Annotated in this window: 346 protein-coding genes, 3 tRNA genes and 6 pseudogenes (2 of these 355 cut by a window edge); 152 read left to right on the forward strand and 203 right to left on the reverse strand. The window is 60.9% G+C overall.

The window, feature by feature from the left end:
* Window positions 1–3, reverse strand: the beginning of a protein-coding gene (gene hxsD / locus GFU70_RS13275) for a His-Xaa-Ser system protein HxsD (RefSeq protein WP_153388184.1). Its footprint begins 297 nt before the window's first position; only the first 3 of its 300 coding nucleotides appear in the window; it begins with the start codon at window positions 1–3; the stop codon falls past the left edge of the window.
* A gap of 345 nt (window positions 4–348) precedes the next feature.
* Window positions 349–1,263 carry a LysR family transcriptional regulator gene (locus GFU70_RS13280; RefSeq protein ID WP_116642303.1) on the reverse strand — a complete coding sequence of 305 codons (915 nt, stop codon included), beginning with the start codon at window positions 1,261–1,263 and terminating at the stop codon, window positions 349–351.
* 257 nt (window positions 1,264–1,520) lie between these two features.
* Between GFU70_RS13280 and GFU70_RS13285 the strand changes: the two genes are divergently transcribed.
* From GFU70_RS13285 to pgm, 4 genes are all read left to right on the forward strand, one after another.
* Window positions 1,521–2,546, forward strand: a complete 1,026-nt coding sequence (locus GFU70_RS13285; RefSeq protein WP_058545884.1) for a zinc-dependent alcohol dehydrogenase family protein — start codon at window positions 1,521–1,523, stop codon at window positions 2,544–2,546.
* A gap of 678 nt (window positions 2,547–3,224) precedes the next feature.
* Window positions 3,225–4,715, forward strand: a complete 1,491-nt coding sequence (locus GFU70_RS13290) for a hypothetical protein (RefSeq protein ID WP_153388185.1) — start codon at window positions 3,225–3,227, stop codon at window positions 4,713–4,715.
* A gap of 96 nt (window positions 4,716–4,811) precedes the next feature.
* Window positions 4,812–6,209 (forward strand): PLP-dependent aminotransferase family protein, encoded by a 1,398-nt coding sequence (locus GFU70_RS13295; protein WP_058545886.1) that lies wholly within the window; start codon window positions 4,812–4,814, stop codon window positions 6,207–6,209.
* A 91-nt stretch (window positions 6,210–6,300) separates the two neighbouring features.
* Window positions 6,301–7,947, forward strand: a complete 1,647-nt coding sequence (gene pgm / locus GFU70_RS13300; RefSeq protein WP_058545887.1) for a phosphoglucomutase (alpha-D-glucose-1,6-bisphosphate-dependent) — start codon at window positions 6,301–6,303, stop codon at window positions 7,945–7,947.
* A gap of 176 nt (window positions 7,948–8,123) precedes the next feature.
* Here pgm and GFU70_RS13305 read toward each other — a convergent pair whose 3' ends face one another.
* A complete protein-coding gene (locus GFU70_RS13305; protein WP_058545888.1) occupies window positions 8,124–8,819 on the reverse strand; it encodes a pirin family protein in 696 nt (231 codons plus the stop codon).
* Window positions 8,820–9,056: 237 nt separating this feature from the next.
* Here GFU70_RS13305 and GFU70_RS13310 point away from each other — a divergent pair, with 237 nt between their 5' ends.
* Window positions 9,057–11,528: a UvrD-helicase domain-containing protein gene (locus tag GFU70_RS13310; protein WP_153388186.1), complete on the forward strand. Its 2,472-nt coding sequence runs from the start codon at window positions 9,057–9,059 to the stop codon at window positions 11,526–11,528.
* 138 nt (window positions 11,529–11,666) lie between these two features.
* Here the strand turns inward: GFU70_RS13310 and GFU70_RS13315 are convergent, their stop codons facing one another.
* Window positions 11,667–12,104, reverse strand: coding sequence for an Lrp/AsnC family transcriptional regulator (locus GFU70_RS13315; protein ID WP_003202176.1), 438 nt, complete (start codon window positions 12,102–12,104; stop codon window positions 11,667–11,669).
* A 133-nt stretch (window positions 12,105–12,237) separates the two neighbouring features.
* Between GFU70_RS13315 and GFU70_RS13320 the strand changes: the two genes are divergently transcribed.
* Window positions 12,238–13,131 (forward strand): DMT family transporter, encoded by an 894-nt coding sequence (locus GFU70_RS13320; RefSeq protein ID WP_058545890.1) that lies wholly within the window; start codon window positions 12,238–12,240, stop codon window positions 13,129–13,131.
* Between the two features lie 19 nt (window positions 13,132–13,150).
* Here the strand turns inward: GFU70_RS13320 and GFU70_RS13325 are convergent, their stop codons facing one another.
* The 21 genes from GFU70_RS13325 to GFU70_RS13425 form a co-directional block, all read right to left on the reverse strand.
* On the reverse strand, window positions 13,151–14,776 hold the full coding sequence (locus tag GFU70_RS13325; RefSeq protein WP_116642296.1) for an NADP-dependent glyceraldehyde-3-phosphate dehydrogenase: 1,626 nt from the start codon (window positions 14,774–14,776) through the stop codon (window positions 13,151–13,153).
* 309 nt (window positions 14,777–15,085) lie between these two features.
* Window positions 15,086–16,003: an autotransporter outer membrane beta-barrel domain-containing protein gene (locus GFU70_RS13330; RefSeq protein WP_153388187.1), complete on the reverse strand. Its 918-nt coding sequence runs from the start codon at window positions 16,001–16,003 to the stop codon at window positions 15,086–15,088.
* A 294-nt stretch (window positions 16,004–16,297) separates the two neighbouring features.
* A complete protein-coding gene (locus GFU70_RS13335) occupies window positions 16,298–18,721 on the reverse strand; it encodes an autotransporter outer membrane beta-barrel domain-containing protein (RefSeq protein ID WP_153388188.1) in 2,424 nt (807 codons plus the stop codon).
* Between the two features lie 179 nt (window positions 18,722–18,900).
* Entirely contained in the window at window positions 18,901–19,665 is a 765-nt protein-coding gene (locus GFU70_RS13340) for an endonuclease/exonuclease/phosphatase family protein (protein ID WP_413468859.1), read from the reverse strand.
* 252 nt (window positions 19,666–19,917) lie between these two features.
* Window positions 19,918–20,682, reverse strand: a complete 765-nt coding sequence (locus tag GFU70_RS13345; RefSeq protein WP_058545895.1) for a PIG-L deacetylase family protein — start codon at window positions 20,680–20,682, stop codon at window positions 19,918–19,920.
* Window positions 20,683–20,931: 249 nt separating this feature from the next.
* Entirely contained in the window at window positions 20,932–23,091 is a 2,160-nt protein-coding gene (glgX, locus tag GFU70_RS13350) for a glycogen debranching protein GlgX (protein ID WP_064106820.1), read from the reverse strand.
* Between the two features lie 232 nt (window positions 23,092–23,323).
* A complete protein-coding gene (locus GFU70_RS13355) occupies window positions 23,324–23,647 on the reverse strand; it encodes a DUF2934 domain-containing protein (RefSeq protein WP_153388190.1) in 324 nt (107 codons plus the stop codon).
* A 20-nt stretch (window positions 23,648–23,667) separates the two neighbouring features.
* On the reverse strand, window positions 23,668–26,454 hold the full coding sequence (locus tag GFU70_RS13360) for a malto-oligosyltrehalose synthase (protein WP_153388191.1): 2,787 nt from the start codon (window positions 26,452–26,454) through the stop codon (window positions 23,668–23,670).
* Window positions 26,451–28,529: a 4-alpha-glucanotransferase gene (malQ, locus tag GFU70_RS13365; RefSeq protein ID WP_153388192.1), complete on the reverse strand. Its 2,079-nt coding sequence runs from the start codon at window positions 28,527–28,529 to the stop codon at window positions 26,451–26,453. Before malQ ends, GFU70_RS13360 begins: the two co-directional genes overlap by 4 nt.
* Window positions 28,526–30,328, reverse strand: a complete 1,803-nt coding sequence (gene treZ / locus GFU70_RS13370; RefSeq protein ID WP_116642290.1) for a malto-oligosyltrehalose trehalohydrolase — start codon at window positions 30,326–30,328, stop codon at window positions 28,526–28,528. The genes malQ and treZ overlap by 4 nt, the downstream gene beginning before the upstream one ends.
* 7 nt (window positions 30,329–30,335) lie before the next feature.
* Window positions 30,336–31,907, reverse strand: a complete 1,572-nt coding sequence (glgA, locus tag GFU70_RS13375; RefSeq protein WP_058545900.1) for a glycogen synthase GlgA — start codon at window positions 31,905–31,907, stop codon at window positions 30,336–30,338.
* 579 nt (window positions 31,908–32,486) lie between these two features.
* Complete coding sequence (locus tag GFU70_RS13380; protein WP_153388193.1) at window positions 32,487–33,449, reverse strand: D-2-hydroxyacid dehydrogenase family protein; 963 nt, start codon at window positions 33,447–33,449, stop codon at window positions 32,487–32,489.
* An 11-nt stretch (window positions 33,450–33,460) separates the two neighbouring features.
* Window positions 33,461–34,492 carry an alpha/beta fold hydrolase gene (locus tag GFU70_RS13385; RefSeq protein ID WP_058545902.1) on the reverse strand — a complete coding sequence of 344 codons (1,032 nt, stop codon included), beginning with the start codon at window positions 34,490–34,492 and terminating at the stop codon, window positions 33,461–33,463.
* Window positions 34,493–34,577: 85 nt separating this feature from the next.
* Window positions 34,578–35,012, reverse strand: coding sequence for a YqaA family protein (locus tag GFU70_RS13390; RefSeq protein WP_153388194.1), 435 nt, complete (start codon window positions 35,010–35,012; stop codon window positions 34,578–34,580).
* A complete protein-coding gene (locus GFU70_RS13395) occupies window positions 35,012–35,458 on the reverse strand; it encodes a DUF411 domain-containing protein (protein ID WP_058545904.1) in 447 nt (148 codons plus the stop codon). The genes GFU70_RS13390 and GFU70_RS13395 overlap by 1 nt, the downstream gene beginning before the upstream one ends.
* 322 nt (window positions 35,459–35,780) lie before the next feature.
* The gene (locus tag GFU70_RS13400; RefSeq protein ID WP_058545905.1) at window positions 35,781–37,775 is read right to left on the reverse strand and encodes a methyl-accepting chemotaxis protein; all 1,995 of its coding nucleotides are present in this window, start codon (window positions 37,773–37,775) and stop codon (window positions 35,781–35,783) included.
* A 100-nt stretch (window positions 37,776–37,875) separates the two neighbouring features.
* Window positions 37,876–38,820, reverse strand: a complete 945-nt coding sequence (locus GFU70_RS13405) for a GNAT family N-acetyltransferase (RefSeq protein ID WP_153388195.1) — start codon at window positions 38,818–38,820, stop codon at window positions 37,876–37,878.
* Window positions 38,817–40,091, reverse strand: coding sequence for a phenylacetate--CoA ligase family protein (locus GFU70_RS13410; protein WP_058545907.1), 1,275 nt, complete (start codon window positions 40,089–40,091; stop codon window positions 38,817–38,819). The genes GFU70_RS13405 and GFU70_RS13410 overlap by 4 nt, the downstream gene beginning before the upstream one ends.
* Window positions 40,092–40,108: 17 nt before the next feature.
* Window positions 40,109–42,544 (reverse strand): acyl-CoA reductase, encoded by a 2,436-nt coding sequence (locus tag GFU70_RS13415; protein WP_153388196.1) that lies wholly within the window; start codon window positions 42,542–42,544, stop codon window positions 40,109–40,111.
* A 1-nt stretch (window position 42,545) separates the two neighbouring features.
* Complete coding sequence (locus tag GFU70_RS13420) at window positions 42,546–43,673, reverse strand: acyl-protein synthase (RefSeq protein WP_153388197.1); 1,128 nt, start codon at window positions 43,671–43,673, stop codon at window positions 42,546–42,548.
* Between the two features lie 25 nt (window positions 43,674–43,698).
* On the reverse strand, window positions 43,699–44,934 hold the full coding sequence (locus GFU70_RS13425; RefSeq protein WP_153388198.1) for an MFS transporter: 1,236 nt from the start codon (window positions 44,932–44,934) through the stop codon (window positions 43,699–43,701).
* A 333-nt stretch (window positions 44,935–45,267) separates the two neighbouring features.
* Here GFU70_RS13425 and GFU70_RS13430 point away from each other — a divergent pair, with 333 nt between their 5' ends.
* Window positions 45,268–45,456 (forward strand): hypothetical protein, encoded by a 189-nt coding sequence (locus tag GFU70_RS13430; protein WP_042731964.1) that lies wholly within the window; start codon window positions 45,268–45,270, stop codon window positions 45,454–45,456.
* Between the two features lie 9 nt (window positions 45,457–45,465).
* Here GFU70_RS13430 and GFU70_RS13435 read toward each other — a convergent pair whose 3' ends face one another.
* Both GFU70_RS13435 and GFU70_RS13440 read right to left on the reverse strand, forming a co-directional pair.
* Window positions 45,466–45,846, reverse strand: a complete 381-nt coding sequence (locus GFU70_RS13435; protein ID WP_058545911.1) for a hypothetical protein — start codon at window positions 45,844–45,846, stop codon at window positions 45,466–45,468.
* A gap of 75 nt (window positions 45,847–45,921) precedes the next feature.
* Window positions 45,922–46,125, reverse strand: coding sequence for a hypothetical protein (locus GFU70_RS13440; protein ID WP_153388199.1), 204 nt, complete (start codon window positions 46,123–46,125; stop codon window positions 45,922–45,924).
* A gap of 17 nt (window positions 46,126–46,142) precedes the next feature.
* Between GFU70_RS13440 and GFU70_RS13445 the strand changes: the two genes are divergently transcribed.
* Window positions 46,143–48,491, forward strand: coding sequence for an acylase (locus GFU70_RS13445; RefSeq protein WP_153388200.1), 2,349 nt, complete (start codon window positions 46,143–46,145; stop codon window positions 48,489–48,491).
* 137 nt (window positions 48,492–48,628) lie between these two features.
* Here the strand turns inward: GFU70_RS13445 and GFU70_RS13450 are convergent, their stop codons facing one another.
* On the reverse strand, window positions 48,629–49,630 hold the full coding sequence (locus GFU70_RS13450; protein ID WP_153388201.1) for a FecR family protein: 1,002 nt from the start codon (window positions 49,628–49,630) through the stop codon (window positions 48,629–48,631).
* A gap of 174 nt (window positions 49,631–49,804) precedes the next feature.
* The gene (locus tag GFU70_RS13455; RefSeq protein ID WP_153388202.1) at window positions 49,805–54,622 is read right to left on the reverse strand and encodes a dermonecrotic toxin domain-containing protein; all 4,818 of its coding nucleotides are present in this window, start codon (window positions 54,620–54,622) and stop codon (window positions 49,805–49,807) included.
* Window positions 54,623–54,854: 232 nt separating this feature from the next.
* On the opposite strand from GFU70_RS13455, the gene GFU70_RS13460 reads away from it, so the two are divergent.
* Window positions 54,855–55,886: an Ldh family oxidoreductase gene (locus tag GFU70_RS13460; protein ID WP_058545915.1), complete on the forward strand. Its 1,032-nt coding sequence runs from the start codon at window positions 54,855–54,857 to the stop codon at window positions 55,884–55,886.
* Between the two features lie 99 nt (window positions 55,887–55,985).
* Window positions 55,986–56,699 (forward strand): GntR family transcriptional regulator, encoded by a 714-nt coding sequence (locus GFU70_RS13465; RefSeq protein WP_058545916.1) that lies wholly within the window; start codon window positions 55,986–55,988, stop codon window positions 56,697–56,699.
* 91 nt (window positions 56,700–56,790) lie between these two features.
* Here GFU70_RS13465 and GFU70_RS13470 read toward each other — a convergent pair whose 3' ends face one another.
* The 3 genes from GFU70_RS13470 to GFU70_RS13480 all read right to left on the reverse strand — a co-directional run bounded on the left by GFU70_RS13470 (window position 56,791) and on the right by GFU70_RS13480 (window position 59,868).
* Window positions 56,791–57,741 (reverse strand): PDR/VanB family oxidoreductase, encoded by a 951-nt coding sequence (locus GFU70_RS13470; RefSeq protein ID WP_153388203.1) that lies wholly within the window; start codon window positions 57,739–57,741, stop codon window positions 56,791–56,793.
* Window positions 57,738–58,823 carry an aromatic ring-hydroxylating oxygenase subunit alpha gene (locus tag GFU70_RS13475; protein WP_116642277.1) on the reverse strand — a complete coding sequence of 362 codons (1,086 nt, stop codon included), beginning with the start codon at window positions 58,821–58,823 and terminating at the stop codon, window positions 57,738–57,740. The genes GFU70_RS13470 and GFU70_RS13475 overlap by 4 nt, the downstream gene beginning before the upstream one ends.
* Window positions 58,824–58,962: 139 nt before the next feature.
* On the reverse strand, window positions 58,963–59,868 hold the full coding sequence (locus GFU70_RS13480) for a LysR substrate-binding domain-containing protein (protein ID WP_116642276.1): 906 nt from the start codon (window positions 59,866–59,868) through the stop codon (window positions 58,963–58,965).
* Window positions 59,869–60,026: 158 nt separating this feature from the next.
* Between GFU70_RS13480 and GFU70_RS13485 the strand changes: the two genes are divergently transcribed.
* From GFU70_RS13485 to GFU70_RS13525, 9 genes are all read left to right on the forward strand, one after another.
* Window positions 60,027–61,151 carry an NAD(P)/FAD-dependent oxidoreductase gene (locus GFU70_RS13485; protein WP_081264417.1) on the forward strand — a complete coding sequence of 375 codons (1,125 nt, stop codon included), beginning with the start codon at window positions 60,027–60,029 and terminating at the stop codon, window positions 61,149–61,151.
* Window positions 61,141–61,470: a (2Fe-2S)-binding protein gene (locus GFU70_RS13490; RefSeq protein ID WP_116642274.1), complete on the forward strand. Its 330-nt coding sequence runs from the start codon at window positions 61,141–61,143 to the stop codon at window positions 61,468–61,470. The genes GFU70_RS13485 and GFU70_RS13490 overlap by 11 nt, the downstream gene beginning before the upstream one ends.
* Window positions 61,463–62,836, forward strand: coding sequence for an NAD(P)/FAD-dependent oxidoreductase (locus GFU70_RS13495; protein ID WP_153388204.1), 1,374 nt, complete (start codon window positions 61,463–61,465; stop codon window positions 62,834–62,836). The genes GFU70_RS13490 and GFU70_RS13495 overlap by 8 nt, the downstream gene beginning before the upstream one ends.
* The gene (locus GFU70_RS13500; protein ID WP_058544149.1) at window positions 62,833–63,183 is read left to right on the forward strand and encodes a RidA family protein; all 351 of its coding nucleotides are present in this window, start codon (window positions 62,833–62,835) and stop codon (window positions 63,181–63,183) included. The genes GFU70_RS13495 and GFU70_RS13500 overlap by 4 nt, the downstream gene beginning before the upstream one ends.
* A gap of 144 nt (window positions 63,184–63,327) precedes the next feature.
* Entirely contained in the window at window positions 63,328–64,110 is a 783-nt protein-coding gene (locus GFU70_RS13505) for an ABC transporter substrate-binding protein (protein ID WP_153388205.1), read from the forward strand.
* A gap of 57 nt (window positions 64,111–64,167) precedes the next feature.
* A complete protein-coding gene (locus GFU70_RS13510) occupies window positions 64,168–64,593 on the forward strand; it encodes a GlcG/HbpS family heme-binding protein (RefSeq protein ID WP_014338265.1) in 426 nt (141 codons plus the stop codon).
* Between the two features lie 195 nt (window positions 64,594–64,788).
* Window positions 64,789–65,289: a CinA family protein gene (locus tag GFU70_RS13515; RefSeq protein WP_058544147.1), complete on the forward strand. Its 501-nt coding sequence runs from the start codon at window positions 64,789–64,791 to the stop codon at window positions 65,287–65,289.
* Window positions 65,290–65,298: 9 nt separating this feature from the next.
* Complete coding sequence (locus tag GFU70_RS13520) at window positions 65,299–65,820, forward strand: hypothetical protein (protein WP_058544146.1); 522 nt, start codon at window positions 65,299–65,301, stop codon at window positions 65,818–65,820.
* A gap of 7 nt (window positions 65,821–65,827) precedes the next feature.
* Complete coding sequence (locus tag GFU70_RS13525; protein ID WP_058544145.1) at window positions 65,828–66,277, forward strand: DUF421 domain-containing protein; 450 nt, start codon at window positions 65,828–65,830, stop codon at window positions 66,275–66,277.
* A gap of 183 nt (window positions 66,278–66,460) precedes the next feature.
* Here GFU70_RS13525 and GFU70_RS13530 read toward each other — a convergent pair whose 3' ends face one another.
* Window positions 66,461–67,318: an SDR family oxidoreductase gene (locus GFU70_RS13530; RefSeq protein ID WP_058544144.1), complete on the reverse strand. Its 858-nt coding sequence runs from the start codon at window positions 67,316–67,318 to the stop codon at window positions 66,461–66,463.
* 192 nt (window positions 67,319–67,510) lie between these two features.
* On the opposite strand from GFU70_RS13530, the gene GFU70_RS13535 reads away from it, so the two are divergent.
* On the forward strand, window positions 67,511–67,915 hold the full coding sequence (locus GFU70_RS13535; protein WP_058544143.1) for a VOC family protein: 405 nt from the start codon (window positions 67,511–67,513) through the stop codon (window positions 67,913–67,915).
* A 175-nt stretch (window positions 67,916–68,090) separates the two neighbouring features.
* On the opposite strand, the gene GFU70_RS13540 is transcribed toward GFU70_RS13535, so the two are convergent.
* Window positions 68,091–69,239, reverse strand: coding sequence for a MalY/PatB family protein (locus GFU70_RS13540; RefSeq protein WP_153388206.1), 1,149 nt, complete (start codon window positions 69,237–69,239; stop codon window positions 68,091–68,093).
* A 597-nt stretch (window positions 69,240–69,836) separates the two neighbouring features.
* On the opposite strand from GFU70_RS13540, the gene nosR (GFU70_RS13545) reads away from it, so the two are divergent.
* From nosR (GFU70_RS13545) to GFU70_RS13570, 6 genes are all read left to right on the forward strand, one after another.
* On the forward strand, window positions 69,837–71,963 hold the full coding sequence (gene nosR, locus GFU70_RS13545) for a transcriptional regulator NosR (RefSeq protein WP_413468860.1): 2,127 nt from the start codon (window positions 69,837–69,839) through the stop codon (window positions 71,961–71,963).
* A gap of 76 nt (window positions 71,964–72,039) precedes the next feature.
* Window positions 72,040–73,959, forward strand: coding sequence for a TAT-dependent nitrous-oxide reductase (gene nosZ / locus GFU70_RS13550; protein WP_153388208.1), 1,920 nt, complete (start codon window positions 72,040–72,042; stop codon window positions 73,957–73,959).
* Window positions 73,960–74,029: 70 nt separating this feature from the next.
* Entirely contained in the window at window positions 74,030–75,292 is a 1,263-nt protein-coding gene (locus tag GFU70_RS13555; RefSeq protein WP_413468861.1) for a nitrous oxide reductase family maturation protein NosD, read from the forward strand.
* Complete coding sequence (locus GFU70_RS13560; protein WP_153388210.1) at window positions 75,289–76,212, forward strand: ABC transporter ATP-binding protein; 924 nt, start codon at window positions 75,289–75,291, stop codon at window positions 76,210–76,212. The genes GFU70_RS13555 and GFU70_RS13560 overlap by 4 nt, the downstream gene beginning before the upstream one ends.
* Window positions 76,209–77,039, forward strand: a complete 831-nt coding sequence (locus GFU70_RS13565) for an ABC transporter permease (protein ID WP_153388211.1) — start codon at window positions 76,209–76,211, stop codon at window positions 77,037–77,039. The genes GFU70_RS13560 and GFU70_RS13565 overlap by 4 nt, the downstream gene beginning before the upstream one ends.
* Window positions 77,040–77,063: 24 nt before the next feature.
* Window positions 77,064–77,573, forward strand: a complete 510-nt coding sequence (locus GFU70_RS13570; protein ID WP_153388212.1) for a nitrous oxide reductase accessory protein NosL — start codon at window positions 77,064–77,066, stop codon at window positions 77,571–77,573.
* Window positions 77,574–77,679: 106 nt separating this feature from the next.
* Here the strand turns inward: GFU70_RS13570 and GFU70_RS13575 are convergent, their stop codons facing one another.
* The gene (locus tag GFU70_RS13575; protein ID WP_153388213.1) at window positions 77,680–77,994 is read right to left on the reverse strand and encodes a c-type cytochrome; all 315 of its coding nucleotides are present in this window, start codon (window positions 77,992–77,994) and stop codon (window positions 77,680–77,682) included.
* 569 nt (window positions 77,995–78,563) lie between these two features.
* Between GFU70_RS13575 and GFU70_RS13580 the strand changes: the two genes are divergently transcribed.
* The 3 genes from GFU70_RS13580 (at window position 78,564) to GFU70_RS13590 (ending at window position 81,311) form a co-directional block, all read left to right on the forward strand.
* Window positions 78,564–79,640: an alpha/beta fold hydrolase gene (locus tag GFU70_RS13580; RefSeq protein ID WP_153388214.1), complete on the forward strand. Its 1,077-nt coding sequence runs from the start codon at window positions 78,564–78,566 to the stop codon at window positions 79,638–79,640.
* A 23-nt stretch (window positions 79,641–79,663) separates the two neighbouring features.
* The gene (locus GFU70_RS13585; RefSeq protein ID WP_058544139.1) at window positions 79,664–80,440 is read left to right on the forward strand and encodes an alpha/beta fold hydrolase; all 777 of its coding nucleotides are present in this window, start codon (window positions 79,664–79,666) and stop codon (window positions 80,438–80,440) included.
* Window positions 80,441–80,564: 124 nt separating this feature from the next.
* The gene (locus tag GFU70_RS13590; protein ID WP_196764451.1) at window positions 80,565–81,311 is read left to right on the forward strand and encodes a 3-oxoacyl-ACP reductase family protein; all 747 of its coding nucleotides are present in this window, start codon (window positions 80,565–80,567) and stop codon (window positions 81,309–81,311) included.
* A 241-nt stretch (window positions 81,312–81,552) separates the two neighbouring features.
* On the opposite strand, the gene GFU70_RS13595 is transcribed toward GFU70_RS13590, so the two are convergent.
* The 11 genes from GFU70_RS13595 to GFU70_RS13645 all read right to left on the reverse strand — a co-directional run bounded on the left by GFU70_RS13595 (window position 81,553) and on the right by GFU70_RS13645 (window position 93,837).
* A complete protein-coding gene (locus GFU70_RS13595; RefSeq protein ID WP_153388215.1) occupies window positions 81,553–82,323 on the reverse strand; it encodes a creatininase family protein in 771 nt (256 codons plus the stop codon).
* A 182-nt stretch (window positions 82,324–82,505) separates the two neighbouring features.
* Window positions 82,506–84,743 carry a xanthine dehydrogenase family protein molybdopterin-binding subunit gene (locus tag GFU70_RS13600; protein ID WP_153388216.1) on the reverse strand — a complete coding sequence of 746 codons (2,238 nt, stop codon included), beginning with the start codon at window positions 84,741–84,743 and terminating at the stop codon, window positions 82,506–82,508.
* A gap of 12 nt (window positions 84,744–84,755) precedes the next feature.
* Window positions 84,756–85,229: a (2Fe-2S)-binding protein gene (locus GFU70_RS13605; RefSeq protein ID WP_058544136.1), complete on the reverse strand. Its 474-nt coding sequence runs from the start codon at window positions 85,227–85,229 to the stop codon at window positions 84,756–84,758.
* Window positions 85,230–85,442: 213 nt separating this feature from the next.
* The gene (locus tag GFU70_RS13610) at window positions 85,443–86,762 is read right to left on the reverse strand and encodes an OprD family porin (protein ID WP_058544153.1); all 1,320 of its coding nucleotides are present in this window, start codon (window positions 86,760–86,762) and stop codon (window positions 85,443–85,445) included.
* 177 nt (window positions 86,763–86,939) lie between these two features.
* Entirely contained in the window at window positions 86,940–87,770 is an 831-nt protein-coding gene (locus GFU70_RS13615) for a phosphodiesterase (protein ID WP_058544135.1), read from the reverse strand.
* A 25-nt stretch (window positions 87,771–87,795) separates the two neighbouring features.
* Window positions 87,796–88,827 carry an ABC transporter ATP-binding protein gene (locus GFU70_RS13620; RefSeq protein WP_153388217.1) on the reverse strand — a complete coding sequence of 344 codons (1,032 nt, stop codon included), beginning with the start codon at window positions 88,825–88,827 and terminating at the stop codon, window positions 87,796–87,798.
* Entirely contained in the window at window positions 88,824–89,618 is a 795-nt protein-coding gene (locus GFU70_RS13625; RefSeq protein WP_053179792.1) for an ABC transporter permease, read from the reverse strand. Before GFU70_RS13625 ends, GFU70_RS13620 begins: the two co-directional genes overlap by 4 nt.
* On the reverse strand, window positions 89,615–90,469 hold the full coding sequence (locus tag GFU70_RS13630; protein ID WP_116643768.1) for an ABC transporter permease: 855 nt from the start codon (window positions 90,467–90,469) through the stop codon (window positions 89,615–89,617). Before GFU70_RS13630 ends, GFU70_RS13625 begins: the two co-directional genes overlap by 4 nt.
* Window positions 90,470–90,484: 15 nt before the next feature.
* Window positions 90,485–91,489, reverse strand: a complete 1,005-nt coding sequence (locus GFU70_RS13635; RefSeq protein WP_153388218.1) for an ABC transporter substrate-binding protein — start codon at window positions 91,487–91,489, stop codon at window positions 90,485–90,487.
* Window positions 91,473–92,492, reverse strand: a complete 1,020-nt coding sequence (locus GFU70_RS13640) for a LacI family DNA-binding transcriptional regulator (protein WP_058542375.1) — start codon at window positions 92,490–92,492, stop codon at window positions 91,473–91,475. The genes GFU70_RS13635 and GFU70_RS13640 overlap by 17 nt, the downstream gene beginning before the upstream one ends.
* 136 nt (window positions 92,493–92,628) lie before the next feature.
* Window positions 92,629–93,837: an MFS transporter gene (locus GFU70_RS13645; RefSeq protein ID WP_116642263.1), complete on the reverse strand. Its 1,209-nt coding sequence runs from the start codon at window positions 93,835–93,837 to the stop codon at window positions 92,629–92,631.
* Window positions 93,838–93,989: 152 nt separating this feature from the next.
* On the opposite strand from GFU70_RS13645, the gene GFU70_RS13650 reads away from it, so the two are divergent.
* Window positions 93,990–94,871: a LysR family transcriptional regulator gene (locus GFU70_RS13650; protein ID WP_058542377.1), complete on the forward strand. Its 882-nt coding sequence runs from the start codon at window positions 93,990–93,992 to the stop codon at window positions 94,869–94,871.
* A 43-nt stretch (window positions 94,872–94,914) separates the two neighbouring features.
* On the opposite strand, the gene GFU70_RS13655 is transcribed toward GFU70_RS13650, so the two are convergent.
* The 10 genes from GFU70_RS13655 to GFU70_RS13700 form a co-directional block, all read right to left on the reverse strand.
* Entirely contained in the window at window positions 94,915–95,694 is a 780-nt protein-coding gene (locus GFU70_RS13655; protein WP_153388219.1) for an SDR family NAD(P)-dependent oxidoreductase, read from the reverse strand.
* 157 nt (window positions 95,695–95,851) lie between these two features.
* A complete protein-coding gene (locus GFU70_RS13660) occupies window positions 95,852–101,296 on the reverse strand; it encodes an AAA domain-containing protein (protein WP_153388220.1) in 5,445 nt (1,814 codons plus the stop codon).
* Entirely contained in the window at window positions 101,284–102,486 is a 1,203-nt protein-coding gene (locus GFU70_RS13665; RefSeq protein WP_153388221.1) for a M48 family metalloprotease, read from the reverse strand. The genes GFU70_RS13660 and GFU70_RS13665 overlap by 13 nt, the downstream gene beginning before the upstream one ends.
* 291 nt (window positions 102,487–102,777) lie before the next feature.
* Window positions 102,778–104,022: a TIGR02270 family protein gene (locus tag GFU70_RS13670; RefSeq protein ID WP_153388222.1), complete on the reverse strand. Its 1,245-nt coding sequence runs from the start codon at window positions 104,020–104,022 to the stop codon at window positions 102,778–102,780.
* A gap of 19 nt (window positions 104,023–104,041) precedes the next feature.
* Window positions 104,042–104,920, reverse strand: a complete 879-nt coding sequence (locus GFU70_RS13675; protein ID WP_153388223.1) for a hypothetical protein — start codon at window positions 104,918–104,920, stop codon at window positions 104,042–104,044.
* Window positions 104,921–104,941: 21 nt separating this feature from the next.
* Complete coding sequence (locus GFU70_RS13680) at window positions 104,942–106,027, reverse strand: PAAR-like domain-containing protein (protein WP_058542381.1); 1,086 nt, start codon at window positions 106,025–106,027, stop codon at window positions 104,942–104,944.
* Window positions 106,027–107,067: a beta-ketoacyl synthase N-terminal-like domain-containing protein gene (locus GFU70_RS13685; RefSeq protein WP_116642258.1), complete on the reverse strand. Its 1,041-nt coding sequence runs from the start codon at window positions 107,065–107,067 to the stop codon at window positions 106,027–106,029. The genes GFU70_RS13680 and GFU70_RS13685 overlap by 1 nt, the downstream gene beginning before the upstream one ends.
* The gene (locus tag GFU70_RS13690) at window positions 107,064–108,176 is read right to left on the reverse strand and encodes a DUF2169 domain-containing protein (protein ID WP_153388224.1); all 1,113 of its coding nucleotides are present in this window, start codon (window positions 108,174–108,176) and stop codon (window positions 107,064–107,066) included. Before GFU70_RS13690 ends, GFU70_RS13685 begins: the two co-directional genes overlap by 4 nt.
* Window positions 108,177–108,191: 15 nt before the next feature.
* Window positions 108,192–108,650: a DUF6484 domain-containing protein gene (locus GFU70_RS13695; RefSeq protein WP_153388225.1), complete on the reverse strand. Its 459-nt coding sequence runs from the start codon at window positions 108,648–108,650 to the stop codon at window positions 108,192–108,194.
* Between the two features lie 16 nt (window positions 108,651–108,666).
* On the reverse strand, window positions 108,667–110,892 hold the full coding sequence (locus GFU70_RS13700; protein WP_116642256.1) for a type VI secretion system Vgr family protein: 2,226 nt from the start codon (window positions 110,890–110,892) through the stop codon (window positions 108,667–108,669).
* 553 nt (window positions 110,893–111,445) lie between these two features.
* Here GFU70_RS13700 and GFU70_RS13705 point away from each other — a divergent pair.
* The 7 genes from GFU70_RS13705 to GFU70_RS13735 all read left to right on the forward strand — a co-directional run bounded on the left by GFU70_RS13705 (window position 111,446) and on the right by GFU70_RS13735 (window position 117,733).
* Entirely contained in the window at window positions 111,446–112,150 is a 705-nt protein-coding gene (locus GFU70_RS13705) for a heavy metal response regulator transcription factor (protein WP_058545947.1), read from the forward strand.
* A complete protein-coding gene (locus GFU70_RS13710; RefSeq protein ID WP_058545948.1) occupies window positions 112,150–113,523 on the forward strand; it encodes a heavy metal sensor histidine kinase in 1,374 nt (457 codons plus the stop codon). Before GFU70_RS13705 ends, GFU70_RS13710 begins: the two co-directional genes overlap by 1 nt.
* Before the next feature lie 136 nt (window positions 113,524–113,659).
* Window positions 113,660–113,920 (forward strand): DUF2790 domain-containing protein, encoded by a 261-nt coding sequence (locus tag GFU70_RS13715; protein WP_058545949.1) that lies wholly within the window; start codon window positions 113,660–113,662, stop codon window positions 113,918–113,920.
* A gap of 102 nt (window positions 113,921–114,022) precedes the next feature.
* Window positions 114,023–115,021, forward strand: a complete 999-nt coding sequence (locus tag GFU70_RS13720) for an oxidoreductase (protein ID WP_226921130.1) — start codon at window positions 114,023–114,025, stop codon at window positions 115,019–115,021.
* 66 nt (window positions 115,022–115,087) lie between these two features.
* The gene (locus tag GFU70_RS13725; protein ID WP_153388226.1) at window positions 115,088–116,410 is read left to right on the forward strand and encodes an NTP/NDP exchange transporter; all 1,323 of its coding nucleotides are present in this window, start codon (window positions 115,088–115,090) and stop codon (window positions 116,408–116,410) included.
* 71 nt (window positions 116,411–116,481) lie between these two features.
* A complete protein-coding gene (locus GFU70_RS13730; protein WP_153388227.1) occupies window positions 116,482–116,982 on the forward strand; it encodes a lipocalin-like domain-containing protein in 501 nt (166 codons plus the stop codon).
* Window positions 116,983–117,097: 115 nt separating this feature from the next.
* Window positions 117,098–117,733, forward strand: coding sequence for a hypothetical protein (locus tag GFU70_RS13735; RefSeq protein WP_058545953.1), 636 nt, complete (start codon window positions 117,098–117,100; stop codon window positions 117,731–117,733).
* 41 nt (window positions 117,734–117,774) lie between these two features.
* On the opposite strand, the gene GFU70_RS13740 is transcribed toward GFU70_RS13735, so the two are convergent.
* Entirely contained in the window at window positions 117,775–118,320 is a 546-nt protein-coding gene (locus tag GFU70_RS13740) for a hypothetical protein (RefSeq protein ID WP_153388228.1), read from the reverse strand.
* 357 nt (window positions 118,321–118,677) lie between these two features.
* Between GFU70_RS13740 and GFU70_RS13745 the strand changes: the two genes are divergently transcribed.
* The 5 genes from GFU70_RS13745 to GFU70_RS13765 all read left to right on the forward strand — a co-directional run bounded on the left by GFU70_RS13745 (window position 118,678) and on the right by GFU70_RS13765 (window position 129,147).
* Entirely contained in the window at window positions 118,678–119,670 is a 993-nt protein-coding gene (locus GFU70_RS13745) for a TerC family protein (RefSeq protein WP_153388229.1), read from the forward strand.
* Between the two features lie 684 nt (window positions 119,671–120,354).
* Entirely contained in the window at window positions 120,355–123,954 is a 3,600-nt protein-coding gene (locus GFU70_RS13750) for a hypothetical protein (RefSeq protein WP_153388230.1), read from the forward strand.
* A 278-nt stretch (window positions 123,955–124,232) separates the two neighbouring features.
* Window positions 124,233–127,991 (forward strand): hypothetical protein, encoded by a 3,759-nt coding sequence (locus GFU70_RS13755; protein ID WP_193034293.1) that lies wholly within the window; start codon window positions 124,233–124,235, stop codon window positions 127,989–127,991.
* The gene (locus tag GFU70_RS13760) at window positions 127,991–128,383 is read left to right on the forward strand and encodes a hypothetical protein (RefSeq protein ID WP_153388231.1); all 393 of its coding nucleotides are present in this window, start codon (window positions 127,991–127,993) and stop codon (window positions 128,381–128,383) included. The genes GFU70_RS13755 and GFU70_RS13760 overlap by 1 nt, the downstream gene beginning before the upstream one ends.
* 158 nt (window positions 128,384–128,541) lie before the next feature.
* Window positions 128,542–129,147 carry a hypothetical protein gene (locus GFU70_RS13765; RefSeq protein ID WP_193034294.1) on the forward strand — a complete coding sequence of 202 codons (606 nt, stop codon included), beginning with the start codon at window positions 128,542–128,544 and terminating at the stop codon, window positions 129,145–129,147.
* Window positions 129,148–129,836: 689 nt separating this feature from the next.
* Here the strand turns inward: GFU70_RS13765 and tnpC (GFU70_RS13770) are convergent.
* The 7 genes from tnpC (GFU70_RS13770) to GFU70_RS13800 all read right to left on the reverse strand — a co-directional run bounded on the left by tnpC (GFU70_RS13770) (window position 129,837) and on the right by GFU70_RS13800 (window position 138,836).
* Window positions 129,837–131,372, reverse strand: coding sequence for an IS66 family transposase (gene tnpC, locus GFU70_RS13770; protein ID WP_153388076.1), 1,536 nt, complete (start codon window positions 131,370–131,372; stop codon window positions 129,837–129,839).
* 63 nt (window positions 131,373–131,435) lie between these two features.
* Complete coding sequence (tnpB, locus tag GFU70_RS13775; RefSeq protein WP_153388075.1) at window positions 131,436–131,771, reverse strand: IS66 family insertion sequence element accessory protein TnpB; 336 nt, start codon at window positions 131,769–131,771, stop codon at window positions 131,436–131,438.
* On the reverse strand, window positions 131,768–132,088 hold the full coding sequence (tnpA, locus tag GFU70_RS13780) for an IS66-like element accessory protein TnpA (protein WP_153388074.1): 321 nt from the start codon (window positions 132,086–132,088) through the stop codon (window positions 131,768–131,770). Before tnpA ends, tnpB (GFU70_RS13775) begins: the two co-directional genes overlap by 4 nt.
* 110 nt (window positions 132,089–132,198) lie before the next feature.
* Window positions 132,199–133,743: an IS66 family transposase gene (gene tnpC, locus GFU70_RS13785; RefSeq protein WP_153387853.1), complete on the reverse strand. Its 1,545-nt coding sequence runs from the start codon at window positions 133,741–133,743 to the stop codon at window positions 132,199–132,201.
* Between the two features lie 18 nt (window positions 133,744–133,761).
* Window positions 133,762–134,121 carry an IS66 family insertion sequence element accessory protein TnpB gene (tnpB, locus tag GFU70_RS13790; RefSeq protein WP_226920929.1) on the reverse strand — a complete coding sequence of 120 codons (360 nt, stop codon included), beginning with the start codon at window positions 134,119–134,121 and terminating at the stop codon, window positions 133,762–133,764.
* A gap of 534 nt (window positions 134,122–134,655) precedes the next feature.
* The gene (locus tag GFU70_RS13795) at window positions 134,656–136,530 is read right to left on the reverse strand and encodes a UvrD-helicase domain-containing protein (RefSeq protein WP_153388233.1); all 1,875 of its coding nucleotides are present in this window, start codon (window positions 136,528–136,530) and stop codon (window positions 134,656–134,658) included.
* Window positions 136,527–138,836, reverse strand: a complete 2,310-nt coding sequence (locus tag GFU70_RS13800) for an AAA family ATPase (protein WP_122742209.1) — start codon at window positions 138,834–138,836, stop codon at window positions 136,527–136,529. The genes GFU70_RS13795 and GFU70_RS13800 overlap by 4 nt, the downstream gene beginning before the upstream one ends.
* 209 nt (window positions 138,837–139,045) lie before the next feature.
* Here GFU70_RS13800 and GFU70_RS13805 point away from each other — a divergent pair, with 209 nt between their 5' ends.
* Both GFU70_RS13805 and GFU70_RS13810 read left to right on the forward strand, forming a co-directional pair.
* Window positions 139,046–143,116 (forward strand): P-loop NTPase fold protein, encoded by a 4,071-nt coding sequence (locus tag GFU70_RS13805; RefSeq protein ID WP_153388234.1) that lies wholly within the window; start codon window positions 139,046–139,048, stop codon window positions 143,114–143,116.
* A 211-nt stretch (window positions 143,117–143,327) separates the two neighbouring features.
* Window positions 143,328–144,704, forward strand: a complete 1,377-nt coding sequence (locus tag GFU70_RS13810) for a HEPN domain-containing protein (RefSeq protein ID WP_153388235.1) — start codon at window positions 143,328–143,330, stop codon at window positions 144,702–144,704.
* A gap of 245 nt (window positions 144,705–144,949) precedes the next feature.
* Here GFU70_RS13810 and GFU70_RS13815 read toward each other — a convergent pair whose 3' ends face one another.
* Both GFU70_RS13815 and istA read right to left on the reverse strand, forming a co-directional pair.
* Entirely contained in the window at window positions 144,950–145,648 is a 699-nt protein-coding gene (locus GFU70_RS13815; RefSeq protein ID WP_153388236.1) for an ATP-binding protein, read from the reverse strand.
* Between the two features lie 19 nt (window positions 145,649–145,667).
* Window positions 145,668–146,705 (reverse strand): annotated as a pseudogene (istA, locus tag GFU70_RS13820) (IS21 family transposase); the annotation flags it as partial.
* 712 nt (window positions 146,706–147,417) lie between these two features.
* On the opposite strand from istA, the pseudogene GFU70_RS28745 reads away from it, so the two are divergent.
* The 11 genes and pseudogenes from GFU70_RS28745 to GFU70_RS13870 all read left to right on the forward strand — a co-directional run.
* Window positions 147,418–147,571 (forward strand): annotated as a pseudogene (locus tag GFU70_RS28745) (FAD-dependent oxidoreductase); the annotation flags it as partial.
* 475 nt (window positions 147,572–148,046) lie between these two features.
* Window positions 148,047–149,474 carry an arginine-ornithine antiporter gene (gene arcD / locus GFU70_RS13825; RefSeq protein ID WP_116642239.1) on the forward strand — a complete coding sequence of 476 codons (1,428 nt, stop codon included), beginning with the start codon at window positions 148,047–148,049 and terminating at the stop codon, window positions 149,472–149,474.
* 31 nt (window positions 149,475–149,505) lie between these two features.
* On the forward strand, window positions 149,506–150,762 hold the full coding sequence (arcA, locus tag GFU70_RS13830) for an arginine deiminase (protein WP_153388237.1): 1,257 nt from the start codon (window positions 149,506–149,508) through the stop codon (window positions 150,760–150,762).
* 79 nt (window positions 150,763–150,841) lie between these two features.
* On the forward strand, window positions 150,842–151,852 hold the full coding sequence (locus GFU70_RS13835; RefSeq protein WP_058542178.1) for an ornithine carbamoyltransferase: 1,011 nt from the start codon (window positions 150,842–150,844) through the stop codon (window positions 151,850–151,852).
* Between the two features lie 71 nt (window positions 151,853–151,923).
* The gene (arcC, locus tag GFU70_RS13840; protein ID WP_153388238.1) at window positions 151,924–152,853 is read left to right on the forward strand and encodes a carbamate kinase; all 930 of its coding nucleotides are present in this window, start codon (window positions 151,924–151,926) and stop codon (window positions 152,851–152,853) included.
* Window positions 152,854–152,915: 62 nt separating this feature from the next.
* Window positions 152,916–153,278 (forward strand): DUF5064 family protein, encoded by a 363-nt coding sequence (locus tag GFU70_RS13845; RefSeq protein WP_058542176.1) that lies wholly within the window; start codon window positions 152,916–152,918, stop codon window positions 153,276–153,278.
* Window positions 153,279–153,362: 84 nt separating this feature from the next.
* Window positions 153,363–154,553 carry a cation:proton antiporter gene (locus GFU70_RS13850; protein ID WP_058542175.1) on the forward strand — a complete coding sequence of 397 codons (1,191 nt, stop codon included), beginning with the start codon at window positions 153,363–153,365 and terminating at the stop codon, window positions 154,551–154,553.
* Between the two features lie 102 nt (window positions 154,554–154,655).
* The gene (locus GFU70_RS13855; RefSeq protein ID WP_226921133.1) at window positions 154,656–155,867 is read left to right on the forward strand and encodes an efflux RND transporter periplasmic adaptor subunit; all 1,212 of its coding nucleotides are present in this window, start codon (window positions 154,656–154,658) and stop codon (window positions 155,865–155,867) included.
* Window positions 155,864–159,067 (forward strand): efflux RND transporter permease subunit, encoded by a 3,204-nt coding sequence (locus tag GFU70_RS13860; protein WP_153388240.1) that lies wholly within the window; start codon window positions 155,864–155,866, stop codon window positions 159,065–159,067. The genes GFU70_RS13855 and GFU70_RS13860 overlap by 4 nt, the downstream gene beginning before the upstream one ends.
* 1 nt (window position 159,068) lies before the next feature.
* Window positions 159,069–160,475: an efflux transporter outer membrane subunit gene (locus tag GFU70_RS13865; RefSeq protein WP_153388241.1), complete on the forward strand. Its 1,407-nt coding sequence runs from the start codon at window positions 159,069–159,071 to the stop codon at window positions 160,473–160,475.
* A gap of 55 nt (window positions 160,476–160,530) precedes the next feature.
* Complete coding sequence (locus GFU70_RS13870) at window positions 160,531–161,607, forward strand: AI-2E family transporter (RefSeq protein WP_153388242.1); 1,077 nt, start codon at window positions 160,531–160,533, stop codon at window positions 161,605–161,607.
* A 17-nt stretch (window positions 161,608–161,624) separates the two neighbouring features.
* Here the strand turns inward: GFU70_RS13870 and GFU70_RS13875 are convergent, their stop codons facing one another.
* A complete protein-coding gene (locus GFU70_RS13875) occupies window positions 161,625–161,966 on the reverse strand; it encodes a potassium channel family protein (protein ID WP_058542182.1) in 342 nt (113 codons plus the stop codon).
* Window positions 161,967–162,304: 338 nt separating this feature from the next.
* On the opposite strand from GFU70_RS13875, the gene GFU70_RS13880 reads away from it, so the two are divergent.
* The 6 genes from GFU70_RS13880 (at window position 162,305) to GFU70_RS13905 (ending at window position 170,225) form a co-directional block, all read left to right on the forward strand.
* A complete protein-coding gene (locus tag GFU70_RS13880) occupies window positions 162,305–162,541 on the forward strand; it encodes a hypothetical protein (RefSeq protein WP_081264411.1) in 237 nt (78 codons plus the stop codon).
* A gap of 131 nt (window positions 162,542–162,672) precedes the next feature.
* On the forward strand, window positions 162,673–165,138 hold the full coding sequence (locus tag GFU70_RS13885) for an Orn/Lys/Arg decarboxylase N-terminal domain-containing protein (RefSeq protein ID WP_226921134.1): 2,466 nt from the start codon (window positions 162,673–162,675) through the stop codon (window positions 165,136–165,138).
* Between the two features lie 76 nt (window positions 165,139–165,214).
* Window positions 165,215–166,555: a putrescine-ornithine antiporter gene (gene potE, locus GFU70_RS13890; RefSeq protein WP_058542171.1), complete on the forward strand. Its 1,341-nt coding sequence runs from the start codon at window positions 165,215–165,217 to the stop codon at window positions 166,553–166,555.
* Window positions 166,556–166,603: 48 nt separating this feature from the next.
* Entirely contained in the window at window positions 166,604–167,509 is a 906-nt protein-coding gene (locus GFU70_RS13895) for an amino acid ABC transporter substrate-binding protein (protein WP_058542170.1), read from the forward strand.
* Window positions 167,510–167,941: 432 nt separating this feature from the next.
* Window positions 167,942–169,489 carry a TerC family protein gene (locus GFU70_RS13900; protein WP_058542169.1) on the forward strand — a complete coding sequence of 516 codons (1,548 nt, stop codon included), beginning with the start codon at window positions 167,942–167,944 and terminating at the stop codon, window positions 169,487–169,489.
* A gap of 55 nt (window positions 169,490–169,544) precedes the next feature.
* Window positions 169,545–170,225, forward strand: a complete 681-nt coding sequence (locus GFU70_RS13905; RefSeq protein ID WP_153388243.1) for a class I SAM-dependent methyltransferase — start codon at window positions 169,545–169,547, stop codon at window positions 170,223–170,225.
* Here the strand turns inward: GFU70_RS13905 and GFU70_RS13910 are convergent.
* Both GFU70_RS13910 and GFU70_RS13915 read right to left on the reverse strand, forming a co-directional pair.
* On the reverse strand, window positions 170,214–170,786 hold the full coding sequence (locus tag GFU70_RS13910) for a phosphoglycerate mutase family protein (RefSeq protein ID WP_153388244.1): 573 nt from the start codon (window positions 170,784–170,786) through the stop codon (window positions 170,214–170,216). The genes GFU70_RS13905 and GFU70_RS13910 overlap by 12 nt on opposite strands.
* Before the next feature lie 347 nt (window positions 170,787–171,133).
* Window positions 171,134–172,375 carry an OprD family porin gene (locus GFU70_RS13915; protein WP_058542165.1) on the reverse strand — a complete coding sequence of 414 codons (1,242 nt, stop codon included), beginning with the start codon at window positions 172,373–172,375 and terminating at the stop codon, window positions 171,134–171,136.
* 250 nt (window positions 172,376–172,625) lie between these two features.
* Here GFU70_RS13915 and GFU70_RS13920 point away from each other — a divergent pair, with 250 nt between their 5' ends.
* From GFU70_RS13920 to GFU70_RS13955, 8 genes are all read left to right on the forward strand, one after another.
* A complete protein-coding gene (locus GFU70_RS13920) occupies window positions 172,626–173,573 on the forward strand; it encodes a LysR family transcriptional regulator (RefSeq protein ID WP_058542164.1) in 948 nt (315 codons plus the stop codon).
* Between the two features lie 92 nt (window positions 173,574–173,665).
* A complete protein-coding gene (locus GFU70_RS13925; RefSeq protein WP_116642232.1) occupies window positions 173,666–174,457 on the forward strand; it encodes a putative hydro-lyase in 792 nt (263 codons plus the stop codon).
* A gap of 40 nt (window positions 174,458–174,497) precedes the next feature.
* Window positions 174,498–175,031 carry a hypothetical protein gene (locus GFU70_RS13930; protein WP_153388245.1) on the forward strand — a complete coding sequence of 178 codons (534 nt, stop codon included), beginning with the start codon at window positions 174,498–174,500 and terminating at the stop codon, window positions 175,029–175,031.
* A gap of 57 nt (window positions 175,032–175,088) precedes the next feature.
* Window positions 175,089–176,027, forward strand: a complete 939-nt coding sequence (locus GFU70_RS13935) for a LysR family transcriptional regulator (RefSeq protein ID WP_153388246.1) — start codon at window positions 175,089–175,091, stop codon at window positions 176,025–176,027.
* A 93-nt stretch (window positions 176,028–176,120) separates the two neighbouring features.
* Window positions 176,121–177,500 carry a UDP-glucose dehydrogenase family protein gene (locus tag GFU70_RS13940; protein WP_058542160.1) on the forward strand — a complete coding sequence of 460 codons (1,380 nt, stop codon included), beginning with the start codon at window positions 176,121–176,123 and terminating at the stop codon, window positions 177,498–177,500.
* A 178-nt stretch (window positions 177,501–177,678) separates the two neighbouring features.
* A complete protein-coding gene (locus GFU70_RS13945) occupies window positions 177,679–178,386 on the forward strand; it encodes an HPP family protein (RefSeq protein ID WP_058542159.1) in 708 nt (235 codons plus the stop codon).
* Between the two features lie 134 nt (window positions 178,387–178,520).
* Entirely contained in the window at window positions 178,521–179,627 is a 1,107-nt protein-coding gene (locus tag GFU70_RS13950) for an enoyl-CoA hydratase/isomerase family protein (RefSeq protein ID WP_058542158.1), read from the forward strand.
* A 3-nt stretch (window positions 179,628–179,630) separates the two neighbouring features.
* Window positions 179,631–180,782 carry an acyl-CoA dehydrogenase family protein gene (locus GFU70_RS13955; RefSeq protein ID WP_153388247.1) on the forward strand — a complete coding sequence of 384 codons (1,152 nt, stop codon included), beginning with the start codon at window positions 179,631–179,633 and terminating at the stop codon, window positions 180,780–180,782.
* Between the two features lie 261 nt (window positions 180,783–181,043).
* Here the strand turns inward: GFU70_RS13955 and GFU70_RS13960 are convergent, their stop codons facing one another.
* The 11 genes from GFU70_RS13960 to pssA all read right to left on the reverse strand — a co-directional run bounded on the left by GFU70_RS13960 (window position 181,044) and on the right by pssA (window position 193,174).
* The gene (locus GFU70_RS13960; RefSeq protein WP_058542156.1) at window positions 181,044–181,817 is read right to left on the reverse strand and encodes an enoyl-CoA hydratase; all 774 of its coding nucleotides are present in this window, start codon (window positions 181,815–181,817) and stop codon (window positions 181,044–181,046) included.
* A gap of 129 nt (window positions 181,818–181,946) precedes the next feature.
* Window positions 181,947–183,074, reverse strand: coding sequence for an acyl-CoA dehydrogenase (locus tag GFU70_RS13965; RefSeq protein WP_058542155.1), 1,128 nt, complete (start codon window positions 183,072–183,074; stop codon window positions 181,947–181,949).
* Between the two features lie 9 nt (window positions 183,075–183,083).
* Window positions 183,084–184,274, reverse strand: coding sequence for an acetyl-CoA C-acyltransferase (locus tag GFU70_RS13970; RefSeq protein ID WP_165826027.1), 1,191 nt, complete (start codon window positions 184,272–184,274; stop codon window positions 183,084–183,086).
* Window positions 184,275–184,286: 12 nt separating this feature from the next.
* Window positions 184,287–185,048, reverse strand: coding sequence for an SDR family NAD(P)-dependent oxidoreductase (locus GFU70_RS13975; protein WP_116642226.1), 762 nt, complete (start codon window positions 185,046–185,048; stop codon window positions 184,287–184,289).
* Between the two features lie 16 nt (window positions 185,049–185,064).
* On the reverse strand, window positions 185,065–186,729 hold the full coding sequence (locus GFU70_RS13980; RefSeq protein ID WP_153388248.1) for an AMP-binding protein: 1,665 nt from the start codon (window positions 186,727–186,729) through the stop codon (window positions 185,065–185,067).
* A 260-nt stretch (window positions 186,730–186,989) separates the two neighbouring features.
* On the reverse strand, window positions 186,990–188,447 hold the full coding sequence (locus GFU70_RS13985; RefSeq protein ID WP_193034307.1) for an ArnT family glycosyltransferase: 1,458 nt from the start codon (window positions 188,445–188,447) through the stop codon (window positions 186,990–186,992).
* Between the two features lie 67 nt (window positions 188,448–188,514).
* Window positions 188,515–188,808, reverse strand: a complete 294-nt coding sequence (locus GFU70_RS13990; RefSeq protein ID WP_058542152.1) for a lipid-A-disaccharide synthase N-terminal domain-containing protein — start codon at window positions 188,806–188,808, stop codon at window positions 188,515–188,517.
* Between the two features lies 1 nt (window position 188,809).
* On the reverse strand, window positions 188,810–189,553 hold the full coding sequence (locus GFU70_RS13995; RefSeq protein ID WP_116642223.1) for a glycosyltransferase family 2 protein: 744 nt from the start codon (window positions 189,551–189,553) through the stop codon (window positions 188,810–188,812).
* Between the two features lie 33 nt (window positions 189,554–189,586).
* The gene (locus tag GFU70_RS14000) at window positions 189,587–190,558 is read right to left on the reverse strand and encodes an NAD-dependent epimerase (protein ID WP_153388249.1); all 972 of its coding nucleotides are present in this window, start codon (window positions 190,556–190,558) and stop codon (window positions 189,587–189,589) included.
* A 244-nt stretch (window positions 190,559–190,802) separates the two neighbouring features.
* Complete coding sequence (locus tag GFU70_RS14005; RefSeq protein ID WP_116642222.1) at window positions 190,803–191,819, reverse strand: AraC family transcriptional regulator; 1,017 nt, start codon at window positions 191,817–191,819, stop codon at window positions 190,803–190,805.
* A gap of 11 nt (window positions 191,820–191,830) precedes the next feature.
* On the reverse strand, window positions 191,831–193,174 hold the full coding sequence (gene pssA, locus GFU70_RS14010) for a CDP-diacylglycerol--serine O-phosphatidyltransferase (RefSeq protein WP_153388250.1): 1,344 nt from the start codon (window positions 193,172–193,174) through the stop codon (window positions 191,831–191,833).
* Window positions 193,175–193,296: 122 nt separating this feature from the next.
* On the opposite strand from pssA, the gene GFU70_RS14015 reads away from it, so the two are divergent.
* The 3 genes from GFU70_RS14015 (at window position 193,297) to GFU70_RS14025 (ending at window position 195,050) form a co-directional block, all read left to right on the forward strand.
* A complete protein-coding gene (locus tag GFU70_RS14015) occupies window positions 193,297–193,860 on the forward strand; it encodes a TetR/AcrR family transcriptional regulator (protein ID WP_058543684.1) in 564 nt (187 codons plus the stop codon).
* Between the two features lie 45 nt (window positions 193,861–193,905).
* A complete protein-coding gene (locus GFU70_RS14020; protein ID WP_046062452.1) occupies window positions 193,906–194,385 on the forward strand; it encodes a DUF1348 family protein in 480 nt (159 codons plus the stop codon).
* Window positions 194,386–194,648: 263 nt separating this feature from the next.
* Window positions 194,649–195,050, forward strand: a complete 402-nt coding sequence (locus GFU70_RS14025; RefSeq protein ID WP_058543686.1) for a hypothetical protein — start codon at window positions 194,649–194,651, stop codon at window positions 195,048–195,050.
* A 36-nt stretch (window positions 195,051–195,086) separates the two neighbouring features.
* Here the strand turns inward: GFU70_RS14025 and GFU70_RS14030 are convergent, their stop codons facing one another.
* The 8 genes from GFU70_RS14030 to GFU70_RS14065 form a co-directional block, all read right to left on the reverse strand.
* Window positions 195,087–197,510 carry a TonB-dependent receptor gene (locus GFU70_RS14030; RefSeq protein ID WP_153388251.1) on the reverse strand — a complete coding sequence of 808 codons (2,424 nt, stop codon included), beginning with the start codon at window positions 197,508–197,510 and terminating at the stop codon, window positions 195,087–195,089.
* A 67-nt stretch (window positions 197,511–197,577) separates the two neighbouring features.
* Complete coding sequence (locus GFU70_RS14035; RefSeq protein WP_153388252.1) at window positions 197,578–198,522, reverse strand: FecR domain-containing protein; 945 nt, start codon at window positions 198,520–198,522, stop codon at window positions 197,578–197,580.
* Window positions 198,522–199,031, reverse strand: coding sequence for a sigma-70 family RNA polymerase sigma factor (locus tag GFU70_RS14040; protein ID WP_153388253.1), 510 nt, complete (start codon window positions 199,029–199,031; stop codon window positions 198,522–198,524). The genes GFU70_RS14035 and GFU70_RS14040 overlap by 1 nt, the downstream gene beginning before the upstream one ends.
* Window positions 199,032–199,372: 341 nt before the next feature.
* Complete coding sequence (locus GFU70_RS14045) at window positions 199,373–200,188, reverse strand: energy transducer TonB (protein ID WP_153388254.1); 816 nt, start codon at window positions 200,186–200,188, stop codon at window positions 199,373–199,375.
* Complete coding sequence (tolR, locus tag GFU70_RS14050; protein WP_153388255.1) at window positions 200,185–200,631, reverse strand: protein TolR; 447 nt, start codon at window positions 200,629–200,631, stop codon at window positions 200,185–200,187. Before tolR ends, GFU70_RS14045 begins: the two co-directional genes overlap by 4 nt.
* Before the next feature lie 13 nt (window positions 200,632–200,644).
* Window positions 200,645–201,352, reverse strand: coding sequence for a protein TolQ (gene tolQ, locus GFU70_RS14055; RefSeq protein ID WP_153388256.1), 708 nt, complete (start codon window positions 201,350–201,352; stop codon window positions 200,645–200,647).
* A 64-nt stretch (window positions 201,353–201,416) separates the two neighbouring features.
* Window positions 201,417–203,333, reverse strand: a complete 1,917-nt coding sequence (locus tag GFU70_RS14060) for a phytase (protein ID WP_226921171.1) — start codon at window positions 203,331–203,333, stop codon at window positions 201,417–201,419.
* Window positions 203,334–203,427: 94 nt separating this feature from the next.
* Window positions 203,428–205,950 (reverse strand): TonB-dependent receptor, encoded by a 2,523-nt coding sequence (locus GFU70_RS14065; protein WP_116642214.1) that lies wholly within the window; start codon window positions 205,948–205,950, stop codon window positions 203,428–203,430.
* Between the two features lie 471 nt (window positions 205,951–206,421).
* On the opposite strand from GFU70_RS14065, the gene GFU70_RS14070 reads away from it, so the two are divergent.
* Together GFU70_RS14070 and GFU70_RS14075 are read left to right on the forward strand one after the other, a co-directional pair.
* A complete protein-coding gene (locus GFU70_RS14070; RefSeq protein ID WP_058543693.1) occupies window positions 206,422–207,336 on the forward strand; it encodes a GGDEF domain-containing protein in 915 nt (304 codons plus the stop codon).
* Window positions 207,333–208,370 (forward strand): AraC family transcriptional regulator, encoded by a 1,038-nt coding sequence (locus GFU70_RS14075; protein ID WP_153388258.1) that lies wholly within the window; start codon window positions 207,333–207,335, stop codon window positions 208,368–208,370. The genes GFU70_RS14070 and GFU70_RS14075 overlap by 4 nt, the downstream gene beginning before the upstream one ends.
* 44 nt (window positions 208,371–208,414) lie before the next feature.
* Here GFU70_RS14075 and GFU70_RS14080 read toward each other — a convergent pair whose 3' ends face one another.
* From GFU70_RS14080 to GFU70_RS14095, 4 genes are all read right to left on the reverse strand, one after another.
* On the reverse strand, window positions 208,415–208,855 hold the full coding sequence (locus tag GFU70_RS14080; RefSeq protein WP_003202071.1) for a CBS domain-containing protein: 441 nt from the start codon (window positions 208,853–208,855) through the stop codon (window positions 208,415–208,417).
* A gap of 159 nt (window positions 208,856–209,014) precedes the next feature.
* Window positions 209,015–209,401 carry a nitrite reductase small subunit NirD gene (gene nirD / locus GFU70_RS14085; protein ID WP_116642211.1) on the reverse strand — a complete coding sequence of 129 codons (387 nt, stop codon included), beginning with the start codon at window positions 209,399–209,401 and terminating at the stop codon, window positions 209,015–209,017.
* Complete coding sequence (gene nirB, locus GFU70_RS14090) at window positions 209,401–211,962, reverse strand: nitrite reductase large subunit NirB (protein WP_153388259.1); 2,562 nt, start codon at window positions 211,960–211,962, stop codon at window positions 209,401–209,403. The genes nirD and nirB overlap by 1 nt, the downstream gene beginning before the upstream one ends.
* 450 nt (window positions 211,963–212,412) lie before the next feature.
* Entirely contained in the window at window positions 212,413–213,036 is a 624-nt protein-coding gene (locus GFU70_RS14095; RefSeq protein WP_153388260.1) for a TetR/AcrR family transcriptional regulator, read from the reverse strand.
* An 86-nt stretch (window positions 213,037–213,122) separates the two neighbouring features.
* Here GFU70_RS14095 and GFU70_RS14100 point away from each other — a divergent pair, with 86 nt between their 5' ends.
* A complete protein-coding gene (locus GFU70_RS14100; protein ID WP_058543698.1) occupies window positions 213,123–213,755 on the forward strand; it encodes an NAD(P)H-dependent oxidoreductase in 633 nt (210 codons plus the stop codon).
* Window positions 213,756–213,757: 2 nt separating this feature from the next.
* Here GFU70_RS14100 and GFU70_RS14105 read toward each other — a convergent pair whose 3' ends face one another.
* The gene (locus tag GFU70_RS14105) at window positions 213,758–215,320 is read right to left on the reverse strand and encodes a L,D-transpeptidase family protein (RefSeq protein WP_153388261.1); all 1,563 of its coding nucleotides are present in this window, start codon (window positions 215,318–215,320) and stop codon (window positions 213,758–213,760) included.
* Window positions 215,321–215,482: 162 nt separating this feature from the next.
* On the opposite strand from GFU70_RS14105, the gene GFU70_RS14110 reads away from it, so the two are divergent.
* Together GFU70_RS14110 and GFU70_RS14115 are read left to right on the forward strand one after the other, a co-directional pair.
* Window positions 215,483–216,166: a murein L,D-transpeptidase catalytic domain family protein gene (locus GFU70_RS14110; protein ID WP_058543713.1), complete on the forward strand. Its 684-nt coding sequence runs from the start codon at window positions 215,483–215,485 to the stop codon at window positions 216,164–216,166.
* Window positions 216,167–216,433: 267 nt separating this feature from the next.
* Window positions 216,434–217,381 (forward strand): class I SAM-dependent methyltransferase, encoded by a 948-nt coding sequence (locus GFU70_RS14115; protein WP_058543700.1) that lies wholly within the window; start codon window positions 216,434–216,436, stop codon window positions 217,379–217,381.
* A 377-nt stretch (window positions 217,382–217,758) separates the two neighbouring features.
* Here the strand turns inward: GFU70_RS14115 and GFU70_RS14120 are convergent, their stop codons facing one another.
* Together GFU70_RS14120 and GFU70_RS14125 are read right to left on the reverse strand one after the other, a co-directional pair.
* Window positions 217,759–222,861: a leucine-rich repeat domain-containing protein gene (locus GFU70_RS14120; RefSeq protein WP_153388262.1), complete on the reverse strand. Its 5,103-nt coding sequence runs from the start codon at window positions 222,859–222,861 to the stop codon at window positions 217,759–217,761.
* A 132-nt stretch (window positions 222,862–222,993) separates the two neighbouring features.
* Window positions 222,994–223,944 (reverse strand): LysR family transcriptional regulator, encoded by a 951-nt coding sequence (locus GFU70_RS14125; protein WP_058543702.1) that lies wholly within the window; start codon window positions 223,942–223,944, stop codon window positions 222,994–222,996.
* A 124-nt stretch (window positions 223,945–224,068) separates the two neighbouring features.
* Here GFU70_RS14125 and GFU70_RS14130 point away from each other — a divergent pair, with 124 nt between their 5' ends.
* From GFU70_RS14130 to aldA, 4 genes are read left to right on the forward strand one after another with little or no spacing between them, the layout of a single operon-like run.
* A complete protein-coding gene (locus GFU70_RS14130) occupies window positions 224,069–225,364 on the forward strand; it encodes an MFS transporter (protein WP_116642208.1) in 1,296 nt (431 codons plus the stop codon).
* A 17-nt stretch (window positions 225,365–225,381) separates the two neighbouring features.
* Window positions 225,382–226,581, forward strand: coding sequence for an L-rhamnonate dehydratase (rhmD, locus tag GFU70_RS14135; RefSeq protein ID WP_116642207.1), 1,200 nt, complete (start codon window positions 225,382–225,384; stop codon window positions 226,579–226,581).
* Window positions 226,578–227,378 carry an aldolase/citrate lyase family protein gene (locus GFU70_RS14140; protein WP_153388263.1) on the forward strand — a complete coding sequence of 267 codons (801 nt, stop codon included), beginning with the start codon at window positions 226,578–226,580 and terminating at the stop codon, window positions 227,376–227,378. Before rhmD ends, GFU70_RS14140 begins: the two co-directional genes overlap by 4 nt.
* Window positions 227,379–227,390: 12 nt before the next feature.
* Window positions 227,391–228,824, forward strand: a complete 1,434-nt coding sequence (aldA, locus tag GFU70_RS14145; protein ID WP_153388264.1) for an aldehyde dehydrogenase — start codon at window positions 227,391–227,393, stop codon at window positions 228,822–228,824.
* Window positions 228,825–228,894: 70 nt separating this feature from the next.
* Here the strand turns inward: aldA and GFU70_RS14150 are convergent, their stop codons facing one another.
* The 7 genes and pseudogenes from GFU70_RS14150 to GFU70_RS14180 all read right to left on the reverse strand — a co-directional run bounded on the left by GFU70_RS14150 (window position 228,895) and on the right by GFU70_RS14180 (window position 237,152).
* Complete coding sequence (locus tag GFU70_RS14150; protein WP_081264413.1) at window positions 228,895–229,221, reverse strand: four-helix bundle copper-binding protein; 327 nt, start codon at window positions 229,219–229,221, stop codon at window positions 228,895–228,897.
* Between the two features lie 124 nt (window positions 229,222–229,345).
* Window positions 229,346–229,948 (reverse strand): LysE family translocator, encoded by a 603-nt coding sequence (locus GFU70_RS14155; RefSeq protein WP_116642204.1) that lies wholly within the window; start codon window positions 229,946–229,948, stop codon window positions 229,346–229,348.
* Between the two features lie 54 nt (window positions 229,949–230,002).
* Entirely contained in the window at window positions 230,003–230,839 is an 837-nt protein-coding gene (locus GFU70_RS14160) for an AraC family transcriptional regulator (RefSeq protein ID WP_058543708.1), read from the reverse strand.
* A 167-nt stretch (window positions 230,840–231,006) separates the two neighbouring features.
* Window positions 231,007–233,610 (reverse strand): DNA ligase D, encoded by a 2,604-nt coding sequence (ligD, locus tag GFU70_RS14165; RefSeq protein ID WP_116642203.1) that lies wholly within the window; start codon window positions 233,608–233,610, stop codon window positions 231,007–231,009.
* The gene (locus GFU70_RS14170) at window positions 233,607–234,770 is read right to left on the reverse strand and encodes a carboxylate-amine ligase (RefSeq protein WP_058543710.1); all 1,164 of its coding nucleotides are present in this window, start codon (window positions 234,768–234,770) and stop codon (window positions 233,607–233,609) included. The genes ligD and GFU70_RS14170 overlap by 4 nt, the downstream gene beginning before the upstream one ends.
* Complete coding sequence (locus GFU70_RS14175) at window positions 234,742–235,755, reverse strand: methyltransferase (protein ID WP_058543711.1); 1,014 nt, start codon at window positions 235,753–235,755, stop codon at window positions 234,742–234,744. The genes GFU70_RS14170 and GFU70_RS14175 overlap by 29 nt, the downstream gene beginning before the upstream one ends.
* A gap of 10 nt (window positions 235,756–235,765) precedes the next feature.
* Window positions 235,766–237,152, reverse strand: a pseudogene (locus GFU70_RS14180) (iron-containing redox enzyme family protein).
* A gap of 411 nt (window positions 237,153–237,563) precedes the next feature.
* Between GFU70_RS14180 and GFU70_RS14185 the strand changes: the two are divergent.
* Window positions 237,564–238,901, forward strand: coding sequence for a cation:proton antiporter (locus GFU70_RS14185; RefSeq protein WP_153388265.1), 1,338 nt, complete (start codon window positions 237,564–237,566; stop codon window positions 238,899–238,901).
* 12 nt (window positions 238,902–238,913) lie between these two features.
* On the opposite strand, the gene GFU70_RS14190 is transcribed toward GFU70_RS14185, so the two are convergent.
* Window positions 238,914–239,450 carry a hypothetical protein gene (locus tag GFU70_RS14190; RefSeq protein ID WP_058543093.1) on the reverse strand — a complete coding sequence of 179 codons (537 nt, stop codon included), beginning with the start codon at window positions 239,448–239,450 and terminating at the stop codon, window positions 238,914–238,916.
* A 152-nt stretch (window positions 239,451–239,602) separates the two neighbouring features.
* Here GFU70_RS14190 and GFU70_RS14195 point away from each other — a divergent pair, with 152 nt between their 5' ends.
* Complete coding sequence (locus GFU70_RS14195) at window positions 239,603–239,833, forward strand: hypothetical protein (protein ID WP_153388266.1); 231 nt, start codon at window positions 239,603–239,605, stop codon at window positions 239,831–239,833.
* 217 nt (window positions 239,834–240,050) lie between these two features.
* On the opposite strand, the gene GFU70_RS14200 is transcribed toward GFU70_RS14195, so the two are convergent.
* The 3 genes from GFU70_RS14200 to GFU70_RS14210 all read right to left on the reverse strand — a co-directional run bounded on the left by GFU70_RS14200 (window position 240,051) and on the right by GFU70_RS14210 (window position 246,209).
* Window positions 240,051–241,979, reverse strand: a complete 1,929-nt coding sequence (locus GFU70_RS14200) for a PAS domain-containing sensor histidine kinase (RefSeq protein ID WP_153388267.1) — start codon at window positions 241,977–241,979, stop codon at window positions 240,051–240,053.
* A 172-nt stretch (window positions 241,980–242,151) separates the two neighbouring features.
* A complete protein-coding gene (locus tag GFU70_RS14205) occupies window positions 242,152–244,482 on the reverse strand; it encodes an ATP-dependent DNA helicase (protein ID WP_153388268.1) in 2,331 nt (776 codons plus the stop codon).
* Window positions 244,479–246,209 (reverse strand): VRR-NUC domain-containing protein, encoded by a 1,731-nt coding sequence (locus GFU70_RS14210; protein ID WP_153388269.1) that lies wholly within the window; start codon window positions 246,207–246,209, stop codon window positions 244,479–244,481. Before GFU70_RS14210 ends, GFU70_RS14205 begins: the two co-directional genes overlap by 4 nt.
* Before the next feature lie 222 nt (window positions 246,210–246,431).
* Here GFU70_RS14210 and GFU70_RS14215 point away from each other — a divergent pair, with 222 nt between their 5' ends.
* The gene (locus GFU70_RS14215) at window positions 246,432–246,656 is read left to right on the forward strand and encodes a YgdI/YgdR family lipoprotein (protein WP_116643766.1); all 225 of its coding nucleotides are present in this window, start codon (window positions 246,432–246,434) and stop codon (window positions 246,654–246,656) included.
* A 41-nt stretch (window positions 246,657–246,697) separates the two neighbouring features.
* Here GFU70_RS14215 and GFU70_RS14220 read toward each other — a convergent pair whose 3' ends face one another.
* The 9 genes from GFU70_RS14220 to GFU70_RS14260 all read right to left on the reverse strand — a co-directional run bounded on the left by GFU70_RS14220 (window position 246,698) and on the right by GFU70_RS14260 (window position 260,575).
* Window positions 246,698–247,084: a hypothetical protein gene (locus tag GFU70_RS14220; protein WP_153388270.1), complete on the reverse strand. Its 387-nt coding sequence runs from the start codon at window positions 247,082–247,084 to the stop codon at window positions 246,698–246,700.
* 158 nt (window positions 247,085–247,242) lie between these two features.
* Complete coding sequence (locus tag GFU70_RS14225) at window positions 247,243–249,096, reverse strand: polyurethanase (RefSeq protein WP_153388271.1); 1,854 nt, start codon at window positions 249,094–249,096, stop codon at window positions 247,243–247,245.
* A 253-nt stretch (window positions 249,097–249,349) separates the two neighbouring features.
* Window positions 249,350–252,442: an autotransporter serine protease gene (locus tag GFU70_RS14230; protein ID WP_153388272.1), complete on the reverse strand. Its 3,093-nt coding sequence runs from the start codon at window positions 252,440–252,442 to the stop codon at window positions 249,350–249,352.
* A 232-nt stretch (window positions 252,443–252,674) separates the two neighbouring features.
* Complete coding sequence (locus GFU70_RS14235; RefSeq protein WP_058542495.1) at window positions 252,675–254,024, reverse strand: TolC family outer membrane protein; 1,350 nt, start codon at window positions 254,022–254,024, stop codon at window positions 252,675–252,677.
* Between the two features lie 14 nt (window positions 254,025–254,038).
* Window positions 254,039–255,373 (reverse strand): HlyD family type I secretion periplasmic adaptor subunit, encoded by a 1,335-nt coding sequence (locus GFU70_RS14240; protein WP_153388273.1) that lies wholly within the window; start codon window positions 255,371–255,373, stop codon window positions 254,039–254,041.
* Complete coding sequence (locus tag GFU70_RS14245; RefSeq protein WP_153388274.1) at window positions 255,370–257,169, reverse strand: type I secretion system permease/ATPase; 1,800 nt, start codon at window positions 257,167–257,169, stop codon at window positions 255,370–255,372. The genes GFU70_RS14240 and GFU70_RS14245 overlap by 4 nt, the downstream gene beginning before the upstream one ends.
* A 139-nt stretch (window positions 257,170–257,308) precedes the next feature.
* Window positions 257,309–257,746: an AprI/Inh family metalloprotease inhibitor gene (locus GFU70_RS14250; RefSeq protein WP_413468817.1), complete on the reverse strand. Its 438-nt coding sequence runs from the start codon at window positions 257,744–257,746 to the stop codon at window positions 257,309–257,311.
* Between the two features lie 133 nt (window positions 257,747–257,879).
* Window positions 257,880–259,337, reverse strand: coding sequence for a serralysin family metalloprotease (locus tag GFU70_RS14255; protein WP_153388275.1), 1,458 nt, complete (start codon window positions 259,335–259,337; stop codon window positions 257,880–257,882).
* A 332-nt stretch (window positions 259,338–259,669) separates the two neighbouring features.
* Window positions 259,670–260,575 carry a LysR family transcriptional regulator gene (locus GFU70_RS14260; RefSeq protein WP_153388276.1) on the reverse strand — a complete coding sequence of 302 codons (906 nt, stop codon included), beginning with the start codon at window positions 260,573–260,575 and terminating at the stop codon, window positions 259,670–259,672.
* Between the two features lie 133 nt (window positions 260,576–260,708).
* On the opposite strand from GFU70_RS14260, the gene GFU70_RS14265 reads away from it, so the two are divergent.
* Both GFU70_RS14265 and GFU70_RS14270 read left to right on the forward strand, forming a co-directional pair.
* Complete coding sequence (locus GFU70_RS14265; RefSeq protein WP_058544158.1) at window positions 260,709–262,172, forward strand: MFS transporter; 1,464 nt, start codon at window positions 260,709–260,711, stop codon at window positions 262,170–262,172.
* Window positions 262,173–262,365: 193 nt separating this feature from the next.
* On the forward strand, window positions 262,366–262,644 hold the full coding sequence (locus GFU70_RS14270) for a DUF1652 domain-containing protein (protein WP_003201764.1): 279 nt from the start codon (window positions 262,366–262,368) through the stop codon (window positions 262,642–262,644).
* Window positions 262,645–263,002: 358 nt separating this feature from the next.
* Here the strand turns inward: GFU70_RS14270 and GFU70_RS14275 are convergent, their stop codons facing one another.
* Complete coding sequence (locus tag GFU70_RS14275) at window positions 263,003–263,671, reverse strand: Bax inhibitor-1/YccA family protein (RefSeq protein ID WP_058544159.1); 669 nt, start codon at window positions 263,669–263,671, stop codon at window positions 263,003–263,005.
* Between the two features lie 124 nt (window positions 263,672–263,795).
* Between GFU70_RS14275 and GFU70_RS14280 the strand changes: the two genes are divergently transcribed.
* From GFU70_RS14280 to GFU70_RS14290, 3 genes are all read left to right on the forward strand, one after another.
* Window positions 263,796–263,883 (forward strand) — tRNA-Ser (locus GFU70_RS14280).
* A gap of 123 nt (window positions 263,884–264,006) precedes the next feature.
* The gene (locus GFU70_RS14285; protein WP_081264418.1) at window positions 264,007–264,861 is read left to right on the forward strand and encodes a prohibitin family protein; all 855 of its coding nucleotides are present in this window, start codon (window positions 264,007–264,009) and stop codon (window positions 264,859–264,861) included.
* A gap of 266 nt (window positions 264,862–265,127) precedes the next feature.
* Window positions 265,128–266,924 carry a DAHL domain-containing protein gene (locus GFU70_RS14290; RefSeq protein ID WP_058545991.1) on the forward strand — a complete coding sequence of 599 codons (1,797 nt, stop codon included), beginning with the start codon at window positions 265,128–265,130 and terminating at the stop codon, window positions 266,922–266,924.
* 135 nt (window positions 266,925–267,059) lie between these two features.
* Here GFU70_RS14290 and GFU70_RS28750 read toward each other — a convergent pair whose 3' ends face one another.
* Window positions 267,060–267,251 carry a DUF2188 domain-containing protein gene (locus GFU70_RS28750; protein ID WP_081264414.1) on the reverse strand — a complete coding sequence of 64 codons (192 nt, stop codon included), beginning with the start codon at window positions 267,249–267,251 and terminating at the stop codon, window positions 267,060–267,062.
* Window positions 267,252–267,353: 102 nt separating this feature from the next.
* Window positions 267,354–268,253 carry a polysaccharide deacetylase family protein gene (locus tag GFU70_RS14295; RefSeq protein ID WP_058545992.1) on the reverse strand — a complete coding sequence of 300 codons (900 nt, stop codon included), beginning with the start codon at window positions 268,251–268,253 and terminating at the stop codon, window positions 267,354–267,356.
* A 238-nt stretch (window positions 268,254–268,491) separates the two neighbouring features.
* Here GFU70_RS14295 and GFU70_RS14300 point away from each other — a divergent pair, with 238 nt between their 5' ends.
* The 3 genes from GFU70_RS14300 (at window position 268,492) to GFU70_RS14310 (ending at window position 269,673) form a co-directional block, all read left to right on the forward strand.
* Window positions 268,492–268,746: a DUF6555 family protein gene (locus GFU70_RS14300; RefSeq protein WP_058545993.1), complete on the forward strand. Its 255-nt coding sequence runs from the start codon at window positions 268,492–268,494 to the stop codon at window positions 268,744–268,746.
* 151 nt (window positions 268,747–268,897) lie between these two features.
* The gene (locus GFU70_RS14305) at window positions 268,898–269,128 is read left to right on the forward strand and encodes a hypothetical protein (RefSeq protein WP_058545994.1); all 231 of its coding nucleotides are present in this window, start codon (window positions 268,898–268,900) and stop codon (window positions 269,126–269,128) included.
* A gap of 119 nt (window positions 269,129–269,247) precedes the next feature.
* The gene (locus GFU70_RS14310) at window positions 269,248–269,673 is read left to right on the forward strand and encodes a hypothetical protein (RefSeq protein ID WP_058545995.1); all 426 of its coding nucleotides are present in this window, start codon (window positions 269,248–269,250) and stop codon (window positions 269,671–269,673) included.
* A gap of 28 nt (window positions 269,674–269,701) precedes the next feature.
* Here GFU70_RS14310 and GFU70_RS14315 read toward each other — a convergent pair whose 3' ends face one another.
* Together GFU70_RS14315 and GFU70_RS14320 are read right to left on the reverse strand one after the other, a co-directional pair.
* Window positions 269,702–269,929 (reverse strand): PLD nuclease N-terminal domain-containing protein, encoded by a 228-nt coding sequence (locus tag GFU70_RS14315; protein ID WP_014338117.1) that lies wholly within the window; start codon window positions 269,927–269,929, stop codon window positions 269,702–269,704.
* 73 nt (window positions 269,930–270,002) lie between these two features.
* Entirely contained in the window at window positions 270,003–270,188 is a 186-nt protein-coding gene (locus GFU70_RS14320; protein WP_003201747.1) for a hypothetical protein, read from the reverse strand.
* Between the two features lie 283 nt (window positions 270,189–270,471).
* Here GFU70_RS14320 and GFU70_RS14325 point away from each other — a divergent pair, with 283 nt between their 5' ends.
* Complete coding sequence (locus GFU70_RS14325; RefSeq protein WP_116642192.1) at window positions 270,472–270,834, forward strand: NUDIX hydrolase; 363 nt, start codon at window positions 270,472–270,474, stop codon at window positions 270,832–270,834.
* Window positions 270,835–270,962: 128 nt separating this feature from the next.
* On the opposite strand, the gene GFU70_RS14330 is transcribed toward GFU70_RS14325, so the two are convergent.
* From GFU70_RS14330 to GFU70_RS14340, 3 genes are all read right to left on the reverse strand, one after another.
* Complete coding sequence (locus tag GFU70_RS14330) at window positions 270,963–271,430, reverse strand: hypothetical protein (protein WP_064106846.1); 468 nt, start codon at window positions 271,428–271,430, stop codon at window positions 270,963–270,965.
* A 230-nt stretch (window positions 271,431–271,660) separates the two neighbouring features.
* Window positions 271,661–271,747 (reverse strand) — tRNA-Leu (locus GFU70_RS14335).
* Window positions 271,748–271,941: 194 nt separating this feature from the next.
* Window positions 271,942–272,015: transfer RNA gene (locus GFU70_RS14340), tRNA-Cys, on the reverse strand.
* A 397-nt stretch (window positions 272,016–272,412) separates the two neighbouring features.
* On the opposite strand from GFU70_RS14340, the gene GFU70_RS14345 reads away from it, so the two are divergent.
* Complete coding sequence (locus GFU70_RS14345) at window positions 272,413–273,192, forward strand: TSUP family transporter (RefSeq protein ID WP_153388277.1); 780 nt, start codon at window positions 272,413–272,415, stop codon at window positions 273,190–273,192.
* Here the strand turns inward: GFU70_RS14345 and nudC are convergent.
* The 11 genes from nudC to GFU70_RS14400 all read right to left on the reverse strand — a co-directional run bounded on the left by nudC (window position 273,160) and on the right by GFU70_RS14400 (window position 288,135).
* Entirely contained in the window at window positions 273,160–273,990 is an 831-nt protein-coding gene (nudC, locus tag GFU70_RS14350; protein ID WP_058545999.1) for an NAD(+) diphosphatase, read from the reverse strand. The genes GFU70_RS14345 and nudC overlap by 33 nt on opposite strands.
* A gap of 6 nt (window positions 273,991–273,996) precedes the next feature.
* Window positions 273,997–274,809 carry a crotonase/enoyl-CoA hydratase family protein gene (locus GFU70_RS14355; protein ID WP_058546000.1) on the reverse strand — a complete coding sequence of 271 codons (813 nt, stop codon included), beginning with the start codon at window positions 274,807–274,809 and terminating at the stop codon, window positions 273,997–273,999.
* 169 nt (window positions 274,810–274,978) lie between these two features.
* The gene (locus tag GFU70_RS14360) at window positions 274,979–276,466 is read right to left on the reverse strand and encodes an efflux transporter outer membrane subunit (protein WP_153388278.1); all 1,488 of its coding nucleotides are present in this window, start codon (window positions 276,464–276,466) and stop codon (window positions 274,979–274,981) included.
* Window positions 276,463–279,567: an efflux RND transporter permease subunit gene (locus GFU70_RS14365; RefSeq protein WP_153388279.1), complete on the reverse strand. Its 3,105-nt coding sequence runs from the start codon at window positions 279,565–279,567 to the stop codon at window positions 276,463–276,465. The genes GFU70_RS14360 and GFU70_RS14365 overlap by 4 nt, the downstream gene beginning before the upstream one ends.
* A 169-nt stretch (window positions 279,568–279,736) precedes the next feature.
* Window positions 279,737–282,832: an MdtB/MuxB family multidrug efflux RND transporter permease subunit gene (locus GFU70_RS14370; protein ID WP_058546003.1), complete on the reverse strand. Its 3,096-nt coding sequence runs from the start codon at window positions 282,830–282,832 to the stop codon at window positions 279,737–279,739.
* The gene (locus GFU70_RS14375; protein ID WP_058546004.1) at window positions 282,829–284,145 is read right to left on the reverse strand and encodes an MdtA/MuxA family multidrug efflux RND transporter periplasmic adaptor subunit; all 1,317 of its coding nucleotides are present in this window, start codon (window positions 284,143–284,145) and stop codon (window positions 282,829–282,831) included. Before GFU70_RS14375 ends, GFU70_RS14370 begins: the two co-directional genes overlap by 4 nt.
* 177 nt (window positions 284,146–284,322) lie before the next feature.
* The gene (gene tpx, locus GFU70_RS14380; RefSeq protein WP_046065784.1) at window positions 284,323–284,823 is read right to left on the reverse strand and encodes a thiol peroxidase; all 501 of its coding nucleotides are present in this window, start codon (window positions 284,821–284,823) and stop codon (window positions 284,323–284,325) included.
* A 297-nt stretch (window positions 284,824–285,120) separates the two neighbouring features.
* The gene (locus tag GFU70_RS14385; RefSeq protein WP_058546005.1) at window positions 285,121–285,792 is read right to left on the reverse strand and encodes a DUF3313 domain-containing protein; all 672 of its coding nucleotides are present in this window, start codon (window positions 285,790–285,792) and stop codon (window positions 285,121–285,123) included.
* A gap of 92 nt (window positions 285,793–285,884) precedes the next feature.
* On the reverse strand, window positions 285,885–286,379 hold the full coding sequence (locus GFU70_RS14390) for a hypothetical protein (protein ID WP_058546006.1): 495 nt from the start codon (window positions 286,377–286,379) through the stop codon (window positions 285,885–285,887).
* 99 nt (window positions 286,380–286,478) lie between these two features.
* Window positions 286,479–286,976 (reverse strand): GNAT family N-acetyltransferase, encoded by a 498-nt coding sequence (locus GFU70_RS14395; protein ID WP_058546007.1) that lies wholly within the window; start codon window positions 286,974–286,976, stop codon window positions 286,479–286,481.
* A 178-nt stretch (window positions 286,977–287,154) separates the two neighbouring features.
* Complete coding sequence (locus GFU70_RS14400) at window positions 287,155–288,135, reverse strand: LysR family transcriptional regulator (RefSeq protein ID WP_153388280.1); 981 nt, start codon at window positions 288,133–288,135, stop codon at window positions 287,155–287,157.
* A 140-nt stretch (window positions 288,136–288,275) separates the two neighbouring features.
* Here GFU70_RS14400 and GFU70_RS14405 point away from each other — a divergent pair, with 140 nt between their 5' ends.
* Window positions 288,276–288,455 carry a hypothetical protein gene (locus GFU70_RS14405; protein ID WP_153388281.1) on the forward strand — a complete coding sequence of 60 codons (180 nt, stop codon included), beginning with the start codon at window positions 288,276–288,278 and terminating at the stop codon, window positions 288,453–288,455.
* Window positions 288,456–288,461: 6 nt separating this feature from the next.
* Here the strand turns inward: GFU70_RS14405 and GFU70_RS14410 are convergent, their stop codons facing one another.
* The 12 genes from GFU70_RS14410 to GFU70_RS14465 all read right to left on the reverse strand — a co-directional run bounded on the left by GFU70_RS14410 (window position 288,462) and on the right by GFU70_RS14465 (window position 301,355).
* Window positions 288,462–289,406 (reverse strand): peptidylprolyl isomerase, encoded by a 945-nt coding sequence (locus GFU70_RS14410; protein WP_153388282.1) that lies wholly within the window; start codon window positions 289,404–289,406, stop codon window positions 288,462–288,464.
* A complete protein-coding gene (locus GFU70_RS14415; RefSeq protein WP_058546010.1) occupies window positions 289,403–289,882 on the reverse strand; it encodes a YbjN domain-containing protein in 480 nt (159 codons plus the stop codon). The genes GFU70_RS14410 and GFU70_RS14415 overlap by 4 nt, the downstream gene beginning before the upstream one ends.
* A gap of 22 nt (window positions 289,883–289,904) precedes the next feature.
* Entirely contained in the window at window positions 289,905–290,552 is a 648-nt protein-coding gene (locus GFU70_RS14420; RefSeq protein WP_058546011.1) for a hypothetical protein, read from the reverse strand.
* A gap of 15 nt (window positions 290,553–290,567) precedes the next feature.
* Complete coding sequence (locus GFU70_RS14425; protein ID WP_153388283.1) at window positions 290,568–292,259, reverse strand: putative porin; 1,692 nt, start codon at window positions 292,257–292,259, stop codon at window positions 290,568–290,570.
* 38 nt (window positions 292,260–292,297) lie between these two features.
* Window positions 292,298–293,002, reverse strand: coding sequence for an energy transducer TonB (locus GFU70_RS14430; protein ID WP_116642183.1), 705 nt, complete (start codon window positions 293,000–293,002; stop codon window positions 292,298–292,300).
* A gap of 2 nt (window positions 293,003–293,004) precedes the next feature.
* Window positions 293,005–293,430: an ExbD/TolR family protein gene (locus GFU70_RS14435; RefSeq protein ID WP_003201710.1), complete on the reverse strand. Its 426-nt coding sequence runs from the start codon at window positions 293,428–293,430 to the stop codon at window positions 293,005–293,007.
* 10 nt (window positions 293,431–293,440) lie between these two features.
* Complete coding sequence (locus GFU70_RS14440) at window positions 293,441–295,240, reverse strand: DUF2341 domain-containing protein (protein ID WP_116642181.1); 1,800 nt, start codon at window positions 295,238–295,240, stop codon at window positions 293,441–293,443.
* Window positions 295,241–295,257: 17 nt separating this feature from the next.
* Entirely contained in the window at window positions 295,258–296,820 is a 1,563-nt protein-coding gene (locus tag GFU70_RS14445) for a ShlB/FhaC/HecB family hemolysin secretion/activation protein (RefSeq protein WP_413468862.1), read from the reverse strand.
* Between the two features lie 68 nt (window positions 296,821–296,888).
* The gene (locus tag GFU70_RS29110; RefSeq protein ID WP_014338096.1) at window positions 296,889–297,491 is read right to left on the reverse strand and encodes a transposase; all 603 of its coding nucleotides are present in this window, start codon (window positions 297,489–297,491) and stop codon (window positions 296,889–296,891) included.
* A gap of 706 nt (window positions 297,492–298,197) precedes the next feature.
* Complete coding sequence (locus GFU70_RS14455; protein WP_116642179.1) at window positions 298,198–298,995, reverse strand: transglutaminase family protein; 798 nt, start codon at window positions 298,993–298,995, stop codon at window positions 298,198–298,200.
* Complete coding sequence (locus GFU70_RS14460) at window positions 298,992–299,942, reverse strand: alpha-E domain-containing protein (RefSeq protein ID WP_116642178.1); 951 nt, start codon at window positions 299,940–299,942, stop codon at window positions 298,992–298,994. The genes GFU70_RS14455 and GFU70_RS14460 overlap by 4 nt, the downstream gene beginning before the upstream one ends.
* Before the next feature lie 3 nt (window positions 299,943–299,945).
* The gene (locus GFU70_RS14465; RefSeq protein ID WP_058545285.1) at window positions 299,946–301,355 is read right to left on the reverse strand and encodes a circularly permuted type 2 ATP-grasp protein; all 1,410 of its coding nucleotides are present in this window, start codon (window positions 301,353–301,355) and stop codon (window positions 299,946–299,948) included.
* Between the two features lie 730 nt (window positions 301,356–302,085).
* Between GFU70_RS14465 and GFU70_RS14470 the strand changes: the two genes are divergently transcribed.
* The 7 genes from GFU70_RS14470 to GFU70_RS14500 are packed head-to-tail and all read left to right on the forward strand — an operon-like array spanning window position 302,086 to window position 307,363.
* Window positions 302,086–302,676, forward strand: coding sequence for an amino acid synthesis family protein (locus tag GFU70_RS14470; RefSeq protein WP_003182108.1), 591 nt, complete (start codon window positions 302,086–302,088; stop codon window positions 302,674–302,676).
* A gap of 45 nt (window positions 302,677–302,721) precedes the next feature.
* Window positions 302,722–303,555, forward strand: a complete 834-nt coding sequence (locus GFU70_RS14475; protein WP_153388285.1) for an alpha/beta fold hydrolase — start codon at window positions 302,722–302,724, stop codon at window positions 303,553–303,555.
* A complete protein-coding gene (locus GFU70_RS14480; RefSeq protein WP_153388286.1) occupies window positions 303,552–305,033 on the forward strand; it encodes an aldehyde dehydrogenase in 1,482 nt (493 codons plus the stop codon). The genes GFU70_RS14475 and GFU70_RS14480 overlap by 4 nt, the downstream gene beginning before the upstream one ends.
* 13 nt (window positions 305,034–305,046) lie before the next feature.
* Window positions 305,047–305,532 carry a flavin reductase family protein gene (locus GFU70_RS14485; RefSeq protein WP_058545282.1) on the forward strand — a complete coding sequence of 162 codons (486 nt, stop codon included), beginning with the start codon at window positions 305,047–305,049 and terminating at the stop codon, window positions 305,530–305,532.
* A 47-nt stretch (window positions 305,533–305,579) separates the two neighbouring features.
* The gene (locus GFU70_RS14490) at window positions 305,580–305,984 is read left to right on the forward strand and encodes a carboxymuconolactone decarboxylase family protein (RefSeq protein WP_153388287.1); all 405 of its coding nucleotides are present in this window, start codon (window positions 305,580–305,582) and stop codon (window positions 305,982–305,984) included.
* 60 nt (window positions 305,985–306,044) lie between these two features.
* Window positions 306,045–306,797, forward strand: coding sequence for a GntR family transcriptional regulator (locus tag GFU70_RS14495; protein WP_058545280.1), 753 nt, complete (start codon window positions 306,045–306,047; stop codon window positions 306,795–306,797).
* Window positions 306,798–306,799: 2 nt separating this feature from the next.
* A complete protein-coding gene (locus tag GFU70_RS14500; protein WP_153388288.1) occupies window positions 306,800–307,363 on the forward strand; it encodes an NUDIX hydrolase in 564 nt (187 codons plus the stop codon).
* A gap of 237 nt (window positions 307,364–307,600) precedes the next feature.
* Here GFU70_RS14500 and GFU70_RS14505 read toward each other — a convergent pair whose 3' ends face one another.
* Entirely contained in the window at window positions 307,601–307,897 is a 297-nt protein-coding gene (locus tag GFU70_RS14505) for a DUF1330 domain-containing protein (RefSeq protein ID WP_116642177.1), read from the reverse strand.
* 81 nt (window positions 307,898–307,978) lie between these two features.
* Between GFU70_RS14505 and ribBA the strand changes: the two genes are divergently transcribed.
* The 7 genes from ribBA to GFU70_RS14540 all read left to right on the forward strand — a co-directional run bounded on the left by ribBA (window position 307,979) and on the right by GFU70_RS14540 (window position 314,889).
* Entirely contained in the window at window positions 307,979–309,088 is a 1,110-nt protein-coding gene (gene ribBA / locus GFU70_RS14510; RefSeq protein ID WP_058545277.1) for a bifunctional 3,4-dihydroxy-2-butanone-4-phosphate synthase/GTP cyclohydrolase II, read from the forward strand.
* Between the two features lie 258 nt (window positions 309,089–309,346).
* Complete coding sequence (locus GFU70_RS14515) at window positions 309,347–310,372, forward strand: ABC transporter substrate-binding protein (RefSeq protein ID WP_058545276.1); 1,026 nt, start codon at window positions 309,347–309,349, stop codon at window positions 310,370–310,372.
* A complete protein-coding gene (locus tag GFU70_RS14520; protein ID WP_058545275.1) occupies window positions 310,369–311,301 on the forward strand; it encodes an ABC transporter permease in 933 nt (310 codons plus the stop codon). Before GFU70_RS14515 ends, GFU70_RS14520 begins: the two co-directional genes overlap by 4 nt.
* A gap of 6 nt (window positions 311,302–311,307) precedes the next feature.
* Entirely contained in the window at window positions 311,308–312,117 is an 810-nt protein-coding gene (locus GFU70_RS14525; protein ID WP_058545274.1) for an ABC transporter permease, read from the forward strand.
* Window positions 312,118–312,134: 17 nt separating this feature from the next.
* Window positions 312,135–313,286, forward strand: a complete 1,152-nt coding sequence (locus tag GFU70_RS14530) for an ABC transporter ATP-binding protein (protein WP_153388289.1) — start codon at window positions 312,135–312,137, stop codon at window positions 313,284–313,286.
* A 44-nt stretch (window positions 313,287–313,330) separates the two neighbouring features.
* Window positions 313,331–313,816 carry a flavin reductase family protein gene (locus GFU70_RS14535; RefSeq protein ID WP_058545272.1) on the forward strand — a complete coding sequence of 162 codons (486 nt, stop codon included), beginning with the start codon at window positions 313,331–313,333 and terminating at the stop codon, window positions 313,814–313,816.
* Between the two features lie 29 nt (window positions 313,817–313,845).
* Complete coding sequence (locus GFU70_RS14540) at window positions 313,846–314,889, forward strand: LLM class flavin-dependent oxidoreductase (RefSeq protein ID WP_058545271.1); 1,044 nt, start codon at window positions 313,846–313,848, stop codon at window positions 314,887–314,889.
* 171 nt (window positions 314,890–315,060) lie between these two features.
* Here the strand turns inward: GFU70_RS14540 and GFU70_RS14545 are convergent, their stop codons facing one another.
* From GFU70_RS14545 to GFU70_RS14555, 3 genes are all read right to left on the reverse strand, one after another.
* On the reverse strand, window positions 315,061–317,112 hold the full coding sequence (locus tag GFU70_RS14545) for a TonB-dependent siderophore receptor (RefSeq protein ID WP_413468818.1): 2,052 nt from the start codon (window positions 317,110–317,112) through the stop codon (window positions 315,061–315,063).
* A gap of 237 nt (window positions 317,113–317,349) precedes the next feature.
* The gene (locus tag GFU70_RS14550; protein WP_153388290.1) at window positions 317,350–319,119 is read right to left on the reverse strand and encodes a sodium:solute symporter family protein; all 1,770 of its coding nucleotides are present in this window, start codon (window positions 319,117–319,119) and stop codon (window positions 317,350–317,352) included.
* An 11-nt stretch (window positions 319,120–319,130) separates the two neighbouring features.
* Entirely contained in the window at window positions 319,131–319,397 is a 267-nt protein-coding gene (locus GFU70_RS14555; RefSeq protein WP_058545268.1) for a DUF4212 domain-containing protein, read from the reverse strand.
* A 249-nt stretch (window positions 319,398–319,646) separates the two neighbouring features.
* Here GFU70_RS14555 and GFU70_RS14560 point away from each other — a divergent pair, with 249 nt between their 5' ends.
* Window positions 319,647–321,443, forward strand: coding sequence for a methyl-accepting chemotaxis protein (locus GFU70_RS14560; RefSeq protein ID WP_058545267.1), 1,797 nt, complete (start codon window positions 319,647–319,649; stop codon window positions 321,441–321,443).
* 138 nt (window positions 321,444–321,581) lie between these two features.
* Here GFU70_RS14560 and GFU70_RS14565 read toward each other — a convergent pair whose 3' ends face one another.
* The gene (locus GFU70_RS14565) at window positions 321,582–321,779 is read right to left on the reverse strand and encodes a YbdD/YjiX family protein (RefSeq protein ID WP_003201656.1); all 198 of its coding nucleotides are present in this window, start codon (window positions 321,777–321,779) and stop codon (window positions 321,582–321,584) included.
* Between the two features lie 15 nt (window positions 321,780–321,794).
* Complete coding sequence (locus GFU70_RS14570) at window positions 321,795–323,855, reverse strand: carbon starvation CstA family protein (protein WP_116642172.1); 2,061 nt, start codon at window positions 323,853–323,855, stop codon at window positions 321,795–321,797.
* Window positions 323,856–324,202: 347 nt separating this feature from the next.
* On the opposite strand from GFU70_RS14570, the gene GFU70_RS14575 reads away from it, so the two are divergent.
* Together GFU70_RS14575 and GFU70_RS14580 are read left to right on the forward strand one after the other, a co-directional pair.
* Window positions 324,203–325,564 carry a cache domain-containing protein gene (locus GFU70_RS14575; RefSeq protein ID WP_058544350.1) on the forward strand — a complete coding sequence of 454 codons (1,362 nt, stop codon included), beginning with the start codon at window positions 324,203–324,205 and terminating at the stop codon, window positions 325,562–325,564.
* 31 nt (window positions 325,565–325,595) lie between these two features.
* Window positions 325,596–326,228, forward strand: coding sequence for a response regulator (locus GFU70_RS14580; RefSeq protein WP_058544351.1), 633 nt, complete (start codon window positions 325,596–325,598; stop codon window positions 326,226–326,228).
* A gap of 150 nt (window positions 326,229–326,378) precedes the next feature.
* Here GFU70_RS14580 and GFU70_RS14585 read toward each other — a convergent pair whose 3' ends face one another.
* Window positions 326,379–327,221 carry a hypothetical protein gene (locus GFU70_RS14585; RefSeq protein WP_193034243.1) on the reverse strand — a complete coding sequence of 281 codons (843 nt, stop codon included), beginning with the start codon at window positions 327,219–327,221 and terminating at the stop codon, window positions 326,379–326,381.
* A 489-nt stretch (window positions 327,222–327,710) separates the two neighbouring features.
* On the opposite strand from GFU70_RS14585, the gene GFU70_RS14590 reads away from it, so the two are divergent.
* From GFU70_RS14590 to GFU70_RS14600, 3 genes are all read left to right on the forward strand, one after another.
* The gene (locus GFU70_RS14590) at window positions 327,711–328,502 is read left to right on the forward strand and encodes a transporter substrate-binding domain-containing protein (protein WP_153388292.1); all 792 of its coding nucleotides are present in this window, start codon (window positions 327,711–327,713) and stop codon (window positions 328,500–328,502) included.
* Window positions 328,503–328,598: 96 nt separating this feature from the next.
* Entirely contained in the window at window positions 328,599–330,476 is a 1,878-nt protein-coding gene (locus GFU70_RS14595) for a DUF294 nucleotidyltransferase-like domain-containing protein (RefSeq protein WP_153388293.1), read from the forward strand.
* Entirely contained in the window at window positions 330,473–331,192 is a 720-nt protein-coding gene (locus GFU70_RS14600; RefSeq protein ID WP_058544355.1) for a 3'-5' exonuclease, read from the forward strand. The genes GFU70_RS14595 and GFU70_RS14600 overlap by 4 nt, the downstream gene beginning before the upstream one ends.
* A gap of 49 nt (window positions 331,193–331,241) precedes the next feature.
* Here GFU70_RS14600 and GFU70_RS14605 read toward each other — a convergent pair whose 3' ends face one another.
* The 4 genes from GFU70_RS14605 to GFU70_RS14620 form a co-directional block, all read right to left on the reverse strand.
* Window positions 331,242–332,912 (reverse strand): BCCT family transporter, encoded by a 1,671-nt coding sequence (locus tag GFU70_RS14605; protein WP_058544356.1) that lies wholly within the window; start codon window positions 332,910–332,912, stop codon window positions 331,242–331,244.
* A 278-nt stretch (window positions 332,913–333,190) separates the two neighbouring features.
* Window positions 333,191–334,210 (reverse strand): TRAP transporter substrate-binding protein, encoded by a 1,020-nt coding sequence (locus tag GFU70_RS14610; RefSeq protein WP_153388294.1) that lies wholly within the window; start codon window positions 334,208–334,210, stop codon window positions 333,191–333,193.
* Window positions 334,211–334,265: 55 nt separating this feature from the next.
* Window positions 334,266–335,546 carry a TRAP transporter large permease subunit gene (locus GFU70_RS14615; protein ID WP_058544358.1) on the reverse strand — a complete coding sequence of 427 codons (1,281 nt, stop codon included), beginning with the start codon at window positions 335,544–335,546 and terminating at the stop codon, window positions 334,266–334,268.
* Entirely contained in the window at window positions 335,543–336,118 is a 576-nt protein-coding gene (locus GFU70_RS14620) for a TRAP transporter small permease (protein WP_153388295.1), read from the reverse strand. Before GFU70_RS14620 ends, GFU70_RS14615 begins: the two co-directional genes overlap by 4 nt.
* 522 nt (window positions 336,119–336,640) lie before the next feature.
* On the opposite strand from GFU70_RS14620, the gene GFU70_RS14625 reads away from it, so the two are divergent.
* Window positions 336,641–336,976, forward strand: coding sequence for a hypothetical protein (locus GFU70_RS14625; protein WP_064107091.1), 336 nt, complete (start codon window positions 336,641–336,643; stop codon window positions 336,974–336,976).
* Window positions 336,977–337,158: 182 nt separating this feature from the next.
* On the opposite strand, the gene hpaR (GFU70_RS14630) is transcribed toward GFU70_RS14625, so the two are convergent.
* Together hpaR (GFU70_RS14630) and hpaA are read right to left on the reverse strand one after the other, a co-directional pair.
* Window positions 337,159–337,581 (reverse strand): homoprotocatechuate degradation operon regulator HpaR, encoded by a 423-nt coding sequence (gene hpaR, locus GFU70_RS14630; protein WP_003201625.1) that lies wholly within the window; start codon window positions 337,579–337,581, stop codon window positions 337,159–337,161.
* 126 nt (window positions 337,582–337,707) lie between these two features.
* A complete protein-coding gene (hpaA, locus tag GFU70_RS14635) occupies window positions 337,708–338,613 on the reverse strand; it encodes a 4-hydroxyphenylacetate catabolism regulatory protein HpaA (protein WP_153388296.1) in 906 nt (301 codons plus the stop codon).
* A 186-nt stretch (window positions 338,614–338,799) separates the two neighbouring features.
* Between hpaA and GFU70_RS14640 the strand changes: the two genes are divergently transcribed.
* From GFU70_RS14640 to hpaI, 8 genes are all read left to right on the forward strand, one after another.
* Window positions 338,800–339,477 (forward strand): fumarylacetoacetate hydrolase family protein, encoded by a 678-nt coding sequence (locus GFU70_RS14640; protein WP_153388297.1) that lies wholly within the window; start codon window positions 338,800–338,802, stop codon window positions 339,475–339,477.
* Window positions 339,474–340,244, forward strand: coding sequence for a fumarylacetoacetate hydrolase family protein (locus GFU70_RS14645; protein WP_116642168.1), 771 nt, complete (start codon window positions 339,474–339,476; stop codon window positions 340,242–340,244). The genes GFU70_RS14640 and GFU70_RS14645 overlap by 4 nt, the downstream gene beginning before the upstream one ends.
* A gap of 5 nt (window positions 340,245–340,249) precedes the next feature.
* On the forward strand, window positions 340,250–341,710 hold the full coding sequence (gene hpaE, locus GFU70_RS14650; protein WP_058544365.1) for a 5-carboxymethyl-2-hydroxymuconate semialdehyde dehydrogenase: 1,461 nt from the start codon (window positions 340,250–340,252) through the stop codon (window positions 341,708–341,710).
* A 117-nt stretch (window positions 341,711–341,827) separates the two neighbouring features.
* Window positions 341,828–342,685: a 3,4-dihydroxyphenylacetate 2,3-dioxygenase gene (hpaD, locus tag GFU70_RS14655; RefSeq protein WP_058544366.1), complete on the forward strand. Its 858-nt coding sequence runs from the start codon at window positions 341,828–341,830 to the stop codon at window positions 342,683–342,685.
* 45 nt (window positions 342,686–342,730) lie between these two features.
* Window positions 342,731–343,123 (forward strand): 5-carboxymethyl-2-hydroxymuconate Delta-isomerase, encoded by a 393-nt coding sequence (locus GFU70_RS14660; RefSeq protein WP_058544367.1) that lies wholly within the window; start codon window positions 342,731–342,733, stop codon window positions 343,121–343,123.
* 52 nt (window positions 343,124–343,175) lie between these two features.
* Window positions 343,176–344,480 carry an MFS transporter gene (locus GFU70_RS14665; RefSeq protein WP_064107090.1) on the forward strand — a complete coding sequence of 435 codons (1,305 nt, stop codon included), beginning with the start codon at window positions 343,176–343,178 and terminating at the stop codon, window positions 344,478–344,480.
* A 12-nt stretch (window positions 344,481–344,492) separates the two neighbouring features.
* Window positions 344,493–345,296 carry a 2-oxo-hept-4-ene-1,7-dioate hydratase gene (gene hpaH, locus GFU70_RS14670; RefSeq protein ID WP_153388298.1) on the forward strand — a complete coding sequence of 268 codons (804 nt, stop codon included), beginning with the start codon at window positions 344,493–344,495 and terminating at the stop codon, window positions 345,294–345,296.
* Window positions 345,297–345,310: 14 nt separating this feature from the next.
* Entirely contained in the window at window positions 345,311–346,108 is a 798-nt protein-coding gene (hpaI, locus tag GFU70_RS14675) for a 4-hydroxy-2-oxoheptanedioate aldolase (RefSeq protein ID WP_116642166.1), read from the forward strand.
* A 211-nt stretch (window positions 346,109–346,319) separates the two neighbouring features.
* Here hpaI and hpaR (GFU70_RS14680) read toward each other — a convergent pair whose 3' ends face one another.
* The 3 genes from hpaR (GFU70_RS14680) to GFU70_RS14690 form a co-directional block, all read right to left on the reverse strand.
* A complete protein-coding gene (gene hpaR / locus GFU70_RS14680) occupies window positions 346,320–346,742 on the reverse strand; it encodes a homoprotocatechuate degradation operon regulator HpaR (RefSeq protein WP_014338027.1) in 423 nt (140 codons plus the stop codon).
* A gap of 263 nt (window positions 346,743–347,005) precedes the next feature.
* A complete protein-coding gene (locus GFU70_RS14685; protein WP_153388299.1) occupies window positions 347,006–347,947 on the reverse strand; it encodes a p-hydroxyphenylacetate 3-hydroxylase reductase component in 942 nt (313 codons plus the stop codon).
* 65 nt (window positions 347,948–348,012) lie between these two features.
* A complete protein-coding gene (locus tag GFU70_RS14690; protein WP_153388300.1) occupies window positions 348,013–349,182 on the reverse strand; it encodes a p-hydroxyphenylacetate 3-hydroxylase oxygenase component in 1,170 nt (389 codons plus the stop codon).
* Window positions 349,183–349,493: 311 nt separating this feature from the next.
* On the opposite strand from GFU70_RS14690, the gene GFU70_RS14695 reads away from it, so the two are divergent.
* The 6 genes from GFU70_RS14695 to GFU70_RS14720 all read left to right on the forward strand — a co-directional run bounded on the left by GFU70_RS14695 (window position 349,494) and on the right by GFU70_RS14720 (window position 354,597).
* Complete coding sequence (locus GFU70_RS14695; protein WP_058544307.1) at window positions 349,494–350,792, forward strand: NAD(P)/FAD-dependent oxidoreductase; 1,299 nt, start codon at window positions 349,494–349,496, stop codon at window positions 350,790–350,792.
* A gap of 275 nt (window positions 350,793–351,067) precedes the next feature.
* Window positions 351,068–351,433, forward strand: coding sequence for a cupin domain-containing protein (locus tag GFU70_RS14700; protein WP_058544308.1), 366 nt, complete (start codon window positions 351,068–351,070; stop codon window positions 351,431–351,433).
* A 51-nt stretch (window positions 351,434–351,484) separates the two neighbouring features.
* Entirely contained in the window at window positions 351,485–352,144 is a 660-nt protein-coding gene (locus GFU70_RS14705) for a helix-turn-helix transcriptional regulator (protein WP_058544309.1), read from the forward strand.
* A gap of 78 nt (window positions 352,145–352,222) precedes the next feature.
* Window positions 352,223–353,044, forward strand: coding sequence for a molybdenum cofactor biosynthesis F family protein (locus tag GFU70_RS14710; RefSeq protein WP_153388301.1), 822 nt, complete (start codon window positions 352,223–352,225; stop codon window positions 353,042–353,044).
* Window positions 353,037–353,837: an SDR family NAD(P)-dependent oxidoreductase gene (locus tag GFU70_RS14715; RefSeq protein ID WP_153388302.1), complete on the forward strand. Its 801-nt coding sequence runs from the start codon at window positions 353,037–353,039 to the stop codon at window positions 353,835–353,837. The genes GFU70_RS14710 and GFU70_RS14715 overlap by 8 nt, the downstream gene beginning before the upstream one ends.
* Window positions 353,830–354,597, forward strand: a complete 768-nt coding sequence (locus GFU70_RS14720) for an SDR family oxidoreductase (protein ID WP_153388303.1) — start codon at window positions 353,830–353,832, stop codon at window positions 354,595–354,597. The genes GFU70_RS14715 and GFU70_RS14720 overlap by 8 nt, the downstream gene beginning before the upstream one ends.
* A gap of 182 nt (window positions 354,598–354,779) precedes the next feature.
* Here GFU70_RS14720 and feaR read toward each other — a convergent pair whose 3' ends face one another.
* The 3 genes from feaR to GFU70_RS14735 all read right to left on the reverse strand — a co-directional run bounded on the left by feaR (window position 354,780) and on the right by GFU70_RS14735 (window position 357,930).
* The gene (gene feaR, locus GFU70_RS14725) at window positions 354,780–355,742 is read right to left on the reverse strand and encodes a transcriptional regulator FeaR (RefSeq protein ID WP_116642161.1); all 963 of its coding nucleotides are present in this window, start codon (window positions 355,740–355,742) and stop codon (window positions 354,780–354,782) included.
* Window positions 355,743–355,865: 123 nt separating this feature from the next.
* Window positions 355,866–356,486, reverse strand: coding sequence for a DUF3156 family protein (locus GFU70_RS14730; protein WP_058544314.1), 621 nt, complete (start codon window positions 356,484–356,486; stop codon window positions 355,866–355,868).
* Window positions 356,431–357,930, reverse strand: coding sequence for an APC family permease (locus tag GFU70_RS14735; RefSeq protein WP_116642160.1), 1,500 nt, complete (start codon window positions 357,928–357,930; stop codon window positions 356,431–356,433). Before GFU70_RS14735 ends, GFU70_RS14730 begins: the two co-directional genes overlap by 56 nt.
* A 293-nt stretch (window positions 357,931–358,223) precedes the next feature.
* Between GFU70_RS14735 and GFU70_RS14740 the strand changes: the two genes are divergently transcribed.
* Window positions 358,224–359,549, forward strand: coding sequence for an alginate export family protein (locus tag GFU70_RS14740; protein WP_058544316.1), 1,326 nt, complete (start codon window positions 358,224–358,226; stop codon window positions 359,547–359,549).
* 159 nt (window positions 359,550–359,708) lie between these two features.
* On the opposite strand, the pseudogene GFU70_RS28940 reads toward GFU70_RS14740, so the two are convergent.
* A pseudogene (locus GFU70_RS28940) lies at window positions 359,709–360,668 on the reverse strand (methyl-accepting chemotaxis protein); the annotation flags it as partial.
* Between the two features lie 208 nt (window positions 360,669–360,876).
* Here GFU70_RS28940 and GFU70_RS14750 point away from each other — a divergent pair.
* Entirely contained in the window at window positions 360,877–362,364 is a 1,488-nt protein-coding gene (locus GFU70_RS14750; protein ID WP_153388304.1) for an aldehyde dehydrogenase family protein, read from the forward strand.
* Between the two features lie 93 nt (window positions 362,365–362,457).
* On the opposite strand, the gene GFU70_RS14755 is transcribed toward GFU70_RS14750, so the two are convergent.
* The 6 genes from GFU70_RS14755 to GFU70_RS14780 form a co-directional block, all read right to left on the reverse strand.
* Window positions 362,458–364,878: an efflux RND transporter permease subunit gene (locus tag GFU70_RS14755; RefSeq protein WP_153388305.1), complete on the reverse strand. Its 2,421-nt coding sequence runs from the start codon at window positions 364,876–364,878 to the stop codon at window positions 362,458–362,460.
* A gap of 52 nt (window positions 364,879–364,930) precedes the next feature.
* Window positions 364,931–366,034 (reverse strand): WD40/YVTN/BNR-like repeat-containing protein, encoded by a 1,104-nt coding sequence (locus tag GFU70_RS14760; RefSeq protein WP_153388306.1) that lies wholly within the window; start codon window positions 366,032–366,034, stop codon window positions 364,931–364,933.
* 69 nt (window positions 366,035–366,103) lie between these two features.
* A complete protein-coding gene (locus GFU70_RS14765; RefSeq protein ID WP_153388307.1) occupies window positions 366,104–367,465 on the reverse strand; it encodes a DUF1329 domain-containing protein in 1,362 nt (453 codons plus the stop codon).
* 15 nt (window positions 367,466–367,480) lie between these two features.
* Window positions 367,481–369,130, reverse strand: coding sequence for a DUF1302 domain-containing protein (locus tag GFU70_RS14770; protein WP_153388308.1), 1,650 nt, complete (start codon window positions 369,128–369,130; stop codon window positions 367,481–367,483).
* Between the two features lie 89 nt (window positions 369,131–369,219).
* Window positions 369,220–369,987, reverse strand: coding sequence for a coniferyl-alcohol dehydrogenase (locus tag GFU70_RS14775; RefSeq protein WP_116642152.1), 768 nt, complete (start codon window positions 369,985–369,987; stop codon window positions 369,220–369,222).
* Between the two features lie 69 nt (window positions 369,988–370,056).
* Window positions 370,057–371,529: a benzaldehyde dehydrogenase gene (locus tag GFU70_RS14780; RefSeq protein WP_058543965.1), complete on the reverse strand. Its 1,473-nt coding sequence runs from the start codon at window positions 371,527–371,529 to the stop codon at window positions 370,057–370,059.
* A gap of 284 nt (window positions 371,530–371,813) precedes the next feature.
* Between GFU70_RS14780 and GFU70_RS14785 the strand changes: the two genes are divergently transcribed.
* A complete protein-coding gene (locus GFU70_RS14785) occupies window positions 371,814–373,589 on the forward strand; it encodes a sigma-54-dependent Fis family transcriptional regulator (protein ID WP_058543966.1) in 1,776 nt (591 codons plus the stop codon).
* Window positions 373,590–373,754: 165 nt separating this feature from the next.
* On the opposite strand, the gene GFU70_RS14790 is transcribed toward GFU70_RS14785, so the two are convergent.
* Window positions 373,755–374,657 carry an AraC family transcriptional regulator gene (locus tag GFU70_RS14790; RefSeq protein WP_153388309.1) on the reverse strand — a complete coding sequence of 301 codons (903 nt, stop codon included), beginning with the start codon at window positions 374,655–374,657 and terminating at the stop codon, window positions 373,755–373,757.
* A 273-nt stretch (window positions 374,658–374,930) separates the two neighbouring features.
* On the opposite strand from GFU70_RS14790, the gene GFU70_RS14795 reads away from it, so the two are divergent.
* The 3 genes from GFU70_RS14795 to GFU70_RS14805 all read left to right on the forward strand — a co-directional run bounded on the left by GFU70_RS14795 (window position 374,931) and on the right by GFU70_RS14805 (window position 378,214).
* Window positions 374,931–376,244 carry an ABC transporter substrate-binding protein gene (locus GFU70_RS14795; protein WP_116642149.1) on the forward strand — a complete coding sequence of 438 codons (1,314 nt, stop codon included), beginning with the start codon at window positions 374,931–374,933 and terminating at the stop codon, window positions 376,242–376,244.
* Between the two features lie 150 nt (window positions 376,245–376,394).
* Window positions 376,395–377,168 carry an L-iditol 2-dehydrogenase gene (locus tag GFU70_RS14800; RefSeq protein WP_058543968.1) on the forward strand — a complete coding sequence of 258 codons (774 nt, stop codon included), beginning with the start codon at window positions 376,395–376,397 and terminating at the stop codon, window positions 377,166–377,168.
* Window positions 377,169–377,362: 194 nt separating this feature from the next.
* Entirely contained in the window at window positions 377,363–378,214 is an 852-nt protein-coding gene (locus tag GFU70_RS14805; protein ID WP_153388310.1) for a CAP domain-containing protein, read from the forward strand.
* A 132-nt stretch (window positions 378,215–378,346) separates the two neighbouring features.
* Here GFU70_RS14805 and GFU70_RS14810 read toward each other — a convergent pair whose 3' ends face one another.
* Window positions 378,347–379,243 (reverse strand): LysR family transcriptional regulator, encoded by an 897-nt coding sequence (locus GFU70_RS14810; RefSeq protein ID WP_153388311.1) that lies wholly within the window; start codon window positions 379,241–379,243, stop codon window positions 378,347–378,349.
* Window positions 379,244–379,344: 101 nt separating this feature from the next.
* Here GFU70_RS14810 and GFU70_RS14815 point away from each other — a divergent pair, with 101 nt between their 5' ends.
* The 3 genes from GFU70_RS14815 to GFU70_RS14825 are packed head-to-tail and all read left to right on the forward strand — an operon-like array spanning window position 379,345 to window position 382,377.
* Window positions 379,345–380,694, forward strand: a complete 1,350-nt coding sequence (locus GFU70_RS14815) for an acyclic terpene utilization AtuA family protein (protein ID WP_153388312.1) — start codon at window positions 379,345–379,347, stop codon at window positions 380,692–380,694.
* Complete coding sequence (locus GFU70_RS14820; RefSeq protein ID WP_081264524.1) at window positions 380,694–381,017, forward strand: hypothetical protein; 324 nt, start codon at window positions 380,694–380,696, stop codon at window positions 381,015–381,017. The genes GFU70_RS14815 and GFU70_RS14820 overlap by 1 nt, the downstream gene beginning before the upstream one ends.
* Before the next feature lie 52 nt (window positions 381,018–381,069).
* Window positions 381,070–382,377 (forward strand): CitMHS family transporter, encoded by a 1,308-nt coding sequence (locus GFU70_RS14825; protein WP_058546850.1) that lies wholly within the window; start codon window positions 381,070–381,072, stop codon window positions 382,375–382,377.
* A 248-nt stretch (window positions 382,378–382,625) separates the two neighbouring features.
* On the opposite strand, the gene mqo is transcribed toward GFU70_RS14825, so the two are convergent.
* From mqo to pedF, 10 genes are all read right to left on the reverse strand, one after another.
* Window positions 382,626–384,269: a malate dehydrogenase (quinone) gene (mqo, locus tag GFU70_RS14830; RefSeq protein WP_058546849.1), complete on the reverse strand. Its 1,644-nt coding sequence runs from the start codon at window positions 384,267–384,269 to the stop codon at window positions 382,626–382,628.
* A 360-nt stretch (window positions 384,270–384,629) separates the two neighbouring features.
* Window positions 384,630–386,000: a hybrid sensor histidine kinase/response regulator gene (locus tag GFU70_RS14835; protein ID WP_116642147.1), complete on the reverse strand. Its 1,371-nt coding sequence runs from the start codon at window positions 385,998–386,000 to the stop codon at window positions 384,630–384,632.
* Window positions 385,984–387,141: an alcohol dehydrogenase-like regulatory protein ErcA gene (ercA, locus tag GFU70_RS14840; protein WP_116643763.1), complete on the reverse strand. Its 1,158-nt coding sequence runs from the start codon at window positions 387,139–387,141 to the stop codon at window positions 385,984–385,986. The genes GFU70_RS14835 and ercA overlap by 17 nt, the downstream gene beginning before the upstream one ends.
* Before the next feature lie 132 nt (window positions 387,142–387,273).
* The gene (gene pqqA / locus GFU70_RS14845) at window positions 387,274–387,345 is read right to left on the reverse strand and encodes a pyrroloquinoline quinone precursor peptide PqqA (RefSeq protein ID WP_003243383.1); all 72 of its coding nucleotides are present in this window, start codon (window positions 387,343–387,345) and stop codon (window positions 387,274–387,276) included.
* 289 nt (window positions 387,346–387,634) lie between these two features.
* On the reverse strand, window positions 387,635–389,155 hold the full coding sequence (locus GFU70_RS14850) for an aldehyde dehydrogenase family protein (RefSeq protein WP_153388313.1): 1,521 nt from the start codon (window positions 389,153–389,155) through the stop codon (window positions 387,635–387,637).
* Between the two features lie 284 nt (window positions 389,156–389,439).
* Complete coding sequence (locus tag GFU70_RS14855; RefSeq protein ID WP_058546846.1) at window positions 389,440–391,215, reverse strand: PQQ-dependent methanol/ethanol family dehydrogenase; 1,776 nt, start codon at window positions 391,213–391,215, stop codon at window positions 389,440–389,442.
* A gap of 313 nt (window positions 391,216–391,528) precedes the next feature.
* Window positions 391,529–392,458 (reverse strand): quinoprotein relay system zinc metallohydrolase 1, encoded by a 930-nt coding sequence (locus GFU70_RS14860; RefSeq protein ID WP_153388314.1) that lies wholly within the window; start codon window positions 392,456–392,458, stop codon window positions 391,529–391,531.
* 18 nt (window positions 392,459–392,476) lie between these two features.
* The gene (locus tag GFU70_RS14865; RefSeq protein ID WP_058546844.1) at window positions 392,477–393,232 is read right to left on the reverse strand and encodes a quinoprotein dehydrogenase-associated SoxYZ-like carrier; all 756 of its coding nucleotides are present in this window, start codon (window positions 393,230–393,232) and stop codon (window positions 392,477–392,479) included.
* 10 nt (window positions 393,233–393,242) lie between these two features.
* A complete protein-coding gene (locus tag GFU70_RS14870) occupies window positions 393,243–394,118 on the reverse strand; it encodes a substrate-binding periplasmic protein (protein ID WP_153388315.1) in 876 nt (291 codons plus the stop codon).
* Between the two features lie 5 nt (window positions 394,119–394,123).
* On the reverse strand, window positions 394,124–394,585 hold the full coding sequence (pedF, locus tag GFU70_RS14875) for a cytochrome c-550 PedF (RefSeq protein ID WP_064107086.1): 462 nt from the start codon (window positions 394,583–394,585) through the stop codon (window positions 394,124–394,126).
* A gap of 254 nt (window positions 394,586–394,839) precedes the next feature.
* On the opposite strand from pedF, the gene exaA reads away from it, so the two are divergent.
* Together exaA and GFU70_RS14885 are read left to right on the forward strand one after the other, a co-directional pair.
* Window positions 394,840–396,696, forward strand: a complete 1,857-nt coding sequence (exaA, locus tag GFU70_RS14880; protein ID WP_153388316.1) for a quinoprotein ethanol dehydrogenase — start codon at window positions 394,840–394,842, stop codon at window positions 396,694–396,696.
* A gap of 135 nt (window positions 396,697–396,831) precedes the next feature.
* Window positions 396,832–397,476 (forward strand): pentapeptide repeat-containing protein, encoded by a 645-nt coding sequence (locus GFU70_RS14885; protein ID WP_058543948.1) that lies wholly within the window; start codon window positions 396,832–396,834, stop codon window positions 397,474–397,476.
* Between the two features lie 161 nt (window positions 397,477–397,637).
* On the opposite strand, the gene GFU70_RS14890 is transcribed toward GFU70_RS14885, so the two are convergent.
* On the reverse strand, window positions 397,638–398,276 hold the full coding sequence (locus tag GFU70_RS14890) for a response regulator transcription factor (RefSeq protein ID WP_058543949.1): 639 nt from the start codon (window positions 398,274–398,276) through the stop codon (window positions 397,638–397,640).
* Window positions 398,276–399,529 (reverse strand): histidine kinase, encoded by a 1,254-nt coding sequence (locus GFU70_RS14895; protein WP_058543950.1) that lies wholly within the window; start codon window positions 399,527–399,529, stop codon window positions 398,276–398,278. The genes GFU70_RS14890 and GFU70_RS14895 overlap by 1 nt, the downstream gene beginning before the upstream one ends.
* A 410-nt stretch (window positions 399,530–399,939) precedes the next feature.
* On the opposite strand from GFU70_RS14895, the gene GFU70_RS14900 reads away from it, so the two are divergent.
* The 6 genes from GFU70_RS14900 to GFU70_RS14925 all read left to right on the forward strand — a co-directional run bounded on the left by GFU70_RS14900 (window position 399,940) and on the right by GFU70_RS14925 (window position 405,172).
* On the forward strand, window positions 399,940–401,106 hold the full coding sequence (locus GFU70_RS14900; protein ID WP_153388317.1) for an ABC transporter substrate-binding protein: 1,167 nt from the start codon (window positions 399,940–399,942) through the stop codon (window positions 401,104–401,106).
* Between the two features lie 27 nt (window positions 401,107–401,133).
* Entirely contained in the window at window positions 401,134–402,141 is a 1,008-nt protein-coding gene (locus tag GFU70_RS14905) for a YVTN family beta-propeller repeat protein (protein WP_116642142.1), read from the forward strand.
* A complete protein-coding gene (locus tag GFU70_RS14910; RefSeq protein WP_116642141.1) occupies window positions 402,138–402,869 on the forward strand; it encodes an ABC transporter ATP-binding protein in 732 nt (243 codons plus the stop codon). Before GFU70_RS14905 ends, GFU70_RS14910 begins: the two co-directional genes overlap by 4 nt.
* The gene (locus tag GFU70_RS14915) at window positions 402,866–403,660 is read left to right on the forward strand and encodes an ABC transporter permease (RefSeq protein ID WP_153388318.1); all 795 of its coding nucleotides are present in this window, start codon (window positions 402,866–402,868) and stop codon (window positions 403,658–403,660) included. The genes GFU70_RS14910 and GFU70_RS14915 overlap by 4 nt, the downstream gene beginning before the upstream one ends.
* 253 nt (window positions 403,661–403,913) lie before the next feature.
* Window positions 403,914–404,447: a PQQ-dependent catabolism-associated CXXCW motif protein gene (locus tag GFU70_RS14920; protein WP_153388319.1), complete on the forward strand. Its 534-nt coding sequence runs from the start codon at window positions 403,914–403,916 to the stop codon at window positions 404,445–404,447.
* Window positions 404,448–404,506: 59 nt separating this feature from the next.
* Window positions 404,507–405,172 (forward strand): response regulator transcription factor, encoded by a 666-nt coding sequence (locus GFU70_RS14925; protein ID WP_053122521.1) that lies wholly within the window; start codon window positions 404,507–404,509, stop codon window positions 405,170–405,172.
* 255 nt (window positions 405,173–405,427) lie between these two features.
* On the opposite strand, the gene nahK is transcribed toward GFU70_RS14925, so the two are convergent.
* The 8 genes from nahK to nosR (GFU70_RS14965) form a co-directional block, all read right to left on the reverse strand.
* Window positions 405,428–408,037 (reverse strand): hybrid sensor histidine kinase/response regulator NahK/ErcS', encoded by a 2,610-nt coding sequence (gene nahK / locus GFU70_RS14930; protein ID WP_153388320.1) that lies wholly within the window; start codon window positions 408,035–408,037, stop codon window positions 405,428–405,430.
* Complete coding sequence (gene nosP, locus GFU70_RS14935) at window positions 407,967–409,130, reverse strand: nitric oxide-sensing protein NosP (RefSeq protein ID WP_058544876.1); 1,164 nt, start codon at window positions 409,128–409,130, stop codon at window positions 407,967–407,969. Before nosP ends, nahK begins: the two co-directional genes overlap by 71 nt.
* Before the next feature lie 311 nt (window positions 409,131–409,441).
* Window positions 409,442–409,969: a nitrous oxide reductase accessory protein NosL gene (locus GFU70_RS14940; RefSeq protein ID WP_153388321.1), complete on the reverse strand. Its 528-nt coding sequence runs from the start codon at window positions 409,967–409,969 to the stop codon at window positions 409,442–409,444.
* A 30-nt stretch (window positions 409,970–409,999) separates the two neighbouring features.
* The gene (locus tag GFU70_RS14945) at window positions 410,000–410,830 is read right to left on the reverse strand and encodes an ABC transporter permease (protein ID WP_153388322.1); all 831 of its coding nucleotides are present in this window, start codon (window positions 410,828–410,830) and stop codon (window positions 410,000–410,002) included.
* Entirely contained in the window at window positions 410,827–411,744 is a 918-nt protein-coding gene (locus GFU70_RS14950; protein WP_058544874.1) for an ABC transporter ATP-binding protein, read from the reverse strand. Before GFU70_RS14950 ends, GFU70_RS14945 begins: the two co-directional genes overlap by 4 nt.
* Window positions 411,741–413,060, reverse strand: a complete 1,320-nt coding sequence (locus GFU70_RS14955) for a nitrous oxide reductase family maturation protein NosD (RefSeq protein WP_153388323.1) — start codon at window positions 413,058–413,060, stop codon at window positions 411,741–411,743. The genes GFU70_RS14950 and GFU70_RS14955 overlap by 4 nt, the downstream gene beginning before the upstream one ends.
* A gap of 26 nt (window positions 413,061–413,086) precedes the next feature.
* Window positions 413,087–415,006, reverse strand: a complete 1,920-nt coding sequence (nosZ, locus tag GFU70_RS14960; RefSeq protein ID WP_153388324.1) for a TAT-dependent nitrous-oxide reductase — start codon at window positions 415,004–415,006, stop codon at window positions 413,087–413,089.
* Window positions 415,007–415,059: 53 nt separating this feature from the next.
* Entirely contained in the window at window positions 415,060–417,228 is a 2,169-nt protein-coding gene (nosR, locus tag GFU70_RS14965) for a transcriptional regulator NosR (RefSeq protein WP_226920900.1), read from the reverse strand.
* Between the two features lie 573 nt (window positions 417,229–417,801).
* Here nosR (GFU70_RS14965) and GFU70_RS14970 point away from each other — a divergent pair.
* Window positions 417,802–420,459, forward strand: coding sequence for an excinuclease ABC subunit UvrA (locus tag GFU70_RS14970; protein ID WP_153388325.1), 2,658 nt, complete (start codon window positions 417,802–417,804; stop codon window positions 420,457–420,459).
* 387 nt (window positions 420,460–420,846) lie between these two features.
* Complete coding sequence (locus GFU70_RS14975) at window positions 420,847–421,575, forward strand: LuxR family transcriptional regulator (RefSeq protein WP_058544869.1); 729 nt, start codon at window positions 420,847–420,849, stop codon at window positions 421,573–421,575.
* A 95-nt stretch (window positions 421,576–421,670) separates the two neighbouring features.
* Here GFU70_RS14975 and GFU70_RS14980 read toward each other — a convergent pair whose 3' ends face one another.
* The gene (locus tag GFU70_RS14980; RefSeq protein WP_153388326.1) at window positions 421,671–422,270 is read right to left on the reverse strand and encodes a LysE family translocator; all 600 of its coding nucleotides are present in this window, start codon (window positions 422,268–422,270) and stop codon (window positions 421,671–421,673) included.
* Window positions 422,271–422,895: 625 nt separating this feature from the next.
* On the opposite strand from GFU70_RS14980, the gene GFU70_RS14985 reads away from it, so the two are divergent.
* Both GFU70_RS14985 and GFU70_RS14990 read left to right on the forward strand, forming a co-directional pair.
* A complete protein-coding gene (locus GFU70_RS14985) occupies window positions 422,896–423,669 on the forward strand; it encodes an acyl-homoserine-lactone synthase (protein WP_058544867.1) in 774 nt (257 codons plus the stop codon).
* A gap of 29 nt (window positions 423,670–423,698) precedes the next feature.
* The gene (locus tag GFU70_RS14990; RefSeq protein WP_153388327.1) at window positions 423,699–424,565 is read left to right on the forward strand and encodes a helix-turn-helix transcriptional regulator; all 867 of its coding nucleotides are present in this window, start codon (window positions 423,699–423,701) and stop codon (window positions 424,563–424,565) included.
* Window positions 424,566–424,633: 68 nt separating this feature from the next.
* Here GFU70_RS14990 and GFU70_RS14995 read toward each other — a convergent pair whose 3' ends face one another.
* The 3 genes from GFU70_RS14995 to GFU70_RS15005 are packed head-to-tail and all read right to left on the reverse strand — an operon-like array spanning window position 424,634 to window position 430,235.
* Entirely contained in the window at window positions 424,634–427,708 is a 3,075-nt protein-coding gene (locus tag GFU70_RS14995) for an efflux RND transporter permease subunit (RefSeq protein ID WP_153388328.1), read from the reverse strand.
* A complete protein-coding gene (locus GFU70_RS15000; protein WP_058544864.1) occupies window positions 427,705–428,808 on the reverse strand; it encodes an efflux RND transporter periplasmic adaptor subunit in 1,104 nt (367 codons plus the stop codon). Before GFU70_RS15000 ends, GFU70_RS14995 begins: the two co-directional genes overlap by 4 nt.
* Window positions 428,805–430,235, reverse strand: coding sequence for an efflux transporter outer membrane subunit (locus GFU70_RS15005; RefSeq protein ID WP_153388329.1), 1,431 nt, complete (start codon window positions 430,233–430,235; stop codon window positions 428,805–428,807). Before GFU70_RS15005 ends, GFU70_RS15000 begins: the two co-directional genes overlap by 4 nt.
* Before the next feature lie 293 nt (window positions 430,236–430,528).
* On the opposite strand from GFU70_RS15005, the gene GFU70_RS15010 reads away from it, so the two are divergent.
* The gene (locus GFU70_RS15010) at window positions 430,529–431,869 is read left to right on the forward strand and encodes a diaminobutyrate--2-oxoglutarate transaminase family protein (protein ID WP_058544862.1); all 1,341 of its coding nucleotides are present in this window, start codon (window positions 430,529–430,531) and stop codon (window positions 431,867–431,869) included.
* A gap of 184 nt (window positions 431,870–432,053) precedes the next feature.
* Here the strand turns inward: GFU70_RS15010 and GFU70_RS15015 are convergent, their stop codons facing one another.
* The 5 genes and pseudogenes from GFU70_RS15015 to GFU70_RS29125 all read right to left on the reverse strand — a co-directional run.
* Entirely contained in the window at window positions 432,054–434,015 is a 1,962-nt protein-coding gene (locus GFU70_RS15015) for a MacB family efflux pump subunit (protein ID WP_058544861.1), read from the reverse strand.
* Between the two features lie 2 nt (window positions 434,016–434,017).
* A complete protein-coding gene (macA, locus tag GFU70_RS15020; protein WP_058544860.1) occupies window positions 434,018–435,169 on the reverse strand; it encodes a macrolide transporter subunit MacA in 1,152 nt (383 codons plus the stop codon).
* Window positions 435,170–435,247: 78 nt separating this feature from the next.
* Window positions 435,248–449,869: an amino acid adenylation domain-containing protein gene (locus GFU70_RS29115; protein ID WP_413468864.1), complete on the reverse strand. Its 14,622-nt coding sequence runs from the start codon at window positions 449,867–449,869 to the stop codon at window positions 435,248–435,250.
* A pseudogene (locus GFU70_RS29120) lies at window positions 449,852–459,529 on the reverse strand (amino acid adenylation domain-containing protein); the annotation flags it as partial. The gene GFU70_RS29115 and the pseudogene GFU70_RS29120, both read right to left, overlap by 18 nt.
* Window positions 459,530–459,592: 63 nt before the next feature.
* Window positions 459,593–461,373 (reverse strand): annotated as a pseudogene (locus tag GFU70_RS29125) (amino acid adenylation domain-containing protein); its annotated part runs 4,762 nt beyond the window's last position; the annotation flags it as partial.

Here is a 461,373-nt window from a genome sequence, read left to right on the forward strand (position 1 = left end):
CATCGGAACCGCTCCTTCAAATCCGTTGGAAACGTGTGGATTTTGCAGGTTGCCGAGGCATTATGCCATCATAACTTTTTACATTTGCACGCATTTGTCCAGCGTGGTGGGTGGTGCGCTCACTACGGCTCGGTCATTGATACGGGTAGGGTCGAGGGTTCATATCTCCCTCAGTCCACCCATCTTCATCTATAACCTGCTTGGCCTCAGGCTGGGGGCATCCTTTTCAAACCATCCATAGCATGCCCTCAGATGTGCCCCCAATGGGGCAATCCACTGGAAGTGAATGGAGCTCCATGGTTTGTGGAAAAGCAAAAATGATCAACTGAACCGCCTGCCCGACAACGCCTAAAGACTCTCAGGATCGCCGAAAAACATCTGAATCCGCGACCGCAACCAGCGCTCCCCAGGGTCGTTGTCCTGGGAGCCGCGCCAGGCCATGTGCAGCTCGAAGCTGCGCACCGGTATGGGCGGGTCTTCGGCGCGTACGCCGCCGGCGGCGGTCAGCGCGTCGGCAGTGTAGTCGGGTACGGTGGCGATGATGTCGGTGCCCGACAGCAGCGTGCTCAGGCCGTTGAATTGCGGCACGGCCAGCACCACGTGGCGCTTGCGCTCGAGTTTGGCCAGTTCTTCGTCGATGAAGCCGCTCAAGTCACCGGCGAAGGACACCAAGGCATGGGGACGAGCGCAGAACTCGTCCAGGGTCAGACGTCCCGGCGCGGTGTCGGCTCGCAACACCTTGGGCAAGCTGCGTCGCAGGACCTTGCGCTTGGCGTTGGCCGGCAGGTCGTCGGTGTAGCTGACGCCGATGGAGATTTCACCGGATGCCAGCAAACCGGGCATCAAAATATAGTTGACCCGGCGCACCACCAGCACAATGCCGGGCGCTTCGGCCCGCAGGCGTTTGAGCAGCATCGGCAGCAGGGCGAATTCAGCGTCGTCCGACAGGCCAATGCGAAACACCGAGGTGCTGGTGGCCGGGTCGAATTCCGCCGCACGGCTGACCGCCGTGGAAATCGAATCCAGGGCCGGGGAGAGCAGGGCGAAGATCTCGACCGCCCGGGCCGAAGGCTCCATGCTGCGGCCGGTACGTACGAACAACGGGTCATCGAACAGGCTGCGCAGGCGCGATAGCGCGGCGCTGATGGCCGGCTGGCCTAGGAACAGTTTCTCGGCCGCGCGAGTCACACTGCGTTCATGCATCAATGTTTCGAACACGATCAACAGGTTCAGATCGACACGCCGCAGGTCATTACGATTCATCTGGAGTCCTGGCAGATTCGGCAAGCTTGACGTGAGCGGCCATATGGGAACAATGGCCGGCATGAATCTTACGGGGAAAGGCTGGTACTCTGCACCGGCTAATTGAGTTTTCTTAGGTTAAGTCCTACAGGATTGGTTGGTTTTTCTTGCTGCGGAATCAATGACAGGCATGTCGACTATTAATAGCCACTGATGGTCTTGGGCACAAAGCCCGGATAGAGTTCATGGCATTAGAGGTTACTTTGACGAGGTTTGCGATGTCCCGCACGATCCGTTTTCACAAGTTTGGTGGTGCCGAGGTGCTCAAATGCGAAGAGCATGCGGCGGCTCTTCCTGCGCCAGGAGAAGTGCAGGTCCGCGTCGAAGCGATCGGCATCAGTTGGTACGACATTTTGTGGCGCCAGAACCTGGCGTCGTCCCAGGCGCGCCTGCCTTCGGGCCTGGGTCATGAAATGGCCGGTGTGGTAACGGCCGTTGGCGACGGGGTCGATGATTTGGCCGTGGGCGACAAGGTCGCCAGCTTCCCGGCCGAGAGCCCGAACGATTATCCGGTGTACGGTGAAGTCATCGTGCTGCCACGCACCGCCCTGACCCGTTATCCCGACGTGCTCAGCCCGATCGAAGCCGCTGTGCATTACACGCCACTGCTGATCGCGTATTTCGCCTACATGGACCTGGCGCGGGTCAAGCCGGGGCAATTCGCCCTGGTTACCGATGCCAGTCATTGCGCCGGTCCTTCCTTCGTACAACTGGGCAAGGCCCTGGGTGTGCGGGTGATCGCCGCTACCAAGACGGCTGACGAGCGTGAGTACCTGTTATCGCTGGGCGCCGAGAAGGTCATCGTCACCGAAGAGCAGGACTTGCTGATGCAAATCAACAAGCTCACCGACAACCGTGGCGTCGATGTGGTATTCGACGGTCTCGGCGGGCCGCAGATGTCGCTGCTGGGCGACGTGCTGGCACCGCGCGGCAGCCTGGTGCTGTATGGCTTGCAGGGCGGCAACCAGACGCCGTTTCCAGCCTGCGCGGCGTTCCAGAAGAACATTCAGTTCTTTGTGCACTGCATCGGCAATTTCACCGGCAAGCCGGAACTGGGCATTCTCCAGGACCAGGTGGCCTTGCAACGAGCACTGCGCGATATCAACCAACTGACCGCCGACCGTGTGCTGCTGCCACTCAAGACTCGGGTCTTCCCGTTTTCCGAGTTTGTCGAGGCTCATCGTTACATGGGTGAATGCCCTTGCCGTGAGCGTGTTGCCCTTCAGGTCGTCGACCCGGCCTGAACCCTGTCTTGCGCAAGAGTCATCACCCGGGCTCTTGCGCTGCCTTCGTCCTGACACTCCCTCCTTTCTTACGGCACCTCCTGCCTGGCGGTGCTGCGTTCGTACCTCACCTTTCGCGTCTTCAATGGCCTGTCACGGTTCGTTCAAGACTGAAACGGTCTGTCGGCCAACATCTGAACTGGTTTTTGCCCTCAATCTGTATCTTCTAATCATTGTTTAAGTCTTGATAATTGAACGCTGATTTCCATATCAAGGAAGAAGTCGTGGTGCGGTATAACTTTTTCGAAGGTTTTCATCCTTCAAGATGCATTCAAGGGGCAATGAGCATTAATGGGTGCGAGGCTATCTATCGACTCTGGGGAAAACAGGGTGGGGTAGAGGGTCAATTGAAGTTCGGCAAGTTCTTTGTTTCTCGTACTCATTGTCTGTGGGACGTTGTCGGAATTCTCCTAGGACGTACCCTGCGGTCGGTTAGGTCCCCGGTTTCCGCTGCTTTCGGCGGGAGTGCGATGGGGTGTGATCCGACTCTCAGTATATGTATCAAATAATTACGACAGGCAATGCTTGAGCGTATTGCTAATACTCTTTGAGTGCTAGAACAACCATCTAGACCAACACGTCGCGCAGTCACGTTGGTGCGGATGCGACGCCGATAGTTGAATTTCCAGGTAAATGGCTATGAGTGCAATTCATGAGCAGGCAATGACTCACGTGTATCAACAGATACTGCAACGACTGTTGGGTTTTTATTCCCGGGCAGAACGTACCGCGTTGCAGCTTTTGATCCAGCGTTTAATTGTCGCCGCCGGAGGCATCGAGCGGATTGGCGATTATCGCGTGTTGACGGTCCAGAACGGGAGCAGGGAAAGTTTTTATGTGCTGACCGCCTTGCGGGCCGCACAGCTGAGTATCGCGGGGCGGCATCCGACGACCTTCGCCTTGCGCGTCGCCACGCCACGCCTGAGCGAAACCACCCAGGCGACCCTGGAAAACATCCACCGCTGCTACAGCGCGCTGTTTGTCTACGATGATCCCCGGGTCGAATTGCTGATGGCGGATAACCGCGAGGTGTTGCCGTTCAATCACCGCCAGCCCTTGTCGGTGGCCGGCCACGAAGCCAATCGCATGGACCTGCTGGTCCTGGGACACCTTCGTACGGTCGACGGCCCGTTGGAGATTGGCGACGACGGCTACCTGGCGATGGCCGAGTTCTATCGACACATGGCCCGTTGGGAGTCGGGCGTGGATTCGTTGGTCAGCAGCGATACACCGCGCCAGCAAAAACAATTCATATCGGGCCTTCGCCGCGCGACCCGCAAGATCGGCCTGCTGACCGACCATGCCTGCGGCTTCGACAACCTCTTCGCCCACCTCGATACCCTGGGCGGCAATGTCTACCGGCATTTCTACGGGCCGGAGCGCCTCGGTGCCTGGAAGCCCGAGGGGCACTTCGAGGCGTGCCGACGAGTAGGCCATGTCGGCATCGACGACCTGATCGTCGATCGTTCGGAGGGAACCAACTGGCCGCTCTTCAATGAGTTCCTGCGGGTTCAGACCGAAGGGCTTGTCCCATCGGCGCCCGAAAACGAATACCTCAGCCCGCTGCTGTCGGCTCATTTGCACGGCCTGCAGGCCTGCTACGTGCACGGACGCAGCTATGAAACGGGATACGGGGACTACACACAGCGGGCGATCATGATCATGCATCGCAAGCAACTGCCGGAACACGCCTGCGAACAGGCTCGGGCGCTGTTCGGCTCACCGTCATCGATTCCCGAACGTCGTGCCTACGCCGCCCTTGAAGCGCAAAAGCTCCTGGGGCTCAGCGAAACGCAACTGGTGTGCATGCTGTTTGCTCCCTTCGTGGGGCAGGGCGAGGGCCTGGAGCATTTCCTGCGGTGCTGCCACCCTGGCATGCTGGTGGCGATGCCGGACCTGCACAAGGCCATGCAGGGCGCGACCGTCGCCGATCAGATAGCGCAGTGGATGGTCGATGTCAGCGGCCTGCCCATCGACATCCTTGGCAAGCTGTACCGGGCGAGTGTCTCTCTGCCGGAACAACCGGAAATTGCCCCAGGCACCGATCTGCAGCAGGCCATTGACGGGGCCGACACTTCAGAAGCCGGGCCTGCCGTCGATGGGCTGCATGAACGCTCGGCAAGGCATTGAGGAACGAGGTTTGACGGATTCATCTACCTCATCCCCAGTCCTTGTACCCGACGTTGCGACTGGGTCGGCTGCGACCCGCTCTCCTGGCCTGAGCCGATGAGAGGCTGCCGGGAGACAGACTTCGCCTACCAGGCGGTTTATCGCTACCTGACCACGCTGATCAACGAGCTGGAGGTTGATGCACGGGTTCGCCTGCCGTCGCTGCGGCAACTGGCCGAGCGCCTGAACGTGTCGATATCGACCATCCAGTACGCCTATTCGTTGCTGGAAAAGGAAGGGCGGGTCTATTCGATCGCCAAGTCCGGTTACTACGCGCTGCCAGTGCCCAGCATGACCACCCTTGACGGCGGGGATGATTTGCTCGAGACCCTGTACGTCAATGCCCGACGGCCAGGCATGCAGGTGCTCAGTGCGGATGAGCCGGCGTCGATGCAGCCATTGGACAGCCCGCTGTTGCTGCTCGAGCGCGAACTGCTGCGCCAGTACCCACGCTCCTCGCAGACACCCTCGCAACCCTGGGGCGAGCTGGAGCTTCGCGCCGCGCTGGCGGCCCGCTACACCTCTTCGCCGGCCCGTTGCTGGAATGCCGATGACGTCTACATTGGCGCCGACCTGCGGGGCGTCCTGGAGATCCTGATCGCGGTGCTGGCACTGAGGGGGGCCGTCGTGCTGATCGAATCGCCCTGCGACTGGACGGTGTTGCGCCTGCTGCAGGCGGCGGAGGTCAAGGTCATCGAGCTGCCACTGCTGGCCGGCGGGGAACTCGACGTCAAGCAACTGGAACAACTGCTGGTGAACGAAACGGTACGCCTGGTGGTGTTGTCGTCAGTCTTGAACATGCCGGGGGGAACGCTCGTTCCTGAAGAGAACCGGCGTGCCATTGCGCATCTGCTGGAGCGGCACGGGACCTGGGTGCTGGAGAACGACAGCCATACAGACCTGGCGTTCGAGGCAAGGGGGACGCCTTTTCGAGACTTGCTCGACCCGGACCGGCTGATCGTCTACTCGACGTTCGAGAAAACCATCGGGCCAGAGGCGCCGTATGGCTACGTGTTGTCGCGCCAGTTGACCCTGCACCTGCAGCGGCATTTCCTGTTGCGTGCGTTTCGCCTGTCGCCGATTCGCCAGAAAGCCATCGCCCGGCTGTACAGCAACGGTCGGATTGACCAGCATTTGCTGATCTTGCGCCGCCTGCTGCGCGAAAGTGCGGTGTCGACCACACAATTGCTGCGTGAGCGGCTGGGAGACAGCCTGCAATGGGCAGAACCCCAAGGTGGCGCGACGATCTGGATGCAGTCGACGCGACAGGTTGACTTGCGGCGGGTTTTCCATCGGTTGCTTGCCCAGCGAATCGTCATCGCGCCAGGGGAGCTGTTCAGCCTCCAGGGGCTGTATGCGCAGCATATGCGCCTGACCCATGCCCTGACCGGGCCACAGGACATGGATGCTGCGCTCTGTGCGCTGGCCGATGCCTTGAGGCTGGAACAAGCGTAATCGGCGGCAATGGATCGAACCCATCGCACCATGGTCGAACTGTCAGTAAACTGCACTCCATTTACCGAGCCATTCCACTCAGAGGTTTTGCATGACAGTCAGTCCATTTGCGGGCAAGCCGGCACCGGCAGAGTTGTTGATCGATATCCCGCGACTGGTGACGGCCTACTACACCGGCCGACCCGATGCCTCGATTGCGACCCAGCGTGTGGCTTTCGGCACCTCCGGCCACCGTGGCAGCTCCTTCGACCTGGGCTTCAACGAGTGGCACGTGTTGGCCATCAGCCAGGCGATCTGCCTGTACCGTGAAGCCCAGGGCATCAACGGGCCACTGTTCGTCGGTATCGACACCCACGCGCTGTCGACCCCGGCGGGTGCCAGCGCGCTGGAAGTATTTGCGGCCAACGGTGTCACCGTCATGATCGCCGAGGGCGATGAATACACCCCGACACCGGCGGTTTCCCACGCCATTCTCTGCTACAACCGTGGCCGCACCTCGGGATTGGCGGACGGTATCGTCATCACGCCGTCCCACAACCCACCGCAAAGTGGCGGCTACAAGTACAACCCTACCAACGGTGGCCCGGCCGATACGCACATCACCAAATGGATCGAAGCCAAGGCTAACGAGCTGCTGGCCAACCAGCTCGCCGGCGTCAAGCGCGTCAGCTACGAGCAAGCCCTGAAGGCCGACACCACCCACCGTCACGATTACGTCAACACCTACGTGGCGGACCTGATCAATGTCATCGATTTCGATGCCATCCGCGCCGCCGGGCTGCATCTGGGCGTCGATCCGTTGGGTGGCGCAGGCGTGCGCTACTGGCCGGCCATTGCCGAGCATTACCGCCTGGACCTGGAAGTGGTGAACACCCACGTGGACTCCACTTTCCGTTTCATGACCGTCGACTGGGACGGGCAGATCCGCATGGACCCATCCTCCAGCCATGCGATGCAAGGGCTGATTGGCCTGAAAGAGCGTTTCGACGTGGCCTTTGCCTGCGACCCGGACCATGACCGCCATGGCATCGTGACGCCGTCCGGCGGCCTGTTGGCGCCGAACAATTACCTGGCGGTCTCCATCGACTACCTGTTCCAGAATCGCCCGCAATGGCGCGCCGATGCGGCCGTGGGCAAGACGGTGGTCAGCAGCGGCCTGATCGATCGCGTGGCCAAGCGCCTGGGTCGGCGCCTCTATGAAGTGCCGGTGGGCTTCAAGTGGTTTGCCGACGGCCTGTTCGATGGATCCCTGGGCTTTGGTGGTGAAGAAAGTGCCGGTGCTTCGTTCTTGCGCAAGGACGGCGGCGTCTGGAGCACCGACAAGGACGGCCTGATCCCGGCGTTGCTGGCGGCTGAAATGACGGCGCGCACCGGTCGCGACCCGAGCCAGGCCTACCGGGCATTGACTGACGAGCTGGGCGAGCCGTTCTCGGTACGCGTCGATGCCAAGGCCAGCCCGCAGCAGAAGGCGCTATTGAGCAAGCTGTCGCCTGATCAGGTGGCCTCCACCGAACTGGCCGGGGAGAAGATCCAGAATATCCTCAGCCACGCACCGGGTAATGACCAGGCCATCGGCGGCCTGAAGGTGATGACCGAAAACGGCTGGTTCGCGGCGCGCCCATCCGGAACCGAGGATATCTACAAGATCTACGCCGAAAGCTTCATTGGCGACGCGCACCTCAAGCAATTGGTGGCTGAGGCGCAAACGTTGGTGGATGGGGCTATCACCAGCAAGTGATGCAAGTGCAAGTGATGCTAGTGATGTGAACTTGTGGCGAGGGAGCTTGCTCCCGCTGGGGTGCGCAGCAGCCCCGCTTTTTTTGGCGGTCGCTGCGCAACCGAGCGGGAGCAAGCTCCCTCGCCACAAGGGCTGCAAGCGCTACAAGGGCCCCAGCGCTGCTAGTGTTGCAGGGTTCAGGCCAGGTCGACGAGCACGATTTCGCTGTCTTCAATGGCGGTCACCCGCAATACCCGTTCATCTTCAATCGCAACACCGTCTCGAGCTTGTGCACGCAACCCATTGATTTCTATCAATCCAGTGGCTGGCACAAGATAAGCTCGACGCGCGGCGTCCAGTCGATACTCTGCACTTTCACCCGCCTTGAGATTGGCCGCTACCAATCGTGCGTCGGCGCGAATGCGCAAGCTTTGGTCATCGCCGGCCTTGCCACTGGCCAGGGTCACGAAGCCTTCGCGCGAGTCCTTGGGAAACGGCTTGGCGCCCCATGACGGCGCCAGGCCTTGTTCGTTGGGGATGATCCATATCTGGAAAATGCGGGTGGCCGTCGATTCCAGGTTGTATTCGCTATGGGCAATCCCGGTGCCTGCGCTCATGACCTGTACATCACCCGCCTGCGTACGGCCTTTGTTGCCCAGATTGTCCTGGTGGCTGATTGCGCCTTCGCGCACATAGGTGATGATTTCCATGTCTCGGTGCGGGTGTTGGGGAAAGCCGCTGCCGGGCGCGATGACATCATCGTTCCAGACCCGCAAGTTGCCCCAATTCATACGCCGTGGGTCGTAATACTCGGCGAACGAAAAATGGTGGTGGGCATCCAGCCAGCCGTGGTTGGCGGCGCCCAAGGTGGCGAAGGGCCTGAGTTCGAGCATGGTCGTGTCCTTTTCCGCTGAGCAGCGAAAGCGATGGTTGATGGGCCTATTTTCGCCAAGAGAAACATCGATAAAAAGCGTAAAAAACGCGTCAAAGCTATCGTGTACTTAGATATAAAACCGCGAGCCAACTTTCACTTCATCGCCTAAACCCATGACTTAAAAGCTTTTGGGTGGAACCCGGCGGCAAATACAGACACCATAGCCGTCATGGTTCATGAACACCGGAGTCCCAGCGTGGCGCAACACACTCCCGATCTTCCCCCCGAGCTTTTATCCTTGGCCCAGATGCCGCTGTTCAAGCGCCTGGCCGCCCGATTCTTCGGCCATGGCCTGACACGCCTGCGAGCCCAGCATCGCGCCTCTTGGTTGCATGGCCAGGCCGACGGTTTCCGTAGCGGTCATACCGCCGGTTTTGACTATGGCTACAAAGAAGGCCGGGCCGAAGGGCTTGAGGAGGGCCGTCAGGTCCTGTTGATCCGTGATTCGCGCAGCACGGAGCATCCGGCACCGCAGGTTGATGATCTGCTGTTCGATGACTGGCGCCTGCCGCTGACCGCCGAGCTGAAGAAACGCATCAAGACAGATATCGCCCGATTGCTACCGGCGCATGCACAACCCAGTGCCGCGCAATGGAAGATGATTTTCAGCGACACGCCCTCGACCTCGGTGGTCGCAGGGGCCGGCGCGGGCAAATCCACCACCCTGGTGCTGCGCATTGTGCTGTTGTCCCATTACCTGGGTTTCGAACTGGACTCGATGACCGTGGTGACGTTTACCCGGGAATCGCGCAAGGATTTCATCCAGAAGCTGATCGAAGTGTTTGCCCTGTGGGGACGAACCGTCAGCCTCAAGGAAGCTCGGGACCTGGTGCGCACGTTCCATTCGCGCATCTTGCCCATGGTTCGCAGCCTGCCCGGGTTCGAGCGGCTCCAGGCCTTCGAGACCCTGAGTCATCGCGCCGAAGCGAGTGACGATGATGCCCAGGGCAATCCTTTTGATTTGCGCATCAACGACGCTCAGCGCCAGCAACTCAACGCCTGTTATCACAATCTTTACCAACGTGACGCGCGTTTCCGTGAGCTGATCCTGCCGTTGTCCCGCCACGCACTGCAGCTCAAGGCGCTGGAGCGCGATCACCCGGACGTGCAAAAACGGGTCGCCGTGACCGAGCTGGCAGCCCAGCGCGACGAAGAATTGTGCGACGCCGTCGAAGACCTCTGGTTTCGCGCCGGTGCCTGGCCGATCAAGGGTATCGAGCCGAAGCGACAGACGTTCGAGATCAATGGTTCGACGTTCCACTGTCATGGCTACGCACCTTCCCTGGATGCCTGGGTGATATTGGGCTTCGATCCACGGGAAGACGCCCGGCTCAGTCGTCCGGGCGCCAAGTTGAGCATCCGCGCAGAATGGGCCGTCAAGCGCACCTTGTTTCAAGCTTTCTGCCGTAAGCCATTGATCTGGCTTGAAAGTTACGACGCATCCAAGCGTGTATTAGCCTCAATGGCCGGCGATGCCAGCGCCGGGCCGGGGTTCGACTACAAGGTCAAGGGTGAGCTGGGTTCAGCGCCATTGCTGGACTGTTTTGTCGCGGCGGCAGGCTTTATCGAGAACCTTGGCCTGGACGTCCCGGATGCCGTGGGCCAGATGTCCTTTGCCCAGGATGACCCTGATCGGTATTTTTTCGAGGCGCTGAGTCGCTACTGGCGGGCATTCGAAGACCATCTGCTCGACCAATCACCGCCGGTGATGACCTACAACCGCATGTTTGCGCTGTTCAGCGAGCACTCGCCGGAAAACTTCAAGCTGTTGGGGGATACGTTGCTCAGGCCGCTTTCGCACCTGATGATCGACGAATTCCAGGACGTGTCGCCGCAGATCGTCTCCTGGCTGCGAGCCAGTCTGCGGGAAATACGCAGCCGTGGTCCCTCGATGCACGTGGGACGCGGCGCCCAGCGCTCTTCATTGTTGTGTGTCGGGGACGATTGGCAGTCGATCTATGGCTGGCGCGGCAGTTCACCGAGCTATTTCATGGCATTCAACAAGCAATTCCCGTCGCCGACGACGACCCGGGTCATGCTCACTGACAACTACCGCAGCCACCAACACATCATCGATGCGGCTGAGCATATTGTTCGTGCCGCTGCGGCTATCCCAGGTAAGAAGGCCAAGGCCAGCGGTGTGTCTCGCTCGCTGAGCCCGGTCAATGTGTTGGAACGAGACGACGAAGGGCTGGCGCGGCGACTGGATGAGCACTACCGCAAGGGCGATTCGATCTTGATGCTGTATCGAAAAAGTAGCGATAAGCTATTGATAGAAAAGTATATTAAGATGACAGTTAATGTGGATTCTAACTTGCCGTACGAGGCGCGACGGCTCAGGCAAATGACCTACCACAGCGCCAAGGGGCTCCAGGCCGATGCGGTGTTCCTGCTGGGCGACTGCCAGCACCTGGGCAGTTCACCCTATAAGAACCAGGTCTATCGAATGGCCGGGCTGGGCCAGGACGGTGACGCCGACCCCTACGACTCGGCGCAAAAGGACGAAATCCTGCGCCTGGCGTATGTGGGCATCACTCGGGCGGTGCAGCACTGTTACTGGTACGTCGATGGCCAGGACGGCCAGGCGGCCAATGGGCCCAAGGCCTCGGATCGTATCGCCGGGGACAAGCCCTTTTTTGCTGACCACCGGCGTGTTCGTAAAGGATAAGGCTTGGTGTGTATATCCGTTGCGACGGTAACCCTGTGGGAGCGAGCTTGCTCGCGAAGGCGATGTCACTGTCGACAAAGGTGTTGAATATACTGGCCTCTTCGCGAGCAAGCTCGCTCCCACAGGGGGAATACGTTCTTACGCCATCGGCGGCAACCGCCGCTTGACGGGCGTCTTCTTGACGATGGCCGTATTGGTTTCGGCGTGGACATTGAGTTTGTCCAGCAAGGTATCCAGCTGTTCCATCGAGCGCACGTGCAGGCGGGCGATGAAGCAGTCGTCGCCGGTCACCTTGTCGCATTCGGTGAATTCAGCGATGGCCTGGATCTGCCGCTCCACTTCCTGTAACTGACCCGGCAGCGGGCGGATACGTACGATGGCCTGGAGTTGATAGCCGAAGCACTTGGGGTCCACCTCGACGGTGTAACCCCTGAGCACGCCACGTTCTTCGAGCCGGCGCAGGCGCTCGGCGACACTGGGGGAGGACAGGCCGCTGAGGTTTGCCAGGGCCTTGAGTGAGCGTCGGGAATCTTCCATCAGGGCGCTGATGAGGATCTGATCAATATCGTCAGTCATTTCAACTCCATTAGGCGAATGTGCGAAGTTGCCTTGATTAAAAAGGTAAAAATTCAGTTTAGCCTTTTTCAAACCATGGAGGAGCCCCCCGTCGGCTCGGCATACTGTGTCCACTTGCTGAAGGAGCCTGAAGATGGACAAGACCTTACGCCGTGGTTCGCTGGAAATGACCGCCGCCATGCTGATCTCCGGAACCATTGGTTGGTTCGTGCTGGTTTCCGGCCTGCCGGTGCTCGATGTGGTGTTCTGGCGTTGCGTGTTCGGCGCCGCGACCTTGCTGTTGATCTGCGCCGGTTTCGGCTTTTTGCGCCCCGGCATTCTTACGCGCACCACCTTCCTGCTGGCAGTACTCAGCGGTGTGGCGATCGTCGGCAACTGGGTGTTGTTGTTTGCCTCTTATTCCCGCGCCTCGATTGCCATCGGCACGGCGGTGTACAACGTCCAGCCGTTCATGTTGGTGGGGCTGGCGGCGTTGTTCCTCAACGAAAAAATCACCGCGCAAAAACTGTTCTGGCTGGCGGTGTCGTTTCTCGGAATGCTGGCCATCGTCAGCGCCCATGGTGAGCAAGGGCAGGGCGGCGGCGACTATCTGCTGGGCATTGCGCTGGCGCTGGGAGCGGCGTTGCTGTACGCCATCGCGGCCTTGATCATCAAGCGCCTGACCGGTACGCCACCTCATCTGATCGCGCTGATCCAGGTCAGCACCGGCGTGTTGCTGTTGGCGCCCTGGGCAAACTTCTCGGCGTTACCGCAACACGCCCAAGCCTGGGCCAGCCTGCTGACCCTGGGCATGGTGCACACCGGCGTGATGTACGTGTTGCTGTACAGCGCCATTCAACGGTTGCCGACCGCGTTGACCGGGGCGCTGTCGTTCATCTACCCGATCGCGGCGATCTTCGTCGACTGGTTCGCCTTTGGCCATCGTCTGGAGCCGCTGCAATGGCTGGGCGTGGCAGCAATCCTGCTGGCAGCCGCCGGCATGCAACAGGGCTGGGGCATCAAGTCGCGGCGCCCAGCGCTGTCGTAGCCCACCGTTCGGGCTTGGATCAGAAGATGTAGTCAGTGGTCAGGAAGTTGGAATCGCGCTCCCGGATAATATCGCTGATCAACGCCTTGTTGCTGTCCTGGAATTTGGTGGCCACCAGCGTGCGGATGGAAAAAGTGCGCAGTGCATCGTGGACCGACAAGGTGCCCTCGGCTGAGTTCTTGCGACCATTGAACGGGAACGTGTCCGGGCCACGCTGGCACTGGGCGTTGATGTTGATGCGTCCGACCTGGTTGGCGAAGGTGTCCACCAGCTTGCCGACTTCTGCCGGGTGGGTGCCGAAAATGCTGAGTTGCTGGCCGAAGTCGGACTCCAGTACGTAATCGATGACGGTATTGAGGTCGCGGTACGGCACGATGGGCACGACCGGGCCGAACTGTTCCTCATGGTAGACCCGCATCGCCGTGTTCACCGGGTACAGCACCGCCGGGTAGAAGAACGAGCTTCGTGATTCGCCACCATGGGCATTCTTCACTTCTGCACCCTTGGCGAGCGCGTCGGCGACCAGCGAATGCAGGTAGTCGACCTTGCCCGCTTCGGGCAATGGTGTCAGCACCACGCCGTCCTCCCAGGGCATGCCGGGTTTCAGGGTGGCGAGCCTGGCGTTGAACTTCTCGATGAACGCTGGCGCCACATCCTCGTGGACAAACAGGATTTTCAGCGCCGTGCAGCGCTGGCCGTTGAATGACAGCGAGCCGGTCAGCGCCTCGTTGACCGCGTTGTCCAGGTCGACGTCCGGCAGCACCAGCCCCGGGTTCTTTGCATCCAGCCCCAGGGCAGCACGCAAGCGGTGCGGACGCGGGTGGAGTTTTTTCAAGTCGCTGGCCGCCTTGTTGGTGCCGATAAAGGCAAAGATGTCGATCTTGCCGCTGGCCATCAGCGCGCTGACAGTTTCGCGGCCACTGCCGTAGATCACGTTGATCACGCCGGCCGGGAAGCTGTCGCGGAAAGCTTCGAGCAGTGGCCGCACCAGCAGGACGCCGAGCTTGGCTGGCTTGAACACGACGGTGTTGCCCATGATCAAGGCCGGGATCAGCGTGGTGAAGGTTTCGTTCAGCGGATAGTTGTAGGGCCCCATGCACAAGGCCACGCCCAGGGGCACGCGGCGGATCTGTCCCAGGGTGTCCTGCTCGAGCTCGAAACGGCTGGAACGTCGGTCCAGCTCCTTGAGGGCATTGATAGTGTCGACGATGTAGTCGCAGGTGCGATCGAATTCCTTCTGGGAATCCTTGAGGTTCTTGCCGATTTCCCACATCAGCAACTTGACCACGGTCTCGCGTTGCTCGCGCATGCGTGCCAGAAAGGCTTCCACGTGGCGAATGCGCTCGGCGACGCGCATCGTTGGCCACTGGCCCTGGCCGCGATCATAAGCGCGCACGGCGGCGTCCAGGGCGGTGAGGGCAGTATCGGCATCCAGCAGGGGCGTGCTGCCGAGAATCACCTGTTCATCGCCCAGCTCACCCTTCAGGTAAACGGGGCTGCGGACGACGGCCAATGGCCCTTGCCAGGTTTCCAGGACGCCGTCGACCAGGTATTCGCGCTGTTCGATCTGGTCTTCGAGGCGGTAGGCGTCCGGGATGTCGGCGGCGTTGGGAAACAGGTTGGCAAGGAAGGGGGCTGTGGTCATGTCGTTACTCCATCAATGAAATGAGCCAGGGGCAGACGGCTTGCAGGTATAAATCGCTTTTAGCGTTATACGCCTTAATGGAGGTGTTTTTTAAGTGGCGGCAGATTGCTTGCGCCGGGCTTGTGTAGGAGCTGCCGAAGGCTGCGATCTTTTGATCTTTTGATCTTTTGATCTTTCGCTTGAGATTCAAGCGTCAGGGGAAAGATCGCAGCCTCGTTGCACTCGACAGCTCCTACACAGCTCCTACACAGCTCCTGCACAGCTCACACACAGCTCCTGCACGCGGGGGCATCGATTACTGAATTGGCATTACCAACGCATCCGCACCCCCATGCTGGTAATGATGCCGTTGAGGTCGTTGTCGTCGACGTCACTGCTGTAGTCGGCACTGACATACAGGCTTACCGCTGGCGTGACCCGGGCCACCAGGCCCAGGCCGACTTCAACGGTGGAGGATTTTCGGCTGCTGCTGATCTTGTCGACCTTACCCAGGGACAAGGTATCGGCGTTCTGGACGGTGTGCCATAGGCTGGTTCGCACATAGGGCTCCATGCCGAGGCTGTTGACTCGGTAATTGCCTTTGAGTCGTGCTCCGACGCGGCCGCTCCAGCTGCTCAGTTCGTTGCCCGTGCCGCTCTGGGCATTGGGTGTATCGAGGGTGATGCGTTGATTGATCAACTGTGCCTGGGGTTCGACGACCCAATGGGTCCCGATGCCGATCGGAAAGCCGCCTTCGACCGACAGCGTCACCGCATTGCCTTCGGTGGCCTGGCGTTGGCCTTGTTCGGTTCGGCTGTAGCCATTGACCCGGCCACCGCTGGCGCTCAGGTCCACGTGCCAGCCTGCGGGGCCGGTCAGGCTCCAATAGGCGCCGAGGCTCGAGCCTTTCAGGTTCAGGGCATCTTTGTCCGGTTCGGCCAGCGCCGGCGCCACCAGCAGGCCGCTGCCCGTTGAAATGATCTGGTTTTGTCCACTGATCAGCCCCATGCGCTGGGTATGGCCGCTGTCGTTTCGCAATGTGAACAGGGCGGGGCTCTTGCCGGAAGCGGGGTCACTGCTGGAAGAATCGGTATTGAGGTGGCCGGACTGTGCCCGGCCATACCAGGGCTGCGCTGTCTCCTCGGCAGGCCAGGCTTGTACCTCCATGGATGAAAGCAGTAACAACGAAGTGGAGAGGGTGTGGAGGGTGGCAGTGGAGATCTCTTGTGGACGGAAGGACGTTTTCATGGGGGCCTGCCTTGCAATCGCATGCGTTTCTCGCTTTTTGGCGTCTCTCCTACCCCGAATGAGGGGCGACCGAATGAATTGAGGCAAGCCTCTGGCGGCCCGTCTTGACGGGTTCCAGAGGCCTGCCCCTGACTGTATTTCCGGGGGTAGTACGGTGTAGTCAAGAAGACCGATGGCGGTGCGTCAAGAAAATGAACGATGAATGGCAAGATGAAATCAGCACCAATAACACGCTGATTTAAATTGGTTATTCATGCGTATATTTGGGCGTCAAATCACCGTCGCGCACCCTGCCTACCAACTGATCCGCACGCCGAGATTGCCCGCCACACTGCGCTGCTGATGGCTGTCAAGGTTGTTGCTGTAGTCCGCGCTGGCGTACACGCTGACCGTAGGCGCCAGGCTCACGATGACGCCGACGCCCAGGTCGCCAGTGGATGCGCGCTGTTGGGTCTCGACCCGCTCGGTGTCGTCGAAGGTCACCGTATCGGTGCCGGAAAACGTGTGCCAGAGGTTGGCGCGCAGATACGGTTCGACGGGCATGCCGCTGACCTGGTAGCGGCCCTTGAGGCGAGCACCGAGACGGCCGGTCCAGGCACCGTCGGAATCGAACGCGACCTTGGAGACCCCATCGTTTTGGGTGTCCAGGGAGACCTTCTGGTGGATGAGCTGGACCTGGGGCTCAAGAACCCAGTCGGCGGTCACCGCGAAGGGATAGCCGGCCTCGGCCGAAACGGTCAGGGCGTGCCCGCGATTGTCGATTTTCAGGCCGCGTTCGGAGCGGTTGTCGCCGTTCAGTCGGGTGCCCATTATCACGGCGTCGACGTAGCCGCCAGTGGGGGCGGTGAGCGTCCAATAGAGCCCGTAGCTGTCGCCGTCGAGTTCTATCCTGCCGGCGCGTCGGCCTTTGAAGCCCAGGTTGAAACCATCGACGTCGCCGTTCAATTCGGTATGGCCGACGAAGAAACCGATGCGCTGGGTCTGTCCATTGGACAGCGGCGAGCTGTACAGGTCATTGCCCACCTGGAAACCCTTGATCGATCCATCGAACCGCGGTGTTACCGTGCCGGCCCAGGTTTGATCCAGGTCTTTGCCATAGACCCGGCCCCAACCTGCGCCGAACGCGCCGTTCTCCGTGAGCAAGCGCTGGTCGCCCTGACGGTCATGGAACGTGCCCAGGGCCATCAAGGTCAGCTGTGCCGCCGCCGGGGGCAGTACCGACCAGGTTGGCACTTCCGGCCGGTACAGAGCAATGGGCGCCGCGCCGGCTACTGCAGCCGGCAACACAGGCAACGTCGGGCTGGACGCTGCTACCGGTCCGGCGACCACGGTGGAGCGCAGGTACCAGTTGTTTGCATTGCCGCTCACGCCGCCCTTGAACAGGCGGTAATCGAACGCGCCGGCCGAGACGGATTGCGCCTGCGAAAAGGCGCCGCTATCACTGACCGCGCCCCCCTGGGCCTGGACCACTTCGATGCCGTCCTGGGTCGTCAACGCGCCCGCGCCGCCCAGGTTTGTGACTGCGATGGCGGTGCTGCCGGTGAGTGTCCCGCCACTGACCACCAGTTTGTCGCTGGGCGAGTCGTCGGCACCCAGTACCGTTTGCAGGCGCAACTGGCCGTTGTTACCGACGTAGTTGCCCTGAACGGTGAGGGTGTCGTTGGTGCGGGTGTTGCCCTGTGCGAGGTCCACCGCGCCGGCGTTGTTGAGCGTAGCCAACTGACCGACAGTAAAAGGAGCAATGATGCCTTGGGTCGACGTGAGCGTGCTGCCGGATTCTATGTTGAGCGTCCCGGTAGCGGTGGCGCTGTCACCCAAGGTCAGGGTGTCGTCAAGGTTCAGTTGCGTACCTTGGGTGAGGTCGATCGTTTCCCAGTTGAGGTAGCGGGCGCCGGTGCTGGAGGTGCTGCCACTGAACGTCAAGACATCCTGGCCCAACCCACCGTTCAGGCTGGGTGTGGTGGCGAGCAGGCTTTCATCGAGGTTGTTCAACAACGCCGTGTCGCTGCCGTCGCCCATCAAAATAGTCGAGTGGATGAGCCCGCCGCTCCACTGCAACTGGTCGTCGCCCGCGCTGGCCCGGACCTCGCCGATGATTTCGCCACCGCTGACGGTAATGCTGTCATTGCCGCCGCTGACACTGACATTGCCGCCGATGCGTCCCGCGGAGAGGATGATGGTGTCCTGGCCAAAACCGGTCACCAGGTTGCCGATGATATTTCCACCGGACATGTCGAAAACATTGTCATCGAGTTTCATGTCGACCCGGCCGATAGTGCCGCCGGTCATCTTCGCAATGTCGCCGTCTTCGAACGCGTCCACGATGGTCCCGCCGCTCATCAAGAATGTATCAAGGCCATCACCTTGTGCCAGGGACAGGATCCTGCCGCCATTCATGGTGAAATCGTCGGCTTGCGAACCTTGCTCGACATCACCGTCAATCACGCCGTTGGCATTGATCACGATGCGGTCGACGCCGGTGCCGAGCGTGACATCGCCGCTAATGACGCCGCTGCCGTTGGCGGGCAGGGTCAGGCTGTTGTCACCCGAAAGGTCCGTCAGCCCGGGACTGGTGCCGCTGTCGCAGACATAAGCGTCATCGCCTGCGGTTGGTGTCAGCGTGCAAGCGGCCATGGCGGCCGGGCCGGGTAACAGCAAGGGGGCTGATATCCACACAGCGTTGAACAGCCGATGCAATCCTCTATCGTGCCGAATCATGTGCTATCCCTCTGCATCGGCATCTCGCAAATGCCGGTTTCAGCATCGGTTGCACGACAGATGGCACACAGGGCCTGGCAACGCTCGCTGTATGGGATGGCACCCTAGCAATGAACAGCGGGTGTCGCTACTGTCAGAACTTACAGGTCCGCGCGCAGAAAGAGCAGAAAAGGCCCGCTCTACAAATGCACTTCCACCGAAAGCGGCAGGTGGTCGCTCAGGTGCGTCCAGGGTTTGTTGCCCAGGATTTGCGGGGCGTGGCTGCTGGCGTTGCGCAGGTAAATACGGTCCAGGCGCAACAGCGGGAAGCGGGCCGGATAGGTCCTGGCGGGCCGACCGTGGTGGTGCTCGAAGGCTTCATGCAGGTAGCCACGGCGGGCGAGGGCGAGGTTGCCACGCAGTTGCCAGTCGTTGAAGTCGCCAGCGATGATCACCGGAGCGTCCTCGGGCAGCGAGTCGAGCAATTGGCAGAGCAGTTTGAGCTGTAATTGGCGATGGCTTTCCAGAAGACTCAGGTGCACGCAGATCCCGTGGACTTCGGCGTGGCCGGGCACATCCAGCACACAATGCAACAATCCGCGCCGCTCCGGGCCGGTGATGGACACGTCGAGATTGCGATACTGGCGAATCGGGTATTTGGAGAGCAGGGCATTGCCATGGTGACCATCGGGATAGACCGCATTGCGACCATAGGCGAAGTCGCTCCACATGCTGTCTGCGAGGAATTCGTACTGGGAGGTCTGGGGCCAGTTGTCGTAGCGTGACGCGTGTCTGTCATGTTCGCCCAGCACCTCTTGCAGGAACACCAGGTCAGCCCCGGTACTGCGTACCGCTTCGCGCAATTCGGGCAGGATGAAGCGACGGTTGAGGGCGGTGAAACCCTTATGGGTATTGACCGTCAGGATCCGCAGCCGATGAACCGCCGCAGGCAGCTCCGATGGCATTGGTTCGACGGCCCGCCAATCGGGATCTTGAGTCACGTTCCCTCCTGAATCAGACGTACCTGTTCATGCGACTGACCCAAGGCGCCGGCAGTTCCGGATTTTTCATGGTCTTGCCGATCGCTATCGCGAGCAAGCTTGTTCCCATATTGGATTTGCGGGGTATGCAACATCTGTGTACGCCACCAGACCCTGTGGGAGCGAGCTTGCTCGCGATAGCGGTGTACCTGAACCACCGCCATCACAGGTGCATGTTCAGATGAAGACAATCTCATACGGCATGCCCATCCGATCCAGGATGACCCGGGGCACCAGCGGGGCGATGCCGCTCGCCGGTTCGCCATTGAGTTGGCTGACGTAAGCGTACATGGCGTGACGCTTGCGGGCGGTGGTCCAGACGTCGAGGCGCAGTTTGCGGGCCCGGTGCCAGGGGATCTTGTTTTGCTCGCGGACCGGCCAGTGCCAGGCCCACACCGGCAGTTCGTTGAACGCCACCCCGGTCCTGTCGGCGGCCAGGGCCCCGGCGCGCCCGACGGTGTCGTGGTCGCTGTCGCCATCCTGGCGCCAGGTGCTGAACACCACGTCACCGGGGCGCAGGTGACGTGCAATAAAGTCGGCCAGCTCGGCTTCGCGTTCGGCCAGGGCCTTTTCCGGGAAGCCACCGCGCACCCATTGCAGGCCATGGGCGGCTATGCCCAGGCGATGCAGGGCGTCCACGCTTTCCTGCGGGTGAGGGCGGTGTGTACGCAGGCGCTCATCGGCCCACAACGGTGAGCCGGGGTGGGCCAGGGCTCCATCGGTGACCGAGATCAGCAACATGGGTTGGTCCAGGTTGCTCAGCAACTGCAGCAGCCCGCCGCAGGCCCCGACCTCATCGCCCGGATGCGGGGCGAGGATGACGGCGCGGGCGCCGGCGGGAATGAGCGTTTGGGTACTGATGATCGGAATATCGGCCAGTTGCGCAGCACTGTTCCATATCTGCGGATGCTGCCGGCCGGGCAAGCGAGAGGCGGGTTTCATGAGAGACATCCTTGTTTGTATTCAATCTTTCAGCCATGTACCGGGCCTACTGTCCGATGACGCCCGCGTGGGCATGGCTGCGATTCACAGCGCTCCGAATCCTGGAGACTATCGCATGCGAAGTATTGACCATGTCGGCCGATTCGTCTCGTGACATGAGTGTCTGAACTGCATTTTTTTCTTCAAACTGGACGGTGAATATCGAAAACCGCGTCCTTGCGGTCCTCATGGTTGTCTACCGCGGGTGCTTCATTCTTCTTCTTCGCGTTGCAGCTCGAACAGCAGCAGCGAGCGCCCGGTGACGGAGTATTCGGAATCGAAATCGAAGCGCTCCTGGCCACGAACGGTCGGTTGGTTGGTGTCGACCATGCAGGTCCAGAAACTGCCCTCGGGGACTTCCGGCAAGCGGAAGTTGACGATGTCGTGGTGCGCGTTGACCACCAGCAGCAGCGTCGCATCGCCGGCCTTGCGCCGAATGCCGGTTTCCTGGGCGCGACCGTCCATCAGCATGCCCAGGCAACGACCATGGCTGTCCTGCCATTGTTCAATGGTCATTTCGCTGCCGTCGGGGGCCAGCCAGGTCACGTCCTTGACGCCGATGTCCTCATTGTAGTTACCCACCAGGAACCGCCCGCGCCGCAGGATCGGATAGGTCAGGCGCAACTTGATCAGGCGCTTGACGAACTTGAGCAGCGTCGCGCCATCTTCGCTCAGGTCCCAATTGACCCAGCCGATCTCGCTGTCCTGGCAATAGGCGTTGTTATTGCCATGCTGGGTGCGGGCAAATTCGTCGCCGGCGACGATCATCGGCGTGCCTTGGGCCAGCAACAGGGTGGCGAAGAAGTTGCGCATCTGTCGATGGCGCAGGGCGTTGATCTCTGGATCGTCGGTCGGCCCTTCGACGCCATGGTTCCAGGACAGGTTGTTATTGCTGCCGTCCTGGTTGTTCTCGTCGTTGGCCTCGTTGTGCTTGTCGTTGTACGACACCAGGTCATGCAGGGTGAAACCGTCATGGGCGGTGACGAAGTTCAACGAGGCGTACGGACGCCGGCCACGCTGGTTGAACATCTCGCCCGAGGCCGTCATTCGGCTGGCGAAATCAGCGAGCTGGCCATCGTCGCCCTTCCAGAAGGCGCGCACCGTGTCGCGGAACTTGTCGTTCCACTCGACCCAGCCCGGCGGAAAGCGTCCCACCTGGTAGCCCCCGGGGCCACAGTCCCAAGGTTCGGCGATCATTTTCACCTGGCGCAGCACCGGGTCCTGGCGACAGGCCACCAGGAAGCTGTGGCGCTCGTCGAAGCCATCATGGTAACGGCCCAGGATGGTCGCCAGGTCGAAGCGGAAGCCATCGACGTGCATCTCCGTGGCCCAATAGCGCAGGGAGTCGGTGACCATTTGCAGAACGCAAGGATGGCTCAGGTCCAGGGTATTGCCAGTGCCGGAATCGTTGATGTAGTAGCGTTTGTCGTCGGGCATCAGCCGGTAGTACGAGGCGTTATCGATGCCGCGCATGGACAGGGTGGGGCCTTGTTCGTTGCCTTCGGCGGTGTGGTTGTAGACCACGTCGAGGATGACTTCCAGGTTGGCCTCGTGCAGGTGGGCGACCATCTCCTTGAACTCGGCGATCTTGCCACTGGCCAGGTAGCGTGGGTCCGGGGCGAAGAAGGCGATGCTGTTGTAACCCCAGTAGTTGGTCATGCCTTTGTGCAGCAGGTGCTGGTCGTTGACGAAGGCATGGATGGGCAGCAGTTCCACCGAAGAGACACCCAGCTTGCGGATATGCTCCAGCACATCGTCGACCATCAGCCCGGCGAACGTACCGCGCAGATTTTCGGGCACCGAAGGGTGACGCATGGTGAGGCCGCGCACGTGGGTCTCATACAGGATGGTCTTGTCCCAGGGGACGCTGACGCGATGGTCGTGGCCCCAGGTGTGCGCAGGGTCGATGACCTTGCACTTGGGGACGAACGGGGCACTGTCGCGCTCATCGAAACTGAGATCGCCATCGGGATGGCCGATGGTGTAGCCGAACAGGGCTTCGGACCACTTCAACTGGCCGACCAGTTGCTTGGCATACGGGTCGATCAGCAGCTTGTTCGGGTTGAAACGGTGGCCGTTCGCCGGGTCGTATGGGCCGTAGACCCGGTAGCCATAGATCAAGCCCGGGTGGGCATCGGGCAGATAGCCGTGGTAAATCTCGTCGGTGTATTCCGGCAGCTCGATGCGTTCGAGCTCGACTTCGCCGGCATCATCGAAAATGCACAGTTCGACCTTGGTGGCATTGGCTGAAAACAGCGCGAAATTGACCCCGAGGCCATCCCAGGTTGCACCCAGTGGAAAAGGCAGCCCCTCACGAATCCGCGAAGCCTCGACAACGGGCGGCGGCGTGGTTTTTTTTGGACGGCTCATAGTTGCTCCTGCAAAAGACAGACAGATACAGCGATGCGGTTCACTTGGGATGGATGGCTCCACCCTTTACCTGCGGCGTGGGGATTTATCCCCGCGATGTGGGACAAAGTTGCGTCTCTGTGGGAGCAAGGCCTGCCCGCAATGAAGTGATGCGCTCTTGCAAGCAATCGAGGCACCTGTTTCGCGAGCAAGCCTTGCTCCCACCTGGCGAGGAGACCGATAGGGAGATGACTCAAACCGCCGGCGGCTTGCGTGTGGCCCGCGGCTTCTTGTCTGCGCTGGTCGCAGCAGCTTTGGCTGCAGGTTTGGCCTTGGGCGTGGTGGTTTTTGCCGCAGGCTTGGCCGTGGTGCTCTTGGCGGCAGCAGGCTTGGCGCCATCGGTTTTGCTGGCCGCTGGTTTGCTCGCCGCCTTGGGCGGCTTGCTGGGTGCCAGTGCTTCGGCTTCGGCCAGTTTGCGCGCCATCTCCCAATGGCGTTTCTCCTGCCCGCCGGGTTTACCCTCGGACTCCCAGATCTGATAGGCGAATTCGCGAATGCGTTTATCGTCGGTACTCATCGCAGTGCTCCTGATTCAACTCAAGGTTGGATAAAGACATTGACCGGGAAATCCCCCAGTGCGGTGCTGATCAGCAGCTCCCCTTGGGGTGTGACTGTTGCGCTTGAAAAAAGTCCCTTCAGTTTTTCATCCTCGGCGGCGAACGGTAACAACACACGGGTATCGCCCCAATCCGACGCAGCCACCAGCGGCACGGCACTGTTTTCCAGCAACGGCGCCGCATGGACAGGTACAACAATGATCGCCCGTTGTTGCGAGTCTTCACGCATGAAGGCCAGGACCCGTTGGGCCTGCTCGCCGAGCACTTGCAGCGGCTGGTAGCGACCCTGGCGCCATAGCAGCGGATACTCGGCGCGCATGGCCAGCGTCCCGGCGATCAATGCCTGTTTGACGCGGCCGTCCCGCCAATCGCGGATCAGCGCGGCTGGGCTGTTGTCGGCGCCCATCGCCTCGCGGCGTGCCTGGAAATCCACTGGGCGGCGGTTGTCAGGGTCCACCAGGCTGAAATCCCAGAACTCGTTGCCTTGGTAAAGGTCCGGTACGCCGGGTACGGTCATGCGCAGCAAGGTTTGCGCCAGACTGTTGAGAGCGCCCGCCGGAGCGATGGCCTGGACCGCCTCGGCAATGGCGCTGCGCAAGGGCAACCCTTCATCACCCAGCAGTAACCGTTCGAGGAACATCTGGGTGGCCTGCTCATAAGCGTCGTTGACCGCGGCCCAGCTGCTTTGCAGTTTAGCTTCACGCAGAGCCTTGCGTTGCCATTGCCACAGGCGCTCGTTATATGCAGCCAGGGCCTGGTGGTCCTGGAGGTCGAGGTCCAGGGGCCAGCTGCCGAGCAGGGCCTGGTACAGAATCAGTTCATCACCGACCGAGGGCGCCGCCGGATCGCTGTGCAGCGACGGCGAGAGGATGCGCCATTGCTCCACGCAGGCGGTGTACCAGTCGGCCCGCTCGCTGAGCACCGCCAGTCTGGCGCGAGTGTCTTCGCCACGTTTGTGATCGTGGGTGGCGGTGGTGATCAGGTTGTCGGGAAAATGTTCGAGTCGCTCAAGGCACGCGTGGTGGAACGCCTGGGGTGGGGCGCTGAAGCGCTCGGTGTTATAGCCCACGTCATTGCGCGACAGCAGCACGGCCGAGCGATACAACGCGGTGTCCTCCACCGCTTTGGCAGCGGTCGGCGAGGTCAGTTGCTGGAAACGCACGCAGGCATGGCGCAGGCGTTTGCGCTGGTTGCCGCGCGGGCGTTGCCGCCAGGGCATCCCACCGAGCCAGTCGGCCAGGCAATCGAGCACCGGCCAGTCGGCTTCGCTGAGGGTTTGCCGGGCACCTTCCAGGGCCTGGTTGAAAAAGACCTCGTCTTCGGCGGAGCGCCCCAGCGGCGTGATGTAGGTGCGATACACCGGGAAATGCACGATCAGCTCCTGCAAGGCCCGCCGGATCGCGCCCAGGGTCAGGTCGCGGGTCATCACATCGTCCCGGGCCACTTGCAGCAGGGCTTGGGCGACGCTTTCGAAGTCTCCGGCCAGGGAGCCATTGAGAATCTGCTGGCGGGCCAGGCGGGCTTCTTCGATGAAGTGCGCGGGCCGCTCACTGTGCCGGCTCCAGAATTCGGCGAGGGTGGCGGCGCCGGCCGGGTCGTGCTGGAGCAGCGAGACCTGGTTCATGAATTCGTAACCGGTGCTGCCATCGATGTTCCAGTCGCGCCGCAAGGTCTCGCCATCGCCAAGGATCTTCTCGATGAAAATCGGCAGGTGCCGCGACGGCGACAGCGAATCGACGCGCCTGCGCAATTTGCGGCAGTAACCGCGAGGAGCGGCAAGGCCGTCGATGTGATCGATCCGCAGGCCGTCCACCAGTCCTTCGCCGATCAATTGGAAAATCTTGGCATGGGTCGCCTCGAATACCGCCGGACGCTCGACCCGCAGCCCGCCCAGTTCATTGACATCGAAAAAGCGCCGCCAGTTGATGTCGTCCGCTGCGGTGCGCCAGCTGGCGAGCCGGTAGCTCTGGCGCTCGAGCAATTGATGCAGGCGCTCGAAGCCCTGGGGCTGGGTAGAGTCGTAGCCGGCCAGGTTGTCTTCGATGGCGGCGAGGATGCCCGCTTGTGTCGCCAGGTCCTGCAACTCTTTTTGCAACGGGCGAGCGAGGGTGTGGGCGTCGGTCTGGTAATTGAGCGTGGTGAAGCGCTCGGCCAGGGCCTTGAGCGATTCGGTTTGCTCGGCGGGCAAGGTTTCGGTGGGTTTGAGCAATTCGCCGTAGAGCATCGGGCAAATCGGGAAGCGGTGTTCGTAATGCTCGACGTAGAAGCTGCCTTGGCTGGCATCGAAGCGCAGTTGCAAGGTGCCTTCCTGCAACGCCACGCCGTAGTCGCTACCCAGGAACGGCAGCAACAACTGCCCCTCCATCAGTGGGTCGGGGGAGTGCCACTGGATGTCGAAGAACTCACCGTAGGGGCTCAGGCGTCCCCATTCCAGCAAGTCCAGCCACCAGGGATTGTCATTGCCGCCGACGGCCATGTGGTTGGACACGATGTCGAGGATCAGGCCCATCCGATGCTCGCGCAAGGTCGCGACCAGACGCTTGAGCGCGGCTTCGCCGCCCAGTTCGGGGTTGACCAGGGTGGGGTCGACGACATCGTAGCCGTGCATGGACCCGGCCCGGGCCTTGAGCAGCGGCGAGGCATACAGGTGGCTGATGCCCAGCGAGGCAAAGTACGGCACCTGGGGGATGGCATCGTCCAGGGTGAAGCCTTTATGAAACTGCAGGCGCAATGTTGCCCGCAGGGGTTGGATCAACGTCTGTTTCATCGGTCACGCTCGTTCGCCTGAAGTCTCGCACAGGCGAGTATTTCCAGACGCCTGGCAGCGTCCGGGTGATCCAGCAACGCCTGGCTTTGCCCGGTAAGGCGACGGCGCCAATTGGGGTGGGTGTCGACGGTGCCTGGCAGGTTGGCCTGCTCCTCGATGCCCAGGGCGTCTTCGAGCGGCAACAACACCAGCGGCGCACGGGTGTGGCCGAGGAAGCGCACGCTGGCATCGAGCACCTGGTCGGTCTCGCGGTGCTCCTCGCGAAAGTTCTGTGGGTCCTGGTTCAGTACCTGGCGCAGGCCTTCACGTTCGCGCTCGCGGTGTTTGCGCCAGTCCATTTCGGTGTGGGAATCGATCAGGTCCAGCCGGGCGTTCCAGTCGATGTCGTGACCGTGCCACCAGCCATTGAGCGTCGGCAAGTCATGGGTGCTGGTGGTGGCCAGGGCATTGTCCGGCCAATCGAGAATCGGCTTGAAGTGAGTGTTGTCCTGTTCGAACAACAGCACACGCATGCCCAGGATCGACCGGGCGCTGAGTTTTTCCCGCAGGCCTTCGGGCACGGTGCCGAGGTCTTCGCCGAGCACGATGGCTTGATGACGATGGGATTCCAGCGCCAGCAGGCGCAGCAGGTCGTCTACCGGGTAATACAGGTAAGCGCCATCGCAGGGTGGAGCGTCGTTGGGAATCACCCAGAGCCGTTGCAAGCCCATGACATGATCGATGCGCAAGCCGCCGGCATGGGCGAAGTTGGCCCGCAGCATTTCAATGAAGGCACGAAAGCCGTTGCGCACCAGGCCTTCGGGGGAAAACGCCGAGATCCCCCAGCCTTGCCCCGAGCGGTTGAGAATGTCCGGCGGCGCGCCCACGGTCAGCGAAGCGAGCAGTTCGTCCTGCCGGCTCCAGGCCTGGCTGCCACCGCCATCGGCACCCACCGCCAGGTCGGCAATCAGGCCGATGCCCATGCCGCTGGATCGGGCGGCGCTCTGGGCGCGCTCCAGGCAGCGGGCGATCAACCATTGGCAAAACGCGTAGTAGCCGATCTCATCGGCATTTTCCTCGGCAAAATGGGCCAGGGCAGCGCTGCGCGGATCGCGCCATTCTTCCGGCCAGTGGCGCCAGTCGAGACTTTCACCCCGGGCGGCGCGTTCGGCCTGCAAGGCCTCGAAGCGGCAATGGTTTTCCAGGGCTTCGCCGCTAGTGTGGCGGAAACTGCTGAAGTCTTCATGCAGCGGATGCTCACCCTGGCTGAAACCGTCGTACAGGGTGCGCAGGATCTTCTGCTTGGCCTGGGCAGCGACCGGCCAGTCGATCAGCGGCTGCTCTTCCAGGGTGCGCAGTTGATTGGTCAAGCCAGTGGCGTCGATGGCGGTGCGCAGCGCGCGTTCGCCGAGGATGGTGCCCGGCGCGGCGTAAAGGCTGTTGAAGAACAGTCGGCTCGACGGTGAGTAGGGGCTATAGCGCCCGGTGTCGCTGCTGAACATGGCGTGCATCGGGCTGATGGCAATGGCCTCGGCACCGCGTTCGCCAGCCACCCGTGCCAGTTCCTCCAAGGCCTGGGTGTCACCGAAGCCACCGTCACCGGGACGCCTGAGGGCATACAGTTGCGCGCTCAGGCCCCAGGCTCGTGGCGTCGGGTCGTCTACCGCATCGGCCACGCTATAGCAACGCGCGGGCGCGATGGCCAGGGTGAAATGCTGGCCCTGGATGCTGGCGTGCTGGTAACCCACCGGGACCATCCCCGGCAGCTTGGCATTGGCATCGAGGTTCAGGTTCAGTGTCGCGCCATCTTCGAGTTTGATTTCACAGGGCGTCCCGGCCTCGAAGTAGCGGCTCAAGTCCAGGCTGGTCCCGACGTCGGCGGTGATCAGCGGTGGCAATTGATGGTTCTGTTGATCTTCCTGCAACTGCAGCAGGCTGGCGTCGATTTCCTGGGCGCTGCCGGCTGGATGGCCGAGGCCAGTGAGGACCGAACGCAAGACCGCCGGCGAGACTTTCTGGGCCCGGCCATTGGCATCGATCCAATCCACCGCCAGGCCCGCTCGGCTGGCGAGGATTTCCAGTTGCGCATCGCTCATAGGCGCTCTCCAGTGATATTGGGCAAGGTTGTCGCCTGCGTCAGACTGACCAGCGCGCTGTAGGGCGCAAGGACGCCCTGCTGCAACAGACCCACGACCTGCTGCGGATGTTCGAAAAGAATGCGTGCCTCTTCCGGTGCGTTGTGTTCGACGGGCTGATCGCTAAGGTTGAAGTCGATGCGCAACACACTGCCGTCGCCCAGCCGCCAGCGTGCGCTGATGGCGCCATGGCCCAGCACATCGGCACCGAGGGCCTGGGCACCGGGCAGGCGCGGGACGATCTCTTCGCGGCGAATTTTCAGCAATTGGCGATACAGCGCTTCGTTGGCCTGTTGCTCCGGGCCTTGGGGCTCCAGGCTTGGACGTGAAGCCTCGAAGGTGCTGGCGGCGTTGGGGTCGGGAATCCGCTCGCGTTGCTGCGGGTCGGCAAAGGCACTGAAGGCCTTGAACTCGTTGCGTCGGCCTTCGCGCACCAGCTCTGCCAACTCGCCGTGGTGGCTGGTAAAGAACAGGAACGGTTGTTCGGCCATCACCTCATCGCCCATGAACAGCAGCGGGATCATGGGTGACAACAGCAACAGGACTGTTGCCGCCTGCAGGGCCTGGGGCGCGGCGAGTTGATGCAGGCGTTCGCCCAAGGCGCGATTGCCGATCTGGTCATGGTTCTGCAGGAACAGCACGAACGCGCTCGGCGGCAGGTGACCGCTGGGTTCGCCCCGGGGTTCGCCATGGCGATTGATATGACCCTGGAAGACGAAACCCTGGCTCAGGCAACGGGCCAGTTGTTCGGTCGGCTGCTCGGCATAGTCGGCGTAGTAGGCGTCGGTTTCACCGGTCAGCAGCACGTGCAGGGCATTGTGTCCATCGTCGTTCCACTGGGCATCGTAGCGGTGCTCCAGCAGGTGGGACTGGTTGTGTTCGTTTTCCACGGTCAGCCAGACATGGCGGATCGGGTCCACCTGCTCGCGCACCCTGACCGCCAGCTCCTGGAGAAAGTCCGGGTCTTCAATGGCGTGTACCGCGTCCAGGCGCAGGCCGTCGAAACGGTATTCCAGCAGCCACATGAGCGCATTGTCGATGAAGAAGTCCCGCACTTCTCGGCGCCGGAAATCAATCGCCGCGCCCCAGGGGGTGTGCTTGTCTTCCCGGAAGAAGCCCTTGGCATAGCGGTGCAGGTAGTTGCCGTCGGGGCCGAAGTGGTTGTAGACCACGTCCAGGATGACGGACAACCCATGGCCGTGGGCAGTGTCGATAAGATGCTTGAGCTGTTCGGGCGTCCCGTAGGAGGCCTGGGGTGCGTAGGGCAGAACGCCGTCGTAGCCCCAGTTGCGATCACCGGGGAACTGCGCCAATGGCATCAGCTCGATGGCGGTGATGCCCAGCCCGGCCAGGTGTGCCAGATGCTGTTCGACGCCTTCGAACCCCCCCAGGGCGCCCACATGCAATTCGTAGATCACCGCTTCGTGCCAGGGGCGACCGGACCATTGGGTGTGTCGCCATGGGTAGGCATGCGGGTCGACCACCACGCTGTGGCGGTCGATGTCGCCGGCCTGGGCGCGAGAGGCCGGGTCCGGCACCTCCAGTTCGCCATCGATGTTGTAGCGGTAGCGGGTACCGGCGGGGCAACGGGTCTGGATCATGAACCAGCCGTCGGCCTGGGGCAGTAGCGGTATCGAATCTCCAGTGTCGAGCTCGACACTGACAAAAAATGCATCCGGGGCCCAGAGGGCGAAGCGGGTGTGCTCGTCATCCAGCATGACCGCCCCGTGGGTCCATGTAGCAGGCGTCCTTGACGTCATTGTTACCTCATTGTCTGGCCGATTTTCCCAGTGACTTAGCCACCAGCTGTTCGTAGAGTTCGGCGTAGGGTTCCACGGCCTGGCACCAGTTGAACGGTGCCGACATGGCCCGGCAGCGCATGGCGTTGAGCAGGTCGGGGAATTCGAAGACCTTGAAGGCCCGGCTCAAGGCCTGTTTGTAGCTTTCTACGGTGGATTCATCGAATAGAAAACCGGTGATGCCATCTTCGATGGTGTCCGCCAACCCTCCGGTATTGCGCGCCACCGGCAGCGAGCCGAAGCGCTGGGCGTACATCTGGCTCAAGCCGCAGGGCTCGTAGCGCGATGGCATCAGCAGGAAGTCGCTGCCGGCGAACATCCGCCGCGCATCGGTTTCGTTGAAGCCGATGCGCACGCCGATGCGTCCGGGGAAGCGCAGCGCCAGTTCACGCATGGCCTGTTCTTCTTCCGGTTCGCCACGGCCGATGATGGCGATCTGGCCGCCGGACTCGACGATGAACTCGGCGACCGCTTCGGTCAGGTCCAGGCCTTTCTGGTAGACCAGGCGCGAAACCACGGCGAACAGCGGGCCAGTGGCGTCGTCGAGGCCAAAGAGTTCACGCACATGGGATGCGTTGACCGCCTTGCCTTCCCAGTCGCCCATGGCGAACTGGCGGAACAGGTGGGTGTCGGTGGCCGAGTCCCAGCTTTCATCGATACCGTTGGGGATGCCGCTGAGCAAGCCTTGTTGGGTCTTGGCGGCAAGGAAACCGTCGAGCCCGCAACCAAACGCCGGGGTGGTGATCTCTTGGGCGTAGGTCGCACTGACGGTGGTGATATGGCTGGAGTAAGCCATCCCGGCCTTGAGGAACGACAGTTTGCCGTAGAACTCCATGCCTTCCTGTTGCAGGGCGTGTTCGGGGATGCCCAGTTCCGGGCAGGACGCCAGGCTGACGACGCCCTGGTAGGCCAGGTTGTGGATGGTAAACAGGGTCGGGGTGCGTTGCCCGCGCCAGTGCATGTAGGCCGGCGCCAACCCGGCGGGCCAGTCGTGGGCGTGGACCAGGTCCGGGCACCAGTGGATCTGCGCGAGGTTGGCGGCGATGTCGGCCGCGGCCAGGCCCAGGCGGGCGAAGCGAATGTGGTTGTCGGGCCAGTCGCGACCGTTGTTGGCTCCGTAGGGGGAGCCTTCGCGGGCAAAGAGTTCCGGGCAGATCAGCACGTAGATCACCAGGCCGTCGGCCATGTCCATGCGCCCGATCTTGCAGGGCGGCAGTGCGGCGTGGCCGCCCAGTTCGCCGATGATATGGATCGGATTGCCGCTGTTCATCACTTGCGGATAACCGGGGATCAGCACCCGGACATCATGCAGCCCGGCCATGGCCCGGGGCAATGCGGAGGAGACATCGCCCAGGCCGCCGGTCTTTACCAGGTCGGCGATTTCCGAAGTGACGAACAATACTTTCTTGCGATTGGGATTTTGTCGAACGACGGGGAGCAGTGCCTTGCCGCCGGTGGCTAGCACCGGTGCCGTTGGCGATTCGGCCGCCGGCGGTAGTTGAGAACGGACTTGTTGTGGTTCTAAGGCAGCACTGATCATAAATATCTCCCATTTTCTCGATCTGTTTCCGGCAAGCGCCAGAGCTGTTGTTTCATTGGCCAAATCCTGCGGCCAGGCGCACAAGCGCTACGCGAGGAAAGCGAACGGCTACCCCATGCGGCGAAGCGAATCAGCTGAAGGAGCTGTTGCAATGACTAGTGCAAGGACTGCACCAGCCGCGGTTGCCCTACCTCTAACCTGACCCGTCGCCGTTGCGAAAAGTTTCGACTTTTTTTCGTCTGGATGACTGGTCGGTTTTCCCCCCGGTTAAGCAGTCTAGGTCAGAACGTAGAGCGGTGCGGCTCGCTTCGTCGCATTGTCCGACAATCACGGTTTTTGTCGGCAATCTCTTACACGACAAAGGGGGATACGCACCGACGAAGTGCAGTTCTCCGAAACCAAAAGGGTGTAAGGGAACGGCGTTGTTTCATCGGCGTGCGCGATGCAATGGCGTGGCGCACCATTGGAGGGCGGGTGGAGTGGAGGCGTTTTGATGGCTAATAACGCCTCCCGGAAACATAGGGTCCCCTGTGGGAGCGAGCTCGCTCCCACAAGTGGAGGTGTGTTGATGCTCTAAGTTCAGCCCCCTGGCGTCAGCAACCGAATCGGCCGGCCCGCCGCCCAGGCCAGCAGGTCTTCGATCATCTGGGAATAGAACCGCTGGTAATTCTGTCGGCTGACGTAGCCTACATGGGGTGTGGCCAGTACGTTATCCAGGGTTCGGAACGGATGGGCGGCCGGTAGAGGCTCCTGGGCGAACACGTCCAGGGCGGCGCCGGCCAGGCGCTTGTGCTGGAGTGCGTCGATCAGGGCAGTTTCATCGACGATCGGCCCGCGGGAGGTGTTGACCAGCAGCGCCTCGCGTTTCATCCAGGCCAGGGCCTGGGCATCCACCAGGCCGCGGGTGCGTTCGCCGAGCACCAGGTGGATCGAAACAATGTCGGCCTGCTCGAACAATGCCTGCTTGCTCACATAGGTCACGCCCACTTCAGCGGCGCGCTCGGCGCTGAGGTTCTGGCTCCAGGCGATGACCCGCATGCCAAACACCTGGCCGAACTGCGCCACCCGCGTACCGATGCTGCCCAGGCCGAGGATGGCCAGTGTCTTGCCGTGCAGGTCACCGCCCAAACCTTGCTGCCACAGGCCGGCGCGCAGGGCATTGGCTTCCTGCACCAGGTTGCGGGTCAGGGCCATGATCAGCGCCCAGGTCAGTTCGGGCGTGGCGTGCTTGTAGCTGTCGGTGCCGCACACCTGGATACCCAGTTCGGCGGCAGCCTTCAGGTCCAGGGCGGCATTGCGCATACCACCGGTGAGCAACAGCTTGAGATTGGGCAGGCGACGCAGCAGGCCTTCATCGAACAACGTGCGTTCACGCATCACGCAGATCACTTCGAAGCGCTGCAAGCGCTCGGCGAGGGTGTCGCGGTCGGCGGGATATTCATGGAGAAACGTCACCTGGCCGACGCTGTCCAGCACCGACCAGTCCACCACGCCACGTGCCACATCTTGCCAATCGTCTATGACTGCTATTTGCACTGCCATGGAACACCTCGTCAGGGAATGGGTTTATCCAGCCAGCCCAACAGGGCCTTGTGGAACCGATCCGGCTCTTCCATCTGCGGGGCATGCCCCAGATTGGGGAACTCCACCAGGGTCGAGCGGGGGATCAGCCCGGCGGCCTGCTTGCCCAATACCTCGTAGTGACCCAGCTTGGCCTTGACCGCCGGCGGCGCGATGTCGCTGCCGATGGCGGTGGTGTCCGAGGTGCCGATCAGCAGCAGGGTGGGTACCGTCAGGTCCTTGAACTCGTAATAGACCGGTTGGGTGAAGATCATGTCGTAGATCAGCGCCGAGTTCCACGCCACTTGCGTATGACCCGGACCCTTGTTCAAGCCGGCGAGCATGTCTACCCAGCGCTCGAACTCAGGTTTCCAGCGGCCGCCATAATAGGTCGTGCGCTCGTAGTTGCGAATACCCTCGGCGTTGACTTTCAGCTCTCTCGCGTACCATTGGTCCACGGTGCGATAGGGCACGCCCAAGGCTTTCCAGTCCTCCAGGCCAATGGGGTTGACCATCGCCAGGCGTTCGACCTGGTCGGGAAACTGCAAGGCGTAACGGGTGGCGAGCATGCCTCCGGTGGAATGGCCGAGGACGATGGCCTTTTGCACGCCGAGGGCCTTGAGCAAGGCCTGGGTGTTGCTCGCCAGTTGCTGAAAGCTGTACTGGTAATACTCGGGTTTACTCGATGTGCAGAAGCCGACCTGGTCGGCTGCGATGACCCGGTATCCGGCGTCGCTGAGGGCCTTGATCGAATCGCCCCAGGTGGCAGCGCAGAAATTCTTGCCGTGCATCAGCACCACCGTGCGGCCATTGACCTTGCCTTGGGCCGGCACATCCATATAGCCCATCTGCAACGACTGGCCCTGGGAATGGAAGGCGAAGTGCTTGAGGGTGTAGGGGTATTCAAAGCCCTCCAACTGCGCTCCGTAGGCTGGGCCTTCAGGTGGATTGGCGGCCTGGGCGAGCAGGGGCAGGGCGGCGGTGAGAAAGAGGCTGGGCAACCAGCGCGCGGTGGTGCGGGGCATGGTCAATCTCCTTGTGGCCGCCGCCGATCCTGGCGCGGCCCGATTATGGCGACATTAACCACAGGCAACCGAACAGCCCGAACGTTCAGTTCATCCAGCCCAGTGTCGCCAGGGCGAGAACGCCATAACGCAGGCCTTTGGCAAGGGTCACGAGCAGCAGGAAGCGCCGCCACGGCTCGCCCATCACCCCGGCTACCAGGGTCAACGGATCACCGATGATCGGCAGCCAGCTGAACAACAGCGACCAGTGGCCGAAGCGTTGGTAATGCACGCGCGCCTTGTCCAGGTGGCCCGGGCTGACCGGAAACCAGCGCCGATCCTTGAAGTGCTCCAGGCGCGTACCCAGCCACCAGTTGACCAGCGAACCCAGGACATTGCCGAGCGTGGCAACCGCCAGCAATAGCCAGACCAGATGGCGCTCGCTGAGCAACAAGCCGACCAACAGTGCCTCCGATTGCAGCGGCAACAAGGTCGCCGCGCCGAAAGCCGCCAGGAACAAGCCGATGTAGGCTTCGCCCATCAGTGGGCCGGGTAATCCGCCACTACGGTCTGCGTGCCGTCATTTTTCAGGCCAATCACTTGATAGGCGTCGCTCATGCCGTCCATTTCCATGCCAGGCGAGCCCATGGGCATGCCCGGTGCGGCCACGCCGAGCAAGTCATCGCGCTTGCTCAGCGCCAACACCTGATCGGCCGGGACATGGCCTTCGACGAATTTGCCGTTGATCTCGGCGGTGTGGCAGGAACGCAGGTTCGGCGCCACGCCCAGGCGCTGCTTGACCGAACTCATGTCGGCCTCGACATGGTCGTTGACCTTGAAACCGTTTGCTTGCAGATGCGAGATCCATTTTTTGCAGCAGCCACAATTGGCATCGCGGTGCACGTCAATGGTGACTGGCTCGGCGGCCTGGGCCAGGGAGGTCATGAACAGGGCGCTCAAGGCGAGCAGGTGCAGAGGATGGGCCATGGGGAAGTCTCGTGTCGAACGGTTTGGAGGGAGGATAACAGAGTAGCGAGCGGGAGCTGACGAGGGGCTGAGGCGGGGATTACAGAATTGTCAGGTTGGAAGGGCAGCGCCCGGCGAGGGAACATGCTTCCGCTCGGCTTTGTAGGAGCTGGCGAAGCCTGCGATCTTTTGATCTTTTGATCTCTTTCGCTTGAGATTCAAGTGTCTTTGGAAAGATCGCAGCCTCGTTGCACTCGACAGCTCCTACACAGCTCCTACACAGCTCCTTGCCCCTCGCTCCTACGGGCCCATCGAGCAAGCTGCCAAGGGTAAAGGGGGCGCTTCAGCGCACCTTGAACCGCCCCATGATCGCATTGACCCGCGTATTGGCTTCCAGCAGTTGCCGGGTGTTGGCCTCGCTGGCCAGGCCGCCTTCCACCAGCTCCTCCACCATGTGACGGATTTGCACCATGCTGCGATTGATTTCCTCGGTCACCGCGCTCTGTTGCTCGGCGGCGGTGGCGATCTGGGTGCTCAGGCTGTTGATCTGGCTGACGGAACCGGCCATTTCGTCCAGGCCCGAGTTGACTCGGGAGGTGGCATCGGCGGCTGACTGGCAACTGGCCTGGGTGTTTTCCATGGCCGCGACCGACGAGCTCACGCCTTGGGTCAGGCGGGTCAGCATTTCGTTGATTTCCGACGTGCTGGCCTGGGTGCGGGCAGCGAGGGCGCGTACTTCGTCGGCCACCACGGCAAAACCACGGCCTTGCTCGCCAGCTCGGGCGGCTTCAATGGCGGCGTTGAGGGCCAGCAAGTTGGTCTGCCCGGCGATGGCACCGATGACGCCGAGGATCTCGGTAATGCGCTGAGCGTCCTGTTGCATGCTCTCGACCTTGCGGGTGGCGCTGGCCACCTCGTCGATCAGCGCCACCACACTGTTGGACGCTTCACCGACCACCACGCGGGAGCGATCGGCGTGCTCATTGGCGCGTTGGGTGAACGCCGCGGTCTCGGCCGCGTTTTGCGCGACGCTTTCAGCCGTGGAGCTCATCTGGGTGATGGCGGTCACGGTCTGGTCGGTTTCCGAGGCGTGGCGCATCAGGATTTCGCTGGTGTGGGCCGAGGTCCGCTGCAGATCGTCCAGGCTCGACGCCATGGCGCCCGTGGCCTGGGTGACTTCGCCGATCATGCTTTGCAGGTAAGCGATGAAGCGGTTGACCGAATGACCGATCGCCCCCAGTTCGTCCTCGGCGCGGATGGTGATGCGTCGGGTCAGGTCGGCATCGCCGGTGGACAAGGCGTCGATGTTGCCTTTGAGGACCTTCATGCGATTGGTCAGCTGGCGGATCGCGTAAAGCTGCATCAACACCAGCAGGATCACCATCGGGATCTGCAGCAGGCTCAGTGTACTCAGTACGTCGTCGCGTTGAGCGGTGATCAGGTGGGTTGGCAATGCGGTCGCCAGGAACCATGGCGAGCCCTCGATAGGGCGCATGAAAAACGTGCTGGCCTCGCCCTTGTTGTCGAACTCGACCCGTTGCAGCGGCTGGTCGCGCTTGGCCAGCCCCGCCTTGACCTGGGCGGCGAATGGCGAGGTAGCCGCCAGTTCGCTGATGTTTTTCAGCACGATCGGCCCGCTGATCCGCGAGCTGTTGCTGATGATCTTGCCGTCGCCTTCGACGATCAGCATCTCGGCGCTCAGGTCGGCTTCCTTGCGCGCCACCAGGTCATTGAAGAAACCCAGGGTCACATCGATGGTGGAAACGCCGTAGGGCACGCCGTTTTTCTGGATGGCCATGGCGCAGTTGGTGCGCGGTTCGGCGCTGGCGTCGTCTTTATAGGCTGCGGCCCAGGCGCACTTGCCAGGCGGGGTGGCCATGCCGCCCTTGTGCCAGGGCTGCTCGTAATAATTCGGCGCTGCGTCGCTGTTCCAGAACGTATTGACGATCAGTTTGCCGGACGCGTCGCGGTGCCAGAACGTGCTGAATTTGTTGCGTCCCTCGGCCCGCTGATTGGGCAACGGCCAGATTCCGCCGCCGAAGACTTTCAGCTCGCCGTACTGGTCCACCAGGCCGGGCAGTACCTTGTCGATGGCATCGCTGTCGAGCAGAGGGATGGTCTGGGTGATGCTGCGCTGCTGGGCCTGTACCTTGTTCAGTTCGCCCTGGATCTGTTCGGCGACCTCGGCAATGCGGTTCAACGCCACTTGCTCCTCGGTGTGGCGCAATTTGGGCGCGACCAGGTAGCTGATGCCCAGCACGGTCAGGATGGACAATACCAGCATGAACACGATCAAAAAGAGCGTGTAGCGGGCTTGAATGGTGCGCAATGAAGGCATGTGGGGTCCTTGCACGAAGGCGTCTTTCAGAAACAATTTGGGATGGGCGTACCAATTTCTATCGGCGTCCTTGCCAAGAGCTTGAGTGCAGGTCGTGATGTCAGGCGGCCGAGCTGGCCTGAGTGTTTTTCCAGGTTTGTGCGTGAGCCTGCAATTCATCGTGAAGCCGTTGCATCGGCGCTGACTGCAGCGTGAGCCTGCGCACCTGTGCGATGCGGTGAAACAGCGCTTGCCAGCCGTGCGTGCTGTCGTTGGGCATTATTCCGGTGAAGAAGAGCCCGGCGGCCATCAGCAGGCGGTAGTCAGTGCAAAAATGCCGGCCGAGGCCCAGTCGCACCGAAAGCGGCCAATGGGTTGGCAGGTGTCGCAACTGCCCGACGAGACAGGCATCCATGCGCTCGGCGACGATGTCGATTCGTCCCGGCAAATGGCTGACTCGCAACGGTTGTAGCCCCGTCGGAGTCTCGTCCAGGGTGGTGCCCAATTGCGACGCCAGGGGACTCATCAGCCACTGGTATTGCGCAGGCCATTGGATATGCGGCAACGGTCGATCGTTGCCGCCGCTGACCTGACAGCCAATCACGATGGTTTCGGCCTGGTCGGTGGCGAACGGAGAAGGTACGAAATCGGGCAGCAAGCCGGTGTCATGAAAACCGAGCCGTTGTGCCAGCCGTTGGCTGTAACGATGACTGGTGACCTGTTTGATCGATAACCTGGCGAGCCCGAGCGCCTGGCAACGGTCCAGGAGTTGCCGCCCCAGCCGCGTGGCAATCTGCCCGCCCTGCAAATCGGGGTCCACCGCCACCAGCGCCAGCTCGGCGTCGTGGCTCGCGGGCTGCAGGCGACACAGTGCGGCATGGCCGACCACGCGCTCGCCGATCACGGCGACTAACGAATGCCAGCGGCCCTGAAGATGGTGCTGACGGATCATCTGCGGCATGTAGACGTCTGGCGAGACGTAATGATCGCCATACACTCGGCGGAACAGTTCGCAGGTGCTGGCGCTGTCCGTGGGGCTGAACGGCCTGATGACCACGTGGCTCATGGGATGCTCCTTGTTGGCGGCGTACCGTAGACCCGACGATCGATGATCGACAGGTGCTTGCCGGAACGAGGATGGCGTTCCAGATCCTGTGCATTGCAGGTCTGGACGTCCACGCGGATTTGATCGAGGCCTGGATATTGCTCGATCAAGGCGTCTTTCAACGCTTGCGAGCGCGTTTGGCCAGCGTTCGCCGGTACATCGGGTAACCACTTGAGCAGCACGCGATCATTGTCCTGGACGTGCTCGATAATCAGCTGCCATTGAAGATCGCCGCCCATGCGCCGGACGATCTGGTTGATTTCTTCCGGGAACAGCGACAGCACGCCAACCCGTACGCGACGGCTCTGTGCGCTGCGCCCTTGAAGGACGAACTTGCGCTGTGGCGTGCCGGCAGGTTCGCACCAGCTGGCCCGATCTCCCACTGGGTATCTCACGATCGGCATCAGGGTCCGGGTGAGGTTGGTCACCACCAGGTTTCCGGTTTGACCGCAGGCATCGATGACCTCACTGCTCAGGTCGTCGATGATCTCCACCCGTGTCTGTTCGTCGAAAACGCGATGCTCGCCCAAGCCGCAATCGGGTGTGCTGGCGCCGACCAGGCCGGCATCCACGCTGGCGTATCCGATCGACGCAAAGCGAGCGTGGGGGAACGCACGTTTCAAGGTCGGCATCTGGCTTTCGAACAGGTTCTCGCCGCCAAACAGGACGGTGGTGATCTGTGGCAGCGTTCGTTCTTGCTCATTGACATGGCTGGCAAAGGCCAACAGGTGCGCAGGCACGCCCACCAGCACGTTGATGCGGTGGGCGGCGATGGCCTCGGTCAACACGTGGAGCTCCACCGAACCGGTGAAGGGGAACTCGGTGATGGGTAAGTCCATGCTGCAAAGGGCGCCATGAATAAACAGGAAGCTTGCGTACAGGTCTCCGGAAAAAAACAGATTGGCGATTCGATCCCCTGCGACCAGTTGGGCTGACAGGCTGCGGCCGAAGCAGTCAAGCATCAGTTGCCATTCCGCGTGGGTGTACACGGACATTTTGCCCTGGCTGGTCGTGCCGCCGGTTTTGAGAACCAGTGCATCCCTGACTTCGTCGGTCAGTACCTGCCAATTATCCAGGTCATGGCTGCCTTTCCAGTATTCATTTACATCGACAACCGGTAATCGTTCGAACTCGCATCCCCGGGAGGGCAAATGGCTTAACTGAGTCTTATAGAACGCTGAATGCGTACGGATGTGGTTGAGCCATTGCTCGTAAGGTAATGAAGCACTCATCAGGATTCTCTCAAGGCTCAAAGAGCAATGGGCGAGGTCAACTCGCCAGCTATTCGGCGGTCGATCACCAGCGGGACTTTGCCGCTGTGTTTATTGCGCTCGAAGCGCTCTATCGGACAGCGTTGGACTTGCAGGACCAGCAGCGCGGCGTCGACGGACGTGCGCAGCGGTGCAAGATCCAGCACCTGGCGTCGAACCGTTTCGGCCTCGCCATCGACGCGAATCAGCAAGCGTTCACAACCGCCGCTCTCATGGTCGAGTACGATCTGAATCGCCGCTTGCGCCCGCTCAACCAGTTCCTTGGTGTTGATGAATTCCGTGGCGATGCGTACCAGGCGGCCATGGCGTTCGCCCAGTTCGAATCTCGGTGACTCCAGGCCACACGTGCATGGACCGGATAGCCAACGTCCGAGGTCGCCGACGTCATAACGCTGGAGGGCGCGCGCCTGGCGTTCGCGGGAGGTGAACAGCAGGCGTCCGGTTTCCCCGGGGCCTACCGGCGCGTCATCTTCCAGGCGGACGATTTCCAAGGTTTGGATATCGTCCATGAGATGGAACACACCGTCGCCGCTGGCGATGCAGGCGTGACCGAGGGGCCCGGCGTCCACGGTCCCGTAGATGGCCGAGCAAATGCGGGTGACGCCACATTGCTGCAATAGCTGTCGGCTTTCCTGCCCCAGGTGTTCGCCGCCCAACATGACTTTGCGCACGCCACCGTAGCCTTGCAGCGTCGGCTGCTGGCTGGAGAACAGGCGATGCAAGGTACTCGGCATGCCGACCACCGTGTTGATCCGGTGCTCGACAATCAGCTTGGCGATTTCGTCGAAATTGTTGTCTGGTGGTGCGCTCATGGGGTAATGCACGACATTCATCTGTTCGAGAATTTTCGTGAAACTGAGGAATCCGCCGTACAGGCTGCCACCGTAGAAAAGATTGATGACCCGGTCCTGCGCAGGGTCCAGACCCGCCGCGCGCAGTCCGTCGGCGGCGGCGCGCATGTGGCGGTGGAAATCCCGGTGACTGAAGGGCGATAGCACCGGTGCGCCGCTGCTGCCGCCGGAGCGGAAGAACAATTGTGCTTGGGGGGGCGGAGGTAGCGCCATGAACGCGGTCTTGTCCAGGATCGGCGTCGAGGGGCAAAGCGACAACGCGGCCGGGGAAGCATCCAGTGTGACGCGGTGATTGGCGACTTGCGCTTGGAGGCCGACCGATACCCGGCGACTCAATCGTTGCAACGCATAAACGCCATCGTGAGGCTCACCGTCATAGCCTTGCTGGATCTGCGCGGTGGAGGTCACGCGAGTTACGCCGGCGGTTATCAGGCGGCGTGCCAGTGCGGGTGCTCGTTCCGGTTCGCAGATGAGGGCGCAGCTCTGCAGCACATTGCGCCATGGCAGCAAAGTTTCAGCGAGCATTCCTTCAGGCACTGGCCGCAAGAGTAATGTTCGAAACAGCGGCGAGGGTTGCAGTTTTTGGTGATGCTCCCAGAGGATGCGCCAGCCGTTACCCGACCAGACCTGACCGGTTTTTCCCGCGAAGCTGTAATCCAGGCGGGCCAGCGCCGTTCGGGTGGTGATTTCACACGCTTCGGCGGTGGTGGTTTCCAGTGCGGGCCAGTGCCCGGCCCGTCGCTCGAAAGCGGCCGCCAGGGCGTCGCCTAACGCCTGCATCCGGGCAGGCTCGTCGCTGTCCACCAGCAGCCATTGCGGGCTGGAGCACGCTTGCTGATCGAGGCGGCAGATCTCATCCACCAGGCTATCGAGCGCCTGCGCGCTAGCAGCGAGAGAGGAGATGTAGGCGAAGCTGATCCGATGGCCCCAATCGATCCAGCGGCAGCCACTGGGAATCTGCTCACGCAACGCTGTCAGGGCCGTCTCGCCGCCCCAAGCGCTGACGCCTTGTGCCAGTGCGAAGAGGCGCCCGGTTTCCTCGGCGGGCACGGGCAATACCGCGAGGTAATCGCGCAGCCGGCCACTCGGGTCGCACGCCAGGAACGCAGCGAGCAGCCGTGCGGTGTAGTCACCATCACGGGTGCTGGGTCGCAGCCAGTTCACATTACCCGCCAACAGGCCTTCCAACGCCGCGCAGAATCCCAGCAAGGGTGAATTGCCCGGCGTCACATGCACCACCAGGCCCAGGGGCTGCCAGCTTTCGAAGGGACCGTCGCAGTAATCGATCCGCCGTAACGAGCGTGGGGTCAGACCCAGTTCGCGTTCCAGTTTGAGGCCCAGGTGCTTGCGGTCACAGAAGGCCATCAGGGCCTGGCGCTGTTCCTCGTCGAGCATTGGGACCGGGTCGGACGTGCGCAGCATCTGTACGAACGCTTCTGCGCAATCGAACACCTCTTCGCTGCGGGGTGGGTGGTTCAGGAGGGCGGGCAACTGCGCTTGCAGGCGTTCAAGTGCTGCATCTAGCGCCAGCTCGGCGTTCAGTTGGCCATTGATGAGGTACATATCAGTTTTCCTTGATCAGTTCGGCGGCGGCCATGGCGCAGCTTCGGCTGGCACTGGTGCCGGCCCGGCCGTGCAGTTCGAACCATTGAGTGGACAGGCCACATTCGCAATGGGCCGGATGCAGGGTTGCCAGGTCGCTCATCACCACGGCGTGCGCCGGACTGGACGAGATGTAGGGGGCGACGAACGACAGCAAACCTGGCTCGCCCAGCGGCTGGACACCGAAGTGCGAGGGGTGGCGCACGAAAATTTTCGAATAGACCGGTACGTGGAATCGATGATGTTCACACTCGATGTAAGGCACAGCGTGCTCGACCGCACCGTAGCCGTCGCGGCACCGATGGGCGTCAATGCCCAGTTGCCGGGTGATGCGTTGGTAGACCTGATGGCGGGGGATTTCCTGGGCGGCCTGTTTCTTCCACCCCCCTCCCAGGAAGACCAGCGATCCGGGCGCAAGCTTCAGGTCCTGTACAGCGGTTTCACGCATGCGTTCGAGGACATGCCACAGCAGCGCTGGAAAACCGAAGATCCGTACCGGCAGGCCCTCTTCGGCGAAGGCCTGCAGGGCGCTGATCACGCCGAAGACATCGAATTCATGGCCTTTACCGGTGCGGCGCAAGGCGTAGGCGACGCGATTGGCCGGTGCGAAGCGACACAGGAACTGATCGGTATATGCCGTGCCGAGCCGATTGGCTGCTTCGGGTTCATGGCTCAAGAGCAGGTAGTTACAAGGCGAATCAGGCGTAGACCAGCCGTAATGCTCGAAGATTCTCGCCACCATGCCTTGGGCCGCCGTGATGCTGCGCTCGTCATAACGCATGCGGCTTTTCTGGCCGCTGGTGCCGGAGGAAGTGAGCTCCAGTGCGTCTTCGGCGGTGGGGCTAAGCAATAACCTCTGCTTGAAATAGCTGGCGTAAATGGGCGGCAGGCGTGACCAGTCAGTCAAATGTTCCAGGTCATTGGCGCAGAGCCCGTTGGCGTTGAGCCAATGTTCATAGCCGGGTGTGTGCTGACAATGGAACAGGCTGATTTCGGCCATGGCTTTATCGAACAGTTCCGGCGGCAGCGAATCGCAGCCATACGGCTGGGGCAACGCGCATAGCGCGTCGGCATGGGGAAAGTGAATCATCAGGGAGTCCTCAGGGAAGGCAAATTCAGACGTGAGCGGCGGGTTGTGATGAAAACAGGCGCAACGCAACGAGGCAGCTGAGCCCGGCGATGCCGACCATCAAGGCGAAGGATTCCAGGCTCGCCCCGGCACCCAGCAGCGCCAGCAGTGAGCCCGCCGCGCTCATCACCCCAATGGAAATCATCCCGACCATGGCCGAGACCAACCCTTTGCTGTCGTCGCTGGCGAACAGGGCCAGTCGGTACAACGCGGCATTGCCCATGCCGAGCCCGACCGCGTACAGCGACAGGGCACTGACCAGTACGAGAAGAGAGAGCGCATATTGACTGGCAGCGACCAAGGCGATCAGGCCCGTACAGAAGGGCAACAGGCTGTAGCCAACCACTCGACGCACGCCGACCCGTTCCACCAGGGCGTTGAGCAGCAGATTGCCGAGGATGACCGCCGAGAAAACCGGAATCTGCCAGATGCCGTAGAGCAGTGGAGAAAGGCCCTCGCCCTGGATCAACAGCAGGGGAGACAGGCCGATCCAGGCAATCAGCGGCAGGCTCATCAACCCCAGCGCGACACTGGCCGACATGAACCCCACATGGCCCAGTAGCGCGCCGTATCGCCGGCCCAGCGAACGCATGTCCAGTGGTTGGGTAGTCGGAGGGGTATCGGGGAGTCGAGCCGCGTCGCTATTTCCCGGCATGAACCACCACAAGGCCAGCCAGCTCAACACCCCGAGGCCGGTCAGCAACATGAACAGCTCACGCCAGGACAGCCATTGCAGCAACAGCCCGCCCGCCAAGGGCCCCAATAGAGGCGAGAGAAGGGCGAGGTTCCCCAATAACGCCATGACTTTCACCGCAGTGGACTCGCAGAAAACCTCTTGAATGGCCGGATAGCTGACCGCAATCACGAAGCCCAACCCCATCCCCTGGATCAAGCGCAGCCCATTGAAGCCTTGCATGCTGGTGACCTGGGTGATCGCCGCGCAAGCCAGCGCGAATCCGGCGCACCCGACCAGCATGAACGGGCGCCGTCCATGGCGATCCGACAGCGGGCCGATCAGCCACGGCAACAGGATGCCGCCCAACAGGTACAAGTTGAATGCGTAGGGGATTTGATCGGCGGACGCATCCAGGTCCCGGGTCACCATGAGCATGGCGGGCATGACCAAGTCGCTGGCCATATAGGTAAGGAGTTCAAAGACGGCGATTGCCAGGCAGAAGCCTGCCAGGCGAAAGGACGAAAAAAGGGGCGGCTGATTCTGCATGAGTTTCCAACGTTGGCTTCCGGAAAGAAGAAAATCACTTCTTTTTCGAGAGTACGTGGGGGACGTCAATGGTCGTAAGAGGACTTTTCCCTTAGTGAGTAGTGGAAGCGGTCCTTCACGTGTAGGAAACATCCTTCAGGTGATAGTTACACTGCCAGCTGGTAAAAAATCCTACGCCCGATGGACGCAGATGACCCATCTTCTACAGCCACAGTCGCGCGAAAATGCGCCACGCCTGTACCATATGGCTTTGCCTGCATCGTGCAATGACATCGGCGAAACAGTGCCTGGGCAGCGCGAGATGCAGAACGAATCACTTCAGGAAGCTGGCAAATGACTCATTCGCAACGTTTGAAATACTCGATTCTGATCGTCCTCGTCGTCCTGGCAATCATGCTGGGGCTGTCGTGGATGCAGGGCAAGGGCATGATCAGCGAGCAGCTGTTTCAATACATCGCCATTGCCGTGGCAGTCATTGTGGTGGTGATCAACGGCGTGATGCGGCGCAAGGTCAAGCCCTGAGCACCGGCTTCAATCCTCGGCCTGGAGCACCGCCATCGCACTGGGGTGCAGGCAGTAGCTTTTATCCGGGTTGAGGGTGACGACACCCTCGCTGCACAGGCGCTTCAAGACCTCGCGCACGCTGAGAAAGGACAATGGAATGTCCAGTCCCAACAACTGGCTGTGCACCCCGCGCACGCCCAGGCTGCGGTTGTCGCGGGCGGCCTTGAGCAGCGCGTCGATGACTTTGAGTCGAATCAGGCTGGTCCTGAGCCCGAAGCTCTTGAGCAAGCGCCTGATGTGATCATTGCCGCCTCGCTCGGCCGGCCTGTCGAATACACGGTGGGGGGCGCTCAGCGAGACGCCGGTCGCCCTTGGCTTGCCCTCCATGGGCAGTTGCGCGTTACGCATGCAAAAACTCCTTACCAGCCTGATCAGAAAAGGTCACGGATACTCTCCTGTAATAGGACGAACGAGGACGCTCAATCATGAGGGCCATGATGTGAAAAAATTGCCCTTGCTGCGTAAAACCCCCGGGTTCAAAAGGCTGCCAACCATTAATTTTTTTTCATCCGGTTCGTTTTCAAGGTAGGCACATTCCGGTTCAGCACGCGGCATGTGATGTCCCAGGCCTGCCGGGTGTTCGTCTTCTTTCGCACCGGTAGCCGTCCTGGTTTCTGAAGTTTTCATCAGGAGTGAACGTGAGAATGTCCGGGCAGTTATCGAGGATTGGCCTCGCAGGCGCTTTTCTGGGGATCGCCCTCGGGTTCAGTCCCGTGGTCAACGCGCAAGACGAGGGGCAACAGGCCAGTGCCGAAATCCGTCGCACCCGTTTTGGCGTACCGCATATCCGGGCGCAGGATGAACGTGGGCTGGGTTATGGCATCGGCTACGCCTATGCCCAGGACAACCTGTGCCTGCTGGCCAATGAGATCGTCACGGTCAACGCCCAGCGCTCGCGCTATTTCGGGCCGGAGCAGGTCACGATCGAGCAGCGGGAGAACCGCGTCAGCGATCTGTTCTTCAGTTGGCTCAATACACCACAAGCGGTTTCCGGTTTCTGGCAGGCCCAGACGCCTCAAGTGCAGCAACTGGTCGAAGGCTACGTGGCGGGTTACAACCGTGCGCTGGTCGAACGCCAGGCCAAAGGCCTGCCCGAACAATGTGCCAGCCAGTGGGTGCGGCCGATCACAGCGCTGGACCTGGTCAAGTTGACCCGCCGGCTATTGGTGGAAGGCGGCGTCGGCCAGTTCGCCGAGGCCCTGGCCGGCGCGCAACCACCCCAGGCGAGCGCGCTCGCGGGGGCTCCGGTCGGCGGTTTCGCGGCCGCCGCAACCCGGCAGCGGCGTTTTGCCCTGGAGCGCGGCAGCAATGCGCTGGCCATCGGCAGCGAGCGCTCGTTCAACGGCCGTGGGATGTTGCTGGCGAACCCGCATTTTCCGTGGCTGGGCGGCATGCGTTTCTACCAGATGCACCTGACCATTCCCGGCAAGCTGGACGTCATGGGTGCGGCGCTGCCAGGCCTGCCGATGATCAACATCGGTTTCAGCCAGCACTTGGCCTGGACCCACACCGTCGACAGCTCAAAACATTTCACCCTGTACCGCCTGCAACTCGACCCGAAGGACCCGACCCGCTATCTGCTCGACGGCAAGTCAGTGCCGATGAGTCAGCAGACGGTCGCGGTGGACATCAAGCAACCCGACGGCCAGGTGCAGACGATTTCCCGAGTGGTCTATGGCTCGCAGTTCGGCCCGATCGTGCAATGGCCCGGTCGGCTGGACTGGGATAGCCGGTTCGCCTACAGCCTGCGGGACGCGAACCTGGAAAACGATCGCGTGCTGGCCCAGTGGTACGCCATGAACAGGGCGGTCACGCTCAAGGATCTGCAGGACGCCGTCCATCAGATCCAGGGCATTCCCTGGGTCAATACCCTGGCGGTGGACGACCAGGGGCAAAGCCTCTACATGAACGTGTCGGTGGTGCCGAACGTCGACGCCGACAAACTGGCCCGGTGCAGCGACCCCCGGGCCGGGTTGCGACTGATCGTGCTGGATGGCACTCGCAGCGAATGTGCCTGGGGTATCGATCCCAAGGCCGTGCAAAAAGGCATCTATGCCGCCGACAGGCTTCCGCAGCTGCTGCGCCGCGATTATGTGCAGAACTCCAACGATTCGGCCTGGATGGTCAACCCTTCGCAGCCGCTGTCCGGTTACTCCCCGGTGATCAGCCAGCAAGGCCAGCCCCTGGGACTGCGGGCGCGTTTTGCGCTGGAGCGGATGGGCCAGTTGGCTAAAGACGGGCCGGTGAAGGTGAAGGATTTGCAGCGCATGGTCATGGACGATCAGGTTTACCTGGCTGACCAGGTAATGCCGGACCTGCTCGGCGTTTGCGCCGGTGACCTGGGGGCCGATGCTTCGACATTGGGCCAGGCGTGTGCCAGCCTCAAGGCCTGGGATCGCAAGGCCGGCCTGAACAGCGGCCTGGGGTTCGTGCATTTCCAGCACATCATGGACCGATTGCAGGCGGTGCCTGATTCATGGCGCGTCGCGTTCGATCCCAAAGACCCGCAACACACCCCGCGTGGCCTGGCGATCGAGCGATCGCCGGTGCTTAAGGCCGTGCGCGAAGCCATGCTGGCCTCGGTGAAGACGGTAAAGGCCGCCGGGCTGTCGAAGGACACTCAATGGCAAGACATCCAAGTGGCCAGCCGCGGCAGCCGACAGACCCCGATCCACGGCGGCCCCGGGGAGCTGGGCATCTACAATGCGATCCAGAGCGTACCGGGGGCGAACGGCAAGCGGGAGGTGGTTAGCGGGACCAGCTATCTGCAAGTGGTGACGTTTGACGATAAAGGGCCGCAGGCCCAGGGATTGTTGGCATTCTCCCTCTCCAGCGACCCTGCGTCGCCATATTCGACGGACCAGACTCAGGCCTTTTCGCAGAAGCAGTGGAGTGTGCTGCCATTCACTGAACAGCAGATCAAGGCCGATCCGCACTATCAGGCGCTGACTATCCGCGAGCGTGACGAGACGGGCAGGGTGGCGACGCAATAGTCGCTGTTGTGTGGTCACATTCAAACTGGATGTAGACTGATCCACCGCTATCGCGAGCAAGCTTTGCTCCCACAGGGGATTTCTGGTGGCCGGGAAATCGCAGGCTGGCGCCGATCCAAACTGTGGAAGCAAAGTTTTCAGTCAGTGGCCGGCCGTTGCCCGATGGAATTGAGGACCGGGTTACCGTCCTTGTTCTGGGTCAGGTAGACCGGCAAGACTTTGGGCAGCGAAGGCACCAGGTTGTGCACTTCGCTGATATTGTAGACGCCACCGATGCGCAAGCCACCGGTGCTGTTGTCGGCCAGCATGACGGGCCGGTCGAGGTAGCGGTTGATCAGCGGCAGTGCATCGCTCAGGGCGAGGTTATCCAGCACCAGCTTGCCGTTGCGCCACGCCAGCGAACTGTCGTTGGGGTCTGTCTCACGAACTTGTGGTTGGTGGTCGCCCGCCTTGTAGCTGGCCTGCATGCCCGGGGAAAGCGGCAGGCCGTCACCGGTGAGTGCCTGGTTGCTGGTCACCCGCACCGAACCTTCCAGTAGCGTCACCCGTACCTGGTCCTGGTACATCCAGACGTTGAAGCGTGTGCCGGTCACGCGCACCTGGCCTTGGCCGGCCCGAACCACAAACGGATGCTGTTTGTCATGGCTGACGTCAAAAAACACTTCGCCCTTTTTCAGCGTCACCCGGCGTTCGTTTTTGTAGTTGGCATATACCAGCTCACTGCCCAGGTTGAGTTCTACCTGGCTACCGTCGCCCAGGGTGACATGGCGAACGCTGGCGCCGGCTTCGAAGCGCTGGTAGGAATTGGCAATCCAGCCCAGGTTCCAGCCGGTATAAGCGGCAAGGGGCATGCCCACCACGACCACCGCAGCGGCGACCGCCATCCGGCTCCAGCGCGACCGGTGGCGGGGCACTGGAGCGGCCGGCGCCGACTCGACGCGCGGCAGATGATCGGCAACAGACCAGATCTCCAGCATGGCTTCATATTCGAAAGCATGCAGGGGATCGGCATCGTGCCACTGCTTGAACGCCTGCCGTTCTGCATCGGTGCAGTCGACGGCATGCAAGCGCATGCACCAATGGGCAGCGGCATCGGTAATGGCGTCGTATTCGGCTTCCGAGAGGGTATGTTCGGTCATTGACTGTTCCTGGTTTGCCGCATTCTAACCTCCGGCATGAGCTGCCGAGAACAGCCGTCATGGCGTTTACGCATCAATGAACCTGTTTTTTCCTCAAAGATTCGTCATAGCCTACCGTCGCATACCTTGCGTGAAAAAAAGATCAACCACTCAAACCGTTCACGGCCCGGCAATCTACCGGGACAGGCTGGGGTCGAGTTGGCGTCCCAATTCACAAATCAAGAGCGTGATCGAGTCGGCGTTGCGAAGTATGACGTCGATGCGCTTGTCCGGCAAAATCGGATCGAGGAAATCATCGCGCGCATTATCCATGGTCCTGGCGCCGGTTATCTTCAGGATTTCCCGGGTGGTTTCCTTGTATCCAGGCAACAGCTCCAGCTTCTTGTAGGTGCTATCCGTACTGTCCAACTGCGTGAACAGTTTTGATTTTGGTGTGGTCAATGAAAGCCCGTTGAGTTGCAGGTTTTTTTGCTTGTCATATTGCGCTCGGCCTAAATAAGTCGCGGTGGAAATCAAGTCGAGGAACGGCAGCGCCGCGTCCAAGTAAACAATATCCAGGGTATTGAACAACTGGTGGGAGATTTCATGAATGAATGTCGCACCCTGGGCGTGGGCGTCGACATTAAAGGTTTCAGGTACGACGGTTCTATACCAGTCCAAGCCCGGATCGAAGAAAAACTGCGTGAGGTAGATTCTGCCGTTGGCCGCAGGTTCGAGCACGAAAGCGGTCGCTCTGTCTTCAAGGTATTTGAGGTTGCCGATCACAATGCGCTCGGCATTTTGCAGTTCCCAGGTGGGGTCTGCCAATGTCTGGCATATGGGTGTGATTGCCGCTTCTATCTTGCTGATGAGGCGGGCATCAATGTGGCTGACACCAAAAAACGTTTTAAGGATGCCATCCAATCGAGCACCCACCAGTCCCTGGCGTTTGAATTGATCAAGATTGCAAAGGGTATTGAACGAGTAGAACCGTGCGGTCTCAAGCGCTTGCACAATCATGTTTGCCCGGTGCGGATATTTCCTGCGTATCTGCGCCATGCCCCGCGCTTCGATATTCAGTGAGCCCTTGGCCTTGAAGTCGCTATAGGTGATGGCCATTTTCGAACCTGCTTTGCCAAAGCGTATGGTTTGGCGTTGCGGATCAAGTTCCCATGTCCGACCATCAGGCGACTGTTTCAATAACGGTCCCTCTGCGTGCTCATGCACGATTCGCCAGGTTTGGCCGGCTTGCGCCACTTGGAAGACTTTGCCGGCAAGGGGGACATAGAGCTTGCCGGTTTCCAGTGCCTTATAGGTTCCGTCGATCAGGTCTTTTTGCAGGCCCGACAGGCTGACACCCCTGGCCTCGAAGACGTTCAGGTCGGTACGGATCTGGGCGGTGGACGCGATGTCCTTCCAGCGATTTGCCAACGTGGCAGGTTGCGAGGGGGGCTCGATGGGGTAGAGAAGACCGAATGTATCTTCACGATTCATCAGGCCCAACGACACCATTTCTGCGGCACCGGCGATAAAGTCGTACAGGCCTGTTTTCCAGTCGTGCTGCTGCAGGGCTTCAGATGAGGCCTTGAAGTCCTGGTAGCTTTCCCAAAGCGTTTCGATAAAGGTCAGTTTGCCCGCCAACTGCTTCTCGACCAACTTGACGCCGGAGCTGAACAGGCGCAGGACCGTTCCCCAGTCAACCTGACGGTTTTCCTTTGTTTGTGTGGTCAGCATGTCGGCTAGCAACGCCGCATTGTCGTCGAACAATGTGTCGAACAGGTTGGCCTGGATCGGGTTCGAGGCCAGGGTGATTTCCGACCGCTGTCCGAGCGTTGCGGCGAACAGGTTTCTGAACGTGGCCTGCTGGTTCTCGGGAAGCCGGCGAATCAGCAGGTCCTGAAGCTTTCCTGGCGTATTGAATGCGGCAACGACGCTTTCTTCATCCTTGAGCTCGGTGAAGTGAAGCCCTTCATGGTAGGGCGAATACAGGACTTGAGGGCTTGTTGCATCGACGCTCGAACCGATCAGGTAAAGCCCCAGCGCTTTGACCGGTGTTGCGCCGCCGGTCTTGATCAACTCCAGGGGACGAATACACGCGTCGGCACCGTCGACCGCTTTGCGAGCGACGGCGTCGGGCATGTCCACCACTTGACGGATCAAGTCAAAGGCCAGGGGGGAAAGGTATTGCTGCAGATAGCGTGCGTGGGCGTATTGCAGCAGTTGCCAGGGCATTTGTTGGCCAAAGGCGGTTTTTCTTTGTTGGGCATGCGCGGTGCTACCGGACAGCGTTTGCACAACATGTTTTTTATAGACGGTCGAGATATCCAATGAAGACAGCATCTGCCTGACAGCAGTCTCGTTAAGGCCGTCCGGCAGTTTCTGCGTGGACGTGGAAGATACCTTGAATCCGTTGCGGGTCACTTCGATGTGATTTAGCGCAAAGTCGGTCAGTGAACTGGCCGGTCCCACTATGGCGAGGTTCGGCGTGATCTGGATGGTGTCGGGGTCCAGGTTCGTGGCAGCGAAGCGGGCGTTCAGCAGTGCCTTGAGTTTATTGCGCGCATAGGTGGACAGTGGCTCTATACCGTCCAGATAGTCCTTGCCATCGGCCACGCTGTTTTTATATTGCTCCAGCAATTCAATGTGCAGGCGCTGATCGTCAAGCGCAGCTGTGCCGAGCCAGGCGGGAAGTTTCTGTTGCCATTTATGGGTCCGGGCAATGTGGGTGGCGCGCTTGAGGTTGGTGGGAGCGCCTTTGTTCAACAATGCCTGAAGGCTTTTTAATAATGCTTTGCCGGTCAGTTGCCAATTCCCGGCTTTTAACGTGCTCAGATAAGCATGCTCGGCCTCAAAGTGCCTGATGAATGAACTCATCCGATTCACCAGCACGTTGTCTTCGATCAGTTCATATGCCTTGAGTTGATAGTGCCCATGAGGCTTGCGCTGGGCCGGCGTGAGGTTGGCGAGCAAACCAAAGCGTTTTCGCGAATCGAGCAGGTGTCGATTCAATTGCTGGGTGGCCACTTCCACGGACGCAAAAGCCTGCAAGCCATCGGCGGGTGTCCAGAGGATTGCCATGCCCGAATAGGGCGTATCGAGCCCTCCACGCTCGGTTAATAGAAAGCAGTTGGCAAGGGGCAGATGAGTCGTGCGACGCTCTTCGCTGCAGGTCAGTGTCAGCGAATAGACATCCGGCCGGAACCCCCTGACCCCGAGACGTTGTGAACGGTCCGGGTGCTCTGAATCGTAGGCAAAAACGGTTCTGATCAGGTCATTGGCCGTCGACGGCAGGCTCGCGCCAAGCTCGCGAAGTTCGGCCTCGGCGCGTATCCCCACGGAAAAGACATTGGTCAGCTCAGGCAGCAATTGCCAGAGCCCATTGTGCAGTGAAGTGCTGTGGGATGTCGGCAACCGGGTAAAGAGGCCATCAAAAGCCGCTTCGACATCGGTATAGCTCTTGACCTTTCTTTGCAGTTGATCGGCCATGAAATTGGACGGGCGCAGGCCGCCATGAAAGGCAGGATGAGTCCCCCAATGTCCTGCGGTTGGCGGGCTCAGCAGCCTTTTGTTGATGAGGGCGCGTATATCCAACGCCTTGTCGATGAGCGGATGGATGTCGACATCGCCCTGGCGAGACATTTCCAGTGCGTAATGGAGGTTATTCTTCTGTTTTTCGATGATTGCACTCGCCAGGGATTCGGACACCGGTAAATCCAGCGGCTTGCCCGAGATCTGTGGTTCGTCAAAGCGTAGGAAACGGTTGCGCTCTTCCAGGCTCAGGAGGCTATAGAGTGCCTCCTTTTGCGCGGTGCTTGCGGGGTTGCCGAGCAGTGCTGCCTTGAAACCCTGATGGTTGTCTATCTTCTGAAGGCCATGAATGGGGGTATAGAGATAGTTTCCTTTGGCGCTGATCATCAAGGAACCTGCAAGTTCTACGAAGTGCGGTTCATATTCCCAGAAGCGAATCGTTTCGATGAACAGCAGCGTCTCGTCTCGGCGGGAGGGTCTGAACAGTCGGAGCAACTCACGACTCTGTGCGTCCGTCAGTTGGCCTTTTTCCCGCTCGACCAGGATGCTTGCCCAGAGTCCATCGTGGATGACTTGGGACAGCAATTTTCGTCGAGACATATAGAAGGGGGTCGTCATGCTCTCCCAGAAGGCTTCGATGCGACCGATAAATGTCGGAATCAGTTTCCTGGCAATGTCCTTTATGATTTTTTCCCATTGCTGCGGGGTATAGGACGATGCGGGTGTGCCCGGGTGAGTCAGATCGATGTCATGTCCGGCAGGCCAACCCTGGTGATGGAAGTAGCCCAGGATGGCGTCGCTCAGTGCAATGCTTTCGGTCACCTGGATTGCCTTTGGATCTCCCAGGCCAGTCCCCTTGTTGAATGCCACGCGGATCTGTCGATGATCCAGGTTCGGTAGCGCCTCGTTCAATGCCCGGTCAAGCATCGATCTTAACGAGGGCAGTTTGATCAGCTCATTCACCATGACCAGGGCATTGAGGTTCTGGGCGTTCTCGATGGATTCGAGCTGGGTCTTGAAAACATCCTCTTCGATCAGTTGCCGGGTCTGTCTGATGTCGGTGGTGCTGTTCAGTTCGCTGCGCTGGGAAAGCGACAAGAGACGAAACAGGTCGTCGCGTTGCGCCGTGTCCTGGCGCATCTGGTTAATCCCTTCTTCGAGGGCTGACCGGTTGTTGAATTTTTTGATTCCACCCGTCGGCGTGTAGAGGTATGCGGGGTGGGTGCTTGTTTCGCGGCTGTTTGACGAGGCGCTGAGGGCAAAGCAGCCGGCCAGTGCAATGGGCGGTTTTTCATCGGCTTGCAGCAGAATGGTTTCGGCGAACATGGGCGGCGTCTGCGCTGCGCGCTGGGTGTGGTTGGGCAGGGCAATGTGCTGCAACCAGTCGAGGTCTGCCTGCGTCAAGTCGTGGGTGGCGGTCAATTCGTCCAGGCGATGGGCGTGCAATACCTCGGGAAATAAAAGCGGCGTGGTTTCAGTGAGCATCGTTGCTTCTCGATCAAGGCGCCTCAAAGCGGCGCGAACGTGGAGGAGCCGCCAGACTAGGCAACGATGGCTGAGCAAAGGTGGTACATAGTTACCGCACGCTGGTTTCTGACCTGTCAGGCAGGGCAGGCGCCGTGGCAAGGATTGACAGTGCGCGCCTGAAACGGTGTTTAATCACCCGGCGGGTCCTTTTACGCTGTTGCTACCTCCAACAATCATTCTGGAGCTTCAGATGTCTGCGCCATCCGATCATGCCGCTTCTTGCACTTTGTCTTTCGATGCTCTGGTGAGCTTGCTGGAGAAAATTTTCCTGCGTCATGGCACGTCGGCCGAAGTCGCTCGGTGCCTGGCTGAAAACTGCGCCGGGGCCGAGCGCGACGGTGCCCACAGCCATGGGGTGTTTCGCATTCCCGGCTATGTCTCGACACTCGACAGCGGTTGGGTCAACGGCAAGGCTGTGCCGGTGGTCGACGACGTCGCGTCAGGGTTCGTCGCCGTGGACGCAGGTAACGGGTTTGCCCAGCCCGCCCTGGCTGCAGCGCGCGCCCTGCTGGTGGCGAAGGCCCGCAGCGCCGGCATTGCCGTCCTGGCTATTCGCAACTCCCATCACTTTGCCGCCCTCTGGCCGGACGTCGAGCCGTTTGCCTATGAAGGCCTGGTGGCGTTGAGCGTGGTCAACAGCATGACGTGCGTGGTGCCCCATGGCGCAGACCGGCCATTGTTCGGTACCAACCCCATTGCCTTCGCCGCGCCACGGGCTGGCGGTGAGCCGATTGTCTTCGACCTCGCCACCAGCGCCATTGCCCACGGCGACGTACAGATCGCTGCACGCAAGGGCGAGTTGTTGCCGCCGGGAATGGGGGTGGACAGCCTTGGCCAGCCGACCCGCGACCCCAAGGCGATTCTCGAAGGCGGAGCGCTCTTGCCCTTTGGTGGGCACAAGGGCTCAGCGCTGTCGATGATGGTCGAGTTGCTGGCGGCTGCGCTGACGGGTGGCAATTTTTCCTTCGAGTTCGACTGGCACAACCATCCGGGCGCCAAGACGCCGTGGACCGGTCAGTTGTTGATCGTGATCGACCCGAGCAAGACCGCCGGGCAAAACTTCGCCGAGCGCAGCCAGGAGTTGGTCAGGCAGATGCATGGCGTCGGGTTGCGGCGCTTGCCGGGAGATCGTCGCCATCGCGAGCGCAGCAAGTCCAATGAGCATGGGATCACCCTGGACGAGCAAACCTTGTTGCAGCTGCGCGAGTTGGCAGGGAGCTGAACAACCCGCTGTGGCGGCCAGACTGGCTGCCACAGCTTGCCGTGACACGCTGCGCCAAGCCTTCTACTATGACGGCTTCTTTTCTGTGGAATCGCCTGGATGAGCAAGCCCGGCCAAACGGTGCTGGTTGCGCTGCGCAAGATGATCGCCTCGGGCGAATTGGCCGCTGGCGAGCGCTTGATGGAAATACCTACGGCCGAGCTGTTCGGCGTTTCGCGCATGCCGGTGCGCATGGCGTTCCGCACCCTGGAGCAGGAAGGGTTACTGGTGCGCTTCGGCGGACGAGGTTTCCAGGTGCGGTCGGTCAGTGCCGAGCAGATCGCCGGGGCCGTGGAGGTGCGTGGCGTGCTGGAAGGCCTGGCGGCACGGCAGACGGCCGAGCATGGCTTGTCTGACGAGGCCCGCGCGATACTCGAGCAATGCCTGGTGCAGGGCGATGAACTGTTCGCCAAGGGCTATGTGACCGAGGATGACCTGGAGGTCTATCACGACCTCAACATGCGCTTTCACCAGGTGATCGTCGAAGGCAGCCACAACCCGGCGATTGCCGATGCCCTGGCCCGCAACGATCATCTGCCATTCGCCTCAGTCACCGCCCTGGCGGTGGATCGCCAGAACATGGCCGGCGAATTTCGCCGCTTCAACTATGCCCATATGCAACACCATTCGGTGTTCGACGCCCTGATCAACCGCCAGAGCGGCCGCGCCGAGGCAATCATGCGCGAGCATGCCAACGCCACCCTGCGCTACGCCGAAGTGTTCGGCTCGACGCTGGCTGACGAGCGGATGACGGTGATTCTGCGTTCGGAGTGAACAGCCCCAACTGTGAATGAGTGCTGGATTTGTGAGCCCACCACAAATCCCCTTGTGGGAGCGAGCAAGCCCGCTCCCACAATGTCCGGTGTTAGAGATCCAGTACTAAGACGGGTGTCTTGGACCTGGAGCAACATGGCGTGAACTGGTCGTTGCAGGCCTGTTCAGCCTCGGTCAGAAACATGTCCCGATGCTCTGGTACCCCTTCCAGCACACGGGTCAGGCAGGTGCCGCAGACACCTTGCTCGCAGGAGATCGGGATCTCGATGCCATGGCTCTCCAATACCTGCACCACACTGCGGTCCGCCGGCACATCGAACACTTGGCCGCTGCGGGCCAGCTTGACCGAAAAACTGCCATCGGCGCGGGTGTCGGTGGGGGCGGCGGCGAAGTATTCGCGGTGCAGGCAGGCTTCCTGCCAGCCCTGGCGCTTGGCGGTGTCGAGAATGTGCTGCATGAAACCGCCGGGGCCGCAGACGTAGAGGTGCACGTCGTCACTGGGCGCGGTCAGCACCCTGGCGGCGTCCAGGAGGGTGTCAGGTTCTTCATCGAAATGCAGGAAGACCCGGTCGGCGTAAGGGGCCTGGCGCAGGCGCTCGACAAAGGCCGCGCGGTCCCGGGCGCGGGCACAGTAATGCAGCTCGAACGCTGCACCGCTCTGGGCCAGGTGCTCGGCCATGCACAGGATCGGCGTAATGCCGATGCCGCCGGCAAACAGCAGGCTGCGCCGGGCGTGCGGGGCGAGAGAAAACAGGTTGCGCGGTTCGCTGATGTGCAAGCGCATGCCTGGCTGGATCAGCTCATGCAGGCTGCGCGAACCACCACGGGAGGCCGGGTCCTTGAGCACGCCAATGAGGTAGCGATGCCGTTCCTCGGGATGGTTGCACAACGAGTACTGGCGAATCAGCCCGTCGGGCAACTGCACGTCGATATGGGCGCCGGCGGTGAAGGCCGGCAGCGGCTCACCATCGACACGCGTCAATTCGTAGCTGCAGATATCGAGGGCTTCGTTGTGTCGCGCCGCGACCTGGACTTCGATCATGGCCGTTGCTCCGCCCGTTGCGTTTGATGGCTGCTGGCGATCAACCCGGCCTGTGCTTCCCGTTCCCGTGCGATCCAGCGCTCCAGCACCCGCCGGGACTGTACGCCGCCCGCGTCGATGTTGAGCTTGAGCAGGTTGCGCTGCGGATGGTCCAGCAGGTTGCGCTGTTGGCGTTCGAGCATTTCCAGGTCCTCGCTGAAAATCTTGCCTTGGCCTTCACGAATGGACGCGGTGAGGGCTTCATCCTGCGGTTGAAAGTGCCGGGCCATGCCCCAGAAGTACCAGATCGACGTCTCGGTTTCCGGTGTGATGAAATCCACCACGATGCTCGACGCCTTGAATTGCGGCGCGGCGTGATAGCCGCCGTTGCCGGCATGGGCCACGCCGACTTCGATCAGCACATGGCTGGGCGGAGTGAAACGGCAGATCTGCCAGCGGTCCACCGGCACGTCGTCGGCCAGGTTGTTGCCGCGCAAGGCCATGCGCCAGAACGGCGGGGCCATGATGTTTTCCATGTGCCGGGCGGTGACCACTTCATCGCCGTCGACCGTGGTCACCGGCGGCGCTTCGTCGATTTCCTTCTGGCCGATGCTTGAAGCGTGGACGTAGGTTTCGTGGGTCAGGTCCATCAGGTTATCGATCATCAGGCGATAGTCGCACTGGATATGGAACAGGCCGCCACCGTAGGCCCATTCATCGCTTTCGGCCCATTCCAGATGATGGATCAGCGCCGGGTCGGCCTGCGCCTGGTCACCGGGCCAGACCCAGATGAACCCATGCCGCTCCTGTACCGCAAAAGTCTTGTTGCAGGGAAAGCCTCGTACCCGTTGCCCCGGCATCTCGACGGTCTTGCCGTCGCAGCCCATCACCAAGCCGTGATAGCCGCACACCAGGTTGCCATTTTCGACGTAGCCCAAGGAGAGCGGGGCGCCGCGATGGGGGCAGAAGTCTTCCACCGCTGCGACCTTGCCTTCATGCCCCCGGTAAAAAACCATTTTTTCGCCGCATATCTGGCGCCCCAGGGGCTTGTCGGCGATTTCATCGGGGGTGCAGGCAACGTACCAGGCATTTTTGGGGTACATGAGGGATCTCCAGGCGGATGTTGTTCTTGTCTGTGGATCCATTAACTCTCTTAACTAATTTAGTTGTCAACGGTTTTGCGGCATAAATGGATGGCTGGCCCTATCAGTGGATCCATTGGTGGGTTGGTTGGCGATCGGGTCAGAACCGATAGGCCGCTGGAACCTGCGCTTCGATAAATCGTTGCATGTGCTCCAGAAAGCTGGCTTGCAGCCTGGAAACCGGTCCCTGGATCGGCAGGAGCATGCTGAAGTCCATTTCTATCGCCGGTTCGAAGGCTCGGAAGACGATGCCCTGGCCGCGGTACTCGACGGCACTGATGGCATCCACCAGCGCCACGCCCAGGCCCTGTTCGACGAACGCGCACATGGGCAGCGAGAGTTGGGTTTCCAGGCGCAGTTCGCGGTCTACCCCATGGGCGGCGAAGATCGCATCGATGTGCTGGCGTGAGCCAATCGACTGCGGGTAGGAAATGAACGGTTCGCCCTGCAAGTCTTCCGGGCGGATCGTCGCCTGGTCCTGCAAGCGATGGCCGGTGGGCAGGGCGCAGAGCATGCGCGTGGCCAGCAATTTTTCGGCGCGAGGGCTGGGGTACGTGTTGGGCAGCACGATCAGGCCCAGGTCGCAGCGTTGGCCCACCACCAGGTCGACGACTTCCCGGGACGAATGCACCACCAGCGATATCTGCACTTGATCGTGCTCGGCCATGAACGCGGCAATCGCCCGGGGCACGAATGACAAGCCCATGGCCGGTGCGCAGGCAATGTGCAGTGAACCGCGCTTGAGCGTGCGGATGTCCTGGGCGGTACGCGCAATGCGCTCCACGCCCAACAACGAACGCTGCACTTCCTGATACAGGGTCATGGCCTCGGCTGTGGGTTGCAGTCGCCCCTTGACCCGGTCGAACAGGCTGAAGCCGATGTCCTCTTCCAGGCTGGCGATCAGCCGGGTCGCCGCCGGCTGCGAGATGTGCAGCATTTCGGCGGCTCGGGTCACGGTCTGGCCCAGGATCACGGCGCGAAAGGCTTCCAACTGACGGAGATTCATCGTGCAGATCCAACCCATAACAAAAAGACATGAGCTTGCCAAAATAAAGCATTTTTCATGGCGTTGTCATCGCCCTAGGATCGAGCCAAACCACTTAACCCAGCCATGGGCCGGCGCCTGATTGAATGAACGACGCCGAAAGCAGCGATAAGAAAACCATGCAAAAAACTGATGTCATTGTCGTAGGGGGTGGCCTGGTGGGGATGTCCATCGCTTATGGGCTGGCCTTGCTCGGGCGCCAGGTGAGTGTGCTCGACGAAGGCGACGACGCCATTCGCGCTGCCCGGGGCAACTTTGGTTTGCTTTGGGTCCAGGGCAAGGGCTACCGGATGAGCCCGTATGCGCAGTGGACGAGGGAATCGGTAGCGCTCTGGCCTCGATTCGCCGGGGCGTTGCAAGCCGATACCGGCATCGACATCCATCTGCGCCAACAGGGTGGCTTCCAGTTGTGCCTGAGCGACGCGGAAATGGCCGAGGAAAGCCATCGGCTGGGTTGGCTGCGTGAGGCCTTTGCGGGCGACTACCCCTTTGAACTGCTGGACGCCGCGCAACTGCGCGCCCGCTTGCCCGGCATTGGGCCGGATGTAGTGGGTGGCTGTTTTTCGCCCATGGACGGCCACGTCAACCCGCTCAAGTTGTTGCGCTCGCTTTACGCCGCCTGCCAGGCTCGTGGGGTCAAGCTCATCAACGGCCATCACGTCGAGGCTATCGACGCAGGGACCACGGGCTTCGAACTGCGGGCAAGAGAGCAGCGCTGGTCTGCCCGCCAGGTCGTGCTGGCCGCAGGTCTGGGCAATCGGGCGCTGGGAGCCAGGGTCGGGTTGGACGTGCCGGTGCAGCCGAACCGTGGACAGATCCTGGTCACCGAGCGGCTCGAGCCATTTCTGCAGTACCCCACTACCTACGTGCGCCAGACCGACGAGGGCACGCTGCAACTGGGTGATTCCCACGAGTCAGCGGGCTTGGATGACGGCACCGGCAGCCAGGTCATGGCCGCCATTGCCCGGCGCGCGGTTCAGTGTTTTCCGCGGTTGGGCCAGGTACGACTGGTGCGGGCCTGGGGGGCGTTGCGGGTGATGAGTGCCGATGGCTTTCCGATCTACGAAACGCCCCGGGGTTGTCCGGGACTGTCGATTGTCAGCTGCCACAGCGGTGTGACGCTGGCTGCCGCCCACGCCTTGCGCCTGGCGCCGTGGATCGCCGGCGAATTCGATGATCCGGCGGTGAAGCCATTCGGGCTGCACCGTTTCAACCTGCAAGCAGAGGTGCGCCATGTCGGCTGACAGTCTGTTTCGGCCGCTGGCCTCGGGAGATCACACCGTGCACATCGAATTCGAAGGCCGGTCGCTGACGGTGCCCGCCGAGGTATCCCTGGCAGCGGCGCTACTGGCCTGTGGCATTCGCCACACCCGCGAAAGCGCGATCAACGGTCGCCCCGGCGCCCCTTATTGCATGATGGGCGTGTGCTTCGAATGCCTGGTGGAAGTGGACGGACACGCCAATGCCCAGGCTTGCCTGGTGCCGGTGCGTTCCGGCATGCGCGTGCGTCGCCAACGCGGAGCCGCATGCCTGGCACCGTGGCAGGAGAGCGGCGATGAGTAATGCCGTCATCGACCTGATCATCATCGGCGCGGGTCCGGCGGGAATGAGCGCTGCACTCGAAGCCAGGGCCCATGGCCTGTCGGTCGTCGTGCTGGATGAGCAGGCCAGCCCGGGCGGGCAGATTTATCGCCAGGTGCTCCAGGCTGACGCGTGCCGACGCGCCGTGTTGGGTGACGACTACGTGGCCGGGGCAACATTGGCCGCCGACTTTCTGCAATGCGGCGCCCGCTATCTACCCAACGCAGCCATCTGGCAGGTGACGCCGCAGCGTCAGGTGCACTACCTGTTCGAGGGGCGTGCCGAAGTCTTGCAAGGGCGCCACTTGTTGATTGCCACGGGGGCCTTCGAACGGCCGATGCCGATTCCCGGCTGGACCCTGCCGGGCGTCATGACCGCCGGGGCTGGGCAGATCCTGCTCAAGAGCGCTGCCATGGTGCCGGCCACCCCAGTGGTGTTGGCCGGGTGTGGTCCATTGCTCTACTTGCTGGCGGTGCAGTACCTGCGCGCCGGGATCGCCATTGAGGCCCTGGTGGACACCAGCCACCGAAGCGATCTGCTGCAGGCCTGGCGGCAAGTGCCCAGCGCGCTGCGCGGCTGGCGTGACCTGCTCAAGGGACTGGGGCTGCTGATGGAACTCAAGCGGGCCGGCGTCCGGCATTTTCGCGGTGCTTGCAACCTGCAGGTTGACGGCACGGATCGCGCCTGCGCCTTGAGTTTCGACAGTCAAGGCCGCTCGCAACGTGTTCGCGCCGATTTGATTCTGCTGCATCAAGGCGTGGTGCCGAACACGCAGGTCAGTTGGTCATTGCGCCTGGAGCACGACTGGAGCGAACAGCAACTGTGCTGGATTACGCGCCGCAATCAATGGGGCGAAAGCAGCGCGCCGGGCATTTTTATCGCCGGTGACGGTGGCGCCATCGGCGGGGCCCAGGTCGCGCAGTTGGAAGGGCGCCTGGCCGCGTTGGCCATCGCCGGCCGTGCGGCGCACGCGCGTCCCCTGCAGCGGCTGTTACGCCGCGCCCGCGCCGCACGGCCGCTGCTCGACGCCCTGTATCGCCCCCGGCTTCAGAATCGCATCCCCGCCGATGACGTCACGGTGTGCCGCTGCGAAGAGGTCAGCGCTGGCGACATTCGCCGCTACGTCGACCTGGGTTGCCTGGGCCCCAACCAGACCAAGGCCTTCGGTCGTTGTGGCATGGGCCCGTGCCAGGGACGCCAATGCGGTCTGAGCGTCACTGAAATCATCGCCGAACGCCGCCATGTGTCACCCGCCGAGGTGGGCTATTACCGCATCCGTTCACCGCTCAAACCCATCACGCTCGCCCAATTGGCCGGCGAGCGTCTTTCCGTCGAGGAACCTTCATGAGTATTCAACGCATCGAAAGCAACCCACGCCTGAGTCGCAGCGTCGTGCACAACGGCGTGGCCTGGCTCAGCGGCGTCGTGGCCGCCGATTGCAGTCAGGACATCCTGGGCCAGACCCGTCAGGTGCTGCAACGGATCGATGAGCTGCTGGCCGCGTCGGGCAGCGACAAGCACAGGCTGCTCAGTGTGCAGATCTGGATGAAAGACATGGGCCGCGATTTCGCCGCGATGAACGCGCTGTGGAGCGAGTGGGTCGATGCCACGCAGACGCCGGCGCGGGCCACGGCCCAGGTGGCATTCGACGACCCGCAGATTTTGCTGGAGCTGATTGTCACCGCGGCAGTCTGAGGCCGCTCGCCGGATCACCGTTGTGCTGTCACCGGGCAGGCGACCACCAGAGTCACCGCCCGGGCTTGTTCACATTGCTGCTGCCATAACGGACGACTTCTGTGGAGCGTCCGAAATCAATAACATCGCACCTGGAGCAAATGAATGAACGTTAAACGCATCGCCTTGAAGCTGGGTCTCGTCTCGCTGCTGGCTTTGGGTACGAGCCTGCAGGCCGCCGAGTCATCGTTGCGCATCGGTATCGAGGCGGCTTATCCGCCCTTTGCCTCGAAAACCCCGGACAACGCCATCGTCGGCTTCGACTACGACATCGGCCAGGCACTTTGCGCCGAGATGAAGGTCCGTTGTGTCTGGAAGGAACAGGAGTTCGACGGCTTGATTCCAGCGCTCAAGGTAAAGAAGGTCGACGCGGTGATTTCCTCCATGTCCATCACCCCCGAGCGATTGAAGTCGGTGGACTTCACCGATCGCTACTACCGAATCCCGGCGCGCCTGGTGTTTCGCAAAGGCAGTGGTATCAGCGATATTCCGGCACAGCTCAAAGGCAAGCGGATCGGGGTGCAGCGGGCGACCAACTTCGATCGCTATGTCACCGATCACTTTGCCCCGGCGGGCGCCGAAGTAGTGCGCTATGGTTCGCAGAATGAAATATTCCTCGACCTGCTGGGCGGGCGCCTGGACGCGACCATGGCCAGTTCGGTGGTGATCGACGAGAGCCTGCTCAAGCGTCCCGAGGGCAAGGATTTCGAATTCGTCGGGCCCAATTTCACCGACGAACAATATTTCGGCACGGGTATCGGCATTGCGGTACGCAAGAACGATGCGTTGGTCAGCCGCTTCAATCAGGCGCTGGCAACCATTCGCGCCAACGGCACTTACGACCGGATTCGCCAGAAGTACTTTGATTTCGACATCTACGGCGAATGATCCTCGGCCCGTGGGTTTTGTCTCGCGGGCTTGCTGTTGCACAACACGGAGTGATTCATGAAGACCAAAGCAGTACTCACTGAGCAGGATGTTGCGCAATTGCTGGTGGCGGCCAAGGAACTGGCTCACCAGCGCCAATGGGCGGTGTCGGTCTGCGTGGTGGACGACGGTGGTCATCCCCTGGGGCTGCTGCGCCTGGACGATGCCTCGCCGTTGTCGGCCTATATCGCCACCGAAAAAGCCCGCACGGCCGCCATGGGGCGGCGTGATAGCAAGGTTTTCGAAGACATGATCAACGGTGGTCGCTACGCGTTTCTCAGCGCTCCGCACCTGCAGGGCATGCTTGAAGGTGGGGTGACCATTCGTCATGACGGCCAATGCATTGGTGCCATCGGGGTGTCTGGGGTCAAGGCTGAGCAGGATGCTGAACTGGCTCGTTTGGCGGTGGAGACGGTGTTGCCGGTGATCACTCCGGACGCCTGAGACGGCTATAAACCCGTGTGCGAGCCTGCTCGCGAAAGCGGGCTGCGGGGCGGCCTCTGCATGAGGCCCGTACGGGTTTGAGATACAGCAAACACGGGGGGTTCATTTATTTGGTGGCGCAGGGTGACGAGCGATAAAGGGAATGAATCACAACGGCAAGAGTCAACCCATCAGCATCCCTGAAGGATCCTTGCCATGACTGCTGCCCAAACCCTGGTTGATTATCTGCGCGAGCATGACCTGCGCCTGACCACGGCGGAATCCTGCACCGCCGGGCGGATTGTCACGCTGCTGGCCGAGGTGCCGGGCAGCGGTTCACTGATCGAAAGCGGTTATGTGGTGTATTCCCCTGAAGCCAAGCAGCGCCTGCTCGGTGTCAGCCCACGCACCATCGATACTTTCAATCTCACCAGTCGCGAAGTCGCTGAGGAGATGGCCCTTGGCGCCTTGCACGACGCCAATGCCAATGTCGCAGTGGCGACCACCGGCCTGCTCGGGCCAGACGACAGGGACGGTATACCCGCCGGAACCGTGTGTTTTGCCTGGGCGTTCGATCTGAACGGCCAGCGGGCGCTGTTCAGTCGCTGCGAGCGTTTTTTTGGCAGTCGCGGCCAGGTGCAAATCTGGGCGGCGCAATACGCGTTGCAGCAATTGCCGGCCTTTCACCGACGTGCTGTGGCCGGTGAGCGTCGATAGAGATAGATCATGACCGATCAATACGAGCAGGAGGACGACCACCGCAGCCGCCAGTTCCCGGTGCGTGAAGACATGGCCTTCCAGCACAAGGTCTGGCGTTTTGAACGGGTGGGCTGGTATGTGTTGGTGCTGCTGGTAATCCTGACCCTGCTGGGGCTGTTTTCCCGTGGGCCTTTGAGTAGCCGGGAGCTGCAAAGCAACGACGGCAGCCTTGGCGTCAAATATGAGGCCTTCCACCGCAATGGCTCCACCAACACCATGGTCATCCGGCTCAAGGGTCAACCCAACGCGGTGCTGGAAGTCGAGTTGGGCGGCGACTGGCTGGAAGGTTTCGAGGTGCAAGCGTTACAACCGGCGCCGATACGTTCGGCAGGCGCGGGGCGGGGCATGACCCTCTGGGTCCAGGCCGATGAACGGGGGCAGGCCAGCCTGCATCTGTCATTGCTCGGCGAAGGGCTCGGAAGCTATCACAGCCGCATCGCAACCTCCGGCGGTGCCGCGGTCAGTTTCAATCAGTTCATTTTCCCTTAGGTGATCTATGGATTCGGTACTGCGGGCCACTGCGATTTACCTGGCATTGCTGGTGTTGTTCAAGATCGCCGGACGGCGCTCGCTGGCCGAGATCACCACCTTCGACTTCGTGTTGTTGATGATCATCGGCGAGGCGACGCAGCAGGCGTTGCTGGGGGATGATTTTTCGCTCACCAACGCGTTGATGGTGATCGTGACGCTGATCGCCATCGATGTGGGTTTGTCGTTGCTCAAGCAACGTTCCCAATGGGTGTCACAACTGATCGACGGAGGCCCGACCATCATCGTCGAGGACGGGCGAATCCTCCAGGGCCGGCTGCGTCATGCCCGGTTGATAGAGGCAGACATCATGGAAGCGGCGCGCTCGAGCCAGGGTATCGAGACCCTGGAGCAGATCAAGTTTGCGATCATCGAGCGCAATGGGAAGATTTCGGTGATTGCCAAGGAGCGGTCCTGAGTGCTGTTCGGCGGGCACTTTTTTCGGCCAGGGAGCTTGCTCCCGTTGGGTGTGTAGGAGCTGGCGAAGCCTGCGATCTTTTGATCTTTTGATCTTTTGATCTTTCGCTTGAGACTCAAGTGTCTTTGTAAAGATCGCAGCCTCGTTGCACTCGACAGCTCCTACGCAGCTCCTACGCAGCTTCTACAGTATCGGCTTACCTCCGGTGATCCCATAGCGAGTCCCGGAGATGTAGCTGGCTTCGTCCGAGGCCAGCAGCACATAGATCGGCGCCACTTCGACTGGTTGGCCGGGGCGGCCAAGCGGGGTCTGGGAGCCGAAATTCCGTACCTCTTCCTCGGGCATGGTGGCCACGATCAGCGGCGTCCAGATCGGTCCTGGTGCCACGCTGTTCACCCGGATGCCCTTGGGGCCGAGCATCTGCGCCAGGCCGCCGGTGAAGTTGGCGATGGCGCCCTTGGTGGTGGCATACGCCAGCAGCGTCGGCTTTGGCATGTCGGAGTTGACCGAGCTGGTGTTGATGATCGAGCCTCCCGGCTTCATGTGCGGCACGGCGGCCTGGCAGATCCTGAACATCGCCGTGATGTTGATATCGAACGTTCGCACCCATTCCTCGTCAGGTATTTGCTCAAGACTTTCATGGGTCATCTGGAACGCGGCATTGTTGACCAGAACGTCGATATGCCCGAAGCGGGCGACGGTTTCATCGACGATTTTGCGGCACTGGTCCTTGTTTGCCAGGTCCCCGGGCAGCAACAGGCATTGCCGTCCGGCCTGTTCGACCCAGCGGGCGGTTTCCTTGGCGTCTTCATGCTCGTCCAGATAGGCAATCGCCACGTCCGCGCCTTCACGGGCAAAGGCAATGGCAACGGCGCGACCGATACCGCTGTCGGCGCCGGTGATCAGGGCGATTTTGTTCGCCAGTCGTCCGGAGCCGGTGTAGCTCTGTTCGCCGCAGTCCGGGTAGGGATCCATTTTCCGTTGGCTGCCGGGCACCGGCTGGCTTTGCTTCGGGAAGGGTGGGAAAGGGTATTCGACCATTGTCGTTCTCCAGGCTTGATGTGGTTGCGATGGAGGGTGGACTGTGGGGTTTCGGGCAGAGTTCGGTCGGATTTTCTTGCCAGTCGATGAGCGTGATGACGGGCGTTTCGTCGGTGAATAGAGCGCTGCGACGAGCATTGGATGAAGCTGTGTTTTTCAATGAAAATACGGGTTTCGATAAGGAGCAGGACAATGTTCAGCCACATACAGATCGGTGCGCGCGACCTGCCGAAAATGGTCGCTTTTTATGACGCAGTTCTCGGCTGCCTGGGGCTGGAACGTATCGAGGGTGAACACGACTCGGGGCCGCCGGGGGAGGGTTGGCAGCGCCCCGGCAAGCATTGGCCACAGGTTTTCGTCCAGTTGCCTTTCAACGGCCTGCCCGCCACCTGGGGCAATGGCATGCAAGTAAGCTTCGCCGCTGACTCCCCGCAAACCGTGCGTGCTGCCTGGGAGCAGGCGATTGCCATGGGCGGCTTCGACGAAGGCCCACCCGGCCCGAGGCCGCAGTATTGCGAAGGTTATTTCGGGGCGTATTGCCGCGATCCGGAGGGTAACAAGCTGTGCTTTGTCCATGCGCCGGATATGCATGAATAAAGCCCGAACCCACTCGATTCTGCAGGAGCCGTGTAGGAGCCGTGTAGGAGCTGACGAGTGCAACGAGGCTGCGATCTTTACACTGTCCATTGAGTCCAGAGCGAAAGATCAAGATCAAGATCAAAAGATCGCAGGCTTCGCCAGCTCCTACAGGCGCCGCGGGAGCAGGGGTGAATTAGACCCTGGCCTTGAGGCTGCGCTCCATTCGCGCAATCCCTTCCTCCAGCAGCGCCCGCGGGCAGCCGAAGTTCAAGCGCACGAACTGACCGGCATCGTCGCCAAAATCCAGGCCGGCACTCAGCCCCACCTTGGCTTCTTTCAGAAAGAAGCCCTGTGGGTCATCCAGCCCCAACCCGGAGCAATCCAGCCAGGCCAGGTAAGTGCCCTGGGGCACGGTCATGGTGATGCCTGGCAGGCGGGTGTTCACCGCTTCGGCCAGGTAATCGCGGTTGGCTTGCAGGTACGCCTTCAAGGCCTCTAGCCACGGACCGGCTTCGCTATAGGCCGCACGGGTCGCTTCAAGGCCCAGGGCATTGACGCTGTCGACCATGCCGGCCCGGGCGCTGTTGACCCGTTCGCGCACCTTGGCGTTCTGGATAATGGCGAACGAGGTTTTCAAACCGGCGATGTTGAAGGCCTTGCTGGCGGACATCAGGGTGATGGTGCGCTCGGCAATTTCCGGGCTGAGGGAGGCGGTCGGAATGTGCACTCGGCCGTCGAAGCACAGCTCGGCATGGATTTCGTCGGAGATGATCCAGGCGTCCTGCTCCAGGCAAATGTCTGCCACGGCCTTGAGTTCCTGACGGTCAAACACCTTGCCCAACGGGTTGTGAGGATTGCTCAGCAACAGCGCGCCACCGCCCTGCAATGCTTCGCGCAATGCAGCCAACGGTGTATGGAATTCGCCGTTGACCGAGTTGAATGGCAATTCCACTTTGTTCAACTGCCAGTGACCCGGGGCGTTGCGCAGCGGCGGGTAGTTGGGCACCTGCACCACGACATTCTGCTGGGGTTCTACCAAGGCATGCAGCGCCATGTTGAAGCCCGGTTCGACACCCGGCAGGAACACAATCTGCTGGGGCTCGACGCGCCAGGCGTACTTGCTCCACAGGTCGGCCACGACGGCCGCACGCAGGTTGTCCTGGGCCACGCTGTAGCCCAGCATCGGATGCTCAAGGCGCTTGTGCAGCGCGTTCAAGATCACGGGGGGGGCGGGGAAGTCCATATCGGCGACCCACATCGGCAACACATCGGCCGGGTAGCGGCTCCATTTGGTACTGCCGGTGCCGTGGCGTTCCAATACCGTATCGAAATCGAAAGTCATGGGGGTTCCCATCAGTCAGCGAGTTGAGATGGCGAACATCATAAAGCAAAGGACGGGGATAAAAAGGTGGCGCGTAGAAGATGAGATAAAGTCCGAGCCGCACACCCGTGTTGATATGGCTACGAAATACCTCTTGGGCTGTCTGATTTTCAGCTTTGATCGGTTGATAAATTGGGTGCGCAATGGCGTGTCAACGACACGTTTTAAATAACGTCATTTAATTCAGCTGCACAAGATAGCGAGAGTCGTCAGCTTGAAAATATTGATTCGCTCGGTGTTTTCATACCAATCCGGCCAATAGCGTGCCCTGCGACGTTACGCCCTAAAACCTAATGGGTACAGCTATTTAATTTAGTTAATTGATATCAAGCGACGGCTATCACGCAAGCACGAAGTTTGCCCATGCAGCAATAGAATACGTTTGCTATACCCGTGTTTAAGGCGCACTGTTTAGAGCATATATTCAATAAGTAGGCACTCGAGCATAATTGTTCTCACTGTTCATTCAGTCGAGGTCAAAAGCTCAATAAATCGATGATCATTATTAAATCCACGACGCCCAGTAAGCTGTGCCCCTTCAAATATGGGCTGCTACTCATGCTGGTGATGGTGTTCTGTGGAGGCAGTGGGGTACATGCGAAGGAATACGGCGGGCTTGAACAGCAGCGTATAGAAACAGTTTTTCCTGAAAGCGATAACCTTTCCAAGTCCACCGGTGAGTTCAAGGTCCGTACCATCAGTCACGGAAAAACCCTGCTCGGTTATGTGTTCCAGAGTCAGGACGTGGTGGACATCCCGGCGTATTCGGGCAAACCGATCAACATGCAGGTCATCCTCGACACCCACGGCGTCATCCAGGATGCATACGTGCTGGAACACCATGAGCCAATTTTGCTGGTTGGCATTCCCATCGAAAAACTTCATGCCTTCGATGCCAAGTACAAGGGCGTCAAGGCCGACCGCAGGGTGGTCGTGGGTCACTCCAGTGATCCCGAGGCGGTGACGGTCGATGGGATTGCCGGGGCGACGGTTACCGTGATGGTGGTCAACGAGATCATCATGCGCGCGGCACGCAAAGTGGCCGTATCGCTCAAGTTGATCGAGGATAACAGTGGTGTTACGCAGAAGCCTGCCACTGTGCGCGAAGACTTTTTCGAGCCCGCCACCTGGGAGCAGATGACCGGCAATGGCGCCATTCGCCGTCTCAACCTGACCCGTGGCCAAGTCGACGCGGCCTTCAAGGGAAGCGAGGCTGAGGGGTTCGACAATGCCACTGCCGAGCAGGTTGATGAGACCTTTATCGAACTGTATACAGCCGATTTGAATCCGCCGGCCATTGGTCGCAACCTGCTGGGCGACAATCAATATCGTTTCCTGATGCAAGACCTCAAGCCAGGTGAGCAAGCCATCGCTGTATTAGGTCGCGGCCTGTATTCCTACAAAGGTTCAGGTTATGTGCGCGGGGGGATTTTTGATCGGGTGCAATTGCGTCAGTTTGGCAACGTCATCAGCTTTCGCGATATGGACCACCAGCGTCTTTCCGATGTATTTGCCAAGGGCATGCCTGAGTTCAATGAAATGTCTATTTTCATTGTGCGCGAACCCGCTCGGTTCGATCCGGGAGCGCCTTGGTCCCTGGAATTGTTGGTACGACGCCAGACCGGCGCGGTCAGCGGCACATTCAGCAGTTTCGATTTGTCCTACCAACTGCCTGAGCAGTACCTCTTGCGCCCGCCGCCCACCGCTCAAGAGTTGGCTGCCATCAAGGTTGCCAACAGGCCGACGTGGGTCAATATCTGGTACCAGAAAGCTTTTCAGATCGGCATTCTGTGTACAGCCCTGACTGTGCTGATGGTGATTCTGTTCCTGCAGGACACTTTCACCCGATACCCACGCTTTCTCCATTGGCTGCGTCGGGGTTACCTGGTGTTCACCGTTGTGTTCATCGGCTGGTATGCCCTCGGGCAGATTTCGGTGGTCAATGTCCTGACCTTCGCCCATGCCTTGTTCGAGAACTTCCGTTGGGAACTGTTTCTCACCGACCCGATCGTGTTCATTCTCTGGACCTTTACCGCCGCCAGCATCCTGTTGTGGGGGCGAGGGGTGTTCTGCGGTTGGTTGTGTCCCTTCGGTGCGTTGCAGGAGTTGATCAACGAAGCCGCGCGCAAGCTCAAGATTCCACAATATGAGCTGCCCTTTGCGCTGCACGAGCGCTTGTGGGCGGTGAAGTACATCATCCTGTTGGCGCTATTCGGCATCTCTCTCGAGTCGATGACCACCGCCGAGCAATTTGCCGAAGTGGAACCCTTCAAGACCGCCATTACGCTGAAATTCGATCGCCAGTGGTGGTTCGTGGTCTACGCCGTAGCGTTGCTGGTCATCAACATTTTTACCCGCAAGGTCTATTGCCGCTACGTCTGCCCATTGGGCGCCGCACTGGCCATCCCCAGCAAGCTGCGCCTGTTCGATTGGCTCAAGCGCCGTAAGGAATGTGGCGCGCCCTGTCAGCTGTGCGCCAAGGAATGCGAAATCCAGGCAATCCACCCGGATGGCCATATCAACGGCAACGAGTGTCACTACTGCCTCGATTGCCAGATGACTTACCACAACGAAAACAAATGTCCGCCGCTGGTGCTCAAGAACAAGCGCAAGACGCGGGATAAACCGGCGCCCGTGCCAGAGCACGCCGAGTTGATTCCGGTGGTGCAAGTGTTCAAGCCCTGACCCGTCCTTGCCAAGCAAGGGCACAAGAACCTATTGCCTGACCTTATTGATATCTGCCTCCAATGGAGCAAGCCCCGTGAGCGATAAAAAGCCGAAAAAAGATCAAGAATCGGTCAATGACGCAGGTCTTAACCGACGCGGTTTCCTCGGTGCCTCAGCCCTGACCGGCGTTGCGCTGGCAGGCAGCACTGCCCTTGGCAGCGTGCTCTTCACCCGCGAATCCTGGGCGGCAGCGGCCAAGGATGCGCAGTCGAAAATTCACGTGGCACCGGGCGAGCTGGACCAGTACTACGGCTTCTGGAGTGGGGGGCATCAGGGCGAAGTGCGGATCATGGGCGTTCCGTCGATGCGTGAGTTGTTACGCATACCGGTGTTCAACGTCGACTCCGCCACCGGTTGGGGGCTGACCAACGAAAGCAAGCGGATACTGGGTGATAGTGCAAGGTTTCAGAATGGCGACTGCCACCATCCGCACTTGTCCATGACTGATGGCAAGTACGACGGCAAGTACCTGTTCATCAATGACAAGGCCAACTCCCGGGTCGCGCGCATTCGCCTGGACATCATGAAGTGCGACAAGATGCTCACGGTGCCCAACGTGCAAGCCATCCATGGCCTGCGCCTGCAAAAGGTGCCGCATACCCAGTACGTGTTCGCCAACGCCGAGTTCATCATTCCACACCCCAATGACGGCAGCACTTTCGACCTGCAGGATAAGAACAGCTACACCATGTTCAACGCCATCGACGCCGAGAAGATGGAAATGGCCTTCCAGGTGATCGTCGACGGCAACCTGGACAATACCGACGCCGACTACACCGGCAAATACGCTGCCAGCACCTGCTACAACTCCGAGAAGGCCTATGACCTGGGCGGCATGATGCGCAACGAGCGCGACTGGGTGGTGGTGTTCAACATCCCGCGCATCGAAGCGGCGATCAAGGCCGGTAAATTCATCACCTTGGGCGATGCCAAGTCGCCAGTTGTCGACGGTCGCAAAAGCGACGGCAAGGACAGCGAATTCACCCGCTATATCCCGGTTCCGAAGAATCCTCACGGCATCAACATGTCGCCCGATGGGAAGTATTTCATTGCCGCCGGCAAACTCTCGCCCACCTGCACCATCATCGCCACCGCCAAGCTTGACGATCTGTTCAACGACAAACTCAAAGACCCTCGGGATGTGGTAGTCGGTGAGCCTGAACTGGGCCTGGGGCCGTTGCACACCACCTACGATGGCCGGGGTAATGCTTACACCACGTTGTTCATCGACAGCCAAGTGGTGAAGTGGAATGTGGAAGAGGCGATCCGCGCCTACAAGGGTGAGAAGGTCAACTACATCAAGCAGAAACTCGATGTGCAGTACCAACCCGGGCACAACCATGCATCGCTGACCGAAACCAGCGAGGCCGACGGCCAGTGGCTGGTGGTGCTCAGCAAGTTTTCCAAGGATCGCTTCCTGTCGACCGGTCCGCTGCACCCGGAAAACGACCAGTTGATCGATATTTCCGGCGACGAGATGAAGCTGGTGCACGACGGCCCGGCGTTCGCCGAACCGCACGACTGCGTCATGGCCCGTCGAGACCAGATCAGGACCAAGAAAATCTGGGACCGTAACGATCCGTTTTTTGCCGAAACCGTGGCGATCGCCGCCAAGGACGGGATCAAGCTTGAGAGCGACAACAAAGTCATCCATGACGGCAAGAAAGTGCGGGTGTACATGACCTCGATGGCGCCGGTCTACGGGGTCACTGAATTCACCGTCAAGCAAGGGGATGAGGTGACGGTGACCATCACCAACATCGATAAGGTGGAGGACGTTAGCCACGGGTTCGTCATGACCAATCACGGTGTGAGCATGGAGATCAGCCCCCAGCAGACCTCGTCCATCACTTTCATCGCCGACAAGCCTGGCTTGCACTGGTACTACTGCAGCTGGTTCTGCCATGCGCTGCACATGGAAATGGTCGGCCGGATGTTGGTCGAGCCGGTTTGAACAGTGCCTCAGGGCCGCGAAGAAGGTAAACGCCATGCCCAGGGCTTCGCTCAGTGATCCACGCCACAGCATGGCACTTTTGCTGTTGGTGCTGGTGTCGACACTCGCCCAGGCGTCGCCGCGCCCCATCACCGAACTACCCCTGCAAACCAGCGGTGATCAGCGCTGGATTCTGCCGGCGGGCGACTACTCGGGGCAGTTCAGCGTCGATCAATCGATGCAGATCGAATGCGCGGAAGGTGCGGTGATCAACGCCCAGGGGCAGGGCAACGCGCTGTTCATCAGCGCACCGGATGTGCGGATCGAGGGGTGCACATTGCTCGACTGGGGACGTGACATGACGGCAATGAACTCAGCGGTGTTCATCGGTCCCAAGGCCCGGGGTGCGGTGATACGTCATAACCGCATGAAGGGCCCCGGTTTCGGCATCTGGGTGGATAGCACTCATGATGTCAGCCTGATTGACAATGACATCGAAGGCGACCCGGGCATTCGCTCCCAGGATCGCGGCAATGGGATTCATCTGTATGCCGTGCAGGGTGCGCGGGTCATTGGTAATCACGTGCGACTGACCCGCGACGGTATTTACATCGACACCTCGAACGGCAACTTGCTGCAAGACAATACCCTGGAAGACCTGCGCTATGGCGTGCACTACATGTATGCCAACGACAACCAGTTGCTGGGCAACACTACCCGCCGCACGCGCACCGGTTATGCCTTGATGCAGAGCCGCAAGCTGACGGTGATTGGCAATCGCTCCGAGCAGGACGAAGGCTATGGCATCCTCATGAACTACATCACCTATTCCGAACTGCGCGACAACGTCATCAGCGACGTGCGCAGCGGCTCCGCCGACGGCGGTATGGTCAGCGGTGCCGAGGGCAAGGCGCTGTTCATCTACAACTCGCTGTTCAATGTCATCGAACACAACCATTTCGAGCGCAGCGCCGTGGGTATTCACCTCACTGCTGGCTCCGAAGACAACCGTATCGCCGACAACGCCTTCGTCGACAACCAGCAGCAGGTCAAATACGTTGCCAGCCGCACGCAGGAGTGGTCGGCCGACAGTCACGGCAATTACTGGAGTGATTACCTGGGTTGGGATCGCAATGACGATGGGATTGGCGACGTGATCTACGAGCCCAACGACAATGTTGACCGCCTGCTCTGGCTGTACCCGCAGGTCCGTCTGTTGATGAATAGCCCGAGCATCCAATTACTGCGCTGGGTGCAGCAAAGTTTCCCGGTGACGAAGTCGCCAGGGGTCAAGGACAGCTATCCGTTGATGAATCTTCCGACCATGCCCCAGACACAGCAGCCGAGCTTATGAACGCAGTGGACATTGAAGGGGTCAGCCAGCGCTACGGCAGCATGACCGTGTTGCGGGACTTGACCCTGAGCCTGGGTGAGGGGGAGGTGCTGGGTTTGTTCGGCCACAATGGAGCGGGCAAGACTACGGTGATGAAGCTGATCCTGGGACTGCTCAAGGCCAGTGCCGGTCAGGTGCATGTACTCGGTTGCCGACCCGCACAAGCCGAGGTGCGTCGCCAACTGGGGTACCTGCCGGAAAACGTGACGTTCTACCCGCAACTCAGTGGTCGCGAGACCCTGCGCTATTTCGCCCGCCTCAAGGGCGCCGCGTTGAGACAAGTGGACGAGCTACTGGAGCAGGTCGGTCTCGCCGACGCCGCAGACCGTCGGGTGAAAACCTACTCCAAAGGCATGCGCCAGCGTCTGGGGTTGGCCCAGGCGGTTCTCGGTGAACCTCGCCTGTTGCTGTTGGACGAACCCACGGTGGGTCTTGACCCTATCGCCACCCAAGAACTTTACCTGTTGATCGACCGTCTGCGTCAGCGGGGCGCCAGCATCATCCTCTGTTCCCATGTGTTGGCGGGGGTCGAAGCGCATATCAATCGTGCGGCCATCCTGGCCAATGGCTGCTTGCGGGCGATCGGCAGTCTGGCCAGCCTGCGTGAGGAGGCTGACTTGCCGGCGCGTATTCGCGTCAGTGGGTTAGCCCAACGCGAGCAGTGGCTGCAGCGGTGGAAGGCCGCTGGACACATCGCTAGCGCGATGGAGGACAACGGAGTCGAGGTGATGGCGGTCAACGGTCACAAAGTCGATCTGCTGCGCCAGTTGTTTCACGAGGACCCACCGCAGGATATCGACATCCAACAACCGTCCCTTGAGGACCTTTACGGCTATTACATGAGTCATGCAAGCGTCGCCACAGAAGGCACTCATTCATGACGCAGATTTGGAGTATCGCCGCCAAGGAGTTCAGCGACGGCCTGCGTAACCGCTGGCTGCTGGCAATCAGTCTGTTGTTCGCCGTTCTGGCAGTGGGGATCGCCTGGCTTGGGGCGGCGGCATCCGGGCAAGTGGGTTTCACCTCGATTCCGGCAACCATTGCCAGCCTCGCCAGCCTGGCGACATTCCTGATGCCACTGATTGCGCTACTGCTGGCCTACGATGCCATTGTCGGGGAGGAGGAGGGCGGCACGCTGATGTTACTGCTGACCTACCCGCTGGGTCGTGGCCAAATCCTGTTGGGCAAGTTTGTCGGTCATGGCCTGATTCTGGCCTTGGCCACGTTGATTGGATTTGGTTGCGCCGCCGTGGCCATCGCCTTGCTGGTCGACGACGTTGAATTGGGGCTGCTGCTCTGGGCGTTCGGTCGCTTCATGGTGTCTTCCACGCTGCTGGGTTGGGTCTTCCTGGCGCTGGCTTATGTCTTGAGCAGCAAGGCCAGCGAGAAATCCAGCGCCGCCGGGATGGCGTTGGGCGTGTGGTTTCTCTTCGTATTGGTATTCGACCTGGCGCTGTTGGCGTTGCTGGTGCTCAGCAAGGGCCGGTTCAACCCGGACCTCTTACCGTGGCTACTGCTGCTCAACCCCACCGATATCTATCGCCTGATCAATCTCTCTGGTTTCGAGGGCAGCGGTAATGCCATCGGCCTCATGGCATTGAGCAGTGATTTACCGGTGTCGGCTTCGCTGCTCTGGCTCTGCCTGCTGCTCTGGGTCGGCGCTTTGCTGTTGTTGGCTTATTGGATGTTTCGCCGTCGGCTGACTTGATTCATTACGCTCGAGGCTATTGCGATGAACGCTCTGTACCTGATCGGAGCCCGTGCTCTGGTCGTCTTTATCTGTTTGGGGTTGGCGGCTTGTAATGATCGCGCAGAAGAAAAGCAAACCCTTGCGCCGGTGGCTTTCCATCAGAGCGACGAGTGTCATGTCTGCGGCATGGTGATCGCCGATTTCCCGGGCCCCAAGGGCGAGGTCGTGGCAAAAGGCACGGTCAAGAGGTTCTGCTCCACCGCAGAAATGCTCGGGTGGTGGCTTCAGCCAGAGAATCACGTCACTGAGGCCAAACTGTATGTGCACGACATGGGTAAAAGTGCTTGGGAGAAACCCGACGACCATTATTTGATCGATGCTACCAAGGCCTATTATGTCATCGGGACCCGACTCAAAGGTTCCATGGGCGTGGTCCTGGCATCATTTTCCGAGGAGGCCGCCGCGCGCAAGCTGGCCAGCGAGCAGGGCGGCAGAGTTCTGCGGTTTGAGGACATCGATCTGACGCTTTTGCAACAATCGTCCACGATGTGACCGAATGAAAGCCACTTCGCAGAAGAGAGCTGGCTCACTTGCGATGTACAGTCTTTCTTGAGAACTTACCTCGACAACTTCACTGACGCGTTTCTCTCGGACGAACTTACTTCAACGCCAGGATCCAGTCAGCCAAGGTCTTCGCCTCTTCATCGGTCACCTGGTTGGCTGGCATTGCAATGGGACCCCATTTACCCGTGCTGCCTTCCTTGATGCTTTTAACCAAGGTCGCCGACGCGTCAGCTTGCCCGGCATATTTAGCGGCTACTTCCTTGTAACTTGGACCGACCATTCGGGCATCGACCATGTGGCAGCCCACGCACGGCTTACTCTTGAAGAGCGCTTCGCCATCAACGGCTTGAGCCGTCTGCAAGGTCAGGGCAGCACCCAAGGCCAGCAGGGGAATAAAAATACTTTTCATCGGTGTTTCCTCAGACAAGGAAGCGGACTCGAAACGGCCTGCTTTCGGTTTATTCAACAGGCTTGGTGTTGAATAGCATGAATAGACAATGGATGGCCCAGGTAGCTCGCTCGGTATAGGCTGAGGTGTATTGGCTGCCGTCCATTTATGTGAAAGACAATGGTGTTACTTTCATTGGAGGCTTGGCTGTTCATAAGCGTTCAATTATTCAATGACTCTACGCTAAAGATAGAAACTTAACCCTGTTTGTTATTGGCTGACTGGGTCGCATTCAGCAATTATTTATTCTATGCAGCCTAGCCGGTTGAATTGTATGGATTTAAATCAGCCGCCAACTATTTCGCCTCGACAATCTTAGTTAATTAGTTTCAGTCCCCCTCGATTTTCCCTGCAGCCGAGTCCTTCTCGGGCGAATGTATCCCTGTGTATCTCGATCCTCTGCCGATACGAACTGTTTCTTTCCAGGCCGTCGGTGACACATCCGGGATACCTGGCCGGCGTCAAATGGGTCCACCGAGACGGCACACGCCGTCTCACGGGCTCAGCGCCGTTCACAAAGGAGATTCACCATGGCCACGACTCTGTTGAACCACACATCCGCACCGCGGCATCGGCGCTTGCTCGCGCCATCCATCCTGGCATTCGCTTTGATCCAACTGGGTGCCCTGGGTTTTGCCGCGTCCCAGGCAAATGCTGCTGATGTACCTGCCAGCACCATCGGCGCCATTACGCCGGGTAGTCACACCTCGTTCGGCCCGCTCAAGCACGTCAAGGCCGGCCTGCTGGACGTTTCCTATGCCGAGGTCGGTCCCGCCGATGGGCCGGTGGTCATCCTGCTGCACGGTTGGCCCTATGACATTCACAGTTACGCAGATGTGGCGCCAGCGTTGGCAGAGAAGGGCTATCGCGTGCTGATTCCGTATGCCCGCGGTTATGGCGATACGCGCTTCCTGTCGGCCAAGACCCTGCGCAACGGCCAACCTTCTGCACTGGCAAGCGATCTGATTGATTTCATGGACGCGCTGAAGATCAAGCAGGCCGTGCTGGGCGGTTATGACTGGGGCGCACGCACCGCCGACATTGTCGCGGCCCTTTGGCCGGAGCGGGTGAAGGCGCTGGTGGCGGTGAGTGGCTACCTGATCGGCAGCCAGGAGGCCGGCAAGACGCCGCTGCCTCCGGCCGCCGAACTGCAGTGGTGGTATCAGTTCTACTTTGCGACAGAGCGTGGTCGCCTCGGTTACGAGAAAAACACCCACGACTTCGCCAAGCTGATCTGGAAGCTGGCGTCACCCAAGTGGAACTTCGATGATGCGACGTATGACCGAAGCGCCGCCGCTTTGCAGAACCCCGATCATGTCGCCGTTTCAATCTTCAACTATCGCTGGCGCCTGGGCCTGGTCAAGGGCGAGGCCAAATACGACGCGCTGGAAAAGAAACTGGCAACGTTCCCGTCGATCAGCGTGCCGACTATCACATTGGAGGGTGATGCCAATGGTGCTCCTCATCCGCCCGCCGAAGCCTATGCCAAGCGTTTCACCGGTAAATACGAGTATCGCCTGATCGATGGCGGTGTCGGCCACAACTTGCCGCAAGAAGCGCCGCAGGCGTTCGCCCAAGCCGTGATCGATGCCGATCATCTGCGCTAACACCCAAACCCAAGGAGTTTTCAATGAAAAAAGTCATTGCCGTACTGGCGTGCAGCGCCGGCCTGTTCATCGGTGCCAACGCGTTTGCGCAAACTGAAAAACCCACCGTGGTCCTGGTGCATGGCGCCTTTGCCGATGCATCAAGCTGGAATGGCGTCGCCAGGATTCTCGAGAAAGACGGCTACACGGTGGTGGCGGCGGCCAACCCTCTGCGCAGCGTGAAAAGCGATGGCGCGGCGGTGTCAGCCTTGTTGACCAGCATCAAGTCTCCCGTTGTGCTGGTTGGTCACTCCTACGGGGGCAACGTGATCAGCGAAGCGGCCAATGACCACGCCAACGTCAAGGCACTGGTCTACGTCAGCGCGTTCGCACCCGAGGCGGGGGAAACCGTCGCTGGGCTTGCCGGCAAATTCCCGGGCAGCACCCTGGGCCCAACCCTAGCCGCGCCTGTCCCGTTGGCTGATGGCGGCAAGGATCTGTACATCCAGCAAGACAAGTTCCACGACCAGTTCGCTGCGGATGTTCCCGCCGGAGAAGCGGCCCTGATGGCCGCGACTCAACGACCGGTCACGCAAGCGGCTTTGAACGAGCAGGCCGGGCCGCCCGCCTGGAAGCACATTGCGTCCTGGTTCATCTATGGCGACAAGGACAAGAACATTCCGCCGCAGGCCATGGCGTTCATGGCCCAGCGTGCCGAGGCCAAGGCGGTGAAAGTGGTCAAGGGCGCGTCCCATGTGGTGATGGTTTCAAATCCCGAGCCGGTCGCTCGCTTGATTGAAACAGCTGCCGCGGCGAAGTGATGCCCTGGCCTGTGGACATAGACACCCAATGATCGGCGGATCGATCAAGGCAAGCCGCTGTGCCTGTCTTGATCGATTTTTCCTGCCGGTCGTGAATCATCAATTGAAGGGTTGGAAAATGATTATTACCTCGCAACGTTTTACCGCCAGGATCGCCCTGGTCACGGGTGGCTCCCGCGGCATTGGCGCCGCAGTGGTCCGTCGCCTGGCCAAGGAGGGCGCGGCGGTTGCCTTCACCTATTCGGCATCCCGGGCCAGCGCCGAGGCACTTGTCTCCAGCATCGAGGGCGAAGGTGGCAAGGCATTGGCAATCAAGGCGGACAGTAGAATTGCCGAAGACATCGAGCGCGCCGTGACGACCACGGTGGCGCATTTTGGGGCGCTGAACATCCTGGTAAACAACGCCGGCATCCTGGGGCTCGGCTCGGTCGACGACTTCAGCATTGAGGCCTTTGATCAGATGTATGCGGTCAATGTGCGGGCGGCCTACATTGCGGCCAAAGCGTGTTCCAAGGTCATGAACCGTGGGGACCGAATCATCACGGTCGGCAGCGTGGCGGGGGAGCGTACCGGCTTTCCCGGTTCCAGCGCCTATTCCATGAGCAAGTCCGCGCTCATCGGTATGGTCCGCGGCCTGGCCCTGGACTTTGCCCCGCGCGGCATCACCGTCAACAACATTCAGCCGGGGCCGACCGCGACCGATATGAACCCGGCCGACGCGCCCTATCTTGAACACGTGGTGGGCCTGGTTCCCTTGGGGCGCTTGGGGACGGCAGATGAAATCGCTGGCATGGCTGCCTACCTGGCCAGCGATGACGCTTCATTTGTCACCGGTGCGAGCCTGACCGTCGATGGCGGTTACCTGGCCTGATGGATCGACTTTCGACTGAGCTGCAATGACGCAGGAGTGGCGAGCTCCTGCGTTTGGTATTGGCGTCAGCCCCAAGACGGTCAACGCTGTACAGGCAGCTATCGCCATAACGTTCGGTCATACCGGTTCCCTCTGGAGTCAAGGTTCAACTGTTCATGGGCGATGCCTACAGGTGCGCCATGCGAGCAGTTGGGAGACTCAAGAGTGATGCCTTGAACCGTCTAGCACCAGTTATGCGCCGTTAGCGTTTGTTAGTTGAGGCGCTGGCGGGCGCCGGTTCCCGGGTGAAGGCATCCAGCTCCCGCACCAGGCTCTGTGCCGCCAGCATGACCAATTCGGCGCCTTTTTCCGGTGTCGCCTGGGCCGGATCCGAACCCATGCGCCCGTCGGGAAAGCGCAGGCGGAAATCATGGGCCTCGCGTATAGGGCCCGAGTTGGCAATTTGGGGGGTGTAATCAGCCGTTTTGATCGAGTCCGGGTAGGCCCACTGGGTCACAGCGATCTCCGACGGTGTGGCATGGACGCCGTGGCCTGTCGGGAATTGACGGTTGGCCAGTGCACCGACACCTTCCAAGTCCCACCAGTTGCACAACTTCAAGGCAAACCCGGCCGGGCGTCGTGCGAAACTCGCCTCGGCGTACAGCTCCGAAAACGCAGCCTCGATCGAAGCGATATTGCCGCCATGACCATTGAGGAAGAAGATTTTCTCGAAGCCATGGGCGGCCAAGGAACGCACCCAGTCACCAATGGCTGCAATAAAGGTCGAAGGCCTTAGCGTGATGGTCCCGGCAAAACCAATGTGATGTTGGGCCATGCCGATGTTGAAGGTGGGCGCCACCAGAATATCGGCAGCTTTTTGCGCTTCGTTGGCGATGATCTCCGGGCACATCCAGTCGGTACCTAATAGCCCGGTGGGGCCATGCTGCTCGTTCGATCCGATGGGAATGACAATGGTGCGACTGCGATTGAGGAACTCCTCGATTTCAGGCCAGGTCGACTTGTATAAAAGCATTTTTTTACCTCGCTATTACAAACTCCTTTCGGAGCAGGTCAGGGCGTTGTTTGCGCTATGCGGATGGTAAACCACGAGGGCGATCGCGCTCGTGGCCAACCAAGTCAATCACAGCATGACGCAGGCGAGGCAGAACATTACACGTACGTATCGATCGCAAACATGCCAATGTTCGCGTCCCGTCACGCCAACTTGAACGGCAACTCACGCAACGGTTTGCCCGTCAGGCTCGCCACCGCGTTGGCAAAAGCGGGGGCCAGCGCCGGCAGGCCGGGTTCACCCATCCCCGTAGGAGGCTCGGCGCTGGGCACGATGTGGACGGCAAATGTCGGCATGTCGGTGATGCGCGGCACGCTGAAGTCAGCGAAATTGCTTTGCTGCACCACGCCATCTTTCAGGGTGATGGCGCCACCGGGCAGGCACATCGACAAGCCCATCAGCGCCGCGCCTTGGACCTGGGCCTCGACACTGCGTGGGTTGACCACCAGGTTGCAGTGCACGCCGGCCGTCACGTTGTGCAGCACCGGTCGACCGTCTTGCACTGAAGCTTCGACGACGTAGGCCACCACCGAGCTGAACGACTCGTGGACCGCCACGCCCCAGGCACGGCCCGCCGGCAACTGGCGCTTGCCATACTCGCTCTTGTCCACGGCCAATTGCAGCGCCTCGCGGTGGCGCGGGTTCTGGTCACCAAACAGCTTCATCCGGTAGGCGACTGGATCCTGCTGGGTCGTGCGGGCGATCTCGTCGATCAGCGTTTCCATCACAAACGCCGTATGGGTAGAGCCCACGCTGCGCCACCACAGCACGGGAACGTTGAGTTTGGGGTGATGAACCGTTAGCCGCATGGGCAGCGGATACGGATTGCGCAGGCCTTCCGTGGCAGTGGGGTCGATGCCATTTTTCACCCGCCCACCAAATACGGTGCCGGAGAGGATCGATTGGCCAACCAGGGCGTGGTCCCACGCGAGAACCTTGCCATCGTCGTCAAAACCGATCCGCGCGCGGTGCAGGTGCATGGGGCGGTAGTAACCGCCCTTGATGTCGTCCTCCCGGCTCCACAGGGTGCGGATAGGGGCGTTGACCCCGGCGGTGCGCGCGGCCTTGGCCACCTCGCAAGCCAGTACGACGAAATCGTTGGTGGGCACGCCGCGCCGGCCAAACCCACCGCCGGCGGTCTGCACGTTCACCTGGATCTGCTCTGGCTTGAGGTCCAGCACCTTGGCGGCCGCGGCACCATCCCCGCCGGGGAACTGCGTACCGACCCACAGTTGAGCGCTATCCTGGGCAAGTTGCACAGTGCAATTGAGGGGTTCCATCGGGGCATGGGCGAGATAGGGAAACACGAACTCGGCGTCCAGTTGATGCGGCGCGGTGGCAAGCGGCGTCATGTCAGCATCAAAGTGCAGCGGGCCGGGCTGGCTGGCCAGTTCCCGGTATTGAGCCAATTGTTTCTCGCTGTCCACTTTTTCTACAGCGTTCGCATTCCACTCCACCTTCAGCGCATCGCGTGCCACCTTTGCCTGCCAGTAACTGTCGGCGACCACCGCAACACCTTCGGCACCGCCGTCCAGTGGTACGCGCAACACGGCTTTTACACCTTTCGTGGAGCGTGCCGCGCTGTCATCCAGGGACGCGATCCTGGCGCCGAACACCGGAGGTCGGGCGACGACAGCGGTGAGTTGCCCCGGTAGATGCATGTCGATGCCAAAATCCTGCTGGCCGCTGCTCTTGGCATTGGCGTCGATGCGTGTCGTGGCCTGGCCGATGATGCGGAAATCCTTGGGATCCTTGAGCGTGATCTGCTCGGGCACCGGCATCGCCATCGCGGCTTCGGCCAACTCGCCGTAGCTCGCTTTGCGGCCTCCCGGGCCGAGGACCATGCCAGCCTGGGTGCTCAGGCTCGCCACGTCCACGTTCCAGCGCGCGGCGGCGGCACTCAGCAACATGGCGCGGGCACGGGCGCCGAGTTCGCGGTACTGGGTATAGCTGTTCTTGATCGAGTTGGAGCCACCCGTGAGGTGGATGCCGAAGGCCGGATCCAGATAGGCGGCGTCACTGTTGCCGTTGCGACTGCGTACCAGGCTCCAGTCGGCATCGAGCTCTTCGGCCAAAATCATCGGCAGGCTGGTCTGTACACCCTGGCCGAACTCCAGGCGGTTGATGGTTACCGTGACCTCGCCGCTGGGCGCGATCTGCACGAATGCCGAGGGTTGCTGGGTCGGTTTGAGCGGCGCGGCAGCACCATTGGCCTCTTGCGCCAGGGCCAGGTGTGGAAACGCCCCCAAGGCCAGCCCGCCGATGCCGACGATCTTGAGAAAGCTGCGGCGCGCCAGCGTAGCGGGGCCGTCAGCCTCGTCGCGTTCAAGCAGGTGCTGCAAGGCGCGAGGGTGCTCGTTCGGGAAAATCTCGTTCAACATGGTCTGCTCCGATCAGGCAAGGGCTTTGGCGGCATCTGCCACCGCAGCGCGGATACGGGCGTAGGTGCCACAGCGGCAGATATTGCCGGCCATGGCCGAGTCGATCTCGGCAGCTGTGGGCTGCTTGCCCTTGGGCTGGGCCTTGAGAAACGCAGTCGCGCTCATGATCTGGCCGCTCTGGCAGTAGCCACATTGCGCCACGTCGTGCTTGACCCACGCCTCGTGCACGGCGGCGCCGACCGGGTCGCTGCCGTTGGTTGCCGCTTCGATGGTGGTGATCTTCTTGCCTTCGGCGGCGGCAATGGGCGTCACGCAGGAACGAATGGCCTGGCCATCCAGGTGCACGGTGCAGGCGCCGCACAACGCCACGCCGCAGCCGAACTTGGTGCCGGTCATGCCCAGCGTGTCGCGCAGGGTCCAAAGAATCGGGGTGCTTGGGTCTACGTCCACCGTGTATTCACGGCCATTGATATTGAGGGCGCTCATAGGGGTACCAGCTCCGGATGGTTTGGCTCTGGTCAACTATAGGAAGCAATGCCAGGAGGCGATTGCACGATCCGGGCGGATAATTGCCTGATCGTGCGAATCGAATAGGTGCTGAGTGTGGCCAAAGCACAGGGGATATCCCAACAGACAACAAAGAGCCAGGAGAGTGTCACGTGTAGGTTCGACTCCCTGGCCCCGAACAATACTGACCGCTTACATCAACGGAATGCTATAGCTCACGATCAGGCGATTCTGATCCTGGTCGCGGGCAATATCGCTTCGCGACATGGCGTTGCGCCAGCCGAAACCGACGTTCTTCAACGCGCCGCTCTGGACCACATAGTCCAGGGAAATATCACGCTCCCATTCACTGGCATCCTGGCCGCTGGCGGTCTGGATGTTGTCGCCCTTGAGGTACATCACCGACGCCTTCAAGCCCGGAACGCCAAGCCCTGCGAAGTCATAGGCATACTGGGCGAATGCCGTGCGCTCGCCGGCCTGGATGAATGTCTGGATGGTGCGGTCGGTGTAGAGATAAAGACTCGCGCCGCCTTCGCCTTTGCCCACCAGGCCGCCCTGGTTGAGTTGTGTAAAGTTGCTGTCTTCGGACACGCTTTGATAACCGGCGGTAATGGCATGGCCGCCCAACGAATAAATGAACGCTGCACTCCAGGTATCGTTGTCGATTTCACCGCTGCCGTCCTTGGTATAGCCGCCGAGTTTGTAACCGCTGGCGCGACCGGCTGCGCTGCTGTTCTTGCCATCGGACGTGGTCTTGAAGTAACGCAGGTCGGTTTTCAGCGAGCCGTATTCACCCAGTGGCAAAACATGCAGCAAACCGGCGAAGTGCTGCTGGTAGTAATCTTCCAGATTGGCGTAGTAATACTGGGCCGTCAGGTCCTTGGTCAGTTTGTAATCGCCACCGGCAAAGGTGAATTTATTGCTCTCCTGGCTGCCGCCCGCCACGGCCAGGCCGGCGCTGTCGCTCGAAGCTCGGCCGGTGGCGTGCTCCAGTTGTCCGGCAGTGAAGGTCAGGTTATCGATTTCATTGCTGGTGACTTGGCCACCCTCGAAGGTTTGTGGCAGCAGGCGGCCATCGTTGGAAACCAGAATCGGCAGTTTCGGCTGCAAGGTGCCGTACCGCAGCTCGGTCTTGGAAACACGCATCTTCGCTGTTGCACCGAGACGCGCCCATTGGTCCGCCGCCTTGTCGCCATCGTTGGGAAACATCGAGCCGCCAACGTGACGACCCGCGCCGCTGTCGAGCTTCAGGCCCAGCAACCCGATCGCATCCAGGCCAAACCCCACGGTGCCGTCGGTAAACCCGGATTGATAATTGAGCATGAAGGCCTGGCCCCATTCTTCGGTCTTCGAAGGTGCAGCGGCGCCGTCACGGTTATCGTTGTTGAAGTAGAAGTTGCGCAAGTTCAAGTTGGCTTTGCTGTCGCTGATAAAATCAGCAGACGCCAATGGACTCAGGACCAGACTCACACCGCCAGTTAAAACACTCAGTACTTGAATTAATGCTTTCATCAGGACGAACTCCACCGCGGAATCACTGTTCCGGGCATGTTGGAAACGCAGCAGGAGGCGCTCGGCCAATCACCTGATTGGCCGACGCGTTGAATAACTCGTTAGAAAATCTTCAATGCATAGAGTGGGGTAGGGATAAGTCTCCAAAGAATGCCATCAGTGAAAGTCCCTGGGTTATCAGTCGATCAATCCATGAGCGTCATAAAAGGGGTACGGTCCGGGATACTCGCCAAACACGCCGTTATGGGTCACCAACCCCTGTCCATGCCAGTGGTGCAGCAGGTAGCCGGGTGGTTCCAGGTTGAAATGCGCGGGCGCGGTTGGCTGTAGATCCAGGACAATTTGATGGGAGGTGCCGGGACACACGCAGCTCAGGCTGCCGCCAAAACGTCGCTGCATCGGCCGATGCAAATGCCCGCACAGCAAGCGCTCCACCTGCGGATGACGGGCGATGACCTGCTCCAGCGCCGAGGCGTTGATGAACGGCTCGCGGTCCATGTGGCCGATGCCGCTGATAAACGGCGGGTGGTGCAGGATCAACAGCGTTGGTGCATCGGGGCGAGCCGCCAGCTGTTCATCGAGCCAGCTCAACTGGCTGTCCAGCAACCGGCCGCCATGGCCGCCGGCAATGGTGCTGTCCAGGCCGATCAGGCGCAGCGGATAGTCGTCAACCACCCAATCCAACGGGGCTCCGGGCAAGCTTGGCAAATAGTCATGATCGGCAAATGCTGAGCGCAAATGTTCGCGGTTGTCATGGTTACCCGGCACCAGGTAGCAAGGCATGTGCAGGCGCGCCAGTTCGGGGTGCAGCACGGCATATTCATCAGGGCGACCGAAGTCCACCAGGTCGCCACTGATCACCACGATGTCGGGACGCGGTACCCGGGTATTCAAATGATCAACGGCTTGACGCAACGCGGCGAGGGTGTCGACGACGCCATAGGTCAGTTTTTCCCCGGCCTTGAGATGCAGGTCACTGATCTGCGCAATGAGAAACGGATGATTCAAAATAAGCCCTCTGAAAACACGAATGTCACGATGACAGGGTGAACAGCACCTGCGGCTCGACGGCCAAGGCGATCAGCGCACCGGGGGTGTGTATGACGCTGTCGGTGCTGTCCACCAGCAAGGGTTGGGCGGCGCCGACGTCCACCAACAGGCGGCTTTGAGCGCCCTGGAAAAACTGGCCCACCAGGCGCCCGCGCAGATGCCCCTCGTTGTCCATCACCCGCAAATGCTCGGGCCGGCAATAGACGGTGGCGGGCAGCCCGGCACCGCGCCATGGCAACTCTCCGCCGTGGACTTTCAAGCTCATTGAGGTGTGCTCGAGCACCGCGAAAGCGTTGAGGTTGCCGACAAAACTGGCGACGAAAGCGTTGGCCGGTTGCTGATAGATTTCCCGTGGGCCGGCCAATTGCGCGACGCGGCCGCGCTCCATGACCAGGATCCGATCGCCCAGGGCCATGGCTTCACCCTGATCGTGGGTGACGAACACAGCGGTAATGCCCAACTGGCGTAGCAACTGGTCCAACTCGCTGCGCAAGCGTTCACGCAACTGCGCGTCCAATGCCGCCAAGGGTTCATCGAGCAGCAATACCCGGGGGTTGGGCGCCAGGGCGCGGGCGAGGGCGACCCGTTGGCGCTGGCCGCCGGACAACTCGTGGATGCTGCGCTTGCCATGATCCTGAAGGCCCACCAGTTCCAGCAGCTCCGAGCAGCGCTTGTTCCGTTCGGCAGGCGCCATGCCGCGAATCTTCAAGCCATAGACGATGTTGCCGGCCACATCCAGGTTGGGAAACAACGCATAGTTCTGAAACACCATGCCCACGTCGCGCCGTTCGATGGGCAGCCGGGTGACGTCAGTGTCGCCGAAAAATACTTGCCCCACATCCGGGCGCTCGAGCCCGGCGATCAGCCGCAAGGTGGTGGTTTTACCGCAACCGGACGGGCCGAGGATCGCCAGGGTTTCGCCGGCCTCTATGGTCAAATCCAGGTCATGCACGGCAACGGTGCCGTCCGAGAACGCCTTGCGGCAACCCGCCAGGCGAATGGTGGTTCCGGTCATCGTTTTTCTCCACGGGAAAGGCGCGCGCTGATGGCCTGCAACGCAATCAGCAGCGGCACGATCATCAGCAGGAATATGAGGGTGTAGGCGCTGGCGACTTCCAGCCTGGCCGAGGCATAGCTGTCCGCCAGGCCTACCGGCAATGTCTTGGTCATCGGCGTGTGGAGCATCCAGGTCAGGTTGAACTCGCCCAGCGACAGCGTGACAACCATGAGCACCCCGGCGAGAATCCCCGCCCGGCAGTTGGGTACCACCACACTGAAGAATCGTCGCAGCGGCCCGGCACCAAGGCTGGCCGCGGCTTCTTCCAGGACGGGCAAGTGCTGGCGTTGCATCACGGCCATCACCGGCCGCACCAGGAACGGCAGGGTAAACAGCACATGACCGACGAGGATGAACAGCCAACTGCTGCGAAATCCGCCGAACTGCCCATAGGTGAGCAGCAACGCCAGGGCGCTGGCCAGGCCGGGCATCGCCACCGGCAGCACCATCAACTCCTCGAACGCGCGGCTGAAGCGGTTGTTCATCCGTACCAGCGCGTAAGCCGCCGGAACACCCACCACGCAGACGCACAGTGCGCAGGCCACGGCCAGTTGCAGGGAGAGCCAGACCGTCGGCGAATAGGCCTGCCAGACTTGCACCAGCCAATCGAACGTCAGTCCGCTGGACACACCCTGGAAATAATTGCGTGTCAGCCCGGCCAGCAGCGACATCAACACCGGCACCAACATGAACGCGCAGACCAGCAGGGTGAACAGCAGTTGCCCGATGAACAGCGTTGAACGCTTCACAAGACTGTCCTCGAGTTTTTCGCCAGGCGCCTGGCCAATAGCAACACCGCCCAGGTCAGCACCCCCAGCACCACCGACAGCGCAGCGGCTACGGTGAAATTGGCGTAGTTGGTGAACACGTTGTAGATCGCCACCGGGGTCACGTTCAGGCGGGTGCCCAGGGTGAAGGCCGTACCGAACGCGCCCATGGAGGTGGCAAAGCAGATCGCTCCGCAGGAGACCAGCGCCGGCGCCAGGCCGGGGACGATGACATCGCAGATCACTCGCCAGTGGCCGGCGCCCAGTGAGTGCGCGGCTTCTTCCAGGCTGCGATCCAGGCTTTCGCAGGCGGCCATCACCGTGAGGATCACCCGCGGGATGGAGAAGTACAGATAACCGACGCACAACCCCATCAACGAATAGGCGAAGATCCAGCGCTCACCTGCCAGTTCGAGGCCAAGGTTGGCGAACAAACCTTGGCGCCCAGCCAGCAGAATCACCAGGAACCCGACGACCACACCGGGGAACGCCAACGGGAAGGTCAACAAGGCGACCAACAGCGAACGGCCGAAGAAGCGCTGGCGACTGAGGAAAACCCCACTGATGCCACCCACCAACAGCGCCGCGAGGGTGGTCGCCAGGGCCAGCAGGCAAGTCTGTACCAGGCTGCCCAGGTATTGCGCACTGCCCAGTACCTGCCAATAACCGCTTTCGCCGCCGTCACGACTTTCCCCGCCCAGCACGACCAGGTGCGCCAGCGGCAACAGCCAGAATGCGAACAGCACCGCTGCCGCAGGTGCCAGGGCCCAGGCCGCGGTCAGCCGCAAGCGCGGTACCGTGGCCTGGCCCGACGAGACTCCCCGGGCGTTTATTACCGAGGCGGTCACTTACTTGACCTCTTTGAGATAACGCGCGGAAAAGGCTTCCTGCGCCGCTGCCATCTGCTCGTAGTTGACCACGCCGGCCCGGGCGTAATCGCTGTCCGGCAGGAACTGCGCGGCGATGTCGGCAGGCATCTTCATCGCCCGCACCGGCCGCAGGTACGCCTTGGCCCAGAGCGCCTGGCCCTGATCGGACAGGACGAAATCCAGGACCTTCTCGGCGTTGGCTCGATGGGGCGCGTTGTCGACGATGCTCATCACGTAAGGCACGCTGATGCTGCCTTCCTTGGGAATCACGAAAGCCACGTTGGCCTTGTCTTTGTAGCGTGCCCGGTAGGCGTTGAAATCGTAATCCACCAGGATCGGCAACTCCCCGGACAACACCCGTGCATAAGCGGTCTGCTTGGGCACGATGGGCGAGTTTTTCGCCAGTTTCTGGAAGTAATCGATTGCGGGCGTGAAGTCATCGAGGCTGCCGCCCATGGCCTGGTTGATCGCTACCGCAGAAACGTAGCCGACGAACGCGCTGGACGGATCGAGGTAGCCGACCATGCCTTTGTACTCAGGCTTGAGCAGATCGCCCCAGCTTTGCGGCACGGGCAGGCCACCCAGCGCATCGACGTTGACCATGATGCCCAAGGTGCCGGAGTGAATGGCAAACCAGTGTCCTTGCGGGTCCTTCAAACCGGCCGGGATCTGCTCCCAGCCCTTGGGTTTATAGGTGCCGACCACCCCGGCTTTTTGCGCCTGCAAACCGAAGGTCACGCCGTAATACACCACATCCGCCACTGGCGCGGCCTGCTCGGCCACCAGTTGTGCCAAGGCCTGCCCGGAGTTCTTGTTGTCCAGCGGGACCTGCACACCCGTGGTATCGGCAATGGCCTTGAGCTGCGTGCCCCAGTCGGCCCATTCCGGTGGGCAGTTGTAGCAGATCGCCGTTTCGGCAGCCTGGGCCAGGCTGGCCACGCCGCACAGCAGCAACGTCGCCAGGGTTTTACTGAAGCGGATCATCAAGTGTCTCCTCGTAGGGTTGAGTACTTTCGCCCGGTCGGATATGGCAGGGCAGGCAATGGGAAACCGGTGGGGCGCCGGCGATCTGCGCCAGCAGTTGGTCGATCACGGTGCAGGCCAGGGCCTCGATGGGCTGAACGACGCTGCACAGCGTCGGGTGCATCTGGGTGCCGAGGGCGATGCCGTCAAAGCCAATGACCGAAAGTTGCTGGGGGACGTGCCAGCCGTTGCGACGTAGTTGTGCAATCAGGCTGATTGCCAACAGGTCGTTGGAACAAACCAGCGCACTGAGGGCTTGCGGGCCTTGCAGCAATGGCGCGATGGCGGTGAAGTCGGCTTGGGTGTGGGCCGGCATTTCAATCACCGGCAGGCAGTCGAGACCGGCCTCACGCATGGCGTCGCAATAACCGGCGTAACGCAGGCGAGCACGGTCCGATTGCAGGGCAGGGCCGGCAACCATGCCAATGCGCCGATGCCCGGCCTCCAGCAGATAACGCGTGGCAAGGGCCATGCCGGCGCGGTTGTCCACCGACACGGCGCTGTAGTGCGGATTACCCGGCTGGTGATAGGCCAGCACGAAAGGTGTGTCCTCGTTGTCCAGGCTTTGCAGCACACGGTTGCTTTCGGCGTCGGTCACGGTGAGCACCAGGCCATCGACGCGCTGGCGCAACAACTCCTCCACCACCACGCTTTCGCGCTCGCTGCTGTAGTCGGTCGTGGCCAGGAGCAGGTTATAGCCGCGCAAACGCGCCGCGTGTTCCATGGCCTGGAATTGTTCGGCGAACACTGGATTGAGCAGGTTAGGGACCACCACGCCGATCAGCTTGGTTACCTGCAGGCGCAGTTGGCGGCCAAGACGATTGGGCCGAAAACCCAGCTGGCGCGCCGCGGCGAACACCTGCTCGCGGGTGGCCGGACGCACCACTTCAGGGGAGGCAAAGGTGCGGGCCGCGGTGGCCCGCGAAACCCCTGCCAAACGTGCCACTTCTTTCAAATCAGTCATTGTCACTCGCTTGAGATCGATCTCATTGGCGAGGACATTACTCAGGGCTTATGGCGTTTTGGCGACGCAGTGATGACGATTTGATGTCAGTTGCTGATGTCTATCGTTGAGGGGTATCCAGGGTGCATACGCATACTCAGCGCATGCCCGCGGTAAAACCGTACTGCCTGGCGGACCACACCACCGCCAACGTCAGCAGCAACAGAGCGACCAGCACAGGCGCGAACGCAACGACACCCAGGTGATCGAGCAGGACGCCCCCCACGATCCCGCCGCCGGCGATGGCGACGTTCCAGGCCGTGACCAACATCGACTGGGCGAGATCCGCTGCCTCTGCGGCCGTCTTGGCGATTGCCGTCTGGAACAACGTCCCGGCTCCTCCAAAAGCGATTCCCCAGGCCGCCACCGCGATGTAGGTCGCGGCGGGACTGTCGCTCATGGCACCTAGCGTCAGTGCCGAGATTGCGAACAGCGCCGTGCTGGCAAGGGTCAATGCCCGTAGATGGCGATCGATCAGCACGCCGACAACCCAGATGCCCAGCAGCGATGCGACCCCGAAGACCAGCAGAACCAGGTCGGTCCGCTCGCCCAGGCCCGCCGCCATCAGGAACGGCGCGATATAGGTAAAAAGGATGTTGTGCGCCAGGACAAAGGCCAACACCACGAACAACACCGAGCGAACGCCCGGCAGGGTGAAGACCTGGCCCAAGGCAAGGCGTTTGCCGGTGGTTTGCCCAGGAAAGTCAGGCACCTTGAGTCGTACCCAGACCATCAGGGCGACGGCGAACAAGCTCATGATGGCGAAGCTCATCCGCCAACCGATCAAGTTACCGAGCAAGGTGCCGGCCGGTACGCCCAGGGATAGCGCCAAGGGTGCGCCAACCATGGCAATCGCAATCGCCCGACCTTTCTGGCTCTCGGGCACCATGCGGGCGGCATAACCGGCCAACAACGCCCAGAGCAGCCCGGCCGATACGCCCCCCAGCAAGCGTGCAACGATCGTCAAGCCGTAATGGGACGAAAGCGTCGTGACCGTATTGGCAACGGCAAAACCGGCAATGGCCAGCAGCAAGAGCGACCGGCGCCGCATGCCTTGGGTCGCGGCCGTCAAGGGAATGGCCGCCAGCAAGGAACCTATCGCGTAGACCGTGACCAACTGGCCGGCGAGGGCTTCGGAGATCGCCAGCCCTTCGCTGATCTGTGAGAGAAGGCCGGCGGGCAAGGCTTCGGTGAGAATGGTCACGAACGCCGCCAGTGCGAGGGCAAACAGTGATCCGATGGGCAGCGGTGCAGTGTCTTGAACGACCTCGGCATCGGCGTTGATATGGGTATTGGCAATCGTCATGTGTCACCTGCTTGGAACGCTTCTGGCCCGCCGGATAGCGGTGTCAGTCGCAGATTGATAAGTGCCGACTACGGTAAGTGCCGCTCCAAGACGAGACAAGAATGCTAGAGTGCGCAACACATCGGAAAAAATGTCCGCAATAGGAGCCTTGCGTGGAGTCACTGAGCGGGATTGATTTTTTTGTTCGCGCGGCCGAAACCCGCAGCTTTTCAGAGGCGGGCAGGGCGCTTGGCATTTCGTCTTCGGCGGTGGGCAAAAGTGTGGCCCGGCTCGAGGAACGGCTGGGGGTGCGGTTGTTTCACCGCAGCACGCGCAGTATCACGTTGACGGCCGAAGGGACGCTTTTCCTCGAGCGTTGCCGGCGCATTCTCTGCGAAGTCGAAGCGGCCGAACTGGAACTGTCGGAAACCCGCAAAGCGCCGCGGGGCAAACTGCGCGTGAGTTTGCCCCTGGTTGCAGATCTGGTCATGCCGACGCTGATCGCCTTCATGCGCCGCTACCCCAGTATCGAACTGGACCTGGATTTCTCCGACAGATTGGTGGACATCATCGAGGAAGGTTTTGATGCGGTCATTCGCACTGGAGAACCGAACGACTCCCGGCTGATGTCCCGTCCATTGGGCACGTTCAAGCTCGTCGTGGTCGGTTCGCCCCGGTACTTCGCCGAACACGGCACGCCGCAGGTGCCGGCGGACCTGCTGCGCCATGCCTGCCTGCTATACAAGTTTCCCAGCACTGGCAGGATGCAAGTCTGGCCGGTAAACGGCGATGGGGAGCCGGATCTCAACCTGCCGGCGACCCTGGTCTGCAACACCACCGAGGCGTTGCTGCACGTGGTGCATGACGCGCTGGGGATTGCCTGTGTGCCGGATTTCACCGTGCGCACTGCCATCGCCGCTGGCGAGCTGGTCACCGTCCTCGACGCGTTCAATCGGCATCAGAGCACTTTCCGCATGCTCTGGCCTTCAAGCAAGCACCTTGCGCCGAAGCTGCGGGTGTTCATTGATTTCATGAGCAGTGAATTGTTCAAGTGACTCATCGGCGATACGTTCCAACCCCTGAGGGAGCCTGTTCAGATCAAGGGGCCTTGTTCTCGACCAGGCAGTTCCCACCATCCACCACAATGACTTCGCCCGTGAGGTAGCTCGCCTCTGAAGAGGCAAGGAAAGCCACCAGTGCAGCGACCTCTTCGGGACGTCCGGCGCGGCCCATCGGCGTGTAACCTGCTGCCTTGGCTTCCTCGGTAGTGGTCGATCCAGTGGTGATCCAGCCGGGAGCGACGCTGTTTACCGTGATCCCTTGCTGGGCGACTTCCAGCGCCAGGCTCATGCTCATTCCGACCATCGCGGCCTTCGCGGCGCTGTAAGCCGCTTCACCGGGGTTACTGCAGCGGGTGCCGGTAGTGGAACTGATGTTGACGATGCGCCCGTAACGACGCGCCCGCATGCCGGGCAGAACAGCCCGTGTAAGCAGAAAGGCCGTGGTCAGGTTTCGCGCCAGTGTCAGGTTCCAGGTGTGCAGATCCATGCTTGCCAAGTCGGAAAAAAACTCCGGGCTGCCTTGCATGGCCATGCCCGCATTGTTGACCAGGATATCGATCTGGCCCCAGAGGGACTCTGCCCACGCCATGAACTCACGAACCTGGCTTTCATCGGTAAGATCGAGGGCCCGGCCTTCGACTTCGAACCCTTCGGCGCGCAGTTCTGCGACGCGCTCGAGGATGCGCGCACTGCTGGCGGTGACGATCAGTCTGGCACCTGCAGTACCCAGTCTGCGCGCGATCGCCATGCCGATTCCGATCTCACTTCCGACCCCACTGACAAGGGCCACGGGGTTCTGTCCGGTTGGGTTTGGCATGGTGCCTCCAGAGGTTGTAAGTGACTGCCAGGTGTCCAATCTCTATACATACACCCTGATCAATCCCTGAATGCCGCCGTCATTTCCAACAAGGAGAGCAGCCAGGACAATGTATCTGAACGAACCCAAAAGGCAGGCACCCAGCGCACGTCGAGGCTCACGGCGCCGTTTGCTCCTGATAACCCTTGCGTAGTTTTTCCGCGATCAGCTTTTCAGCTTCCCGCAGTGCACGTTCGGGGCTCTCCAGAGACTTGATCAGGGTCTGGCCCTTGGTCCCCATGCGGCCAAAGTTGACCACCACATCCGTCGCCGTGACGCCGATGCGCCAGAACTTGTTGGAGTTGCCTTCACCAAAGGTGAACTCACGCATTGGGGTTGCCGGTTCAGCGACAGGCTCCGCTGGCGGTTCGGTGTCGACGCTTTCCACTTCCGGCTCCGGCTCCAACAACACAGGCGCCTCTTCACCACGAAGCAGGGCTTCGATCCGGTTCAGCACCTCTTCACGATCCCGCAGCCAGTCATGGCTGAGTACGTCGATGATCTTCCAGCCAAAACTGCGCAGCACGGTCGGCCGGAACACATAACGTTCGCGCACGTTCGCCGTCGCCGACGTGTCGCTATCGAGCAGGATACCGAGGCTGAAGTGTTCGCCGCTGGCATCGCTGATCGCCAGGTCGCAGCGGAATTGCGAACGCCCGACAGACTCCTGTACCTCGTGCCCGCGTTTGCGCAGGGCGCTGGCCAGGGCGGCGCGCAGGCTGTCCTTGGGCAGGGTGACGGTAAAGGACTGCTTGGCCCCCGGATTGAGGTTGGCCAGGATGCCCTGGGAGCGCGGCGCGTCACCGTTGGCGCTGGCCTGGGCAAATTGCAGGAAGGCACGAAGGGCCGCGGCACCGTCATTGTGGGTGTTGGTGATGGCATCGGCCTCGATGCTGGAAATGATCGCCATGCGTTTGCGCGCGCGGCTGAAAATCACGTTGAGGCGTTTTTCCCCGCCGCGCTGATTGATCGGGCCGAAATTCATCAGCATTTTGCCGTTCGGCCCTGGCGCATAGCAGATGCTCAGGATGATCACGTCACGTTCGTCACCCTGGACGTTTTCCAGGTTCTTGACGAACAGGCCGTTGAATTGCCCGGCGTCTTCACGCACGTATTCGCGCTCAAGGCGCGTGGCGAAGGCCGGGTCACTGGCCGCAAGGTTCTCCAGCGCCTGTTCTATTTCCCCTTGCTGCGCTTCGGAAAACGCCACGATGCCCAGGCTCAGGCCTGTCTCGCGTTGCAGCAATTCACGCACCAAGTTGGCGATGTAACGCGCCTCGGCCACGTTGCTGCGGCTGAGGTACACGCCATCGCGCATTTTCAGGAAGCTGATAGGGTTGTCGAGCAAGGTATCGGCGCCCTGGATGACCGCCTGTTCATCGGTGGAGTCCAGCGGTCCGTTGGCCGGGGCCGGGCGCTCGATCCGGCGGTCGGGGATCGTGATCAGTCGCCCTTCATAGAAGGCCGCGTTGGAAAAACTGATCAACGCTTCGTGCCGACTGCGGTAGTGCCAGGCCAGCAGGGTGGCCGGTAGATTGCGTGCGGCCTGGCTCAGCAGGCTGTCGGCGTCGAGGTTGATCTCGATCTGTTCGCCGTCCTCCATGGCAATCAACTCATTGTCGTCCTGGTCGCCGCCACTGGAGAAGAAGTTGGTCGGTGGCAATTGCATCTCATCGCCCACCACAATTACCTGCTGCGCGCGGCTCAGGGCGGGCACGGCTTCCTCGCTGGGGATTTGGCTGGCTTCGTCGAAGATCACCACGTCGAACAGGTCCGGGGCCAGGGGCAGGGTGTCGGACACCGACAACGGGCTCATCAGCCAGATGGGCTTGAGGTCATTGATCACCCGGCCACTGTCGCCGCTAGCCAGTTCGCGGATGGAGCGATAACGCATGCTCTTGCCCAACTCGTGCTCCAGCTCGCGGCGGCCTTTGGCATAGGCTTTCTTGAACTCACGGGCCGCGGCATCCAGTTGGGTCACCGACATGGCCGACTGCTTCACATGGTCGAGGAAACGCTGCTGCAACGTGGCGCTGAGGACATGGGCATTGTGTTTGAGCAGGCTGTTTTCGGCCTGGCTGACCTGGTGGGTCGCCAGGCTCAAGGCCGCGCCGTCGAAGCGGGCCAGTTGCGGGTTGGCGCGATACAGGCGGGTCAGGTTCTCCTGGGCAACCAAGGCATCAAGCGATCGCTGCACCAGGGCGTGCTGTTGCAAGGCCTGCAGACAGACCGGATCGGCCTGATGCAGTTCATTGAGCAACGGCAGGCTATCGGGCAGTTCGTCGAGTTCTTCGCGCAGGTCGCGCAGATACTCGGCCAGCGTCCCCAGGCTCGCTGCCGGCTCGAACACGCAGTACTGACCGACGAGTTGTGCCAGGCGCGCCACCGGCTGACGCAGGTTGGCCTCCTGGCGTACAGCGGGCAAGGCTTCAGGGCTGCGGCGCATGCGTTCGATCCATTGACGCAACAGGGGCGAAGTGTTCAGTTGTTGCAGCAAGGCGTGCAGATTTTGCACAAAGACGTCGACGTCTTGCACGCCATAGAAACCTTGCAGGCGCTGTTGCTCGACCTGTAGCTGGGCATTGACCACGTGTTCGCCAGCAAGGTTGTCGAGCACGCTGCGATAACTTGGGCGTATGGCGTGTTGACTGAAGTCATAGCGCCGTTGCAGTTCGCTACGCAGTCGCCACCAGGCCGGTTGCAGCCAACGCAGCAGCGACCCTTCCAGGCGTTGCACCAGCGCTCGGGCCGCTTGGGTATCTTGCACGTCGAGCTTGTCGCGCCAGTGGCGGTTCGTCTCGCGGATGCTGTGTTGCTGCTCGGTCAGCGCCTGCAAGGCGGCGTGTTCAGCCTGCAGTGCCAGGGAGCCCGGTGAACCGGGTTCCAGCAGGTCGAGGTGGGAGGCGAGGTTGGAGCCGGTCATTTGCTCGGCCGCCAGGGTCAGGACCTGTGCATCAACCAGGCCCGTGTCACTGGACAACAGGCTCGACGACGACTCCAGCAGTGGCTCGACGCTGTCCATCAGTCCGCTGGCTTCATCCAGGAATGCCTTGAGCTGGCCATAGGCATGTTCGTGGGTGATGACGCTTGAGGCCAGGCGACTGAAAGGGTGGCGCGCAAAACTGTCGAGGCCGAAGCGCTCGGTCATGGCTTGGTACAGCCGCCCGGTCAGTTCGCTTTGTGACTGCCAACGACGCCATTCAGGCAGGCGCTCCAGGGCTTCGGGGGGCAGTTTTGCAGCAGCGCCGGGCAGTTCGATCAAGTGCCGCACCAGCTCGCGCACTGAACACGCCAGGGTTTGCGGAACCGCGGCCATGGCCTGCTCGAAGCGCTCGATCAGGTCCAACTGTTGAGTCATGGTAGCGAGGGCGGCGCTGCGTCTTGCTTGCAGTTGTGATGACTGGGCATCGCCAGCGATCCAGCGCTCATAACATTCGCGCAGGTTGCCAACGAAGGCTTTCTTGTCGCTCTGGGAGTCGTGGATCAGGCAGCACAGTTCACCCAGTTCACTCTGTTGCAAGCGATGGAACACCACGTCCAGCGCCGCACGTTTTTCGCAAACAAACAGCACCCGCAGGCCGCGGCCGGCGTAATCGGCGATCAGGTTGGTGATGGTCTGGGACTTGCCGGTGCCCGGCGGCCCTTGAATGATAAAGTTGCGCCCGGTTCGCGCCAGACTGACGGCGGCGTTCTGCGTGGCATCGCCGGCGACGACGTTCCATTGCTCCGGCAGCGGGATCGGGTCTGGCGCCTGGACTTCGATCTCCCGGGGTTCGATCGAGAACATCCGGTCGAACGCTTCGTTCTGGGCCGGTTCCTCGATCAATTGCGCGTAGTCGCGTACCAGCGACATTTTGCGGTAGTTGAAATTCGCCAGGGTGACCTGGGTCAGGTCGATATCCCAGGCGTAACGATGCCCTTGGTCCTGGGGCAGGGCGAAGGTGCTGCTTTCGGTGCTGCTCGCCACTATTTGCGGGTGCTGGGTGCGCACCGCAGGCTTGGCGCCGACGGCACTGCGCAGGGGCAAATCGCTGGGCAGGACCTTTTCCCGGAACAACTGCAGGCCTAGCGGGCGATAGTCCTCGCGGTCGTAGCTGAAGTCTGGTTTCACCGGCGGCATGGCTGAGCGCTGGCGGGCGCGGCGGCGCTGGAAGTGGTGCAGGTGCTGGACCGCTTTCTGATGGATCAGCTCGATTTGCGGTTTGCTTTGCAGACGCAGTTCGACGCCCGGCTCAGTCAGTTTGATCTGCCGGGCGATGTCGGCGTGAATGGTTTCCAGGGACGTCGTCTGCAGGTCCACGGTTTCCGGTAGCTGGATGTCGTAGAGCTGGCGCAGTTGGTGACGCAGCACAGGATTGAACTCGGCCTCGGTCTCATCGCACTTGAGCACAAACTGGTCGCGCACGCCCTTTTTCCGGCTCAGCTCCACCGATAGCCACAGCAGCGGCGTGACGATGCGTTCATCCGGCGTGTCCTTGAGGTTATGCCAGCGCATAAACGCCACCACCAGGCGCAGGTTGCTGAAACCAAACTCGGCACGGTCGCGACGGGTTTCCTGAATGATGCGTTCCAGGGACGTCTGCAACCATGCCTGATCTTCAAAGCGCAGCCATTGCTGCAAGCCTACGGGGTTGCCGCTCAGCACCTGCTCGGAAAAGCCGCCAAAGCTCGCTTGCCAGGTGCACAACGCTTCCGGGCGGATACTTTCGATGCGCATCACCAGCGGCACGCTCGCCACGGTGAGGTTGATGTTGGCCTGGGTGGGACGGAAGTACAGCAGGCGATTGCGCCGGGACAGGTCGAACAGCCGATTGCGCAGGTGCTCCAGCACCACGGTACGTCGAGAGGCCGGGCCTTCGGCCTCAGCCAGCACCCGCTCAACGTCGAGGCTGGCCGGTTGTTCGCGCCAAGTTTCCAGGCGCCGCGCCAGTGAGCCGACGTCGGTGGCACGCTCGTGGCGATTGAGCTCGGTCATCTCATTGATGAGGTTCGCCAGCACTGGGTTGAGCCGGCCGTTGAGCTGGAACAGGTTGCGTCGATGCCGGGCAAAGGATTTGAGGTCGTCGAGGTCGGCGAAATCCAGGCCGCAGGCCAGGCACGCGAGCAACTGACCCAACTGGAAGATGTCGGTGATTTCGTCGTGATGACCCAGGCTGTGTTCCCAGCTGTGCAGCTCGGTGAGAAACACGGGATGGTCGATGGTCTGGTGCGGATCTTCCTGGACCTGCAAATCGGCAATCGCCACGCCGTCTTTCGAATCGCGGGTCAACCGCACATTGCCGATGATGTTCAGCGCCGATTCCGGGTTGGGCTGCACCTGCTTGATGGCTTCCAGCGCCAGGCGCGGCGACAGGCCTTCAGGGTTGCGCAGTTGCAAGGTGCGCTCGGACCCCTGGATGACGTCGAGGTAACCCAAATGGGCCACACGGCCGAGTTCATGCAGTTGGGCCACTTGCCGCAGCAGCGGCAGCATCAGGAACAGCACATCATCGATCGGCACCGCAGCGCCGTCGTGGCTCAGGAGTAATTGCTTGAACGTTACTGGCTGATTCATTGGGTCCATGTGTCGACCTCCGCCTTGAGCGCGCGAATGAGCGGGTCGAGCTCGCGTTTGGGAAGTTTGATATCGCGCTTGAGCACGTTGATAAAGTCGTCGGCGCTGCCCAGTTTCTTCGCGGTGCGTGCGGCATGCAGCAAGGCATCATCCCGCAGATCGCGGTCCACCAGACACAGGTCGAGCATGATGAAATGCAGGTACTCGTGGATGCTCGCGTCAATGCGTTCGACGTCCAGGGTACTGAGGTCCAGTGGTGTTTCGGTGTCTTTCCAATCGGGAAAGAAACCGCATACCTGGTTGCCGACAGCCTCTGACTGCAAGGCCGGCGCTTTGATGAAACTGGCGATAAAACGGCGGGTGAGGGCGGTGAGTTCGACCTGGTCAGTCACATCCAGGCGGTTGAGCGACAACGGCCCACGCAGGCGGCGGTGCAGCCAGGCGTCAATGTCCGGGATCTGCTGCCACCAACTGTCCAGTGCCTGTGAGCGCAGGAAGGTCTCCGGGTGCGAGACGCCCCGGGACAGTTGCGCGTCGTTACCGTCCAGTTCCTTGGCCTGTTGCAAGTAACTGGCGGCATTGACCGTGACAATACCGGTGTGCACCTTGACCAGCGTGGTGATTGCCGCCTCGGGCCCACTGGCCACCAGTGCCGCACCTCGGTCCGCGTAGATTTCGGTGTGCAGGCTATACAAGCGGGCGGTTTGCTCCAGGCTCGCCGGCGTATAAACATCGGCCAGGGTGTGGTTAAGGATGCGCTCGGCAGTCAGGTAGTCGCCGTCATGCTCGGACCACAGCCGGTAATGCGCCAGTTCATGCCCCAAGAGCGCGAGCAACTCCTGGGCGTCGAGACGCTCGAGGATCGGGCCGTAGAACACCACATGCACTTCACCGGCGAGGTAATAGAGACTGGCATTCATACCGCCATCGCCGGCCTGGTACAGCGTGGCCGGCGCCTGGATGTGCAAGCGCTGGAGCGCGGTTTCGCAAGCTTGATAAGCGTCGGGATGCGTGTCCGGATGGAGTCGGTACGTATCGCGCAGCAGTTGCGCGCGAACCTCTTGCGCGTGTTCCTGCTGAACCCCCAGCGAGGAGGCCCAACTCCAGACAGCCGGCTCGCTGGTCTTCAGGTAATTCACCACCTGCTGGTGGTACGGCAATGGCGTCAAGCTGCTGATATCCAGCGCGGGGTTACTCATCGTTCAACATCCTTGAGGATACGGCTCCATACGCTGTGCCTGGGCAGCAAGGGCTTGGGCTGGCATCCCGTTTTTCGGTCATCGGCTTTGAGGGCGAGCATACCTAGGACGTGGGAAAGATACGAACGTTGTTTATAGAAGGGATTGGTCTGCGTGAGTTTCATCAAATGGTCAGTTTTCAGTCGGGCAGTGAACCGGCTCGAGCCAAATGTCGGCGGTGTTCAACTTCGTCCCTAAACTGGGGGTGTTTTGTTTTCTGAACTGCAGCGGACTGCCCGATATGTCGCCTGCTCATCGCCCGAACAACAAGCGCTTTTGCCGCCAGGCCGGTGCGCTCGTGGGGAAAAGCACTTCGGTTGGTCGATAGCGGGCGATGCCGCAGGCGGCGGCGATGCGCTGGCGTTGCTGGCCTCGGGCAAGGGCTTGCTGAAAACTGCTTTCACTCTGGGGCTGTCCCAGCACATAACCGACGCCCGCCTGGAAATCGCCGCCGTGGGCCTGCCACCAGTGGGTGATTGACTGCGGGTCGGGCCAGGGCAGGTTTTCATCGGGGTCCATGGCGACATTGGGATCTTCAGGGTTGTCGTTCGGGCCCGCATCGAAATCCGGTAGGTCCTGCAGTTCCAGGTCGAGTAGCGCCAGATCAGCACCGGTGATCAGGCTGAAGGCTTCACCGGCGACCCGGGCATAAGGCAGGTCGCTCATCTGCTGGATCAACCACGGTACGCAGACCGGATCGCCCAGCAGCCCAAGGGCTTGGATGCCGATGCGCCGATCCCTGGGATCCTGTACCCACTGGCGTATCCAGGCGATGCTGGGCTCGCGTTCCTGCCAGGCCAGCAACACACAGAGCGCGCGGTACTGGAACTCGCCCGGTTGCTCGGCGAACCGGCGCAGTGGCTCCAGGGCTAGCTCATCACCCATCTGGGCGGTGGCCCAATTGGCCCAGAAACGCGTGGCGGCGTTCTCATGCAGGCGATGGGGACGAATCGTCGGTAGCAGGTCACGCCGACGCAGTTCACCTGCCGTACGGGCGGCACGTGCCAGCACGCTGGGGTCGGTATCGGAAAGTCCGATGAGCAGGGCAGGGCCAGGGTCGTGGCGATGCATGCCGCAGGCCGCCAGGCCGAGGCGGCGAAACAGGGGCTCAGGGGCAGCGAACATGCGCTCGATCCAGGGCGATATCCGCTCCCATTCGAGCCACCCGAGGGCCATCAAATATCCACGCTCCGTTTCCAAGGCACTGCGTAAATGAGTGCTGAGCCGCGACAGCACTTTCGCATCGGCCGTCTCGAAGGCCAGCACCACGCTGGCGAACATCTCGCCGACGGCGTGCGGGCCGAGCTGGGCCAGCAGGGTCTCCAGGCCGGTGGTGCCGGCAATTCGAAGGCCGTCGAGGTGGGCGTCGAGGCGGTTGTCGAGGGTGCCAATCTGGTCCAGATCGTAGTGGGGTGCCCGTACGGCATAATCCCGCAGGGCCGCGAGGAAACTGACCTCTTCGGTGTGTTGGTCGAGAATCGGTGACAGACTTTCCATGGGCTTCCCTACACGCGTCTTAAGGACTGGGTATGCGTGTCCAATTCGCTCCGTCAAAAGCGGCAAGGTGTCGTTCGCCGGATGACCATAGGCACTGCTCATTCGCGTCCAAATATCTGAAGGTCTGATCGCCGGGAAGTCCCGTCTCGACCTTCTCCAGCGTGTCGCCTTGTAGCGTGTAGAGTGCTTTGGTGGTTGAAAGCCAGAGTTGATCATTGAACCAGGCCATGTCCCAGAATGTATCCTCGGTGAGCTCATGCTCAATGAGCTCCCAGCGGTCGAGACGACCTCGCATGACGATGCCCAGTTGGCCTGAGATGTAAACCACGCCATCGGGTGCGCAGAGGACGTTTTCCAGAATGATGTTGGTCGGACTTTCGCTTCGCTGCCAGGCACCCTGCTGGCGGTACCAGATCTCGCCCTGGTTGCCGGCGGCATAGATTTCATCTTCACCAAAGCCATCGATGGATTCGAAGCCACTGAGGCTATCGGCGGTCGGATCTTCGACCACCCCTTGATCGCAGCGCTGCCAGATTCTGTCCTTTCGAACATAGACTTGGCGGCCGAAGCCTGTGGCATAGACATTTGCACCGATAGGACGGATGTCGCGCAGCAAGCCGTGCTTACTGGGCTTCTCCTCGACGATATCCTCGTAGGCTTGCCCGTCAGGCGCAGCGCGATGAACGCTACCATTGGCGCATAGCGTCAGAATTTCAGGAGGCGCGCCGCGAACAGCGCAGATGCCGGCGCAGATAGCCTGAACATAATAGTTGTCCCATGCTCCGGTCCATCGAAAGACTCGAGTACCGGGCTCGCGTTTGGAGTAGGCGAGTACATAAACGCGGTTTTTATCAAAGACTGCTATTCGGCTCAGTGTCCAATCCAATGTTTGAGTCATGTCGTCCTTGCTCCAATTGCGCTACCAAGCACTGATAGTGACCTCTGGGATCATGTCGTGGGCCAGCGCTTTCTGATTGTCTTGAAGGTTGGGTGTGTGGGTCCTCACCGGGGTCTTGTCCCTGACACCTACCGTATTCTTATGGTAAGCGTCTAACTGTGCTTCCAGACATTTCTTTGAGCATTTCGATTTCGGAAAGGTTTGCTGAAGCGCTCGCACGCCCGCTGAACGAGATTGGCCATAATTCCAGGCGTAGTCCTTTTGACCGGGCGGTGCGCCCTCGATGGCTGCCTGTTCCAGCTTGCCTTGGGCTGCATGCATGAAGCCATGGTCACCTTCATAGCGACCACTTCCGTCTTGCGGGCATTGCACGCAAATGCACGGTGCATCTTTTTCGTCGTAATTGGGGAATTGAGGAAGAGGCGTTTGGCGACCTGAACCTGTCGCTGTAAAACTATGGGCTTCAACGAGGTGGTGGCCGGTTTCGCCAGGACAACAGGCCACTTGACTGTTCTGCGCCTTGGAATCGGCCTGCTTCTTGGACACCAGCAAACACTTTTTTGCGGCCGTACAGGCCTTGTCGTCACACCGTTGCGCTTTGGTCGGCAGTCCCCCGCAAGCCTTGTTTTTCCTGGCCACTTCTTTCTTGCAACGCTCGATGGGCGTCGTCGCTGCTGCGTCGGCATAAGCCCAAGGAGGCGTATTTCCGGGCTTGGATGCGTGGTTATGAGTCATCAGGTCCAAGTGCCTGACTACATTTTCTCCTTCAAACTTCACGTCCATCGACCAAGCAATGAAGTACACCTTCCCCTTGATCTTGCTGGTCACCACGCCTTTCTTCGGCGCGTTCCCGGCCTCATCTCCCGTACTGGTCTTGAAACAGCTCTTGTCCTTGAGCATCACCTCCTTGCCGGTGATTTTGACCGTTCGTGTACCCCGGGTCGTGTCCTTGGCCATGCCAGTATTGGGGTAGGGGATCGGCACCCCCAGCGGGGTGGGCGGAGCCTGCGGTGGGGTGAAACAGACATCTGGAAAGCAGGCGATCGACTTGCCCGCCGCCGACTTGCAGGAAACCTCCATATTGTTGGCGTAGACCTCATTCGCCATTACGCAGCCCTCACAGTCTGGTAACTGAGCAGTGCAACGGCGCGTTCGCCTGCGTCGTTGCCCAGGTGGCAGAAGATATTCGGACCTTCGCCGTAGCCTTTACGACTGGCGGCCAACGCCACGGCGAGCATGACCGGGCCGATGGCGGCGCCGACTTCGCCGATGCAGTCGGCCGGGTGCCAGAGATGGAAGAATTCCTTGCGCACGCGCAGGGTCCGGCTGAGGACCAAGGAGGCTTCCTTGAAGTAGTACTGCTCGCCGGAGATGTCGGTGAGCCGATAATCCATTTGCTCCAATCCACAGCCGGCTTCGCTCAGCGCAGTGCGTACGGCTTGAGTCAGGCCTTCGGCGCGCAGGGGAATGTCTTCGGCCTCCACCGTGGCCTTCTCCACACCGAACCCCAGGCCGATGCAGGCCAGTTGCGGTGTTGCGCTGGCAACTGGAGCGGCCAGTACCACGGCCGCAGCACCTTCTCCGGGAATAAAACCGTTCGAGTTCTCGCTGGTCAGCAGGCGCTCGCGCTCTTCGAAGGCGGCCAGGGTCGGTCCGCAAAGGAGGGAGTCCACGCCAGCGACCAGCACATGGCGATGGCCGCCCCGGTAGATCAGCGTGCGCGCGTCAAGCAGGGCTACTGCAGCGCTGACTCGGCCGCGGGCGATGATGTCGGAGTCAGGATGAAAGCGCAGGCCCAGTTCAGCTTCGATGTCCTGCAACAGTCTTTTATCGAGGCCATCAAGGCGGCCGGGGCGCGCGGCTTCGGCCACGCCCAGCAGCAGCGGGGTCTTTTCCGGGTCGACCCCAGGGGTGCTCTGTAATGCCTCGGCGATCGCGCGGGCGGCCATCTTGATCAGCTTGGTGCGGCCGCGCCAGGACTGTTCCAGAGGTACGCTGGCGGCAATCAGCCATTCGCCACCTTGGTCGATGAAGCGGGTTTCCTGAAAGTTGTCGATGGCGCAGCGGATCGCCGCGCAGCTTGCAGGTGCACTGAGGCCGACAGCGCTGACCATGCCGGAGCCGATGATGCAAAGCGCGCTCATCAGTCCGACTCCTCCGGCGCCTGCTTGGCTCTTACCAGGGAGGAGAGCGAAGGGTAGTAATCCTTGCCCAATTCACGGGCACGCCACCAACCCGTGGACATGGTGCCAACCAGCACCTGGGCGATCTCGAACAGGTTGCGCCGTAGGGGACGGGAGATACGCCAAGTCAGTTGCACCTGGCGCGCGTCTGTGTCGATCAGCAGGGTGTCGATCACCGCCTGCACCGTCTCATGGCCGCCTTTATTCAGAAAGAACGTCACCGGCACGTCCATTTCGGGGATGCGAAAGCCCGCGCGCTCCTGGGGCGTGAGGTTGAGCAGCAACACATCCTCGCCGCCACGCAGGTAAGCAATCTGCTGATCGTCAGGGGCCGCCTGGAAGTAGCGACGGTCGAAATCCTGTGGCAGAAACGGAAAGCAGTCGGCCAACCAGGCATCGTCGTAAGTACCGGCGAAGCGAGCGCGCTGCGGCCAGCTGCGGCCGATGGGGCCGAGGGCCATCGGGCGGAAGTCGCCAGTGGGACTGTCGATCGGCTTGCCCAGTTCCTCCGTATTCGGCATTGGCTTGTAAGCGACTTCAGCACTGTCGATGCTGCCTGGGAACCAACCGCAACCGCTGGGATTGTCCGGGTAGCAATGACGCATATCCGGATTCTTGGCCATGGGATGGGAACCTCCGTAGGCCTGGGCATAGGAGATGTCCTGCTCGGTAAAGGGTTGCGGTAAACCGGGAGAAACGCCCAATAGCCCCGGTTGCCATTGCCTGGGGCCGAGGACGGAAAAGGCCTTGCTCATCTGACCGATGCGAATGCCCGCTGCCAACTGCGTCACGGGCCGCCCGCCTGGGGCATAGGCCTTGCCGCGTACCAGTACATCGCAGAACGGCTTGATCGGGGCGAAGTCCATTTCCTGCAGCGGAGCGCTGAGGCCAGGCTCGCCGAAGAATGTATCGGCCATCAGCAGTGGCTGCTGAGTGTCGGCGAGGGTTGCCGCACGGCCGTCCAGCGGCAAATTGAACGTGCCTTTGGCCACGATCACCAGGGATTCGCGGCCATCGGGCGCCAGACCCTGGGTGTAGGCAGCAAGCAGTTTGCTGGCGTTGAGCAGCTCCATAAATCGACTACCTGTCTAGTTGATCTGCACCGAACCGCCCTTGATACGGTTCACGCCGGATGATCGGCTCGAAAGATAGGTCCCTCGAATCAGTATCTTGCCCTCGCGGGTGAGGGTGATGCTGGCTTTGCCGCAGCGTAGGACGATTTCCCGCTCCGCGGTGAACTCCAGGCGCTCGCCGTCCAGGTGGGCGACGGCTGGCGTTGTGGTTTGCAGCAGGCGTTGGATGCGACCGATCACCAGCGGTCGTGTCAGGTCGCCGGCCTCGAACATCAGTGCGACCTGGGCGCCGATGTCCTCGCGGCTGAGCGGTGTGGTGGTGCGTGCGGCGAGGCCGCCGTCAGCAGGGCAGCCGGGAAACGCCACGACCGGGGCGTCGGCCTTGGGCACATCCAGCAGCAGGCCGATCACGACGCCATCCACGCGCGTCGGCGCGGCAGTGGAGGCGGCGGGCAGGTAGTATTCGACGGTCATCGCGCACGCTCCTTGGCTAGTTCTGCAGAATCTTCTGGCCTTTGACGACCACGTTCTTGTTGGCCTTGATCTTGATGGCGCCGGAGCCATCGATGGTGATGTTCTTGCCGCTGATCATGATCGTGCCGTCCTTCTTCATCGTGATGCTGGCGTCGCCCGTGGTCAGGCTGATGGAGTCGCCGGCGGTAAGGGAGAAGTGCTTGCCAACGTCCAGGCTGTCGTTCTGCTTGATGTTGGTGGTGCGGTTCTGGGCGACATCGCGGGATTCGTTCTGGCCGATCTGGGTGCTCTGGTTGCCGTTGATCTCGATGCCTTCGTTGCCCTGGACCGTTTCGTTACGGTTACCCTTGATGCCGATCGTCTCGTTGCCGCCCACGTCCTCGGTGCGGTTACTCACGATGGTGATGGTCTCATTGGCACCGACCTTTTCCGTTCGGTCCGCGCCGATGGTAATAGTCTCATTGCTGCCGACGTCCTCGGTGCGATTGGCGCCGATGGTGATTTTCTCGTTACTGCCGACATCTTCGGTGCGGTTCACACCGATGGAGATGGTTTCGTTATTGCCGACATTTTCCTTGCGATCCACACCGATGGTGATGGTTTCGTTGTTATCGACGGTTTCAGTACGGTCGTGTTTGACGTGCACGGTTTCGTCGTTGTCGATGGTCTTGCGGCGATCATGGCCGACCCAGTGGGTCTCGTCGTTCTCGACTTCGATGTCCTGGTTCTTCTCGGCGTGAATAAACAGTTGCTCCGCGCCTTTCTTGTCCTCCATGCGGATTTCATTGAAGTTGGCCGGTGAGCCGCCCTTGCTAGATCGACTTTTCACCCCACTCTGGGTGGCATTGGCCGGCAATCCGTAGGGCACGGTCTGTTCGGCGTTGTAGACGCGGCCGGTGATGATCGGTCGATCCGGATCGCCCTCCAGGAAACTGACGATCACTTCCTGGCCGATCCGCGGAAGCTGCACCGAGCCCCAGTTCTTGCCGGCCCAGGCCTGGGACACACGAATCCAGCAGGAGCTGTTTTCGTTGGACTGGTCGTGCCGATCCCAGTGGAAATGCACTTTGACCCGGCCATACTGGTCGGTCCAGATCTCCTCGCCACTGGGGCCGACCACCACGGCGGTCTGCGGGCCGCGAACAATGGGCATGGGGGTGAGGGGGAGAGGGCGGAAGGCCTGGTTGGCATCCACGCAGTCCAGCTCGCTGACGAACTGTTCGGCGGTGTCCGACTGGCCGCTTTCATAGGCTTCCTGACGGATCTGATAACGGGCGACCACCACCAGGTACTCGCGGTTCTGGTCCGCACGGTCGTAACCCGTCAGCGTGAACACATGACCGCAACCGATTCCGCGAGCGCGACCGCGCAACTGCACACGCTCGAACTGGCTGTGAATGGCTTCTATGCGGGTACGCGCGTAGTGATCGCCATCGTTGCTCTGGACGTATTCACCCGGATAGTCGTAGAGCGGGTAGTCGGCGTTGGTGTGGGTGCGCGGCACACTGGAGCGCACCTCGAGGCTGGCCCGTGGGCGCAGGAAGTCATAGTCGTTCAGGGCCAGCGAACCGGGCTGTACTTCCCGTGCCAGTTGCCAGTCGTAGAAATGATCGCGCTCGCGCATTTGCCGATCAGGTGGATAGAAGGGCACCGAGGCGTAGTCTGGTGCCGTGGTGTGGGCGCCATAGGCGTCGGCCAACACCAACACATGACGCGCCTCTTCATGGCGAAAGTAGTAATAGATGCCTTCCTGCTCCATCAACCGGCTGACGAAGTCGAAGCTGGTTTCGCGGTACTGCACGCAATATTCCCATTCACGGTAGCTGCCGCTCAGGCTGTCCTCGAAATCGGAAAAGCCGAGGTCGCGGAACACCTGCTTGATGATGTCCGGCACTGTCTTGTTCTGGAAAATCCGGCAGTCGGAGGTGCGCGTGAGCAGCCAGAACCAGGGGCGCAGACTGACGCGGTAACCGGCGAACTGACCGTGGCCGGTCAATTGCCGGCAACTGCAGACAATGCCGTGGAAGTAGCGCTTGCCGCCGTCATACAGTTCCAGGGCCAGGCCCATCGGCTTGCCCAGCAACTGGTCGAACGTGATCGCCCGGTTTTCGGAAGTCAGGTCCAATTCGTAATGGAACAACCGCCCCAACTCTTCGCTGCCGTCCATGCTTTGCAGCAACAGGACATCGTCGCCGAGAGGGCTGTCGACCTGTACCAAGCGATTGTTTTGCGTGATTGCCATGAACGGCTTCCTTGGCTCGGGCTCGGGCGTCAGTTGGCCGTCATCAGTAAGGTGGCGTCGTACGCAGGGGCGTCGGCATAGGGGATGCCTGGGGGAATCGGAATCGAGTCCAACAATTGCTGTACATCCACCACAGAGGTGATCTCCTTATCGGTCTTGCGGTCTTCAATCAACGTGAAGGTACGAGCAGATCCGTATCCTGCGGATTAACGTATGTCTGGCCCGTTAGATAACGTTCCAGCATCGCCTCAAACGGGACGGATACCTGACGTCAAGATAGGTGACGGAAGGTCGTTTACGTAGTTTCGTTAGCTATAACCGTAATTCAAAAATCGAATAACTCAGTGAGAATGACGAACTCGGTCCTTAAGGACTTTCTGACAAGAATGTCAGGAGGCGGTCAGCCTGGGGACACCTTCGCGGCCTAGACTGGGGAAAATGTACATCCAGGCGATCTTGCAGGGGGGCTTGAAGCATCAGCACCAAGCCAAACATCAGGATCGACTGTTTGGGCTCCTAATGTGTGGCACCGTTTTAAGAGAGGCGTTACCCGATGCGTTTGCTCATTGTCGAGGACGAAGAAAAAACCTCCTCCTACGTCCACCGTGGCTTGACTGAGCTCGGCTACATTGTCGACGTTGCAACTAATGGCATCGATGGCCTGCACTATGCGTTGGAATGGGAATACGACGTGGTGATCCTGGATGTGATGCTGCCGGGCAAGGACGGCTACGACGTGCTGCAAGGCCTGCGCCTGCAAAAGAAAACCCCGGTCATCATGCTGTCGGCCAGGGGCACGGTGGATGACCGCATTCGAGGGCTGCGCGAGGGTGCCGATGATTATCTGGGCAAGCCTTTTTCGTTTGCCGAACTTGTCGCACGTGTGCAGGCCTTGATCCGTCGTCGCGCCGGAGACACGGCTGACCTGACGCATTTGCGCATCGATGACCTGGAGGTCGATCTACAAGCGCGCAAGGTGACCCGGGGCGGGCTGCGGCTGGACCTGACGGCCAAGGAGTTCTCCCTGTTGAGCCTGTTGGCGCGACATCAGGGCGAAATTCTGTCCAAGTTGATGATTGCCGAGCAGGTCTGGGACATGAACTTCGACAGTGATGCCAACGTGGTCGAGGTGGCGATCAAGCGCGTGCGCGCCAAGATAGATGCCCCGTATCCGCGCAAGCTGCTGCACACCGTCCGCGGCATGGGGTATGTGCTGGAAAGCCGTGAGGTCGATAGCAGGCAAAGTGGAACGCCTTGATGAAAAGATCGATCGCCAAGCGGCTCGCCCTGATGTTCGCCCTCGCTGTCCTGCTGATCATGTCGATCAGCGCGACGCTGTTGCGCTGTTCCTTGAAGCAATCGCTCGATGAGCAGATGCAGAACGAATTGGTCCTGCGCCATTCCGTGCTTGACCCGGTACTGGCGAAATATGATTCGCCGACGTTTTGGGTTGGTTTGCGGCAGAAGCTCGACGGCCTGACGCCAACGGATGAACGGGTGCGCTATTGGATCCTGGTAGACAACCCGGCCTTCAGTTACGGCGGGGCGATGCCGGACGGGCAGGATTGGTCGAAGCGCTCCGATGGGCTTTTTACCGTCGACCTGCCTGAGCGAGAGCGTCCCATGATGGTGCTGCTCAAGACCATTCCAGCCATGGGCAACCGTCCGGAACTGCGGTTTATCGTGGGGCTGGATTCAACGCCGTTCAGGAAGACCCTGGACCACTTCACCAAGATACTGATCCTGACCTCGGCGTTGGGCATCGGGCTGGTCGCGCTGCTCGGTTACTGGATCGCGCGTTTCGGCCTGGCGCCGGTGAGACGACTGAGCCGTCAAGCCAATAGCCTGCCGCCGGGTGATTCGAAGCAGCGGCTGGACACCGAGGCGCTGCCAGGCGAGTTGCAGGAGCTGGCGGTGTCGTTCAACGGCGCCCTGGCTCGCCAGGAAGCGGCCTGGTGTCAGCTCGAAGGGTTCAACGCCAATGTGGCTCATGAGCTGCGAACGCCATTGACCAACCTGATCGGACAGACCCAGGTGGCATTGGCCCACGGGCGCGAGGTGAGCGAGCTTCAGGACCTGCTGCAGTCGAACCTCGAAGAGCTGGAACGGATGGGCACCATCGTCAATGACATGCTGTTCTTGGCCGGAGCCGAGAGCGGGCAAAGGGCAACCGAGCTCAGTGATGTCTCGCTTTATGAAGAGGCGTCGAAGACGTTGGAGTATCTGGAACCGGTGTTGCACGACAAACAGCTGAGCGTAGTGATTCAAGGCGACATGCGCGTGTGCATCGACCGACGCCTTTTTCACCGCTCCCTGGCCAATCTGATACAGAACGCGGCACGCTACGCGGTGCCGACCAGCACCATCACGGTAAGCGTGGTCAGCCACGGCATGCAGGTCGAGGTGAGCGTGTCCAATGCCGGCGAGCCCATCGACAATGTTCACCTGGAGCGTTTGTTCGAGCGCTTCTATCGCGCCGACGCCGCCCGGGCACGAAGCGATGCGCACCATGGCCTGGGCCTTTCCATCGTGCGGGCTGTGGCGTCCATGCACGGTGGGCGGGTGTTTGCCCACAGCAAGGATGGGCTCAATACGTTCGGATTTTCCTTGATGAACCAGGCGGCGCGCTAGCCGTCGCTCCATTGCGCGTGGTTCGCCGGCGTTCTCGCTTTTGACATGTTCCTGTCAGTCAGCAGTCACCTTGGCGTCAGTCGCCCCCTCCTAGAGTGCTACGACCATCCCGGTAAAGGCAGTCGTGGAGTCCACCATGAATATCCAGAACTTGTCGATCGCCAGCCTGCTGGCGGTCATCTCCCTGAGCGGTTCACCTCTGTTGGCCAAAGAGCAAACACAACCACCGGCCTATGAATACGGCATGCCGCTGGATGTCGCCCACGCCATTCGTATCGAGGCCCCGCAACCGCCAGTGTGCGAGGTCGTGCGAGCAACGATGTCCTATGTAGATACGCAGGGTGAAGTCCGCGACGTCAGTTTTCTGCAACTGGCTGAGGCGTGTGCGATCCAGTGAGCGCCGGTCGTGCCGGTTCCTCCTTCAAATAGAGAGAACTCAACCATGTGGAATACAACAAGCGCCTGCGCAACTGGTCTTTTGAACCGCACAAGTCCGCTGATGAGATTGGCCTGCATACTTGCCTTCGGCGTCGCGCTGCTCAGCGCCGTGAACATCGAGGCATCGGCTCGTGTGGCACCCCAACCAGACTGGTCGACCAGCGACATGCCGTCCCAGAAAGGCCGAATTGTCCTGATCACCGGTGGCACCAGTGGCATGGGCTACGAGGATGCGCTGGCCCTGGCGCGTGCCGGTGCCGAGGTCATCATCGCCGCGCGCAACCCGGAGCGTGGCGCGCAGGCCATCGCACGTATCCGGGACTCCGTGCCCGACGCCAAGGTGCAGTTCGAGGCCGTGGACCTGGCCGATCTTTCATCGGTGCGCGGCTTGGCCCAGCGTCTCAATCAGCGGCTGCCGCGCCTCGACGTGCTGATCAACAATGCTGCCGTCATGGCACCGCCCAAGCGGGGCACGTCCGCCGATGGTTTTGAACTTCAGTTGGCTACCAACTATCTGGGGCACTTCGCGCTGACCGGCCTGTTGGTACCGCTCTTGCGTCAAAGCCAGGATGCGCGTGTGGTGAGCCTGTCGAGCATTGCCGCTGCACGCGGCGCGATGAACCTTGATGATCTTCAGAGCGAGCAGGCGTACGACCCGTACGCGGCCTACGCGCAATCGAAATTGGCCATCCTGCACTGGGCATTTGCCTTGCAGCGGCGCAGTGATGCTGAAAACTGGGGCATTCGCAGCATGGCGGCGCATCCTGGCGTTGCGATCACCGAGTTGGTCGCACGAGGGCCAGGCCTGGACAGCGAGTTCGGTCGGCGCTGGGCAAAGGACCGTGACGGGTATCACTCAGCGGCACAAGGGGCGCTGCCCACCTTGTATGCCGCCACTGCTGCGCAAGCCGTGGGCGGAGCTTATTACGGCCCGACCGGTGACGATGAACGGCGCGGTCCGTTGGGGTTCGCCAAGACGCCACCCGCCGCGAGCACGGAGGCCGATGCCGAGCGGCTCTGGGCCGTCTCCGAGCGATTGACCGGCGTGACCTATCGCTGATCCAACCTCAGCGCGGGCTTCCGTCCCTCGCTGCCCCTGCCTTGTTGCCGTCTCTTCGGAGTCTCTATGAGTACGTCTTCCTATTTGCATCGGCTGAGCCTCGCCCTTAATGCCCGCGACGGCGAGTTACGTCCAGCGCTGTGCGGGTTCCTGCTGTTCCTTTGCCTCTTCACCGGTTACTTCATGCTGCGTCCGATCCGTGAGTCGATGGGTATCGCGGCGGGGGTGGAGAATCTGCAATGGCTGTTTACGGCGACCTTCCTGGTCATGCTGGCAGCCGTTCCACTGTTCGCCTGGCTCAGTTCGCGGGTGCCGCGCCTGCGCCTGATCGACTGGGTGTACGGCTTCTTCGGTTTCAACCTGCTGATGTTCGTCGAGTTGTTCCAGTTCCAACCGGACAGTGTCTGGCTGGCCCGGGCGTTTTATGTCTGGATATCGGTCTATAACCTGTTCGTCGTCTCCGTGGCCTGGAGCCTGATGGCGGATGTATTCGACAGCGAGCAGGCCAAGCGCCTGTTCGCCTTCATCGCCGCGGGCGCCAGCGTCGGCGGCCTGCTGGGGCCGACCCTGAGCGCACTGCTCATTGGTCCCCTCGGCGCCTCGGGGTTGATGCTGCTGGCGGCCTTGTTGCTCGGTGCCACGCTGGTGTTGAAACGGGCGTTGATGGGATGGCGCGAAACAGGCGGGGCCGGCCGTCCGGGCGCTGCGCCGACGCAAAGCCCACGGCAGCCATTGCACGGCAATCCGTTCAGCGGTTTGACGGCGGTGCTCAGGTCTCCTTACTTGCTGGGGATCGCCGGCTTCGTGGTGTTGTTGGCGACGGTCAGCACCTTTCTCTATTTCGAGCAGGCGCGTCTGGTGGCCGAGCACTACCCGGATCGCGAGGCGCAAGTGCGCATCTTCGGCACCATCGACATCATCGTGCAGGCCGGTGCGTTGCTGTCCCAACTGTTCATCACCGGGCGCATCGCGCCGAGGCTGGGGGTGCGTACTTTGTTGGCCGTCGTGCCGCTGCTCATGTGCATCGGCTTCCTCGGCCTGGCGTTGGCGCCGGGGTTTGCTCTGCTGGCGGCATTGATGATCGTGCGGCGGATCGGCGAATACGCGTTCGTCCGACCGGGTAGGGAAATGCTATTCGCGCCGCTGGATGCCGAGAGTAAATACAAGGCCAAGAACTTCATCGACACCGTGGTTTATCGCGCAGGTGACGCCATGAGCGGCTGGGCCAAGAGCCTGCTCGATCTCCTGGGACAAGGCGCCGGCCCGGCCGCGATAATCGGCGCCTGCTGCGCACTGCTGTGGGGTTACTTGGGCTGGCAACTGGGGAGGAGGGCGGATAACGCCACTTTGCGGGAGCTACGCTTGGCGGCCGTCGCGGCCAGGGCATGAAGACTGTGCCGACCAGAATGAAACCCACTCTATTGTCTGCCGCGTCGTTGCGGCGAGGAAAGGTGACGCGGATGAGTCTGAAAAACAAGGTACTGGCGGTCGTAGCGGTGATTGCCTTCTCGGTGTGCTCCAGTGTGTTTGCGGGCAAAGAAAATTCCGTGGTCGGAACATGGCGCATGATCAGTGCAACCGTTGAGAGCCACGGCATTAAATCGAATGCTTATGGCCCCGACCCTCATGGTTGGCTCGTCTTCACGCCAGAGCTGACGTTTGTCGAAGTACTCACGGATCCACGCGTGCCGGCATTTCGATCCAACGTTCGTGGCGAAGGCACCGATGAGGAAAACCGAGCAGCGATGGCGGGGGGCATCGGCTTTTTCGGGCGATATACGGTCGACCAGAACGGTGAGTTCACGGGCAACACCGTCGAAGGGGCTACGTTCCCGAACTGGGTGGGCGCTGTGCGCACCCGGGACGACCTGCAGTTGAAGGTCGACGGCAACCGGATGGTAGAAGATTTTCGCCGCCCGGATGGGGCGAAGGTTCATATCGTCTGGGAGCATGTAAGGTAATTGCGAAGCGGCGTGTGTGCAATAAGATGATGGCCTTTTGCTTTTAGGCGGATCCCGCTAGAATTCGTGCCCCTCTCTGTGAGCGGCATCAGTCAAATTACGCAAGGAAGTCGATATGCAATTTGCAAAAGCCATAGGCCTCGCCCTGGCCTTGAGCCTGAGTGGATGCGCCAGTTTCACCAAAGATGAAGTAGCCCCCGTGAGTCTGCCTTCAATGGCCAGCTACTCGAACAAGCCGAACGTCTATGTCGATTTCGATTTCTATCAGGGCGATCCCGACAATGCCAAGGCCACCGAGGTACCGCAGGCTCGCGACATGCTCAAGCCCGATCTGAAGCGAACCTTTGATGAATCAGGGCTTTTTGGGCGCGTGGTCTTTGACGAATTCCAGAAACAACCGGGCGATTACAGTCTTCGATTGAAGGTCTATAACCATGCGCCAGGTGGTGGGCAAATGGTCCTGGCGTTCCTCAGTGGCTTCACATTCACGATCATTCCTGCGTTGGCGACCGACCAGTACACCATGAGCCTGGAAACCCTGGACGAGCAGGGTCAGTCGTTGGGCAAGACCAGCAATCATGATGCAGTCAACACCTGGATGGGCATCTGGTTCCTGCCCCTGGCAAGTAATACGCCCAAGGCTGCCATCACCGACACCTTCAACCGCCAGGTCAATGCGCTGTTGAAGAACTGGGTCGACAACAACCGCATAAAATACTCCGCTGTCGACACCCATATTCCACGGGGCTGACACCGAAAGAAAAAGAGCCGCAATCGCGGCTCTTTTTTTGATCACTTCAACGCTTGAGTGAACTGTGGGTCGCTGTACAAGCTCTTGAGCAAGTCTTGCAGCATAGGGTTGTAGTTGTTCGCGGCCGCCGGAATGGCGATCGGACCAAAGAAACTGCTGTCCCAATCACGCTGCACGTCTTTAGTGGTTTCGTATAGAACCTGATCACCTTTACGCAGCGTGAAGCGCGCAGCCACCTCGCCATGGCCGCTGCCTATGCCTGCGGTGAGCTGGCTCTTGACCAACTGAACCTGCAGCTGCCGGTCAGCACGAGGGTCCAAAAGACCCGCCTGGCGGAGCTCATCGTTGATCGCGGCCTGAATGTGCAGTGGAACACTGCCCTCGGGCGACGAAATCGGGTTCAGGCGCACCATCAGCGACCCTTGACCTGAATCCGCATTCACCTGCGTCTCGCGCAGAGGCTGCATGGGTGCATTTTGCTTGAGCTGCTGAACGTTCTGAAAGTTGGGTTCATAGCGGGTCATGGTCACACCACAGCCTTGTAGCAGCAGGGCGCAGAACGGTAGAGCCAAGTAGAGCTTCTTCACAGCAAATCCTTATGTGCTTTTTAGAAGGCGTGATTATTGACTGATGGCCTTAAGCTATCAAGGATGAGTTGAGGTTTACGGTGCGCCCAAACATCTCAGCTGTATTGGCTGGCAACTTCGGCAGCGGTTTTAGGCTTCCTGGAACAGGTCAACTGGTAAGCAATTGCCAATCTGCATATCGGCATTCCGACTTCTGATGCGGCCTACCAGATTGAAATAACTTGCAACTTTTGTGTGATTGAGAAACCGCACGCGTCTCTCTAGATTTGATGTCGCAATGCCGGGCCCCTCTGACAGCCACCCGCTGCCATGTCGGAGTTGCAGTTTGTATAACTTCGACACTTGGAGGAGGGGCTCATGACTGCCCTAGAACCGTTCTTCCTGGCCGAGTTCCTCGGCACCGCCACTTGGTTGTGGCTAGTCTTTATAAGCATCGTGATAGGCCTGTTGGTCTTCGACCTCGGGGTGCTACACCGTGAGCAGCGAGAAATCGGCGTTACTGAAAGTCTACTGCTGTCTGCTGGCTATATCACGGCTGGCTTGCTGTTCGGCCTCTGGGTCTGGCAGGTCAAGGGGGTTGACGCCGGGATGGATTTCTACACCGGCTTTCTGATCGAGAAATCGTTGTCGATGGACAACGTGTTCCTGATGGCGATGATCTTCAGCTTCCTCTCTATCCCGCGTAGGTATCAGCACGAGGTGCTGTTCTGGGGCATTCTCGGTGTCATCGTGCTGCGCGCGATCATGATTGGCCTGGGGGCGGCGCTGATCGCCGAGTTCAGCTGGATTCTGTATGTGTTTGGCATCTTCCTGCTGTTAACTGGAGTGAAGATGCTGTTCAGCAAGGTCGATGCCCATCCGAACCTTAGCAAAAACCTGCTGGTGAAGCTCCTGCGCAAACACATGCGGGTGACCGAGCAATTTCATGAAGGGCGCTTCTTTGTCCGTCAGACGGATGCCAGCGGCAAGTCCGTGGTCTGGGCGACGCCGTTGTTCTTAGCGTTGGTGCTGATCGAGTGTGCCGACCTGGTGTTCGCCGTGGATAGCGTGCCAGCGATCTTCGCCATCACCCAAGACCCCTTCATCGTCTACACCTCGAACATCTTCGCCATCCTTGGCCTGCGTGCGTTGTATTTCGCCCTGGCGGCGATGATTCACCGCTTCGCCTATCTCAAGTACGCGCTGGCAATGGTGCTGGTGTTTATCGGGGGCAAGATATTCCTGGTCGGCATCATCGGTAAGATTCCGGCGGTCATTTCCCTGAGCGTGACACTGGGGCTGCTGTTGGTGGGGGTGCTGCTGTCGCTGTGGAAAACCCGCGACCAAGCCTCTGCGGGCTCGCAGCTGTAAATCCAAAACAGAAAATATCCTCAAGTTTAGGAGCAGTTTCCCAGGCATAGCAAACTCAACCCAAATACACATCGGTTTCCAGTTAACTTTCGCCGGATTCCGGTAAAGAGGGTAGCGGTCACAGTTTAGGTACAGGTGACAAATTGGAAAGAAGCGTCATAAACACACCGTTTAACAAGTGGGCGATGTCATATGTTCATAAGTCGATCAAGGGCCCGAGATTGCTGACTCAATGGTCTCTAAATCAGCGCGACTGTTCATCGATTAGTGTTCATAGACCTAGCTTTCCCCCGGTCATTAGTCTCGTCGCCCCGACCTTTATCCGTCCATCCAATGATGGTGGAGGTATGTTCGACGGCGGTACGGGGTGCGCTTGCGTGGTGTTTCGTGACCGAATATGTCATATAGCCGCTATTGGATTTTGTTGCAGCGCCACCGCTGCATATTATTAGCGGTCATTCGCCTGCTCGGCGGGACACGGAAGGCCATTGCATGAGATCTGGGTAGATGCTGGGAGCTATCAAAAATCGTCTAGGCCTGGCGTGGGAAGCGCTTGTGGTTGGAGGGAGAGCTGCGTGGAGGGTGCTGTCCACACGGCATCAGAGAGGCAACGTTGATCCTTTCTTTGAGCCGTTGACCCCCGTCATTGTCACGGACGGCCGATCGGCCCGGTATGAGCGCGAGTTGCTACATGCCCTGGAAAACTCCGATGTTCTGAACATCGCGCTCACAGGTAGCTATGGCGCGGGTAAGAGCAGCGTGCTGAAGACATTCTTCAGCAACCATCCACAGTTCAACCACACCTATGTGTCCCTCGCGACCTTCAGCAAACCCACCTTGGGTTTGACTCCTCAGCCTAGTGGCCAACCTCCCGACCCTGACTCCGCACCTGAGGGCCCGGCTGTTACCGGGGGCGAGCACTCACCTGGGGATGTCGATCTGGTCAATCGCATTGAAGAGACCATCGTCCAGCAACTGCTCTACGCGGTGCCCGCAGCGAAAGTGCCCAAGACTCGACTGAAACGGATAGCCCAGGCCTCAAACTTCAGTATTAGCATGCGCACCCTGGGGTTCACTTTGCTTGCCGTCTGCGCCTTGAGGCTCTATGTACCCAAGCTTGCGATGATAAAAACCGTGTCGCTTGAATGGCTGATCAAGGGCTTAATGGTTCTTCCCGAGTCTGCAGCGCTGGCTGGAGTGGCGATTGGTGCAATCTATCTGTTGTACGCCGGGTTGAGGTTCATGTCCCTGTTTACCATCGATGGGCTGACCCTCAAGGGAGGCAAGCTTGAAGCGACTCACCATGGCTCGGTGCTTCATAAGAACGTCGATGAAATCATCTACTGCTTCGAGCGCAGTGATATCAACGTGGTGGTCATTGAAGACCTGGATCGCTTCGACATCCAGGACATCTTCTTCAGGCTGCGAGAGATCAACTTCATCATCCAGCGATCACCCCAGGTCAAGCGTCCTGTCCATTTCGTCTACGCCATCCGTGATGAGCTGTTCACGGTCACGGACAAGACAAAATTCTTCGACCTCATTATCCCCATCATCCCAGTGATCAACTCCGAGAACTCCAGGGAAAAGCTGGTCGAGCTCATGAAGGCCCGCCAGGTGGCCGGCAAACCGCTCGATGATGGCTTGAATCTCAAACTCATCGAGACGGTGTGCTACTACATCGACGAAATGAGGCTGATCAAGAACATCGTCAACGAGTATGACGTCTACGCGAACGTACTGGCTAAGGACGGTCTGGAGCTGGATCCCAACAAGCTGTTTGCGATGGTTGCGATCCGAAATCTGCACCCCAATGCCTATGCGGACTTGGTCAAGCGGCGGGGCACGATCTATGGCGTCATTGATGGCTACGCGAAGTGGGTAAAAGCCGAAACCGACTTACTCGAAACGGCAGCTCAAGCGCTAGAGGATCAGCGTGCGGCACGTGAAGACGAGGTGGCCGATAGCGTGGAGCATCTACGTTTGTCCGTCTGGTTTGAGATTTTGAAACTTGGGAACAAACCCACTGCAAACCACGTGCGGCTGGATGGCGGGTCTACGGTCACGCTACTGGACTTTGTATCGGATCCTGTATTCGCCCAGGTAGTAGCATGTCGAAGCGTGCAACCAATTGTGATTTCACACTGGCAAGATAACGGCCAAGCTGTCCAGCCTAAAAAGGCTTTGCAAGAGGCACGTTACGATGAGCGCCTGCAACGCTTTCAGACCTCGCTCGATGAGTTGGATGAGCAACTTGAAACGAATCGAAGCAAAGTGCTACGCCTCAAAACGGCAGGTTTTCGGCAGATCGTTTTCCTGGGGTACGGCGCAGAGCTTGCCAAACGCCTAAAAGGGCTAGAGCTCATAACGTTCCTCGTTCACCGCGGTTTCCTCGACACGGATTACGTCGATTACCTCGGATATTTCTACGAGGGATCACTCACCCAATCGGATAAAAACCTCATCATGGGGCTTGTCAGGGGGGAGGAGTACGACGTGACCACTCCAATACATAATCCGGAGCTTGTGATCAGGAAGCTGGATCTGGATTCGGTAGATGGCGGGCGCGGTATTATGGTCGATCTTATTCATGAGCTTTTGCAGTCGCGCAAGGATGAGATGGTTGCCAGAAGGGACAAACTTCGCTTGATCCTCCGAAGCGGTCATGATTACAAGGAGCGTTTCGCTGAGGCGGTAGCACCGATTGTTCCTGGGACGTACGGTTCTGCGCTTATGAGAGCAATGTATGGCGCAGATCGCGATCTCATTCCGTTACTGCTCAGCCATGATCGATTCAAAACATCCACCTTGCGGCAGCAGTTCCTCATTGCTCTTCTGGATGCGCTGACGCCCAAGGAGATGCAGACCCTCGACGATAAGTCTGGCCGGTTGAGGAAGACTATCAATGAGCTGCGTGATGCTTCGGTTCTTGCAGCGAAGCTTGCGAGTAGTCAAAACGGATGGAGGTGGGTCAGGGAGCTGCCAGCGCAATTCTCCAACCTCGATTCGAGTGCCTCGTCTGGAGATTTGCGGCAAATGGTGGAGTGGGGTTGTTTGGCCCTTAACCTCAAAATGCTGCAATTGCTCTGCCAGACACTGGATCCGGGAAATCAGAGCGTTAGGGTAACGTACCATCGGCTTAGCAAGCTGGAAGTCACTGGCATGGACACCCTGATCGAGGAAAACCCGGACGGTTTCGTGGCTCAGCTCGTGAGCCAGGATGGATCGCTCGAAGAGACACCGGAATCGCTCGTGGCCTTGTTCGGTCTTTGCCAGAGTGAAGCCTACACACTACAGGTATTGCTCGAACAGACGACCTGCAGTGTGACTGACCTTGACGCGGTACCGACCTTGTTATGGGCGAAAATGATGATGGCGGGACGTGTTCGGCCTGTGGGTAATGCAGCTTGGACGTACTTCAATCGGGCTCTGATAGCTGACAAAGAATCCGCAGATTTCGTCGATTTGGGCGAGTCGGCGTTGGATAATTTCGCGGAGTTTCTCAAGCACAACGCTCAAGAGTTGGCTGAAGAGTTGTGGCAGGACGCCAGTCGCAACGCTGGCTTGCAGACTTTCCTCGTTCGCACGCCGCAAGTCGAGAATGCAACCCTACGAACGCTTTTCTCGAAGGTGGTGTTGAGCCCAAGCGTTGTCATGGACACCGCGGCGCCTCGCAATCGGTGGGCGATGTTCGCCAATGGTGACATGGTCGAGTACAGGGAGGAAATTCGGGCCTTCATTGCCGATCACGCTTTCTCTTATCTAGGGGCTTACCTCATCCGCCGGTGGGGCGTCGCCCGTGAACAGATGGACATGTCGGCGTTGCCGGTGTCGTTGGCCCTTGAACTGACCAACGCACAGGTGTGCTCGACTGCTGAGAGCATCAAGATATGGTCGGGCATTCCTTACGACGCCTATGACACGTGCGACGGTGCCGTTGAAGCATTGGCTAGAGCGTGTGATCACGCGGCCCGAGATGGATTGCGGTTCCCGGAGGCCTACCTCCCGACGCTGCTGAAGTTGCTCCCGGACGGGGCGCTCTCTAGAGAGCAAAGGATCAACATGCTGATCCATGCTCTCTCGATGGGCTGCAGTTGGCCAGAAACGGCTGGAGTATTGCCGCTCGTGGGCGAGGAGTATCAGGCGTTACTCAACAAACGGCGCGTGAACTTGCCGGCTCATGATATAGATCGCCGGCTGATTGATGCCCTCGCTGCAAGAAGTTTCGTGGGTGCTGTGAAATCTGAGGCCAAGCGCATCGTGGTCTGGAGCAAGCGTAATTGAGTAGCCATTGGGTGGCTATTCCGTCCACCTTCACATAAGTCCGGAACTCGGCCGGTCTATGAGGCTTGGAGTGTCTACGAAACTAGGGGCGGTTCAAACAAGCTTGGAGCTGCTAGGGGTCGCCTCGTCGACTGCAGATCCACTTGCCCATGTTCTCCAGCCGTGGAGGTGAGGCGTCGATAAGTGGTAATGGCATTGGCCGGTGGAGTAGAGTGGCCTTTTGCCGCAGGACCGTGGGCGATTCGGCCACCTGCTACAGCACTGAAAGGAGACTGGCGTTGAAATGGATTACCGCTCTTCAGTTGGAGCAATGGGCTGACACACTTCAATCTCGCGTCCAGATACCTGGTCTAGTAGCAGACTTGATCTGGGCGACCTCGCCAAAAATTAGAAGAATCAGATTTCCTCAAGGAGACAAGGGCCAGGTGCGTGGATACGACGGATACCTGGACGCGGACTCTACCTCACCTTTTGTTCCTGACGGACGTTCGATCTGGGAGTTTGGCACCAGTGGGGTCGGGAAGAGCAAGGCGAACACCGACTATGACAAGCGTACCGCTGAGGTGAGTGCTGATGAAAGGGCAGACACTACCTTGGTTTTGGTTACGCCACGGACATGGAACGATACGAGCGAAAAAGTTGAGGATTGGCTAGCAGGAAAAAATGCGAGCGGAGACTGGAAGGGCATCGTCTATTTGGAGAGTACCCTGCTGGAAGATTGGCTCTCGAAATGCCCAGCCGTTGCTTCCCGCTGGGCCAAGTTTGAGCTTGAAATCGCTCCTCCGGCCGGAATACTCAGCACAGAGGAGTTTTGGCAGTCTTTCTCGACCCGTTTTGAGCCAGCGCTTGTTGAAGACGTCTTATTGGCTGGTCGTGAAAAGCAGGCGGAAGAGCTTCTGCAGAAGCTAAGACAAGAGGGTGGGCGGCTGGCATATTCTGCCGATACCACCGATGAGGTGATCGCTTTCACAGTGGCTGCCATACGCAGTGCGCCGGAACCAGTGCGGCAGTACCTAGAGTCTCGCACGCTGATTGTTGATACGGCAGATGCCGCAAATGCTCTCTTGAGCAAATCAGGTCTCATTTACTTACCTAGAAACACTGCCTGTGAGTGTGTGGGGCAAATGCTGTTGCGAGGGCCAACCGTGGTGAGCGCCGGCGCCGATGACAAGACCCATGGGCACATCGAGCTGCGCCGTCCGTCCAGCAGAGAACTCGGAATCGCAATCGCGAAGATGGGGATGACCGAGGATCAAGGGTACGAAGCGGCACGGACATGTGGACGGAGTCTGGCAGTGTTAGCTAGGCAGTACCCCAGTGGCACTGCAGTGAAGCCTAAATGGCTCGATGACACGAAACCACTCATCCCTGTCATGCTTGCCGGCGCGTGGGCATCTGATGCAGAGGAAGATCAGTCCATTATTTCGTCGCTCAGTCAGCAAAACTATGAGGATGCGGAAGATGAGCTTCGCAAATACCTAGTCATGCCAGATTCACCTATCGAAAACGTTGGCAATTTATGGGCGACTAGAGCTCCGGTGGATGCATTCCTCTACCTCGCTCCGTATGTCGGCCGCAGGCACCTTCAGCTTTTCAAGGATGCGATTACCACCGTTTTTGCCGCCGCTGTGCGATCGCATAAACCGCCAAGTCCAGATGAGCCGTTCGTCCGTCATGCTCAGCGTGATACGGCCCACAGCGAGCACCTGCGAAATGGTCTGATGACTACGTTGCTGCACATGGCGGTGCTGCACGCTCCGGCTAAATTCACAGTCCTCGGCGGAAGTCCCAAGACCTTCGTTGATGACCTCGTCCGTTCATTGCCGGAGCTGTCATCTGACCATCGGCTTATGGCGAGTTTGGGTCAGGATTTAGCGTTGCTTGCGGAAGCATCCCCTAATTTTTTTCTCGAGGCCCTTGAGCGTCAGCTTGAGGGCGCATCGCCTTCCATCCGCCCGATCTTCGATGAATATCCAGGGATGTTAACCCCTGTTACCTACCACTGCGGCCTACTCTGGGCTCTGGAGGTGTTGGCTTGGATTCCTGAAACATTTGATCGAGCCGTGCGTTGCCTAGCGGAGCTTGCTGCCATTGATCCTGGCGGGAAGATGAGCAACCGGCCGATTAACAGCCTGCGAGCCATTTTTCTCTCATGGATACCCAGCGCTGGAGTCAACACAACGCGGCGGCTAGCTGCTTTGCAGGCAGTCGTGAAAGACGTACCCACGATCGCCTGGCCCTTGCTCGAGACACTTCTTCCACGATCTGGCGACAACAGTTCCGCCACTGAAAAGCCAAAATTTCGGGAGTATGAGGACGGCGGCGGCGAAACCCTGACTTACGGTTTGGTATGGGAAAGCGAAGGCAAGATTGTCGAGCTCGCGATCATAGAAGCGGGCCATCGTGATGAACGGTGGAAATCTATTATCGACTCGCTTGAGATGCTTCAAGATTCCGCTTTTGAAGCAGTCGTGAACGGTCTTGATAGCGCTCTGAACTCCGCACCAAAGGAGCCCCATACACAGATCTGGAAAACTCTGAATCGGGAGGTGAAGCGTCACCAGAAATTCTCTAGATTCGACTGGGCTATCCCTGAGGAGCGACTGGGGCAACTTGCAAGCTTGGTGGACAGGTATGAGCCCACAACGTTGTTTGAACACTACAGCTGGCTTTTCGATGATTGGATGCCACCCGTGGAGGGGCAGGCCGATGAGGATGTCGACTCAATCAAACTAGTTGAGGATGCTCGCCTGAATGCTTTGCGAGCTATTCGAGAGGCGCACGGCGTGCAAGGGCTCCTTGACCTGATGGCGCGCGTCAAAATTCCGCGACTTGTTGGCTATGCCTGCCGAGGGCTAGAGTTACCTTACGACGACCTCGTGGAGCTATTCGAAAAGATCGTCACAAGCTCTGTAGCAGAGCTTGAGCTTATTGCCGGAGCAGTGTTGGCTGATGGCTTTAGCCGTCTGGGCCAGCCTTGGGAAGCAGCTGGCCGATCCTCTGCTCAAAGCTCTGCCTTGAGCTCGTCTCGTTTAGCGTTGGTACTCGAGTCGCTGCCAGAAAGCGCACGAGCCTGGTCGTATGTTGCATCGTTCGGAGAAGAGGTTGAGAACTCCTACTGGGCGCAGAAAACCGCTCATCAGGTAGAAGGTAACGTTCGGGATCTATCGTTTGCTATAGAAAAATATAGATGTGCACGCAGGCCGGCCGCAGCTCTGAGTGCGGCCTCGCGGCGTCTTTCTGACGTCCCTACTGCTGATCTTGTTTCGCTGCTAAAGAACAGCATCACTGAGCAGAATTCTAAGGGGCCTGCCCAGGCTGGATTGAGTTCTTATGAGGTCGAAAAAGCCATCTTGAATTTGTCTGCCCGCATGGACATCTCCTTAGCTGAGGTGGCTGCTCTGGAGTTTGCCTACTTCCCTGTTCTTCGAAATGACCCAAAGGTCTTACACCGGCTTCTTATCGAGCAACCAAGCTTCTTTGTAGAAATGCTTTGCAAGGTGTTTAGGGGTAAGAGTGAAGAGCCGAGAGAGATTTCCGAGCAAGAGAAAAATTACGCCTCGAATGCCTACCGCTTGCTCAAGAGCTTAAAGACGCTCCCAGGCCAGTCGGAGGAGGAGGTTGACGAGACGGCATTGCTCGAGTGGTGTCTCGAGGTTCAGAGGTTGTCTAGGGAGCAGGATCGTACAGAGATTACGGATCAACTGATCGGGCAGGTTCTGGCACACTCCCCACTGAGCACACAAGATGGTGCTTGGCCTCATCAAGCTGTTCGGAATGTGATTGAAACCTTGGCGTCCACCCAGGTCGAGCGCGGGGTTAGCATCGAGCGCTTCAATATGAGGGGAGTATTTTGCAAGGCGATAGGCGAAGGGGGCGACCAGGAGCGCGCATTGGCTAAGCAAACACGGGAGTGGGCTGAGGCATCTGCGGGATTTGTTCGGACGAGGGCGATGCTTGAGCAGATTGCCCTATCTTGGGATCGCGATGCGGAGCGCTCTGATACTGACGCCCAGCAAAACGCTTTGAGATTTTGATGGAACCCGAGCTTAACCCAACTCCCCGTGGCAAGCTGGGTCAAGATGGTTATCTTGGTGATTACCAACGGCGCATGATTGTCGTCCAATCGGAGCCAGAGGAGGGGACAGGGGAGGAGGAGCTCGATGAGAAGCGGGTTTTGACCTCGGTCACCCTGCACGGGCGTGAGATCTTGGTGGGCGTAGAAGCTGAGAATCATGACTGGTATAGCCGCTATAGATCGGCTAATCGACTCAAAGACCTCTTGGAGGACATCTCGATTAATCTCACAACACCGCTTTGGGCGTTAGATTTGACCCTTGACCCAGTGGTTAATATTAACGCCCGATTTGCAGTACCTGCGGGTCGTGTGCTGGATCCAGCAGTTGTTCTAACGCCTGTTGAGGAATGATCGATGCGATGTCCGCATAGCGTCCCTGAAAAAGAGGGGAATGCAGGTTGGTGAACCGACATGCTGGCCTGCCAACCCTCAATTTTTTACCTGGCAGTTTAGGGCGCCTGACGTTGGCAGTAAGACGAAGATTATATTGAAGCGCGGACTTATATTGAATGGATAAGTGTGTTGAAGTCGTGTATAGATGGTTTTTGACGTTGAAAGATCGGGAGGCTATAGTAGTTTCTATTCTTGCCTTGGCGGTTTCCATTTTCGGTATATATTTAAATTTAAGGGTGGTATACGATGCCAATATCAGGATTTTAAGCTTTGATGTCAACTTTCAAAGTGAAGAGCAGTTGGCAAATACGAAATTGGCTTTCTTTAACGGTGGAAATGCTCCTTATTTAGTAACTGAAATACAATTGCTTGTAGGTCAGGATGATACTGGGGAAGGCTATTTTATACCGGATGATGGTGTTCCGGTGGCGGGGACTTTGCCCTTTGTCCTTGACAAGGGGAAGATGAAGTTGGTGGAGATGAAAAGGCGCGGAGCAAGTGTTGTTAAAGACGCCGAAGGCGTAGATGAGCAATATTACGGGATGAAAATATCATCGGTTGATATTGGTGGCGCACCTCATGAATCCATTATTTGGTATGGTCGTGCTTGCAGAAGAGATGGGCGAGTTTTTAGTGCTGAAATTAACAGCTACGTAATTTCAATGTCTTCGACAACTACAGAAAAGTTTGAAAGCTTTCGAAAGAAAAATTGCTCTGATTGATCCGAGCATTAGTGAGTTCAATACTACCGATCGGAAGAGTGTGTTATCTACCCATTACAGCTTTTCTGGGTAGCCCCAGTGATGCACTCACTCGATCCATTGTGTGAGTCGGTCGGTCATTCGTATGCGATCCATAAACCCCACCTACCCAACAGTGGATTAACGGTAAGTGTCCGGCTAACACACCTTGCGTAGTCGAACGGACGCTAGCCCGGTATCCTTCATCCCAATCACGGTTACCGACTCTGAGGGCGCATTTTGGCAATATCCATCTATTACACTGCTTGGCGAAAGGCCCCGCTCAGCTCGAACGAGGTAACCGTTATTGAGGAGATTGTTCGTCGCTACTGTGTAGACGATCAAATCGAACGATTCTTCTCCCTCGGCTCTGGCCTAAATTGGGAGTCATTCGATTTCTCAACAAACCTGGAGCCGAGTCGTTTTCTAAAGAAGGGCCTCGTGTTTTCGGGCGCCACTAAGCTCCCTGATAACCAAGAAGACGCATCATGGGTTGGCATACAACATTGGTGTAAGTGCTTATCGGACATTCGTATCGCGGTGTCTGGTTGCGAATGGAATGTTGCGGTCGAAGACCATGAAATGCAGTGGGATGCGGTAGTCAACTCGTATGACCCGACACGATAAGAAAGGGGTGTTCCGTAAGCGCACGCCAACTCACCTTGCGTAATTCAGGCCGGCACCCACTGATGCGGTAGCAGTTGGCCGATCTCACTGGCCCGTTGTGTCGGCAGCCGCGTCAGCACATCTTTGAGATAGGCATACGGATCATGCCCATTCATGCGCGCCGACTGGATCAGGCTCATGATCACCGCCGCCCGTTTGCCACTGCGCAGCGACCCGGCAAACAACCAGTTCGAGCGTCCGAGTGCCCATGGCCGTATCTGGTTCTCGACCTGGTTGTTGTCGATGGGCACAGCCCCATCGTCCAGGTAGCGCGTCAGCGCTACCCAGCGTTTCAGGCTGTAGTCGAGGGCTTTGGCCGTGGCTGATCCATTGGGTACCAGGTCGCGCTGGGCCAACATCCAGTCATGCAGTGTTTTGCTGATCGGTACCGCCATTTCCTGACGTATTCGCCAACGGTCTTCATTGCTCATGTCCCGAGCCTGGCGTTCAACCTCGTACAAACCGCCAATCGAGTGCAGCGCCTGTTCGGCCAACTGGCTTTTGTTCGCGACATGCAGGTCGAAGAACTTGCGGCGGGCATGAGCCATGCAGCCGATCTCAGTGATGCCTTTCTCAAAACCGGCTTTGTAGCCAGCGAAGTCATCGCAGACCAGCTTGCCGTTCCAGTCGCCCAAAAAGTTGCGTGCGTGTTCGCCGGCACGGCTTGGACTGAAGTCGTAAACCACTGCGTTGAGCGTCGAAAACGGCGTCGTGCTGTAGGCCCAGACGTAGGCCCGGTGGGTTTTCTTCTCGCCTGGCGCGAGCATTTGTACCGGTGTTTCATCGGCGTGAATCACGCCCTGGTTTAGCACCGCTTCACGCAGTGCATCGACCAGTGGCTGGAGTCGCACACCGGTTTGTCCGACCCACTGGGCCAGGGTCGAGCGAGCAATTGCCAACCCGGCGCGGGCAAAGATTATCTCCTGCCGGTACAGCGGCAAGTGATCGGCAAATTTGGCCACCATCACGTGGGCCAGCAAGCCTGCAGTCGGGATACCTTTGTCGATAACCTGGGCCGGCACCGGCGCCTGGATCAGTGTTTCGCACTGACGACAGGCCCATTTGCCACGCACATGTTGCTCGACGGTAAACACGCCCGGTGTGTAATCCAGCCTCTCGCTGACGTCTTCACCGATGCGTTGAAGTTTGCAGCCACAGGCACACTGGGTGTTTTCGGGTTCGTGGCGAATCACCGTGCGCGGAAACTGCGGCGGCAATGGTGCACGCTTGGGAGATTGCCGTGGTTCGGCCGGTGGCGCAGCTGGGAGGAGCTGTTTTAGCTCGGCCTCAATTGCTTCAAGGTCTGTGTCGAGCAGGTCATCTAGCAAGCTGCCTTGCGCCGGGCTGATTTGCTCGCTGCGCTTGGCGAACTTGTGGCGTTTGAGAAGGGCGATTTCGTAAGTGAGCTGCTCGATGATGCTTCCATCGTTCTGAATCTTCTTGCTCATCACCTCGATCTGGGACTGCAACTGCAACGCTTGCGCCGCCAAAGCACGTAGCTGTTTCGGGGTCATCTGGTCGAGGTTGGGCGAAGACGTCATGCCGTTGATTGTGCCAGAGCCGGCACGGGACGGCGACAAGTAGACCGGCCAAATGGCCGGCGTTTACAGCACAGTAATCGCACCGCCTGCGCCGACACGCTGCCAGGGCAGGCCCAGTACCAAGGCCTGAAGCTGTTCGCTGTCGAGTTCGACCTCAGCTCCATGGCGAACGCCCGGCCAGTGGAACTTGCCCTGATTCAGTCGCCGTGCTGCAAGCCAGATACCCACGCCATCATGCACCAGCACCTTCATCCGGTTGGCCCGGCGATTGGCGAAGAGGTAAGCGCAGTGCGGCTTCGCCGCACCGAACACCGCGATCACCCGGGCCAATGCTGTCTCCGTGCCGGCGCGCATATCCATCGGTTCGGTGGCCAGCCAGATCGCATCAATACGGATCATTGAGCGACAGTCCGAATAAACTGCGCGCAGCCCTCAGGATCTGAGGTTGGCCACTTCACCGTGATCACTTGCCCGGCCATGGGTAACTCAATGATCACCAACGTTTCCGCTGGCCGTTTAGGAGCAGCCTTCAGCGGGACAAAGGCTGGTAGCGAGTTTGGGGCGAGTTGGTCTCGATAGAGCGGCATCCATTTGCGGATGACGTTGGCGTTGATGCCGTGACTGATGGCGACACTGGACACGGTTGCGCCAGGTTGCAGGCATTCCTGAACGACTTGGGCTTTGAATGGTTTCGGATAAGAGCTTCGTTGGCGCATGGAAATCCTGGCGATAAGGGTGATCGCGTCCGCTTAAATAGACGCGGACACCATCGCCCTTAATGCTGGAGTTCGGAAGGTGACTTGGCCGGACGCTTACGATTAACGGTTTACCGTGGCATTTCTGGCGAGCAGTTCCACGGCAGCAAGGCTTCATAATCTTCAAGCGACGAAGCCTGAGGCAGCCGCTCCAGTACGTGGCGCAACCACGTATAGGGCTCTTGGCCGTTGACCTTGGCGGTCTCGACCAGGCTGTAGATCTTTGCGCTGGCAGTGGCGCCGTTGACGGTATCGCTGAACAGCCAGGCCTTGCGTCCAATGACAAACGGCTTGATCGCTCTTTCGGCCGGGTTGTTGTCGATGGGCAGATAACCCGCTTCGACATAGCGCTCCAGTCGGCTCCAGTTATTCGCCAGATAATGCACCGCCTTGCCTAATGCACTTTGCGGCGTCACCTGGGATTGGGTTTTATCCAGCCAGACTTTCAGCTGCCCCAAGATCGGCAGGCTCTTTTCCTGGCGAGCGATAAACCGCTGTTCATCACTGGCAACCTTAAGTTCACGCTCGACTCCATACAGTTTGTTAATCATCGTCAGCGCGATATCCGCACGTCCCGTCTTGCCCTTGGGTTGCACTTTTTGCGCGTCCACGAACTTACGTCGTGCATGGGCCATGCACGCCAAGCGCTCCACGCCCGGTTGCAACGCCAAGGCGTTATAGCCAGCGTAATCATCGGTCATGACATAGCCACGATAGCTTTCCAGCAAACGCAACGGCACCTCCTGCGCACGGCTGGACGTGTAATCGAATAGCACGACTTTTCGATCCGACGGACCACTGGCTTGCACCCACATCCAGGATTGACTGGTCGGGTCTCGATCCGGCTCTTTCAACACTTGGACGCGGGTTTCATCGCAATGGATCACCGGACTTTCCAGTAATCGGTCGCGCATCAAATTCAACAGTGGCTGAAAGTGCTCGCTGCACTGGATGATCCAGCGCGCGAGAGTCTGGCGCGGAATATCAATGCCATGTCGGCTTAGCACCGTTTCAAACCGGTGCAACGGCAAGCCATCAACATATTTGGTGGTCAGCAGCATCGCCAACACGCTAGGGCTGGCCATGCTTTTTTCGATCAACTGGGCCGGTTTGTCGACGGTGACCGGTGCAGTTTCGCAGCCTCGGCAAGCGTAGATCTTGCGGATATGTTTGATGACGCGGATCTGCATCGGCACGATATCCAACTGCTCGCTGGTTTCCTCACCAATGGCATGTTTGCGGCAACCACAGGCACAGGTCAGCTCGTGTTCGGGCAGTTCATGGATAACTTCGATACGTGGCAGCTCAGCCGACAACGGCTTGCGTTTGCCACGGCGAGGTGTCGGTGCAACGACTTCTTCATCAGCGTCGCCAACTAGCGGCATGGGTTCGCTTTCAGGCTCGTTGAACAAGGCCAATTGCGGCGTGTTGGGCTCAACAGTTTGCTCGGACTTGCGCCCAAATAGACGGTCGCGCAACAGCTTGATCTGTTCTTTCAGGTCGACAATATGGGTCTGATAAGCTTGCGCCGATTCTTCCTGGCGACTGAGTGCCTCAAGCAGCAATTGCTTGAGCAAAACAGGATCATCAGGAAGGTCGTCGGGTAGAGAAATCATGGCCCGGATTATACCGAGTCACGCCACGTAGCGCGGCGTCAAAACTTGATGAGGACGGTTACGCCAGAGATCAAAACCGTCGAGCAGCCAGTTCAGCTCCTGGACGCTGAGGATAATCGCCTCGTCCGTGGCATCGGGCGACGTTTTGAAGCGCTCGGATTCTAAGCGCTTGAGCCAAAGACAGAAGCCGTTGCGCTCCCAGTACAAGATCTTCACGCGGTTGCGGGACTTGTTGAGAAAGACGAAAAGTATTGGATCGAATACCGCCACTTTTATATCCAGTTCGACCAACGCGGCGAGGCCGTCGATAGATTTTCGAAAGTCCACCGGCTTGGGGTAGAGGTACACTTTTTCGACTTTGGCGTCGGGTCGCATCATGGCGGGGCTGGCTCCAGAAAGAGATCGGGAGCGAAGCATCGGGGATCAAATGCGGGCTTGGAATGTGGGGGTCATGGATCACTTACGGTCATTCAATAGTCGCCGCTGAGAAACCCATGGAAGAGGGGTGATGGAAGGTCGTTTGACGAGGGCCTTGGCCGAAACGCTAGGCATCGCTGAAAGCCTGCTGGGCAAATGGGCCCCCGGTGCGAGCAGCAAGGTGAAAGTGCGGAGCTCGTCGGCTACGCCAGCAAACGGCTCAGGTCACCATGGAGAGCGATGTTTAGAAGTCGCTCGTCATCTTCTCGCAACCCACGAAGTAAAGTTCCTCGCCATAGAGGCGTTAAGCGGTCGCTATTCCTTAGAGCCGATGTGCAGGCTGCTGCGCGTAGCGCAGACCGGTCATGACAGACCCCAGATCCGGTGATCTGGGGTGGCGTAGGCTGCAACAGTTAGCATACCTAGTATCCCGCTGAATCCGGCCGACTTCATCGTGCAATCGTCAGCTTCAGTGGCTGTAAGCCAGTGCCATTTTCAAAGCACGACAATCTCGTCTGCGTTCAGCCAGCCGGCTTCAATGACGCTTGCTTTGGCAATCTCTGGCTGGGAGCTGTAAATCACGATCGCCAAGCTTTCCTCAGCACGACTGCAGGTCACATAAAGAAGCCTGCGCGTGCGCGACAAGGAATCATCCTTGCCCGCCCGCTGATTCTTCACGTCGGTTGGCGAAGCAGGCGTAACGCCGAGCAGCTTCTCATAGCTAAACAGAAAACCGCCTGCTTCTTCATCGTTCAGGATGACCATCACACGCGGAAACTCTAGGCCTTTCACCCCCTGGTGGGTGCCGAACGGTGAAAGCCCATTTGCGTAGCCAGCGAACGCCTCCATCTCCGAGTAAGAGCGTCCCAGGACGATTCGATAAGCATGAATCTCCAGCGCTTCGCGATCCGATGTTTCCGGAGCATCGTCAGCCGTAGCGCCCAGAGCCATCGCTTCGACGAAGCGGGCAGGCAGCTCAAGCAGCCCAGTCATTTGAAGAACTTGAGCTACTTCCCCAATCAACGGATCATTGTCCGTAAGCATCTCACAGAGCGACTGGGTCGCTTTTCCAACAGACTCCAGCACCTCCAGTTGGTTGGTGCCAGCCGACTCCAAGTATTTGGGATCAAGCAAGGGAGAGCGCAGCCGCACCGCTTCCATGAGCGTGAAATCATCCGCTCGAGCCGCTTCTACTATTGGGGCTACCCCCTCAAAGAAAAGCTTGAGTATGGGTAGAGTTCCGTCCAGTAGGCCCGTGTTTAGGTGTTCAACTGCATACAACGGCGTGAATACACCTTCAAACCCCATACGCCGCCCAGCCATCTTGTGTTCCAGGATAAGCGTCTTGCGGCCTTGCATACCGGTTGCCCACTGAACATCGCCGGTGACGTCAGCCATTTGCCTAGCAATCTGCTCTTCCAGGCTGAAATCCTGACCCGGTACCTGCCGTGTGCAGAACATTCGTACTGTGCCTCTGGCAGCCCCCGGCTTAGGTATTTGCTGATGACCGTCAACGCTCGCACGGATCACATTAATTAAGTCGACAACTCGAGTTGGGCAGCGACGGTTCATGCGCTTTTCTGGCTTGGCCCAATCCGCAGGAATGGCATCATCCAACCCAACTTTCCCGTCGTTGTAGATGCGTTGCATCGTGTCGCCGAGAAGCCCTAGGCAGAACCTTTCAGGGATTGCAGCTTGAGCTTGCAGAAAGGTATCCATGAGCGGGCCGTACGTATCCTGACTTTCATCGATCAAGAGCACCGGGTGCCGGTCGGCCATCACATCAAGCAAGGGTGGCTTCGGGATGAACGCCGCGGCCATCTGGATGACCTCGCTATGGTTCAAAGATTGCCTGCTTCGGTTGTCTCCCGTCGGGCTATAGGTGAAGTCGGTGATTTCATCTAGGCCCGCGAGGCGACGGGCTTTGCTATCCCGGCTCGCCCGATTAGCACGAGACGTCTTATTCTCTCCTTGCGCCCTACGGAGTTTGTCATCCAGTTCGTCGATGTCGGCGGCGAGCTTAACGCGCAACCACTCACGAATGTCATCGTTGAAGCCCTTGATCATCCTCCAGGAGAAAGCGTGGATCGTTGAGACTTCAACCAGAGGATCGTGCTCGAGTCGGCGTTCGATCTCCTCGCAGGCCGCATTGGTATAGGTGATGATCGCGATCTGCCGGCCTTCAAATGTAAGACGCTGTTGCTCCCGTCCCTTGAGCGACTTCACTGCTTCTACGAGCGAGTGGGTCTTGCCAGAGCCGGCCCCTGCGTAAAGGAAGAAGCTGCGTGGCTGCTCTAGGTTTAGACATTCCTTGATAACCTCATCAGCAGTCGGCTTCACTTCATCAACAACCTCGGTAATGGCGCTCATTGTCCAGTCACCTCGATGCTGGCCGTTGGAATTATCAGAAGTTCCTTACTCTTTTTTTTGAGCTTGGTCTCTAACCAGGTGAGCCCTTCGCGGATGTACTCGGGAATCGCCACCTTGGCAAAGTTGGGATCCCCCAGTATCTGTAAAGCGAACTCCGCCTTGTCTCCATTCCTGAGAGCGTCGAACAACGCCTGCCCCAGATCGTCCGCGGTTTCCGACTCACGCAGCGCGTTGGAAACTGCCTTGGTCAAACCCCGGCCTTGCTTAGTCGCAAAATGCTTCACGTTGCTCAGTACCAGGCTGTCCTCGAAGGTATTGGGCAGGGCCTCTACATCAACTTCAGTCTTAGGAAGACGGATGGTGATCGGCGTCTGATACGCCACTCTGATAGCAAACAAATCATCGATCTGAACAGCTTTTTGCTCACTATCCAGATCCAGCAGAGTGTCCACGTCATGACCCAGTTGTCGGGCTGCCACCCAGTGCCGGAGGGTAGGGTTATTGGTTGACTGATCTGCCTGTCGCCGAACCGGTACCGCTGATTTCTTGTGGCCAGCGTCCAGATCAGTTATCACCAAGGTCACGATGCCCAATGCGTCTACCAGCGGCCGGAGTCGGTGAGCGTGACTGCCCCCGATATCCAAGATAGTGATGTAGCATCGATCCAGGAAGGGGAAGTGGTTGCGCAGGAAGTGAGGCAGCATCATTCGCTCTGCAGCACCTTCTACCAGAATGACCGCGTCGGCGAAGAAGAGATCGGCATGTTGCGCCCTGAGGTAACGGGTCACGAACTCCTTCGTTTGCTTGTGAGGGTTTTTCTGTCCGAAAACAGTGCTTAGGTTGGAGACGGTGGACACTGGAATAGGTACGTCGGCCATACCCGCGGGCAGCCTACGGAAATACCGAAGATTGGCGTACTCCGTCTCATGCGCGACGTGGCTCGAATGAGAGCTGACGATCAGTTGGGTTTTGAGCTTCGGATATTTCTTAAGCAGCGGGTCATTACACAGGACGTGATATGCATGCTTGATGAAGGCCTGCTGCACCTGGACGTGCAGGTGAGCCTCAGGCTCCTCGATCAGCACTAGGTGGATTGGCTCGACACCAGTGTCACACTGCTCCTCCGCGTTCTTGTACTTTCTCAGCCATTCATCTCGAAACGCCATTAACTGGAAAATCATTGAGATCAGGTTTTGGTAACCCAAACCGTTGGATGTCTCGGGCAAGCGCATGGGAGGGGCGCCGGGCGCGCCTGCGGCTGAGTCCAGCTCGAATAATACTGCTGCTTCGTGGTTCATCCCGTCTGTAGGAGACAGCCGAGTTTCTACCCTGATAGCAGGGTCAGAATTGTTGGGGTATCCAAGGCCTGCGACTTCTTCGAGGGCAGGGGCGAAGCTGGAGGTGAGTCGGGAATCGAATGCAGATTGGGCAGCCTGGATGGCTGTCAGCGCCTCCAGGTCCGAGATGTCTGGACTGTCACCCGGATCCAGATGCCGGTTGTAGTAAGCGCGCAATTGCTCCGTCAACTTTTTCCCCGAACCACCTCTGCCTTCGGTGACGGATTCTTCCGCGCTGTCTCCAAAGCCGCGTTGGGCGTTGATTTCGTGAACGCGGATCAGATCGGTCAGGGGGTTGCTTTCCAGCGGAATAGCGGTCGCGGACAGTCCTTGAAGTTTGGCGTGACGAGTCTTGGGATCTGGTGCGCTGAGTTGCGCAGGGTCGAGACGGTACCAGCGAATCGCGAACATCGTTCCCAGGCGCCGGTTGAGGTAATCGTGCAAACTTTGGGGCCACAGTGGCAGGGTGAGCGGAGTCTTTCCCACCTCGGTCTGTTTCTCAATTTCCTCTAGCAGCAGCTTCACGCGCTTCCGCTCCTTCCGGTAATCAGTAAAGAGCTTGGTCATGTCCTTTGGCTCGAGTCGGAAGCGCATGCCAACGTGGCCGCCTTTCCAGGCAAAGTTGGGAATCAGATCTCTGATGTGGTGCAGTTCGCCTTGTGAGGCTTCCACCCACAAATCCAGGGTAGGTAACCAGTGCGCCCACTCGTTCGCCGCAGGGGCTTCGAGACTTTCATCAGCAGCTTCCCAATCGACGCCAATGGCATCAATAGTTCTGAGATGCGAGAGTGTCATATCTTGGAGCCGGAACGCGGTCGCTTTAGAAAGCAGGAACTTGCGTAGCGCCAACATCGCGGAGGACTTACCGCTGTTGTTTGCTCCGACCAGAAGGGTAGTGGTGTTGGCCAGGTCGATTCGAACTGACAGGAGCTTACGAAAGTTCGCGATCTCCAGGTACTGGATTTGCATAGCCTCTTCCTTGTGATCGCACTATGGCGGCTTGCCAAGCCGATTGATGTGTAGAAACGACTCTAGCCCAATTACAACAGGACTCCATTAGGAATATCATTTTGCCACTGCAAATTTGTACCAAGGGCAAAGTTGTGTTGCCCTCCATCCTTCCAGTAGGCTTGACTGATAGTGGCAGCCCGCCAGCAACACGTTGAAGGACGCAACGCATGCCTGAATCCTACAAGCCGATGCCGGCAGTGCTCGATCGGCAAATCGAAAACGAAGCTCAGGATGCATTTGGTCACAGGCATTTTTCCCAGGCACTCCAGAGCCTGATTGAGGCCGATCACCATAAGCCTCCGTTCAGCATTGGGCTACTCGGCGGATGGGGTACCGGGAAAAGCTCTATCAAAGAGCTTTACACACAAGGCCTCGCCGACGGTGCATCCGACGGTTCCGGTAAACCCTCACGTAGGTCTAGCATCAAGAGCATCACTTTTAATGCCTGGCGTTTCGGCGGTAAAGATCAGGACATCAAACGCGCGCTTCTGCGCCACGTTTTTATCGAGCTTGGGGGAGACGAACAGGCACTTCATGACAAGCTCTTCCGCAACATCACACAGGTTGAGCATCAGTGGAAAGGATTTCGAGAGTACGCCTGTCAGTTGTGGCGCGCGTGGTCGATGCCGTTGCCTGCCTTCCTGGTGGCCATGCTGTTGCTTTTTGGTTTGCTGTGGGGTGGGCTAGCCGTCCTCCCATGGGGCGACCCCTATGTTCGATCGACCTTCATCTTGGCAATAAGCGGTGCCTACAGCTATTTACTCAAGAACCTGAAGCCCTCAAAGGTCGATAGCTTCCGGTCGATCACTAAGGTTTCTCTTCCCAGCGCCAGTGCAGAACAATACGAAGAGATGCTCCTCGAACAGTTGAAAGCGTTCAAGGAGCCCTCGGGGATGTTTCGAAAAGTAAACCCTTGCGAGCGCCTGGTGATCTTCGTCGATGATCTGGATCGGCTCTCAGCAGAAGAAATGGTTCTCGGCCTCGACGCCGTCCGGGCGTTCATGGAGATCCCATCTGAAAAGCTTCCACACGGATTGGGCCTAGTGTTTGTGATCTCGTGTGACGAAGCAAAAGTTGCCGATGCGCTGGCGCGGGGTCGCGGCAAAAACCCTGAGCAGCCAGGTACCGTTTTTACGCACATGGACGCTCGTCGGTACCTTGATCGCATCTTCCAATTTCGACTTGAAATCCCGCCAGTACCTCGAGGCGACATGAGGCAATTCGCTCTGAAGAATCTCCTGTCATTTACTGAGATTGTCAGTGACCTGAAGACTTCGGGCACCAGCCCGGAACAAGTGATTGATCGGATGATTCACGTGAATGTCGCGGATCCTAGGAACGCTCTGCAAATCGTCAACGCTTTTGCACAGTCCTGGTGGTTGGCGAAACGTCGTGAATACGAGGGCAGCGCAGGGGAGCGGCCAGGCGGTCTGCACGAGGGTGCGGTGACTGCGCACCCGATCTCCTTGGGCGCGCTCAGTGCTGCCCGGGTGAGTTTCCCGGACTTCTATCGTGATCTTCAGGGTGACCCGTTACTGCTTGGTCGACTAACCCAGTTGTTGGTGAATGAGGGATCGCTTCTGGATCAACCAGTTGAGGCCCAAGCGTTACTATGTAAGCGTTACGTAACCTTGGACAAGGACAGTAAGACAACGACCATCCGCGACGACTGTAGGGAGCTTCGTCAATTCCTGTCCAGCCTTGTTGGTATTCGTTGGCCGGACTCTCTTCAGAGTCTGCTTCTGCTGTCTGAAGATCCAATAAGTCGAAAATTTGGTGCTGGTACCAGCGTTCTCTACAACCTGCTGATGTCTGGCGATACTCGTGGTGTGGTTGAGCAGCTGTCCACGCGCGCTGATAATGCTGCCCTAAGCGATGACCACGCTCACCTGCTCCACGAACTGGTCAGTGACCTGCACTTGGAGACGACTGCCCGCCGTCATAATGCAATGCGGGTAATCGCCAACCTCCTTGATCGCCTACCACCGCGGACAGTGCGTCTGATGCTGGGCAAACTGTGCAACGAGCTCACGGCGTCACTTGACCTCCGGTCAATGATTGGTCTGGACAGAATTGGCAACGTCGTATCAAGTGCCAATACTCAGGAACAACGCCAAATCGCTGCAGAGTTGATTGACGATCTACTCTCGACCAGCCAGACCATCGAATTTCGCCTTGAAACCATGCAGACTCCGAGCCTAGACGAAGCCCGGGTGATGGTTAGTAAGGCCTGTGACATCGTGCTCAGCGTCCGCGCAGAGCACGGACTGCCCGCGGCTCAGGAACGCAAGCTGATCGATTGGCTCAAGGTCAGAGATGTCAATCTCAGTGGTGGCTCTTACCAGTTCGAGTTCCAAGAGCTGGAGCGGTGGCTTGATGATCATGAAGCTATGCTGCTATCGATGTTGGGTACGGACTACGTGACACTTGTTGCCGACGAATTGGATGCAAACCGTGGCGAAGTGATGAAGTTGCCAGTGGTGGCAGGGCGAGTGGGTCGTCTGTTTGCCGAGTTGGTGTCCCAAGGTGAAGAGAGCAGATCCATTTTGTGGCCACTCGTGCTGAGATATTTGGCTCTACCGCAAATTGAGCTGCAGGCCTGCGCACTAACTGTGTTAGAGGCAGCGCATCAAAGGGCAGACGCACAAACGCTTTCGGGATGCGTGATCGCGGTGGCGAAAAACCTTGTGGCTCATCCAAAACCTGAGATCGATTACCGTCGAGGGTTCCAATGGACAATGGCTGTGGCTTCAGCTCGTTTTGGTGAGCTGACAACGGACGCACAATCGAATCTTGTTTTACTGTGCAACAACCTATCTACCGGAGAAGACTATCAAGTCGATGCGGTAGCGCTTTTCGAGCTAATCACCCAGCGTGCCCCTGAGCTTGCCGCCCAGGTCAGCACGAACTGGGTTAAGCGTTTGGCTGACGAACTGCCGATAGACTGCTGTCGCGCCCTGATGAAGGGCTTCGACAAATTGCCGGACGCGGTTCAAGTTCAGATCACTACTTATTTCGACTCCGGGTTTACCGCTCCGATGCCCGAAGGTTTTGGCGAGATTTACACGATGGCCTCCGAGGAAATTCCGAGTCGTTCTTGGACTACCGGGAACCTGCAAGAACATCTTGATAGCGCGCTGAGCCGGCTGCCGTCATTCGTATCACGATCAGCCGATGATCTCGACAGCGTTATGGTCGGCCTTTCAAAGATCTACCTCAATGGGTCGCCGGCCACGATCGCAGCCTGTTTGCGAGATACGTTTTCTTCCGCTGGCAGCTACCCCGCTCAGAATAATCAGCTCCATCAGCATTTCGCACGGACATGGCCATCGGTCGAGCAGGTACATCCGGGCTACGTGCCCGACACGATTTTCACGGAGGCGATCAGTACCGGCAGGCGTAACCTCAAAGAAGCGAAGCGCGGTTTGCTGCTCTCACTTGACTCCATGATCACAGCCAAACGGGTACCCGCCGACCGTGAAGCTGAGCTCATAGAATTCGCCTGCCAAGTATGGCAAACCCATCCAGTCGAGGCGGAGCATTTCTTCACCGCCGCCGCCAGGCCTCTTTCGCCAAGTCAGATTGTCCTGCTACCAACGCCCATCAATTGGGATTCGGAGCAAGAGGTGGCCTGGTTGGCAACAGCGTGGAAAAAGGCGATATCGGTGCTGGATTTGCCGCAAAGCGTCGCATCTACATTAGAGGTGCTTGCGCTAGGACATTCCGGCACTGTGGACGCTCCCGATCAGGTGTTGTCGCTATGGTCAAAGTGCTTGGACAAGACGGCTTATCAAGTATTGACGCAGCCCCTCCTTACCGTCGAAGCTACCGACGATGGGCGACGCCGACTCTGGCGTCAGATCACATCACTTGATCCAATGCCGGCCCCACAACAGCTAATCGATCTTGGTATCCGGATCTTGGCACTCGGCTCAGCACCGGAAACTGCCAGCGCGGTTAACGACAATCTGGAGTCTTTCTGCGTCCGCCTGACCAACCAAGAGAGCAAACTCGCTACCGCCCATACCTTATTGAGAACACTGCCGCGTTGTTCCTCGATCAAGATCAAAACAAACCTGGCTCGTTTGTCCTATAGCCTCGGTACCCATGCAGCGTTAACATCGGTCGACGCATCCGCTCTTAGCGAAGAGGACATGCGGATAATCTCGGACACGTTTGGGAAGGGACGTGAATTGACCAAGCTGAAAAGTCGATTCGAAAAAGATTCAGAAAAATGACGAACAGTTTAATCACCGCTGGGGGTGGCGGACCTAATCGCGGATCCAACCTCTAATTCCAAGCACATTTGCCCCCCTTCGCTTGCTGATCGATCAAGGTCGACTGGGTTGACGCTATGGTAGCCGCAGCAGGACAGGCTTACCCTGCACACATAAGAAAGCCCAGTCAGAGGTCTGACTTTAAAGGTGATTGATCTGCTAGGAGAGCAATGTGCGAGTCCTTGAACCTATCGTTAAGAATGGATTTTTCTTCTCGCCCGCTGATCCTGAGAAGCGGTATCCCGGGACATTGAAAGTTCTTGATGGGGGACGGATTGAGCTGCATCTCACCGCAGACGAAAACGCATTCGTCTCCTTGGACGAGATGTTCATAGGTCGGCTAATCGGCAAGATCGAGGGCGGATATATGACGCTTGAGGAGTGCTCCTACGAGAAGATGAATCCCTCCCTCGGTGGAGGAGCCTCAACATCATTGATTTCCGCCCGGATTGCATTTATCGGCATGGGAATGCCTGAAGAATGCCTGTTCGATGAGCTTGAGTTTGCTGTGGAAGAGCTCAGTGAGTGGTATGGAAAATCGGTGTTCAAGCCCCGAATTGGTGCTGATCTTTCAGACTGGACGATCGACTTCAAATTGTCCGAGCCATTTGAATGCAAGCTGCATGACGACTCAAGACTTGAGATTGGAATGAAAGCAACCTTCCCTGGCAGGGTGAACTTTCCGGTCACGGAGCTGCGGCAGCAAGCCTACATGACCATCAAGGCCGACTCCCCGAAAGCGCTCAACTTCTTTATCTCTCTTTCGCACAAAATCACTCGATTCCTAGCCCTGTGCGTTGGCCACCCAATCGCCATCCACTCGTTACGTGTCAGTTCCACAGGGGAGGACGGCAAGAAAGAAAGGCAAGAAGTCTACTTTCAAAGCTTGAACAGCGGCACGTTGGCTAAAAAAAGACCTGGACAGCTGATGCTGCTTCCATACTCACAAATCATCGAACAATTTACTCCCTTGCTGCAGGCATGGCTGGTGGACTACGACACGCTAATGCCGGCGCTTCACCACTTCTTCGCTGTGCAAGACGAAAGCCTGGCGTACAACGATACAAAATTTTTAGCGATTGCCCAGGCGTTGGAGGCGTTTCACCGAAGAACAAGGCCTGGCCATCGCTGGCCCCAGGATGAGTTCCGCAAAAAGCTAGATGCCATTGTATCTGGGGCGCCTGAAGCTGATCAGGAGTGGGTAAAGCAGCGACTGTGCTTTGCCAACGAGCTGACTCTTGGCGATCGTTTGAACACCCTGCTGGAGCCTTTCGTTGATGTCTTCGGTGGAAATGCTGCTATCGGGCAGATGGTGAAAGACACCAGAAACACGCGTAATTATCATGCCCACTATGACGAGAAAGGTGAAAAAAAGGCGTTGAAGGGCGCCCCGCTTGTGGCCCTGATTCTTCAGCTACGAGTGCTGTTTACACTATGCCTGTTGACGCGCTTGGGTATGCCAACTGAGGAGGCGATCAAGCTAGTAAGACAACCGAATCTATCACGATTGATGCGCTCAGCTAACCATCTGATTGCTAACGCGGAATGACCTTCCGGCGCTCGCCTTGAACGGTCGATCCCGAGAGCGAATTACTTCTTTGGGACCAACTGCGTGGCTAGCGGTCGGGGCGCTAGCCCGTCAAGGTTAGCCCGTTGATAGAGCCACGGGTAAATGGCGATTCGAATGCTCAGTTCGCCGTTACGCTGGTTTCGTGCGGATTCCACGACACTTGGACACTTAGCCCACGATCATTTGGACAGGCAGTCGGAGCGCAGCGACGCAGGTTCGCATTGTTAGTCTGAAGTCCCGGTTGCAGTCAATTTCGTTGCGCGCCTGCGCATCGATTCGCCCTTCAGTTCGATGCGGTAAGCGTTGTGCACCAGCCGGTCGAGGATCGCATCGCCCAAGGTCGGATCACCGATCAGCGCATGCCACTTATCCACCGGCATCTGGCTGGTCACCAGCGTCGAGCGGTTTCCGTAACGGTCGTCCAGCAGTTCCAGCATGTCGCGCCGCTGCGCGGCGGTAAACGGTGCAAGGCCCCAGTCGTCCAGGATCAGCAGATCGGTCTTGGCATAACCCGCCATGAGTTTGGCGAAGCGACCGTCGCCGTGGGCCAGGCCCAGTTCTTCCATCAAGCGAGGCAGACGCAGAGTTTTGCCTACGCCTGTCGGGCCGCCGATGATCAGGTTCAGGCCGTCACGCAGCCATTGGCCGCTACCGAGTTGCAGGATCAGGGCCTTGTCCAGGCCGCGTGGGCTGCGGTAATCGATATCTTCCAAGCAGGCGTTGTGGCGTAGTCTCGCGGATTTGAGGCGAGTGGTCAGCCGAGCATCTTCACGCTCGGTCAGTTCGCGGTCGACCATCAGGCCAAGGCGTTCGTCGAAGCTGAGATCGCTGATGTCGGGCGTTGCGTGCTGCTCGCTCAGCGCTTTGATCATGCCGTGCAGCCGCAGGGTTTGCAGCTTGTCCAGAGTCGGGTTGGGTAGCATCTTGATGCTCCTTTTCAGGTCAGTGGTAGTAGTCGGGGCCACGCAGGTTGATGTGCTCTTCGGGCAGCAGTGGCAGGTTTTGCTGGGTCAGCGGCAGCCGTTCCAAGCCTTGGCGCAGGATCGATTCGAGGCTTTTGTAACTGCATGCGCCCAGCGCCAGCGCACGCTGGCAAGCGGCTTCCAGCCGCTCTTCGCCGTGCTGTTTGCTCAAGCGCAGGATGCCCAGGCAGGCGCGGAAGCCGTGCTGCGGATGGATTCGGCGTTCGAGGATGTGGGCGATGACGCCAGCCGTGTTCGGGCCGGTCTGCTCGGCCCAGCGGATCAGCCGTTGCGGTGTCCACTCGGCATGTTCGCGGTGGCTCTTGGGCATGTGCTCGGTTTGGGTGGTGTGGCGGCCTTTATGTGCCGAGCGCAGATGGCTGGCCACGCGCTGATTGGCGTGGAAGCATTCAACGGTCTGCGCCGTCAACCGCACTTCGAGTTGGTGCTTCACCAGCTGATACGGCACCGAGTAGTAATGGCCGTCGACCTCGACGTGGTAGTCGATGTGTACTCGTACCTTTTTCCATTCGGCGTAGACGTACGGGTGTTCCGGCAGCGGTTGCAGCGCGGGTTGGTCGATGGTCTCGAAGACCGACCGGCGTGAGCCGGGCAGCTTCTTGAAGGGTTTCTGATTGAGTCGATCCAGCAGCAGTCCAATTGCCGTGTTGAGTTCGCCCAGCGAGAAGAACTGGCGGTTGCGCAGCACTGCCAGGATCCAGCGCTCGACCACTTGCACGCCGACTTCGACCTTGGCTTTGTCCCGAGGCTTGCGGGATCTGGCAGGCAATACGGCCACGCCGTAATGCTCGGCCAGGTCGCGGTAACTGGGATTGATGTCAGGCTCGTAACGATGCGCTTTGGTAACGCCGCTGCGCAGATTGTCCGGTACCAGGATCTGCGATGTACCGCCGAAAAAGGCGAAGCAGCGCACGTGCGAGCCTAGCCAGTCGGGCAGTTTCTGCGACCAGGTGGCCTCGGCAAAGGTGTAGCTGGACGCGCCGAAGACGGCGTGGAATCACTGTCCAAGTGTTCGTGGAGTGGGTGTCCAAGTGCGCGTGGAATCCGCACCGTACTTATTAACACTGGCGAAAAACGTCTTACCCAAAGCCGTCGCCAAGAGCAAACGGGGCCCGAAGGTGCCTAAACCCAAAGAGTGGCTGGAAGGCAAAGCCGCGAATGCCCACGTGTCGACGGATCGGGTGCTCAAGGCCGCTAAAGTCAAAAGACCTTGAAAGGGCTGGTTCTAAGAGAGGGTATGGCGCTGTCTTATCGCCATAACACAGCTTCGTTGGTGCTTGTTAGCCATGGCGGGCGTGGAACACCTGCCATGGACTCGAGGGATTCGCTACATTGAGTACGTCTTCGCTCAAATCCCGTTTTTGGAGTTAAGATCTGTAGGGTGTCAGAGATCTCGTTCGCTTGCGCATTGTCTGGACTTTCAGTGTGGTGACCCGCGGCCTTTTATCCTTAGGTGAGGGAAGGGCGATAGGGCTTAGGTGATGACGATTTTCATGAGAGAGCGCTCTACATCCTACGCAGATTTTCAGGGAAGCTAGTCGCTGACTGTACGACTACTCCGAGCTCTGCATCGAACCGGCCATAATCCCCGCTGGTTCAAGCTCCTTCCCCAGCGTCTTCGCTGCTTTCATAAAACGACGCTGATTCGCAGTTATTCTGCCACCCAGACGCTTTGCCTCTTCCACGAATTGCTCTTTCTTTGAAATCAAACCGGCACCGTGCGCGCCAGTAGTCTGGTGCTCGGGTGGAACGCGCACCTGGACGAACTTCGAACAGCAACTCAGCGGCAAAGTACTGCCTGCCGGCAGTTACATCATCGCCGCCGATCCGTCGTCACTGGAACGCGCGGCCGAGCTGATGCCGTAAAACCTGCCGCTGTGCGACTAGAAAGTCGGCCTCTATTACTACCGGTTCTCGAGGATCGGCGCTACAGGTGAATGCCGAGAGCGTATTCGCGAACTGACATCTGATTTTTGATGCGCCTTCTGGAAATCCGATATTTTACTTCACACGTTACCCCCTGAATTAGTTCGGAGAGCTTTAGGTGCCGCTAACTGCGTTAAGGGCAAGGACTAAACACGTCGTTTAACATAATATACATTATGTGTACTCAAAGAGCAGCTTAGTTGAGACCTTGTGCAGGCTTTTTCACACAGTAATTTCCGCTTCCGTCATCGAACAGCTACACCCGTCGGCGCCTGCTGAAGAGTCATGCTGATCTTCCCCAACGCTGATTTCAGTCAGTCATGGAATCTGACCATACATTGATTTAAATCAGATGGCTCCACGGTGAACGAATCCAACCTGCCTATCTCTTCTCCTGCATTTGGAGTTATTCATGTCTGAATCCCCCGTAAAGCTAAAACTCGGTGCACTGGTTGCTCTGGTGGTCGGCTCAATGATCGGCGGTGGAATCTTTTCCTTGCCACAAAACATGGCCGCCAGTGCCGATGTTGGTGCCGTGCTCATCGGCTGGGCCATCACCGCCGTCGGCATGCTGACCCTGGCCTTCGTATTCCAGACCCTGGCCAACCGCAAACCCGATCTGGACGGCGGTGTGTATGCCTACGCCAAGGCTGGGTTCGGCGACTACATGGGGTTCTCGTCCGCTTGGGGCTACTGGATCAGCGCCTGGCTGGGCAACGTCGGTTATTTCGTGTTGTTGTTCAGCACCTTGGGCTACTTCTTCCCGATTTTTGGCGAGGGCAACACCGTAGCCGCGGTGATTGGCGCCTCGGTATTGTTGTGGGCGGTGCATTGGCTGGTGCTGCGCGGCATCAAGGAAGCCGCATTCATCAACCTGGTAACCACCGTCGCCAAGGTCGTGCCGCTGGTGCTGTTCGTGCTGATCGCGGTGTTCGCCTTCAAGCTCGATATCTTCACCGCCGACATCTGGGGCCTGAAGAACCCAGACCTGGGCAGCGTGCTGAACCAGGTGCGCAACATGATGCTGGTCACGGTGTGGGTGTTCATCGGCATCGAGGGCGCGAGTATTTTTTCCGCCCGCGCCGAGAAACGCACCGACGTGGGCAAGGCAACCGTCATCGGCTTCATCACCGTGCTGCTGTTCCTGGTGCTGGTGAACGTGCTGTCCCTGGGCATCATGACCCAGCCTGAACTGGCGAAGTTGCAGAACCCATCCATGGCCGCCGTGCTGGAGCATGTCGTGGGGCACTGGGGCGCGGTGCTGATCAGCGTCGGCCTGATCATTTCGCTGCTCGGAGCCCTGCTGTCCTGGGTATTGCTGTGTGCCGAGATCATGTTCGCCGCAGCCAAGGACCACACCATGCCCGAGTTCCTGCGCCGGGAAAACGCCAACCACGTACCGGCCAACGCCCTGTGGCTGACCAACGCGATGGTCCAGCTGTTTCTGGTCATCACCTTGTTCTCGGCCAGTACCTACCTGTCACTGATCTACCTCGCCACTTCGATGATCCTGGTGCCGTACCTGTGGTCGGCGGCCTATGCAGTGTTGCTGGCGGTACGCGGTGAAACCTATCAAAACGCCCTGGCCGAGCGCCGCAAGGACCTGGCCATCGGTGCCATCGCCCTGATCTACGCGGTGTGGCTGCTGTATGCCGGCGGGATCAAGTACCTGCTGCTCTCCGCCCTGCTCTATGCCCCCGGCGCGATCCTGTTCGCCAAGGCCAAGCGCGAGCTGGGCAAACCGATTTTCACCTCTGTCGAGAAGCTGATTTTCGCCGCAGTGGTCGCAGGCGCCCTGGTGGCGGCCTATGGGCTCTACGACGGCTTCCTGACCTTGTAGTTGGCTGATTGTCCTAACTGGAGGATTTGTAATGACCACGGAAAAAGTGAAATACGGCGTGCATTCCGAAGCCGGAAAATTACGTAAAGTCATGGTGTGTTCCCCAGGCTTGGCCCACCAGCGGCTGACCCCGAACAACTGCGACGAGTTGCTGTTCGACGATGTGATCTGGGTCAACCAGGCCAAGCGCGATCATTTCGATTTCGTCACCAAGATGCGCGAGCGTGACATCGACGTACTGGAAATGCACAACCTGCTGACCGACATCGTCGCCATCCCCGAAGCCCTGGACTGGATCCTGCAGCGCAAGATCACCGCCAACTCGGTGGGCCTGGGCCTGGTGAATGAAGTCGGTTCGTGGCTGCGCAGCCTGGAGCCACGCCATATCGCCGAATTCCTGATCGGCGGCGTCTCGGCCGATGACCTGCCGGACAGCTTCGGTGGCAAGACCATCCAGATGTTCCGCGACTTCCTCGGGCACTCCAGCTTCATCCTGCCGCCGCTGCCCAACACCCAGTTCACCCGCGACACCACCTGCTGGATCTACGGCGGCGTGACCCTGAACCCGATGTATTGGCCGGCGCGCCGCCAGGAAACCCTGCTGGCCAGCGCCATCTACAAATTCCACCCTGAGTTCACCCAGGCTGACTTCCAGGTCTGGTACGGCGACCCGGACCAGGATCACGGCAACGCCACCCTCGAGGGTGGTGACGTGATGCCCATCGGCAACGGTGTGGTGCTGATCGGCATGGGCGAACGTTCGTCCCGCCAGGCCATCGGCCAACTGGCGCTGAACCTGTTCAAGCACAAGGCCGTAGAGCGGGTGATCGTCGCCGGCTTGCCGAAATCCCGCGCCGCCATGCACCTGGACACCGTGTTCAGCTTCTGCGACCGCGACCTGGTCACGGTTTTCCCGGAAGTGGTGAGCCAGATCGTCGCCTTCTCCCTGCGCCCTGACGAAAGCAAGCCCGGCGGCATCGATGTGCGCCGCGAGGAAGGCAGCTTCCTCGATACCGTCGCCGCAGCCCTCAAGCTGCCGGCACTGCGGGTGGTGGAAACCGGTGGCAACAGCTTCGCCGCCGAGCGCGAGCAATGGGACGACGGCAACAACGTGGTGGCCATGGAACCAGGTGTGGTGATCGGCTACGACCGCAACACCTACACCAATACCCTGCTGCGCAAGGCCGGTGTGGAAGTCATCACCATCAGCGCCAGCGAGTTGGGCCGGGGCCGTGGCGGTGGTCACTGCATGACCTGCCCGATCATCCGCGACCCGATCGACTACTGACCTTGAGCCTGGGCCGGCAACGCTCTCCATCCTACGAGACCGGCCCAGGGGATAACCTACACCTGAGGAGTTCCACATCATGGCGTTCAACATGCGCAACCGCAGCCTGCTGAGTCTGATGCACCATACCAACCGCGAGCTGCACTACTTGCTGGACCTGTCCCGCGACCTCAAGCGTGCCAAATACACCGGCACCGAGCGTCCACACCTGAAAGGCAAGAACATCGCGCTGATCTTCGAGAAAACCTCGACCCGCACCCGCTGCGCCTTCGAAGTCGCCGCCCACGACCAAGGCGCCCACGTCACCTACATCGACCCGGTGTCGTCGCAGATCGGTCACAAGGAAAGCATGAAAGACACCGCCCGGGTCCTGGGGCGGATGTTCGACGCCATCGAATACCGAGGCTTCGAACAGGAGATCGTCGAGGAACTGGCCAAGTTCGCCGGGGTGCCGGTGTTCAACGGCCTGACCGCCGAGTTCCACCCCACCCAAATGATCGCCGACACCCTGACCATGCGCGAACACAGCGACAAGCCGCTGCATGACATCAGCTACGCCTACCTGGGCGATGCCCGTTACAACATGGGTAATTCGCTGCTGATGATCGGCGCCAAGCTGGGCATGGACGTGCGCATCGGCGCACCGAAAGCCTTGTGGCCGCATCAGGACTTCATCGACCAGTGCCAGGCCTTCGCTGCCGAAAGTGGCGCACGCCTCACCATCACCGAAGACCCGAAAGAAGCCGTCAAGGGCGTGGACTTCATCCACACTGATATCTGGGTGTCCATGGGCGAACCGGTGGAAGCCTGGGATGAGCGCATCGAGCAATTGCTGCCCTACCAGGTCAACGCGCAGATGATGAAAGCCTCGGGCAATCCCCGGGTGAAATTCATGCACTGCCTGCCGGCGTTCCATAACAGTGAAACCAAGGTCGGCAAGGACATCGCCGCCCGTTATCCGAACCTGGCCAATGGTGTGGAAGTGACCGAGGAGGTCTTCGAATCGCCGGCCAACATCGCCTTCGAGCAAGCGGAAAACCGCATGCACACCATCAAGGCGATCCTGGTGTCGGCGTTGGCGGATATCTAGGCGCTTGAAGAATGATCGTTCCTACGCAGAGCTTGGGAACGATCATCATCCAACTTTGAAAGGACAGCACCATGCGTATCGTCGTCGCCTTGGGCGGTAACGCCCTACTCCGCCGTGGTGAACCCATGACCGCGGAAAACCAGCGTGCCAACATCCGCGTCGCCACCGAACAAATCGCCAAGATTCACGCCGGCAATGAACTGGTCATCGCGCACGGCAACGGCCCCCAAGTGGGCCTGTTGTCGTTGCAAGCCGCCGCCTACACCTCGGTTTCGCCGTATCCGCTGGACGTGCTCGGCGCCGAAACCGAGGGCATGATCGGCTACATCATCGAACAGGAACTGGGCAACCTGCTGGACTTCGAAGTGCCCTTCGCCACGCTCCTGACCCAGGTTGAAGTCGATGGCAACGACCCGGCCTTCCAGAAACCCAGCAAGCCCATCGGCCCGGTCTACAGCAAGAGCGAGGCAGAAAAGCTCGCGGCGCAAAAGGGCTGGTCCATCGCCCCCGACGGCGATAAGTTCCGCCGCGTGGTCGCAAGCCCCAGGCCCAAGCGCATCTTTGAAATCCGCCCGATCAAATGGCTGCTGGAAAAAGGCAGCATCGTGATCTGTGCCGGCGGTGGCGGCATCCCGACGATGTACGACGCCAACGGCAAGCTGCAAGGCGTGGAAGCGGTGATCGACAAGGACCTGTGCTCGGCGTTGCTGGCCGAACAGCTGGAAAGCGATCTGCTGGTGATCGCCACCGACGTCAACGCCGCGTTCATCGACTTCGGCAAGCCGACCCAGAAAGCCATCGCCCAGGCCCACCCCGACGAGATGGAAAAGCTCGGCTTCGCCGCCGGCTCCATGGGACCGAAGGTCCAGGCCGCCTGCGAATTCGCGCGCAACACTGGCAAGGTCGCGGTGATCGGCTCCCTTTCGGACATCGAGGCCATCGTCCAGGGCAACGCTGGCACCCGAATCAGTACAGCGAAACCCGGCATCAGCTACCAATAAAAAGAACAGGGAACGGCCTGAAACCTGCCCTGAAACAATGCTTTATTGCAGGAGAGATCACCATGGCTACTTTTACACCCGGTCATCTGCACATCAAGCGCGACGCGCTGAACAGGAACGATGTCAGTTACGACCTAAACATCGACTATGAAGTCCACCAGGACCCCAAGGAAGGCAGGGGCATGCTGTTCACAATGCACGGGAGTATCCAGGGCCGGGATATGGAAGAAAAATTCTTCCTGCCCAAGGATCAAGCCTACAATTTCGGGAGCAACGTCACCCAGATTGCAGAGATGTACGGCATACCCAAGGTGTACAGCGCTATCGGTTCAATGCACAAGAACTACGACCTGGTGTTCGAAGATGTCCGGGTACAGTTGGGTATGAAGTCGGGGGACCCGGTCAAGCCAGAGCATCTTGAATAACCTGCTGTACAGCGCCTTTAAGCTCCGCGTCGTAATGGCAACGGTGCCATTGCCCTGGCAACAAGCTGGACAAGCAGGTGACCTATGTATCAGAACTTAGCCCTGCTTGCCGCTTTCCTCCTGAGTTACAGCATATTTGCCGGGCGTTTCGAGTCGCGTCTGCTTAATGGTCCGCTCATGTTCATGCTCGCCGGTCTGATTCTCGGCCCGGCGTTCCTGGGTATTCTGCAACCTCGGATTGACAAGGACGGTCTGCGGATCCTGGCCGAGCTGACATTGGCTATTGTTCTTTTCAGCGATGCCGCCAATGCCAACCTCAGGATTCTGAGAGCACACGAAGGGTTGCCGCTACGCTTGTTGCTGTTGGGGCTACCACTGACCATGCTCAGTGGTTGGCTGGTCGGCATCTGGCTGTTTCCGCAAGTACCGCTGTTGGAGCTGGCAATACTGGCGACCCTCCTGGCGCCCACCGACGCGGCGCTGGGCAAGGCCGTTGTGAGCAATCCCAAGGTTCCTGCGTCCGTGCGTGAAGGGTTGAACGTAGAGAGCGGGTTGAATGACGGCATCTGTGTTCCGGTGCTGTTGATGTTCTTGGCCCTGCTGATCGAAGAGCAAACACTGTCTCCCCTCTCGATGGCCGTGGAGTTGGTGGTCGAGGAGCTTGGCATCGGTGCAGCCGCCGGTATCGCTCTTACGCTTATCGCCTGGGCATTGCAGCGTTATTCCGCAAAGCACCATTGGCAAACGCCTGTGTGGTCACAACTGACGTTGCCCGGCTTGGCTATTCTTTGCTTTGCCACAGCGCAAGCATTAGGCGGTAGCGGGTTTATCGCCGCGTTCGTCGGCGGGTTGCTCGCCAGCTATTTGTTTACCCAGCAAAAACACCACCTGCTCAAGGCCAGCGAAGAATTCGCCAGCCTGTTGTCGGTCGTGACCTGGGTCGTATTTGGCGCGCTGGTGATTCCTCGGGCCTGGAGTAGCCTGACCTTGAACGTCTGGCTCTATGCGGTACTCAGCCTGACCGTGATTCGCATACTGCCTGTGTTGATCAGCCTTGCAGGTAGTCGCTTCGATTTCGAAACCCGCCTGTTCATCGGCTGGTTCGGCCCACGAGGCCTGGCAAGCATCGTCTTCGCCGTCATGATATTGGACTACCCCCTGCAAGCCAGTCGTACCTTGGTAGCTGCCGCAGTCTGCACCGTTTTGTTGAGCGTGCTGCTCCATGGCTTGAGTGCCAATCCATGGGTTGCCCGGCTGGCTCGTCGTGTTCATTGATTTTTGTCAGAAATGCTCCCGTCTGCGGGTGCTACGTTGTAATCAGCGGGCGGCTACGCGTTTGTTCAAGCAACCTTCACGGGGCAGGATATGGTCGGGAACATGAACGTTGTCAGACAGCTCCTCGGCTTACCCATCGTCGTTATGATAGGGGTTTCAAGCCTGGTTGCCGGTTGCGGGAAAGAGCCTGTCACCCTCGCCCGTCAAGCTCCCGATGTGACGGTCATGACGGTCACCGCGCGCAACACCCCGGTGACCTTCGAATTCGTTGCCCAAACACAGAGCTCCCGCGAGGTAGAGATCCGCGCACGGGTTGCCGGCTTCCTGGAGAAGCGGCTTTACACCGAAGGCGATCTGGTCAAAAGCGGGCAAACGCTATTCCAGATGGACCGTAAACCGTTTGAAGCTTCGTTGCTGTCGGCCCAAGGCCAATTGGCTCAGCAACAGGCTCGCTGGGAAGTGGCCAAAGCCACACTGGCGCGCGTGCGTCCCTTGGCGGCGCAGAATGCGGTCAGCAAGATGGACCTGGACAACGCCGTCGGCGATGAGCGTCAAACCCGGGCCGCCGTACTTGCCGCCGAGGGTGCGGTTCGGACCGAACAGTTGAATCTGAGCTACACCACCATCGCCTCCCCCCTCACCGGCCTTTCAAGTTTCGCAAAAAAACAGGAAGGCAGTTACGTCACGCCAGGTGAATCCGGGCTATTGACCACCGTCTCACAAATGGATCCGATCTACGTCAACTTCAGCCTTTCGGAAAACGAGACGCTCAAGTACCGCGACGAGATCGCCTCCGGGCACCTCGTATTCCCTGTGCGCAGTGAGTTTGTCGTAGAAGTGGTGCTGGCCGACGGCTCAATGGTACCTGACCGCGGTCGCCTGAATTTTGCCGCGCCCTCTTATAGCCAGGACACGGGAACCTTCCTGGTCCGCGTCGTGGTGGCCAACCCGAACGGCCAACTGCGCCCCGGCCAGTTCGTACGGGCGCGGGCGATCGGAGCTTCCAGGCCGAATGCCATTGTGGTGCCGCAAAAGGCCGTTCTGGAGGGTGCCAAGAGCCACTTCGTCTGGGTGATCAATGCAGAAGGCAAGCCTGAGCAACGCATTGTCGAAGTGGGTGACTGGCATGGCGATGACTGGTTCATCACCAAAGGGTTGCAAGCGGGGGAACGCATAGTGGTCGACGGTGCGATCAGAGTGACGCCCGGAGGGCCGCTGAACATCGTCTCCCCCCCTCCCCCCGCGCAGGCAGGTGTGATAACGGCGAAACCGACAACTGCCAAATCGGTGCAAGACGATGGGCATAGCCCATGAGCATTTCACACTATTGCATTGATCGCCCCATCTTCGCTTCGGTGATCTCGATCATCATCACGCTGGCTGGCGCAGTAGCGATGGCAAAACTGCCGGTCGCCCAGTACCCGGATATTACACCACCGCAAATTACAGTTTCAGCGACTTACCCCGGTGCCGATGCACAGGTCGTGGCCAATAATGTGGCGGCGCCTATCGAGCAGCAAGTTAACGGCGCCGACAACATGATCTACATGAACTCGTCGAGCTCTGCGACGGGCAACATGACCCTCAACGTATTCTTCGAGATTGGCACTGATCCTTCTCTCGCCCAAGTGGATGTGCAGAACCGGGTCAATCTGGCCCTGCCGCAATTACCCTCCGCGGTGCAGAGCCAGGGTATTCAGGTACAGAAGAAATCCTCGGCGTTCATGATGGTGCTTGCCGTTTATTCGGCCGGCGACCGCTACGACAGCACCTATGTCGCCAACTACGCCAACCTCTACATCCTGGATGCGATCAAGCGTATTCCGGGGGCCAACCAAGCCAGTATTTTTGGCACGCCGGACTACGCCATGCGGATCTGGCTCAAACCCGATCGAATGGCCCAGTTGGGGATTACAGCCGCCGACGTACAAAGCGCGGTCACCAATCAGAACCAGCAATTCGCCGTAGGCCGTGTTGGCCAATCCCCGACGGGCCAGGCCGTGGAACAGTCCTTTGCCGTGACCACTCAGGGACGCCTGACCGAACCTGCGGAGTTCGAGAACATCATCCTGCGCGCTAGCAACGACGGGGCTGCAATCGTTCGCCTCAAAGACATCGGTCGTGCCGAGCTCGGGCAGAAAGACTACTCGTTGCGCAGCACCTATCAGGGGCGTCCGGCGACGCTGATTGCCGTATACCAACAACCCGGCGCCAACGCCCTCGATGTCTCCGCAGCGGTCACCAAAACCCTTGCAGACATGAAAATGACCTTTCCCGAGGGCATCGAATACAAGATCGTAATGGACACCACCGCATTTACCCGTGCGTCGATTTCCGAAGTGATACATACCTTTTTCGAAGCCCTGGTGCTGGTGGTGGTGGTGGTTTACATCTTCCTGCAGAGCCTGCGTGCCACGCTGATACCGGTGCTGGCGGTGCCAGTTTCGATTGTTGGTACGTTTATCGGCATGTCGGCCTTGGGGTTCTCCGTAAACATGCTGACCCTGTTCGGTATGGTATTGGCCATCGGCATCGTGGTGGACGATGCCATCGTCGTGATCGAAAACGTCGAACGCAACATGCACGTACACAAGATGAACCCCAAAGAGGCGGCCAAACGCGCCATGGATGAAGTGGCCGGCCCCGTGGTGGCTATCGTACTGGTGCTGTGCGCGGTGTTCGTCCCGGTGGCCTTCATGGGTGGCATCACTGGCCAGCTATATAAACAGTTCGCAATCACTATCGCTATTTCCGTGGTGATCTCTGGCTTGGTCGCCCTGACCCTGTCGCCGGCGCTGGCGGCCCTGCTGCTCAAGCCCCAACACGGAAAAAAGAACGCTTTTTTCCGCTGGTTCGAGCGCAGCTTCGAACGCATGACCGAGGGCTATTCGCGCTCGGTGGCATTCATGATCAAGCGTTTTGTCCTGGCGTTATTACTCTTTGCCGGCATGATCGCTTTGATTCTGATGATGGCGCAGCGCATTCCCAGTGCATTCCTGCCTCCGGAGGACCAAGGCTATCTGCTGGGGGCCGTGATCATGCCAGACGCGGCCAGCCTGGATCGCACCGGCGAGGTGGGCAAAGTCGCCAGTGACTTCTTCATGAACGATGAGGCCGTCGAGGGCGTCGCCATTGTTAACGGCTACAGCCTCCTCGACGGGCAGAACAAGAACAATGCCGCAGCCTTTTTCGTCGGCTTCAAGGATTTCGAGGAGCGCTACAAAGACTCGCAAACCGTCCTCGAACAAAGTGCTCCTGCGGTGATAAAGAAAGCTGCCCACGCCTTTTCCACCGTGCAGGGCGGCATCATTCTTCCTGTCAATCCGCCATCCATCCCTGGCTTGGGCACCACAGGCGGCATGGAGGTATGGGTTCAAAGTAAGGGAGACGCCAGCGTCGAACAGTTGGCTGAAGTGGTCGACAGCCTTGTTGCAAAAGCCAGGCAGCGCCCGGAACTCGGCGCCATTACTTCCACCTTTAATGCGTTTTCCCGGCAACTGCTGGTCAACGTAGACCGGGAAAAGGCAGAGACGCTGGGTGTACCGGTGGAAGACGTCTACAGCACCATGCAAACCATGTTCGGCTCGCTCTATGTTTCTCAATTCAACAAATTCAGCCGCCTATGGCAGGTGATTTTGCAGGCTGAACCGAACTATCGGCTCAAGGCTGAAGACCTGCAGCAGATTTACGTGCGCAGCAAAAACCTTCAGATGGTGCCGCTCAAAGCGCTGCTGACCACCCGCTACGTCACGGGCCCCGACCTGCTGACCCGTTTCAACAACTTCCCGGCGGTCAAACTCACCGCCAATGCGGCACCGGGCTACAGTTCCGGCCAGGCGCTCAAGGCCCTGGAAGAAATCAGCGCTGAAATCATGACCAACGACTACGCCCTGGCCTTGAGTGGCGAAGCCTTCGAGGAGAAAAAAAGTGGGGGGACCTCCTCTCAGGTGTTCATCTTCGGACTGATCATGGTGTTCCTGATCCTGGCGGCTCAGTACGAAAAATGGTCCCTGCCCGTCGGCGTTTTGCTGGCGGTGCCTTTTGCATTGTTCGGTGCACTGCTTGCCGTTTTGATCCGGGGGTTAAGCAATGACGTCTACTTCCAGATCGGCTTGACCATGCTGGTGGCTCTGGCGGCCAAAAACGCCATCCTCATTTTCGAGTTCGCGGTACTGAACCGGGAAAACGGCATGTCCGCCTACGATGCTGCAATGACTGCCGCCAAGGAGCGTTTGCGGCCTATCGTGATGACGTCCCTGGCGTTTATTTTGGGTTGCGTTCCGCTGGCCATCGCCGTCGGGGCATCCGAAAACAGTCGACACTCCATCGGTACCGGTGTGATCGGCGGGATGCTCGCGGCGACGGTTATCGCCATCTTCTTCATCCCGCTGTTCTACTACCTCGTTGAACGATTGACTGAGAAAAAAGGCTCGGTCAAACAAGCAACCCCGCCGCCTTCGTCGCCCGGGGAGATTCCCGAGGGCGCCCCCCTGCACAGACACGAGGGGGATTGAGATGCGCACACTTCATCTGCCGTTGTTGATTTGCCTGGGTCTGACGGGCTGCATGCTCGGCCCGGATTACCAGCGCCCCACCACAGACGCCCCGGCTGCCTATCGCTATGCGGACCAGGAGGCCAACAATCTGTCCAACACCCTGTGGTGGGAACAGTTCGAGGATCCGGTGCTCAATGACTTGATCCGCAGCGCGCTGGCCGAGAATAAGGACATCAAGATTGCCGCCGCCCGGGTCGAAGAATTCCAGGGGCGTTATGGCGTGGTGCGCTCGCAGATGTTTCCGCAAATCGGCATCGGGGCGCAAGGCAGTCGCTCCAGGGCACCGCGCGACAACGGCCCAGTACCATTGGACTCTGGCGTCGATCCGATTTACAAAAACTACCAGGCCACCCTCAATATGAGCTGGGAGTTGGACGTCTGGGGGCGTCTACGGCGGCTCAATGAGTCGGCGCGTGCGGACTTGCTGGCCTCAGAGGAAGGTCGGCGCACGGTCATTCTGAGCCTGGTATCGTCGGTGGCATCGAGCTACATAACGCTACGCGATCTTGACCGGCAACTGGAAATTGCCCGCACCACCGCCAAGGCCCGTGGCGACTCCTACGAAATTTTTAAATTGCGCTTTGGCGCCGGGACCATTTCCGAAATGGAACTGGCGCAAAACCTCTCCGAGTTCCAGCGCACCCAAGCTTCTATATCGCAATTCGAGTCCCAGGTGGCGCAACAGGAAAATAATCTGGCGGTGCTACTTGGGCGTAATCCAGGACCGATCATCAGAGGTCGTGATCTGACGCAACTCACCCTACCATCGGTCCCCGCCGGATTGCCTTCGGACCTGCTGGAGCGACGCCCCGATCTACGTCGGGCTGAACTGGACCTGATCTCCGCCAATGCCCGTATCGGTGCTGCCAAGGCCTTGTATTTTCCGACGATATCCCTGACTGGGCTGTTGGGCTCAGTCAGTAATCAACTTTCGAATTTGTTCACCGGGCCAGCTGCGACCTGGTCTTACGGCGTCGCCGCGAGCATGCCCATTTTCACCGCCGGAGGGATCGCCGGTGAGGTCCAACAGGCCGAGGCATTTCAACAACAAACCTTGCTGGTCTACCAACAGTCGATTCAATCAGCCTTCAGGGATGTAGAAAATGCGTTGGTGGCGGCGAGCAGATCCCGCGAGCAGATGGCTTCCCAAGCCAATCAGGTCGAGGCGTTGCGTACCTACACCCGGTTTGCGCGACTGCGCTACGACAACGGGTACACCAGCTACATAGAAGTCCTGGATGCAGAACGGAGCCTGTTCAATGCCGAGTTGAATTACACCCAAACCCGGGCGTCGGTGTTTACCGCCATGATCGATATTTACAAGGCGACAGGCGGAGGTTGGGTGACCGAGGCGGACAAACTTTAAACGCTAGCCGCGAACCTACTGCATACCTCTGCAGCCCTCTGCAAGGAGACAATCAATGGAGCCTTCACCGGTCGTTGAGAAAACGTTTTCTCGTAGTCTGCTCGACGTGCTGATTCGTGCCGGGCTGATTGCCGTTCTGGTGATTTTTTGCTTCCAGATATTCAGCCCGTTTCGGGATCTGATGCTTTGGTCACTGATTCTGGCGATCACACTCTATCCTTTGCAATGCCGACTGAAGGACATGCTGGGGCAAAAGGACGGGTACATCTCGACGCTGATCGTGTTCAGTACCATCAGTATTCTCATGGTACCGATCTATCTGTTGGGCACCTCCATCGCCGACTCGGTGAACAGTGTCATGGGGCTGCTCAAGAGCGGCAATTTACACGTTCCACCTCCGACCGATTCAGTCGCCGCGTGGCCACTTGTGGGCAAGCCGCTGTATGACCTCTGGCTGCAGGCCGCCTCCGACCTGCCCGAACTTATGTACAAGCTCGTACCGCAGATCAAAGGGGTCAGCCTGACACTGTTGAGCAAGCTCGCCGGGGTCAGCATGGGTTTGATCAGCTTCATCTTCGCCCTGGTCATCGCCGGAATAATCATGGCCCATGGGGAAAACGGCAGTCGTAGCGCGGTGCAGATCGCTTCGCGCTTAAGCGGTCCGATCAGGGGGCCGAAAATTGCTGCACTGTGCACGGCCACCATCCGTGCCGTGGCAATGGGGGTGGTCGGCATTGCCTTCATCCAGATGATGCTCATTGGTGTCGGCTTTGTGGTCATGGGTATCCCCGGCGCAGGTCTGTTGGCCCTGGCGGTGCTGCTGATCGGCATCATTCAGCTGCCGGCGACACTGATTACCGTTCCGGTGATCGTCTTCGTTTTCGTTACCGAGGGTGCCAGCACGGCGACCATCGTGTTCTCCCTCTATGTCTTCGTCGCCGGCCTGGTGGACAACGTACTCAAGCCACTGCTGTTGGGACGCGGTGTCGATGTGCCGATGCCGGTGGTACTGATCGGTGCTTTGGGGGGCATGGTCACCAGCGGCATCATCGGGTTGTTCATCGGCCCGGTGGTGCTTGCTGTCGGTTATCAACTGTTCTGGCAGTGGGTACGTGCCTCGCCAGAGGACTAGCGGCAGAACCAAACGCTCTACTTTTCCGAATCTACCGTTCGTACTGCGATTTCGATGGCTCGGATACTGATCGATGCAAATATTGCAGTCATCAGAATGCCGTTAAAACCGAGCAGGATCGCAAGTACGCGAGAGATGGCCAACTTCGGCGCGAAGTCCCCGTAACCGATGGTCAAACCCGTCACGAAGGCAAAATAGATGCCGTCAAGAGGATGCCATGTTTCCAGATAGCTGATAATGAGACCGAATAGCACAATTAAAAAAATGAGTAGAGACAAAATCGGCCAGACCACATGAAAGTAGAACCACACTGCTTTGTAGAACTCCCGACGGACGTGCGTTGCATGGGTGACGTTCATCTCATGGGCTTCCTGATGTTTACTTTGCTGGCATTTGAATGCCGCGACCTTGATCAACATCCTTGAGCTTGGCACAAGATTCTCGAGTCTGATGACAAAGTCTGATCGTGTACGCGCAGAACAGGTATTGAGCAAGCATATTAGTGTCCGATGTATGGTATTGGACGATGGATAGAAAGGTGAGCAATGTTGATCCTGATCAATAGTTTTCCGGTTGATCGAGTACACGCTGACAGTAACGCAAGGCCATGGATTGCTCACCGTCGGCGTACTCAGAAGACGGAGGATGACTCTGCATAGGTCGGGATGATTCAACCCTGCATTGCCGAAGCGCCATAATGAACATCTATATTGAAAAAGATCCTGCACAAAATCGCTGGTGGGTTCACATGGATCTGTGGGCCGTAAGTTTCCATAGTCGTGAGGGAGCGGTATCTTTTGTCGAGCGATTGAACGCACGAATTAATGCGCCGCACTCTCTGATACCGGAGGTGAAGACCCAAGAGTTTTCCAAAGGCCCACCGCTCGTTCAGAACGAATTACCTCAATCGATAAAGCAACTTTCTCAAGCCTGATACACATGTTTTTTTTGGGGAAAGGTAAAGTGAAAATACCGACTACCTGAAATGGGCATCCGCACAATTGTGCCTATTGGGAGCTAGATTTGTGAACGACTTAAAGATCGCCACCAGCAAGTCGGTTCGTAATGGCCTCCCTATTACCCGCAAAATTGTTTCCTTTAACAACACTGTTCCGCGCAAACATGTGCAGCACCAACAAGACCCATGCCGGCATCCTGGCGAGCCTCCTGTGGCAGAAAGGCATCGCCCCTGATAAATGCGATTTCAACTCGATTCCAAGGGAGGCGCCCATGAGTCGCTCGCAAACACGGTTACCCGCCGACTTGGCGCAGCGCTTCCCCGTATTGATCGTGGCCAATGCTCTGGAAACCGACGACAACATTCTGGTGCGCAGTGTCAAATCCATCGCCACAGCGCTGCACGAGAATGAAATGGCAGTTGAATGGGTAAGATCTCTTGAAGAGGCCCTAATCGCCATCAAGGCAAACTCGACCTACTGCTGCGCGATCATTGGCTGGGGGCTGTGTGAGAACGCGCCTGATCAGGCTCTGCAACTTATCCAGCTGATGCGCCGGCGAACGGCTCATCTACCGATCATGCTGGGGATGAGCCACGCCCATCAGAGCCGGGTACCGTTGGCATTTATCGAATGCATTGACGGGTTTATCTGGCAGCCTGAAGACAGCACCGAGTTCATTGCCGGGCGCATAGAAGCGGCAGCCCGCCGCTACCTGGATACTATCCTGCCGCCGTTCTTCGGCGCATTGGTCAACTTTGCCGATACGCACGAGTATTCCTGGCATACCCCTGGCCATACCGGCGGCACCGCATTTATGAAAACTGCTGTCGGACGTACGTTCCTCGATTTCTATGGTGAGCAGATGCTTCGCTCCGACCTCAGTGTATCGGTCGGTCCATTGGGGTCGCTGAATGACCACTCAGGCCCCATAGATGAAGCGGAGAAGTATGCTGCTCGGGTGTTCGGTGCCGACTTCACCTTTTTCTCGGTCGGAGGCAGTTCGGCGAGTAACGAGATCGTCCTGCATTCGGCAGTGACCGACGGCGACACCGTGCTGGTCGATCGCAATTGTCACAAGTCTTTGAACTATGCGTTGAACATGTCCGGGGCGGTGCCGCTGTACTTGCGTCCAAGACGCAATGCTCGGGGTCTGATTGGTCCGGTCCCGTTTATGGAACTGACGCCGGCTGCAGTTGCCCGAAAAATCGCCGACAGCCCGCTGGTGACCGATAAACAAGCGCGCCCCGTGCTCGCGGTCCTGACCAACTCGACCTACGATGGCCTCTGCTATAACGTGCAAACCACCACTCGCGAGCTGAGCCAGAGCGTTGACCGTATCCACTACGACGAAGCCTGGTATGCCTATGCGCGCTTCAACCCGCTTTACGAAGGCCGGTATGGCATGCACCGTGGCGAACGCTATCCTGACGATGCCACCGTCACAGTCACTCACTCCACCCACAAGTTACTGGCAGCGCTTTCACAGGCTTCGATGATCCATGTCCGATCGGGAAAGGTTGAAGTCAAGCCGGCCCTGTTCAACGAAGCTTTCATGATGCACACCTCGACGTCCCCGCAATACAGCCTCATCGCCTCGATTGATGTCTCGTCAAAAATGATGGATGACGCAGGGACCTACCTGACCGATGAGTCCATCGACGAGGCGATCGCCTTCCGCCTGGCCATGGCCCGCCTGAGCAATGAGATACGAGAGCGAGATGGCAGTGATTGGTGGTTTGGTGTCTGGCAACCCGATGAAGTCAATGGTGTTTCTTTTGCTGAACTCAACCCTGAAGTTCTGCACCACGGCGATGCCTGGGTACTCAAACCGGAGGCCAGTTGGCATGGCTTCGGTGACTTGGGCACTGATTACTGCATGCTCGACCCGATCAAGGTCACGGTGCTGACGCCTGGCCAGACGGTCGAGGGCCGGATGGAGGACAGCGGTATCCCCGCACCGCTAGTGTCGTCCTTCCTCTCCAGTCGCGGCATCGTGGTCGAGAAAACCGAGCCGTATTCAATTCTCGTGCTGTTCAGCCTAGGCGTGACCAAAGGTAAATGGGGCTCGCTGATCGCCGGTTTGATGGAGTTCAAGAAACACTATGAGAGCAACACGCCGCTGGAGCAGGTCCTGCCCGAGTTGGTCCACAACCACGCCGAGCGCTATAGCGATATGGGGCTCAAGGACCTGGCCGAAGCCATGCACCAGGACATGATCAGCTCACAGATGCTGCGCAACATGGATGCGGCCTACACCTTGCTGCCGGACCCGGTCGCTTCGCCTCGGGCCACCTACGCCAGATTGGTAAAAGGCGATATTGAGCAGATCGCAGTGTGCGACATGCTGGATCGCACCGTGGCCGTGCAGATCGTGCCTTATCCGCCGGGCATTCCATTGATGATGCCCGGAGAAAAAGCGGGGGCCGATAAAAAGGCCATCGTCGATTACTTGTTGGCGATGGAGCTGTTCGATGGCCATTTCCCAGGCTTCGAACATGACAATCATGGTGTGGAGATCGAGCGTGACAGCTCGGGTCGGCCAACCTACAAGGTCTATGTGGTCAAAAACTGAGGTTCAGCCCTTTCCCCGACGAGTCGTCAAGCGCCGGACTCAGGGTCAATGCGTTGCACAGATCAAGGAGTTTCCGATGGCCGACTCAAACAAGAAAATGAGCCTCATGGGGCTCACTACATTGGTGACGGTGAACATGATGGGGTCGGGCATCATCATGTTACCGACGAGCATGGCGCAACTCGGTGCCGTTTCATTGCTGTCATGGATCGTCACCGCCATAGGTTCCATGGCCATCGCTTACTGTTTTTCCCAGTGCGGCATCTACTGTCCGCGCTCAGGCGGTTTGTCCGCCTATACCGAAGAGGCGCATGCCAAATCAGGCTTCTTTCTCTGCTCGTACTTGTACTTCCTTTCGCTGGCCATCGCCAACGTGGCGGTCGCCATCTCTGCGGTGGGGTACATGACATCGTTCCTGCCCTGGTTGGGCAGTGGTGCCATTCCGCTGTTCATAGGAACCGTCGGCTTGCTCTGGCTGACCACCGTGGCCAACTTTGGTGGCCCCGCAATCACCGGCAAAATCGGTGCGATTACCGTATGGGGCGTGATCATTCCGGTGGCAGGCTTGAGCATCATCGGTTGGTTCTGGTTCAAACCCGAAGTGCTGGCTGAAGCCTGGAACCCGAACAACCTGCCAATCTCCGAAGCCATTGGCAAAGCTATTCCCCTGACCCTGTGGGCCTTCCTCGGCATGGAGTCAGCCGCGCAAGCCTCCGATGCGGTAGAAGATCCCAAGCGTACTGTGCCGCTGGCCTGCCTGTTAGGCACGCTGGGAGCGGCAGTGGTCTATGTGCTGTCGACCACGGTCATCCAGGGCATCATACCCAACGCCGAACTGGCCAATTCATCGGCCCCTTTTGCGCTGGTCTATGCGCAAATGTTCAACCCTCTCGTGGGCAATATCATCATGGCGCTGGCGGTGATAGCTTGTGTCGGCTCGCTGCTTGGCTGGCAGTTCACCTTGGCGCAAACGGCCAAGATGACGGCTGACCAGGGCATGTTTCTAAAACTGTTCAGCAAGGTCAGCGCACGGAACGCACCCATTGTCGGCATGCTCGTCTGCGGGGTGTTGCAGACCTTGTTGGCGCTGTCGACCATTTCGCCCAATGCCAGTGCGCAATTCGGAAAGCTGGTGAGCCTGGCGGCTGTGACGAACTTGATCCCCTACGTGACGGCGGCCACTGGCCTGCTGGTCATGATGTACAAAGCCAAAGTCAGTACAAGCGTATACACCCGCAACACGGCGCTGTTACTGATAGCCGTGGCCTATTCGTTGTACGCCCTCTATTCCTGCGGCAAGGATGCGGTATTCGGTGGCACCCTGGTCCTTGCGTTCGGCTACTTGCTCTATGGCTTTCTCGCCAAACGTTTTGTCGAGACACCGCCAACCGTTCAGACCCGGGCCGACAACCCTTGACCGTTGATTTCAGGACAGCACTTTCATCTGAATTCGGGGAACCAGAATATGAACGCGAAACTGACCAAAGCCAATGACCTGCTGCTTGTGTGCCTGCTCACGCTGGCACCGGTACTCGCTACTGCCAATACCCTTGAGCGCGTGCGGGCAAGCAATACTTTCACCCTCGGTTATCGGCCGGACTTCGCCCCTTTTAGCGTCCAGGCGGAGGATAAAGCCAAGGGTTATGCCATAGATATCTGCCTGAGAATCGCCGACAAGGTCAAGACCGAGCTGGGTTTGCCCGGGCTGGAGATACGTTACCAGCCCGTCACGGTCACCGACGAGATGAGCGCCGTCAGCTCGGGCAAGATCGACATTCTCTGTACGCCGACCCCTCCCACACTGGAGCGGCGCAAGGCTGTGAGCTACTCGGTACCGATCTATACCGCCGGCCTCTCGGTCGTGGTGCGCCAGGATGCATCCGAGGCGTTGCTCAATGTGCTTAATGGCAAGGTGGCTCGTACCGGGCCAACCTGGCGAGCGACTGTCAACCGTGGGTTGTCCAACCAGACCTATGCCACCCTCGCCGGCGGAGTCTCCGAGACATGGCTCCACCAGCAAATGCGATTGCTGGGTGTGGTGGCCACTCTGGTCACCGTAGAGAACACCGACACAGGCCTTAAACAGGTTTCCGAAGGCAAGGCCGACGCCTTCTTCGCTGAACGCATGATGCTCGAGAACCTGCTCAATACAAATTATGCCGCCGGGAATCTGGTTCTACTGGATCGTATTTTTGAATACGCACCGACAGCAATGGCGGTGGATCGAGACGATGAAAATTTCCGCTTGCTGGTCGACACGACGCTGAGTGAAATGTATCGCTCCGGCGAGATTGAGCAGGCATTCGACAAGTATTTGGGTGGCGCCAGCAGCACCGCCAAAAAGCTGTTCAAGGTTTATGCAATACCGTAGCGACAAGCCAGAGATATCGGGACCAATCAACACGCATCGGCGGGTCCGTATAAAGCGAGCTGACCTCACGGGCGCCGCCTGCATGCTCTCCGTCACGGCTGGGGCTGAAGTCATAGACCACCGCTGCCAACGCCGTGGTGCGAGATCAAGAAAAGAGGCGCGAATGCGGCCCTCTTTTCCGGAGCAGATACAACGCGCAGCTTTCTCATCAATCACTGCCCTGTCAGATCCTGTAATAAATCGTCTCGTATGAAGTATTGGAAACCGTTGTAGGATTTCTTCCCCTATTATTTCCAGGTCTGTATGAACACCCTCCAGGAACCTCCCAGTCGCCTTTCGAAGAACCGTTTTCCCTCCGTCGCCCCTGCGCCCCACATACGCTCGTTGCAGCACCCTTCCCTCACATTGATCATCCGAGGGAGCGAATAACCCATGGAATGGATCGTCGACCCCACGGCATGGCTGGGCCTGCTGACTTTGATCGTGTTGGAGCTGGTGCTCGGCATCGATAACCTCGTATTCATCGCCATCCTCGCGGACAAACTTCCGCCCGAGCAGCGCGACCGTGCCCGTATCATCGGCCTGTCCCTGGCGTTGCTGATGCGCCTTGGCCTCCTCGCCAGCATCTCCTGGATGGTGACGTTGACCAACCCGCTGTTCGAGATATTCGGCAAGACATTCTCGGGACGGGACTTGATCATGCTGTTCGGCGGCGTGTTCCTGTTGTTCAAGGCAACCATGGAGTTGCATGAGCGACTCGAGGGCCACGTGGCGCAACGTTCCAGCAATGCCGCCTATGCGATGTTCTGGCCTATCGTTGCGCAGATTGTGGTACTGGACGCGGTTTTTTCCCTGGATGCGGTGATCACCGCCGTGGGTATGGTGGAGCACCTGTCGATCATGATGATCGCAGTGATGTTCTCTATCGGCTTGATGATGATCGCGAGTAAACCGCTGACAAAATTCGTCAACGGCCACCCTACCGTCATTATGCTGTGCCTGGGTTTCCTGATGATGATCGGATTCAGCCTCACCGCTGAGGGCCTTGGTTTTCACATCCCGAAAGGCTACTTGTACGCCGCGATTGGTTTCTCGATCCTGATTGAATTGTTCAACCAGCTGGCGCGCTCGCGTCGCAAGAAAAGCCTGCAAGGTCTACGGCCGATGCGCGAGCGTACCGCTCATGCGGTGTTGCGCCTGCTGGGCGGTCAAAAGCTGGGGGCCGATGAAGTCGGCGAGGAAATCGCCGACATGCTGGAAGGCGACGAACCGGAGCAGGTTTTCCATCGGCGCGAACGGGTCATGATCAGTGGCGTGCTGCAATTGGCCGAGCGCCCGATACGCAGTGTGATGACGCCTCGTGCGCAAATCGACTACCTCGACTTGGCAGATGCTGCGCAAGAAATCCGTACGGCGCTGATGCACTCTTCTTACTCCCGCTTGCCGTTGATTCGGGATGGACGCGTGGATGAGCCACTAGGCTTTGTCCATAAGAAGGAACTGCTTAAGGAAATACTGGCAGGCAATCAGCCGAATCTGGAAGTCATGGCGCGCAAAGTCGTCAACCTGCTCGACAGCTTCACGATCCTTAATGCACTGGAGCAAATGCGTAAGGAGTCGACCCACATCGCGTTCGTGGTGAACGAGTTCGGTGACTTCGTGGGGCTTCTCACGATGACTGACATCCTGGAATCCATTGCAGGTGAACTGCCGGATGCCAGTGAAATCGAAGGCCCGAACATTGTTCCCCAGCAAGAGGGTTTTCTCGTCAGCGGTGCCCTGAATCTCAGCCAAGTTCGCGAACACATCGGCTTCCAGGCGAAAGCAACGGAAAATTACCAGACGCTTGCCGGGTTAGTGATGAGCCTGCTGGATCGCTTGCCAATCATTGGAGACACGCTCAACTGGCAAGGGTGGAGCATGACCGTGATGGAGGTTGAAGAACGTCGGGTGACCAGGGTGCTGTTGCGCAAGGAATAAGCCTGGAAGGAGGCGATTGGCCTATGCTTAGCCAATCCATTGCGGAGCTGGATCAATGTCGTCCTCGGAAGCCACCCTCCTCCAAAGCTGGCACCACAACGCCCAGTCCTGGATCGAAGCCATCCGCACGGGGGCTATCGAAAGCCGGCTGACGGTCACGGACCAGGCCATGCTACTGGCGGTGCAGAGCCGCCAGCCCGAGCGCGTGCTCGATCTGGGCTGCGGCGAAGGCTGGCTGTTGCGGGCGCTGGCTGAACGGGGCATCGAAGCGGTTGGTGTGGATGGTGACGCGACGCTGGTCGATGCGGCGCGGGCGGCGGGTTCCTCGTCGGTGCATCTGGCAAGCTATGACGCGCTGGTGGAGGCGAAGGTGGACGTCGGCAGCGGCTACGACCTGATCTGCGCCAATTTCGCCCTGCTGCACCAGGACATCATCCCATTGCTCACCGCGATGAACGCCCTGCTCTGCCCAGGCGGCGCGCTGGTGGTTCAGACGCTGCATCCATGGACCATGGCCGCAGGCGATTATCAGGACGGTTGGCGAGAAGAAACCTTCGATGGGTTCAAGGGCCAATGGCAACCCATGCCGTGGTATTTCCGGACGTTGTCCAGTTGGCTCAATGCACTGGACATGGCCGGCTTTCGACTGGTCGGCCTGCAGGAACCGCAGCACCCACAAAGCCCGATGCCGCAGTCATTGCTGCTGGTGGCCGAGCAATCCCCGTCATGGCGTTAGCAACTCGACGGTAAAACACCCCGAGCGATAAACCCTGCGCGCCTGCAGTCCGCGCTTTTGCAGGGTTTTCCTGACGGTTCTGAGAAACATGCCGTGAGAGACAACGATCGTGGTCTTCCCTGATTCGCCGCAGCTTTTGTAAAGCTCATCGGCGACACCGAGCGCCCGCTGGTGTTCGGCTTTTAGGCTGGCGGCCCCCATTGAAATCCCCAGCAACCACAGGATCCTGTGCAACGCGAACCAACGCCTCAAACCCATTTTCAAGACGGGAATGCTGCTCAGCCGCAGGTCGTACTCGCGTAATCGAACATCCTGTTGGATACGTGTGGCATCGAATAGCTGGCATGCCGTCGCGTAGGCTCTGTTTACGGGCGAGGAAATGATGTTGGCTTCGGTCGCCAAAAGCACTTGAGACAAGTCCGGTTGTCTCAGGAATGCGGCAATTTCGTCTTCGTCGATGGATGAGGTCTGATTGTATTCATCCAGAAGCAGCTTGGCTGAATGCGCATTGCAGGGCTTGTAATCGATCAACGGCGTGGCATGACGTATCAGGTAAATCACAACAACAGCTCCTTTGTTTCCGGTAAATCCCTTTCGAAGAGCACCTGTATACCCGTAACGACGCCATTGATCGAGTTCGGTAAAGATGACACGTGCGCCCGCTCGGCTGAAAGGACTGTGCACGAGCTGTGTAGGAGCTGTGCAGGAGCTGGTAGGAGCTGTGTGGAGCTGTGTAGGAGCTGTGTAGGAGCTGTCGAGTGCAACGAGGCTGCGATCTTTCCCCTGACACTTGAATCTCAAGCGAAAGATCAAGATCAAGATCAAGATCAAGATCAAAAGATCGCAGGCTTCGCCAGCTCCTACAGAGCCCAGCGGGGGCAAGCTTTGGCCAAAATTTTGTCGGGAGCTTACCAAAGCGCCATCGTGTAGCTGACGATCAACCGGTTTTCATCCAGGTCGTTGCCAAAATTCGAGCGCACCGTCGCGTTGCGCCATTTCAAGCCCAGCCCCTTCAACGTGCCGTCCTGCACGACATAGGCGATATCCGTGTTGCGCTCCCATTCCTTGCCTTCGCCCGGTGCGCTGCGCTGGACGTTGTCGCCAGTGATGTAGCGGGTCATAAAGGTCAACCCAGGTACGCCAATGGCGGCAAAGTTGTAGTCATAACGCGCTTGCCAGGAGCGCTCGTCGATGTTGGCGAAGTCGCCGATCTGCACAAAGTTGACCAGGTAGGGATCGCTGCGTCCGATGTACGGGAACGGATCGTCGCCGCTCATGCGCTGGTAGCCCAGGCCCAACGCATGCCCCGCCAGGCTGTAGGTAAACAGGGCGCCGAAGGCCTGGTTGTCGAGTTCGCGAAAACTGCCGTCTTCGGTGCTGCGCGAATAGCGCACGTCACTCTTGAACGACTGGCCTGCGCCCAGGTCCAGGGTGTGGACGAAGCCGAGGTAGTTTTGCTGGTAGATGTCTTCCAACAGGCTATAGCGGTATTGCGCCGTGAGGTTCGGCAGGAACTGATAGTCCGCTCCGGCGAACTGGAACTTGTCGCTGCTGCCGCCGATGCGGTTGGCGGTCATGTCTTGGTAGTCGGTGGAGTCGACAAAGTTGATCTGCGTGAGTTGCCCGGCGGTCAGCTTCAAGCGATCGATTTGCTGCACGCTCAGCAAGCCGCCCTTGAAGGTTCCCGGCAACAGGCGCGTGTCGTTGGAACTCACCGCCGGGTCCTTGATCTGCAAGGTTCCCAGCTTCAAGGTGCTGTTGGAAACGCGGACTTTGGCGGTCAGGCCCAGTTCGCCATAGCGGTCTTGTGAGCCGCCAGACAAATCCGCCGGCAACAGGTTGGTGCCCGCTGTACCGCCCCCAGAGTCCAGTTTGAAGCCGGCCATGCCCAAGGCATCGAGGCCCAAACCCACGGTTCCGGCGGTGTATCCCGACTCCATCCGCAGCAAAAAGCCCTGCGCCCATTCTTCGGCCTTATCCCGTGCTCCCTTCTGGCGGAAGTCGCGGTTGAAATAGAAGTTGCGGGCCTCCAGGCTGCCTTTGCTGTCGGCGATGAAGTCGGCCTGGGCGTTCGGCACGCCAATCAGACTCAGGCCGAGCAAGGTGCTCGCCGAAGTGCAGGTCCAACGAAGGAATGTGGCGTGTTGCATGGCGCGCTCCTTTTATGGGCGCGAGCGAACCCTCCAGGGCTGTGCGCACGCCTCGTTATTGTTGTCATGGGATGCCGACGCAGTGGGCCTGGGTCGTGGAGCGGATTCTTTGCGGCGAATCGGCACAACGTCAAACGGGAAAAAAGCCGGATCGGACATAAGAAAATTTGATGCGCCCGTTGGCCCGATGTGGAGTAACAATTGCAAAATAATTGCAATCATAAGAACCACACGCACCCAGAGAGCCTCCATGAACCTCAAATTCCTCGAAACCTTTGTCTGGGTCGCCCGGCTACAGAGTTTCAGCCTCACCGCCGAGAAGATGTTCAGCACCCAGGCGGCGATCTCCAGCAGGATCGCTTCGCTGGAAGAGGAGTTGGGCCTGCGCCTGTTCGTACGGGACTCACGCGGGGTTTCGCTGACACCCGAAGGCCTCAAGGTGCTCGACTACGCCGAACAGATGCTCGACGTGCAGCGGGCGTTGAAGCAGTCACTGGACACCACCAGCCCGCAACAAGGCCTGGTGCGCATCGGCGTGATGGACACGGTGATTCACACCTGGCTCAGCCCCTTGATGTCGATGCTGATGCAAGCCTTCCCCGCCGTGGAAATCGAAATCACCGCCGATGCCGCGCGCAATCTCTGTGAGCAATTGCAGAAAGGCTACCTGGACATCGTGTTCCAGACCGATCTGGTCCGCCATGAAAGCGTGCGCAACCTGGAACTGGGTCACTACCCCATGCACTGGATCGCTGCCAGCCAGTCGATCTACGCCCGCCCCTATGCGTCGCTGGTGGAGATGGCCGGCGAGCGCATCATCACCTTCGTCAAGCATTCGCGACCGCATCAGGATGTACTCAATTTGTTGTACGCCCATGGCGTGAGTGCGCCGCGGGTCAGTTGCGTCAACTCGGTGTCGGCCATGACCCGATTGATTCGCGACGGATTCGGCATCGGCGCCTTGCCCGCCGCGCTGGTGGCCAAGCCCCTGTCCAGCGGCGAATTGATCCAGCTCGAACCCGGCACCGCCCTGCCCCAACTCGACGTCGTTGCCTCGTGGCGCGCGGGTGTCGGCCTGGAACTGATCGAGAACATCGTCCAGATGAGTCGCCAGGTGGTCAGCCAGTACGCCGTTGATGTCGGGCCGCAACGCATGGTGGTGGCTCCCGGGCTGAACAGCCAGCCACCTCTTGAATAACTTTTTGTTGTCACGGGGTACCAATATTCCTTGTTGGACGCCATCGCCACGGTGTTCTCAAAGTAGCGAACGACCGCTTGGAGAGCCCCGTAATGATGTCCTTCGAACAACTGCAGCAATGCACGCCCCTGGCCCTGCGCCAAAACATCGCCGCCGGCCAATACCAGGGCCATACCAGCGGCCTGGGCCAGGGCCGCGTGCAAGCCAATATCGTGATCCTGCCCGGCGACTGGGCCAATGAATTCCTGCGCTACTGCACCCTCAACCGCCAGGCCTGCCCGGTACTCGACGTGACCGAGCCAGGCGATCCGTTCTTGCGCAACCTGGGTCCCGCCATCGATATCCGCCACGAGGTGCCTCAATACCGGGTCTACCGCCACGGCGAGTTGAGCGAAGCGCCGCTGGACATCGCACACCTGTGGCAGGACGACCTGGTGGCCTTCGCCCTCGGTTGCTCGTTCTCGTTCGAACAACCCCTGCTGGAGGCCGGCATCCGTTTGCGACACATTGAGTTGGGGCGCAATGTCGCGATGTTCCAGACCAACATCGACACCCGTCCGACCGCCCGCCTGTCTGGCAAAATGGTGGTGACCATGCGGCCGATGAAAGCCGCCGCAGCGATCCAGGCGATCCAGATTACCGGGCGCATGCCCAACGTCCACGGTGCCCCGGTGCACATCGGCGATCCGTCACTGATCGGCATTCAATCCCTGGACTCGCCGGATTACGGCGATGCCGTGCCGGTGGAAGCGGATGAGATCCCGGTGTTCTGGGCCTGCGGCGTAACGCCTCAATCGGTGGTCCAGGCCTCACGTCCACCGCTGTGCATCACCCACGCCCCGGGCTGCATGCTGGTGACGGACTTATGGAACAGTGACTTGTAAGCCTCGAACGAGGCTGTTTTTCAACTTGACGGGACACACGATGAACACCGCTCAGCGATCGATTCAACAGTACATCAGCGCCAAGGACGGCAACCGCCCTCACCTGCTGGACCAGGCTTTCACGCCGACTGCTATTTTGCACATGGTCGTGCGCACCGGTTCCATCACGTTTCCCGACCATGTCGAAGGCCGTACCGCCATCGGCGACGTGCTGGTCAGTCGCTTTGGCCAGACCTTCGAAAACGTCTACACGTTCTGCCTGGCCGCCCCGCCACCGGCAAATGCCGAGGCGTTCCAGTGCAAATGGCTGGTGGCGATGTCCGACAAGAACAGTGGCCAGGCACGCGTCGGTTGTGGCCTGTATGACTGGCAGTTCGATCCAGTGTTGAGCCTGGCCGAGCGACTGACCATCACCATCGAACACATGAAGACCCTGTCGGCGACCGATCTGCCGATGATCATGGCCTGGGCATCGCGGCTGGAGTACCCATGGTGCCGGCCTGAAGCGATTATCGATAACGTGCCGGATTCAGGTGCGCTTCAGGACGTTATCCGGTACCTGGAAGATCTTTGATCAGGCCGCCCGTGCGCTTTCAGAAATCTGCATGACTGTTTCAAGGAATCGCCCCAAATGAACATCAAGTTTCTCGAAACCTTCGTCTGGGTCGCCCGCCTGAAGAGCTTTCGCCTTACCGCGGAAAAGCTGTTCACCACCCAGGCGTCCATTTCCAGTCGGATCGCCGCCCTGGAGGACGAAATGGGCGTGCGCCTGTTCGTGCGCGATTCCAAAGGTGTGTCGCTGACCTCCGAAGGCCAGCGCGTGCTGGAGTACGCCGAGCGCATCATGGACACCATGCAAAGCATGAAAGCCGTGATCAAGGACCCACGCCAGGTGCGCGGCCGGATCCGCATCGGTGCGATGGATACGGTGATCCACACTTGGCTCAGCCCCTTGGTGACACGCCTGATGGAATGTTACCCGGCCCTGGAAATCGAACTGTCGGCCGACACCGCGAGCAACCTGTGCTCGCAACTGGAGAAAGGCTACCAGGACATCATTTTCCAGACCGACATCCTGCGCCTGGACAGCGTGCGCAACGCCCTGCTGACCCGTTACCCGATGCACTGGGTGGTGCGCACCGGCTCGGCCTATGACCGGTCCTATGCATCGCTGGAAGACTTGTCCCAGGAACGCATCGTGACGTTCTCGCGCAACTCACGCCCCCACCAGGACATTCTCAACCTGCTGCATTCGGCCAACATCGTCTCGCCACGCATCAACTGTGTGAACTCGGCCTCGGCCATCACCCGCCTGGTTCGCGACGGTTTTGGCATTGGTGCCATGCCGGCCGCGCTGGTTGTCGGCGAACTGGCCCAAGGCACATTGACGTTAGTGGACGGTGTGCCGCTGCCATCGGTCATGGACATCGTGGCCAGTTGGCGGACCGGCGCGGGAATGGAACGGGTGGAAGACATCGTCAGCCTGACCCGGGAAGTGGTGGGCGAGTTCGTCGCGCAGTTGCCGGCAGCGTACCGATTGGCGACCAAGATTTCAGCGGGCTGTAAGTGAACTGCAACATCCCCGACTTATTCTGGGCCGAGCGCACAGCGGCGAACGCCGGCTGTGAATGTCGCTCGCACGGAATGACCCAGGGAGTCCGCCATGAAAATCAGTGTATTCGGAAGTGGCTACGTGGGCTTGGTACAAGCCGCGGTGTTGGCCGAAGTGGGCCATGACGTGGTGTGCATGGACATCGACGAGCGCAAGGTCGACAGCCTGCGCCAAGGCCAGGTGAGTATTTTCGAGCCCGGCCTGGCCACGCTGGTGCGTGAAGGCCTGGAGGCCGGTCGCTTGCACTTTACCAGTGACGAACAGCTTGCCGTGCAGCACGGCCAGGTGCTGTTTATCGCGGTGGGCACGCCTTCCAGGGACGATGGCAGTGCCGATTTGGCCCAGGTCCTGGCCGTCGGCGAGGCTGTCGCCCGCCACCGCGAGCAACCGCTCATCGTGGTGGAGAAGTCCACCGTGCCGGTGGGCACCGGCGATGTTCTGCGGGCGCACATCGACAAATGCCTGCTCAAGGCCAGTCGCTTGCTGCAGTTCGATATCGTCTCCAACCCCGAATTTCTCAAGGAAGGCTCGGCGGTCGCCGATTGCCGTCGTCCGGATCGCATCGTGATCGGCTGCGAGCGCGATGAAGTGCGCGAAACCATGCGCGACCTGTACGCCCCGTTCAACCGCAACCACGACCGGGTTCTGTTCATGGACCTGCGCAGCGCCGAGCTGACCAAATACGCCGCCAACGGCATGCTGGCGACCAAGATCAGTTTTATCAACCAGATCGCCGAACTGGCCGAACACCTGGGAGCCGACATCGAGTCGGTGCGCCTGGGCATCGGCGCCGACTCGCGCATCGGTTATCACTTCATTTACCCGGGATGCGGCTACGGCGGCTCGTGCTTTCCCAAAGACATGCGTGCCCTGATCCACACCGCCGAACAGGCTCATTGCTCCAGCGACCTGCTGCAAGCAGTGGAAGCCATCAACGGCCGGCAGAAACACAAGCTGTTCGAGCGGATCAACGCGTTCTACCAGGGCGACCTGCGCGGCAAGACTTTCGCCCTGTGGGGCCTGGCCTTCAAGCCCAACACCGACGACATGCGCGACGCACCGAGTCGCACCTTGCTGGAATCGCTTTGGGCCGCGGGTGCCAGCGTCCGCGCGTTTGACCCGGAAGCCATGCAGCAAACGCAGTTGCTCTACCCCGACGAGCCCAAACTGATGCTGATGGGCACGCCGGAATCGGTGTTGCCGGGGGCCGACGCGCTGGTCATCTGCACCGAATGGCAGCCCTTCAAGGCACCGGACTTCGACCTGATCCAGCAACGGCTCAAGGCCCCGGTGATATTCGACGGCCGTAACCTGTTCGACCCCGAGCGCATGGCCGACAAGGGCTTCACCTATTTCCCGATGGGTCGCGGGCAATCGCGAAACCTGCCTGTTGCCCAGCAAACGTGGTTCCCCGCTTCGAGAAGCGCATGAGCGGTGGCCTTACCTCAAAATTAATGCACTCAACCAGCATTAATATGAATTTGTAAGCAAGGGGCGGGATCGGCACACTGTGCCCCGTTCCTCCCCCAACTGTTGGAACACTTAAAGGGCTTTCTGGGATTCTCCCGTAAGCCCCTTTTTTTGTTCGTTTTTTTTGGATTTTCACTTAATGCTCTCTCGCTGGTTCCCCGCTGCTATCAACACCCGTCCCACCGAATGGAGCCGCGCCGCCATCGGCATGGCGCTGGGAACGATGTTCAGTGTCTGGCTTTGCGGGCAAGTATTTGGCCTCGAGGTAGCGCAACACCTGATCGGCCCCCTCGGCGCCTCGGCCGTGCTGTTGTTTGCGGTGTCATCGGGCGCCCTCGCCCAGCCCTGGTCGATCGTCGGCGGTTACCTGTGTGCGTCGGTCGTGGCGCTGCTGGTGGCCCATGTATTGGGCCGCACGTTGGGTAGCGCCTGCCTGGCGGCTGGCATGGCACTGGTATTGATGTGCTGGCTGCGTTGCTTGCATCCGCCGGCAGGCGCCCTGGCGGCGACGTTGGTCCTGGCCGCCCCTTCTATCATCGCGTTGGACTGGCAGGCCGTCGGTGCGGCCATGCTGGCCGGTTCCGGGCTGCTGGCCTTTGCGCTGGCCTACAACAACCTGACGCGGGTGCGCTATCCCAAGCGTGCCAACGAACCGGTGGCCGTCATACCGGCTGACCACCCTCCCGTCGACCGCCAGGCCATTACGGCCGAAGACCTGAAACTGGCCTTGGCGCAAATGGAAGCATTCTTTGACGTCACGCCGGAAGATCTTGAGCAATTGATCCACGCCAGCGAGCGAAATGCCAAGCGCCGTAGCATCGCGGAGGTTCTCTCTAGTCGCGGTTGAGCCTTTGGCTGCTATAAATATGCAGGAAGGACCTGCACGTATCCCGGTTGTGCAATGCAAATTTGCACTGGTACGATCCTGAATGGATACGCGCGACACAATTCATAAAGAAGAATAAAAGCAGGGAGTTAGCGATGACAGCTCAGGTTTCATCACAAGCTGCGGAAACCCTCGAAACTGCGGCCTCTGAGGTGCTGGTCGAAGTTCGCAATCACATTGGCCATTTGACCCTGAACCGCCCCGCCGGCCTCAATGCCCTTACCTTGGGCATGGTGCGCAGCTTGCAACAACAACTCGATACCTGGGCTCTCGACCCACAGATCCGCGCCGTGGTACTGCGTGGCGCAGGCGAGAAGGCGTTTTGCGCTGGCGGTGATATCCGTTCCTTGTACGACAGCCACAAGCAGGGCGACACCCTGCATGAGGATTTCTTCGTCGAGGAGTACGCTCTCGACCTGACAATTCATCACTACCGCAAACCGATCCTCGCCTTCATGGACGGCTTCGTGCTGGGCGGCGGCATGGGGCTGGCACAAGGAGCCGACCTGCGGGTGGTGACCGAACGTAGCCGCCTGGGCATGCCGGAAGTCGGCATCGGTTACTTCCCGGATGTGGGCGGCAGCTACTTCCTGCCGCGCATTCCTGGCGAACTGGGCATCTACCTGGGCGTCAGCGGCGTGCAGATCCGTGCGGCTGACGCCTTGTATTGCGGGCTGGCCGACTGGTATCTGGACAGTCGCAAGCTTGAACAACTCGACGCGCGCCTCGATCGCCTGGAATGGGGTGATACACCACTCAAGGACCTGCAAAGCCTGCTGGCCAAACTCGGTGTGCAACAACTGCCTGCCCCACCCCTGGCCGACTTGCGGCCAGCCATCGACCATTTCTTTAGCCTGCCCGACGTGCCGAGCATGGTCGAGCAGTTGCGGCAGGTCACCGTCGCCAACAGCCACGAATGGGCGACAAAGACTGCCGACCTGCTGGACACCCGCTCCCCCTTGGCCATGGCCGTGACCCTGGAAATGCTGCGGCGCGGTCGGCATTTGAGCCTGGAAGACTGTTTTTCCTTGGAACTGCATCTGGACCAACAATGGTTCGAGCGCGGTGACCTGATCGAAGGCGTGCGCGCCTTGCTGATCGACAAAGACAAGAACCCGCGTTGGAACCCGCCGACCCTGGAGGCGCTGGACGCCGACCATGTGGCGAGTTTCTTCGACGGCTTCGACGACCACGGGAACTGAGCCATGCATGACCTCGAACTGACCGAAGAACAAGTGATGATCCGCGACATGGCCCGGGACTTCGCCCGTGGTGAAATCGCCCCTCACGCCCAGGCGTGGGAAAAGGCCGGCTGGATTGACGATGGCCTGGTGGCGAAGATGGGTGAACTGGGCCTGTTGGGGATGGTGGTGCCGGAAGAATGGGGCGGTACCTACGTCGATTATGTGGCCTATGCCCTGGCCGTGGAGGAGATCTCCGCGGGCGACGGTGCCACCGGCGCACTGATGAGCATCCACAACTCGGTGGGTTGCGGGCCGGTGCTGAATTTCGGCACCGACGAACAAAAGCAGACATGGCTGGCCGATCTCGCCAGTGGCCAGGCCATTGGCTGCTTCTGCCTGACCGAGCCCCAGGCCGGCTCCGAAGCCCACAACCTGCGTACCCGGGCCGAATTGCGCGATGGTCAGTGGGTCATCAACGGCGCCAAGCAGTTCGTCAGCAATGGCAAGCGAGCGAAATTGGCGATTGTGTTTGCCGTGACGGACCCGGATCTAGGCAAAAAAGGCATTTCGGCGTTCCTGGTGCCCACCGATACGCCGGGTTTCATCGTCGATCGCACTGAACACAAAATGGGCATCCGCGCCTCGGATACCTGCGCAGTCACCTTGAGCAATTGCACCATCCCCGAGGCCAACCTGTTGGGGGCTCGCGGTAAAGGCCTGGCCATCGCCCTCTCCAACCTGGAAGGCGGCCGCATCGGTATCGCTGCGCAAGCCTTGGGCATTGCCCGGGCCGCCTTTGAAGCGGCGCTGGCTTACGCGCGCGATCGCGTACAGTTCGACAAGCCGATCATCGAGCACCAGAGCATCGCCAACCTGCTGGCCGACATGCATACCCGCATCAACGCCACCCGCCTGCTCATCCTCCACGCCGCCCGCCTGCGCAGCGCCGGCAAGCCGTGCCTGTCGGAAGCCTCCCAGGCCAAGCTGTTCGCCTCGGAAATGGCTGAGAAAGTCTGCTCCTCGGCCATACAGATTCATGGTGGGTACGGGTATCTCGAGGATTATCCGGTAGAGCGCTACTACCGCGATGCACGGATTACCCAGATTTATGAAGGGTCGAGCGAAATACAGCGGATGGTGATTGCCCGGGAGCTGAAGCACTACCTGGTGTGATGGTAAGAAAAGCATCGCGGGCAAGCCTTGCTCCCACTGAATCTGCGCTGCACACAGAATACTGTGTCAGGTCACGGACCTGTGGGAGCAAAGCTTGCCCGCGATAGTGGTGTATCAGTCATTTATAGGCTGAATGTGCCGCCGCCATCGCGGGCAAGCCCAGCTCCCACAGGGTTTAGCGGTGTACACAAATGCTGCGTACACTCCAGACCCACTGTGGGAGCAAGGCTTGCCCGCGATAGCGTCAGTGAGAACGCCGCGTTACTTGTCCTGAAACTCCGCCGCCCGCTTGGCCACGAACGCCGCCATGCCTTCTTTCTGATCCTGCGTCGCAAACGCTGCGTGGAATACCCGGCGCTCGAAACGCACGCCTTCGGACAGGCTGACTTCAAAGGCACGGTTGACGCTTTCCTTGACCATCATGCTGATGGGCACCGACTTGGAGGCGATCAACGCCGCCGTTTTCAATGCCTCGTCCAGCAGCTCATCAGCCGGCACGATCCGCGCGACGATGCCGCAGCGCTCGGCTTCCACCGCATCGATAAAGCGCCCGGTCAGGCACATTTCCATGGCCTTGGCCTTGCCCACTGCGCGGGTCAGGCGCTGGGTGCCGCCCATGCCCGGCAGCACGCCGAGGTTGATTTCCGGCTGGCCGAACTTGGCGTTGTCGCCGGCCAGGATGAAATCGCACATCAATGCCAGCTCACAACCACCGCCCAAGGCGAAGCCGTTCACCGCCGCGATGATCGGCTTGCGGCGGTTGGCCACGCGGTCGCTGTCGCTGAACAGGTCGTCCAGGTAGATCTGCGGGTAGGTCAGCTCGGCCATTTCCTTGATGTCGGCACCGGCGGCAAAGGCTTTTTTTGAGCCGGTCAGCACGATGCAGCCAATCTTCGGATCCGCCTCCAGGCCGTCCAACGCCTGGTTCAGTTCGCTGACGATCTGCGCATTCAAGGCGTTCAATGCCTGGGGACGGTTGAGGGTGATCAGGCCGACGCGGTCCTTGATCTCCAATAAAATCGTTTCGTAGCTCATGTATGACTCCTGTTAAGCACTGTATTTGGCTCGATGCCCTGTAGGAGCTGCCGAAGGCTGCGATCTTTTGACGTTGTTCTTTCGTTCAAGACTCAATTGACAGGAAAAGATCGCAGCCTGCGGCAGCTCCTACAGATTGCGCGAAATGACCATGCGCTGAATGTCGCTGGTGCCTTCGTAGATCTGGCAGACCCGCACGTCGCGATAGATCCGCTCCAGCGGGAAGTCGTTGAGGTAACCGTAACCGCCCAGGGTTTGCAACGCCATGGAGCAGACTTTTTCAGCCATTTCCGAGGCGAACAGCTTGGCCATGGAAGCCTCCACCAGTGCCGGCTGACCGCTGTCTCGCAGGGCGGCGGCGTAGTGCACCATTTGCCGGGCCACGGCGATCTGGGTCGCCATGTCTGCCAGGCGGAACGCCACGGCCTGGTGCTCGATGATCGGCTTGCCGAAACTTGCGCGTTCCCGGGCATAGTCCCGAGCCGCCTCGAACGCGGCGCGGGCCATGCCCACCGCCTGCGCCGCGATGCCCACCCGTCCGCCTTCCAGGTTCGCCAGGGCGATCTTGTAGCCCTCGCCCTCCTCCCCCAGGCGATTGCCCACCGGCACCTTCACCTCCTCAAAGAGGATCTGGCAGGTGTCGGACGCGTGCTGGCCAAGTTTGTCTTCGACCCGCGCCACACTGTAGCCCGGCGAATCGGTCGGCACGATGAACGCACTGATGCCACGCTTGCCGGCGCTCGGATCGGTCACCGCGAACACAATCACCACCCCGGCGTTCTGCCCGGACGTGATGAACTGCTTGCAACCGTTGAGCACGTAATGATCGCCCTCCAGGCGCGCCCGCGTCTTGAGGCTGCTGGCGTCCGAACCGGCCTGTGGCTCGGTCAGGGCGAACGCGCCGAGCATCGCGCCACTGGCCAGGGGCGTGAGGAATTTTGCCTTCTGCTCATCGTTGCCGAACTTGAGGATCGGCACGCAGCCCACCGAGTTGTGCACGCTCATGATGGTCGAGCACGCGCCGTCGCCGGCGGCGATTTCCTCCAGGGTCATCGCGTAGGCCAGGTAACCGGTGTCACAGCCACCCCACTGCTCCGGCACCAGCATGCCGAAAAAGCCCAGTTCGGCCATTTCATCGATGGCTTCCCGGGGGAAACGATGCTCGCGGTCCCATTCGGCGGCGAACGGCTTCAAGCGTTCCTGGGCGAACTGCCGGGCCATGTCGCGGATTTGTGTCTGTTCTTCAGTCGGGAGCATGGTGATTCCTTAATACAGGCATTCGACGGCCATGGCCGTGGCTTCGCCGCCACCAATGCAGATCGCCGCAACGCCGCGCTTGAGACCCTTCTGGCGCAGGGCCGAGAGCAGGGTCACCAGGATCCGTGCGCCAGACGCGCCAATCGGGTGGCCCAGCGCACAGGCGCCGCCGTGGACGTTGACCTTGTCATGGGCAATCTCCAGCTTGTCCATGGTCACCAGTCCCACCACGGCAAAGGCTTCGTTGACTTCGAACAGGTCGACTTGATCCAGCGACCAACCGGTTTTCTGCATCAGTTTCTTCACGGCGCCAATCGGTGCGGTGGGAAACAGGCCCGGGGTATCGGCAAACGCCGCATGACCGTGGATCACCGCCAGGGGCTTGAGACCACGCTGGGCCGCCTGGCTCTGGCGCATCAGCACCAGCGCCGCGGCGCCATCGGAAATGGAACTGGAATTGGCCGCCGTCACTGTGCCGCCCTCGCGGAACGCCGGCTTGAGGGAGGCGATCTTGTCGATCCGGGCCTTGGGTGGCTGCTCGTCGTGGCGCACGGTCACTTGTTCCTTGCCGACCATGACCTGCAACGGCACGATCTCGGCGTCGAAACTGCCGTCCTTGATCGCCTGCTGGGCGCGGGTGGTGGATGCAATGGCGAACGCATCCTGGGCCTCGCGACTCAAGCCATTGGCCTCGGCGCAGTCTTCGGCGAAGGTGCCCATCAGCCGACCTTTGTCGTAGGCGTCTTCCAGACCGTCGAGGAACATGTGGTCCAGCACCCGGCCATGGCCCATCCGGTAACCGCTGCGCGCACGATCGAGCAGGTACGGGGCGTTGGACATGCTTTCCATGCCGCCGGCCACAACCACTTCGGCGCTGCCGGCGATGAGCATGTCATGGGCGAGGATCGCCGCTTCCATGCCCGAGCCACACATCTTGTTGAGCGTGGTGCAGCGGGTCGATTTGTCGAGCCCGGCGCCCAGCGCGGCCTGACGCGCCGGTGCCTGGCCCTGGCCGGCGGCGAGTACGCAACCGAACAGCACTTCTTCAACCGCGTCAGGTGCGATGCCGGCTCGCTCCACGGCGGCCTTGATGGCGGCGGCACCCAGCTGGGGGGCGCTGAGGCTTTTCAGCTCGCCCTGGAAACCGCCCATGGGGGTACGGACGGCACTGACGATGACAATAGGATCGTTGGACATCATGAATCCTCCTGATTATTTGGCTGCCATGCGCAAGGCGCCGTCGAGACGGATCACCTCGCCGTTGAGCATGCTGTTCTCAATGATATGCCTGACCAGCGCCGCGTACTCGCAAGGTTTCCCAAGGCGTGGCGGAAACGGCACGCCGGCGGCCAGGGAATCGCGCACTTCCGGGCTCATGCCGGCCATCATCGGGGTCTCGAAGATCCCTGGCGCAATGGTCATCACCCGGATACCGAAGCGCGCCAGCTCACGGGCGGCCGGCAATGTCAGGCTGGCGATGGCGCCTTTGGAGGCGGCGTAAGCCGCCTGGCCGATCTGACCATCGAAAGCCGCCACCGACGCCGTATTGATGATCACCCCGCGCTCGCCGTCAGCGTTGGCCTCGGTTTCGGCAATGGCCGCAGCTGCCAGGCGCAGCAGGTTGAAGCTGCCGATCAGGTTGACGTTGATCACCTGGCTGAAACTGGCCAGCGCGTGGGGACCGTTCTTGCCGAGGATCTTCTCGCCACGCACGATACCGGCGCAGTTCACCAGGCCATTGAGGCCACCGAACGCATCGACCGTGGCCTTCACCGCCGCTTCAGCCGCCGCTTCGCTGCTGATGTCGGCCACCACGCTTTGGCAACCCAGCTTTTGCGCCTGGGCGGCCACGGCGTCGGCGTTGAGGTCCACCAGCATCACCTTGGCGCCGGCCTTGACCAGCATCTCGCCGGTGGCCGCGCCGAGGCCGGAAGCGCCGCCGCTGACGAGAAAAATCTTGTTGTCGATCTGCATCATGGTTTCCTTGGATTCAAGCTGAAACGTTCTGCGCCGCGGCCTCTTGGGCTTTGGCGATCTCCTGGTTGCGCAAGATAAAGCGCTGCAACTTGCCGCTTGGGGTTTTCGGCAAGTCGCTGACAAATTCGATTTCACGGGGATACGCATGGGCCGCCAGGCGCTTGCGCACGTGCAGGCGCAATTCTTCGGCCAGCTCCGATGAGGCACGGAACTGCGCGCTGAGCACCACGAAGGCCTTCACCAACTCGGTGCGTTCCGGATCAGGCTTGCCGATCACCGCCGCTTCCACCACGGCCGGGTGTTCGATCAGCGCGCTTTCGACGTCGAACGGACCGACCCGGTAGCCGGAGGTGGTAATCACGTCATCGCTGCGGCCCACGAAACTGATGCTGCCGTCCGGGTTCAGCTCCACGGTGTCGCCGCTCAAGTAGTAGTCACCGACGAAGGCCTTGGTCGGCCCGCCTTCGTAACCGGCGAACCAGCACATGGGCGACTGGCTGCGGTCCAGCGCGAGAATGCCCGGCTGGCCCACGCCCAGCTCGCGCTGATTTTCATCCAACACCACGATCCGATGACCCGGCGAGGCGAAACCGGCCGCGCCCAGGTGCACCGGGTGTTCCAGCCCATGGTGGTTGCACAGCACCATGCCCAGTTCGGTCTGGCCGTAATGGTCGTGAATCACCACTTCCAGGTTATCGGCGAACCAACGGATCACTTCCGGGTTCAACGGCTCACCGGCGCTGCTGACGATGCGCAGCTTGCCCTTGATCGAGCGGGCAAACTGCTCGCCACCGGCAATCAACAGGCGATAGGCCGTGGGCGAGCCGGTCAGGTTGGTGATGCCGTATTTGTTGATGACCCGGCAGGTGCTTTCCAGGGTAAACGGGCCATCGTAGAAGGTAATCGGATGCCCCATGGCCAACGGCCCGGTCACGCCGAAATAGATGCCGTAGGCCCAACCCGGGTCGGCGACGTTCCAGAAGGCGTCTTCAGGGCGCAGGTCTACCGCGTCACGGGTATAGCTCTGGAACGCAACGATGGCTTTGAGCGGTACCGACAGCGCCTTGGCAGGTCCCGTGGTGCCGGAGGTGAACATCAGCAGGAACGGGTCTTCGCCGGTGAGCATCAGCGGTTCGCACTGGCTGGAGTGGTTCGCCACCTCGGCCCAGAAACTGTAGTCGCCGCGCACGATGCCCTGGCCCTTTTCGCCGCCGACCGTGACGATGGTGGGGCAATCGGCGACTTCGTCGAGCTTGGGGCGGTTGACCGCATCGGTGACGACCACGCGTGCCCCCGAGCTGCCCAGGCGGTGCTCGATGGCCTTGGGCCCGAACGCGGTGAACAGCGGCTGATACACCGCCCCAATGCGCCAGGTGGCGAGCACCACGATCAACAGTTCAGCGGTGCGCGGCAGCAGGCCGGCCACTTTGTCGCCCTTGCCGACGCCTTGGGCGCGCAGGAAATTGGCGAACCGCGCGGCGTTGTCCTGCAGGTCACGGTAAGTCCAGGTTGCCTCGCTGCCGTCACGGCCCTCCCAGAACAAGGCGATGCGGCCCGGCAATGCATGCCGGTCGCAACACTCGACACAGGCATTGAGCGCCTCGAGCGAGCCGTGCAGCGCGGCGTTGACGGTGTGTTGGTAATCGAACTGTGACGTGGCGGACGAATAATCGCGCATGACCAGAATCCCTCTGTACTTTTTATTGGTTGGGGGAACCGTGAATAGCAGGCAAATACTCGCGCCGAAGGGTTGTGGCGGCAATGGTCAAAGCTTTCAAGTTGCTTGACTGGTTTGGCCATGGTTTAGGGATGTGGTGTTCTTTTAGCGCTTATCGCGAGCAAGCCCGCTCCCACAGGGGATTTGTGGCGGACTTCGACTTTGTGATCGTCCAAGCCTCTGTGGGCGCGAACTTGCTCGCGATGGCGGTGGTTCAGCCGCTACAAGGGCTGCTTCCAGGCAAATGAATAAACCTTCTCCGGCACCGGCGACTGGCAGCGCTGGTTATCCGCGTCAGCCCCCACGAGGAACCACTCGGCCCTTGAGGTATTGCCGACCCGGCGCGCTTTTTGTGGGTCGTAACAGCGGGCCAGGTCCCGGGAGGGCACCAAGGCGAAGGCCTGCGGGTGGCTGCGCAGCCAAGTGGCGGATTGTTCCAGGGTGTTGCCGTTATGAAAGCCGAAATGCACGATCGGTTGCTGGGCGAACAGCCAATGGCCCTCACGCCACCCCACGAGCACCAACTCGGCATTTGAAGTCAGCCGCGCGACATCACGCATCAAGGTCTGGTGAGGGTTGACGCCTTCCCGGTGGGGCTCGACGAAGCCGCGTACCAGCCAGGCGCACAACCACACGGACGTCAATGTCGCGAATACCACCCTGCCCTTCGGCCGCCGGCCAAACCAGCGGCGCAGCATCCACGGCACAAGCGGCGCCACCAGCAGAATCAACGCGGGTAACGCGGGAAAGATGTACAGCTTGCGCTTGCCGCTGCTCAGGCTAAAGAACACCAACACCAACAGCACCCAACCGAGCAGTACCAACACCCGACCGTCGTGCTTGAGCAGTTGTTTGCGCCAGGCCGGCACCAGCCAGGGAAGCATGAACACAATCGGCAGCCAGTACTTGGGAATCACCTGGACGAAGAAATACCAGAAAGGTTCGCGGTGTTCCCATGCGTTGGCATAACGCCCGGCCGTCTGCTTGAACAGGATTTCCTGGGCGTATGCCAGGCTGTCGGGGCTGCCCTGCCAGACAATCACCAGCAAAGGCCCCAGCCATAACGCGATGGCGGCCAACGCGACAACCAGGCCCAGCCACCAGCGTCCTGCCTGGCCAGGCATTGCCACCACCCCTTTCCAACCTTTGCGCAGCGCATAGGCGTAGGGAATGAGCAGTAGCACCGGCAGAAAACCCACGCCTTTGCTGATGATCCCCAACCCCATCGCCGCACAAGCCACGTAGTACCAACGCCAGGCCGGGCCGAGCAACACGTGCCGGCACAAGCCATAGATTCCCAGGATGGTCCAGAGCGCAAGGAAACCATCGATCTGCCCGGTACGCAGGATGCTGTAGGTCTGGTAGGTGGCGAGAAACAACAGCGCCGCGATCACCCCCACGCGCCGTCCCCACAAGCGTCGGCCCAGGTCATACAAACACGCAGTGGTGACGGCACCGGCCAGCAGCGCGGGCAAGTACAGGGCAACTTTGGGCAGGTGGGTCAGTTGCACGAACAGGGCCACGGTCCACATGAACAGCGGTGGTTTGTCGGCGTAGATTTCACCGGCGCGATGGGGAATGAACCATGAGCCGTTCTGCAGCATCTCCAGGGCAACGCCGAGGAAACGCTCCTCATCGACGTTCATCGGTTGGCGCCAGCCAAGGCCGGCACCGACCATGATCAAGGCCAATACCACAAACGCCAGGAGCTCGAGCCGCGAGGAAGATAATCGTATCCGCACCGTCTCAGCCCTTCTCTGCCAGTTCGCGTTTTTGCTGCTCATGATGCTTGGCGATCAACTGCAAGTTGCGCAGGTAAACGATAAAACCGAAGGACTGGCCGACGATGAACACAGGGTCTTCGCGGTAGATGGCATAGGCCAGCAACAGCGAGCTACCGATGATGCTCAGGTACCAGAAGCCAACGGGAATCATGCTGCGCTTCTTGTACTCGCTATACAGCCATTGCAGGGCAAAACGCCCGGTGAACGCCAATTGCCCCGCGAAACCAACGACCAGCCACAACGTTTCTCTGCCCATCTCAGACCTCGGTTTCTTGTGCGTTGACGTCCAGGCGGGTGCGCTTGATCAGCCACCACACCCCGAATAGATCGACAATGCCCACCAGCGCCCGGTCCAGGTTGCCGTAGTTGGACACCCCGGCCCCGCGCTCACGGTGATTGACCGGCTGAACCAGCATCCGGCCGTTGTGACGACGGATCAGCGCCGGAATGAAACGATGCATATGATCGAAATACGGCAGGCGCAGAAACGCCTCGCGCTCGATCAATTTGATGCCGCAGCCGGTATCGGGCGTCTGGTCCTTGAGCAGGCTGGCGCGCAGTTTGTTGGCAAATCGCGAGGCCCAACGCTTGCTCGCCGTGTCCCGGCGATTGACGCGATGCCCCGCCACCAGCTTGACGCCTGCGGGTGTGCCTTCGGAGCCACGCACCAGGTCGAGCATTTTCGGCAAGTCGGCCGGGTCGTTCTGACCGTCGCCGTCCAGGGTTGCCAACCAATGCCCGCGCGCCACTTCAGCGGCGTGGTAGATCGAGGTGCTCTGCCCCAGGGAACGGGTGTGGCTGAGCACCCGCAACTGGCGATAGCCACTGGCTTGCAGCGTCCGCAATTCAGCGGCGGTGGCGTCGGTGCTGCCATCGTCGACCACAATGACTTCAAAGGCCTCGTCAACCAGCGCCGTACGTACTTCTTCCAGCAATGGAATGAGGTTGCCTGCTTCGTTCTTTGCCGGAATCAGGACCGACACATAAGGGGTTTCGTGCATGACGTTCCAGTGAAAAGCTGAGGAGTGAGGGGGTTAAACGCGGTAATAGTCGCGGTACCAATCGACAAACGACTGCACGCCGACGGGCACTGCGACCTGTGGGCGAAATCCCACGAGATCCTCCAGCTCACGCGTGTCTGCCCACGTGTCGACCACGTCGCCCGGTTGCAACGGCAAGAAATGCTTTATCGCAGGGATGCCCAGTGCCTCTTCAAGGCACTCGACAAACTGCAGGAGCTTGACCGGCGCGCCGAACCCGATGTTGTAGACCTTGTTGCGTACGCCCGAATCAGTGGCAGGCGGCAGCGGTAACAACCGCACCAGGCCTTCGACGATGTCGTCGATATAGGTGAAGTCCCGCGACATCGCACCATCGTTATAGAGGTCAATGGCGCGGCCGTTGAGGATGGCGTCGGTGAATTTGAACGGCGCCATGTCGGGCCGTCCCCAAGGTCCATAGACGGTAAAAAACCGCAGGCCGGTGGTGGGAATACCGTAGAGATGCGAGTAGGCGTGGGCCATCAGTTCATTGGCGCGCTTGGTCGCCGCATAGAAAGACACCGGCTGATCGACCGGGTCGGTGGTGGCATACGGCAGACGGTCATTCAAGCCATACACCGAGCTGCTCGAGGCGAACACCAGGTGCGCCGGTCGATGGGCACGGCAGGCTTCCAACACGTTGAGGAAGCCCACCAGGTTGCTTTGCGCATAAACGTCCGGATTGTCGATGGAATAACGCACGCCGGCTTGGGCCGCCAGGTGGACGACTTGCTCGAATGCGTTTTGTGCAAACAGGTCTAGCAACGCCTGCTTGTCGGCCACATCCAGCCGCTGGAAGCGAAAGTTGCGGCATTCGGCCAACTGTGCCAGGCGTGCCTGTTTCAGCTCGACGCTGTAGTAGCTGTTGAGGTTGTCGATGCCAATGACCTGATGGCCATCGCTGCACAGCCGCTTGGCGGTATGAAACCCGATGAACCCTGCGACGCCGGTGACCAGTACTCTCATACGCGGCTCAAAACGGTCATTTGCATACATTACCCTGATGGATGGCCCGGCTTTTCCGGGGCCTGCACAGGCTTGTATCAGAAATAAATGACGGTTTTATGAGCGTGCCAGTGTGCCAAGCGAAAAACCCTGTGGGAGCGAGCCTGCTCGCGATAGCGGTGGTTCAGCCGCCTTTTCATTGGCTGCCAGACCCTCTTCGCGAGCAAGCCCGCTCCCACAGGGTTCGACTCTGCCAAGCAACAGGTCAGTTGATGTCGTTGAGAATCAGGCTGCGATAATGCCCCGGGTTGGACCCGGACCACTTGCGAAACGCCTTGTAGAAGGAGCTGGCATCGGCAAAGCCCAGGCGCGAGGCGATTTCGACGAAGCTGATGGAGGGCTCGGCCAGCCAGGTGATTGCCAGATCCTTGCGCACGCTGTCCTTGAGGCCTTGGTAAGTCTGGCCTTCCTCCGCCAGGCGTCGGCGCAAGGTAGACGCGGACACGCAGAACTGCTGGGCCAGGGCTTCGGTCTCCGGCCATTGTTCGGCAGGCAGCTGCCGCAGGTCGTGCCGGATACGGCTGGCCAGGCTTTGCGGGTTGCGGTATTTGACCAGGATGTTGGCCGGGGCCTGGGCCAGGAAGCGCTTGAGCTCATCAGCGTTGCGCCTGATCGGCAGGTCGAGGCATTGAGCCGCGAAAATCATGCGGGTGCGCGGGCGGTCAAAGCGCAGGTTCTGGGAGAACATCACGCGATAGTCGTCGCAGAAATCCGGCGCCGGGCAGCGCAGTTCGACGGAGAGAATGGGAATGCGCCGCCCGGCCAGCCAGCAGGCCACGCCATGGACAATCATCCAGTAGGTGAAATAGGTAAAGGCCCGGCGCGGCGGCTGATCGTCTTCCAGCAGCACGATCTCCGCCAGGCTTTGCTGGCGCACCCACTGTGCCGGCAGGTGTTCGAGCATCAGCGACAGAAACCCCAGCCCCGCCGTCAAGCCGCTCGCCAGCGTGGGCTGGGCCATGGCGCACTGGCAGAGAAACGCCAGGCTGCCGGACTTGAGCTTGCGCGGGTCCATGCCAAAAAACTCGTCATCCAGGCGCCGGGCGAGTAAACGCCAGAGCCGCGCATAGGCATGGGCCGGGACCCGCGCCTGGGTGTCGTCGAGCAACGCAGGGTCTATGCCGACCTTGCTCAGGACCTCATCGGTAGCCGCGCCGGGGGCGCAGCTTTGCAGCAGCGCCTCACGCACCAACTGGATGGAGATGGTGTCTTTTTTCGACATGGCGCGGGTATTCACAGGATCCGGTAAAGCAGCCGTTCTATCCGCACCCGGCTGACCCGTTTCAGGAACCTGGCCACGGCCTCGGGGTAATCCGGCAGGGTTTCCAGGTCCAGGTAACGTTCGATCCGGCGGGTGTAGCGGTAGATCTGCTCAAGCTCGGCCTGGCGCGGCGCCAGCAACTCGCCCTTGGGGTCGTCCAGCAACAGCGCGTTTTCCAGGTCCAGGCGAAAGGCCCGCGGGTTGAGGTTATTGCCGGTCAGCAAGGTGTAGCGCTCGTCGATCCACATGCCCTTGAGGTGATAGGTGTTGTCCCCGTCACGCCACAGGTGCAGGTTCAACTGGCCGCTGTCGATATAGCGCTGATGGCGTTTGGCGAAGCGCCGCAGGCTGATTTCATAGAGGTATGGCAGCGCCGCGATGATCTTGAACGGCTCGCTTGGCGCAATGTAGAAGTCGTTGGCGGTCTTGTCGCCGACGATGATGTCGATCTTGACCCCACGGGCCAGGGCGCGATTGAGCTCCCGGGTCACCGCCAGGGGCAAGTTGAAGTACGGTGTGCAAATGGTCAGTTGCTGGCGGCTGCTGGCGATCAGTTCACCGATCACCCGGCTCAGCGCGTTGTTCTTGCCCACGCCCAGCAACGGGCTTACCGACAGGCCGCCCTTGTCGAGGCTGCCAACGCTGGTGTCATAGGTCGCGTACTTGAGGCGACTGCGCAGGTCACCGATGTCCTTGCGCAAACTGCGGGTGCTGGGCAGGTCAGGCAGGTCCAGGCGGTGCACGGCCCTGGAGGCGACCAGGCCGTGCTGCACCAGATGGTGCATCGAATCGGCCAGTGCCGCGTTCTGCAGCAGGTGATAGCGGTCGTAGCGGTATTTGTCGAACTTGTGCAGGTAGACGTTATTCAGGCTGGCGCCGCTGTAGAGCACACAATCGTCAATCACGAAGCCTTTCAAGTGCAGCACGCCGAACAGTTCGCGGGTCTGCACCGGCACGCCGTAGATCGGCACTTCGCTGGCATGGGTACGAGTCTGTTCCTGGTACCACGCCGAGTTGCCCGGCTGCTTCTTGGCGCCGATCAGCCCACGCTGGGCCCGCAGCCAGTCCACCACCACGACCACGTCCAATTCCGGACGCGCGGCCTTGGCGGCATGCAGGGCATCGAGGATTTCCTGGCCGGCCTCATCCTGTTGCAGGTACAGCGCGACGATGTAGATGCGCTGGGTGGCCTGGGTGATTTTCTCCAGCAGGCAACGGCGGAATTGGGCAGCGCCATCGAGGATGGTCACCGCATCGGCGGTCAGTGCAAAGCTGCGCAGCTTGGGCAGCAGGGAGCGTTTGAAAAGCGACGGCATATGGCTCGCAAAAAGGTCGATTCCGAAGAACGGATGAGCTTACACCATGGATGGGTTTGGGTCTTCCTGTCCCCAAGAAAAAAAGACTTGACCAAGGAGAACGATCATTCTACTTTTCGCTCATGAATGAAATTACTGGTAATGAAACACGCGACATCATCCTCGATGTCGCCGAAAAGTTGATCTATAAAAGTGGCATCGCCGCCACCGGCATGGACCTTCTGGTGAAAACCGCCGGCGTCTCCAGGAAAAGTGTCTATCGCTACTTCGCCAACAAGGACGACCTGATCGTGGCCGCCCTCAAGCGGCGGGACGAACGTTGGATGCACTGGTTCAGCACCGAGGTGGACAAGGCGCCCACGCCAACTGCGCGGCTGCTCAACCTGTTCACCGTGCTCAAGGGCTGGTTCGACAGCGAAGGTTTCCGCGGCTGTGCCTTCATCAATACCAGCGGCGAAACCGGCGACCCTCAGGATCCGGTCCGCCAAGTGGCAAAGCTGCACAAACAGAAGTTGCTCGATTACGTGACCCGGCTGTGCGTCGAACAAGGTGTCCAGAACCCGGACGCACTGGCCCGCCAGCTCCTGATTCTGATTGACGGCGCCATTACCGTGGCGCTGGTCATGGGCGACCACAGCGCGGCTGATCACGCCCAGGACATGCTGAAACAACTGTTACACGTCTGACCCGTAGAACCGCTGTGCCATTCGTCAACTCACTGGAGATCCGCCATGTCTGCCTCTTCCGAAGTTCGTCCGCCGTTGCCGCCGTTCACTCGTGAATCAGCGATCGAGAAAGTTCGCCTGGCCGAAGACGGCTGGAACTCTCGTGACCCACAAAAAGTATCCCTGGCCTACACGCTGGATACTCAATGGCGTAACCGCGCCGAATTCGCCCATAACCGCGAGGAAGCCAAGGCGTTCCTGACCCGCAAATGGGCCAAGGAGCTGGATTATCGGTTGATCAAGGAGCTCTGGGCCTTCACCGATAACCGCATCGCTGTGCGCTACGCCTACGAATGGCACGATGATTCGGGCAACTGGTTCCGCTCCTACGGCAATGAAAACTGGGAGTTCGACGAGCAAGGCCTGATGTACAACCGATACGCCTGCATCAACGACATGCCGATCAAGGAAAGCGAGCGCAAGTTCCGCTGGCCGCTGGGTCGCCGGCCGGACGATCATCCGGGGTTGTCTGAGTTGGGGTTGTAACGCTCGCGATAGCGGCCTGACAGCTGGCCTGGTTCTCCCAGCCATGCACCCGTCAGGCCTGTGGGAGCAAAGCTTGCTCGCGATGGCGGTGGCAAATCCGACAAAGGTGCAGGCTGACTCACCGCTATCACGAGCAAACTCCCACAGCAGCGCCAGACAAGCGGCCCCTCCAACAGGCTTGACCCACATGCCGCCAGGCATCACATTGCCTGGGCCGGCGATAAGCTCGCTGTTTCGTTGTGCAGCAGATTTTTGTGGAGCCCATGACCGCGTCGATCCCGATCCGTCCCCCCTGCCCGCCCGGTGTCTGCGATTGTGGCCGTGATGCCTTGCTGCAGGCGCCTGGCAGCGACCTGCGCATCCTTTGCCTGAATCGCCAGGAAGAAAAACGCCTGCTTGAACGCCTGGAGAACATCCAGAGCCTCGACGAACTCCAGCGCCTGCAGCAACGCCTGTACGAAAACCTGGGGATCCACCTGAGCGTCGAGCCCGGCCACAACGAAGTGCGGACCATGCGCGGCATCGCCATCGAATTTCAGGACCAGCCCGGCCTGTGCCGCAAGATTCGCCAGTCGATTCCCGCCGCCATCCGCCGTGGGTTGGAAAAACGCCCCGAAATCGCCTGGCGGCTGCTCGATGCCCACGATCTGTTTCGCGACATCTGAACCCAGGCAGCTCCTTCCCTGGAGCGGCACATCGACCTAGAAATCCACCGTCGCGGAAAGTAGGTAGGTGCGCGGGGTCGACAGCGTCAAGCCTGCCTCACTGTCATCCGACGCGCCGGCCGAACTCCAGTAGCGCTTGTCTGCCACGTTTTCGATGTTGGCCCGTAGGGTGATGTGCTTTTCGTCGACCTTGAATGCGTAGCGGGCGCCCACGTCGAAACGCTCCCAGGAATCGATTTCCTTGGTGTTGGACTGGTCCAGGTACTGCGAGCTGGAGTAGATGCCACGGCTGGTCAGGGTCAGGCCCTGTATCGTCGGCACGTCCCACTCGGCGCCGAGGTTGACGTTGTACTTCGGTGTGGCCGGTGCGCGGTTGCCGTCGAAGACGCCGTTGGTGGTATGGGTCAGTTCGCTGTCGATGAACATCACGCCACCCAGCAAGCGGGTTCCCTTCAGCGGTTCACCAAACACACTCAACTCCACCCCGGTGTTTTCTCGCTTGCCGTTCGGACCGAAGACACGCGTCGTCGCGTCGGTCGCATAGGCCGGCTGCTTGATCCGGAACAGCGCGGCGGTGACGGCGAACGGACCGGCATCATACTTGGCGCCCACCTCGACCTGACGGCTGATGAATGGCGGGAAAATCTCATCCTCGTTCACCGATGTCGACGGCGCGATCTTGCCCTGGCTCATGCCTTCCATATAGTTGGCATACAACGACAGCCTGTCGGTCGCCTTGAACAGGATGCCACCCGACGGCGAAACCTTTTCCTCATCGTAGGCAGTGTCGCCCTTGACGTTATTCGTCCAGTCGTCAACCTTCACCCGCTGCCAGCGGGCACCGAGGGTCAGCAGCAAGCGATCGTCGAACAGCCCCAGGGTGTCGGACAACGCCACGCCACTGAAGCGGTTCTCGGTGTAGACCTTGTTGTCCTGTCGCGTCGGGTTGCTCGGCGTCGGGGTCTGCACCGGGTCATACAGGTTGCTGCGCCCGTTGGCGTAGCGGGCGCCGCCATTTTCGAAGTCCATGTAGAAATAGCTGGCAGCCAGGTTGACCTCATGGCTCACCGGGCCGGTATGTAACCAGTTGCGCACCCCGGCCGTGGCCGTGCGGACATTTTCGTCGCGGGTAAAGTCACGGGGCTGGACGGTGAAGTCACCCGCATCGTTGGTGACCGAAACGTTGTGCCGAAGGAAGTCGTGGTTGCTTTTGCGCGCGCCTACGCCGCCATACAGCATGACGGAATCGTTGACATCGAATTCGGCGTTCACTGTGCCGAAGGTGTCGCGGGTGCGCGCCTTGCTCCAGGACTGGGCGTAGTTGTCACGCACATCACTGGCGTGAGGAACCTGCGCATTGGCGCCCACCTGTACGCGTTCCTGGGGCGCGTCGGTGTTACGTTCGGTGCGGCCAATGTCTGTCGAGAGTCGCAGGCGTTCACCGCGAAAATCCAGGCCCAGTACCGCCATCTCGCGGTCCACGCTCTGGTGATCCCATTCGGTGTCGCCCGCCTGCTTCACGCCATTGAAACGAATACCGAACTTGTCATCTTCCCCAAAGCGCCGACCGACATCCACGGCACCGCCAAGCTGGTTGTTGGAGGCGTAGCTGCCGGTGAACGAGGTGATGGGCTTGTCCGTGGCGCGCTTGGGCACCACATTGATTCCGCCCCCCACACTGCCCCGCGGCGAGATGCCATTGATGAGCTGGCTGGGGCCCTTGAGGATATCGACGCGTTCGGCCATCTCCATGTCGATCGTGTAGGTCGGCAGGATGCCATAGAGACCGTTGTAGGCGACATCACTGTTGAACAGGCTGAAACCGCGAATGGTGAACTGCTCAAAGCGCCCGCCTGCCGGGTTGGTGGCGCGGACCGAGGGGTCGCTGGCGATCAGGTCGCCCAGGGTGCGCGCTTGTTGGTTCTTGACCGCCGCGCTGGTGTAGGTGGTCATGCTGAACGGCGTTTCCATGAAATCCCGCGCGCCCAGCAAGCCTTGCGAACCACGGCGAGCAACCTGGCCACCGGCATACGCCGGGCTGTCTGTCGACGCCGTGGCGCCGAGAATCGAGGTGGGTGCCAATTGCAGGCTGCCGCCTTCCGGTGCCGGGGTCAGGATGTAGGCCTGCTCACCCACCGCTTGCAATTGCAGGCCCGAACCCCGCAACAGTCGGCCAAACCCCTCCTCCACCGCAAACTCACCCGAAAGCCCGGCGCTGTTGCGACCACTCACCAGGGCCGGATCCACCGACAGGTTGACGCCCGCCAGCCCGGCAAACCGGGTCAACGCTGCGCCGAGGCTGCCGGCCGGCACCTGATAGCTACGCCGGCCAGCTTCTTCGGCCAGGCTCGATGAGATAAAGAATGGGCTGGTGCTCAAGCTCAGCATGAGGCTCAGGTTCAACAGCGGACGCCAGCCGGCAAAGGCCGGGCGCAAACGCAAAGGTGCAACTGCGGACATTGGAAAGCGCTCTCATTTTTGTTCAGTTGCCTTGAATGACAAGCGAGACAAAAAAAGGGGACAGGCGTCAGGCCATATTTTTGCGAAGCGTCAACGTGACCCAGTAGCGAGTGCGCATGTGCACGTCCAGCGGCAGGCTGGCCGCCAGCAGCGCGAGAATTCTGTCGGTGTTGTCCAGGCGGAAGCTACCGGTGATTCGCAGGGATTCCAGGGTTTCGTCCCAACGCAACACCCCGGGGCGATAGCGGCTCAGTTCCCGCAGGAAATGCCCCAGCGGCTGCTCCTGCGCAACCAATACGCCGTCACGCCAACCCAGCTGTGCCACGTCGAACGCCTTCACTGGCCCCGCGCCTGAGGCCTGGAGGTTGACCTGCTGGCCCGCTTCCAGGCTCAGCAGTGGCCCGCGCCGGGGTTGCAGTTGCGCCGAACCGCTGACCACCGACACCCGGCAATCGCGCTCGCCCAGGTACACACAGATTTCGCCACGACGGATTGTGATGAGCCCATAGGGTGATTGAACGGACAATGGCGCGCTTGCGGCGAGTTTGAGGGCCATCTCGCCGCGCACCAGCACCAGGCGCCGCGCCTTGAGGTCCAGGTCGACGGCGCTGTCGGTGTTCAGTTGCAGCGCACTGCCATCGACCAGCGACCAGCGCCGTTGCTCGCCCGTGGCGGTGTGCAAGTCAGCGCGCCAAGCGTCCAACGGTAGCGCTCGCCCCAGCAGCCAGGCGGTCGGGACCAATGCGGCGACGCCCAATGCGCGCTTGAGCACCGCACGCCGGGCCAGCACCGGGCGGTCCAGCGTTGCCATGCCCAGGGACGCGGGCACTGCGGCAAAACGCTGGCGCAATCGCCGGGCCTTCTGCCAGGCCGCCTCGTGATGAGCGCTGCTGTCGCGCCAGCGTTGCAGGGCCGCCGAGTCGAACGCATCCCCGTCGAACTCCATCAGGGTCAACCAGCGAGCCGCCGCCCGCGCCGCTTCGCGGGCTTCGGGTGAAGGGGCCGGGCGCATCAGAAGTCCACCAACAGGCAATGCTCATAGGCTTGGGCCATGTAGCGTTTGACCGTGCGCTCGGACACTTGCAGGCGTTCGGCGATCTCGCGATAACCCAAGCCTTCAAGCTGGCTCCAGAGAAAAGTCCGCCGCACCAGGGGCGGCAGGCCATCGAGCAATTCGTCCAGGGCTTGCAGGGTTTCCAGCAGCAGCCAACGTTGTTCTGGCGACGGTGCGCAAGCCTCAGGCAAGCGTGCCAGGGCCTCGAGGTACGTCTGCTCCAGGTTTCGCCGGGTGTAGAAATTGCTCAACAGGCGTTTGCCGACGGTCAGCAGATACGCCCGGGGTTCTTGCAGGTCCGCCAGTGCCTGGGAACTGGAAAGCACCCGCAGGAATGTATCCTGGCGCAGGTCCGCCGCATCCCATGCGTTGCCCATGCGCCGTCGCAGCCAGCCTTCCAGCCAGCTACCGTGGTCACGGTACAACGCATGGAGGGAATGCTCCATCGGCGTAACTGCATCACACATGTCCAGAAGCCTGCGCAAAGTCTTAAATGAGACTGATTCTAATTAATGTTCGCGCGTTAATCCAAGCTCTTTATGCAACGTGTGTCTGAACATGGGATGGAATGGGTGGGGCAGGCTCGTGGCGGGCTTTGTAGGAGCTGGCGAAGCCTGCGATCTTTTGATCTTGATCTTGATCTTGATCTTGATCTTTCGCTTGGGATTCAAGTGTCTGGGGAAAGATCGCAGCCTCGTTGCACTCGACAGCTCCTACACAGCTCCTACACAGCTCCTACACGGCAGCTCCTACGTGGGCCCTACATAGTTCGTAGATGGCTTCTACTGCCTGGGGCAATATCAAGCGTTTATTTGATCCGGTAGTGAAAAGTATTGCGTACCGCCGGTACCGTCACCGCCCTGCCATCGATGATCCGCGGCTGATAACGAAACGTCTGGGCGGCGGCCAGGGACGGTCGGATGAACAGTGGGTGGCAGCCCTCGAGCACCTTGGGGTTATCGATCCGCCCGTCCGGCGTCACGCTGTATTCCACGGTGCAATCGCCTTCCAGGCCCTTGTCCAGGGCGCGTTGCGGATAGTCCGGGGCTTGCTTGCTCAGCGGTTGGTAGCTGCGGCTGTCGGCGGCGGCCTGACGCGCCTGTTCGGCTTGGCGTTGCTCGGCGAGTGCTTGTGCTTGCCGGGCCTGGCGCTGCTGTTCGGCGGCCTGCTGCTCGGCGTCTTGCCTGCGTCGTTCGCTTTCCTGGCGTTCGCGCTGCTGTCGGGCCTGTTGCTCGCGCTTTTGCTCCTCGACCCGTTTGCGGGCCAGGGCCGCCTGTTCCAGTTTCTGTGCCTGGATCCGCGGGTCTACAACCGGCTTGGTGGGGGCGGGACGTGGCGCTTGCATGGGTGATGGGGTGGATTCGACCGCTGGCGGTGCAACAGGGATGACCGGTGCCGGTGCAGGCGCTTCAGGCACGGCTGTCGCCGGCAACATCACCAGTTGCGTGTGCAGCACCCGTGGCGCCTCGGCGGCTGGCTTCTCCACGCTCCAACCCAGCACCAACAACGCCACCACTCCAGCGTGCAGGGCCAACGCGAGCCCCGCTGCCAGGCTGTTTTTCCATAAGCCGCGCCTCGACGCAGGCGCGCCCAGGGATGGACTGTGCATGATCATCGCCGTCATTGCGGCGCCTCGGTCACCAGCCCCAGGTTGCTCACGCCGCCCTGCTGCAACGCGGCCATGGCCGCAACGACCCGGCCGTAATCGGCATGCTCGTCGGCACGGATGTACACCTGGGTATCGCTGCGCTCGCCCACGACCTGTGCCACCTTGGCTCGCATCTGCTCCAGGTCCACGGCGCTGTCAGTCTGGTGACGGGTGTCCAGCTCTCCGCCCAGGTTCCAGTAGTAACCGCCCTCGGCCTTGACCGACAGAGTCAGGATTTGCTGGCGACTGTCGTTGGCCAGTGCTTCGCTGGCGACCTTGGGCAGTTCGATCTTCACCCCCTGGGTCAGCATGGGCGCGGTGACCATGAAAATCACCAGCAGCACCAACATCACGTCGATGTACGGCACCACGTTCATTTCGGCCTTGGGACCGTGCTTGCGTTGTGGCTTGACGAGCATCTGCCCTCTCCTCTCAAGCGGCCGTGGCCAGGTTCACCGGGGCACCGTGCAGCTTGCGGTGCAGACGCGCCTGCAGCTCGTTGCCGAAGGCGTAGTAACGGGTCAGCAGGGTCTGGCCGCGAGCGGCAAAACGGTTATAGGCAATCACCGCCGGGATCGCCGCGAACAAGCCGATGGCCGTGGCGATCAACGCCTCGGCAATGCCCGGCGCCACGGTGGAAAGGCTCGCTTGTTGCACCTGGGAGAGGCCGATAAAGGCATTCATGATCCCCCAGACGGTGCCGAACAATCCGATGTAGGGGCTGACCGAGCCGACGGTGGCGAGAAACTGCAGGCCTTTTTCCAGCTGTACTTCCTGTTCGCTGATCGCCACCTGCAACGAGCGCTCGACGCCTTCAAGCACCACTTGTGGCGTGCTTGAAGGTTGGTTGAGCTGAGTGAAGGCCAGCACACCCGCCTGGAAAATCGGGGAGACACCACCGTCGTCTTCGCCGACCTGCGCGTGTTCCCGGTACAACGGCAGCAGATCCTGGGTGCTGCGAAAGCGCTGCAAGAAACCGTTGAGTTGGCGCTCGTTGCGTTGCAGCACGGCGCTGCGCTGGATAATCAGGTACCAGCTCAATAACGAGGCCAGCAGCAACGTGAGCATGACCGCCTTGACCAGCAGACTCGCGTCACTGATCAGGCCCCAGATCGTCATGTGTTCCAAAGTGGCTTGCATGGTTGAAACTCCTGTCTGGCGGTTATTCGATGAAATGTTCGTGACCGGTTGATGACAGCGTCGCTCAAGGCAGGCGCAGCGCTTCGGCCACGTCGGCCCAAGGCACGAACTTGAAGTTCTGGGTTTGCTCGGGCATGCGCTTGCGGCCATCCTGGACCACCAGCATGCCCTGGCTCCAAGGCCCGCCGAGGTTCGCCGAGGTCACCTCCAGGCCGTCGGTTTCCGACGCACCATCAATGCCTGCGGCCGCGTTCAGACCGATCCGAAAGGCGCCGCGCACGGCATAGGGAGGTTCGGCATCGAGCACCAGGTAGCTGTCGTTGCCCTGGCTGGAAATCACCAGATAGTCGTGGCCGTTGGCCTGGTACAAGGCCATGCCTTCGACGTCGGCGTGCAACGACGGGCCGACCTTGATCACACGGCTCAAGGTCGCCGGTTGGTCGGCCCGGGCATCCACCGCCCAGACGCCGACGTCCTCCTCACCGAGAAACAAGCGCTGGCGTTGCTCGTCGGCGACGCAACCTTCAGGCTGGCTGTCGACACTGAACTGGCGCACCAACTCGCCTTTCACCACACCGTCCGGCGCGCTCAGGCGGTACTGCACGAAGCGCCCGTCCTTGCCGTTGGCGAAGGCATACAGTTCACCTTCGGCAGGCTGGAACAGGCAGATGCCGTAGATTTGCTTCAATGACGTCGCAATCTCGCCCGCTTCGCGCAACTCGCCGCTGGCGCGGTCGATGCTGAACAGGCTCAAGCTGTTGCGATCTCGGTTGCTGGCCACGGCCAGATCGACGGTTTGCGTGCCCAGCTTGAAGTTCGCCCGCACATCGACGTTATTCAGGCGCCCGACCGCCAGTTCCTGCAGCAACTTGCCTTGCAGGTCATAGGCCAGCAGGCCTTGCTTCTTGTTGGTGCCCAACACCCGGCTCAGCCCGGGCGTCGTCGGATGGACCCAGATCGCCGGGTCATCGGCTGCATCGCCCTGGCGGGCCACCGGCTCGCTCTGGACGATGGCAGCCACTGTGGGCAGAACCGGCGGCAAGGGCACCGGCGTGGGTTTCCAGCTGATTTCGCCTTGGTACAGGTGCCCGTTGTCATCGTCGCGCAGCAGCACTTCGACGCCAGTTTTCGTCAGCCGCGCGGCGAAGTTTTCTGGTTCTTTCAGGCCCGCCAACGGCAGGTTGGCTTTGGCACTCCAACCCTCTCCCTGTTGCTGATACACATGCAGTTGCGCCGCTTCCGGGTCCAGCCCCAACAGGCCTCCCGGCAACACGGCCATGGCGCCGGCGCTTTGCTGGAGGTCGCCGAACGGTGCACGCATCGCTACGGGAACCCTAACGGCCTCGGCCTCCGAGGATGCCGGATAAGCCCACCAGCCCACCCGTTCTTCGTTGACGAACAATTGATTGGCGTTGTCCTGCACCTGGCAGGTCTTGGCGTCCGGCGGCAACGGCAGGCCGCGCACTCGTTGCGCGGTGTCGCCCAAACGCTCGCCATTGCCTACCCACCATTGCTCGCCCTTGCCCTCCTCGCCGACCAGAAACACAAACAGGTTGCTCGCCTCGTCGCGGTACAGGCACAGGCCGTTGACCGGAAAATCCCGCGCGGGCAGGTACAACGGCAGGCCCCACTGACGGTGTTGCGGATTGAGGCTCACGACCAGGGCTTGCTGGCGCGTGCTGTCGAGGCTGGCGACCAGCACGTTCGCGCCCTGGCTACGGCTGTCGAGGCTTTCGAAGGTGCCCTTCAGGCGCGTCAGTTCGCGACCTTGGGCATCGAGCAAGAACAAGCCTTCGCGGGCACTGGCCAGTCGCTCGGTCGTCGAAGGGCCGGGCAGGAATGCCAGGGCGTTGATCGACAATTGCTCGGCTTGAGACCAAGGTTGCAGCTTGAACTTGGGCGCTGGGGAAGCCGCCAGGGCGGCGGCTGACGCCAGGCTGATCGCCATCGCCAGTAGGTAGCGCTTGGGCAGGAAAAACATCGTGTTCAACGGGAAAATCCTTGTCGTTCAGTCAGATTCAAATGGGCTTGCTGCTCACTTCTGTGGCATTGCCACACGTGATCAGCCTCGCAATCTAGAAATGGGTAAAGGTCAGTCCCAGCTTGTAGGTCGGGCCGTACTCTTCGTACTGGCCGTTGTAGGAGCGGTGGCCGGTGTAGACGAAATAGGGCTCGTCGGTGAGGTTCTGGGCTTCCAGGCTGACTTGCAGGTTTTTGGTCAGCGAATAGCGCGCGCTGAAATCGACGAAGGTCTGGGCGTCGACGTACAGGTCATGGTCGCGGTCGCCGATGGATGCCAGCTCGAACAGGTACGCTGACTTGTAGTTGGCCGACAACCGCAGGCTCAGCTTGTCGTTTTCCCAACCCAGCATCAGGTTGCCGACCGTGTCCGACTGGTTTGGCAGGTCGATGCTGCGTTTGCGCTGGGTACCACTGGCTTGGTCGAAGCCCTCGATCTCGGCGTCCGAACGGCTGAAGGTGGTGTTGGCGCCGAGCAGCAGGCCGTTCCAGGGCGCCGGCAGCCAGTCGAATTTTTGCGAGTAGGCCAATTCCAGGCCATACAGCTTGGCGCTGTCGCCGTTGGCGTAGCTGTGGGCTTCTGAAAAATCGGTCCAGGCACCGGTGCCGGCCAGGTCGGTGTTGTAGACGAAGTTCTTGATGTCCTTATAGAACACGAAGGCCGAGACCGTACCGGCGTGGCCCATGAAGTGCTCGATGCCCAGGTCCAGGTTGCTCGACTCCAGGGGTTTGAGGTCCGGGTTGCCGAAGGAGGCCTCGTCATCGTCGATGACAAAACCCGGTGCCAATTGCCCGAAGGTCGGACGCACCACGGATTTGGTCCACGCCGCACGCACCTGGGTGTTCTTGTCCAGTTGGTAGCGCGCGTGCAGGCCCGGCAACCAGTGGTGATACTTGCGGCGGGTCTCGGTGTCGGTGAATACGCCGTCAGTGACGCCGGTGCCCTTGGCGTCGAATTCGGTGCCCTCGTAGCGCATGCCGGCGATGAAGCGCCAGTCATCGATATCGACTGTGTTCATCAGGTAGGCGGCGTTGATGTCCTCGCTCATCTTGAAGTCGTTGACTCGCGACTCCTGCTCGTCAAAGAACTCATCGCGATTCAGACCGCCCAGCAGTTGCTTGATGGCATCGGCGCTGATGCCCGGGCCGAAGCGGCCGAGGCGATAATCGACATTACCTTTCTGGAATTGCCCGAGGTTGAGCTGGTCATCGGTGAAGCCCAAATCATCGAAGTCTTCGTAGACCCAGGCATCGAGGTCATTATCCTTGTCGCGTCGACTGACTTTGCCGCCGAATTTGACTTGGGAAGCGTAACCACTCAAGTCATAGTCCCGGGCCAGGTCCAAGCGCAGGTTTTTCTCTGTGTCGGTGGTCTTCTGCTCTTCCCAATCGACCTTGTCGAGGCTGAAGTTCGCCGGATCATAGAACCCCGAGCCAATGATCGGCCGCGGTTTGTCGTTGTCGTAGAAGCCGCCGCTGAAATCGTCGATGCCTTTGAAGGTGGCACCGGCGATGTGGCCAGGGCTGTCTTCGCTGGATTGGCTGTAGCCGCCCTGGCCACTCAGGGTCCAGAGCCCGAACAGGCGCTCGCCACCGAGCACGTAGGATTGGATCTCCTGGGTTTCTTCACGTTGCTTGAGTTTGCGCTTGCCCTCGGCATCCCCCAGTTCGCCGGCTGCTTGCGGGTCCTCGAAGGCAATGCTGGCGGCGTTGCGGGTTTCGCTGTCCTTGTAGCGGCTGTACAACGTGCGCAGGTAATAGCTGCTCAAGTCATCGGGCTTGTAGTCGAAGTTCAACCCGCCACCGGCACGCTCGCGACTGATGTCGTAGTCGCGCTGTTCGAACTCTTCGAGGCGCGAGCCTTGCTCGAAGTCCCAGGCGCCGCCGGTTTCGACGTTGTCCGAACCGAAGTCACGCTTCTGCCAGCTCAGTGCCGCGGCCACGCCGAAGTTGTCGATGCCGTCGCCGAGGCTGAAACGGTCGCTGATGGCGCCGGAGAATTTCGGGCTGGTCTGGCTGGTGTTCTTGTCGTAGCTGGCTTCGCTGCTGCCGGTGTAGAACAGGCCCTTGTGGTCGAAAGCCGACAGGCTCTTGACGTCCACCGTGCCGCCCAGGGAATTGGCGTCCATGTCCGGCGTCAGGGTCTTGATCACCGACAACGATTGCACCAGTTCCGAAGGCAGCACATCCAGGGCAACGGCTCGACGCTCGCTTTCCGGAGCCGGTACCAGCGTGCCGTTGATGGTCACACTGTTGAGGTCCGGCCCCAGGCCGCGCACGCTGACAAACCGGCCTTCACCCTGGTCGCGCTCGACGCTGACGCCGGGCAGGCGCTGCACCGCTTCGGCGACGTTTTCATCCGGCAACTGCGCCACGCCATCGGCATGCACCACGCTCTTGATGCTGTCGGCGCTGCGCTGCTCCTTGAGGGCCTGGTCGATACTGGCCGCCTGGCCGACCACTTCAACGTGTTCAGTGGCCGTCTGCTCGGCGGCGCTCAGTCGCTCACTGGCAACGGCCATCGCCAATGCGGTGAACGTGAAACCGACGAGCCCGGCAGTGCTTGTGCGGTGATACATGGTGATCCTCCCCAGGAATCCGGAAATCCGCCAGGCAATGGCCCGGCAACTGGGAGGGCACGCTAGGGGTGGGGAATGACGGTTCTGTGACAGGGTTTGGCTGCAGGGGCTGCAATCGGCTGATTTAGGGGGGCTTGCGAGCCGAAATGAGCTGAAATGACCTTTTTACAGGCTCAGGGAATCTGAAGGGCGAAGGAATTTGGCGAAACGTCGCACCGCTGTGGGAGCAAAGCTTGCTCGCGATGCAGGCGCCTCGATTCCCTGAAAAACCGCGTCGTCTTCATCGCGAGCAAGCTTTGCTCCCACAAAATCCCCTCGCCACAATGAGGCAGGTGGCGATGTCATGAATGAAAAGTTCAGACAATGGATGAGCTGATTCGACCTCCCCCACCCTATCACCCGCCGTCACCGCACTGTCACATTCATCTGCTGTGCTGGGCCGCATTCCGCTTCTGGCAAAGGATTCCGGCCATGTTCTCCGTGCTGCGCCCGCACCGTCTCAAACTCGCCCTGCTCCTGCTGGCGGCCAACCTCGGGTTGATGCTGCACTTGGCCTGCGGCGAACTCAAACCCGTCAGCGAATGGGTCTGGCTGGACATCCTCGGCGAAGGTGGCTCGGCGCTGCTGGCGCTGGTCTGGCTGGGGCTGGTGCTCAAAAGCCGGCCGGCCGGACGGGTGACCAACTACTTGATCCTGGGCCTGGGCTGCATCTTTTTTTCCTGGTGGATCGACAGCCTCGACGAATTCATCCGCCTGCCCGACAGCATCACCTGGGACCACTGGCTCGAATCCGGGCCGATGCCGGTGGGCATGATCCTGCTGACCCTCGGTATCTATCACTGGCACCGAGAGCAACTGGCAATCAACGGGCAGATGGAGAAGCGCGAGCGGCTGTTCCGTGAGCATCGCCTGTTCGACAAACTCACGCCGTTGGGGGGCGCCGACTTTCTCAAGCACGAACTGTCCGCCAGCCTGGAAGACAGTCGACGCCGCCAGCAACCCTTGTCGCTGCTGGCCCTGGACCTGGACAACTTCACGGCCATCAACCAGCGTTTCGGCCACGGCGAGGGCGACGCGGTACTGCAGGCCGTCAGCCAGTTGTTGGTACTGAACCTACGGCGCCAGGATCTGCTGTGCCGCCTGGCCGGTGATCGCTTCGTGGTGCTGCTGCCCGACACCGGCGAGAGCCAGGCCCGGCGCCTGGCCCTGGAGCTGGAAATTGCCATTCGCAGCCTGGCCCACAAGACCCGGCAACACAGCGAACGGTTGCAGCTGGTCGCCAGCACGGCGGTGGTGATGGCGTTCGACGAATCCCCCGAGGCCTTGCTCAAACGCCTGAACCTGGCACTGGCCCAGTGCCGGACCACGTTGGCGAAAAGCGCATGACACTCAAGACCTGCTGGTACGAAACCGACAGCCGCTTCATTCCGGGGCACTATCAACCTGCCGCGCTGATCGACCTGGCGCTGTCGCGGGACATCGACAGTCATCGCCTGCTACGCGGCACCGGGCTGTTCCATGAGGATATCCTCGCCGGACAGAGCCGCATCAGCCCGCAACAGTTCCTCGGCCTGATCGACAACAGCCGGCGCCTGCTGGATGCCAGCGACAGCAGCTTTCTGTTTGGCCAGCGGCTGTTGCCGGGCCACTACGGGCCCGCGAGCCACGCCTTGCGTCACGCACAGAATCTGCATCAAGCCCTGCAAACCCTGATCGACCAGCAGGCGCTGCTCAGCCCGTTGGCCGCCCCGAGACTGCTGTTGGACGAGCACTATGCCTATGTCCATTGGCTCGACAGTTGCGGTGCCGATGAACAATGGCGTTTCGTGCTGGAGGCGAGCATGACCTCGATGGTGGCGATGAGCGCCTGGCTCAGCGGCGAACGCCTGCCCTGGCAGTGCAACTTTCGCCACAGCGAGCCGCGATACGTCGAGCAATATTGGGTGCACCTGGGTGAGCACACCCAGTTCGACCGTCCCCTGGACCTGATGCGCCTGCCCCGCCACTGCCTCGCCCAACCCTGGCCCAACGTGTCAGTCACTGCCGGCCAGGTGGCGCGGATCGAAGCCCGGGAACAGCTCGATCAATTGGGCTTCGCATCAAGTTTCCTGGATTGCCTCTACGACTATCTGCACGCCCATGTGCAGCAGACGCCCAGCCTGGAACAGACCGCCCAGGCCTTCGCCATGAGCCCGGCGACCCTCAAGCGCAAGCTGCACAAGCACCACAGTGGGTTCCAGCAACAGGTGGACCGGGTGCACACCCATGTGGCCTTGTATCTGTATCAGGTCAAGGGGTTCAGCAACGAGGAAGTGGCGCAGTACTTGCGCTTCAACGATACGGCGAACTTTCGTCGCTCATTCAAGCGCTGGACCGGCAGTACGCCGAATCTGATCCGGCAGTTGCTGATGTTGGGCTGAACGGTGGGAGCAAGGCTTGCTCCCACCGATAAATTCCCTGTGGCTCAGTGTCCGCGAATGTAGTGCTCCAACTGCCGGATCAGATCCGCCTGCTCGACAATCGCCTCCTTCACCAGGTCACCAATGGACAACAGGCCGATCAACTGCCCGTTATCCAGCACTGGCAGGTGTCGCAAGTGGCTGTCAGTCATGACTTCCATACAGCGATCGATGCTCTGCTGGCTGTCGGCGGTGACCACCGGCGCGCTCATGATGGTGCGCACCGTCGTCCCCACCGATGAACGCCCCTTGAGCACCATCTTGCGCGCGTAGTCCCGCTCGCTGAACACACCCACCACCTGGCCGTCCTCGATCACCGGCAGCGCGCCGACATTTTTCTCGGCCATGATTTGCAGTGCTTCGAGCACCGTCTGCTCGGGGGCGATGCTGTGGACCTGCTGGTTCTGCACACTCTTGAGTCTCACCAGTTGGGCGGCGGTTTTCATTACTAATCCCCAGGTTGCGAATCAAACAATAATTCGAGCTAAACCATTCCTGTGGCGAGGGGATTTATCCCCGCTCGGTTGCGTAGCGACCGTAAGATTTTTTGGGCCGCTGCGCAGCCCAGCGGGGATAAATCCCCTCGCCACAAATGGGTAAACTGGTCAGTCCTGGCCAATCTCCACCACATCACCATTGAGCCGCACCGGCCATACCCGCAGGCTTTGCTCCGGGTATTCCAGGCAGTGGCCGTCTTCCAGGCGGAAATGCTGCTTGTACATCGGCGAGGCAATCACCAGGTCGCCCTTGATGCTGCCCAACAAACCGCGGCCGATGACGTTCGCACCGGACTTGGGGTCGCGATTGTCGATGGCGTACAGCGGCTTGTCCTGATGCTCGGGCAGGTACAGCAACGCCACTTGGCTGCCGTCGTGCCAGGCGACCACGCCAGAGTTGGGCACCAGGTCGTCGCGGCTGCACAGGGCGCGCCATTGCAGCGGTTGTTGGGCGACATCGCGGACAGGAATACGAACGACGTTTGACTGGCTCATCAGAGCACCTCCTCGGTAACGGGAATCAGGTGGAGTTCGTGGGCGTGAACCGGCCGGCGCTGGCCGCGTTCCCTGACGAAATGAACATCCGGATCGCCGCGCCCGTCATTGACGAAGGTGCGGAAACGCTTGAGCTTCTCCGGATCCTTGAGGGCATTGGCCCATTCGCATTCGTAGCGGTCGACCACCAGTTGCATCTGGGCTTCGAGCTCGGCGCCCAGGCCCAGGCTGTCGTGGATGATCACGTCCTTGAGGTAGTCCAGGCCGCCTTCCAGGCTTTCGCGCCAGACCGAGGTCCGTTGCAACTTGTCGGCGGTGCGGATGTAGAACATCAGGAAGCGGTCGATGTAGCGGATCAGCGTGGCGTCATCCAGGTCCGTGGCAAACAGCTCGGCGTGACGTGGGCGCATGCCGCCGTTGCCGGCCACGTAGAGGTTCCAGCCCTTCTCGGTGGCGATCACGCCGACGTCCTTGCTCTGGGCCTCGGCGCACTCGCGGGTGCAACCGGACACCGCGAACTTGAGCTTGTGCGGCGAGCGCAGGCCTTTGTAGCGATCCTCGATGGTCAGGGCCATCTGCACGCTGTCCTGCACGCCGTAGCGGCACCAGGTGCTGCCCACGCAGGATTTCACCGTGCGCGTGGATTTGCCGTAGGCATGCCCGGTTTCGAAACCGGCTTCGATCAGCTCGGCCCAGATGTCCGGCAACTGATGCAATTGGGCGCCGAACAGGTCGATGCGCTGGCCGCCGGTGATCTTGGTGTAGAGGTCGTATTTCTTGGCGACCACGCCGATGGCGATCAGTTTGTCGGCGGTGATTTCCCCACCAGCGATACGCGGCACCACTGAGTAGGTGCCGTTTTTCTGCATGTTCGCCATGAAGGTGTCGTTGGTGTCCTGCAACGGCACCAGGGACGGGTCCATGATCGGCTGGTTCCAGCACGACGCCAGGATCGAGCCCACCGCCGGCTTGCACAGGTCGCAGCCAGTGTGACCACGGCCGTGCTTGGCCAGCAGTTCGTCGAAACTGATGATGCCTTCGACCCGCACCAGCGCATACAACTCCTGGCGGGTGTAGGCGAAATGTTCGCACAGGCTCTTGTCGACGCTGACGCCGCGGGCCGTCAATTCATGCTCGAACACTTGCTTGACCAGGGCCGCGCAACCACCACACCCGGTACCAGCCTTGGTGTCGCATTTGAGCTGGCCCAGATCGGTGCAGCCACCGTCGATGGCTGAGCAGATCGAGCCCTTGGTGACGTTGTGGCACGAGCAGATTGTGGCGGTTTCGGGCAGTGCCGCAGGGCCCAGGGTCGGGGCGCCTTCGGACGATGGGAGGATGAGGCTGGCAGCGTCCTTGGGCAAGGCGATGCCGTTCTGCATGTATTGCAGCAAGGTGTCGTAGTAGCTGTTGTCGCCTACCAGCACTGCACCGATCACACGCTTGCCGTCGGCGTCGACCACCAGTCGCCGGTAGCTGGCGCTGGTTTCGTCGATGAATTGAAAGCTGCACGAACCCGGCGTGTTGCCATGGGCATCGCCGATGGAGCCGACGTCCACGCCGAGCAACTTGAGCTTGGTGGACATGTCGGCGCCGGTGAACGCTTCAGCGCTTTCGCCGCACAGCCGGGCCGCGACGTTGCGGGCCATCTGGTAGCCCGGGGCGACCAGGCCGAAAATGCTGCCGTTCCAAGCCGCGCATTCGCCGATGGCGTAGATGTCCGGGTCGCTGCTCTGGCAATGGTCGTCGATCACCACGCCACCGCGCGGGCCGATCTGCAGGTCGCTTTGGCGAGCCAAGGCATCCTGGGCACGGATGCCGGCGGAAAACACGATGAGGTCGGTTTCCAGGAAATCGTCGGCGCCGAAGTTCATCCGATAACGGTACTGCTCACCGGCGCTGATGGACTGGGTGCCCTTGGACAGATGCACGCCGACGCCCAGCTTCTCGATACGGGCCTTGAGGGCCAAGCCGCCCTGGGTGTCCAATTGCACCGGCATCAGTCGGGGGGCGAATTCCACCACATGGGCTTCGAGGCCCAGGGTCTTGAGGGCATTGGCCGCCTCCAGGCCCAGCAGGCCGCCACCGACCACCACGCCACGGCGCGCATTGCTGGCGGCCGCGCGGATCGCGTCCAGGTCCTCGAGGGTGCGATAAACCAGGCACGAATCGCCTTCGGCGCCTTCAATCGGTGGCACGAACGGGTAGGAACCGGTGGCGAGCACCAGCTTGTCGTAGTGAAGGCGATCATGGGCGGTCACCACTTGATGCGCGTCACGGTCGATTTCCAGTACCGGCACACCCAGGTGCAACGTGACGCCGGGAGTCTGGTACAACGACGCTTCGCCAAGGGCCAGGGACTCGGCATCGCGTCCGGAGAAATACTCGGACAGATGCACGCGATCATAGGCACGCATCGGCTCTTCGCTGAATACATGCACGCGGTAGTGATTGAGGGCACCGCGCTCGATCAATTGCTCGACGCAGTGATGGCCGACCATGCCATTGCCGATCACGATCAGCGTTTGCAGCTTGTTCAGAGAAGCAACGTTGGAGTTCATAAAAGCACCCGACAAAAGCCCATCACGATTTTGAAAGCAAAAAAAAGACGCCTGAAACCTTGCGGTTCCAGGCGTCTTTGCCTGTTCTGTGCGGTATCGGCCCGGCGACTGCGCCCTGACCTACCGTTGTCCCCCGGCCTGCTGGCACTCGATCTTCGTTGACCGACGGGGTTGCCCACTCGACTGTATTCGCGGCGGGCCTGGATAGCCTCTTGCAGCGAGCGTGCCAAACCTCCTTCACAACCCTGTTCACGCCCTCCCGATCAGCCACACCCCCTGTGGGAGCGGGCTTGCCCGCGAAGACGCCAGCTCAGTCACCGCAAGCCAACCGGCGCCCACCTCCGCTGCGCAAGCCCCGCCAACTGCCTTGCGATGGTGCGATCACCCCGCCTGCGGCTTCATAAAAGTGCAGCCAGCCCTGAGGAGAGGCTTGCTCGCGATAGCGGTGGTTCAGCTTGAAGAGGTCTCGACGGTCCTGGTCACCATCGCAACGATACTGACCAGCAGCTCTTCCTTCGCCTCGTGAGCGCTGATCTCCCCGGTGGCAGCAGCATTGGACAGGGCCTCTGCCGCCCCCAGCATCGCCCGCAAACCGGCCTGGGTGATGCCCTTCGTGCCGGCGAACGGTTCCAGCACGGCGCGGCACTTGTCGAGGAAAATTCCCTCGTATTCCCGCTTGATGCGTTCCAGTTCCGGCGAGCTGGTCAACGCCGCGATCACCCCGGGAATCTCTCGGCCTTGCAACAGCACACACTCGACGTAGGAACAAGCAATCACCGAAGCCCTGCTTTGCAGGGTGGCGTCGCTCGCGTCCAGGGCCGCGTCCATCAGCGCGGTCTGGCGGGCGTCGAAATCCTGGTACAGCGCCGCCAGCAACCCGGACCGGGTGATGAAGTGGTCGTAGACGATGGGCTTGGTCACCCCCGCCTGGTCCGCCAACCGAGCCAGCGTCAGGGCGTCGCTGCCCGCCTCGCGCACCAGTCGCCAGGCGACATCCAGCAATTGTCGTTGCCGGTCATGCCGGGATAAACGACGACGGGGTGAAGACTGCGAATGTTCGTCAGTGCTTGACATGCTAACTTTACCAATCGCAACTTACTAATCGTAACTTAACCCAGCATACCTGTCTTCCAGACTGCCTGACCAGAAGGAGTTTCGCCATGCATGCACTCATCGTCATTGCCCATCACGACCCACGCTCCCTCACCCACAGCCTGGCCGGAGAAATCGCCGAGGGCATTACCCGCGCCAACCCCGCCAATACGCTCGAGATCGCCGACCTGGCCGCCGAAGGCTTCGATCCGCGTTTCAGTTTTGCCGACCATGCGGTCCACCATCGCGAGGCCGCGCCGCCTGCGGATGTGCTGGCCGAGCAAGCCAGGATCGACCGTGCCGATGCGTTGGTGCTGGTCTATCCGATTTACTGGTGGTCCATGCCGGCGTTGCTCAAGGGCTGGATCGACCGGGTGTTTTCCAACGGCTGGGCGTTCGATTTCAGCCTCGACAAGCCGTTTGCCCAACAACTGCAGCACTTGCGGGTGCACTTGGTGGCAGTCGGTGGCGCCGATGCCGACAGCTTTCAGCGCCACGGCTACGGCGAGGCGATGACCACGCAGATCGACCATGGCATTTTCGATTACTGCGGCGCCCGCGTGGTGAGTTCCCAACGTTTGCTCGAATCGGAAACCGCCGATCCGCACCTGCACTTGCAGGCCGCTCGCGTCATCGGCCAGCGGTTATTTGCAACGCTCGACGAGACCACGCACGGGCCAATCGCCACTGCCTGCGCTTGATCTCAGAGTGCGCGGCCATGGGCAGCAGACAGTCTGGCGTCACGCCCATAGATATCCGGGATATACATCGCCTGGCCCTGACTGTCCGCTTGTACTGTCCAGTACCCCAGCAGGATCGGCACGGGCCGGGCCAGCCTGAACTCATGGGTCGTCTCAGTGGCCAGTAGCGTGTCGGTGCGTGCACGCTCGGCCGGGCTTACCAGCAGGTCGCGCAAGTGCATCGCTTGTTCGATTCGCACACAGCCCGAACTGAAGGCCCGCGGACCTTTGCTGAACAGCGCCTGGCTCGGTGTGTCATGCAGATACACCGAGAACGGGTTGGGAAAGCGGATCGCCATTTTGCCCAACGGGTTCTTCGGACCTGGATCCTGGCGCAACATGAGGTTGCCCGGATGATCCCAGTCGACATCCTCCGCCTGCAACGGCAGGCCATCACTGTCGAGGATCCGCAGGTTGTTGCGGCGGAGAAACTCCGGATCACGGCGGATCTCGGGCAATTTGTCTTCACGCATGATGGTCGGGGGTACGGTCCAGCTCGGGTTGAGCGTCAGTCGGGTGATATGGGATTTGAGCAACGGTGTCTGCCGTTGCGCACGGCCTACCTGGGTGCGGGTTTGCCAGACCGGCGCGCCGCCTCGGTAAACCGTCAACTGGGCCGCCGCCACGTTGACCAGGACGCTGTCGGTTTCTACGTCCTGGGCCAGCCAGCGCATGCGCTCCAGGTTGATGCGCAACTGCTCGCGACGCATGGCCGGGCTGATGTTCAGCTCGGTAACGGTCCACGGTCCCACCACCCCATCGGCCTGCAGCGAATGCTGGGCCTGGAAGCTTTTCATCGCGTCTACCAGCGTGGGGCTGTAGTGCTCGTCGCTAAGCAGCGGCGGCGCGCTCAGGTAACCTTCGTTGAACAGTCGCTGGGCCAGTGCGGGTACGCGGGCGTCCTGCTTGTCCGGTTGCAGCAGCGGCCCACCCGGCACGGGTTGCCAGTTGGACAAAGGCTGTTGCCGCAGCCGGGCATAGAGGTCGCGCAGGTTGCGATAGAGGTCCAGGTTCGGCCGCGCCTGTTCAAAGGCATCGGCGACGTTCTGCAGGCCTAGCCCGGCGATGGCGAGCACCACGGCCTGATGATCCTGTGGCGGCGGGTTGGCCCTCCATACTGGCTCCAGCCGGTCTTGGGGCAAATAGCCGAAACGCAGGTCATGCAAGGCCTGCAGATAGCGCTGGCTGGTGGCGATGTCGACGCAATGACCGCCCTGGTCTGCGCCCTGGGCCGGCAGGCCATAGCTCGCGGGATCCAGGCCGTCGTCGGCCAGTTGTTGCAACTGGACCTGCAACGTCCTGCGTCGTTCGTCGTCCGACCAGACTTCCTGGCCTGCGTTTTGCTGATAGAACGCCTGCAAGTCGAGCAACGTCGGAAAGTCGCCGTCCGCCACCACGCCCGGGCAAGTGACCGCCAATTGCGCCAATGTGGTCTGCACGAGTGCCGGATCGCTATCTTCGGCTGTCGCGACCAATGGCGCAGTGAGCAATAAAAGGCTCAGGTAACATGCGGACTTTTTGAACAACTGCTTTACTCCAATCCATGGCCGTCTCGTTGACGGTGAATTTTGCGATAGGTACGACCCGCCATCATGCATACAAACAAAATCGGACGGGATGCCGCGAACGAACACCACGCTGGAAACGCTTCGCCTGTACAGGGCTTTTTGCGCCGAGTCTGTCTGGTCATCCTGGGCCTGGGTGCCATTTGCAGCCCGGCGCTGGCGGAAAAAAAGGCGAATTCGCAAACGCTTTACAACAGCCTCTCCCACGTAGCGCCGGAACTCAATCCCCTGGCGCTCAAAAGTGCCTTGAGCGCCATGCAATGTGCGCTCGCCAATGGCGCCAGCCAGGCCCGCCACCTGGCGGTCATCGACTACTCGCAACCCTCCACGGCCCGTCGCCTGTGGATCTTCGACCTGCGCCAGAAGAAGCTGGTATTGCGCGACCTGGTGGCCCACGGGCAAAAATCCGGGGAAAACTTCGCCACGCAATTTTCCAATCGCCTGGGCAGTTACCAATCCAGCCTTGGCCTGTTTCGCACCCAGGAGAGCTACCAGGGTGCCCACGGCTATTCGCTGCGCATGGACGGCCTGGAGCCAGGCTTCAATGACCTGGCCCGTGACCGAGCGATCGTGATCCATGCCGCCGACTATGTGAACCCGTTATGGAGCGTGCGCCAGGGACGCATCGGACGCAGCCAGGGTTGCCCTGCCGTACGCCCCCAGGTGGCGCGCCAGGTGATCGACAAGCTCAAGGGTGGACAATTCATGTTTTCCTGGTACCCGGACCCAAGGTGGCTCAAGCGTTCGGCGTACCTCAACTGCCAGCCGCAACAGGTTGCCAGTATTTTGGCTACAAGCGGCAGTTAGGTAGCACCTTGTTCCTGCTGGTTGTGTAGGAGCTGCCGAAGGCTCGGGCCGCGTTCGGACGATCTTTTGATCTTTCGCTTGGGATTTAAGTGTTGGGGGAAAGATCGCAGCCTCGTTGCACTCGACAGCTCCTACACAGCTCCTACACAGCTCCTACACGGGTCCTATGGACGCCGCGCAGCGGGAGCAAGCACCCTCTCCACAGGGATTGCGCCGGGTCCAGCTGCGGTTAAAATGCCGGCCTTTCGAATCCCTGGCGTTGCCTGAATGAATTGCGTAGCCCTTCAAACCCTTCACGTCCATTTGCTGACAGCCCTGGAGTCGGTGCCAGAAGAAACCCGGCGCCTGTTCCACGGCCGCGGGCGCTGCTGGCCGGGCCTGGAGCAGGTCACGGTCGACTGGTTGCAAGGGGTGGTGCTGGTCTCGCTGTTCAAGGAGCCGGAACCCACGCAGTTGGACGACTTGATCGCCACGTTGCTGGCGCTGACTGCATCGCCGGCCTGGCAACACAGCCAGGCCCATACGCTGGCGGTGCAGCACCGCTACCTGCCGCAAAGCGTCACCCAATGGCTGGTGGGCGAGCCCATTGACGAATGGACCCTGACCGAAGACGGCCTGCGTTACCGGATCGACCTGGGCAAGAAGCAGAACAACGGCCTGTTCCTCGACATGCGTTATGGCCGCGAATGGGTACGGGCCAACGCCGATGGCAAACGGGTACTGAACCTGTTCGCCTACACCTGCGGCTTCTCGGTAGCGGCCATTGCCGGCGGCGCGCAACATGTGGTCAATCTGGACATGTCCCGCGCGGCCCTGAGCCGAGGCCGCGACAACCATCGCCTCAATGGCCACGACCTGAGCCAGGTGAGTTTCCTCGGCCACGACTTGTTCAAGTCCTGGGGCAAGGTGATCAACAGTGGCCCTTACGACCTGGTGATCATCGATCCACCCACCTTCCAAAAAGGCAGCTTCCTGCTGACCAAGGACTATCAGCGGGTATTGCGCCGCCTGCCGGAACTGCTGACAGCCCACGGCACAGTCCTGGCCTGCAGCAACGACCCGGCAACCGGTTCGGACTTCCTCATCGACGGCGTTACCCAGCAAGCGCCGGGGCTGGTCTTCGAGAAACGCCTGGAAAACCCACCGGAATTTCCTGACGTCGACCTGGAATGTGGCCTCAAGGCGCTGGTCTTCCAGACGACGCCTGGCCACTGACGCCGCTAGGCTATGTAGGAGCTATGTAGGAGCTGTCGAGTGCAACGAGGCTGCGATCTTTCCCCAGCCCCCCGTATCTCAAGCGAAAGATCAAAAGATCGCAGGCTTCGCCAGCTCCTACAGGGCCCCGCTATGTAGGAGCTATGTAGGAGCTGTCGAGTGCAACGAGGCTGCGATCTTTCCCCAGCCCCCGTATCTCAAGCGAAAGATCAAAAGATCGCAGGCTTCGCCAGCTCCTACAGGGCCCCGCTGTGTAGGAGCTGTCGAGTGCAACGAGGCTGCGATCTTTCCCCAGTCCCCCGTATCTCAAGCGAAAGATCAAAAGATCGCAGGCTTCGCCAGCTCCTACCGGGCCCCGCTGTGTAGGAGCGCAGCTCCTACCGCGCTCCCGTCGTCCACCAGGCGCTGACCAGCTCAGTGGTTATCCGGCGCACCAATGCTTCGACCTCCCGACTCTTGAGCGAGCGGTAGATCGCCATGGTACGTCGCAACTGATCTTCAGTGAGCGTCACCGGCTGGTTTGTGGCCCAATCCACATCCGCTACGGCCTCCAGGCCCACGCGGTGCCAGACGATGCGGTCACCCTGCATGAACGACTCCAGCGGGCTGGGCAGGTCGGCATCCGGGTGCGCCAGGTTATCCAACAGAACCTGGGGCCAACGGGATGGATTCACCGGCCCACTGAACGCATCCACCAAATCGTCATCGACCACATCCCAGATCGCCAGCCCTTCGGACCAGTCCTGGGACATCAGCCCCAGATAGGGCCGCCAGGTCATCTCTCCGGTACGGGCGGTTTGATCATTGTTGTTGAAGGTGTCCTGGGCATCGCAGAGCCAATCAATGAAAGTCTCGCGGGTCATTTGCGCCTGATGCAGCTCGGCTAGCGGATAGCGCTGCGCCAGCCCGTAAGTCCAGAAGGCGTACTGCTCGAACAGGAAGCCTTCAAAAGGTACGTCGCGTTGCGCGAGACGAGCGCGCTGGACCGCTTCGAACATTGAGAAATGCAGTTCCAGCTCAGCAAGATCTGGCGGTTGTCGGTCCAGGCTACGCGCTTGCAGGCGCACGCGCAGCTGCCTCAGTTGTTGGTCGAAGTCCCCGATCAGTTCCGGCAAGGGCGAATAAGCGTCCTGATACCCGGTATAGCGCCGCAAAACAGTAGCAGCCCGCTGGCGATCCCCGAAGGCCACCCCGACGGGCGAGCTTACATCGGCGTCTCGCAGAGCGCCGGAGAACCAGTCGATGAATCGTCGGTCTCCGGGGTCGTCGCGAGCAACTTCCAGGGCCCGCTGAAAGTCGGGGGAGAGATACAGCCAGTCGTCGACGGTGTAGCGGAAAGCTTCCGGCGCCATTGCCCGAAGGGCTTGGATTTGTGCGCTTGGCAACGGATTGTCGTCCAGCCACAGCCCAACGGTATCGTCTCTTGGGCGCTCGACCAGGGCAGGCAGCAGGTCATCCTGAATGTTGGCGATACGATTGTTCCTGAGGTCCAGGATAAGCATGTCGGATGAAGGTCTCGATAAGACCGTCAAGACCAACGCCGGCACTCGATCAAGCCCGGTATTGGAAAGCTCCAGTTCCTGCAGGTTTACAAGTTCCGGCAAGTCCGGCAGGTCCCGGCAATTGTTGCCGCTCAGACGCAGGTCCTCCAAGCCAGTGGCCCTGCGCAGGAACGCACTGCCCTGCTCGTCCAGGCGTAAACCGCAGCGCACCAGGTCCAATGCACGCAACCGGGGTAAGGCGGTGATGGCTTGTAACTCCTGGGGCGTGAAATGCAAGTTGTCAGCCCATACCAGCTCACGCAGGGAGGACAATCCGCTCAGACGGTCGATGGCCGCGACCATGGCTGCACTGGCCCCGGCCTCCCCGCCGCTGCTGATCCCCGATAGATGCAACATCCGCACATGCAGCGCAGAATCGGCACCGAGCAAAGGAGCAAATACATCCGCGTCCATATTGAGCGGATTGTTGCTCAGTGACAGCTCTATCAGCGCTGGCAATTCGCTGGCAGCCATGGGCACCGCGGTGAGGCTGTTGTCGTGCAGGTGCAGCGTATCCAAATTGGGGAACATCCGCAGGAATGCCGAAGGGTCCTCGCTCAGCCCCATGTTCACCAGTACCAGCTCTTCTACATGTTCGAACCGCACACTGATCGGCGGCAAGCGGCCGATGTTGTGGCCCACCAGCCGCAACGACTGCTCGCCGCCCTCTTGGTCCGGATCCGGTGCGCGTCGCCAGGCACGGCGAATTTCTGCCGCAACGTCCTGGCGCAACGAGCGCCGCGTCTCGGCCTCGATACCGCTCTCGGCCGGGTGGTGAAGGCCCTCATGGATCTCCCATTGATGCAGCTCCTGATCCAACGTGGTCCATTGGTTTTCCCGTTGGGTGACCAAGTTCTCCACGCTCAAGCCCTGGCGACTGGCCTCTCTGGCCAGGATCTCTTGAAGCCTCGCCAGTTCTATTCCGGCATGGCTGGGATAGAGTCGCTCGAGACGCGCTTGCAGACTTGTACTCCAAACCTGCAACGGAAGCCGTCCACGCCCACTGAATGGGTAACCCAAGCGCCCGTTCAGCCATTGCGGACGGACGCCACGAGACCCCAGGGGTTTTATCAGCAAATAGGGACGCAGGCCTGGTCGATCATCAAGGGCTTGTGCGAGCAGCCAACTGCGAAGCGTGGCGCCCTGCCAGATGTTCAAGCCAAGCGCCTGGCGAGCGTCGTCCGGCAGCGCTCTGAGCAAGGCATCTTCCAAGTCCAGGGCATTGGCCAGCTCATTACCCTCATCGTCAAAAGGGCGGTACTGTTCGCCTTCCTGGCGAATGATTTTCAACGGCCCTGTTTCCCCCGCCTCCAGCGGGTTTTCAAGCTCGCGCAAAAACAGGCGCAGGCGCACCTGGCCTTTTAGTTGGGGAGCGCTACCGACCAGGCCCATGATGATGCGATCCCGATCAACACCACTTTCACCGCGATCCAGGGCCCGCAAGGCGCGGCTCAGGCGCAGCTCGCGCAGGGCTTCGGCGCATCGAGAGCCCAAGCCCTCTCCCACCCGTCCGTCATACAGGCGCACCCGGTCCTGGCCAAGGGCCTGGCTGGCAAGCTCGTTGGCGATGGATTCGGGCAAGCCTGGGAAAGCCCGGGCCACAGGGCCGGCCAGTGGATCGGCCTCAGTGGAACGGGTCATGGCGTCGACCACCCGCCGTGCATTGCGTTGCAGATACCGGCCCCAGCGCCCGGCCAACAGCCGACTGCGCTCCAAAGGCGACAAACTGAGACTGGCTTGGCCCAGCAATGAGGTCTGTTCAGGCGTGCTCAGCCCCGCCAGGATACGCTCCGCCCAGGCGTCATGTTCCAGGTCCGCCTTGTACAGGTAGAGCGAGCGCGTGTCGGCCATGTCTCCAATGGAATGCAGGGTCACGCCATCGTGGTAGCGCAACGTCAGGTCGCTGGGCCAACCCGGCAACTCCGCAACCGTCTGGACGATGCGCAAATGCCCGGCTCGTGGTGTTTCATTGCGCAGTAGCCGTCCAATGGTGTACTGCACTTGCTGCCAACACCTTGCCTCATCCAGTGCATCGGCGAGTATCGCCGGCATCGGCTGCCCCTCTACTTGCAGGTAACGCAGATGCGCATCGCTGATGCCGACCTGGCGCTGCAGGATAAAGATCGTATTGTCATCCAGTTCGGTCGGCGTCTCGGCGAAGTTGCGCAGCAGTTCCAGGCGGCCCCGTTGCAATGGGTTGCGATGTGCCCATTGCCAACCACGGGCACGGCTCCATTCCAGGGGCGGCCGCACGCCTTGATGCCCCGCCGGCAGGCGCAGGTCCAAGGCATCGTTCGTGCCTTGGACCTCGAAGTAGCGGTCATCGATTCGCACCCACGCCTCGTTGGTCGTGCGCCAGACACCCCAGGCGTCTTGCTCCGCTTCCACAGGAGGCAAGCGCCTGGCTTCAAAAGGCCGGACATCGCCATTCCACAGGCGTGTGGAGCCGTCACCCACAGGCATCGGTTCCACCGTCCCACCGACGAAACCCAGGTAGGCACCTTGGGCGATCCCGAATAAAACGTTGAAGATATGTTCGATACCTTCTTGGGCATGACCTTCATTGAACGCCTGGATACCTTCGAAGATTTCATACACCAGCCGCACGCCCCCGACCGCTGCCGCCGTCATGCCGATGGGCGCGCAGAACGGAAAGAACGTCGCCGCGAGCATGAGCGTGCGCTCGACAAGGCTTTCCCAGTAAGCGAGGCGCGCCATCAGCGCCTCCCGGTCCTGGGCCTCGGTGGAGACCATCAGCGCACTGGCATTGGCAAAGGCATGGGCACGCCATTCGTGATAACAGGCCGGCCAGGGCGCCTCTCGCAGATCAATCAAACTCCAGGATACCTTGGGCATAGGTACCCGAATACGGCCGCCGTCCTCGCCCCGCTCGCCCTCGCGCCATCCCGTGATACGGGCATAGATTTCCTGGATCACGTTGGGGTGAGTATCCACCTCCCACTCCACCTGATCATGCAGGGCCGCTCCCAGCCAGGCCTGCAAACGCAGCGGTAGGTAGCGCATCAGGCTTTCTCGATAGCTGCGTCTGCGTACCCGCTCGGTCAATTCAGCGGACATGGCTTGCAAACTGCTGAATTGCTTGAGCGGTGCCACCACATCATGGGGCATGTGCAGGACGATCGGGCGCACGCCTTGGGCGTCTCCTTGCACGCCCCAATACACCCGGGCACCGAACAGCGGGACCGACAACAGTTCCAGCGACTTGACCTCACAGGCCAAAGGCGCAACGGGCCGGGCTTGAAGTTGAATGCCGACAGAGGCCAGCAGCCGCTCACCGGTTTCATCGAGGCGCCCGTCCAACTTCGCCTCGTAGGCGTCATGAGTGAGCAGGCTGCGTGCATACGCCATATAGGCGCTGGCGATGGCAGGTACTTCGCCGCCAATGCGCGGCAGACGCCGTTCAAGCACCTTGCGGTAAGCGCCGCCGGCATCCATGCGCCGGCACAGACGCGCGAATTCGGCCGGGGTCGTGGGTAACAGGGTAGTGTCCGACGGCACGCCCCATGGGCGGAACTCTTGCGGCTTTCCCTGAATGAACAACTGGCCCTTGTTGTCGAAATCGCTGCCAGTGACCGCCTCGTCGGGCGCGTAATTGCGCATGGCCGCTTCCACCACCGACAGCGAGGGCTCATAGCTGTAGGGGCTGCGCCTGACCCTTGCCCGGCGTATGGCGTCGCCAGCACCGCCGAAGCCATTCACCGCAGGCCAGGCCTGTATTTCCGGCTGGACCTGCAGCAGGTTGCGCGTGAAGGTTTCCGGCGCGGGCAGGTCGACAAGCCGTGCGTTGAGTGCGTCGCTGTCGCGCTGCAATTGCTGGGTCAGGCTCTTGAAGCGCTGCTGTCGTTCTCGCGACGCTCGTTTCAGCCAGATGGGTAGTCTGGCCTGGATAAAATCGACATGGGTATCTTGAGTGGACACGATGGACCTCCTTCCTTGGGGTCGATTGGGCTTTCGAAATGCTGAAGCACACGGGATTGAAGTGCCTGCGATGCTCGCCAAAACAGGGGCTCTTTGAAACCGTCCAACCGTTGCAAGGGGTTGCGGGGCCCGTCAGTACGCCGCTTTTTCACCCGCCCGGCTGCGCAGCAGATCAATGAACAAGCCCAACTCCCGGCTCACCGGTTCGCCCTTGCGGCGCAGCAACCCGAATGGCGCCAGTTGCACATCCAGCGCCACCGGCAACGCCACCACCAGGCCCATCTTCAGGTAATCGCGCAAGGCGGTTTCCGAGAGCACCATGATCGCGTCGGTCAGTTGAATCAGTTGCTGCATGGAATACACCGAGCTGCACTCGATGATGTCCGCCGGCGTTGGCAGCGCCAGGCGTTGCAACGCCTGATCGAGGCCGATGCGCGCCGGGCTGGTTTCCGGTTGCAGGATCCACGGCCAGTCGCTGACCAGTTCGGCCAGCGCCAGTTTCTTGCGTCGCGCCAGGGGGTGGCCGGCGTGGACCACCACCAGCAAGCGTTCGTTGCCCAACTGTTCGAACGCGTAGTGCTCACTGTCGGTGGCCGCGTTGCGCCGGGCGATGGCCAGGTCGATGCGGCCCTGTTCCAGCAACTGGATCACCTGGTCGCTGGTGTCGCCCATGATGCGGATCCGCAGTTGTGGGTTGAGGGCCTTGATGCGGGCGATGGAGTCCATCACCAGGTCCGGCGCGGCGCCCATGATGGTGCCGATCGACAAATAGCCGTAACCGCCCTGCTGGCGCGCCAGCAGGTCTTCGGCGCAGCGGTCCAGGCCGCTGAGGGCCAACTCGGCGAAACGGATCAACTCCTGGCCCAGGGCGGTCGGGCGCATCCCCCGGGGCAGGCGCTCGAACAGATCGCAACCGAACATGTCCTCGATCTCGTGCAGCATCCGGGTCGCCGCCGGTTGCGACATGTTCAGGCTCTGGGAGGCGCGATGCAGGTTCTGGCTGGCGCTCAGGGCCACCAGCATGTGCAGGTGTTTATAACGCAGGCGGTTGAACAGGCTGCGGGACAGCACGGGATGGGTCATCGAGGGCCTCTTGTATCGATACCGTAAAGGTATCGCTTGTTAGCGAGATTCGATTTGTAACGCATCGTTAGCCGGCCGTACAGTCCAGCCCATAAGAACAAATACCTGCTAAAGGAACCCCGCGATGAAGACTCTTCCTGCGTCTGTGCTGGCCAAGATTTCCTGGCGTCTGCTGCCCTTCCTGTTGCTGATGTACATCATGGCGTTTCTCGACCGCGCCAACGTCGGGTTCGCCAAACAGGCCTTCCAGGCCGACTCCGGTATAGGCGATGCGGCCTTCGCCTTTGGTGCCGGGGTGTTCTTTGCCGGCTACGCGCTACTGGAAGTGCCGAGCAACCTGATCCTGCACCGCGTCGGTGCCAGGTTGTGGATGTGCCGGATCATGGTCACCTGGGGCCTGGTGTCGGCCGCCATGGTCTTTGCCCACGACGAAACGAGTTTCTACGTGCTGCGCTTCTTGCTGGGCGTGGCCGAAGCCGGGTTCTTTCCCGGTGTCATCCTCTACCTCACCTATTGGTTCCCCTCGGCGGCCCGGGGCAAGGCCATGGGCTTCTTCTATTTCGGCGCGCCGCTGGCGTTCATCTTCGGCAGCCCGCTGTCGGGCCTGTTGTTGGAGCTGGACGGTTTTGCCGGTGTTCAGGGCTGGCAGTGGTTGTTCGCCGTTGAAGGCCTGATGGCCTCGGCCGTGGGCATCTGGGCCTATTGGTACCTGGACAACCGCCCCGCCGATGCCAAATGGCTGACGGCAGAAGAGCGCCGTCAGGTCCAGGCGCTGCTCGATGCCGAGGACCAGCACAAACAATCCCACGGCCGCGGCTTGCTCAGCGTGCTGTGCCAACCCTCCGTGTTGTACCTGTGCCTGATTTACCTGCTGATCCAGGCCAGCGTCTATGGCGTGGTGTTTTACCTGCCGACCCAGGTGGGCGGCCTGATGGGCAGCAAGGTCGGGCTGATGGTGGGGCTGGTCACGGCAATTCCGTGGATCTGCGCCCTGTGCGCGGCCTATCTGATTCCCGGTTACAGCGACCGCACCGGCCAGCGCCGCCGTACCGCCGCGTTGACTTTGCTGATGGCAGCCGCCGGGATCGCCTGTTCGGTGAGCGTGTCCAGCCCATTGCTGGGGATCGTTGCCCTGTGCTTCGCCGCTTCCGGCTTCATCGCCGTGCAACCGGTGTTCTGGACCTTTCCGTCCAGCTACCTGGCCGGCAGCGCGGCAGCAGCGGGCATCGCGTTGATCAATTCCTTTGGCGCCCTCGGCGGCTTCATCGCCCCGGTGCTGAAAAATTGGGCCGAAGGCGCCTTCCACTCCCCCGCCGCGGGCCTCTACCTGCTCTCCGTTACTACCGTTATCGCCGCGTTGCTGGTGCTGGGTATCCACTCGCCCGGCCAACGCGCTTCGAAGACGCCTGCCACTGTTTAACTCAAGGAGCTGCACACATGGGTATTCCCACAATCAAACACGTTCGCGCCTTCGTGCTTCGAGGCGGCGGCGCGGATTATCACGATCAGGCCGATGGCCATTGGATCGACGATCACATCGCCACACCCATGAGCAAGTACCCGGACTACCGCCAGAGCCGTCGCAGTTTCGGCATCAATGTGCTCGGCACCCTGGTGGTGGAAATCGAAGCCAGCGATGGCACCGTCGGGTTCGCCGTGACGACCGGTGGCGAGCCTGCGGCCTACATCGTTGAAAAGCACCTGGCACGATTTGTCGAAGGCGCCCGGGTGACCGACATCGAGAAGATCTGGGACCAGATGTACCAGTCGACGCTTTACTACGGTCGCAAGGGCCTGGTGATCAACACGATATCCGGTGTGGACCTGGCGCTCTGGGACTTGCTCGGCAAGATCCGCCAGGAGCCGGTGCATCAATTGCTCGGTGGCGCGGTGCGTGACGAGTTGCAGTTCTATGCCACCGGGGCACGGCCGGACCTGGCGCAGAAAATGGGCTTCATCGGCGGCAAGATGCCGTTGCACCACGGCCCGGCCGAAGGCGAGCAAGGCCTGCGCAAGAATCTTGAAGCACTGGCAACCATGCGCGAGCGGGTCGGCCCCGATTTCTGGCTGATGCTCGATTGCTGGATGAGCCTGGACCTCAACTACGCCACCCGGCTCGCGGTCGGCGCCCACGAGTACGGTTTGAAGTGGATCGAAGAGGCGTTGCCGCCCGACGACTATTGGGGCTACGCGGCGCTGCGCAACAACGTGCCCAAGGGCATGCTGGTAACCACCGGTGAGCATGAGGCCACACGCTGGGGCTTTCGCATGCTGTTGGAAATGGGCTGTTGCGACATCATCCAACCGGACGTTGGCTGGTGCGGCGGCCTCACCGAACTGGTGAAGATCTCGGCCCTGGCCGACGCCCACAATGCGCTGGTGATCCCCCACGGCTCATCGGTCTACAGCTATCACTTCGTCGCCACCCGACATAACAGCCCGTTCGCCGAGTTTCTGATGATGGCGCCCAAGGCCGACGAAGTGGTGCCGATGTTCCACCCGCAACTGTTGGGTGAACCGGTGCCGGTGGAAGGCCGCATGCGCCTGTCTGCCCTTGACCAACCTGGCTTCGGCGTGACGCTCAATCCGGATTGCCAGTTGCACCGGCCGTATCACCGCGAAAGGAGCACGCCATGAACATGCCCCGCAACGCCTTCAAGGCCGCGCTCACCTCAACGCAAACCCAGTACGGTATCTGGGCCGGTTTCGCCAGCGGTTACGCCGCTGAAATCGTCGCCGGTACCGGTTACGACTGGATGCTGATCGATGGCGAGCACGCGCCCAACACCGTACCCAGCATACTCAGCCAGCTCCAGGCCGTGGCGCCCTATGCCACCTCGCCGGTGGTGCGGGCGGTGACCGGCGATACCAACCTGATCAAGCAGTTGCTGGATGTCGGTGCCCAGACCCTGATGATTCCCATGGTCGAAACCGCCGAGCAGGCCCAGGCCCTGGTGCGCGCCATGCGTTACCCGCCCCATGGCATTCGTGGAGTGGGCGGCGGCCTGACCCGCGCCACTCGTTGGGACGGTGTGGCGAACTACCTCACCACCGCCCATGAAGAACTGTGCCTGATCGTCCAGGTGGAATCGCGCACGGGTGTGGAAAACGTCGAAGCCATCGCTGCAGTGGAGGGCGTGGACGCGGTGTTCATCGGCCCCGCCGACCTGTCCATCGGCCTCGGCCATGCAGGCAACCCGGGGCATCCCGAGGTACAGGAACGCATCCGGCACGCGGTTGACGCCACCCTCGCGGCGGGCAAGGCCTGCGGCATCCTGGCGCCCAACGAAGCCGATGCGCGTCGCTATCAGGCTTGGGGCTGCCAGTTCATTGCGGTGGCCATCGACATCAGCCTGCTGCGCCAGAGCGCCCAGGCCACCCTCGCCCGCTATCGCGAACCGAGCGCCCCCCAAGCGCCATCGCGCACGTACTGAAAGGAGCTGTCCATGTCATCCGTTCCCGTATTCCAGAACTTCATCAACGGCCAGTTCACCCACAGCGAAACGCACCTGGACGTGTACAACCCGGCCACCGGTGCATTGCTGTCCCGGGTCCCGGCCTCCACTGCCAGCGACGTTGACCGGGCCTTGGCTGCCGCCCGCGCCGCGCAGCAAGACTGGTCAGCCAAACCGGCCATCGAACGCGCCGGCTACCTGCGGCGCATCGCCAGCAAACTGCGGGAGAACGTTGCGCACCTGGCACGCACCATCACCCTGGAACAAGGCAAGATCAGTGCTCTGGCCGAAGTGGAGGTGAACTTCACCGCTGACTACCTCAACTACATGGCCGAGTGGGCCCGGCGCATCGAAGGCGAAATCATCACCAGTGACCGCCCTGGGGAAAACATTTTCCTGTTCCGCAAGCCCCTGGGTGTGGTGGCGGGCATCCTGCCGTGGAATTTTCCGTTTTTCCTGATTGCTCGCAAAATGGCCCCGGCGCTGTTGACCGGCAACACCATCGTTATCAAGCCCAGCGAAGAAACCCCGAACAACTGTTTCGAATTCGCCCGGTTGGTGGCCGAAACCGATTTGCCACCCGGCGTATTCAACGTGGTGTGTGGCGACGGCCAAGTGGGCGCGGCCTTGAGCAGTCACAAAGGCGTGGACATGATCAGTTTTACCGGCAGCGTTGATACCGGCTCGCGGATCATGACGGCGGCTGCGGCGAACATCACCAAACTCAACCTGGAGCTGGGCGGCAAGGCCCCGGCCATTGTGTTGGCAGACGCTGACTTGGCGTTGGCGGTCAAGGCGATTCGCGACTCGCGGATCATCAACACCGGTCAAGTCTGTAACTGTGCCGAGCGGGTCTACGTGGAGCGCAAGGTCGCCGATCAATTCATCGAACGCATCAGCGCGGCCATGTCCGCCACTCGCTACGGCGACCCGCTGGCCGAGCCTGATGTCGAAATGGGCCCTTTGATCAACCGCCAGGGCTTGGACAGCGTCGAGCGCAAAGTGCGGACCGCCCTGCAGCAAGGTGCCAGCCTGATCAGCGGAGGCCGCGTGGCAGACCGCCCCGACGGCTTGCACTTCCAACCCACCGTACTGGCCGGTTGCAACGCCTCGATGGACATCATGCGCGAGGAAATCTTCGGTCCGGTATTGCCCATCCAGATCGTCGACGACCTGGACGAAGCGATCGCCCTGGCCAATGACTGCGACTATGGCCTGACCTCTTCGGTCTATACCCGGGACTTGAGCCGCGCCATGCACGCCATTCGAGGCCTGGACTTTGGCGAGACCTACGTCAACCGCGAAAACTTCGAAGCCATGCAAGGGTTCCATGCCGGGGTGCGCAAGTCCGGGGTGGGCGGGGCCGACGGCAAGCATGGTTTGTATGAGTACACCCATACCCATGCGGTGTACTTGCAAAGCTGACCTGCGATAAACCAAGGCCTGGCGAGAAGCGCTTGCCCGTCAAGCTAAGCGCCCTGCCAGGCCGTGGTCATCAAGCTGCCATTCGCTCACACGCGTCGGCACAAGACCGGCAGGCTTTTGCACAATCCTGGCAGTGTGTCGATTCGTGTTTGCCACACTCCTCACCACATGCACGGCAAATAGCCGCGCACACGCTGCACAGTTGTGCGGCGACGCGGCTGTCGCGCTTCATGAGCGTGGCGGCAAGCCGACAAAGGTCGGCGCAGTCACGGTCCAGTTCGATGCACTTGGCCATCATCTGTACGTTCTGCTCACGCAGGCAAGAAGCCGCGCAGGTTTCACAGGCCATGGCGCAGGCGATGCATTCGGCTATGCAGGCTTCGTAACGACTGTTCATGGAAATCTCCTGTTGCGAGGTCGATTCAAGGGAGTTGTACCGCGCCTGAACAAGGGCGATATAAGGTCCGACTCAGCCTTCAGTCCGGAGGTTTCGAAAAAAAAATTACAATTTTGTCAGTCGCTCAGACCACCAAGGTCAACCACGCCGACACCAGCAGCATCACCGCCATGACCCGATTGAACCGTCCCATCGCCACGGCGGAACGGCAGAACCGTGCGGCGCCGCGGCCCAGGCAGGCCCAGACGGTCATGCATGGGATCGAAATGGCGAAAAATGCCAGGGACAGCCAGAGGACCCGCACGGTGCGGTCGGCCTCGGCACCCGCGAAAACGCTGACCACCGCCAACGCCATCATCCAGGTTTTCGGGTTCACCAACTGCAACCCGGCGGCCCCTGCCAGGCCCAGCCGCGGGCCTTCGACGGGACGCTGCGGGTCGATGGCCTGGGCCGGCGCGCTGAAAATCTGCCAGGCCATCCAACTCAACCAGGCGATGCCCGCCCATGAGAGCAGCGTCTGAATCGTCGCATGGCGCGCCAACACGTCTCCCAACCCGGTGCCGACCAAAAGCACCAACAAGGCCGCCGCCGCGCAGGCGCCGAGGATGATCGGCACGGTGGTTGCCAGGCCGAAACGCGAGCTATGGCTCAACACCAGGATATTGGTCGGGCCCGGGGTGATGGAGGCGACAAACGCGAACAAGGCAAACGGCAGTAACTGGTCCATGGAGCAACGTCTCGGTGAATGATCGATCGCTTGATCATCCCCATGAAGCCGTGGTCAGTCTGGAACAATTGAGCAGCGCTTGCGGTAGTCCGCCGGGCTCAGGCGATAGGCGCGCTGGAACCAGCGACCCAAGTGGCTTTGGTCGGCAAAACCGAGCATGGCCGCCACTGCCACGGCGCTCTCGCCACAGGCCAGCAGGCGTCGGGCGCGGGCCAGGCGCAACTGGATCAGATAGGCATGGGGCGCGAGGCCGAAAGCCGCCTTGAACGCACGAGTCAAGCGGAAACGATCCACGCCGGTGACCTGCGCCAGGTCATCCAGGCCGATGTCTTCGCTCAGGTGACTGTGCAGGTAGTCTCGGGCCTGCTGCGCCACCAACGGCAGCCGTGGATCCGGGTTGATCCGCGCCCGCCAGTGCAGGTGTTGGGTGAGGTTGGCCAACAGGGTATCGAGGGCCGTCTGGCGCACGATGCGGATCTCCTGCTCATGCAGGCTCTGGAAGGCCATGGCCGTGGCACTCGCCAGCCGCGCGTCGTCAGTCAGGGTGGCCGCAAACCCGAGTTGGGCGTTGTCCGGTGCCACGTCGAACAAGGAACGCAATTCACGTTCCAGCCATCGGGGTTCCAGGTACAACGTACGGTAGGTAAACCCGTGTTCATGGGGGGCGTTGCCGTCATGCAACTCGCCGGGCTCAAGCAGGAATACTTTACCCGGCGTGCTGTTGTGCTGCTGGCGCCGGCAATGAAACTGCTGCACGCCCTGCTCGGTCACACCCACCAGATAAGTGTCATGCCAGTGGGGATCATAGGCATGCCCCTCGAAATGCGCGTGCACGGTCTCGATACCGGACGTGGCGTCCTGCTTGAGATCGATCCAGTTGCGCGCTGTCATGCCCCGATCCCGCTGAGTGAATGTGCTCTTGGCAGATTAACTGCCGATGAGGAGAGTGTCTGGAAGATTTGTGCACACCTTGTGGAATCGGGTCTGTTGACACCTCCACCGCTATCGCGAGCAAGCTTTGCTCCCACAGGAGAAACGCGGTCGCCACCAAAACCACCTTAAGCCTTCCTCATACCAATACGCCTACGCATCTCAGCAGTAATGCTCTGGCGAGTTTTCTTCAGCCCAGCCCAAGGCTCATGCCCCACTTCCGCCAGCCGCTCATGAACGTTGTGCACATTCCACAAATTCGCCCCCTTGAGCTCGGCCACCTCCTCGCGAAAGATCGGCACCGACACCGGCAACCCTTCCCGGGTCCGGGCGGCATAGGCGCAGATGGTGGTGGCGCCCAAACCATTGCGCAGATAATCGATGAAGATCCGCCCTACCCGGTTCTTCGGCCCGGACACCGCCGAAAAACGGTCCGGCAGCAGCTTGGCCATGTGGCTGACAATCGCATGGCTGAACCCCTTGACCTCGTCCCAACCCAGTTTGCGCGTCAGCGGCACCACCACATGGATGCCCTTGCCACCGCTGGTCTTGAGGAACGCCTTGAGCCCCAGCTCATCGAGCACCGATAACGTGAGCTGCGTCGCCTCGACCATGCTCTTCCAGGGCAACGCCGGGTCCGGGTCAAGGTCGAGGACGAAGCGGTCAGGCTTGTCCAGGTCGACGGTGGTGGCATTCCAGGTGTGCAGTTCCACCGTGCTCATCTGCACCGCGCCAATCAACGCCTCGGCGTTGTTGATGATCATCACCGGCTGCCCGGTCAGCGCCTTGTCCAGACGGGTGATGCCGGGAATCGCCAGGTGCTCGGCGTTCTTCTGGAAAAACAGTTCCCCGGCGATGCCATCCGGCGCCCTGACCAAGGCCACCGGGCGATCCGCCAATTCCGGCAGGATGAATTCGGCCACGCTGGCGTAGTACTCGGCCAGTTGCAGCTTGGTGGTGCCGCTGCTGGCGTCAATGACCCGGTCTGGGTGGGTGATGCGGACCTTGCCGGCCAGGGCCGGTGCCTTGGTCTTGGCTTTAGCCGGTGTCGCGCCAGGTTCATCCTTGGCTTTGGTTTTTTTTGCCGCAGCGTTTTTTTTCACGGGTTTGGCCAGCTCCTGGGTGATGTCCTTGGCCGGCTTGTCGTTGCGCAAGCCATGGAAGACCGCATGGCGCACCGAGCCGTCCTTGGTCATTTCGGCAAAGGCCACTTCGGCCAACAGCGTCGGTTCGAGCCAGTGAACGCCCTTGGCTTCATGACCGGTGGGCGGATTGACCACGGCGGCCTTTTTCGTCTCCAGGGGCAGCAGTTGCTGGTAGATGCTTTTAAGGGTGGTTTCGTTGAACCCGGTGCCGACCTTGCCGGCGTAGCGTAACTGGCCGCTGTCGGCATCATGCAGCCCCAGCAGCAAGGCACCGAAGGCGCTTCGGGCGCCCTTGGGATCGCTGAAGCCCACCACCACGAATTCCTGGCGATTTTTGCACTTGAGCTTGATCCAGTCGTTGCTGCGCCTGGACACATAGGCACTGCCGATGCGCTTGCCGATCAGCCCTTCCATCTTCATCTGGCAGGCGCTGTTGAGCAACGCGTCGGGGGTTTGCTCAAAGGCGTCGGAAAACCGCAGCAAGGGGCTTTCGTTGGGCTCCAGCACCGCAGCCAATGCGGCCCGGCGCTCTTGCACCGGCACTTTGCGCAAATCCATGCCATTGAGGTAAGGCACGTCGAACAGGTAATAAGCGATCTTGCCGCTGCTACCGGCCTCGAAGGCGTTTTGCAGGGCTTGGAAATCCGGGACGCCCTCGTCATCGGCGACCACCATCTCACCGTCGAGCCAGGCCGATGCCAATCCCAGCGCGGCCAGGGCCTCGGCCTGTTTGGGCAACTTGTGGGTCCAATCATGGCCGTTGCGGGTCAGCAGCCTGACGTCGCCATTTTCGATGCGCGCCATGACCCGATAACCGTCGAACTTGATCTCATAGAGCCATTCGCCGTCGGGCGCGCTTTCCACCAGTGTCGCCAGTTCCGGCTTGAGGGTTTGCGGCAGCAGCCCGGCGACCGCACCGGTGAGGGTGGTTTTCGAGGGGCGTTTCGGCGATTTCGGCCGGGCGGCCTTTTCCGGTTGTTTCACCGCGTTGGCTGCAGCGGCCTTGGCGCGGCGCTTGGGCACCAGGGTGCGATCGCTGAGCACGCTGTTCGGTTCGGCCTGGACCACGTCGTATTCGCTCTCGGGGCGGGCGGCCTGGTCTTGATGCTTGATGAGGAACCACTGCTCCTGTTTACCGGGCATGTGGGTGCGCACCAGGTTCCACAGGCCGCTGAGCTTTTCGCCTTGCAGCTCGAACTTTAGCCGGCCTTTTTCATAGGCCTCATGGGGATCTCCTTGGGGTATCCAGACGCCCCGGTCCCAGACGATAACGTCACCGGCGCCGTAATGGCCCTCGGGGATGTTGCCTTCGAACGTGGCGTACTCCAGCGGATGGTCTTCGACATGCACTGCCAGGCGCTTGACTTTCGGGTCCAGGGAGGGGCCTTTGGGCACCGCCCAACTCTTGAGCGCGCCGTCCAGCTCCAGCCGAAAGTCGTAATGCAGCCGCGAAGCGTCGTGTTTTTGAATGCAGAACTGCAAGGCATGGGCCGTCTTCGCCGATTTGCGCGAGCGCTTCGCCGCAGGCTCCGGAGTGGCGGCGAAGTCACGCATGCGGTTGTAATCATCCAGGGTCTTGCGGCTCATGGACCACCTGCCACCTGTTGCAACGCCGGATCGGCGACCGGCAGCCCGGCGGTTTCCGCGAGCAATTGATCGACCACGCGGCTCAAGGCCTGTTCGACGGAATCACCCAGTAGCAGTCCCTGTTCGAAGAGGACGATCTGCCGGTCGGCGCTGGTGCCTTCCTGCACGATACGGCGCGCCTGCTTGAACACGTCCTGGACACCCAGCTCTGCCGCGGTCTCACCGAAGGTTTGCTCGGCCAGCGTCAGCCATTCACCGATCAGCATCGGCTGTTCCTGCCCCTCGACGATAAACTCGGCGAGAATCCCGTGACGCTTGGCCCGCCAGCGATTCTCCTTGAGAATCCACTGCGACATCTGGCTGTAGTTGGCGCCAGGCCGGCGCTGCGCCACGGCATGGGCCACCATCAGGCGAAACAGCGAGACCAGACACAGGACGTCGTCGACCCGCGGACAGGCATCGCAAATGCGCAGTTCCAGCGTGGGATAGCGTGAGGAAGGCCGTATTACCCACCAGCAATCGCTGGGTTGGCGAATGGACCCGGTACGCATGAGCATGTCGACGTAGCTGGCGAACGCCGACTCGTCCTCGAAATACTCTGGCACGCCCATGCGTGGCCATTCATCGCAGGCCACTTGCCGGTAGCTGCTGAAACCGCTGTAGCCACCGTTCCAGAACGGCGATGAAGCGCTCAGGGCCAGGAACATCGGCAACCAGGGCAGGATTTCATTCATCACCCGCACCCGGTCCTGGGTGGCCGGGACTTCCACATGGACATGCAGGCCCGACAGCACGCTGCGCCGCGCCACCCGCTGGTAGTCATCGAACAACTGTTGGAAATGCAGTTCGTCGGTCGGTTGCAGCACTTGGGTGGCCATCGGGTGTGAACCGGCGCTGAGCAGGCCCAGGCCATACGGTGCCAACCGCTGGTTCAAGCCCGCACGTACCTGGTTCAGGTAGTCGGCGGCTTCGGACAGGCCACGAAAGATGGGCGATGCCATCTCCACCTGGCACAGGAACATCTCATGGGCGAAATGCTTGCCCAGTTCGGCCTGACAAGCAGCGACCGCTTGGGCGGGTGGCTCGCCTGGCATGCAACGGGTTTGCAGATCGGTGATGAAATACTCCTCTTCAATGCCGAATTTCATGCGCCTGTTCATCGATAATCCCTCCGATAACCCCGCCGATACCTGCGCCAATGCGGGTTACAACCAACGCCACCACGGCGATCCTTTCCACGTCCTGATAACCCGGTGTCAGCAATTCCTCACCGAAAACGTCCGGGTCCAATTCCTTGTAGGTCCAGCCGAAATCCGCCGAGTCACGCCATTGCTCCAGCGCTTCCAGGAACGGGTCGCGTCCATCCACCATCGCCACCCCGGTGTAGAGCACCAGCGAGCCGCCAGGTGTAAGCCGAGGCAAGGCCTGCTCGACAATGCGCAACGACAGCCCCGCACCCAGTGCGCCGCCTCCATGGCGATAGGCGCGCTCGGACGGATCGGCCATGTACGGCGGGTTGGCGACAATCAGGTCGAACTGGCCTGGCACGTCCTGCAGCACGTCGCTGCGAGCGACCTCGACGTTGGTCACTTGCGCCAGCGCGGCGTTCACGGCGCAAAGGCGCAGGGCTTGCGGGTTGATGTCCACCGCCAGCACTTGCGCTTCACGCCGGGCACGGGCAATCACGATCGCACCGACGCCGGCACCACAACCGATGTCCACGGCGCGATGCACCGCCGTGAAGTTCTGTTGCAGATGAGTATGGATCAGTTGGGCGAAGCGGTAGCTGTCAGGGCCGAAAAACACCGCGTCGGTGGCCTCGGTGGGGAACTGCGAATGAGCGAACAGCAAGCCATCCAGGCTCGACCAGCGCACCCGGCTGCGCAACAAGCCGTCGTGTGCTTCCAGCACCTGGGCGTCTTGCAGTTGTCGCTGTTCGTCGGTGCTGATCAGCCCCGGCGCAAATGGCCGTGACCAGCCGAACACATCCCGCAGAGTCTTGGCGCGCTCATTGCCGGGTCGCTGGTTGACCCGTTCATGGGTCAACGGCGTCGGGGTGATGAAACGGTAGCCGTCGGCTTGCAGGCGTCGACCCAATTGCAGCAGTGCAAGGTCCGGCTCGGACAGGCGTTCTTGCTCATTCATGCAGGGCTCCCTAGCGAAGTGCGGATTTGAGTTCGATGAACCGACGAGTCGCCAACAGCCCGGCCGGATGGCTATGACGCCTGGCACAGAGCCAGGGCATCAGCACCTGCATCTGCTCATCGGGCGCCCCGGCCTTGCAGCGCCTGTTGCAGGCTTTGCACATCGGGATCATCCATCGGCGTCGCAGGCTCGCAAGCAGCAGCCGGGGCGCGTCGGGCACTGGACCTTGTGCCCTCGTCCAGCCAATCACCGGCAATCCAGTCATGCAGCAGCTGTTTTTCGTAGGGGCTGAACACCCCGAACATGGCTGCGCCAGCCCCGTTGATCAGCGTCCAGAAGCGGCTGTTCTGCGGGTCTTCATGGCGTTTGATCCAGCCCTTGTTCTGCATGGCCGCCAGGAACCCTTCCAACTGGCCTGGCGCCGAAAGCCACTGGTTGACGGTCTTGCCTTCGAACTTGCAGTAATCGGAATGCATGTGCTGGCCGAAGGGGCGTTTGCGTTCAAGCATCTCCAGCACTTCGCGATCCAGGTCGAACGAGCCGATGATGTCCCGGCTGCCCTGCCCCAGGTCGTTGAGGCGATAGCCCAAGGTGACCCGGTGCCAGAAGGCTTCACGGTCGGCTTCCATCGGCATCAGTTGCAGCAACGCTTGCACGGCTTTATGGGCGTGGCCGGTGCTGGCGTTGTCGATGGTGACGTGAAGGGTGAAATAGTACGGATCGATGTCCAGTTCGCTCAGCTCATAGGCGCTGATCAACAGATGCAAGGGCAATTGTTCATAGCCCAGGTTGTAGCCGATGACCTCCGGCAGGTATTCGTCGCCGGCGTAACCCAAGGCCAACTGTACGGCGCCTTGCAGATAACGGTCGTCGTCGATGTCCGGGGCGTCCGACAAGTCGTGCTCGGCGAGCAGCTTGCGATAGAGCACCACGTGGTTTTGCGCGGGATGACCGTCCCCCAATTCTTCCAGGTAGGTGCACAGCAACCCTTCGAAACGGTGGTCGTGCCAGTGCTTGACCACGCCATACAGCCAGGCGCCGTCGACCCGTTTGGTCGGCGCCACAGCCTGCAGGAAGTACAGGGCATGGGCCTTGCCGCTGAAGAACTCGCGCGCGCCGCCACTTTTGCGCCGCTCCAGGTAGTCAGCGTATTGCCGGGCCACGCCGGCGCTGTGCTGCTCGACCCAGGCCTGCAACGCCATGGGGTCATCGGGCATCTCCTGGGGAAGCGTCGCGGCTTTTGCGATGCATTCATGGAGGAACGCTTGGGCGAGCGCTTGCTTGTCTGCGTCGTCGGGACCCTGGAACAGTCGTTCATAACATTGGCGTACGTGGCCCTCAGGAATAACAGGGTGCACGGTGGCCGGCTGGGATTGGAGGGGTGTCAGCGCAGTCATAAGGGCCTCTTGGGTTTTCGGCGGACGCTGGATCAGCACGTCTCTTCTGTTGCAGAGCGCCGGAAACGACGAAAAATTCCGTTGGGTTGAAAGGCTGGCGGATAAACGGGTGGGTCTCTCATGGCGGGAACCCTCGTTTCACTCCAGCCCTCGAATGTGCAAGGGCGCTGTTGTGGCGAGGGCGCTTGCTCCCGCTGGCTAACACTGTAGGAGCTGCCGAAGGCTGCGATCTTTTGATCTTTTGATCTTTTGATCTTTCGCTTGAGACTCAATGGGTAGTGGGAAGATCGCAGCCTCGTTGCACTCGACAGCTCCTACACAGCTCCTACGCGGCATACGCTGAGCGGGAGCAGGGACTCTCGCCACGGTTTTATTTGCCAGCCACGACCTGGCGCCATCCAAGGAGCAACGATGACGTTCACGGTATGGGTAGCGGTGCTCGGTGCGGTGTTGCTGACGCTGGCCCTGACCTCCTCCTATCTGCGCTGGATGCCGGTCACCACCTCGGCGATGTGCCTGGTGCTGGGTGTTGCCATCGGGCCGATGGGGTTGGATGTGCTGAAGCTGAACATCAGCGACTCGGCGGTCTGGATGGAGCACCTCACGGAGGTCGCGGTGGTGTTTTCGTTGTTCGTCAGCGGCCTCAAGTTGCGCTTGCCCCTCAAGGACCGTACCTGGCGCGTGGCCTTTGGGCTGGCCGGGCCGGTGATGATCCTGTGCATCGCCAGCCTGTGCCTGGCATTGCATTATCTGTTCGGGCTCAGTTGGGGGGTGTCGATGCTGATCGGCGCGATACTGGCGCCCACCGATCCGGTGCTGGCGGCGCTGGTGCAGGTCAATGATGCGCGTGATAAAGACCGGGTGCGTTTCGGCCTGTCGGGTGAAGCGGGACTGAACGACGGTACGGCGTTTCCCTTCGTGATCCTCGGCCTGTTGATACTGCGCGAAGATGGCAGCGGCTTTCTCGATGATTGGCTGCTGCGTGATGTCCTGTGGGCCGTGCCGGCCGGTTTGCTGGTCGGCTATTGGATGGGCCGCGGCATTGGCAAGCTGACCTTGTCGATGCGCATCAGGAATGCCGACAGCACCTTGTCGCCCAACGACTACCTGGCCCTGGCGCTGATTGCCCTGGCCTACGTCGTGGCCGAGTGGATCCAGGGTTATGGCTTTCTCTCAGTGTTCGCCGCCGGCCTGGGACTGCGCCAGGCCGAGGTCAAATCCACCGATGAAGCGGCGACGCCGGCGGAACACTTGGTGCAACCGGTGGTGGGCCACGAAACCGTCGAGCCCCAGCAGGCTGTCGTGGGCGATACCGAGTCGCTGGACGATGGTCAATTGGCCGCCGGGGTGATGATGAGCGACATGCTGGCCTTCGGCAGCCTTGTGGAGCGGTCGATGGAGGTGTTCCTGGTCACCCTGCTCGGCGTTGTGCTGGCCAACCATTGGGACTGGCGGGCCCTGGCGATCGGTGCCCTGTTGTTTGCCGTCATCCGCCCGTTGAGTGTGCTGGCGCTACCTTGGGGGCGACTGCTCGACGGACCGCAACGGCTGCTGATCGGCTGGTTTGGCATTCGCGGGATCGGCAGCCTGTTTTATCTGTTTTACGCCTTGAACCATGGCCTGCAGCCGCCAGTGGCGCAACTGTGCATCGACCTCACCTTGTCGGTGGTGGCGTTGAGCATTCTGGTCCATGGTGTTACGACCCAGCCCACCCTGGCATGGTATGAGCGCCACAAGCGTGGTGGCTGAGACAAGGGTGCCTCAACCGCCCGGATCACCGACCTGGATATAAACCGAATACACGCCCAGCAACACCCAGAAGGTGGCGAAGATCCACGGCGTACGCACCGAGAACAGCAACGACTTGCGGTAGCCCTTGTGCGTCGACTCCTGCTCGTTGAACAACGGCGACTCGTCGTAGGCCAGGCCCATCAAGGGTTCGGCGCGCAATAACTCGCTCTGTTTGAAATGCCAGTGATCGATGATCTCGTAGGCCGCTCGAATGCCCGGCCAGGCATTGAGTGAACTCAAGAACCCCAGCAAAGCCAAAAATGGCGGCACGATCAGCGTGAACAACTTGCCCCACTCCGGGTTCAGGTTGGCCATGCACGAGGCAAAGGCGATCACCAGGAACGATTGGGCAGCCAGGTAAGCATCGGTTCGGTTGGCCAGGATGCTGGTTTCGTACTGGATCTCCCGGCGATAGAAATCCAGTCGTTCCTTGGGCGAGCCGAACAGTTTGGCGTTGTGTTCCGTCAGTTCTTCTTCCGGGGTGGGCCCGGTGAGTATTCTGGGCATTGCGCAGGCGGTGCCTCGGTGATGATCAGGACTCTTTAGAAAAACCCGGTGCGCGGCAAGTTCAAGCCAATGGACAGCAGGTGCATCAAAGTCCGAGGAAACGCTCCCTCACTGCCAAGGTCTTTAGTTCGTAAGGGCAAGAGGATGTTTGTGTGGATTATCTTGAATGGGTGCAATGGCCGGCGATGCTCGTCACGGTGCTGGCCGCCTGGCTGATCGGCTCACGCCAACCGCAACGCAGGGTGGCGGGATTCAGTTGTTTTATTGCGAGCAATATTCTGTGGGTGGTCTGGGGGGTTCATACCCACGCGTATGCATTGATCGTGTTGCAGTTTTGCCTGTGCGCGATGAATTTGCGTGGGTTCAAGAAGAACACTGAATAAGCGACTGCTCTTGTGCTGTAGGAGCTGCCGAAGGCTGCGATCTTTTGATCTTTTGATCTTTTGATCTTTTGATCTTTTGATCTTTCGCTTGAGGCTCAAGTGTCTGGGGAAAGATCGCAGCCTCGTTGCACTCGACAGCTCCTACACCGCTCCTACGCAGCTCCTACGCAGCTCTACACCGCGCCCTCGCCACAGGAGGCGGACGTTGTGCTCCTGACTATTTCATCGTCTGCCCAATGATCTGCACCAGGTCAATCTGCTTGAACGGCTTGATCAACCGAGGCAATTGCGTGGCAGAACCTTCCAGGCGTTCGGCATAACCGGTGGCCAGGATGATGGGCAGGCTCGGTTGGCGGTCGCGCAGCAGTTTCGCCAACTGCGCACCGTCCATCTGCGGCATGGCCATGTCGGTGATCACCAGGTCGATGTCCGGGTTGCGCTCATGCAACTCCAGCGCCTGGGCGCCCGAGGCGGCGCAAAGGACCCGGTGTCCGAGGTCTTCGATCAACAGGCGCGTGCTGGTCAGCACCAGGCTGTCATCATCGACCACCAGCACTTTCAACTCGTCGACCGGCTGTGATGTTTCCTGGATCGACACTTTGCCCGGTGCCGGGTTGTCAGCCACCGGTAGCCACAACTGCGCGGTGGTACCGACGCCTTTGCGGCTCCTGAGCGTCAGGCGGCCACCCAACTGTTCCGCCAGGCCGTGCACCATGGACAACCCCAGGCCCGTGCCCTTGCCGACCCCCTTGGTGGTGAAGAACGGTTCCACCGCCGAGGCCAGCGTGGCTTCGTCCATGCCCTCGCCTTCGTCGGTAATCGCCAGGCAAATGTAGCGCCCGGGGGCCATCGGCTCGTCCGGGGGCGCATCGCACCCTTGCCGCTCATCGGCTGTAATCATGACCTGGCCGCCGTGGGGCATGGCGTCCCGGGCATTGGTTGCCAGGTTTAGAATCGCCAGTTCCAGTTGGTTGACATCGGCCAGCACCGGCGACAGTGCCTCGGCGAAACGGGTCTGGACGTGTATCGACGGGCCCAGGGAGCTTTGCAGCAGGCCGCTGATACCTTGCAGCAGGGCCGACAGCTCGACCGATTCGTAGGTCAGTTTTTGCCGGCGGGCAAACGCCAGCATGCGCTGGGTCAGCGAAACCCCGCGCAGCGCGCCCTGGGTCGCGTTGTCCAGCAATTGAGTGAGCTTCGGCTCGTCGGGCATGCGCTTGCGCACGATTTCCAGGTTGCCAAGGATGACCGTCAACAGGTTATTGAAATCATGGGCGATGCCGCCGGTGAGCTGGCCGATGGCTTGCAGTTTCTGGGATTGGAACAGCGCCTCGCGGGCCTGCTCGAGGGCCTGCTGGGCCTGGGTGGCATCGGTAATGTCGCGGGTGACCTTGGCAAATCCCAACAGCGTGCCGGTGTCGCTGCGGATCGCATCGATGACCACGTGGGCCATGAAGCGCGTGCCATCCTTGCGCATGCGCCAGCCCTTTTTCTCGAAACGCCCTTCGCTGGCAGCGATGCTCAACGCGCGTTGTGGTTCGCCGGTATCGCGATCTTCGGGGGTGTAGAACATCGAAAAATGCCGGCCAATGGCTTCCGTCGGAAGATAGCCCTTGATCCGCTGCGCCCCCAGGTTCCAGTTGGTGACCTGGCCCTGCGGGTCGAGCATGTAGATGGCGTAATCGGTGACGCTTTGCACCAGCAGGCGGAACTGCTGCTCGCTTTGCTTGAGGGTTTCCTCGGCTATCTTGCGGTCGGTCAGGTCGCGGGTGATCTTGGCGAAACCAAGCAAGGTACCGCTCTGGCTGTCGATGATCGGATCAATCACCACATGGGACCAGAACAGCGTGCCGTCCTTGCGCACCCGCCAGCCCTCGCCTTCGAAACGCCCCTCATGCATGGCTGTATCCAGCGCCCGTTGCGGCAGGCCGGCGGCGCGGTCGTGATCGGTGTAGAAACGGGAGAAATGCTGCCCCAGGACCTCGGATTCCTCGTAGCCCTTGAAGCGCCTGGCGCCGGAGTTCCAGCTGGTGATGATGCCAGACGGGTCGGTCATGTAGATGGCGTAGTCGACCACAGCGTCGATGAGCAGGCGAAAGCGCTGTTCCTCGTTCATGAGTGGGGTCTTGGGGTCTTTCTCAAGCATCTGGCCGGGGCATCCGTGTGGACTTTTGCGGAGTATGGAACAAGTCTGGCGCCAGGAAAAATTATTGAGCGTTGGGAGCGCAATACGCAGGTCTCCCAGGCTATTCACAAACCCGAGCCCTAGTGGGCTCCCTGTGGGAGCTTGCTCGCGATGGCGGTGTTTCAGCCAGCCCTCATGTCACTGACAGACCGCTATCGCGAGCAAGCTCGCTCCCACAGGTGGCGGGGTGTGTTTCCTCGGTGACCGACCACCAACGCGGCAACAATTGCTGTACCCGGGCCTCGCCAAACCGGTCGTCGATCAGCATCACCACCCCGCTATCCTGTTGGGTGCGGATGACGCGACCGGCCGCTTGTACGACTTTCTGCAGGCCGGGATACAGGTAAGTGTAGTCATAGCCATCGCCGAAGATCGCCGCCATGCGTTGTTTCATCTGCTCATTGACCGGGTTGAACTGGGCCAGCCCCAAAGTGGCGATGAATGCGCCGATCAGGCGTGAACCTGGCAAATCGATGCCCTCGCCGAACGCGCCGCCCAGCACCGCAAAGCCAATGCCTTGGCTGTGTTCCATGAACCGCTCGATAAACGCCTGCCGAGGCGCTTCGCCCATGCCGCGCGATTGCGTCCAGAGTGCAATGTGCGGGTACCGCTCGGCGAACAGCCCGGCCACTTGCTGCAAGTAATCGAAGCTGCTGAAAAAAGCCAGGTAATTGCCCGGGCGCTCGCCGAACTGGCGGGCCATCAACGTGACTATCGGCTCCAGGGACGCCTGGCGATGGGCAAAACGAGTGGAAATGCGACTGACGACCTGTACGTCCAGTTGTTCGGCCTTGAACGGCGACTCCACATCGATCCACACCGTGTCGCCCGGCGTCCCCAACAAATCTGCGTAGTAATGCCGAGGGCTCAGGGTCGCCGAAAACAGCACCGTGCTGCGAGCCGCCGTCAGCCTGGGCCGCAGGAATGCAGCCGGTACCACGTTGCGCAGGCACAGCGTCGACAGGCTGCGCTGGCGGCCGAGTTCGCGCTTGTGGATGTCGAACAGGAAATGTTCGTCGAAGGTTTCCGCCACCCGGCCAAACTGCAAGGCGTCGAAGTAAAACGCCTGCAATCCGCTGTCCAGGCCCAGGGGATGGTCGTTGAGGTAATCACCGATGGCTGTGGTACAGGTGGACAGGGCCTGGAGCAGTTTTTCGGGCAGCTTTTCATAGGCCTGATAGGCCGCCACCTGGGGCGAATGCAAGGTGTTCCACTGGCGATTGACCCTGTCCAGGGATTTTTTCAGCGGTTCGGGGGCGGTTTTGCGCACGCTGGTCAGCGTGGCCTGGTCGAGGGTCGCGCTGTACATCTGCCGCCCCCGCTCCACCAGGTTATGGGCCTCATCCACCAAGGTCGCGACAGTCCAGCCATTGGCCTGGGCCAGGCCGAAAAGCAACGCACTGAAATCGAAGTAATAGTTGTAGTCGGCCACCACCACGTCGGCCCAGCGGGCCATTTCCTGGCTGAGGTAATACGGACAGACTTCATGGGCCAGCGCAATCTCGCGCAACGCCGCCTGGTCGAGCAACGTGACCTGGCTCGCCGCTGCCCGGGCGCCCGGCAAACGGTCATAGAAACCACGGGCCAGCGGGCAGGATTCGCCATGGCAGGCCTTGTCCGGGTGTTCGCAAGCCTTGTCCCGGGCAATCATCTCCAACACCCGCAATGGCATCGACGGCGCGCCGTGGGTGATCACGCGCGCCGCATCCAGGGCCAGCTTGCGCCCGGGGGTCTTCGCCGTGAGGAAGAACACCTTGTCCAGTTGCTGCGGCGCCAGGGCCTTGAGCATTGGGAACAGCGTACCGACGGTCTTGCCGATGCCGGTGGGCGCCTGGGCCATCAGGCTGCGGCCGGTGCTGACAGCCTTGAATACCGATTCGGCCAGGTGCCGTTGCCCGGGCCTGAAACCCGCATGGGGAAACACCAGCGATTGCGCGCCGAGGTTGCGTGCCTGTCGATGGGCCATTTCCTGTTCGGCCCAGGCCAGGAACAGCGCACATTGCGCTTCGAAGAAGGCTTGCAGCTGTGTCGCCTCGAAACGTTGGGTGATGCAGGTTTCCTTTTCGCTGACGATGTCGAAGTACACCAGGGCCACGTCGATGTGCGGCAATTGCAGTTTTTGGCACATCAACCCGCCGTAGATTTTCGCCTGGGCCCAATGCAGATGGCGATGATTGGCCGGCTGCTTGGTAAGGTCACCCCGGTAGGTCTTCACTTCTTCAAGGCAATGGCGAACAGGGTCGTAGCCATCGGCCCGGCCTTTGACTGTCAGTGTCTGGTAATGCCCTTCGAGGGCCACTTCAGCCTGATAACCCTCGCTGCGTCGCGAGGCCACGGTGCGATGGCCGGCAATGCCTTCCAGGGCCGTCGGTGACGGTGTGAAACGCAGGTCAAGGTCGCCCACCTTGGCGGTGAACTCACACAACGCTCGCACGGCAATGCTGTAGCTGGGTGCAGGGTTCATGGGGCCTCATCGCGAGCAAGCTCGCTCCCACATTTGATCTGTGGTGACTCATCCCCTGTGGAAGCGAGCTCGCTCGCGATGGCTGACTCCGCCCATTGCACATAACAAACGGTCACTGGCATCTGGTGTTCATGGCAGAACTCCAGCCAACGCAGTTGGTTGTCTTGCAAGCGATCGCCGGGGCCTTTGACTTCGATCATGCGGTAGGTCTTTTGCTGCGGCCAGAACTGGATCAGGTCTGGCATGCCGGCACGGTTGGCCTTGATGTCCAGCAGCAGCCGGCTAAACCACTGCTTGAGGTGTGCGGCCGGCAGGCAATCGAGCGCCTGGGCCAACAATTCTTCGGTCAGCGCGCCCCAGAACACGAAAGGCGACTGCACGCCCCATTTTTCTGCATAGCGGCGCCCAATGGTGTCCCGATAGCGCCCGTCGTCCAGCTCGGCGAAGCAGGCCGCGAACAGCTCGGCACGGCGGGCATGGAAGTCTTCGTTGAGCAGGTCGACCGGTCCGCGCTGGAATGGGTGGAAAAACGCCCCCGGCAACGGCGCAAAAATCGCCGACCAGCACAGCAGGCCAAACAGCGAATTGATCAGGCTGTTCTCGACGTAATGCACTGGTGCGGTTTCGTCGTGCAGGTGGGCCTGGACATGGTACTCCACCGACAAGGTCGGATCGACGCGAGGCAGCTGCAGCTCCAGGCGTTCCACTTCACAGGCCAGGCTCCGTGGCACCGGCGGCCCGCCCAACTTGCGCCGAAGACGGGGCACGATCCGCAGCAAGGCTTGGGTTTCGGCAGCACTTTGCGGTGCGAGGACCGCCGCCTCGCCCAGTTCCAGGGCCAGAGCGTATTCGCCGATGCGCTCCAGCACCCGGACCATCCGCAACCGCGCACCTGGGTAGGTGCAATCGCGATAGATCCTCAAGGCCAAGGCGAAGTCGCCGATGCGCTCGCCGTGCTGGCCGATGTGGAACAACAACTTGCCCCGTCGCCGCTCCAGCCACGGATTATCCAAGGACAGTTCATTGACCTGGGCGACAATCGCTTCCAGGGGCTCGCCGGCTTCGAAGCGCTGTTGGCAGTCGTGCAGGAACAGGCAGGCATCGACGTCCTCACGATTGCGCAAACCCCGTGACTCGGCGCTGAACTCGACGGTTTCGTAGGTGAAGATGCCCAGGTCCGCCAGTACGAACTCCGACCAGTCCTGGTAAAGGTTGCCGAAGAACATCAGCCGCAGTCGGTCGCACAGGTCCATGATCGTCAGGCTGAACAGGCGGTCCTCAAGTTGCGGGCACCAACTGCCAAAGGGCTGTGGTTGGCTCAATGGCTCATTCAAGGCCTGGAGCCATTCGGTTTTTTTCGCCTTGGGTTGTTCGATCAGGTGGCCCAGGCACACCAGGATTTCCGACTTGAGCAGTACCTCGAACAGCTCGACAAGGCTCAGCGGCGCCTGTTCCTCAACCCAGCCCAACGCCAGCAACGGCTCGACGGCGCTGCCAATATCACCGATTTCCGGATAACTGAGCTTGCTGTGGCGAAACCGCAGCCCTTTGCGCATCACCATCCTTACCAGCAAGCCCTGTGACGCACGCGGCAGTGCGGCAAACTCGCCGATAAACAGTTGCTCTTCGGGGCTGAGCACATCGGCATAGCGTTGCTCCAGCCAGCTGAGCACGCGCTGGAAGTTGTTCAGATAGTAGAAGGGATCGTCGAGGGGGTTGGCTGTCACGGAAAGAAGCGCCACGGATGCTGAAGTACTGGTTATGCGTACAGATATCAGCTACGACCGCTCCAGGCAACTGCAAAAGATGAGCGGTCTCCTATATTTAGAGATGAAATCCCTCAGTGAGCGATGAACTTTCCTACGGCAAGCGAGACCAATGGCGGTTAGCTAATGTGATGGCGTGGTCCAATCAGCTGTCCGCGTACTTTTGATTGAGAGGTTATGGATATGAACATCAGGTTTCTGGGACTGCCTCTGGCTGCCGCAGCATTCATGGCTCTGGCTGGCTGCGCGTCGCCTACCGTGGTGACCTTGCAGAACGGTACCCAGTATTTGACCAAGGACACCCCCAATACCCGCACCGCCGACGGTTTCTACGAGTTCGAAGATATTTCCGGCAAGAAAGTCCGGGTTCGCGCCGATGACGTGGCGACCATCCGCAAGGAAGACTGAGCATCTGCCCGCCCTCTCCCCACAGGGGGCTCGCTTTTAAATCATTGGGAGAATCCCCTGCTTCCCCCTGGCATCGGGCCGCTCTCCTGGCAACTGATCATCGCGCCTTTGCGCCGCAACGAATCACCTTGCAGTCGCAGGCAACGTTCATGCTCCTGCTGATTGGAACGATCGATGCTGAGGTTTCCGGTGGTGTCCGGCTTCTTCGTTTCCCCGAGGCTTACCGACACCCAAGGCTTTTCAGGCTGTACTTCGAAGCGCGACCTTGGCGTTGGCGCCTCCTCGGGTTTGCCTGCCTGGGCGGCGGGCAACTGATCCGACGTTATGCCGTAGCGGGTCAGAATCGACTGATCCGGCAATTCCGCCAGTGCGCTGCTGGAGACCAGGCCACAGATCAGGCCGACGATAGTGTTTTGTTTACTGCTCACTGCTTTACCTCCCCTAGCGCTAACAACTGTGCCGAGGGCGCTCGCTCCCGCTGCGCTGCTGGCCCTTAACCGGTAACGTCCAGACAGACGCCAGATTTAGGGCCGCTTCGCGCCCGGCACGAGCAAGCACCCTCGCCACAGACTCAAACAACCTCAGTTCAGGCGAACACGATGCCCTCGCCTGCAACTTGTCCCAGGCCAACACCCACCAAAGTCACGGAACTGTCGCCGACCTTGAGCAGCGTGTCGTTGCCCACCTCGGTCATGTGCTGGCTGTAGTCGTACCCCGACCCAGCGCCCTCGACACCGAGGAATACCAGTTTGTCGCCTGCATCATAACCGCTGATTCGATCCAGGCCGAATGCGCCATTGAAGACGAATGTGTCATTGCCACCACCCGATTGCATCAGGTCATTGCCCGTGCCGCCGATAAAGGTGTCGTTACCCGCACCGCCCACCAGCACATCGTTGCCGTCCTGGCCGAACAGCCAGTCGCCCGTAGCCCGCGCCACCAGGGTATCGTTGGCCGCACCGCCGTTGAGCGACGACGCATACGCGCTAAGGTGGCCCCCGGTGAGCAGACCGTTGGTGGTAACGCTGTGGCTCACTTCATCCTTGAACAACCCCCAAAGCAGACCGGGCTCTTTGCTGACCAGCGTGCCGATGTCCCGTGTCATGCTGATCCCGCCCTGGGTATCGCGAACATACAGCGTCCCCATCCCGTCGTGGGCGAAGCTGAAGTCCTTTATCGATTGCTGCAGTTGCAGGCTATTGCTGCCCTGCCCGCCCTCGATCACGTTGTAGCCACCGCCATCGCGAAAGGTGTCGTTGCCGGCGCGGCCTTCCAGGTAGTCGTTGCCCTGGCCACCCTGGATCAGGTCATTGCTGTCGCAGCCGATGATGAACGTGCTGCCGGTGTGGGTTTGCGCATTGCGGTTGAGGTCCTGCACCCAGGTATTGGCGCGGGCGGGGTCCGACAGGTTGGCAACGATGATGGTGGAGTCTTTTTCGGTGAGGTCGTAGAACACCGAGCCCATGATCCGACCCATGCCATCGCCATAGCCGGTCGGCAGGTGGGAAATCCAGGTGGGGATGTTGAGGATTGAAAACGGCAACACGTTCCATGCCGTCGAAGCGTAGTGGTCGTTGAAGCTGACGATGTTGTTGGTGGCCGATTCCTGTTGCCCATCGTGCACACCCACCGACGCAAGGTTGAACGTCGAGCCGTCCAGGGCGCGGAACACCGGATCGTTCTCGTAACCGATGTTCAGGACCTTGTCGGTACTGCTCTGGGTTGGCGAGGCGTAGGCGATGTAGTTGGCATTGGAGTAGAACCCTGACCATTTGCTGACGCTCAAGTCCGCCAGGCTGTTGACCGCCAGCCCGCCCAGGCTGTGACCGCTGACCAGCACGTCGTTGCCCGTCAGGCCATTGGCCTGGGCAAACTTGGCGACGTCCCCCAGCAGGTTGCCAAAGGCTTCGCCGACGTAGTTTTTCGCATAGTCCTTGGGCCCCAGCGCGGCCATCAGGTCGTTGATCACGTCGCCGATGGAGTCGCCAATCAGGTTTTCCCGAGGGCCGCTGGTGCCGCGAAACGACACGCCGATTTCCTGCAAGTGACCCTCGGCGTCGTACTTGCCGAGGATCTCTACCTGCGCGGTGGTGTAGCCGGCCTTTTCACCGAAAAACGTCCCGCGGCCATCCACCTTGCCGGCGTAACCCAGTTGCTCGGCGCTGATGGGCGTCCAGCCGGCCTTTTGTACCGCCTCCAGGGCCAGTTTCTCCGAGTCGGGATTCCACGGCACGCCGGGAATCACCCCTTGGGAATCGGTGCCCCCCAGCAGCGCGGTCACCAGAGTCGCCGGCAGGCCGGCACCGAAGCCGTTGTGCTGGTAACCGGCGGCAAAGCCGTTGTCGAGATTGTGGTAGGAATACAGCATGATCGCCATTGCATCGCTGACCAACGCCTTGGATTCGGTGGTGCCGAGGTTCTTGTAATCGTAGATACCCATGGTTGTTGCTCTCTTTTGTTGTTGGAATATTGGAAGCGAGCGAACCCTGTAGGAGCTGCCGAAGGCTGCGATCTTTTGATCTTGATCTTGATCTTGATCTTTCGCTTGAGATTTAAGTGGCTTTGGAAAGATCGCAGCCTCGTTGCACTCGACAGCTCCTACACAGCTCCTACACGGCTCCTACGCAGCTCTTACGTAGCTCCTACGTAGCTGCTATACGCCATAGAAGTGCGTGTTGAGTTCTGCATTTGGGTCAGAACTGCCAGTCCAGCGTCAGGCCCACGCCATGGGTTTTATCCCGCGAGCCGAGCAAGCCGTTGTAATCGAGATTGACCCGCACATCCTTGGCGACCGCGAGGCCGGCACGGGCGCCGATCACGGCGGCGTTGCGGTCCATGGACACGCTCTGCACCGCGAAGGTGTGGCTGCTGTCGGCAAATGCCAGGTCTTGCTCGGACGTGGTGCTGCTCAGGTTGTGCTGCCAACCGAGGGAGCCGGACAGCTGCAGTTGCTGTTGCTCCGACAGGGCCAGGGTGTGGCTGGCCCGCACGCCCAGGGTCGAGAGCACCGCATCGCGGCGGTCGTCGCCCGCGTGCAGGGCTGCGTTGTCGCCTTTCTCATGGAAGCTGTCGCTGTCCAGGTGCACATAGGCCAGGTTGGCAAACGGCTCCAGGGCTACCGGTTGCAAGTCGAGGCGATACGCCGCTTCGGTGAAGAGCTGGGTGGTCCGGGCATCGCGCTTGGTTTTCTCCCGGCCGCTGACGTCGCCCCATTGCAAGTCACGCTTGACGTCGATGCGATGCCAGCTGTGAGCACCGCCGACGGTCAGGCGCAGCGCGTCGATCTCATGCCCCAGATAGACGCCCAGGTGATAGCTGTCGGCCTTGGCCGAGGAATGAGTGCCGTCGCCCATGCTCAACGAACTGTCGCTGTAGCCGGTGACGAAGCCCAGTCGCGTCTGGTCGCTGATCAGGCCGTCGACACCGGCCAGCAGCCCGCCGATGGAGCTGGTCGTACTGGCGTGATCATGTCCGCCATCGTTCTTGCCCCAAGCGCCCAGCACCTTGAACCAGGCATTGCTGCTGGCGTCGCTCGGCGTGCCGGCGTCGTACAGCGCATCCTGGCGCAGGCGATCACCCATGGCGTCGCGCAATTGACGGCTGTCATTGATCAACAGCGTGCCGATGGCCGGATGGATTTCACCCGACAGTTGCTGGAATGCCTGTTGCGCCACGGCGGCGCTGGGCGAGAGCAGCAAGGCTTCATAGAGTCCGTTGCCCGCGCCCAGTTGTTCGGCGGCCGAGGCAACGGCGCGCTGGTTAGGCGTCAGGCCGAGGCTGGCAAATGACGCGTCGTTACGCTCGACCGCCAGTTGAATGCCGCTGGCGCTGTACGCCAGGTCGCCCCCCAGAAACGCATAGTTGGGCAAGACTTCAGCAAAGCGCCCGTCAATACCATCGGCGGCCTGCAGGATATTGAACTGCCTGCCCAGCAGGCTTTTCACTTCGCTGGCCGTCAGCAGCGTCGGGCTGTTTTCCAGGGACAGCGACACCGTCGCCCCGTCAATGGATGCCTTGCCATCGGCAACGATCAGGTCGCTGGAGGTGGGCGAGACTTCCACCGCGTAGTTCGAGCCAGGCTGGAACGTCACATCGCCGGCCACTTGCAACGTGCCGATGGAGTTACCCGGCGCCACGCTGCCGCCACGGTTGGCGGTCAGGCTGGCGACGCGCCCGTTGCCGCCGAGGATGCCGCCGTCGTTGACCGTCACGGCCGACGCCAGCGAGCCATTGATTGCCAGTCGTCCTTGATTGACCAGGGTTGGACCGCTGTAAGTGTTTGCGCCGGTGAGCACCAGGGTGCCGATGCCCTCCTTGGTCAAGCCACCGTGACCGGCGATGTCGTTGCGCCAAACGTCCAGGCCACATTGGATGCCGCTGCACACCCGCTCCGTGGGTTTACCGGCATCGATGATCGCGCCGATACCCGGCAGGTCCGCCACGAACTGACCGGAGCCATAGGCGCCCTCGATGCGAAATGCCTCGGGAATGTCCTGCTCGGTCACCAGCATCGCGGGGCCGTCGATGGCCTTGCCCAGGTTGATCATGCCCCAGCCATACAACGAATCAACGCCCGGCGCGCCCATGTCGGTGGCGGTGGTGCGCAGCACGCTGGCGACCTGGGCGCCGGTCATGTACGGAAAACGCTCCATCAACACCGCCACGCTGCCGGCGACATGGGGCGCGGCCATGGAGGTGCCGCTCTTGTTGGCGTAGCCGACGGTCAGGTCGTCGGCACGGGTGCCGCCGATCACGGCGCTGTAGACCCGGGTGCCGGGTGCCGACACGCAGAAACTGGCGGTGTAGCCGCAGCGCGACGAGAAGGTACTGATGGTGTACGGATCGGCGCTGGCGGTGTCGGGGTTGATTTGCAGCGCCGCCACGGTGAGCCAGTTTGGCGCGATATCCGGCACGAAATACGCCAATCCCGCAATGGCATCGGGGTTATTGAGGTTGTAGTCGTTGCCGGCGGCGAAGATCGTCACGATCCCGCTGCGGGCCGCGGCGATGGCGCCCTCGTAGGCGCCGCCGGGCTTGGTGCCCAGCAGCGGCTTGATCTGGTCGAATTGCAGTTGCGCGTCCTGCACGGTGAAGTGCGGGAACGCCGGATCGCGGCCGCCCTGGTCGAAGCGATCGGTGATGCCGATGCCCCAGCTGTTGTTGATGATGCGGGCGCCGCTGGCGATCAACGCGTCCCAACCTGCCTTGTACACCGCGCCATCGTTGCCCAGGATGATGCCGTCCTCCGGGCCCGGGTCGCCGTTGTCGGCGCTGATGATCTGCGCATCGTACGCCACGCCGTGCATCGGGCTGCCATCGCGACTGCCGGCAGCGATCCCGCCGACATGGGTGCCATGGGAACCCAGCTTGCCATCGGAGCCCACGGTGGGTGAACCGTCGTAGCGGAACGCATCACCGGCCTTCACCGGAATGTAGGGATCGGTGTATTCACGAATGCCGCTGGTGACCAGGGTCACGACTTTGTCGGTGCCGGAGAATTCCGGGTGAGCCGCGTAGACCGGCTGGTCGAAAATCCCCAGCTTGACGCCCTTGCCGGTATACCCGGCGGCGTAGGCCTGCTGCGCGTTGATTGCCCCCAGCCCCCATTCGGCGTTGAATTCACTGCTGCGCCAACTGTCCGGGTTGCCCGCCCTGCCGCTCTCGACATAAGGCGCCGCCTGGGCCGTGCCCAAGGTTGCCAGGGCGCAGAGCACGGCGCGATTGAGGACCTTGGGCACAAACACGCGGCCCGTCTGTCCGGGTTGTTTTTTATTATCGACTTTCATCACGAACCATCCTTAGTAACGCGTTATGGATTGCTACAACAACTCACCTGTGGCGAGGGGATTTAGCGAAGCTGCACCGCCTGGCGCGCCTGTAGGAGCTGCCGAGTGCAACGAGGCTGCGATCTTTCCCCTAACACTTGAGTCTCAAGATCAAAATCAAAAGATCGCAGGCTTCGCCAGCTCCTACAGAACACAGCGGCAGCAATCTCTGGCCACAAAAGCAACGCGCCGATCATTGAATTGGCCCCCGGGACACAAACGCCTCATCCACCTTCGCCAAGTCCTGCGCGCCCAAGGTGCCGGCGTAGTAATGCAGCTTGGTCCAGGCCATGAGGTAGTCGTAACGGGCCTGGGCCAGGTCGCGGCGAGTGGTGTAGAGCTGTTGCTCGGCATTGAGCGCGTCGAGGTTGACCCGCTCGCCGCCCAGGATGCTTTGCCGGGTCGAGACCACCAGCGCTTCGGCGGAACTCAGGGCCTTCTGGTAGGCGCGCAGTTTGTTCACCCCGGACACGCAGGCGCTGAACTGGCGACGCAGTTCGATCAGCGTCTCGCGGGTCTTGGCATCCAACTCGTATTCGGCCTGTTCCATGTTGCGGCTGGCCTGGCGGGTCGACGCCGAGACCCCGCCACCGGCGTACAGCGGCACGCTGACTTCCAGGCCGATGGTGTTGGTGTCGTAGCGCTGGTTGTAGGTGTTGCCACTTTCCGACTCGTTCTGGCGCATCGTTGCGTAGGCACTGATCTTGGGCAGGTGCCCGGCGCGGTTTCGCTCCACCTCGAAACGCGCCACGTCCACCGCTTGGCGCTGGGACGCCAGGCTGGGGTTGTTGCTCACCGCCAGCTCGTGCCAAGTGTCGAAACTGGCCGGCTGCAGGGTAAAGGTCTGGAAGCTGTCGTTCAGGGGTTCAAGGTCACCGATATTCAGGGTCGGAACGCCAATCAGTGCGCCAAGCTCGCGCAAGGACGCGTCTTGCTCGTTGCGGGCCTCGATTTCTTCGGCGGTTGCCAGCTCGTAACGCGACTCGGCCTCGAGGATGTCGGTGCGCGTACCTTCGCCCTGGCGAAACAGATGCTCGTTCTGGCGAAATTGCTGCTCGAACGCCTTTTTCTTGGCCTGGGCAATGTCGATCTGGTCCTGGGCGAACAACGCCTGGGTGTAATGACTGAGCACCCGCACCAGCAACTCCTGGCTCTTGCCACGAAAACTTTCATCAGCGAACAACGCCTGGGCCACGCCCTTGCGGTAGGCCGCGTACGCCTCGTAGTCCAGAAGCGGTTGTTGCAGCGTCAGGCTGGAGCCGTAGCTGCTGTAGTTGCGATCGTCATGCTGGCTGGCCCCGCGATCGTTGAGGTACGTGACCTTGGATTGGTTGCGACCCTTGTTGTAGCTGTAGCCCAGGTGCGGCAACAGCCCGGCGCGGCCAATGGCGCGGTTTTCCAGGCCCGCATCACGCTCCTTGATCGCGCCCAGGTAGACCGGGTCATTGCGCAGGGCCTGCTCATAGACCTCGAAGGGCCCCATGGCCCAGGCGTTGTTGCACACGGAAACGGCCAGTACGGCCAACCAATGGAAACGCTTCATACCGCCGGACATCCTTATTCTTCGGTCAACGCAGAGCCGGCTCGGTCGAGCAGCGGTTTGAACAAGTAGTTGAGCAACGAGCGCTCGCCCGTGCGCACGAACATTTCGGCCGGCATGCCGGGCTTGATCACCAGGCCGTTGAGCTTGTCCATCGCCACGTCGCTGACGCTGCTGCGCAGGACGTAATACGGCGCGCCGGTCTTCTCATCGAGCATCTGATCGGCGGAAATCAGGCTGACTTCCCCCGGCACCCTTGGCGTGCGGTTCTGGTTGAAAGCGGTAAACAGAATGTCCACCGGCAAATGCGGGCCGACCTTGTCGACCAGGTGCACCGGCAAGTGCCCTTCCACCTCCAGCCGCGCGCCCTGGGGCACGATTTCCAGCAAGGTGTCGCCCTGGCGCACCACCGCGCCCTCGGTGTGCACACCCAAGTTCACGGCGATGCCATCGGCGGTGGCGAGGATTTCGCTGTGTTGCAACTCGAAGCCGGCGGATTTCAGTTGCTGTTGCAGGGTTTCGCTCTTGAGCTGGGCGTCGGCCAACTGGCTGCGCACTTCTTTCTGGTATTCCTCGTTGTGCTGCTGCAGTTTCAGGCGCGACTCGACGATCCCCTGCTCCACCCGCCCGCTTTCGCCGCTGTTCTGCGCCAGTTCCTGCTGCACTTGCGACAGCTGGCGTTGATAGTCCAGCAGGCGGTTGCGCGGGATGTAGCCGTTGTCGGCCAAGGGTTGCAGGTTGCTCAGTTGCAGACGCAGGGATTCGGCCTGGGCGGTCAAGTCGCTGCGGGCCCGGCGCATGCCCGCCAATTGCGCCGCAGCCCCTTCGATGCTGGCGCGCAACGCCGCCTGCTCCCGGGCGAAAGCTTCGCGGCGGCTGCTGAACAGTTGTCGCTGGCCTTCCAGCACCAGGGCCAGGCGCGGATCGGGGTCACGACTCAGCTCAGCCGGGAAACTCACCTGCAACAGATTGTCCCGCTCGCTTTGCCAGCGCGCCAGGCTCGCCCAGGTCATCCGGTACTGCGCCTGCAGCGATTGCACATCGGCGGCAGCCTGGGTCTGGTCCAGGCGAAACAACGGCTGGCCCTGCTTCACCGCTTCGCCTTCGCGTACCAGGATTCGGTTGACCACGCCGCTGCTCATCGACTGCACCGCCTTGCGCTTACCTGAAACCACCACGGTGCCCTGCACGGGGATGCCCTGGTCCAGCGGCGCCAGGCTGGCCCAGGTGAAAAAACTGCCCGCGCCAACAAGCGCCAGTGCCCAGCCCATGCGCGTGAAGAAACGAGCGTCGCGCTCCGGGTGCTCAACGTCCTGAGAATGTTCAAGATTCATGTCGCGATCCTTGCTCATGCGCCACCGGGTTTGCTGGCGGCCTGGTACTGGCGACTCATGCTTATTCCGTTGGGAGTCGCCTGGGGGCTGTGTGGCGGTGAGCTGCGCGCCGCGTTGCCCTGCGAGTCCGACTGGCCGGAAAGCGCCCGCAACACTTGCTGGCTCGGGCCGAAGGCTTGTAGCCGGCCTTCGTCGAGCACCAGCAATTTGTCGGCCTGGGCCAGTGCCGAGGAGCGATGAGTGACCAGCACGACGCTGGTGCCCTGGGCCTTCATCTGCGCAATGGCATTGGCGAGCGCCGCTTCGCCAACGGTGTCGAGGTTGGAGTTGGGTTCGTCGAGCACCACCAGGCTCGGCCGGTCGTACATCGCCCGGGCCAGCGCAACCCGTTGTTTCTGCCCGCCGGATAAACCACCGCCGTCCTCCCCCAGCACCGTGTCATAACCCTGGGGCAGGCGCAGGATCAGCTCATGGACCCCGGCCTGCTGCGCGGCGGCGACGACTTTTTGCGGATCGGCCTGGCGAAACCGGGCGATGTTCTCGGCAATGCTGCCGCTGAACAGCTCGATGTCCTGGGGCAGATAGCCGATGTGCGGGCCGAGTTGCTCGCGATTCCAGCGATGAATATCGGCCCCGTCGAGGCGCACCGCACCCGCGAGGGCCGGCCACACGCCCACCAGGACTCGGGCCAGGGTGGACTTGCCCGACCCCGAGGCCCCCAGCACGCCAAGCACTTCCCCGGCAGCCAAGCTGAAGCTGACCTGCTGCAACGTTGCGTTACGCTGCCCCGGCGGCCCTGCGCTCACGTGTTCGAAGCTCACCTGGCCCTTGGGCGCTGGCAGCGTCATGCCGTCATCCTGAGGCGCAAACGCCTGTAACAGCGCATCGAGACGCCGGTAAGCCAGCTTGGCGCCGCTCCACTGCTTCCATACGGCGATCAACTGGTCGATGGGACTCAATACCCGTCCCATCAGGATCGAGCCGGCAATCATCATCCCGGCGGTCATGTCGCCCTTGATTACCAGCAGTGCCCCCAACCCCAGCACCAGCGATTGCAGGCACAGGCGCAGGGTCTTGCTCAAGGAGCTGATCACCGCACCGGTATCGCTGGCCTGGTTTTGCAGGCCGAGAAACCGTGAGTGCACGGCGAACCAGCGGCTGCGCAGCGCCCCGAGCATGCCCATGGCCTGGATCGTTTCGGCGTTGTGCAAATGGCTGGTAGCCAGTTGGCTGGACTGTTGTGAGTAGACGCTGGCCTGTCCCAAGGCTTTTTTGGTCATGGCCTCGTTCAGGCAGGCCAGGCCGATCAGCAGCAACGTGCCGACGGAGGCAAACACGCCGAGCCACACGTTGAACAGGTAGATCACCAGCAGATAGATGGGAAACCACGGCGCGTCGAAGAAAGCGAACAGCGCCGGCCCGGTGAGGAATTGACGAATATGCGTGAGGTCGCCCAGCGATTGCCCGGCGTTGCCTTCCCCCTGGCGCAGATTGCGCTCGAACGCGGCCTTGTACACCTGGAGATTGAAACGTCTCTCCAATTGGCTGCCGATGCGGATGACCACGAAGCTGCGTACCATTTCCAGCAGCCCGATGAATAGGAAGAAACCGACGACCATCAATGACAGCATCGCCAGCGTGGTCTCGCTCTGTGATGACAACCCGCGGTCATACACTTGGAGCATATAAATCGAAGGCGCAAGCATCAGCACATTAATCAGTGCGGTGAAACATCCAACACTTATCAGAATATTTTTATAATCGCCCAGCGCCTTAAACAGCGGCGCCGCGGCAACGCTCCTTACCCTATTCATGATCATCCTTGCTGTTGGCTTCGCCAGCAAACTGGCCGTTATTCAACTTACCAATCTTTGTTTTTCGATTCAGTCCACACCGAAACGCACGCCTGTTTAAACAAGCGCACTTCGATCAAGACTCAACTGCACTCACTCGTTAATGAGCACTCTGGGACTTATTGCGCTCAAGCCGGAGTATCAAACCGGACTTCAGCGTCATTTGATAATGACCTCCCTGACGCAGCCCCAAGTGAGTCCTGGAATTTTGTTTACCGATCAGGGAAAGACCGTCGGGCTCGGTGAACCAACGAACCGGCTCATCCCCCAGCCACTGGCCCAGGCAATCGGTTTGCCCGCCCAGGGTCTGGTCCACCTTGAGTTCGACGAGGCACCTGTTGGACGGTTTGTCCTGCATCGCCCGGGTTTGCGCATCGTCCTGCGGGCTCGACAGAACGGCCTGCCACTGACCGGCCAACTGCGAGGGATCTGCTAACAACAGGCTGCGCGCCATGGCGACTTCTCCACAAAACATCATCAGCGTAGCGAGCAACCCGGTGGTTACTTGAGCGCTACTGGGCATGAATTTCCGACGCATGTCCTTCACCCTCGCCGAGGTCCTGTAGGAGCTGTCGAGCGAAGCGAGGCTGCGATCTTTTCGCTTGAGACTCAAGTGGTAGGGGAAAGATCGCAGCCTCGCTTCGCTCGACAGCTCCTACAGGGTTTTGGCATTAGGCCACGATATCCGAGACCGCTGCCTGGCCAACGGTGCTGACCAGGAAGTCGGCTACGCCGTGCCCGGAGAAGTCCACCAACAACAGGCTGTTGCCACCCGATGTCGACAACACCGCATCGCCCGCCGCACCGCTGAAGGCGCTTACGAAGTGCAGGCCTGCGCCCTTGGTGATACCGGTCAGGTCGATCTTGTCCAGGCCGCTGACGAAATCGAGGATCTGGTCCGTCGCCCCCGGCCGTGAATCGGAACTGGCGGCGAACACGAACGTGTCCGACCCCGAGCCACCCCAGAGTTTGTCTGCACCGCCGCCGCCCCAAAGGATATCGTTGCCCGCGCCGCCCTTGAGCTCGTTGGCCACGGTGTTGCCGATCAGCAGATCGCTGCCCGAGCCGCCGATGGCGTTTTCGATGACGGCACCTTGGGCGATGGACACGTTGCCGACCATGCCGCCCACGTCGGAAAACGAGGCGTCATTGAGGTTGATTTTCTGGTTCTGGGTGAAGCCGGAGAAATCCAGGGTGTCACGTCCGCCCGCGTCCCATACCGAAAACACCACCTTGTCCGAGGACGAATACGCACTGAGAAAATCGCGACCGGTGTTGGAGTTGAAACCGTAGGTCGAATCGCCAGTACGGGTCGTGGTGTTGGCACCATAGAGTTTCTGGATGGCCGCGATGTCATCCATCAGTGGGCCGGAGGCATAGGCTTCGACGCCGCCCTTGCTGAAGTTCTGGTCGGTATTGCTTTCGCTCCAGTAGCTCATGATGCTGTAGCCACGGGTGTCCTGGCCATACGTGGCGTCATCGTAGGTCGGGCTGCCTTCGCCCGCGTTGTAGTCACCCGGGTGGGCCAGGCCGAGGGTATGACCGATTTCGTGGGTCAGGGTCTGGCGACCGTAGTTGTTCAGGCCCGGGTTCTTGTTCTGGGTGTAGCTGTTGTTGATCAGGTACCAGGAGGTCCCGTCATAGCCGGCGCCGGTCCCCGGCAGATAAGCGAATGCCGCCGCGCCGTCCTGCCCGCTGCTGTAGTTGCCGAAGGTCATGTGACCGTCGCCGCCGCTGGCTCTTTCAGTGAAGGTAACGTTGGCGACGTCCGCCCAGGATTGCATGGCCAGGGCCGCTTGGCCTTTCTGCTGTGCACTGAACTGGCTGAAGCCGCTGATCCCATGTTTGTACAGGGTGCTGGAAGAGGCGGACGTCAGGAAGGTGTAGGTCAGCTCGATCTTGCCGCTGCCATCCCGGTCCTGGTAAGCCGCACCGTCGCGCAACAACTGCGTGGCCGCCTCGTCGACGGAGTACGACGGTTTACCGTTGACGGTCAGGTTACCGCCCCGGTCGTATTGGTGGTTGAAACTATTGATCTGGTTGAACGCATTACTGGGAGCCGCCAATGATTGCGGCGCCCAAAGGAGTTGTTCGGCAGAATCAATAGCGCTGCTTTTGACTTTCGACATAAACACACTTCCTTGTTTGCAAATGGAACAGTTCTAGTCAGACAGGCAATCTCTGGCGAGATCGTCCTATCACTCGCCCAATGAGGACGTAAGAAACCTGACACAATTGGAAATCAAACGTCTAGCAATTTTTTCGCATAATTTCGTGGTCAGCCCTTTAACGCCCATAAACAATAGGTTTCTGCCTCTTTAATGCGCCCATTCAACTGCCCGAGTTACAGATTGTCGGACAAAATTCTATTTAAATATTAAATATCGATAACTAGCAATTTGCGGATGGCGTCGCACTTTCGCCAACTAAGTGCCAGCGAAGTGCTATTAATTAATAACGACTAAACCTCTACCGATTTACGGGCGCACACTTCCCGCAGACAGCCTCGAAGCCAGCGATGCACAGGGTCGGCGTCCATCCGCGGATGCCACAGCATGGCGATCGTGAACCCAGGCACCGCAAACGGCAGCGCAAAGCTGTGCAGGCCAACCCGCAGGCTCTCGGTGTAGCGTTCCGGAACGCTGGCAATCAGGTCACTGGCGCGGGCCAGCCCCAGCGCCGAGGAAAAGCCTGGCACGGTGGTGACGATTTCCCGGGACAAGTTCAACGTCGCCAGGGCCTGGTCGATGAGGCCATGATCCAGGCCGCGCATCGAGACACCGACATGCCCACCAGCGGCATAACCGGTGGCGCTCACCCCTGCCTGGCTCAGCGGGTGACCCGCGCGCACCACGCCAATCAAGCGGTCGTTGAACAACGCCTGGGTTCGCAGTTCCGGGCTGGTGTCCTTGTCCACGACGGCGGTCTCCAAGTCCGCGGAACCTTCGCGCAGCGCCGTGCTGTCCCGGTCGGTCTTTTCCACGAAACGCAGCCGCACGCCGGGCGCTTGCTCGTGGATGCGGGTGATCAGATCTATGGCAAAGTTTTCCACGAACCCCTCACGGGTGCGCAACGTGAACGTTCGGCTCAGGCGCCCAAGATCCGGGGTCATCACTGGCCGCAGCACCGCCTGGGCCTGCTGCACCAGGTGGCTGACCTGTTCGCGCAACTCCAGCGCGCGGGGCGTCGGCACCAGCCCTCGCCCGGCCCGAACCAACAGCGGGTCACCGGTAGTCTCACGCAACCGCGCCAGCGCCCGGCTCATGGCCGACGGGCTGAGCCGCAGCCGCCGGGCGGCCCGGGCCACGCTGCCTTCCGAGAGCAGCACATCAAGGGTGACGAGCAGATTGAGGTCAGGCGAGGACATGGTGGTATCTCGAATTGAATAGATAGCGTTTGCTGCAGCTATAACGTGCAAATGCTGCGCCTTCCGCCATGTTATGCCCAGGCGTAACGTTCTGACAGCTCCGTTTTCGAGCGCCACGGATACAGGTGACACGATGAACCCTATCAACACGCAACCAAACCGGCCGGCAACCGCGACCGCACACCGGCTCTTTTCACCCCGCTGGGCCCTGGCCAGCCTTGCGCTCTCGACGCTGCTGGCCGCCCTTGGTGCCAGTGTGGCCGCAGTGGCACTGCCGACGCTGGCCCAGGCGCTCGGCGCCTCTTTCCAGCAGGTCCAGTGGGTGGTGCTGGCCTATCTGCTGGCAATCACCACGCTGATTGTCAGCGTCGGTCGCTTGGGGGATTTGATGGGCCGGCGCAAGCTGCTGTTGGCCGGTATCGCCCTGTTCACCTTGGCATCGGCGGTATGCGGCCTGGCGCCCTCGCTTTGGCTGCTGGTCGCAGGTCGGGCGCTGCAAGGCCTGGGGGCCGCCATCATGATGACGCTGACGTTGGCCCTGGTCGGCGAAACAGTCGCTCAGGAAAAAGCCGGCAGCGCCATGGGCCTGCTGGCAACGCTGTCGGCGGTGGGCACAGCCCTTGGGCCGTCCGTTGGTGGCATGTTGATCAGCGGGTTCGGTTGGCCAGCCTTGTTCCTGATCAACATACCCCTTGGCCTGCTGACGCTAGGGCTGGCGTGGTACTCGATCCCGGCGGGTGAAGTACCGCCGAAGCCCGCAAAAACCCGCTTCGATGTAACCGGTACATTGCTGTTGGCAATGACGCTCGCCGCCTATGCCTTGGCCATGACCTCCGGGCGCGGGAGCTTTGGCGGACTGAATATTGCACTGCTGCTGATCGCGCTCGTGGGCGGCGGACTGTTCATTCGGTCCCAGTCCCGGGCCGTATCGCCGCTGATTCCCTTGACAGTGTTTCGCGACAAATCATTGGTCTCAGGCCTGGCGACGAGCGCGCTGGTCGCGACGGTCATGATGGCGACGCTGCTGGTCGGGCCTTTTTACTTGTCCATCACCCTCGGACTGCCAGCGGCCTTCGTGGGGCTGGTGCTGGCCGCGGGGCCGTCCGTCGCGGCGCTGACCGGGGTGCCTGCCGGACGCCTGACGGATCGCTTCGGCGTGCAGCCCATGCGGCTCGCCGGCCTGGCGACCATGGCCCTCGGCTGCCTGATGCTGTCGCTGGTTCCCCCTGCCCTTGGCATCGTCGGCTACCTTACGGCCATCGTGGTGACGACCCTGGGCTACGCGTTCTTCCAGACAGCCAACAACACGGCAGTCATGGCCAATGTGGCTGCCCAGAGGCGAGGCGTCATCGCCGGTCTGCTCAACCTGTCACGCAACTTGGGTTTCTTCACCGGAGCTTCCGTGCTCGGCGCAGTGTTTGCGGCCGCAGCGGCGACGAATGACATCACCCGCGCAAGCCCCGAGGACGTGACGAACGGTCTGCACACAACCTTCGCCGTTGCCCTGGCAATGATGATCCTGGCCCAGTTCATCGCTTGGAAATGCCGTGTGCCAGAGCCTTTGTCCATACCCCAGGGCAATCCCAACCAAGCGTAATGGCATTTTGAAGATTGCCGCTTAAGTCGTGATCCAGATCAAAAAAAGTGAACCAATCGCAAAACGGACTGAAAAAATCCACATGAGCTTCATTTTCAGGTGCTATTTTTAGTTCTCACTGGTAGAGCCATGATGGCTCTTCCTTCCTGACATGAGCAAAAGGAAGCGCTCGATTGAAGAAGGCGGGCAACACATGAATAAAGGATCTTTCAGCAAGGTTACGTTCCCCAACGCTTGCCAGTTGATGCGCTGGCACTTCCATCCCATGGGATTCGAAGCGAGCATGGATGCGCCTGGCAGTATGGTTGCCCGGCTGTTTGACCGTGCCAGCGGCGAGACCATGATCGCCATTGCGGGTATCCCCTGCGCGACTGTGATGAATGCCCCGGATGTTGAACGAATAATCGAGGCGGTGGAGGCCGAACTGGAAGCCTTCGTGCCACCAGTGGGATTGCGGCGGTTTGCCTCTTAAGTCCACTTCATGTGGCAATCCGCTCACCCACGCTCCAAAAGCGGCACCTCCCTTTTTCCAAGGGGAGGTGCCGTTTTTTTTGAGAGGGCTCGGTTTTTTTGCGTTGGTGTGTATATCCATTTCTGCGGTAACGGCGGCTGGCGGTTTCGCTCCTACAGCGGCTCACTTTTGCGCTTCTCAAAAGTGAGCCGCCGTCAGGGCGGAACCCTAAGCCGCCGTTACCGCAGAAATGGATATACCCCCCAAAAACGCACCTAAAAAACCAAAAAAAACGGCGCTTTTCATTTCTGAAAAACGCCGTTGTTTCTATGTGAACAGCATCACGCCGAAGCGGGCTTCTCACTCATCGCCAATGCAATCAGTCGTCGCGACCCATCAGGCCAAACAGCTGCAGCAGGCTGACGAACAGGTTGTAGATCGATACATACAGGCTGATGGTAGCCATGATGTAGTTACGCTCGCCGCCATGGATGATGGCGCTGGTCTGGTACAGGATGCAGACCGACGAGAACAGCACGAAGCCGGCGCTGATCGCCAGTTGCAGGCCGCTGATCTGGAAGAAGAAGCTGGCCAGCACTGCCCCCAGCAGGACAAAGAAGCCTGCGGTGATGAAACCACCCAGGAAGCTCATGTCCTTGCGGGAAATCAGCACGTAGGCCGACAGGCCACCGAACACCAATGCGGTCATTGCGAAGGCCGAGCTGACCACTTCAGCGCCACCCTGCATTTGCAGGTAGCGATTGAGGATCGGGCCGAGCAAAAAGCCCATGAAGCCGGTCAGGGCGAAAGCCGACACCAGGCCCCAGGCCGAATCACGGAGTTTGTTGGTGAGGAAGAAAAGGCCGTAGAAACCGATCAGCACGACGAAGATGTTCGGGTAACCCACCCGCATCTGTTGTGCGACGTAGGCCATCACACCGCTGAAAGCGAGTGTGAGTGCCAGCAAGCCATAAGTGTTGCGCAGGACGCGGCTAACCTCTAGCTGCTCAGCCTGCACGTTGTTCACTGCGTAATCCTGTTCGCGCATGGCGACACTCCTCCGGTTTTGAAACATTCAGTGGCAAGGATCATAACAGACGCTCTGTAACAAGCTACGTAGAGAGTTTGACAGTGTGTTTCATTCGGGTATTATGGCGCCCGCAACGCAATACGGAGGTGTGGCCGAGTGGTTTAAGGCAACGGTCTTGAAAACCGTCGACTGTAACAGGTCCATGAGTTCGAATCCCATCGCCTCCGCCATCTTCTAACGTTAAAGCCCTGATTATTCAGGGCTTTTTCGTGTCTGGCATTCGCAATACCGATGCAGCTTCAACACTGGACGCAGCTATGGCAAACCCCATCCAGCCACTCAAGGAAAGAAAAGTGACCCGTAAAACCATCGGCTCCATCGTTGCTGCAATCGTGGGCATTCTCCTGTTGTGCGTCTTCTTTGGCAGCTGGTACACGGTCGACGAAACCGAGCGTGGCGTACTGCTGCGCAACGGGGCGCTGGTCGGGGTGATTGAACCGGGCCTGTCCTTCAAGATGCCATTTATCGAGTCGGTACGCCTGATCAGTGTCCAGAGCCAAGTCACGGCTTATGAAGACCTCCAGGCCTACAGCAAGGACCAACAGTCCGCCCAGCTCAAGGTGTCCGTGTCCTGGCATATTGCGCCTTCCGATGTAGCGAAGGTCTATACCCAGTTCAAGGATCTTGAAGGCATCCGCGACCGGATGATCAGCCGCCAGGTGCCGACACAAGTGGAAAACGTATTCGGCAAGTTCAACGCCGTGGCTGCCGTGCAGAACCGCGTCCAACTGGTCAACGATATTTCCACAGCGATCAAGGCCAGCATTACCGGGCCGGTGATCATCGACAGCGTCCAGGTCGAAAACATCGACTTCAGCGACGCCTATGAAAAAGCCATCGAAGCGCGCATGGCTGCGGAAGTCCAGGTCAAGACCCGCGAGCAGCAACTCGCCACCGAACAGGTGCAAGCACAGATTCGTGTGACTCAGGCCCAGGCGGAGGCCGATTCGCAAGTGGCGCAGGCCAAGGCAGACGCACTGGCTACCGAGTTGCGCGGCAAAGCCGAAGCCGAAGCCATCAAGGCACGGGCCCAGGCCCTGGCCAGCAACCAGAATCTGGTGGAACTGACCAAGGCCGAGCGCTGGAACGGCGTCTTGCCAACCACCGTGCTGCCAAACGGCGCCCTGCCCTTCATCGACATCAAGTAATGCCACCGGCGCGGCCTGCCCGGCCGCGCCTGCTCCACTTCGGCGCATTTTCGCAGCAAAGTGCCCCGCTCGTTAGCGCTACACTCAGCCATGAACCCGACGTTCATCGTTAGCAGGGAGCCCAACGTGTACCCAGGCAAAAACAGACCGGCACGACAAACCGTACGACAATTTCCTTTTTCCCCCTTCGGCTCACGCCTTGAGCCCCTCCCTCCCCTCGAAAATTCACCGACTCCTTCGACAAGCCCCCTGAACAGGAGAGTAGAGTGACCACCATTATTAAAAAATATAAATGGCCCGCCCTGCTGGCCGTCGCGTTTGTCGTTTTTTCTGCCCTGATATTCTTTTTAATCAAGTCATACACGTACGACTCATCGACCTATTTCGAATCTCGTGACTTCATCCGACAACTCAAGCAGGCCGACGCGAACTGGAACGGCAAGATCCTCAGGAAGAAGATCGGCGTCAACAACAACCTGTCACTGGCCCCGCCGGCAGAGGCGGACAGTCGCTGGCAGCAGCTGGAACGACTCAATAACTCCGGCCCCTTGGCGGCGCTTTGGGCATCCAGGCGCAAGGGTTATGTGGACGCCGTCAAGAACAAGACCTTTTTGGTAGAGCAATTCGAACAGCACAACGCCAATCTACGCACGTCCCTGGATGCGCTGCCGCTGGTTGAAGACGAAATTCAAACGCAGCTCAAGGAGATGAGCATAGAAAGCCCCATGGAGCGCCTGACCGCAGCGTCCAATGTGCTTGAATTGACCCTGACGACACTGGAGTTCGCGCTTTATGTCACCTCTGAAAAAGCCCGGGAAGTGCAAGGCAAATTAACCGAGCTGGAACCCTACATCGATCAGTTGCCCCCGACCTATCAGACGCCCTTCACTACCTTGACCCAGCACGTCAAGACCATCGTCCAGGAACAACCTGTCGTCAATGACCTGCTCGATCGCATCAGCGTCATTCCGGTTGCCCAGGAACTGGATAGCATCAATGAGCTGTTGAACGAGACACAGCGCAGGACAGCCGCAACGGACCGCCAATATCATATCTACCTGGTCGTACTTGCTGGCCTGATGGCAATTCTGATGATCTACCTGGCGGTGCGGCTGGTTCGCAGTTACGCCGTCATCAATCAGATCAACCAGCAACTGCAAACGTCCAATGAACGACTCGAGGAACGCGTGCAGGAGCGTACCCGAGAGCTGAAGGAGGCCGAACGCGAATTGGTGGATGCGGCCCGCATGGCAGGCATGGCCGAGATTGCCACGAACGTGCTGCACAATGTCGGGAATGTGCTCAACAGCGTGAATATTTCAGCCGAGGTCGTGACCCGCAAGTTGAGGAACAGCAAGACCGTTGGGCTCACCAAAGCGGTCAAAATGATGAATGAGCATGCCGAGGATCTTGGCCAGTTCATCACCCTTGATGAAAAAGGCCGGTTGCTACCGCGTTATTTCAACGAACTGGTCGACTCCATCGCCGCGGAACAGGCAGTGCTTATCGATGAGCTGGCACAGTTGACCAAGAGCATCGATCACATCAAGGAAATCGTCACCACTCAACAAACCTATGCAGGAGCCGCCAGGCTGATCGAACCGCTCAATGTCAGCGATCTGTTCGAAGATGCGCTACGCATGAACTCGGGCGCGCTCAGTCGACATCATGTCACCGTCATCAAGGACTATCAGGACGTTCCTGCGATCATGGGGGACAAGCACCGGTTGCTGCTGATCCTGATCAACCTGATCAGCAACGCCAAATTCGCGATGTCGCACATCAGCGAGCACCCGCGGGAAATCACCCTGGGGATCCGCATCCTCGACGAAACAACGCTCTGCCTCAGCGTCAAGGACCGAGGCGAAGGCATTTCTGCGCAGAACCTGGCGCGCATCTTCAACCACGGTTTCACGACCCGCAAGGACGGCCATGGGTTTGGCCTGCACAGCTGCGCTCTGGCAGCGGTTGAAATGAATGGCCGTCTTTATGTTCATAGCGACGGACCGGGGCAAGGCGCTCTGTTTACCCTGGAAGTCCCGCTGGAATTGGCACGCGTCTGATCACCGTGATGGGCCCAGGCTGACCCCATCGCTCCCACAGGTTTTTTTTGGTGAACACTCGAAACGCTGTGGGAGCGAGCTTGCTCGCGATGGGGGTGTACCTGTCACCGAGAGATTGGATGCACCGCCCACCACCTATTTTGTGTTCACAGGCCGGCCGCTACTGTTTCTCCGTGTTGGCAACGCGGCAGCGTAGGCCAGGGCTTCCTCACGGGAAGCAAAGGAACCCAACCGGTCAGCCTGGGTACAGACCCTCCAGGGGCCGCTGTTTACGCTAAGCACGTCATAACCGTTGATGTGCATTTTCGTCAGCATCGCAGTACTCATTGGTCACCTCCGACTTTAACCAAGGGTGCACGGCCTACCATACACGCTGATTGCCCAGGGCGGCCAACCGAACGTCGCGTCACCCGCCGCATTCGTGGCGCATCAGTGCGAATCCGAATCCCACAACCAATCCCACAGCCCCGGCAGATGCACGGGCTCTGTGCTGTGGTCGACCGTCCGAGCCAAGGCCGCTCTCGCCAGTGCCTGGTGGTCATCATAGAACGGCTTGGCGGCAGTCCTCACGCCGGTAGCCTTGGCACTGTCGAGCAGGATTTGCAGGTATTCGCGGGCATGCCGGGCGGTGTAACGGTTGATGTCGTGAAACGTCACCACCACCGGAATGACCCCATCGACCACCGGCAATTGCCCGGCGGCAATGCGCTCGCGCACTTCGGAGAGTTGCCGGGTCAGGTTGATCCGCCGCCGCGGGCTCATCGTGATGCCCCAGACTTTGCCGTCATTTGCGCTCAAGTCGGTCAACAGAATGTGCAAGCCATGTTGTCGGTAGGCGGCGGAAGTGCGCCTGTCGAAGCTCCAGAATGGCGGCCTTACCAAGGTCGGCGGCGCACCTGTGATGGAGGCGATATCGCTTGCGCCATGGGCAAGCGATTGTTCCAGCTCATCAGGTTTGAGGAACCGGTGGTTACTGTGCCAATGGGTCGCCGTATGAAAGCCCAGCACATGGCCTTCCTGCTGTTGACGGCGCATTATCGAGCGGCCAATGTCACTGCCACCGGCACGGGGGGCGCGGGTCTGCAGGAAAAACACCGCCTTGATACCGGGCTGTACCGGGTTGTCTGCGAGTGCGTCGAGCACCTCCAGGCTAGGGTTCCAGATAGACGAGGCGCTGGGCCCATCATCGAATGTCAGCAGGAAACGGATCGGAGGTTGTTCACGCAAGCGTTGCTCGGTTTGCGGCGTCAGTTCGATGGGCGCGCCAATGCAGCCCGACAAACCGATGGCGAGAGCTGCAATGAACAGCACCCTGGCGGTGTTTTTCATGTTGTGCCTTTTGTTGATGCCGCACTGCGTCGCCTTTGATCCCTGGCCTACGGTGTTGAAGCTCACCTTGGAGAAGGGTAACCGGGTTTGGTTCCTTGCCGTGAGTTCCGGCTGGTTGCAAATATTTCCGTTGCCCCGAGCTCGAGCCTGGGCGGCATCAATTTAACCATCTGGAAATTCGATGGAATTTTCCGAGTGCCTTTGTATCCATCCGTATAGAACTAATTAGGGAGGATTTATGGGCGGGCCATCGCTTTACATCATTGACTACATGCTCCATGGCGAACCCAAGTCATTCATTATTCGCGCTGAAGTGATGAATAACTCCGAGGCTTGGCATTGGGCCAGTTGCGACGCGGGGGTCGGGCGCATACCGAAATTCGGGAGAGAGAAGGTCAAGCGGGTCTCCAAACCCCTTGCTGAAAAATACGGTATTACCGACGTGCGTTGGCGGGCGAGCGTCACGCCGTCCTGGGTCAAGGAGTCCGGCTAACGCCACTTGCATTGTTTCTGGCGCACCGGCTGTCTAGCCGGGCACCGGATTCTTCGACAGAGCTTGAATAACTCAACTACGCTTAAACCACGGCATGGCCCGCCCCTGGCGGGTCTTGTGCTGTCTCATCAACCCTGAATGGAGGTGTGACATGTCCGAAAAAGAGTCCATCACCACCCTGCTCACCTTGCTGGAATCGCGTCAGACCAGGCTCACGGCAGCCTGCAAGGAAATTGCCGATTGGGTCGACCACCAAGGCGGGCATCCCACCGCAGTGCGCATCCGGGACCGGCTCAATGACATCGACAAAGACGCCCCGTCGATCCAAAGCGCGCTAACGGCGCTCAAGCCTGCCGAGCCCCCTCTGCCCAAGTTCCGCTGACGCGCAGCGCCTGGCTGTTCCCCCTGAGTTCTACCGGTTGGAAAACTGATGGAACGCGGGCTTTTTTTGCACCTCGAAATGGATAGGCACCGGTGCAGAAACCGCGAAGGGAGAAACTCATGAATGCCAGAATCCTGTTGTTGATCGTTTGTGCAAGCCCCACCGCCGTCCTGGCCCAAGGCTGCGACGTCATCACTCGATCCCAAAGCCAGGCCGTTCCAGTGATCGAAAACCACAGCTGTTACGAATACAAAGGCATCCCCACCGAAACCCTCGATTGGTCGTGCAGCAATGAAAGCAAGGGAATGCTCACAACCCAAAAGCGTAAGGTCGAACGTTGCGCCGAGGGTTACGTAGCGACATGCCAGGCGAGGCTGACCCAGGAAGCGTTGGCCAACCCGCACTCAACCAGCAGGGACAAGCACGGCGGGTCAGCCAACCTTCCCGACAATGCAAAGGTGACCTGGTACTACTACAGTATCGAGCAGCTACAGCAGGCCCAGGAGGATTGCGAAACCACCGGCGGCGATTGGACCAACCAATGAAAGGACGGCCCGTACAGCCGCTTCCTGGCTAACCTTTGCTGTGCTCCGGCGATGACGGCCCTTCCTTGACGCCGCGAGGGCCGGCTACCCCCCAGATGACCAGGCCCAAAACCGGCAGAATGATCAGCAACAGGGCCCATCCAGCCTTGGTACCGGCCGACTTGTCGCTTCGAAAGACGCTGACAATCGCCCACAAATCGACGAGCAGCAAAAGCACCGCAACAGCGATCCAGAAATAACTGGCTAATTCAGACATGGCCTAATCCTCTTGTTGGTCTAAGGATTAGGCATAGCCGTCGAGGCGCCGTTCAAAGAATTTGCCCCCGCACTTATCCCCGCTCGTTCAGATAAGCAACCCACTGCTCATAGGCTTCATGTTGACGCTGGACTGCTTCATCCCAGGTCGATCCGCTCATTTGATGGACACATATGAGTTTCATCATCTCCGATGTTGCCGTATCGAGCTCCACCAGGAGCTCATGGGATTTGATCTTGAAGTCTTCAACGGTGGTCATTTCTCGCTTCCTTCCCCTACGGGGCCGGCCAGTGCACCCAACATGGATTCATTTTTTTGAAGCTGATTCAATTTGAGGCGATAACCGGTCGAAAGCTTGGCGCTGGCGGTTGGACAGAGGGCTGGAGCGATGACTGTTTAAAAAAAGCTCAGTCTTTCCCGCTCTGTCGTGGTCGTAAGGGATAAGACCTTGAAAAACCTGCCATTGAACGAAGCAGATAATGCCAGGCTCAAATATTGCAGTTATATTTCAATCTAATGACAGTCAATGATCGAGCACGGCCATGAAAATTCGAGCGACCGTCATCTGCGAGGAAAATCGCCACATCTTGCTGGTGCGTAAAGCCAATAGCCGTTGGGCGTTGCCGGGCGGTACCGTCGAGCGCGGCGAAACCCATGCCGGGGCCGCCGTCCGGGAATTGGCAGAGGAAACCGGGCTGGACGTCGAGAATCTGCTCTACTTGATGCGAGTCAATGACGGGCAAACCGAACATCATGTGTTCGAAGCATCGGTCAGCGACTCGACGGTGGCCAAGCCACAGAATGAAATCAGCGATTGCCTCTGGCATCCGTTGGACGCCATTGCCCAGCTGCAAATGAAAAAGGGGATGAGGGACATTCTCGAGGCGTTTCGGCGACGGTTGTGAGGCACCGGCACTGATGACCAACACCGGATAGGTTGCATGATAAATATCATGCAACCTATTGTTTTATAAATACTAGATGATCACAAAATTGCCCGAAATCTGCCATCAAACCGCTGAGGGCAACGGGCTCACTTTTTCTGCCAGGCGGTGCTGATCGGATTGACCACGGTATTTTCTTCCTGCGTATAGGTCCCGTTCTGCTGGGCTATCGCCTCGCCGGTGTCGACAATTGCGTTCTGGATAAATACGTTTTGTGCATCACCTCGAATAAAGGTGAGCTGGTGATACGCTGTTTTATTGCCCCAGTCAGCGGAAGGCAGGGAGATGAACTTTACGGTGTATGTCTCGTCGGTGTGCTGGCCCTGCAAGACGTAGACACCGTAATGATTTTCTCCCTGAGAGATGATTTTGTACAAACCGTTGCTGTAGTAATAAATTTCCGCGTCGGGAAAGGGCTTCTTATCGTACATTTTCCGATAGTGCAGAACCTGCTTGACGGTCGGCTCGCCAAAGTTCACGGCCAGCGTTTTCCCATCAACGGAGGTTGTCTCCCCAGCGCATACAGCGCTGCTGCTCATCAAGGCCAACAGACTCATCGTTGCGATCGTTTTCACTCGTTACCTCTCCATGGTCAAAGGATTAGCGTACTGGGCAAGGGCTGGAGGACGTAACCACCAGCCACTCACCTTGCTAATCTCAACGCCGAGTGTAGAGGGTTGCGCTTGAAAATACCCGCAGGCATGGACTCCGTTTCCGCAGCAGTTTTCAGAAGCGGAAACGAACAAGGGTTTGCATTAGCTTTCGCTCGCAAACCCTTGATTTTAGATGGTGCCCGAAGCCGGAATCGAACCGGCACGCCCTTACGAGCGGGGGATTTTAAGTCCCATGCGTCTACCAGTTTCGCCATTCGGGCGGTAGCGCGGTTAGCCTTGGGAACGTCGGCAAAATCCAGTGGCCGATGTTCTGGCTGGTGCAGCAAGAGGGGGGAATATATACATCCCTCCCCTGCGAAGCAAGGTAGCTCATGCCCTTTTCAATACAAAAGCTTTCAATGCTTCGAAAATAAAAAAGCTCCGTAAATCATAGATCTACAGAGCTTTTTAAAAGTGGAGGCCGAAGTCGGAATCGAACCGGCGTAGGTGGATTTGCAATCCACTGCATAACCATTTTGCTATTCGGCCTCAGAACGTTTGATGCAATGCTGCCACATCAACCGCGGTACAAACCTGATCAGGATACAGGGCATCTAGGCGCCGCTATCTCCTTGAAAACATTGAGATTTTTTACGTCCCAGTGCGTTCGATGGGCGCAATTATGTACTCATTTGCCTAGGCTGACAACCCCTTGATTTCAAAAAAAAATCGTCCAGCGGTCTCGGTGTGCCAGGCAGATATCAGGAAGCCTTTTGGGACTGCTGCGCAGCCCAGCAAGAGCAGGCTCCCACGCCACGGGCGATTTGTGGGGTTGTGGGATCTTACAGTGCAACGCCCCAACCGGCTGTCGCAGCCCTGCACCATTATGGGTAACATACCGGCCCTCCCCGCAGCCCTTCTGCGACCTGCCAAATAAGCCTATTTCATGCCTTTTGAACTCAGCGTTGACCTCACTACCCTCGCTATCCTTGCTGTTGTCGCGTTCATTGCCGGTTTCATCGATGCCATTGCCGGTGGCGGTGGGTTGCTGACCACGCCAGCCCTGCTGACGGCAGGCTTGCCGCCTCATCTGGTCCTGGGGACCAACAAACTCAGTTCGACCTTCGGCTCGGCGACGGCCAGCTTCACCTTCTACAAGCGCAAGTTGTTCCACCCAAGGCAATGGACCCACGCCCTCGTCGGCACCCTGGTCGGGGCCCTGACCGGCGCTATCGTCGCCCATTACCTGCCTGCCGAGTGGCTGAACAAGATGCTGCCAGTGATCGTCTTCGCCTGCGGTCTGTACCTGTTGTTCGGCAGCACGCCCAAGGCACCGCTGGACAGTGACGCGCCGATCAAGAAGACATGGCAATCGCCCCAAGGCTTCAGCCTGGGTTTCTATGACGGCGTGGCCGGGCCGGGTACCGGGGCATTCTGGACGGTCAGCAGCCTGCTGCTCTACCCCATCGACCTGGTCAAGGCCAGTGGCGTGGCCCGCAGCATGAATTTCGTCAGCAACATCGCGGCGCTGTCGGTGTTCATCTTTTCCGGGCAAGTGGACTGGGTCATCGGCCTGAGCATGGGCCTGTCGGTGATGATCGGCGCGTTCTTCGGCGCTCGCACCGCCATCAGCGGCGGCGCGAAATTCATCCGACCGGTGTTCATCACCGTGGTGCTCGGCTTGACTGTGCGCCTAGCCTGGCAGCACTGGTTCAGCATGGCCTAGGCGCCGCGCCACATACAGGTCGATCAGGTAGCGGGCAATGGAGCGCGAGGCCGGCAGCGGTGGCAGGTCATGGACGTTGAACCACTGGGCGTCCTCGATTTCATCTTCCTGGGGCACGATGTCGCCACTGGCGTATTCAGCGTGGAAACCCAGCATCATCGAATGGGGGAACGGCCAGCACTGGCTGCCCATGTACTGGATGTTCTTCACCTCGATGCTGACTTCCTCGCGCACCTCTCGCACCAGGCAATCCTCGGCCGACTCGCCCGGTTCGGCAAACCCCGCCAGGGTGCTGTAGACGCCCGGGACGAAACGCGGCGAACGGGCCAGCAGGACTTCATCGCCTCGAGTGATCAGCACGATCATGCTCGGTGAAATCCGCGGATAGTGCCGCAGCTCACAGGCCTCGCAATACATGGCCCGCTCCAACGGAATCTGGTCCATGCGCGTGCCGCAACTGCCACAGAAACGATGCTCCCGGGCCCAGGTGCCGACCTGCGCGGCATAACCCAGCACTTTGTACAGCGTGTGGTCCTCCTCGAGCATGAACGCCCGCAGGCCTTTCCAGTTACAGCCAGGGATGTCCAGCGGGCTGTGCAATTCCAGCAGGTAGACCGGCTCGCCATCCAGGTGACCGATGCCGTGCTCGGCGAGGATCGACAAATCCTGGCGCTTGAGCCATTCGCGGGGAAACAGCGCGCCGTTGTCATCGAACAGAAAGCCCTCAGGGCTACGGGCGACGGCCCAGCCACCAGCAAGAGCGGTATCAAGTACTGCGGTGGTCCAGCGTGAAATCATGGTCGATCAATCCTGAAATTCAGGTTTCTGTTTGCTCATATGGGCGGCCATGGCCACGCGCAGGTCGGTCGATTGCAACATGGCGGCGTTCCAGGTGGCGACGTATTCCAGGCCGTCGTCGATGCGGTGGTCGCGCATGTAGCTGATCATTTCCTTGGTGCCGGTCACGGCAATCGGCGACTTGGCGGCGATTTCCCGGGCGATGTCCATTACGCCGTCGAGCAGGCTGGCGGTATCACTGTAGACACGATTGACCAAGCCGATGCTGCGCGCTTCGTCGGCACCGAAGGTGCGCCCCGTATAAGCGAGTTCACGCAGCATGCCGTCCCCGATGATTCGGGGCAAGCGTTGCAATGTGCCAACATCGGCGGCCATGCCGATATCGATTTCCTTGATGGAGAACTGGGCGTCCTGGGCCGCGTAACGCATGTCGCAGGCGGCAATCAGGTCGATGGCCCCGCCCAGGCAGTAGCCCTGGATCGCCGCGATCACGGGTTTGCGGCAGTTGTCCACGGCGTTGAACGAGGCTTGCAGTTGCAGGATCTTGCGTCGCAGCAGGCGTGCATTGCGCCCGACGTCCTTGCCCAGCTCGTTGGCCACGCCCGCCAGCATCATCAGGTCGATCCCTGAGGAAAAATGCTTGCCGGCGCCGCTCAACACCACCACCCGCACGGCATCGGTGTCGTCGATCCATTGGAAGATATCGATGATCTCGCTCCAGAACGCGGCGTTCATCGAATTGATCTTTTCCGGGCGATTGATCTGCACATGGGCAATGTTGTCTGCAAGTTCGACATTGAACGCTTGGTATTGCGACATGGCAGTGATCCTTTACCGGCTGAAAAGAGGCTCGAACTATAACAAGCCATCGCGACAGGACGTAGGCAGTGCATCGGCCAAAAGCGGGACTGACCGCCGACATGACCACGGAAGTCTTTATTGAAAATGGGGAACCCTGTGGGAGCAAGGCTTACCCCATCAACAGTGATCAGGGCTTCTCGTGCGCCTGCGCCTGCAACTGCCCGTCCCAACCACCCCCCAGCGCCGCAATCAACTGCACACTGGCAATCAGGCGGCTCTGCTGCAGGCTCAGCACACTGCGTTCATTGCTCAAGGCCGTGGCCTGGACGGTCACGACATCGAGGTAGGCAATCAACCCTGCCTTGTACTGGTTCTGCGTCAGGCGCAGGGATTCCCGGGCGGCGTCCAGGGCTTCCTGGCGCACGCGGGCTTCGTCTTCCAGCACCTTGAGCTGGATCATGTAGTTTTCTACCTCGCGCAAGCCGTCGAGCACGGTCTGGCGATAGGTGGCGACGGTCTGGTCGTAGGCCGCGACAGTACGGTCGACCTCTGCCGAACGCTGGCCACCATCGAACAGCGTCATCGCCAATTGTGGCCCTACCGACCAGAAGCGGTTCGGCACGCTCACCCAGTTGTCGTAGGTACTGCTGCTATAGCCGCCACTGAGGCTCAGGGTCAGGTCCGGGTAATACGCGGCCTTGGCGACCCCGATGTTGGCGTTGGCGGCCATCACCGAGCGTTCTGCCGAGGCGATATCCGGCCGGCGTTCGAGCAACTGCGAAGGCAGCGCCACCGGGATCTGCGGCAGCGACGGGATGTCCTGGGTCTCGGCCAGGTTGAACTCGGCCGGCGGCAGGCCGATCAGCACGGCGATGGCGTTTTCAAACTGGGCCCGTTGCCAGATCAGGTCGATCAGGTCGCCCTGGGCGGTCTTGAGCTGGTTCTGTGCCTGGGCCACCGCGTCCTTGCCGGACACCCCGGCACGGTACTGGTTTTCGGTCATTTTCAGGGAGCGCTGATAGTTGTCGACCGTGGTCTGCAACAGACGCTTCTGTTCATCGATCACCCGCAACTGCAAGTAATTCTGCACCAGTTCCGATTGCTGGCTCAGGCGCATCGCCGCCAGGTCGGCAAAACTGGCTTGCGCGCTCGCCTCGTCAGCTTCCAGGGTGCGGCGCAACTTGCCCCACACATCCGCCTCCCAACTGACGCCAGCCTGGGCGTTGTAGGTGTCGCGAATGCCGCTGGATGAACTGCTCAGGCTCGAACTGCTGCTGCCGGTGCCCTGGCTGGAGCGCGTCTTGCCAACGGTCAGGTCGACGGTGGGGAAAAATGCGCCACGGGCATTGCGCACCAACGCCCGGGCTTGCCGGTATTGGGCGGCGGCCTGGGCCACGGTCTGGTTGGACGTATTGAGCTGGTCCACCAGGCCATTGAGTTGCGCATCGCCGTACAACTCCCACCAGGCGCCCCTGGCCAATGCATCGCTGGGATTGGCCTGTCGCCAACCCTGGGCTTCCTTGTATTGCACCGGGGCGGCAGCCTGGGGACGTTGATAATCCGGCCCGACGGCGCAGGCGCTGAGCATCGCCACGCACAGCACCAGGCTCAGCACCCGCGAGCCACGGGCGGTTGCCAGCGTCGCGGCAAGATTGAAAGGCGAACGGTCGGTCATAGCGGAGTTTCCAGGGCAGCATCAGTGCGCACGCCGCGCCAGCGATTGAAGCGATGGCGCAGTTTGTCGAGATAAAGGTAAACCACCGGGGTGGTGTAGAGCGTCAGTACCTGGCTGAACACCAACCCACCAATGATAGTCAGGCCCAGTGGCTGGCGCATTTCCGAGCCCTCGGCAGTGCCGAGCAACAGCGGCAAGGCGCCAAGGATCGCCGCCAGCGTGGTCATCAGGATCGGCCGCAACCGCAGCAGGCAAGCACTGCGGATCGACTCCTGCGGCGTCTGCCCGGCACGTTCCAGTTGCAGCGCCAGATCGATCATCAGAATGGCGTTTTTCTTCACCACGCCGATCAGCAGAAACAGCCCCAACAGTGAGATCAGGCTGAACTCGCCACCCAGCGCATAGATCGACAGCAACGCGCCGACCCCAGCCGATGGCAACGTGGACAGGATGGTCAACGGATGGATGTAGCTTTCATACAACACCCCCAGCACCAGGTACACCGCCAGCAATGCTCCGAGGATCATGAACGGCTGGCTCTTCTGGGTGGCGGCGAACGCATCGGCGGTGCCGGCCATTTTCGCGATGACATCCTCGGGCATGCCAAGCTTGGCGATCGCCCGCTCGATGGCCGCGGTGCCCTGCTCTACCGTGACGCCTTCGGCCATGTCGAAGGAAATGTCCTCGGAAGCAAACTGGCCTTCATGGCTGACCCGGTCGTCCTCCAGGCTTTTCTCGTAGTGTGCTATGGCCGACAGCGGTACGCGCGCGCCATCGGCGGTGATCACCTGGACCTGCTCGAGGGTACTCGGGTCCTGGGCATACTTGGGATTGACCTCCATCACCACTTGGTATTGGTTGAGGCTGTCGTAGATGGTCGAGATCTGCCGCTGGCTATAGGCGTTGTTGAGCACTGCAGTGACCATGTCCATGTCGATGCCCAGGCGCTTGGCCTGGTCGCGGTCCACCATCAGCGTCACCTGCTGTGCCCCACCACCGTCACGGGCGTCGATGGCGGTCAGTTCCGGCAAGGCCCGGAAGGCCGCCACGACCTTGGGATACCAGGTACGCAGCGACGCCAGGTCGGCGCTTTGCAGGATGTAGGAATACTGCGAGGTGGTCTGCTCGCGACCGCCACCGAACTGCAGGTCCTGGTCGGCCATTAACATCAGCTGAGCGCCGGGGACCTTGGGCATTTCTTTACGAAGGCGCTCGATGACCTGTTGTGCAGAAATATTACGCTCCTTGATCGGTTTGAGGCGCACCAGCATGAAGGCGTTGTTGGTGCCGTTGTTGCCACCGATGAAACCGGCGACGCTTTGCACCGCCTCGTCCTTGAGCACGGCGCGGCGGAAGATTTCCATCTTCGGCTGCATCACGTTGAACGACAGCCCGTCGTCGCCACGCACGAAACCGATCAACTGACCGGTGTCCTGCTGCGGCATGAAGGTTTTCGGCACCACCACATACAGCGCAACGTTCACGCCGATGGTCACCAGCAGGCTCAGCAAGGTCAGCCGGCGATGACGCAGCACCCAGTCCAGGCTGCTGGCATAGCCACGGACCATCCACTCATTGAGCCGCTGGCTCCAGCGCTGCAAGCGGTTTTCCTGCCCCGGCACGTGAGGCTTGAGCCAGCGGGCGCAGAGCATCGGCGTAAGGGTCAGCGAGACCACCAGCGAAACCACGATGGACGCCGCCAGGGTGATGGAAAATTCGCGAAACAGGCTCGCGATGATCCCGCCCATGAACAGGATCGACAGGAACACCGCCACCAGCGAGACGTTCATCGACAACAGGGTAAAGCCCACCTCCTCGGCTCCCCGGTACGCGGCCTTCATCGGTGGCATACCTTCATCGATATGCCGGGAGATGTTCTCCAGCACCACGATGGCATCGTCCACCACCAGGCCGGTCGCCAGGATCAACGCCATCAACGACAGGTTGTTCAGGGAGAAACCGTACAGGTACATCACCGCAAACGTGCCCACCAGCGACACCGGCACCGCCAGGGTCGGGATCAGGGAAGCGCGGAAGTTGCCGAGGAACAGGAACACCACCAGCACCACCAGGGCCACGGCGATCAGCAAGGTCATTTCCGCTTCATGCAGGGTGGCCTTGATCACTGGCGAACGGTCCATCGCCAGGTTCAGCTTGACGCTGGCCGGCAGCACGGCCTGCAACGCCGGCAGCTGCGCCTTGATCTCATTGACCGTCTCGATGATGTTGGCCCCGGCCTGGCGGTTGATCACCAGCAACACGGCGGCATCGTTGTTGAAGAACCCGCTGTTGTAGCGATCCTCGACGCTGTCGGTGACTTTCGCCACGTCCTTGAGCCGCAATACCGAGCCGTCCTGGTAGCGGATGATCAGCGTTTCGTAGTCCTTGGCCTTTTCCAACTGGTCGTTGGCCTGGACCTGCCACATGCGCTGATCGTCCTCTACCGACCCCTTGGGCCGGCGCACGTTGCTATCGGCAACGGCGGTGCGCACGTCATCGAGGGCCACGCCGTACTGGTTGAGCAACTGCGGCTCCAGTTCGATGCGCACCGCCGGCAACGAGCTGCCGCCGATCTGCACTTCGCCGACGCCCGACACCTGGGACAGGCTCTGGGACAGGATGGTCGAGGCCAGGTCGTAGAGCTGGCCTTTTTTCAACACATCCGAGGTCAGCGACAGCACCATGATCGGCGCCTGGGACGGGTTGACCTTCTTATAAGTCGGCATGCTGCGCATGCCGCTGGGCAACAGGTTGCGCGAGGCATTGATGGCCGCCTGCACTTCCCGGGCGGCACCGTTGATGTCACGGTCCAGGTCAAATTGCAGGATGACGCGGGTAGAGCCCTGGCTGGAGCGGCTGCTCATGGTGTTGACCCCGGCGATGGCGCCGAAGGAGCGCTCCAGGGGCGTAGCCACCGTCGAAGCCATTACCTCGGGGCTGGCCCCGGGCAGGTTGGCCTGGACCACGATCACCGGGAAATCCATTTGCGGCAGCGGCGCAACCGGCAGCAGCCCGAAGCTCACACCACCGAGCAGTATGATGGCGAAGCTCAGGAGCATGGTCGCGACCGGACGCTTGATGAATGGGCCGGAGAGGTTCATCGGCACAAGCTCCGGACTGCACATGACAAACCGATAGTAGTAGCTGGGCTTTTGTGGCGAGGGGATTTATCCCCGCGGGGGTGCGCAGCAGCCCCTTCGGTGAGTGCTGCGCACTCAAGCGGGGATAAATCCCCTCGCCACAAAAACCCGCTGCATTCCAGGGAAGAGGTCATACCTGCACCTCATTCGCATCAGGCCTGGCAAACCGCCGTCCCAGCCGATCGAAATACAGGTAGATCACCGGGGTGGTGAACAACGTCAACACCTGGCTCACCAACAACCCACCGACCATCACCAAGCCCAGGGGCTGGCGCAGTTCGGCGCCGGAACCGGTGGCGAACATCAGCGGTATCGCGCCGAACAAGGCCGCCAGGGTGGTCATCAGGATCGGACGGAAGCGCAGCAATGCAGCCTGGTAGATCGCCGTCTGTGGGTCCATGCCCTGGTTGCGTTCGGCGTCGAGGGCAAAGTCGATCATCATGATCGCGTTCTTCTTGACGATGCCGATCAGCAGAATAATGCCGATGATCGCGATCATGCCCAGGTCATTGCCGCTGAGGATCAAGGCCAGCAAGGCGCCGATGGCCGCCGAGGGCAAGGTTGAAAGAATGGTGATCGGGTGGATGTAGCTCTCGTACAGCACGCCCAGGACGATGTACATGGTCACCACCGCCGCCAGGATCAGCAGCAAGGTACTCGACAGCGACGCCTGGAATGCCTGGGCTGCGCCCTGGAACTCGGTCTGCACGCCCACCGGCATGCCGATGTCCCGCTGGACCTTTTCGATCAGATCCACCGCGTGCCCCAGGGCCACGCCCGGCGCAAGGTTGAACGACATCATCACCGCCGGGAACTGGCCGATGTGGGCAATCGCCAGTTGCGCCTGGCGTTCTTCGACCCGGGCCAGGCTCGACAGCCGCACCTGCCCGCCGTCGGTGGTCTTGACGTGAATCTGGTCCAGCGCCTGCGGCCCGATCCGCTCCCCGGCCTGGGCCTGCAACACCACGCGGTACTGGCTGGCCTGGGTGTAGATGGTGGATATCTGCCGCTGGCCGAAGGCGTCATACAGCGCATCGGTGATGTTCGACACCGAGACGCCCAGGCGCGAGGCAGCATCGCGGTCGATCACCAGGTAGACCTGCAGGCCCTTGTCCTGCAGGTCGCTGGCCACATCGGTCAGCTCCGCCTGTTGGGCCAGGGCTTCAACCAGGCGCCCGCTCCACAGGCTGAGCAATTCGGCGTCCGGCGACGACAGGCTGAACTGGTATTGGGTCCGGCTGACCCGATCTTCGATGGTCAGGTCCTGCACCGGCTGCATGAACAGGCGAATGCCCACCAGCCGATCCAGTTGCGGCTGCAAGCGGGCAATGATCTCGGTGGCGCTGTCATCCCGTTCGCTGTGGGGTTTGAGGTTGATCAGCAGGCGACCGCTGTTGAGCGTGGCGTTGTCGCCGTCCACACCGATGTAGGACGACAGGCTCTGCACCGCCGGGTCCGCCAGGATCACTTTCGCCAGTTGTTGCTGACGCTCGCTCATGGCGGCAAAGGAGATCGATTGCGGCGCCTCGGAAATGCCCTGGATCACCCCGGTGTCCTGCACCGGAAAGAACCCCTTGGGCACGGCCAGGTACAGCACCACCGTCAACACCAGGCTGCCCACCGCCACCAGCAGGGTCAGCGGCTGATGCTTGAGCACCCACTGCAACTTGCGTCCGTAGGCGGCGATCAACCAGTCGATCCAGGCGCCGCTGGCGCGGTAGAAACGGCCCTGCTCCGCTTCCTTGGGTTCACGCTTGAGCAAGCGGGCACACATCATTGGTGTCAGGGTCAGGGACACCACCAGGGAAATCAGGATGGCCACAGCCAGGGTGATGGCGAACTCGCGGAACAACCGCCCCACGACATCGGCCATGAACAGCAACGGGATCAGCACGGCGATCAGCGACAGCGTCAGGGAAATCAGCGTGAAGCCAATCTGCTTCGCGCCTTTGAGCGCGGCCTGCAGCGGGCTGTCGCCCTCCTCGATGAAACGGGCGATGTTCTCCAGCATGACGATGGCATCGTCCACCACGAAACCGGTGGCAATCGTCAGGGCCATCAAGGTCAGGTTGTTGATGGAGAAACCAGCCAGGTACATCACACCGAAGGTGCCGATCAGCGACAACGGCACGGCCACCGAGGGAATGATGGTGGCGCTGACACGACGCAAGAACAGGAACGTCACCATGACCACCAGGGCGATGGCGATCAGCAATTCATGCTGCACGTCGGTGACCGACGCGCGGATGGTCTGGGTACGGTCGGTCAGCACGGTGACATCCAGGCCGGCCGGCAGGTTGTCGGTGATGCTTGGCAGCAGGGCCTTGATCCGATCCACCACTTCGATGACGTTGGCTCCCGGCTGGCGCTGGATGTTCAGCAGCACGGCCTGGTTTTCGTTGGCCCAGGCGGCAAGGCGTTCGTTTTCGGCGCCGTCGACGATCTGCGCCACGTCCTTGAGCCGCAGCGGCGCACCGTTGGCATAGGCCAGGATCAGTTCGGCGTAGTCCTTGGGCGAGGTCAACTGGTCGTTGGCGTCGAGCATCGAGACCCGGGTCGGGCCATCGAAGTTGCCCTTGGGCTGGTTGACGTTGGAAGCACCGATCAACGTGCGTACATCGGCCAGGTTCAGGCCGTTGGCCGCCAAGGCCTCTGGGTTGACCTTGATTCGCACGGCCTGGCGCTGGCCACCGGCGATGCTGACCATGCCGACGCCGCTGATCTGGGCGATTTTCTGCGCCATGCGGGTGTCCACCAAGTCGTTGAGCTTGGGCAGCAGCATGGTCTTGGAGGTGATAGCCAGGGTCAGCACCGGGGTGTCGGCCGGGTTGACCTTGTTGTACACCGGCGGCGCCGGCAGGTCCTTGGGCAGCAGGTTGGTGGCCGCATTGATCGCGGCCTGCACCTGCTGCTCGGCGACGTCCATGTTGATGTCGAGGTTGAAGCGCAGGGTAATCACCGAGGCGCCACCGGAACTGGTGGAGGCCATCTGCGTCAGGCCCGGCATCTGCCCGAACTGGCGCTCCAGGGGCGCGGTCACCGCGCTGGTCATCACATCGGGGCTGGCGCCCGGGTACAGGGTCATCACACGGATGGTCGGGTAATCGACCTGGGGCAATGCCGACACCGGCAGCAGCCGATAGGCGATCAGGCCGGCCAGGATGATCGCCAGCATGCTCAGGGTGGTGGCGACCGGGCGAAGGATGAACAGCCGCGAGAGATTCATGCGCCGCCCTTTTTCGCCTTGTCAGCCGCGACCGGCTCAGTGGGCACCGCTGCGGACTTGCCCTGCAAGTGTTCGGTCGGCGTGGCAGGCACTGCCTGGCTGTCGCTGACCACTTCTACTTCACTGCCTTCCTTCAAGCGATCGGTGCCTTCGAGCACCACCCGGTCACCGGCGGCCAAACCTTCGGTGACCACGGTGTTCGCGCCGTCGCTGGCACCGATCTTCAGTTTTTTGATGGTGACCTTCTTGTCGCCATCCAGGGCATAGACGAAGGTGCCGTTGGTGCCGAACTGGATGGCCGCCGTCGGCGCCAGGGTCACGCCTTTGAGGGTGTCCGCCAGCAGGCGGACATTGACAAACTGGTTGGGGAACAGCGACTGGTCGCGGTTCTCGTAGCGGGCCTTGAACTTCAAGGTGCCGGTGGTGATATCAATCTGATTGTCCAGGCTTTGCAGCACACCGCTGGCCTGCAGCTTCACATCGCTCCGGTCCCAGGCTTCGACGGGCAGTTTCGCCCCGCTGCGGTAACGGGCGAGCACCGTGTCGAGGTTGTTTTCCGGCAGGGTGAACACGACGTTGATGGGTTGGGTCTGGGTGATGACCGCCAGGGACGTGGTGTCGTTGGCCGCCACCAGGTTGCCGGTGTCCAGTTGCCGCAGGCCGACCCGCCCGGAGATGGGCGCGCGGATCTTGGTGAATTCGAGGTTGAGCTTGGCGTCATTGACCGCCGCCTGGTTGGTCTTGACCGTGCCCTGGTACTGCCCCACCAGCGCGGCGGCGGTGTCGAGGGTCTGCTTGGCAATACTGTCTTCAGCGTACAGGCCGCGATACCGCTCAAGGTCTACCTGGGCGTTTTTCAACTGGGCCTGGTTCTGCAACAGCGTGCCTTCGGCCTGGAGCAAGGCGTTCTGGTACGGACGCGGGTCGATCTCGGCCAGCAGGTCCCCGGCCTTGACCATTTGCCCCTCTTCGAAGGCGATCTTGACCAGTTCGCCACCCACGCGGCTGCGCACATTGATGGTATTGAGGGCCGTGACCGTGCCCAACGCCTTGAAGTACAGCGGGAAATCGCCGGTCACCGCCGGCGCCACCCGCACCGGAATCGGCCCCGTCGCCCCACCGAACCCTGGCCGCATGCTGCCCGAGCGCCCCACGTGCCCCGCCGCCGCTTTCTCCCCTGCTCCAGGCTTCTGCGCCGAGCCACTGGGCCAGAACTTCCAGGCCAGCGCCGCGACGACCAATACGATGAACAGGCCAAACAGCCAGCGAAGGGAATTGCGGGAAACAGAGGATTGCATGGAGTGATCAACCATTGGGCGCGTGGACTTCTTTTACGGGAGGCTGAACGATAAGCACTGACGGGTGTTTAGCAAAGCGCCTTTACCGGCAATTTACGTTGGGCTTATCTGGCACATAGTCGGCTAACGCCTTGAAGCACAAAAGAAAACGGCCTGGACAGGGCCAGGCCGTTAACAATTGTAATAAATACCTTATTTCAGAACGGCCAGCGCAGCGTCGTAGTTCGGCTCCTCACCAATTTCCTTGACCAGTTCGCTGTGCAGCACAGTGTCGTTTTCGTCCAGCACCACCACGGCACGGGCGGTCAGGCCTTTCAACGGGCCATCAGCAATTGCCACGCCATAGTCCTGGATGAACTCGGCGCCGCGCAGGGTCGACAGGTTCTGGACGTTTTCCAGGCCTTCGGCGCCGCAGAAACGCGCCTGGGCGAATGGCAGGTCGGCGGAGATGCACAGCACCACAGTGTTGGTCAGATCATTGGCCTGGGCATTGAACTTGCGCACGGAGGTGGCGCAAGTCGGCGTGTCGACGCTTGGGAAGATGTTCAGCACTTTGCGCTTGCCGGCGAAGTCTTTCAGGGAAACGTCCGACAGATTGCCGGCAACCAGGGAAAAGGCTGGCGCCTTGGAACCGGCTTGTGGCAACTGGCCGTTGACTTGGACCGGGTTGCCTTTGAGGGTGACTTGAGCCATGAACGGATTCCTTCTGACAGGTTTGAAAATGGTGAGGCCGGAGTTAACCACGAAATGCCTGCGCGACCTACCGCTGGACATAAAAAGTCGTAGCTTCGCCATCCTGTGTGGGCGCTGGCGAAGGCTGCGATCTTTTGATCTTTTGATCTTTTGATCTTTTGATCTTTTGATCTTTCACTTGGGATTCAAGTGTCTTTGGAAAGATCGCAGCCTCGTTGCACTCGACAGCTCCTACATGGCTCCTACATGACTCCTACATGCTCCTGCACAGCTCCGCTCCCATAGGGGGATTCGTGGCTATTTGGCCTTGAATTTCAGAAACGACTGATGCAAATCCGACGCCCAGCCATCGATGACCCCTTTGACGTCATCGGGCTTCATCACCTGGGACTCGTTGGACAGCGGCTTGCCCGTGCCTTTGCGCACCACTTGTGCGACCACCGCGTTGTTGCCGCCGTCGAGAAAAACCGCTTCGGTACCCAGGGTGGTTTCCTGGTCGCGAATGCCGCTGGCCGTGCTGACAGCGGCCGCCACCAGCGCAATCGGGATCACCTCATACGGTTTCAAGCCTTCGGTCTTGCTGCTGACAGCGGTGATGGCCGCCCGCATCACCAGAACGCCCGGCCCTGGACTGGTCGCCAAGGGCAAGGATTTCCCCGCTTCGCGCTTGAGGGCCTGGTCGTAATAAGCGGTGATGCCCGACAGCGTGGCCTGGGGGATCTTCGCGGTCGGCTGCGGCTTGGGGTAGAGCTGCGTCGGCTCGATATACAGACTGGTGTACTTGCCCGGATCGATCTTCGGATCGACCCAACGCATCACCACGGCCCCCGACGGCGACTTCTCCTCCTTGAGCCGGCTGTAATCACCCAGGAACCCGGAGTACTCATCCGGCTGGGTAACTTTGCTGGAGCAACCCGCCAAGGCGAGCGAGGCGATGCAAACAGTGCCTATCATCGACGAAAACTTCATGCTGTCACTCCTATAAGCCACACCAGGCGGGGCCGGAACTACAGGTATAGCCGATGGGCAGGTTTTTGCCTGCTCGGAAAAGAATGCATGATTCAGTTGCGCTCGCGCGGTATCAGGCTCTGCAATTGTTGTGCAAGGAAGTTGGCATCGAAAGCAAACGTATCGGGGTCCTTCAAGCCGTTGGTCCGACGCCATTGCCATTGCGTCGATGGCGGTTGGCAAACCAGGGAAATACTGCCGTGACGGGTCGCGGCAAGGCCCATGATCGACAAGGATATCTGCCCGCCCGCGCCCATCACCTCCGGCACGAACTCCACCGGTTTCCCGGTAATGGTCAAGGTCAATTTTTCCGTCTTGAAACTGGATACCTCTACCGGAACGCTCGGCCCGTGAGCCACATACCCCTCACGGCTCAACGTCAAAAGACCGGGCGCCAGGACTGGCGCCAACCATTGTTCGATTTGTCCATACAACGCCTTGATCTGCTCGGCCCAAACAGCCGACTGGGCCTGGTGCAATTGTTTCTTGTGCGCTTCGCTGTCGGCGTAGTGACGAAGCATCTCGCCCAATTGCTGTACGTCGTCCATGGGCCGGTCCTCGATTAAGGGAGTACTGCGAAACGCGATGATGACAGGTTCAAGACGTTGGCGTACGTAAAAGCCCTCTTTGCCTGCGCGACGGATCCTTCAGCGCAGCCGCGCCATCGCCAGGGTGTCCACCCAGCGCCCGTCACGCACGGCATAGTCGCGCATCAGGCCTTCGGTTTCGAAGCCGAACTTGCGGTACAGCCCGATGGCCGCCTCATTGTCCGCGTAGACCGTCAGCTCGACCCGCCGCAGGTTCATCCAGTTGTCCGCGACCTCCAGCGCGGCGGCCAGCAGCATCGAACCCACGCCCTTGCCCTGCCAGGCGACAGCCACGCCCATGCCGAGGCTGCCGCAATGGGCACGCCGCACGCGCGAAAACTGCTCCAGCCCCAGGTTGCCGATGACTTCACCCTCGTGCAGGGCCACCAGCTTCAACAAGCGCTCGTCTTCCATTGCCAGGCGCTTGCGCCAGATTTCGGTGGACTGGAACGGCATCTGCAGCACCTGGCGAGTCACCGCCGGATCGTTGTAGAGCGCGGTGACACCGGCGATATGGGCTTCGGTGAAGCGTGCGAGGGTGATCGATGATTCGGACATGCGGCTCCTCCCTGGAGGCGTGACAAGGCCGATCACTATAAGCCGTGCCAGGCTCTAGGGCGAGCCTGTGAGAGCGAGCCTGCTCGCGATGAGGCCCTTTCAGCCGGCGTCGGTGTTGAATGAAAGACCGCTATCGCGAGCAAGCTCGTTCCCACAAGAGGGAGACTTCCTTTTTCGGTTATGTTTGGAACCAATCCCGGCGCTCATCCAGCGTGTGATGGATCAGCTCACGAAGCATCTGCACCTCTGGCGAGCCTTCGGCCTGGACATTGACGGCCATCCACAAGTACCGCTGCATCGACGGACCGAATATTTCCGGCAAGGCGACCAGGCCTCGGTCGAAACGGCTCATGTACAGCGGCAACAGGCCGATGCAGGCGCTGCAGCGAATCATTTCCAGCATCAATTCGTAGGATTGCACCTGCACCACGCCGGCCCGGCGCTGGTCTATCAGGGCGTTCCACGGGGCAAAGCCATCTACGTGTCGGTCCGTCTGCCATTGCACCAGCATGTAGTCGTTCAGGTCGTCCAGGCAATCCGGGCGTGTGGCCGATCGTGAGTAACGCTTGGCGATGTGCGGCACATAGTCCAGGCGCGCCAGTCGGTCCGCGGGCAACGTAGCGAAGCTCGGCCCTGACACCGACACGTGGGCATCACTCAACCAAAGCACCAGATCGGCGCTGACGGCTTGCAGCGCCAGTTCACTGTCCAGGGTGATGATCTGCAGTCGCACGCTGGCATTGCGCCGTAGCAACGAGATCAGGTCGCGGCCCAGGATGTCATGCAGAATCGACTCGGCCACGGCGAGGCGAATCAACGGTTGATCGTTCAGCGGCGGGGCACTTTCGTGGGCCAGAGTGATCAATCGCGCCTGCAACTGCCGACCTTCACGGGTGAGGGTCAAGGCGCAGCCCTGGAAGCTGAACAGCGAGCGTTGCAGCCGCGTCTCCAACTGCGCCAACTGCTTGCGCAGCCAAGTTGCCTTGACGTTGAGGCTACGGGCCGCTTGCATGAAGCAGCCGCAACGGGCACTGACCAGAAAACACTGCGCCACCTGCGGCTCGATACCGCCGGCCAATGTCAGCCAGGGATCGGGGACACGCAATGGCGTGCGGTATGCGGTGACAGCCTGGCGTCCTGCGGGCTCGGTGAAGGTCATGGGTGACTCCCTGTCGGTTGTACGAATGCGTGGAACTGTGTAGGAACTGCGAAGAAACTGCGAAGGAACTGTATGGGAGCTGTGTAGGAGCTGTGTAGGAGCTGTCGAGTGCAACGAGGCTGCGATCTTTCCAAAGACACTTGAATTCCAAGCGAAAGATCAAGATCAAGATCAAGATCAAGATCAAGATCAAGATCAAGATCAAGATCAAGATCAAGATCAAGATCAAGATCAAGATCAAGATCAAGATCAAGATCAAGATCAAAAGATCGCAGGCTTCGCCAGCTCCTACAGGGCCCAGCGCGAGCTTGTGGGTGTAGACCTGCCTAAAGCCCCTCCTCCAGCACCTTGCTCAACTGCGCGCCATCGATGCTCAACGTCGCCGTGTCGAGCATGCCATCCAGGTAGGCCTTGGCGATCTGTTCCTGGCGCTGGGCGCGCAGGGCCTGGGTCAAGCGTTCGCGGACCTCGTCCAGGGTCGCTTCCCGGGCCGGCTGTTGTTCGGTGAGCTTGATGACATGAAACCCCGCCGGGCTCTGCACCGGGTCCGACACCGCGCCGACCTTCAGGCGCGCCACCGCATCACGCACCGGCGGGACCAACTGCTGCAACGGTTGCAAACCACTGTCACCGCCGCGCTCGGCACTGGTGCGGTCCTGGGAAAAACGGCTGGCCAGCTCGGCAAATTCAGCGGGTGACGCCTGGGCCTTTTTGCTCAGTTCCAGCGCTTGCCGGCGCACCGCCTCTACGGTTTGCGGCTCGGTGGCTGCCAGAAAAATCTGGCTGACGCGGTACAACGCCGGCGCGGTCCAGTTGGCTTTCCCGGCGTCGTAAGCCTGCTTCAACTCGTCTTCACTGGGGTACCCGGCGGGCACCTGGCTGACCGACTGCAAGTAGTCGCGAAACACAATCTGCTCAGCCGCCGCCCGCGTCTGGCGCTCCACCTCGGGCCGCTCGCGCCAGCCTTGGGCATCGGCCTGTTCCAACACGGCTTTTTCCGCCAGGCGGGCACGGATCCAGCCTTCCAGTGCTGCCCGATTGCCACGCATTTGCTGGCGAACTTCGGGGGCCAGTGCGGCCAGCAGTGTCTTGAGTTCATCGGGGCTGACGTGCTGGTTGCCCAAGCGCGCCAGGCTCGGCGATTGAGCCGTAGCAACGCTGACGGTCTTTACCGCGGCGACCGGATCGCTTCCCGGCCGCAGGCCCAGTACCAGCGCCACGGCGAGCAGGCCCAGCGCTGCGGCGCTGATGACGAACGTCGGCTTCTTCACGATGCGACGGCCTCCTCCGATGGCGCCTCGACGGGCTCGGCCGGGGTTTGCAGGCGCGCCGCGTTCTGGCTGTACTCACGCAGGTAGACAATGAACTCCTGCAACAGGCGATCCCACAGTTCCAGGTGGCTGCGCAAATGATCGGCGCTCACGCCTGCCGCGACCACCACGTCCATTTCCATCACCAGGAATTCGCCCTGCAGCGACAACCGGGCAAAGCGGCGCGAGGCGTTCCACAACTCTACCAATCCCGCTGGCAACTCGCCCTGTACCCGCAAGGCACAGCTGAAGGTGAAGTCCAGGTATTGGCCCGCTGTCGGCGCAGGATTGCCCAAACGCACGGCAAAGCCGATGCCCTGGCTGGCGCTGAGCAGTTGCACGATGCCGTTCTGCTCGGTTTCGTTGACCCGATAGCCCGCGGCCTGCAACCACTCGGTCAAGGATTTGGTACCCACATGTTCAATCATTGAGGTCATGCTCGCTTCTTCCTTGTTCTGTTCAGTGAGTGATCGAGGCCTGGGGCGCATCGAAACGGTTCTTGTAGAGATCATCGCCAAACCCCTGGGCCAGCTCTTCGAAACGCACCCGGGCCTTGGCCGCGAACGGCTGGCGGATCTTCACGATGTCGGTCACATCAATGGTTTCGTAGGCATGCAGCAGTGTCTTGGCGACTTCGTACATTTGTTGATTCTTGACCGAACATTGCTGCACTTGTGTGTCACGCTCGGTCAATTGCCCCTCCAGACGGGCGCGCTCGGCCTCTTTGCCACGGGCCAGGACCAACAGTTCTTCATAGGCTTTCTTGAATTTGCCAATCTGCTCGTTGCTCGCCGCCACCTGGGCCTGGGCCTGGTTTTGCAGGCTTTGCTGGTGCCCGGCCAGTTGTTCGGCCAGGGCCTGGGCCTTGGTCAATTGCGCAGTCAACTGCTTGATCTGCGCCTGGGCTTCTTTGGCCTGGCTCTCGGCCGCCCGACGAGCGGCGCTGGCCTGGGCCTGCTCGCTTTGCAGGGTTTGCAACTGGGCAGTAGTGCTACGCAGTTGGGCCCGCAGCCGCTCTTCCAGGCCTTCGCCGTGAGCCACGCCACTGAGCAGCAGGCCCAGCGTCAGCAACGCTGCCGGGCATGGGTATTTGGCTCGCCTTTTCATGAGGCCTCCCTGCGCTTAAAAGCGCGTGTTGATTTCAAGCTGCAAGACATCGATGTCGTACGGCGCGCCGTACACCGCTTCGGAACTCAACCAGCGACCGGTGGCGAAGACATTGCTCGCCAGGCCATAGTTGCCGCCCAGGAAATAACCCTTGGCGTTGGTGCCACCCAGATGAAATGACGAATCGTTGAAGCCGTCCGGCAAGGCATCGGGCTGGATGTACTTGTAGCCGGCGAACAGGTTCCAGTCGCCTTCGCGCTTGAGCTCCAGCGAGTTGCCAAGGGTGAACTGCAGCATCCAGGCGTTGGCGCCGCTTTCCACCTCGCCGTTCTCGTCCAGGTTGTTGGCGAACTGCCCCGCGGAGCGCTTGCGCATCTCGCCCTCGTCGTAGCCCAGGTTGTGGACGTAGTGGGCCTGGCTGCGCAGTTTCAGGTCTTCGGGCAGATCGGTGTCCCAAGCAAAATTCAGGTCCAGCAGGTTGAATTCCGAGGCCAGGCCGACGTATTGCGGCTGTGGCGTGGTGGACGGGTTGAGGGGGTTAGGCGTGATGTCGCGCAGCAGGAACACGGTGTTGCCCTTCTGCATGAACGCCACGCGCGAACCGTCGCTGTCGCAGCCTGGATCACCGGCCCAAGGCTGGCACGGCGAAGAGCGCTGGCCTTCGATGTCGTCGAAGCGGTAATAGGCCAGGGCCCCCTTGATCCGGTTGCTGTCGTTGATGGCCCAGTTGGCCCCCAGTTGCGCACCGTACAGCCACTTGTTGTCGCTCTCCTCCTTGTCGCTGCCATTGCTGGTGCTGGTGTCGTTGGTGTACTCCACCGGGAACGCACCGACCGTACCGAACACGCCCCAATCCTGATTGAGCTTGTGGTTGAAGTTCGCCGCCACGCCATCGAAGTTCAGATCACCGGAATACAACAGGTCGGTGGAGAAAAACGGGTTGGCGAAACGCCCGCCGGTCAGGGTCAATTCGTCCGATGGCTTCCAGGTCAGGTAGCCCTGGTCGAGCCAGATGTCTTTCTTGCCAAAACCGCCACCGAGGGTCTGGGTGGTGGACACCGGGTTGTTGTCCGAGCCGGTGCCGATGCGGATACCCGCGCTCCATTGCGGGGCAATCACCGCTTTCATACCCAGGCGTGCACGCAGGCGGAACAGGTTCTCGCGGTCTTCGCGGGTGTTGAGCAACGGCGGCAGACTGGAGCTGCTGTTAGGGTTGACGTCGTAGGGCCCCTTGTCATTGAGCCGGGCGAAGTCGACGATTTCGTTGCTGTTGGTGCCCGAGTAATAGCGCGACTCATCCCGCAGGCGAATGTCGCCATCGAAACTGATGCGCGAGACCCAGTCCGGAAAAGTGTTGGGCTGGGCCCAGTTTTCCTGCTTGGCGGTGGCCATGACTTCAGCCTTGACCTGGTCGCGGATCTGTTCACGCACGATGTTCGGCACGTATTGCACCCGCACGTCCCCCGGCGCACCGGCCGGCGCTGCAGCAACCGCCGTGGCCGCCTGGCGGGCCTGCACGGCTTCCCGTTCAGCCTGGGCGATCAAGCCATCGGCCTGGTCCTGTTTCAACACGCCCTGCTGCACCAGCAGGCGGATCAGATTGATCGTGGCGTTTTCCGAAGGCGCCGGGGCCGCGGCCGCTTGCCCGGCCAGGCTCAAGACCACCAGGCCGATCGCCCACGACAATCGATTCACATTGGAAATCATCTGCACACAACTCCTGTTGGCAAACTTCAAATAATCGGTTAACCCGGTCGCCGTCCCTGCAAGGACAGGCGCACGGGCAAGGTCAGGGAGGCCGGTGGCCGTTCACTCAAATGGGGCGCGGCACGCAGGGCGGAAATCACTTGCTCGTCCACTTGCCGGGTGCCGCTGGACTTGACCAGCTCGACCCGGGTGATTTCGCCCACGGCGCTGAGCCAGACATCGGCCTGCAGCGAGAACGCCAGGCTGCGCAGCTCAGGGTTTTCCCGCAGCAAGCGCTGGAAGGTGAACGCCAGGAACTGGCTGTAGGTGCCATTGCCCAGGCGTCCGCCCCCTGCCCCGGCCATGCCGCCGCCCTTGCCGGCACCGATGTTGAAGGCGTCGTTGCCGGACTGGGCATCGCCGTCCATTTGCATCGGGTTCGCCAGGTCATCGACCGGCGACGGCGGTGCCTCTTCCTCGGGCTTGACCTCTTCGGGTTCCGGGGTCGGCTCTGGCTCGACCACCTTCTCCTCGACCTGGGGCTCCGGCTCCTTGGGTTTCTCCGGCGGTGGTGGGGGCGGAGGCGGCAGCGGGATAATGGTCGGCACCTTGGGTGCTTCACGGCGCACGCCGCTCATGTCGTTGGCCCACTGCCACAGCAGCCAGGCCGCCACGGCACCCAGCAGCAGGCCCGCAGTCCACTTGAGCAGGCGCAACGGCGAGGTCTTCACCGGGGGCGGATCGATGGGGAGTCTGGCAGTCATGATCAGCCCTGGCTCGGTTTGCCGGTCACCAGACCGACCTGGGACAGTTCCAGGCGCCGCAACAGGTCCAGCACCTCAATGACTTTCTGGTACTGCACCGTCGCGTCGCCGCGCACGATCACCGGGAAGTCCGGGCTCTGGGCCTTTTCGATGCGCAAGCGCTCCTCCAACTCGGCCAAGGTCACCGGGTAGGCATCAAGGAACACCTGCCCGCCGTCGTTCACCGAAATCGCCTTGGTCTTGGCCTCGGACAACGACACCGAGGCACTGGCCTTGGGCAGGTTGATCTGGATACCCGACACCTGGGCCGTGGCCGTGAGGATGAACATCACCAGCACCACCATGAGCACATCCACCAGCGGCGTGATGTTGATGCTGTCGACGGCGGCATCATCGTCGTCATCATGTGAAGCGTTTACGCTAGCCATGGCGACACCCTCAGACCGGTACGGACGATTGGACGTGATGATTACGGCGATGCGCCGCCTCACCGGACTGCCCTTCGCCGTGCATCTCTGCCAGGCGGGTGATGAACTCGTCGACGAAGACCCGCATGTCGGCGCTGACTTCCTTGTTACGGGTGATCAGGCGGTTGTAGCCGAACAGCGCAGGGATCGCGACGAACAGGCCCATGGCGGTGGCGAGCAATGCCGCGGCCATGCCTGGGGCGATAGCGTTGATGTTCACGTCACCGGCCATGGCCGTGCCGAGGAACACCACCATGATCCCCAGCACGGTGCCGAGCAGGCCGATGTACGGGCCGCCGGCGATGGCGTTGGACAGGGTCGAGAGCTTCGAACTGAGCTGCTGGTTTTCCCGGGTGCGCACGCCGTCCATGGAACAGCGGATCGCTTCGATGGTGGCCGCCGACACCGACGAAGTGTCGGCGCCCTGCTCGCGGCGGGTGCGAATCTCCTTGACGGCCACCAGGTACAGGCGCCACAGCGACGAGTGTTGCAGGTGCTGGGCGAGGTCCTGGTCATCGGCGAACATTTCCAGGCGCGTGCCGATCTTGGCGAACTGTTCGCGGAAGGCTTCGTTGGCCGCGCTGAGACGGCTGACCATGCGGTTCTTGCGGATCATGATGATCCACGACTGGAACATCATCAGCACCAGCACCGCGATGATCACCCAAGCGTCGAGCGGCACGGCCTTGAGCAAGAAGCCCAGGCTGCCGAAACCGAAGCCGGACTGTTCTTCATCGACCCCGTAGGCCACCAGTTTCGACTCGGCGCCCTGGGCATTGGCGTCGGCCAACAACAGTGGCGCCGGGCGGGCGACCTTGGACAGGCGCGCTTCGTCCATGGCCCCGCCAAATGGCGCGAAGTCACCGTCAGCGACATCAGCCCCCAGGGCAATGGCCGAATTGAACGCCGGCATCGCCACGGCGAGGCTCGCGGTTTCACGCCCATTGACGTACAGCACGACCCGGTCGCCCGAGGCGGTCAACGCCAGATGCTGCCACTGACCGGGGTTCAAAGGCTGGGTCGAGACCGCACGCTGGTCATCGATCGCTACGAACGGCACCCCCTGGTTCACACCAACCAACAGGCTGGTGTCGGCTTCACGACGGGCCAGAATGATTTGTTCGCCACTGGCCTGGTCCTGGCGCAGCCAGGTGCTGAAGGTGAACGCCGCGCCGGCACTGTGTTGCAACGAAGCGCTGGCAGGCAACAACAGCGGCTGGCCGTTGAACTGCAAGGCTCGCCCGATCACGCCGTCGATGCTGACACCGGCCGCGCCCTGGGCATTGTTGCCGTAGGCCGTGGTGTCCCGGGGCGGTACGCCGGTGGCGCCGTCGAAGTGGTACAGCGCGGTGTAGTCCGGGTCGAACGTCAACTGACCGCTGCCTGTGGCCGGCGCCTTCTGGTTGCCGTAATACATCCACACGTCCTGACGCTGGCCACCCTCAACGTTCGGCACATCGACCCAGATCAGCGCCATGCCCATCAACGGGTCGAAGCTTTCGATCTGGTGATTGAACACGGTCTTGTCGTCGGCACTGACGAAGCGCAGGTCCGAGCCGTCGTCCTTGACGCCGTCAAAAGTAAAGTTGCCGGTGTGCAGGCGCACCAGCAGTGCCGTGCGGCCCAGCGCCTGATTGATCGCCGCGCCCTGGGGCGTGGTGTCCACCGAAATCTGTTTGCGATAGTGCCAATCGTCCTGCCACCAGGCGTTGGCGGTCGCCGGAAGCACCAGCCCCAGGCAGATAAACAGGGATAACAATAAGCGTTGCATGGACATGACTCCTGGGTTCAAAACGTCGCTTGCAGGTTGAAGTGCAGGCGCGATTCCTGTTTCGAGGTGTTCGGCCCTTCGAGCAGCGGATAGCCCCAATCGAGGCTGCCGGATAACCATTTGCTCAGGCTCGCGCGGGTGCCGAGGCCGACGCTGGCGAGGCTGTAGTCGGCTTCCTGGTCGGGCAGTTCGTCGCGCAGGTACAACTGCGCGCCTTCGGCGAAGGCATAAAAGCGCCACTCCTGGATGTAGCTGCCGAGAAACTTGGCCAGGGACGGAGTGCGCAGCTCCTGGGACAGCAGGTAGCCGTCATCACCGGTGCGCTCGGCGGCCAGGTAGCCACGCACCGAAGTGGCGCCACCGGCAGAGAATTGTTCGTTGGAAACCAGCGGCCCGGAGGCGAGTTGGAAGGCGGCCTTGGAGGCGGTCTGCCAGTCGTTGGCAAAGGTGAAGGTGTAATTGCCGTCGCCCTTGAGCACGGCGAAGCTGGGGCTGGCGCGGTAGCGCTTGTAGTCGAACTCTTCGTCGGAGCTGCCATAGCCCAGCAGGCTACGGGTACCCGCCACCAGGCTCAGGCTGAGGCCCAACTGGCTTTTTTCGGTGTAGCGAAAGCCGTTGTAGGCGAAGGTGAATGGTGCGTACTTGAGCGGTGCCTTGTCGCTGGCCCCGCCCAGGTTGAGCTCTTCCTCGAAGTCCTTGAAATCCACCCCGACCGAGAAGCTGTTGGCCCATGCCCCACTGGACGGCAGGTTGTAGATTGCCGACACCCCGTAGGAATGCCCTTTACCCAACACGTTGCTGCCGCCGACGGTTGCCACGTTGCTGTCGGATTGGTAACCCGAGAACTGCACACTCCAGCGTTCGCTCAGCGGCGCGGTATAGGAGCCCGACCAGACCTTGGCGTTTTCGGTGTCCTGGGGCGCGGTGAAGAAGGTCAGCGACACGCTGTGGCCCAGTTGCCAGAGGTTGTTGTAGCCCAGGCTGGCGACCGTGCGCAGCTTTTCGGTGTCGGCGCTGTAGTCGTTGTTCAACCCCAGGCTGGCCTGCCAGGGGTTCTGGTCTTCGACCTGCAGATCCACATCCATCGTCCCGGGGCGTTGGCCTTCGCGCACCAGCGGCATCACCTGGCGCCCCGGGGTCTTGTTCAATAGCGCCAGTTCTGCCTGGACCTGGGCGAAATCGGGCACCTCGCCTTCCTTGAGCGCTGGCACGTCATCACGGATTTCGACGGGCGAGTAATGCTTGGCCCCCACCACCCGCACGCGGCCGATCTTGGTCTCGCTGACTTGCAGGTAGACGATGCCGTCTTCGACTTTCTGCTCCGGCAACTCGACGAACACCGATTGATAACCGCGGGCCTGATAGGCCTTTTGCAGGGCCTCCCGGGCACCTTCGATGTCGCTCAAGGCCTTTTGCGGACCGAGGAACGGGTACACCGCTTCCTCAATGGCCCGGGCATCGAGCACGGTGTTACCGCGCACGAAGTACTCGTTCACGTCCACCAACCGAACCGGCGCCGCTTCGGCCTCCTGCCCTCCTTCGGCAGCGAATGCCGACGGCCCCCCGACCGCCAGCAGCAACCAGCCCCACAGCGCCGGCCGCGATTTGAAGAAATGCTCCACACCACCCCCTGAATTCAAAGTACGGCTCAATTGCTTGCGGTCGATGTCGTGGCGTGCCGGGCCAGCCAGGTGTGCAGCAGCGCGAAGTTCAAGGAGAACTCCGGCATTTGCAGCAAGGCGCCACAGAACACTTCACCGATGATTTTCTGAATGAGCCGCACCGCCCGAGCGTCGCCCAGCAGCGTGGCGAGGTCTTTGCTCAGGACGTTGAAGCTCCAGACTTTCTGGTTCAGGTCCAGGCCGACGAACCAGCGGAACAGCAGGTTGTAATTGAGTTGTTCGTAGAGTTGCTGCTCGCTGGGCACCGAATAGAGCAGTTGCAGCAGAAGGATATGCATGGCGGTTTGCGGTGCGATCAGCATCTGGGCACCGGCGTTGAGGCCCTGCAGCACATCGCGATGGTCATCCAGCAGGTCGTCGATCTGCGGACGCAGCAAGACCAGCGAATGGCCTTGCGGAATGTAGCTGGACACTTCCTTGAGCGCGCCCTGCCAGTCATCCTGGGAAACGATCCAGACCCACGGCGCGCCGTAGCGATACACCGAAACCGGCTGCTTGCGCGCCGCCTCGACGATCTTCGACAGCCGCTGGTCCAGCTCCTGCATGCCCACTTTCGAATAACGTTCCATAGTCCCCATCGCCTCACTCCCGGCTTTGCGCCCCGGCTCCAAAACGACCTTGAAGGCCCCCTTGAACACGTCACACAGGCATGACGGGAATGGCGATGTGCTACCGAACTTTTGTCATGAAAGCTTCATTTGGAGGCGCCAGGAAGATGCCCTGACTTGGGACGACGGGCGGATTTTTGTGGGAGCGGGCTTGCTCACGAAAGCGGTGGGTCAGTTTGCATCGATGTCGGATGGGCTGCCGCCATCGCGGGCAAGCCTTGCTCCCACAGGGGTCTCGGGTGGGTACAAGGCTTATGTCCGCCACAAATGCTCTGTGGGAGCGGGCTTGCTCGCGAAAGCGGTGGGTCAGTTTGCATCGATGTCGGATGGGCTGCCGCCATCGCGGGCAAGCCTTGCTCCCACAGGGGATCTCGGGTGGATACAAGGTTTATGTCCGCCACAAATGCTCTGTGGGAGCGAGCTTGCTCACGAAAGCGGTGGGTCAGTTTGCATCGATGTCGGATGGGCTGCCGCCATCGCGGGCAAGCCTTGCTCCCACAGGGGTCTCGGGTGGGTACAAGGCTTATGTCCGCCACAAATGCTCTGTGGGAGCGGGCTTGCTCGCGAAAGCGGTGGGTCAGTTTGCATCGATGTCGGATGGGCTGCCGCCATCGCGGGCAAGCCTTGCTCCCACAGGGGGATCGGGTGTTGGCGATAAAGCCTGCCGTTATTGGTGTTGCACCTGCACCATCGAACTCACCTGCACCCTTGCCTGCATCTGCTCCGCTCCGCCACCTCGGCGCATGCCGCGTACCGGGCAGGCGTCGAGGTAGTCCAGGCCGACCGCCAGTTTCAGGTGGCGGTCTGGGAAGGTCAGTTGGTTGGTCACGTCGAAGCTGTACCAGCCATCATCCAGCCAGGCTTCCGCCCAGGCGTGGCTCGCCAGGTGGCTTTCATCTTCGGTGCACAAATAGCCGGAAACATAGCGCGCAGGAATGCCCAGGCTGCGCACGCAGGCCAGGAACGCGTGGGTATGGTCCTGGCAAACCCCCGTGCCACCGGCAAACGCCTCGGCGGCGGTGCTGTTGACCGCCGTCGTGCCGGGGCTGTAGGGCATTCGCGCCGCCAAACCATTCATCAAGTCGGTCAAGGCCGAACGATCGCGCCGTCCCGCGCATTGCTCGACGGCGAAGGCGCTAAGGGCGTCGTCTGCCTGGGTGAGGCGGCTGGTGCGCAAAAAAGGCAGCGGCGACTGGTTGTCCGGTTCCATCGCGATGGACTGATGGATTTCCACCTCGCCATAAGCCGTCAGTACCAAGGCGCCGTGAGGCTCGTCCATGGTCATCACATGCAGGATGTTGCCATAGGGATCAAGCTGGCTGCGCACCAGTCGCGGCAGTTCCAGATGCCACTCCAGGATGCGCTGGCGCTGAGTGTCCCGGGGCGTCAGGCGCAGGAACTGGATGCTGGTGCAGACTTCATCGGCGTAGCTGTAGGTGGTGTCGTGGCGTATAGACAGTTTCATACGACCTCCAGGTAAGACTCATGGACGGTCTGGCCCAAGTGGCGGATCTGCCCAATCAAGTCGGTCAGCCATTGATGCAGGCCCGACGCCAGGATCTCGTCGATCCCCGAATAACGCAGGCGCGCATTCAGTTCGGCGGCCAGGCGTTGCGCCGGCCGGCCGTTGTTGCCCGGCAAGCTGGCGAGGATGTGGTCCAGCTCCTCGATGCAGGCATGCAGCGAGCGCGGGACGTCGGCCCGCAGCAGCAACATTTCGGAAACCTGCTCGGCATTGGGCGCATTGCGATAGATCTCGTTGAATGCCTCGAACGAAGACAAAGCGCGCAACAAGGCACTCCACTGGTAATAACCACGGGCCGAGTTGTCGCTGACCTCCTCCGATTCCTCGCCGAACATTTCATAGCGGGCGTCCAGCAGGCGCAGCGTGTTGTCGGCCCGCTCGATAAAGGTGCCCAGGCGAATGAAGCAGTAGGCGTCATTGCGCATGATGGTGCCCGACGTCGCGCCACGGAACAGGTGCGAGCGCTCCTTGACCCACTCGCAGAAATGGCTGATGCCGTAGCGCCCCAGGCCGTTGCTGGCGATGTTGCGCATTTCCAGCCAGGTGGCGTTGATGTTTTCCCACATGTCGGCGGTGATGCGCCCGCGCACGGCATGGGCATTGGTTCGCGCGGCCCGCAGGCAGCTGTAGATACTGCCGGGGTTGGTTTCGTCCAGCGCGAAGAAATGCAGCATGCGCTCGGTGTTGAGCACGTCATAACGGGCGTTGTAGTCGTCCAGCGTACCGGCCGCCAGCAACGACATCGCCAGCTCGGCATGGCCATCGCTGCGCCCGGCCTGGGGCATCAGCGACAACGAATAGCTGACTTCGAGCATGCGCGCCAGGTTCTCGGCGCGCTCCAGGTAGCGGGACATCCAATAGAGGTCCGAAGCAGTTCTTGAAAGCATGTCTTAGTCCTCCACTACCCAAGTGTCTTTGGTGCCACCGCCCTGGGACGAGTTCACCACCAGCGAGCCTTCGCGCAGCGCCACGCGGGTCAGCCCGCCGGGCACCAGGCGCGTTTCCTTGCCCGACAGCACGAACGGCCGCAGGTCGATGTGGCGCGGCGCGATGCCGCTCTCGACAAAGGTCGGGCACGTCGACAGGCTCAAGGTTGGCTGGGCGATGTAGGCTTCGGGACGGGCCTTGAGGCGTGCGCGGAAATCCTCGATCTCCGCCGCGCTGGCGGCCGGCCCGACCAGCATGCCGTAGCCGCCGGAGCCTTGGGTTTCCTTGACCACCAGGTCCGGCAGGTTGGCCAGCACGTGGGACAGGTCCTGGGGCTTGCGACACTGCCAGGTGGGCACGTTCTTCAGGATCGGTTCTTCGGTGAGGTAGAAGCGGATCATCTCGTCGACGTAGGGGTAGATCGACTTGTCATCAGCCACGCCCGTGCCGACCGCATTCGCCAGCACCACATTGCCCGCGCGGTACACGGCGATCAGCCCGGGCACGCCCAACATCGAATCGGGGTTGAACGACAGCGGGTCGAGGTAGGCATCGTCAAGGCGCCGATAAATCACGTCCACTTGCCGGGGGCCGGCGGTGGTGCGCATGTACACGTGGTCGTCACGCACGAACAGGTCGGCGCCCTCCACCAGTTCCACGCCCATTTCACGGGCCAGGAACGCATGCTCGAAATAGGCACTGTTGAAGCGCCCCGGGGTCAGCACCACGGCGGTGGGGTTCTCGAGAGGGCTTGAGCTCTTGAGGGTGTCGAGCAGCAGGTTCGGATAATGGTCGATGGGGGCTACGCGCTGGGCGGCGAAGAGCTCGGGGAACAGGCGCATCATCATCTTGCGGTCTTCGAGCATGTAGCTCACGCCGCTGGGGGTACGCAGGTTGTCCTCCAGCACGTAGTAACTGCCGTCACCGTCACGAACCAGGTCGACACCGGCGATATGGGCGTAGATGCCCCGGTGCAGGTTCAGGCCCTGCATCGCAATCTGGTACCCCTCGTTGGCGAGCACTTGCTCGGGCGGGATGATCCCTTCCTTGAGGATGTGTTGCCCGTGGTAGATGTCGGCCAGGAACATGTTCAGGGCCTGGACCCGCTGGATGCAGCCACGCTCGACCACCTGCCATTCACTGGCCTTGATGCTGCGCGGGATGATGTCGAAAGGAATCAACCGTTCGGTGCCCTGCTCGTCCCCGTAGAGGGTGAAGGTGATACCGGCTCGGTGGAACAGCAGGTCGGCTTCGCGGCGGCGTTGTTCCAACAGTTCAAGCGGTGTGTCCGCCAACCAGCGCGAGAAGGCTTGGTAATGCGGGCGGCAGTCACCCTTGGCGTCATACATTTCATTAAAAAAAGCGTGGGGCATAGCCAACTCCCAGCCGTGTCGCACACGGCATTTCTTATTACGTCGTCATTCCACTCAGTACGGCCTTGCCTTTTTTATGAGCCCTGGTTCTCTGAGTACCTCGTTAGGCAATGGGTCTCTGATCAGGCCTTTGCGTCCGGATGACGTGCGCCCCCCCTGTTTATCTACGTATCGAATACCCCCCGATGGTTCTTTCGTCCTGTAGTCGTAGCAAGGGCTGTGCCTAAGTGCGGTGCATCGAGACAAAGCTGGAAAAACTGTCGCGTAACGACCAAAAAGCGAAATTTATTTTCGTTTTTGCGACGAAAGCCTGTCTGGAGGCTGAAACGTTTATTGCCATTTCCGGCGTCGACGCCACGAACGGGTCGAATCGGTGCAGCCAGGCGGGAAGCCAGCGTCGAATGCCCTGAAAAGGGGAAATTTATACCCATTCACTGTAGGCACATTTCATCTGTGGCGAGGGATTTATCCCCGTTTGGGTTGCGAGCGACCCCAAGCGTCTGCCATATCGCATCCAACAGACGCACCGAAGCGCACCATCGAAGAGGCGCTTCGCACCTAAACGGGGATAAATCTCTCGCCACAAGCGTGCATCGATCCTGCACTTGCCTCAGCGCCTCCAGCCTTCCGTCGCCTCCCTTCGTACAAATCCGACAGCAGCACTTGCACCAACAGTATTATGGTATACCATCATACGCAAAGACCTATTCATCCACCCAGGGAGCAGCTCATGAGTTTCGAAATTCGCAAGATCGTCAGCTATGTCGAAGAAACCTTTATCGAAGGCGGCAAGGCCACCGACAAACCGGTGACCATGGTCGGGCTGGCGGTGGTGATGAAAAACCCTTGGCTGGGTCGCGGTTTCGTCGAAGACCTGAAACCGGAAATCCGCGCCAACTGCTCCGACCTCGGCGCGCTGATGGTCGAGCGTCTGGTAGGCATCATCGGCGGCGCCGAGAAGATCGAAGCTTATGGAAAGGCCGCCGTGGTGGGGGCCGACGGTGAAATCGAGCACGCTTCCGCCGTGATCCACACCCTGCGCTTCGGCAACCATTACCGCGAAGCGGTCAAGGCCAAGAGCTACCTGAGCTTCACCAACAAGCGCGGCGGCCCTGGCACCTCGATTCAGATCCCGATGATGCACAAGGACGACGAAGGCCTGCGTTCGCACTACATCACCCTGGAAATGCAAATTGAAGACGCCCCGCGCGCCGACGAAATCGTCGTGGTGCTGGGCTGCGCCGATGGCGGTCGCCTGCACCCGCGCATCGGCAACCGCTACATCGACCTGGAAGAACTGGCCGCCGAGAATGCGCAGTAATCCAGCTTGGGCAACCACAATAAAAAAGGCATGCAGGAGCGCTCCATGATTCGGCTCACCGCTGAACTCACCCCGGCCGGCACCAGCTACCTGGCAACCGGCCAAGGCCAACCCGTGGTCTTGATCCATGGCGTGGGCCTGAACAAAGAAATGTGGGGTGGCCAGGTCGTTGGCCTGGCCACGCAATACCGGGTGATTGCCTACGACATGCTCGGCCATGGCGCGAGCCCCCGCCCGCAAAGCGGTACCGCGCTGCTCGGCTACGCCGACCAGTTGCTGGAGTTGCTCGACCATTTGCAACTGCCCCAGGCGACGGTGATCGGTTTTTCCATGGGCGGGCTGGTAGCCCGTGCGTTTGCCTTGCATTATCCGCTGCGCCTGCAAGGCCTGGTGGTGCTCAACAGCGTGTTCAACCGCAGCGCCGAACAGCGCGCCGGGGTCATCGCACGCACGGCCCAAGCCGCCGAGCATGGGCCGGACGCCAATGCCGAGGCAGCGTTGTCGCGCTGGTTCAGCCGTGAATACCAGGCGGCCAATCCGGCGCAAATCGCCGCATTGCGCCAGACCCTGGCGCAGAATGATCCCCAGGGTTACCTGACCACCTATGAACTGTTCGCCACCCAGGACATGTACCGCGCCGATGACCTGAGCAACATCCAGGTGCCGACACTGATCGCCACCGGTGAACTGGACCCCGGCTCGACACCGGAAATGGCCCGGCAACTGGCCGAGCGAATTCCCGGCGCCACGGTTGCCGTGCTCGCCGAACAGCGGCATATGATGCCGGTAGAGTCGCCGCGCCTGGTCAACCAGCTGTTGCTGGAATTTCTCGACACAGCAAACGCCCGACAAAACCAAATAAAGGGGATCGTTGCATGACACTCGCACGTTTTTCGATGTGCATCGGCGGTGAATGGGTCGATGCTCTCTCCGGCAAGACTTTCGAAAGCCTGAACCCGGCACTGGCTCAACCCTGGGCCGAGTTGCCCGACGCCGACGAAGCCGATGTCGAGCGCGCCGTCCAGGCGGCGCAGAGCGCTTTCGACAGCCCGGCATGGCGCGGGCTGACCGCCACCGCACGCGGCAAATTGCTGCGTCGCCTCGGTGACCTGATCGCCGAGAACAAAGAACAACTGGCCCAGTTGGAAAGCCGCGACAACGGCAAGCTGATCCGTGAAACCCGCGGTCAGGTCGGCTACCTGCCGGAGTTCTTCCACTACACCGCCGGCTTGGCCGACAAGCTCGAAGGCGGCACGCTGCCGCTGGACAAGCCGGACCTGTTTGCCTACACCGTGCACGAAGCCATGGGCGTGGTCGCGGCGATCATTCCCTGGAACAGCCCGCTGTACCTGACGGCGATCAAACTGGCACCAGCCCTCGCGGCAGGCAACACCATTGTGATCAAACCGTCCGAGCACGCCTCGGCAACCATTCTCGAGCTGGCTCGCCTCGCCTTGGAAGCGGGCATTCCGCCGGGCGTGGTCAACGTTGTCACCGGTTACGGCCCGAGCACCGGCGCCGCCCTCACCCGCCATCCGCTGGTGCGCAAGATCGCCTTCACCGGCGGCGCGGCCACGGCGCGGCATGTGGTGCGCAGCAGCGCGGAGAACTTCGCCAAGCTGTCGCTGGAACTGGGCGGCAAATCACCGAACATTATCTTTGCCGACGCCGACCTCGACAGCGCGATCAACGGGGCGATTGCCGGGATCTATGCGGCATCCGGCCAGAGCTGCGTGTCCGGCTCACGCCTGCTGGTGCAGGACGAAATCTACGATGAGTTCGTCTCGCGCCTGGTCGAACGGGCCCAGCGCATCCGCATCGGCAACCCGCAGGAAGACGCCAGCGAAATGGGCCCCATGGCCACCGCCCAGCAACTGGCCGTGGTCGAAGGCCTGGTGGCCGACGCCATCGCCGAAGGGGCGCGCCTGCGCCTGGGCGGCAAGCGGCCGCAGAACCTGGGCGAAGGCTGGTTCTATGAACCGACACTGTTCGAATGCGACCGCAACTCGATGAAGATCATGCAGGAAGAAGTCTTCGGCCCGGTCGCCTCGGTGATTCGTTTCAAGGACGAAGCCGAGGCCCTGGCGATCGCCAACGACTCGCAATTCGGTCTCGCCGCCGGCATCTGGACCCGCGACCTGGGCCGTGCCCATCGCCTGGCCCGGGATGTTCGCTCCGGGATCATCTGGGTCAACACCTACCGTGCGGTGTCGGCCATGGCGCCGATCGGCGGCTTCAAGAACAGCGGCTATGGACGCGAGAGCGGCATCGATTCGGTGCTCGCTTATACCGAACTGAAAACGGTGTGGATCAACCTGTCCCAGGCGCCCATGCCTGATCCATTCGTGATGCGCTAGGAGTCTTGAGAAAATGATCGAACCCGGCATCTACAAAGAAGTCATGAGCTCCTTCCCGTCTGGCGTCACGGTGGTCACTACCCTGGACCCGGACGGCAATATCGTCGGCATCACCGCCAGCGCGTTCAGCGCGCTGTCGATCGACCCGGCGCTGGTACTGTTCTGCCCCAACTACGCCTCTGACACCTACCCGGTCCTGCGCGACAGCAAGCAGTTCGCGATCCACTTGCTGTCCGCCGACCAGACCGCCGAAGCCTATGCCTTTGCCGGTAAGGGCAAGGACAAGGCCAAGGGCATCGATTGGCACCTGAGCGACCTGGGCAATCCATTGCTGGGCAAAGCCACGGCGATCATCGAATGCGAACTGTGGCGCGAATACGATGGCGGCGACCACGCGATCATCGTCGGCGCAGTGAGGAACCTGATCCTGCCCGAACAGCCGGTGACGCCGATGATCTACCACAAAGGCAAGCTGGGCCCGCTGCCCGCGCTGGCCTGATGGTTCTACACATCCCCACAGGTTCATCACTTTTTCAGGGAGCCCGCATGAGCAACGAAAAGTACGAACAAGGCCTGAAGATCCGCACCCAGGTGCTGGGCCAGGACTACGTCAAGCGCTCCATCGAGAACGCCGACGATTTCACCCGGCCACTGCAGGAAATGGTCACCGAATATTGCTGGGGCCATGTCTGGGGTCGCGAGGGTTTATCGCTCAAGGAGCGCAGCATGATCAACCTGGCAATGATCTCGGCGCTCAATCGCCCGCACGAACTCAAGCTGCATGTACGCGGCGCCTTGCGTAACGGCCTGAGTCGTGAGCAAATACGCGAAATTCTGCTTCAGGTCGGTATCTATTGCGGCGTCCCCGCTGCCGTGGACAGTTTCCGGCTTGCCCGTGAAGCCTTCGCCGAAGCCGATGCCGAGGCCTCCAGTCAACCCTCGGCTGTTTGATCTGAACGTGCACGGATGTTGCCCGTTTGGCATGGACAGCCATATTACAGAGCGGACCCCATGAAACGCCTGCCACTCGACGACAGCTTCAAGGTCAATCGCAACCCCGTTACCCTGCGCGAAATCGTGCTGGATAAACTGCGAAGCGCCATCATGAACTTCCAGCTTCTGCCGGGCGATCGCCTGGTCGAACGCGATCTGTGCGATCGCCTGGGTGTGAGCCGCACGTCGGTACGCGAAGCGCTGCGCCACCTAGAATCCGAAGGCCTGGTGGAGTTTGCCGATGCCAAGGGGCCGCGGGTCGCCATTATCACCTTGGCCGACGCCGTCGACATCTATGAGCTGCGTTGTGTGCTCGAAGGCTTGATCGTCCAGTTGTTCACCCTGCGGGCCAAGGCCAAGGACATCAAGGCCCTGGAAAAAGCCCTCGCGGAAAACCGCAAGGCCCTCAAAGAAGGCGAACTGCAACAGGTCATCGATTCGGTGCAAGGCTTCTACGACGTATTGCTCGAAGGCTCCGGCAACCATGTCGCCGCCACCCAGTTGCGCCAGTTGCAGGCGCGCATCAGTTATTTGCGGGCGACCTCGGTGTCCCAGGAAAACCGCCGCGGCGACAGCAACCAGGAAATGGAACGCATGGTCGAGGCGATCAAGAGTGGCGACCCCCTGGCGGCCCACCAGGCCTGCGTCGACCACGTGCGCGCCGCCGCCAAGGTCGCCCTGGAATACCTCAAGCGCCAACAGGAAGAGACCGGTGAAATCCCCGAGATCATCCCGCCCATCGCCCTCAAAGAACCGCGCATAGGTCGCTAGCCATGTTCAGCCCGAGCTTTTGTCCAAAGTGCGGCGGCAGTGACCTGGGTCATCGCCTGCCAACGGGCGATACCCATGAGCGACTGATGTGTGGCGGTTGCGGCTACATCCACTACGTCAACCCGAAGATCATTGCCGGCTGCATCATCGAGCAGGACGGCAAGTACCTGCTGTGCCAGCGCGCCATCCCACCGCGCCCGGGCACCTGGACACTGCCGGCCGGCTTCATGGAAGGCGGCGAGACAACCGAACAGGCGGCGCTGCGCGAGGTCTGGGAAGAAACCGGCGCACGCGCTGAAATCGTTTCGCCCTACTCGATCTTCAGCGTGCCGAAGATCAGCGAGGTGTACATCATCTTCCGCGCCATCGCGCTGGAGATCACCGGCCAGTTCGGCCCGGAAACCCTCGCCTGCCAGTTCTTCGCCCCCGAAGACATTCCCTGGGACAGCATCTACTACCCGGCCATCCGGCAGATCCTCGAACGTTATATCGAGGAACGCCAGGCCGGGGTCTATGGCATCTACATGGGTAACGACGACAGCGGCAAGATTCACTTCATCCGCTGACGACCTGTAGGTAGGAGCTGCCGAAGGCTGCGATCTTTTGATCTTGATCTTGATTTTGATCTTGATTTTGATCTTGATCTTTCGCTTGAGACTCAACTGTCAGGGACAAGATCGCAGCCTCGTTGCACTCGACAGCTCCTACACAGCTCCTACACAGCTCTTGCGCAGCTCTTGCGCAGCTCTTACGCAGCTCTTACGCAGCTCCTACGAAGCTCTTACGAAGCTCTTGCGCAGCTCTTACAGTGGTGCCACGCCCTCGACAATGATCACCTCGGCCCGGGCCACGCCTTCGCGATGGCGCTTGGCCTCCTGATACTGCGCCGAGTGATAGCAGGCCAGCGCCTGTTCGTAAGAGTCGAATTCGATCACCACGCTGCGCTGCGGCGTGGCCCTGCCCTCCATCGCTTCGCTGCGCCCGCCGCGGGCCAGCATCCGACCGCCATACAAGGCAAACGCCGCCGGCGCTCGCTGGGTGTATTGGCTGTATTGATCGGGGTCGGTGACATCCACATGAGCAATCCAGTACGCCTTCATAGTGACCTCTCGGTTTGTTTTGTATTATGGTATACCACAACATCCTTCCAGCAAGCCCCATCAAAACAAAGAGAGCCCGACATGGCCTTTAACAGCATTCAGGAAATCATCGAAGACTACCGCCTGGGCAAGATGGTGTTGCTGGTGGATGACGAAGATCGGGAAAACGAAGGCGACCTGCTGCTGGCCGCCGACTGTTGCAACGCCCAGGCCATCAGCTTCATGGCCCGCGAAGCGCGCGGGTTGATTTGCCTGACCCTGACCGACGAACACTGCCAGCGCCTGGGCCTTGAGCAAATGGTGCCGAGTAACGGCAGTGTGTTCAGCACTGCGTTCACCGTCTCCATCGAGGCCGCCACGGGCGTGACCACCGGTATTTGCGCTGCCGACCGGGCACGCACTGTCGCCGCCGCCGTGGCCGCCGATGCGGGGCCCAGCGATATCGTGCAGCCGGGGCATATCTTCCCGCTGCGGGCCAAGGAAGGCGGTGTATTGACCCGCGCCGGGCACACCGAAGCCGGTTGCGACCTGGCGCGCCTGGCAGGTTTCACACCGGCATCGGTGATCGTCGAAGTGATGAACGATGACGGCACCATGGCCCGCCGGCCGGACCTGGAGGTTTTCGCCCGCAAGCACGGGATCAAGATCGGCACCATCGCCGACCTGATCCACTACCGCCTGAGCACCGAGCACACCGTGGTGCGCATCGGTGAACGGGAACTGCCTACAGTGCATGGCACCTTCCGTTTGTTCACCTTTGAAGATCGCATCGAAGGTGGCGTGCACATGGCGATGGTGATGGGCGACATTCGCCGGGATGAGCCTACGCTGGCGCGGGTGCACGTGATCGACCCGCTGCGGGACCTGGTGGGCGCCGAATACAACGGCCCTTCCAATTGGACGCTATGGGCGGCCCTGCAGCGAGTAGCCGAAGAAGGTCGTGGCGTGGTGGTCGTGCTGGCCAACCACGAATCGTCCCAGGCGCTGCTCGAGCGAGTGCCGCAACTGACCCAGCCGCCACGACAGTTCAGCCGGTCGCAATCGCGCATCTATTCTGAAGTAGGCACCGGGGCGCAGATTCTGCAGGACCTGGGCGTCGGCAAATTGCGCCACCTGGGACCACCGCTCAAGTACGCGGGGTTAACGGGGTATGACTTGGAGGTGATAGAGAGCATTCCCTTCACCGGATAACAGAAAAACCTGTGGGAGCGAGCAAGCCCGCTCCAACGGGTTCGACCCAGCAATGACAGGGAAAAATCTGCCCTCGGACAGATAGCCGGTACGGCAAAATGCTTGCAGAAAGTTTGGAATACCATAATATGATATTCCATAGACCGAGCGTTCCAGCCAACCCTTGGCACGGTCGCCCGCAAGGCCAGTAGGACCAATGCTCCCGATAAGTGGGCGAACAGAAGCCCATTCAATAAACACAACAATGAGGGCGTGAAAATGGTGTTGAAGAAAAGTGCAGCCGCAATTCTTTTTGCCGGCCTGTTGAGTGTCACCAGCCAAGCAACGATGGCCGCTGAGAGCGTCAACTTCGTCAGTTGGGGCGGCAGCACCCAGGACGCGCAGAAGCAGGCCTGGGCCGACCCGTTCAGCAGGGCCAGCGGCATCACCGTGGTCCAGGATGGCCCCACCGACTACGGCAAACTCAAGGCCATGGTCGAAAGCGGCAACGTGCAGTGGGACGTGGTCGACGTCGAGGCGGACTTCGCCTTGCGCGCCGCTGCCGAAGGCCTGCTCGAGCCCCTGGACTTCTCGGTTATCCAGCGCGACAAGATCGACCCGCGCTTCGTCTCCGACCACGGCGTCGGTTCGTTCTACTTCTCCTTCGTACTCGGTTACAACGAAGGCAAGCTCGGTGCTGGCAAGCCCCAGGATTGGTCCGCACTGTTCGACACCAAGACCTACCCCGGCAAACGCGCCCTGTACAAATGGCCAAGCCCCGGCGTGCTCGAGCTGGCCCTGCTGGCCGATGGCGTCGCCGCAGACAAGCTCTACCCGCTGGACCTGGACCGCGCCTTCAAGAAACTCGACACCATCAAGAAAGACATCGTCTGGTGGGGCGGTGGCGCGCAGTCGCAACAGTTGCTGGCCTCGGGTGAGGCAAGCCTTGGACAGTTCTGGAACGGTCGCATCTATGCCCTGCAACAGGACGGTGCACCGGTGGGCGTGAGCTGGAAACAGAACCTGGTCATGGCCGACATCCTGGTCATCCCCAAAGGCTCGAAAAACAAGGCCGCAGCCATGAAATTCCTGGCTAACGCCAGCAGCGCCAAGGGCCAGGCCGACTTCTCCAACCTGACGGCCTATGCGCCGGTCAACGTCGACAGCATCGCGCGCCTGGATTCGGTGCTTGCCCCCAACCTGCCGACCGCCTACGCCAAGGATCAGATTACGCTTGATTTCGCGTACTGGGCCAAGAACGGTCAGGACATCGCGACACGGTGGAACGAATGGCTGGTCAAATGAAAATGTCGGCAACGGCACACCGGCACACCGGGAGCGCCACTGGCGCTGCCGGTGTGGCAACCGCCCAGGCCGTTGCACCGCAAGCACCGTCGCTGATACAGCGCTGGCGCGGGGCCGGCAACCTGCTCCCCGCCCTGCTGTTCCTCGGCCTGTTCTTCCTGGCGCCGCTGATCGGCCTGCTGCTGCGCGGGGTGCTGGAGCCCGTGCCTGGGTTGGGCAACTACGAGCAACTGTTCGCCAACTCAGCCTACACCCGGGTGTTGCTCAACACCTTTTCGGTGGCCGGGCTGGTAACGCTGTTCAGCCTGCTGCTGGGTTTCCCCCTGGCCTGGGCCATCACCCTGGTGCCCCGTGGTTGGGGGCGCTGGATGCTGAACATCGTGCTGCTGTCGATGTGGACCAGCCTGCTGGCCCGCACCTACTCCTGGCTGGTGCTGCTGCAAGCCTCCGGGGTGATCAACAAGGCATTGATGGCCATAGGCATCATCGACCAGCCACTGGAGATGGTGCACAACCTCACCGGCGTGGTGATCGGCATGAGCTACATCATGATCCCGTTCATCGTCCTGCCGCTGCAGGCGACCATGCAGGCCATCGACCCGATGATCCTGCAGGCCGGTTCGATCTGCGGCGCCAGCCCCTGGACCAACTTCTTCCGGGTGTTCCTGCCGCTGTGCCGGCCGGGGCTGTTCTCCGGTGGGCTGATGGTGTTCGTGATGTCCCTCGGTTACTACGTGACCCCGGCACTGCTGGGCGGCGCGCAGAACATGATGTTGCCTGAATTCATCATCCAGCAGGTGCAGTCGTTCCTCAATTGGGGCCTGGCCAGCGCCGGCGCCGCCTTGTTGGTGGCGATCACCCTGGTGTTGTTCTACTTCTACCTGAAGCTCCAGCCGGAATCCCCGGTGGGTGCCAGCAACGCGAGGTAAGCCGTCATGCTCCTGACTCCCAATGCCATGAGCCGGCGCATGCGGTTCGGCCTGTATTTCACCACCGGCCTGATCGCGCTGTTCCTGCTGCTGCCGATCGTGTTCATCGTGCTGCTGTCATTCGGTTCGTCCCAATGGCTGGTCTTCCCGCCACCGGGCTGGACACTCAAATGGTACGGCCAGTTCTTTTCCAATCCCGACTGGATGAGCGCGGCGCTGACCAGCCTCAAGGTCGCGGTACTGACCACTGTCTGCGCCGTGGCGCTGGGCCTGCCGACCGCGTTTGCCCTGGTACGTGGACGCTTCCCGGGTCGGGAAATGCTCTACGGCCTGTTCACCCTGCCGATGATCGTGCCGCTGGTGATCATCGCCGTGGCGGTGTACGCGCTGTTCCTGAAACTGGGTTACACCGGGACGATGTTCGCGTTCGTGGTCAGCCACGTCATCGTCGCACTGCCGTTCACCATCATCTCGATCATCAACTCGCTCAAGCTGTTCGACCAGTCCATCGAGGACGCAGCGGTCATCTGCGGCGCCTCACGCCTGCAAGCGGTGTTCAAGGTGACCTTCCCCGCCATTCGCCCAGGCATGGTCGCCGGCGCCTTGTTCGCGTTCCTGGTGTCGTGGGATGAGGTGGTGCTGAGCGTGATGATGGCCAGCCCGACCCTGCAAACCTTGCCCGTCAAGATGTGGACCACCCTGCGCCAGGACCTGACGCCTGTGATCGCCGTCGCTTCGACGCTGCTGATCGGCCTCTCGATCTTGGTGATGGTGATCGCCGCCGCCCTGCGTCGGCGCAATGAAATCAGCGCCTGAGCGCCTAGGAGAACACGATGAGTGCCGTCAAAGACCCCGCACAACAGAACAACAAGACCCTGGTCAGCCTGCGCAACCTGAACAAGCACTACGGCGACTTTGCCGCCGTGGACGATATTTCCCTGGAGATCCAGGACGGCGAATTCCTGACCTTCCTCGGCTCCAGCGGCTCGGGCAAGAGCACCACGTTGTCGATGCTGGCCGGGTTTGAAACCCCCAGCAGCGGCGAGATCCTGGTGGGCGGCAAATCCCTGGTCAACGTACCGCCGCACAAACGCGACATCGGCATGGTGTTCCAGCGTTACTCGCTGTTCCCCCATCTGTCGGTGCGCGACAACATTGCCTTTCCGTTGGCGATTCGCAAACTGGCGGCGGCTGAACGTGATCGCCGGGTCGATGCCATGCTCAAGCTGGTGCAGTTGGAACCGTTCGCCCACCGCCGCCCTTCGCAACTGTCCGGCGGCCAGCAGCAGCGTGTAGCAATTGCCCGGGCGCTGGTCTATGAGCCACGCATCCTGCTGATGGATGAACCACTCGGCGCCCTGGACAAAAAGCTCCGTGAAGACTTGCAGGATGAACTGCGCCAATTGCATCGACGCCTGGGCATCACCATCGTCTACGTCACCCATGACCAGGAAGAAGCCATGCGCCTGTCCCAGCGCATCGCCATTTTCAGCCACGGCAAGATCGTCGGCCTGGGCAGCGGCTATGACCTCTACCAGAACCCGCCGAACGCATTCGTGGCCTCGTTTCTGGGCAACTCCAACTTCCTCAAGCTCAAGGCCCAGGGCAACGCGGTGGCGACCTTCGAAGGCCAGTCGCTGTCGATCCGCCTGACCGCCGGCCTGCAAACCGGGCAGGACGTGCTGCTGATGGTGCGCCCGGAAAAAGCCCTCGCCCTGAGCGTCGAACAAGCCGCCCGGGAACCCTTGGCGGCCGGCTGGAATGAGGTCTCGGCCAAGGTCGTCGAAGTGCTGTTCCTGGGTGAAAGCCAGACCTGCAGTGTGGTGACGTCCGGCGGCACGGCCATGACGGTCAAGGCGCTGTCCTCCGCCGGCATGCCACTCAAGGCCGGCGACCCGGTGCGCGTGCGTTGGGCCACCGCCGATGCCTGCGTCTACACCCAATGGGCCGAGAGCGACCTGAACAAAGCCGCGGGGGCCCATTGATGAACATTGCATGCCCACAACCGATAAAGCCCGAGGATCGTCCGATGATCGATGCCAGCGTCTACAAACAAGTCATGGGCTCGTTCCCGTCCGGCGTGACCGTGATCACCACCCTCGATGACGACGGGCAAATCGTCGGCCTCACCGCCAGCGCCTTCAGCTCATTGTCGATGGACCCGGCGCTGGTGCTGTTCTGCCCCAACTACAGCTCCGATTCCTACCCGGTACTGATCAAGAACAAGCGCTTCGCCATCCACCTGCTCTCCGGCGGCCAGCAGAATGAAGCCTATGCCTTCGCCCGCAAAGGCAAGGACAAGGCCCAGGGCATCGAATGGACCTTGAGCGAGTTGGGTAACCCGCTGCTGAGCAATGCCACCGCCATCATCGAATGCGAACTGTGGCGCGAGTACGAAGGCGGCGACCACGCCATCATGGTCGGCGCAGTGAAAAACCTGATCGTCCCGCAGCACACACCGGGGCCGCTGGTTTATTGCCACGGCAAGATGGGCGCCCTGCCCGTCCTCGCCTGAACCGATCGTCAACTACAAGAGATAGCGCCATGAAATTTTCCCTGTTCGTACACATGGAGCGCTGGGACGAAAGCGTCAGCCATCGCCAGCTGTTCGAAGACCTGAGCGAGCTGACCCTGTTGGCCGAGGCCGGCGGTTTCAGCACCGTGTGGATCGGCGAACACCACGCCATGGAATACACCATCTCGCCGAGCCCGATGCCGCTGCTTGCATACCTGGCCGGCAAGACCACCACCATCCACCTGGGCGCCGGCACCATCATCGCGCCGTTCTGGCACCCGCTGCGGGTGGCCGGCGAATGCGCGCTGCTGGACGTGATCAGCAACGGCCGCATGGAAGTCGGCCTGGCCCGGGGCGCCTATCAGGTGGAGTTCGACCGCATGGCTGGCGGCATGCCGGCCTCCTCCGGCGGCCAGGCCCTGCGTGAGATGGTCCCGGTAGTGCGCGCCCTGTGGCAAGGCGACTACGCCCATGACGGCGAAATCTGGAAGTTTCCCACCTCCACCAGCGTGCCCAAGCCAATCCGCAAACCACACCCGCCGATGTGGATCGCCGCCCGCGACCCGGACTCCCACAACTTCGCCGTCGCCAACGGCTGCAACGTGATGGTCACGCCGTTGATGAAGGGCGATGAAGAAGTCCTGGACCTGAAGAACAAGTTCCAGGCCGCCCTGGACAACAACCCCGACGTGCCACGCCCCCAATTGATGGTGCTGCGCCACACCCACGTCCATGCCGTGGACGATCCGGAAGGCTGGAAGATTGGCGCCCAGGCGATCTCGAAGTTCTATCGCACCTTCGATGCCTGGTTCGGCAACAAGCAAGTGCCGGTCAACGGTTTCCTGGCGCCAAGCCCGGAAGAAAAATTCGCCGAGCGCCCGGAGTTCCAACTGGAAAACATCCGCAAGAACACCATGATCGGCACGCCGCAGGAAATCATCGAGCGGATCAAGTATTACCAGGAACTGGGCGTGGATGAGTTCAGCTTCTGGTGCGACAACAGCCTGCCCCACGCCGAGAAGAAGAAATCCCTGGAACTGTTCATCCAGCAGGTGGTGCCGGCGTTTCGGTGATTCGCAGCCCTGCAATTGCCTGGGTCAGTTCTACCGTCATCGCGAGCAAGCTCGCTCCCACAGGGTTTTGTGATGAGCGAGCTTGTTCGCGATGACGGCCGGAATGTAACGGTGATGCCCCAAAAAAAATGCCCGGACTTCAAAGTCCGGGCATTTTGTTTTCTGAATCGATCAGAACGTTACGCTGGCACTCAGGCGAGCGGTACGTGGTTCACCGACATTGACTTGCAGTTGGCTGCCGGTAGATGACGGGTAGTACTGCTTGTCGAAGAGGTTGTCGACGTTCAGTTGCAACGAGGTCTTGTGCCCCAGCACGGGCGACTCCCAGCGCAGGAAGGCGTCGGCTACGGTGTAGCTGCTGAGCCAGAAGTCGTTGGCGTTGTTGGCCGCGCGTTCGCCGACGTAGCGGGCGCCGGCACCGGCATGCCAGGCACCGAATTCGGCAGGCACGTTCAGGTGGTGACTCAGGTAAAGGCTGGCGGTGTGTTTGGGGGCGTCGGAGAGACGGTGACCTTCGTTTTTAGGGTCATCAAGTATTTCTGTGTGGGTATAGGCGTAGGTACCGATCAGGTCCCAGCGCTCGGCCAGACGACCAGTGATGTCGAGTTCCAGGCCTTGCGAGCCGACCTTGCCTGCGGCTTCCGACAGAGTCACGGCGTTGACGGTGGTGGACGTTACGACGTTTTTCTTCACGATGTCGAACAGCGCCAGGTTGATATTCAAGCCCGGTAGCAGATCGTACTTGGCGCCGATTTCATAGCTGCGGCCCTCTTCCGGATCGAAGGTATTGCCGGCGTCGTCCACGGTGTCATTTGGCTTGAATGACCGGCTGTAGTTGCCGTACAACGACAGGGTGTCGGTGGCTTTGTAGACCAGCCCGAGGAATGGTACGAAGGCGTCACCGTTGTCATCGCGATTGACTTCGTAATCACTGCCAAGTCCCTGGTCGCTGTATTGATCGTAATGTTGATAACGACCTCCCAATACCAAAATCCAGCGATCATCGAGATGCCAGTTGTCCTTCAAATAGACAGAACTGGAATTCAACTGGTTGCGCAGGTCGCTTTGAGTTGGACTGATCACACTGGGCTCAGCCAGACCGCCATAAACCGGCGACGTAATATCGAAACCAGACTGAGCCTTTCCACGATAAGTCTTGCCACGAAACTGATCCGACACCTGATTATCAACGCCCATCAGCAAGTCATGACGCTGACCGAACAGCTCCTGCTTACCCATGAAATCCCAACTGGCGTAACGAGTTTCGTCGTCGTAATGAGCACCGTTGGCGGCCCGCTGAAAAACACCGGTTTTTGACAGGCTCGGCTGTGCAATCGAAAGACTGTACCGATCATTGTTCCAGCCATAGGTGACCCGCGTTTTCCAATCCTCGCTCAGCTCGTACTCAAAGCGCGCCGTCGCCGTTTCGCGAATTCCCACGCTCTTGGCCCAAGGCTCATCCAGACGCTTGTCGTAATCGATATCGGCCGGATGCCCATTGGTGAACACCGTGCCCCGGTCAAACGGATTGGAGTATTCGTTGTACTCATAACTGAGGTTCAACGAAGCCCGCTCCCCCGTCCAAGCCAGGGACGGCGCCACCAGCGTGCTCTCATTGACGCCATAGTTGCGCCAGTAGTCCTCGTGGCCGCGCTCGGCAATCAAGCGATAGGCCAAACCGGTATCGCCCAGCGGCCCGGTGGTGTCCAGGGCCATGGTGCCGCCGCCTTCGCTGTAGGCCGAACCGCTCAACGTGGTGCTTTGGGTGTATTCGGGCTTCTTGCTGATGACGTTGACCAGGCCGCCAGGCTCCAACGCGCCGTACAGCATCGAGGCCGGTCCCTTGAGCACTTCGACGCGGTCGGTGGTGGCGCTGAAGTTGTGCCCCAGGTTCGAACGCACGCCATCGCGCAGGATCGAGCCGTCGTCGTTGGTACCAAAACCACGCTTGACCAGCGAGTCCCGCGAACCGCCCAGGGTGTTGCCCTGGCTGACACCGCTGACGAACTTCATCGCGTCGCTCAGCGAACGCACCTGATAGTCATCCAGGGTCTGCGGAGTCACCACGTTGATCGATTGCGCTTCTTCCTTGATCGGTACATCGCTCTTGCTCGCCGTGCTGGCTTGCGACGTCGTATAGCCCTCGTCCTGATTGACACGACTGCCCTGGATGTCCGTGGCCGGCAGCTCAACAGTGCCCTGCGCCCACGAAGGGCTTGCCATCAAGCAGCAGGACAGCGCGGGTAAAACACATTTGACGAGAGTATTCCGATAAGCGAAAGGGGTGGAACGATTCAAGACGCGCACTCACAGAGGGATAGGAATGAGAGCGAATATACTTTGAGAATGATTCCCAGTAAATCTTTCTGACACTTCCCCGCTTGACTCTGCATGCAATCAAGGGCGCCGGATGATGAGTCCGGCGCCCTTGATTATTTCCCCCTCCTAGTCTTGGATTGCTCAGTGGTCGATGGCAGCACCGGCTCCTCTCGGGACGCGAATGTCTTCGACCAGGTGCTGGATGTGCTCCGGTGGCGGTGCGGTGAAGCGTGACACCACCAGAGCGGCCGCGAAGTTGAAGAGCATCCCCAACGTGCCGATGCCTTCAGGGGAAACACCCAGCCACCAATGTTCGGCAGTGTTCATCGTCGGGTTGATGAATTTGAAGTAGACGATGTAGGTGAATGTGAACGTCAGGCCGACGATCATCCCGGCAATCGCACCTTCACGGTTCATGCGCTTGGAGAAAATCCCCATGACAATGACCGGGAAGAACGATGACGCAGCCAACCCGAAGGCGAACGCAACCACCTGGGCAACGAATGCGGGCGGATAGATGCCGAACAGCCCGGCAATCAATACCGCCACGCCGGCAGCGATACGTGCAGCGAGCAACTCCTGCTTCTCGCTGATCCTGGGCATGATGTTGCTCTTGAGCAAATCATGGGAGATCGAGGTTGAGATCACCAGCAACAGCCCCGCAGCCGTCGAAAGTGCCGCCGCCAGCCCACCGGCGGCGATCAATGCGATGACCCAGCCCGGCAAGCCGGCAATCTCGGGGTTGGCCAATACCATGATGTCGTTATCGACATAGAGTTCGTTGGCCACTGGCGAGACCTGGTTCTTCAGCAACCGCTGCTCATATGCCCCTCGCTCGTCAGTGAAGCTCGGCGCACCGACCAGGGCCGCCCCCGGGCCATACTGGATAATCCCATCGTTGTTCTTGTCCACCCAGGCAATAAGGCCCGAGTTCTCCCAGGTCTTGAGCCAGTTCGGCGCAGTGGTGTAACTGACGTTGGGAATGGAGGTCAGCAAATTGGTGCGAGCAAAGGCTGCAATGGCCGGTGCGGTGGTGTAGAGAATAGCAATGAACAACAAGGCATAGCCTGCGGACTTGCGGGCATCACGCACGGTCGGCGTGGTAAAGAAACGCACGATCACATGAGGCAGGCCCGCAGTACCCACCATCAGCGCCATGGTGATGAAAAACACATCCATGGTCGATTTGGTGCCATTGGTATAGGCGGTGAAACCCAACTCGGCACCCAGGCCGTTGAGCCGCTCGATCACGCTCTGCCCCGTACTGGCCACTTCACTGATAAAGCCCAGTTGCGGAATCGGATTGCCGGTGATCATCATCGAGATATAAATGGCCGGCACCATGTAGGCAAAAATCATCACGCAATATTGCGCCACCTGGGTGTAGGTGATGCCCTTCATGCCACCGAGTACCGAGTAAAAGAACACGATGGCCATGCCGATCATGACGCCTGTGTTGATATCGACTTCCAAGTAACGAGAAAAGACGATACCCACGCCACGCATCTGTCCGGCCACGTAAGTAAAGGAAATGAAGATCACGCAGATCACCGCCACCACCCGGGCGGTCTGGGAGTAATAACGCGCTCCGACGAATTCAGGTACGGTGAATTTGCCGAATTTTCGCAGGTAAGGCGCCAGGCACATGGCCAGGAGCACGTAGCCGCCGGTCCAGCCCATCAGGTAGACCGAGCCGTCATAACCGGCGAAAGCGATAATGCCCGCCATGGAAATGAACGAAGCCGCCGACATCCAGTCAGCACCGGTAGCCATCCCGTTCAGCACCGGATGCACGCCCTTGCTCGCGATGTAGTACTCACTGGTAGAACCGGCACGCGTCCAGATGGCGATCCCGATGTAGAGCGCAAAGGACGCTCCGACGAACAAATAGATCAGGGTTTGAGTGTCCATGTTTGTCGGCCTCAGTCTTCGTGAACGTCATATTTGCGATCGAGCTGATTCATCTTCCAGACATAGAAGAAAATCTCGAGCACAAAGACATAAATGGAGCCCTGCTGGGCAAACCAGAACCCCAGCGGGGTACCGAAGAAGCTGATGGTGTTGAGTGAATCAACCAACAAAATGCCAAAGCCGAACGACACCAGGAACCAGATGGCCAGCAGCACCAGCATCCAGCGCAGGTTCTCCGTCCAGTAGGCACGCGCGGCTTCTTGCTTTTGAGTCGACATGGAGCTGTTCTCCCGTGTTGTTTTTATTGTTTTGCCCTTCAAACCGTAGCAGTCACTGGGCAAGGCGCTAGTACGACTTTCGTCTAATTTGCTCCAGCAGGTGTTGACATCTCTATCCCCTCTTCATGGGAGGCTTGAAAAACAACAGAATCTCAAGAGTGATATCAAATCGCCCTATCCCCGCTAAAGCTTTGGCGCTCGCGGTCGAATGTATTCCATTGAGAGATTTTTTTGCCCAGGAGCAGCGGCATGCAGACGTTGAAGGCCTTGTACGAGTCTATCGAGATGCGATTTTTCGATACCCTCACCAAAAAACTGTCGAGCCTTTTCCTGTTGGTGCTGGTCAGCGGCTTGCTGTACTGGGTGGCCCTCAGCACCCGCGCCGAGATCGTGCTGCAGTTGCGCAACGCGCAGTTGGACGGCGCCTTGCTGGCGCAAATCGAAGGCCGGCTCGACAGCCTCACCCATGCCCTGCTCTTCGGCGCGCTCCTGACGCTGGGCATGATCAGCTTCATGGTCTGGTATTTGCGTCACCTCATCGTGCGCCCCGTCACCGCCATGACCAAGGCCCTGGAAGAGATCGCCAACGGCGAAGGCGACCTCTCCAAGGACCTGCCGCTGGTGACTCACGACGAGATCCGCGTGCTGGCCGACACTTGCAACCGCTTCCTGGCCAAGCAACGGGAGATCATCAGCAACGTCCAGGCGCTGACCGTGCACATCGCCGTCGAATCGGCCCGCTCGTTGAAGAACATCAGCGATTCCAGCGACAGTGCCACCCACCAGGCCCGTTTCGCCAAGGAAGTCATGGACCAGAGCAACACCGCCGTAGGCCGCATCGAAGAAGTCTCACGCCAGACCCAAGGCATCTCCAGCACCACCGCCCAGAACCTGAGCATGGCCCGCGACTCCTACGCCGAGCTGCTGGAAGTGACCGGCAACATCAGCGAGATCTCCAGCAGCCTCGGTGAATTTGCCACGCTGGTAAGCGCCTTGAACCAACGTTCCTCAAGCATCAAGTCGATTGTCGGGTTGATCCAGCAGATCTCTGCCCAGACCAACCTGCTGGCCCTCAACGCCGCCATCGAAGCCGCCCGGGCCGGCGAAAGCGGCCGTGGCTTCGCGGTGGTGGCCGATGAAGTGCGGACCCTGGCACAAAACGTCAGCCGGGCCACCGATGACATCTCACGCAACATCGACGCCATGCTCGATGAAGTCAGCTCCACCCACGAACAGACCACCCAGATCAGCCACAGCGCCCGGGAAACCCAGAAAGTGGTGGAACGCGCCTCCGGTCATTTTGAAAGCATGATCGGCGATTTCGAGTCCACCAACGGCAAGCTGGCGGACATTGCGACCCATATCCAGCAGTTCGCCGACAGCAACACGGGGATCAACGACCGGGTCACCCAGATTCATGCCGACAGCCAGTTGATCGACCAGCGCATGCAGCATTCGGCGACGGCCACCCGCGACCTGTCCGGCGTGGCCGAAAAGGTCCAGGCATTGTTGGGTCGCTTCGTGCTCGGCCACGGCAAGCTCGATGCCGCCATCACCCGCGCCAGTGAGTGCCGCGATACGCTCCAGGCTCGCCTGGAGGCGCTGCAAGGCGAAGGCCTGAACCTGTTCGATCAGAATTACCAGTTGATTCCCGGCACCGACCCCAAGCAGTACATGGCCAGCTACACCGAACGCTTTGCCCAGGTCTGCCAGGAAGAATGCGACAAACTCACCCGCAGCACGCCGGGTGGCAAGGTTTCGTTCATTGTCGACAGCAAGGGCTATTGCCCGGTGAACAACAGCTGGGTCTCGAAGACGCCGACCGGCGACCGAGCGGTGGATTTGCCGGTGTGCCGCAACAAGCGAATCTTCAACGACCCGATCGGCTTGCGTGCAGCGGGCAATGTCCAGCGCTTCCTGCTACAGACTTACCTGCGCGATACCGGGGAAATCATGACCGAGATCGACGTACCGTTCTTCTTCGACGGCCGTCATTGGGGCAATTTGCGAGTGGGCTTCGATGCGGCGGTGTTGCTGGCCGACTGATGATACGCGCCCCCGAGATCCCCCGAAAACAACTGTGGGGGCGGGCTTGCTCGCGAAAGCGGTGTATCAGTCGACTTTAACGTTAACTGACACTCCGCCTTCGCGAGCAAGCCCGCTCCCACATGGGTTTACCTCAACTCAACAGCACTTGGGCCCACCCTTGCCACCGTAACGGGCCTCCTGGCGTTCGCGAAAGAACGCCTCGTAGTCCATCAACGGTTTGTCCGGGTGCTTGGTTTGCATGTGCTCGACGTAGTTGTCGTAGTCGGGCATGCCGACCATCAGGCGGGCGGCCTGACCGAGGTATTTACCCAGGCGACTCAAGTCATTGAACATTGTTGCAATCCCCTATCAAGCGTCCGGCAGAGCCTGGAATGGCGCTTCCTTGTCCGTGCGTTCCTTGGTGCCCCAGGCGGCGATGCCGACCTTGAGCGCGTAGAACAGGATGCTGAAGACCACCAGCAGGAACAACACCGTCAGCGTTGCGTTGGTATAAGCGTTGTACACCACATGCTGCATCTGCTCGATGCTCTTGGCCGGAGCCAGGATCTGGCCGGCGGTCAGGGCATCGTTGTATTTGCGCGCCAGGGCCAGGAAGCCGATCGCCGGGTTGGCGTCGAACAGCTTGATCAGGCCCGCGGTGGTGGTGCAGATCAGCAGCCAGGCCGCCGGCAGCATGGTCACCCAGACGTAGCGCTGGCGCTTCATCTTGATCAGCACCACGGTGGCGAGCATCAGGGCGATACCGGCCAGCATCTGGTTGGAGATGCCGAACAGCGGCCACAAGGTGTTGATGCCACCCAGCGGATCGATCACGCCCTGGTACAGCAGGTAGCCCCACATCGCCACGCAACCGGCGGTGGCGATCAGGTTGGCCGACCAGGATTCGGTGCGCTTGAGCGAAGGCACGAACGAGCCGAGCAAGTCCTGCAACATGAACCGCCCGGCACGGGTGCCGGCGTCCACCGCGGTGAGGATGAACAGCGCTTCGAACAGGATCGCGAAGTGGTACCAGAACGCCATGGTGTTCTCACCCGGCAACACCGAGTGCAGGATCTGCGCGATCCCCACCGCCAGGGTCGGCGCACCGCCGGCACGGGCCAGAACGGTGGTTTCGCCGATGTCCTTGGCCACCGCTTGCAGCGCCTCGGGGGTGATTGCAAAACCCCAGCTGCTGACCGTCTGGGCCACGGCCACCACGTCACCGCCGACGATCGCCGCCGGGCTGTTCATGGCGAAGTACACGCCCGGCTCGATCACCGAAGCGGCCACCATCGCCATGATCGCCACGAAGGACTCCATCAGCATGCCGCCGTAACCGATGTAGCGGGCGTTGGTTTCGTTATCCAAGAGTTTGGGCGTGGTGCCCGAGGAGATCAGCGCGTGGAAGCCCGAGACCGCGCCGCAGGCGATGGTGATGAACAGGAACGGGAACAGCCCGCCCTTCCACACCGGCCCGGTGCCGTCGGTGAACTGGGTCAGCGCCGGCATTTTCAGCTCAGGCATGGTGACCAGGATGCCGATCGCCAGGGCGACGATGGTGCCGATCTTGAGGAAGGTCGACAGGTAGTCCCGCGGCGCCAGGATCAGCCACACCGGCAGCACCGCCGCGACAAAGCCGTAGCCGATCAACATCCAGGTGATCTGGATCCCGGTGAAGGAAAAAGCCTTGGCCCAGACCGGGTCGGCAGCGATCTGCCCGCCCAGCCAGATCGAGCCCAGCAGCAACAGCACGCCGATCACAGAGATTTCACCGATGCGGCCCGGGCGGATGTAGCGCATATAGATGCCCATGAACATCGCGATCGGGATGGTCGCCATCACCGTGAAGATGCCCCACGGGCTCTCGGCCAGGGCCTTGACCACGATCAGCGCCAGCACCGCGAGGATGATGATCATGATCAGGAAGCAGCCGAACAGCGCGATGGTGCCAGGGATGCGGCCCATTTCCTCGCGCACCATGTCGCCCAGGGAGCGACCGTTGCGACGGGTGGACAGGAACAGGACCATGAAATCCTGCACCGCACCGGCCAGCACCACGCCGGCGATCAGCCAGAGTGTGCCGGGCAGGTAGCCCATCTGCGCCGCCAATACCGGCCCGACCAGGGGCCCGGCGCCAGCGATGGCCGCGAAATGGTGGCCGAACAGAATGTGCTTGTTGGTCGGGACGTAGTCCAGGCCATCGTTGTTGAGCACGGCAGGGGTGGCCCGGCGCGCATCGAGTTGCATCACGTTGTTGGCGATGAAGAGGCTGTAGTAGCGGTAGGCGACCAGGTAGATGGCCACGGCTGCGACGACGATCCAGAGAGCGTTGATGGGTTCGCCGCGGCGCAAGGCCACGACACTCAACGCACAGGCTCCCAGAACAGCCACGGCAAACCAGGCGAGGTGTTTAACCAGACGGGTTGTCATTGCATGTCTCCTGCCGATATCCAGTGGATTGCGGCGATTGTTTTTATAGTGTGCCCCGGCTATTCGGAGCCGGCCCAATATCCCTGCAAGTCGTCAATAAATAAATCCGCAGTACTACGTACGGGGCACCTACGTAGTTCTACGTAGATACTTGTTGGATTGCTCTATGAAAGCCTATGCAATCAAATGCAGGACAATTGCTGTGGGAGCAAAGCTTGCTCGCGATAGCGGTGCGTCTGGTAGCAACAATGCTGGCTGATCCGACGTGATCGCGAGCAAGCTTTGCTCCCACAGAGTTATGATGCCCACCATTCACCTCCATCCCGTCGAGCCCGACAGGAGTACAGATGCTGCTCAAACACAAGATCGTCGCCCTTGGGATTCTGCCGCTGGTCCTGGCCATCGCGGTCATCTGCGCCCTGGTGATCTCGCTCAATCGCCAGTTGGGCGACCAACAGGCTCAACTGATCGAAGACAGCATCCTGGCAAGCAAGCGCGCTGAGCTGAAGAACTATGTCGAGATGGCGCAGAGCCTGATCGCCCCGCTGTATGACAACGGCCGCGGGGACGAGCGCGCGCAACAGCAGGTACTGGAAGAACTGCGCAAACTCAGCTTCGGCATCAACGGGTACTTTTTCGTGTACGACCGCCAGGGCCGCAGCCTCATGCACGCCCGTCAGTCGGAACTGGTGGGGCAATACCTGTGGGACATGAAGGATCCCCACGGCCTGCCGGTCATCCAGGCGCTGATCAAGAGCGCCGAGTCAGGCGAAGGGTTCCAGCGCTACGCCTGGAACAAGCCCTCTTCCGGCCAGGTCACCGACAAGTTGGCCTATGTCGTGATGCTCGACAAATGGGGCTGGATGCTCGGCACCGGGATTTACCTGGAGGATGTCGAGCGCGCCACCCAGCAAGCCCGCGACGAAGTTGCCCGTGGCATCCACAGCACCATGCAAGCCATCGCCGCCATTGCCCTGGTGGCGGTCCTGCTGGTGTTCGCTGGCGGCATGACCCTCAACGTCAGCGAACATCGCCTGGCCGACAAAAAGCTGCAGCGCCTGAACCAGCGCATCGTCAGCTTGCAGGAAGAAGAACGCTCGCGGGTCTCGCGCGAGCTGCACGACGGCATCAGCCAGTTGCTGGTGTCGATAAAATTCCAGTTCGAACTGGCCAGCCACGTGCTGGAGAACGGCCAGGAAAACGGCCTGGGCATCCTGAAGAACGCGACTGACCGGCTGGGCGAAGCCATCGGCGAGATCCGCAGCATCTCCCACGACTTGCGCTCGTCCCTGCTCGACACCCTGGGCCTGCCCGCCGCCATCGGCCAGCTCGCGACCGAGTTCCAACAGCGCAGCGGGCTGGAAGTCTCCTACCGAAGCAACGAATTCGATTGCCGCCTGGAGAATGGCGCCCCTGTCTCGCTGTTCCGCATTGCCCAGGAAGCCCTGACCAATATCGAGCGCCATGCCGGGGCGAAAAGCGTCGGCATCACCCTGTTCGGCTCCAGCCAATCCTTGCGCCTGACGGTGGTCGATGATGGGATGGGCTTCAACGTCCCGCAAGTAGAACGCGGCCATGCCGGCATCGGCCTGCGCAATATCCGCGAACGGGTCGAGCATTTCGGCGGACGCCTGGAAGTGACCTCGGTACCGGGACGAAGCGAACTGGACATCCTGCTGCCCATGAATCTTTCGGTAACGGAAAGCTGATGCGTGCCCCTTCCAACAAGAGCACTTGCCGATGAACCTGCCCCCCGTGATTCGCGTCGCGCTGGTCGATGATCACTCCCTGGTCCGCGACGGCATCAAGGCCCTGCTGTCGGTGATGCCGCAACTGGACGTGGTGGGCGAAGCCGAGAACGGCGCACAGGCGATCGAAATGGTCGGTCGCTGCCAGCCAGACCTGCTGCTGATGGACATCGGCCTCAAGGATAAGAACGGGCTCGAGCTGACCCGGCTGCTGGGCAAGCAATACCCCCACCTCAAGATCCTCATCCTCAGCATGTACGACAATTACGAGTACGTGAGCGAATCCGTGCGCTCCGGCGCCAGCGGCTACGTGCTCAAGAACGCGCCGTCGCGGGAAATCATCGCGGCCATCGAAGCCATCATCAGCGGCGGCACGTTCTACAGCGCCGAGATCGCCCAGCGGCTCGCCACTGACCAAAACACCGATAACGAGCTGACGCCGCGCGAAAGCCAGGTGTTGTACAAAATGGTCCAGGGCCTGAACAACAAGGAAATGGCCCGGGAACTGGACATCAGCGTGCGGACCGTCGAGACCCATCGCCTGAGCATTCGCCGCAAGCTGAACATAGACAAGCCTGCGGCCCTGGTGAAGTACGCGATCGACCACGGGATCATTTCGCGCTAGGGATCGGCAGCAAGCCCTGTGGCAAGATAGAAAGATCACAGGGTCGCTAAAATTACGCGTGTGCGTTCAACGTTTCGTTTGTCACGTTTACGACCGAGATCTTACCGACCTTCACCGCGAGGGCATTTGCAATTGCTCCGTGATGTCCGGTTACCATCTACTGCAGTAAACCTGCATCGCATTCAGGGCTGTATCGTCATCCCTGTTGCCGGAGCCTTGGTAAGGCTCCACTTTTGTTCGGAAGCCGGTGATCGCTTCGCCCGCCGGACACATGAAATTAGCTGTCCATGCTCCCCAGGCCGGCGCTTCGCTGATGAGCTCAATATTTTTACCTTGCGCGTCCTTTTCTGCGCAAATAAGAACAAGACTGGCCGCCGCCCAATCGTCGCCTGTACCTTGATAAGGTCGTATCGACATAGCAAATCCAATAGCGGGCTTCAGATTCGGGCATAACTTTTCGCTTTCCCAATTGCCCCAGCTCGCTTCCAGGCTGGTAATCCTGGTCAAGGCGCGCTGCGACGTTTTGGGAGCCACTTCCCCACACACCAATTGCACCGCGTTCAGTGCGGTATTGTCGCTGTTCGCAGGCTCGGCCCTGGTACGAAATCCGAGGACCATCGTCCCTGACGGGCAATACGCAGGGCCTCCCCAGTTTCCCCATCCACCTTGCCCCGAGGCGTCAGGATTCGGGGGCACTGCAGTGACTTGAATGCCGGTTTCTGGTATTTGCATTGAAAGCGGTTGAGGCACCCTTGGGTTCTCGTCTGGCACACCAGAATGCGCCGCGGACGTGCTAGGGGGTTGCGAAGAAGGCCTTGCGTCTCCATCCGCCTCACGCGGCACGCCCATTTTTCCGTCCGGTTCCGTCGGCCGACTGCCCGCATCAGGCGGAATAGTGCGCAACGCATCCTGCGCCTGGCCTGATGACGCGGTCATCGCCATCAACACGCTAAAGAAAACTGTACGAATTGCTGATTGTCCGCATTTGTCCATTGCCCACCTCCGAAGAATATTGCAGCTTTGCAAAGCCATGAAAAAGGCTTTGCTGCAAATCCACATTGGGCAAAGAACCTGAGAGTCTCCACTGTCAAAGTTGACAGCTTTATAGACTTGTTCGCAATCAACCCTATTTCTAATCTCGGCGAGGTTTACGAAACCAACTATATACCTGCAGTTCACTCGCGCCCCGGGTCGATCCGAAAAGGCCGGATGTCGCCAGCAGAGGTCGATCGCAGGCTTGTAACCCGCCGCTTCATCCCCATTGGTGCGGTGAGATTCGGCAACGCCTCGCTTCGGCGAAGAAATCCAGACGCATGCCGGTGCCATGGCGGATATGTTTTTGGGCTTATCTGGAAAGTCAGCAGCAACGCAGTCCCGGGACCTCGCCAGGCTGAGCACTCACCTCGGCACCGCAGTGACAGCCTGCCGGCACTTTACTACACTCGCCCGACTTGTCCCTCCCTTGCGAGACGTCCAATCACTATGAAAAACATAACAAGCTCGATGACGCTCTGTGGCCTGTTGGCGCTCTCTGGCAGCGCCCTGGCCGAGCCGGCCCCTTCGCTGCTGGACCAGGTCCTGCAACGCGGCGAACTGAAGGTGTGCACCACCGGCGACTACAAGCCCTATACCTTCAAGAACGAAACCGGCGAATACGAAGGCATCGACATCGACATGGCGCACTCGCTGGCCGCCAGCCTGGGCGTCAAGGTGCAATGGGTGCAGACCACCTGGAAAACCCTGATGCCGGACATGGTTGCCGGTCAATGCGACATCGGCATGGGCGGGATTTCGGTGACGCTGGAGCGCCAGAAGAAAGCCTATTTCAGTAACACCCTGGATGTGGATGGCAAGATCCCCCTGGTGCGTTGCGAAGACAAGGAGCGTTACCAGACCGTCGAACAGATGAACCAGCCTTCGGTGCGTCTTGTCGAGCCGGCCGGCGGCACCAACGAAGCCTTCGTCCGGGCGTTCCTGCCCAACGGCCAACTCAGCTTCCATGACAACGTGACCATCTTCCAGCAACTGCTGGACAAGAAAGCCGACGTGATGATTACCGACGCGTCAGAAGCGCTCTACCAGCAAAAACTCAAGCCAGGCCTGTGCGCGGTCAACCCGACCCGCTACCTGCAATATGGCGAGAAGGCCTATTTGCTGCCTCGCGATGACGCCACCTGGAAGATGTACGTGGACCAGTGGCTGCACCTGAACAAGGCCAATGGCAGCTACCAGAAGGTGATTGGGAAGTGGCTGGCGGTGCCTGAAGGCCAGTGACTTAACCGGTGCTCGCGCACGCTCGCCAGTATCGGATTTGTGCGCGACGCCATGGTCTGGCATGTTGGACTCTCACGCGAACAGCCACGAGGCCCCATGCAAATCGAGTTATTGGAAATCAGCGAGCACCTGCATCGATTTCCCCCATTCGATGCCCTGCCCCAGGCAACGCTGGAAGACATTGCCCGGCGTGTCGAAGTTGCCTATTTCAAGGCCGGTAGCGTTATTCTCGAAGGGGGCGCCGTCATCAATGACCTCCACTATGTGCGCAGCGGCGCAGTCGAGATCTATCGGCGCAGCGGCGAGTTGTACGACCGCCTGGTGGAAGGCGATATCTTCGGTCAGGCCGGCCTGCTGCGCAGCAACAAGGTGCGTTTTCCGGCCAAGGCCCTGGAAGATAGCCTGATCTATTTCATCCCGGCGGATATCATCGCCCAATTGTGCAAACGACATGACAGCTTCGCCGACTTTGTCGAAGCCGAAGGTCATTCCAGGCTCAAATCGGCCGTTGAAGCCCAAGGGCGCGCGAGCGACTTGATCCAGCTTAAATCCCGTGCATTGATTTCCCGGCAGCTGGTCTGGGTCACGCCACTAACCAGCGTCCGGGAAGCCGCACAGCTGATGACCGAACAGAGCGTTTCTTGTGTCGTCGTCCTGGAACGGGCCGGCAATAACCCTGGGGAAATGCTCGGCATCGTGACCGACCGGGACCTGCGCACTCGCGTGGTGGCCGCCAACCGCAGCGGCGACACCACCATCGGCGAAGTGATGTCGAACGATCCTGTGGCCATCCAGGCCGACGACTCGCTGTTCGAGGCGATGCTGTGCATGCTTCGAAACAACATTCACCACCTTCCCGTGGTGCACAAGGGGCGCACCCTGGGCCTGATCAATCTGTCGGACATTATCCGGCACGAGTCCCAGAGCAGCTTGTACCTGGTGAACAGCATCTCCAACCAGACCCGCATCGAAGGTCTGCGATCATTGCTGCGGGATCTACGCGGCACCTACATTCGCATGGTGCGCGACGGCGCCACCGCCCACATGATCGGCAGCGCCATCTCAGGCATTGGTCGCGCCTTCACCCAGCGTCTGCTGGAACTGGCAGAAAAGGAACTGGGGCCGCCGCCGGTTCCATACTGCTTCATGGTGCTGGGCTCGATGGCACGGGACGAACAACTGCTGGTGACCGACCAGGACAACGCCCTGGTGCTGGACGATCGTTTCGACCCGACCCTGCACGATGAGTATTTCAGGAAACTGGCCACGTTCGTCAGTGATGGGCTCGCCGCGTGCGGCTTTAGCTACTGCAAGGGCGGGATCATGGCGACCAACGTTCAGTGGCGCCAGCCGTTGCGAGTCTGGCGCGACTATTTCACCCAATGGATTGAAAAGCCCAGCGCCGCCACCCTGCTTAACTGCTGTATTTTCTTTGACCTGGACGGGGTCTATGGCCGATTGGAAATGGTCGACACGCTCAAAGCGCTTTGCGCTGAAAAATCAAGGGTGACGCCAGCCTTCCTGACGGCAATGGCTCGCAATGCACTGAATCGGACGCCCCCCCTGGGTTTCTTCCGCACGTTCGTCATGGAAACAGACGGCGAGCAAAAGCAGATCATCAACCTGAAGGGGCGTGGCACAGCGCCTCTCACCGACCTGATCCGAATTCATGCACTGGCTTGCGGGAGCACCGCACAGAACTCCTTTGATCGACTCGAAGCCATCAGCACGACGCAATGGCTGCAACCACAAGCCATCGATCATCTACGCTACGCATTGGAGTTCCTCTCGATGGTGCGCATACGGCACCAGGCCCATGCCATCGAACAGGGCAAAACACCCGACAATTACATCGAGCCGGAGCGTTTTTCCACCACTGAACGCCACAACCTCAAGGAAGCGTTCCAAGTGTTGAGCAATGCGCAAAAATTCTTGCGCTTTCGCTATCCCGGCCACGTACGGCCAGCACGATGAACGATTCACAGAACTCGAAGAGACAGACAACACCGGACTGGCCGACACGCTTTGAACAACTGGCGCAGCAAGCCAGGCACCCTCTCTTGCAGCGCTTCTATCAGGCCGGCGTTGCCCACGCACAGACGCCGCTGGAGCAGGTGGACCTGCTGGCCATGGACTTGGAAACCACCGGTTTGAATGCTCGCAGCGACAGCATTGTCAGCATCGCCCTGATGCCGTTGACCCTCAAGCGAATACGCTGCGGCGAAGCGTTGTACTGGATCATCAAGCCCGCGCGCCTGTCCCACGAATCGGTGACGTTCCACCGCATCACCCACGCAGATATTCGCCATGCCCCCCGGTTGCCGGACGTCATGGAGCACATGCTCGAAGCAATGGCGGGGAAAATCATGGTCGTGCACTACCGGGCCATCGAACGTGACTTTCTGGATCAGGCGTTTCGTCGCCATTTGGGAGAAGGCCTGCAATTTCCAGTCATTGACACCATGCAACTCGAAGCGCGGCAGGTCCGGGGGCATCGCAGCTGGTTAGACCGACTGTTGCAACGCCCTCCCGTCTCCATCCGGCTGGCAGACAGCCGCCTGCGTTATCACCTGCCGCCCTATCACGCCCATCAGGCCTTGACCGATGCCTTGGCCACGGCCGAACTGCTGCAAGCACAAATAGCCACTCACTACAGCCCTGGCGTTGCGATTGGAGAACTCTGGGACTGAGCCCGATGATGGAGAATGAAACACCTCCATCATCGGTGCAGGTCGACAATCAGGATCGCGGTTCGGACATCAATCCCTTGACCAGCGAAATGCAGCCCAGCAGCAGGACAATGGCGAAAGGCAATCCGGTGGACACCGCCATGGCTTGCAGGGCAATCAATCCGCCTCCCAACAACAGCGCGATGGCGATCACGCCTTCAATGACTGCCCAGAAGACCCGTTGCGGGACGGGGGCGTCAACCTTTCCGCCTGCCGTGATCGTATCGATCACCAGCGAGCCGGAGTCCGAGGAGGTGATGAAGAACACGATCACCAGCACAATGCCCAGCAGTGACGAGATTTCCTTGAGGGGAAGCGCTTCGAGCATTGCGAACAGCTTGAGTTCCAGGACCGCATCCTTCACGCCGCTGAAGCCTTGCAGGGTGGCCTGATCAATGGCCGTCCCGCCAAAGGTAGTCATCCACAGCACCGATACCAGCGAAGGCACCAGCAATACCGAAATCAGGAACTCACGAACGGTACGGCCACGACTGACCCTGGCAATGAACATGCCGACGAACGGCGACCAACTGATCCACCAGGCCCAGTAGAACGCAGTCCACCCCTGGGTGAACTCGGTGTCCGTGCGCCCGAAAGGATTGGACAAGGCCGGCAGGTATTCAACGTAGGTCACCACGTTCTTGAAAAAGCCAGTGAGGATGGCCAGGGTTGGCCCCACAACGATGATGAACAGGAGCAACAGGAGCGCCAGGCCCATGTTGATTTCGGACAGCAACTTGACGCCCTTCTCCAGCCCGGCCAATACCGACCACAGCGCAATCAGGGTGATGCCGATGATCAGTACCACCTTGCTGACATTGGTGGACGGGATACCGAACAGGTGTTCGATCCCCGCAGCGGCCTGCTCGGCACCGATACCCAGCGAGGTCGCCAGTCCAAACAGCGTGGCAAAGACCGCCAGGATGTCGATGATGTGCCCGGGCCATCCCCAGACGCGCTCACCCAGCAGCGGGTAAAAAATCGAGCGTATCGACAGCGGCAAGCCTTTGTTGAAGGAAAACAGTGCCAGGGACAATGCAACGATGGCGTAGATCGCCCAAGGATGTAGCCCCCAATGAAAGATCGTCGCCGCCATCGCCAGCTCCGCGGCGCCTTTCATGTCGCCCGCAGCACCGCCAAGGGGGGCCCAGTCCGTGCGCGCCCCGCTGGCATCGACCGTGACTCCGCCCATCGCGGCGGCGTAATGCGACATTGGCTCCGCAACGCCATAGAACATCAGCCCGATGCCCATCCCGGCGGCGAACAACATGGAGAACCAACCCAGGTACGTATGATCCGGCGTGGCTTCGCGACCGCCCAATCGGACCTTGCCCAGTGGCGACACAATCAGCGCCAGGCACAGCAATACGAAGATATTGCCGACGCTCATGAAGAACCAGGCCAGGTGCCCGGTCAACCAACTGCGCAATGCGCTGAAAAGCGGCTCGACTTCATTTTGCAGGGCTAACGTGATGACGACGAACAGCAGAATGGTGACGGCAGAGATGAGGAAGACTTTGCCATGGATATCCAGGGAGAACGAGAACTCCCCGCAGATATTGTCCTGCCCTATGACATAGTCGGTTTCGATGAGATTTGCCTCGCCGCTAGGGGCTGGTATCCCCTCCGTTCCGGGCGTTTGGGGTTTTCCTGATAGATCGTCTACAGGATTTTTACCCACGTGAACCTCCTTTGATATACAGCACGCGCATGCGCGCCTATGGCCTGATGAGTCCCGCCGCTTCAAAGTGAAAACGAGATGTGTGCGCCATAGCCTAACAAGTTTAGCGCGATGATTGGGACATCGAGACCGGCCATGACTGTTCTACAAACGGCAATCCGAGCCGAGAAAGGCACTGCACCGGCCTTGGTTCTTGCCTTGTCCCAGGCGCAACGAAGGGCGCCGAGACAGTCACCGGCACCCTTCGTAGCCCCCGTCAATCGGGGGTTGGCTTCAACTCACTGCGCGGAACGTACCTTGGCAATTTCGTCATACATCATCTTGACCAACTGGCCATCCAGGGATTTGGCGAACTTGTCGACCACCGGCTTCACCCGCTCGCGCAAGCGGTCCTTCTCGGCCGGGCTGATTTCATTGACGGTCATGGCAGCGGCCAACGTGGCCTTGGCCTTGTCCATGCTCGCGGCCGTGATTTCACGCTGGAATGTTTGCGCCTCGGCTGCGGCCGAGCGGATCATCGCCTTTTCGTCGTCGTTGAGGCGGTTCCAGGTTTTCTGGCTGATGATCAACGATTGTGGGTTGAAGATGTGGCCCGTAACGGAAAGGTACTTCTGCACCTCGTAGAACTTGTTGCCCTCGATCACCGTGAAAGGGTTTTCCTGACCGTCGATGGTGTGCTGCTCAAGGCCCGTGTAGACCTCGGGGAACGCCATCGGTACCGGGTTGGCGCCCAGGGCGGAGAAAGTCTCCAGGTAGATCGGCGACTGAATGACGCGAATCTTCAAGCCTTGCATGTCTTCAAGCTTGGTCACCGGGTGCTTGCTGTTGGTCAGGTTGCGAAAACCCAGGTCCCAATAACCCAGCCCTACCAGCCCTTTGCTGTCCAGTTGCGCGGCCAGTTTCTGCCCCACCGGACCGTCGATGACCGCATGGGCTTCCTCGACGTTGTTGAACAGGAACGGGAAATCGAGCATGGCATAATCCGGTGCCTGGGCCGCCAGGATGCCGGAGTTGAGCACGGTGATGTCCAGCGTGCCGCCCTGCAACGCCGAAACCGTTTGCACGTCGCCGCCCAACGTACCGCCTGGGAACAGGCGGACCTTGATCTTGCCACCGCTCTTTTCGCTGAGCAGGTCGGCGAACTTCTGCGCGCCCTGTCCTTGTGGATGCTCCTTGACATTCTGGAATGCGAATCGCAGGGTGCGTTCGCGGATTTCATCTGCGTGGCTGGCCACGCTGGTCAACAGCAAGCCCGTCGCACATGCCCCGGCCATCAGGGTTTTCATCAGTTTTCCCATGTCACTCTCCGATCGTTATTGTTTTTAAGTTGAGCTACTACGGCTTGCACCGGCCTCAACCGGTGAAGAACTTCAAGGGCCCCAAGACCAGCTGCGGGAATGCGACCAGCAGGAACAGCACCACCAGTTGCGCAAGCAGGAACGGCCACACGCCCCGAACGATTTCCTCGATATTGAGCTTGGAAACCCCGCTCACCACATTGAGCACTGTGCCCACGGGCGGGGTAATCAGGCCGATGGCGGTGTTGATCAGGAACAACACGCCAAAGTAAACCGGGTCGATGCCCGCCTGGGTGACCGCCGGCATCAGCACGGGTGTGAGAATGAGGATGCTTGGCGTCATGTCCATGACCGTGGCGACCAGGATGATCATCAGCATGATCACCACCAACAACAGCGTCGGGCTGTCCATGAACGGCTCGAGCACCGCCGCCAATTGGCTCGGCAGGTCGGCAATGGTCACCAGCCAGGAAGAAACCATGGCGGCGGCGACCAGTAGCATCACCACCGAAGTGGTCTTGGCCGAGGACAGGATCACCTCGTACAACTGGCTGACTTTCATTTCCCGGTAGATCACCAGGGATACGAATAGCGAATAGACCGCCGCCACCACCGCCGCTTCCGTCGGGGTGAAAATACCGAACTTGAGGCCGAAAATAATGATGATCGGCAAGCCCATGGCCCAGCTGCCCTCAACCAATGCCCGCAGGACCTCGGCACGCGATTGCTTGGGTGGCGTCTGGACATTCTCGCTACGGGAGACGAACCACCAGGCAATGGCGAGCGCCACCCCGAGCATGATCCCTGGCACGATACCGGCCAGGAACAACTTGGAAATCGACACACCGGACGCCACGCCAAAGACAATGAAGCCAATGCTCGGCGGAATGACCGGCGCGATGATGCCGCCGGCAGCGATCAAGCCCGCCGAGCGCGCCCGGTTGTGCCCAGCCAGTACCATCATGGGCACCAATAACGCCGCCAGTGCCGCCGCATCGGCTACGGCCGAACCGGAGAGCGACGCCAGCAGGCAGGACGCGATGATAGCCACGTAACCGAGACCACCGCGCTTGTGCCCCACCAGTGCCATGGCGATGTTGACGATGCGTTTGGACAAGCCGCCGACATTCATGATTTCGCCGGCCAGCATGAAGAACGGCACGGCCATCAGCGGGAAGCTGTCCGCGCCGTTGAGCAGGTTCTGGGCAATGATTTGCGCGTCGAACAGATCCAGATAGAACATCAACGCCACGCTGACCACCAGCAAGGCAAACGCGATGGGCATGCCCAGTGCCATGCTGCCTATCAAGGACCCGAGGAAAATAACCAGTGTCATGGGCGGGTGCTCTTGATGGAGTTAGGGGTGATGGGGTCTGCGGTGATGGAGTTAGGCGTGATCACCTCAGCGTCGTTGTCCTTGACCATCGACAGCTCGTCATCCCCCAGCTTGCCGAACAGCGCCAGGTAGAGCTCGTAGAGCAGGATCGCAGCGGCACTGGCGCCGAACACCAGGCCAGCACCGTAAAACAGCGCCATGGACAAACCTGATGCCGGAGCGACCACCTCCAGGTTGATCACTGCTTGTTGCCAACTGCCGCTAAAGATCAGCCAGCAGATGTACAACATCACAAAATGACTGATGACCAGGCAGATACGCTTGCCGGCCGGCGGCAAGCGCTTGATCAGGCTGTTCATGCCCAGGTGAGCGCGGTCCTTGAGCGCCACCAGGGCACCGAGAAAAATCATCCAGACGAAGAACCAGCGCGACAGCTCCTCCGACACACTGATGCCAGAGTTGAAGGCGTAACGCAGCACCACATTGCCGAACACCAGCACGATCATCGCGACCATGCACAACACAATCAGCAGCTTGAGCAGCTTGAAATACAGATCCACGACTTTTGTCATCTTGAAGAACTCCGAGGCTTGTCGAGCGCCGACATCCCACTGGCGCGATAAGACCGTAAACAGCGTGGGCCGCTATCGGATCAAACCTGAGAGACTGGAAGATGCTCCAGGGCTGGAACAACGAATCAAGGGGAAATGGGGGGCTCGCAGACGGATAGGCATGGGTATTCCTCTATTTTTTATTATGGTCTTGGACACGTTGGGCAAGACAGGTGTCGATAAAATGTACCACCCGGTTAGTTTGGTCAATAACCCAGCCGGGGATCCACCGCAAAGCGTGCGATTATCGACCAGGCAATTCGCGATTTTTCATTTCGTTGAGCAGCCAGCACGCGCCCCCGCCACGCCACGCCTCAACAGATTTGTATCGGTCTGTATCTGAAATGCGCACTGATACGAAACAACGGATCTCGCCCTCCCCTGGCACACATCGTCGATACATCCGCGCGTTTAACTGTGATCACCGGACAGCAACACATTCGCTGCCACGGACCCACTCAATCAAGCGCAAGGAGAATCACCATGTTCAATTTCTCGAAAGTATCGTCCCTGGCTATCGCTCTGGCATTGGTTGGCGGTGTCGGCCTGGCCAATATCGCCTCGGCCACCGCAGCCAGTGCATCGACTCACAACCAGGCGCAACAGCTGGCTGAAGGCGGGGCTGATCGCTTGCTGGAAAATCGCGTGGCCGAAGGCGGCTCCGATCGTTTGCTCGAAAATCGCGTGGCCGAAGGCGGCTCCGATCGTTTGCTCGAGAATCGCGTGGCCGAGGGCGGCTCCGATCGTCTGCTTGAGAATCGTGTGGCTGAAGGGGGGGCTGATCGGTTGCAGGAGTTGCGTGAACGCAGCCCGGTGTGAAGCGACTTTGTGGCCAGAGACTGCTCCCGCTCGACTCTGTAGGAGCTGGCGAAGCCTGCGATCTTTTGATCTTGATCTTTCACTCCCGACTCAATTGGCAGCGCAAAGATCGCAGCCTCGCTTCGCTCGACAGCTCCTACGGGCGCAGCCCAGCGGGAGCATGCTCCGTCTCCACACAAGCCTCAAGGCTTGATGTTCTTCAGCTCGTTGAGCAACGCAAGCAGCTGCTGCATTTTTTCCTCGCCGAACTGCTCTTCGATCCGTCGATAGTTGCTTTCCATGCCCTCACTCATGGACACGAAGCACTGCTGGCCGCGCTCGGTCAACCCGACAAAGACCCGCCGCTGGTCCTGGCTGGACTTCTGCCGCCGCACCAAGCCGTCGCGCTCCAGGCGACTGAGCACACCGGTCATGCTGGGCTTGAGGATGCACGCCTGGTGGGCGAGTTGATGGCTTTCCAGCTCCCCTTGCTGATGCAGGATGCGGATCACCCGCCATTGCTGTTCCGTGAGGTCATGCTGGTTCAGCGCCGGGCGGAAAAATGCCATGGCGGCTTCGCGGGCTTGCAACAGCGTCAGGGTCAATGAAGGTCTGGGGTTGGCCATGTTCGAACTGTGTGGGATGGGCGAGTCGGCAGCTTAGTGGGGCCGCCAGGCTGCTGCAAGAAGCATGGCGGCGCTATGTCACTGTGGAAGGGAATTTGCTCCCACACAAATCCCTCTCGCCACCCTTCAGCGCAACCCCGATTGCCGCTGGCGATACTCCCCCGGCGTGAGCTGGGCGTAACGCTGGAAAAACCGACTGAAATACGCAGGGTCCTTGAACCCGAGCTGGTAGCAGATTTCATTGGCCGAGCTGCCGGTGAACAACAACAGTCGCTTGGCCTCCTGCATCAGCCGCTCCATGATCAGGCGCTTGGAAGGCAGGTCGGCGATGCGTCGGCACACGTCATTGAGGCGCGCCTCGGTCACGCCGATGCCTTCGGCGTAGCGCGACAACGGCCAATGCTGCAAGTAATGGGCCTCGATCAACTCGTTGAAGCGGTGAAAGATCTTCAGGTCTTCATGCCGCGCCGGCCTGGCCTCAAGGGAGTTGGAACACAACCGTAGCAGGCTGATCATGATCAGCCGCGTCAATGCGTCCAGTGCTGCGCTACGCCCAGGGCGCCTGGCCGTCACCTCCTCGCTCAATTCCTCGAACAGGTATTCCAACCGCCGCACCTCTGCCGCCTGCCCAGGCCCCAATTGCGCCAGCGCAACGCAGGCTGCCGGCATTTGCACGCCCGCCGGCGCCAGGCTCGGGTCGGCGTCGATCAACTGCCACACCAATTGCTGGCGCACCGTCAGCACATGCCCGTCACTGTCGGCCTCGGTTACGAAGGAATGGGGAATGGTCGGCGGTGTGAGGAAGAACATCGGCCCGGACTCGACGTACTGCTGATCGTCCAGGTACACGCGCACGGTGCCGCTCTTGACGTAGTGCACCTGGAAGAACCGGTCGTGGCGGTGAACCGGCATGTTGCGGCCAAAAAAATCCGCCAGGTTGGCGAGTCGGTCGTAATGCACTTCGGCGTCGCTGTAGCGCTGGTCGTACACCTGACCAATGTTGATGTTCGGGATCGGCTGACGGTCAGTCATCACGCAGTACTCGTTTTCTTATTCTGGTTCAGGCGCCTGCCGCACCATCCTGCACCGAATCCGGCAAGGCAACCAGTGCCCGCTCATTCTGTCACGCTTGACGATAGTTAACATCTTAATTATAACTGTTAACACATTAACAATAACCGCAGAGCCCTCACCCCTCTGCATCGCCAGGAGACAAGCATGAGCCGTGCCCTGCATGACGTCGCGACCGGCACCCTGTTCGGGGTCGCGCTGAACTACCAGGGGCTGCTGAAGCAGCGCCTCGCCGAGTTCGAGCAACCGCCCTACCAGAAGCCGCCGCTCAAGCCCGTGCTGTTCATCAAGACCCCCAATACCCGCAACCGGCACGGCGCCGATGTGGTTCACCCAGGTCGCGGCGAAACACTGCAACCAGGGCCGGCGCTTGGCGTGGTCATGGGCAAGTCGGCCAGTCGCGTCAGCGCCGCCGAAGCCCTGGACTACGTGGCCGGCTACACCATCGTCAATGAATTCAGCCTCCCGGAAGACAGCTATTACCGCCCCGCCGTCAAGGCCAAGTGCCGGGACGGCTTCTGCGCCGTCGGCCCGGAACTGGTGCCCACCACTCAGGTGGCCGACCCCCACAGCCTGACGATCACGCTGTACGTCAACGGCGAGGTCCGCCAGCAGAACAGCACGGCCAACTTCGTTCGCAACATTCCCCAACTGATTGCCGAGATCAGCGAGTTCATGACCCTGCATGCTGGCGACGTGCTGATCACCGGCACGCCTGAAGGCCGGGTCGACGTACTGCCCGGCGATCGGGTCGAAGTGGACATCAGCGGCCTGGGCCGTCTGGTCAATGCCGTCGTGGCCGACGAAACAGGAGCAGGTTCATGAAACACGCGCGCATTCGTTTTGAAGGACAGGATCACGCCGTCACCGTTGAAGCTCACAACGCCGTACGCCTGGCTGACGGTCGCTTGCTGGCCGAGGACCAGGTCCAGTGGCTGCCACCGGCCAGCGGCAGCATGTTCGCCCTGGGCCTGAACTATGCCGATCACGCCGCCGAACTGGCGTTCAAGCCACCAACCGAACCCCTGGCCTTCATCAAATCCCCTGGGACCTACACCGGCCACCATCAGGTGACCTGGCGCCCTGACAACGTCGCCTACATGCATTACGAGTGCGAGCTCGTGGCGGTCATCGGCAAAGCGGCGCGCAACGTCAAGCGCGAGGACGCGCTGCAATACCTGGCCGGCTACACCGTGTGCAACGACTACGCGATCCGCGATTACCTGGAAAACTACTACCGACCCAACCTGCGGGTGAAGAACCGTGACGCGACGACGCCCGTCGGCCCATGGATCGTCGATGTGGCCGATGTGCCGGACCCGAGCAACCTGACGCTGCGCACCTGGATCAATGGCGAACTGCGCCAGGAAGGCTCGACCCGCGACATGATTTTCGACATCCCGTACCTGATCGAATACCTGTCCAGCTTCATGACCTTGCAACCCGGCGACATGATCGCCACCGGCACGCCGGAAGGCCTGGCGGACGTGGTGCCCGGCGATGAAGTGATCGTGGAAGTGGAAGGCGTCGGCCGTCTGGTCAATCGAATTGTCAGCGAAGCCGAGTTCTTCGCATCCCGTAAAGAGGCGTGAGCAACATGATCAAACACTGGATCAACGGCCGTGAGGTCGAAAGCAAAGACGTGTTCGTCAACTACAACCCGGCAACCGGCGAAGCCATTGGCGAAGTCGCCAGCGGCGGTGCCGAGGAAGTCGCCCAAGCGGTCGCCGCGGCCAAGGAAGCGTTTCCGAAATGGGCCAACACCCCGGCCAAGGAACGCGCCCGGCTGATGCGCAAGCTCGGTGAACTGATCGAGCAGAACGTGCCGAAACTGGCCGAACTGGAAACCCTCGACACGGGCTTGCCGATTCACCAGACCAAGAACGTGCTGATCCCGCGTGCCTCGCACAACTTCGATTTCTTTGCCGAAGTCTGCACGCGGATGGACGGTCACACCTATCCGGTCGATGATCAGATGCTCAACTACACCCTGTACCAACCGGTGGGTGTCTGCGCGCTGGTATCGCCCTGGAACGTCCCGTTCATGACCGCGACCTGGAAGACCGCGCCGTGCCTGGCGCTGGGCAACACGGCCGTGCTGAAGATGTCCGAGCTGTCGCCGTTGACCGCCAACGAGCTGGGTCGCCTGGCGGTCGAGGCTGGCCTGCCCAATGGCGTGTTGAACGTGATCCAGGGTTACGGCGCCACCGCCGGCGATGCGCTGGTGCGCCACCCGGATGTGCGGGCGATCTCCTTCACTGGCGGCACCGCCACCGGCAAGAAAATCATGCAGACCGCCGGGTTGAAAAAGTACTCGATGGAACTGGGCGGCAAGTCGCCGGTGCTGATTTTCGAAGACGCCGACCTCGAACGCGCCCTCGACGCCGCGCTGTTCACGATTTTTTCCCTCAATGGCGAGCGCTGCACCGCCGGCAGCCGGATCTTCATCCAGGAAAGCGTCTACCCGCAGTTCGTGGCCGAGTTCGCCGCCCGCGCCAAACGCCTGATCGTCGGTGATCCGCAGGACCCGAAAACCCAGGTCGGCTCGATGATCACCCAGGCTCACTACGACAAGGTCACCGGCTACATCAAGATCGGCCTCGATGAAGGCGCCACCCTCCTGGCCGGCGGCCTGGAGCGTCCGGCGAATTTGCCGGCGCACTTGAGCCGCGGCCAGTTCATCCAGCCAACGGTATTTGCTGACGTGAACAACAACATGCGCATCGCCCAGGAAGAAATCTTCGGCCCGGTGGTGTGCCTGATCCCGTTCAAGGACGAGGCCCAAGCCCTGCAATTGGCCAACGACACCGAATACGGCCTGGCCTCGTACATCTGGACCCAGGACATCGGCAAGGCCCATCGCCTGGCCCATGGCATCGAGGCCGGCATGGTGTTCATCAACAGCCAGAACGTGCGCGACCTGCGCCAGCCTTTCGGCGGCGTGAAGGGTTCCGGAACCGGCCGCGAAGGCGGACAGTACAGCTTTGAAGTGTTTGCCGAGATCAAGAACGTTTGCATCTCCATGGGCAGCCATCACATACCGCGGTGGGGTGCATGATCACAGACAAATCTGGTGATTAACCTTGTGGCGAGGGGATTTATCCCCGCTCCTGTGGGAGCAAGCTTTGCTCCCACAACCAAGATTCAACAAGAACAATTTTTCAGGAGAATCATCATGGGCGAAGTCGTCCTGGCTGCGAAAATCTGCCACGTTCCCTCGATGTACCTGTCGGAGCTGCCCGGCAAGCACCACGGTTGCCGTGCCGCCGCGATTGCCGGCCACAAGGAAATCGGTCGCCGCGCCCGTGAACTGGGGGCCGATACCGCCGTGGTGTTCGACGTGCACTGGCTGGTCAACAGCGCCTATCACGTCAACAGCGGCGCGCACTTCAAGGGCATCTACACCAGCAACGAGCTGCCGCACTTCATCAAGAACATGGAGTACGAGTACTCAGGCGCCCCGGAACTGGGTGAACTGATCGCCGCCGAGGCCAATGCCGCCGATGTGCGCACCCTGGCCCACAACATCCCGAGCCTTGAGCTGGAATACGGCACGCTGGTGCCCATGCGCTACATGCACATGGACGTTGCCCAGGAACAGAAATTCAACGTCGTGTCGATTGCCGCCTGGTGCGCCTGGCACCGCCTGCAAGACAGCTTCACCTTCGGTGCCGCCGTGCGCCGGGCCATCGAAAAAAGCGACCGCAAGGTGCTGGTGCTCGCGTCCGGCTCGCTGTCGCACCGTTTCTCCGATGATCGCAACGCTGAAGCCAACATCCACAACTGGACGCGGGAGTTCGACAAGCAGGTCGACCTGCACGTCGTCGAAATGTGGCGCCAAGGCCGCTGGAAAGAGTTCTGCGCCATGCTCCCGGACTACGCCGAACACTGCTTCGGCGAAGGCAAGATGCATGACACAGCGATGCTGCTGGGGTTGCTCGGCGGGCCGGACTACGACAAGCCTGCCGAAATCATCACCGAGCCTTTCGGCAGCTCCGGCACTGGACAGATCAACGCTGTCTTCCCTGTTTGACACTGCGGCCGTACGGCATCCCCGTGCGGCCTGAAGGAGCCGTTCATGCCCCATTTCATTGCCGAATACACCGACAACATCGAACAACAAGCCGACCTGCCCGGCCTGTTTGAAAAGGTCCACGCCTTGCTGGGCGACAGCGGCGTGTTCCCCCTGGGTGGCATCCGCAGCCGCGGCGTGCGCCTGGACACCTGGCGCATGGCCGACGGCAAGCACGATTACGCCTTCGTGCACATGACCTTGAAAGTCGGCCATGGTCGTGACCTGGCCACCCGCCAGAAAGTTGCGGAAAAACTCTTCGAGGTGATCACCGCGCACTTCGCCGAGCTCCAGGCCCAACGCCTGCTGGCCCTGTCGTTCGAGATGACCGAGCTGCACGAACAGCTCAACTTCAAGGCCAACAACGTGCATGCCTTCCTCAAGGCCCAGGCCACTTAAACCCGTCTGCCCCGCACTCCCCATCGGCCCCTCTGACAAAAAGTACAAGATCATGAGCACAGCCAATACCGCCGACACTGCCGGCACCGTCGCGCACGACCGCACCCATGCCACCATCACCTGGCGGCTGATGCCGCTGCTGCTGGTCTGTTACCTCTTTGCCCACCTGGACCGCATCAACATCGGCTTCGCCAAGATGCAGATGAGCGCCGACCTGCAGTTCAGCGACACGGTCTACGGCTTCGGCGCCGGGCTGTTCTTCATCGCCTATGCGCTGTTCGGGGTGCCCAGCAACATGGCCCTGGACCGGGTCGGTCCGCGGCGCTGGATCGCCACGCTGATGGTGGTCTGGGGCGCCTTGTCCACCGGTATGTTCCTCATCGACAGCGCCGCCGGTTTCTACGTATTGCGCTTTCTGCTGGGCGTGGCCGAGGCCGGTTTCTTTCCTGGCATCCTGGTCTTTCTCAACCGCTGGTATCCGGCCCGGCGCCGGGCCCAGGTGACCGCGTTGTTTGCCATCGCCGTGCCCATGGCCGGGGTGATTGGCGGGCCGTTGTCCGGCGGCATTCTCGAGCATTTCCATGATCTTGGTGGCCTGCGCGGCTGGCAATGGATGTTCGTCATCGAAGGGCTGCCGGTGATCCTGCTCGGCCTTGTCGTGCTCAAGTGCCTGCCGGACAATTTCGAGACGGTCAAGTGGCTCACACCGCAAGCCAAACAGCAGCTGCGCGAACAATTGAGCCTTGAAGAACAGCGCAAATCCATCACCTCGTTTTCGGCGATCCTCAACAATCGGCAGGTGTGGTTGTTGGTGGCGGTGTACTTCGCCGTGATGCTGGCGGTGAACACCCTGGCCTTCTGGATGCCCACCCTGATCCACGGCGCCGGCATCGGCAGCGACGGCAAGGTCGGGCTGCTCAGCGCGGTGCCCTACCTGGCCGGCTGTTTTTTCATGATCGGCTGCGGGCGTTCCTCCGACCGCCATCGCGAACGTCGCTGGCACCTGTGCGTGCCACTGTTGATGGCGGCGCTGGGCATTGCGGTCACCGGGCTCTCACCCGGCAATCCGACCCTGGTACTGAGCGGCCTGATTGTCGCCGGCATGGGCGCCAGTGCGGCGTTGCCGATGTTCTGGCAACTGCCGCCAGCCTTCCTGTCCAACGGCACCCAGGCCGCCGGTATCGCACTGATCAGCTCCTTCGGCAGCATCGCCTCATTCTTCGCGCCCTACCTGATCGGCTGGATGCGCGACACCACCCAGAGCGCCAGCCTCGCCTTGTATGTGCTGGCCCTGCTCATCGCCCTTGGCGGCTTGCTGGTGCTGCGCACCCGGGCCGCCATCGTCAACCCTCAATAAGAGACCCTTGCCATGCTTGACCAGAACTTCATCCAGCAAGCCGCCACCCGCCTCGACCAGGCCGAACGCTCCCGCGAGCAGGTGCGGCAGTTTTCCCTCGACCACCCGGACATCACCATTGAGGATGCCTACGCCATCCAGCGCGCCTGGGTCGCGCAGAAAATCAAGGACGGCCGCAAGCTGGTCGGCCACAAGATCGGCCTGACCTCCCGGGCCATGCAGGTGTCGTCGAACATCACCGAGCCGGACTTCGGTGCGCTGCTGGATGACATGTTCTTTGACGAAGGCACCGACATCCCGTTCGAGCGTTTCATCGTGCCACGGGTGGAAGTGGAACTGGCGTTCATACTCGGCAAGCCGTTGAAGGGTCCGAACGTGACGGTGTTCGACGTGCTCGACGCCACCGATTGGGTGATCCCGGCGCTGGAAATCATCGATGCGCGCATCCAGCAGGTCGACCCGCAGACCAAGGCGACCCGCAAGGTGTTCGACACCATCTCCGACAACGCCGCCAATGCCGGCGTGGTCATGGGCGGTCGCGCCGTACGTCCGACCGAGATCGACCTGCGCAAGGTGCCGGCGGTGCTCTACCGCAACGGCGTGATCGAAGAGTCCGGCGTCTCGGCGGCGGTGCTCAATCACCCGGCCAAAGGCGTGGCCTGGCTGGCGAACAAACTGGCGGCTTATGACGTCACCCTGCAACCGGGACAGATCATCCTCGGCGGCTCCTTCACCCGCCCCGTGGCAGCCAACCCCGGCGACACCTTTCATGTCGACTACGACATGCTCGGTTCCATCGCCTGCCGTTTCGTCTGATCGGAGACCGTTTCATGGACATGCCCATCAATACCTTCAAGCAACGCCTGCGCAGCGGCGAGGCGCAGATCGGCCTGTGGCTGGGGTTGGCCGATGCCTACTGTGCGGAACTGGCGGCCAACGCCGGCTTCGACTGGCTGCTGATCGACGGTGAACACGCGCCCAACGACTTGCGCACCCTGCTCGGCCAGCTCCAGGCCGTGGCGCCCTACCCCAGCCAGCCGGTGATACGCCCGGTGATCGGTGACACTGCGCTGATCAAGCAAGTGCTCGATATCGGCGTGCAGACCCTGCTGGTGCCGATGGTGGAAAGCGCCGACCAGGCGCGCGAACTGGTGCGCGCCATGCACTACCCGCCCCATGGTGTACGCGGCGTCGGCAGCGCACTGGCCCGGGCGTCACGCTGGAACAGCATCCCCGGTTACCTCGACAAGGCCGATGAACAGATGTGCCTGTTGGTCCAGATCGAGAGCTGCGAAGGCCTGGCCAACCTGGATGCCATTGCGGCCGTGGAAGGTGTGGATGGGGTCTTTATCGGCCCGGCGGACCTGAGCGCGTCCATGGGGTTTCGTGGCAACCCCGGTCACCCGGATGTGCAAGCAGCCATCGAAGACGCCATCGCCCGCATCCGCCAGGCCGGCAAGGCGGCCGGGATTCTCAGCGCGGATGAAAAACTGGCCCGGCGCTATATCGAACTCGGCGCGGCGTTTGTCGCGGTGGGCGTGGATACCACGGTGTTGATGCGGGGCTTGCAGACACTCGCGGCGGCGTTCAAAGACACGCCAAAACCTGCGGCTGGCGGCGTGTACTGATAGCAACACAACCTCAGTGCCGAGGGAGCTTGCTCCCGCTGGTCTCTATAGGAGCTGGCGAAGCCTGCGATCTTTTGATCTTGATCTTGCACTTGGGATTCAAGCGTCTTTGGAAAGATCGCAGCCTCGCTCCGCTCGACAGCTCCTACACAGCTACAGGCCCAGCGGGAGCAAGCTCCCTCGCCACAAAAGCCGATCTCGCTTGGAGGTCTCAGCGCCTGATCGCCTTCAGGTCATTGAGCAACCCCAGCAACGTCTGCAATTTTTCCTCCCCTAACTTGTCCTGCAGACGCTGGTAATTCTCTTCCATGCTCTGGCTCATCGAATCGAAGCTCGCCTGCCCTTGCGGCGCCAGGCGCACCAGCACCCGCCGCTGATCCTGTTCGGCCTTGCGCCGCACCACCATGCCCGCCGCTTCCATGCGCACCAACACGCCGGTCATGCTGGGCTTGAGGATGCAGGCCAGCTCGGCCAGGCGATTGATCTCCAGCTCGTCGTGCTGGCTGAGAATACGGATGACTCGCCATTGCTGCTCGGTCAAGCCATGTTGATTGAGGGAAGGCCGGAAAAACCCCATGGCCGCTTCACGGGCCTGGAGCAGGGTCAGGGTCAAGGATTGGCGCAGCTTGGGCATGAGTAATGTTCGCGAAATAGATTTAGTTAATGAGTTAACTAAATCTTAACAGCTTCCAACTCATGCTGGCCTATCCGTTCACAGAATCTGGAACAAGCAATTGCCCTGTGACGAGATTGTATGGGCGGTGTAGGAGCTGTCGAGTGCAACGAGGCTGCGATCTTGTCCCAGACAATTGAGTCGAGAGCGAAAAATCAAAAGATCGCAGGCTTCGCCAGCTCCTACGGAGCCCAGCGGGAGCAAGGGAAGGTATCGATGCGCTCTCAAGCGCCCTTGATCACGCCCTTGAGCACTTGCTTGAAATGCTCGACCTGTTCCTCGCTGAACTGGTCGAACACCTTGTCCTGCTGCTCCTTGGCAATCGCCCAGAGTCCTTCGGTCTCATCGATACCCTTGGCAGTCAGGCGTACCCGCTCGCCTTCATCGCTCACCAGGCCCTTGCGCTTGAGGTTGGCCACGGCTTCTTCGATCTCGCGCGCCGGCATCGCCACTTCCCGCTGCAAGTCGCACAGGTTCAGCCCGGCGTCGTTCTCCAGCACCATCAACATCCGCGCCTCACTGGTGCGCAAGCCGGTGGACAACTGACGCGGCTGGTAGCTGGCCTGGTAGGCCCGCAGTGCCTGGGTCATCAGGTAATACAGGTTGTGGCTCAAGCGCCCCTGGAAGTGACTGCTCGGGGACTGGCCCTCTTCCCGTTTGGTCATGCGAGTGTGGGGCAGCACCATCGAGTAGGCGCCCTGGTGATAGAGCAATGGAGAGCGTCCGAAATCATCAAACGCCACGACCTTGCCGATCATGATCCAGTGATCGCCGCCATCGACCTGCTGGAATTTTTCACAGTGAAAACGCGCCGAGCAATCGACAAACACCGGGGCGCCGCCTTCGCCGGTCTCGAATTCGATTTGCGCGAAGCGGTCCTCCTTGGGTCGTGCGAAGTTGTTCGACAGGTCGATCTGGTCGGCGGCCAGCACGTTCACCGCAAAGTGGCTGGCGGCTTCGAACACGCCATGGCTGCTCGAGCGCTTGTCGATGCTCCACAGGATCAATGGCGGGTCCAGGGACACGGAGTTGAAACTGTTGGCCGTCACACCGACCTTGCGGCCATCTTCAGTGGCGGCGGTGACCACGGTCACGCCGGTGGCGAAGTTACCCAAGGCCCGGCGGAACGCGCGGGTATCGAAAGCGGTATCACAAAGACTGGACATGCAAGACTCCCGGCCGCCTCGAGCGACGGCCTCGATTATTGTTCTAGGGTTCAGCCAACAAGCGGTCAAACCATGGAAGGATCAGGCTCAAGGCCCATCAGCTCACGACCGAGAATCTGCGCACAGACATCGTAGTCGGTGTAGGCATGGGCGCCGGTCAGATGGGCGTCGCGAAACAGCCGTTGCAACTCGTTGTTTTCGAACCAGGCACCGCCGCCGGCTGCCTCCATCAAGCGGTCGACGGCCTGGATGCACATCTTGGTGGCGTAGCCCTGGTTGGTCCGCCAGAACACCAGGGTCTCCCGGCTGGGGTATTCGTGGCGCTCACCGTATTCGGCGTGCTCCTGCCAGGTTTTCTCCAGGAAGGCACGGGCCGCGGCCACCTGATGGGTCGACTCGGCCAGGCGCATCAACGCCGGGGTGGCGGCGCCGACTGCCGCACCGGTGTAGGCCCGCACGCGGTTGCGGGTTTTCTCGCGGAAAACCTCCAGCATACGTTCGGCCACGCCCAGGCTGACCGTGGAAAAACCACTGGCGAAGTAGGGTCGGTATGGCGAGTAGAAAATCTTGCTGTCGGGATACAGGCCGAATCCGCCGGACTTGCCCTCCATCATGTCCTTGGCTTTCTGGATCCGGTGTTCCGGCACGAAAGCGTTGTCGATGATCAAGGTCTTGCTGCCACTGCCGCGCATGCCCACCGCGAACCAGTCATCGCGAATCTCATAGTCGCTGCGCGGCAATACCGCAAAGCAGTAATCCTGGGTGCCTTCGGCGTTTTTACGGCGAAACCCCACGATCGCCCATTCGGCATGATCGCAGCCACTGCTCCAGCCCATTTCACCGCTGAACATCACACCGCCCTCGACTTCCTCGGTGCGGCCAAACGGCGCGATGCTGCTGCTGGCGGTGGCATCGGGATCATCGCCCCAGATTTCCTGCTGGGCCTTGGCCGGGAACATTGCCAACTGGTGGCTGTGGGTGCACAACAGGCTCATGGCCCAGGCCGTGCTGGCACAGGCACCGGCCAGCAGCGCGATGCAATCGGCGAACTGTGGCAGGGAAATTTCCATGCCCCCGTACTTTTTCGGCTGGAAGGCCTTGTGCATGCCGATGCCTTTGAGCAGGGCTATATTCTCGGCAGGGACGCTACGGTCCTTTTCCGCCTGGAAAGCGTTGGCGGCAATGACCGGCAGGATGGGCTTGAGGTCTTCGAGCAGCGGGTTTGGCTTTTTCATGGACAGGCTCTTTTATTATTGGCATCTGCCAATCCCGCCTTTGCCCGGCAACCTGAGGTTGCACAAACAGCGGGATCAGTGATTAAGGCCGGTCCAGTATGGGCAATCACGGGCAGGTGAAAAATGCACCTTCCAGATCCAAGATTGTACTTTTCATGGGCAGGTTTCAGCCCGATGGCGCGCTCGGTCAAATACCCCGGCACGGATGATCAAGACAGGCGCCCCCGCCAGGGCTCTTAATAGGGCCATCCCCTGCAATGCCTTGCGTAGGCGTTGCAACGGAGTTTCCTTTCACTTTGTCAGGTTGCGTCATGATCAATATCGAAACGCCCACCTATTACACGGCCACCAAGAAATACAACCTCAGCTTCCCCACGCTGGAACAGGACGTGGACGCCGATGTCGTGGTCATTGGCGGCGGTTTCTCCGGCATCAATACCGCGCTGGAGCTCGCCGAAAAAGGCATCACCAACATCGTGGTGCTGGAGGCGCGTTACCTGGGGTTCGGCGGCACCGGGCGCAATGGCGGACAGATCATGGCCGGCATCGGTCATGACCTGGAAAAGATCAAGAAGGACGTGGGTGAAGACGGCCTGCGCCAAGTCTTCGAGATCAGCGACCTGGGCGCCGACATCATCAAGGACCGTATCGCCAAGTACGACATCGATGCCGACTTCTGCCATGGCTACGGCTACATGGGCTTCAACGCGCGCCAGGAAAAAACCCTGCGGGCCTGGGAAAAAGACTTCAAGTCGATCAACAGCAAACACGAGATCCGTTTTCTCGGTGGCTCCGACGTGCAGCAGATCATCGGTTCCAAGGCCTACGGCAGCGCCTTGCTGCACATGGGCGGCGGGCATGTGCACTCGCTGAACCTGTTGCTGGGTGAGGCCAAGGCCTTGGTCAGCCACGGCGTGCGGATTTTCGAGAACAGCCCGGCCCTGGAAGTCAGCTATGGCGAACGCATCACCGTGCGTACCGGGCGTGGTTCGGTCAGGGCCAGCAAGCTGCTGTGGGCCTGCGACAGTTTCCTCAACAAGCTGGAACCGGAACTGCATCGCTCGACCATCAACACCTACGCTTTCCAGATGATGACCGAGCCGTTGTCGGACGAACTGATCCAGCGCATCAGCCCGATTCGCGGTGCCTACAGTGACATTCGCCCGGTGATCGACTACTACCGCGTCACCAACGAAAACCGCCTGCTGTTCGGTGCCGCGACGCCGTTGGTGGAGCACATCCCCCAGGATCTCAAGGCCTGGAACCGGCGCCTGATGCTCAAGATATTCCCGTACCTCAAGGACGTGAAGATCGACCTGGCCTGGGGTGGCCCGATGGCGTGCAGCCCGAACCTGTTCCCGCAGATCGGCACCCTGCCCGGCCGCAGCAACGCGTTTTTCGTCCAGGGTTACTCAGGCTTTGGCGTCACCCCGAGCCACATCATCTGCAAGGTGCTGGCCGAAGGCATGAGCGAAGGCTCAGCGCGCTACGACCTGGTCAGCTCGATCCACCGCCCGACCATCATCGGCAAAGACGCCATTCGCCCATTGCTGCTGACCGCCGGCAAGTCCTGGCATCAGCTGTCGGGCTACTGGAATGGCCGTCGCTGAGGTGAGCGGCTGAACACGAACCCTGTGGCGAGGGAACGCCCCAACACCACCGCCGAACCGGACCGTAGGAGCTGTCGAGTGAAACGAGGCTGCGATCTTTCCCTTGACCATTGAGTCGAAAGCGAACGATCAAAATCAATAGATCGTCCGAACGCGGCCCGAGCCTTCGCCAGCTCCTACAGGTCCAGCGGTGCGATGTGATGGTTCATCAACCCCCACGTCACAAAAGCCCCACCCAATTTCACTGTTTCTTTCACTCATCAGGAGTCACTGCCATGCCCCTTATTACCCTCGAAAAAAACATCCAGCTGTCCGACCTGGACGCCTGGGGCACCGTCGCCGACCTCGGTTCGCAGATTCTCGAAGGCGAAGTCAAAGCCTTCGGCAAGATGACCTTCGGCGCACCGACCGATCCCGTCAGCAGCGCCTACTTCGGCACCACCCAAGGCAAGTTCCGGATGGTCTATCCCTTCGCCGAACAAGCCATCGTGGTCACCGGTGAAGTGGTGCTCACCGACGAGGCCACCGGCCAGAGCACCCGCTACAAGGCCGGCGACAGCTGGTTCGTGACCAAGGGTACGCCGGTGCTGTGGGAAGTGGTCAGCGAGAGTTTCGTCAAACACTATTTCGCGGTAGCCTGATCGGAACCGGCTGCCGAACCCACCGGCAGCCCTCTTGGCGAAGGTGCGACCATGAACGTCATCCCCACCCAGGCCATCGCCGGCCAATGCCTGCACGCGTTCACCCAGCTCGTTCCCGTCAGTCGGGCGGCGTTCTACTGTGTTGATCGGCAGCTGCAAGTCCATGACTTCAGCCTGCATGGGATGAGCGGCGAGATGCACCGCGACTACCTGGACAACTACCGCCAGTTCGACCCGCTGCACCCGCGTCACTGCGTGTCCAGCGAGCTGGCCGTGGTGCCGTTGGGCCTGGCGATGGCCCGCCAACCGCTGCGTGACAACCATCGTTATCGCGACTTCCTGCAGCGCTACGGCGTGGTCGACGTCGTGGAAGTCTTCGCCCATCGGGACGGTCAGCCCCAAGCCGCGATTTCGCTGTTGCGCACCGCCGAGCAAGGCGCTTTCACCAGCCAGCAGTTGAGCCAACTCAGCGCGTTGCAGACCTTGCTGCAACTGGCCGTGGCCCATTTGCCCAGCCATGAGGACCCCTTGGGCGACTTGACGCCCAAGGAGCGCCAGATCGCCTGGCTGCTGCGCCAAGGCGTCAGTAACAAACAATTGGCCCGGGAGCTGGGGGTGGGCTTGCCGACCATCAAGACTCACTTGATCCACCTGTTCCGCAAGGTTGGCGTGAGCAGCCGTACCGAGTTGGTCAGCGCACTGTTCCTCTAGTCAACCATTTGGTTGATAGGCCGCCGTTGCCAGGCACCGCATGATCCGAGTGGCTAATTCAACCACCGGAGCCTTGCAATGAGCACTTCTTCAGACTGGATCACCGTCGGCGCCCTGGCCGATGGCTTTGCCCCCGAAGCCTTCATCCTGCCAAACCTGGCCGACCTGGACGGCAAGACCTTCACCCTGCACTTCGCCAATGGCTGGCAGATCGAGCATCGCTTCGAGCAGGATACCCTGACCTGGAACGCCGCCGATGGACTCTCCAGCGGCACCGCGACCTACCGGGCCACATCCGTACGCCCGGGCCTGTACCTGGTGGACTTCATCAAGCGCGAAGGCGAGCTGACCTCGTCGGTAAGCCTGGTGCTCGATACCGCCAGCGCCGCCTTCACCGCCGTGATCGGCCGCATGCCGAGCCAGCAAGAAACCGGCGAAGGCCTCTATAGCCGGGCGCTGGCCGGCAAGCCCCTGACCTCGGTTCAAGCCCAGTTCCTGCACGGCAGCCTCGACCGTCCCTGGCAGCCTGGCCTGTGCCCGCATGCACCGACCACCGAACTGGTGGGGCTGCGCAACCTGTATCGCTATAGCCCGAGCGAAGTCTACGAACACATCTACCTCAACGACCAGTTCTACTCGTGGCAGTGCCTCAAGGGCGTTGAACAAGGCCTGTGCGACACCGATCGCTGCGACACCTACAAGATCGCCGACCAGTTGTACCTGTTCGTGTGGCGGGAAAAGATCATCCCGACCCTGGGCCTGGTGCTGATCGACCTGCAACAGCACCGCAGCGACGGCAAGATCTTCGGCTACGCCGGTGCGTCGTTCGATGAGTTCTCCAATTTCCCGGTCAGTTCCTACTGCCAGGTGCTCAACCAGACGGAGTACCCCGATGCCTGAATTACGCACCGTCGTGATCACGGGCGCCGGCACCGGTATCGGTGCGGCCTGCGCCCGCCTGTATGCCGCCGAAGGCGCCAACCTGGTATTGATCGGCCGACGCCGCGAGCCCCTGGAAACTCTCGCCGAGGAAATCGGCGGCCTGGTGCTGGTGGGCGATGCGGCCTGCCCGAGCACCTGGGACAGCTTCATCGAGCAGATTCGCACGCGTTATGGCCGACTCGACGTGCTGCTGGCCTGTGCCGGTGGCTTGGGCATGGGCAGCGCCACCGAGACCCCGCCATCGGCCTGGGAAGCGGCCATGCGCAGTAATCTCGACAGCGCCTTCTACAGCGCCCGGGCGTGCCTGCCGCTGCTACAGGAAAGTGCCGGCAACATCGTGCTGATCGCCTCCATTGCTTCCTTGGCGGCAGGCCCGCACGTGTGCGGCTACACCACCGCCAAGCATGCGCTGTTGGGCCTCAACCGCTCCCTGGCAAGGGATTACGGGCCTCACGGCGTACGGGTCAACGCGCTCTGCCCTGGCTGGGTCCGCACGCCAATGGCCGATGAAGAAATGCAGGTATTGATGCAGTTCCATGGCGAAACGTTGCAGCAGGCCTATGACCGGGTCTGCGCCGACGTGCCGTTGCGCAGGCCTGCCAGCGCCGAGGAAATCGCCAATGCCTGCCGTTTCCTGGCCTCGCCCGAGGCGTCGATCATCACCGGGGCGACGCTGGTGGCCGATGGCGGCTCCAGCATTGTCGACGTACCGACACTGGCTTTCAGCCGGATGGAGGCCAGCGATGCCTGAGGATCTGGATTTCAGCGGCCAGACCGTGCTGGTCACCGGAGGTGCCCAGGGCATTGGCCGGGCCATCGTCGAAGCGTTCGCCCTGCGCGGGGCCCGCGTGGTCATCGCCGACCTGGGCCTGGCGCGCGCCGAGGCGGTGGCCGACGAATTGACCGCCGGGGGCTGTCAGGTGCAAGCGGTGGGGATTGACCTGGCCGACGCCACGGCGATCTGCGCGATGATGGCCGAGCTGGAACAACGCGTGGGGAGGCTGGATATCCTGGTGCACAACGCCGGGTATTTTCCGCTGACACCGTTCGCCGAGATCACCCCATCGATGCTTGAGCGAACGCTGGCAGTGAACCTCTCTGCGCTGTTCTGGCTGACCCAGGCGGCGCTGCCGATGTTCCGGCGCCAGGGCCAAGGCTGCGTGCTGGTGACCTCTTCGGTCACCGGCCCGCGGGTGGCTTATCCAGGGCTCAGTCACTACGCGGCCTCCAAGGCCGGGGTCAATGGCTTCATTCGCAACGCCGCGCTGGAACTGGCGGCCGAGAATGTCCGCGTCAATGGCGTCGAGCCGGGCATGATTGCAACACCGGCCATGGCGAATCTTGGCGACGATGAGGTCAACCAGGACATCGCCCGCCGGGTGCCGCTGGGTCGACTGGGCAAGCCGAGCGATATCGCCGGTGCGATGCTGTTCCTGGCATCGGGCCTGGCCGGTTATGTGACCGGGCAGACTTTGGTGGTCGATGGGGGTTCGACTTTGCCGGAGGTTTGAACCTGCGGGAGCGGTGCCTCGCTGACGATGGTGGTGAATGCTACACCGCCTTCGCAAGCAAGCCCGCTCCCACACTTTCCAATGTCATCCAAAAAAATCATGCTCATCACAAATCCCTTTGTGGGAGCGGGCTTGCTCGCGAAAGCGGTGGTTCAGACTGCAAAGCTATTGGATATGTCCACTCAAGCCACCCCCTGCCCCACCTGCAAACGGCTGGAACGAAACTCCTTGGGCGACAGCTCGAACTGCTTCTTGAACGAACGGCTGAAATGCGCCGAATCGGTAAAGCCCCATTTGTAAGCGATCGAGGTAATGGACTCGTCCCGCAGGAACGGGTTGGTCAGGTCATCGGCGCTGCGCTTGAGCCGGGCACGCTGGATGTAGCGGCAAACGCTGTCATCCTGCTCTTCGAACAAACGATACAGATGCCGCACCGAAATATTCAGCCGATTGGCCAGGCCCACCGGGCTGAGGCCGGGCTGGGTCAATGACTCGTCGATGACCTTCTGCACATAGCTGCGCAAGTGGCTGCCCTGCAAGGCAGCCCCCTCGTCACGGGCATCGCTGCCGTGTTCCAGGGCCGAGCCCAACAGCGAAACGAAGGCACTCTGCAAGGCCTCACCTTCACCCGCTGCGCCCTCGCCGTCCGGCGTGTCCTTGCACAGCTGGTCCATCAACACATGCAGCATTCGCCCACACGCCTTGCTGGACGAAACCTTGCCAAAGGTCTTGGTTTCACCGCCCAGTTGCCTCGACACGTCCTGGCGAGACAAGGACAGCACCGCGTGCTCGATCAGGCCGAACGGGGTGATTTCAAGCGCCCCCACTGAATCCATCAACAACAATTCACCGGGCGCCAACTGGATGCTCTGACCGTTCTGGGTAATGCGGCAGTAGCCACTGCGCTGGCTGACCAGGAGGCAATCCTGGTCATCATCGTGATCGGCGTTGGGCGAGTGACGCTTGATGTTACCGGCGTTGGTGCGCAGGTTCGCGAGGGCAAGGCCCCCACGCTGGAAATTCGACACTTCACCAATAAACAGCGAGCGATTGAAGGCCAGCTCGGTAACGAAGTGACCGCAAGTCGCCCGCAGATCCCGGTTCCAGGTGTCCAGACCATCCTGCCCAACCTGTTGCATGCTCATGGCATTCTCCGCAATGGCTTATTGTTTTTGTACGGCAATAGTTAACATGTTATCTATATGCGCGCAACAAGTACCTGATCGCCAGAGCAGTAGCAGGAATGATGCCAGGGTAGAACAAAGGAATCAGAGCGTTGCCAACACCCTCTGCAGGCCGCTCAAGGTCGTCAGCAAGACGGCGCGCTGCTCCCGGCTCAACGGGATATAGCGACGAAAGGCCGGCATGCGATTGACCACTTCGCTACCGCCCATGTGTTCCAGGCGCACGCACCACTGGTGTCCCTGCAGATCGATGCGCAGACGTTTGAAATCCAGCGGCATGAGCGCCTGGTACAGCGCAGGATCCTTCTCCACCGCCGCCTGCAACCGGGTCGCCAGATCACTGCGCCCGTCCCGCTGTCGGCAACGAATGCCGCTACGCCGAACAGCCCCACCGTGGTGCAGTTCCAGGCGCGCCGTGCCCTCTCGGGAAGCAGGCACGCGCAGGACGAACTCGGTCATCACCAGGTGCATCAACAGCTGCGACTCGGTGCGTTCGACAATCTCCAACTGCAAGCTGCCGTCGTCGGTGGCTGCCGTCGCCATAGCCGGGCCCGCCACCTCGAATCGCGCCAGCGCCAGGTTGCGCCGCAGATGCTCCAGGGTCACCCCAGGCCGATAACCGGCCGGGGCGCGCCGGGCGCTGAACAACTCAGACAATTTTTGCAGCAGGGTCGACAAACTCGCCCGCATGTTGCCCTGGCTCATGGGAGAACTCCTTGGCCAGCACGTCTTCCACAGACGCCGGCTTGAATGGATTGACTTTCTGTACCACCAGGGTCCAGAACAAGGCGTACGCTGCGGTGCCACCGAGCATCACCGCAAAGGGCACATAGATGTCCGCCGGATTCATGCCGGGCGGTGTGATGAACCACATGCCCAGCACAATGCCGACACTGGACAGGATCTGTGGCAACGGGAACCACGGCGAGCGATAGGCCCGCGGCAGATCAGGGCGACGAATCCGCAGGCTGACCACCGACACGGTCACCAGCAGGTAGGCAAAACTCCAGGCGCACACCGCGGCCAACACCAGGTGCATGATGTTGTCGGTATTGCCGCCCAGCCACAACGCATGCAGGCAAGGAATCAGCATCGCCACCAGGATGCACAGCAGCGGCGTCTTGAAGCGTGGATGCAGATAAGTGAAAGCCTTCGGCAACGCGCCGTCCACCGCCATGCCGTAGAGAATCCGCGGTACACCGGCCATCAGGGTGTTGATGGTCGCCGCACCGGCAAACAGAAAGCCGATGCCCAGCCACATCGGGCCGATATCGCCCATGACCTGTTCGGCGAACCGTGGAATGGCCATGGGCGTGTCCAGCAGATGCACGCCAGTGGCGGCATCGAGCAGCACGTTTTCCACCTGGCGCTTCATGGCTGCACCGTAGATGAACATGCAGGTGGCGACGCTGAACAAGCCCAGCATCATGGCCCGGGGCATGGTGCGGGCGGACTGGCGCAGGTCCGGCGCCAGCGGCGTGACGAATTCACAGCCGACAAACATGAACATAGCCATGCCCACCAGCGACAGCACCGTGACCATATCGGTGCCCACCACGGACGCACCAAACCAGCCCTCCAGCTCCACCGCCGGTGCGGCGATCAAGCCCAACACGCCGAAGACCATGAGGGTCGTCCACATGCCGAACGTCAGGATGATTTCGGCCCGGCCAAAAGCACTGACGCCGAAGGCATTGAGCACACCAAAGACCACCACGAACCCCACGCCCAGCAACCAGGAACCGCCTGCCGATTCGGCCAGGGTGTTGAGGTGTTCGAAGTTCACCAGGGCCATGACACCGGCCAGGATGGTCTCGGCGGTGCCGGCAAACACATGGACAATCAGGTAGGCCGACAATGTCCCGGTAATCGCAAAGAAACGGCCCATGCCACAGTTGATGTAGTCATAGACCGAGCCGGTGGTCGGGAGAATCGATGCTGCCTCGGCAAACGTCGTCGCCTGGGCCAGCATCATTACCACGGCGATCAGCATTGCCACGGCAAAGGCGCTGCCGCCGATGCCAAAGCCCATGGTCGCGGTGAGAATCACGGGGCTTGCCATGATCAGGCCAATGGTGCTGGCCAACGCGGTGGGAAAACCCACCGAACCTCGGTTCAAGTGCTCGGTGAGCCTGTCATTGATCGACATGGTGCAAGGTCCTCGAAAGCGGATTTTTAGTATGGATGCCACAGCCGTCCAGGAGCCGGCGATCATGCCTTCCCCAACCGGTTCCTGATCGAAACGGCGTTGCGTGCAGCATTACTCTGCGCCGCCCCCGCCCCGGGCGTCTTGCCCATGTCTGCCGCCGCTTTTGTTGCTGCCTGCCAACACCGCCACGCTGGCGGCCTGAGTCAATTCCATGGCAGGCAAGTGAAAGACTTCCCCCGCTGCCACTCCTCTTAATGCGCCCTCTACTGTCCTATTACACTGGGGAATCCACCATGGAGCACACACGCCGTTCATCTTTGCGCAACGCCATCGGCCTGGGCATCGCCCTGCTGAGTGCCAACTCGTCGGTCCAGGCTTATGAGCTTTACACCGACGAAGACACCACCGTCACCGGCAACTTCCTGGCGGTCTACGGACTGTTCAACAGCCGCAAGAACTACGACGGCACAGCCGGCGGTTCGAGCTGGCGCGAAGGTTTCATCAAGTATGGCCTGAGTATCGACCAGACACTCGGCGGCCTGGGCAGTGTCTACGGCACGGCCAACCTGGTCAGCTCCGGCACCTGGGGCGACGGCGACGCAGGCGGCTTGAGCGATGGTTCCGAGCGCACCACCAAGTTCGATGAAGCCTTTGCCGGCTGGCGTTCGGGGGAGCTGTTCCCGGCGCTGGGCAAGGACGGTGTCGACCTGTCCTACGGCCGCCAGGTGATCACCCTGGGCGACGGTTTCATCATCAACGATGATGGCCTGAACCTGGGCAAAGGCGTGGCCGATGGCGAGCTCAACCGCGGCGGCGCCTATTACCTGGCGGCCCGGCATGCCTTCGACAAAACCGCTGTGGTGCGCCTGGGCGGCAAGGAAGGCGTGCATGGCAGCCTGATGTGGATCAAGTCCGACAACCGCGCCCAGGCCAACACCGAAATGGCCGCCAGCACCCTGGAATACACCGCCGCGCCTGGCACCCTGGGGCTGACCTACATCCACGGCATCGATGTCGATGACCGCTACGCCAGCGATTTCCAGAAACAGCGCGAAGGCATGGACATCTACAGCCTGCGCGGCGCCGGGAATGCCGGCATCGAGAATGCCCACTTCTCCTTCGAGTATGCCTGGCAGGACAAGGACGCGGGCCCGGAGAAAGCCTGGTACACCGAAGCCGGCTACACCTTCGCCGACCTGCCCTGGACGCCGGACCTGACCTATCGCTACAGCCGCTACTCCAAGGATTGGGACTCGATGTTCAACGGCCAGAGCCGCGGCTATGGCACTTGGTTCCAGGGTGAAGTGGCGGGCAACTATGCCGGCCCGTTCAACAGCAACACCGCCATCCAGCACGTGGGCCTCAAGCTCAAGCCGGCAGAGACCGTGACCATTGGGGCGCTGTTCTTCGACTACCAGACCTTGCACACCCGTGAAGCGCTGAACCTCGACGCGCAGGAGCTGGACCTTTACGTGGAATGGGCGGTCAATGAGCACCTGATCGTCACGCCGCTGGTGGGCCTGTACAAGCCTGAGAAGGATGCGGACAGCGGTGGCAATCAGGTCGGCGGCAACGGCACCAACGTCTACAGCCAGTTGGTGGTGGCGGTTCCGTTCTAGACGGCCGACCGTAGGAGCTGCCGGAGGCTGCGATCTTTTGATCTTTCGCTTGGGACTCAAGTGTCTTTGGAAAGATCGCAGCCTCGTTGCACTCGACAGCTCCACACAGCTACACAGCTCTTACGCAGCTCCGGGGTACGGTTGCCGTGCTTATTTGTGCTGATGCAACATGGTCTGGATCTGATGGGTCGCCTGCCGGGTGCTTTGCGCCAGCTTGCGCACCTCATCGGCGACCACCGAGAAACCGCGCCCGACATCGCCGGCCCTGGCCGCCTCAATCGCGGCGTTCAAGGCGAGCAGATTGGTCTGGTCGGCGATGCCCTTGATCACCCCCACCACCGTGGCAATCTGGGCGTAGGTCACCTGGTTCTGTTCGAGCATGCGCTGGTGGGTGGACTGGGCCGAGCGCTCATCGCTGATATCGCGCACCGCCCCAATGACCCGCACCAGTTGCCCATGCGAGTCGCGCACCGCCCGACCGCGTTCACGACACCAGATGTAATCCCGGGTCTTGTGGCGCATCCGGTATTCAAAGACGTATTCACCGCTGCCCTGGGGGCCAAGGATTTCCCGGTCGAAAATGGCCATGATCTTGGGCAGGTCGTCCGGGTGGGTTATGCCGACCTGGGCATCCCAGCCATCGGGCAAGTCATCCGGCCCATAACCCAGCAGCGAACGGAATTGACTGGAAAAGCGCATGCCACTGGCCGGGTGTTGCAAATCACCGTTGACGACCGTGATATCCCAGCAGCCTTCAGTCAGGGTCGATTGCAGCAACTCCCAGATCTGCGCATCCTGGCGATGTTGCAGCAGCTGCTGGCGGTGTTCGTCCAGACGAGTTTCAAGCAGCTGCTCGCGCTCGCGGGCTGGCTCCAGTTGCTGGCGAGCCCTGTGCAACTCACGCTCGCTGTGCTGCCATTGCAGGGTTTGTGCCTGCAGCTGTGCTTCGACCTGATGCAAGTGTGCCGTCGTGCTCGCCATCTGCTGCGCATGCCGCTCAAGGACGGTGCGCAGTTGCGGATACGCGTCGAGCATTGGCGTGTCCTCCAGTTCGCCGGTCAGCACACGCTGCACCTGTGCAATCAACGCCAGTTTCTGTTTGTTGGTCTGGAGAAACATCGCCCGCCCCTATGCCATCAAGTCGAAACCCGGATCTGATCGCAAACCGGCCGGGCTGGCTTGTTCCTGCCTGCACGCCGCCTTGCACCTGGCTGCCAACCACGCAGGCTGGCAGCCACAGACATACGGCGCGGCAGGCACAGTCAAGCCGGACGCTCCTGTCGGGATTACCCTCGCAGCTTTCCCTATTCGCGATCAGGAAACCCTCATGAGCGATATTGCCCTGCTGCCTCAGGTCGAAGCCTTTCTCGCCAGACATCACGCCCTGTTCATCGACGGTGGTTATGTCCAAAGCCAGAGCAGCCAGACGCTGGACGTCGTCAACCCTGCTACCGGCCAAGTCATCGCCCAGGTCAGCGACGCCGCTCCCGCCGACATTGATGTGGCGGTGGCGTCGTCCCGCCGCGGCTTCAAGCAGTGGTCCCAAACGGCACCTGCGGTCCGCGGCCATGTGCTGCTCAAGTTGGCTGACTTGCTGGAACGCAACCGCGAAGAGCTGGCGCAGATCGAAACCTGCCAGTCGGGGAAGATCATCCACATCTCCCGGGCCTTCGAAGTCGACCAGGCCGCACATTTCCTGCGCTACTACGCCGGCTGGGCGACCAAGATCAACGGCGAGACGATCACCCCCTCATTGCCGTCCTTCGCGGGCGAACGCTACACCGCGTTCACCTTGCGCGAACCGGTCGGTGTGGTGGTCGGTATCGTGCCGTGGAATTTCTCCACCATGATCGCCATCTGGAAACTGGCCTCAGCCCTGGTGACCGGTTGCAGCATCATCATCAAGCCCAGCGAGTTCACCCCACTGACCATCCTGCGCATCGCTGAACTGGCCATCGAGGCCGGCCTTCCAGCCGGTGCCCTGAACGTGCTGACCGGCGGCGGCCAGGTGGGCAAAGGGCTGATCGAACACCCAGGCACCAACAAGGTCTCGTTCACCGGTTCCGTGCCCACCGGCCTGGCGGTGGGCCAGGCGGCCATGGGTGCCGGGTTGACTCGTGCGACCTTGGAGCTGGGCGGGAAGAATGCGGCGGGGTTCCTGCGTGATATCGACCCCGAGGTGGCGGTCAACGGCATCATCGAGGCGGGCTTTCTGCATTCGGGGCAGATCTGCGCTGCAGCGGAACGGTTCTTTGTCCATCGCTCGCAGATCGAGTCGATCATGGACGAACTGGCCCAGCGCCTGAGCAAACTCACCATCGGCTCGCCCCTGGACGAACGCACTGAATTCGGTCCGGTGACCAACCGCCAGCACCAGCACAAACTCGCAGAATTCTTCGCCAAGGCCCGTGCACAGAACAACACCATCGTCCATGGCGGCAAGCTGATCGATGGGCCGGGTTGCTATGTGGAGCCGACCATCATCCTCGCCCATCGCCGCGATGACAGCCTGCTCAACGAAGAAACCTTCGGCCCGATCGCCACGTTCTTCCCTTACGACAGTGAAGAGGAACTGCTGGAGCTGATGAACGATACCCCCTACGGCCTGAGCGCCAGCCTCTGGACCAACGACCTGGGCAAAGCCCTGCGCATGGTCCCCGCCATCGAAGCCGGTACGGTCTGGGTGAACATGCACACCCTGCTCGACCCGGCCGTGCCTTTTGGCGGCAGCAAATCTTCTGGGATAGGCCGTGAATTCGGCAGTGCATTCATTGACGACTACACCGAGCTGAAATCGGTGATGATCCGCTACTGAGGTTCAAAGGCTCTGGGACAACACCCAGAGCCCTGCCCAGCAAAATCCCCTTGTTCAGCAATGGGTATACACGCCCAAAAACGCCAGGCCAATTCAGCCCCGAACCCACCGTTGCTGCCGGCTCAGTTCAGGCTTTTTTAAAAACACCTTCTGCGGCAACAGCAACCAGGCCAACGCCGGCAGCAGGATCAAGGCGCCCAGCATGTTCACCAAAAACATGAAGGCCAGCAAAATTCCCATATCCGCCTGGAACTTGATCGGCGAAAAAGCCCAGGTCGACACCGCCACAGCCAAAGTCATGCCCGTCAGCAACACCACTTTGCCGGTGAACAGCAGCGCCTGGTAATACGCCTGGGCCAGGGTGTCGCCGGCACGCATTCGCGCCAGGATCACGCTCAACACATAGAGTGCATAATCGACCCCGATGCCCACCCCCAGTGCAATGACCGGCAGTGTCGCGACTTTCACCCCCATGCCCAGCCCCACCATCAGCGCCTCGCACAGGATCGAGGTGAGCATCAGCGGCAACATCGCGCACAGGGTTGCGCGCCAGCTGCGGAAGGTCAGCAAACATAACAGGCTGACCGCGCCGTAGACCCAGAACAGCATCTCGCGCATGGATTTCTTCACCACGATATTGGTCGCCGCTTCGATCCCCGCACTGCCGGCCGCGAGCATGAACTTGACCTCCGGCATCGGATGCCCGGCAATGAAGTGCTCACTGGCTTCCACTACCCGGTTCAGGGTGTCAGCCTTGTGGTCGGCCAGGTAGACGTACAGCGACAGCATCGAACAGCCCTGATTGAACAGCTCTCGCGGGGCGCGGGTTTGCACGGCCCCCAGTGCGCCGTCATTGGGGATCAGTTCATACCATTTGAAGTTGCCTTCGTTATAACCGGCCGTGGCGATCTTGCTCAGCGCAGCCATCGAGGTGGTCGATTCCACGCCGGGCAATTGCTCCAGTTGCCAGGCCAGCGCATCCACCGCCGACAGGCTGGCGTAACGGGTGCATTGATCTTCCGGGGTCTTGATCATGACCACGAAAATATCCGAGCTGGCCGCATAGTTCTGGGTCATGAACAACGCATCGCGGTTGTAGCGCGAGTCGGCACGCAACTCCGGGGCACCTGGGTCCAGGTCGCCGATTTTCAGGTGCAGGCTCACGGCAAACCCAAACGCGGCCAACAGCAGGCCCGCCAACATGCCGCCAATGGCCCAGCGCCGTTGGGTGAACAAATCGAGCATACGCCACAAGGGATGCTTGATCTGCGCTTGTTGCTCGGTGGTTTCCGAGCTCAGGCTGCGTTGCGCCGCCGCCGGGCTGACGCCGATATAGCTGAGCAGGATCGGCAACAGGATCAGGTTGGTGAAGATCAACACCGCCACCCCGAGGCTTGCGGTGATCGCCAGGTCCTGGATGACCCGAATGTTGATCAACAGCAACACGGCGAAGCCCACCGCATCACAGAGCAAAGCGGTGATGCCGGCGGCGAACAATCGGCGGAAGGTATAGCGCGCGGCAACCACCCGGTGAGTGCCACGGCCGATGTCCTGCATGATGCCATTCATCTTCTGCGCGCCATGGCTCATGCCGATGGCGAACACCAGGAACGGCACCAATGCCGAGTACGGGTCCAGCTCATAACCGAGCAGGGCCAGAAGCCCCAGTTGCCAAAGCACCGCCGCCAATGAACAGATCACCACCACCAAGGTGCTTCGCGCACAACGGGTGTAGCCAAACAGCACCAGTACCGTCACCAGTACCGCCACCACGAAGAACAGCAGTACCTGGGTCATCCCCTCGATCAGGTCGCCGACGATCTTGGTAAAGCCGGTGATATGGATCCGCAGGTCGTCAGTCTGGTACTTGTCTCGCAACGCCTCCAGTTGCCGGGAAAACTCGCCATAGTCCAGCGCCTTGCCCGTCTGCGGATTGATTTCCAGCAGTGGCACGAAGATCACGCTGGACTTGAAGTTGCCGGCGACCAATTGACCGACTTCACCGGAGCGGGCCACATTGGTCCGCACCTGCTCGAGGCTGGTGGCCGAGCCGTCGTAGTCATCGGGGATCACCGTGCCGCCGTCGAGCCCGTCTTCGGTCACCGCGGTCCAGCGTGTGGTCGGGGTCCATAAGGATTTCATGTAGGGGCGGTCGACACCCGGCAGCAGATAGAGCTCGTCGTTGAGCCTGGCCAGGGTGTCGAGGTAGTCCTTGGTGAAGATACTCCCCTGCTTGACCTCCACGGCGATGCGCAGCGAGTTGCCCAGGCCACTCAGCTCCTTGCGATTCTCCAGGAAATTGGCGACGTAGGGATGCCCCGTGGGGATGGTCTTCTCGTAGCTGGCATTGATGCCGATGCGCGTGGCTTGCCAACCGAGCACCAACGTCACCAACAGGCACAGCAGGATCACCAGCGGTCGATGGTTGAAGATCGCCCGCTCAGCGAAGTTGCCTGACGTCCGGTCAAAGTCTTCCTGGCGGCCGATCACGGTTTGGATTCTGTCGTCTTTCAAGTTTGACTCCTGTTGCACGAGCCGTGGCCCGATAGCGCTACACCGTGAAGTTTCAAGGTTGACCTGCGGCCCGCGGATCCTGGTCAGCGGCCACGCCGGTCAAACCGACGCTGGCCAGGCTGCCGTCGACTGCCTGTTGCACGGCAGCGACCGTCCCGCCGCTACGGCTTTGTCGCTTGTCAAAGCTGCGCCCCTGGTCGTGACTGAATAAAAGTTCACCACTCTGGCTGGCCAATAACAGGCCGCCGTCGCGCAGTTCGAGGGCGCTTGCCAGTGTCGATTCGATACCGGTGTCAAGGCGTCGCCAACTGTTGCCACGATCACCGGACCACCAGGCGTTTCCACGCAAGCCATAGACCACCAAGGCGCCATCGCGGGTGCCGAGCAGACCGAAGAAGCTGCCCTCATACGGTGACTTCAAAGCCTGGAATGACTGCCCGGCATCGGTCGAACGCAACAGCAGTCCGCGCTCGCCCACCAGCCACAGATCGTTGCCCAAGGCGCGGATGCCATACAGGTTCAAGCCCTGTGGATTGTCCACATGCCGCATCCACGGCTGCCAGCTTCGCCCGCCGTCGTCGGTACGGTAGATCTGGTTGTAGGCGCCCACGACGTAGCCGTGCAGGCGGTCACTGAAGTACAGGTCGAGAAACGGTTTATCCGGTCCGTCCTCGAGCAGGCGCCGTGCCTGTGCCAAGTGGCTGGCACCGCCCGGTTGATCGGCATCGCGCTCAGCAACCTGCACCGCCAATGCGATGGCACGCTCACCGTCGAGTTGCTTTTGCCAGGTTTGCCCGCCGTCCTGGGTGTGCAGCACCACGCCCAGATGACCGACCGCCCAGCCCTGCTCGGCATCGACGAATTGCACCGCCGTCAGGCTGACGCTGACCGGCACCTTGGCCTGGCGCCAACTCATTCCAGCGTCATCGGAGAGCAGCACGATCCCGCGCTCACCGACCGCCACCAGGCGTTCGCCGGCCCGGGCCAGCCCGAGCAATACCGCACGCTGGGCCTTGGCGGTCGGCAATGCCGGCTGTTGCAGCACGGCCAATGTCGTGGCCTGTGCAACCAAGGGCACGCTCATCAACAGGCTCGCCACCAAGGCGAAAACACCCCATAGCGGACTGCGCTGCGCAAAGTTTTTTTCAACGTTCATATCGTTATTCCGCCTGGAAAATCGTAAGCGACCGCGGCGAACCTCCTCCTCGCCACGGCCGCCACAGGTTCAACGCATGTTTTCGTTGGCCATGGCATCCGGCGTGAAATAAGACGCCGAAGGTTTCGCAACTTTCTGGTACTGAACCGCCAGGTCGTTGCTCGATGAGTTGAGGAAGTAGGCCCCGGTGTCGAGGTTGTAGCTGCCCCACATGACCTGCGCGGTGAGGACCGGAAGATCTGGCGCCAGCAGCGTCAGCGAATACATTTGCCGGCCGAGTTTGCCCTGGGCGTCATAACCGTCGGCCATCAGGATCTGCCAGGAGTCTTCGTCGACGTAGTAGGTCCGACGCGGCACGACATGACGTTTACCGGGTTTGAGCGTGGCCTCGACCACCCAGACCCGATGCTTCTCCCAACGCACCAGGTCAGGATTGAGAAAGTTCGCCTTGACCAGGTCGTCGCTCTTGGCCAGCGCGGCGCGGTTATTGTTGTAGGCAACGATCAGCTCTTTCTTGCCCATCAGCTTGAGGTCATAACGATCGGTCGGCCCGAACAGCATGAACGCTTCGTCGAACAGGCCGACACCGGAGGTCACGAAGTCCGGCGTGTCATAGGCGATGTTCGGCGCCCGGCGAACCCGACGCTGACCAACCAGATATTGCCAGGCCGCACGCTTGGCCGGGTCCAGGTCCCAATGGGTCATCAGGCCTTCGCCAGCCTTGGACGATGGCAGCTCGGTGAACAGCTTGCCCAGCAGGTACTTGCCCGAATAGTTTTCCAGGCTGCCGCCTTCGACGTAGTAGGGAAACTGATAGGTGTACTGGGCCCGGGTCGCCTGGACTTTCTTGCCGCCGGCGGTCATCAGCCAAGTGTCGAAAGGCGAGCTGATGGTGTCGCCGCCTTGCCAGGACAACCGATAGTTCCACAGCACTTGCGCACCGTTTTCCGGGATCGGAAATGGGATGCCGCCATAAGCGTTGGAGACTTTTTCGCTGTCGACGTCCAATGCGGCGCGGATGGCATTCTTGCTGGTGTTGTCATAGACCCATTGCGGCGCGGCGGCCGAACGATGGGTCGGGTACACGTCCAGGCGATAGTCCGGGTACTTCTTGAGCAACAGCTTGGTGCCTTCGGCCAATTCGCTGGCGTACTGCTCCATGTTCGCGGCTTTGATCGAGTACAGCGGTTTCTCGCCGGCGAACGGGTCGGGACGCTTGTCACCCGGCTTATAGCCGGGCGCGACCTGGGTATAACCGCCCTGCCACGCCGGAATACTGCCATCGGCATTGCCGGCCCGCTCGCCGCCCAGGGGGGTCAGATCGGTTTTCAAGCGCGCGGCCTGTTCAGGCGACACGGCCGCCTGCGCCAAGCCCATGCCGGCAAGGGCCAGGGTCAGGACGCACGTGTTCAGGAATGCTGTGTTCTGCATGGCGAATCCACCTTATTAGAATGAGGTTTTCACGTAGAGCGAGACGAAGTCGCGATCGGCCAACGACTGTCCGTAACTGAAATTGCCGTCCTCGCGCAGCCCGGCTTTCGGTGCGCCGAAGAAGTTCACGTAGTTGAGGCCGACATCCCAGCGCTGCAGGTAGGTGGCTTTGAGCCCGATGCTCCAGTCGCCGGAATGGGTATTGCCGAAACCGGATTTGTTGACCGCCGATGAGCGTCCATCGAGCACTATTCCCATACCGATCGGCACGGTGAGGTCGATTCCGTCGACGATCTGGAAGTACGCCGGCTCGATCAATACCCGCAGCGCCGTGGCATCGCGGGTGGTGTTGGAGTCCAGCGCGGCAGCGTTCTTGGTCACGCTCAAGGTGCGGTTCCAGGCCAGTTCGGCCAGGGCCGATCCGCCGTCCCAGAACGCGGTGGGGGACAACAGGTAGATCGCCGACAGGTTGGCGTGGGCGGTCTTGCCCCTGGCGAACAACTCATTGTCGCCACCATCGGCCGCCATGCCGGGGGTCACTACTTGCAGATTACTCACCAGCGGCGCGTTCCAGCGCACCGACGTCTCACCGGCAAAGTTGAACGGACCGTAGGCTGTGGAGAAGCTGACGCCGGCGGTCTTGATGTCTTCGGCGTAGACCTGACGATAGGAACCCAGGATCGGCAACCCGGTGGCCGCAGACGCCGCACCGTCCAGGTAGGCGTACAACCCGATCGGCGCTTTATCGTGGTACTGGGCCGCGTAGAACCCCAGTTCCAGCTCAGTGCCGGTCGGTTTGAAACGGATCTGCATGCCGCCCTGCCCCGAATTGCGCGGTTTCAAATCGCCGCCATTGACCGTGTCGTTGCCGAACACTTCGCGCAGAGGGCCACTGCCGTAACCGATGGCATCGACATCGCTCAGGTAGCTGCCGGCGCCGGGCAGATTGGAACGCTCCCACTCAAACTGATAGTAAGCACCCACCGACAGCTGCGGGTTGATCTGCAACTGCCCGGAGATCTGATTGACCGGGCGCAGGATCTCCTTGAACTGAGTCCCCGGCACGCTGAGCAACTTGACGACATCGGTCGGGCCCTGGGCATTGGCAATGCCGTTGCCGCCGTAGAACAGGCTTTCCCCATAGATCAGGCTGTGTCGGCCCAGGCGCACCACGCCCTGGGAGTCTTCGCCGATGTCACCGCGCAAGAACACGAAGGCATCGAGAATTTCCGCGTCGCGCCCATGGAGCTTGCGGGTTTCACTGAGGAAATGTGTTTGCTCGCTGCTGTCGGTGTCCTGGTTGTAGATATCGTCGTACCAGGCTGCGCCGCTCACGCGCAGCCCATAGTTTTGCCGGCTCAGGTCCATTTCGGAAAACAGGTCCAGGCGGTTGGAGACCAGGCCGCTGCTGAAGTTCTTATCGCCCTGGCTCTGGATCGAGGGGTACAGGCCGTTGGCGGTTGGCGCGTTGACCAAACGGCTGTCCTGCCCTTGCAGGCGCCAGGCCTGGCTGTACTTGAGGGTGTTGTCCCAACGCAGTTTCCAGTCGGAGTCACCCAGGTCCATTTGCATGGCCTGGACCCTTTCGACCATCACACCGCTGCTGCATAACGCCAGGAACAGGGCGCAATGCTTGAAACCAAGGCAATCTTTGAGGTTATCCATGGACGTTTCTCATTATTGTTATTTTCGGGCATGGCTTTGCAGCCAACACGCTCGGGTAGCGGCTTGCACCGCTTTCTTCGGATGCACATTCAGATGTAGGTGGAGGCCAATCCCCCGTCGACGGGCAGGTTGACGCCGTTGATCCAGCGCGACTCGTCGGCACACAGGAAAGCGATCACCGCCGCCACCTCGTCGGCATAAGCGGGACGTTTCATGCGATGGGCATCGGCCTGGGTCCGGGCTTCACCGAGCATGCTCACGAAGTCGTCGAGGATGGGCGTGAAGACCGGGCCAGGCGCGACACTGTTCATGCGCACCGAATGCTCAAGAAACCAGGGTTGGGCCTGCAGATAGGTCCAGACGATCAACGCTTCCTTGAAGTACTGGTAGCAGGTCTGGTCGGGCACCGGGTGGTCGGCCAGCCAGGCTTGCGCGGCGGCAAAAGCTTCGATGCGCGCCAGCGCCTTGTGCTGTTCCAGGCGTAACGGCCATTCGGCGCCGAGGATCGAGGCGATATTGACGATGCTGCCGCCCGCGTTGATGCGCGGTAGCAGCGCACGGCTCAAGTGGCGCAACCCGAGGTAGTTGACCCGCGCCAGCAGTTGCGGGTTTGCGGTGCCCGGCACCCCGGCAATGTTGCACAGGCCGTCGAACCGTGCGGGCAGCTGCGGCAGCAACCGTTCGATGGTTTCGGCACTGCTCAGATCGCCCTGCACAAAACCGTCCAGGGTCATGTGCGGCGCCTTGAGGTCCACGCCAATCACCTGGGCGCCATGGGCGCGCAGCAGGCTCGCCGTGGCGGCACCAATGCCCGACGAGACACCGGTCACCAATACAATCTTGTTGTCGAGTTTCATGTTGAGTCCTCTTATTATTTTTGTGCACTCGCAAGGCCTTCAGCTCATCGGGCCCTGTAAACCTGCCTGTCAGAAGGGGTAGACCGGCGCCTTGTCCTTGACCGTCACCCACTGCCATTGGGTGTATTCGTCCCAGTCCGCCGGGCCGCCGACGCTGCCGCCATTGCCCGAGGCGCCGCGCCCGCCGAACGGGTTGACGCATTCATCGGCGACGGTCTGGTCATTGATGTGCAACATGCCGCACTGCAACCGCTCACCAATGGCCATGGCCCGGCCCACCGACGGCGAAATGATCGCTGCCGCCAAACCGTATTCGGTGCGGTTGGCCAACTCGACGGCTTGATCATCGGTGGCGAAGCTGACCACCGTTGCCACGGGACCGAAGATCTCCTCGTCGAAAGCCCGCATGCCCGGTTTCACGCCGCTGAGCACGGTGGCCTGATAGAACAACCGATCGTGCTCGCCACCTGCCTCCAGCCGGGCACCGGCGCGTACGGAGTCGCTGACGATGTCGTGCACCCGTTTCAGCTGTCGCTGGTTGATCAGCGGCCCCAACGCGGCTTCGCCCTGGGCGGCGTTGCCTACGGTCAAGGCCCGGGCCTTTTCCACCAGTTTGCGGGTCAGTTCTTCGGCGATGGATTCATGGGCGAGGATCAAGCCGGTGGCCATGCAAATCTGCCCTTGATGCAGCCAGGCGCCCCAGGCCGCGTTGCGGGCGGCGAGATCGAGGTCGGCGTCTTCAAGAATGATCAACGGGTTCTTGCCACCCAACTCCAGCGCGACCTTTTTCAGGTTGCGCCCAGCCACTTCCGCGACCTTGCGACCGGCGCCGGTGGACCCGGTGAAGGCGATCATGCGCACGTTAGGGTCGCGGCACAGCGCCTCACCGGCATCCGCCGCACCGGGCAACACTTGCAGCAAGCCCTTGGGCAGCCCCGCTACCTCGAACAACCGGGCGATGAGCAAACCACCGCTCACCGGGGTCTGCGGATCCGGCTTGAGCACCACGGCGTTGCCCGCCGCCAGGGCTGGCGCAACGGAGCGCATGGACAGCACCAGGGGAAAGTTGAAGGGCGATATCACGCCGACCACGCCATGGGGCTGGCGCCGCGCATAGGACAGGCGCCCTGCCTCGCTGGGCAGGACCACCCCATGGGCCTGGGACAACAGGCCAGCGGCCTGATGCAACAGCACGATGGCTTCGCGCACTTCGTGTTGGCCCTTGAACAACGCGGCGCCGGTCTCCCGGGCCACGTACAGCGCCAGCTCGTCGAAAGACTGCTCGGCCACGTCGGCGGCCTTGCGCAAGATCGTCGCCCGTTGCCGCGGGCCCAGGGCCGCCCATCCCGGCTGCGCCAGGGCGGCGTCGCGGCTGGCCTTGGCGATGTCGGCGGAGTCGGCCGTGGCACAGCGCATCAGCCGCTCACCGGTGGCCGGCTCGATGATCGATTGCAGCGGACCCGACGCAGGCACCCAGTCACCGTTGAAGACACATTCCGACTCGATCACCTGGGACAACAGGTGGCTTTTGGATGCAGACATTTAACACTCCCGGCTCTTTGTTGTTGTCATCGTTTGCCGCACCTGGAAGGTATCGACGCAAACGCCGTGCAAGTGCTTGAGCAAGCGCTGTGCCGGTTTTGCCAGCAGACCTTGATAAACCTGGCGCAGGGCTCTGGATCAATACTCTGCACCGAGTGCAAGGTTCATGGGGCCCTCACCAACGTGGCCGCTGGCCAGCCGCCACTTGTTCATTTGATAAAGTTATGTTTAATAACTATCTCGCCAGATGATCATTTCGATCACCCGCCATCAGGGGCATAACAATGAATAATCCCCACTGCCAGTTGCCGGATCACAGGATCGCCACCGAGCACTTCCGTCCACGGGGTGACAGCACCGAGCTGACCGACAGCAGTTCGCCCACGCCGGCAGAGCTCACCGCATGCCTGTTTTTCTCCCCCGATGACGGCCGAATCTGGCTCAACGACCAGCGCATGTTGCTGCTGCACAGTTCATCCTTCGGTGCGTTGCGCCGGGAAATCATCGAACGCCAGGGCCTGGAACAGGCCCGTGGCATGCTCACTCGCACCGGCTATTGCTCTGGCGCCCGGGACGCCCGGCTGATTCGCGAACGCTGGCCCCACGCCGATGCCGCGGCGGTGTTTCGCGCCGGCACGCATTTGCACACCCTTGAAGGCATGACCAAGGTCGAGCCACTGCATTTCAAGTTCGATGCCGACTCGGGGTTCTATGAGGGGGAGTTTCTCTGGCATCACTCCTGCGAGGCCGACGAGCATGTCGCCGCCTATGGCACCGGGCAGGACCCGGTGTGCTGGACCGAACTGGGCTATGCCATCGGTTTCGTCAGCGGGCTGTTCGGGCAACTGGTGATCTTCCGCGAAGTGGAATGCCGAGGCATGGGGCACGAACGCTGCCGAGTCGTCGGCAAGACCGCCGAACAATGGGGTGATGTCGAGCAGGACCTCAATTACCTCAACGCCTCACCGCCGACGGTCGTCGCGCGCACCGACAGTCAGTCGGACATTGTTGCCGGAGCCGCCCCGCTGCCGGACAGCGAACAGCCGCTGATCGGTGCCAGCGCCGCCTTCAACGCCGCGACCCAGGCCTTGCAACGGGTGGCCTTGACCCCCGCCACCGTGCTGGTCAGCGGCGAATCCGGCGTCGGCAAGGAGATGTTCGCCCGCCAGTTGCACCAATTGAGTCGCCGACGCGAGGGGCCGTTCATCGCTCTCAACTGCGCGGCCATCCCCGACAACCTGATCGAGGCCGAACTGTTTGGCGTCGAACGCGGTGCCTATACCGGGGCCACCCATTCACGCCCCGGTCGTTTCGAGCGGGCCCATGGCGGCACGTTGTTTCTGGATGAGATCACGTGCCTGAGCCTGGCCGGGCAAAGCAAGTTGCTGCGCGCCTTGCAGGAGCGGGAAATCGAGCGGGTCGGTGGTGGCCACGGCATCAAGGTCGATGTGCGGGTCGTGGCGGCCACCAACATCGACCTGCGCAAGGCCGTGGCGGACGGCGCATTCCGTGAAGACCTGTTCTACCGCCTCAACGTCTACCCCATCGCCCTGCCGCCCTTGCGCGAGCGTCGTGATGACATCCCGTTGCTGATCAATGCCTTCCTCAAGCGCTTTTGCCAGGAATACGGCCGCACCCCCATGGGCCTGACCATGCGCGCCTTGAAGGTGCTGTTGCGCTATGACTTTCCGGGCAACGTGCGGGAATTGCAGAACCTTATCGAACGCGGCCTGATCGCCAGCGAAGAAGGCCAGGCGATTGACCTGGTCCACCTGTTTCGCAATGAGCAACTGCCGGTGGATGCGTACTCCGTCGACCTGCACGGCGGTCTCTCGCCGATGGGCCTGGCCGCCAACGACGCCGCGCAAAAGCCGGCGCTGCTCCAGTCCCTCAGCCAACTGGACTCGGACTTCTCCATTGACGGCCTGGAGTCACGGCTGATCAACGAAGCCCTGCAACTGAGCAGCGGCAACCTGGCAGCGGCCGCACGCTCATTAGGACTGAGCCGGGCACAGTTCGCGTATCGGTTGAAGAAGCATCAACGGGGTGTCCCGGACTAACCCCCGAATCTGGGGGAATACTGCAAAATCTGTATCCACCATAAATCCCCTGTGGGAGCGAGCTTGCTCGCGATGGCGGTGGGTCAGCTGGCATTGATGTCGGTTGGGCTGACGTCATCGCGAGCAAGCTCGCACATTGGTTTCTGGGTGACTGCAAGGTCTGTGTCAAGCTGGGGGAAAAGCACCCCGCCGGTACTCGCTGGGGGTCTGGTTCATCTCTATCCGAAAATGCCGGTTGAAGTTGGACAAGTTGTTGTAGCCCACTTCAAAACAGATATCGGTCACCGGCATTTCGCTCTGCAACAGCAAGCGACAGGCACGCTGGACCCGCAGCTTGCGCATCAGGTCAATGAAGCCGTGTCCGGTGATGCGCTTGAAGAACCGCGAAAAGCCCGGCTCGCTCATGTCCAATTGGCGGGCGATCACCGACAGGCGCAGGTCGCCGGTGAGTTCGGCTTGCAGGTACTCGAAGGCTTTATGGATGCGCTCGGAACTGCGCGCATCGAGCGCCGGCGCGTAGCAAGGGCTCGCCAGGCTCAAGGCCTCGTCGTCAGGGGCTTGGTTGAGGGTGTGAAGCAGTTCCAGGAACAGCGCCAATCGCACCAGCCCCTGGGCCGGGCCGATGGCCTCCAGCAGGTGCGCGGCCTGCCGCGCGGTGTTGCCGTCGAAGGCCAGGCCACGGCGGGCACGCTCGAACAGGCCCTGCAGATCCCCCAGTTCGGGCAGGGTTCGGCGCAAGGTCAGCAGCGTGGCGCCATCGAATTGCAAGACCACGTCGCGCCCGGGCAGGTGCTCGCCCGCTGCCAGGTCGCCCATCCAGTCGTGGGGCAAGTCGGGGCCAATCATCGCCACATGGCCAGGGCCAAACGGGCCGATGTAGTCGCCCGCCAGCAGTTTGCCGCTGCCCTGGCGGATCAGGTGGATTTCAAATTCAGGGTGATGGTTCCAGCGCGCCATCGGGTACGGGTAGTCATGCTCGTACCAGCGAAAACTGTGTTCGGGCTCAGGCAGGATGACTTCCAGTTCGGCGGGTCGCTGCTCGAACAGGGGCGTTCGGTGATCAGGCATGTCGCGCCTCTTTTATCGTTATAGCGGGCACCTTACGCCGAGTGCGTAGCGCTTCGCCAGCCTCGGCCTGACCGCTCACTGATACTTTTTTAACCCAGGCCTGCCGCACTCAAGGGCGTTAAAAAAGTATCGGCACACGATCCTCCCTGCGTTTGTCGGCCTCCACGGGCGCTGCTGTAATCGGCTTGCCATTGGCGATGGACAGCTCTGCCCGACGCCACGCCCCCCACAACAATAATAATTCTGCGCCCAGGCGCAGCTCTGGAGAAGCTCATGAAAACGGTGCCCAAGGCGCTTGTCATGTTCGCGGGATTGTCTTTTGCCCTGGCCGCACAGGCCGCCGAGACCCTCACCATCGCCACGGTGAACAACGCCGACATGATCCGCATGCAAAAACTCTCGAGAACCTTCGAGAGCGAGCACCCGGACATCAAGTTGAACTGGGTGGTACTCGAAGAAAATGTCCTGCGCCAGCGCCTGACCACCGACATCGCAACCCAGGGCGGGCAGTTCGACGTGCTGACCATCGGCACCTACGAAACCCCGCTGTGGGGAGCCAAGCACTGGCTCGAACCGATGACCGACCTGCCCGCCGGGTATGACCTGGAGGACATTTTCCCTGCCGTTCGCCAAGGCCTTTCGGTCAACGACACGCTCTACGCCCTGCCCTTTTACGGCGAAAGCACCGTCACCTATTACCGCACGGACCTGTTCAAACAGGCCGGCCTGAGCATGCCCGAGCAACCGACCTGGAGCCAGCTCGGTGAATTCGCGGCCAAGTTGCACCAGCCTGACCAGGGCCAGTACGGCCTGTGCCTGCGGGGCAAGGCCGGTTGGGGCGAGAACATGGCGCTGCTCAGCACCCTGGCCAACACCTTCGGCGCCCGTTGGTTCGATGAACAATGGAAACCGCAATTGGACAGCCCGCAATGGAAGGCCGCCGCGCAGTTCTACGTCGACACATTGAAAAAATATGGCCCGCCGGGCCTGACCAGCAACGGGTTCAATGAAACCCTGGCGCTGTTCAACAGTGGTAAATGTGCGATCTGGGTCGATGCCAGCGTCGCCGGCTCCTTCATCACCGACACCAGCCAAAGCAAGGTCGCCGACCGTGTGGGCTTCGCTGCCGCCCCCATCGAAGTGACCCACAGAGGTGCTTCCTGGCTCTATGCCTGGTCATTGGCGATTCCCACCAGCTCCCGGCACAAGGACGCCGCCAAGTCGTTCGTTGCCTGGGCCACGTCCAAGGACTACATCCAGTTGGTCGCCAAGCAGGACGGCATCAGCAACGTCCCACCCGGCACGCGCATGTCCACCTACAGCGACGCCTACCTGAACGCCGCACCATTCGCCCGGATCACCCTGCAAATGATGCAGAACGCCGACCCGGCCCACCCCACCGTCGAACCGGTGCCGTACGTGGGTATCCAGTACGTGACGATTCCAGAGTTCCAAGCCATCGGCACCTCCGTCGGCAAGCTGTTCACCGCCGCCCTCACCGGACAGATCACGGTGGAGCAGGCACTGGCCTCGGCGCAATCGAGTACCGCGCGGGAGATGAAGCGGGCTGGGTATCCCAAGAAGTAACGACCTCTGTGGGAGCAAAGCTTGCTCGCGGTGCTGGCACCTCGATTTCTGAGAGACCGCATCAGCTTCATCGCGGGCAAGCCTTGCTCCCACAGAGGGATACCTGCGCTCCCCGTTATTGATTTTTTTGACTTCAGAAAGGACAACCCCATGAAACGACTGCAAGGAAAAAGCGCCCTGGTGACCGGTGCCGCCCGAGGTATCGGTAGGACGTTCGCCCAGGCCTATATCAACGAAGGCGCCACGGTAGCGATTGCCGATATCGACCTGGAACGGGCCCAGGCCACTGCCGCCGAACTGGGCGACAGCGCCTACGCGGTCAAAATGGACGTGACGGACCAGGCTTCGATCGACCAGGCCATCGAGGCCGTGGTGGCCCGGGTGGGCAAGCTGGATATCCTGATCAACAACGCCGCGCTGTTCGACCTGGCGCCCATCGTGGAGATCACGCGCCAGAGCTACGAGCGGCTGTTTTCCATCAACGTCGCCGGCACGCTGTTCACCCTGCAGGCGGCGGCGCGGCAGATGATTCGCCAGGGTCACGGCGGCCGGATCATCAACATGGCCAGCCAGGCCGGTCGGCGTGGCGAAGCGCTGGTCGGCGTCTATTGCGCCACCAAGGCAGCGGTGATCAGCCTGACCCAGTCCGCCGGGCTGGATTTGATCAAGCATCGGATCAACGTCAACGCCATCGCCCCTGGTGTGGTGGAGGGCGAGCATTGGGATGGCGTGGATGCGCTGTTCGCCCGCCACGAAAATCTGCCATTGGGGGAAAAGAAGCGCCAGGTCGGGCAACAGGTGCCCTATGGCCGGATGGGCACTGCGCAGGACCTCACCGGGATGGCGATTTTCCTCGCCTCGGCGGAGAGCGAGTACGTGGTGGCGCAGACTTACAACGTCGATGGCGGGAACTGGATGAGCTGAAAATCTGCGATTTCATGGCCTTGTAACGACGGAAATGGACCTATTCGCCCAAAAACTGATCCCACTACTTGAGGATTGTCCCGAACGGTACCCAACGGTGCCGTTCCAAGGGATTTCAAGAGAGCGTGAATACCGTTGCCCCAGCGGGGCAAAAATTGCGCATCATAGGCGCCGTCCGCTCAAGGGAGATTTACATGCGTGCCATTTCATCCGTCATGGGTCTTGTCGTGCTGTCGCTGGGCCTGGTGTTCGCCACCAGCGCTACGGCCACCGAAGAGACGCAACTGGTCGAGTCCATCAACCTTTACCGCAGCCAGTCCCAAAGCTGCGCCGGCGAGGCCTCGCTGGAGTTGCCACCGCTGGCGATGGATTCCCGGCTGATCCTGTCGGCCAATGGCATCGGCGACCTGCAGCAGGCGCTGGCGCGGGCGGCCTACCCGATGGTCAACGTGCAGGCCATCAGCCTGTCCGGGCCGCGGGATGCGCAATCGGCCATGAAAGCTGTCCAGGAAAGCTTCTGCCAGGTCATACTCGACCCGCAGTTCGTCGACATCGGCGTCAGCCGCCTGGATCGCGAATGGCGCATCGTACTGGCGCGCCCACTGTTGTCGGCGCGCCTGGGTGACTGGCAAGCCGAAGGCCAGAAACTGCTGAAGCTGATCAACAGTGCCCGCACCCAGCCGCGTCGCTGTGGCACCGAAACCTTCGCCGCCACCACACCGCTGGCCTGGAACGCCACCTTGGCCCTGGCCGCCGTGACCCACACCCGGGCCATGGCCAACAACAATTTCTTCGACCACAAGGACCGCGACAACCGCATGCCGGGCGACCGCGCCGAACTGGCCGGTTACCTGGGCCAGTTGATCGGCGAGAACATCGCCGCCGGACAGGACACCGCGCTCAAGGTGGTGGACGGCTGGCTGGCCAGCCCGGGGCACTGCGCCAACCTGATGAACCCGCAGTTCCGCGAATTGGGCGCCGGGTACGCGACCGATCCGAAAAGCGATGCAGGGATCTATTGGACGGCGATGTTTGGCACCCAATAGCGAGGTGGCCGGGCCACCGCTATCGCGAGCAAGCCCGCTCCCACAGGGGATTTGTGGCGGACATGCAATCAAGTTCCACCACCAGCCTATGTGGGAACGAGCTTGCTCGCGATAGCCATTGCTCGATCAACCTCAGTGTCCGTACCTGACATCGTCCTTGCGCAGCACCTGCCGTACATGCCGCATGAACTGGCTCAACGAAGGCGATTGGGCCACCGGCTTGCGTTGCAGCAGGCCGATCGAACGTTTCGCCGGCTGGTCGATGGCGGTAACAGCACACTGCTCACCGATGTTGAACACCGCCGTGCAGCTGGCCGGCAACAGGGAAAAACCCAATCCTTCGCGCACCAGGGCTGTGGCCGTGCTCATATGCGCCACTTCCCAGGCCGGCACAGGATCGACGTTCAAATAGCGCAACGCAGCGTCAGCCAGGGGCCGGATGCTGGTGTCAGGCGTGAGGGCAATGTAGGGTTGCCGCTTCCAGTCGTCCTGGTCGTCATGCTGCAGGGCCTTGTGGCTCAGCAACACCAGATTGTCATCCAGTAGACGCACGAAGCTCAGTCCAGACAGATCGTCAGGCAACGAACTGATGCCGGCGTCCACCTCTGCCCGCTGCACCCAGCCCATGATTTCCCCGGCGCGGCCGTCCAACAAGCTCACCGTCACGCCAGGGTTTTCATGCTGGAAAGAAGCAATGGCGATCGGCAGGAATGACGCCGCAGCGGTGGGCAAGGCAGCCAGCCGGAGCGTGCCGCGGCTCAGGCTCAGGGTGTCGCGGGCATCGCGCACAGCGTCGTTCATGTCCCGGAGCATGCGCCGGGCCTGGGGCAGAAAATGCTCACCGGCCGGGGTCAACTCGACGCTGCGGGTATTACGCGCGAGCAACTGCAACCCCATGCTTTCTTCCAGTTTGCGGATGCTATAGCTCAGCGCCGGCTGGGACAGGTGCAATTGTTCTGCCGTACGGGTAAAGCTCGACGTCTCGGCGATAAGGATAAAGGCACGAAGCTGTCTGAAAGAAACGTTCATGGCCGCACTTATAAAATTAATGAATCAATTGATTCTACCTTTAAAATTCACAGAACAATCCACGCCAGCCACTATGGGCCATCCCCACAGTGGAAACGGACATGACAAAAAAAATCCTCGTCGGCTGCGGCGCCGGTTTCGCCAATGATCGGCCCGACGCCGCCCTGCGCCTGGCCCAGGACCTGGCGCAGCGCGAAGGCCAGCGCTACATCATGCTCGAACTGCTGGCTGAACGGACCCTGGCCGAGGCGCAACTACGCAAGCGCCTGGATCCACAAGCGGGCTACTCCGCGCGCCTGTTCGATTTCCTCGAACCCATGCTGGATGTGTGCATCGAGGCCGGCATTGCGATTATCACCAACGGCGGTGCCGCCAATCCCAGGGCGGCCGCGCAACGGCTGCGCCAGACGCTGGCGGGCCGCTTCCCTGCACTGAAAATCGCCTGCGTGCTGGGTGATGACCTGTTGGAAGAAATGCCGCCCCGTTACGAACAATGGTTGTCCTCGGATCCCTCGGAGCACCCCGTGTCGGTGAACGTCTACACCGGGGCTGACGGTATCACCCAGGCGTTGGCCGAGGGCGCTGGCATCGTGCTGTGTGGCCGGGTCGCGGATCCGTCGTTGGCCGTGGGGGCAATCCGCCATGGGTTGGGTTGGCCGGCTGACGATTGGCAGAAAATGGCCATCGCCACCACGGCCGGCCATCTGCTGGAGTGCTGCACCCAAGTCACCGGCGGCTATTTTGCCCATCCTGGGATGAAAGACATTCCAGACCCGGCCAATCTCGGCTGTCCCATTGCGGAGATCCATCAGGATGGCCGCCTGATCATCGGCAAAACCCGTCACTGCGGCGGACGGGTCAGCGAACAGACCGTCAAGGAACAACTCCTTTACGAAGTACACGACCCCCGACGCTATCTGACGCCGGACGTGGTGCTGGACCTGGGCCAGGCCCATGTACGGGACTTGGGCGATGACCGTGTTGAAATCAGTGGCCTGCTGGGTCATCCGCGTCCCGGTACGCTCAAGGGCTTGACGGGTGTACGCGGCCTCTGGTTCGGCGAGGCAGAGATATCCTACGCAGGCCCCGGCGCCGTGGCGCGTGCCGCGCTGGCGCGGGAGATCCTGCTGCAACGTTTTGACCAGTTGGCACCTGGGGTACAGCCCTGGATCGATCTGTCGGGGGTCGCCAGTCTTTTCAACGACCAGGGCGGTCGTTATCTGCAACAACAACTGGGCCAGGCGCCCGCCCTGGAGGATGTACGTGTGCGGATCGGCCTGACCCACACCGACCGACTGTTGGTGGAGGCGCTGCTGTCGGAGGTCGAATCGCTCTACACCAACGGACCGGCGGGCGGCGGTGGCGTGCGGCGACACCTCGTCGAGACCGTCACCACCCGCAGTTTCCTGCTGCCGCGAGATGAAATCCATACAACCCTGGAGTGGTACTGATGAACCTGGTCACCCTCGCCGACTACGCCCATGCCCGTGCGGGCGATAAAGGCAACATTCTCAGCATCGCCCTGTTTCCCCGCGATCCGGCCCACTATCGGTGGCTGCTTCGGGAATTGACCTGCGCCCGAGTGGCCGAGCAATTCGCAACGCGACAGCCCTCCAAGGTCCATCGCTATGAACTGCCGAACCTCAATGCGCTGAATTTCGTGCTCGAGGACGCCCTGGAGGGTGGCGTGAACCGCAGCTGTGGTCTTGATCGCCACGGCAAGAGCCTGAGTTACCTGCTTCTGGCCTTGCGCCTGCCCGGACCGCAAGGCTGATCGACTCACCGCCCGCGAACCTTCGACAACAATAAAAAAGAGAGGCTGCAACATGATTACAACCCTGGGTTTGCTGATGATGCTCGCCATCATCGGATTGATATTGCTGCGCAGGATCAGCCCGGTGGTGGCGTTCACCACCCTTCCCGTGGTCGCTTGCCTGATGGCCGGATTCAATCCCGGACAGATCGGCGAATTCATCAAGGCTGGCCTGATTACCGTGGCCCCGACCGCAGCCCTGTTTCTGTTTGCCATCCTGTTCTTCGGCATCATGCGTGACCGGGGGTTGTTCGATCCTTTGGTCAACCTGCTGATCCGCAGCACGGGCGGCAGGCCGCTGGCCGTGGCGTGGGTAACAGTGTTGGTGACATCGGCGGTTCATCTCGACGGTGTCGGCGCCGCCACGTTCCTACTGACCATCCCGGCACTGCTGCCCTTGTATAAACGCCTGAACATGAGCCCGGCGATGCTGTTGTGCCTGGTTGGCACCACGGCCGGCGTGATCAATATGGTCCCTTGGGGCGGAACGACCGCACGCGCCGCCGCGGTGTCGGGGCTGGATGCCACCCAACTGTGGCTAGGCTTGCTGCCGGTGCAGATGGTGGGCCTGGCGTGCATGCTCGTTGTCGCGACAGTGTTGGGCTTGCGCGCCCAGCGTCGCCAACCGATGTCGCTGGGGGCGGCTGCAACGGTTGAACTGGACAGCCTGCACCCCCAAGACCGTGAATTCGCCCTCTCGCCTCGGGAGCTGCGCTACTGGCTGAACGTGGCGCTGACCGGTGGGATCCTGGTGTGCCTGTTCACCGGCATTTTTCCCTTGTATGCCTGTTTCATGGTGGGACTGGGCATCGCCCTGCCCTTGAACTTCCCGTCCCTGGACGCCCAGGCCGAACGCCTCAAGGCCCATGCGGCCGATGCGCTGCAAATGGTCCTGGTGATGATGGCCGCCGCCGTCCTGCTGGGCGTGCTCTCCGGCGCGAAGATGTCCGACGGCATGGCATTGGCACTGATCGATATCATGCCCGCCGGTTCTGCCCAATATCTGCATGTGATCGTCGGCTTCTTCGGCGTCCCCCTGGGAATGATCTTCTCACCCGACGCCTACTATTTCGCCCTGCTGCCGGTGATCAGGGACGTGGCCGCCGCCGCGGGAGTCCCCCTCGAAGCCGTGGCCCGGGCCATGTTGATCGGTGAAAACGCCGGATTCTCCATCAGCCCGGTGGTGCCCAGCGTGTACCTGGCGCTGGCGTTGTCCGGCGTAGAGCTGCGCAAGCACATCGCCTATACGTTCTTCTGGGCCTGGGGTGTCAGCCTGGCGATGCTCGCCTTTGCCGTGATGACTGGAGCGGTACAGGTGTGAGCGCGCGGTGAATGCGGTGCTGATGGATGCGTTTGATGAGGCCCAGGCATTGCTGCCTCAAACGTTTGGGGTCCTAAGTGGCCGTTACCGCAGCAAAGGATATGTACCCAATCCAATCCAATCCAATCCAACCCCAACACCAAAGAAAACGGCGCCTTCCCCTCCCTCGGAAAAAGCGCCGTATCCTTAAGTGAACAGCATTACGCTCAATGCGTAGCGTTCTTGTACCTCACCAGACAGCGTCCGGTTTACAGCGCCATGTCAGCCGCTGGGTTGGCCTCAGGGGCAGCGGCAGGCGTGGCCGGCGCCGCGGTGGCGCCTGGCTTGCCGATTGCCGGTGGCGGTGCCAGTTGCAGGACTTCGCTGGTGTAAGCCCACTCTTGCGCAACGCGCTCAGGGCTTTCGTTGAGCTTGGTGCCATAGCTCGGCACGATCTGGTGCAGTTTTTCCTGCCAGGCTGGACTGGCGACCTTGTCCTTGAAGACCTTCTCAAGCACGCTCAACATGATCGGTGCGGCGGTCGAGGCGCCTGGCGAGGCACCCAGCAGGCCGGCGATGCTGCCGTCCTCGGACGCGACCACTTCGGTGCCGAGTTTGAGCACGCCGCCCTTCTCTTCATCACGCTTGATGATCTGCACGCGCTGACCAGCCTGCCACAGGCGCCAGTCTTCCTGCTTGGCGTCCGGGAAGTACTCTTTCAGGGCGTTGAAGCGATCTTCATCCGACAGCATCAGTTGACCGGCCAGGTACTCGACCAGTGGGTACTGTTCGATACCGACCTTGGTCATCGGCCACACGTTGTGGGTCGTGGTGCTGGTCAGCAAGTCGAAGTACGAACCGTTCTTCAGGAACTTGGTGGAGAAGGTTGCGAACGGGCCAAACAGGATCACGCGCTTGCCATCGAGCACACGGGTGTCCAGGTGCGGAACCGACATTGGTGGTGCGCCCACCGAAGCCTTGCCGTAGGCCTTGGCCAGGTGCATCTGGGCGACAGTCGGGTTTTCAGTGACCAGGAACGAACCACCCACCGGGAAACCTGCGTATTCACGTGCCTGCGGGATGTCAGACTTCTGCAGCAGGTGCAAGGCACCACCGCCGGCGCCGATGAACACGAACTTGGCGTCGGTCTCGGTTTCGGTACCGTCTTTCAGGTTCTTGTACGAAACGCGCCAGGTGCCGTCTTCGTTGCGGGTGATCTCTTCCACTTCGCTGGACAGCTTGAGGGAGAAATTCGGCTTGGTCTGCAGGTAAGCCGCAAATTGGCGCGTGATTTCGCCGAAGTTCACGTCGGTGCCCAGTGGACTCCAGGTGGCCGCGACTTTCTGGCTCGGGTCACGCCCTTGCATCATCAGTGGGACCCACTTGCTGATCTGCTCGCGATCTTCGGAATACTGCATGCCGGCGAACAACGGGCTGGCCTGGAGGGCTTCGTAGCGCTTCTTCAGGAACGCGATGTTGTCATCACCCCATACGAAGCTCATGTGCGGTGTGGAGTTGATGAACGAACGCGGATCCTTCAGCACACCGCTCTTGACCTGCCAGGACCAGAACTGACGGGAGATCTGGAAGGCTTCGTTGATTTCGATGGCCTTGGCGATCTCGACCTTGCCGTTCTTGTCTTCCGGCGTGTAGTTCAGCTCGGCCAGCGCAGAGTGACCGGTACCGGCATTGTTCCAACCGTTGGAACTCTCTTGGGCAACACCGTCCAGACGCTCGACCATTTCCATGGTCCAGCCCGGCTCCAGCTCGTTGAGCCAGACGCCGAGTGTCGAGCTCATGATGCCCCCACCAATGAGCAAGACATCAACTTTTTTCGGCTCGGCGGCGTGCGTGGTCGCAAGACCCATCGCCATCGCCAGGCCCAGTAGCGCCGTGTGTGTTTTCTTCAACATGTGTGTATCCCTAGGATGAACGCCATTCCGTCCACCTGTCCTGGTCAAGGATGGACCACATCCACAGCCGGCAACGCCAGCAGGAGGGGTATCGAGACGGACAGGAGGATGGACCTACAGGGCCGAGCAATACGTCGGCCTCTCGTTTATATCTCTCCGGCGCTGACTTCTTGTAGGTCTTGGCTTCAGCTGGGTGAGGGATGCTGCAAACGTATTCATCGGGCCTGGCATGGCCGTGCCCGATTGTCGCAGCGGGGGGAGTTTACATAAGGAAATAAACAGACCGAAGCGTCTTTTTACACGACGGGCGAAAACGCCGACCAAATGACGGCATTTTGCTGGCTCTCGGGGCCGATTGACCTACCCAAGCATCTGGCTCAACACCGCCCGCAACTTGCCAGGCTTGACCGGCTTGTTGAGCAGTGGCGCATCCAGCTTGCGCAAGGCGCGGCGGCACTGATCGCTGCGGTCGGCGGTGATGATCACCGCCGGGATCGCCTGGTGGAAATGCTCGCGCAGATGCTTGACCACTTCACACCCCACGACCCCGTGATCCAGGTGGAAATCCGCCAGGATCAACTCCGGCGCACGCCCTTGCAGCACATCAAGGGCGCCCGCTTCGTCGGTGGCGGTCAGGACTTCGCAGCCCCACTGCCCCAACAGCGCCGCCATGCTTTGCAAGATGCTCAACTCATTGTCGATCACCAACAAACGCCGCCCTGGCAGTGGGTTGCCGGCGACCGCCTGTGCCGGAACCTGCGACACCGGCAGGGGTTTTTCGCTGGACAGCGGCACCTCGATGCTGAACACCGAGCCCCGTCCCGGCCGAGAACGCACCTGCACCCGATAACCGAGGATGTGGGCGATGCGTTCGACAATCGCCAACCCCAGGCCCACGCCTTTGCGATCCGCCGCCCGACCGACGTCGAGCTGGTTGAATTCCAGGAAAATCGACTCCAGGCAATCGGCCGCAATGCCACGCCCCGTGTCCCAGACCTCAACGCTCAGGTGTCCACCCCGGCGCCGGGCCACCAGGAGAATGCCGCCCTGATCGGTGTAGCGACAGGCATTGCTCAGCAGGTTGCGCAGGATACGGCTGATCAATCGCAGGTCGGTCAGCACGGCTTCGTCGCCAAACCGCACCCGCAGCTCCAACCCTGCGGCGCCGGCCACCGATTGAAACTCTGAAACCAGCGGCCCCAACAACTCATCCAGCCGATACGGCGCCAGGTCGGGCTTGACGGCGGCCTGGTCCAGCCGGGAAATATCCAGCAGGTCGGTGAGCAGGTCTTCGGCCCCCTCGAGTGCCTGGTGGGTCCGTTCGACCAGCACATGCTCGGCGGTAGGCAACTGGCGCTCACGCAACGTGGCGATCAGCAGGCGGGCCGCGTTGAGCGGCTGCAACAGGTCATGGCTCGCGGCGGCCAGGTATTTGTCCTTGCTGCGGTTGGCGGCTTGGGCGGCGTCCCGGGCATCGCGCAACTGTTGCTCGATCAGTTCGCGCTGGACAATCTGCTGCTGCAGGTTGTGGTTGGCCTCCAGTAATGCGTCGGTGCGCTCGGCCACTCGCTGCTCCAGTCGATCATTGAGCTGTTGCAGGTGCTGCCGGGCCTGTTCCAGCTCATCGAGGCGCGCCGCCAGTTCCGGGTAGTGACTCTTGCGCGTCGAGTGATTGCCCAGCCCCAGCAGCCCGGCCAAGGCCTTTTGCTGCTCGTCAGAGGGCTTCGCCATAGACAACCTCGACATCCCGCTGGCTCGACTCCCGAGGATTGGTAAGGATGCACGGGTCGTGCATCGCATGCTGCGACAGGAACGGAATGTCCGAGGTGCTCACGCCATGCAGGCCCAGGGTCTCGTGGAAACCGATGGTGCGCTTGAGGGCAATCAGGTGTTCCACCAGCCGGGTGCGGATCTGCCGGTGGTTGAGCCCCCGACAGTCGATGCCCAGTGTCTCGGCAATCACTTTGAAACGGTCCGGCGCCGAGTTGTAGTTGAACGCCACCACGTGCTCCACCAGTACCGCGTTGCACAAGCCATGGGGCAAATCGAGGAAACCGCCCAGGCTGTGGGACATCGCATGCACGGCACCCAGGATTGCGTTGGAGAACGCCAGCCCGGCCTGCATGCTGCCCAGCATGATTTTTTCCCGCAGGGCGACGTCCGCCGGGTTGGCGATCATCTGCACCAGGTTGCCGTTGATCAGGCGCATCGCTTCCAGCGCATGAGGGTCGGTCAACGGGCCATGGCCGGTGGACACGAATGCCTCGATGGCATGCACCAGGGCGTCGATGCCGGTACAGGCGGACAGGAACGGGTCCATGCTCAGGGTGGTTTCCGGATCGATCAACGATACGTCCGGCACCGCCGCCTTGCTGACAATGGAAAATTTCATCCGCTCTTGCTGGTTGGAAATGATCACGAATTGCGACACGTCAGCCGACGTCCCCGCCGTGGTGGGAATCAGGATCAGCGGCGGGCTGGGTACGTGCAGGGTGTCGACGCCTTCGAACTCGAGGATGTTGCGGCCGTGGGCCACGACAATGCCGATGCCTTTGCCGCAATCCATGGGGCTGCCACCGCCCACCGCGACGATGACATCGCAATGGTTTTCCCGGTAAAGGTCGGCACCGAGCATCACTTCCTCGACCCGAGGATTGGGCGAGACCGCGCTATAGACACAGTATTCGATGCCTTGGGCCTGCAGGCTGGCTTCGACGTCAGCCACCCAACCGGCGGCGATGACCCCGGGATCGGTGACGATCAGCACCTTGCGTGCACCGAAGGTCTTGGCGTAATTGCCGACATTGTGCCGACAACCGGCACCGAACATGATTTCAGGGGAAACGAACTTGCGCAGCGGGCTGAGGCTCATCTTTTCAGGTACGTGGCTCATCGGTAAGCCTGTTGTTATTGTCTTGGGATACCTTGAGCCTAAAGCATCCCACCGTGATTGCAATCAGACCATTGGGTAGCCCGGCCTGAACGCGTCAGGCCGGGCCGGCTCTCATCGGTTAGCGAAGTACATCGTCACTTCAAAGCCAATACGCAGGTCGGTGTACGCGGGTTTAGTCCACATGGGTCTTTCCTCTTCTTGTACCGGGCGATTCCGGCAGGGTCATTAATGCACGCCACGCCTGGGGCTCGAATGCTACTTTCGAAGCGGTGGATGGGGTGCGTTGGTACTACTGGAGAAGCGAGCACCTATGGCGAGGGAAACTTGCTCGCGCCGAGCCGTGTAGGAGCCGTGTAGGAGCTGTCGAGTGCAACGAGGCTGCGATCTTTCCCCAGACACTTGAATCTCAAGCGAAAGATCAAGATCAAGATCAAAAGATCGCAGGCTTCGCCAGCTCCTACAGGGCCCTGGGTTAGAAGAACCCCAACGGATTGATGTCGTAGCTCACCAGCAGGTTCTTGGTCTGCTGGTAGTGGTCGAGCATCATCTTGTGGGTTTCACGCCCCACGCCGGACTTCTTGTAGCCACCGAACGCGGCGTGGGCCGGGTACAGGTGGTAGCAGTTGGTCCACACACGACCGGCCTTGATCGCCCGGCCCATGCGGTAGGCACGGTTGATGTCGCGGGTCCACAGGCCGGCGCCGAGGCCGAACTCGGTGTCGTTGGCGATCGCCAGGGCTTCGGCTTCGTCCTTGAAGGTGGTCACACCCACTACCGGGCCGAAGATCTCTTCCTGGAACACACGCATTTTGTTGTGGCCCTTGAGCAGGGTTGGCTGGATGTAATAGCCGCTCGACAAATCCCCCTCGAGTCGCTCGGCCGCACCGCCGGTGAGCAATTCGGCGCCCTCTTGCCGGGCAATTTCAAGGTACGACAGGATCTTGTCGAATTGCTGCTCGGACGCCTGTGCGCCGACCATGGTCTCGGTGTCCAGCGGGTTGCCACGCTTGATCTTGGCGATCTTTTTCATCACCTCGGCCATGAACGGCGCGTAGATCGACTCCTGCACCAGGGCGCGGGATGGGCAGGTGCAGACTTCACCCTGGTTGAAGAACGCCAGCACCAGGCCTTCGGCGGCTTTCTCGATGAAGGCCGGCTCGGCCTGCATGATGTCTTCGAAGAAGATGTTCGGCGACTTGCCGCCCAGTTCCACGGTAGACGGGATGATGTTCTCGGCGGCGCATTTCATGATGTGCGAGCCCACCGGGGTAGAACCGGTGAAGGCGATCTTGGCGATGCGCTTGCTGGTGGCCAGGGCTTCACCGGCTTCGCGACCGAAACCATGGACGATGTTCAACACCCCAGGCGGCAGCAGGTCGGCAACCAGCTCGATGAAGACCATGATCGACAGCGGCGTCTGTTCGGCCGGCTTGAGCACGATGCAGTTACCGGCAGCCAGGGCCGGGGCGAGTTTCCAGGCGGCCATCAGCAACGGGAAGTTCCACGGGATGATCTGCCCGACCACGCCCAGCGGCTCGTGGAAATGATAGGCCGTGGTCAGCTCGTTGATCTCGGCCGCCCCACCCTCTTGGGCGCGGATGCAGCCAGCGAAATAACGAAAATGGTCGGCCGCAAGCGGCACGTCGGCATTGAGGGTTTCGCGTACGGCCTTGCCGTTGTCCCAGGTTTCGCTGACGGCGAGGATTTCCAGGTTCTGCTCGATGCGGTCGGCAATTTTCAACAGTACCAGGGAACGGTCCTGCACCGAGGTCTTGCCCCAGGCATCGGCCGCGGCGTGGGCGGCATCCAGTGCCTTGTCGATGTCGGCGGCGTTGGAACGCGGGAATTCGGCAATGACTTCGCCATTGACCGGGGACGTGTTGGTGAAGTATTCGCCGTTGACCGGCGCGACGAATTCGCCGCCGATGAAATTGCCATAGCGCGGTTTGAAGGAAACGACGGCGCCTGGGGTTCCGGGTTGTGCATAGATCATGATGGGGCCTCTGCCTGGTCGATGCCTGTCACAGGACAGGCGATAGGCCGATGGTAGAGAGCCCCGCCTGCCGGACGAATGCGTCGTTGGCAGGGGGGCTCTCGTTATTTGGTCGTAGATTTCAAGCACTGGGGCGAGGATATTTGGCGAAACGTCTGTGGGAGCAAGGCTTGCCCGCGATGAAGGCGACGCGGTCTTCCAAGGAACCGAGGCGGCTGCATCGCGAGCAAGCTTTGCTCCCACAGGGCAGTCGCCACAAGGGCAACGCCCGGCTCAATATTTACTCAGCGCTTGGCCACCAAGTCTTTCGGCAACTTGAAGGTCCAGAGCATGCCGCCCTGGTTGAAGTCCTTCACGCGCTTGGCCACCTCGCCGCCCCACAGCGGCACCGCGCCGCCCCAGCCGGAGACCACGGAGACGTATTGCTCGCCGTCCATTTCCCAGGTGATAGGTGAGCCGAGCACGCCGGAGCCCGTCTGGAATTCCCAGACCTTTTCCCCGGTCTTGGCGTTGAACGCCTGCAGGAACCCTTCAGGCGTGCCGGTGAACACCAGGTTGCCCTTGGTGGTCAGGACCCCGCCCCACAGCGGCGCGTAGTTCTTGTGGCGCCAGACTTCCTTGCCGGTCTTGGGGTCGATGGCCCGCAGCACGCCGATGTAATCCTCGTTCAGCGGCTTGATGGTGAAACCGGCCCCGAGGAACGCGGCGCCTTTCTTGTAGGCGATGCCTTCGTTCCAGATGTCCATGCCCCACTCGTTGGACGGTACGTAGAACAACCCGGTGTCCTGGTTGTAGGCCATCGGCATCCAGTTTTTCGCGCCGAGGAAAGCCGGTGCGACGAACACCGAACTGCCCTTGGCTTCGCTGCCCGGCGCGCCCGGACGGCTGGCCTCGTTGTAGATCGGCCGCCCGTCCTTGTCCAGGCCAGTGGCCCAGGTGATCTTGTCGACAAACGGGAAGCCGCGGATGAACTTGCCGTTGGTGCGGTCGAGCACGTAGAAGAAGCCGTTACGGTCCGCGGTCGCCGCCGCCTTGATGTCCTTGCCGCCTTCCTTGTAGTTGAACGAGATCAGTTCATTGACGCCGTCATAGTCCCAGCCGTCGTGAGGCGTGCTCTGGAAGTGCCACTTGATGGTGCCGTCGTCCGGGTTCAGGGCCAGGCGCGACGACGAATAGAGGTTGTCGCCAGGACGCAGGTGGGAGTTCCAGGGGGCCGGGTTGCCGGTCCCGAACAGCAACAGGTTGGTTTCCGGGTCGTAGTAGCCACCCAGCCAAGGCGCGGCGCCGCCGGTTTTCCAGAGGTCGCCCGGCCAGGTCTTGCCGGCCTCGCCGCCGGAAATCCCATTCTCGATGGCTTTACCGTCCTTGTAGACGTAGCCCATGTGGCCTTCGACGGTTGGGCGAGTCCACAGCAGGTCACCGTTCTTCGGGTCGTAGGCACTGATCTGGCCCACCACGCCGAACTCGCCTCCGGCCACACCGGTGATCAGCTTGCCGTTGATGACCAGCGGCGCGGCACTGATGGAATAACCTGCCTTGTGGTCAGCCACCTTCTTGCTCCACACCACTTTGCCGGTGTCCTTGTTCAGGGCCACGAGCTTGGCGTCGAGGGTGCCGAAGAACACCAGGTCGCCATACAACGCCACGCCGCGGTTGATCACGTCGCAGCAAGGACGGATGTCATCGGGCAGGCGCGCATCGTATTGCCACAGCTTCTTGCCGGTGCGCGCATCCACTGCGAATACCCGCGAATAGGAACCGGTGAGGTACATCACCCCGTCCTTGATCATCGGCTGGGCCTGCTGGCCGCGCTGCTTTTCGCCGCCGAAGGAGAACGCCCAGACCGGTCGCAGGTCCTTGACGTTATTGACATTGAGGGTATCGAGCGGGCTGTAGCGCTGGCCCTGGACCCCCAGGCCGTTGGTCACGATCTGTTGCGGGTTTTTCGGGTCCTGAAGAATTTCCTGATCGGTCACGGCTGCAAGGGCCGAACCGGACAGCAGCATGGCACTGAGCAGCAGGCTCACGGCGAAGGGTTGGCGACGTGCGGGATGACTCATGACGGCTACCTCTGCGGTTATTGTTATACCCGGGAATTTTTCCCGGTCTGCCACAGATTCTTGGGCTCGGAGCCGTTGCCAACAATTGCCCGCAGTGTTGAGTTTTCTAGTTCCTTGGTACATACGAGAGACGAGACAGGGCTCATTGTGGCGAGGATATCTATTCCCGCTGGAATAAAGCAGCAAGGAGCTGTGTAGGAGCTGTGTAGGAGCTGTCGAGCGCAGCGAGGCTGCGATCTTTCCCAATACACTTGAATCTCAAGCGAAAGATCAAAAGATCAAAAGCTCGCAGCCTTCGGCAGCTCCTACAGGATCAGTGGGTCTCCACCCGTTTCATCCCCGCCCGCTCGTAACGCGGATAGAGATGACTGACGCTGCGAATCAACTCATAGCGGCTCAGGCTGATCCCGGCGAAGCGCTCGGGGATGGGGCTGCGGATCATCTCGGCCATGTCGTCGCCCCGGGCCGCGCCGTCGCGCATCAGTTGGTCGAGCCAGCCCAGGTAGTCGCGCATCTGCGCAAAGGGCCGGGCGTCGCTCGCGACCGGGCCGTGGCCAGGCACGACCTGCTTCCAGGGCAAGGCCTGCAAGGTGTCCAAGTCCCTGAGCCAGACCTCCAGGCCTGGGCTGTTGGGAGTGGTCAAGGCGCGTTCGTAAAAGACCAGGTCGCCGGCGAACAGGACGCCGGTGGTTTCGTCGAGGATCGCCAGGTCAGCCCCGGTGTGCCCGGCCAGTTGCAACAGACGCAGCGAGTGATCGCCCACCTTCAACGTACCGGGGCTCAGCACCTGGGTCGGCAACATCACCTCGGTGCCGCGCATCCAGTCGCCCACCAGCCGGTACATGTTCTCCGCCAATGCATCGCCCTGTTGCCGCAGCAGGTCGGTGGTGCCCGCCAAGGCGCCAATGGGCACGTCGCTGAAGGCCTGGTTGCCCAATACGTGGTCGGGGTGATGATGGGTCAGCAGGACCTGGATCACCGGTTTATCGGTGGTCGCGGCAATGGCCTGGCGCAACGCCTCGCCGTAGCGCTTCGAGGGCCCGGTGTCGATCACCACCACGCCGGCATCGGTGACGATGAACGCGGTGTTGACGATGTTGCCACCGTTGGACTTGGCAAAATTCTCGGTGCTGCCTTCCAGCAGCCAGGTGCCTTCGGCGATCTGCCGGGGCTTGAGTGAGTAATCGGTGGCGGACCATGCCGGCAGGCAGAGGCCAAGACAGATCAGTAACAGCCAGCGCATGATGCGCTCCTTTTGTGGTCAGGGAATGGCCGCCTCGAACTCGTTGCCACTGTTGTCGCGCAGCACCAGGCGGGTCTGGCCCGAGCCTCGGATGTCGAAGCCCAGGTTGGGGTTTTCGCTGACCGCCGGGAACAGCTCCAGGCGCGCCAGCACCTGGCCGTCGGCGTCCAGCAGTTGCGCCTGGTTGAGGAAAAACTCCGGGATGCCGCTCACCAGGCCGTTATCCATCGGATGAGCCACCTGCAGGCGCAGGCGGCTCGACTCGCCTCGGGGATAGCGGGCCCCCAACACCTCGCCCAGGTGTTCCTCCCAACCCGGCTGGGTGCGCACCACGCTGGGCGCGGTGCAGCCACCACCGGCCGCGTCGATCAGGGTCGAGCCGACGTGCCACAGGCCATCGCGGGTCTGCACGGCGGCGCGCAACGGCGTGGCTTGTTCGATGCGAATGCGGATCGACAGCCAGGGCAGCACTCGCTCCCCCGGTTGGAAGTCGACGATTTTCGGCAACGGGTTCAGTTCGGCCCAGGCCAGCACCCGCACGACGTCACCGGTGAAGGCCCGGGCGTCGATTTCCAGTGGCACCTGGCGTGCGTCTTCGGCAAAGGGGGGCGCCAGCAGCCGCACCCGATCGTCGAACACGAACGGCGCGTCCCCCAGCAATTGCTTGTGATAAAAGGCCCACATCACCGACGGCACCGGGTCCTTTCCTGGTTCGACTGCCATCGCCAGCCACGGCAGGCACCACAACAGCAGGCCATACGCTCGCCAGTTCATCCCTGCGCTCCTATTGGTACATTTCGGGTACTTCGTAGCGCAGGCCATAGCGGGCATACACCGCTTTGAGGCTGCCGTCGCGGATCAAAACTTCCAGTGCCTCTTCCACCGCATAGGCCAACTGACGGTTGCTTTCATGCACCGCCATGCCGATTTCCCAGCGTTGCTTACCCATGTTCGGGTAGGCATTTTCCGCCAGCGCCAGTTGCGGATCGGCGGCCTCGTGCACTTGCCAATCGACTTCCCCACGCATGGCCATGACGGCGTCCACCTCCCCGGCCTGCATGGCCTTGAAGGCCTGGCTGACACCGGGATAGTGGTGAGTCTTGGCACTGAGCATGCCGTTGAACACCGACGTCAGGTAGAACGATGGAACGCTGTCGACTTCGACGCCAATGGGGTGCTGCTGGAACACCGCGACACTGCCCACCGAATCCAAACGTCGCCGGTCATACGCCACCTGCCAGCACTCCTGCTGATAAGGGCCGAACATCACCACCTGGGCGTTTGCCAGTTCGCCGATGTCGTTGCGCCTTTGCGCATAGTCGTGATCGTAGGGCACGCGCATCATCAGGTCGGCCAATTGCCGCTCGTGCAACGGACTGCTGCGCCAGATGTAGTCGCGCAGGTCGTCATCGAGCTTCTCGCCGGGCGGCGCCCACATCAGTTTCAGACGCACGCCCATGGCCTTGGCCAATGCCTGGGCCAGCTCCACGTCCACGCCCCTGGGTTGGCCGTGATCTTCGAAACTGTAGGGCGCGAAGTCCTTGTAGACCGCGACCTTCAACTCACCGGCGGCGATCATCTGGTCGTAGCTGCGCACCTGCGCCTGTACCGCCTGGCCACACAGCAGCAGGCAGCACATTACCCACGCGAACAGGCGCATGGCGATCACTCCTCGACGTGCACGCTGTCGAGATAGGTGCGCACCGCCCACAAGGCTTCCTGGCTCAGGTAGTCGGCCATTTTCGGCATGTAGACCCGGCCGTCGCGCACCGCACCGTGACGTACGCGCTCGACAAACCACTCATCGCCGGCGTCGGCGGCGTCGAGCAGGCGCAAGTCCGGGGCGATCCCGCCCGACTTGGCTTCCAGGCCGTGGCAGGCCGCGCAGTTCTGGTTATAGGCCGATGAGCCGATCTCCAGCGCCCGGTCGTGTTCGGGTGAGGCGCGATAAGGGTTCACCGTGGCCCAGCCGTCACCGTCCAGTGCGACACCGGTGTCCTTGATCGGGGTCAGGCCCTTGGTTTCCACTGCCTGGGGCACTACGTTGCCATGGGCCCATACGGAGCCTGCGCCGGCCAGCCCCATCAGCAGTGCGGTAGCGATGATGGCGTTGCGTTTTGTTGTCATTGTTATGCCCTCTAGATTGCACGCAAGACCTCTGTGAAGAAGCCGTGCCGTCATCTTAGGAATCCCCTGCCGCCAGCCGAATGCTGCTTTAGTGGTCGGGGTCTAGTTCCTTGGTAGCAGGCCATCCGACGCAGGTCGTAAAGACAGGCGGCTCGGGAAGTCTTCCCGGCAAGGGCGGGACTTTTTCCGTATCGGCAAAGTCGTGGTGCGACACACCCTAGTCAGGCCAAAACCTTTCACTGGGAACTGCCACCATGAGAATAAAAACGCTACCCGCCCTTTCCTCCCTGACCGTTGCCTTGCTGCTGGCCGGCAGTCTGTCGTCGAGTCCTTTGGCGAGCGCTGCCGTCACCTGGGAAGACATCGCCAACGACCACCTGACCACCAAGGACGTGCTGCAATACGGCATGGGCACCAACGCCCAACGCTGGAGCCCGCTGGCCCAGGTCAACGACAAGAACGTGTTCAAGCTGAGCCCGGCCTGGTCCTACTCATTCGGCGACGAGAAGCAGCGCGGCCAGGAATCCCAGGCCATCGTCAGCGACGGCGTGGTGTACGTCACCGGCTCGTACTCGCGGGTGTTCGCCCTCGACGCCAAGACCGGCAAGCGCCTGTGGACCTACAACCACCGGCTGCCGGACAACATTCGCCCGTGCTGCGACGTGGTCAACCGCGGCGCGGCCATCTATGGCGACAAGATCTTCTTCGGCACCCTGGACGCCCGCGTCGTCGCCCTGAACAAAAACACCGGCAAAGTGGTGTGGAACAAAAAGTTCGGCGACCACGCCGGCGGCTACACCATGACCGGTGCCCCGGTGCTGATCAAGGACAAGACCAGTGGCAAGGTCCTGCTGATCCATGGCAGTTCCGGCGACGAGTTCGGTGTGGTCGGGCAACTGTTCGCTCGCGATCCGGACACCGGCGAAGAAGTCTGGATGCGCCCGTTCGTCGAAGGCCACATGGGCCGCCTCAACGGCAAGGACAGCACACCGACCGGCGACGTCAAGGCGCCCTCCTGGCCCGACGACAAGACTACTGAAACCGGCAAGGTCGAAGCCTGGAGCCACGGCGGCGGCGCACCTTGGCAGAGCGCCAGTTTCGACGCCGAGACCAACACCATCATCGTTGGCGCGGGCAACCCCGGCCCGTGGAACACTTGGGCGCGCACGTCCAAGGATGGCAACCCACACGACTACGACAGCCTCTACACCTCCGGCCAGGTCGGGGTCGACCCAAGCACTGGCGAAGTGAAATGGTTCTACCAACACACGCCCAACGACGCCTGGGACTTCTCCGGCAACAACGAGCTGGTGCTGTTCGACTACAAGGACAAGGACGGCAAGGTGGTCAAGGCCACCGCCCACGCCGACCGCAACGGTTTCTTCTACGTGGTGGACCGCAACAACGGCAAGCTGCAGAACGCATTCCCCTTTGTCGACAACATCACCTGGGCCAGCCACATCGACCTCAAGACCGGTCGCCCGGTGGAGAACCCCGGCCAGCGGCCGGCCAAGCCATTGCCCGGTGAAACCAAGGGCAAGCCGGTGGAGGTCTCGCCGCCCTTCCTCGGGGGCAAGAACTGGAACCCCATGGCCTACAGCCAGGACACCGGCCTGTTCTACGTCCCCGGCAACCAGTGGAAAGAGGAATACTGGACCGAGCAAGTGAACTACAAGAAGGGCTCGGCCTACCTGGGCATGGGCTTTCGCATCAAGCGCATGTATGACGATCACGTCGGCAGCCTGCGGGCGATGAACCCCACCACCGGCAAGGTGGTCTGGGAGCACAAGGAACCGCTGCCGCTGTGGGCCGGCGTGCTGGCGACCAAGGGCAACCTGGTGTTCACCGGCACCGGCGACGGCTTCTTCAAGGCCTTCGACGCCAAGACCGGCAAGGAGCTGTGGAAATTCCAGACCGGCAGCGGCATCGTCTCCCCGCCCATCACCTGGGAGCAGGACGGCGAACAGTACATCGGCGTGACCGTTGGCTACGGCGGCGCCGTGCCATTGTGGGGCGGCGACATGGCCGAGCTGACCAAGCCCGTGGCCCAGGGTGGGTCGTTCTGGGTGTTCAGGATTCCGAGTTGGGATAAGGCGACGGCGCAGAAATAACCCAGACCTGTACCCCATCCCCTGTGGGAGCGAGCTTGCTCGCGATAGCGCAGTGTCAGTCAACATGAATGCCGGCTGAACCACCGCCATCGCGAGCAAGCTCGCTCCCACATCAGCCTTCCGGGTTCCCTCGCTATGAACTATCTACCCCTTGTATTGCTACTGATTGCCGCGAACGCTAGTGCCGACGACTCTGACACCCCCCTGACAATCAACGGCTGCCTCATCGCCGAGTCCAGCCAATGCCCCGGCGCCAACCTGCGCGGTGCGAAACTGGCGAACCAGGACCTGCGCAAAATGAACCTCAGCGGTGCCGACCTGCGCGACGCCGACCTGCGGCACGCGCGGCTGGACCTGGCCAACCTTGAGAAAGCCCAGCTACAGGGCGCCAACCTGACCCGTGCCAGCCTGCAACAAAGCAACCTGCGCCTGGCGGACTTCAGCGGCGCCACACTCAAGGCGATCCAGGGTTGGGGCCTGTTCGCCCAGGGCGCGCAATTCCAGCGTGCCGACCTGACAGCGGCCTACCTGCAATTCGCCCGCTTGTCCGGCGCCCGCTTGCACGAGGCCAACCTGCAGGCCGCGGACCTGGAGATGGCCTGGCTGAGCAAGGCCGACCTCAAGGGCGCCGACCTGCGCGACGCCAACCTGCAGGAAGCCAAGCTCGGCGAAAGCAACTTGGAACAGGCCAACCTGAGCGGTTCTCGCCAGCATTACGGGAATTTCCAGGATGCGAACATGCAAGGCTGTACGGGGTGCCCGATGTCGTGGGATCAGTGAAGACTTGTGGCTAGGGACCGCAGGGCTGTGTAGGCGCTGGCGAAGCCTGCGATCTTTTGATTTTTCGCTCCAGACTCAATCGACAGCGCAAAGATCGCAGCCTCGCTTCGCTCGACAGCTCCTACGGGTGCCTCCAACCAGGAGCAAGCTCCCTCGCGGTTTCAACCCGCCACCCGCACCACCCCCATGTCGATCCCCAAATGCACCAGCTCGGCATGGGAACTGACCTGCAACTTGCTTTTGAGCAACGTCAGGTGGTTGGACACGGTCTTGGCGCTGATGCACAGCTGTTCGGCGATGGTGCGGGCGGGTGTGCCCTTGGCGAGCATGACGAAAATCTCCAACTCCCGTTGGGTCATGGATTGCAGGCGCGGGTCGGCATCCTGGCGCGAGCGGGTGCAGGCCAGTTGCGTGGCCAGGGATTGTTCGATGTAGGCATGCCCGGCCAGCACCCGGCGTACCGCTTCCATCAGCACCTGGGGTGCCGAATTCTTGGTCAGGTAGCCTGCTGCGCCAGCGTCCAATGCCTGGCGCACCAAGGGCAATTCATCGTGCATGCTGAAGAACAACACTCGCAGTTGGGGCAGGCGCTGGCGTAGCCGCCGGGTGGTTTCCAAGCCACTGATACCGGGCAGGCCGAAGTCCATGATCACCAGGTGGGGCACCTGCTCCTGCACCAGGCTCAACGCCTCTTCACCGGTGGCTGCTTCGCGCACTTGCAAGTCCGGCATCAACACCCGCAACAGGCTGGCATAGCCCTGCCGAACCACCGCATGGTCGTCCACCAACAAAATGTTCATCACGCCTCCAGGGCAATATTCAAGGCCAGCGCCCAACCGGCGCCAGGCTGGCTGATGATGCGCAGCTCACCACCGAGGCTGCGCGCCCGCTCGCACATCGAGTGCAAGCCAACACCGGCACGCGGGGGTTGCGTCGCTCCGCAACCGTTGTCGCGCACCAGCAACCGCAGGCGCCCGGCGCGGTGTTGCAGGCGAATCCGCACCTCTGTGGCGCCGGCATGCCGGGCCACGTTGGTCAGCGCTTCCTGCAACAAGCGATACAGGTGGGTCTTGTCCGCCCCGGACAAGGGCGGCAGCGCTTCGTCGATCCGCAACTGACAGGCGATGCCCTGGTTGGCCTGCCATTGCCCGGCCAACAGCCCGATGGCCTCGCACAGCGGCAGGTGCTGCAACACCACCGGGTACAAGTCATGCACCAGCGACCGGAACCCCCGTTGCAAATGCTCGCAATGCTCCTCGAGTTGGCTGACGGTCTGCTCCAGCGCCGGTGGCTGGTCCATCACCAGCCGCAGCAGGCAGGCGCGGGCACGAATGCCAGCCACGTATTGGCCCAGGTCGTCGTGCAGGGTCTGGGCCAACCGGGTGCGCTCCTGTTCCTGCACGGCCAGCAAGGCCTGGGTAAGCCGGGCGTTATCGGCCTGGGCCTCGGCGAGGGCGGCGGTCATGCGGTTGAAATGCCCCGCCAGATGCTGCGCCTCCGGGACACCTTCCGTGCCCAGGCGCACCTGCAGGTTCCCGGCAGACACCTGACGCAATGCGTGCAACAACTCATCGAGCAGACGCATGCCCCGGCGTACCGCCCAGCGAATGACCAACAGGCTGAGCGACAGCGCCAGGGCGCAGACGTACAACAGTTGCACCAAGGAATCGAAAATCTCGTCGATTTCATCGCGCGGATCGACGGCAATCCAGGCCCGCCGACCGTCAGGCAAGTCCACCACCTGGGCCGCCGGGCCGTCGTCCAATAGACGACGGCCGAGCCAGGCCTTCATCCCGTCTTCATCCGCCGGGAACAGTTCCCCAGGGGCCAGCCAACGGACCCGTACATGACGCAGGCTGCCGGTCAACCGCGGCTGGAGACTGGCCGGATCGCGCTCGGCGGTTTCGCGCAGGTAATGCACCACCGACTCGGCCGATTGCAGCTCTCGCTTCACATCGGCCATGGCCTGGTGCAACAGCAGGACCGCGCAAGCCAGGGTGACCAGCGCGAAAAAGGTGCAAACCCAGAGGTTGATGCGCAAGAGGGCGGACATGGTTAGCGGCCCATTTGCGGAAGGAACTCGCAATCTATGTGCACACCACAGTTCCCTTGTGGGAGCGGGCTTGCTCGCGAAAGCGGTGGGTCAGCTGGCATAGGTATCGACAGTGCTGTCGCCTTCGCGAGCAAGCTCGCTCCCACAGGGGGTTGTGGGTGCTTGATGGTTTTGTGCTTGCCAGACAACCGATCAACCCCGATCAAACTCAAGATCAGCAGAAACGGCAACAGCAGCGCTTTGAGAATCCGCATGGTCCGTCCGCTCCTGTCAATGACGATTGCCTTGCATCCTAAAACCCCCGCATCCAAGCTGAGTTACTACCTTGGTACTGCACCGGCGGTACTTTCTGCATATTTCCCCATGGCCGCAGGCTTCCTATGCTGGCGCTACCTGCAATGGAGGATGTCATGCGCCGGCTCGTCAGTTACGCCTTGGTTTCTCTGCTGGCAGCGGCAACCGCTCACGCGGGCGATGCCACGCCGCTGCAAGTGCGCATCGGCTACCTGGGTTATCGCCCCGACCCAGGCCCGTTGCTGTCCAACGTCATTGCCGAACCGACCGATGCCGGGTTGCGTGGTGCTGAACTGGCGATCGTCGACAGCAACAGCACCGGGCGTTTTCTCAAGCACGACTACCGCCTGGAAAGCGCCAGCGTCGACAATCCCGAAGCGCTGCTCCAAGCCGCCCGAGCCCAACACGACCAGGGCCTGCGGCTGTTCGTGGTCAACGCGCCGTCCGCAAGCCTGCGCCAGCTCAGCGCCGCCCTGCCCGACAGCCTGCTGTTCAACGCCGGCAGCCCCGACGACAGCCTGCGCACCACCGACTGCCTGGGCAACGTGCTGCACAGCCTGCCCGACCGCGCCATGCTCGCCGACGCCCTGGTGCAGTTCAGCGTCGTGCGCAAATGGCAGCGGGCCTTGCTGATTGTCGGCCAGACGCCCGAGGACCAGGCCTATGCCGCCGCATTGCGTCGAGCCATGAAACGCTTCGGCATGAAGATCGTCGCCGAGAAGGCCTGGCAGTTCGACAACGACCAGCGCCGTAGCGCCCAGGCCGACATGCCGCTGTTCACCCAGACTGCCGAGTACGACGTGGTGCTGGTGGCCGATGAGCGCGGCGACTTCGGCGAATACCTGCCCTACCAGACCTGGTACCCCCGCCCGGTGGCCGGCACCCAAGGGCTGACGCCCACCGGTTGGCACAAGACCGTGGAAACCTACGGCGCGGCACAGTTGCAAAAACGCTTCGAAGCCCTGGCCGGACGCTGGATGAACGACCGTGATTTCGCCGCTTGGATCGCCGTGCGCAGCATCGCCAGCGCCGTGAGCAAGTTGCGTCAGGACGACCCACTCGCCATCCGCCAACTGGCCCTCAGCGACCAGTTGCCCCTGGACGGTTTCAAGGGTCGCAAGCTCAGCTACCGGTCCTGGAACGGCCAGTTGCGCCAACCGATTCCCCTGGTCCAACCCCGGGCATTGGTCAGCACCTCGCCCCAGGACGGTTTTCTGCACCCCTCCAATGAAATGGACAGCCTGGGTTACGACCAGCCCGAAGTGAGCTGCCGTTACCCCTGATCGATAACAACAATAAGGAAAACCACCATGCGCCGCTCCCTGATTTACCCGGCCCGGCTCTGCCCGACCTGGCTATGCAAAGCCCTCGCCCTGGGCGCAGCGTTGCTTGCCGCCGGCCCCTGCGCCGCCGCCAGCATCGCCTGGGTCTCCAACGAGAAAGACAACAGCCTGAGCCTGATCGACATGCAGAGCCTGGAAGTCATCGACACCCTGCCGGTGGGCCAGCGCCCCCGGGGCCTGCTGCTGTCCCACGACAATCGCCTGCTGTACATCTGCGCCAGCGACTCGGACCGGGTCCAGGTGATGGACGTCGCCACCCGCAAGATCATCAAGGAACTGCCCTCCGGCAAGGACCCGGAGCAGTTCGCCCTGCACCCCAACGACCGCTGGCTGTATGTCTCCAACGAAGACGATGCCCTGGTCACCGTGATCGACACCCAGACCTCCGAAGTGCTCGGCCAGATCGGCGTGGGTGTCGAGCCCGAAGGCATGGCCGTCAGCCCTGACGGCAAGTGGGCGGTCAACACCAGTGAAACCACGAACATGCTGCACTGGATCGACACCAGCACCCAGACCCTGGCCGATAACACCCTGGTGGACCAGCGGCCACGTTTCGTCGAATTCAATCGCGACGGTACGCAGCTCTGGGCCTCGGCGGAGATCGGCGGGACGTTGACCATCCTCGACGTTGCCACGCGCCAGGTGCTCAAGACGCTGACGTTCCAGATCAAGGGCGTGCACCCGGACAAGGTCCAGCCGGTGGGCGTCAAGCTCAGTGCCGACGGCAAGCTGGCGTTCGTCGCCCTGGGCCCAGCCAACCATGTGGCGGTGATCGACGCCAAGACCTTCGAAGTGCTGGATTACCTGCTGGTCGGTCGGCGCGTCTGGCAACTGGCATTTACCCCGGACCAGAAGCAACTGCTGGCGACCAATGGCGTGAGCGGCGATGTCTCGGTGATCGACGTGGAGAGCCGCAAAGTCCTGAAGTCAGTGAAAGTCGGGCGTTACCCTTGGGGCGTGGTGGTCACGCCATGAACGCCCTGGAGGTCAGCGACCTGAGCTTTGCCTATGGCGCGCGCGAAGCCCTCAAGCAGATGAATTTCTGCCTGCCCGCCGGACACTTCGCCGCGCTGCTGGGGCCCAATGGCGCCGGCAAGTCGACGCTGATCGCCCTGCTCACGCGCCTGTACGAGCTGCAACGCGGCGACATCCGCGTCGCAGGTCATTCCCTGCAAAAATCTCCGCGTCCGGCCTTGCGCCAGTTGGGCGTGGTGTTCCAACAGAGCACCCTGGACCTGGACTTGAGCATTGAACAGAACCTGCGTTATCACCTGGCGCTGCACGGTTTTTCGCGGCGCCAGGGCAGTGCCCGTATCGACGCTGAACTGAGTCGCCAGCAACTGACCGAGCGCCGCCACGAGCGGGTACGCGACCTCAACGGTGGTCATCGGCGCCGGGTGGAAATCGCCCGCGCCCTGCTCCACGAACCGCGCCTGTTGCTGCTCGACGAACCCAGCGTCGGCCTTGATCCGGCCAGTCGCCTCGCCCTGGGCCTGCACATCCGGCAACTGTGCAGCGAGCAAGGCATCAGCGTGCTCTGGACCACTCACCTGCTGGACGAAGTGCAGCCCAGCGACGACCTGTTGATCGTGCACCAGGGCCGCCTGGTCGCCAGCGGGCAGGCCGACGCGGTGAGCCTGGAACACGGCGGCACCCTCGGTTCGGCCTTCACCCGCTTGACCGCCTCGGGAGTCCGGCCATGAATGCTTACTGGCAATGTTTCAGCGGCATCGTAACGCGCGAATGGCTGCGTTTCGTGCTGCAACGCACCCGGCTGCTCAGCGCCCTGGTACGGCCCCTGCTGTGGCTGCTGGTGTTCGCCGCCGGCTTTCGCGCGGCACTGGGCATCGCCATCATCGCGCCCTACGACACCTACATCCCCTATGAGGTGTACATCGTGCCCGGGCTGGCCTGCATGATCCTGTTGTTCAACGGCATGCAGGGCTCGCTGTCGATGGTCTACGACCGGGAAATGGGCAGCATGCGCGTGCTGCTCACCAGCCCCCTGCCGCGGGCTTTCCTGCTGGCGAGCAAGTTGTTGGCGACCTCGCTGATCTCGCTGTTGCAGGTCTATGCCTTTCTCGCCATCGCCTGGCTGTACGGCATCCAGCCACCGACCATGGGCCTGCTACTGGCCCTCCCGGCCCTGTTGCTTGTGGCCCTGATGCTCAGCGCCCTGGGCTTGCTGCTGTCCAATGCCATCCGGCAACTGGAGAACTTCGCCGGGGTGATGAATTTCGTGATATTCCCGATGTTCTTCCTGTCTTCAGCGCTGTACCCACTGTGGAAAATGCAGGAAGCCAGTCCTTGGCTGTACTGGCTTTGCGCGGTCAGCCCGTTTACCCATGGCGTGGAGTTGGTGCGTTTTGCGCTGTATGAGCAATTCAACCTGCTGGCGATGGCGGTGTGCGCGGGGTTGACCCTGCTGTTCGCACTGTTGGCGGTGTGGACTTTCAATCCGCAGCATGCGGCGTTGCGCAAGGCCGGCAGCTAACGCCTCATTGCACCGAACCCTGTGGGGGCAAAGCTTGCTCGCGATGGCGGCGGCTCATCCAGAATTGATGCTGACTGGCACACCGTTATCGCGAGCAAGCTTTGCTCCCACAGGGTTCGGTGCATGTTCTCCATGTCGCGCCGGTCTTTAGCACTAAAATTACTACTTTAGTACCGGTTTTCCTGTCTATGGTCGCATTCACAAGACCTCGACCCTGGCATGTAATGGGCGCATAACAAAAAGGATAAATCCTATGCCCCGTTTGCTGGCGATCCTCCTGCTGGGCCTGGTGCTGAATGTCGCGCAGGCCGATACCGCGTTGTTTTCAGCGCAGGGCTATCGCATCGCCCAATACCGCAGCCCGACGCCCGCCACCGTCGACGGCGCCCAGACCCTCGACACCCAGGCCCTGCAACGCCTGCTCAGTCAAGCCCAGCCTCCGGTGCTGATCGACGTTTATCGTCGGCCGTGGCTCCAAGGGCGCTTCATCGACAACGAACCCCACGCCAACCTTCCCGGCAGCCTGTGGCTGGCCAATACCGGCGACGGCGACCTCGATCCGACCTGGCAGGACTACTTCAGCCAACACCTGCGCACGGCCACCGGCGGGCGGTTGGATTCGCCGTTGGTCTTTTATTGCCGCGCCGATTGCTGGCTGAGCTGGAACGCGGTAAAACGCGCCGCTGCCATGGGCTATAACCATGTGTACTGGTATCGCGATGGCCTCGATGCGTGGGAGGCGGCCAACCTGCCCCTGCAAGCCGCCCGGCCCGAACCCTTTCCCTGATCTTGCAAGAAGTGCGTGCAACTGCCCTGCCCCACACGACAATAACGAGGTGAATGGCCATGTATAAAATCCTGATAGCCGACGATCACCCACTGTTTCGCGAAGCCATCCACAACGTCATCAGTGACGGTTTTCCGGGCAGCGAGGTCATGGAGACCGCCGACCTGGACAGTGCCCTGGCCTTGACTGCCGAGCACGACGACCTGGACCTGATCCTGCTGGACCTGAACATGCCCGGCATGCACGGGCTCAATGGCCTGATCAACCTGCGCAACGAGGCCCCGACCATCCCCGTGGTGATTGTCTCCGCCGAGCAGGACAAGCAAGTGGTGCTGCAGGCCATCACGTATGGTGCGGTGGGTTTCATCACCAAATCCTCGCCACGCTCGCAGATGACCGACGCCATCGAGCAGATCCTCAACGGCAACGTGTACCTGCCGCCCGACATCATTCGCACGCAAAAAAGCCCGATGGGCCGGCGCCTGAACGAAACCCCGGCGTTCCCGCCGGAACTGCTCCAGGCCCTGACCCGCAAGCAATTGCTGGTGCTCGAACGCATGACCAAGGGCGAATCGAACAAACAGATCGCCTACACCCTGGACATCGCCGAAACCACGGTCAAGGCCCACGTCTCGGCGATCCTGCGCAAGCTCAATGTGCACAACCGGGTGCAGGCGATCCTCAGTGCCGGGGATATTGATTTCGGGGCTTATTTGCGGCGTTGACACACATCCCTGTGACAAGGAGCTTGCTCCCGCTGGGCCTGTAGGAGCCGGCGAAGCCTGCGATCTTTTGATCTTTCGCTTGAGATTCAAGTGTCTTTGGAAAGATCGCAGCCTCGTTGCACTCGACAGCTCCTACACAGCTCCTACACAGCTCCTACACAGCTCCAACACAGTTCCTACGCAGTGCCTACACAGCGCCTGCGCAGCGCCTACAGGAACGGCGGGAGCAAGCTCCTTGCCGCAACAGCGTTCGACTTAATGGCTCTGGGTCTGGCCCAACAGATGACTCATCGCAATCTTGAGCTTCATCGGCCGCACCGGTTTGTGCATCAGGGTGTGCCCCTGCTCGCGGATCTGCTGCTTGAGTTCGTTGCTGTAGTTGGCGGTGATCATCATGGCCGGGATCGGTGAGGCCCGGCGGGCGTTGATCCGGGCCACGGCATCGACGCCGTTCTGATCGTGGTCCAGGTGATAATCGGCGATCAGTAAATCGACCTCGGCGTGGTAGTTGTCCACCTGGCGGGCCAGGTCCTGTTCCGACAACGCGGTCACTACCTGGCAACCCCAACCCTCCAGCAAAGTCCGCATGCCGGCACAGATCGCCGCGTCGTTATCCAACACCCAGACCCGAGCCCCACGCAGGCGTTCGAGCATCGGCTCGCTCATGTCCAGGCACGGCAGCGGCTTGGGTGCGGTGGCACTCAGCGGCACGTCGATAGAGAACATCGAGCCCTTGCCCGGCCAGGAGCGCACCTGAATCCGGTGCCCGAGGATCCCTGCAATTTTCTCGACAATCGCCAGGCCCAGGCCCAAGCCTCGGTCCTGGTTCGGGCGCTGCACGTCGCCGCGCTTGAACTCCTGGAATATTTCCTCCAAGCGGTTATCGGCAATGCCGATGCCGCTGTCCCAGACCTGGATCGACACGCACTGACGGTGGCGCCGGCAACCCAGTACCACCCGACCGCTGGGGGTGTAGCGAATGGCGTTGCTCAGCAGATTGCGCAGGATCCGCGCCAGCAATTGCATGTCGCTGCGCACCAGCACCGAACAGCCGACAAAATGCAACTCCAGCCCTTCGCTGCGGGCGATCTGGGCGTATTCGGCAGCCAGGTTGTCGAGCAGCTCACTAAGGCCGAACGGCGCGACATCGGCCTTGATCACCCCGGCGTCCAGCTTGGAGATGTCCACCAGGGTGCCCAACAGGTTCTCGACGTCCTGCAACGAATTGCTGACGTTGCGCACCAGTTGCGCGTTGGCGACCGGCTCGCGGCGCTCGAGCAAGGCGCTGGTGAACAGCCGGGCGGCGTTGAGCGGTTGCAGCAGGTCATGGCTGACCGCCGCGAGAAACTTGGTCTTCGACAGGTTGGCCTGCTCGGCCTCGCGCTTGGCCTCCCGCAGGCGCAGTTCCACCCGGCTGCGCTCGTCGATTTCGCGCAGCAACTGGTCGTTGAGGGTGGTCAGTTCGGCCGTGCGTTCCTGGACCCGCTGTTCCAGGTTCTGGTAGGCCTGGTGCAGCGCTTCAGCGGTGCGCCGGCGTTCGGTGATGTCGCGGATCAGCACGAAAATCCCCACCACTTCGCCGTTGGCCAGGCGGTTGGGTACATAGGAGCGCAGCATGTAGCGCTCCTGGTTGTTGATGTTGGTCTCGGCGAACTCGAACGTCACGCTCTCACCCGCCAGCGCCCGCGCCACGTAGGCTTCCAGGCGCTGGTAATGCTGCTCGCTGTGGGCTTCGCGCAGGCTCTGGCCGAGCATCACGCCACGGGGCCAGCAATACCATTGCTCGTAGACCTTGTTGGTGAATTCGTAGACCAGGTCGGCGTTGAGGTAGGCGATCAGCGCTGGCACATGGTCGGTGATCAGGCGGATCCAACGCTCGCTTTCGCTCAGCGCCTCGGCGTGCTGGTAGCGTTCGGTGATGTCGGTGAAGGTGTTGACGTAGCCACCGGTGGGCAAGGGATGCGTGCGGATCTCCAGGACCCGGCCATCGGACAGGCGTTGCTCGGATTCGTGGATCAACCGACCGTTGCTGTCGCGACTGGCCGGGGTCAGCAGTTGCAACTCACTGTCGGCAATCACTTCGTTGAACGGCCGGTGGGCCGCTACCGGTGCCAGGCCGCTGAGTTCGAGGAAGCGCCGGTTCCACAGCTCCAGCACGCCCTGGGCGTTGACCATCGCCACGCCCTGGGACAGGTTGTCCACCGCCCGCTGCAACAGGTGGGATTTCTGCGCGATGGCTTGCTCGCGGCGCACGGTTTCGCTGAGCTTGACGTCGGTGATGTCGGTAAACAGGATGACCCGCCCGCCCTCCTGGGTCGGCCGCTCACTGACTTGCAGCCAACGCCCGTTCTGCAAGCGATACAGCACGTGCTCGTCGGCCTGGCCCCGGGGTTCTTCGCTGAACAGCCCGTTGGCGGTCATCAAGCGCTTGACCTCGGAAAGGCGCATGCCGGCGATGATGCGCACCCGGCTGTTGGCCCAGAATGCCTTGAAGCGGCTGTTGAACAGGACGATGCGTTGCTGCTCGTCGAACAGCACAAACGCATCGGAGATGCTTTCGATGGCATCGATCAGGTGCCGGTGGGCCGTTTCTGCCCGCAGCCGCGCCTCCATGGCCTGGTTCAGCGCGTCGGTGCGCTCGCGTACCTGCTCGGCCAGCACCACCGAGTGCTGGAACGCCGCATACGGGTCGTTGCCCCGGGTTACGCCGGACTCCACCCGTTCGATCAGCGCCTCGTTGATGCGCCGCAACTTGCGATTCTCATGCTGCAGGGCAGCGAGCTGGGCCTGCAGCTCAGCGATGGCCAGGGACGCGATGTCGGGCAATGGCAACTCCGGTGAACGTCTGGTTGATGTGCATGCCATTGAACTGTTCTCCATAGGTGTTGAACCCCATCACCCGTTGTTCGCGCAAGAACTGGCCGATCTGCTCCAGCCCGCCGCGGTCTTCCAGCTCCAGGCGCCGGAGGAAGCAATCGCAGCCGATGGTCAGCAGCAAGTCGCCGAGGCGCGCCTGCAAACCGTCGAACAGCGTTTGCAGGTTCTGCAGCAAAGGACCGGGGGTCATCGCAGTGAGGACGATGCCGTTCTCCACCGCACAGTAGAAACTCAGGCTCAGGTCCGGGTGCACCTGCTGGATGGCTCGCACGTAGTACTGGTCATTGATGCGCACCGCCAAGGGATGGGCGGCGAAGACCCGGTAGTCGAGGGCGCTCACCGGCACGCCGATGTGCCGGGCGTATTCTTCGGCGGCCGGTTCGGCGTTGAGCTCGTAGACCCGTCGCGAGGCGCTGTCGGCGCCGGTCACCACCAGTTTTTCCTGTCGGGGCAGGATGTGATGGGTGGTGAAGACTTCGAATTCCAGCCAGGTATTGATCAGCACCACCACCGCCGCGCCACTGTGGAACTGGCCTTCGAAGTACACGTGGGTGTGGGTCAGGTAGTTGTCATCGCCGGCCGAGCCGCCGAAATGCGGGATGTCCCCCAGCGCGGCGCTCAAGGCCGCCAGCACCATTTCCTCGCGGCTGGACAGGCCATCGAGCAGGGTCAAGGCGAAACTGTGACCCTTGATCGGTGCCAAGGCGTTACTGCGACAGCCACTCGCCAGGCGCTCGACCATTTGCTGGGCGTCGATCAGGCTGAAGTGCTCCATTTCACCGATCAGCTCGGCGGCAATGGAAAAATGCCGGTGATCGAAACCCACCGCCGTCACGCAGTTGCGACCATAGCCTTGGGTGGTGATTTCACCGGCGCTGGTACAGCCCACCAGGCGAATCCCGCCGAAACTCCGGGACAGCGCCTGGCCCAGGGCCGGCAAATCATATTCGGCGGAACAGAAAAACAGCACGAAGCCCAGATGCGGGTGCAGCAACTGCCGCGCCAACGCCTGGGCCACCTGCTGGACGTCCGTCGCCTGGGACATGGCGCTCACCACACCTTCGCTCTGGGCCTGCTGCATCTTCGCCTCCGACGGGTGCGTGATAGGAGCCCTGAGTGTACGAAGCCGCGTCGAGTCGACGAATGCTACTTGGGTAGCGGGTGGACGCTTCCATGGGATGAGATTGATGCACAACGCAGCGAGGGAACTTGCTCCCACCGGGGTCTGTAGGAGCTGGCGAAGCCTGCGATCTTTTGATCTTTCGCTTGAGACTCAAGTGGCTGGGGAAAGATCGCAGCCTCGTTGCACTCGACAGCTCCTACACAGCTCCTACAGACCTCAGCAGGAGCAAGTTCTTTCGCCACAAAGAGCGGTTCAGTGCCCAGGCTATATCAGTGACTCATCGACGACATGGCGCTCGCCTGCCCCAGCAGTTTCTGGTCGATGTCATCCAGGCGCAGCACCCGGCCGCCGGTATCGCTGGCGAGTTTTTGTGCCGCCTGGGGATCGGAGAACGAGGCCAGTACCACGCCCATGGCGCCTTTGAGCCCGCTGCCGATAACGAAGTAGGCGGTGCGGGCGTCGATCAGGTGGGCGTCATCCGGCGTGTCCCAATGGCTGCGGCCCATGTCGTGGACATACAGCTTGACGTCGGCCCGATGGTTTTCCGGCTGCAACCACCAGCCCAGCATCTCCGCCGGCGAGCAGAATTTCTTCACGCCCCCTGCCCCGACCGCCGCGCCCTTGGGCCCGGGGAAGTCAGTGATGACCATGCCGCACACATGGCACTCGTCACTGGGATGAAACGCCAGCGCCGCCTCGCTGGCCGCAGGTGGCTCGGCCTTGCCGCAGGCCGCCAGCGCCAGGCACATCAACACCCCGGCCAGGAGGCGGCCCCCCTTGAGGTACACCTTGTTCATCGTTGCATGCTCCCTTATCAAGATTGAAATTCACGGGCATCGGCGATTGAACAACCGATAGGCCAGCCATAACGGCACCGCCATCCACAGGCCCAGGCACAGCCAGAGCAACGGCGCCGACACCGGCAGGTCGCTGCCCAAGGTCAGCACCGCGGCGCCGCTGGACGCCGCATCGAACCCGGACAGGTTGATCAGCCGATACACGTCCGTAGGGTTGAACAGCAACAGCCATGGCAACAGTTCAGGGCTGAAGCGCCCTTCGCTCAGCACCAGCAACGCCAGCAAGGCCAGGTCGAACACCAGCACGAAGAAAAACCAGATCCCCAGCGCCAATCCGGCGGCGGTGGATTTCTCTGCCGACAAGCTGCTCAGCACATACGCCAACCCGAGGAACACCCAGCCCAGCAGCGTGCTGGACACCATGAAGCGACCAAAGGCCCAGAGCAGCAGGCTCAACTGGACATCGTCCACCCACAGGGCGATAGCCAGCATCGCGCAGCCAAAACCGATGAAGGTGGCCAGGGCCAGGATCAGGCCATGCCCCACAAACTTGCCCAGCAGCAATTGGCCGCGGCCCAACGGGTAGGTCAGCAACAGCAGCAAGGTGCCGCTCTCGTCCTCGCCGACAATCGCGTCATAGGCCAGCAGCAAGGCAATCAGCGGCATCAGGAAGGTCGCCAGGCTGGACAGGCTCGCCACCGTGGCCGGCACCGAGGTGAACCCCAGTTGACCGGATGCCGCCGCGCCGAGCCAGGCGATGCCGATCGCCAGCACCGCGAACAACAGGCTGATCGCCAATAACCAGCGATTGCGCAGGCCATCGCTGAATTCCTTGCGGGCCATGTTCCAGACCGGATTCATAGGCGGGTCTCCTCGGCCGCGGCACGGACCATGTAATGACGGTACAAATCTTCCAGTGACGGCGGCTTGATCTCGACATCCGACGGGTCATCCTGGGCCAGTAACTGGCGCAGCAACCTAAGCTTGCTGCCATCCGGCGCGGACACCTGCACCCCTTCGGCGCCCCAGCCTTGGGTGACGTGTCCTTCACTGTGCCAATGCTGGCGAAGCCAGTCGGCCCGCGACAGGCCCGAGGCGCGGATCAACGTCGGCAACCCCGCGTCCTCCCGCAGCCGGGCCAGGCTGCCCAGGGCCAACAGGCGCCCTCGGGTGAGAATCGCGGCGCGGTTGATGTGAGCTTCCACGCCAGGCAAGACGTGGGAACAGAGAATGATGCTGGTGCCCTGCCAACGCAGGCGGTCGAGCAACTGATAGAGGTCCTGGGTGGCGATGGGGTCCAGGCCCACGGTCGGTTCATCCAGCAATAACAGCCGCGGTTGGCCGAGCAGCGCCTGGGCCAGGCCGAGGCGCTGGCGCATGCCCTTGGAATACGTCTTCACGCGCCGTGTCGCGGCCCCCGCCAGCCCGACCTCATCCAGCAAACGCTGCACCTGCTGCGGCGCCGCACCTTTGAGCCGGGCAAAATGGCGCAAGGTTTCCAGCCCGCTCAACTGCGGATAGAACATCACGTTCTCGGGCAGGTAACCGAGCATCTGCCGCACGCTCGGGTCGCTGGGCGCGCGGCCGAAGACACGTACCTGGCCCTCGCTGGCCCGCAGCAAACCGAGGATCAGCTTCATGGTGGTGGTCTTGCCCGCACCGTTATGCCCGAACAGGCCGAGCACTTCGCCCTGGGCCAGGTTCAAGTCCAGCCCGCGCAGCACGGCGACATCACCATAGTACTGACTGACCCCTTCGATCTCGACGACGTTCAAGACGCATCCTCCTGGGCACTGTTGCGTGGCGGGGGTTGGACAGGCGTTTGCATCAGCGGATGACTGTCCATCACCCCGGGGGATTTCATCACCGGGAAGGCTCGCTGCACCCAACGCAGCAGTTCGATCCCCGGGCTGTTCATCAACAACCGCACCTGGGGATACAGCCACAGCAGGCGATCGACGTTGTCGTTGGGTTCATAGGCCACATCGCCCAGGCCGTCGCCGTTGCGATCCCAGCCCAGGTAGTCGCTCCAGTAATTGCCGCGGCCATCCGCCGACCATTCCTGCAGCCGCGTGGCAACGTATTTGACCTGACGCTGGTTGTGGACGAAGGCATTGCCGGCGATGCGGTTATCCTCCGAGCCGGCGGTCAGGTGGATACCCACGGCGCTGCGCTCGAAATGATTGCCCTCGATGCGGTTGAACAACGAGTTGTAAATGAACAGGGCCTTGCCCTCGGCGCCGGTGATCATGGTGTCGCCGGTAGACCCGTCGCGCACATCGGTGACGAAGTTGTCGCGCAGTGTGGAATAGGTGATGTAGTTCATCAGGATCCCGTAGTTCTGATCCTGTTCGGAGCGATTGCCGATGACCGTCAACTGGCGGCTTTGCATCAAGGCATAGCCGGTGCGGGTACGCCGGGTGACGTTACCCAGCAGGCGGTTATCGTTGGCGAACATGTAATGCACGCCGTAGCGCAGGTCCTCCAGGACATTGCCCTGGAGCAGATTGCCATTGGAAGTGTCGATGTAGATGCCATCGCGGGTTTCGCGCACCTGGTTACCGATGACCCGGGCGCCGTGTACGGCATACAAATGGATGCCATTGCCACGGTCTTGGGAGCGCAGGCTGGGGTCGCCCTGGATGCGGTTGTCGATCAGGCTGACGTCCCGCGTGCCATCGACCCAGATACCGAAGCCCTGGCCCTGCATCCGGTTGTCACGAATCACGGCCCCTTGGGCGAGCGGTTGAATGAACACGGCCGCGTTCATGGCCGTCAGGTCGTGGCCCCAGTCCAGGAACGTACACCCCTGGATCCGCACGTTCGGGGCGCGAATGATCACGCCATTGCCCTCGCCCTGGCCCTGGAATATCGCCTGCGGCGCACAGGTGAGGGTCATGGGCTGGTCGATGCTGAACGAGCCCCGGTACTGGCCCGCAGGCAGGCGCCATTGCTGGTCGCCCTCGGCCCGCAAAGGCAAATCGGTGATCGGCTGCGGCGCGCCGAACGCGCCGCCCGATAACAGGCAAAGCACCAGCGCAATGACCGGTTGGCGAGCATGGCCCGCAGGTTGCGGCGTTTTCCCGGTCATTGCACCTGTCTCCTTGACGAGCCGTTTCAGGCTTTTTCAACCAGCATGCGCCCGACCATTTCCATGTGCAGGGCGTGACAGAACCAGCTGCAGTAGTACCAGTGCAAGCCAGCCTTGTCGGCGGTGAACGTGATGGATGAGGTCTGTTGCGGGCTGATCTCCATGCTGGCGCCGTGGTTGGTCATGACAAAGCCGTGGGACACGTCTTCGATCTGGTCGATGTTGGTGATGGTCACCGTCACCTCGTTGCCTTGCTTGACGGTGAACTCCGTCAGGCCATAGGCCGGCGCCATCGAGGTCATGTACACCCGCACCTTGTTGCCGTCGCGGATGACCTTGTTGTCGGTTTCCAGGTTGATGCCGTCCTTCTTCGCCCGGGCCACGGTGTCGGCGAAAAACGGATCGTTGCGGTTCCAGATTTTCTGGGTCTTGATCTGGTCGCGCCGCGCGAGAATGCAGTCATGGGGCTCGGCGAAGGCCGGGCCGTCGTGCACCAGTTTCATTTCTTCACCGGAAATGTCGATCAGTTGATCGTTCTCCGGGTGCAATGGGCCAGTGGGCAGGAAGCGGTCCTTGGAGAATTTGCACAACACCACCAGCCATTTGCCGTCCGCCTCGCTGGTTTCGGTGAGGGACGCATGGTTGTGGCCGGGCTGATACTGGACGTCGAGCTTCTGCTTGATGTAATTGACCTTCTCGCCCTTGTAGGCGCGGATGGCATCTTCCATGTTCCACTTCACCACCTGGCTGTCGATGAACAGGGTCGTGTAGGCATTGCCGCGTCCGTCGAACGTGGTGTGCAGTGGCCCGAGCCCCAGTTCCGGCTCAGCGACGATCACTTCGCGTGGATCCTTGTAACGGTCGTTGAACAGGTCATCCAGACGGTCGATGGCGATCATCGAGACCGTGGGCGACAGCTTGCCGTTGGCGATGAAATATTTGCCGTCCGGCGAGGTATTGAGCCCGTGGGGGTTCTTGGGCACGGGAATGTAGCGGGTGAATTCGGAGTCCTTGCCATCGGTCTTGCGGCCATCGACCACCGGCACCTTGGAGCCGTCCAGGTGGATGAACTTGCCGGCCTTGATCGCCGCCTCGATACGCGGGATGTTGAACACCACCACCCAGTCGCGCTCGTTGCGCATCATGCCGCCCAGGTCGTAGGCCTTCTCGGAGTTGTAGCAGGTGCTGGCGGCGTATTTGCCGGTGTAGTCAGCGTCGGAGTTGTCCAGGTTGCCGTCGACGATCACCTGGAACGCCATTTCCATTTTCTCGGCGTCGATGGCGTTGAACATCGTGAAGCTGTTTTTGTCCTGCAGGTCGAAGGTATGGCCGTCGTTGGGGTGCGGGATCACGAACTCAGCGTTGGCGAACACGTACTTGGTGTATGGCACCTTTTGCAGGCGCAGGCCGTGGATGGCTTGCACGTTGGGCACGGTGAGGATCTTGTCGCACTTCATGATGTCCAGGCGAATGCGCGCGACCCGGGAGTTGGCCTTGTCGTTGATGAACAGGTATTTGCCGTCGTACTTGCCGTCGGTCATGGAGATGTGCGGGTGGTGGCAATCGCCGTTCTGGTACTTGGCGCTGTCGCCCAGGACGCGCTTGCTTTCGTTGGTCAGGCCCCAACCGGTGGCCGAGTCGACGTTGAACACCGGGATGCGCATCAGCTCACGCATCGATGGCACGCCCAGCACCCGCACCTCGCCCTGGTGGCCGCCGCTCCAGAAACCGTAATATTCATCCAGCTCCCCGGGCCCGACGTGGATCTTGGACTTGGCCTCCTTGGTCGCCGCAGCCCAGGACTCACGGGTGAACGTCCCGGCCCCCAGCGCCGTCGCGCCGGCCAGTACGGCCCCCGTCACCGCGCCGGTGCCGAGAAAGCTGCGCCGGCTGACCCCCCTGGGTTCTTCCACCGCGCCTGGGATCTGGTTTTTTTTATCGCTCATGCTGTGTGCTCCATGAAGAATGAAACGGTCAAGGGACAGGCCATTGGGGTGCCTCAAGGCGCCGGGTTCACCTGCACCACGGGAATCAGTTGCGCATCGGTCACGGTCGCCTTGCCGCGTTTCTTGCGCTTGTTGATCAGCGGCGGGCATTTGTTTTCGTTGTGCCAGGTCATCTGGCAGTCGAGGCAGTAATGGCATTCGTTGGCATTGATCCGGCCATCGGGATGAATCGCCTGGATCTCGCATTCCTTCGCGCACAGTTGGCAGGGGTTGCCACATTCCTTACGGCGCTTGAGCCAGTCGAACAACCGCAACCGGGTCGGCATCGCCAGCGCCGCGCCCAGCGGGCAGACGTAGCGGCAATAGACCTTGCGGGTAAACAGGTTGATCACCAGCAGGCCCACTGCGTACGCCACGAACCACCACTGGCGGTCGAACCTGAGGGTGATGGCGGTCTTGAAGGGTTCCACTTCGGCCAGCCGTTCGGCGGTGGCCATCGACTCCAGCGAAACGCCGAACAGCACCAGCAAAATGATGTACTTGATCGCCCACAGCCGCTCATGCACGGCGAACGGCAACTCGTATTGGGGCACCTTGAGCTTGCGCGCCAGTTCGTTGATCAACTCCTGCAACGCGCCAAACGGACACAGCCAGCCGCAGAACACCCCACGCCCCCACAGCAGAATGCTGCCGGCGGTGAACACCCAGAGGATGAAGATCAGTGGATCGGTGAGGAACAGCTCCCAGCGAAAGCCTTCGAACAAGGCATGGACGAAGGTCAGCACGTTGACCACCGATAACTGGGCCAAGGCATAGCCGCCCAGAAACACGACGGTGAACACCAGGTAGCCGCGGCGTAGCCAATGCAACAGCATCGGCCGCCGGGCCAGTGAATCCTGGAAAAACAGGATCGCCGTCAGCACCAGCAGGGCTACGCCAAGCACGCTGATTTCGACACTTTTCTGGTACCAGAGCGTCAGCCACATCGGCCGGCTGGCTTCTTCGGCCGCCGCCAGTTGTTCGGCGGTCGGCAATGGCCGCTCCAGGTAGGGCTCCGGCAACTGATAGGCCAGCTCGAAGCTGCTGAAAATACCGCTGACCGGCCCGGTCTGACGGCGTATCAGCAGTTCCAGGCTCCAGGGCGAACCAGGGTCGAAACGGTGGGAGGCGCGGACGATGAACACCGCCATTTCGTCGAACTCAGGCATGTCCTCGGCGGCCACGTCATCCAGGCGCTGGAAGTCCATGTCACGGAAGCTGATGACGTCGCCGAACTGGCGCACCAGCACCCGATCGAAAATGCCGCCGCGCACATAACCCGAGCCCTTGAAGGAGTAGCGCCCACTGCCCATCACGGCAATGGCTTGCTCACCGGGCTTGAGTTCGCTCATCAGCCTGCGGTACTGCGCATCGCCCAGCAGGTTACGACCGATGGTGGGCGGGTTGAGGTGGGTGACGTACAGGTCGATGAACGTGTCGTCGGCCTGCTCGGCGTTGGCGACTTCGACCTGTTCGGCGTCGGTGCCTTTGAAGGTGGCGTTTACTTGACCGCGAGTCAGGTGCAGGCGGCGTACTGCGCCGTTGCCGGTCAAGGTCTTCCAGTCGGCCGGCTCGTAGATGTCCTCACGCACACGTGCTGGCGCCACCGCCAACCCCGCATTGCCCTTGACCAGGCCCAGGGACACCGCGACATCGTGGGCGGCACGCATGATGACCTCGTTGACCACCATCGCCGTCACAGTGGCCCCGGCGATGGCATCCACGGTCACGGCATTCGGGTCGCTGGAATGCCCCACCACCACCCGCTGGTTGACCTTGATGCCGCTGTAGCGTGCGCTGAACGCGTGGAGTTTTTCTTCGGCGATGCCGATCAGCAGAATCGGCTCATGGTGTTCGAGCACATAGGCATCGAGAATCACACCGGCCGGATCGAGGATTACCTGAACATTGATCGGTTTGCCGGAATAGGCGGGAATGTCCACCACGTCCAGGCTTTGGAACACATAGCCCAGGACCTTGCCGGCAGCGGACAGCGTGCGCACCTTGAACCGCCCTTCGGGCTCGGAGATCGAGTCGGTCTGGTTCAGGACATGGTGGATGCGCTGTTGCGGGGTGTCACCGTAATCCTTGGCCTGGGCCAGGCCCATGAATAACAGCAGGAAAACGAACAGCCCACGGAGCCAGAAGCGGGATAGGTGCAACATCACAAAGGGAGGGGTCATGGACGCCAGGGCTTAAAGACAGGATCTTGGCGATCATGGTAGGGGCCGGCCCCTTCTTCGGCCCTTGATTGAAATCAACTTGGGAAAAACTTAAACCCGAATCCATGTACAGACGCGAGCCTTTTTTGCGGCGAGCGCACTCCCGCTGGAGCAGTAGGAACTGCGTAGGTGCTGCGTAGGTGCTGCATAGGAGCTGTGTAGGAGCTGTGTAGGAGCTGTGTAGGAGCTGTGTAGGAGCTGTCGAGTGCAACGAGGCTGCGATCTCTCCCCAGACACTTGAATCTCAAGCGAAAGATCAAGATCAAGATCAAGATCAAAAGATCGCAGGCTTCGCCAGCTCCTACAGAGCCCAGCGCGAGCAAGCGCCCTCGTCAGTTATCGGGGGGGCGTATCCATGGGAAAATCTGCAGATGCGTTTCTCATCTCATGCGCCCAGAGTAAATTTTTATCGCACGCGAACGGTTGAACCCGGTCGCATAATTGTCAGCGCTGTGATCCAGTCCACTCTGCCATCGCCATAATGCAACGCCATAACGCCATGAAGCGTTGCCCCGACGTCACAAGGAATGCCCGATGCCCCCACGCTCCGCCCCTGCTTCAACCGCTGACTTGCCGCAAGGCACCGGTTTCGTCCGGGTGCGTGGCGCTCGCGAACACAACCTCAAGAACGTCGATGTGGACATCCCCCGCGATGCCCTGGTGGTGTTTACCGGGGTCTCGGGGTCCGGCAAGTCGTCGCTGGCCTTCTCCACGCTCTATGCCGAAGCCCAGCGACGTTATTTCGAGTCCGTCGCGCCTTATGCGCGGCGGCTGATCGACCAAGTGGGCGTGCCGGACGTCGACAGCATCGAGGGCCTGCCGCCGGCAGTCGCCTTGCAGCAACAGCGCGGCACCCCCAGTGCACGTTCGTCGGTGGGCAGCGTCACCACCCTGTCGAGCTTGATTCGCATGCTCTACTCCCGTGCTGGCAGCTACCCGGCCGACCAACCGATGCTCTACGCCGAAGACTTCTCGCCCAACACGCCACAGGGTGCCTGCCAGCAATGCCATGGCCTGGGCCGCGTCTATGAAGTGACCGAAGCGTCCATGGTGCCAGACCCGTCGCTGACCATCCGCGAGCGCGCCGTGGCTGCATGGCCCATGGCCTGGCAGGGCCAGAACCTGCGAGACATCCTGGTGACCCTGGGCTATGACGTCGACATCCCCTGGCGCGACCTGCCAAAAAAGCAAAGAGACTGGATTCTCTTTACCGAAGAAACCCCCACCGTTCCCGTATACGCCGGGCTCACCCCAGCCCAGACCCGCGCCGCCCTCAAACGCAAGCTCGAACCGAGTTATCAAGGCACGTTCAGCGGCGCCCGGCGCTACCTGCTGCATACCTTCATGCATTCGCAAAGCGCACAGATGCGCAAACGCGTGGCGCAATACATGCGCGCCAGCCCCTGCCCGGTATGCGAGGGCAAGCGCCTCAAACGCCAGGCGTTGACCGTGACCTTTGCCGGCCTGGACATTGCCGAGCTGTCGCACCTGCCGTTGCTTGAGCTGGCCGAAGTGCTCAAGCGCGTCCTGGCGCCCGACTATCTTGAACACGCCGAAGAAACGGGGGACGTCCTCAGCCACCAGCAAACCCGAGAGGCCCGCGAGCAACGCGCCGCCAGGGGCGACAACCCGCACGCGGGTGGGCCCGACGCGCGCCACACCCCCAACCTCTCCCTGGAAAAACGCCTGGCCGCCCAACGCATCGCCGCCGAGCTGCTGGAGCGGATCGTCACCCTGATCGACCTCGGCCTGGGTTACCTTGCCCTGGAGCGCAGCACGCCAACACTTTCGTCCGGCGAACTGCAACGCCTGCGCCTGGCAACCCAACTCAACTCGCAGCTGTTCGGGGTGATCTACGTGCTGGACGAACCCTCCGCCGGCCTGCACCCGGCCGACAGCGAAGCGCTGTTTGGCGCCCTGCAACGCCTCAAGGCAGCGGGCAACTCGGTGTTTGTGGTCGAACATGACCTCGATACCATGCGCCGCGCCGACTGGCTCATCGACGTCGGCCCGGACGCCGGCGAACAAGGCGGAAAAGTCCTCTACAGCGGTCCGCCGGCAGGCCTTGGACAAGTGCCTGAATCACGTACCCGCGCCTATCTTTTTGGTGCAGAACACGCCGCGACACGCACCCCAAGAACACCCAAGGATTGGCTGCGCCTGGAAGGCATCACCCGCAACAACCTCGACAACCTGAGCGCGGCCTTCCCCTTGGGTTGCTTCAGCGCCGTGACCGGCATCTCCGGCTCAGGCAAATCCAGCCTCGTCAGCCAGGCCTTGCTGGATCTGGTCGGCGCCCACCTCGGCCAGGCCAGCCCCAACGCCGAACCCGATGAGCAAAGCCTGGAAGACGAACCCGTGCAAACCAGCGGCGGGCGCGTTACCGCCGGGCTCGACGCGGTCAAGCGGCTGGTGCAGGTGGACCAGAAACCCATCGGCCGCACCCCGCGCTCCAACCTCGCCACCTACACCGGGCTGTTCGATCACGTGCGCAAACTGTTCGCCGCGACAGCGCAGGCACAAGCACTGGGATTCGATGCCGGACGGTTTTCCTTCAACGTCGCCAAGGGCCGTTGCGAGACCTGCGAAGGTGAAGGCTTTGTCAGCGTGGAATTGTTGTTCATGCCCAGCGTGTACGCCCCCTGCCCCACCTGCCATGGCGCACGCTACAACCCGCAGACGCTGGAGGTTCGCTGGCAAGGCCTGGACATTTCCCAGGTGCTGCAACTGACCGTGAACCACGCGCTTGAGGTGTTTGCCGAGCAAGCGGCAGCCAGGCGCTCATTACAGGTGCTGCAGGATATCGGGTTGGGCTACCTGCGCCTGGGCCAACCAGCCACGGAACTGTCCGGCGGCGAAGCCCAGCGGATCAAGCTGGCGACGGAACTGCAGCGCAAGGCCCGGGGCGCAACGTTATATGTATTGGACGAGCCAACCAACGGCCTGCATCCCCAGGACGTGGACCGTTTGCTGGTGCAGTTGAATCGCCTGGTGGAAGAAGGTCATACGGTGGTTGTGGTGGAGCATGACATGCGTGTGGTGGCGCAGAGTGACTGGGTCATCGATATCGGCCCGGGGGCTGGCACCCAAGGTGGAAAGGTGGTCGTGTGCGGGGATCCGCAGACCGTGACGAAATGCCGGGAGAGTCGAACGGCAGGGTTCCTGAAAAAAGCTATGCAGCAGGGGAATTAAAGGTTTTTTTTAATGTTTCTCGCTGTTGCTAAAAGCTGTCTATACTGCCCTGCAGTTAATCGTTTCAGTGGTCGTATAACTACAACCTCAGGAGCAAAGGGCTGAGGTTGCACAGGCAAGGACGCAAAATGACATCACCCCAGTTGAGAGAACAAGTATTACACGGCGGCATGAGGGGTCATTATCGCGCCCTGAAACGAACCCCTATGAACTGGAAAAACCCATTCGATACTCCAGCCTCCTTCGCAGCCCCGATGGCGCTCAAAAAACGGCGAGCGGGTGTTGATGCTAACGCTATAAAACTGTCCTCCTCCGCTTGGCGAATATCAAGGTGAAACCTCTGCTAAATACAGGTATTCACACTAATATTTTGCGAGCGCGGCCACTATGCTCAAACCCATCTCAAGCCACCTGCTCAATTTAATTCAAGAGGTGGAGCATAACATTCCAGGAAAAAGCCACGACGAGTACACCGAGATACTAGGCTGGATGTTCTCGAAACTAGGGCTTGAAAGATTTGCTTATGTTCATCTGGAATCCACCCCCTTCGACAACTCAAAAGTCTCCATCCACAGCAATTATCCCGCCGAATGGGTGGACACCTACCGTAAGAACTCACTTCACAAATCAGACCCTGTCATGGCCAACACAGCCATTACCGCCACGCCCTTTTTCTGGGATGAAATCCCACAAGAGATAGGCAACAATCCGGAGATATTTGATCAGTCCGCATCCTATGGCATCCAACAAGGGTTCACCATTCCGATTCATGAGCCGGGCAGATCATTCGGCTCCATTCATTTATCCTCAGAAGAAAATGACCCCGACTTCCCTACCATTGTCCGGGAGAACATGGTCATCATCCAAACACTCAGCGTTATCGCCAACCAACACCGCCCGGTTGAAATCAGTGCAGAGAGCACGCTCAAGCTATCGCCCAGGGAAGTTCAATTCTTGCGTTGGCTTGCGCTTGGGAAAAACTATAAAGAAATCGGTTTGATCATGAATATCACTGAACGAACAGTGAAGTTTCATGCCAAGAAAATGACTGAAAAGATGGAGTGCACCAATGTCAAGCAAGCCATGTTCAAAGCTGCGCAGTTGAACTTCATCTAAATAATGCCTAGTGTCAAAATTTGCTTACCCAGGTAACCAAGATCCCGCCCCCTCTTTCGAGCTCGACGCCACCCAAGTTCAATATCAGAACACACTCAGGTGAAACTCACTTGGGATGCGATATTGAAAAGCATGCCGCAAGCAAACAACCCAATCACCAGAGAGATGGCTCGATTTAGAAATCGCCCGGATACAATCGCGTGAAATTTTCGACCACAAAAAGCGCCGCCCGCGATCCACACTAGCCCCACCGGAAAAATTATGACTGAAAAGAGCAGCATGAATGACAGCCAATTATCCAGCGATAGGAATGTTCCCGCCGGCGCAACGAAGGAAACAAAAAACAACCCTTTGGGGTTTGTCAGTGTTGCCACAAACAAATCCGGCACAGTAATACCCTTCATGGCGCCAGGCGCGTGATCCTTTACCGAAAACCAAAGTTTCAAGGAAATATAAAAAAGAAAACACACGGCAAAAATCTTGGTAGCGATCACCACCCACGAGTGATCAGCCATCAGCAAGTCAATGAATACCCCCCACATCGTCATCTGAACAACGTATGCCAGCCATTCGGCGATGATGAAGCGCATCGAATGCGAACTGAGTCCTCTACTTACACCCGTTTGCAACAATAATGAATTCGTCGGCCCCGGAACCAACAACACGGTCAACAACGAAAGCGCAATATAATTCATAACATCCATCCATATCAGCAGCCTGTACGGCTGATTTTCAGGGCCAGATCAATCCATCATCTTTCCACATGACTTCAAGCCGAGTCGCATCAAGTCAGCCACTGCGGTCATACGAGGTCGGACAACCGCCTTAAATAGAGCAATCACACTAGACCACCATCAATGTGCCACCTGCCTAAATCCGTTCGCCAAGCGATATCCTTCAAACTCACTGCCCGTAAGTCTGCCTACGAAAGAAGTCAGCGTGCCCACAACTAGATGACCCTTTGTTTACAGGTACTGGCGCCATTTCTCAGGGTGTCAATTTCTTGAACAAAACAAGATCAGTTGCTTACAAGAGCTTTTTTAGGATCGTCAAAAAAACAATAGATCACTCCTACATCAACTCACCTCAATCCCTTCGATCAGCACCAGTTTGCCACCATGCCCAACCTATACTTTTTTGGATTCCCAGCGATACCATTCCAGAACTAACGAGCTCCCCAGTAGTTATAATTCAACCCCAAATCCCGCGTCCACTAATTAGGCTGCACACTCTACAAATCAAAGACTGTACTTTAGGACAGTTGAAATACATTAGTGCAAAGTCAACAGTAGCTTCACCTGTAGCCAAGAAGTCGCATCCATGAACTACTCCCCATGCACCTATGGATTTTCCGGCGTATCCACCCGCATCGTAAGCTACTCCAAAATCCCCCTCAGAACCCTCGAGCAAATATTGTCCATTCGCAAACTCGCCTTCATCGATCGAAAGAAGTGGGACATTGAAAGTTATCAAGGTAGCGATTATGAGTGGGATGAATACGACGACCCCGACGCGATGTATATCTACGCCCATGAAAACGATCGCGTTACCGGCTGTGTTCGACTACGCCCCTCCAGCAAACCCACACTGATGAGTGGCGCCCTGAGTTTTATCCTTCCAACCGAAAAAAACAGACCGAACTTGGATCACTGTTGGGAAGCCACAAGGTTTGCACTTTCGACTGATAGTTCTTCCACGGGAAAACTCACCCGAGCCAATGTAGACATTCGCACGGCGGCACTTTTCCTGTCAATGATTAAGTTCGCCCAACAACAAAAGATTCACACCTATGAAATCGTCATTGACACCCTGATGGAAAAAATCCTGAAACGTTCTGGATGGGCGATTGAAAGACTCAATACAGCATCAGGCTCGAAGGGAGAACATGTAATTTACGGCACATTGCCATGCACTTTGAAAACTTATGAGGAGGTCCTCAGCAAAAACGCCATCGACCGAGCAACCATACTTACCCCACCCCTAATGGCCGACCGCTCATCAGATACACTCCATAAATCCCTGGACACGACCAAGATACTCCCCGGCCGAAACATTCCCGCAAAGAGAGCCCTGCACACTGAACTGCAGCTTTAATCAAATAATTGGATTATTTTGGAGAAAGGATGAACCTACAACGATTATTCCCACACGTTGGCAAAGTCATTGCCAGTACAGGCAGCCGCCATTTCCCGCGCATGTTGCACGACCTGATACTTACGGAAATACCCGTAGACGCAACACATATTACCGAGCAACGGATCGGTACAAGTAATATGTCGGAACCCAGCACCTCCAGCATAGGTTGCGTCGGCATGGACAACGCTTGCGTGGGTGCGCTCGTGGGCACGCACACCGCCAAGCCCTTTTTCCTCGCCGACGACATTCTCTTTGAAGACGCGGCGCCACAGAAAATACCTAACTTTTCTCGGTGCCTGCTTAAATGCGAGCGTTCGGACAAAGTCCCCGGCTATAGCACGACGACGCAATTACACCTGACGACCCGTAAGAATGGTCATCGTTATGTGCTGTCCATCTACCGTTCGCCTCTTTCAAAGGGATTTACCGCACAAGAACATGCACTGTTAAAAGATTTTTCCTGTCTCTTATTGCCCATGGTCGAGGAGCACGTGGCGGCCCTTGTTCCGCCGGAGTCGACACGACAGGCCCCTTTCCTGTCATTGGACGCATCGGAAAATGACGGCATGGAAGCGCTGCGCCAAAGGTTCGCTGATCGACTGCTACTGTCGGGATTGAGTCTGTCCTCTCGCGAAACGGAAGTGTGCGTAGGTCTGCTGGCCGGGCGCACCGCCCCCGAACTTGCCGAGCAACTGAACCTGAAGGTCAATACAGTCGAAAGTTATCTCAAGCGCGCCGCCATAAAAATGGGGATTGGCGGGCGTCGTTCGCTGATCCGCTGGATGCACTCAATGGATGCCGCACCGGCTCACATGGAATGGAATGGCAGTAACCCGATTCAACAAGCCGTATAACCTACCCCCAACGATTGCTCGCTCACTGACCGGGTCGAGTACTTGTTGGGGGAATATTGCTTCCCCCCTCAGGTCTCCTCCACCGTACCTTCCTCCATGGGCGATCGGGTGCGACGTTTCAGCCATTGCAACGCATCGTCGACGTAAGTGAAAATCACCGGCACCACCAGCAGGCTCAACAGCGTCGATGTCAGCAAACCACCCATGACCACCACCGCCATCGGTTGCCTGAAACTCGGGTCCTCACCCATTCCCATCGCCGTCGGCAACATCCCGGCCCCCATCGCAATGGTGGTCATCAGGATTGGGCGGGCACGTTTGTGGCAGGCATCCACCAACGCATCATATCGACCCAGGCCATAATCGCGGCGAGCCATGATGGCGTACTCCACCAAGAGAATGGAGTTCTTGGTCACGATGCCCATCAGCATCAACAAGCCAATGACCGATGGCAGGGAAAAACTGAAGTTGCACACCAACAAGGCCAACAACGCGCCACCCAGCGAGAGCGGCAGTGCCGACAGAATCGTGGCCGGCTGCAAGAAGTCGTGAAACAACAACACCAGGACTGAATAAATACAAAACACACCGATGGCCATGGCTAGGCCGAAGCTGGCGAACAACTCCGTCATCAATTGCAGTTCGCCCTGCTCCACCAGTTTGACTTCGGCTGGCAAGTTGCGCATCACCGGCAGTTGGCGGGCCTCGGCCATGACCTCACCCAGGTTACGACCGTTGAGTTCGATAGACAGGGTGACGTTGCGCAGGCGGTCCAGTCGGCTGATTTGCGCCGGCCCACTGCCCATGCTGAGTTCCCCCAACGAAGCCAGGGCGACCTGGCCGTCTCGCCCGGTTACCCGCAATTGGCTGATCGCCTGCAAATCGTCGCGCAACAGCGAATCCATGCGCACCCGCACGTCCACCTGCCGCTGGGACAAATTGATCTTACCCAGTTGCGAGGAATATTCGCCATAAGTCGCCATGCGCAAGGTATCGGCGATGTCCTGGCTGGTGATGCCCAATTCCGCTGCCCGGGCAACATCCGGCCGCATCTGGATTTCCGGTCGTTGCAAGGCGCTGCTGGACGAGACATTGCCGATCCCGCGCAGCTCACGTAGCTGGGGCTCAAGGGCGCTTGCCGTGCGCTCCAGCAGATCGCCGTCATCGCTGGCAAGCACGATATTGAGCTTCTCTCCGCTGCCATCGCCACCAACGTTGATGCGTACTCCCGGAAGGGTGCGCAATACCTGGCGCATCTGCGCTTCGACCTCCACCTGCTTGCGATCACGAGCATCCCGGGGCGCAAGCTCCACCGTCAGGACCGCATCTCCGGCGCCGGTGATATCGGCAGGCCCGGCGCCCGTACTGCTGGCGGTCCCCACCGAACTGAACACGTGCTTGACGTCCGGTAGCTCGCGCAACCGCTCACTGGCCTGCAAGGCCACCGCGGTGGTTTGCGCCAATGTCGTTCCCGGCGGCAGTTCCAAGGTCACTTTGCTGCGACCGGTGTCCTGCGCGGGGAGGAAACTGGTGGGCAGCAAAGGAACCAATCCCAGGGCGCCGACGAAGCACAGGCCGGCCAGGCCCATTGTCGTCTTGCGCCGAGTCAGGCTGGTGTGGATCCAGCCCAGGTAGCGGGTCATCAACGGCCCGTCATGGTCGGTTTCGTTCCTTGCCTTGAGCAAATAAGCCGCCATCATCGGCGTCAGCAGCCGCGCCACCAGCAGTGAAAACAACAGCGCGACCGAAGCCGTCACGCCGAACTGGCGAAACAGCTTCCCAGCGATGCCGCCCATGAACGCCGTGGGCAAGAACACCGCGACCAGGGTAACGGTCGTGGCAAGCACCGCCAGACCGATTTCATCGGCAGCCTCGGTGGCGGCCTGGAGCGGAGTCTTGCCCATGCGCAGGTGCCGCGCGATGTTCTCGATCTCGACGATGGCATCGTCCACCAGCACACCGATGACCAGCGCCAGGGCGAGCAGGGAAACGGAGTTAAGGGTAAAACCGGCCAGGTACATCACCCCAAAAGTGGGAATGATCGACAGCGGCAGCGCCGTGGCGACGATGAGCGTGGCGCGCCAGTCCCGCAGGAACCACCAGACCACCAGTACCGCCAACAGCATGCCTTCGTACAGCAAATTCATCGAGTCGTGATAATTGGCGAGCACGGCCTTGACCGTGTCGCTGGCTTCAACGATTTGCACGTTCGGATGTTGTTCGCCAAAGGTGGCCATGGCCTTGCGCACATCATTGGCGACGCCGACATCAGAGAACCCCAGGGAACGGGTGACCTGGAAGCCGATCACCTGCCTGCCATCGTGAAATGCCCGGGTGCTGCGCTCGGCGTGGGTGTCACGAATGTCGGCCAACTGCCCCAAGACAAGCAAGCGACCATCGCCGCTGGGAATGTCAATGGCACCGAGTTCCGCCGGATCGTCAATGGCGCCCAAGGTACGCATGGCTTGTTGGCCACTGCCCAGATTGCCCTGGCCACCGGAGTTGTCCTTCTGCATGGCCCGCAACTGGTTGGCGACGTCCGTCACACGAATGCCCAGGCCCGCCATCAGCGCCGGGTCGAGATTGACCTGGACTTCCCGGTCCACGCCGCCCATGCGCGAGATCATTGCTACCCCGGGCACCGCCAGCAGTTGCTTGCTCAACTCATTGTCGACGAACCAGGACAAGCCCTCTTCGTCCAGGTTGTCGGAATCGATGACATAGGTGAGCAATGCCGAGGCACTGGTGGTCAGCCGCGAAACCGACGGTGTGTCCAGGCTCGCCGGCAGTTGCGCCATGGCACTGTCCACTGCATTGCGCACTTCGTTGAGTGCCTCGTTGCCATCCTTGTCGATGTCAAAGCTGACGCTGATGTTGACGGCACCGTCGGTGATGCTTGTCGTCACGTGCTTGAGCAGGCGCAGCGACGTCAGCTTGTCCTCGATCTTGCGCGCCACTTCGGTTTCCAGTTGCTCCGGGGCCGCACCTTCCAGCGAGGCGCTGATCACCACCACTGGCAAATCCATGTCCGGAAAATCCTGGATCGCGAGCTTCTTAAAACCCAACAAGCCAAATAGCGTCAGCAGAATGAACAGCATGACGGCCGGGACCGGATGGCGGATCGACAAGGCCGAAATGTTCATGGCTGGGCGACCTGGGATTGAACGAGGGTCACACTCGCACCGTCATTGAGGAACGCACCGCCGGCGCGCACGATGCGGGCAGGCTCATCGAGACCGCTGAGGATTTCCACGGCCTGATGCAAGCGTCGGCCGACCACCACCGGTCGCTGGACAACGTGCATGTCATCATTGAGCGTGAACACATAGGAACGCCCATCCCGCAGGATGACGGCAGTGTCTGGCACCGTAACGGCCTCGCGCGGCGCCAACTCGATCTGGCCACTGGCATACATGCCGGCCTGGGCGGCGCTGTCGGGGGGCAGGGAGACATAGATCAATCCCCGGCTGGTCTTGGTATTCAACGTGGGCGATACCAGCCGCACGCGCCCTTCCAGGCTCTGGCCGCCGGGCAACGTCATGCGGGCGACCTGGCCCGGCTGCACCTGCGCCAGTTGGCGGGCATCCAGCTCGGCCTGCCATTCGATGCGACCATCGCGCACCATGCGAAACAATTCGTCGCCGGCGGAGAGCACCTTGCCGAGCAGTGCCGTGCGCGCCGAAATGATGCCGTCGTCCACGGCGACGATGCGTGTCTGGCCTAGCCTGATCCGCGTGCTCTGCAGTTCGGCACGGGCGCTGGCGAGGTCTGCCTCGGCGAGCGCGACCTTGATTCGGTAGTCTTCACGTTGTTGCTCCGACAGTGCCCCGCCCTGCCCGACGACCCGGGCCCGACGATCATTGGAGCGAGCCTGCTCCAGGTTGGCGTTGGCCTGGGCGACGAGCGCCTTCTGCTTGTTCTCTTCGGCAACCACCGTTTCGCTGGCCAGCGTGGCCAGTAATTGGCCTTTCTTCACCCGGCTGCCCACATCGGCCTCGATGCTGGCGATGCGCAGGTTGCTGGTCTCGGCATTGATGACCGCTTCCTGCCAGGGGGCGAGCGCGCCATTGGCAAACAGCAACTGCGGCCAGACCTGGCGTTGCGCCTGGACGACTTCCACGCTCAAGCTGCTGACCTGGGGGGCGGCCTCGGCCGGTTCAGCGCCCCGGCGAAAGTAGATCAACGCCACCACGATCGCGCACACCCCGATTGCCAACGCGAACTTGCCCGGTCTCGACCTCACGCGCCGTCTCCGCCCAATGCTCGACTGCGTGCCAGGGGCTGATCGGCATGCCAGCCGCCCCCCAACGCCTTGTACAGGGCGATCCAGTAGCGCACTTGATTCTGCTGCAAGGTGATCAATTCAATCTCGGCTGTCAGCGCCTGGCGGCGTGCGGTTTCCCGGTCCAGCAGGCTGACGTTGCCAGCCTGCCAACTGCGGTCGATGGCCTCGAAAGACTCCCGGAAACCCGCGGTGGAGCGCTCCACATCCGACTCCCGGCGACGGGCCGCGTCGAGGCGCACCAGGGCCTGCTCGACTTCCATCACACCGGTGCGCAGCGTTTGGCGATAGACCGCCAGGGCTGCGTCATACGAGGCCTTGGCCCCCTCCGCCGCCGCACGACGCTGGCCACCGTCGAACAGCGGAATCGACAACACCGGACCCAGCGACCAGGAACGGTTGCGCTGGCCCACCATGGTGCCCACGGAAATCGTCCCGGACAGACTCAGGCTCGGCAAGCGATCGGCCTGGGCCACGCCGATCTCGGCATTCGCTGCTGACAACTCGCGTTCGCGGGAGGCGATATCCGGACGCTGGCGCAGCAAGTCGGCCGGAATCTGTTGCACGTTGAGTTCGGCCGGCTGCGGCAGTTGCGCCGGCGTGTGACCGAGCACATCCAGCAGACGCCCTTCATCACTGCCTGTCAGTGCCACCAGGCTCTTGAGCAACACTTGGCATTCACTCTGCTGCTGGACCAGGGCCGCGGCGCTGCTGGCGGCACTGGCATCGGCCAGCGCGGCGTCGGCGGAGGACGTGAAGCCCGCCCCGAACGACTGGCGCGTCATGCGCGCGGTGTCTTGTTGTGACTGAGCCTGGTCGCGGTAGGCCAGCACCAACTTCTGGCATCCCCGGTATTGCACGTAATAATCACCGACCTGGGCCGCCAGCGACACCCTCGCGTCATGCCAGTCATCGACCCTAGCTTCGACGCGAGAGCTGGCCGCTTCATTTTTGCGGCGCAACTTGCCAAACAGGTCGAGTTCCCAGGCGGCATCCATCGTTGCAGAGGAACCAGAGCCCCCCAGGCGCTCCGAACCGGTCTGCTGCCCACCTCGGCCGCCTGACAGCCTGCCGTCGAACTTGGGCAAGGCATCGGCGGCGTCACTGTCGGCAGTCGCACGGGCCAGCGAGATATTGGCCCAGGCCTGGTCCATGGACGGGCTGTCGGCTTCGGCCAGGCGCAACAGTTCGGCCAATGCAGGGTCATCGAATTGCCGCCACCAGTCGGCCAACGCAACCACGGACGCGCCATGGGGCACCGGTGCCTGCCACTTGGCGGCGATCGGGACGTCTGGCACCCGATAGTCAGGGCCCAACACGCAGCCGCTCAAGGCCATCGCACACAGTGTCACCAGCAATATGCTCTCTGGGGGCTTGAAGACATGCATAGCGTTCTCTAGAGGTGTCGAAGGTGAAGACAGCAAGGCACCCGGCACCGGCGCAACTCAGGGAGATGGCAGATTATTAACGATGGCTTGGTGAGGCTCGTGTGGCAGGTATTTAACCCCGAGCCCGTTCCGATGTCTGGCGTGGAAATTGGGGACAGCTGCCGGCTGGAAAACTCGCGATAACGACGGGGGCCTGTTGAAATGAGCTCGACCTGCCCAGTAACGGCTGCACTTGCTGTCGAGCATGAATGGCCCCGCTCGGTTCACGCTCCATCGCCAATGGATGATCGAATATGGAAGCACTCACTTACCTCGAAAACATCGAGTCGAACGCACGTACCTATGCGCAGACTTTCCAGCGACTGTTCGTCAGCGGCAAGGGCATGCGTATCAAGGATTCCAGCGGCCAGGAGTTCCTCGATTGCCTGTCGAACGCCGGAACACTGGCCCTGGGGCACAACCCACCCGAGGTCCGGGATGCGGTGATGCACTTTCTCCACAGCGATCACTTGCAGCAGGCATTGGACCTGGCGACGCCGGCCAAGCACGCATTCGTGCAGGAGCTGTTCTCGATGCTGCCGGCGAAAATGCGCGACACCAGCAAGATTCTCTTCTGCGGGCCCAGCGGTTCGGATGCCGTCGAGGCCGCGATCAAGTTGGCCCGCCACTACACCAAGCGCTCGCCATTGATGGCGTTTCACGGTGGCTACCACGGGATGACGGCTGGCGCCCTCTCGGCGATGGGCAAGCTGTCGCCCAAGACCGGCGATGGCCTGATCGCCCAAGGCACACACTTTCTGCCCTTCCCCTATCGGTTTCGATGCCCGTTCGGCACGAATGGCGAGCACACCGATCAGCTGTCCATCGACTACATCCGTACCGTCCTCTCGGATCCCGAAGGCGGCGTCGCCAAACCGGCGGCGGTCATCGTCGAGGTGGTGCAAGGCGAAGGCGGTTGCATCCCGGCCTCGACCAGCTGGCTACGGGCCCTGCGGGAAATCACCCTCGAGCAGGACATCTTGCTGATCGTCGACGAAGTCCAGACCGGCCTGGGTCGCACCGGCAGCACATTCGCCATCGAGCACGCCGGCATCGTTCCCGACATCCTGGTGCTGTCCAAAGCCATCGGCGGTGGCTACCCACTGGCGGTGATCGTGTATGCCGAGCATTTGGATACCTGGGGCCCTGGCATGCATGCGGGGACCTTCCGCGGCAATCAAGTGGCGATGGTCGCTGGCGCGGCCACAATGCAGCAAATCCGCAAAGACCATCTCGTCGCCCATGCCGCCCGGATGGGCGAACGATTGGAGAGCGGCCTGCAGGACATCGCACAGCGTTTTCCCTTCATCGGCGACATCCGCGGTCGCGGGTTGATGCTCGGCGTGGAAATCACCAAGCCGGCCGACAACCAGCGCGCCGGCCAGGCTGACGGCGCCCGGGCACACGCCATCAAGCTCAACTGTTTCGACAACGGCTTGATGATGGAAACCGGTGGGCGCCATGGCGCAGTGCTCAGGTTCCTGCCGCCCCTGACCATCACCGAGACCGAGGTCGGCATGGTGCTCGACCGCTTCGAGCAGGCGGTGAGAAAGGTCGGCGAGATGCGCCCGCAGGCGGCACGTGCAGCGGTATAAAGCGCCAGCCCCCCCTGTGGCGAGGGGATTTATCCCCGCTGGGTCGCGAAGCGGCCCCAAAACCAGTCACCGCAAAGTATTAGGGTGATTGCACTCAGCTTTTCCGGGGCTGCTTCGCAGCCCAGCGGGGATAAATCCCCTCGCCACAGGGGGTTGTGTCTGGGTTCAAGTAATGGAGCCCGGCTCAGTCCCGCGCCAATGCATTGATCGGATCAAGCCGTGCGGCGTTGCGTGCGGGCACGAAGCCGAACACGATTCCGATGAGGGTCGAACAGACGACCGCGGTGACGATCGATCCCATCGAGAACACCATCTGCCATTCCTTGACGAAGATCGAAAAGACGTAGCCGATACCAAACGACAAAGCGATGCCGATCGTGCCACCCAGCAGGCAGACCATCACCGCCTCCACCAGGAACTGCTGGCGAATGTCGGACTGGCGTGCACCAACGGCCATGCGGATACCGATCTCGCGGGTACGCTCGGTCACCGAGACCAGCATGATGTTCATCACTCCGATGCCACCGACCACCAGTGAGATGATCGCAATCAACGAGAGCAACAGCGCCAGGGACTGGCTGGTCTTCTGCACCGTCTGTAGCACGCTGTCGAGGTTGTAGGTGAAGAAGTCCTTGATGCCATGGCGTTGAGTCAGGAGCTTGACGACATTGTCTTCCACGACTTTGCTCGGTTGCCCGTCCTTGATCCGTACCGTGATGCTGTCCAGGAAGCGCTGGCCGAGCAACCGTCCCGCCGCCGTTTCATAGGGCATCCATACGTTCAGGTTCTTGTTGGTATTGAACACGCTTTTGCGCTCGTCGGTCACGCCAATGACCGTGCAAGGCAGGTTGTCGATGAGAATCACCTTGCCCAGTGGGTCGGTGTTCGGGCCGAACAATCGCTGACGGGTGTTATGGTCGATCACCACCACCTGTGACTGCCGCCGGGCGTCGTCCTTGCTGAACGCGACGCCGGAACCGATCTTGATCCCGCGGACCTGGAAATAGCTCTCACTGACGCCGTTGACGGTCGCATTGACGTCGATGTTTTCAAAACGCAATAACAGATTGCGCCCAACGTTGGGGGTCGCGCTGTCGATGTAGTACTGGTCGCTCAGGGCCGTCACATCGGATAACACCAGGGTTTCGATAGCGGTCGAGCGACTGTCCCCCCAATCGGCCCCGGGCATGATCTCGATCGTATTACTGCCAATCGCCTGGATGTCCTTGAGGACATATTCCTTGACCCCTTCGCCGATGGCTACGATCGAGACTACCGAGGTGATGCCGATGATGATGCCCAACATGGTCAGCAGGGTCCGCATGCGATGGGAAACCAGCGCCACCCAGGCCATGTTGAACGCTTCGCTGAATAGCCCGAAGCTGGCGAGCAGGCCGTTCGCCGGCTTGGCCTTGGGCGGACGTGTGCCTTGCGGCGGCTGATCTTCCAGCGGTTGTTGAGGATTGGCCCGATCACTGACGATCTCGCCGTCGCGGATCTCGATGATGCGCTGGGCATGGGCGGCCACCTTTTCATCGTGGGTCACGATGATGACCGTGTGCCCCGCCCGGTTGAGCTCCAGCAGGATCTTCATCACTTCCTTGCCACTGGTGGTGTCCAACGCACCGGTGGGTTCGTCCGCGAGGATGATGTCACCGCCATTCATCAGGGCCCTGGCGATACTCACCCGTTGCTGCTGACCACCCGAGAGCTGGCTGGGCCGATTGCTCAAGTGCCCTACCAACCCCAGGCGTTTCAACAGTTCCCCGGCACGGCTGTGCCGTTGCGCTTCGCTCGCGCCGGCATAAATCGCCGGCATCTCGACGTTGTGCAAGGCACTCAGGTGCGGCAGCAAATGGTAGCGCTGGAAAATGAAACCGAAGTGATCCCGACGCAACACCGCCAGTTCCTGGTCGTTCATCGAACCGGTCTCGCGCCCGTCCACCTTGTAGCTTCCGGCGCTCGGATGGTCGAGGCAGCCAAGCACGTTCATCAAGGTCGACTTGCCGGAGCCGGACGCCCCGGTGATCGCAACCACCTCGCCGGCATTGATTGTCAGGTTGATGTCCTTCAGAGCGATAAAGGCCTTCTCGCCAGCGAGGAAGCTACGGGTGATGCCCTTGAGTTCCAGCAATGGTTGGGTCATGGTCAGGCTCCCGCCACGGCCGGGGTCGGCTCGCCGATAACGACCTTGTCACCCTCGGCCAAGCCATCCTTGATCTCGGCCCGAACGTTATTGTTGATGCCCATGCGCACGTTACGCGGCTGGGCCTTGCCTTCGGCATCCAGCACACGGACCACATAGCTGCCGTCCTGGTTTTTCGCACCCAGGGCAGCGACGGGAACCGTCAACACGTCATTGGCCTTGTCCAGGACGATACGGACCTGGGCCGTCATGGAAATGCGCAGGCGATGGTCAGGGTTCGGCACATCGAAGAGGCTGTTGTAGAACACCGCGGTATTTTGCTTCGACGCCCCGGCGTTCTGGGTCTCGAGGAAATTCTGCGGCGCAGGCTCAGTGCCGCGCAGCTTGGCGTAATAACGCTTTTCCGATTCCCCCAGGATGGTGAAATACACCTCTTGGCCAGGCACGATGTGGATCACGTCGGCTTCCGACACCTGCGCCTTGACCGTCATGGTGTCAAGGTCGGCGAGCTTGAGCAGGACCGGCGCCAATTGCTCGGCAATCACGGTCTGGCCTTCCTGCGTGACGATCCCCACCACATAACCATCGATCGGCGCGACGATGTGGGTATACGCCAGGTTGACCCGCGCCGTTTCCACTTGGATGCGGGCGTCCTTGATTTGCGCATTGAGGGAGAGCAGGTTCGCCTCTTCCACCCTGTAGTTGGACTCCGCGGTCTCGTACTCCTGCTTGGAAATCGCATCGTCCGGCTGCAGTTTCTTGTAACGATCATAGGTGGCCTTGGCGTCCTTGAGTTGCGCCGCCGTGGCCTGCCGCTTGGCCATCAGGTTCTCTTCGTTGACCAGGGCCTGGCGCAAGGAATTCTGCGCCAGCATCGGGTCGATTTCCGCCAGCCACTGGCCCTTCTTGACCTTGTCGCCCAGTTTGACCTTGAGCGATTTCAATTGGCCCGACACCTGGGCACCGACGTCGACCTGCTTGACGCCCTGGAGCGTGCCGGACGCCAGCACCGCGTTCTCGATGTCCGTGCGCTCGACCATGGCGGTCAGGTACTCCGGCGGTTTGCCCGGCGATTGCGCGCTGTAGAAAATCAGACCGGCCACCACGACCAGTACGAGCACGATAGCGATTTTGCGAAACTTCGACTTTTCCATAAATAACCATGAGTGCGTTGATTTCAGACCCGGCCAGCGTGGCACCGGGTTCCATGGATGCGTGTCAAGGAAGGACAGTCATACGCAATCACTGGCGGCCTCCTCGTCGAGCATGGGAAGGCCGTCCTGCCACCAGGCTGCCAGGTTGTGTACGTGGGGGGCCTTGAGGATCGTGAAGTGGTTGCCCGGACCGTACCAGATACTGAGGTCAGGGATATGCTTGCGCCATCCTTCGATCATTTGTTCCTGTTCGCGTTTGTTGCCAGCCGTGTCCAGGGTTGGGTCATTGGCCAGCACCAACCGCACCGGCCCGGTGTAGCGGTGTTGCGGTTGATAGACCGTGCGCAGGGCCGTACCGAAGGCCCGCGCCGGACCGCGCATGGCATCCACCGCCGAGCGTTGCGGCAGCATGCCGGCCCGAACCATGCCGGCATGCAGCAAGCGCATCTGCGCGGTATCGTCCTGGGTACCGAAGACCGTGGCATCGATGCCCAAGGACTTGCCGGAAGCCAACTGCATCGCCTCGATCAGCCGATTCAGAACCCCCGTCGCGGTATAGGGCTTGCCCACCACGCCGTTGCCGCCCGGCGACTCACTGTCGATCAGCGTCAACGAGGCCACCTTGCGACCCCGGGCATGCAGGCGGGCCGCCATCTCGAACACGATCCAACCACCGAAGGAATGGCCGAGCAGATGCACCGCCCCCTCCGGTTGTACCTTGTCGATTGCGTCGAGATACGCCTGGGCGGCGGTTTCCACGAGACTGAAAGGCTCGGTGCTGCCGTCCAGTCCACGGTGTTGCAACCCATGGATAGGCCATTCCGGACCGAAGGCGTCGGTCAGCCCGATAAAACCGGTCACGCTGTCGCCAGCCCCCGGCACGCAGAAGATCGGCGCCCGGTCGGCACGTCCGCCCTGGATTGTCAGCAGCGGTTGGTAGCGGCTCTTTGGCGAAGGTGCCGGACGTGTCGCAACGCTACCCAGCGCATCACTGATGGCTTGGCCCAGTGCCTTGACCTGTGGCGCCTGCATCATCGTCTGGTGGTTGCCCGGGACCGTGACGCCGTGCATCTGCGCCTTAGGCAGGACCGCGTCCCAACCCAGGTAGCCGGAATGTTCAGGCGCGTCGTCTTTGCGCTCCTCGGCAATCAGCAGGTGGACCGGCACGGAGATCGGATAGACCGAGTAATGGGCCAACGCATGACCGTGGGCGACCTCGCGATCCAGGTACTGCCAGAGCTGGGCCACGCTGTACTCCGCCAGCTCAGGCGGGAGAAGGCCTTCGTCGTAACAGTGTTGCACCAGGCCTTCGAACGCGAAGTCGTTCAGTCGAGTCTGCAGGCGGGCCAGTTTTTCGAGCACCAAGGCGAGCTCCGCCTCCTTCAGGACACCGGCGTTCCAGAACACCTCGCAGCGGTCCAGCAAATGCCGTGCGTGGGCTTCAGCCGGTGACCAGCGTTCCCTGCCCTGGTCCACCAGCCGTGGCAGGTAGCTGTCGATCAGGCCGAGGAACTCGACCTCTTCGTCCAGGCCAACGAGCTGGATGGCGATCTCGTAGGCCAGCACGCCGCCGAACGACCAGCCGGCCAAGCGATAAGGGCCCTGTGGCTGTACCGAGCGGATGACGCCCACCAACCGTGAGGCCAGGCACTCCATCGTCAGCAACTGCGGTTCGCCCCACGGGATGGCAGGCAGGCCATAGACTGGAATATCCGGATCGATGTGCTTGCCCAGCATCGGGAAGTAAAGATCCAGGCCGCTGAACTCATGCACCAGGAACAGCGGGTTCTGCTGGCCGGTGGTGCGCACCGGTATGAAAGCCTCCTGCACCTGGACTTCGGTGCTGCGGATCTGCAGCAACAATGCCATGGAGGCGACGCTTTCGTGCTGGAACAACTCGGCCAGCGACACCGTCAGGTTGGCTTGGGCCAGCAACCCCAGCAAACGGACCGCCAGCAACGAATGCCCGCCCAATTCGAAGAAATTGTCGTGACGACCAACCTGCTGCAGGCCCAGCACGTCTTGCCAGATCTGCGCGAGCACGGTTTCGAGCTCACCTTGCGGAGCCTCGTAGACACGGCTGAAGACAGAGGCCTGGTCCGGTGTTGGCAAGGCCTTGCGGTCGAGCTTGCCGTTGACGGTCAACGGCAAGGCATCGAGCCGCACGTAGGCCGCCGGCACCATGTAATCCGGCAATTGCCCCTGCAAATGAGTACGCAGCGTCTCGATGTGTGGCGCAACGTCCAGGTCCCGTGGCGTGAAGTACGCCACCAGGCGTTTCTCGCCCGGGGCGTCTTCGCGCACCAGCACCACGGCGTCCTTGACCGCGTCATGCTGGCCGAGCCGGGCTTCGATCTCGCCCAGTTCGATACGGAAACCGCGGATCTTCACCTGGTCGTCGTTGCGGCCCAGGTAATCCACCGTGCCGTCCGCGCGCCAGCGGGCCAGGTCGCCGGTGCGATACAGCAAGGCACCGGGATCGGCATTGAACGGGTCTGCAACGAACTTCTCGGCGGTCAGTTCAGGGCGATTCAAATACCCTTTCGCCACGCCGTCTCCACCAATATACAACTCACCCGCCACGCCGATGGGCACCGTCTGTTGGTTGGCGTCCAGCACATAGACGCGGGTGTTGCCAATCGGACGACCAATCGGGATGCCACCCTCGCCGACGGCTTTGATTTCATGGGTGGTGGTGAAGGTGGTGGCTTCGGTCGGGCCGTAGCCGTTGAGCAAGTGAGCCGGCGCGCCTTCCTTCAGAACGCGACCGATCACCGCGGGGTCGAGCACATCGCCACCGACGATCAGGTAGCGCAGTTGGGCGAACACCGGCATCAGCCCGGCGGCGTATTGGTGGAACAGGCCAGCGGTCATCCACAGCACGCTCACCGATTGCTCGAGCAACAGCGCCTGGAAATCCGCCTGGGACAACAGCACGTCCTGGTCGACCACCACCACGCAACCGCCATTGAGCAACGGTGCCCAGACGTCGAGGGTGCTGGCGTCGAAGGCCGGGTTGGAGGCAAAGGCGACCCGGTCCTCGGCGTTGAAGTCGGCGTAACCGTTGTTGATCACCAGTCGGTTGATCGCCCGATGCGGCACCAGCACGCCTTTCGGGGTGCCGGTGGAACCGGAGGTGTACATGATGTAGGCCACCGTTTCGCTGCTTTGCACCAGATCGAGGTTATCGGCGGTTTCATTGAGGACCAGCGTGTCCAGGTCCAGCCGTTGCGAGGCTTCAGGCGCTAGCGCCGTGCTCGACGTCAGCACGACTTGCGCCCCGCTGTCCTGCACCATGAACTGTTGCCGTTCCAGCGGCGCGCTGACATCCAGCGGTACATAGGCGGCGGCACACTTGAGAATCGCCAATTGGCTGACCAACAGCTCGATGGAACGCTCCAGGGCAATCGCCACTCGATCGCCCGGTTGCACACCCAGGTCGACCAGATGACGGGCCAGGCCATTGGCCCGGTGGTTCAACTCGGCGTAGGTCAGACTTTGGGCATTGTGTACGGCCGCAACGGCTTGCGGACGCTGCGTGACCTGCGCCTCGAACAGACCATGGACGGTCCTGTCCTGGGGATAGCGGCGAGTGGTGGCGTTGAAATCCACCAGTAAGTGGCGACGCTCGGCCGACGGCAGGATCGACACGCTGTTCAACGGCGTCTGCGGCATTTGTTCCAGCGCCTCGACCAGATGCTCCAAGGCGATGTTCATATAGACACACATCCGCTGCGCACCGATCCGAGGTACCGCCAGTGCCGACACATAAAAACCTTCGCCCAGGTCATCCACCGACAAGGTCAGCGGGTAGTTGGTACGTTCTTCACTGCCCAGGGCCTCGATGCCCTCCCAGGCAGCAAACGCTTCGCTCGACGCCGTGCCCATTGCGCTGTGCCGGTAGTTGAGCAAGGCGCTGAACAACGGCAGCGGCGCGGCGACGCCGCTGCAACGCTGGGCCAGGGACAGCGAGGCGTGCTCGTGCCCCAGCAGACCGGTCAAACGCGCGTGGGTGGCTTTCACCCCGTCACGCACGCCTCGGGTATCGACATCCACCCGCAATGGCAGGGTGTTGATGAACATGCCCAGTGCCCGGTCGGCGCCCTCGCCGCCCTGCATCCGGCCCATCAACACCGTGCCAAAGACCACATCCTGCTTGCCGGACACTTTGCTCAGGACCTGCGCCCACGCCAAGTGATGCAGGCTCGCAGCGCTCACCCCCAACTGACGGGCCTGGGCCCGCAGGCGCCGGCTGAGGTCGGCGGCGAGGTTGAGTCCGGCCGCTTCGATATCGCTGCCGTCGCCACGGACATCCAGCAAGCCGAACGGCAACGTGGGTTCCTCGATGTCGCCGAGCATGTCGCGGAAGAACCCTTCATGTTCCTCACGGCTCACGCCCAAGCGGGCCTGGGCCACGTAGTTGCGGAACGGTACCGCTTCGCCCAACCGATCAGCGTGGCCCAGCAGGTGCGCCTGCATCTCGTGTTGCACCACTTCCAGCGCCGTGTGATCAAGGGCCATATGGTGGAACAACAGCATGGCGATCCACCGCTGGTTGGCGGTGTCATGGGTGAACGCCAGGCGCATCAGCGGCGCCTGGCGTACATCGAGGCGCAGGTGCTGCCGGTCGAAGCGTTCGAGAAGCTGCGTGGCGACATCGTGGCCCGGCTCGAAAACACACTCGTCCAGAATCAATTGCGCCTGGCGAACGACCACTTGCACCGGCTCGCAGAGGCCTTCCCAGAGTACAGCGGTGCGCAAGATGTCATGCCGGTCGATGACGCTTTGCAATGCGTCGACGAAGGCGTCCAGCCGGGCGCGGTCCTTGAAGTTGAAGGTGGCCTGCTGCACGTAGAGATCACCCTGCTGCGAAGCCAGGTGGTGATACAGGATGCCTTCCTGCAACGGCGCCAGGGCATAGATGTCCTGGACATTGCTTACGCCGCCCGGCACCGTCGCGACGATCTGCTCGATTTCCGCTTGGGACAGATCGGCCAACGGCAACATGTCCGGCGTGATGCGGGCGCAGCCGCGGGTAATGCCGTTGACCGGCACCATGACCTCCGTCACGCCCCCCACGGCCGCCGCCAATGCCGCCAGCGTCGGCTGGCCGAACAGCACGCGGACATCGGCGCTCAGGCCCACTTGGCGCATGCGTTCGATCAGCGTGACCGCCAGCAGCGAGTGGCCGCCCAGTTCGAAGAAGTGATCGTGTCGTCCGACCTGCTCGACCTGGAGCAACTCGGCCCACAACTGTGCCAGGGTCGTTTCGACGGTGCCTTGCGGGGCCTCGTACTCACGAGCGATCACCGCTGAATGATCCGGTGCCGGCAGCGCCTTGCGGTCGAGTTTGCCGTTGGGGGTCAGCGGCAGCACATCGAGCCGGATGTAGGCGGTCGGCACCATGTACTCAGGCAGTTGCCCTAGCAGATGAGCGCGCAAGGCTTCGATGTCAGCGAACGCTTCTGGTGCATGAGGTGTGAAATAGGCCACCAGGCGTTTCTCGCCCGGTACATCTTCACGGGCCAGCACCACGACTTCTTTCACCGCCTCATGCTGCGCCAGCCGCGCTTCGATCTCGCCCAACTCGATGCGGAAACCGCGGATCTTCACCTGGTCATCGTTGCGCCCCAGGTACTCGATGTTGCCGTCCGGCAGGTAACGACCCAGGTCGCCGGTTCGGTACATCCGCGCATTTGCCGCGGTGCTGAACGGATCCCCCAGGAAACGCTCGACGGTCAATTCCGGACGGTTCAGGTAACCCCGCGCCACCTGCACACCGCCGATGTAAATCTCCCCGGCCACGCCCATGGGCACCGGTTGTCGATGGGCATCAAGCAGGTAGATCCGCGTATTGGCAATCGGCTTGCCGATGGGCGTGCTGTCCGGGGTTTCTGCACCCGTGCAATCCCACGCCGTCACGTCCACCGCCGCTTCGGTCGGGCCGTACAGGTTGTACAAGCCGCTGTGCGGCAGTTGCGTCTTGAAGCGCCGCACCAGATGCCCCGGCAACGCCTCGCCGCTGCACATCACCCGCACCAAGCCTTCGCACTGACCTGCCTCGCCATGGGCCAGGAACACGTCGAGCATCGACGGTACGAAGTGCAATGTGGTGATGCCTTGGGCCTGGATCACTTCGCGCAGGTAGGCAGGATCACGATGCCCGCCCGGACGGGCCATCACCAACCGCGCACCGCTGAACAGCGGCCAGAAGAACTCCCACACCGACACGTCGAAGCTGAACGGGGTCTTTTGCAACACTGCGTCTGTGGCGCTCAAGGCGTATTCGTCCTGCATCCACAACAGCCGGTTGACCACCGCGCCGTGCTCGTTCATCACGCCTTTGGGCAGGCCCGTGGAGCCCGAGGTGTAGATGACATAGGCCAGATGATGGGCATGCAAGCCTTCAACCTGCGGATTGTCGGTGGGCTGCATCGAGAACCCTTGCGCCTCATCCAGCAGCAGGGTCCGCGCCTGCGTAGCCGGCAGGCTCGCCTGCAAGGCGCGCTGGGTCAGCACCACCCTCGGCGCGCTGTTTTCCAGCATGTAGGCCAGGCGCTCGGCTGGGTAATCCGGGTCCAGCGGCACATACGCCGCGCCGGCCTTGAGAATGCCCAGCAGGCCCGCCACCATGTCCAGGCTGCGATCGGCACAGATCGCCACGCGGTCATCCGGGCGAATGCCCAGTTCCAATAGGCGATGAGCGACCTGGTTGGCGCGCGTATTCAATTGCGAGTAGCTCAACTCTGCCTTGCCAGAGACAACCGCGACGGCATCCGGACAGGCCGCGACCCGTGTTTCGAACAAGCCGTGCAAGGTCAGGCCCTGCGGGTAATCGACCGCCGTGGCATTGAACGTTTCCAACAGATGCCGGCGCTCGTTGTCAGCCAGCAGCGGAATCTGCGCCACGCGGGTCTGCTCATCAGCCACCATGGCCCGCAGCACGCCCTCCAGGTAACCGAGGTAGCGCTCCGCCGTGGCAGGGTCGAACAGCGCCGTGGCGTATTCCAGCGAACCGAACAGGCGCCCATCGATCAGGGCCATGTCCAGCAACACGTCGAATTTCGCGGTGCGGCTGGTTACGCCCAACCCTTGCAGCGACATATCGCCCAGTTCCAACCCCGTGGCTTCGCTGTTCTGCCAGGACAGCATGGCCTGGAACACCGGGCTATGGGACAGGCTGCGCAATGGCCGGACCACTTCCACCACTTGTTCGAACGGCAGGTCCTGGTGCGCCTGGGCGTCCAGGGTCCGAGCCCTCACGTGTTGCAACAAGGCTTGCACCGTCAGTCCGTCCGCCACATCGACGCGCAGCGCCAGCGTGTTGACGAACAGACCGATCAGGCCTTCGACTTCCGCTTGCATGCGGTTCGCCACCGGCGTACCGATGACCACGTCGTGCTGGCCGGACAGGCGACTGAGCACCGTGGCCCAGGCGGCCATGACCGTCATGAACAAGGTAGCGCCATGGCGCTGGCTCAACGCCTGGAGGCCTTGGGTCAGGGTTTCGTCGAGGACGATCCCCACCACCGCGCCGGCGTGATCTTGCTGCGCAGGCCGTGGCCGATCGGTTGGCAACGTCAACAAGGCTGGTGCGTCGGCCAGGGTCTGCTGCCAGAAGCGTTCCTGTTCGGCCAAGACCTCCCCGGTGAGCCAGCGCCGTTGCCAAAGGGCATAGTCCGCGTACTGAATCGGCAACGCCGGCAATGGATCGTCCTGGCCCTGACGGAACGCTTCGTACAGCACGCCCAATTCATGGGTCAGCAGATCGGCGGACCAGCCATCGGAGACGATATGGTGCAGGGTCACCAACAGCACGTGATCATCCTCCGCCATCCGCACCAGTCGGCCACGTACCAGCGGGCCATGGGCCAGGTCGAAGGCCTGGCGAGCCTCCTCCTCGGCCAGGACCAGCAGCTCGGTTTCGGCGTCCGCGCGCCCTGCCAAGGCCTGCAACTGCAACGCGAAACCGACGTCGGCCGGGGCAATGCGCTGTTCTACTTCCTGCCCCTGCGCCTGCACAAAAGTGGTACGCAGGGCCTCGTGACGGGCGACGATACGATCCAGTGCGCGGGTGAGCGCCGACGTATCCAGCGCGCCTCGCAGGCGCAGGCCAGTGGGGATGTGATACGCCGCACTGGTCCCGTCCAGTTGCGCCAGGAACCAAAGGCGCTGCTGGGCGAAGGACAACGGCAACGCCTGTTCGCGGGACACCGGCACGATACCGGGTCGGGTACTGTGTGCCGCCTGGGAGAGCACTTGGGCCAGCGCATTCAATTGCGGTTGGGCAAAGACATCCCTCAGGTTCAGTTCCATGCCCAATTGCTCGCGTACCTGGGCGATCAAGCGCATCACCAGCAAGGAATGCCCCCCCAATTCGAAGAAATGGTCGTGGCGGCCCACCGACTCGACTTTGAGCAGGGTCTGCCAGATCTGCGCCAGGACGATTTCCGTGTTGCCCTGAGGCGCTTCATGGGTGCGGCTGGCGTACGCCTCGGCATCGGGCGCCGGCAGCGCCTGGCGGTCGAGCTTGCGGTTCGGCGTCAGCGGCAATGCGGCGAGGCTGACAAACGCGCCGGGCAGCATGTATTCGGCCAATTGCGTCGACAACTGCGCACGCAAGGTCGCCGCGTCCAGGCGCGTCCCGGCCTGCGGCACCACATAGGCCACCAGGCGTTTGTCGCCCGGGGTGTCTTCGCGCACGATCACCGCCGCTTCCTTGACCCCGGCACAGTCGCCCAGCCGGGCCTCGATCTCGCCCAGTTCGATACGGAACCCACGGACCTTGACTTGGAAGTCGTTGCGGCCCAGGTATTCGAGGCGTCCGTCTGGACGATAACGGGCCAAGTCACCGGTCTTGTACAGGCGCGCATCGGGCTGGTCGCTGAACGGATCGGCCAGGAAGCGTTCGGCGCTGATGGCGTCAAGGTTCAGGTAACCGCGCGCCACACCGTCACCACCGATGAAGATTTCCCCCATGACCCCGAACGGCACAGGCTGGCGGTGCGCATCAAGCAGGTAGATCCGGGTGTTGGCCATCGGCCTGCCAATGCAGGCGTTGCCGAGGATGCCATCGACCGCGTCATGCTCCATGTAGGCGGCCGTGCAGGACACCGTGGCCTCGGTCGGGCCATAGGTGTTGACCAACCGCGTATGGGCGGGACGAACCGCGTCCCATATCTGCAATTTCTGCGTCGACAAGGCATCACCGGTGACGTTGATCAGCCGCACGTCGCGCAAATGGTCCCGAGCCTGGGCCGGTGTGTTGTGCCATTCGGCCACGAGGGTATGCCAATGGGCCGCTGTCAGATGCAGGAACGTCGGGCGGATATCGCCATTTTGTTGCAACTCGGCACTGCCAAACAGCTGCCGGGTCGGCGCCAGGGTGGCACCGGCCAGCAGCGCCGGGAAGATCTCTTCCACCGACAGGTCGAAGTTCAGGGTGTTCTGTTGCAGCACCGTGTCCGCCGGCGTCAGGCCGAACAAACGAACCGCATCGACGCAGTAGTTGACCAGGCCCCGGTGTTCGACCATCACCCCTTTGGGGTTGCCGGTGGAGCCCGAGGTGTAGATGACGTAGGCCAGGTGGCGCGCGCCCAGGGAGGCAACGAGCGGATTATCGTCACGACCGGCGGCGATGCCGCAACGCACGCGCTCGGCGCGGTCGAGCAGCACCACCGGCACCGTCAACGCCGGCAGACGACCTAGCAGTTCATCTTGGCTCAGCAGTGCCACCGGGGCACTGTCGGCGAGCATGTAGGCCAAGCGTTCGGCTGGAAACGCCGGGTCGAGCGGCACGTAACCGGCACCGGCCTTGAGGATGGCCAACAGGCCAATGAGCATTTCGGCTCCGCGTTCAACACAGATCGCCACCCGGTCATCCGGGCGGATGCCCAGGCCGATCAGGTGATGAGCCATCTGGTTGGCCTGGTGGTTCAGTTCGGCGTAACTCAGTCGCTCATCACCGCACAAGACGGCGATGGCGTCCGGTCGAGCCTCGACCTGGGCTTCGAACAACTGATGGATGGTCTGCTCACGCGGGTTCGCGACCTGGGTAGCGTTAAGACAGGTCAGCAAATGCTCACGTTCGACATCGTCCAGCAGCGCAATCCGTTCGACCTGGACCTGGTCGTTGGCGACCATGGCCCGCAGCAGGCGCTCGAAGTAGCCGAGGTAACGCTGCACCGTACGTTCGTCGAACAACGCCGTGGCGTATTCAAGGGCACCAAACATCTGCCCCTGGATCTCGCCCAGCTCCAGGGACACGTCGAATTTGGCGACGTTGCTTGCCGCCCCCAGGCCTTCGAGTTTCAAGTCCCCCAACACCAGTTCGGTGTTGTCATGGGTCTGCCAGGACAGCATGGCCTGGAACACCGGACTGTGGGCCAGGCTGCGCACCGGCTTGAGCACTTCCACCACTTGTTCGAATGGCAGGTCCTGATGCGCCTGGGCGCCCAGGGCCTGGACCTTGACCCGAGCCAACAGGGTTGCCACGGTTGGCGCCCCCGAGAGATCGATGCGCACGGCCAAGGTGTTGACGAAGAAACCGATCAGCCCTTCGACTTCCGAGCGCGTGCGGTTGGCCACCGGCGAGCCGATCACCACATCATCCTGGCCCGAAAGCCGGCTCAACAACGCGCCCCAGGCCGTCATCACGGTCATGTACAGCGTGACGCCATGGCGCTGGCTCAGGGCCTTGAGGTTCGCGGTCAGGTCGGCGTCGAAGACCACCGGCAATGTCGCCCCGGCATAGTCCTGTTGCGCAGGCCGCGCACGGTCGGTGGGCAGCATCAGCAACGCAGGCGCATCGGCCAGGGTTTGTCGCCAGTAATTGCTTTGGGTCTGCAGCACCTCGCCGCTCAACCAGCGACGTTGCCAAACCGCGTAGTCGCCGTACTGCACCGTCAGGGTCGGCAATGGATCATCCAGGTCATGACGGAACGCCTCATAAAGCGCCGCCAGTTCCTTGATCAACACGCCGATGGACCAGCCGTCCGACACGATGTGATGCATGGTTACCAGCAACACATGGTCCTCGCTGGCGAGGCGGATCAGGCGGCCGCGAATCAATGGGCCATGTTCCAGGCTGAAGGTGTCGGTGGCTTCCTCTGCTGCCAGCGCGTGCAGTTGGTCCTCGGCGTCGGCCTGGCCGGAGAAGTCATGTTGCAGCAGCGCGAAGCCGATCTCGGCGGGCATGATGCGCTGCCGAGGCTCTTCACCCTTGACCTGCACAAAGGTGGTCCGCAGGGCCTCGTGACGAGCAACGATGCGATCCAGCGCCCGCTGCAAGGCGCAGCGATCCAGCACCCCGCGCAGGCGCAGCCCGGCGGGCATGTGGTAGGCCGTGCTGGCCCCTTCCATCTGCGCCAGGAACCACAGGCGCTGCTGGGCGAACGACAGGGGCAGGTCGTCCTCTCGCGAAACCCGGACGATCTCCGGCAATGTGCTGCGCCCGGCCCGGGCCACTGCCTGCGCCAACCCCATCAGTTGAGGTTGGGCGAACAATTCGGTCAGGCCCAGCTCCACACCCAGGCGCAGACGCACCTGGGAAATCAATTGGATCGCCAGCAACGAATGCCCGCCCAGTTCGAAGAACTGATCATGGCGACCGACCTGTTGCAAGCCCAGCAAGTCTTGCCAGATCTGCGCCAGGGTGGTTTCGACCTCGCCTTGCGGGGCTTCGTAGCCACGGGAGATGACGGCATCCAGATCCGGTGCCGGCAGGGCCTTGCGGTCGAGCTTGCCGTTTGGCGTCAGGGGCAAGGCATCCAGACGCATGTAGGCGGTGGGCACCATATAGGCCGGCAGTTGCGCTTGCAGGTGCGTACGCAGGGTTTCGATGTCTATAGGTGAATGCTGGGTGAAGTAGGCCACCAGACGTTTGTCGCCCGGCACATCCTCACGGGCCAGGACCACGGTTTCGTTCAAGGCGTCGTGTTGCGCGAGCTTGGCTTCGATCTCGCCCAGTTCGATGCGGAAACCACGGATCTTCACCTGGTCGTCGTTGCGGCCCAGGTATTCGATGTTGCCGTCCGACAGGTAGCGACCCAGGTCGCCGGTGCGATACATGCGGGCATTTGGATCACTGCTGAACGGGTCTTTCAGGAAGCGTTCAACCGTCAGGTCATCACGATTGAGATAACCGCGAGCGACCCCAGCGCCACCGATGTAAATTTCGCCCGGAACGCCCAGTGGCACCGGTTGTTTGTACTCATCCAACAGATAGAACTGGGTATTCGCCACCGGTTTACCAATGTGCGCGGCAAACCCATCCTCACGGGCCATCGACACCCAACTCGAATACGTCGTGGTTTCCGAAGGGCCATAGAGGTTGCACAGGCGCTTGACCTGGGTTTGCTCGAACAATGCCTCCACCAAGCTGCGCTTCAAGGCTTCACCGGCGACGTTCACCGTGTCGACGCCCTCGCCCAACCCGCCCGATTCCAACAACGCCTTGAGGGCCGACGGTACGGTGTTGATCAAGGTGATGTCGTGCTCGCCCTGTTGCAGTTCCAGCACATTAGTGACCACGTCGATGCTGCCGCCGGAGGTCAACGGCGCGAAGCACTCGTAGACGGCCAAGTCGAAGTTCAGCGAAGTTGAGAACAGGGTTTTCGACAATGTGGCGTCATCGAAGGAGCGATGGGCCCAGGTCAGGAAGTTCACCGTGTTGCGGTGCTCGATCATCACGCCTTTAGGCTGGCCGGTCGAACCCGAGGTGTAGATCACGTAAGCCAGGTGCGACGAGACCAGGCCTGGAACCTGCGGATTGGGCGCCGCCTCGTCCTGCCAGACGCCCTTGTCGAGGTCGATCACTGGCACCGACGTCTCGCCCGACAGATGGCGGGTGCTGCCTTGAACCAGGATCGCCGCCGGGGCACTGTCTTGCAGCATGTAGGCAATCCGATCCAACGGATACGCCGGGTCCAGTGGCACATAACCGCCGCCGGCCTTGAGGATCGCCAGCAAGCCAACAACCATGTCGATGCCGCGCTCGACACAGATCGCCACCCGCGAATCGGGCTGCACGCCCTGCTTGCGCAGGTAATGGGCCAAGCGATTGGCGAGGCCGTTGAGCTCGCGATAATTGAGCTGTTGTCGGCCGTGACGCACCGCCACGGCATCCGGCGTGCGCTGCACCTGATCCTCGAACAACCCGTGGATGGTCTGCTCCCGCGGGTATTCGGCCTGGGTGGCATTGAAGTCCACCAGTAACCGCTCGCGCTCCGCCGCCGGCACGATCGACAGTTCCCGCAACGCCAGGTCTGGCGTGTGCTCCAACGCCGCCACCAGGCTGTCCAGCGCCGAGTGCATATACCCGCAGACACGCTGGGCCCCCACCTCGCTCACGACCTGGGCCGTAAGCCGGAAACCTTCGCCCAGATCGTCCACGTTAAGGCACAACGGATAGTTGGTGCGCTCTTCCATGCTCAGGGTCTGGATCCCGTGCCATGCCGAGATGGCCGTGTCGGACACCGCTTCAGCGGCACTGTGTCGATAGTTCAACAACGTGCTGAACAACGGCAGCGAGGCCGGTACGCCGCTGCAACGCTGCGCCAGGGACAGCGACGCGTGCTCGTGTCCGAGCAAGGCCGACAACCGGCCATGGGTCGCCCTGACACCGGCGCGGGCGCCTTGGGCGCCGACATTGACGCGCAATGGCAGCGTGTTGATGAACATGCCCAGGGCCCGATCGGCCCCGTCGCCGCCCTGCATCCGCCCCATCAGCACGGTGCCGAACACAACCTCTTCACGGCCCGAGACCCGCCCGACCACATGCCCCCAGGCCAGGTGGACCAGGCTTGCCGCGCTCACGCCGAGTTGACGGGCCTGGGTCCGCAGGCGCCGGGCCAGCGCGGCGTCTACGTCCTGATGCGCTTCTTCGATGCCGCTGCCGTCGCCCTGCACATCCTGTAGACCGAACGGCAGCGTCGGCTCATCGATATCGCCAAGCATCTCGCGGAAAAAACCTTCGTGCTGCTCACGACTGACCCCAAGGCGCGCCTGGGCCACATGGTTGCGATACGGCACGGCAGGTGACAGCAAGTGCGCCTGGTCCAAGAGACTGGCTTGCATCTCATGCACCACGACTTCAAGCGCCGTGTGGTCCAACGCCATGTGATGGAACAGCAGCATGCCAACCCAGCGCTGATTCGCCACGTCCTGGGCATAGGCCAGGCGCATCAACGGAGCCTGGGCGATGTCGAGGCGGTAATGCCGCGGATCGAATCGTCCGTGCAGCTGCTGCACCACATCGCCCCCCGCCGAGTCCACCTCGACCTCTTCCAGGCCCAGGGTCGCGTGGCGCCATACCACTTGCACCGGTGCCGCCAGGCCTTGCCAGACCATGCTGGTGCGCAGGATATCGTTACGCGACACCACGCTCTGCAAGGCGTAGGCAAAGGCTTGCAGCCGTTCGCGGTTGTCAAAGCCGAACAGCACCTGCAATACGTAGGGATCGCCCTGCTCCGCGGCGAGGTGGTGGTAGAGAATCCCTTCCTGCAACGGCGCCAGGGCATAGATGTCCTGCACATTCGCCACGCCACCCGGCACGGTGGCCACTATCCGGTCGATGGCGTCCTGGTCCAGATCGGCCAAGGGCAACATGTCCGGGGTGATTCGCGTGCAGCCGTCCGGGATCGCATTGCTCGGCACCACGACTTCCGTGTGCCCACCCACCGCGGCCGCCAGGGCCGCCAGCGTCGGCTGGCCGAACAGCACCCGCACATCGGCGGCCAGGTCGACCTGGCGCATGCGCTCGATCAGCTTCACCGCCAGCAGCGAATGGCCACCCAACTCGAAGAAGTTATCATGACGGCCGACCTGCTCGAGCTTGAGCAAGTCCTGCCAGATGCGGGCGATGGCCGTCTCGACCTCGCCTTGCGGGGCTTCGTATCCACGGCTGATCACGGCCGACTGATCCGGCGCCGGCAAGGCCTTGCGATCGAGTTTGCCGTTAGTGGTCAACGGGAACGCTTCAAGGATCACGAAGGCGCTGGGAACCATGTGCTCCGCCAGCGACCGCAACAACTGTGTACGCAGGTCGATCGCTGACGGTTGCGCACCTTGCGCAGCGATCACATAGGCCACCAGGCGCTTGTCGCCCGGTTCGTCCTCACGGGCGATGACCACGGCCTCGCGGATACCCTCGCAGGCCGTCAGCGTCGCTTCGATCTCACCCAGCTCGATCCGGAAACCACGGATCTTCACTTGGTCGTCATTGCGGCCCAGGTATTCGATGCTGCCGTCCGCCAACCAACGACCGAGGTCGCCGGTCCGGTACAAGCGCGCCCCTTCACGCCCGCTAAAGGTATCGTCGATAAAGCGTTCCTGGGTCAATTCCGGACGGTTCAGATACCCCCGGGCCACGCCCGCACCGCCCACGTACATCTCACCCACCACCCCCACCGGCACCGGCTCGCGCCGGGCGTCGAGCACGTACAGTTGCAGGTCGGGAATGCGCTTGCCGATCGGGCTCACGCCCGTCAACTGCGCATCGGCCGTTTCAAGCGGACGATAGGTCACGTGCACCGTCGTTTCGGTGATGCCGTACATGTTCACCAACTGCGTCCCAGCATTGGCAACACGGGCATACCAGGGCTTGAGCATCCCGGTTTCCAGCGCTTCACCGCCAAAGATCACCTGGCGCAGGCTGTGGCGCAGCTCGCTTTCGCCCTGGGCCGCAATCAACTGCCGGAAGGCGCTTGGCGTCTGGTTCAGTACGGTCACACCGGCCTCGCACAACAACGCATAACAGTCTTGCGGCGAGCGACTGACCAGTTGCGGCACCACCAACAGGCGACCGCCGTGGGTCAAGGCGCCCCAGATTTCCCAGACCGAGAAATCGAACGCGAAGGAATGGAACAGCGCCCAGACGTCTTGCGGGCCAAACTCGAACCACGGTTGGGTCGCCGAAAACAGCCGTGCGACGTTGCGGTGCTCGACCATCACACCCTTGGGCAACCCGGTCGAACCCGAGGTGTAGATCACATAGGCCAGGTGATTGGCGGCCAGGCCAGGCACTTGTGGGTTGGCGACGGATTCGTCCTGCCAGCCGCCGTCATCGAGTTGCAGCACCGGCACCGAGACGCCAGCCAACAACGGGTGCGTAGCGGCTTGGGCCAACAGTGCAACCGGCGTACTGTCACGCAGCATGTAGCCGATGCGTTCCGCCGGATAGGCCGGGTCCACCGGCACATAACCAGCGCCGGACTTCAGAATGCCCAGCAGGCCAACGATCATGTCCAGACCGCGCTCGACACAGATCGCCACCCGGTCATCCGGACGAATACCCAGTGCCAGCAGGCGATGAGCGACCTGGTTTGCCCGGGCGTTGAGTTCGCCGTAAGTCAGTGCCTGCTCCTCGAACACCACCGCCACCGCGTCGGGTTGCGTCGCGACCTGGGCCTCGAACTGGCGATGGATCAGCGCGTCATGGGCATAGGTCGCCTCTGTTGTATTCCAGGCTTCGAGCAATGCTCGGCGCTCGGCCGCTGGCAGCATCTTCAACCCGCTCAATGGGGCCAAGGGTGACTGTTCCAGCGCCTGCACCAGGTTTGCCACGACACATTGCACGTAGCCGCACACACGCTCGGCGCCAATCGGCGCCTGAGCCATGACCGTCAGGTTGAAGCCCTCGCCCAAGTCATCCACCGACAACGTCAGCGGATAGTTGGTGCGCTCTTCACCTTCCAAAGTCTGGATACCGTCCCAGGCGGCGATGGCCTCGCTGGAAGCCGTCTGCGCACCGAGGTGGCGATAGTTGAGCAGCGCGCTGAACAGCGGCGCCGGCGCGGCTACGCCACTGCAGCGTTGCGCCAGGACCAGCGAGGCATGCTCGTGCCCCAGCAACGCGGTCAAGCGCGCATGGGTCGCCTTGACGGCAGCGCGCACACCGTGTGCGCCCAGGCTCACCCGCAGCGGCAAGGTATTGATGAACATCCCCAGCGCACGGTCGGCCCCTTCACCACCCTGCATGCGCCCCAGCAACACGGTGCCGAAGACCACGTCGTCCTGGCCCGAGACGTTGCCCAGCACCTGCGCCCACGCCAGGTGATACAAGCTTGCCGCGCTGACGCCGAGCTGGCGCGCCTGGATCCGCAGACGCTCACCCAGCCGGGCATCGACCGGTTGGCGGACTTCCTCGATACCGTGCCCGTCACCTTGCACGTCCTGCAGGCCGAAGGGCAGCGTCGGCTCGGTCACATCCCCCAGCATCTCGTGGAAGAAGGCCTCGTGCTCCTCGCGGCTAACCCCCAGCCGCGCCTGTGCCACGTAGTTTCGATACGGCACCGATGCCGCCAATTGCTGCCCCCGCCCGGCCATGTGCGCACCTATTTCTGCGGTGAGCATGCCCAGGGAGGTCGCGTCGTCGACCATGTGGTGGAACAGCAGCATGCCGACCCAGCGATTGTTCGCCACGTCTTGGGCATAACCGATCCGCATCATCGGCGCCAGGCGAATGTCCAGGCGGTGGTGACGCGGATCCAGGTGTTCGCGCAGTTGCTCGGCGATATCCCCCGCTGCCGCGTCCAAGGCGATTTCATCGAGGCCCAGTTGCGCCTCGCGCCAGACCACCTGGACCGGTTCCTCCAAGCCTTCCCAGACTACCCCGGTGCGCAGGATGTCATGCCGGGACACCACGCTTTGCAGAGCCTCGGCGAAAAAGTTCAAGTGGGCGCGGCTGTCGAAAGCGAAAAGCACGTATTGCAGATAGGGGTCGCCTTTGGCGGCCGCAAGGTGGTGATACAAGATCCCCTCCTGCAGCGGCGCCAGGGCATAGATGTCCTGCACATTGCCCACGCCACCCGGCACTGTCGCCACGACGCGGTCGATCTCGTCCTGGCTCAACGTGGCCAGGGGCAAAAGGTCTGGCGTGATCCGCGCACAATCGTCCGGGATACGGTTGGCCGGCACCTGGACTTCCTGGCTGCCGCCCACCGCACTGGCCAGCGCCGCCAGCGTCGGCTGGCCGAACAGCACGCGTACGTCGGCGGCGAGGTCGATCTGGCGCATGCGCTCGATCAATTTCACTGCCAGCAACGAATGACCGCCCATTTCAAAGAAATGATCGTGGCGGCCGACCCGTTCCACGTGCAGCAGGTCCTGCCAGATAGCGGCAATAGCGATCTCGACCTCGCCCTGAGGGGCTTCGTATTCACGGGTCACTACCGACGACTGGTCCGGCACCGGCAAGGCCTTGCGGTCCAGCTTGCCGTTGGTGGTCAACGGGAACACCGTCAACATCACGAATGCGCTGGGTACCATGTATTCGGCCAGCGAACCGAGCAGTTCATCGCGCAGTTCGGCCGCGGACGGCGGCTCGCCCTCCTCGGCAATCACATAGGCCACCAGGCGCTGATCGCCCGGCGTATCCTGGCGCGCCACCACCACGGCTTCTCGCACACCGTTGCACGCGGCCAGCTTGGCTTCAATCTCGCCCAATTCGATACGGAAACCGCGGATTTTTACCTGGTCGTCGTTGCGCCCCAGGTATTCGATACTGCCGTCCGCCAACCAGCGACCCAGGTCACCGGTCTTGTACATCCGCGCGTCCGGCTCGGGGTTGAACGGGTTGGCGAGGAAACGCTCGGCGGTCAACTCGTCACGGTTCAAGTAACCGCGACTGACACCTGCGCCGCCCACGTACATCTCCCCCACCACCCCTACCGGTACAGGCTCGCGCTGAGTATCGAGTACGTACAGTTGCAGGTCGGGAATGCGCTTGCCAATCGGGCTGACACCGGCCAACTGCGCGTCGGCCGCTTCAAGCGGACGATAGGTCACATGCACCGTCGTTTCGGTGATGCCGTACATGTTCACCAGTTGCGTCCGGGCATTGGCCTGGCGGGCATACCACGGCTTGAGAATGCCGGTTTCCAGGGCTTCGCCACCGAAGATCACCTTGCGCAGGCTGTGGTTCAGGTCGCTTTCACCCTGGGCCGCAATCAGTTGGCGGAAAGCGCTCGGTGTCTGGTTGAGAATGGTGACGCCAGCGTCGCACAACAACGCGTAGCAGTACTGCGGTGAACGGCTGACCAGCTGTGGCACCACCAGCAAGCGACTGCCGTGGGTCAAGGCGCCCCAGATTTCCCAGACCGAGAAGTCGAAGGCAAAGGAATGGAACAGCGCCCACACGTCCTGCGGGCCAAACTCGAACCACGGTTGGGTCGCCGAAAACAGCCGCGCGACGTTGCGGTGTTCGACCATCACGCCCTTGGGCAGGCCGGTGGAGCCGGAGGTGTAGATCACGTAGGCCAGGTGGCTGGCATTCAGGCCCGCCACGTCGGGATTGTGCCGCGGCTGCTGGCTCATTTCGCCGGCGTCGGTCGGGTCGAGCACCAAGGTGGGCACCGCCAATACCGGCAGGCTGTCGCGCCATTGCGACTGGGTCACCATCGCCACGGGACTGCTGTCATCCAGCATGTAGGCGATGCGCTCGGGTGGATAAGCCGGGTCCAGCGGTACATAGCCCGCACCGGCCTTGAGGATGCCCAGCAGGCCAACGATCATGTCCAGACCACGTTCGACACAAATTGCCACTCGGTCGTCCGGACGAACACCCTCGGCCACCAGGCTGTGGGCAAGTCGGTTGGCGCGGGCATTGAGCTCGCCGTAGGTCAATGCCTGGTCTTCATGCACGACGGCCACGGCGTCGGGTTGAGACGCGGCCCAGCCCTCGACTTGCCGATGGATCAGGGTATCGTCGGCATACGTGGCGTCGGTGGCGTTCCAGGTTTCCAGCAATTGCCGACGCTCGGCCGATGGCAGGATCGCCAAGGCCTGCAACGGGGTTTGCGGTGCCTGCTCCAAGGCCACGACCAGGTTTTCCAAAGCCACCTGCATGTAATCGCAAATACGCTGCGCACCGATGGCCGTATCGACCATCGCGGTGAGGAAGAAGCCGTCACCCAGGTCATCGACATTGAGGGTCAACGGATAGTTGGTCCGCTCATTACCACGCAGCGCGTTGATCCCGCTCCACGCCGACAAGGCGTCCTGAGTCACCTGGACCGCACTGTGACGGTAATTGAGCAAGGCGCTGAACAGCGGCGTCGGCGCGACCACGCCACTGCAGCGTTGCGCCAGTGCCAGCGACGCATGTTCGTGGCCCAGCAACGCAGTCAGTCGCCCGTGAGTGGCCTTGACGCCGCTGCGCACATCCTGGGCGCCCACGTCCACCCGCAACGGCAGGGTGTTGATGAACATGCCCAAGGCACGGTCGGCGCCGGCGCCGCCCTGCATCCGACCTAACAGGACCGTACCGAACACCACCTCCTGCTTGCCGGATACCTTGCCCAACACCTGGGCCCAGGCCAGGTGCACCAGGCTGGCGGCACTCACTCCCAGGTGACGTGCCTGTGTCCGCAGGCGCCTGGACAACGTCAGGTCCACCGACTGGCGAACTTCATCAATGCCGTGCCCCTCACCCTGCACGTCCTGCAAACCAAAGGGCAGTGTCGGCTCGTCGATATCGCCGAGCATGTCGCGGAAAAATGCTTCGTGTTCCTCTTCGCTCGCCCCCAGGCGGGCCTGGGCCACGTAGTTGCGATAAGGCATCGCTTCGCCCAACTGGCCGTCCTCGCCCAGCAGGTGCAGTTGCATCTCGTGCTGCATCACGTCCAGGGCGGTGTGGTCCAGGGCCAGGTGATGGAACAACAAAATCGCGACCCAGCGATCCTGGGCCTCATCCCGTGCGTAAGCCAGGTGCAACAGCGGCGCCCGGCCCAAATCCAGGCGACTGTGCCGCGCATCGAAACGGCTGGCCAGTTGCGTGACAACGTCGCCAGCCGTGGTATCGGCAACAATGCACTGCGGCTCCAGCACCACTTGGCGCCAAACCACCTGCACCGGCTCATCCAACCCTTCCCAGACCACACTGGTGCGCAAGATGTCGTGGCGATCGATCACCACTTGCAGCGCGCCGATGAACGCGTCGAGGCGTTCCCGGTTGTCGAAGGCGAACTGGGTTTGCAGCACGTAGGGGTCGCCCTGTTCGGCGGCCAAGTGGTGATACAAAATCCCTTCCTGCAACGGTGCCAGGGGGTAGATGTCCTGCACGTTGCGCGCGCCGCCTGGCACCGTGGCGACGATCTGGTCGAGGGTGTCCTGGGACAGGTTGACCAGCGGCAACAGTTCGGGGGTGATGCGGTCGCAATCCAAGGGAATCAGGTTCGCCGGCACGCTGACTTCCCTGCCGCTGCCAATCGCTGCGGCCAGTGCGACCAGGGTCGGTTGGCTGAACAGCACGCGCACGTCGGCGCTCAATCCAGCCTGGCGCATGCGTTCGATCAGCGTCACCGCCAGCAGCGAATGGCCGCCCAGTTCGAAGAAGTGATCGTGACGACCCACCTGCTCGACCTTGAGCACATTTGCCCAGATTCGCGCCAGGGTCTGTTCGACTTCGCCTTGTGGTGCTTCATATTCGCGAGAGGCATAAGCCTCGGCATCCGGCGCCGGGAGCTCACGGCGATCCAGCTTGCCGTTGGCGGTCAGCGGGAAGGCTGGCAGCACCATGAAGGCGCTGGGCAGCATGTAGTCGGCCAGCACGCTCGACAACTGCTCGCGCAATTCACGTACCGACAAGGTCACGCCCGGTTCGGCAATCACATAACCTACCAGGCGCTTGGGACCGGCATCGTCTTGCCGCGCCAGCACGACCGCGTCTTTCACGCCAGGGCATTGGCCCAAGCGGGCTTCGATCTCGCCCAATTCGATACGGAACCCACGGATCTTCACTTGGTCGTCGTTACGGCCCAGGTAATCCACCGCGCCATCCGCGCGCCAGCGGGCCAGGTCGCCAGTGCGGTAGAGCAAGGCATCTGGATCTGCACTGAACGGGTCGGTGACGAACTTCTCGGCGGTCAGCTCAGGGCGATTCAAATAGCCTTTCGCCACGCCGTCGCCACCGATGTACAACTCGCCGGCCACGCCGATGAGGACGGGTTGCTGGTTGGCATCCAGCACATAGACGCGGGTGTTGCCAATCGGACGACCAATCGGGATACCGCCCTCGCCCACCTGCTTGATTTCGTAGGTGGTGGTGAAGGTGGTGGCCTCGGTTGGGCCGTAGCCGTTGAGCAAGTGAGCCGGCGCGCCTTCCTTCAGAACGCGACCGATCACCGCCGGGTCGAGCACATCGCCGCCGACGATCAGGTAGCGCAGGTGGGCGAACACCGACATCAGCCCGGCGGCGTATTGGTGGAACAGCCCGGCGGTCATCCACAACACGCTGACCGATTGCTCTTGCAGCAAGGCCGCAAAACGTTCTTGCGTCAACAGCACGTCCTGATCGACCACTACCACGCAACCGCCATTGAGCAACGGTGCCCAGACGTCGAGAGTGCTGGCGTCGAAGGCCGGGTTTGAGGCAAAGGCGACCCGATCCTGGGCGTTAAAATCGGCGTAGCCGTTGTTGATCACCAGTCGGTTGATCGCCCGGTGCGGCACCAACACGCCTTTCGGCGTACCGGTGGAACCGGAGGTGTACATTATGTAGGCCACCGATTCGCTGCTTTGTATCAGTCTCAGGTCGTGATCCGCCTCGTTATCCAGGACCACGGTGTCCAGATCCACACGGGCCGTCCCCTCTGGTGCCGTCATCGTGCTCAGTGTCAGAAGCGTCCGGACACCGCTGTCGCGCACCATGAAGGCCTGCCGTTCCGGCGGTGCGCTGACGTCCAGCGGCACGTAGACTGCGGCGCACTTGAGAACCGCCAGTTGGCTGACCAGCAGCTCGTTGGAGCGTTCCAGCACAATCGCTACACGATCACCCGGTTGCACACCCAGTCCGATCAAATGGCGGGCCAGGCAATTGGCCCGGCGGTTCAACTCGGCGTACGTCAGGCCATGCCCGTTGTGCACAACCGCCGTTGCCTCCGGACGTTCCTTGGCCTGGGCTTCGAACAGGCCATGGACGGTCCTGTCCTGGGGATAGCTGCGGGTGGTGGCGTTGAAATCCACCAGCAATTGCCGACGCTCGGCCGACGGCAGGATCGACAGGCTGTTCAACGGCGTCTGCGGTGCCTGTTCCAGCGCATCCACCAGGCGCTCCAGGGCAATGCCCATGTAAACACATATCCGCTGCGCACCAATCTGCGGCACCGCCAGCGCGGATAGGCGGAAATCTTCGCCCAGGTCGTCCACCGACAACGTCAGCGGGTAGTTGGTGCGTTCTTCGTTGCTCAGCAGTTGGATGCCGTCCCAGGCCGCCAAGGCTTCGCTCGAGGCAACACCGGCGGCGCTGTGCCGGTAATTGAGCAAGGCGCTGAACAACGGCAGCGGCGCGGCCACGGCGCTGCAACGCTGGGCCAGGGCCAACGAAGCGTGTTCGTGGCCCAACAGACCGGTCAGGCGCGCGTGGGTGGCTTTCACCCCGTCACGCACGCCTTGGGTTCCAACCCCTACCCGCAACGGCAAGGTATTGATGAACATGCCCAGGGCCCGGTCGGCGCCATCACCGCCCTGCATCCGCCCCATCAGCACGGTGCCGAACACCACGTCCTGCTTGTCGGACACTTGCCCCAGCACCTGCGCCCAGGCCAAGTGATGCAGGCTCGCGGCGCTCACGCCCAACTGCCGGGCCTGGGCCCGCAAACGGCGGCTCAGGTCGGCAGGCAGGCTCAGTCCGGCCTCCTCGATATCGCTGCCATCGCCACGGACGTCCAGCAGACCGAACGGCAATGTCGGTTCGTCGACATCACTCAACATGTCACTGAAGAACCCTTCGTGCTCCGCGCGGCTCACGCCCAAGCGGGCCTGGGCCACGTAATTGCGGAACGGCACCGCTTCGCCCAACTGCTCGGCCTGGCCCAGCAGATGCGCTTGCATCTCGTGTTGCACCACTTCCAGCGCCGTGTGATCGAGGGCCATGTGATGAAACAGCAGCATCGCCACCCAGCGCTGATTCGCCGGATCGTGGGCATATGCGATGCGCATCAACGGTGCCTGTTGCATGTCCAGGCGGTAATGCAATGTGTCGAATCGCCCGCGCAACTGTTCGGCGATATCGCCTGCTTCGGCGCTCAGCACCAGCTCTTCCACCGCCAGTTGCGCCTTGCGCCAGACCACTTGCACCGGCTCATCCAGGCCTTCCCAGACCACCGAGGTGCGCAGGATGTCATGGCGATCGATGACGCCTTGCAGGGCTAGGGCAAACGCCTCCAGCCGCTCGCGGTCCGCGACGATGAACGTGGCCTGCAACACATAGGGATCACCCGTGTGCGCGGCGATGTGGTGATAGAGAATGCCCTCCTGCAACGGCGCCAACGGGTAAATATCCTGCACGTTGCGCGCACCGCCCGGCACCGTTTCCACGATGCGATCGATGTCCAACTGGTCCAGCGCCACCAAGGGCAGCATCGACGGCGTGATCCGGGTACAGCCCAGCAAGATGCCGTTGTCCGGTACCACGACCTCGCCGCCACTGCCGACTGCGGCGGCCAGCGCGGCGAGGGTTGGCTGGCTGAACAGCACCCGCACGTCCGCCGACAAGCCGAGCTGGCGCATCCGGCCAATCAGGCTGACGGCCAGCAGCGAATGCCCGCCCAGTTCGAAGAAATGATCGTGGCGGCCGACGCGTTCGACCTTGAGCAAGTCTTGCCAGAGCTGCGCCAGGGTGGTTTCGACCTCGCCTTGCGGGGCTTCGTAGCCACGAGAGATGACGGCATCCAGCTCCGGTGCCGGCAGGGCCTTGCGGTCGAGCTTGCCGTTGGGGGTCAGCGGCAGCGCATCGAGGCGTACGTAGGCGGCGGGCACCATGTAATCCGGCAGTTGCGCTTGCAGGTGCGCGCGCAGGGCTTCGATTGCTACTGCTGTGTCCAGTGAGTGTTGGGTGAAATAGGCCACCAGGCGCTTGTCGCCCGGTATGTCTTCGCGGGCCAGGACTACGGTTTCCTTGATGTTTGGCGCCTGGGCGAGCTTGGCTTCGATCTCGCCCAGCTCGATGCGGAAACCACGGATCTTCACCTGGTCGTCGTTGCGGCCCAGGTATTCGATGTTACCGTCTGGCAGGTAGCGGCCCAAGTCGCCAGTGCGATACATGCGGGCGTTCGCAGTCGTGCTGAACGGGTCTTTCAGGAAGCGCTCAACCGTCAGGTCATCACGATTGAGATAACCGCGAGCGACCCCAGCGCCACCGATGTAGATCTCGCCCGGAACGCCCAGTGGCACCGGTTGCTTGTGCTCGTCCAGCAGATAGAACTGGGTGTTCGCCACCGGTTTACCAATGTGCGCGGCAAACCCATCCTCGCGGGCCATCGACACCCAACTCGAATAGGTCGTGGTTTCCGAAGGGCCATAGAGGTTGCACAGGCGCTTGACCTGAGTCTGTTCGAACAACGCTTCCACCAAGCTGCGCTTCAAGGCTTCACCGGCGACGTTCACCGTATCGACGCCCTCGCCCAACCCGCCCGATTCCAACAACGCCTTGAGCGCCGACGGTACGGTGTTGATCAAGGTAATGTCGTGCTCGCCCTGTTGCAGTTCCAGCACATTAGTGACCACGTCGATGCTGCCGCCGGAGGTCAGCGGCGCGAAGCATTCGTAGACGGCCAAGTCGAAGTTCAGCGAAGTCGAGAACAGGGTTTTCGACAACGTGGCGTCATCGAAGGAGCGATGGGCCCAGGTCAGGAAGTTCACTGTGTTGCGGTGTTCGATCATCACGCCTTTAGGCAGACCCGTCGAACCCGAGGTGTAAATGACATAGGCCAGGTGCGATGAAGTCAGCCCGCTGATCTCCGGATTGGAGACGGACTCGTCCTGCCACAAACCGCTGTCGAGATTGATCACGGCCATCGAGGCATCGCGCAACAAGCCGACGGTAACGTCCTGCACCAACACTGCCGCTGGCGCACTGTCTTCCAACATGTAGGCAATGCGGTCCAACGGATACGCCGGATCCAGCGGCACATAACCACCGCCGGCCTTGAGAATTGCCAGCAAGCCAACAACCATGTCGATGCCGCGCTCGACGCAGATCGCCACCCGCGAATCGGGCTCTACGCCCTGCTTGCGCAGGTAATGGGCCAGGCGGTTGGCCCGCTCGTTCAGTTCCCCGTAGCTCAGGCGTTGCCCGCCGCGAATCACCGCCACCGCATCCGGCGTACGCTGAACCTGTTCCTCGAACAACCCATGAATCGTCTGCTGCTGCGGATAGTCAGCCTCGGTGGCGTTGAACGTCACCAGCAGTTGCTCGCGTTCCGCGT

The sequence above is a fragment of the Pseudomonas brassicacearum genome, assembly GCF_009601685.2.
GTDB lineage: Bacteria > Pseudomonadota > Gammaproteobacteria > Pseudomonadales > Pseudomonadaceae > Aquipseudomonas > Aquipseudomonas kilonensis_B.

Coding starts and splice junctions, on each gene's coding strand:
- GFU70_RS13560 (WP_153388210.1), top strand. CDS start 75,289: ATGAACGCAGTGGACATTGAAGGGGTCAGCCAGCGCTACGGCAGCATG.
- GFU70_RS14460 (WP_116642178.1), bottom strand. CDS start 299,942: ATGCTTTCAAGAACTGCTTCGGACCTCTATTGGATGTCCCGCTACCTG.
- GFU70_RS14095 (WP_153388260.1), bottom strand. CDS start 213,036: ATGTCAAGCACTGACGAACATTCGCAGTCTTCACCCCGTCGTCGTTTA.
- GFU70_RS14025 (WP_058543686.1), top strand. CDS start 194,649: ATGACCGCGTCGATCCCGATCCGTCCCCCCTGCCCGCCCGGTGTCTGC.
- GFU70_RS13965 (WP_058542155.1), bottom strand. CDS start 183,074: ATGCTCCCGACTGAAGAACAGACACAAATCCGCGACATGGCCCGGCAG.
- GFU70_RS14695 (WP_058544307.1), top strand. CDS start 349,494: ATGATCAATATCGAAACGCCCACCTATTACACGGCCACCAAGAAATAC.
- potE (WP_058542171.1), top strand. CDS start 165,215: ATGGCCGACTCAAACAAGAAAATGAGCCTCATGGGGCTCACTACATTG.
- GFU70_RS14040 (WP_153388253.1), bottom strand. CDS start 199,031: ATGTGTGATGCAGTTACGCCGATGGAGCATTCCCTCCATGCGTTGTAC.
- GFU70_RS13645 (WP_116642263.1), bottom strand. CDS start 93,837: ATGACGATTGCCAATACCCATATCAACGCCGATGCCGAGGTCGTTCAA.
- malQ (WP_153388192.1), bottom strand. CDS start 28,529: ATGAGCGATGCGCAACTGGAAATCCTCGCCAGCCGAGCGGGCCTGGCG.
- GFU70_RS14535 (WP_058545272.1), top strand. CDS start 313,331: ATGATCGATGCCAGCGTCTACAAACAAGTCATGGGCTCGTTCCCGTCC.
- GFU70_RS14805 (WP_153388310.1), top strand. CDS start 377,363: ATGCGTGCCATTTCATCCGTCATGGGTCTTGTCGTGCTGTCGCTGGGC.
- GFU70_RS13670 (WP_153388222.1), bottom strand. CDS start 104,022: ATGGAAAGTCTGTCACCGATTCTCGACCAACACACCGAAGAGGTCAGT.
- GFU70_RS13600 (WP_153388216.1), bottom strand. CDS start 84,743: ATGTTGAACGAGATTTTCCCGAACGAGCACCCTCGCGCCTTGCAGCAC.
- GFU70_RS14885 (WP_058543948.1), top strand. CDS start 396,832: ATGAACTATCTACCCCTTGTATTGCTACTGATTGCCGCGAACGCTAGT.
- GFU70_RS13605 (WP_058544136.1), bottom strand. CDS start 85,229: ATGAGCGCCCTCAATATCAATGGCCGTGAATACACGGTGGACGTAGAC.
- GFU70_RS13665 (WP_153388221.1), bottom strand. CDS start 102,486: ATGAGTAACCCCGCGCTGGATATCAGCAGCTTGACGCCATTGCCGTAC.
- GFU70_RS14785 (WP_058543966.1), top strand. CDS start 371,814: ATGAATAATCCCCACTGCCAGTTGCCGGATCACAGGATCGCCACCGAG.
- GFU70_RS13500 (WP_058544149.1), top strand. CDS start 62,833: ATGAGTATTCAACGCATCGAAAGCAACCCACGCCTGAGTCGCAGCGTC.
- GFU70_RS14495 (WP_058545280.1), top strand. CDS start 306,045: ATGAAACGCCTGCCACTCGACGACAGCTTCAAGGTCAATCGCAACCCC.
- ercA (WP_116643763.1), bottom strand. CDS start 387,141: ATGAGCCTCAGCCCGCTGCGCAAGTTCGTTTCCCCTGAAATCATGTTC.
- GFU70_RS14825 (WP_058546850.1), top strand. CDS start 381,070: ATGATTACAACCCTGGGTTTGCTGATGATGCTCGCCATCATCGGATTG.
- GFU70_RS13900 (WP_058542169.1), top strand. CDS start 167,942: ATGGAATGGATCGTCGACCCCACGGCATGGCTGGGCCTGCTGACTTTG.
- GFU70_RS14615 (WP_058544358.1), bottom strand. CDS start 335,546: ATGACACTGGTTATTTTCCTCGGGTCCTTGATAGGCAGCATGGCACTG.
- GFU70_RS13720 (WP_226921130.1), top strand. CDS start 114,023: ATGAGATTGGCCTGCATACTTGCCTTCGGCGTCGCGCTGCTCAGCGCC.
- GFU70_RS14155 (WP_116642204.1), bottom strand. CDS start 229,948: ATGGACCAGTTACTGCCGTTTGCCTTGTTCGCGTTTGTCGCCTCCATC.
- GFU70_RS13640 (WP_058542375.1), bottom strand. CDS start 92,492: ATGACTGATTTGAAAGAAGTGGCACGTTTGGCAGGGGTTTCGCGGGCC.
- GFU70_RS13285 (WP_058545884.1), top strand. CDS start 1,521: ATGTCCCGCACGATCCGTTTTCACAAGTTTGGTGGTGCCGAGGTGCTC.
- GFU70_RS13980 (WP_153388248.1), bottom strand. CDS start 186,729: ATGCGCGATTATTCGTCCGCCACGTCACAGTTCGATTACCAACACACC.
- GFU70_RS14470 (WP_003182108.1), top strand. CDS start 302,086: ATGAGTTTCGAAATTCGCAAGATCGTCAGCTATGTCGAAGAAACCTTT.
- GFU70_RS14545 (WP_413468818.1), bottom strand. CDS start 317,112: ATGGCAAGCCCTTCGTGGGCGCAGGGCACTGTTGAGCTGCCGGCCACG.
- GFU70_RS14975 (WP_058544869.1), top strand. CDS start 420,847: ATGCTCAAACCCATCTCAAGCCACCTGCTCAATTTAATTCAAGAGGTG.
- GFU70_RS14030 (WP_153388251.1), bottom strand. CDS start 197,510: ATGTCCGCAGTTGCACCTTTGCGTTTGCGCCCGGCCTTTGCCGGCTGG.
- GFU70_RS13575 (WP_153388213.1), bottom strand. CDS start 77,994: ATGAAAAGTATTTTTATTCCCCTGCTGGCCTTGGGTGCTGCCCTGACC.
- GFU70_RS14255 (WP_153388275.1), bottom strand. CDS start 259,337: ATGTCGAAAGTCAAAAGCAGCGCTATTGATTCTGCCGAACAACTCCTT.
- GFU70_RS14250 (WP_413468817.1), bottom strand. CDS start 257,746: ATGCGTCGGAAATTCATGCCCAGTAGCGCTCAAGTAACCACCGGGTTG.
- GFU70_RS13465 (WP_058545916.1), top strand. CDS start 55,986: ATGAGCAAGCCCGGCCAAACGGTGCTGGTTGCGCTGCGCAAGATGATC.
- GFU70_RS13535 (WP_058544143.1), top strand. CDS start 67,511: ATGTTCAGCCACATACAGATCGGTGCGCGCGACCTGCCGAAAATGGTC.
- GFU70_RS14740 (WP_058544316.1), top strand. CDS start 358,224: ATGGAGCACACACGCCGTTCATCTTTGCGCAACGCCATCGGCCTGGGC.
- GFU70_RS13680 (WP_058542381.1), bottom strand. CDS start 106,027: ATGGCGAATGAGGTCTACGCCAACAATATGGAGGTTTCCTGCAAGTCG.
- GFU70_RS13405 (WP_153388195.1), bottom strand. CDS start 38,820: ATGAGCCACGTGGTCATCAGGCCGTTCAGCCCCACGGACAGCGCCAGC.
- GFU70_RS13860 (WP_153388240.1), top strand. CDS start 155,864: ATGAGCATTTCACACTATTGCATTGATCGCCCCATCTTCGCTTCGGTG.
- GFU70_RS13470 (WP_153388203.1), bottom strand. CDS start 57,741: ATGATCGAAGTCCAGGTCGCGGCGCGACACAACGAAGCCCTCGATATC.
- GFU70_RS14710 (WP_153388301.1), top strand. CDS start 352,223: ATGAGCACTTCTTCAGACTGGATCACCGTCGGCGCCCTGGCCGATGGC.
- GFU70_RS13925 (WP_116642232.1), top strand. CDS start 173,666: ATGATGTCCTTCGAACAACTGCAGCAATGCACGCCCCTGGCCCTGCGC.
- GFU70_RS14940 (WP_153388321.1), bottom strand. CDS start 409,969: ATGAACAAGGTGTACCTCAAGGGGGGCCGCCTCCTGGCCGGGGTGTTG.
- GFU70_RS13970 (WP_165826027.1), bottom strand. CDS start 184,274: ATGATGTCCAACGATCCTATTGTCATCGTCAGTGCCGTCCGTACCCCC.
- GFU70_RS28750 (WP_081264414.1), bottom strand. CDS start 267,251: ATGAGTACTGCGATGCTGACGAAAATGCACATCAACGGTTATGACGTG.
- GFU70_RS14705 (WP_058544309.1), top strand. CDS start 351,485: ATGAACGTCATCCCCACCCAGGCCATCGCCGGCCAATGCCTGCACGCG.
- GFU70_RS15010 (WP_058544862.1), top strand. CDS start 430,529: ATGGAAGCACTCACTTACCTCGAAAACATCGAGTCGAACGCACGTACC.
- GFU70_RS13805 (WP_153388234.1), top strand. CDS start 139,046: ATGCCTGAATCCTACAAGCCGATGCCGGCAGTGCTCGATCGGCAAATC.
- GFU70_RS13530 (WP_058544144.1), bottom strand. CDS start 67,318: ATGGTCGAATACCCTTTCCCACCCTTCCCGAAGCAAAGCCAGCCGGTG.
- macA (WP_058544860.1), bottom strand. CDS start 435,169: ATGGAAAAGTCGAAGTTTCGCAAAATCGCTATCGTGCTCGTACTGGTC.
- GFU70_RS14865 (WP_058546844.1), bottom strand. CDS start 393,232: ATGAACTGGCGAGCGTATGGCCTGCTGTTGTGGTGCCTGCCGTGGCTG.
- GFU70_RS14485 (WP_058545282.1), top strand. CDS start 305,047: ATGATCGAACCCGGCATCTACAAAGAAGTCATGAGCTCCTTCCCGTCT.
- GFU70_RS14770 (WP_153388308.1), bottom strand. CDS start 369,130: ATGGATAACCTCAAAGATTGCCTTGGTTTCAAGCATTGCGCCCTGTTC.
- GFU70_RS14275 (WP_058544159.1), bottom strand. CDS start 263,671: ATGCGCGAACAGGATTACGCAGTGAACAACGTGCAGGCTGAGCAGCTA.
- GFU70_RS14820 (WP_081264524.1), top strand. CDS start 380,694: ATGAACCTGGTCACCCTCGCCGACTACGCCCATGCCCGTGCGGGCGAT.
- GFU70_RS13485 (WP_081264417.1), top strand. CDS start 60,027: ATGCAAAAAACTGATGTCATTGTCGTAGGGGGTGGCCTGGTGGGGATG.
- hpaA (WP_153388296.1), bottom strand. CDS start 338,613: ATGACTGACCGTCAGCCGATCCCGAACATCAACATTGGTCAGGTGTAC.
- GFU70_RS13990 (WP_058542152.1), bottom strand. CDS start 188,808: ATGGGCAGAGAAACGTTGTGGCTGGTCGTTGGTTTCGCGGGGCAATTG.
- GFU70_RS14365 (WP_153388279.1), bottom strand. CDS start 279,567: ATGAACCTCTCCGGCCCATTCATCAAGCGTCCGGTCGCGACCATGCTC.
- GFU70_RS14225 (WP_153388271.1), bottom strand. CDS start 249,096: ATGGGTATCTACGATTACAAGAACCTCGGCACCACCGAATCCAAGGCG.
- GFU70_RS13835 (WP_058542178.1), top strand. CDS start 150,842: ATGGCGTTCAACATGCGCAACCGCAGCCTGCTGAGTCTGATGCACCAT.
- GFU70_RS14020 (WP_046062452.1), top strand. CDS start 193,906: ATGTCTGCCTCTTCCGAAGTTCGTCCGCCGTTGCCGCCGTTCACTCGT.
- GFU70_RS14310 (WP_058545995.1), top strand. CDS start 269,248: ATGAATGCCAGAATCCTGTTGTTGATCGTTTGTGCAAGCCCCACCGCC.
- GFU70_RS14600 (WP_058544355.1), top strand. CDS start 330,473: ATGAACGATTCACAGAACTCGAAGAGACAGACAACACCGGACTGGCCG.
- GFU70_RS13700 (WP_116642256.1), bottom strand. CDS start 110,892: ATGGCAATCACGCAAAACAATCGCTTGGTACAGGTCGACAGCCCTCTC.
- GFU70_RS14625 (WP_064107091.1), top strand. CDS start 336,641: ATGTTCAATTTCTCGAAAGTATCGTCCCTGGCTATCGCTCTGGCATTG.
- GFU70_RS14060 (WP_226921171.1), bottom strand. CDS start 203,333: ATGTTTTTCCTGCCCAAGCGCTACCTACTGGCGATGGCGATCAGCCTG.
- feaR (WP_116642161.1), bottom strand. CDS start 355,742: ATGAGCATGCAACAGGTTGGGCAGGATGGTCTGGACACCTGGAACCGG.
- GFU70_RS14415 (WP_058546010.1), bottom strand. CDS start 289,882: ATGACCTCAATGATTGAACATGTGGGTACCAAATCCTTGACCGAGTGG.
- rhmD (WP_116642207.1), top strand. CDS start 225,382: ATGGGTATTCCCACAATCAAACACGTTCGCGCCTTCGTGCTTCGAGGC.
- GFU70_RS14245 (WP_153388274.1), bottom strand. CDS start 257,169: ATGAATAGGGTAAGGAGCGTTGCCGCGGCGCCGCTGTTTAAGGCGCTG.
- GFU70_RS13885 (WP_226921134.1), top strand. CDS start 162,673: ATGGCCTCCCTATTACCCGCAAAATTGTTTCCTTTAACAACACTGTTC.
- GFU70_RS14835 (WP_116642147.1), bottom strand. CDS start 386,000: ATGGCGAAGCCCTCTGACGAGCAGCAAAAGGCCTTGGCCGGGCTGCTG.
- pssA (WP_153388250.1), bottom strand. CDS start 193,174: ATGCCGTCGCTTTTCAAACGCTCCCTGCTGCCCAAGCTGCGCAGCTTT.
- GFU70_RS14100 (WP_058543698.1), top strand. CDS start 213,123: ATGCATGCACTCATCGTCATTGCCCATCACGACCCACGCTCCCTCACC.
- GFU70_RS14795 (WP_116642149.1), top strand. CDS start 374,931: ATGAAAACGGTGCCCAAGGCGCTTGTCATGTTCGCGGGATTGTCTTTT.
- GFU70_RS13460 (WP_058545915.1), top strand. CDS start 54,855: ATGTCTGCGCCATCCGATCATGCCGCTTCTTGCACTTTGTCTTTCGAT.
- GFU70_RS14945 (WP_153388322.1), bottom strand. CDS start 410,830: ATGAATCCGGTCTGGAACATGGCCCGCAAGGAATTCAGCGATGGCCTG.
- treZ (WP_116642290.1), bottom strand. CDS start 30,328: ATGACGTCAAGGACGCCTGCTACATGGACCCACGGGGCGGTCATGCTG.
- GFU70_RS14325 (WP_116642192.1), top strand. CDS start 270,472: ATGAAAATTCGAGCGACCGTCATCTGCGAGGAAAATCGCCACATCTTG.
- GFU70_RS14590 (WP_153388292.1), top strand. CDS start 327,711: ATGAAAAACATAACAAGCTCGATGACGCTCTGTGGCCTGTTGGCGCTC.
- GFU70_RS14640 (WP_153388297.1), top strand. CDS start 338,800: ATGAGCCGTGCCCTGCATGACGTCGCGACCGGCACCCTGTTCGGGGTC.
- GFU70_RS14390 (WP_058546006.1), bottom strand. CDS start 286,379: ATGGACGACGTACAGCAATTGGGCGAGATGCTTCGTCACTACGCCGAC.
- GFU70_RS13765 (WP_193034294.1), top strand. CDS start 128,542: ATGGATAAGTGTGTTGAAGTCGTGTATAGATGGTTTTTGACGTTGAAA.
- GFU70_RS14015 (WP_058543684.1), top strand. CDS start 193,297: ATGAATGAAATTACTGGTAATGAAACACGCGACATCATCCTCGATGTC.
- tnpC (WP_153387853.1), bottom strand. CDS start 133,743: ATGATTTCTCTACCCGACGACCTTCCTGATGATCCTGTTTTGCTCAAG.
- GFU70_RS13330 (WP_153388187.1), bottom strand. CDS start 16,003: ATGAAAACGTCCTTCCGTCCACAAGAGATCTCCACTGCCACCCTCCAC.
- GFU70_RS14920 (WP_153388319.1), top strand. CDS start 403,914: ATGCCCCGTTTGCTGGCGATCCTCCTGCTGGGCCTGGTGCTGAATGTC.
- GFU70_RS14065 (WP_116642214.1), bottom strand. CDS start 205,950: ATGTATCACCGCACAAGCACTGCCGGGCTCGTCGGTTTCACGTTCACC.
- GFU70_RS13580 (WP_153388214.1), top strand. CDS start 78,564: ATGGCCACGACTCTGTTGAACCACACATCCGCACCGCGGCATCGGCGC.
- GFU70_RS14905 (WP_116642142.1), top strand. CDS start 401,134: ATGCGCCGCTCCCTGATTTACCCGGCCCGGCTCTGCCCGACCTGGCTA.
- ligD (WP_116642203.1), bottom strand. CDS start 233,610: ATGAGCCGCAAGACCCTGGATGATTACAACCGCATGCGTGACTTCGCC.
- GFU70_RS14595 (WP_153388293.1), top strand. CDS start 328,599: ATGCAAATCGAGTTATTGGAAATCAGCGAGCACCTGCATCGATTTCCC.
- GFU70_RS13355 (WP_153388190.1), bottom strand. CDS start 23,647: ATGAGTACCGACGATAAACGCATTCGCGAATTCGCCTATCAGATCTGG.
- GFU70_RS14305 (WP_058545994.1), top strand. CDS start 268,898: ATGTCCGAAAAAGAGTCCATCACCACCCTGCTCACCTTGCTGGAATCG.
- GFU70_RS13955 (WP_153388247.1), top strand. CDS start 179,631: ATGCATGACCTCGAACTGACCGAAGAACAAGTGATGATCCGCGACATG.
- GFU70_RS13620 (WP_153388217.1), bottom strand. CDS start 88,827: ATGACCGGAACCACCATTCGCCTGGCGGGTTGCCGCAAGGCGTTCTCG.
- GFU70_RS13305 (WP_058545888.1), bottom strand. CDS start 8,819: ATGCTCGAACTCAGGCCCTTCGCCACCTTGGGCGCCGCCAACCACGGC.
- GFU70_RS14400 (WP_153388280.1), bottom strand. CDS start 288,135: ATGACCTTCACCGAGCCCGCAGGACGCCAGGCTGTCACCGCATACCGC.
- nirD (WP_116642211.1), bottom strand. CDS start 209,401: ATGAGCCAGTCAAACGTCGTTCGTATTCCTGTCCGCGATGTCGCCCAA.
- GFU70_RS14970 (WP_153388325.1), top strand. CDS start 417,802: ATGCCCCCACGCTCCGCCCCTGCTTCAACCGCTGACTTGCCGCAAGGC.
- GFU70_RS14235 (WP_058542495.1), bottom strand. CDS start 254,024: ATGAAGCGTTTCCATTGGTTGGCCGTACTGGCCGTTTCCGTGTGCAAC.
- GFU70_RS13635 (WP_153388218.1), bottom strand. CDS start 91,489: ATGATCCGCTTCAGTAAAACCCTGGCGACGTTGCTGCTGTGCGGCGTG.
- GFU70_RS14910 (WP_116642141.1), top strand. CDS start 402,138: ATGAACGCCCTGGAGGTCAGCGACCTGAGCTTTGCCTATGGCGCGCGC.
- GFU70_RS14330 (WP_064106846.1), bottom strand. CDS start 271,430: ATGAGTCTGTTGGCCTTGATGAGCAGCAGCGCTGTATGCGCTGGGGAG.
- GFU70_RS14070 (WP_058543693.1), top strand. CDS start 206,422: ATGTTCTCCGTGCTGCGCCCGCACCGTCTCAAACTCGCCCTGCTCCTG.
- hpaI (WP_116642166.1), top strand. CDS start 345,311: ATGGACATGCCCATCAATACCTTCAAGCAACGCCTGCGCAGCGGCGAG.
- GFU70_RS13455 (WP_153388202.1), bottom strand. CDS start 54,622: ATGCTCACTGAAACCACGCCGCTTTTATTTCCCGAGGTATTGCACGCC.
- GFU70_RS14130 (WP_116642208.1), top strand. CDS start 224,069: ATGAAGACTCTTCCTGCGTCTGTGCTGGCCAAGATTTCCTGGCGTCTG.
- GFU70_RS14465 (WP_058545285.1), bottom strand. CDS start 301,355: ATGCCCCACGCTTTTTTTAATGAAATGTATGACGCCAAGGGTGACTGC.
- GFU70_RS14995 (WP_153388328.1), bottom strand. CDS start 427,708: ATGAACATTTCGGCCTTGTCGATCCGCCATCCGGTCCCGGCCGTCATG.
- GFU70_RS13710 (WP_058545948.1), top strand. CDS start 112,150: ATGAAAAGATCGATCGCCAAGCGGCTCGCCCTGATGTTCGCCCTCGCT.
- GFU70_RS14230 (WP_153388272.1), bottom strand. CDS start 252,442: ATGAAAGTCGATAATAAAAAACAACCCGGACAGACGGGCCGCGTGTTT.
- GFU70_RS13440 (WP_153388199.1), bottom strand. CDS start 46,125: ATGAAAACTTCAGAAACCAGGACGGCTACCGGTGCGAAAGAAGACGAA.
- GFU70_RS14320 (WP_003201747.1), bottom strand. CDS start 270,188: ATGACCACCGTTGAAGACTTCAAGATCAAATCCCATGAGCTCCTGGTG.
- GFU70_RS14520 (WP_058545275.1), top strand. CDS start 310,369: ATGAAAATGTCGGCAACGGCACACCGGCACACCGGGAGCGCCACTGGC.
- GFU70_RS13585 (WP_058544139.1), top strand. CDS start 79,664: ATGAAAAAAGTCATTGCCGTACTGGCGTGCAGCGCCGGCCTGTTCATC.
- GFU70_RS14860 (WP_153388314.1), bottom strand. CDS start 392,458: ATGCGCTGGCTGTTACTGATCTGTCTTGGCCTCTGCCTGCCGGCATGG.
- GFU70_RS14360 (WP_153388278.1), bottom strand. CDS start 276,466: ATGACCGACCGTTCGCCTTTCAATCTTGCCGCGACGCTGGCAACCGCC.
- GFU70_RS13735 (WP_058545953.1), top strand. CDS start 117,098: ATGCAATTTGCAAAAGCCATAGGCCTCGCCCTGGCCTTGAGCCTGAGT.
- GFU70_RS15005 (WP_153388329.1), bottom strand. CDS start 430,235: ATGCATGTCTTCAAGCCCCCAGAGAGCATATTGCTGGTGACACTGTGT.
- arcA (WP_153388237.1), top strand. CDS start 149,506: ATGACCACGGAAAAAGTGAAATACGGCGTGCATTCCGAAGCCGGAAAA.
- GFU70_RS13690 (WP_153388224.1), bottom strand. CDS start 108,176: ATGGAGCTGCTCAACGCCAGCAAACTGCTTGCTGCCTACACCCAGGGT.
- GFU70_RS14765 (WP_153388307.1), bottom strand. CDS start 367,465: ATGCAGAACACAGCATTCCTGAACACGTGCGTCCTGACCCTGGCCCTT.
- GFU70_RS13540 (WP_153388206.1), bottom strand. CDS start 69,239: ATGACTTTCGATTTCGATACGGTATTGGAACGCCACGGCACCGGCAGT.
- GFU70_RS13490 (WP_116642274.1), top strand. CDS start 61,141: ATGTCGGCTGACAGTCTGTTTCGGCCGCTGGCCTCGGGAGATCACACC.
- GFU70_RS13400 (WP_058545905.1), bottom strand. CDS start 37,775: ATGCCTTCATTGCGCACCATTCAAGCCCGCTACACGCTCTTTTTGATC.
- GFU70_RS14080 (WP_003202071.1), bottom strand. CDS start 208,855: ATGAAAACCGCCGCCCAACTGGTGAGACTCAAGAGTGTGCAGAACCAG.
- GFU70_RS14915 (WP_153388318.1), top strand. CDS start 402,866: ATGAATGCTTACTGGCAATGTTTCAGCGGCATCGTAACGCGCGAATGG.
- GFU70_RS13915 (WP_058542165.1), bottom strand. CDS start 172,375: ATGCAACACGCCACATTCCTTCGTTGGACCTGCACTTCGGCGAGCACC.
- GFU70_RS14175 (WP_058543711.1), bottom strand. CDS start 235,755: ATGAATGAGCAAGAACGCCTGTCCGAGCCGGACCTTGCACTGCTGCAA.
- GFU70_RS13475 (WP_116642277.1), bottom strand. CDS start 58,823: ATGTACCCCAAAAATGCCTGGTACGTTGCCTGCACCCCCGATGAAATC.
- GFU70_RS14895 (WP_058543950.1), bottom strand. CDS start 399,529: ATGTCCGCCCTCTTGCGCATCAACCTCTGGGTTTGCACCTTTTTCGCG.
- GFU70_RS13450 (WP_153388201.1), bottom strand. CDS start 49,630: ATGACCGAACATACCCTCTCGGAAGCCGAATACGACGCCATTACCGAT.
- GFU70_RS13420 (WP_153388197.1), bottom strand. CDS start 43,673: ATGATTCACTTTCCCCATGCCGACGCGCTATGCGCGTTGCCCCAGCCG.
- GFU70_RS14580 (WP_058544351.1), top strand. CDS start 325,596: ATGAACCTGCCCCCCGTGATTCGCGTCGCGCTGGTCGATGATCACTCC.
- GFU70_RS13870 (WP_153388242.1), top strand. CDS start 160,531: ATGGAGCCTTCACCGGTCGTTGAGAAAACGTTTTCTCGTAGTCTGCTC.
- GFU70_RS13995 (WP_116642223.1), bottom strand. CDS start 189,553: ATGCACGAAACCCCTTATGTGTCGGTCCTGATTCCGGCAAAGAACGAA.
- GFU70_RS14375 (WP_058546004.1), bottom strand. CDS start 284,145: ATGGTTGATCACTCCATGCAATCCTCTGTTTCCCGCAATTCCCTTCGC.
- GFU70_RS14575 (WP_058544350.1), top strand. CDS start 324,203: ATGCTGCTCAAACACAAGATCGTCGCCCTTGGGATTCTGCCGCTGGTC.
- GFU70_RS14475 (WP_153388285.1), top strand. CDS start 302,722: ATGATTCGGCTCACCGCTGAACTCACCCCGGCCGGCACCAGCTACCTG.
- GFU70_RS14855 (WP_058546846.1), bottom strand. CDS start 391,215: ATGAGTCATCCCGCACGTCGCCAACCCTTCGCCGTGAGCCTGCTGCTC.
- GFU70_RS14990 (WP_153388327.1), top strand. CDS start 423,699: ATGAACCTACAACGATTATTCCCACACGTTGGCAAAGTCATTGCCAGT.
- GFU70_RS13345 (WP_058545895.1), bottom strand. CDS start 20,682: ATGAAACCCGCCTCTCGCTTGCCCGGCCGGCAGCATCCGCAGATATGG.
- GFU70_RS14730 (WP_058544314.1), bottom strand. CDS start 356,486: ATGAGCCAGGGCAACATGCGGGCGAGTTTGTCGACCCTGCTGCAAAAA.
- GFU70_RS14925 (WP_053122521.1), top strand. CDS start 404,507: ATGTATAAAATCCTGATAGCCGACGATCACCCACTGTTTCGCGAAGCC.
- GFU70_RS14815 (WP_153388312.1), top strand. CDS start 379,345: ATGACAAAAAAAATCCTCGTCGGCTGCGGCGCCGGTTTCGCCAATGAT.
- GFU70_RS13505 (WP_153388205.1), top strand. CDS start 63,328: ATGAACGTTAAACGCATCGCCTTGAAGCTGGGTCTCGTCTCGCTGCTG.
- GFU70_RS14750 (WP_153388304.1), top strand. CDS start 360,877: ATGAGCGATATTGCCCTGCTGCCTCAGGTCGAAGCCTTTCTCGCCAGA.
- GFU70_RS14850 (WP_153388313.1), bottom strand. CDS start 389,155: ATGATCTATGCACAACCCGGAACCCCAGGCGCCGTCGTTTCCTTCAAA.
- hpaR (WP_014338027.1), bottom strand. CDS start 346,742: ATGCCCAAGCTGCGCCAATCCTTGACCCTGACCCTGCTCCAGGCCCGT.
- GFU70_RS14665 (WP_064107090.1), top strand. CDS start 343,176: ATGAGCACAGCCAATACCGCCGACACTGCCGGCACCGTCGCGCACGAC.
- GFU70_RS13950 (WP_058542158.1), top strand. CDS start 178,521: ATGACAGCTCAGGTTTCATCACAAGCTGCGGAAACCCTCGAAACTGCG.
- glgA (WP_058545900.1), bottom strand. CDS start 31,907: ATGATCAGTGCTGCCTTAGAACCACAACAAGTCCGTTCTCAACTACCG.
- GFU70_RS14980 (WP_153388326.1), bottom strand. CDS start 422,270: ATGAATTATATTGCGCTTTCGTTGTTGACCGTGTTGTTGGTTCCGGGG.
- GFU70_RS13865 (WP_153388241.1), top strand. CDS start 159,069: ATGCGCACACTTCATCTGCCGTTGTTGATTTGCCTGGGTCTGACGGGC.
- GFU70_RS13905 (WP_153388243.1), top strand. CDS start 169,545: ATGTCGTCCTCGGAAGCCACCCTCCTCCAAAGCTGGCACCACAACGCC.
- exaA (WP_153388316.1), top strand. CDS start 394,840: ATGAGAATAAAAACGCTACCCGCCCTTTCCTCCCTGACCGTTGCCTTG.
- hpaH (WP_153388298.1), top strand. CDS start 344,493: ATGCTTGACCAGAACTTCATCCAGCAAGCCGCCACCCGCCTCGACCAG.
- nosP (WP_058544876.1), bottom strand. CDS start 409,130: ATGCAGCAGGCCCAGAGCGAAGGTGTGGTGAGCGCCATGTCCCAGGCG.
- hpaR (WP_003201625.1), bottom strand. CDS start 337,581: ATGGCCAACCCCAGACCTTCATTGACCCTGACGCTGTTGCAAGCCCGC.
- GFU70_RS13940 (WP_058542160.1), top strand. CDS start 176,121: ATGAAAATCAGTGTATTCGGAAGTGGCTACGTGGGCTTGGTACAAGCC.
- GFU70_RS13315 (WP_003202176.1), bottom strand. CDS start 12,104: ATGACTGACGATATTGATCAGATCCTCATCAGCGCCCTGATGGAAGAT.
- GFU70_RS14530 (WP_153388289.1), top strand. CDS start 312,135: ATGAGTGCCGTCAAAGACCCCGCACAACAGAACAACAAGACCCTGGTC.
- GFU70_RS13855 (WP_226921133.1), top strand. CDS start 154,656: ATGAACGTTGTCAGACAGCTCCTCGGCTTACCCATCGTCGTTATGATA.
- GFU70_RS15015 (WP_058544861.1), bottom strand. CDS start 434,015: ATGACCCAACCATTGCTGGAACTCAAGGGCATCACCCGTAGCTTCCTC.
- hpaD (WP_058544366.1), top strand. CDS start 341,828: ATGGGCGAAGTCGTCCTGGCTGCGAAAATCTGCCACGTTCCCTCGATG.
- GFU70_RS14190 (WP_058543093.1), bottom strand. CDS start 239,450: ATGCCCAGAATACTCACCGGGCCCACCCCGGAAGAAGAACTGACGGAA.
- GFU70_RS13495 (WP_153388204.1), top strand. CDS start 61,463: ATGAGTAATGCCGTCATCGACCTGATCATCATCGGCGCGGGTCCGGCG.
- GFU70_RS14540 (WP_058545271.1), top strand. CDS start 313,846: ATGAAATTTTCCCTGTTCGTACACATGGAGCGCTGGGACGAAAGCGTC.
- GFU70_RS14700 (WP_058544308.1), top strand. CDS start 351,068: ATGCCCCTTATTACCCTCGAAAAAAACATCCAGCTGTCCGACCTGGAC.
- nosR (WP_413468860.1), top strand. CDS start 69,837: ATGCTGGTGATGGTGTTCTGTGGAGGCAGTGGGGTACATGCGAAGGAA.
- nosZ (WP_153388324.1), bottom strand. CDS start 415,006: ATGAGCGATAAAAAAAACCAGATCCCAGGCGCGGTGGAAGAACCCAGG.
- GFU70_RS13525 (WP_058544145.1), top strand. CDS start 65,828: ATGGATTCGGTACTGCGGGCCACTGCGATTTACCTGGCATTGCTGGTG.
- GFU70_RS13570 (WP_153388212.1), top strand. CDS start 77,064: ATGAACGCTCTGTACCTGATCGGAGCCCGTGCTCTGGTCGTCTTTATC.
- GFU70_RS13795 (WP_153388233.1), bottom strand. CDS start 136,530: ATGAGCGCCATTACCGAGGTTGTTGATGAAGTGAAGCCGACTGCTGAT.
- GFU70_RS14560 (WP_058545267.1), top strand. CDS start 319,647: ATGCAGACGTTGAAGGCCTTGTACGAGTCTATCGAGATGCGATTTTTC.
- GFU70_RS14430 (WP_116642183.1), bottom strand. CDS start 293,002: ATGACTGCCAGACTCCCCATCGATCCGCCCCCGGTGAAGACCTCGCCG.
- GFU70_RS14355 (WP_058546000.1), bottom strand. CDS start 274,809: ATGTCGCAATACCAAGCGTTCAATGTCGAACTTGCAGACAACATTGCC.
- GFU70_RS13565 (WP_153388211.1), top strand. CDS start 76,209: ATGACGCAGATTTGGAGTATCGCCGCCAAGGAGTTCAGCGACGGCCTG.
- tnpB (WP_153388075.1), bottom strand. CDS start 131,771: ATGATCCGTATTGATGCGATCTGGCTGGCCACCGAACCGATGGATATG.
- GFU70_RS29110 (WP_014338096.1), bottom strand. CDS start 297,491: ATGGAACGTTATTCGAAAGTGGGCATGCAGGAGCTGGACCAGCGGCTG.
- GFU70_RS14115 (WP_058543700.1), top strand. CDS start 216,434: ATGAATTGCGTAGCCCTTCAAACCCTTCACGTCCATTTGCTGACAGCC.
- GFU70_RS13760 (WP_153388231.1), top strand. CDS start 127,991: ATGGAACCCGAGCTTAACCCAACTCCCCGTGGCAAGCTGGGTCAAGAT.
- GFU70_RS14300 (WP_058545993.1), top strand. CDS start 268,492: ATGGGCGGGCCATCGCTTTACATCATTGACTACATGCTCCATGGCGAA.
- GFU70_RS13815 (WP_153388236.1), bottom strand. CDS start 145,648: ATGCTACCCAACCCGACTCTGGACAAGCTGCAAACCCTGCGGCTGCAC.
- GFU70_RS13930 (WP_153388245.1), top strand. CDS start 174,498: ATGAACACCGCTCAGCGATCGATTCAACAGTACATCAGCGCCAAGGAC.
- GFU70_RS13675 (WP_153388223.1), bottom strand. CDS start 104,920: ATGACTCAAACATTGGATTGGACACTGAGCCGAATAGCAGTCTTTGAT.
- GFU70_RS14735 (WP_116642160.1), bottom strand. CDS start 357,930: ATGTCGATCAATGACAGGCTCACCGAGCACTTGAACCGAGGTTCGGTG.
- GFU70_RS13425 (WP_153388198.1), bottom strand. CDS start 44,934: ATGCAGAATCAGCCGCCCCTTTTTTCGTCCTTTCGCCTGGCAGGCTTC.
- nahK (WP_153388320.1), bottom strand. CDS start 408,037: ATGGCATGCACATCAACCAGACGTTCACCGGAGTTGCCATTGCCCGAC.
- glgX (WP_064106820.1), bottom strand. CDS start 23,091: ATGAGCCGTCCAAAAAAAACCACGCCGCCGCCCGTTGTCGAGGCTTCG.
- GFU70_RS14420 (WP_058546011.1), bottom strand. CDS start 290,552: ATGAAAAGGCGAGCCAAATACCCATGCCCGGCAGCGTTGCTGACGCTG.
- GFU70_RS13850 (WP_058542175.1), top strand. CDS start 153,363: ATGTATCAGAACTTAGCCCTGCTTGCCGCTTTCCTCCTGAGTTACAGC.
- GFU70_RS13290 (WP_153388185.1), top strand. CDS start 3,225: ATGAGTGCAATTCATGAGCAGGCAATGACTCACGTGTATCAACAGATA.
- GFU70_RS14870 (WP_153388315.1), bottom strand. CDS start 394,118: ATGCGCCTGTTCGCGTGGGTAATGTGCTGCCTGCTGCTGTGTGGCCAG.
- GFU70_RS14150 (WP_081264413.1), bottom strand. CDS start 229,221: ATGAACAGTCGTTACGAAGCCTGCATAGCCGAATGCATCGCCTGCGCC.
- GFU70_RS14690 (WP_153388300.1), bottom strand. CDS start 349,182: ATGAAAAAGCCAAACCCGCTGCTCGAAGACCTCAAGCCCATCCTGCCG.
- GFU70_RS14385 (WP_058546005.1), bottom strand. CDS start 285,792: ATGAAGTTTTCGTCGATGATAGGCACTGTTTGCATCGCCTCGCTCGCC.
- GFU70_RS13610 (WP_058544153.1), bottom strand. CDS start 86,762: ATGAAAGCATTAATTCAAGTACTGAGTGTTTTAACTGGCGGTGTGAGT.
- GFU70_RS13480 (WP_116642276.1), bottom strand. CDS start 59,868: ATGAATCTCCGTCAGTTGGAAGCCTTTCGCGCCGTGATCCTGGGCCAG.
- GFU70_RS13360 (WP_153388191.1), bottom strand. CDS start 26,454: ATGAAACAGACGTTGATCCAACCCCTGCGGGCAACATTGCGCCTGCAG.
- GFU70_RS14005 (WP_116642222.1), bottom strand. CDS start 191,819: ATGTCGAAAAAAGACACCATCTCCATCCAGTTGGTGCGTGAGGCGCTG.
- tolQ (WP_153388256.1), bottom strand. CDS start 201,352: ATGCAAGCCACTTTGGAACACATGACGATCTGGGGCCTGATCAGTGAC.
- GFU70_RS14715 (WP_153388302.1), top strand. CDS start 353,037: ATGCCTGAATTACGCACCGTCGTGATCACGGGCGCCGGCACCGGTATC.
- GFU70_RS14490 (WP_153388287.1), top strand. CDS start 305,580: ATGAGCAACGAAAAGTACGAACAAGGCCTGAAGATCCGCACCCAGGTG.
- GFU70_RS14440 (WP_116642181.1), bottom strand. CDS start 295,240: ATGCAACGCTTATTGTTATCCCTGTTTATCTGCCTGGGGCTGGTGCTT.
- GFU70_RS13800 (WP_122742209.1), bottom strand. CDS start 138,836: ATGCAAATCCAGTACCTGGAGATCGCGAACTTTCGTAAGCTCCTGTCA.
- GFU70_RS14900 (WP_153388317.1), top strand. CDS start 399,940: ATGCGCCGGCTCGTCAGTTACGCCTTGGTTTCTCTGCTGGCAGCGGCA.
- GFU70_RS13325 (WP_116642296.1), bottom strand. CDS start 14,776: ATGACCACAGCCCCCTTCCTTGCCAACCTGTTTCCCAACGCCGCCGAC.
- GFU70_RS14570 (WP_116642172.1), bottom strand. CDS start 323,855: ATGACAACCCGTCTGGTTAAACACCTCGCCTGGTTTGCCGTGGCTGTT.
- pgm (WP_058545887.1), top strand. CDS start 6,301: ATGACAGTCAGTCCATTTGCGGGCAAGCCGGCACCGGCAGAGTTGTTG.
- GFU70_RS13295 (WP_058545886.1), top strand. CDS start 4,812: ATGAGAGGCTGCCGGGAGACAGACTTCGCCTACCAGGCGGTTTATCGC.
- GFU70_RS14800 (WP_058543968.1), top strand. CDS start 376,395: ATGAAACGACTGCAAGGAAAAAGCGCCCTGGTGACCGGTGCCGCCCGA.
- GFU70_RS14260 (WP_153388276.1), bottom strand. CDS start 260,575: ATGTCCTCGCCTGACCTCAATCTGCTCGTCACCCTTGATGTGCTGCTC.
- GFU70_RS13695 (WP_153388225.1), bottom strand. CDS start 108,650: ATGACCGTCGAATACTACCTGCCCGCCGCCTCCACTGCCGCGCCGACG.
- GFU70_RS13745 (WP_153388229.1), top strand. CDS start 118,678: ATGACTGCCCTAGAACCGTTCTTCCTGGCCGAGTTCCTCGGCACCGCC.
- GFU70_RS14660 (WP_058544367.1), top strand. CDS start 342,731: ATGCCCCATTTCATTGCCGAATACACCGACAACATCGAACAACAAGCC.
- arcC (WP_153388238.1), top strand. CDS start 151,924: ATGCGTATCGTCGTCGCCTTGGGCGGTAACGCCCTACTCCGCCGTGGT.
- GFU70_RS13945 (WP_058542159.1), top strand. CDS start 177,679: ATGCTCTCTCGCTGGTTCCCCGCTGCTATCAACACCCGTCCCACCGAA.
- GFU70_RS13340 (WP_413468859.1), bottom strand. CDS start 19,665: ATGCCATCGGAGCTGCCTGCGGCGGTTCATCGGCTGCGGATCCTGACG.
- GFU70_RS14265 (WP_058544158.1), top strand. CDS start 260,709: ATGAACCCTATCAACACGCAACCAAACCGGCCGGCAACCGCGACCGCA.
- GFU70_RS14185 (WP_153388265.1), top strand. CDS start 237,564: ATGACGTTCACGGTATGGGTAGCGGTGCTCGGTGCGGTGTTGCTGACG.
- GFU70_RS13660 (WP_153388220.1), bottom strand. CDS start 101,296: ATGGACCCAATGAATCAGCCAGTAACGTTCAAGCAATTACTCCTGAGC.
- GFU70_RS13390 (WP_153388194.1), bottom strand. CDS start 35,012: ATGGGCGAAGCCTACATCGGCTTGTTCCTGGCGGCTTTCGGCGCGGCG.
- nosR (WP_226920900.1), bottom strand. CDS start 417,228: ATGACCCCTCCCTTTGTGATGTTGCACCTATCCCGCTTCTGGCTCCGT.
- GFU70_RS13715 (WP_058545949.1), top strand. CDS start 113,660: ATGAATATCCAGAACTTGTCGATCGCCAGCCTGCTGGCGGTCATCTCC.
- GFU70_RS13880 (WP_081264411.1), top strand. CDS start 162,305: ATGAACATCTATATTGAAAAAGATCCTGCACAAAATCGCTGGTGGGTT.
- GFU70_RS13845 (WP_058542176.1), top strand. CDS start 152,916: ATGGCTACTTTTACACCCGGTCATCTGCACATCAAGCGCGACGCGCTG.
- GFU70_RS14200 (WP_153388267.1), bottom strand. CDS start 241,979: ATGCTTGAGAAAGACCCCAAGACCCCACTCATGAACGAGGAACAGCGC.
- GFU70_RS14370 (WP_058546003.1), bottom strand. CDS start 282,832: ATGAATCTCTCGCGGCTGTTCATCCTTCGCCCGGTCGCCACCACCCTG.
- nudC (WP_058545999.1), bottom strand. CDS start 273,990: ATGATTTCACGCTGGACCACCGCAGTACTTGATACCGCTCTTGCTGGT.
- tnpB (WP_226920929.1), bottom strand. CDS start 134,121: ATGATGCGACCCGACGCCAAAGTCGAAAAAGTGTACCTCTACCCCAAG.
- GFU70_RS13705 (WP_058545947.1), top strand. CDS start 111,446: ATGCGTTTGCTCATTGTCGAGGACGAAGAAAAAACCTCCTCCTACGTC.
- GFU70_RS14480 (WP_153388286.1), top strand. CDS start 303,552: ATGACACTCGCACGTTTTTCGATGTGCATCGGCGGTGAATGGGTCGAT.
- GFU70_RS14435 (WP_003201710.1), bottom strand. CDS start 293,430: ATGGCTAGCGTAAACGCTTCACATGATGACGACGATGATGCCGCCGTC.
- GFU70_RS14035 (WP_153388252.1), bottom strand. CDS start 198,522: ATGCGCCCGGCCCCTTCACCCGAAGCCCGCGAAGCGGCGCGGGCGGCG.
- GFU70_RS14455 (WP_116642179.1), bottom strand. CDS start 298,995: ATGAAACTGTCTATACGCCACGACACCACCTACAGCTACGCCGATGAA.
- hpaE (WP_058544365.1), top strand. CDS start 340,250: ATGATCAAACACTGGATCAACGGCCGTGAGGTCGAAAGCAAAGACGTG.
- GFU70_RS14620 (WP_153388295.1), bottom strand. CDS start 336,118: ATGACAAAAGTCGTGGATCTGTATTTCAAGCTGCTCAAGCTGCTGATT.
- GFU70_RS14045 (WP_153388254.1), bottom strand. CDS start 200,188: ATGACGGCGATGATCATGCACAGTCCATCCCTGGGCGCGCCTGCGTCG.
- GFU70_RS13935 (WP_153388246.1), top strand. CDS start 175,089: ATGAACATCAAGTTTCTCGAAACCTTCGTCTGGGTCGCCCGCCTGAAG.
- aldA (WP_153388264.1), top strand. CDS start 227,391: ATGTCATCCGTTCCCGTATTCCAGAACTTCATCAACGGCCAGTTCACC.
- GFU70_RS14565 (WP_003201656.1), bottom strand. CDS start 321,779: ATGTTCAATGACTTGAGTCGCCTGGGTAAATACCTCGGTCAGGCCGCC.
- GFU70_RS14780 (WP_058543965.1), bottom strand. CDS start 371,529: ATGTCTGCATCCAAAAGCCACCTGTTGTCCCAGGTGATCGAGTCGGAA.
- GFU70_RS14215 (WP_116643766.1), top strand. CDS start 246,432: ATGAACATCAGGTTTCTGGGACTGCCTCTGGCTGCCGCAGCATTCATG.
- GFU70_RS14585 (WP_193034243.1), bottom strand. CDS start 327,221: ATGGACAAATGCGGACAATCAGCAATTCGTACAGTTTTCTTTAGCGTG.
- GFU70_RS14550 (WP_153388290.1), bottom strand. CDS start 319,119: ATGGACACTCAAACCCTGATCTATTTGTTCGTCGGAGCGTCCTTTGCG.
- GFU70_RS14720 (WP_153388303.1), top strand. CDS start 353,830: ATGCCTGAGGATCTGGATTTCAGCGGCCAGACCGTGCTGGTCACCGGA.
- GFU70_RS14810 (WP_153388311.1), bottom strand. CDS start 379,243: ATGAACGTTTCTTTCAGACAGCTTCGTGCCTTTATCCTTATCGCCGAG.
- nirB (WP_153388259.1), bottom strand. CDS start 211,962: ATGAACTCCAACGTTGCTTCTCTGAACAAGCTGCAAACGCTGATCGTG.
- GFU70_RS14505 (WP_116642177.1), bottom strand. CDS start 307,897: ATGAAGGCGTACTGGATTGCTCATGTGGATGTCACCGACCCCGATCAA.
- GFU70_RS13520 (WP_058544146.1), top strand. CDS start 65,299: ATGACCGATCAATACGAGCAGGAGGACGACCACCGCAGCCGCCAGTTC.
- GFU70_RS14555 (WP_058545268.1), bottom strand. CDS start 319,397: ATGTCGACTCAAAAGCAAGAAGCCGCGCGTGCCTACTGGACGGAGAAC.
- GFU70_RS13380 (WP_153388193.1), bottom strand. CDS start 33,449: ATGGCAGTGCAAATAGCAGTCATAGACGATTGGCAAGATGTGGCACGT.
- GFU70_RS14425 (WP_153388283.1), bottom strand. CDS start 292,259: ATGATTTCCAATGTGAATCGATTGTCGTGGGCGATCGGCCTGGTGGTC.
- GFU70_RS13515 (WP_058544147.1), top strand. CDS start 64,789: ATGACTGCTGCCCAAACCCTGGTTGATTATCTGCGCGAGCATGACCTG.
- GFU70_RS13725 (WP_153388226.1), top strand. CDS start 115,088: ATGAGTACGTCTTCCTATTTGCATCGGCTGAGCCTCGCCCTTAATGCC.
- tolR (WP_153388255.1), bottom strand. CDS start 200,631: ATGCTCGTCAAGCCACAACGCAAGCACGGTCCCAAGGCCGAAATGAAC.
- GFU70_RS13410 (WP_058545907.1), bottom strand. CDS start 40,091: ATGAGTGCTTCATTACCTTACGAGCAATGGCTCAACCACATCCGTACG.
- GFU70_RS14760 (WP_153388306.1), bottom strand. CDS start 366,034: ATGAACGTTGAAAAAAACTTTGCGCAGCGCAGTCCGCTATGGGGTGTT.
- GFU70_RS14160 (WP_058543708.1), bottom strand. CDS start 230,839: ATGACAGCGCGCAACTGGATCGATCTCAAGCAGGACGCCACGTCCGGT.
- GFU70_RS14315 (WP_014338117.1), bottom strand. CDS start 269,929: ATGTCTGAATTAGCCAGTTATTTCTGGATCGCTGTTGCGGTGCTTTTG.
- GFU70_RS14890 (WP_058543949.1), bottom strand. CDS start 398,276: ATGAACATTTTGTTGGTGGACGACCATGCGGTGGTTCGGCAGGGCTAT.
- GFU70_RS14000 (WP_153388249.1), bottom strand. CDS start 190,558: ATGAGAGTACTGGTCACCGGCGTCGCAGGGTTCATCGGGTTTCATACC.
- GFU70_RS13335 (WP_153388188.1), bottom strand. CDS start 18,721: ATGATTCGGCACGATAGAGGATTGCATCGGCTGTTCAACGCTGTGTGG.
- tnpA (WP_153388074.1), bottom strand. CDS start 132,088: ATGCGCCAACGAAGCTCTTATCCGAAACCATTCAAAGCCCAAGTCGTT.
- ribBA (WP_058545277.1), top strand. CDS start 307,979: ATGGCCTTTAACAGCATTCAGGAAATCATCGAAGACTACCGCCTGGGC.
- GFU70_RS14955 (WP_153388323.1), bottom strand. CDS start 413,060: ATGACCGGGAAAACGCCGCAACCTGCGGGCCATGCTCGCCAACCGGTC.
- pedF (WP_064107086.1), bottom strand. CDS start 394,585: ATGACAACAAAACGCAACGCCATCATCGCTACCGCACTGCTGATGGGG.
- GFU70_RS13385 (WP_058545902.1), bottom strand. CDS start 34,492: ATGCCCCGCACCACCGCGCGCTGGTTGCCCAGCCTCTTTCTCACCGCC.
- GFU70_RS14685 (WP_153388299.1), bottom strand. CDS start 347,947: ATGTCCAGTCTTTGTGATACCGCTTTCGATACCCGCGCGTTCCGCCGG.
- GFU70_RS14240 (WP_153388273.1), bottom strand. CDS start 255,373: ATGAGCAAGGATCGCGACATGAATCTTGAACATTCTCAGGACGTTGAG.
- GFU70_RS13320 (WP_058545890.1), top strand. CDS start 12,238: ATGGACAAGACCTTACGCCGTGGTTCGCTGGAAATGACCGCCGCCATG.
- GFU70_RS13960 (WP_058542156.1), bottom strand. CDS start 181,817: ATGAGCTACGAAACGATTTTATTGGAGATCAAGGACCGCGTCGGCCTG.
- GFU70_RS13920 (WP_058542164.1), top strand. CDS start 172,626: ATGAACCTCAAATTCCTCGAAACCTTTGTCTGGGTCGCCCGGCTACAG.
- GFU70_RS14075 (WP_153388258.1), top strand. CDS start 207,333: ATGACACTCAAGACCTGCTGGTACGAAACCGACAGCCGCTTCATTCCG.
- GFU70_RS14205 (WP_153388268.1), bottom strand. CDS start 244,482: ATGAACCCTGCACCCAGCTACAGCATTGCCGTGCGAGCGTTGTGTGAG.
- GFU70_RS14790 (WP_153388309.1), bottom strand. CDS start 374,657: ATGCCTGATCACCGAACGCCCCTGTTCGAGCAGCGACCCGCCGAACTG.
- GFU70_RS14345 (WP_153388277.1), top strand. CDS start 272,413: ATGCCTTTTGAACTCAGCGTTGACCTCACTACCCTCGCTATCCTTGCT.
- GFU70_RS14270 (WP_003201764.1), top strand. CDS start 262,366: ATGAATAAAGGATCTTTCAGCAAGGTTACGTTCCCCAACGCTTGCCAG.
- GFU70_RS14395 (WP_058546007.1), bottom strand. CDS start 286,976: ATGTCCGAATCATCGATCACCCTCGCACGCTTCACCGAAGCCCATATC.
- GFU70_RS13975 (WP_116642226.1), bottom strand. CDS start 185,048: ATGCAGATCGACAACAAGATTTTTCTCGTCAGCGGCGGCGCTTCCGGC.
- GFU70_RS13875 (WP_058542182.1), bottom strand. CDS start 161,966: ATGAACGTCACCCATGCAACGCACGTCCGTCGGGAGTTCTACAAAGCA.
- GFU70_RS14645 (WP_116642168.1), top strand. CDS start 339,474: ATGAAACACGCGCGCATTCGTTTTGAAGGACAGGATCACGCCGTCACC.
- GFU70_RS14295 (WP_058545992.1), bottom strand. CDS start 268,253: ATGAAAAACACCGCCAGGGTGCTGTTCATTGCAGCTCTCGCCATCGGT.
- GFU70_RS14140 (WP_153388263.1), top strand. CDS start 226,578: ATGAACATGCCCCGCAACGCCTTCAAGGCCGCGCTCACCTCAACGCAA.
- GFU70_RS14985 (WP_058544867.1), top strand. CDS start 422,896: ATGAACTACTCCCCATGCACCTATGGATTTTCCGGCGTATCCACCCGC.
- tpx (WP_046065784.1), bottom strand. CDS start 284,823: ATGGCTCAAGTCACCCTCAAAGGCAACCCGGTCCAAGTCAACGGCCAG.
- GFU70_RS14515 (WP_058545276.1), top strand. CDS start 309,347: ATGGTGTTGAAGAAAAGTGCAGCCGCAATTCTTTTTGCCGGCCTGTTG.
- GFU70_RS13555 (WP_413468861.1), top strand. CDS start 74,030: ATGGCACTTTTGCTGTTGGTGCTGGTGTCGACACTCGCCCAGGCGTCG.
- GFU70_RS14775 (WP_116642152.1), bottom strand. CDS start 369,987: ATGAAACTCGACAACAAGATTGTATTGGTGACCGGTGTCTCGTCGGGC.
- GFU70_RS13430 (WP_042731964.1), top strand. CDS start 45,268: ATGACTCATTCGCAACGTTTGAAATACTCGATTCTGATCGTCCTCGTC.
- GFU70_RS13395 (WP_058545904.1), bottom strand. CDS start 35,458: ATGGCCCATCCTCTGCACCTGCTCGCCTTGAGCGCCCTGTTCATGACC.
- GFU70_RS13435 (WP_058545911.1), bottom strand. CDS start 45,846: ATGCGTAACGCGCAACTGCCCATGGAGGGCAAGCCAAGGGCGACCGGC.
- GFU70_RS14125 (WP_058543702.1), bottom strand. CDS start 223,944: ATGACCCATCCCGTGCTGTCCCGCAGCCTGTTCAACCGCCTGCGTTAT.
- GFU70_RS13655 (WP_153388219.1), bottom strand. CDS start 95,694: ATGCCAAACCCAACCGGACAGAACCCCGTGGCCCTTGTCAGTGGGGTC.
- mqo (WP_058546849.1), bottom strand. CDS start 384,269: ATGTTGAAGAAAACACACACGGCGCTACTGGGCCTGGCGATGGCGATG.
- GFU70_RS14610 (WP_153388294.1), bottom strand. CDS start 334,210: ATGGGAAAACTGATGAAAACCCTGATGGCCGGGGCATGTGCGACGGGC.
- tnpC (WP_153388076.1), bottom strand. CDS start 131,372: ATGACGTCTTCGCCCAACCTCGACCAGATGACCCCGAAACAGCTACGT.
- GFU70_RS13510 (WP_014338265.1), top strand. CDS start 64,168: ATGAAGACCAAAGCAGTACTCACTGAGCAGGATGTTGCGCAATTGCTG.
- GFU70_RS14525 (WP_058545274.1), top strand. CDS start 311,308: ATGCTCCTGACTCCCAATGCCATGAGCCGGCGCATGCGGTTCGGCCTG.
- GFU70_RS14170 (WP_058543710.1), bottom strand. CDS start 234,770: ATGAACAGGCGCATGAAATTCGGCATTGAAGAGGAGTATTTCATCACC.
- GFU70_RS13985 (WP_193034307.1), bottom strand. CDS start 188,447: ATGGTCGGTGCCGGCCTTGGCTGGCGCCAACCGATGAACGTCGATGAG.
- GFU70_RS13445 (WP_153388200.1), top strand. CDS start 46,143: ATGTCCGGGCAGTTATCGAGGATTGGCCTCGCAGGCGCTTTTCTGGGG.
- GFU70_RS13415 (WP_153388196.1), bottom strand. CDS start 42,544: ATGTACCTCATCAATGGCCAACTGAACGCCGAGCTGGCGCTAGATGCA.
- GFU70_RS14500 (WP_153388288.1), top strand. CDS start 306,800: ATGTTCAGCCCGAGCTTTTGTCCAAAGTGCGGCGGCAGTGACCTGGGT.
- GFU70_RS13595 (WP_153388215.1), bottom strand. CDS start 82,323: ATGCTTTTATACAAGTCGACCTGGCCTGAAATCGAGGAGTTCCTCAAT.
- arcD (WP_116642239.1), top strand. CDS start 148,047: ATGTCTGAATCCCCCGTAAAGCTAAAACTCGGTGCACTGGTTGCTCTG.
- GFU70_RS13730 (WP_153388227.1), top strand. CDS start 116,482: ATGAGTCTGAAAAACAAGGTACTGGCGGTCGTAGCGGTGATTGCCTTC.
- GFU70_RS13895 (WP_058542170.1), top strand. CDS start 166,604: ATGAACGCGAAACTGACCAAAGCCAATGACCTGCTGCTTGTGTGCCTG.
- GFU70_RS13280 (WP_116642303.1), bottom strand. CDS start 1,263: ATGAATCGTAATGACCTGCGGCGTGTCGATCTGAACCTGTTGATCGTG.